This is a genomic window from Ensifer sp. LBL (genome assembly GCF_050435225.1).
Classification (GTDB): Bacteria; Pseudomonadota; Alphaproteobacteria; order Rhizobiales; family Rhizobiaceae; genus Ensifer.
In genome coordinates this window covers 452,997-912,864 of the sequence record NZ_JBNDJY010000002.1, presented here as the reverse complement: position 1 = coordinate 912,864, position 459,868 = coordinate 452,997, and the positions used below count along the sequence as shown (strand labels likewise).

404 protein-coding genes and 1 tRNA gene (2 of these 405 only partly in view) are annotated in these 459,868 nt (G+C 63.8%); 192 read left to right on the top strand and 213 right to left on the bottom strand.

Going from position 1 to position 459,868, the window contains the following annotated elements:
• From OKW20_RS11355 to OKW20_RS11335, 5 genes are all read left to right on the top strand, one after another.
• On the top strand, nt 1–1,487 hold the 3' portion of the coding sequence (locus OKW20_RS11355) for an ABC transporter substrate-binding protein (RefSeq protein ID WP_429172233.1). It extends 163 nt beyond the left edge of the window; the window shows 1,487 of its 1,650 coding nt (coding positions 164–1,650); its start codon lies beyond the left edge, outside the window; the stop codon is at nt 1,485–1,487.
• Nucleotides 1,488–1,680: 193 nt separating this feature from the next.
• Nucleotides 1,681–2,658, top strand: a complete 978-nt coding sequence (locus OKW20_RS11350) for an ABC transporter permease (RefSeq protein ID WP_060529168.1) — start codon at nt 1,681–1,683, stop codon at nt 2,656–2,658.
• A 1-nt stretch (nt 2,659) separates the two neighbouring features.
• Nucleotides 2,660–3,550 (top strand): ABC transporter permease, encoded by an 891-nt coding sequence (locus OKW20_RS11345; protein WP_429172231.1) that lies wholly within the window; start codon nt 2,660–2,662, stop codon nt 3,548–3,550.
• Entirely contained in the window at nt 3,547–4,350 is an 804-nt protein-coding gene (locus tag OKW20_RS11340; protein ID WP_429172229.1) for an ABC transporter ATP-binding protein, read from the top strand. Before OKW20_RS11345 ends, OKW20_RS11340 begins: the two co-directional genes overlap by 4 nt.
• Complete coding sequence (locus OKW20_RS11335) at nt 4,347–5,255, top strand: ABC transporter ATP-binding protein (protein ID WP_043622903.1); 909 nt, start codon at nt 4,347–4,349, stop codon at nt 5,253–5,255. The genes OKW20_RS11340 and OKW20_RS11335 overlap by 4 nt, the downstream gene beginning before the upstream one ends.
• 122 nt (nt 5,256–5,377) lie before the next feature.
• Here OKW20_RS11335 and OKW20_RS11330 read toward each other — a convergent pair whose 3' ends face one another.
• Genes OKW20_RS11330 through OKW20_RS11320 form a run of 3 tightly spaced genes read right to left on the bottom strand, consistent with a single transcriptional unit; the run spans nt 5,378 to nt 8,172 of the window.
• Nucleotides 5,378–6,418 carry a glutamine synthetase beta-grasp domain-containing protein gene (locus OKW20_RS11330; protein WP_043622900.1) on the bottom strand — a complete coding sequence of 347 codons (1,041 nt, stop codon included), beginning with the start codon at nt 6,416–6,418 and terminating at the stop codon, nt 5,378–5,380.
• Nucleotides 6,419–6,427: 9 nt separating this feature from the next.
• Nucleotides 6,428–6,775, bottom strand: coding sequence for a hypothetical protein (locus tag OKW20_RS11325; protein ID WP_429172227.1), 348 nt, complete (start codon nt 6,773–6,775; stop codon nt 6,428–6,430).
• Nucleotides 6,751–8,172, bottom strand: a complete 1,422-nt coding sequence (locus tag OKW20_RS11320; protein ID WP_429172225.1) for a PLP-dependent aminotransferase family protein — start codon at nt 8,170–8,172, stop codon at nt 6,751–6,753. The genes OKW20_RS11325 and OKW20_RS11320 overlap by 25 nt, the downstream gene beginning before the upstream one ends.
• A 101-nt stretch (nt 8,173–8,273) precedes the next feature.
• On the opposite strand from OKW20_RS11320, the gene OKW20_RS11315 reads away from it, so the two are divergent.
• On the top strand, nt 8,274–9,137 hold the full coding sequence (locus OKW20_RS11315) for a DMT family transporter (RefSeq protein WP_402321515.1): 864 nt from the start codon (nt 8,274–8,276) through the stop codon (nt 9,135–9,137).
• Nucleotides 9,138–9,184: 47 nt separating this feature from the next.
• On the opposite strand, the gene OKW20_RS11310 is transcribed toward OKW20_RS11315, so the two are convergent.
• Nucleotides 9,185–10,078, bottom strand: coding sequence for a LysR family transcriptional regulator (locus OKW20_RS11310; protein ID WP_429118204.1), 894 nt, complete (start codon nt 10,076–10,078; stop codon nt 9,185–9,187).
• 114 nt (nt 10,079–10,192) lie between these two features.
• On the opposite strand from OKW20_RS11310, the gene OKW20_RS11305 reads away from it, so the two are divergent.
• The 3 genes from OKW20_RS11305 (at nt 10,193) to OKW20_RS11295 (ending at nt 12,169) form a co-directional block, all read left to right on the top strand.
• Nucleotides 10,193–11,062 carry an NmrA family NAD(P)-binding protein gene (locus tag OKW20_RS11305; protein WP_429172223.1) on the top strand — a complete coding sequence of 290 codons (870 nt, stop codon included), beginning with the start codon at nt 10,193–10,195 and terminating at the stop codon, nt 11,060–11,062.
• 44 nt (nt 11,063–11,106) lie between these two features.
• Entirely contained in the window at nt 11,107–11,352 is a 246-nt protein-coding gene (locus OKW20_RS11300; RefSeq protein WP_043622886.1) for a DUF2798 domain-containing protein, read from the top strand.
• Nucleotides 11,353–11,479: 127 nt separating this feature from the next.
• Nucleotides 11,480–12,169, top strand: a complete 690-nt coding sequence (locus OKW20_RS11295; RefSeq protein WP_210335958.1) for a helix-turn-helix domain-containing protein — start codon at nt 11,480–11,482, stop codon at nt 12,167–12,169.
• Between the two features lie 53 nt (nt 12,170–12,222).
• Here the strand turns inward: OKW20_RS11295 and OKW20_RS11290 are convergent, their stop codons facing one another.
• Nucleotides 12,223–13,194 carry a quinone oxidoreductase family protein gene (locus tag OKW20_RS11290; RefSeq protein ID WP_429172222.1) on the bottom strand — a complete coding sequence of 324 codons (972 nt, stop codon included), beginning with the start codon at nt 13,192–13,194 and terminating at the stop codon, nt 12,223–12,225.
• 165 nt (nt 13,195–13,359) lie between these two features.
• On the opposite strand from OKW20_RS11290, the gene OKW20_RS11285 reads away from it, so the two are divergent.
• Nucleotides 13,360–14,229: a LysR substrate-binding domain-containing protein gene (locus OKW20_RS11285; RefSeq protein WP_402321502.1), complete on the top strand. Its 870-nt coding sequence runs from the start codon at nt 13,360–13,362 to the stop codon at nt 14,227–14,229.
• Nucleotides 14,230–14,253: 24 nt separating this feature from the next.
• Here OKW20_RS11285 and OKW20_RS11280 read toward each other — a convergent pair whose 3' ends face one another.
• Nucleotides 14,254–15,294: a dipeptidase gene (locus OKW20_RS11280; protein WP_192449483.1), complete on the bottom strand. Its 1,041-nt coding sequence runs from the start codon at nt 15,292–15,294 to the stop codon at nt 14,254–14,256.
• A gap of 244 nt (nt 15,295–15,538) precedes the next feature.
• On the opposite strand from OKW20_RS11280, the gene OKW20_RS11275 reads away from it, so the two are divergent.
• The gene (locus OKW20_RS11275) at nt 15,539–17,059 is read left to right on the top strand and encodes a serine hydrolase domain-containing protein (protein ID WP_429172219.1); all 1,521 of its coding nucleotides are present in this window, start codon (nt 15,539–15,541) and stop codon (nt 17,057–17,059) included.
• Between the two features lie 84 nt (nt 17,060–17,143).
• Nucleotides 17,144–18,043 carry a LysR family transcriptional regulator gene (locus OKW20_RS11270; RefSeq protein WP_429172217.1) on the top strand — a complete coding sequence of 300 codons (900 nt, stop codon included), beginning with the start codon at nt 17,144–17,146 and terminating at the stop codon, nt 18,041–18,043.
• A gap of 26 nt (nt 18,044–18,069) precedes the next feature.
• Here the strand turns inward: OKW20_RS11270 and OKW20_RS11265 are convergent, their stop codons facing one another.
• Together OKW20_RS11265 and OKW20_RS11260 are read right to left on the bottom strand one after the other, a co-directional pair.
• Entirely contained in the window at nt 18,070–18,930 is an 861-nt protein-coding gene (locus OKW20_RS11265) for a D-amino-acid transaminase (RefSeq protein ID WP_043622873.1), read from the bottom strand.
• A 72-nt stretch (nt 18,931–19,002) separates the two neighbouring features.
• On the bottom strand, nt 19,003–20,061 hold the full coding sequence (locus OKW20_RS11260; protein WP_429172215.1) for a P1 family peptidase: 1,059 nt from the start codon (nt 20,059–20,061) through the stop codon (nt 19,003–19,005).
• A gap of 292 nt (nt 20,062–20,353) precedes the next feature.
• Here OKW20_RS11260 and OKW20_RS11255 point away from each other — a divergent pair, with 292 nt between their 5' ends.
• From OKW20_RS11255 to OKW20_RS11240, 4 genes are all read left to right on the top strand, one after another.
• A complete protein-coding gene (locus OKW20_RS11255) occupies nt 20,354–21,739 on the top strand; it encodes an amino acid permease (RefSeq protein ID WP_429172213.1) in 1,386 nt (461 codons plus the stop codon).
• Between the two features lie 54 nt (nt 21,740–21,793).
• Nucleotides 21,794–24,094, top strand: coding sequence for an Orn/Lys/Arg decarboxylase N-terminal domain-containing protein (locus tag OKW20_RS11250; RefSeq protein WP_429172212.1), 2,301 nt, complete (start codon nt 21,794–21,796; stop codon nt 24,092–24,094).
• Between the two features lie 22 nt (nt 24,095–24,116).
• Nucleotides 24,117–25,682: an arginine/agmatine antiporter gene (gene adiC / locus OKW20_RS11245; RefSeq protein WP_429172210.1), complete on the top strand. Its 1,566-nt coding sequence runs from the start codon at nt 24,117–24,119 to the stop codon at nt 25,680–25,682.
• Nucleotides 25,683–26,032: 350 nt separating this feature from the next.
• Nucleotides 26,033–28,831, top strand: coding sequence for an autotransporter domain-containing protein (locus OKW20_RS11240; protein WP_429172208.1), 2,799 nt, complete (start codon nt 26,033–26,035; stop codon nt 28,829–28,831).
• A gap of 19 nt (nt 28,832–28,850) precedes the next feature.
• On the opposite strand, the gene OKW20_RS11235 is transcribed toward OKW20_RS11240, so the two are convergent.
• Nucleotides 28,851–29,789: an AraC family transcriptional regulator gene (locus OKW20_RS11235; protein WP_429172206.1), complete on the bottom strand. Its 939-nt coding sequence runs from the start codon at nt 29,787–29,789 to the stop codon at nt 28,851–28,853.
• 107 nt (nt 29,790–29,896) lie between these two features.
• Between OKW20_RS11235 and OKW20_RS11230 the strand changes: the two genes are divergently transcribed.
• Entirely contained in the window at nt 29,897–31,099 is a 1,203-nt protein-coding gene (locus OKW20_RS11230; protein WP_429172204.1) for an MFS transporter, read from the top strand.
• Nucleotides 31,100–31,284: 185 nt separating this feature from the next.
• Here OKW20_RS11230 and OKW20_RS11225 read toward each other — a convergent pair whose 3' ends face one another.
• Nucleotides 31,285–32,397 (bottom strand): DUF930 domain-containing protein, encoded by a 1,113-nt coding sequence (locus OKW20_RS11225; RefSeq protein ID WP_429172342.1) that lies wholly within the window; start codon nt 32,395–32,397, stop codon nt 31,285–31,287.
• 341 nt (nt 32,398–32,738) lie between these two features.
• On the opposite strand from OKW20_RS11225, the gene OKW20_RS11220 reads away from it, so the two are divergent.
• The 4 genes from OKW20_RS11220 (at nt 32,739) to OKW20_RS11205 (ending at nt 37,358) form a co-directional block, all read left to right on the top strand.
• Nucleotides 32,739–33,782, top strand: coding sequence for an amino acid ABC transporter substrate-binding protein (locus OKW20_RS11220; RefSeq protein ID WP_192449472.1), 1,044 nt, complete (start codon nt 32,739–32,741; stop codon nt 33,780–33,782).
• 98 nt (nt 33,783–33,880) lie between these two features.
• On the top strand, nt 33,881–34,993 hold the full coding sequence (locus tag OKW20_RS11215) for an amino acid ABC transporter permease (protein WP_429172202.1): 1,113 nt from the start codon (nt 33,881–33,883) through the stop codon (nt 34,991–34,993).
• Nucleotides 34,990–36,063 (top strand): amino acid ABC transporter permease, encoded by a 1,074-nt coding sequence (locus OKW20_RS11210; protein WP_429172200.1) that lies wholly within the window; start codon nt 34,990–34,992, stop codon nt 36,061–36,063. Before OKW20_RS11215 ends, OKW20_RS11210 begins: the two co-directional genes overlap by 4 nt.
• A gap of 80 nt (nt 36,064–36,143) precedes the next feature.
• Nucleotides 36,144–37,358, top strand: coding sequence for a TIGR03862 family flavoprotein (locus OKW20_RS11205; protein ID WP_429172198.1), 1,215 nt, complete (start codon nt 36,144–36,146; stop codon nt 37,356–37,358).
• Nucleotides 37,359–37,412: 54 nt separating this feature from the next.
• Here the strand turns inward: OKW20_RS11205 and OKW20_RS11200 are convergent, their stop codons facing one another.
• A complete protein-coding gene (locus OKW20_RS11200) occupies nt 37,413–39,227 on the bottom strand; it encodes an ABC transporter ATP-binding protein (protein ID WP_429172196.1) in 1,815 nt (604 codons plus the stop codon).
• Between the two features lie 512 nt (nt 39,228–39,739).
• On the opposite strand from OKW20_RS11200, the gene OKW20_RS11195 reads away from it, so the two are divergent.
• From OKW20_RS11195 to OKW20_RS11165, 7 genes are all read left to right on the top strand, one after another.
• Nucleotides 39,740–41,095, top strand: coding sequence for an ABC transporter substrate-binding protein (locus OKW20_RS11195; RefSeq protein ID WP_429172195.1), 1,356 nt, complete (start codon nt 39,740–39,742; stop codon nt 41,093–41,095).
• Nucleotides 41,096–41,097: 2 nt separating this feature from the next.
• Entirely contained in the window at nt 41,098–42,999 is a 1,902-nt protein-coding gene (locus tag OKW20_RS11190; RefSeq protein ID WP_429172193.1) for an ATP-binding protein, read from the top strand.
• Nucleotides 42,996–44,336, top strand: coding sequence for a sigma-54-dependent transcriptional regulator (locus OKW20_RS11185; RefSeq protein ID WP_429172191.1), 1,341 nt, complete (start codon nt 42,996–42,998; stop codon nt 44,334–44,336). The genes OKW20_RS11190 and OKW20_RS11185 overlap by 4 nt, the downstream gene beginning before the upstream one ends.
• Before the next feature lie 158 nt (nt 44,337–44,494).
• Nucleotides 44,495–45,814, top strand: a complete 1,320-nt coding sequence (locus OKW20_RS11180) for an ABC transporter substrate-binding protein (protein WP_429118146.1) — start codon at nt 44,495–44,497, stop codon at nt 45,812–45,814.
• Nucleotides 45,815–45,936: 122 nt separating this feature from the next.
• Complete coding sequence (locus tag OKW20_RS11175) at nt 45,937–47,646, top strand: ABC transporter permease (protein WP_429172189.1); 1,710 nt, start codon at nt 45,937–45,939, stop codon at nt 47,644–47,646.
• 16 nt (nt 47,647–47,662) lie between these two features.
• Entirely contained in the window at nt 47,663–48,763 is a 1,101-nt protein-coding gene (locus tag OKW20_RS11170) for an ABC transporter ATP-binding protein (RefSeq protein ID WP_429172187.1), read from the top strand.
• 87 nt (nt 48,764–48,850) lie between these two features.
• A complete protein-coding gene (locus OKW20_RS11165; protein ID WP_429118137.1) occupies nt 48,851–49,513 on the top strand; it encodes a histidine phosphatase family protein in 663 nt (220 codons plus the stop codon).
• 89 nt (nt 49,514–49,602) lie between these two features.
• On the opposite strand, the gene OKW20_RS11160 is transcribed toward OKW20_RS11165, so the two are convergent.
• Nucleotides 49,603–52,902, bottom strand: coding sequence for an autotransporter domain-containing protein (locus OKW20_RS11160; RefSeq protein ID WP_429172185.1), 3,300 nt, complete (start codon nt 52,900–52,902; stop codon nt 49,603–49,605).
• Between the two features lie 239 nt (nt 52,903–53,141).
• Here OKW20_RS11160 and OKW20_RS11155 point away from each other — a divergent pair, with 239 nt between their 5' ends.
• Nucleotides 53,142–53,933: a DeoR/GlpR family DNA-binding transcription regulator gene (locus tag OKW20_RS11155; protein WP_429172183.1), complete on the top strand. Its 792-nt coding sequence runs from the start codon at nt 53,142–53,144 to the stop codon at nt 53,931–53,933.
• A 255-nt stretch (nt 53,934–54,188) separates the two neighbouring features.
• Here OKW20_RS11155 and OKW20_RS11150 read toward each other — a convergent pair whose 3' ends face one another.
• Both OKW20_RS11150 and OKW20_RS11145 read right to left on the bottom strand, forming a co-directional pair.
• Nucleotides 54,189–54,827 (bottom strand): NrsF family protein, encoded by a 639-nt coding sequence (locus OKW20_RS11150; RefSeq protein WP_429172181.1) that lies wholly within the window; start codon nt 54,825–54,827, stop codon nt 54,189–54,191.
• A 1-nt stretch (nt 54,828) separates the two neighbouring features.
• Nucleotides 54,829–55,365, bottom strand: coding sequence for a sigma-70 family RNA polymerase sigma factor (locus OKW20_RS11145; protein ID WP_429172179.1), 537 nt, complete (start codon nt 55,363–55,365; stop codon nt 54,829–54,831).
• Nucleotides 55,366–55,573: 208 nt separating this feature from the next.
• Between OKW20_RS11145 and OKW20_RS11140 the strand changes: the two genes are divergently transcribed.
• From OKW20_RS11140 to OKW20_RS11125, 4 genes are all read left to right on the top strand, one after another.
• Nucleotides 55,574–55,897 (top strand): BufA1 family periplasmic bufferin-type metallophore, encoded by a 324-nt coding sequence (locus tag OKW20_RS11140; RefSeq protein ID WP_043624401.1) that lies wholly within the window; start codon nt 55,574–55,576, stop codon nt 55,895–55,897.
• 128 nt (nt 55,898–56,025) lie between these two features.
• Nucleotides 56,026–56,952 carry an MNIO family bufferin maturase gene (bufB, locus tag OKW20_RS11135; protein WP_429172177.1) on the top strand — a complete coding sequence of 309 codons (927 nt, stop codon included), beginning with the start codon at nt 56,026–56,028 and terminating at the stop codon, nt 56,950–56,952.
• A gap of 4 nt (nt 56,953–56,956) precedes the next feature.
• Complete coding sequence (locus OKW20_RS11130) at nt 56,957–57,742, top strand: HvfC/BufC family peptide modification chaperone (RefSeq protein ID WP_429172340.1); 786 nt, start codon at nt 56,957–56,959, stop codon at nt 57,740–57,742.
• Nucleotides 57,743–57,746: 4 nt separating this feature from the next.
• Entirely contained in the window at nt 57,747–58,256 is a 510-nt protein-coding gene (locus OKW20_RS11125; RefSeq protein ID WP_429172176.1) for a DoxX family protein, read from the top strand.
• 45 nt (nt 58,257–58,301) lie between these two features.
• On the opposite strand, the gene OKW20_RS11120 is transcribed toward OKW20_RS11125, so the two are convergent.
• The 3 genes from OKW20_RS11120 to OKW20_RS11110 are packed head-to-tail and all read right to left on the bottom strand — an operon-like array spanning nt 58,302 to nt 61,451.
• On the bottom strand, nt 58,302–59,408 hold the full coding sequence (locus OKW20_RS11120) for an ABC transporter substrate-binding protein (protein ID WP_429118116.1): 1,107 nt from the start codon (nt 59,406–59,408) through the stop codon (nt 58,302–58,304).
• Entirely contained in the window at nt 59,405–60,790 is a 1,386-nt protein-coding gene (locus OKW20_RS11115) for a sensor histidine kinase N-terminal domain-containing protein (protein WP_429172174.1), read from the bottom strand. Before OKW20_RS11115 ends, OKW20_RS11120 begins: the two co-directional genes overlap by 4 nt.
• Nucleotides 60,777–61,451 carry a response regulator transcription factor gene (locus OKW20_RS11110; RefSeq protein WP_043624419.1) on the bottom strand — a complete coding sequence of 225 codons (675 nt, stop codon included), beginning with the start codon at nt 61,449–61,451 and terminating at the stop codon, nt 60,777–60,779. The genes OKW20_RS11115 and OKW20_RS11110 overlap by 14 nt, the downstream gene beginning before the upstream one ends.
• Nucleotides 61,452–61,731: 280 nt before the next feature.
• Between OKW20_RS11110 and OKW20_RS11105 the strand changes: the two genes are divergently transcribed.
• The 6 genes from OKW20_RS11105 to OKW20_RS11080 all read left to right on the top strand — a co-directional run bounded on the left by OKW20_RS11105 (nt 61,732) and on the right by OKW20_RS11080 (nt 67,527).
• The gene (locus OKW20_RS11105) at nt 61,732–62,703 is read left to right on the top strand and encodes a Bug family tripartite tricarboxylate transporter substrate binding protein (RefSeq protein ID WP_429172172.1); all 972 of its coding nucleotides are present in this window, start codon (nt 61,732–61,734) and stop codon (nt 62,701–62,703) included.
• Nucleotides 62,704–62,835: 132 nt separating this feature from the next.
• Nucleotides 62,836–63,294: a tripartite tricarboxylate transporter TctB family protein gene (locus OKW20_RS11100; RefSeq protein ID WP_429172170.1), complete on the top strand. Its 459-nt coding sequence runs from the start codon at nt 62,836–62,838 to the stop codon at nt 63,292–63,294.
• A gap of 24 nt (nt 63,295–63,318) precedes the next feature.
• A complete protein-coding gene (locus tag OKW20_RS11095) occupies nt 63,319–64,824 on the top strand; it encodes a tripartite tricarboxylate transporter permease (protein WP_429172169.1) in 1,506 nt (501 codons plus the stop codon).
• 158 nt (nt 64,825–64,982) lie between these two features.
• Nucleotides 64,983–65,594: a helix-turn-helix transcriptional regulator gene (locus OKW20_RS11090; RefSeq protein WP_429172167.1), complete on the top strand. Its 612-nt coding sequence runs from the start codon at nt 64,983–64,985 to the stop codon at nt 65,592–65,594.
• Nucleotides 65,591–66,568, top strand: a complete 978-nt coding sequence (locus OKW20_RS11085; protein ID WP_429172165.1) for an ornithine cyclodeaminase family protein — start codon at nt 65,591–65,593, stop codon at nt 66,566–66,568. Before OKW20_RS11090 ends, OKW20_RS11085 begins: the two co-directional genes overlap by 4 nt.
• On the top strand, nt 66,565–67,527 hold the full coding sequence (locus OKW20_RS11080) for a pyridoxal-phosphate dependent enzyme (RefSeq protein WP_429172163.1): 963 nt from the start codon (nt 66,565–66,567) through the stop codon (nt 67,525–67,527). Before OKW20_RS11085 ends, OKW20_RS11080 begins: the two co-directional genes overlap by 4 nt.
• 29 nt (nt 67,528–67,556) lie before the next feature.
• On the opposite strand, the gene OKW20_RS11075 is transcribed toward OKW20_RS11080, so the two are convergent.
• Nucleotides 67,557–68,498, bottom strand: a complete 942-nt coding sequence (locus OKW20_RS11075) for a LysR family transcriptional regulator (RefSeq protein WP_043624434.1) — start codon at nt 68,496–68,498, stop codon at nt 67,557–67,559.
• Between the two features lie 111 nt (nt 68,499–68,609).
• On the opposite strand from OKW20_RS11075, the gene OKW20_RS11070 reads away from it, so the two are divergent.
• The 11 genes from OKW20_RS11070 to OKW20_RS11020 all read left to right on the top strand — a co-directional run bounded on the left by OKW20_RS11070 (nt 68,610) and on the right by OKW20_RS11020 (nt 83,298).
• Entirely contained in the window at nt 68,610–70,409 is a 1,800-nt protein-coding gene (locus OKW20_RS11070; RefSeq protein WP_429172161.1) for an adenine deaminase, read from the top strand.
• Nucleotides 70,410–70,469: 60 nt separating this feature from the next.
• Nucleotides 70,470–71,870 carry an NCS2 family permease gene (locus OKW20_RS11065; protein WP_429172159.1) on the top strand — a complete coding sequence of 467 codons (1,401 nt, stop codon included), beginning with the start codon at nt 70,470–70,472 and terminating at the stop codon, nt 71,868–71,870.
• A gap of 66 nt (nt 71,871–71,936) precedes the next feature.
• The gene (ade, locus tag OKW20_RS11060; RefSeq protein ID WP_429172157.1) at nt 71,937–73,733 is read left to right on the top strand and encodes an adenine deaminase; all 1,797 of its coding nucleotides are present in this window, start codon (nt 71,937–71,939) and stop codon (nt 73,731–73,733) included.
• A gap of 530 nt (nt 73,734–74,263) precedes the next feature.
• Nucleotides 74,264–75,940: a putative bifunctional diguanylate cyclase/phosphodiesterase gene (locus OKW20_RS11055; protein ID WP_429172155.1), complete on the top strand. Its 1,677-nt coding sequence runs from the start codon at nt 74,264–74,266 to the stop codon at nt 75,938–75,940.
• 148 nt (nt 75,941–76,088) lie between these two features.
• Complete coding sequence (locus OKW20_RS11050; protein WP_034790260.1) at nt 76,089–76,607, top strand: hypothetical protein; 519 nt, start codon at nt 76,089–76,091, stop codon at nt 76,605–76,607.
• Nucleotides 76,604–77,779 (top strand): methyltransferase domain-containing protein, encoded by a 1,176-nt coding sequence (locus OKW20_RS11045; RefSeq protein ID WP_429172154.1) that lies wholly within the window; start codon nt 76,604–76,606, stop codon nt 77,777–77,779. Before OKW20_RS11050 ends, OKW20_RS11045 begins: the two co-directional genes overlap by 4 nt.
• Nucleotides 77,776–80,136, top strand: coding sequence for a SpoIIE family protein phosphatase (locus tag OKW20_RS11040; protein WP_043624450.1), 2,361 nt, complete (start codon nt 77,776–77,778; stop codon nt 80,134–80,136). Before OKW20_RS11045 ends, OKW20_RS11040 begins: the two co-directional genes overlap by 4 nt.
• A 4-nt stretch (nt 80,137–80,140) precedes the next feature.
• Nucleotides 80,141–80,701 (top strand): slr1658 superfamily regulator, encoded by a 561-nt coding sequence (locus OKW20_RS11035; RefSeq protein ID WP_043624452.1) that lies wholly within the window; start codon nt 80,141–80,143, stop codon nt 80,699–80,701.
• A 13-nt stretch (nt 80,702–80,714) separates the two neighbouring features.
• Nucleotides 80,715–81,056 carry a slr1659 superfamily regulator gene (locus tag OKW20_RS11030; RefSeq protein WP_043624455.1) on the top strand — a complete coding sequence of 114 codons (342 nt, stop codon included), beginning with the start codon at nt 80,715–80,717 and terminating at the stop codon, nt 81,054–81,056.
• 263 nt (nt 81,057–81,319) lie between these two features.
• Nucleotides 81,320–81,997: a FadR/GntR family transcriptional regulator gene (locus OKW20_RS11025; RefSeq protein ID WP_429172152.1), complete on the top strand. Its 678-nt coding sequence runs from the start codon at nt 81,320–81,322 to the stop codon at nt 81,995–81,997.
• Complete coding sequence (locus OKW20_RS11020; protein WP_052202069.1) at nt 81,994–83,298, top strand: CynX/NimT family MFS transporter; 1,305 nt, start codon at nt 81,994–81,996, stop codon at nt 83,296–83,298. The genes OKW20_RS11025 and OKW20_RS11020 overlap by 4 nt, the downstream gene beginning before the upstream one ends.
• Nucleotides 83,299–83,378: 80 nt before the next feature.
• Here the strand turns inward: OKW20_RS11020 and OKW20_RS11015 are convergent, their stop codons facing one another.
• Nucleotides 83,379–84,593 carry an MFS transporter gene (locus tag OKW20_RS11015; RefSeq protein WP_429172149.1) on the bottom strand — a complete coding sequence of 405 codons (1,215 nt, stop codon included), beginning with the start codon at nt 84,591–84,593 and terminating at the stop codon, nt 83,379–83,381.
• A 355-nt stretch (nt 84,594–84,948) separates the two neighbouring features.
• On the opposite strand from OKW20_RS11015, the gene OKW20_RS11010 reads away from it, so the two are divergent.
• Complete coding sequence (locus OKW20_RS11010; RefSeq protein WP_429172147.1) at nt 84,949–86,169, top strand: helix-turn-helix domain-containing protein; 1,221 nt, start codon at nt 84,949–84,951, stop codon at nt 86,167–86,169.
• Between the two features lie 10 nt (nt 86,170–86,179).
• Nucleotides 86,180–86,821, top strand: coding sequence for a DUF5074 domain-containing protein (locus tag OKW20_RS11005; protein WP_429172145.1), 642 nt, complete (start codon nt 86,180–86,182; stop codon nt 86,819–86,821).
• A gap of 223 nt (nt 86,822–87,044) precedes the next feature.
• Here the strand turns inward: OKW20_RS11005 and OKW20_RS11000 are convergent, their stop codons facing one another.
• The 11 genes from OKW20_RS11000 to OKW20_RS10950 form a co-directional block, all read right to left on the bottom strand.
• Complete coding sequence (locus OKW20_RS11000) at nt 87,045–87,875, bottom strand: alpha/beta fold hydrolase (protein WP_429172144.1); 831 nt, start codon at nt 87,873–87,875, stop codon at nt 87,045–87,047.
• An 86-nt stretch (nt 87,876–87,961) separates the two neighbouring features.
• Nucleotides 87,962–89,563 (bottom strand): MFS transporter, encoded by a 1,602-nt coding sequence (locus OKW20_RS10995; protein WP_090299078.1) that lies wholly within the window; start codon nt 89,561–89,563, stop codon nt 87,962–87,964.
• Entirely contained in the window at nt 89,560–89,946 is a 387-nt protein-coding gene (locus tag OKW20_RS10990) for a DoxX family protein (RefSeq protein ID WP_429172338.1), read from the bottom strand. The genes OKW20_RS10995 and OKW20_RS10990 overlap by 4 nt, the downstream gene beginning before the upstream one ends.
• Nucleotides 89,947–90,069: 123 nt before the next feature.
• Nucleotides 90,070–90,285, bottom strand: a complete 216-nt coding sequence (locus tag OKW20_RS10985) for a hypothetical protein (RefSeq protein WP_060520016.1) — start codon at nt 90,283–90,285, stop codon at nt 90,070–90,072.
• Nucleotides 90,286–90,307: 22 nt separating this feature from the next.
• Complete coding sequence (locus OKW20_RS10980; RefSeq protein WP_429172141.1) at nt 90,308–92,290, bottom strand: amidohydrolase; 1,983 nt, start codon at nt 92,288–92,290, stop codon at nt 90,308–90,310.
• A gap of 2 nt (nt 92,291–92,292) precedes the next feature.
• Entirely contained in the window at nt 92,293–92,580 is a 288-nt protein-coding gene (locus OKW20_RS10975) for a XapX domain-containing protein (protein ID WP_429118066.1), read from the bottom strand.
• 86 nt (nt 92,581–92,666) lie between these two features.
• Nucleotides 92,667–93,317 (bottom strand): hydrolase, encoded by a 651-nt coding sequence (locus OKW20_RS10970; RefSeq protein WP_043623178.1) that lies wholly within the window; start codon nt 93,315–93,317, stop codon nt 92,667–92,669.
• 146 nt (nt 93,318–93,463) lie between these two features.
• Nucleotides 93,464–94,372 (bottom strand): helix-turn-helix domain-containing protein, encoded by a 909-nt coding sequence (locus OKW20_RS10965; RefSeq protein WP_429172139.1) that lies wholly within the window; start codon nt 94,370–94,372, stop codon nt 93,464–93,466.
• A 227-nt stretch (nt 94,373–94,599) separates the two neighbouring features.
• On the bottom strand, nt 94,600–95,508 hold the full coding sequence (locus OKW20_RS10960) for a helix-turn-helix domain-containing protein (RefSeq protein WP_429172137.1): 909 nt from the start codon (nt 95,506–95,508) through the stop codon (nt 94,600–94,602).
• Between the two features lie 133 nt (nt 95,509–95,641).
• Nucleotides 95,642–96,532 (bottom strand): helix-turn-helix transcriptional regulator, encoded by an 891-nt coding sequence (locus OKW20_RS10955; protein ID WP_429172135.1) that lies wholly within the window; start codon nt 96,530–96,532, stop codon nt 95,642–95,644.
• A gap of 212 nt (nt 96,533–96,744) precedes the next feature.
• Nucleotides 96,745–97,644 (bottom strand): LysR family transcriptional regulator, encoded by a 900-nt coding sequence (locus OKW20_RS10950; RefSeq protein ID WP_429172133.1) that lies wholly within the window; start codon nt 97,642–97,644, stop codon nt 96,745–96,747.
• 93 nt (nt 97,645–97,737) lie between these two features.
• Here OKW20_RS10950 and OKW20_RS10945 point away from each other — a divergent pair, with 93 nt between their 5' ends.
• Nucleotides 97,738–98,424: an alpha/beta hydrolase gene (locus tag OKW20_RS10945; protein ID WP_429172132.1), complete on the top strand. Its 687-nt coding sequence runs from the start codon at nt 97,738–97,740 to the stop codon at nt 98,422–98,424.
• 44 nt (nt 98,425–98,468) lie between these two features.
• Here the strand turns inward: OKW20_RS10945 and OKW20_RS10940 are convergent, their stop codons facing one another.
• Nucleotides 98,469–100,757 carry a hypothetical protein gene (locus tag OKW20_RS10940; RefSeq protein ID WP_429172130.1) on the bottom strand — a complete coding sequence of 763 codons (2,289 nt, stop codon included), beginning with the start codon at nt 100,755–100,757 and terminating at the stop codon, nt 98,469–98,471.
• Between the two features lie 437 nt (nt 100,758–101,194).
• On the opposite strand from OKW20_RS10940, the gene katG reads away from it, so the two are divergent.
• The 3 genes from katG (at nt 101,195) to OKW20_RS10925 (ending at nt 108,113) form a co-directional block, all read left to right on the top strand.
• Nucleotides 101,195–103,402 carry a catalase/peroxidase HPI gene (katG, locus tag OKW20_RS10935; RefSeq protein WP_429172128.1) on the top strand — a complete coding sequence of 736 codons (2,208 nt, stop codon included), beginning with the start codon at nt 101,195–101,197 and terminating at the stop codon, nt 103,400–103,402.
• Nucleotides 103,403–103,808: 406 nt separating this feature from the next.
• Nucleotides 103,809–104,921: an efflux RND transporter periplasmic adaptor subunit gene (locus OKW20_RS10930; RefSeq protein ID WP_429172126.1), complete on the top strand. Its 1,113-nt coding sequence runs from the start codon at nt 103,809–103,811 to the stop codon at nt 104,919–104,921.
• Between the two features lie 3 nt (nt 104,922–104,924).
• On the top strand, nt 104,925–108,113 hold the full coding sequence (locus OKW20_RS10925; protein ID WP_043610987.1) for an efflux RND transporter permease subunit: 3,189 nt from the start codon (nt 104,925–104,927) through the stop codon (nt 108,111–108,113).
• Between the two features lie 93 nt (nt 108,114–108,206).
• On the opposite strand, the gene OKW20_RS10920 is transcribed toward OKW20_RS10925, so the two are convergent.
• The 7 genes from OKW20_RS10920 to OKW20_RS10890 all read right to left on the bottom strand — a co-directional run bounded on the left by OKW20_RS10920 (nt 108,207) and on the right by OKW20_RS10890 (nt 116,324).
• Nucleotides 108,207–109,733, bottom strand: a complete 1,527-nt coding sequence (locus tag OKW20_RS10920) for an FAD-dependent monooxygenase (RefSeq protein WP_429172124.1) — start codon at nt 109,731–109,733, stop codon at nt 108,207–108,209.
• Nucleotides 109,734–109,884: 151 nt separating this feature from the next.
• Complete coding sequence (locus OKW20_RS10915) at nt 109,885–110,613, bottom strand: FadR/GntR family transcriptional regulator (RefSeq protein WP_429172122.1); 729 nt, start codon at nt 110,611–110,613, stop codon at nt 109,885–109,887.
• A gap of 11 nt (nt 110,614–110,624) precedes the next feature.
• On the bottom strand, nt 110,625–111,593 hold the full coding sequence (yjfF, locus tag OKW20_RS10910; protein ID WP_429172120.1) for a galactofuranose ABC transporter, permease protein YjfF: 969 nt from the start codon (nt 111,591–111,593) through the stop codon (nt 110,625–110,627).
• Nucleotides 111,590–112,615 (bottom strand): ABC transporter permease, encoded by a 1,026-nt coding sequence (locus OKW20_RS10905; RefSeq protein ID WP_429172118.1) that lies wholly within the window; start codon nt 112,613–112,615, stop codon nt 111,590–111,592. Before OKW20_RS10905 ends, yjfF begins: the two co-directional genes overlap by 4 nt.
• Nucleotides 112,612–114,126 (bottom strand): galactofuranose ABC transporter, ATP-binding protein YtfR, encoded by a 1,515-nt coding sequence (gene ytfR / locus OKW20_RS10900; RefSeq protein ID WP_429172116.1) that lies wholly within the window; start codon nt 114,124–114,126, stop codon nt 112,612–112,614. The genes OKW20_RS10905 and ytfR overlap by 4 nt, the downstream gene beginning before the upstream one ends.
• 133 nt (nt 114,127–114,259) lie before the next feature.
• Nucleotides 114,260–115,222, bottom strand: coding sequence for a galactofuranose ABC transporter, galactofuranose-binding protein YtfQ (gene ytfQ, locus OKW20_RS10895; protein ID WP_043610998.1), 963 nt, complete (start codon nt 115,220–115,222; stop codon nt 114,260–114,262).
• Between the two features lie 199 nt (nt 115,223–115,421).
• Nucleotides 115,422–116,324, bottom strand: coding sequence for an EamA family transporter (locus OKW20_RS10890; protein WP_429172115.1), 903 nt, complete (start codon nt 116,322–116,324; stop codon nt 115,422–115,424).
• A gap of 91 nt (nt 116,325–116,415) precedes the next feature.
• Here OKW20_RS10890 and OKW20_RS10885 point away from each other — a divergent pair, with 91 nt between their 5' ends.
• From OKW20_RS10885 to OKW20_RS10855, 7 genes are all read left to right on the top strand, one after another.
• Nucleotides 116,416–117,303, top strand: a complete 888-nt coding sequence (locus OKW20_RS10885) for a LysR family transcriptional regulator (RefSeq protein ID WP_429172113.1) — start codon at nt 116,416–116,418, stop codon at nt 117,301–117,303.
• 134 nt (nt 117,304–117,437) lie between these two features.
• Complete coding sequence (locus OKW20_RS10880; protein ID WP_429172111.1) at nt 117,438–118,454, top strand: LacI family DNA-binding transcriptional regulator; 1,017 nt, start codon at nt 117,438–117,440, stop codon at nt 118,452–118,454.
• Between the two features lie 126 nt (nt 118,455–118,580).
• Nucleotides 118,581–119,849, top strand: a complete 1,269-nt coding sequence (locus tag OKW20_RS10875) for an ABC transporter substrate-binding protein (RefSeq protein WP_043611004.1) — start codon at nt 118,581–118,583, stop codon at nt 119,847–119,849.
• 75 nt (nt 119,850–119,924) lie between these two features.
• The gene (locus OKW20_RS10870) at nt 119,925–120,824 is read left to right on the top strand and encodes a carbohydrate ABC transporter permease (protein ID WP_429172109.1); all 900 of its coding nucleotides are present in this window, start codon (nt 119,925–119,927) and stop codon (nt 120,822–120,824) included.
• Entirely contained in the window at nt 120,821–121,642 is an 822-nt protein-coding gene (locus OKW20_RS10865; RefSeq protein ID WP_043611007.1) for a carbohydrate ABC transporter permease, read from the top strand. Before OKW20_RS10870 ends, OKW20_RS10865 begins: the two co-directional genes overlap by 4 nt.
• A gap of 8 nt (nt 121,643–121,650) precedes the next feature.
• Nucleotides 121,651–123,915 (top strand): glycoside hydrolase family 2 protein, encoded by a 2,265-nt coding sequence (locus OKW20_RS10860; RefSeq protein ID WP_429172107.1) that lies wholly within the window; start codon nt 121,651–121,653, stop codon nt 123,913–123,915.
• A complete protein-coding gene (locus OKW20_RS10855) occupies nt 123,912–124,988 on the top strand; it encodes an ABC transporter ATP-binding protein (RefSeq protein WP_043611009.1) in 1,077 nt (358 codons plus the stop codon). The genes OKW20_RS10860 and OKW20_RS10855 overlap by 4 nt, the downstream gene beginning before the upstream one ends.
• 57 nt (nt 124,989–125,045) lie before the next feature.
• On the opposite strand, the gene OKW20_RS10850 is transcribed toward OKW20_RS10855, so the two are convergent.
• From OKW20_RS10850 to OKW20_RS10740, 23 genes are all read right to left on the bottom strand, one after another.
• Nucleotides 125,046–125,909 carry an alpha/beta fold hydrolase gene (locus OKW20_RS10850; protein ID WP_429172105.1) on the bottom strand — a complete coding sequence of 288 codons (864 nt, stop codon included), beginning with the start codon at nt 125,907–125,909 and terminating at the stop codon, nt 125,046–125,048.
• Between the two features lie 182 nt (nt 125,910–126,091).
• The gene (locus OKW20_RS10845) at nt 126,092–126,442 is read right to left on the bottom strand and encodes a DUF488 domain-containing protein (protein WP_429172103.1); all 351 of its coding nucleotides are present in this window, start codon (nt 126,440–126,442) and stop codon (nt 126,092–126,094) included.
• A gap of 88 nt (nt 126,443–126,530) precedes the next feature.
• Nucleotides 126,531–127,268 carry a 7-carboxy-7-deazaguanine synthase QueE gene (gene queE / locus OKW20_RS10840; protein WP_429172101.1) on the bottom strand — a complete coding sequence of 246 codons (738 nt, stop codon included), beginning with the start codon at nt 127,266–127,268 and terminating at the stop codon, nt 126,531–126,533.
• Nucleotides 127,265–127,621, bottom strand: coding sequence for a 6-carboxytetrahydropterin synthase QueD (queD, locus tag OKW20_RS10835; RefSeq protein WP_034789625.1), 357 nt, complete (start codon nt 127,619–127,621; stop codon nt 127,265–127,267). Before queD ends, queE begins: the two co-directional genes overlap by 4 nt.
• Nucleotides 127,621–128,331 carry a 7-cyano-7-deazaguanine synthase QueC gene (queC, locus tag OKW20_RS10830; RefSeq protein WP_429172099.1) on the bottom strand — a complete coding sequence of 237 codons (711 nt, stop codon included), beginning with the start codon at nt 128,329–128,331 and terminating at the stop codon, nt 127,621–127,623. The genes queD and queC overlap by 1 nt, the downstream gene beginning before the upstream one ends.
• Before the next feature lie 232 nt (nt 128,332–128,563).
• Nucleotides 128,564–129,697 (bottom strand): ElyC/SanA/YdcF family protein, encoded by a 1,134-nt coding sequence (locus OKW20_RS10825; protein ID WP_429172097.1) that lies wholly within the window; start codon nt 129,695–129,697, stop codon nt 128,564–128,566.
• A 601-nt stretch (nt 129,698–130,298) separates the two neighbouring features.
• Nucleotides 130,299–130,655 (bottom strand): SPW repeat protein, encoded by a 357-nt coding sequence (locus OKW20_RS10820; protein WP_043611028.1) that lies wholly within the window; start codon nt 130,653–130,655, stop codon nt 130,299–130,301.
• A gap of 208 nt (nt 130,656–130,863) precedes the next feature.
• The gene (ggt, locus tag OKW20_RS10815; protein WP_429172095.1) at nt 130,864–132,603 is read right to left on the bottom strand and encodes a gamma-glutamyltransferase; all 1,740 of its coding nucleotides are present in this window, start codon (nt 132,601–132,603) and stop codon (nt 130,864–130,866) included.
• 252 nt (nt 132,604–132,855) lie between these two features.
• Complete coding sequence (locus OKW20_RS10810; protein ID WP_429172093.1) at nt 132,856–134,475, bottom strand: GMC family oxidoreductase; 1,620 nt, start codon at nt 134,473–134,475, stop codon at nt 132,856–132,858.
• A gap of 15 nt (nt 134,476–134,490) precedes the next feature.
• Complete coding sequence (locus OKW20_RS10805; RefSeq protein WP_429172091.1) at nt 134,491–135,708, bottom strand: mandelate racemase/muconate lactonizing enzyme family protein; 1,218 nt, start codon at nt 135,706–135,708, stop codon at nt 134,491–134,493.
• A gap of 5 nt (nt 135,709–135,713) precedes the next feature.
• Nucleotides 135,714–136,991, bottom strand: a complete 1,278-nt coding sequence (locus OKW20_RS10800; protein WP_429172089.1) for an MFS transporter — start codon at nt 136,989–136,991, stop codon at nt 135,714–135,716.
• Nucleotides 136,992–137,098: 107 nt separating this feature from the next.
• Entirely contained in the window at nt 137,099–138,523 is a 1,425-nt protein-coding gene (gene aldA / locus OKW20_RS10795; protein ID WP_429172087.1) for an aldehyde dehydrogenase, read from the bottom strand.
• A 195-nt stretch (nt 138,524–138,718) separates the two neighbouring features.
• Nucleotides 138,719–139,597 (bottom strand): LysR substrate-binding domain-containing protein, encoded by an 879-nt coding sequence (locus tag OKW20_RS10790; RefSeq protein WP_429172085.1) that lies wholly within the window; start codon nt 139,595–139,597, stop codon nt 138,719–138,721.
• Nucleotides 139,598–139,853: 256 nt separating this feature from the next.
• Nucleotides 139,854–141,878 (bottom strand): beta-N-acetylhexosaminidase, encoded by a 2,025-nt coding sequence (locus OKW20_RS10785; RefSeq protein ID WP_429172083.1) that lies wholly within the window; start codon nt 141,876–141,878, stop codon nt 139,854–139,856.
• A 78-nt stretch (nt 141,879–141,956) separates the two neighbouring features.
• Nucleotides 141,957–142,907: an ABC transporter ATP-binding protein gene (locus OKW20_RS10780; RefSeq protein WP_429172082.1), complete on the bottom strand. Its 951-nt coding sequence runs from the start codon at nt 142,905–142,907 to the stop codon at nt 141,957–141,959.
• Nucleotides 142,904–143,719, bottom strand: a complete 816-nt coding sequence (locus OKW20_RS10775; protein WP_429172080.1) for an ABC transporter ATP-binding protein — start codon at nt 143,717–143,719, stop codon at nt 142,904–142,906. The genes OKW20_RS10780 and OKW20_RS10775 overlap by 4 nt, the downstream gene beginning before the upstream one ends.
• Nucleotides 143,716–144,618: an ABC transporter permease gene (locus OKW20_RS10770; protein WP_429172078.1), complete on the bottom strand. Its 903-nt coding sequence runs from the start codon at nt 144,616–144,618 to the stop codon at nt 143,716–143,718. Before OKW20_RS10770 ends, OKW20_RS10775 begins: the two co-directional genes overlap by 4 nt.
• Nucleotides 144,615–145,598 (bottom strand): ABC transporter permease, encoded by a 984-nt coding sequence (locus tag OKW20_RS10765; protein ID WP_429172076.1) that lies wholly within the window; start codon nt 145,596–145,598, stop codon nt 144,615–144,617. The genes OKW20_RS10770 and OKW20_RS10765 overlap by 4 nt, the downstream gene beginning before the upstream one ends.
• Nucleotides 145,599–145,617: 19 nt before the next feature.
• Nucleotides 145,618–147,231 (bottom strand): ABC transporter substrate-binding protein, encoded by a 1,614-nt coding sequence (locus OKW20_RS10760; RefSeq protein WP_429172336.1) that lies wholly within the window; start codon nt 147,229–147,231, stop codon nt 145,618–145,620.
• Between the two features lie 405 nt (nt 147,232–147,636).
• Nucleotides 147,637–149,634: a glycosyltransferase gene (locus OKW20_RS10755; protein ID WP_429172074.1), complete on the bottom strand. Its 1,998-nt coding sequence runs from the start codon at nt 149,632–149,634 to the stop codon at nt 147,637–147,639.
• Nucleotides 149,616–150,848 (bottom strand): HlyD family secretion protein, encoded by a 1,233-nt coding sequence (locus OKW20_RS10750; protein ID WP_429172072.1) that lies wholly within the window; start codon nt 150,846–150,848, stop codon nt 149,616–149,618. Before OKW20_RS10750 ends, OKW20_RS10755 begins: the two co-directional genes overlap by 19 nt.
• Before the next feature lie 249 nt (nt 150,849–151,097).
• On the bottom strand, nt 151,098–151,991 hold the full coding sequence (locus tag OKW20_RS10745) for a DMT family transporter (protein WP_429172070.1): 894 nt from the start codon (nt 151,989–151,991) through the stop codon (nt 151,098–151,100).
• A gap of 102 nt (nt 151,992–152,093) precedes the next feature.
• Nucleotides 152,094–153,023, bottom strand: a complete 930-nt coding sequence (locus tag OKW20_RS10740) for a sugar ABC transporter substrate-binding protein (protein WP_402321225.1) — start codon at nt 153,021–153,023, stop codon at nt 152,094–152,096.
• A 339-nt stretch (nt 153,024–153,362) separates the two neighbouring features.
• On the opposite strand from OKW20_RS10740, the gene OKW20_RS10735 reads away from it, so the two are divergent.
• Nucleotides 153,363–154,160: a C1 family peptidase gene (locus OKW20_RS10735; protein ID WP_429172068.1), complete on the top strand. Its 798-nt coding sequence runs from the start codon at nt 153,363–153,365 to the stop codon at nt 154,158–154,160.
• A gap of 54 nt (nt 154,161–154,214) precedes the next feature.
• Here the strand turns inward: OKW20_RS10735 and OKW20_RS10730 are convergent, their stop codons facing one another.
• Genes OKW20_RS10730 through OKW20_RS10720 form a run of 3 tightly spaced genes read right to left on the bottom strand, consistent with a single transcriptional unit; the run spans nt 154,215 to nt 159,207 of the window.
• Nucleotides 154,215–157,370, bottom strand: a complete 3,156-nt coding sequence (locus OKW20_RS10730) for an efflux RND transporter permease subunit (RefSeq protein WP_429172066.1) — start codon at nt 157,368–157,370, stop codon at nt 154,215–154,217.
• A gap of 26 nt (nt 157,371–157,396) precedes the next feature.
• A complete protein-coding gene (locus tag OKW20_RS10725; protein WP_043611061.1) occupies nt 157,397–158,548 on the bottom strand; it encodes an efflux RND transporter periplasmic adaptor subunit in 1,152 nt (383 codons plus the stop codon).
• A gap of 56 nt (nt 158,549–158,604) precedes the next feature.
• Nucleotides 158,605–159,207: a TetR family transcriptional regulator gene (locus OKW20_RS10720; RefSeq protein WP_043611063.1), complete on the bottom strand. Its 603-nt coding sequence runs from the start codon at nt 159,205–159,207 to the stop codon at nt 158,605–158,607.
• Nucleotides 159,208–159,471: 264 nt separating this feature from the next.
• On the opposite strand from OKW20_RS10720, the gene OKW20_RS10715 reads away from it, so the two are divergent.
• The 6 genes from OKW20_RS10715 (at nt 159,472) to OKW20_RS10690 (ending at nt 164,272) form a co-directional block, all read left to right on the top strand.
• Nucleotides 159,472–160,449: a DUF808 domain-containing protein gene (locus OKW20_RS10715; RefSeq protein WP_043611065.1), complete on the top strand. Its 978-nt coding sequence runs from the start codon at nt 159,472–159,474 to the stop codon at nt 160,447–160,449.
• A gap of 45 nt (nt 160,450–160,494) precedes the next feature.
• Nucleotides 160,495–160,890, top strand: coding sequence for an adenosylmethionine decarboxylase (speD, locus tag OKW20_RS10710; protein ID WP_429172064.1), 396 nt, complete (start codon nt 160,495–160,497; stop codon nt 160,888–160,890).
• A 66-nt stretch (nt 160,891–160,956) separates the two neighbouring features.
• Entirely contained in the window at nt 160,957–161,808 is an 852-nt protein-coding gene (locus tag OKW20_RS10705; protein WP_429117941.1) for a DUF350 domain-containing protein, read from the top strand.
• Nucleotides 161,809–161,820: 12 nt separating this feature from the next.
• Nucleotides 161,821–162,483 carry a hypothetical protein gene (locus OKW20_RS10700; RefSeq protein WP_429172062.1) on the top strand — a complete coding sequence of 221 codons (663 nt, stop codon included), beginning with the start codon at nt 161,821–161,823 and terminating at the stop codon, nt 162,481–162,483.
• Nucleotides 162,480–162,716: a hypothetical protein gene (locus tag OKW20_RS10695; RefSeq protein WP_192449377.1), complete on the top strand. Its 237-nt coding sequence runs from the start codon at nt 162,480–162,482 to the stop codon at nt 162,714–162,716. The genes OKW20_RS10700 and OKW20_RS10695 overlap by 4 nt, the downstream gene beginning before the upstream one ends.
• On the top strand, nt 162,713–164,272 hold the full coding sequence (locus OKW20_RS10690) for a polyamine aminopropyltransferase (protein ID WP_429172060.1): 1,560 nt from the start codon (nt 162,713–162,715) through the stop codon (nt 164,270–164,272). Before OKW20_RS10695 ends, OKW20_RS10690 begins: the two co-directional genes overlap by 4 nt.
• Nucleotides 164,273–164,310: 38 nt before the next feature.
• On the opposite strand, the gene speB is transcribed toward OKW20_RS10690, so the two are convergent.
• Nucleotides 164,311–165,264 carry an agmatinase gene (gene speB, locus OKW20_RS10685; RefSeq protein WP_429172058.1) on the bottom strand — a complete coding sequence of 318 codons (954 nt, stop codon included), beginning with the start codon at nt 165,262–165,264 and terminating at the stop codon, nt 164,311–164,313.
• A 239-nt stretch (nt 165,265–165,503) separates the two neighbouring features.
• On the opposite strand from speB, the gene OKW20_RS10680 reads away from it, so the two are divergent.
• Genes OKW20_RS10680 through OKW20_RS10665 form a run of 4 tightly spaced genes read left to right on the top strand, consistent with a single transcriptional unit; the run spans nt 165,504 to nt 169,427 of the window.
• Entirely contained in the window at nt 165,504–166,610 is a 1,107-nt protein-coding gene (locus tag OKW20_RS10680; protein WP_429172056.1) for an extracellular solute-binding protein, read from the top strand.
• 29 nt (nt 166,611–166,639) lie between these two features.
• Nucleotides 166,640–167,707 (top strand): ABC transporter ATP-binding protein, encoded by a 1,068-nt coding sequence (locus OKW20_RS10675; protein WP_429172054.1) that lies wholly within the window; start codon nt 166,640–166,642, stop codon nt 167,705–167,707.
• Between the two features lie 9 nt (nt 167,708–167,716).
• Nucleotides 167,717–168,619, top strand: a complete 903-nt coding sequence (locus tag OKW20_RS10670; RefSeq protein ID WP_052201523.1) for an ABC transporter permease subunit — start codon at nt 167,717–167,719, stop codon at nt 168,617–168,619.
• Between the two features lie 10 nt (nt 168,620–168,629).
• Entirely contained in the window at nt 168,630–169,427 is a 798-nt protein-coding gene (locus OKW20_RS10665) for an ABC transporter permease (RefSeq protein WP_043611081.1), read from the top strand.
• A 52-nt stretch (nt 169,428–169,479) separates the two neighbouring features.
• Here OKW20_RS10665 and OKW20_RS10660 read toward each other — a convergent pair whose 3' ends face one another.
• Nucleotides 169,480–170,364 (bottom strand): helix-turn-helix transcriptional regulator, encoded by an 885-nt coding sequence (locus OKW20_RS10660; RefSeq protein ID WP_052201524.1) that lies wholly within the window; start codon nt 170,362–170,364, stop codon nt 169,480–169,482.
• Between the two features lie 385 nt (nt 170,365–170,749).
• Here OKW20_RS10660 and OKW20_RS10655 point away from each other — a divergent pair, with 385 nt between their 5' ends.
• The 3 genes from OKW20_RS10655 to OKW20_RS10645 all read left to right on the top strand — a co-directional run bounded on the left by OKW20_RS10655 (nt 170,750) and on the right by OKW20_RS10645 (nt 175,707).
• Nucleotides 170,750–171,127, top strand: coding sequence for a cupin domain-containing protein (locus OKW20_RS10655; protein ID WP_052201525.1), 378 nt, complete (start codon nt 170,750–170,752; stop codon nt 171,125–171,127).
• Nucleotides 171,128–171,141: 14 nt separating this feature from the next.
• Nucleotides 171,142–172,536, top strand: a complete 1,395-nt coding sequence (locus tag OKW20_RS10650; RefSeq protein WP_429172050.1) for an NAD(P)/FAD-dependent oxidoreductase — start codon at nt 171,142–171,144, stop codon at nt 172,534–172,536.
• Between the two features lie 186 nt (nt 172,537–172,722).
• Nucleotides 172,723–175,707 carry an autotransporter outer membrane beta-barrel domain-containing protein gene (locus OKW20_RS10645; protein WP_429172048.1) on the top strand — a complete coding sequence of 995 codons (2,985 nt, stop codon included), beginning with the start codon at nt 172,723–172,725 and terminating at the stop codon, nt 175,705–175,707.
• Between the two features lie 43 nt (nt 175,708–175,750).
• Here the strand turns inward: OKW20_RS10645 and OKW20_RS10640 are convergent, their stop codons facing one another.
• From OKW20_RS10640 to OKW20_RS10620, 5 genes are all read right to left on the bottom strand, one after another.
• Complete coding sequence (locus OKW20_RS10640; RefSeq protein WP_429172046.1) at nt 175,751–176,833, bottom strand: SGNH/GDSL hydrolase family protein; 1,083 nt, start codon at nt 176,831–176,833, stop codon at nt 175,751–175,753.
• Nucleotides 176,834–176,858: 25 nt separating this feature from the next.
• Nucleotides 176,859–178,106, bottom strand: a complete 1,248-nt coding sequence (locus OKW20_RS10635) for a hypothetical protein (RefSeq protein WP_429172044.1) — start codon at nt 178,104–178,106, stop codon at nt 176,859–176,861.
• A 66-nt stretch (nt 178,107–178,172) separates the two neighbouring features.
• Entirely contained in the window at nt 178,173–178,586 is a 414-nt protein-coding gene (locus OKW20_RS10630; protein WP_052201526.1) for a hypothetical protein, read from the bottom strand.
• Nucleotides 178,587–178,971: 385 nt separating this feature from the next.
• The gene (locus tag OKW20_RS10625; protein WP_043611089.1) at nt 178,972–179,655 is read right to left on the bottom strand and encodes a response regulator; all 684 of its coding nucleotides are present in this window, start codon (nt 179,653–179,655) and stop codon (nt 178,972–178,974) included.
• A complete protein-coding gene (locus OKW20_RS10620; protein ID WP_429172042.1) occupies nt 179,616–181,421 on the bottom strand; it encodes a sensor histidine kinase in 1,806 nt (601 codons plus the stop codon). The genes OKW20_RS10625 and OKW20_RS10620 overlap by 40 nt, the downstream gene beginning before the upstream one ends.
• Nucleotides 181,422–181,902: 481 nt before the next feature.
• Between OKW20_RS10620 and OKW20_RS10615 the strand changes: the two genes are divergently transcribed.
• Genes OKW20_RS10615 through OKW20_RS10605 form a run of 3 tightly spaced genes read left to right on the top strand, consistent with a single transcriptional unit; the run spans nt 181,903 to nt 184,375 of the window.
• The gene (locus tag OKW20_RS10615) at nt 181,903–182,334 is read left to right on the top strand and encodes an SxtJ family membrane protein (protein WP_043611091.1); all 432 of its coding nucleotides are present in this window, start codon (nt 181,903–181,905) and stop codon (nt 182,332–182,334) included.
• 46 nt (nt 182,335–182,380) lie between these two features.
• Nucleotides 182,381–182,530, top strand: coding sequence for a DUF5989 family protein (locus tag OKW20_RS10610; protein ID WP_089043047.1), 150 nt, complete (start codon nt 182,381–182,383; stop codon nt 182,528–182,530).
• A 12-nt stretch (nt 182,531–182,542) separates the two neighbouring features.
• Nucleotides 182,543–184,375 (top strand): carbamoyltransferase family protein, encoded by a 1,833-nt coding sequence (locus tag OKW20_RS10605; RefSeq protein ID WP_192449363.1) that lies wholly within the window; start codon nt 182,543–182,545, stop codon nt 184,373–184,375.
• Nucleotides 184,376–184,431: 56 nt separating this feature from the next.
• On the opposite strand, the gene OKW20_RS10600 is transcribed toward OKW20_RS10605, so the two are convergent.
• The 3 genes from OKW20_RS10600 to OKW20_RS10590 all read right to left on the bottom strand — a co-directional run bounded on the left by OKW20_RS10600 (nt 184,432) and on the right by OKW20_RS10590 (nt 188,022).
• On the bottom strand, nt 184,432–185,370 hold the full coding sequence (locus OKW20_RS10600; protein ID WP_205236895.1) for a LysR family transcriptional regulator: 939 nt from the start codon (nt 185,368–185,370) through the stop codon (nt 184,432–184,434).
• Nucleotides 185,371–185,587: 217 nt separating this feature from the next.
• Complete coding sequence (locus OKW20_RS10595) at nt 185,588–187,291, bottom strand: amidohydrolase (protein ID WP_043611163.1); 1,704 nt, start codon at nt 187,289–187,291, stop codon at nt 185,588–185,590.
• 320 nt (nt 187,292–187,611) lie between these two features.
• Nucleotides 187,612–188,022 (bottom strand): hypothetical protein, encoded by a 411-nt coding sequence (locus tag OKW20_RS10590; RefSeq protein WP_043611094.1) that lies wholly within the window; start codon nt 188,020–188,022, stop codon nt 187,612–187,614.
• A 308-nt stretch (nt 188,023–188,330) separates the two neighbouring features.
• On the opposite strand from OKW20_RS10590, the gene OKW20_RS10585 reads away from it, so the two are divergent.
• From OKW20_RS10585 to OKW20_RS10570, 4 genes are all read left to right on the top strand, one after another.
• On the top strand, nt 188,331–189,029 hold the full coding sequence (locus tag OKW20_RS10585; RefSeq protein WP_429172040.1) for an RNA polymerase sigma factor: 699 nt from the start codon (nt 188,331–188,333) through the stop codon (nt 189,027–189,029).
• Between the two features lie 88 nt (nt 189,030–189,117).
• Complete coding sequence (locus tag OKW20_RS10580; protein ID WP_429172038.1) at nt 189,118–189,639, top strand: DUF4142 domain-containing protein; 522 nt, start codon at nt 189,118–189,120, stop codon at nt 189,637–189,639.
• A gap of 8 nt (nt 189,640–189,647) precedes the next feature.
• Nucleotides 189,648–189,962 carry a cupredoxin domain-containing protein gene (locus tag OKW20_RS10575; protein ID WP_429172036.1) on the top strand — a complete coding sequence of 105 codons (315 nt, stop codon included), beginning with the start codon at nt 189,648–189,650 and terminating at the stop codon, nt 189,960–189,962.
• 133 nt (nt 189,963–190,095) lie between these two features.
• Nucleotides 190,096–191,118 (top strand): LLM class flavin-dependent oxidoreductase, encoded by a 1,023-nt coding sequence (locus OKW20_RS10570; protein WP_429172034.1) that lies wholly within the window; start codon nt 190,096–190,098, stop codon nt 191,116–191,118.
• A 119-nt stretch (nt 191,119–191,237) separates the two neighbouring features.
• Here OKW20_RS10570 and OKW20_RS10565 read toward each other — a convergent pair whose 3' ends face one another.
• The 5 genes from OKW20_RS10565 to OKW20_RS10545 all read right to left on the bottom strand — a co-directional run bounded on the left by OKW20_RS10565 (nt 191,238) and on the right by OKW20_RS10545 (nt 195,781).
• Nucleotides 191,238–191,624, bottom strand: a complete 387-nt coding sequence (locus OKW20_RS10565) for a hypothetical protein (protein ID WP_429172032.1) — start codon at nt 191,622–191,624, stop codon at nt 191,238–191,240.
• 113 nt (nt 191,625–191,737) lie between these two features.
• Nucleotides 191,738–192,508: an ABC transporter ATP-binding protein gene (locus tag OKW20_RS10560; protein ID WP_043611103.1), complete on the bottom strand. Its 771-nt coding sequence runs from the start codon at nt 192,506–192,508 to the stop codon at nt 191,738–191,740.
• A 9-nt stretch (nt 192,509–192,517) separates the two neighbouring features.
• Entirely contained in the window at nt 192,518–193,501 is a 984-nt protein-coding gene (locus OKW20_RS10555) for an ABC transporter substrate-binding protein (RefSeq protein ID WP_043611105.1), read from the bottom strand.
• A 36-nt stretch (nt 193,502–193,537) separates the two neighbouring features.
• A complete protein-coding gene (locus OKW20_RS10550) occupies nt 193,538–194,419 on the bottom strand; it encodes an ABC transporter permease (protein ID WP_429172030.1) in 882 nt (293 codons plus the stop codon).
• Nucleotides 194,420–194,428: 9 nt separating this feature from the next.
• Entirely contained in the window at nt 194,429–195,781 is a 1,353-nt protein-coding gene (locus OKW20_RS10545) for an LLM class flavin-dependent oxidoreductase (protein WP_429172028.1), read from the bottom strand.
• A 398-nt stretch (nt 195,782–196,179) separates the two neighbouring features.
• On the opposite strand from OKW20_RS10545, the gene OKW20_RS10540 reads away from it, so the two are divergent.
• Nucleotides 196,180–197,541 (top strand): dicarboxylate/amino acid:cation symporter, encoded by a 1,362-nt coding sequence (locus OKW20_RS10540; RefSeq protein ID WP_402321134.1) that lies wholly within the window; start codon nt 196,180–196,182, stop codon nt 197,539–197,541.
• An 81-nt stretch (nt 197,542–197,622) separates the two neighbouring features.
• Nucleotides 197,623–198,081 carry an SRPBCC family protein gene (locus tag OKW20_RS10535; protein WP_429172026.1) on the top strand — a complete coding sequence of 153 codons (459 nt, stop codon included), beginning with the start codon at nt 197,623–197,625 and terminating at the stop codon, nt 198,079–198,081.
• A gap of 42 nt (nt 198,082–198,123) precedes the next feature.
• Here the strand turns inward: OKW20_RS10535 and OKW20_RS10530 are convergent, their stop codons facing one another.
• Nucleotides 198,124–199,017 (bottom strand): LysR family transcriptional regulator, encoded by an 894-nt coding sequence (locus OKW20_RS10530; RefSeq protein ID WP_429117877.1) that lies wholly within the window; start codon nt 199,015–199,017, stop codon nt 198,124–198,126.
• 100 nt (nt 199,018–199,117) lie between these two features.
• On the opposite strand from OKW20_RS10530, the gene OKW20_RS10525 reads away from it, so the two are divergent.
• The 4 genes from OKW20_RS10525 (at nt 199,118) to OKW20_RS10510 (ending at nt 202,757) form a co-directional block, all read left to right on the top strand.
• Entirely contained in the window at nt 199,118–199,753 is a 636-nt protein-coding gene (locus tag OKW20_RS10525) for an NAD(P)H-dependent oxidoreductase (RefSeq protein WP_429172024.1), read from the top strand.
• Between the two features lie 132 nt (nt 199,754–199,885).
• Entirely contained in the window at nt 199,886–200,884 is a 999-nt protein-coding gene (locus OKW20_RS10520; protein WP_429172022.1) for an NADP-dependent oxidoreductase, read from the top strand.
• 226 nt (nt 200,885–201,110) lie between these two features.
• Nucleotides 201,111–201,386: a metal-sensing transcriptional repressor gene (locus OKW20_RS10515; RefSeq protein ID WP_429172021.1), complete on the top strand. Its 276-nt coding sequence runs from the start codon at nt 201,111–201,113 to the stop codon at nt 201,384–201,386.
• A 48-nt stretch (nt 201,387–201,434) separates the two neighbouring features.
• The gene (locus OKW20_RS10510) at nt 201,435–202,757 is read left to right on the top strand and encodes an MFS transporter (protein ID WP_429172019.1); all 1,323 of its coding nucleotides are present in this window, start codon (nt 201,435–201,437) and stop codon (nt 202,755–202,757) included.
• Nucleotides 202,758–202,767: 10 nt separating this feature from the next.
• Here the strand turns inward: OKW20_RS10510 and OKW20_RS10505 are convergent, their stop codons facing one another.
• Complete coding sequence (locus OKW20_RS10505) at nt 202,768–203,370, bottom strand: TetR/AcrR family transcriptional regulator (RefSeq protein WP_043611120.1); 603 nt, start codon at nt 203,368–203,370, stop codon at nt 202,768–202,770.
• A gap of 459 nt (nt 203,371–203,829) precedes the next feature.
• Between OKW20_RS10505 and OKW20_RS10500 the strand changes: the two genes are divergently transcribed.
• On the top strand, nt 203,830–206,973 hold the full coding sequence (locus OKW20_RS10500) for an efflux RND transporter permease subunit (RefSeq protein ID WP_043611165.1): 3,144 nt from the start codon (nt 203,830–203,832) through the stop codon (nt 206,971–206,973).
• A 15-nt stretch (nt 206,974–206,988) separates the two neighbouring features.
• Nucleotides 206,989–208,140 carry an efflux RND transporter periplasmic adaptor subunit gene (locus tag OKW20_RS10495; RefSeq protein ID WP_429172016.1) on the top strand — a complete coding sequence of 384 codons (1,152 nt, stop codon included), beginning with the start codon at nt 206,989–206,991 and terminating at the stop codon, nt 208,138–208,140.
• A gap of 18 nt (nt 208,141–208,158) precedes the next feature.
• Here OKW20_RS10495 and OKW20_RS10490 read toward each other — a convergent pair whose 3' ends face one another.
• Nucleotides 208,159–209,046 (bottom strand): DMT family transporter, encoded by an 888-nt coding sequence (locus OKW20_RS10490; protein WP_429172334.1) that lies wholly within the window; start codon nt 209,044–209,046, stop codon nt 208,159–208,161.
• 152 nt (nt 209,047–209,198) lie between these two features.
• Between OKW20_RS10490 and OKW20_RS10485 the strand changes: the two genes are divergently transcribed.
• The gene (locus OKW20_RS10485; protein ID WP_052201531.1) at nt 209,199–209,660 is read left to right on the top strand and encodes an Lrp/AsnC family transcriptional regulator; all 462 of its coding nucleotides are present in this window, start codon (nt 209,199–209,201) and stop codon (nt 209,658–209,660) included.
• 49 nt (nt 209,661–209,709) lie between these two features.
• On the opposite strand, the gene OKW20_RS10480 is transcribed toward OKW20_RS10485, so the two are convergent.
• Nucleotides 209,710–210,159 (bottom strand): Rrf2 family transcriptional regulator, encoded by a 450-nt coding sequence (locus OKW20_RS10480; RefSeq protein ID WP_052201528.1) that lies wholly within the window; start codon nt 210,157–210,159, stop codon nt 209,710–209,712.
• A 316-nt stretch (nt 210,160–210,475) separates the two neighbouring features.
• On the opposite strand from OKW20_RS10480, the gene hmpA reads away from it, so the two are divergent.
• The 9 genes from hmpA (at nt 210,476) to OKW20_RS10435 (ending at nt 222,517) form a co-directional block, all read left to right on the top strand.
• Nucleotides 210,476–211,690, top strand: a complete 1,215-nt coding sequence (hmpA, locus tag OKW20_RS10475) for an NO-inducible flavohemoprotein (protein ID WP_043611125.1) — start codon at nt 210,476–210,478, stop codon at nt 211,688–211,690.
• Nucleotides 211,691–211,901: 211 nt separating this feature from the next.
• The gene (locus tag OKW20_RS10470; RefSeq protein WP_429117850.1) at nt 211,902–212,504 is read left to right on the top strand and encodes an ANTAR domain-containing response regulator; all 603 of its coding nucleotides are present in this window, start codon (nt 211,902–211,904) and stop codon (nt 212,502–212,504) included.
• The gene (locus OKW20_RS10465) at nt 212,501–213,715 is read left to right on the top strand and encodes a CmpA/NrtA family ABC transporter substrate-binding protein (protein WP_429172013.1); all 1,215 of its coding nucleotides are present in this window, start codon (nt 212,501–212,503) and stop codon (nt 213,713–213,715) included. The genes OKW20_RS10470 and OKW20_RS10465 overlap by 4 nt, the downstream gene beginning before the upstream one ends.
• A 325-nt stretch (nt 213,716–214,040) precedes the next feature.
• The gene (locus OKW20_RS10460; RefSeq protein ID WP_429172011.1) at nt 214,041–215,297 is read left to right on the top strand and encodes an MFS transporter; all 1,257 of its coding nucleotides are present in this window, start codon (nt 214,041–214,043) and stop codon (nt 215,295–215,297) included.
• Nucleotides 215,298–215,314: 17 nt separating this feature from the next.
• Nucleotides 215,315–217,765, top strand: coding sequence for a nitrite reductase large subunit NirB (gene nirB, locus OKW20_RS10455; RefSeq protein WP_429172009.1), 2,451 nt, complete (start codon nt 215,315–215,317; stop codon nt 217,763–217,765).
• A 4-nt stretch (nt 217,766–217,769) separates the two neighbouring features.
• The gene (nirD, locus tag OKW20_RS10450) at nt 217,770–218,105 is read left to right on the top strand and encodes a nitrite reductase small subunit NirD (protein WP_402321087.1); all 336 of its coding nucleotides are present in this window, start codon (nt 217,770–217,772) and stop codon (nt 218,103–218,105) included.
• 2 nt (nt 218,106–218,107) lie between these two features.
• Nucleotides 218,108–220,765, top strand: a complete 2,658-nt coding sequence (locus OKW20_RS10445) for a molybdopterin-dependent oxidoreductase (protein ID WP_429172008.1) — start codon at nt 218,108–218,110, stop codon at nt 220,763–220,765.
• Nucleotides 220,737–222,209, top strand: a complete 1,473-nt coding sequence (cysG, locus tag OKW20_RS10440; protein ID WP_429172006.1) for a siroheme synthase CysG — start codon at nt 220,737–220,739, stop codon at nt 222,207–222,209. The genes OKW20_RS10445 and cysG overlap by 29 nt, the downstream gene beginning before the upstream one ends.
• A complete protein-coding gene (locus OKW20_RS10435; RefSeq protein WP_429172004.1) occupies nt 222,209–222,517 on the top strand; it encodes a hypothetical protein in 309 nt (102 codons plus the stop codon). The genes cysG and OKW20_RS10435 overlap by 1 nt, the downstream gene beginning before the upstream one ends.
• A 188-nt stretch (nt 222,518–222,705) precedes the next feature.
• Here the strand turns inward: OKW20_RS10435 and OKW20_RS10430 are convergent, their stop codons facing one another.
• Complete coding sequence (locus OKW20_RS10430) at nt 222,706–222,885, bottom strand: hypothetical protein (RefSeq protein WP_429172002.1); 180 nt, start codon at nt 222,883–222,885, stop codon at nt 222,706–222,708.
• A 342-nt stretch (nt 222,886–223,227) separates the two neighbouring features.
• Here OKW20_RS10430 and OKW20_RS10425 point away from each other — a divergent pair, with 342 nt between their 5' ends.
• Nucleotides 223,228–225,297: an ATP-dependent helicase gene (locus tag OKW20_RS10425; protein ID WP_429172332.1), complete on the top strand. Its 2,070-nt coding sequence runs from the start codon at nt 223,228–223,230 to the stop codon at nt 225,295–225,297.
• Between the two features lie 59 nt (nt 225,298–225,356).
• Here the strand turns inward: OKW20_RS10425 and OKW20_RS10420 are convergent, their stop codons facing one another.
• Nucleotides 225,357–225,524 (bottom strand): hypothetical protein, encoded by a 168-nt coding sequence (locus OKW20_RS10420; RefSeq protein WP_197067085.1) that lies wholly within the window; start codon nt 225,522–225,524, stop codon nt 225,357–225,359.
• A gap of 200 nt (nt 225,525–225,724) precedes the next feature.
• Entirely contained in the window at nt 225,725–226,180 is a 456-nt protein-coding gene (locus tag OKW20_RS10415; RefSeq protein ID WP_043611143.1) for an SRPBCC family protein, read from the bottom strand.
• Between the two features lie 168 nt (nt 226,181–226,348).
• On the opposite strand from OKW20_RS10415, the gene OKW20_RS10410 reads away from it, so the two are divergent.
• Nucleotides 226,349–227,407 carry an adenylate/guanylate cyclase domain-containing protein gene (locus tag OKW20_RS10410; RefSeq protein ID WP_429117833.1) on the top strand — a complete coding sequence of 353 codons (1,059 nt, stop codon included), beginning with the start codon at nt 226,349–226,351 and terminating at the stop codon, nt 227,405–227,407.
• A gap of 15 nt (nt 227,408–227,422) precedes the next feature.
• Here the strand turns inward: OKW20_RS10410 and OKW20_RS10405 are convergent, their stop codons facing one another.
• From OKW20_RS10405 to OKW20_RS10350, 12 genes are all read right to left on the bottom strand, one after another.
• On the bottom strand, nt 227,423–228,475 hold the full coding sequence (locus OKW20_RS10405) for an alpha/beta hydrolase family protein (RefSeq protein WP_429172000.1): 1,053 nt from the start codon (nt 228,473–228,475) through the stop codon (nt 227,423–227,425).
• On the bottom strand, nt 228,462–229,070 hold the full coding sequence (locus OKW20_RS10400) for a gamma carbonic anhydrase family protein (protein WP_429171998.1): 609 nt from the start codon (nt 229,068–229,070) through the stop codon (nt 228,462–228,464). The genes OKW20_RS10405 and OKW20_RS10400 overlap by 14 nt, the downstream gene beginning before the upstream one ends.
• A gap of 24 nt (nt 229,071–229,094) precedes the next feature.
• Nucleotides 229,095–229,427, bottom strand: a complete 333-nt coding sequence (locus tag OKW20_RS10395; protein ID WP_043611321.1) for a cupin domain-containing protein — start codon at nt 229,425–229,427, stop codon at nt 229,095–229,097.
• A 13-nt stretch (nt 229,428–229,440) separates the two neighbouring features.
• A complete protein-coding gene (locus tag OKW20_RS10390; protein WP_429171996.1) occupies nt 229,441–230,445 on the bottom strand; it encodes a quinone oxidoreductase family protein in 1,005 nt (334 codons plus the stop codon).
• A 27-nt stretch (nt 230,446–230,472) separates the two neighbouring features.
• Nucleotides 230,473–231,351, bottom strand: a complete 879-nt coding sequence (locus tag OKW20_RS10385; protein WP_429171994.1) for a 3-keto-5-aminohexanoate cleavage protein — start codon at nt 231,349–231,351, stop codon at nt 230,473–230,475.
• A 39-nt stretch (nt 231,352–231,390) separates the two neighbouring features.
• On the bottom strand, nt 231,391–232,332 hold the full coding sequence (locus tag OKW20_RS10380) for a dioxygenase (protein ID WP_429171992.1): 942 nt from the start codon (nt 232,330–232,332) through the stop codon (nt 231,391–231,393).
• 19 nt (nt 232,333–232,351) lie between these two features.
• Complete coding sequence (locus tag OKW20_RS10375; protein ID WP_429171990.1) at nt 232,352–233,137, bottom strand: glutathione S-transferase family protein; 786 nt, start codon at nt 233,135–233,137, stop codon at nt 232,352–232,354.
• A 10-nt stretch (nt 233,138–233,147) separates the two neighbouring features.
• Nucleotides 233,148–234,191 carry a branched-chain amino acid ABC transporter permease gene (locus OKW20_RS10370; RefSeq protein WP_429117819.1) on the bottom strand — a complete coding sequence of 348 codons (1,044 nt, stop codon included), beginning with the start codon at nt 234,189–234,191 and terminating at the stop codon, nt 233,148–233,150.
• Complete coding sequence (locus OKW20_RS10365; RefSeq protein WP_043611327.1) at nt 234,191–235,069, bottom strand: branched-chain amino acid ABC transporter permease; 879 nt, start codon at nt 235,067–235,069, stop codon at nt 234,191–234,193. The genes OKW20_RS10370 and OKW20_RS10365 overlap by 1 nt, the downstream gene beginning before the upstream one ends.
• Nucleotides 235,070–235,080: 11 nt before the next feature.
• Nucleotides 235,081–235,809, bottom strand: coding sequence for an ABC transporter ATP-binding protein (locus tag OKW20_RS10360; RefSeq protein ID WP_043611329.1), 729 nt, complete (start codon nt 235,807–235,809; stop codon nt 235,081–235,083).
• Entirely contained in the window at nt 235,809–236,555 is a 747-nt protein-coding gene (locus tag OKW20_RS10355) for an ABC transporter ATP-binding protein (protein ID WP_043611331.1), read from the bottom strand. Before OKW20_RS10355 ends, OKW20_RS10360 begins: the two co-directional genes overlap by 1 nt.
• 96 nt (nt 236,556–236,651) lie before the next feature.
• Nucleotides 236,652–237,935 (bottom strand): amino acid ABC transporter substrate-binding protein, encoded by a 1,284-nt coding sequence (locus tag OKW20_RS10350; protein WP_429117813.1) that lies wholly within the window; start codon nt 237,933–237,935, stop codon nt 236,652–236,654.
• Between the two features lie 251 nt (nt 237,936–238,186).
• Between OKW20_RS10350 and OKW20_RS10345 the strand changes: the two genes are divergently transcribed.
• From OKW20_RS10345 to OKW20_RS10335, 3 genes are all read left to right on the top strand, one after another.
• Entirely contained in the window at nt 238,187–239,227 is a 1,041-nt protein-coding gene (locus OKW20_RS10345; protein ID WP_429171988.1) for a LacI family DNA-binding transcriptional regulator, read from the top strand.
• Between the two features lie 225 nt (nt 239,228–239,452).
• Complete coding sequence (locus OKW20_RS10340) at nt 239,453–240,217, top strand: SDR family NAD(P)-dependent oxidoreductase (protein WP_429171987.1); 765 nt, start codon at nt 239,453–239,455, stop codon at nt 240,215–240,217.
• A 115-nt stretch (nt 240,218–240,332) separates the two neighbouring features.
• Nucleotides 240,333–240,611, top strand: a complete 279-nt coding sequence (locus OKW20_RS10335) for a GNAT family N-acetyltransferase (RefSeq protein ID WP_429171985.1) — start codon at nt 240,333–240,335, stop codon at nt 240,609–240,611.
• 66 nt (nt 240,612–240,677) lie between these two features.
• Here OKW20_RS10335 and OKW20_RS10330 read toward each other — a convergent pair whose 3' ends face one another.
• The 7 genes from OKW20_RS10330 to OKW20_RS10300 form a co-directional block, all read right to left on the bottom strand.
• Nucleotides 240,678–242,489 (bottom strand): phosphoenolpyruvate carboxykinase (GTP), encoded by a 1,812-nt coding sequence (locus OKW20_RS10330; protein ID WP_429171983.1) that lies wholly within the window; start codon nt 242,487–242,489, stop codon nt 240,678–240,680.
• 45 nt (nt 242,490–242,534) lie between these two features.
• A complete protein-coding gene (locus tag OKW20_RS10325; protein WP_429171982.1) occupies nt 242,535–244,187 on the bottom strand; it encodes an electron transfer flavoprotein-ubiquinone oxidoreductase in 1,653 nt (550 codons plus the stop codon).
• A gap of 159 nt (nt 244,188–244,346) precedes the next feature.
• A complete protein-coding gene (locus OKW20_RS10320) occupies nt 244,347–245,849 on the bottom strand; it encodes an aldehyde dehydrogenase family protein (protein ID WP_429171980.1) in 1,503 nt (500 codons plus the stop codon).
• Between the two features lie 110 nt (nt 245,850–245,959).
• On the bottom strand, nt 245,960–246,976 hold the full coding sequence (locus OKW20_RS10315) for an AraC family transcriptional regulator (RefSeq protein ID WP_429171978.1): 1,017 nt from the start codon (nt 246,974–246,976) through the stop codon (nt 245,960–245,962).
• Between the two features lie 40 nt (nt 246,977–247,016).
• Nucleotides 247,017–247,952, bottom strand: a complete 936-nt coding sequence (locus OKW20_RS10310; RefSeq protein WP_429171976.1) for an electron transfer flavoprotein subunit alpha/FixB family protein — start codon at nt 247,950–247,952, stop codon at nt 247,017–247,019.
• On the bottom strand, nt 247,949–248,701 hold the full coding sequence (locus OKW20_RS10305) for an electron transfer flavoprotein subunit beta/FixA family protein (protein ID WP_429171974.1): 753 nt from the start codon (nt 248,699–248,701) through the stop codon (nt 247,949–247,951). The genes OKW20_RS10310 and OKW20_RS10305 overlap by 4 nt, the downstream gene beginning before the upstream one ends.
• Before the next feature lie 38 nt (nt 248,702–248,739).
• Nucleotides 248,740–249,984, bottom strand: a complete 1,245-nt coding sequence (locus OKW20_RS10300) for an acyl-CoA dehydrogenase family protein (RefSeq protein ID WP_429171972.1) — start codon at nt 249,982–249,984, stop codon at nt 248,740–248,742.
• 417 nt (nt 249,985–250,401) lie between these two features.
• Between OKW20_RS10300 and OKW20_RS10295 the strand changes: the two genes are divergently transcribed.
• Nucleotides 250,402–252,096 (top strand): amidohydrolase, encoded by a 1,695-nt coding sequence (locus OKW20_RS10295; protein WP_429171970.1) that lies wholly within the window; start codon nt 250,402–250,404, stop codon nt 252,094–252,096.
• Nucleotides 252,097–252,260: 164 nt separating this feature from the next.
• Here the strand turns inward: OKW20_RS10295 and selD are convergent, their stop codons facing one another.
• Nucleotides 252,261–253,304 (bottom strand): selenide, water dikinase SelD, encoded by a 1,044-nt coding sequence (gene selD, locus OKW20_RS10290; protein WP_429172330.1) that lies wholly within the window; start codon nt 253,302–253,304, stop codon nt 252,261–252,263.
• 195 nt (nt 253,305–253,499) lie between these two features.
• On the opposite strand from selD, the gene fdnG reads away from it, so the two are divergent.
• The 7 genes from fdnG (at nt 253,500) to OKW20_RS10255 (ending at nt 265,495) form a co-directional block, all read left to right on the top strand.
• Nucleotides 253,500–256,586 carry a formate dehydrogenase-N subunit alpha gene (fdnG, locus tag OKW20_RS10285; protein WP_429171968.1) on the top strand — a complete coding sequence of 1,029 codons (3,087 nt, stop codon included), beginning with the start codon at nt 253,500–253,502 and terminating at the stop codon, nt 256,584–256,586.
• Nucleotides 256,583–257,569 (top strand): formate dehydrogenase subunit beta, encoded by a 987-nt coding sequence (gene fdxH / locus OKW20_RS10280; protein ID WP_429171966.1) that lies wholly within the window; start codon nt 256,583–256,585, stop codon nt 257,567–257,569. The genes fdnG and fdxH overlap by 4 nt, the downstream gene beginning before the upstream one ends.
• Nucleotides 257,569–258,258, top strand: a complete 690-nt coding sequence (locus OKW20_RS10275; RefSeq protein WP_043623496.1) for a formate dehydrogenase subunit gamma — start codon at nt 257,569–257,571, stop codon at nt 258,256–258,258. Before fdxH ends, OKW20_RS10275 begins: the two co-directional genes overlap by 1 nt.
• 102 nt (nt 258,259–258,360) lie before the next feature.
• Nucleotides 258,361–259,272, top strand: a complete 912-nt coding sequence (fdhE, locus tag OKW20_RS10270; protein ID WP_429171964.1) for a formate dehydrogenase accessory protein FdhE — start codon at nt 258,361–258,363, stop codon at nt 259,270–259,272.
• Entirely contained in the window at nt 259,272–260,648 is a 1,377-nt protein-coding gene (gene selA, locus OKW20_RS10265; protein ID WP_429171962.1) for an L-seryl-tRNA(Sec) selenium transferase, read from the top strand. The genes fdhE and selA overlap by 1 nt, the downstream gene beginning before the upstream one ends.
• A complete protein-coding gene (gene selB, locus OKW20_RS10260; RefSeq protein WP_429171960.1) occupies nt 260,645–262,549 on the top strand; it encodes a selenocysteine-specific translation elongation factor in 1,905 nt (634 codons plus the stop codon). Before selA ends, selB begins: the two co-directional genes overlap by 4 nt.
• Before the next feature lie 1,008 nt (nt 262,550–263,557).
• Nucleotides 263,558–265,495: a M10 family metallopeptidase gene (locus OKW20_RS10255; protein ID WP_082006165.1), complete on the top strand. Its 1,938-nt coding sequence runs from the start codon at nt 263,558–263,560 to the stop codon at nt 265,493–265,495.
• Here the strand turns inward: OKW20_RS10255 and OKW20_RS10250 are convergent.
• Nucleotides 265,473–265,760, bottom strand: coding sequence for a hypothetical protein (locus OKW20_RS10250; protein WP_156134244.1), 288 nt, complete (start codon nt 265,758–265,760; stop codon nt 265,473–265,475). The two genes, OKW20_RS10255 and OKW20_RS10250, sit on opposite strands and share 23 nt — an antisense overlap.
• A 1,593-nt stretch (nt 265,761–267,353) precedes the next feature.
• Here OKW20_RS10250 and OKW20_RS10245 point away from each other — a divergent pair.
• Nucleotides 267,354–267,449: transfer RNA gene (locus tag OKW20_RS10245), tRNA-Sec, on the top strand.
• Between the two features lie 180 nt (nt 267,450–267,629).
• Here OKW20_RS10245 and OKW20_RS10240 read toward each other — a convergent pair.
• Both OKW20_RS10240 and OKW20_RS10235 read right to left on the bottom strand, forming a co-directional pair.
• Entirely contained in the window at nt 267,630–268,139 is a 510-nt protein-coding gene (locus OKW20_RS10240) for a gluconokinase (RefSeq protein WP_429118987.1), read from the bottom strand.
• Nucleotides 268,136–269,512 (bottom strand): GntP family permease, encoded by a 1,377-nt coding sequence (locus OKW20_RS10235; RefSeq protein WP_043623481.1) that lies wholly within the window; start codon nt 269,510–269,512, stop codon nt 268,136–268,138. Before OKW20_RS10235 ends, OKW20_RS10240 begins: the two co-directional genes overlap by 4 nt.
• A gap of 282 nt (nt 269,513–269,794) precedes the next feature.
• On the opposite strand from OKW20_RS10235, the gene OKW20_RS10230 reads away from it, so the two are divergent.
• Nucleotides 269,795–269,932, top strand: a complete 138-nt coding sequence (locus OKW20_RS10230) for a hypothetical protein (RefSeq protein ID WP_402320994.1) — start codon at nt 269,795–269,797, stop codon at nt 269,930–269,932.
• Between the two features lie 195 nt (nt 269,933–270,127).
• Here the strand turns inward: OKW20_RS10230 and OKW20_RS10225 are convergent, their stop codons facing one another.
• Complete coding sequence (locus tag OKW20_RS10225) at nt 270,128–271,471, bottom strand: PLP-dependent aminotransferase family protein (RefSeq protein ID WP_429171958.1); 1,344 nt, start codon at nt 271,469–271,471, stop codon at nt 270,128–270,130.
• A gap of 127 nt (nt 271,472–271,598) precedes the next feature.
• Here OKW20_RS10225 and OKW20_RS10220 point away from each other — a divergent pair, with 127 nt between their 5' ends.
• Nucleotides 271,599–272,357: a sulfite exporter TauE/SafE family protein gene (locus tag OKW20_RS10220; protein ID WP_429171956.1), complete on the top strand. Its 759-nt coding sequence runs from the start codon at nt 271,599–271,601 to the stop codon at nt 272,355–272,357.
• A 32-nt stretch (nt 272,358–272,389) separates the two neighbouring features.
• Here OKW20_RS10220 and OKW20_RS10215 read toward each other — a convergent pair whose 3' ends face one another.
• On the bottom strand, nt 272,390–272,872 hold the full coding sequence (locus OKW20_RS10215) for a methyltransferase family protein (protein WP_429171954.1): 483 nt from the start codon (nt 272,870–272,872) through the stop codon (nt 272,390–272,392).
• Between the two features lie 173 nt (nt 272,873–273,045).
• Between OKW20_RS10215 and OKW20_RS10210 the strand changes: the two genes are divergently transcribed.
• A complete protein-coding gene (locus OKW20_RS10210) occupies nt 273,046–273,471 on the top strand; it encodes an OsmC family protein (RefSeq protein ID WP_034787506.1) in 426 nt (141 codons plus the stop codon).
• 45 nt (nt 273,472–273,516) lie between these two features.
• Here OKW20_RS10210 and OKW20_RS10205 read toward each other — a convergent pair whose 3' ends face one another.
• From OKW20_RS10205 to OKW20_RS10175, 7 genes are all read right to left on the bottom strand, one after another.
• A complete protein-coding gene (locus OKW20_RS10205; protein ID WP_429171952.1) occupies nt 273,517–273,897 on the bottom strand; it encodes a VOC family protein in 381 nt (126 codons plus the stop codon).
• A 94-nt stretch (nt 273,898–273,991) separates the two neighbouring features.
• Complete coding sequence (locus tag OKW20_RS10200) at nt 273,992–274,963, bottom strand: aldo/keto reductase (protein ID WP_429171950.1); 972 nt, start codon at nt 274,961–274,963, stop codon at nt 273,992–273,994.
• Nucleotides 274,964–275,069: 106 nt separating this feature from the next.
• Nucleotides 275,070–275,480, bottom strand: coding sequence for a hypothetical protein (locus OKW20_RS10195; protein WP_429171948.1), 411 nt, complete (start codon nt 275,478–275,480; stop codon nt 275,070–275,072).
• A gap of 519 nt (nt 275,481–275,999) precedes the next feature.
• Nucleotides 276,000–277,340: an HlyD family type I secretion periplasmic adaptor subunit gene (locus OKW20_RS10190; RefSeq protein WP_192451246.1), complete on the bottom strand. Its 1,341-nt coding sequence runs from the start codon at nt 277,338–277,340 to the stop codon at nt 276,000–276,002.
• A gap of 6 nt (nt 277,341–277,346) precedes the next feature.
• Nucleotides 277,347–279,815, bottom strand: a complete 2,469-nt coding sequence (locus tag OKW20_RS10185) for a type I secretion system permease/ATPase (RefSeq protein WP_429171944.1) — start codon at nt 279,813–279,815, stop codon at nt 277,347–277,349.
• A gap of 21 nt (nt 279,816–279,836) precedes the next feature.
• Complete coding sequence (locus tag OKW20_RS10180) at nt 279,837–281,873, bottom strand: type I secretion protein (protein WP_429171942.1); 2,037 nt, start codon at nt 281,871–281,873, stop codon at nt 279,837–279,839.
• 132 nt (nt 281,874–282,005) lie between these two features.
• Nucleotides 282,006–283,748 (bottom strand): hypothetical protein, encoded by a 1,743-nt coding sequence (locus tag OKW20_RS10175; protein WP_429171940.1) that lies wholly within the window; start codon nt 283,746–283,748, stop codon nt 282,006–282,008.
• Nucleotides 283,749–284,279: 531 nt separating this feature from the next.
• Between OKW20_RS10175 and OKW20_RS10170 the strand changes: the two genes are divergently transcribed.
• The 4 genes from OKW20_RS10170 to OKW20_RS10155 all read left to right on the top strand — a co-directional run bounded on the left by OKW20_RS10170 (nt 284,280) and on the right by OKW20_RS10155 (nt 290,408).
• A complete protein-coding gene (locus OKW20_RS10170; RefSeq protein ID WP_052202028.1) occupies nt 284,280–284,762 on the top strand; it encodes a hypothetical protein in 483 nt (160 codons plus the stop codon).
• 159 nt (nt 284,763–284,921) lie between these two features.
• Complete coding sequence (locus OKW20_RS10165; protein WP_429171938.1) at nt 284,922–285,866, top strand: DUF817 domain-containing protein; 945 nt, start codon at nt 284,922–284,924, stop codon at nt 285,864–285,866.
• Nucleotides 285,867–285,963: 97 nt separating this feature from the next.
• A complete protein-coding gene (locus tag OKW20_RS10160) occupies nt 285,964–289,020 on the top strand; it encodes an AsmA family protein (RefSeq protein WP_429171936.1) in 3,057 nt (1,018 codons plus the stop codon).
• A 122-nt stretch (nt 289,021–289,142) separates the two neighbouring features.
• Nucleotides 289,143–290,408 carry an alkyl sulfatase dimerization domain-containing protein gene (locus OKW20_RS10155; protein ID WP_429171934.1) on the top strand — a complete coding sequence of 422 codons (1,266 nt, stop codon included), beginning with the start codon at nt 289,143–289,145 and terminating at the stop codon, nt 290,406–290,408.
• 99 nt (nt 290,409–290,507) lie between these two features.
• On the opposite strand, the gene OKW20_RS10150 is transcribed toward OKW20_RS10155, so the two are convergent.
• Complete coding sequence (locus OKW20_RS10150; protein ID WP_429171932.1) at nt 290,508–291,077, bottom strand: methylated-DNA--[protein]-cysteine S-methyltransferase; 570 nt, start codon at nt 291,075–291,077, stop codon at nt 290,508–290,510.
• Nucleotides 291,078–291,266: 189 nt separating this feature from the next.
• Here OKW20_RS10150 and OKW20_RS10145 point away from each other — a divergent pair, with 189 nt between their 5' ends.
• A complete protein-coding gene (locus tag OKW20_RS10145) occupies nt 291,267–292,541 on the top strand; it encodes a GGDEF domain-containing protein (protein WP_429171930.1) in 1,275 nt (424 codons plus the stop codon).
• Between the two features lie 59 nt (nt 292,542–292,600).
• On the opposite strand, the gene OKW20_RS10140 is transcribed toward OKW20_RS10145, so the two are convergent.
• On the bottom strand, nt 292,601–293,245 hold the full coding sequence (locus tag OKW20_RS10140; RefSeq protein ID WP_429171928.1) for a LysE family translocator: 645 nt from the start codon (nt 293,243–293,245) through the stop codon (nt 292,601–292,603).
• 86 nt (nt 293,246–293,331) lie between these two features.
• The gene (locus OKW20_RS10135) at nt 293,332–294,234 is read right to left on the bottom strand and encodes a M23 family metallopeptidase (RefSeq protein ID WP_429171926.1); all 903 of its coding nucleotides are present in this window, start codon (nt 294,232–294,234) and stop codon (nt 293,332–293,334) included.
• 114 nt (nt 294,235–294,348) lie between these two features.
• Here OKW20_RS10135 and OKW20_RS10130 point away from each other — a divergent pair, with 114 nt between their 5' ends.
• A complete protein-coding gene (locus OKW20_RS10130) occupies nt 294,349–294,837 on the top strand; it encodes an RrF2 family transcriptional regulator (protein ID WP_043623437.1) in 489 nt (162 codons plus the stop codon).
• On the opposite strand, the gene OKW20_RS10125 is transcribed toward OKW20_RS10130, so the two are convergent.
• The 4 genes from OKW20_RS10125 to OKW20_RS10110 form a co-directional block, all read right to left on the bottom strand.
• Nucleotides 294,820–295,824 (bottom strand): mechanosensitive ion channel family protein, encoded by a 1,005-nt coding sequence (locus OKW20_RS10125; RefSeq protein WP_429171924.1) that lies wholly within the window; start codon nt 295,822–295,824, stop codon nt 294,820–294,822. The genes OKW20_RS10130 and OKW20_RS10125 overlap by 18 nt on opposite strands.
• 69 nt (nt 295,825–295,893) lie before the next feature.
• Nucleotides 295,894–296,301, bottom strand: coding sequence for a cupin domain-containing protein (locus OKW20_RS10120; RefSeq protein ID WP_429118959.1), 408 nt, complete (start codon nt 296,299–296,301; stop codon nt 295,894–295,896).
• Between the two features lie 52 nt (nt 296,302–296,353).
• Nucleotides 296,354–297,106 carry an SDR family oxidoreductase gene (locus OKW20_RS10115; protein ID WP_429171922.1) on the bottom strand — a complete coding sequence of 251 codons (753 nt, stop codon included), beginning with the start codon at nt 297,104–297,106 and terminating at the stop codon, nt 296,354–296,356.
• Nucleotides 297,107–297,165: 59 nt separating this feature from the next.
• Nucleotides 297,166–297,645, bottom strand: coding sequence for a carboxymuconolactone decarboxylase family protein (locus OKW20_RS10110; protein ID WP_043623425.1), 480 nt, complete (start codon nt 297,643–297,645; stop codon nt 297,166–297,168).
• Between the two features lie 130 nt (nt 297,646–297,775).
• Here OKW20_RS10110 and OKW20_RS10105 point away from each other — a divergent pair, with 130 nt between their 5' ends.
• Entirely contained in the window at nt 297,776–298,681 is a 906-nt protein-coding gene (locus OKW20_RS10105) for a LysR family transcriptional regulator (RefSeq protein ID WP_429171920.1), read from the top strand.
• Nucleotides 298,682–298,693: 12 nt separating this feature from the next.
• Here the strand turns inward: OKW20_RS10105 and OKW20_RS10100 are convergent, their stop codons facing one another.
• Nucleotides 298,694–299,179 (bottom strand): Lrp/AsnC family transcriptional regulator, encoded by a 486-nt coding sequence (locus OKW20_RS10100; RefSeq protein ID WP_429171918.1) that lies wholly within the window; start codon nt 299,177–299,179, stop codon nt 298,694–298,696.
• 142 nt (nt 299,180–299,321) lie between these two features.
• Between OKW20_RS10100 and OKW20_RS10095 the strand changes: the two genes are divergently transcribed.
• On the top strand, nt 299,322–299,738 hold the full coding sequence (locus tag OKW20_RS10095; protein ID WP_429171916.1) for a DUF2000 domain-containing protein: 417 nt from the start codon (nt 299,322–299,324) through the stop codon (nt 299,736–299,738).
• 309 nt (nt 299,739–300,047) lie between these two features.
• A complete protein-coding gene (locus OKW20_RS10090) occupies nt 300,048–301,226 on the top strand; it encodes an MFS transporter (RefSeq protein WP_429171915.1) in 1,179 nt (392 codons plus the stop codon).
• Nucleotides 301,227–301,304: 78 nt separating this feature from the next.
• Here the strand turns inward: OKW20_RS10090 and ycaC are convergent, their stop codons facing one another.
• Nucleotides 301,305–301,931, bottom strand: a complete 627-nt coding sequence (ycaC, locus tag OKW20_RS10085) for an isochorismate family cysteine hydrolase YcaC (protein WP_429171912.1) — start codon at nt 301,929–301,931, stop codon at nt 301,305–301,307.
• 144 nt (nt 301,932–302,075) lie between these two features.
• Here ycaC and OKW20_RS10080 point away from each other — a divergent pair, with 144 nt between their 5' ends.
• Nucleotides 302,076–303,023, top strand: coding sequence for a LysR substrate-binding domain-containing protein (locus OKW20_RS10080; RefSeq protein WP_429171910.1), 948 nt, complete (start codon nt 302,076–302,078; stop codon nt 303,021–303,023).
• Between the two features lie 233 nt (nt 303,024–303,256).
• Complete coding sequence (locus OKW20_RS10075) at nt 303,257–303,550, top strand: hypothetical protein (protein WP_034787562.1); 294 nt, start codon at nt 303,257–303,259, stop codon at nt 303,548–303,550.
• A 36-nt stretch (nt 303,551–303,586) separates the two neighbouring features.
• Here the strand turns inward: OKW20_RS10075 and OKW20_RS10070 are convergent, their stop codons facing one another.
• Nucleotides 303,587–304,285 (bottom strand): aspartate/glutamate racemase family protein, encoded by a 699-nt coding sequence (locus tag OKW20_RS10070; RefSeq protein WP_043615363.1) that lies wholly within the window; start codon nt 304,283–304,285, stop codon nt 303,587–303,589.
• A gap of 220 nt (nt 304,286–304,505) precedes the next feature.
• Between OKW20_RS10070 and OKW20_RS10065 the strand changes: the two genes are divergently transcribed.
• The 5 genes from OKW20_RS10065 (at nt 304,506) to OKW20_RS10045 (ending at nt 309,719) form a co-directional block, all read left to right on the top strand.
• Nucleotides 304,506–306,035, top strand: a complete 1,530-nt coding sequence (locus tag OKW20_RS10065) for an ABC transporter substrate-binding protein (RefSeq protein WP_429171908.1) — start codon at nt 304,506–304,508, stop codon at nt 306,033–306,035.
• Between the two features lie 120 nt (nt 306,036–306,155).
• Complete coding sequence (locus tag OKW20_RS10060; protein ID WP_043615358.1) at nt 306,156–307,097, top strand: ABC transporter permease; 942 nt, start codon at nt 306,156–306,158, stop codon at nt 307,095–307,097.
• Complete coding sequence (locus tag OKW20_RS10055; RefSeq protein WP_429171906.1) at nt 307,097–307,966, top strand: ABC transporter permease; 870 nt, start codon at nt 307,097–307,099, stop codon at nt 307,964–307,966. The genes OKW20_RS10060 and OKW20_RS10055 overlap by 1 nt, the downstream gene beginning before the upstream one ends.
• Nucleotides 307,967–307,969: 3 nt before the next feature.
• Nucleotides 307,970–309,181: an amidohydrolase/deacetylase family metallohydrolase gene (locus OKW20_RS10050; RefSeq protein WP_429171904.1), complete on the top strand. Its 1,212-nt coding sequence runs from the start codon at nt 307,970–307,972 to the stop codon at nt 309,179–309,181.
• Nucleotides 309,182–309,203: 22 nt separating this feature from the next.
• Nucleotides 309,204–309,719 carry a RidA family protein gene (locus OKW20_RS10045; RefSeq protein WP_429171902.1) on the top strand — a complete coding sequence of 172 codons (516 nt, stop codon included), beginning with the start codon at nt 309,204–309,206 and terminating at the stop codon, nt 309,717–309,719.
• A gap of 15 nt (nt 309,720–309,734) precedes the next feature.
• On the opposite strand, the gene OKW20_RS10040 is transcribed toward OKW20_RS10045, so the two are convergent.
• A complete protein-coding gene (locus OKW20_RS10040) occupies nt 309,735–310,541 on the bottom strand; it encodes an IclR family transcriptional regulator (RefSeq protein WP_429172329.1) in 807 nt (268 codons plus the stop codon).
• A gap of 217 nt (nt 310,542–310,758) precedes the next feature.
• On the opposite strand from OKW20_RS10040, the gene OKW20_RS10035 reads away from it, so the two are divergent.
• The 6 genes from OKW20_RS10035 (at nt 310,759) to OKW20_RS10010 (ending at nt 319,974) form a co-directional block, all read left to right on the top strand.
• Entirely contained in the window at nt 310,759–311,958 is a 1,200-nt protein-coding gene (locus tag OKW20_RS10035; protein WP_192451222.1) for an aminotransferase class V-fold PLP-dependent enzyme, read from the top strand.
• Nucleotides 311,959–312,003: 45 nt separating this feature from the next.
• Nucleotides 312,004–313,839, top strand: coding sequence for an ABC transporter ATP-binding protein (locus OKW20_RS10030; RefSeq protein WP_429171900.1), 1,836 nt, complete (start codon nt 312,004–312,006; stop codon nt 313,837–313,839).
• A gap of 346 nt (nt 313,840–314,185) precedes the next feature.
• On the top strand, nt 314,186–315,895 hold the full coding sequence (locus OKW20_RS10025; RefSeq protein ID WP_429171899.1) for an ABC transporter ATP-binding protein: 1,710 nt from the start codon (nt 314,186–314,188) through the stop codon (nt 315,893–315,895).
• 143 nt (nt 315,896–316,038) lie between these two features.
• Nucleotides 316,039–316,734 (top strand): hypothetical protein, encoded by a 696-nt coding sequence (locus OKW20_RS10020; protein ID WP_429171897.1) that lies wholly within the window; start codon nt 316,039–316,041, stop codon nt 316,732–316,734.
• A gap of 117 nt (nt 316,735–316,851) precedes the next feature.
• The gene (locus OKW20_RS10015; RefSeq protein ID WP_429171895.1) at nt 316,852–318,036 is read left to right on the top strand and encodes a glycoside hydrolase family 5 protein; all 1,185 of its coding nucleotides are present in this window, start codon (nt 316,852–316,854) and stop codon (nt 318,034–318,036) included.
• A gap of 117 nt (nt 318,037–318,153) precedes the next feature.
• Nucleotides 318,154–319,974 (top strand): adenylate/guanylate cyclase domain-containing protein, encoded by a 1,821-nt coding sequence (locus tag OKW20_RS10010; protein WP_429171893.1) that lies wholly within the window; start codon nt 318,154–318,156, stop codon nt 319,972–319,974.
• Nucleotides 319,975–320,019: 45 nt separating this feature from the next.
• Here the strand turns inward: OKW20_RS10010 and OKW20_RS10005 are convergent, their stop codons facing one another.
• From OKW20_RS10005 to OKW20_RS09960, 10 genes are all read right to left on the bottom strand, one after another.
• Nucleotides 320,020–320,865: a sugar phosphate isomerase/epimerase family protein gene (locus OKW20_RS10005; protein ID WP_043615336.1), complete on the bottom strand. Its 846-nt coding sequence runs from the start codon at nt 320,863–320,865 to the stop codon at nt 320,020–320,022.
• Nucleotides 320,862–322,175 (bottom strand): DUF6005 family protein, encoded by a 1,314-nt coding sequence (locus OKW20_RS10000; RefSeq protein ID WP_429171891.1) that lies wholly within the window; start codon nt 322,173–322,175, stop codon nt 320,862–320,864. Before OKW20_RS10000 ends, OKW20_RS10005 begins: the two co-directional genes overlap by 4 nt.
• Complete coding sequence (locus OKW20_RS09995; RefSeq protein WP_429171889.1) at nt 322,172–323,452, bottom strand: AMP-binding protein; 1,281 nt, start codon at nt 323,450–323,452, stop codon at nt 322,172–322,174. Before OKW20_RS09995 ends, OKW20_RS10000 begins: the two co-directional genes overlap by 4 nt.
• Nucleotides 323,449–325,185 carry an IucA/IucC family protein gene (locus tag OKW20_RS09990; RefSeq protein ID WP_429171887.1) on the bottom strand — a complete coding sequence of 579 codons (1,737 nt, stop codon included), beginning with the start codon at nt 325,183–325,185 and terminating at the stop codon, nt 323,449–323,451. Before OKW20_RS09990 ends, OKW20_RS09995 begins: the two co-directional genes overlap by 4 nt.
• Nucleotides 325,169–326,953 (bottom strand): IucA/IucC family protein, encoded by a 1,785-nt coding sequence (locus OKW20_RS09985; RefSeq protein ID WP_429171885.1) that lies wholly within the window; start codon nt 326,951–326,953, stop codon nt 325,169–325,171. The genes OKW20_RS09990 and OKW20_RS09985 overlap by 17 nt, the downstream gene beginning before the upstream one ends.
• A 100-nt stretch (nt 326,954–327,053) precedes the next feature.
• Nucleotides 327,054–327,344, bottom strand: a complete 291-nt coding sequence (locus OKW20_RS09980) for a DUF2218 domain-containing protein (protein WP_043615319.1) — start codon at nt 327,342–327,344, stop codon at nt 327,054–327,056.
• A gap of 113 nt (nt 327,345–327,457) precedes the next feature.
• Nucleotides 327,458–329,767, bottom strand: coding sequence for a TonB-dependent receptor domain-containing protein (locus OKW20_RS09975; RefSeq protein ID WP_429171883.1), 2,310 nt, complete (start codon nt 329,765–329,767; stop codon nt 327,458–327,460).
• A 117-nt stretch (nt 329,768–329,884) separates the two neighbouring features.
• Complete coding sequence (locus tag OKW20_RS09970) at nt 329,885–330,883, bottom strand: FecR family protein (RefSeq protein WP_429171881.1); 999 nt, start codon at nt 330,881–330,883, stop codon at nt 329,885–329,887.
• 165 nt (nt 330,884–331,048) lie between these two features.
• Nucleotides 331,049–331,573: an RNA polymerase sigma factor gene (locus OKW20_RS09965; protein WP_205235950.1), complete on the bottom strand. Its 525-nt coding sequence runs from the start codon at nt 331,571–331,573 to the stop codon at nt 331,049–331,051.
• A gap of 142 nt (nt 331,574–331,715) precedes the next feature.
• Nucleotides 331,716–332,660, bottom strand: coding sequence for a LysR family transcriptional regulator (locus tag OKW20_RS09960; protein ID WP_429171879.1), 945 nt, complete (start codon nt 332,658–332,660; stop codon nt 331,716–331,718).
• Nucleotides 332,661–332,756: 96 nt separating this feature from the next.
• On the opposite strand from OKW20_RS09960, the gene OKW20_RS09955 reads away from it, so the two are divergent.
• Complete coding sequence (locus OKW20_RS09955) at nt 332,757–334,172, top strand: aldehyde dehydrogenase family protein (RefSeq protein ID WP_429171877.1); 1,416 nt, start codon at nt 332,757–332,759, stop codon at nt 334,170–334,172.
• A gap of 134 nt (nt 334,173–334,306) precedes the next feature.
• On the opposite strand, the gene OKW20_RS09950 is transcribed toward OKW20_RS09955, so the two are convergent.
• A complete protein-coding gene (locus OKW20_RS09950) occupies nt 334,307–335,275 on the bottom strand; it encodes a TerC family protein (RefSeq protein WP_429171875.1) in 969 nt (322 codons plus the stop codon).
• Nucleotides 335,276–335,528: 253 nt separating this feature from the next.
• On the opposite strand from OKW20_RS09950, the gene OKW20_RS09945 reads away from it, so the two are divergent.
• The 3 genes from OKW20_RS09945 (at nt 335,529) to OKW20_RS09935 (ending at nt 337,379) form a co-directional block, all read left to right on the top strand.
• Complete coding sequence (locus tag OKW20_RS09945; RefSeq protein ID WP_429171873.1) at nt 335,529–335,948, top strand: GNAT family N-acetyltransferase; 420 nt, start codon at nt 335,529–335,531, stop codon at nt 335,946–335,948.
• A gap of 128 nt (nt 335,949–336,076) precedes the next feature.
• A complete protein-coding gene (gene yghU / locus OKW20_RS09940; protein WP_429171872.1) occupies nt 336,077–336,991 on the top strand; it encodes a glutathione-dependent disulfide-bond oxidoreductase in 915 nt (304 codons plus the stop codon).
• A 10-nt stretch (nt 336,992–337,001) separates the two neighbouring features.
• Nucleotides 337,002–337,379, top strand: a complete 378-nt coding sequence (locus tag OKW20_RS09935; protein WP_402320855.1) for a hypothetical protein — start codon at nt 337,002–337,004, stop codon at nt 337,377–337,379.
• Between the two features lie 75 nt (nt 337,380–337,454).
• Here OKW20_RS09935 and OKW20_RS09930 read toward each other — a convergent pair whose 3' ends face one another.
• Together OKW20_RS09930 and OKW20_RS09925 are read right to left on the bottom strand one after the other, a co-directional pair.
• Nucleotides 337,455–338,192, bottom strand: coding sequence for a glutathione S-transferase family protein (locus OKW20_RS09930; RefSeq protein ID WP_429171870.1), 738 nt, complete (start codon nt 338,190–338,192; stop codon nt 337,455–337,457).
• A gap of 192 nt (nt 338,193–338,384) precedes the next feature.
• Nucleotides 338,385–339,149, bottom strand: coding sequence for an SDR family oxidoreductase (locus tag OKW20_RS09925; RefSeq protein WP_429171868.1), 765 nt, complete (start codon nt 339,147–339,149; stop codon nt 338,385–338,387).
• A 253-nt stretch (nt 339,150–339,402) separates the two neighbouring features.
• Between OKW20_RS09925 and OKW20_RS09920 the strand changes: the two genes are divergently transcribed.
• Nucleotides 339,403–339,876: a VOC family protein gene (locus OKW20_RS09920; protein ID WP_060517743.1), complete on the top strand. Its 474-nt coding sequence runs from the start codon at nt 339,403–339,405 to the stop codon at nt 339,874–339,876.
• Between the two features lie 242 nt (nt 339,877–340,118).
• Here the strand turns inward: OKW20_RS09920 and OKW20_RS09915 are convergent, their stop codons facing one another.
• Nucleotides 340,119–340,814, bottom strand: a complete 696-nt coding sequence (locus OKW20_RS09915) for a type 1 glutamine amidotransferase domain-containing protein (protein ID WP_429171866.1) — start codon at nt 340,812–340,814, stop codon at nt 340,119–340,121.
• Nucleotides 340,815–340,936: 122 nt separating this feature from the next.
• Between OKW20_RS09915 and OKW20_RS09910 the strand changes: the two genes are divergently transcribed.
• Nucleotides 340,937–341,824: a LysR substrate-binding domain-containing protein gene (locus tag OKW20_RS09910; protein ID WP_429171864.1), complete on the top strand. Its 888-nt coding sequence runs from the start codon at nt 340,937–340,939 to the stop codon at nt 341,822–341,824.
• Nucleotides 341,825–341,919: 95 nt separating this feature from the next.
• Here the strand turns inward: OKW20_RS09910 and OKW20_RS09905 are convergent, their stop codons facing one another.
• Complete coding sequence (locus OKW20_RS09905; protein WP_429118887.1) at nt 341,920–342,561, bottom strand: HD domain-containing protein; 642 nt, start codon at nt 342,559–342,561, stop codon at nt 341,920–341,922.
• A gap of 106 nt (nt 342,562–342,667) precedes the next feature.
• Between OKW20_RS09905 and OKW20_RS09900 the strand changes: the two genes are divergently transcribed.
• Nucleotides 342,668–343,654 (top strand): GlxA family transcriptional regulator, encoded by a 987-nt coding sequence (locus tag OKW20_RS09900; RefSeq protein WP_429171862.1) that lies wholly within the window; start codon nt 342,668–342,670, stop codon nt 343,652–343,654.
• A gap of 19 nt (nt 343,655–343,673) precedes the next feature.
• On the opposite strand, the gene OKW20_RS09895 is transcribed toward OKW20_RS09900, so the two are convergent.
• The 3 genes from OKW20_RS09895 to OKW20_RS09885 are packed head-to-tail and all read right to left on the bottom strand — an operon-like array spanning nt 343,674 to nt 344,659.
• Complete coding sequence (locus OKW20_RS09895; protein ID WP_429118882.1) at nt 343,674–343,889, bottom strand: hypothetical protein; 216 nt, start codon at nt 343,887–343,889, stop codon at nt 343,674–343,676.
• A gap of 39 nt (nt 343,890–343,928) precedes the next feature.
• The gene (locus OKW20_RS09890) at nt 343,929–344,339 is read right to left on the bottom strand and encodes an SRPBCC family protein (RefSeq protein ID WP_429171860.1); all 411 of its coding nucleotides are present in this window, start codon (nt 344,337–344,339) and stop codon (nt 343,929–343,931) included.
• Nucleotides 344,336–344,659 carry an ArsR/SmtB family transcription factor gene (locus OKW20_RS09885; RefSeq protein ID WP_429171858.1) on the bottom strand — a complete coding sequence of 108 codons (324 nt, stop codon included), beginning with the start codon at nt 344,657–344,659 and terminating at the stop codon, nt 344,336–344,338. The genes OKW20_RS09890 and OKW20_RS09885 overlap by 4 nt, the downstream gene beginning before the upstream one ends.
• 219 nt (nt 344,660–344,878) lie before the next feature.
• On the opposite strand from OKW20_RS09885, the gene OKW20_RS09880 reads away from it, so the two are divergent.
• Nucleotides 344,879–345,457 (top strand): flavin reductase family protein, encoded by a 579-nt coding sequence (locus tag OKW20_RS09880; protein WP_429171856.1) that lies wholly within the window; start codon nt 344,879–344,881, stop codon nt 345,455–345,457.
• Nucleotides 345,458–345,626: 169 nt separating this feature from the next.
• Here OKW20_RS09880 and OKW20_RS09875 read toward each other — a convergent pair whose 3' ends face one another.
• On the bottom strand, nt 345,627–346,163 hold the full coding sequence (locus OKW20_RS09875; protein WP_043615252.1) for an invasion associated locus B family protein: 537 nt from the start codon (nt 346,161–346,163) through the stop codon (nt 345,627–345,629).
• A complete protein-coding gene (locus tag OKW20_RS09870) occupies nt 346,163–349,198 on the bottom strand; it encodes an autotransporter domain-containing protein (protein WP_429118875.1) in 3,036 nt (1,011 codons plus the stop codon). The genes OKW20_RS09875 and OKW20_RS09870 overlap by 1 nt, the downstream gene beginning before the upstream one ends.
• 272 nt (nt 349,199–349,470) lie before the next feature.
• Between OKW20_RS09870 and OKW20_RS09865 the strand changes: the two genes are divergently transcribed.
• The 3 genes from OKW20_RS09865 (at nt 349,471) to OKW20_RS09855 (ending at nt 352,576) form a co-directional block, all read left to right on the top strand.
• Entirely contained in the window at nt 349,471–350,565 is a 1,095-nt protein-coding gene (locus OKW20_RS09865; protein WP_429171854.1) for a sensor histidine kinase, read from the top strand.
• 122 nt (nt 350,566–350,687) lie between these two features.
• Complete coding sequence (locus OKW20_RS09860) at nt 350,688–351,776, top strand: sensor histidine kinase (protein WP_429171852.1); 1,089 nt, start codon at nt 350,688–350,690, stop codon at nt 351,774–351,776.
• The gene (locus tag OKW20_RS09855; RefSeq protein ID WP_429171850.1) at nt 351,773–352,576 is read left to right on the top strand and encodes a LytR/AlgR family response regulator transcription factor; all 804 of its coding nucleotides are present in this window, start codon (nt 351,773–351,775) and stop codon (nt 352,574–352,576) included. The genes OKW20_RS09860 and OKW20_RS09855 overlap by 4 nt, the downstream gene beginning before the upstream one ends.
• A 12-nt stretch (nt 352,577–352,588) precedes the next feature.
• Here the strand turns inward: OKW20_RS09855 and OKW20_RS09850 are convergent, their stop codons facing one another.
• A complete protein-coding gene (locus OKW20_RS09850; protein ID WP_429171848.1) occupies nt 352,589–353,482 on the bottom strand; it encodes a LysR family transcriptional regulator in 894 nt (297 codons plus the stop codon).
• Between the two features lie 148 nt (nt 353,483–353,630).
• Between OKW20_RS09850 and OKW20_RS09845 the strand changes: the two genes are divergently transcribed.
• From OKW20_RS09845 to OKW20_RS09835, 3 genes are all read left to right on the top strand, one after another.
• The gene (locus tag OKW20_RS09845) at nt 353,631–354,242 is read left to right on the top strand and encodes a glutathione S-transferase family protein (protein WP_429171846.1); all 612 of its coding nucleotides are present in this window, start codon (nt 353,631–353,633) and stop codon (nt 354,240–354,242) included.
• A 58-nt stretch (nt 354,243–354,300) separates the two neighbouring features.
• Nucleotides 354,301–356,367, top strand: a complete 2,067-nt coding sequence (locus OKW20_RS09840; protein ID WP_429171844.1) for a pyridoxamine 5'-phosphate oxidase family protein — start codon at nt 354,301–354,303, stop codon at nt 356,365–356,367.
• A 68-nt stretch (nt 356,368–356,435) separates the two neighbouring features.
• On the top strand, nt 356,436–357,656 hold the full coding sequence (locus OKW20_RS09835; RefSeq protein WP_429171842.1) for an adenylate/guanylate cyclase domain-containing protein: 1,221 nt from the start codon (nt 356,436–356,438) through the stop codon (nt 357,654–357,656).
• Between the two features lie 10 nt (nt 357,657–357,666).
• Here OKW20_RS09835 and OKW20_RS09830 read toward each other — a convergent pair whose 3' ends face one another.
• On the bottom strand, nt 357,667–357,960 hold the full coding sequence (locus OKW20_RS09830; RefSeq protein ID WP_429171840.1) for a DUF6074 family protein: 294 nt from the start codon (nt 357,958–357,960) through the stop codon (nt 357,667–357,669).
• Nucleotides 357,961–358,297: 337 nt separating this feature from the next.
• On the opposite strand from OKW20_RS09830, the gene OKW20_RS09825 reads away from it, so the two are divergent.
• From OKW20_RS09825 to OKW20_RS09785, 9 genes are all read left to right on the top strand, one after another.
• On the top strand, nt 358,298–360,016 hold the full coding sequence (locus OKW20_RS09825; RefSeq protein WP_429171838.1) for an ABC transporter ATP-binding protein: 1,719 nt from the start codon (nt 358,298–358,300) through the stop codon (nt 360,014–360,016).
• A 97-nt stretch (nt 360,017–360,113) separates the two neighbouring features.
• The gene (locus OKW20_RS09820) at nt 360,114–361,676 is read left to right on the top strand and encodes a D-aminopeptidase (RefSeq protein ID WP_429171836.1); all 1,563 of its coding nucleotides are present in this window, start codon (nt 360,114–360,116) and stop codon (nt 361,674–361,676) included.
• 73 nt (nt 361,677–361,749) lie between these two features.
• Entirely contained in the window at nt 361,750–362,535 is a 786-nt protein-coding gene (locus tag OKW20_RS09815; protein ID WP_429171835.1) for a pseudouridine synthase, read from the top strand.
• A 229-nt stretch (nt 362,536–362,764) separates the two neighbouring features.
• A complete protein-coding gene (locus tag OKW20_RS09810; RefSeq protein WP_034787709.1) occupies nt 362,765–363,742 on the top strand; it encodes a tripartite tricarboxylate transporter substrate-binding protein in 978 nt (325 codons plus the stop codon).
• A 204-nt stretch (nt 363,743–363,946) separates the two neighbouring features.
• A complete protein-coding gene (locus OKW20_RS09805; protein ID WP_043615217.1) occupies nt 363,947–364,408 on the top strand; it encodes a tripartite tricarboxylate transporter TctB family protein in 462 nt (153 codons plus the stop codon).
• Nucleotides 364,409–364,418: 10 nt separating this feature from the next.
• Nucleotides 364,419–365,924 (top strand): tripartite tricarboxylate transporter permease, encoded by a 1,506-nt coding sequence (locus tag OKW20_RS09800; RefSeq protein ID WP_429171833.1) that lies wholly within the window; start codon nt 364,419–364,421, stop codon nt 365,922–365,924.
• Nucleotides 365,925–366,104: 180 nt separating this feature from the next.
• Nucleotides 366,105–366,500: a hypothetical protein gene (locus tag OKW20_RS09795; protein ID WP_429171831.1), complete on the top strand. Its 396-nt coding sequence runs from the start codon at nt 366,105–366,107 to the stop codon at nt 366,498–366,500.
• An 89-nt stretch (nt 366,501–366,589) separates the two neighbouring features.
• Nucleotides 366,590–367,288, top strand: coding sequence for a helix-turn-helix domain-containing protein (locus OKW20_RS09790; protein ID WP_429118842.1), 699 nt, complete (start codon nt 366,590–366,592; stop codon nt 367,286–367,288).
• A gap of 55 nt (nt 367,289–367,343) precedes the next feature.
• Nucleotides 367,344–367,559: a hypothetical protein gene (locus OKW20_RS09785; RefSeq protein WP_043615210.1), complete on the top strand. Its 216-nt coding sequence runs from the start codon at nt 367,344–367,346 to the stop codon at nt 367,557–367,559.
• A gap of 42 nt (nt 367,560–367,601) precedes the next feature.
• Here OKW20_RS09785 and OKW20_RS09780 read toward each other — a convergent pair whose 3' ends face one another.
• From OKW20_RS09780 to repA, 4 genes are all read right to left on the bottom strand, one after another.
• Nucleotides 367,602–368,765: an RHE_PE00001 family protein gene (locus OKW20_RS09780; protein ID WP_429118839.1), complete on the bottom strand. Its 1,164-nt coding sequence runs from the start codon at nt 368,763–368,765 to the stop codon at nt 367,602–367,604.
• A gap of 708 nt (nt 368,766–369,473) precedes the next feature.
• Nucleotides 369,474–370,742: a plasmid replication protein RepC gene (repC, locus tag OKW20_RS09775; protein WP_429171829.1), complete on the bottom strand. Its 1,269-nt coding sequence runs from the start codon at nt 370,740–370,742 to the stop codon at nt 369,474–369,476.
• A 155-nt stretch (nt 370,743–370,897) separates the two neighbouring features.
• A complete protein-coding gene (gene repB / locus OKW20_RS09770; RefSeq protein WP_429171827.1) occupies nt 370,898–371,899 on the bottom strand; it encodes a plasmid partitioning protein RepB in 1,002 nt (333 codons plus the stop codon).
• A 3-nt stretch (nt 371,900–371,902) separates the two neighbouring features.
• Nucleotides 371,903–373,099: a plasmid partitioning protein RepA gene (repA, locus tag OKW20_RS09765; protein ID WP_429172327.1), complete on the bottom strand. Its 1,197-nt coding sequence runs from the start codon at nt 373,097–373,099 to the stop codon at nt 371,903–371,905.
• A 287-nt stretch (nt 373,100–373,386) separates the two neighbouring features.
• On the opposite strand from repA, the gene OKW20_RS09760 reads away from it, so the two are divergent.
• Together OKW20_RS09760 and hutC are read left to right on the top strand one after the other, a co-directional pair.
• On the top strand, nt 373,387–373,578 hold the full coding sequence (locus OKW20_RS09760; RefSeq protein WP_429171825.1) for a hypothetical protein: 192 nt from the start codon (nt 373,387–373,389) through the stop codon (nt 373,576–373,578).
• A 142-nt stretch (nt 373,579–373,720) separates the two neighbouring features.
• Nucleotides 373,721–374,500, top strand: a complete 780-nt coding sequence (gene hutC / locus OKW20_RS09755; RefSeq protein WP_429172325.1) for a histidine utilization repressor — start codon at nt 373,721–373,723, stop codon at nt 374,498–374,500.
• Nucleotides 374,501–374,557: 57 nt separating this feature from the next.
• Here the strand turns inward: hutC and OKW20_RS09750 are convergent, their stop codons facing one another.
• The 7 genes from OKW20_RS09750 to OKW20_RS09720 all read right to left on the bottom strand — a co-directional run bounded on the left by OKW20_RS09750 (nt 374,558) and on the right by OKW20_RS09720 (nt 381,115).
• Nucleotides 374,558–375,811 (bottom strand): adenylate/guanylate cyclase domain-containing protein, encoded by a 1,254-nt coding sequence (locus tag OKW20_RS09750; protein WP_429171823.1) that lies wholly within the window; start codon nt 375,809–375,811, stop codon nt 374,558–374,560.
• A gap of 144 nt (nt 375,812–375,955) precedes the next feature.
• The gene (locus OKW20_RS09745) at nt 375,956–377,425 is read right to left on the bottom strand and encodes a sensor histidine kinase (protein ID WP_429171821.1); all 1,470 of its coding nucleotides are present in this window, start codon (nt 377,423–377,425) and stop codon (nt 375,956–375,958) included.
• Nucleotides 377,422–378,096 carry a response regulator transcription factor gene (locus tag OKW20_RS09740; protein ID WP_034787757.1) on the bottom strand — a complete coding sequence of 225 codons (675 nt, stop codon included), beginning with the start codon at nt 378,094–378,096 and terminating at the stop codon, nt 377,422–377,424. Before OKW20_RS09740 ends, OKW20_RS09745 begins: the two co-directional genes overlap by 4 nt.
• A gap of 66 nt (nt 378,097–378,162) precedes the next feature.
• Complete coding sequence (locus tag OKW20_RS09735) at nt 378,163–378,540, bottom strand: hypothetical protein (protein ID WP_429171819.1); 378 nt, start codon at nt 378,538–378,540, stop codon at nt 378,163–378,165.
• 243 nt (nt 378,541–378,783) lie between these two features.
• Nucleotides 378,784–379,026, bottom strand: a complete 243-nt coding sequence (locus tag OKW20_RS09730; RefSeq protein WP_429171817.1) for a hypothetical protein — start codon at nt 379,024–379,026, stop codon at nt 378,784–378,786.
• A gap of 413 nt (nt 379,027–379,439) precedes the next feature.
• Nucleotides 379,440–380,207: an EAL domain-containing protein gene (locus OKW20_RS09725; RefSeq protein ID WP_429171815.1), complete on the bottom strand. Its 768-nt coding sequence runs from the start codon at nt 380,205–380,207 to the stop codon at nt 379,440–379,442.
• A 77-nt stretch (nt 380,208–380,284) separates the two neighbouring features.
• Complete coding sequence (locus OKW20_RS09720; RefSeq protein ID WP_429171814.1) at nt 380,285–381,115, bottom strand: hypothetical protein; 831 nt, start codon at nt 381,113–381,115, stop codon at nt 380,285–380,287.
• Nucleotides 381,116–381,384: 269 nt separating this feature from the next.
• Here OKW20_RS09720 and OKW20_RS09715 point away from each other — a divergent pair, with 269 nt between their 5' ends.
• The gene (locus tag OKW20_RS09715; protein ID WP_429171812.1) at nt 381,385–382,680 is read left to right on the top strand and encodes a sensor histidine kinase; all 1,296 of its coding nucleotides are present in this window, start codon (nt 381,385–381,387) and stop codon (nt 382,678–382,680) included.
• A 5-nt stretch (nt 382,681–382,685) separates the two neighbouring features.
• Nucleotides 382,686–383,327: a response regulator gene (locus OKW20_RS09710; protein WP_429171810.1), complete on the top strand. Its 642-nt coding sequence runs from the start codon at nt 382,686–382,688 to the stop codon at nt 383,325–383,327.
• 51 nt (nt 383,328–383,378) lie between these two features.
• Here OKW20_RS09710 and OKW20_RS09705 read toward each other — a convergent pair whose 3' ends face one another.
• Nucleotides 383,379–383,840 (bottom strand): hypothetical protein, encoded by a 462-nt coding sequence (locus OKW20_RS09705; protein WP_429172323.1) that lies wholly within the window; start codon nt 383,838–383,840, stop codon nt 383,379–383,381.
• A 442-nt stretch (nt 383,841–384,282) separates the two neighbouring features.
• Here OKW20_RS09705 and OKW20_RS09700 point away from each other — a divergent pair, with 442 nt between their 5' ends.
• The gene (locus tag OKW20_RS09700; protein ID WP_429171808.1) at nt 384,283–385,431 is read left to right on the top strand and encodes a hypothetical protein; all 1,149 of its coding nucleotides are present in this window, start codon (nt 384,283–384,285) and stop codon (nt 385,429–385,431) included.
• Nucleotides 385,432–385,471: 40 nt separating this feature from the next.
• Here the strand turns inward: OKW20_RS09700 and OKW20_RS09695 are convergent, their stop codons facing one another.
• The 16 genes from OKW20_RS09695 to OKW20_RS09620 all read right to left on the bottom strand — a co-directional run bounded on the left by OKW20_RS09695 (nt 385,472) and on the right by OKW20_RS09620 (nt 400,855).
• Nucleotides 385,472–386,554 carry an ABC transporter ATP-binding protein gene (locus OKW20_RS09695; RefSeq protein WP_429171807.1) on the bottom strand — a complete coding sequence of 361 codons (1,083 nt, stop codon included), beginning with the start codon at nt 386,552–386,554 and terminating at the stop codon, nt 385,472–385,474.
• A 3-nt stretch (nt 386,555–386,557) separates the two neighbouring features.
• The gene (locus tag OKW20_RS09690) at nt 386,558–387,604 is read right to left on the bottom strand and encodes an NAD(P)-dependent alcohol dehydrogenase (protein ID WP_429171805.1); all 1,047 of its coding nucleotides are present in this window, start codon (nt 387,602–387,604) and stop codon (nt 386,558–386,560) included.
• Nucleotides 387,605–387,636: 32 nt separating this feature from the next.
• On the bottom strand, nt 387,637–388,458 hold the full coding sequence (locus OKW20_RS09685) for a carbohydrate ABC transporter permease (protein ID WP_043612250.1): 822 nt from the start codon (nt 388,456–388,458) through the stop codon (nt 387,637–387,639).
• The gene (locus tag OKW20_RS09680; RefSeq protein ID WP_043612248.1) at nt 388,458–389,318 is read right to left on the bottom strand and encodes a carbohydrate ABC transporter permease; all 861 of its coding nucleotides are present in this window, start codon (nt 389,316–389,318) and stop codon (nt 388,458–388,460) included. The genes OKW20_RS09685 and OKW20_RS09680 overlap by 1 nt, the downstream gene beginning before the upstream one ends.
• Nucleotides 389,319–389,414: 96 nt before the next feature.
• The gene (locus OKW20_RS09675; RefSeq protein WP_429171803.1) at nt 389,415–390,692 is read right to left on the bottom strand and encodes an ABC transporter substrate-binding protein; all 1,278 of its coding nucleotides are present in this window, start codon (nt 390,690–390,692) and stop codon (nt 389,415–389,417) included.
• Nucleotides 390,693–390,920: 228 nt separating this feature from the next.
• The gene (locus OKW20_RS09670; protein ID WP_429171801.1) at nt 390,921–391,853 is read right to left on the bottom strand and encodes an AraC family transcriptional regulator; all 933 of its coding nucleotides are present in this window, start codon (nt 391,851–391,853) and stop codon (nt 390,921–390,923) included.
• A gap of 97 nt (nt 391,854–391,950) precedes the next feature.
• Nucleotides 391,951–393,183 (bottom strand): peptidase T, encoded by a 1,233-nt coding sequence (gene pepT, locus OKW20_RS09665; RefSeq protein WP_429171800.1) that lies wholly within the window; start codon nt 393,181–393,183, stop codon nt 391,951–391,953.
• A 101-nt stretch (nt 393,184–393,284) separates the two neighbouring features.
• Nucleotides 393,285–393,560: a type II toxin-antitoxin system RelE/ParE family toxin gene (locus tag OKW20_RS09660; protein WP_429172321.1), complete on the bottom strand. Its 276-nt coding sequence runs from the start codon at nt 393,558–393,560 to the stop codon at nt 393,285–393,287.
• Nucleotides 393,560–393,820 (bottom strand): CopG family ribbon-helix-helix protein, encoded by a 261-nt coding sequence (locus OKW20_RS09655; protein ID WP_429171799.1) that lies wholly within the window; start codon nt 393,818–393,820, stop codon nt 393,560–393,562. The genes OKW20_RS09660 and OKW20_RS09655 overlap by 1 nt, the downstream gene beginning before the upstream one ends.
• 68 nt (nt 393,821–393,888) lie before the next feature.
• Nucleotides 393,889–394,698 (bottom strand): 4-hydroxy-2-oxoheptanedioate aldolase, encoded by an 810-nt coding sequence (gene hpaI, locus OKW20_RS09650; protein WP_429171798.1) that lies wholly within the window; start codon nt 394,696–394,698, stop codon nt 393,889–393,891.
• 8 nt (nt 394,699–394,706) lie between these two features.
• Nucleotides 394,707–395,510, bottom strand: coding sequence for a 2-oxo-hept-4-ene-1,7-dioate hydratase (gene hpaH / locus OKW20_RS09645; protein ID WP_429171796.1), 804 nt, complete (start codon nt 395,508–395,510; stop codon nt 394,707–394,709).
• Nucleotides 395,511–395,513: 3 nt separating this feature from the next.
• Nucleotides 395,514–396,383 carry a fumarylacetoacetate hydrolase family protein gene (locus OKW20_RS09640; protein ID WP_429171794.1) on the bottom strand — a complete coding sequence of 290 codons (870 nt, stop codon included), beginning with the start codon at nt 396,381–396,383 and terminating at the stop codon, nt 395,514–395,516.
• Complete coding sequence (locus OKW20_RS09635) at nt 396,380–397,816, bottom strand: pyridoxal phosphate-dependent decarboxylase family protein (protein WP_429171792.1); 1,437 nt, start codon at nt 397,814–397,816, stop codon at nt 396,380–396,382. The genes OKW20_RS09640 and OKW20_RS09635 overlap by 4 nt, the downstream gene beginning before the upstream one ends.
• A 46-nt stretch (nt 397,817–397,862) precedes the next feature.
• On the bottom strand, nt 397,863–398,843 hold the full coding sequence (gene hpaD, locus OKW20_RS09630) for a 3,4-dihydroxyphenylacetate 2,3-dioxygenase (RefSeq protein WP_429171790.1): 981 nt from the start codon (nt 398,841–398,843) through the stop codon (nt 397,863–397,865).
• 34 nt (nt 398,844–398,877) lie between these two features.
• Nucleotides 398,878–400,395, bottom strand: coding sequence for a 5-carboxymethyl-2-hydroxymuconate semialdehyde dehydrogenase (hpaE, locus tag OKW20_RS09625; RefSeq protein ID WP_429171788.1), 1,518 nt, complete (start codon nt 400,393–400,395; stop codon nt 398,878–398,880).
• Nucleotides 400,396–400,462: 67 nt separating this feature from the next.
• On the bottom strand, nt 400,463–400,855 hold the full coding sequence (locus tag OKW20_RS09620) for a 5-carboxymethyl-2-hydroxymuconate Delta-isomerase (protein WP_429171786.1): 393 nt from the start codon (nt 400,853–400,855) through the stop codon (nt 400,463–400,465).
• Between the two features lie 108 nt (nt 400,856–400,963).
• Between OKW20_RS09620 and hpaR the strand changes: the two genes are divergently transcribed.
• Nucleotides 400,964–401,452 (top strand): homoprotocatechuate degradation operon regulator HpaR, encoded by a 489-nt coding sequence (hpaR, locus tag OKW20_RS09615; protein ID WP_429171784.1) that lies wholly within the window; start codon nt 400,964–400,966, stop codon nt 401,450–401,452.
• Nucleotides 401,453–401,472: 20 nt separating this feature from the next.
• Here the strand turns inward: hpaR and OKW20_RS09610 are convergent, their stop codons facing one another.
• From OKW20_RS09610 to OKW20_RS09585, 6 genes are read right to left on the bottom strand one after another with little or no spacing between them, the layout of a single operon-like run.
• Complete coding sequence (locus OKW20_RS09610; protein ID WP_429171782.1) at nt 401,473–402,483, bottom strand: phosphotransferase; 1,011 nt, start codon at nt 402,481–402,483, stop codon at nt 401,473–401,475.
• A gap of 7 nt (nt 402,484–402,490) precedes the next feature.
• Nucleotides 402,491–403,774 carry an aspartate aminotransferase family protein gene (locus OKW20_RS09605; protein ID WP_429171780.1) on the bottom strand — a complete coding sequence of 428 codons (1,284 nt, stop codon included), beginning with the start codon at nt 403,772–403,774 and terminating at the stop codon, nt 402,491–402,493.
• Between the two features lie 3 nt (nt 403,775–403,777).
• A complete protein-coding gene (locus OKW20_RS09600) occupies nt 403,778–405,133 on the bottom strand; it encodes an aspartate aminotransferase family protein (RefSeq protein WP_429171778.1) in 1,356 nt (451 codons plus the stop codon).
• A gap of 2 nt (nt 405,134–405,135) precedes the next feature.
• Complete coding sequence (locus tag OKW20_RS09595) at nt 405,136–405,807, bottom strand: HAD family hydrolase (protein WP_429172319.1); 672 nt, start codon at nt 405,805–405,807, stop codon at nt 405,136–405,138.
• Complete coding sequence (locus tag OKW20_RS09590) at nt 405,807–407,060, bottom strand: Tm-1-like ATP-binding domain-containing protein (protein WP_429171776.1); 1,254 nt, start codon at nt 407,058–407,060, stop codon at nt 405,807–405,809. The genes OKW20_RS09595 and OKW20_RS09590 overlap by 1 nt, the downstream gene beginning before the upstream one ends.
• Entirely contained in the window at nt 407,060–407,842 is a 783-nt protein-coding gene (locus OKW20_RS09585) for an IclR family transcriptional regulator (protein WP_429171774.1), read from the bottom strand. The genes OKW20_RS09590 and OKW20_RS09585 overlap by 1 nt, the downstream gene beginning before the upstream one ends.
• Nucleotides 407,843–408,139: 297 nt before the next feature.
• Here OKW20_RS09585 and OKW20_RS09580 point away from each other — a divergent pair, with 297 nt between their 5' ends.
• Together OKW20_RS09580 and OKW20_RS09575 are read left to right on the top strand one after the other, a co-directional pair.
• A complete protein-coding gene (locus tag OKW20_RS09580; RefSeq protein WP_429171772.1) occupies nt 408,140–409,591 on the top strand; it encodes an APC family permease in 1,452 nt (483 codons plus the stop codon).
• Nucleotides 409,592–409,660: 69 nt separating this feature from the next.
• Nucleotides 409,661–411,139 carry an aldehyde dehydrogenase gene (locus OKW20_RS09575; RefSeq protein ID WP_429171770.1) on the top strand — a complete coding sequence of 493 codons (1,479 nt, stop codon included), beginning with the start codon at nt 409,661–409,663 and terminating at the stop codon, nt 411,137–411,139.
• 42 nt (nt 411,140–411,181) lie between these two features.
• Here the strand turns inward: OKW20_RS09575 and OKW20_RS09570 are convergent, their stop codons facing one another.
• Nucleotides 411,182–412,084: a LysR family transcriptional regulator gene (locus OKW20_RS09570; protein WP_429171769.1), complete on the bottom strand. Its 903-nt coding sequence runs from the start codon at nt 412,082–412,084 to the stop codon at nt 411,182–411,184.
• 175 nt (nt 412,085–412,259) lie between these two features.
• Between OKW20_RS09570 and OKW20_RS09565 the strand changes: the two genes are divergently transcribed.
• Both OKW20_RS09565 and OKW20_RS09560 read left to right on the top strand, forming a co-directional pair.
• Nucleotides 412,260–413,987 (top strand): amidohydrolase family protein, encoded by a 1,728-nt coding sequence (locus OKW20_RS09565; RefSeq protein ID WP_429171767.1) that lies wholly within the window; start codon nt 412,260–412,262, stop codon nt 413,985–413,987.
• 160 nt (nt 413,988–414,147) lie between these two features.
• The gene (locus OKW20_RS09560; protein ID WP_043614046.1) at nt 414,148–414,855 is read left to right on the top strand and encodes a YczE/YyaS/YitT family protein; all 708 of its coding nucleotides are present in this window, start codon (nt 414,148–414,150) and stop codon (nt 414,853–414,855) included.
• Between the two features lie 80 nt (nt 414,856–414,935).
• On the opposite strand, the gene OKW20_RS09555 is transcribed toward OKW20_RS09560, so the two are convergent.
• The 3 genes from OKW20_RS09555 to OKW20_RS09545 all read right to left on the bottom strand — a co-directional run bounded on the left by OKW20_RS09555 (nt 414,936) and on the right by OKW20_RS09545 (nt 418,421).
• Complete coding sequence (locus OKW20_RS09555) at nt 414,936–416,189, bottom strand: diguanylate cyclase (RefSeq protein ID WP_429171765.1); 1,254 nt, start codon at nt 416,187–416,189, stop codon at nt 414,936–414,938.
• A 148-nt stretch (nt 416,190–416,337) separates the two neighbouring features.
• Nucleotides 416,338–416,850: a flavin reductase gene (locus tag OKW20_RS09550; protein WP_429171762.1), complete on the bottom strand. Its 513-nt coding sequence runs from the start codon at nt 416,848–416,850 to the stop codon at nt 416,338–416,340.
• Between the two features lie 8 nt (nt 416,851–416,858).
• Complete coding sequence (locus OKW20_RS09545; RefSeq protein ID WP_429171760.1) at nt 416,859–418,421, bottom strand: 4-hydroxyphenylacetate 3-hydroxylase N-terminal domain-containing protein; 1,563 nt, start codon at nt 418,419–418,421, stop codon at nt 416,859–416,861.
• Nucleotides 418,422–418,516: 95 nt separating this feature from the next.
• Here OKW20_RS09545 and OKW20_RS09540 point away from each other — a divergent pair, with 95 nt between their 5' ends.
• A complete protein-coding gene (locus OKW20_RS09540) occupies nt 418,517–419,395 on the top strand; it encodes a helix-turn-helix domain-containing protein (protein ID WP_429171758.1) in 879 nt (292 codons plus the stop codon).
• A 34-nt stretch (nt 419,396–419,429) separates the two neighbouring features.
• Here OKW20_RS09540 and OKW20_RS09535 read toward each other — a convergent pair whose 3' ends face one another.
• Genes OKW20_RS09535 through OKW20_RS09520 form a run of 4 tightly spaced genes read right to left on the bottom strand, consistent with a single transcriptional unit; the run spans nt 419,430 to nt 423,393 of the window.
• Nucleotides 419,430–420,554 carry a P1 family peptidase gene (locus OKW20_RS09535; RefSeq protein WP_429171757.1) on the bottom strand — a complete coding sequence of 375 codons (1,125 nt, stop codon included), beginning with the start codon at nt 420,552–420,554 and terminating at the stop codon, nt 419,430–419,432.
• Nucleotides 420,555–420,556: 2 nt separating this feature from the next.
• A complete protein-coding gene (locus OKW20_RS09530; RefSeq protein WP_429118745.1) occupies nt 420,557–421,387 on the bottom strand; it encodes an ABC transporter permease in 831 nt (276 codons plus the stop codon).
• A gap of 7 nt (nt 421,388–421,394) precedes the next feature.
• Nucleotides 421,395–422,297, bottom strand: coding sequence for an ABC transporter permease (locus OKW20_RS09525; RefSeq protein ID WP_429171755.1), 903 nt, complete (start codon nt 422,295–422,297; stop codon nt 421,395–421,397).
• 1 nt (nt 422,298) lies between these two features.
• Nucleotides 422,299–423,393, bottom strand: coding sequence for an ABC transporter ATP-binding protein (locus OKW20_RS09520; RefSeq protein WP_429171753.1), 1,095 nt, complete (start codon nt 423,391–423,393; stop codon nt 422,299–422,301).
• 207 nt (nt 423,394–423,600) lie between these two features.
• Here OKW20_RS09520 and OKW20_RS09515 point away from each other — a divergent pair, with 207 nt between their 5' ends.
• Nucleotides 423,601–424,635 (top strand): polyamine ABC transporter substrate-binding protein, encoded by a 1,035-nt coding sequence (locus OKW20_RS09515; RefSeq protein WP_429171752.1) that lies wholly within the window; start codon nt 423,601–423,603, stop codon nt 424,633–424,635.
• A gap of 76 nt (nt 424,636–424,711) precedes the next feature.
• Complete coding sequence (locus OKW20_RS09510; protein WP_429171750.1) at nt 424,712–425,569, top strand: MurR/RpiR family transcriptional regulator; 858 nt, start codon at nt 424,712–424,714, stop codon at nt 425,567–425,569.
• A gap of 15 nt (nt 425,570–425,584) precedes the next feature.
• Here OKW20_RS09510 and OKW20_RS09505 read toward each other — a convergent pair whose 3' ends face one another.
• The 4 genes from OKW20_RS09505 to OKW20_RS09490 all read right to left on the bottom strand — a co-directional run bounded on the left by OKW20_RS09505 (nt 425,585) and on the right by OKW20_RS09490 (nt 430,191).
• On the bottom strand, nt 425,585–426,883 hold the full coding sequence (locus OKW20_RS09505; protein ID WP_429171748.1) for an amidohydrolase family protein: 1,299 nt from the start codon (nt 426,881–426,883) through the stop codon (nt 425,585–425,587).
• A gap of 153 nt (nt 426,884–427,036) precedes the next feature.
• Entirely contained in the window at nt 427,037–427,798 is a 762-nt protein-coding gene (locus tag OKW20_RS09500; RefSeq protein WP_429172317.1) for a sulfite exporter TauE/SafE family protein, read from the bottom strand.
• A gap of 28 nt (nt 427,799–427,826) precedes the next feature.
• Entirely contained in the window at nt 427,827–428,702 is an 876-nt protein-coding gene (locus OKW20_RS09495; protein ID WP_429171746.1) for an MBL fold metallo-hydrolase, read from the bottom strand.
• A complete protein-coding gene (locus tag OKW20_RS09490; RefSeq protein ID WP_429171744.1) occupies nt 428,695–430,191 on the bottom strand; it encodes an aminotransferase class V-fold PLP-dependent enzyme in 1,497 nt (498 codons plus the stop codon). Before OKW20_RS09490 ends, OKW20_RS09495 begins: the two co-directional genes overlap by 8 nt.
• Before the next feature lie 100 nt (nt 430,192–430,291).
• On the opposite strand from OKW20_RS09490, the gene OKW20_RS09485 reads away from it, so the two are divergent.
• On the top strand, nt 430,292–430,774 hold the full coding sequence (locus OKW20_RS09485) for an Lrp/AsnC family transcriptional regulator (RefSeq protein WP_043614014.1): 483 nt from the start codon (nt 430,292–430,294) through the stop codon (nt 430,772–430,774).
• 30 nt (nt 430,775–430,804) lie between these two features.
• On the opposite strand, the gene OKW20_RS09480 is transcribed toward OKW20_RS09485, so the two are convergent.
• Nucleotides 430,805–431,497 (bottom strand): RraA family protein, encoded by a 693-nt coding sequence (locus OKW20_RS09480; RefSeq protein WP_043614012.1) that lies wholly within the window; start codon nt 431,495–431,497, stop codon nt 430,805–430,807.
• A gap of 8 nt (nt 431,498–431,505) precedes the next feature.
• Nucleotides 431,506–432,696 (bottom strand): mannonate dehydratase, encoded by a 1,191-nt coding sequence (uxuA, locus tag OKW20_RS09475; RefSeq protein ID WP_429172315.1) that lies wholly within the window; start codon nt 432,694–432,696, stop codon nt 431,506–431,508.
• A 201-nt stretch (nt 432,697–432,897) separates the two neighbouring features.
• Here uxuA and OKW20_RS09470 point away from each other — a divergent pair, with 201 nt between their 5' ends.
• The 10 genes from OKW20_RS09470 (at nt 432,898) to OKW20_RS09425 (ending at nt 442,935) form a co-directional block, all read left to right on the top strand.
• Nucleotides 432,898–433,641, top strand: a complete 744-nt coding sequence (locus OKW20_RS09470; RefSeq protein WP_429171742.1) for a FadR/GntR family transcriptional regulator — start codon at nt 432,898–432,900, stop codon at nt 433,639–433,641.
• A gap of 121 nt (nt 433,642–433,762) precedes the next feature.
• On the top strand, nt 433,763–434,722 hold the full coding sequence (locus OKW20_RS09465; RefSeq protein ID WP_052201675.1) for a substrate-binding domain-containing protein: 960 nt from the start codon (nt 433,763–433,765) through the stop codon (nt 434,720–434,722).
• A gap of 74 nt (nt 434,723–434,796) precedes the next feature.
• The gene (locus tag OKW20_RS09460; protein ID WP_082005945.1) at nt 434,797–436,341 is read left to right on the top strand and encodes a sugar ABC transporter ATP-binding protein; all 1,545 of its coding nucleotides are present in this window, start codon (nt 434,797–434,799) and stop codon (nt 436,339–436,341) included.
• Nucleotides 436,338–437,330: an ABC transporter permease gene (locus OKW20_RS09455; RefSeq protein WP_052201674.1), complete on the top strand. Its 993-nt coding sequence runs from the start codon at nt 436,338–436,340 to the stop codon at nt 437,328–437,330. Before OKW20_RS09460 ends, OKW20_RS09455 begins: the two co-directional genes overlap by 4 nt.
• 108 nt (nt 437,331–437,438) lie before the next feature.
• Complete coding sequence (locus tag OKW20_RS09450) at nt 437,439–438,224, top strand: SDR family NAD(P)-dependent oxidoreductase (protein WP_043614006.1); 786 nt, start codon at nt 437,439–437,441, stop codon at nt 438,222–438,224.
• Between the two features lie 19 nt (nt 438,225–438,243).
• Entirely contained in the window at nt 438,244–439,356 is a 1,113-nt protein-coding gene (locus OKW20_RS09445; protein ID WP_429171739.1) for a mannonate dehydratase, read from the top strand.
• 9 nt (nt 439,357–439,365) lie between these two features.
• Nucleotides 439,366–440,259: an SMP-30/gluconolactonase/LRE family protein gene (locus tag OKW20_RS09440; protein ID WP_429171737.1), complete on the top strand. Its 894-nt coding sequence runs from the start codon at nt 439,366–439,368 to the stop codon at nt 440,257–440,259.
• Nucleotides 440,256–441,278: a hypothetical protein gene (locus OKW20_RS09435; protein ID WP_429171735.1), complete on the top strand. Its 1,023-nt coding sequence runs from the start codon at nt 440,256–440,258 to the stop codon at nt 441,276–441,278. The genes OKW20_RS09440 and OKW20_RS09435 overlap by 4 nt, the downstream gene beginning before the upstream one ends.
• Nucleotides 441,279–441,320: 42 nt before the next feature.
• The gene (locus tag OKW20_RS09430) at nt 441,321–442,163 is read left to right on the top strand and encodes a fumarylacetoacetate hydrolase family protein (protein WP_429171733.1); all 843 of its coding nucleotides are present in this window, start codon (nt 441,321–441,323) and stop codon (nt 442,161–442,163) included.
• A gap of 22 nt (nt 442,164–442,185) precedes the next feature.
• Complete coding sequence (locus OKW20_RS09425) at nt 442,186–442,935, top strand: SDR family oxidoreductase (RefSeq protein WP_429171731.1); 750 nt, start codon at nt 442,186–442,188, stop codon at nt 442,933–442,935.
• A gap of 309 nt (nt 442,936–443,244) precedes the next feature.
• Here OKW20_RS09425 and leuB read toward each other — a convergent pair whose 3' ends face one another.
• The 11 genes from leuB to OKW20_RS09370 all read right to left on the bottom strand — a co-directional run bounded on the left by leuB (nt 443,245) and on the right by OKW20_RS09370 (nt 454,475).
• Nucleotides 443,245–444,354 carry a 3-isopropylmalate dehydrogenase gene (gene leuB, locus OKW20_RS09420; protein ID WP_429171729.1) on the bottom strand — a complete coding sequence of 370 codons (1,110 nt, stop codon included), beginning with the start codon at nt 444,352–444,354 and terminating at the stop codon, nt 443,245–443,247.
• 75 nt (nt 444,355–444,429) lie between these two features.
• Complete coding sequence (locus OKW20_RS09415; RefSeq protein ID WP_429171727.1) at nt 444,430–444,672, bottom strand: hypothetical protein; 243 nt, start codon at nt 444,670–444,672, stop codon at nt 444,430–444,432.
• Nucleotides 444,654–446,042 (bottom strand): amidase, encoded by a 1,389-nt coding sequence (locus OKW20_RS09410; RefSeq protein ID WP_429171726.1) that lies wholly within the window; start codon nt 446,040–446,042, stop codon nt 444,654–444,656. Before OKW20_RS09410 ends, OKW20_RS09415 begins: the two co-directional genes overlap by 19 nt.
• Nucleotides 446,043–446,052: 10 nt before the next feature.
• Nucleotides 446,053–447,027, bottom strand: coding sequence for an ABC transporter ATP-binding protein (locus tag OKW20_RS09405; RefSeq protein ID WP_429115487.1), 975 nt, complete (start codon nt 447,025–447,027; stop codon nt 446,053–446,055).
• Complete coding sequence (locus OKW20_RS09400; protein WP_429171724.1) at nt 447,024–448,040, bottom strand: ABC transporter ATP-binding protein; 1,017 nt, start codon at nt 448,038–448,040, stop codon at nt 447,024–447,026. Before OKW20_RS09400 ends, OKW20_RS09405 begins: the two co-directional genes overlap by 4 nt.
• Nucleotides 448,037–448,897, bottom strand: a complete 861-nt coding sequence (locus OKW20_RS09395; RefSeq protein WP_291161257.1) for an ABC transporter permease — start codon at nt 448,895–448,897, stop codon at nt 448,037–448,039. The genes OKW20_RS09400 and OKW20_RS09395 overlap by 4 nt, the downstream gene beginning before the upstream one ends.
• Nucleotides 448,897–449,847, bottom strand: a complete 951-nt coding sequence (locus tag OKW20_RS09390; protein WP_113540775.1) for an ABC transporter permease — start codon at nt 449,845–449,847, stop codon at nt 448,897–448,899. Before OKW20_RS09390 ends, OKW20_RS09395 begins: the two co-directional genes overlap by 1 nt.
• A gap of 141 nt (nt 449,848–449,988) precedes the next feature.
• Nucleotides 449,989–451,464, bottom strand: coding sequence for an ABC transporter substrate-binding protein (locus OKW20_RS09385; RefSeq protein ID WP_429171721.1), 1,476 nt, complete (start codon nt 451,462–451,464; stop codon nt 449,989–449,991).
• Nucleotides 451,465–451,520: 56 nt separating this feature from the next.
• On the bottom strand, nt 451,521–452,267 hold the full coding sequence (locus tag OKW20_RS09380; RefSeq protein WP_429171720.1) for a glucose 1-dehydrogenase: 747 nt from the start codon (nt 452,265–452,267) through the stop codon (nt 451,521–451,523).
• Nucleotides 452,268–452,349: 82 nt separating this feature from the next.
• Nucleotides 452,350–453,795, bottom strand: a complete 1,446-nt coding sequence (locus tag OKW20_RS09375) for an aldehyde dehydrogenase family protein (RefSeq protein WP_429171718.1) — start codon at nt 453,793–453,795, stop codon at nt 452,350–452,352.
• On the bottom strand, nt 453,792–454,475 hold the full coding sequence (locus OKW20_RS09370; protein WP_429171716.1) for a GntR family transcriptional regulator: 684 nt from the start codon (nt 454,473–454,475) through the stop codon (nt 453,792–453,794). Before OKW20_RS09370 ends, OKW20_RS09375 begins: the two co-directional genes overlap by 4 nt.
• 200 nt (nt 454,476–454,675) lie before the next feature.
• Here OKW20_RS09370 and OKW20_RS09365 point away from each other — a divergent pair, with 200 nt between their 5' ends.
• Nucleotides 454,676–455,428, top strand: coding sequence for a DUF599 domain-containing protein (locus OKW20_RS09365; protein WP_429172313.1), 753 nt, complete (start codon nt 454,676–454,678; stop codon nt 455,426–455,428).
• Between the two features lie 78 nt (nt 455,429–455,506).
• Nucleotides 455,507–455,887, top strand: a complete 381-nt coding sequence (locus tag OKW20_RS09360; protein WP_429171714.1) for a DUF427 domain-containing protein — start codon at nt 455,507–455,509, stop codon at nt 455,885–455,887.
• A 58-nt stretch (nt 455,888–455,945) separates the two neighbouring features.
• On the opposite strand, the gene OKW20_RS09355 is transcribed toward OKW20_RS09360, so the two are convergent.
• Complete coding sequence (locus tag OKW20_RS09355) at nt 455,946–456,857, bottom strand: LysR family transcriptional regulator (RefSeq protein ID WP_429171712.1); 912 nt, start codon at nt 456,855–456,857, stop codon at nt 455,946–455,948.
• A 91-nt stretch (nt 456,858–456,948) separates the two neighbouring features.
• Between OKW20_RS09355 and OKW20_RS09350 the strand changes: the two genes are divergently transcribed.
• Nucleotides 456,949–457,908 (top strand): MBL fold metallo-hydrolase, encoded by a 960-nt coding sequence (locus OKW20_RS09350; protein ID WP_429171710.1) that lies wholly within the window; start codon nt 456,949–456,951, stop codon nt 457,906–457,908.
• 22 nt (nt 457,909–457,930) lie between these two features.
• Here OKW20_RS09350 and OKW20_RS09345 read toward each other — a convergent pair whose 3' ends face one another.
• Nucleotides 457,931–458,500: a helix-turn-helix domain-containing protein gene (locus OKW20_RS09345; RefSeq protein ID WP_429171708.1), complete on the bottom strand. Its 570-nt coding sequence runs from the start codon at nt 458,498–458,500 to the stop codon at nt 457,931–457,933.
• 208 nt (nt 458,501–458,708) lie between these two features.
• Here OKW20_RS09345 and OKW20_RS09340 point away from each other — a divergent pair, with 208 nt between their 5' ends.
• On the top strand, nt 458,709–459,842 hold the full coding sequence (locus tag OKW20_RS09340; RefSeq protein WP_429171706.1) for an aminotransferase: 1,134 nt from the start codon (nt 458,709–458,711) through the stop codon (nt 459,840–459,842).
• Nucleotides 459,843–459,861: 19 nt separating this feature from the next.
• Here the strand turns inward: OKW20_RS09340 and OKW20_RS09335 are convergent, their stop codons facing one another.
• Nucleotides 459,862–459,868: the 3' portion of a glutathione S-transferase gene (locus OKW20_RS09335; RefSeq protein ID WP_429171704.1), read on the bottom strand. The gene runs 719 nt beyond the window's last position; 7 of the gene's 726 nt are visible here — the last part of the coding sequence; its start codon lies beyond the right edge, outside the window — the gene reads right to left on this strand; it ends in the stop codon at nt 459,862–459,864.

The following is a 459,868-nucleotide window of genomic DNA, read 5'->3' as shown; positions in this document are numbered from 1 at the left end:
TCTACGAGCCGCTGGTCGTCTTCAACCGCTTCGACGGCAACAAACCGGTCTTTCGCCTTGCCGAAAGCTTCAAGCTCGCCGACGACCTGAAGTCGATCGAGTTCAAGCTTCGTCCGACCCTGAAATGGTCGGACGGCAAGCCGCTGACGGCGACCGACGTCAAGTTCACATACGACTACCTGAAGAAGTTCCCGGCGCTCGACTTCGTCAGCATCTGGACCTTCATCACCGGTGTCGAGGCGGTGGACGCCCAGACCGTGCGCTTCACGCTCGCCAACCCGAGTTCGCTTGCGGCCGAACAGCTGGCGCAGTTGCCGATCGTGCCCGAGCACGTCTGGAAGGACATCGCCGAGCCGGTGACCTTCGCCAACGAAACACCTGTCGGCAGCGGTCCGCTGACCGAAATTCCGCGTTTCACCGGCCAGACCTACGACCAGTGCCGCAACCCGCACTACTGGGATGCAGCGACGCTCAAGGTCGACTGCGTGCGCTTCCCGCAGCTTGCCGACAATAACCAGATCCTGACGGCGACCGCGTCGGGCACGCTCGACTGGGGCGTCTCCTTCATCCCGGATATCGAGAACGTCTATGTCGCCAAGGATCCGGAACACTTCCACTTCTGGTATTCGCCAAGCAGCATGGTCGCCTTCCTGTTCAACCAGGAAACAGCCAATGAAAACAACCGCAAGGCCTTCAATGACGTGAAGTTCCGCCGTGCCGCCTCGATGGCGCTCGACCGCGGCACCATGGTCGACGTCGCCGGCTACGGCTACCCGACGCTGAACGAAGATCCGGCCGGCATGGGCGAGCTCTACAAGAGCTGGGCCGATCCGTCGGTTGCCGCCGATTTCGGCAAGTACGGCAAGTACGATGCGGATGCCGCCAAGGCGCTGCTCGACGAGGCCGGTTATGCCGACAAGGACGGTGACGGCTTCCGCGATAACCCGGATGGCAGCAAGATCTCGTTCTCGATCATCGTTCCAAGCTCCTGGACCGACTGGATCGACACGGTGACGATCGCCGTCGAAGGCCTGCAGGCCGTCGGCCTCGACGCCAAGATCGAGACGCCCGAGGAAGCCGTCTGGACTGGCAACCTGATCAACGGCACCTTCGACGCCGCGATCAACAGCCTGCCGGCATCGGCCTCGCCCTACTATCCCTACAAGCGCGCCTTCAGCGCGTCGGACAAGGGCAAGACCCGCTTCACCTCGCAACGCTGGTTCAATCCGGAAGTCGAGGCTCTGCTGACCGAGTTCACACAGACTGCCGATCCTGCCAAGCAGAAGGAAGCGATGAACAAGGCGCAGCGCATCGTCGCCGAGAACATGCCGATGATACCGGTGTTCAACAACCCGAACTGGTACCAGTACAACACCAAGCGCTTCAAGGGCTGGGCGACGGCGGAAAACCCCTTCGTCAACCCGTCGATCACGCGCAACAACCCGGCGCGTCTTCTGCACCTGCTGGCGCTTGAACCGGTGAAGTGATCCCTGATCGAAGGCGCGGCGCCCTTTCGGACGATGATCCGGGAGGGCGTCGCATCTCGATCGGCAACGGTGGCGGGCGCTTTTCGTCCGCCACGCAATCGTCCTTGGGGTCCGTCTCCACGGGCGGTTCGACAAGAAGACAGCCCTGCCACCTGACGCGCTCTTGCGGCAGCCGCAGTCGATGGAGTTCCCGATGGCCTTTCTGCTTCGCCGCCTCTGCTTCTATCTGGCGGCCTTCGTCGCGGCGGCGACGATCAACTTTTTCCTGCCGCGGCTGATGCCCGGCGATCCGGTGCAGATCATGTTTTCGAGCGCCGGCGCCGAACTGCCGCCCGAAAGCCTGCAGGCCCTGAAACTCACCTTCGGCTTCGTCGACGGCCCGCTTTGGCAGCAGTACCTCACCTATCTCGGCAGCATCTTCAGCGGCGATCTCGGCCGTTCCATCAAGTATTTCCCGCTGCCGGTGACCACCGTGCTCGGCAACGCGCTGGTGTGGACCGTCGGCCTGATGGGAACCGCGACCATCGTCAGCTTCGCGCTCGGCACCTTCCTCGGCATTCTCGCGGCATGGCGGCGCGGCAGCCTGTTCGACGTCATCGTTTCCGTCGGCGCGATTTTCGCGACCTCGGTTCCGGCCGTCGTCACCTCGCTGATCGTCGTCTTCACCTTCGGCTTCACGCTCGGCTGGTTCCCGACCGGCTATGCCGCCGATCCGGCGCTCGATCCCGCCTTCACGTTCGAATATATCGGCAGCATCCTTTACCACGGCATCCTGCCGATGCTGACGCTATGCGCGGTTTTGACCGGCGGCTTCGCCGTGACCATGCGCAACAACATGATCAACCTGCTCGGCGAAGACTACATCGTCATGGCCCGCGCCAAGGGGCTCTCCGACACCCGCGTGATGATCTGGTATGCGGCGCGCAACGCCCTGCTGCCGACCGTCTCGAGCCTTGCGATCGCCATCGGCACGGTGCTCGGCGGCTCGCTGGTGACAGAGGTGGTGTTCAACTATCCGGGCCTCGGCAACATCCTTTACCAGGCGATCCTCGCCCGCGATTACCCCGTCATCCAGGGACAGCTCTTGATCATGACCGCCACCATGCTCATTGCCAACTTCATCGTCGACGTCAGCTACGTGCTGCTCGACCCGCGACTGAAGAGGGCGTGATATGAAGACCTCCTCCTTCCCGCTCATCCACAACCGCAAGGCCATGGTCGGGGCGCTGATCGTCGCCTTCATTCTTCTGGTCGCGATCGCCGCCCCCTTGCTGACCTCCTATGATCCGGGCGCCCGCGTCGGGCGGCCGCATCAGTCTCCGTCGCTCGAACACTGGCTCGGCACCACGCGCATCGGCCAGGACGTCTTCGCACGCCTCGTCTACGGTGCCCGCACGTCGCTGGCCGTCGGCTTCGGCGCCGGGCTTCTGATCACCGTTGTCGGCACGGCGCTCGGCATCATCGCCGGCTATCGCGGCGGCAAGATCGACGAGGTCATCAGCTTCTTCACCAACATGGTGCTCGTCGTACCGAACCTGCCGCTGCTGCTCGTGCTCGCCGCTTTCATCGGCCAGGCAAGCCCGTGGGTCATCGCGCTCATTCTCGGCTGCACCTCCTGGGCCTGGGGCGCCCGCGTCACCCGCGCCGAGACGCTTTCGGTCAAGCAGAAGGATTATGTCAAATCCGCCGAGATGATGGGCGAGCCACGCTGGCGCATCATGACCTTCGAGATCTTCCCCAACCTCATCTCGATCGTCGGCATCAACTTCATCGGTAGCGTGATCTTCGCGATTATCACCCAGGCGACGCTCGAGTTCCTCGGCCTCGGCGATCCCAAGGTTGTTTCCTGGGGCACCATGCTCTATGCGGCGCAGAAAGCCTCGGCACTTTCGGTCGGAGCCTGGTGGGACATCCTGACACCCTGCTTCGCGCTCGCCTTCCTCGGCATCGGCCTGTCGCTGCTCAACTTCGCCGTCGACGAAATCGCCAATCCGCGGCTTCGCACCGGCAACCGGCTCGGCCGCTGGTCCGCGCTCATCCGCTCCGGGGAGGGCCGCCTGTGACCGCACCTTTGCTTTCGGTCAAGAACCTGACCATCGACTACATTGGCGAGACCAACGACTTCCGCGCCGTCGACAATGTCAGCTTCGACGTCGCCCCCGGCGAGGTCTTCGGCCTTGCCGGTGAGAGCGGCTGCGGCAAGAGCACGATCGCCTTTGCCATCAGCAGGCTGCACAAGCCGCCGGCGCTGATCCGCAAGGAAAGCACAATCCTGCTCGACGGCCGCGACGTGCTCGGCCTCGACCAGAAGGATCTCGCCGACTTCCGCTGGCGCGAAGTGGCGATGGTGTTCCAGAGCGCGATGAACTCGCTCAACCCGGTGCTGCGCATCGAGCAGCAGTTCTACGACGTGCTGAGAACACACAAGCGCATCACTCGCGCCCAGGCGCGGGACCGCACCGCCGAGATGCTCAAGCTCGTCGATATCTCGCCGGACCGGATGCGCGACTATCCGCACCAGTTTTCCGGCGGCATGCGCCAGCGCATCGTCATCGCCATCTGCCTGGCGCTCGATCCGCGGCTGATCGTCATGGACGAGCCGACGACGGCGCTCGACGTGGTGGTGCAGCGCGAAATCCTGCAGCGGATCAACGAACTCCGGCGCAAGCTCGGATTTGCCGTGCTCTTCATCACCCACGATCTCGGGCTGATGGTGCAGTTCTGTGACCGCATCGGCATCATGCTCGGCGGCAAGCTGGTCGAACAGGGCACCGCCGACGCCATCTACCGGACACCGGAGCACGACTATACCAAGAAGCTCTGGGCCTCCTTCCCCTCGCTGCACGGAGGCGTTCTTCGATGACCGGCCTATCCGCACCCATCCTGACGCTCGACAAGGTCAGCAAGACCTTCGGAAACGGCCCCGGCGCCGTTCGCGCCGCGCGGGCCATCTCGTTCTCGCTGCATGCCGGTCGGGCGCTTGCCGTCGTCGGAGAATCCGGCAGCGGCAAGACCACCTGCGCCCGCATCGCCATGCGCGAATATGAGCCGAGCGAAGGGCGGCTGCTCTACAAGGGCAAGCCCGTCGACGCGGCGGGAGCCAAGGAAATCGCCGACTATCGCCGCTCGGTGCAGATGATCTTCCAGGATCCTTTCGCCTCGCTCAATCCGGCCCACACCATCGCCTATCACCTGAAGCGGCCGCTGATGCTGCACCGTCCCGACATCCGGGGGGCTGCGGTCGACGAGGAGATCAAGGCCCTGCTTCGCCAGGTGAAGCTCGATCCTGAGATCGTCGCGCCGAAATACCCGCACGAGCTTTCCGGCGGCCAGCGCCAGCGCGTCAACATCGCCCGGGCGCTTGCGGCCAAGCCCGAGGTCATCGTTGCCGACGAGCCGACCTCAATGCTCGACGTTTCCGTGCGGCTCGGCGTGCTCAATCTCTTGAGCGAGATGAAGCGCGACATGAACCTCGGCCTGCTCTACATCACCCACGACATCGCGACCGCCCGCTACGTCGCCGAAGATATCGCGGTGATGTATGCCGGCCAGATTGTCGAATGGGGCAATACCGGCAAAGTCATCGACAACCCGGCCCATCCCTACACGAAGCTGCTGCTGTCTGCAGTGCCGGATCCGGATATCCGCTTCGACGACCCGAACGCGCAGGTCAGTTCCGCTGAAGCAGACGAAACCCGCCGGCGCTCGGCGGCAGATCAGGCGACGATCCGCGAGGTCGAACCGGATCATTTCGTGCGCGCGGCCTGAGCCGCCCGCCGACCGGCAAAAACAAAAACGCCCCGCTTACCGCGGGGCGTTTTTGTTTGGTCGCGAAAAGCGCAACCCCGTCGATTTTGGCCCGGCGCCCTCGTGCGCGCCGGGCCATTGAATCAGGCGGCTTCGCGCTTTTCGACGTCGGTCGGAACGGTGGAGATCGTCTTCAGGATCTGCGAAGCGATCTGGTAGGGGTCGCCCTTGGAGTTCGGGCGGCGATCTTCCAGGTAGCCCTTGTAGTCGTTGTTGACGAAGCTGTGCGGAACGCGGATCGACGCGCCACGGTCAGCAACACCATAGCTGAACTGGTGGATCGAAGCGGTTTCGTGCTTGCCGGTCAGGCGCATGTGGTTGTCCGGGCCATAGACGGCAATGTGGTCGGCACGGGCTTCGGCGAAAGCCGCCATCAGGTCCTCGAAGTATTCCTTGCCGCCGACTTCGCGCATGTAGGCGGTCGAGAAGTTGGCGTGCATGCCAGAGCCGTTCCAGTCGGTGTCGCCGAGCGGCTTGCAGTGGTATTCGACGTCGATGCCGTACTTTTCCGTCAGGCGCTGCAGCAGGTAGCGGGCGAGCCAGATTTCGTCGGCAGCCTTGCGCGAGCCCTTGCCGAACACCTGGAATTCCCACTGGCCCTTGGCGACTTCCGCGTTGATGCCTTCATGGTTGATGCCGGCAGCCAGGCAGATGTCGAGATGCTCTTCGACAATCTTGCGGGCCACGTCGCCGACGTTGCTGAAGCCGACGCCGCAGTAATAGGGCCCCTGCGGCGCAGGGAAGCCGGCGTCCGGGAAGCCGAGCGGGCGACCGCCCTGGTAGAAGAAGTACTCCTGCTCGAAGCCGAACCAGGCGCCGTCGTCTTCGAGGACCGTCGCGCGGGTGTTGGACGGATGCGGCGTCTTGGCATCCGGCATCATGACTTCGCAAAGGACGAGAACGCCGTTCTTGCGCTCCGGATCCGGATAGACTGCGGCCGGCTTCAGCACGCAGTCCGAGCTGCTGCCTTCGGCCTGCATCGTGGAGGAACCGTCGAAGCCCCAGAGGGGGAGCTGCTCAAGCGTCGGGAAAGCGTCGAATTCCTTGATCAGGGTCTTGCCGCGCAGGTTCGGGGTGGGCTTGTAACCGTCGAGCCAGATGTATTCGAGCTTAAACTTTGTCATTTCGTTCTCTCACATGACGCCAGGAATGGCTGGGTTCCGAAGGCGGTTGGGCAATCCAGATTGGCTACCCGACGACCGATGCCAATTAAGAAGCATTAATCGTGCCAACTCGGATTCAGGGCCGAAAGTCGAGATAAAACGATCATTGGCGACAGATGCGGCGCCAGCGGACCGGTGCGGCAGCGCAAGGAAGCAGCGGGCCGCACAAAAAATAGGCAAATCCTGCCTGACTCCGGTGCAAACCAGGTCAACAGCGCGGCGATAGATGATCAAGTGCCGGCAAACGCCGGCGATTGCCTGCAAAACGTGCAGCGGCGCGATAAACAGCTCGCTCAGCCGGCCGGCGGCTTCCCGCATTGGCGCATGATCGTGGGCAGAACCTTGAAAAGCCGCGCGTCACCACATTGGGAAACATTGAAGCGCAGGAAGCCGTTGGCGGTGCCGGCGCGGGAAAAGACGTTGCCGGGCGCCAGAACGATTTCCTGCTGCAGCGCCTTCTGCGCCACCTCGGCCGCATCGATACTCTCGGGCAGGCGGCACCAGAGAAACATGCCCGCCTGCGGCTCGATCCATGGCGTGATGCCGATCTCGGCGAGCCGCGCCGCCGTATCGCTCATTGCCCGCGACAGGCGCTGGCGTAGTGCCTCCATGTGCTTGCGGTAGCTGCCGTCCTTGAGCATCGCAAAAACCAGCTCCGCCGAAAGGCTCGGCCCGCCGAACGTGGTGGCGATCTTCAGGTCGACCAGTCCCTCGATCCACTCCCGCGGCGCGGCGATGAAGCCGCAGCGGATGGAGGCCGAGAGGGTCTTGGAGAAGCTGCCGATCTGCACGACACGCTCGAGCCCGTCGAAGGCGGCAAGCCGCGGCGCCGGCGCATGCTCGAAATCGGCGAAGATATCGTCCTCGACGATTGTCAGCCCGGCCTGTTCGGCCAGCTTCAGCAGCCGATGGGCAACGACCGGAGAAAGCGTGGCGCCCGTCGGATTGTGAAGGGCGGAATTGGTGATGTAGAGCCGCGGCCGGTGGGTCGCGAGAACCTCGGCGAATTTCTCGAGATCGGGCCCCGAAGGCGTATAGGGCACGCTCACCACGTCGGCCCGATGAGCACGCAGCAGGGCATGGAAATTGAAGTAGCAGGGGTCGTCGACCACGACCGTATCGCCTGGCTCGATCAAAAAGCGGCAGAGAATATCGATCGCCTGCGTGCCCGACTCCGTCAGGATGATCTGGTCGGGCGATGCCTCGACGCCGTGTTCGCCGAGGCGTCGGGCGAGAAGTTGGCGCAGGGGCCTATGACCGAGCGGCGTTCCGTAGTCCGTCAGCCCGCTCGCCTCCAGCTTGGTTGCGGATTTGAGCGCACGGCGGATTGCAGTTTCCGGCATCCAGCTCGGCGGCAGCCAGCCGCAGCCGGGTTTCAGCACGTTATCGCCCGTTTCCAGCGCCTGGCGCGACACCCACAGCGGATCGACGGCCCGATCGAGCCGCGGACCGATCTCGGCCAGAGAAAGGGGCGCCAGCGGCGCCGAGACGAAAAAACCGGCGCCGGGTTTTGAGCGAATGACGCCTTCGGCCACCAGCCGCTCATAGGCTTCGACGACGGTGGACTTCGAAACGCGCATGGTGTTGGCGAAGGCACGGATCGACGGAAGCTTCGTCCCCGGCGTCAGGATACGCCCGGCGATCCGCTGCCGGATCGTCGCCATCACGCCTTCGAGCAGCGTTTCGCTGCCGATTTCCAAATCCTGGACCGTCATCCGTACTGCTCATCCATCCAATACAGTTTTGCAAAACTGTACCGCATTGTCTCTGGCCGGGCCAGCCCATTCGCCCGATACAGGCAAAAAAGGAGAATGCTATGGACAAGACGGCAGACGGTTGGGTGAGTGGTTTTCTCGGAGTGCTGATCTTCAGTGGATCATTGCCCGCGACCCGCGTTGCGGTGATGGATTTCGACCCGGTGTTCCTGACGGTGGCGCGCGCGGCGATCGCCGGCCTGCTCGGCCTCGTCCTGCTTCTCATCTTCCGCCAGCCGCGCCCGGCGAAGGCCGACCTCGTCTCGCTGGCGATCGTCGCCTTCGGCGTCGTACTGGGCTTTCCGCTGCTGACCGCGCTGGCCCTGCAGCACGTCACCTCGGCGCATCTGATCGTCTTTGTCGGCCTGCTACCGCTGGCAACCGCGATCTTCGGCGTCATGCGCGCCGGCGAGCGGCCACGCCCGGCCTTCTGGCTCTTCTCCTCGCTCGGCAGCGCTGCTGTCGTCGGCTTTGCGCTGGTGCAGGGCTTTGCCGCCTCGCCGATCGGCGACCTCCTGATGCTCGGCGCCATCATCGTCTGCGGCCTCGGCTATGCCGAAGGCGCCAGCCTGTCGCGCAAGCTCGGCGGCTGGCAGGTGATCTGCTGGGCGTTGGTCCTGTCCTTACCGATCATGCTGGCGCTGACACTGTTCACGCTGCCAGCCTCTTTCGCGACCGTCACGAACGGCGCCTGGGCGGGCCTTGCCTATGTCTCGCTGTTCAGCATGCTCGTCGGTTTCGTCTTCTGGTATCGCGGCCTCGCGCTCGGCGGCGTCGCCGGCGTCGGGCAGTTGCAGCTTCTGCAGCCCTTTTTCGGCCTGGCGCTAGCGGCAACGCTTCTCGGCGAGCCGGTCAGCTGGAGCATGCTGGCCGCAACCGGCGCGATCGTGCTCTGCGTCGCCGGCGCCAAGAAGTTCGCGAAGTAGGCGACTTCACGGATCAGGCGGGTGGAGGCAAGCAGGTCTGCGCCCGCCTAGAGCCGGTCGAGTTTCAACCGTTCTCCGAGCAGATCGAGAAAGCGGCGGATCTTTGCAGATGGGGTCCGCCCCTCCAGCCAGAGCGCATGGATCGGCACCGGAGCAGGCTCGAAGTCTTCCAACACTGTTTCGACCTTGCCCGCATCGATCAGGTCCTTGATCTGCCAGAGCGGCGAAAAACCGAGGCCGAGCCCCTGTTCCACCGCCGCATAGATCGCGTTCATCGAGTTGGTGCGAACCGCGCCACTCACCTTGAACGCCCGAGCCCGCCCGTCGATGGTGAACATCCAGACGCCGGGTCGCTCGTCGCCCGTGCGCGTGACGCAACGATGGGCCGAGAGCTCCTGCGGATGAACCGGCCGGCCGAAGCGCGCAAAATAGGCGGTCGAACCGAAGACGACGCGGCGCAGCGCGCCCAGGCGCTTGCCGGTCAGCCCGGAATCCTGGAGATCGCCGATCCGCACGACCAGATCGAGCCCGCTTGCGGCGAGGTCGACGAAAGCATCGGAGAGGTCGAGATCGACCTCGACCTCAGGATATTTCGCCATGTACTCGGCGATCACAGGCATCAGGAACCGCGGCGCAAACAGACTGGGCGCCCCGAGGCGTAGCACGCCTGACGGCTCGGAGCGACGCTGTGCCACCTCCTCCCGCGCTTCGTGAATCTGCTCCACTGCGGGCTTGACGCGCAGATAGAAGCTCTCACCCGCCTCGCTCGGCATCGAGCGGCGGGTCGTTCGATGCACCAGCTCGACCCCGACATCGGCTTCGAGCATGGCGAGCGACCGGCTGACGGTCTGCAGAGGCCGCTCCAGGCGTTTCGCCGCGGCCGTCAGGCTCCCCTGCTCGACGATGGCCAGAAAGGCTTCCAGGTCTTCGATGCGGCTCATGCGATAATCCCGTTTTGCTGGAGAATAAATCACATTCTGCGCTGATTGTCCGCATTGTTGCGCGCCACTAGCTTGAGATCGTCACATCACGACGGCTCGAAAGGCAGCCCCCCCATGAACCAGCGCTCCAACACGATCCTTGTCGTCGGCGCCACCGGCCGCTTTGCCGGCCTCGTCGTTCCGGAACTGGCGCGGCGCGGCGCCAGAGTCCGTGCCCTGATCCGCGACGAAGCGCAGGGCGCGCTTGCGAAATCGCTCGGCGCAGCGGAAATCGCGATCGGCGATCTGCGCGAGCGTGCAAGCCTCGAGCAGGCGCTTGAGGGTGCTGCCGGCGTCTTCCATATCGGCCCGGCCTTCGCACCCGATGAGGCGGCGATGGGCGTATCGATGGTCGAAGCGGCCGTGCGCGCCGGCGTCAGGAAGTTCGTTTTCTCTTCGGTCATCCAGCCGACCCATGTGCGGCTGAAGAACCACGCGGCAAAGATCCCGGTGGAGGATGCGCTCTATTCCTCACCGCTCGAATACACCATCCTGCATCCGGCAAACTTCATGCAGAACCTGCGGTCCGCCTGGGCAAGTGTGCTTGCTACCGGCAGCTTCGCAGAGCCGTTTCCGACGACCACGCGCGTCGCCCGCGTCGACTACCGTGATGTCGCCGACGTCGCGGCGATCGCGCTCACGGAAGACCGCCTCGCCTATGCGACGCTGGAACTTAGCGCCGAGGGCCGGCACAACCGCGAGGAAATTGCCGAAATGATGAGCGCCGCGCTCAGTCGGCCGATCGTTGCGGCAACCATCGGCTTTCACGAATGGGCAAAGCCAATCGCCGCAAAATACACCGACCACCAGCTGGAACTGCTGTCCAAGGTCCACGCCCACTATGCCGAAGTCGGCCTCGGTGGAAACAGCCTGACGCTCCGCGCCGCACTTCAGCGCGAACCGCGCAATCTCGAAAGTTTCATTCACGAACTGGCGCAGGCCTAAAGGCTGGCGACCCTATCCCTTCCAATTCCCCCGGAGTTCACCTCATGCCAAAGAAGCTTCCGCACCGATACCAGACCATCGTCATGCCGCTCGTTCTCTCCGTCCTGATGTCCGGCATCGTTTCCTTCGTCTCGACGGCGATCGGCAACGGCATCCACCCCGATATTCTCGCACTGTGGATCAAGGCCTGGGCCTTTTCCTGGCTGGTCGCCTTCCCGAGCCTGTTGGTGGTCCTTCCGTTCGTGCGCCGCATCGTGGCGGCCACCGTCGAACAGCCGCGCAGCAACTGACCGATCTCGCGCTATTCACCCCGAACCGGCGTTTCGGGCGCACTCGAAATTTTTAGGATATCTAAAAACGATTGACAGGAAATCGGGCTGCACCCTAGCTTGAGGAGAGACGAGAAGGGGACAGACAGTGACGACGGCGGACCATGCCAGCGGCGCATCGACCGGCGCGGCAGAAACGCCGTCGCTTGGCGATCGCCTGCGTCAGCGGCGAAAGAGCTTGAAGATGACGCTTCAGGAGGTCGCCGACGAGGCCGGTTTTTCCGTCGGCTTCATCTCGCAGATCGAGCGCGGCATCACCGTTCCCTCGCTGACCTCGCTGATCGCCGTCTGCCGGACCTTGAAGGTCGAGGCCGGCAGCTTTCTCAACCCGCCGAAGGTGGCAACGCCGTTCACCCGACGCGAACACCGGCCGGTCTATGGGCTCGGCGGAGAAAGCGGCAAGGCCGTCTCCTACGAGCGGCTCTCCGCGTCCTTTCCCGGCAACGTGCTCAGAAGCACCATCATCCACGAGCCGCCCGGCCATCGCAGCGAACCGATGTCGCATGAGGGTGAGGAAATCTTCTTCATTCTGAAGGGAGCACTGACGCTGGAAGTGGACGGCGAGGCTATGGTTCTGGAGCCTGGCGATTCCGCCCATTTCCCGTCGCTGCGCACCCATACGATGTGGAACCACACCAGCGAGCCGACCACGATCCTGCACACCTGTACCATGGACGTCTTCGGCGACGGCGCCCCCTCCGGAAGCCCTGCCGACAGCCTTGCCGTGACCCGGGCCGAAAACCGGCTCGACGCCAGCGGGATCGCCGAGGACAAGTGACAGGCGCCGCAACCGGCGCCGTCACGCGTTTGTCGAGTGGCTCGCCCCGCGCTCTATGGCAGAAGCACCATGGCACCCGTCGTCTGACGTCCTTCGAGCCGGCGATGCGCCTCGGCTGCCTCGGAAAGCGGCAGGCGCGCATGCACGGGGATTGTGACCGCGCCGCTTGCTACGACGGCGAAGAGATCCTTGCTCATCGCCAGCACGTCGTCGCGCCGGACCAGATGCGCGGGCAATAGCGGCCAGGTGGCGTAAAGCGACCCCTTCTGCGCCAGCGTCGTGATGTCGAAGGGCGGGATCGGGCCGGAAGCGGCACCGAAACTGACGAAGTGACCGAACGGCCGAAGGCTGTCGAGCGAACCTTCGAACGTCGCCTTGCCGATGCTGTCATAGACGACATCGACCCCCTCGCCTTTGGTGATTTCGCGCACGCGGGCGGCGAAATTCTCCTTGCCGTAGTCGATCACGTGGTCAGCACCGTTGGCCAGTGCCAGTTCGGCCTTCTCCGGCGAACCGACGGTGCCAATGATCTTTGCGCCAAGATGTTTTGCCCATTGCGTCAGGATAACGCCGACACCGCCGGCGGCCGCATGGACGAGGATGGTATGACCGGCCTCGACCCGGAAGGTGCGACGCAACAGATATTGCGCCGTCAGGCCCTTCAGCATCATCGCCGCACCCGTCTCGAAATCGATGCCGTCAGGCAGATGCACGAGGACACGGGCAGGCACATTGTGCTCCTCCGTATAGGCACCAAGCGCTTCGGCGTAGGCGACGCGGTCCCCCGGCTTGAAGCCCTCGACGCCAGGCCCGACCGAGACCACCTCGCCCGCTCCCTCTTTGCCTGGGATGAAAGGAAGCTGCGGCGGCGGATAGGCGCCGCTGCGCAGATAGATATCGACGAAGTTGACGCCGATCGCCCGGTTACGCACCCGCACTTCGCCGGGGCCGGGTTCGCCGCGTTCGACGTTTTCATAGGCGAGCACATCAGGCCCGCCGTGCTGATACACGCGGATAGCTTTCATGGATCTGGTCCTCTGGTTGGTCGGCTGGCCGTGGCAGCCTCCAAGCGACGGTCGATGCCAATCTGCTTGGTGCTGCTCCGCCTTCCTCGCTGATCACATCTGACAGATAGCCATGCGTGAGTCCCTCGTGTAGACTGATATCAATGACAACAGAATTCAAAGATCGTGATATCTGATCAGATCAGCATCGACCTCCTGCGCAGCTTCGTCGCGGTCTGCCGACAGGGCAGCCTGAACCGCGTCGCCACCCAGACCGGCCGCACGCAATCGGCGCTCAGCATGCAGATGCGCCGGCTCGAAGATCTTCTCGGCCGGCAACTTTTCACCCGCACCGGTCGTGGCGTCGTGCCGACACCCGAAGGCGAATTGTTCCTCGGATACGCCACGCGCATGCTGGCGCTCGGCGACGAAGCGGCGGCGCGGCTGCGACAGGCGGACCTCAGCGGCGGCGTGCGGGTCGGGCTTGCCGAGGAAGTGGCAACGACGGCGCTGCCCGAAGCGCTCGGGCGATTGCGGCGCGGCTACCAGGAGATCCGGCTCGATGTTGTCGTCGAGCAATGCGTGGCGCTTGGAAAGACCTGGCCTGAAGGCGATCTCGATATCATGGTCGTGCCGACCTCCGTGGTCACCGCCGACGCCCTCACCACCTGGAATGTCGAGCTGCAATGGGTCTGCGCGACGGACTACGCTTTCGACGAGACCCGACCGATCGACCTTGTTGCCTTCGCCGCACCCTGCCTCTGGCGCCGACGCATGATCGAGACGCTGGCCGACCAGGGCCGGGAACACCGGATCACTTTTACCAGCCAGAGCATCACAGCGCTGCAGGCCGCGATCGAGAACGGCCTCGGCATTGGTTTGCTTCCGCCGGAAGCGATCCGCGCGGGCACGATGCGGGCGCTACCCGCTTCGTCTGCCGTACCGAAGCCGTTTGCCGTGCAATACGGGCTTTTCGCCCGGGATCGACGCACGGCCGCTGTCGATTGCGCGATCAGCGTGCTGCTCGAAGCCCTGCCGATCGCTTCCAGGACCTAGCGCCTGCGTGGCTCCGGCCGGCGCTCACGCGCCCCAGGTCGTCTCCAGCACGCGGATCCAATTGCCGTGGCAGATCTTGGCGAGCGCCGCGTCGTCATAGCCGCGGGTGCGCAGCAGGTCGACGAGCAGCGGCAGATCGGCCGCGCTGCGCATGGCCGCCGGGATGGCCGTACCGTCGAAGTCAGAGCCGAGCGCCACATGCTCGATACCGATACGCTCGACGATGTAGTCGATGTGGTCGACAAGGAGTGAGAGCGGCGTATCCGTGTTCCTGGTCCCGTCCGCGCGCAGGAAAAGGACGCCGAAGTTGATGCCGGCCAAACCGCCGCTGTCCCTGATCGCGTCGAGCTGACGGTCCGTCAGGTTGCGGCTGTGCGGGCAGAGCGCGTGCACGTTGGAATGGGAGGCGACGAGCGGCGCCTGCGACAGCGCGGCGATGTCCCAGAAGCCCTGCTCGTTCATATGCGAGAGGTCGAGCATGATCTTCAGCTCGTTGCAGGCGCGCACCAGATCCTTGCCGGCCTCGCTGAGGCCTGGACCGATATCGGGCGAGGAGGGAAAGCGGAAGGGAACGCCATAGGCAAAAATGTTCGGCCGGCTCCAGACGGGGCCGAGCGTGCGCAGACCCGCGGCGTGAAGCACATAGAGCGCATCGAGGTCAGCGCCAACGGCTTCGATGCCCTCGATGTGCAGCACCGAGGCAAAGGCCCCAGTGTCCATTGCGGCGCGGATATCGGCAGCACTGCGGCAGATCTTCAGACGGCCCTTTGACTGGCGCTCGATCCGCATCAGCAGGCTCGCCATGCCGAGCGTGGCTTCGAGCGCGCTTTGTTGATCGGGCGTTGCAAACTCGCCGCTGCCATCCTTGGCAAGGCCGGGCGAGGCGACGTAGACGGCGCAGAGGCCGCCGGCAAGGCCACCCGCCGCCGCCTTGTCGAGATCGATATGCCCGGTATCGACGCCATCGAGGAAGCGGCGCTCCGCAGCGCCGCCCGGCGAACGCCAGAGCCGCGACAGCACGTCGTTATGTCCGTCAAAGACCGGGATTTTCGCTTGCGTCGCCAATTCTGGATCGCCTTCTCAACCTGTTGTCTCAAGCGCGACTCATGGATAGTCGCCGACGGACCATAGACATTGGGTGCGGGAACCGCACCCTTTTTCCCCGCTGCCCTAACCCGATGCAGGCAGACCGGGCAAATGCAAACCGTGCATAGCCCCTGCCGGAATCGGAATTGGCAGCACAAGGTACTGTCGTGCTTAGTCGGGAATACGCGCGGGAAACCGCCGCGGTCAGGATTGGAGAATGGACATGACGAACCGGGCAACGCTCGATTGGCAGGCCGCCGAAGCGGCGGCGGGACGCCTGACCGCACAATGGGCGGCGGACGAGCCGGGCGGCGCGGTCATCGGCTTCGACGCATCCGGCATCTGCTTTTCGCATACGGCTGGCGTCGAGAGCCTTGCGACATCCGCACCCTTCACGGTCGACAGCGTCGTGCGCTATGCGTCGCTCACCAAGCACGTGTTCTCAGCGATGGTGCTGGCGCATGCCGATCTCATCGGCCTCGACGATCCGCTCGGCCAACACCTTCCGGAACTGCGCTCGCCGCTCGCGGACGTAACGGTCGGGCAGGCGCTCGACATGACGGGCGGCCTGCCGGATACCCGCGAATGCCTGTCGCTGCTCGGCCTCTCGGTCTACACGGAGACGACGGCCGGCCCACTCCTCGAATACCTCTCACGCCTGGAGCGGCTGAACTTTGATGCCGGCACCGAGGTTTCCTACTCCAACACAGGCTATCGCCTTATCGAAGCGGCTTTGGAGCGGCGGGGTTTCCGCTTCGACGCTTTCATCCAACGGGAAATCGCGGGCCCGCTTGGCATCGCGCTGAAGGCGCCGGATGTCTGGAACGACCCGGTGAAAGGCCTCGTTCCCGGCTACTGGCATTCGGGCGAAAGCTGGCAGCTTTCGGCCGCCGGCCTGCACATTTCCGCCTCGGGCAGCCTGACCGGCAGCGCCCGGTCGCTTGCCACCTGGCTGCAGGCCCTGCTCGATCATGAAGGTCGCTTCGCCGGTCTTTTGCAAAAATTGCAGGCACCCCGATACCTCGCCGACGGACGCTCGACGGGCTATGGTCTCGGCCTGCGCAATTCGTCGCTCGGCGGCCGCGACTTCGTCGGCCATGGCGGCTCGCATCCCGGCTACAAGACCTATTTCCTGCTCGATCCCGAAACACGCGCCGGCTTCGTCGTCGTCTCCAACCGTGAGGACACCAACGGCTACAAGATCGCGCTCGAAAGCATGGCGGCGCTCACCAGGCTCGCACTGCCGGATCCCTCGGCTGACCTCGGCGACGGTTTCTATGTAACGGAAACCGGCCCCTGGTGGATCGAGGTCAAGGGCAGCACCTGCACCTATCTCGATGCGGACGAGACGCTCTATGACGACGGCGACGGCTGGGTCTCGTCGCGCTCCGCCTCATCGCCCCTGCGACTGCGCCGCGACGGCGCCGCCCTTGTCGGAGAGGTCGGGCATGCCGCGCGACGCTTCCTTCCGGCCGCAACGGCCGAGCCGCTGCCGGCATCGCTTTCCGGGATCTGGTGCTCGGACGAAGGCGCGGAGTTCACGATCGAGAACGGTGCGGTATTGATGGGCGTCGGTCCCGTCCGTCGGACCATGAAGCTCACTCCGCTCGGCAACGGTCGCTTCCTGTTCACCTTGAGCGATGGGCCCTGGGTCAAGCGCATCTGCCTGCATCTCCTTGGACCCGATCACCTCGAACTGGTGACGAGCCGTGCGCGGATGATCGAATATCGCCGCCGCGCCTGATTTTTCTTGATGGCGCGCGGGCGCTGCCTCAAAAGAAGGCCGGTCGCCGGCGAATGACGGGCCGGACTTCAGGAGCGCATGCCCGTGGAAATCAAATGGCTTGAGGACTTTCTGGCGCTCGCCAGCACGCTGAACTTCTCAAAGGCGGCGGACGAGCGCCATGTCACCCAATCCGCCTTCAGCCGGCGCATCCGACAGTTGGAGGCCTGGCTCGGCACGACGCTCGTCGACCGCGCGACCTATCCTTCGCGCCTGACCGAGGCGGGATCGAAATTCGTGCCGGTGGCGCAGGAGACTCTGAAACAGCTCTACCAGGCACGGCGCAATCTGCAGCAGGAGGAAGGCTCCGACGCCCGCACCATCAAGCTGACGGCGCTGCACACGCTCTCCTTCACCTTCTTTCCCGCGTGGATGACACGGGTCAACGCCCGGAGCGGGCCGCTCTTCTCCCGACTTCGCCCCGATTCCGGCAGCATGGAGGAAAACCTCAATTCGCTCGTCGACGGCGAATGCGACTTCCTGCTCACCTACGCCCATACCCAGGTACCGCACCTGCTCGACCCGCAGGCCTTCGAACATCGTGTGCTCGGGCACGAACGCATCATCCCCGTTTCGGCAGCGAATGAAGCGGGTGCGCCGCTACACCGGCTGGAAGGCGGCACGAAACCTTTCCCGCATCTGCGCTACGAAAAGTCGTCCTTCTTCGGTCAGCTTCTCGACGACCTGATCGGCCCCACACTGCCGCCGGCGCAAAGGGTGCACGAAGGCAGCATGTCGGTAGGCTTGAAGGCCATGGCGGAAGCTGGCTGGGGCATCGCCTGGGTGCCCGAGAGCCTGATGACGGACGAACTGGCGACCGGCGCGCTGGTCAGGGCCGCCGACCCGCGCTGGGAGGTGAGCGTCGAGATCCGGCTCTACCGCGCCAAGGAGAACCGCCGCCCAGTGGTCGGTCGCGTCTGGCAGAACCTGGAGGCTGTCGCCTAAGCGACAGCCTGGCCCGCACGGTCGAGCTAGATCGCCGTTCGCCGCGCGTGCTCGAGATAGAGTTCGCGCAGGCGCTTGACCACCGGGCCTGGCTCACCGCTGCCGACAGGCTTGCCGTCGATCCGGGTGATCGGCGCAACGAAATTCGAGGCGCTGGTGAGACACGCTTCGCGGGCGTTGAGCGCCTCTTCGAGCGTGAAGGGGCGTTCTTCCAACGTCATTCCCTGTTCGGCGGCGAGCGCCAGAGCGGCGAGCCTGGTGCAGCCGGGCAGCGTCTTTTGACTGTTGCCGCGCGTGACGATGCGGTTGTCCGCAGTCACGATGTAGGCAGTCGACGATGCGCCTTCGGTCACGAACCCGTCCTCGATCATCCACGCCTCGTCGCAGCCTTCGGCCTTGGCGATCCGCTTGGCGATCACCTGCGGCAGCAGGCACACGCTCTTGATGTCGCGGCGCGCCCAGCGCTGGTCGGGCACGGTCTTGACCGACAGCCCCTTGGTGGTGGCAGTCACCAGCGTCTTTGCCTGGGTGAAGAGCACCAGCGTCGGCTTGATATCCTCGGAGAACAGAAAGTTCCGGTCCTCGGCGCCCCGGGTGAGTTGCAGATAGACCATGCCTTCGACAAGGCCGTTCTCTTCAATCAGCCGCTTCTCGATCGCGACGATCTCGTCGGTCGATACCGGCAACGGCACATCGATTTCACGCGCGCAGCGCTCCAGGCGCGCCATATGCGAGGCGCTGTCGATCAGCTTGCCTTCGAGCACGGCGGTAACCTCGTAGATTCCATCGCCGAAGAGGAAACCGCGGTCGAAGATCGAGAGGCGCGCTTCGTTCTCCGGCAAAAACTCGCCGTTGAGATAGACGGTGCGGATGGACGGCTGGGACATGGGGGCTCCGTGGGAATTGGTTTGGCAGAAGCGCATGGACCGCAATACCGGACGCGATCCAGAGGCGCAAAATCAGTGTTCGTCGAGCGCGCGAAGCCGTTCGAGCGAGATCGCCTCGACCGTGCTCGGCTTGCCGTACGCGGCGTTGAAGCCGTACGTCGTGCACGCCATCGTCAGAGAATTGAGGATCGCCTCCTCGGTCGTCTCGATCGCGGCTTCAAAGAGCGGCGACATCAGGTCGTTCGGAAGGTCGGGATAGTCGGCGATCGCGGCTCGCCGCGCCTTGGTGCGGCGCACTCTAGCCGCAGTCGAGAAGGCAAGCGCATAGTCGCCGGAACCGTTGCTGAGTGCCGCCCCGGTGCGGGCAAGACCGCCAAAGGCGCGTTCGGCCAGGCGCTTGAGATTGCGGGCAGAAAGCGGCGCATCGGTTGCAACCACGATGACGATCGAGCCGTCCCGGTCGTGTGCCGCCGACGCCTCGTAGGCACGGCCGCAGACGGTGAGCCGGCCGCCATAATTGGATTGGACGAGCACGCCGAGCGTAAAGACCGAGCCGGCCGCCTTCACAAGGCGCGAACTCGTGCCGATGCCACCCTTCATCCCGAAGGCCACCGTGCCGGTTCCGGCGCCGACAGCCCCCTCTTCGACGGAACCGGTCTTCGCAGCGGCCAGGGCAGCGCCGATCTCGTCGACCGTCGGACGGCCGGCGCGGATGTCGTTGAGGCGGGAATCGTTTGTCTCACCGACGACCGCGTTCAGCGACACCACCTTCTCGTTGCCCGGCTGCGCCAGCGTCCAGCGTATGACCGCCTCGATAGCGCGTCCTGTCGCCAGCGTGTTGGTGAGAACGACGGGCGTTTCCAGCTCGCCAAGCTCGTCGATCTGGGTGGAACCCGCAAACTTGCCGAAGCCGTTGAGCACGGCGAAGCCGGCCGGCACCTTGTCCTGAAAGAGGTTGCCTTCATGCGGCAGGATGGCGGTCGCCCCGGTGCGGATGCGGTCCGCATCGACAACGGTGGCATGGCCGACGGCAACGCCCGGGACATCGGTGATCGCGTTGAGCGGACCCGGCTCGTAGACACCTGGTCGGAAGCCAAGATCCCGAAGGCGCAAGCGCTTGATATTTGTCATTTTTTCGTCGTTTTCCCGTCCATCGGCCCGTTCGCGAAGCAGGCATTTCGTCGCAGGGCAACCTACATCCCCCGGCGGCGAAACGGCATCGCAAAAATGGAATAGTTTCATGAGAAGCCTGCAACGCCGGCGATCGTGGAGGCTCGTCACGAGCGGCGGTCAAAACCGATCTTGCAGAAGCACCGCGTCGGCGCATGCGGCGACTGATAGTGGAGTGAAATAAAGCAGTTGCAACCATAAGAAACAGTTCATAAGTTCGCCTCGTCCTTGGCATTTGGAACGACGGCACTCGATGATGAAGCCGCTTGATGCAACCGCCGGCAATTCTCCGCAAATGACGTCCGCAGGGACGGACGTTCGCCCGAGCCTCGGCATCTGGGCCTGCTCGGCGCTCGTCGTCGGCAACATCATCGGCTCCGGTTTCTACCTGTCGCCTGCAGCGCTCGCCCCCTATGGTGCCGCAGCGCTCGTGGGCTGGGTCGGCATGGCCATTGCCGCCATGTGCCTCGGACTGGTCTTTGCCCGGCTTGCCAGCGTCAGGCCCGCGACCGGCGGCCCCTACGCCTACAGCCGCATGGCTTTCGGGCCGTTTGCCGGCTTCCTCGTCGCCTGGGCCTACTGGATATCGATCTGGGCGTCGCTGCCGGCGATCGCCATGGCCTTCGCAGGTTATCTCGCCGTCTTCTTCCCGAACCTTCAGCATGTGCCAGGCGGGTTCACCGCGGTTTCGCTTGCCGCCATGTGGCTGGTCGCCGCCATCAACATGTTCGGCGTCAAGAGCGCCGGCCGCTTCCAGATCGTCACCGTCGGGCTGAAGCTCGTTCCCTTCATCGCCATCGCCCTTATCGGCCTCTTCTGGATCGAGCCGCAGAATCTCACACCCGTCAACCCGAGCGGGCTTTCCGTCCTGGGGCTGATCTCGGCGACCGCCCCGCTGACGATGTTCGCCTTTCTCGGCATCGAGTCTGCCACCGTCCCGGCCGGCGATGTCGACGATCCGAAGCGCACGATCCCGCGGGCGACGGTGCTCGGCACGCTCTGCTGCGGCCTGGTTTTCATCCTCGGCACGCTCGTGGTGATGGGCACGGTTCCGCGCGAGGCCCTTGCCCGTTCTGCCGCCCCCTTTTCCGATGCGGCCTTCATGATGTGGGGCTGGTGGGGAAGCACGCTCGTGGCTGCCGCGGTCGTGCTTTCGTCGATCGGCGCGCTCAACGGCTGGACGCTGCTGATGGCGCAGGTGCCAATGGCGGCGGCGCGCGACGGCCTGTTCCCGCCGGTTTTCGGCCGCCTGTCGAGCCGCGGCGTCCCTCAGTGGGGCATCGTCGTGTCGATGCTGCTCGCCTCGGCACTGCTGGTGCTGCAGACCTCGGGTGTCTCCGGGCTGATGGCTGTTTATCGCTTCGCCGTCGATCTTTCGACCACGGCGGCCATGGTGCCCTACGTCTTCTGCAGTCTCGTCGAGGGCGCGCTTTTCCTGGCGCTCGCGCGTCCGCGCGACGCGGAGTGGGCCGGCATCCGCATCGGCCCTTACAAGCCCTATGCGCTGGTCGCTTTCGTCTTTTCCCTTTGGACGGTGTACGGCAGTGGACCTCAGGCGGGCCTCTGGTGCCTGCTGCTGCTGCTCGTGGCACTGCCGGTTTACCTGTCAGTCGAGAGGAAGGAGCCGTCCACCAGCTGACACTTCGAAATACCCCCACCCGCACCTAGCACCAAACTATGGAGAGGATTGGATATGAGCACGTCAAACAGGGGTCACCGCCGCCTCGGCATGAAAGCACTCGTTCTTGACGACGAGATCAGCGAGGAAAGTGCTGCCGGCCGCGCCGTTCGCTCGCTGATCGCGGAACTCGAGCGCCGCCAGATCGAGGTGGTGACCGCCGAAAGCGCCGACGACGGTATCGCCGTGATCAGGTCCGATCCCGCTCTCCAATGCGTGCTGGTCGACTGGGACCTCGGGCCGGACGGTCACGAACAATCGATCGGCGTCGTCGAGGCGTTGCGCAAGCGCAACGGCACCGTTCCACTGCTGCTCCTTGCCGACCGCAGCGTCGCCTCGTCGGTGCCCGCCGACATCATGGCGAAGGTCGACGACTTCGTCTGGATGCTCGAAGACACGATGGACTTCGTCGGCGGGCGCATCCAGGCGGCAATCGAGCGCTATCGTTCCACCGTGCTGCCGCCGATGTTCAAGGCGCTCGCGCAGTTCTCGCAGGTGCATGAATATTCCTGGCACACGCCGGGCCACACCGGTGGTACCGGGTTCCTGAAGTCCCCGCCCGGACGCGCCTTCTTCGAGTTCTTCGGCGAGCCGCTGCTGCGCTCGGACCTGTCGATTTCGGTCGGCGAACTTGGGTCGCTGCTCGACCATTCCGGCCCGATCGGCGCCAGCGAAAAATATGCCGCCCGCGTCTTCGGCTCGCACCGCAGCTACCACGTCACCAACGGCTCCTCGACATCCAACCGCGTCATCCTGATGGCGAGCGTCAGCCGCGACCAGATCGCGCTCTGCGACCGCAATTGCCACAAATCGGCCGAACACGCGATGACCATGTCGGGCGCCGTGCCGACCTATCTGGTGCCGACCCGGAACCACTACGGCATCATCGGGCCGATCCCTCCGGAACGGCTGACGGCGGTCGCGATCCGCAAGGCGATCGACCAGAACCCGCTTGCCGCCGACCTCTCGGACAAGGAGCCGAAGCACGCGATCATCACCAACTCGACCTATGACGGTCTTTGCTACAACGTCACCCGCGTCGAGGAACTGCTCGGTGCCAGCGTCGACCGGCTGCATTTCGACGAAGCCTGGTACGGCTACGCCCGCTTCAACCCGATCTATCGCGACCGCCACGCCATGCACGGCGATCCGAAGGCGCATACGGCCGACAAGCCGACGGTCTTTGCCACCCAGTCGACGCACAAGCTTTTGGCCGCCCTTTCGCAGGCCTCCTTCATCCATGTGCGCGACGGAAGGAAGCCGATCCCGCATGGCATTTTCAACGAAACCTTCATGATGCACGCCTCGACCTCGCCGAACTACGCGATCATCGCCTCGAACGACGTTTCGGCTGCGATGATGGACGGCCCCGGCGGAGCGGCGCTCACCAATGAATCGATCGAAGAAGCGATCTCCTTCCGCCTGATGATGTCGCGGCTTGCCAACGACGCGGCCGAGCGCGGTGACTGGTTCTTCGATTGCTGGCAGCCGGACACGGTGCGCGACCCGAAGACCGGCCGCACCAGCCCTTTCCACGAAGCTTCGCCGGAATCGCTTGCGACCGATCCGTCCTGCTGGGTGCTGAAGCCGGGAGCCGCATGGCACGGATTCGGCGAGATCGAGGACGGCTATTGCATGCTCGACCCGATCAAGGTCTCGATCGTCACGCCGGGTGTTGCACCCGGCGGCGGGCTGATGCCGGTCGGCATTCCCGCAAGCCTCGTCACCGCCTATCTCGATGCCCGCGGCATCGTCGTCGAGAAGACGACCGACTTCACCATCCTGTTCCTCTTCTCGCTCGGCATCACCAAGGGCAAATGGGGCTCGCTCGTCAGCGCGCTTTGCGACTTCAAGCGCGACTACGACGCCAACCTCACCCTCGAAGTGGCGATCCCGTCGCTGATCGAGGACCACCCGGAGCGCTACGCCGGCATGGGCCTCAAGGATCTTGCCGACACGATGTTCTCGGCGATGGACCAGTTGAAGACCACGGCCTCCATGGCTGCCGGTTTCTCCGTGCTGCCGCATCCGGACCTGAGCCCGGTGCGCGCCTATGAGCGGCTGGTGCGCGGCGAGGTGGAACAGGTGACGCTCGACCATCTGGCCGGCCGCACGGTCGCAACAGGCGTTGTGCCCTATCCGCCGGGCATTCCGCTGCTGATGCCGGGCGAAAACGCTGGGCCGGCCGATGGTCCGGTCCTCGGTTATCTCAAGGCGCTCGAGGCCTATGACCTCCGGTTCCCCGGTTTCACCCATGACACGCACGGGGTGGAGGTCGAGGACGGCCTTTACCGCGTCTATGTCTTGACCCGTTGAACCGGCTTCAGGAGCGACGAACATGGCTGCTGTCGATAGTGCTTCCAAACCCACATCCGCGGGCGTCGCGGAATCCGCCAAGATCGGCCTCGTGCCCGCGACCTTGATGGTCGCGGGCAACATGATGGGCTCCGGCGTCTTCATGCTGCCGGCGAACCTTGCCGCGGTCGGATCCATCGCCGTCTTCGGATGGCTGATCACCATTGCCGGCGCCATCGCGCTGGCGCTGACCTTCGCCAAGCTGGCCGCGATCGACCCCGCCGCCGGCGGGCCCTACGCCTATACGCGCAAGGCCTTCGGCGACTACATGGGTTACCAGACCAACCTCATCTACTGGCTCGCCAACGTCGTCGGCAATGTCGGCCTGGCGGTCGCCGGTCTCGGTTACCTCACCGCCTTCTTTCCGATGCTGCGCGACCCTCTCGTGTCGGCGCTGGCGCAGGTGGCGCTGATCTGGTTCTTCACCTATGCCAACATCCTCGGGCCGAACGTCGTCGGCAGGCTGCAGTCCTTCACCACCTCCTTCGCGCTAGTGCCGATCCTCGGCATGGCGATCTTCGGCTGGTTCTGGTTCTCGCCGGCGACCTTCTCCGAAGGGTGGAACGTGTCGGGCAAGGACAGCTGGGCAGCGATCATGGCAACGCTCAACTTCACCCTCTGGGCCTTCATCGGGGTCGAAAGCGCCTCGGTCTCGGCGGGCGTCGTGCGTGACCCGCAGCGCAACGTGCCGATCGCCACCGTTGGCGGCGTCATTCTCGCCGCCGTCGCCTATATCCTGTCGTCGACCGTCATCATGGGCATGATCCCGAACAAGGAGCTGATCGCTTCCTCGGCGCCCTTTGCCGATGCCGCGCGCCTGGCGCTCGGCGATACGGCCGGTGCCGTCGTTGCGATCTGCGCAGCCCTCGGCTGCCTAGGCTCGCTTGCCGGCTGGACGCTGCTCGTCGGCCAGACCGCCAAGGCTGCGGCCGATGACGGGCTCTTCGGCTCGATCTTCGCCAAGGTCAACTCCAAGGGCGTTCCCTCGGCCGGCCTTGCGATCGTCGCGGTGATCATGACGGTTCAGGTCTTTGCGACGATGTCGCCGACGGCAAGCGAACAGTTCGGCAAGATCGCCTCGATCGCGGTGATCATGACGCTTCTGCCCTATATCTACTCGGCAATCTCCATCAAGGTGCTCGGCTACAAGAAGATGCCGGCAAGCACCTACAACTGGTACGTCATCATTGGCTTGGCGGCGGCGATCTACAGCCTGGTGGCCCTCATCGGGTCGGACGGCGAACAGACGCGCTGGTCGCTGATCTTCGTGATCTCGACGATCGTCTTCTACTCGGCCGCGATCACCCGCAAGCGCGAGATCGACGAGAAGCACATCGACCCCGGCGGCCATGCCCCGACCTGGATCCGCTACGTCACCGTCACCGTGACGGTCGCAGCCCTCGTCGCGCTGTTCTGGGTCTCGGTCGGCCGCCATCGCGCCGAAACGCTGCGCACGCGCTCGCCGGTCCCGCCGGCCGAAAGCACCGTGCAGCCCGCCGCCGGCTCACCGGCGGCCGTGTTGCCGGCAGAGAGCCAGCCGGCGCAATAGCCAAGAAAAAGGGGCGGTGGAGCAGATCCACCGCCCTTTCTGACCTTCGACCAATCTCGCGGAGTCGCTGGGCGTAGTGACGCGCAAAGGCTTGTTGACGGCATCCATCACGGGCGCAACGGACCGCGCGTCACGACACCGGACGATCCCGACACCGCGTGCCGTCACGATCAACAAGCTCGACAGACCATTCCCTGCCATGTGATCAACAGTTCGACACGAAATACGGCAACTGCCGTATTTCGCCTGCCGGTTGCAAAGGATAGTTTTGCGCGGCCCGCGTCGTGAATTCCATGTCCTTTCAACGTCTTGCGCCCCCGCGCCACGTCGCCGGCCCACGGGGACCTGCCTTGAAGAAGAACTGCCGTACCGCCATCCACCTCGCCACGCTCCTGCTGTCGTCCGCAATGTCGCAATTTGCGCTCGCACAGGATGTCGGCGACCCCAGCGATCCGGATACCTGGCGCACGCCCGAATTCAAGGCGCAGTGGGGGCTTGCGGCAATACACGCCGAATATGCCTACATGCTTGGCCTCGACGGCAGCGGCATCAAGGTCGGCGTGGTCGACAGCGGCCTCGACATCACGCATCCGGAATTTGCCGGGCGTTATGCGGAAGGCATTACCTTCAACCCGGACAAGCCGTGGAATTCGGTCGCCGAGGGTCACGGCACCATGGTTTCGTCTGTCATTGCCGCCAATCGCGACGGGGTCGGCATGCATGGTATCGCCCCTGGCGCAACCATCGTCGCCGTGGGGGCGTCGGACAGGCCGGGCTATGTCGATTTCGATGCGACCAATTACGGCATCCGGGCGCTGGTAGATCAGGGCGTACGGATCATCAACAACAGCTATGGCGGTGGGTTCGCAGGCGAATTGTCTGCCGAACAGTTTGAAGCAGAAATGCCGGGCAATCTCTCCGCCTATCGCTACGCGGTATCTGAGGGGGCGCTGCTGATCTTTGCAAGCGGTAATGCTGGCGGAACAGAGTCTTCGTTGTTGGCGGGCGCGCCATACCTGTTTCCAGATCTGGAGTCAGGGTTTCTCGCCGTCGTTGCGACCAGCCCCTCGCGCATAGCCAATTGGTCAAACCGATGCGGTGTCAGCATGAATTGGTGCCTCGCGGCACCTGGGGGCGACGATGTCGATCGATGGGATGAAGAGAAAGGCGAATGGGTATGGGCCAACCCGGAAAACAACATCATGGTTGCAACGCCCGGCGGCGGCTACTCAAGAGAAACCGGCACGTCGCTTGCGGCCCCTTTTGTCGCGGGCACGGCAGCCTTGGTTGCACAGGCTTTCCCTTACATGACGATGCACCAGGTGCGGCAGGTCTTGTTGGGGACGGCGACCGACTTCGGTGATCCGGGCGTTGATGCAATCTTCGGCTATGGCCTCGTCAGCGCCGGCAGAGCGGTGCGTGGCCCGGGCAAGTTCGACTGGGGCGATTTTCACGCGGACGTCCCCGACGGGCAGAGCAGTTGGTCGAACGACATCACGGGACAAGGTGGCCTGATCAAATCAGGCGATGGCGTGCTGATGCTGCACGGGAACAGCACATATGGCGGCGGCACGCGCATCGATGGCGGCATTCTGGCACTTTCCGGCAGTATCGCCTCCAACACCGTTATCGATAAAAACGGCACGCTTTCGGGCGACGGCATCATCCGCGGCAACATCGACAATGGTGGTGCGATCTATCCGGGCTGGGGCGGACAAGGCGGCGCTCTGACCGTGGACGGCAACTTTCGCCAGTCAAGCGACGCCTGGTTCCTCGTCAATCTCGATGCACCCGACGGCACCAGTCGGCTCGACGTCGCCGGCACTGCGGACATTGCCGGCATGGTCGATGTCAGCGTCAGGCCCGAAAACTACCGGGGTGATGGCCGCCATACCATCCTTTCCGCAGCGGGCGGCGTCACCGGGCGTTTCGAGGATGATTGTGGCTGCTACGCGTTCCTCGATCTCTCACTGGCCTACGATCCGACCACCGTCTATCTCGATGTCGCCCGCAACGACGTGACCTTTGCCGATATGGCGGCAACTCCAAACGGGGCAGCCGCGGCTCGGGCGATCGAGCGCCTCGGCCTCGGCCGATCCCTGCATGATCTCGCGGTGACCCTTGACGCCGGCACCGCCTCCGATCTTTTCGGCCAGCTGCCCGGCGAAGTCTACGGCTCGACCGTGACAGGCCTGATCGAAAACAGCCAGGTCATCGGCAACCGGATGAACGACCGGCTGCGCTCGGCCTTCGAGACCGTCGGCGCGAAGGCGCTGCCGATCGTGGCAGCGGACGATCTCACCACCGGGTCTATCGCGGCAGCGGAACGTTACGGCGCCTGGGGTTCCGCCTTCGGCGCCTGGGGCCATACGGATGGTGACGGCAACGCCGCCGCGCTATCGCGTTCCACCGGCGGCTTCGTCGCCGGTCTCGACGGGCTCGTCAACGATGACTGGAGGCTAGGCTTCCTCGCCGGCTACAGTTCGTCGAGCTTCAAGGTGGACGACCGCCGTTCGTCGACTTCCAGCGACAACTATCATCTCGGCATCTATGGCGGCACGCAGTGGGGCGCCCTGTCGTTCCGCTCGGGCCTTGCCTATACGTGGAGCAATATCGACAGCAGCCGCAATGTGATCTCGCCGGTGCTGGTCGACAGCCTGACCGCCGACTACCGTGCCGGCACCACCCAGGCGTTCGGCGAACTCGGCTATGGCATGCAGGCGGGCAGTCTTTCCTTCGAGCCCTTTGCCAATCTCGCCTATGTCAACGTGCAGACCGACAGCTTCACGGAGAAGGGCGGCGCAGCGGCCCTATCCATACGCGGCGGCTCGGACGACATGACCTTCACCACGCTCGGCCTGCGGTTGGCGACCGATTTCGACCTTGGAACGGCAAAGGCTACCGCCCGGGGCGTCATTGGTTGGCGACACGCGTATGGCGACGTCACGCCGGCGGTTTCCCAGGCGTTTTCCGGCAGCGACGCCTTTTCGGTCGCCGGCGCACCGATCGCGCGCGACAGCGCCCTCATAGAGGCCGGTTTCGACTTTTCCGTCTCACCGACGGCAACGCTTGGCATCTCCTATCAGGGGCAGATCGCTTCGGCCGCTCACGATCACGGGGTGCGGGCCGATCTCGCCATCAAGTTCTAGCAGCCGCTGGCCACGCAGGTCACGAAGCGATCTGCTCAGGCGCCGGTATCAGGTTTCGCGAATGGCTTGGCGGTGCGCCCATGATCTTGCGGAAGGCGCGGCTGAAGGACGCCTCGGAATCATAGCCGAGACGGTTGGCGACATGGGCGACGCGCTTTCCTTCGCGCAGCCACTGATGCGCCTGGTGCATGCGCATCCGTGCCACGTAGCGCGCCGGCGTCTCGCCGACGGTATCGGCGAAGCGCTGGGCGAAACCGGAGCGCGACGCGCCCATGAGCTTTGCCAGTTCCGGCACCGTCCAGTCCTTCGTCGGGTCGAGATGGATGGCGGCGAGCACCCGGCCGACCTCCGGATGGCGCACGGCGGCAAGCCAACCGGTCGCCGTGCCGCAGCCGTGCTCGACCCAGGCACGGATGATCGTGGCCGTCAGCACGTCGGCAAGCCGCGCCAGGATGCCGCCGGAGCCGACGCGCTGCATCGCCGCCTCGCGCGTCATGGTATCGAGCAGCGAAGGGATCGATGGCTCGCTTGAGGCGAGGTCGCTGGTGCGCATCACCGAAGGCATGAGCTGCAAGAGCGGGTGCAGCCGGTCGACATTGAACTGCATCACCGCGAAGAACAGCAGGTTCTGGGTATCGGAATTGGGGCATTGCACGTCGACGATGCCGTCGCAAAGCTGCCGTTTCGGCAGGTCGTGGATCGAGATCGTCGGCAGGCCGGGCTTGCTGGCAAGCACATGCGCGTCGCCACGCGGCAAGAGCACGGCATCGCCCGGCGTCAGCTCCACCCAGGCGCCATCGGGGCTCTGGAGATGGGCCGAACCGGACGCTAGAAAGTGAAAACGCGCGGGTTCCTGCGCCGGATAGGCGGTTGCCCATGGCGCACAGGGCTGACAACGCCCATATTCCACTCCGTCTAACCTCAGGCCGCGCAGGATGTCGGTCAGCGCATCGGTCATGGGTCACTCCAGATTTGGACAAACGGCACAGTGTTTTGGATTTTCTAGCATAGAAACTCCAGTGAGCCATGCATATTTTCATCTCACCTACAATGGAGATCGAAATTATGGATGGCATCGTCGCAAGGCCTTCGGGCGAGGCGGATGAACAAGAAAAGCCGCTATGGGCGGCGGTCGTATCGCTGTCGCTCGGCGTTTTCGGCCTGGTCACGGCGGAATTTCTGCCGGCAAGCCTGCTGACGCCGATGTCGGCCGATCTCGGCGTTACCGTCGGCGCGGCCGGACAATCGGTGACGACCACGGCCGTCGTCGCTGCCATCGCCGGGCCGGCGATCGTCGTCTACACCGGTCGCTTCGACCGCCGCAACGTGCTGCTCACATTGACGGCGCTTCTCATCATTTCCAGCCTGATCGCCGGCTTCGCATCCAGCCTTCCGATGCTGCTTGTCGCGCGCTTCCTGCTCGGCATCGGCCTTGGCGGCTTCTGGGCCCTGTCGCTGGCGCTTGCCATGCGGCTCGTTCCCGGCCGGCTGATGCCGCGCGCCATGGCGATCGTGATGTCCGGCGTTTCGATCGCGACCGTCTGCGCGGCCCCGGTTGGCGCCTGGATCGGTGCGACACTCGGCTGGCGCTACGCCTTCCTGCTTGCCGCCGCCGTCGGCATCGTCACCTTCATCGTCCAGGCGCTGACCGTGCCGCGCCTGCCGCCGAAGGGAACGACCGGGCTCAACACCATTCTCAACGTCTTGAGGCGGCCGGCGATCCGACTTGGCCTCGCAACCATCCTGCTCGTCGTCACGGGTCACTTTGCCGGCTTCACCTATGTCCGCCCGTTCCTTGAACAGGTGCCGCAGTTCGGCGTCGAGGCTATCACCGCGATCCTGCTCGCCTTCGGCGTCGGCGGTTTCTTCGGCAACATTGCCGGCGGTTTCCTCGCCGAGCGCAGCACGCGACTGTCGATGATGTCAGCCGCCGCCGGCGTCGCCGCCACGACGCTGGTCCTGGCCCTGGCGGGCGCGCTGCCGGCCGTCGCGATTGTTGCCACCGCCGCCTGGGGCTTCGCGTTCGGTGCCCTGCCGGTCAGCGTCCAGTCGTTCCTCAGCCGCGCGGCCGGCGACGAGGCCGAAGGTGCGGGGGCCGCAACGCTCACCACCTTCCAGATCGCCATTTCCACCGGCGCAATCCTCGGCGGCCTGCTCGTCGAACTGCAGGGCCCGGCCGGCGTCTTCCTCTTTGCGGCCGTGGCCGCGATGCTCGGCACCTCGCTGGTGTCTGTCTATCGCGAGCGGGTTCTTCAACCGGCGGAGTAACAACAACCGCATCAGCTTGGTGCGGGAGTGGCAACTCGCACCTGCGCCTGCCGGGCTCATTGGGTCCGGCAGGCAAAGCGATTCTCAGCGCAGCGCGTCGACCGGGGGTTACGGCGGGCGCTGCACACAGCGAGCGTAGTGGGCTTGGTCGGAGACCACACACCCCTCCACCCACGTCGCAAGGATCAATTCCCCGGAAGCCGACGCTCCTTCCAGGCTGCTTTCGGCACTTCGCCACCGATCGCTATGCTGAAGGAGGTCACTTCGGTCGCATCTTCATTGACGACGCAATTGAAGTCGACGTCATACCAATTCGATTTGTTCTGGTAGGCCCCACCGCTGGCGTCCATACGGTTTTTGGCGATGAAGCCGCCCCTCGGCCCGAACGGCACCAATCCTTCGGGCGGGGTATCCGGCCGTTGGCTGCGGATCTGCTCCAGCGCCTCGAGATTGCACAGTTGCAGGATCCGCCTCTTGACCGGCAGGTTGATCAGGGCCTGCTTCACCCGCGGATCGGCAATCGACTTTGCAGAATAAAGTTCCTTTGCTTCGGTCAACTTGCTCGGAACGGGCTTGAGTTCGATCTTTGCCGCAGCATCGGCCGGCTTGGTTTTTGTGGTCCCTTCCGATTTGGCCGTCTGCGGCTTGGCGTCAGGCGTCTCTTTTGGTTCAGGCTTGGCTTCGGCCACCGTCGCCGCAGGCTTTTCATCCGCCGTCTGCGTGGCGCTGTTAGTGGATCTCGCAGGCACGGCAAGCGTTGACGGGGGCTTCGGCTCCTTGACCGGCTCTTTTTTCTCGGTCGAAGGCGCCGTTGCCGGCTTATCCGCCGGCTTTGCCTTGTCGTCCACGGCCTTTGCCGGCTCGGAAGCCTCGGTCTTTTTCTCCGTCTCGCGCGCAGCCGGCGGAAGCTCTGCCTCCTTGTTGTCCTGCTTGGTCTTGGCCATCGCCGAGGCGAAGGATTGCGGCAGCTGTTGCGCCGGCTTGGGTTGCGGCTTCGGGTCTGCCTTCGGCTGGGGCTTAGGCTTGGGTTGCGGTTTCGGCTGTTCAGCCTTCTTCTCTTCGCCCTTTTTCGGCGCCGCCTTCTTCTGCTCTGCCTGCTTCTGTTCGGCCTGCTTTGGTTCTTTTGCCTCCGCCGGCGGCGGAACAAGCTCGACGTTGACGGTCTGCTCCTTCGGCGGCTTCGGCAGCTCGAACGGCAGGTCGTACAATAGGAAAAGGGCTACGACGAGGTGCAGGGCGACCGACACCGGCGCGCCCCATCCCATTCGTTCCCGCCAATTTCCCGCAAAAAGCTGCATCGCCAAGGAGATAAACCAATCGACGGGCGGAACCTAGGAGCTTCCGCCGATCTCAACAAGAGGCATAGGCCTGCATATGCAGCCGGAGTTTTGCGCTGCAGCGTGCCGGTCATCGGTCGAGGGCGAATGCAATCCCCGCCTTCTGGGGTCATCGCCATCAACCGATGAGCTCTTGTCAAAAACGTTCCCGGCAAAAACGAGGCGGCGAAATCTGTTTCGGGTCCCGCGCTTATTTCGCACAATCATACCTATTATATAATTTCTATAGATTTAATTTTTAAGCACGCCTCGAGCGGCTCTGGCCGGTGGCGAAATGACATTCTTTGGCTTTGGGGACCTTTATGCAGCGAACTTCCACTCACCGAAAACTTTTCACGAAAGCCTTTGCCGCGACGGCAGCGCTGGCGGCCGGCCTGATCGCCACTTCGGCGCTTGCCGGCGAAACGCTCGACAAGATCAAGGCGCGCGGCGTCATCAAGGTCGGCGTCGGCACCACGCCGGGCTTCTTCTCGCCCGACAGCAACGGCCGCTGGCAGGGCTTCTTCGTCGATTTCGGCCGCGCCATCGCCATCACCGTCTTCAACGATGCCGAGAAAGTCGAGTTCACCAATTCATCGCCGCAGCAGCGCCTGCCGGCGCTGCAATCGGGCGAATTCGACATTCTGCTTTCGGGCGTCACCCAGACAGTGAGCCGCGCCTTCAAGCTTGGCTTCCACTTCGGCCCCGTCGTCTTCTACGACGGCCAGGGCCTGCTGGTGCGCAAGGACCTCGGCGTATCCAAGGGCGAAGAACTCGACGGCGCGACGATCGGCGTCCAGAGCGGCACCACCGGCGAACTCAACATCGCCGACTTCTTCCGCAAGACCGGCAAGGCCTTCACGCCGGTCACGATCGAGGAAACCGGCGAGTTCCTGAAGGCGCTCGACAGTGGCCGCGTCGACGCACTCACTCAGGATGCGACCGACCTTGCCGCCAAGCGCACCCAGCTCTCCAAGCCCGACGACTACGTGCTTCTGCCGGAGCGCCTGTCAAAGGAGCCCTTGGCGCCGGCAATTCGCGCCGGTGACGACCAGTGGCTCGAAATCGTCAACTGGACCGTCTACGCAACGATCCAGGCGGAAGAGTTCGGCATCACCAAGGACAATGTCGATACCTTCCTCAAGAGCGAAGACCCGGCGATCAAGCGCTTCCTCGGCGTCGACCCGTCGCTCGGCGAAGCCATCGGTCTCGATCCGAAATTCGCCTACAACATCGTCAAGACCGTCGGCAATTACGGCGAGATCTTCGAGCGCAACGTCGGCAAGGGTACGCCGCTCAATTTCGAGCGCGGCTACAACCAGCCCTGGACGGCTGGCGGCCTGCTCTATTCGCCGCCGTTCCGTTGAGCCGGTTCATGGCATTTCCCATGATACGCCACATCCAACCGGGCCCTTCGGGGCCCGGACCTGTCTCGCGCCTCCTTTCGTGGATCGGACCGCTGCCGTTGCAGCAAGGCCTGCTCTTTGTCGGCGTGCTGCTGCTTTTTGGCTTTCTCGGCCAGAACACCGCCGAGAGCATGCACCGCATGGGCCTGACGCCGGGCTTTGCCTTCCTCTCCCATCAGGCCAATTTCGAGATTGGCGAAAGCGTCCTTCCTTACGCAGCCGGCGACAGCTACGCCCGGGCGCTGGCCGCCGGCATCGCCAACACCGTCAAGGTCGCACTCGTCGGCTGCCTGCTTGCAACCGTGCTCGGTGTCGCGCTCGGCATTATCAGGCTCTCGGGCAATCTGCTGCTCGCGACCTTCGTGCATGGCTATGTCGAGCTTCTGCGCAACACCCCATTGTTGCTGCAACTGTTCCTCTGGAGCGCGATCATCCGCGCGCTGCCTCCACCGCGCGGCGCCTATACGTTCCTCGGCGGCGTCTATCTCAGCAATCGCGGCGTCTTCCTGCCCTCGCTTTCGGTCGACGGCCTGCCGGCCGCAGTGTGGCTGCCCGCGGTGCTCCTGACCGTCTTCGCCGCACTCGTCATTTCCAGGCGCCTGCTCGCGGGCGCAACGTTCTATCTGCCGAAAACCGCCGGAACAGTGCTCGGCGCGCTGGCAATCTTCTATTTCGCTCTCGTATCCTTCGGCTTCAGCGCCTCGATCGACGTGCCCGCTAAGGGCGGCTTCAACATTCGCGGCGGCCTGTCGCTGACGCCGGAATTCGCCGCCCTGCTGATCGGCCTCGTCGTCAATGCCTCCGCCTCAATTTCCGAGATCGTGCGCAGCGGCATCCAGTCGGTGGCGTCGGGTCAATGGGAAGCCGCCCGCGCACTCGGGCTGAAACCGTCGCAGATCATGCGGCTCGTCGTGCTGCCGCAGGCGCTTCGCGTGATCACACCGCTAATGATCTCGAGCTTTCTCGATCTGACGAAGAACTCGAGCCTCGCGGTCGCGATCGGCTATCCGGATCTCGTCAGCGTCGCCAACACCACGGCCAACACCACCGGTCAGGCGCTCGAAGCGATCATCCTCATCGGCGCCGTCTACCTGACCATCAGCCTTTCGGTTTCGGCCCTCATGAACCTCTACAACCGGCGCGTGGTCCTGCGCGGAGAAGGAAAACAATGAGCCAGATCGAACTTGCGCCGCCGGTTGCACCCGACTGGCACCGCTGGCGCGAAGGCCTCTTCAGCGGCTGGGCCAATGGCCTCGTCACGCTGGCAACGCTCGCCGCGCTCCTCTGGCTTGCTCTTCCCTTTGTCCGTTGGGCCGTCATCGACGCCGTCTGGACCGGCACGGCGGCCGATTGCGCCGCGGAAGGCACTGGCGCCTGCTGGGCCTTTGTCGGCGCCAAGTTTCGGTTCATGCTGTTTGCCTTCTTCCCGCCGCCGCTACAATGGCGCCCCGTGCTGGTGATCGCCCTGATCGCTGCGCTGCTGACGGTCTCCGCCCTTCCCCGCTTCTGGAGCTTACGCCTGGTGCCGATCTGGCTATTGGCGCTTCTCGGCATCTGGCTGCTGATGGCGGGCGCGGCCGGACTGGAGCCGGTCTCCACCAATCATTGGGGCGGACTGCCGATCACCCTCACCGTCTCGATCGCCGGCCTTGCCTTCGCCTTCCCGATCGCGCTGCTGCTGGCCCTTGCCCGCCAGTCGGACATGGGCATCGTTCGGTCCCTGGCCATCGCCTTCATCGAATTGCTGCGCGGCGTGCCGATGATCGCCGTTCTCTACGTGGCGATGCTGATCGTGCCGATGGCGCTGCCGAGCGGCGCGGCCATCGACAAGCTGCTGCGTGCACAGATCGGCGTCACGCTGTTCTTCTCCGCCTATCTCGCCGAGATCATCCGCGCCGGCCTCCAGGTGATCCCGGCGGGTCAGAAGGAGGCGGCCCTGTCGCTTGGCCTCGGCCGGATCCAGATGCTCCGGCTGGTGGTCCTGCCGCAGGCGCTGCGCGCCGTGATACCGGCCATCGTCAACCTGTCTATCGGCATCGTGCTCAACACCTCGCTGCTGGCGGTCATCGGCATCTACGATCTGCTGAATGCCGCCAAGACCTCGGCCACCGACCCCGCCTGGCTCGGCTTTTACAGCGAGGCCTATATCTTCGCGGCACTCGTCTATTTCGCCATCTGCTTTTCCGGTTCGCGCTACAGCCTCTGGCTGGAGAGGAAGCTCAACAGTGGCCATCGCCGATAGCCGCATCCGACGGGGGTTGCGTGCCACGCGCCGCCGGGCCAAGAGTGCGCCGAAGCGAAATCTGTGACCGGGCAAAGCGCATGGGACAAAAAAACATCGCCGTCATTGGCGGCGGACCGAGCGGCTTGATGGCCGCCGAGGTGCTGTCCGAGCGCGGCCACGCGGTCACCGTCTATGACAGCATGCCGACGGTGGCGCGCAAATTTCTGCTGGCCGGCAAGTCGGGTCTGAACATCACCCATTCGGAGCCCTATACGGCCTTTACGGAGCGCTTCGGTAATGCCTCGCCGCGATTGCGTGCGGCGCTGGACGCCTTCACGCCCGATGACATCAGGCAATGGGCGGCAGACCTCGGAACCAGGACCTTCGTCGGCTCCTCGGGCCGTGTCTTCCCGGAGGTAATGAAGGCGTCGCCGCTGCTGCGCGCCTGGCTCAAGTCGCTGGAAGGTCGGGGCGTTCGCATCCTGACGCGGCACCGCTGGACAGGTTTTGAGGGCAACGCGCTTGCGTTCGATACTCCCGACGGCAAGGCGCTTGTCAGCGCCGATGCGACCCTGCTTGCGCTCGGTGGCGCCAGCTATCCGCGCCTCGGATCCGATGCCGCCTGGACGCCATGGCTAGAACAGAGAGACGTGTCTGTCGCCAAGTTCCAGCCCGCCAATTGCGGCTTCGATGTCGACTGGAGCGAGACCTTCCGCGATCGCTTCGCCGGCGCGGCGCTGAAGGGCGTCACCGCGACCTCGGAAGCGGGCACCGTCCCGGGCGAATTCGTCGTCAGCGAGACCGGTATCGAAGGTAGTCTCGTCTATGCACACACGAGCGCACTTCGGGACCGACTGTTTCGCGGCAAACCGGCCGACCTGGTGGTCGACCTGACCCCGGGACGCACCGTCGGGAAATTGGCAAAAGACCTTGGTCGCTTCGACAGCAAGACCAGCTTCTCCAATCGCCTGCGCAAGGGGGCTGGCCTCGAAGGGGTGAAAGCGGCGCTGCTGCGTGAGGTTTCACCTGATGCCGCGCGCTTGCCGCCGCCGGAACTTGCGGCCTTGATCAAGGCGCTGCCGATCCCGCTCGTCCGCCCGCGCCCGATCGCCGAAGCCATCTCGTCCGCCGGCGGCATCGCCTGGTCCGCGATCGATGACGAATACATGCTGAAGGCGCTGCCCGGCATCTTCGTCGCCGGTGAGATGATCGACTGGGAAGCACCGACCGGGGGCTATCTGCTGACCGCCTGCTTTGCCACAGGCCGTGCGGCGGCGCGCGGTATCGATCGCTGGCTTGGCCGAGCGGCATAAAAAATCGCCGCGCCCTTGCCAGGCCCGGCGATCGTTTCAAGTGGCGTCAAAGCCTTACTGGTCGTTCAGCACCAGCCCCTTGGTCAGTTCCAGCGCCTGGCGCTCGAAGAGACCACGGTAGATGCCCCCGTCGAGGCGGATCAGCGCGTCGTGCGTGCCCTCCTCGGCGATCCGGCCGTGGTCGAAGACCAGCAACCGGTCGAGCGCGCGAACAGTCGACAGCCGGTGCGCGATGACCAGCGTCGTGCGCCCGAGCATCAGCCGCTCCATCGCCTGCTGGATCAGCACCTCCGATTCCGAATCGAGGCTCGATGTCGCCTCGTCGAGGATCAGGATCGGCGCATCCGCAAGGAACGCGCGGGCAATGGCGATGCGCTGGCGCTCGCCGCCCGAGAGCTTGACGCCGCGTTCGCCCACCAGCGTGCCGTAGCCTTTCGGCAGCGCCGTGATGAAGTCGTGGGCGCTTGCAAGCTTCGCCGCCTTCTCGATCTCGCTCTGCGTGGCGTTCGGCCGCGCATAGGCGATGTTCTCCGACAGAGAGCGATGGAACAGGATCGGCTCCTGCTGGACGATCGCGATCTGCTGGCGCAGCGACGTCTGCGTCACCGACGCGATGTCCTGACCATCGATCCGGATCTCGCCGGCTTTCAGGTCGTGCAGGCGCTGGATCAGCTTGACAAAGGTCGTCTTGCCCGAGCCGGAATGCCCGACGAGGCCGACACGCTCGCCCTCCCGGATCGTCACCGAGAACCGGTCGTAGAGCGGCTTGCGGTGCGCACCGTAGTGGAACGTCACATCCTTGAACTCAATGCGGCCGTCGGTGATCCGGATCGGCTTGGCATCCGCCTTGTCGTCGATGCCGAGCGACTGGCCGTGGATGTCGACAAGCTCCTCCATGTCGTTGATCGAGCGCTGCAGGTTGCGGATGTGCTGCCCGACTTCACGCAGGTAACCCTGCAGGATGAAGAACGAGGTAAGCACGAAGGTGATGTCGCCGGCCGTCGCCTGGCCCTTCGACCAGAGGAACAACGCAAAGCCGATCACCGCCGCGCGCAGGATAAGCAGCATGGCGCCCTGCGACGTGCCGTTGGTCGTGCCGCGGATCCAGGTGCGACGCGTGCGGTCACGCCATTTGGCGAGCACCTTGGCTAGGCGCGCGTCCTCGCGGCTTTCGCCACCAAAACCCTTCACGACGATGTTGCAGCTCACGGCATCGGCGAGCGCCCCGCCGAGCTTGGTGTCCCACCGGTTAGCAAGGCTTGCCATCGGCGCCACATAACCGAGCGACAGCACGATCGTCATCAGGATGAAGACGATCGACCCGATACCGATGATGACGCCCATCATCGGCCAGTAGAACGACATCAGGATTGTCGATCCGACCAACATCACGACGGACGGAAACAGGGCCACGAGCAAGGTGTCGTTCAAGAGATCGAGCGCCCACATGCCGCGCGTCACCTTGCGCACCGTCGATCCGGCAAAGCTGTTGGCATGCCAGTCGGTCGAGAAGCGCTGGATGCGATAAAACGCAGCCGATGCGATGTCGGTCATCATCTTGAGCGTCAGATCGGTGACCCCCAGGAAGGTGAGGTGCCTGAGAATGATCGCGCCAAGCGACAGCGCCATCAGCATCCAGAAGGCGGCAAGCGCCGCATCCCAGGCAAGCTGATCGGTCGCCACGCCGGAAACGACGGCGTCGACGAGCCGGCCCGAATAGAGCGGTGTCAGGACGTCGGCGAGCGTCGACAGGAGAACCATGCCGAGAATGACGCTGATGCGCAGCGGCTGCGCTTTCCAGTGCGACCAGGTGAATCCAAGAACGCTGCGGAACGCACCGCCGCGCAGGTCAATACGAGTAAAAGCCATAACAATCGCCCGATGCGCGACGCATCGGCCTCAAACAAGATCAGAATGGAATATGCCGTTAAAAGGAACCCAGCTTCCGATGCGGCATCATTGGAGTGACCGTATCCTCAAGAGAGGAAGGGCCAAGGTCAGCGAAACGAAATCCGACCTGGAAAAGACGGAAAGGCGAAAATGCCCTTCCCGGCCCAGTTCAAGACTGCACGCCGCCCCGTAGGGAGAAAGAAAAAGCTGGCATCTTTTGAAACCTCCCTGATTGGTTGCCGGAAGACGAGCTATAGGCGAATCGCGCGCAACCGCCAAGTGCAGAAATCTTGCCATGGCGCCAATCGTCGCGGCTGCGACCTGTTTGCAACAGTCTCCGACATGCCTGCGGGGTTTACGGCGATGTGCTGTTCGTAGCAGAGTACGCCGCGATCGCCGACCGTGCGTGGCACGAAACGGCGGCATCTTGGGGAGGGTCCGCGACAACCGGCACCGGCAATGACCGGACGGCGATGCGCGGTGGGAGTGAATTGACAAGGTTCCGGTTCTATATCATTGCGGCCCTGCTGCCGCTGATCACCCTTGGCTTCATGGCGTTTGCGGGCCCTGCACGTGCTGTCGAGAAGCAGGAACTCGTGGTGGTCACCTCCTATCCGCCGTCCTTCTTCGAGCCCTTCCGCGCTGCGTTCGAACGCGCCAATGCCGACATGCGAGTGACGATCGTGCAGCGCAACACCGCGAGCGCCAGCCGCTTCGTCATCGAGAAGGCGGATGTGCCGGCCGACATCTTCTGGGCCTCGGCGGCCGATGCCTTCGAGCTCCTGAAGCGCAACGGGAGCCTGCGTCCGATCGCGCCGCGCAACACCGGCGCACCGGATCATGTCTTCGGCTACCCGGTGAACGACCCCCAAGGCTATTACCTCGGCTTCGCGCTGTCGGGCTACGGCTTCGTCTACAATCCCGCCCATCTCGCGCGCAGCAAACTGCCCGTGCCGGCGAACTGGCAGGATCTGCTGAACCCCGTCTATTCCGGCCAGATCGGCATCACCACGCCGTCCCGCTCAGGCACGACGCACCTGATTGTCGAAGCCTTGCTGCAAACCTACGGCTGGGAGAAAGGCTGGGCGATGCTGTCGCAGCTCGGCGGCAATCTCTCGACGGTAACCGCCCGCAGCTTCGGGGTGGCCTCCGGCGTGGCGCAGCGGCGCTTCAGCATCGGCATCACCATCGACTTCCTCGCCACCTCGCCGGATTTCGCCAGCGCCGGCAATGTCTTCGTCCTGCCGCCCGACACCGTGTTCGTGCCGGCAAGCATCGGCATCCTCACCCGGGCGCGCAACGTGCCGGGAGCCGAACGCTTCGTCGATTTCGTGCTTTCTGAGGCTGGCCAGGAACTCCTGCTGTCGCCGGCAATTGCGCGCATCCCGGTCAATCCCGCCCTCAACAGCAACCTGCTGCCACAGGAAGACGGCGAGCGCCTGCTGAAATCCGGTGGCTTCGACGCGGCGCTGTCGGCGCGCAGATACGGGCTCGTCAATCTGATTTTCGACGACTATATCGTGCGCCGCCGGGCAACCCTTGCCCGACTGTGGAAGAGGGCCGCGGATCTGGAGGCGATGAATATCGAAGACGCGCAACGGCTGAGCATGCTGGCCCGGGCGCGACAGCTGTTGGGCCAGCCCCCGCTTTCGGCAAGCGAAGTCGCCAATGTGGCGGGGGCCCTGCAAGGCGAATGGCCGCGTGGCGTTGCCCGCTCCCCTGCCCATGTGGAACTCGCCAGCCGCCTGCGCGCGCGGATCGAGCAGAACCTCAGCGAGGCGGAGCAGTTGCTGTCCTTGGCCGCGCGATCCGGCGGATCCGTCAATCTCCATCCGTGGCGGCAGTGACGATGGCGGTGCTCGAAACGACCGCCCGGCAGCCGCGCTGGCGCTTCGGTATCGGCGCCCGCCTCGTGCTTGCCTTCGTCGCGATCGTCGGGCTTGCCGTCGGCGCCTGCGTGGTTGGCTGGCTTTCCTATGAGCGGCTGTCGGGCGAACTGTCGCGCATGGCCGACGAGCAGATGCCGCAGCTCGCCTTCGCGTCACGCCTCTCCAAGGCCGGGGCCGACATCGGCTCCGTAACGTCGGTGCTTGCCGGCGCCGAAAACCGTACCGAATACAACGAGATCCGCGCCGTCTACGCGACGCGCCTCCAGACCCTTCGAGCCCTGCTGGAAGAAAACACGGCGCAATCGAGCACGGCGGCGCTGCTGCCGCTCGCCGAGGCCATCGGCGCCAATCTGAAAAAGATCGACCTTGCGGCCGGCAAACGCTTCACGCTGCGCGAGGCGATGCGCTCGGACATCGACGAGCTTCGCTGGGTCCAGGCGGATCTTCTGGAAGAAGCCGACCCGTTGGTCGACGACATCCGCTTCAACATCGAGGCGGAAACCCGCAAGGGCCAGGGTGCGGCCGCGCTCGCCGAACAGCAGAAGAGCGAAGCGCTGTTGACCGTCGTCTCCCAGGCAAACCTTGCGACCGGGCTCATCGGGCGGCTCGTCAACGCCACGACCGAAGAGGAAATGCAGGAGACCAACGCCTTCCTCGGCGACAGCGCCGACGAACTGGCAAGCCGCATCCGCTCGCTCGACAGCTGGCCCGACAGCATCACCGTGCGGCAGCTTGCCGGGCGCATTCTCGACCAGTCCAACGCCTCGACGGGCATCCCCAATCGCAAGCGCTCGGAAATGCTGCAGGCCGGCACACTTGCCGAACTTGCCAGCGAAAACGGCCGGCTGGTCGAGGAGCTTGGTCGCAAGATCGAGACGGAGGTGGTGGCGATCGAGGCAAGCGCCGGGGACGCCGCGCGACGCGCGGCCGCCGCAATCGAAACCGGGCGTAGCCTGCTGCTCGCGATCGCCATCCTCTCGGTGCTGGTGGCAAGCGCCATCGGCTACTTCTACGTCCACCGCAACCTCATCGCCCGTATCCGCCTGCTGGCGACGGCCGCCGGCGCGATCAGCGCGGGCCGGCATTCCACGGCGATCCCGCCGCCCGAAGCCGACGAGCTGGGCGACCTCTCGCGTGCGCTGACCCTCTTTCGCCAGACCCGCGACGAGCTGATCCAGTCGGCAAAGCTCGCGGCCCTCGGCCAGATGGCGGCCGGCATCGGCCACGAACTCAACCAGCCGCTGGCCGCCCTTCGCGCACACATCCACAACGCCGCCACGCTGATCGGCCGCGGCAAGGGCGAACAGGCGGTCAACAACCTCGACAAGATGAAGGGGCTGACGGGACGCATGGCCGACCAGATCAGCCATATCCGCCGCTTTGCCCGACGGCCGGACGCGCAGCTGCGGCCGGTCGATCTGACCGCAGCAGTGTGGGACGCGCTCAGCCTGCTCGAACATCGTTTCGAGGAGGAGAGCGTGATGCTCGAGCTTTCGTTGCCGGAAGGCCTCCCGGCAATGGTCATGGCCGAACCGGTCCGGCTCGAGCAGGTTGCCGTCAATCTCGTCGGCAACGCGCTCGACGCCGTCGCCGACCAACCACTTCGGCGCATCAGCGTCCGCGTTGAAGTCACCAGCGGCGCCGCGCGTCTGATCGTCGGCGATACCGGGCACGGCATCGCCGCGGATAACCTGCCGGCCGTGTTCGATCCGTTCTTTACCACCAAGCCGGTAGGCTCGGGGCTCGGCCTCGGCCTGTCGATCTCCTACAACATCGTCAAGGATTTCGGCGGCGACATCGCCATCCTCGAGACCGGCCCGGCCGGCACCCGATTCCTCGTATCCCTGAAAGGCCCGGAATGAGACCGGAAGCGGACATCATCCTGATCGACGACGACGCCAGCGTGCTTGAGGCCTGCTGCCAGGTGCTGGAACTGGAGGACTTCACCGTCGCCCCGCACGGTTCCGTCATCTCGGCGCTCGCCGGCCTGCGCGCCGACAGCGACACCGTGATCGTCTCGGATGTGCGCATGCCCGATCATGACGGCTTCGACCTGGTCGCCGCCGTGCGCAAGATCGACCCTGATATCCCGATCATCCTCATGTCCGGGCATGGCGACATCCCGATGGCGCTGAGGGCGATGCGCGAGGGCGCCTGGGATTTTCTCGAAAAGCCGGCCGACCCGGTGCACCTGATCGAGACCGTGCGCCGCGCCCGCGATCACCGTCGCCTGCTGCTCGAAAACCGGCGGCTGCGGCTCTCTGTCGACAAGGACGGCTGGGAAACGCGGCTGATCGGGCATTCGGCGCCGATGGTGGCGCTGCGCGAAAAACTGCAGCGCATCGCAGCGGCCAGTGCCGATGTGCTGATCATCGGCGATACCGGCACCGGCAAGGAAGTGACGGCGCGCGCCCTGCACGATTTCAGTGGTCGCAAGGGCCGGTTCGTCGCCGTCAACTGCGGCGCCATCCCCGAGACCATGCTCGAATCCGAGCTTTTCGGGCACGAGGCCGGCGCCTTCACCGGCGCTCGGGAAAAACGCATCGGCAAGATCGAATATGCCGATGGCGGCACGCTGTTTCTCGACGAGATCGAGTCGATGCCGCTCGCAGCCCAGGTGCGGCTGCTGCGGGTGCTGCAGGAGCGCGTGATCGAGCGCCTCGGCTCGAACGTCGAACTGCCGGTCAATATCTGCGTGGTGGCGGCGACCAAGGCCGACCTGCACGATGCCGCGCGGCGGGGAGAATTCCGAGAAGACCTTGCCTATCGCCTCGACATCGCCCGGGTCGAACTGCCGCCGCTCGCGCGCCGCAAGGGCGACGTCGGCCTCCTGTTCCATCACTTCCTCGGCCTTGCCGCGAAGCGTCAGGGACGCACCCCACCGCCGGTGGGCGCGGATCTTCTGGCCGATCTCAACGCTCGCCCCTGGCCCGGCAACGTGCGCGAATTGCGCAATGTCGCTGAGCGCTTCGTGCTCGGGCTCGAAGAGCGCCCGGACACCGAAGCCGCGACGGCAGGCGGCGAGACGCTGGAAGCACAGATGGATCGGCTGGAGCGAACCATCCTCATCAACGGTCTCGCCAGGCATGAAGGCCGCGTGGGTGCGACCGCCGATGCGCTCGGGATCTCCCGCAAGACGCTCTATCTGAAGATGCGCAAGTTCGACATCGATGCCCGGGCCGATGGTGACGAGGGGTGATGTTACCCTTTTGACCCCGCCTCACCGGCCCCGATGTTACCTTTCTTACCCATTTCGATCTGAAACTGGCTGGTTTTCCGGGATTTTCAATCTGGCACGGGCCTTGCTCTCAAGAGGACAGCCGCCAAGCATTGGCGGTCTATTGGGAGGAGATACCTATGTTGAAAACCATCGCAGCAGCGATGCTGATGTCGGCTGCCTTCATCGTGACGGCCCACGCGCAAGACGGCGGCAAGGTGACGATCGTCACCTCGTTCTCCAAGGACGTGACCGACCCGTTCAAGGCCGGCTTCGAGGCCGCCAACCCCGGCTTCACCCTCGACGTCCAGAACAAGAGCACCAGCTCGGGCGTCAAGTACATCGACGAGACCAAGGTCAACAATCAGGTCGACCTGTTCTGGGCATCGGCCCCTGACGCCTTCGACAGCCTGAAGAGCAGGCAACTGCTCGCCAAGTTCACCCCGTCGGTGACGGGCCTGCCGGAAAAGGTCGGCTCCTATCCGGTCAACGATCCTGATGGTTTCTATTTCGGCTTTGCCGCATCGGGCTATGGCATCATGTCGAACGACCGTTACCTGGAAGCCAACAATCTGCCGAAGCCGGCCGAGTGGGGCGATCTCGCCAAGCCGGAATATTTCGACCACGTCGCCATCGCCGCGCCCTCGCGCTCCGGCACCACCCACCTGACGATCGAGACGATCCTGCAGGGCGAAGGCTGGGACAAGGGCTGGAGTACGCTGAAGGGCATCGGCGGCAACCTGCAGCAGGTGACCGAACGCTCCTTCGGCGTTCCGGATGCCGTCAACTCCGGCCAGACCGGCATCGGCATCGTCATCGACTTCTTCGCCTTCTCGGCCCAGGCAAGCGGCTTCCCGGTCAGCTTCGCCTATCCGTCGGTCACGACGGTCGTTCCGGCCAACATCGGCATCGTCGCCAATGCGCCGAACCAAGCGGGCGCCGAGGCCTTCGTCAACTACATCCTGTCGGAAAAGGGCCAGGAAGTCCTGCTCGAGCCGGCGATCCGTCGCCTGCCGATCAACCCGGCGCTCTACGCCAAGGCGCCAGAAGGCTTCCCGAACCCCTTCAAGGATCCGCGCTTCCAGTCGATGATCACCTTTGACAGCGACGTTTCGAAGAAGCGCACCGATGTCGTCGACACGCTGTTCGACCAGCTGATCTCCTTCCAGCTCGAAAACCTCAAGGGCGCCACCCAGGCGATCCATGCGGCCGAAAAGGCGCTTGCCGCCAACGAACAGCCGGCTGCCCGCGCGCTTCTCGACGAAGCCAAGGCCCTGGTTGCCGCCATGCCGATCACGGCGGACGAGGCGGCGAGCAAGGAGACCCGCGACGCCTTCACCGGCGGCGAGGACAAGACCGCTCGTCAGGCGGAACTGGAACAGAAGTGGGCCGCCTTCGCGACGGAGAAGTATGCCGCCGCCAAGGCCAAGGCTGACGAAGCCCTGAACCTCGTCGACTAAGCGACGACAGCGACCGCCTGCCCATCCCGGCGGGCGGTCAAGCTCCCGCAAACATTCAAGCTTCGCCGACCCTGGCGCGCCTTTCGCGCCGGGCTGGCCGAACTCACTCCGGAGTCTGCCCCATGGCGCTCGTCGCTTCCGTTCCCATCCGGCCCGCCGCGGCCAAACCTGGCCAGATCCTGGCTGTCTCGGTGATCGCCCTGTTTCTGGCGATCTTCCTGGTCATCCCCGCCGGCACGGTCATCTACACCGCCTTCACCGAGAAGGGCACCGGTGCACTCACCATCGTCAACTTCATCGACTTCTTCAAAACAGACCTCTTCCGCCGGTCCTTCTTCAACTCCGTCTATGTGTCCGGGATGTCGGTCGTCTGGGCGAGCGCCATTGCGCTTCCGCTCGCGGTGCTGACGACCCGCTTCGACTTCCGCGGTTCGCTCATCATCCAGACGCTGGGCTTCGTGCCTCTGATCATGCCGCCCTTCGTCGGCGCGGTGGCGATGCAGCTTCTCTTCGGCCGCAACGGCACGGTGAACCTGCTTCTGAACGACTGGTTCGGCATCCGCATCCCGTTCATGGAGGGGCTGAACGGCGTCATCTTCGTGCAGTCGCTGCACTACTTCCCCTTCATCCTGATCAACCTTTCGACCAGCCTGCGCAACATCGACCGGTCGATGGAAGAGGCCGCCCAGAACCTCGGCTCCTCCGGCTTCCGGCTCTTCCGCCGCATCGTCTTTCCGCTTGCCATGCCCGGCTATCTCGCCGGCGCGTCGCTGGTCTTCGTCAAGGTCTTCGACGACCTGGCGACGCCGCTGCTCCTCAACGTCAAGGACATGCTGGCGCCGCAGGCCTATCTGCGCGTGACCTCGGTCGGTCTCACCGACCCGATGGGTTACGTGATCTCGGTTATCCTGATTGCCGTCTCGATCTTCGCCATGTGGCTTTCGGCGGTCGCCATGCGCGGCAAGGATTATTCGACCGTCCAGCGCGGCGGCGGCGGTCTTTCCCGGCGCAAGCTCAGCCGCGGCGAGAGCGTAATCGCCTATGGCGTCGTCGCGCTGATCCTGCTCTTGGTGCTGTCACCACATATCGGCCTGCTGCTGCTTTCTTTCGCAACCGTCTGGTCGTTCAGCCCGATGCCAGACGCCTATACCGTCGCCCACTACGGCCGCGTCTTCGGCGAGAGCTCGCTCTACATCAAGAACACGCTGATCTATGCCAGCCTCGCCGGCCTGATCGACGTGGTCATCGGCGGCGCCATCGCCTATCTGGTGCTGCGCACCAAGGTCATCGGCCGCCGTTGGCTCGACTGGGCAGCCACCGCGGCACTCGCCATCCCCGGTGTCGTGCTCGGCATCGGCTATCTCAGAACCTTCTACGGCATCACGCTGCCCGATGGCACGCCGCTGGCCACACTCTGGGTCATGGTGGTTCTGGCGCTTGCCATCCGCCGCCTGCCCTATGCGCTTCGTGCCTGCTACGCTGCCCTGCAGCAGGTGTCGGAATCGCTCGAAGAGGCCGCCGAAAACCTCGGCGCGACCAAGCAGCGGACCATCCGCCGCATCGTCCTGCCGCTGATGACCGGCGGACTGCTCGCTGGTTTCGTCACCAGCTTCTCGACGGCCGCCGTCGAACTCTCGGCGACGCTGATGCTGATCCAGAGCAATTCGGACGCGCCGATCGCCTACGGGCTCTACGTCTTCATGCAATCGCCGGCCGGTCGCGGTCCGGGTGCAGCCCTCGGCGTCATCGCCGTGATCATGGTCGCGCTCTGCACGCTTCTGTCCCACTACGTCATCGAGCGCCGCCAGAAGGCGCTGGGTACGGCCAAGTAATTCGGGAGGAAAAACAATGACAGTGAACATCAACAGCGCTGCACTCGCCGCCGGCCCCGCCAAGGCGATCAGCATCAGCGACGTCAATCTCTACTACGGCGCGCTGCACGTGCTGAAGGACATCAACCTTGAAATCCGGCCGGGCGAGTTCTTCGCCTTCCTCGGCCCGTCCGGCTGCGGCAAGACCACGTTGCTCAGGCTGATCGCTGGCTTCAACAATGCCCGCCAGGGCAAGGTCGTGATCGGCGGACAGGACGTGCTCGACATGCCCGCATGGAAGCGCGACATCGGCATGGTCTTCCAGTCCTATGCACTCTGGCCGCACATGACGGTCGCCGCCAACGTCGCCTTCGGCCTCGAAGAGCGTCGGCTTCCGCGCCCGGAGATCGAAAGTCGTGTCCAGAAGGCGCTGGACCTCGTCGGCCTCAAGCATCTCGCCGACCGCCGGCCGTCGCAGCTTTCCGGCGGCCAGCAGCAGCGCGTGGCGCTCGCCCGCACTATTGCGATCGAGCCGAAGGTGCTGTTGCTCGACGAGCCGCTCTCCAACCTCGACGCCAAGATGCGCGTCGAAGTCCGGCGCGAACTGCGTGAATTGCAGCAGCGGCTGCAACTGACGACGATCTTCGTCACCCACGACCAGGAGGAGGCCAACACCGTCTGTGACCGCATCGCCGTCTTCAACGAGGGCAGCATCCAGCAGGTCGGAACGCCGATGGGGCTTTATGAAAAGCCAGCCAATCTGTTCGTCGCCAACTTCCTCGGCACAGCCAACATCCTCGACGGCAAGGTGGCCGGGTCAGGCGCTGCCAGAAGCTTCGAGGTCGTAGGCGGCGGCTCCATCCCGATCCCGGCAGGGACCGAAGTGCCCGCAGGCGCCAAGCTCGTCTTCCGGCCGCAATATGCGACGATCGGCAGCCTCGAGCCCGGCGCCGTCGCGCTCGAAGGCATCATCGCGCATCGCGAATTCCTGGGCGCGACGGTGCGTTATGGCGTCAGGATCGGGGCTGCGACCGTGCTGATCGACGCGCCGTTCCATTCCGGCGACGCGCTTCTCGAACCCGGTGCGGCAACGACGCTCGGCCTCAAGCCGTCGTCGGCGCAATGGCTCGCCCACTAGAGCATACGACGCGCGTCCGCCGGTCTCGCCGGCGGGCGCCAGGTCCCCATTTCAAGCAGCGCCATACCGCTGACATCCGAGTTCCGCATGAAAAAAGATCTTCCAAGCCTCATCCTCATCCGCCACGGCGAAACCCAATGGAACGTCGCCGGCCGACTGCAGGGCCGCAAGGACACACCGTTGACGGCCAATGGCGTGCGCCAGGCGCTCGCCGTCGGCCTGCGCCTTGCCGAACGGATCGCCGAGGAGGACAAGAACCTGACCTTCTGGGTGAGCCCGCTCGGCCGCGCCCGCCAGACCGCATCGATCCTCGCCGATACCTGGTCGATCCCCTTCGATCGTTTTGCCGAGGCGGCTGCCCTCGCCGAACGCTCCTATGGCGCCTGGGAGGGCCTCGCCCATGACGAGATCGAGCGCGATCTTGTGGACCAGTACGAGGCGCACAGCGCCGACCCGTTCGACTATTCGATGCCGGGCGGTGAAAGCCGGACGGCGCTTGCAGCGCGCCTCGAAGCCTGGCTCGACACGCTCGAGCGCGGCCGGCGCCATGTCGTGGTTACCCATAGCGGCTGCCTCAGGGCGCTGCGCGGCATCTACACCGCCGCCTCGCGCGACGAGATTCTTGCCTATCGCGAACCGCAGACGGCCTCGTTCCTACTGACCGCAGGCCGCGAGACCATGCTCGACGTGCCCCTCAACATCCTGCGCGCCCTTGGCTGCGATGGCGCCGGAAGAACCGTCTGGATCTGATCGACCAGGCTGCCGCAACCAGCCACAAGAAACGCCGCGCATGGAGGCCATGCGCGGCGTTCGATATTCAAAGCGATATATTACGCCCCTTAGAAGCTCACCTTCAGCTTGGCGTTGACGCCGTGGTCGGAAACGCCGGAGGCGATCTGGCCGGTGTAGTTGACGCCAAAGGTCGCGGTCGGAGCGATCTTGAAGTCGATACCGGCTTCGACGAGTGCGGCATCCCGGGCGATCGGCGCGCCGCCGACCGTGAAACCCCGGCCGCTGGCAAAGGCAAGCGCAGAGGTCGGCACGATATCGCCGAAGGCATGGCGCCAGCCGACCGTGCCGCTGAGAACCGCCGCCGTTTCGCCGAAGGACACGTCGGTCGAGGTGCGCACGCCGATCGTCGTGAAGGTCGTGTCGGTGTTCTCCGAGCGGCCCGAGAGCGCCGCCGCTCCGCCCTTTTCACGGAAACCGTCCGTATCGAGGTTGAGATAGGCGAGATTGGCGAAGCCCTCGAAATCGAAGCGACCGGCACTTGCCGCATAGCTCGCCTCGCCGAAGATCTGGGCGGTGCGGGCATCATAGGCTGCCGACAGGCTGTCGTCGAATCCGCCGAAGGCTACGCTGCGGGTCGTTTCGATGCGGTGCCAGCTATAGGTCGCACCCGACGTCAGCGACAGCGCGCCAAGCACGGTCCCGGCATAGGCGCCGATATGGTAGTTGTCGCTGTCTCCCGAGGAACGACGATCGACCACGTCGAAGGTCGAGCGGCTGTAGCCGCCAAAGAGGCCGGCGCGCCAGTTGTCACCAACGAGGCCGTCGGCGCCCACGAGGAAACCACCGACATTGCGCTGGAAGCCGGCCGCATTGCCGTTACCGTCCGTGTCGCCCCAGGTGCCGAAGGCCTGGCTCCAGAAGGCGAAGCGCTCGGTGTCTGCCGCAACACTTTCGATGCCGCCCTCGCCATAGGCTAGCACCGGCACCGCCTTGGTGCTGGCATCGCCGAAGGCCGCACGGATGCGGCTGGTGGCTGCCGCGTTTAGAAGCAGACCGTCCTGCAGCAGCATGCCCTTGGTCGAGGCATGGATCTCGCCCGAGAGCTGGTCGAAGGCAAAACGCGCCTGTGCGCGGTCGAGGTTGGTGAGCGCCGAATAGGCGGCATTGGTGAAGCCGAGGCTTTCGGCGGCGATCGCCGTTGCCCGCTGGTTGGCGGTCTCCGTGACGTCCGCGAAGCGGATGTCGTTGCGGCTGAGCGTCAGCGTCACGCTGTTGGCGTCATAGCCGAGCGTCGGGTCGAGGAAGACGAGGCTCGATGCGACGTCGGCAAAGGTACCGGTCACGCCGCCGGCCGCCGTCAGGATCGTGTAGCTGGTCTGCGGCGCATAGCTGCCATTGGCCGCAAGTGCCAGGACCGAGCCGCCGTTGAGCGTCGCCTTGCCTGACGCGACGATCTTGTCGCTCTCACCCTTGTCGTTGGCCTCGACCTGATAGGTGGAGCCGGCCGCGAAATTGATATCGCCGGCAACGTTGAGCGTACCGATCGAATTGCCGGGCGCGATCACGCCGCCGTCGGCAATGGTGATGCTGCCGAACGTTCCGATGCCGCCGATGGCGCCGTCCTTTTCGATGGTGAGCCCCGAAGACGAGGCGATCGACCCTTGCACCGAGAGCAGGCCGGACTTGACCACGGTCGCGCCGGTATAGGTGTTCTGGCCGTTAAGCACGAGCGCGCCGGCGCCGAGTTTGGTGAGACCGCCGCTGCCGCTGATCGCCTTGTTGACGGCAACGACGTTGGCAGCGTCCGCCACGTCGAGCGAACCGCCGCCCGCTTCCAGCACGATATCGCGGTTGATCTGGTGCATGTCGCGGCCGGCGATCCGGAGCGCACCGCCGTCGAGCCGGAGCTTCGCCGCAGCGCTGCCGAGGGCTGCATCCTCTTCGATCACAACGGTACCGCCGTCGGTCACCAGCGTTTCGCCGATGAACGAATGATCGTCGATGCAATAGTCGCGGATCGCCTGCTGGAAGCGCGCATCCGTGCTCTTGCAGTCGAGCAGCGTCTTCTTCTCCTGGTCGGTCAGGCCGGCAAGGATCGGCAGGCCGTTCTCGTCGGCGATCTGGCCGAGATAGACGTCGTTGCGCATGTTGTTGCGGCTGAGGTTGAACACCCCGCCCTTTTCAGTGAAGGTCGAGGCTTCGTCGCCCCAAACAATGCGGGTCTTGGCCGTCGCTGTCGCCGGATCCGTGTAGTTCTGCAGCACCGGGCCAACCCAGCGCACGGTATGCGCAACCGGCTCGTGGTCCGAAAGCGGCGTCTTCGAGCCATCCGGATTGGTCACGTAACTCACATCGGTGATGACGCCGGAATAGGGATCCTTCGGATCGTCGGCGAGCGTCCACCACTTGCCGAACGGGCGCGACGCCAGGAAGTGGTCGATCTTCACCCGGTGCCAACTCGCCCAGGTGTTGGTGGCGTCCTCGCCGTGCGACGGCCAGGTGACGCTGCCGTCGTTCAGAGCATGCGGCGAGAACTGTTCGCGCTCGTTCGGAAGCTGCAGGATCTGGAACTGTTTCTTCAGGATGTTCATCGTCTGCGGCAGGTTGCCGGCAACGGGATACATTTCATCGGCAAACAGGCCTGACGGCACAGTCGAGGCGTTGATCGCCGAGGCGCTCTTGCCTTTCCACTCGGCGATATAGGCGTCGAGCTTCTGCTGGTCCTTGGCATAGTCGCGCAGGAGGCTCAGATAGAAGCTGTTGCTTGGGCTTTTGACGTAGGTCTTCAGCAGCAATTCCTGCTGGCTGATCGAATGCAGGCCGCGTTCCGAGACATCGCCGGCATTGAAGTCGCCGGTGAGGATGATCGGCCGCGTCTCCCCCTTGGCCCACTGGTTGATACCCTTGGCCTCGCTGATGCGCGTCGTCGCCGGGTCGTAATAGTTGAGGTGCGTGGTGCCGACGACCACCTGCGGCTTGCTGACGGTCGGATCGACCACCGTATAGGTCACTATGTCGCCAAGCGTGCTGGCGCCGAAGGTACCGGGCAGGCGCGAGAACACGCCGGTATCGCTGTCCTGTCGTGTCGCGTAGGTTCCAAGGCCGGCATTCTTCAGGATGCCCGGGATGTCACGCGCGTAGGTGCTGTTGGCGCGGAACTCCTGGAAGGTCAGGATGTCGTAGTTCCCCTTGATGAAGAAGTCCGACATGACGCTCGGGTTTGCCTTGAAGCGGTCCAGCCAGGTGTTCAGCGTCAGGATCTTCATGCTGTCGTCAGCAGCCCGCGCCTCGGCCGCCGAAAGCGTCAGGCTCGTGCCGCAGAGAAGGATCGCCGTCGCCAGGCGCAACGGTTGCGTAAGGCGCGCAAAAGCCCGCACCCCGCGGAGGTCGTGTCCACGTTGTCTCATTATCTGCTCCAATGTCGCGATGCGAACACGCTCCGTCACAAGACCTTCATGGCGATGGTGTTGATGAGCGGAAGAGTTCACTAAAATGTACGATTACGGACATTAGGCGAGTCAAATGTCAGTTTTACAACATTTCATAGGACGCCATAAAATTTCGCGCGGCCCACAGGTGCTGCGCCGATTTCCTTGGAGATCGGAGTTGGCCCTATGGTAGCAAAACGTGCTGACGGGCAATGAGGATGAGGGTGATGGACGATCGGGATGTTGTGGGTGGGGACAAGAAGGCGCGCAGGCAAGCGCAGCTTCTAAGCCATCTCCAAACGAACCACTATATTTCGATCGAGGAGATTACCGGCCTGTTCGGCGTCACCACTCAGACGGCACGGCGCGATATCATGGCGCTCGAACAGGAGGGCAAGGTGCGGCGCCTGCACGGCGGCGCGACCATTGCGACCCCGGTTGATCCCAAAATCTACCGCCAGCGACGCATCGACAACGCGGAGCTGAAGGAACGCATCGGGCAACTGACCGCGGAGCTTGTTGCCGACGGCGCTGCCGTCTTCCTCGACACCGGAACGACGTGCGAGGCGGTGGCGCGGGGCCTTCTCAAGCGCCGCGACCTGCGCGTCGTCACCTATAGCCTGCGCGTCGCGACCACGCTCAGCGAAAGCAGCAGCTTTGCCGTCGCCGTGCCCGGCGGCTTCGTGCGCCAGGTAGATGCCGGCGTGTTCCGCGAGGAGACCGCCGACTACATCCGCAAGTTCAAGTTCGACGTCGCCATCATCTCCGTCAGCGGCATCGACCAGGACGGCGATATCGGTGACGACGACCATGCCGAAGTCGCCGCTGTCTCGGCCGCCATGCGCCAGGCCGAGCGCGTCATTCTCGCCGTCGACAGCAGCAAGTTCGGACGGCGCGCGCTGGTACGGCTGGCATCGCTTGCCGATATCGATGCGCTGGTCACCGACCGGCTGCCCGACGAACAGATCGTCGCCCTGCTGCGCGAGCACGGCGTCAGCATTCATTGCTAGCGTCGGGGGGAGCCAGTACCGAGGGATGCCGGCAGCGATTTTTGCCGGGGGCTTGAAACCCTTCACCCGACACCACACATAGGCATCAACGAATTGCCCGTGGAGCGCGACGGATATGATCGACCGAAGGCTCCGGGCGTAGTTCGCGCGCAAACGCTGACCACGGATGTACTGGCAGTGTGACGCAGCGAACGGGAAAAGGTCGGCATTGCCGGCCTTTTTTGTTTTCAGCGCCGGCAAGCGCCCGTCTAGCCGCTACCAGCGAACGGCCCAGCGACCGCCCAACGCCCCAAGCACCGTCAATATCAGGACCGCGATCGTGTACCAGGTCGCGACGAAGAGCGGCGAGTCGTCCGGGCAATGGGCGGCGTAGAAGGTCGCGGCAATGCCGCCGGCTGCAAGCCCTGCCAGGGCGCCAGCAAAGCCGGGGCGCGACGGCGCGCCATGGCGCAACGCGACAAGGAACAATCCAAGGGGTGCAAGGCCGATGAGCGGAATGAAGGTCATGCACACCAGATAATTGGTTCCGACGAGTTTCGCCGCCCAGGCGTCGGATGGCACGGCAAGAAGCTCGAACAGTACGCCACCGGCAACGAGCAGGGGCGCGATGCCAAGAAAAGGCACCAGCCGGCGCGGGTCCGCATCGGGCCAGGCAGCGACGCGCATGGCCGCAAAGGCGGCCGCGGCGAGCGCGATCGTCACCACGAACTTGAACAGGAACCGAACCGTCTCGCCAGCAGCGGCGATATCCGGCCGCGGGCCGAGCAGGATCGAAAACGCGACACCGGCGAGGACGAGCGCGCCGATCGCCACAGCGGGCCATACGGTGTTCATCGGCAGACCGGGGCGCCGATTGTCCGCTGCGAGAGCCTTGATGAGGTCGTTCGTATCCATCTCAGTTTCGTCCAAATCGGCGGGCGATTGCAGCAAGGCCGCGGTGCAGCGCCACCCGAACCGCCGTTTCGTTCATGTCCAGCTTCTGCGCCGTCTCGGCCACGGTGAACCCCTCGACCGAGATCGCACTGACCACCGAACGCTGGCCCGGAGCGAGCCCCTCCAGCGCCCGGCCGATCTCCCAATCCCTGGCCGTCTCGGTTTCGACGCTCGGCAGCGTCTCTTCGAGCCCTTCGATGCCCACCGTCGGGCGGCGGGCTCGTCGGCGCACGGCATCCACGTATTTGTGCCGGGCGACGGCATGCAGCCACGGGATGACGGGCGCGTCCTCCCGCCAGGTGTGGCGCTTGACGTGCACCGCCAGCAGCGCCTCCTGCACGACGTCCTCCGCATCGACGCCACCGCCGATGGTCCAGCGCCGGGCCCAGCGACGAATCACCTGCGCCGCGTCCCGCAGGAAGTCGGCATAGGCCTTTTCGTCGCCGGCCACGGCCGCGCGAAGGAGCCCTGCGAGATGTTCGTCGTCCGCGCCGCTCACCCGGGCCCTTCCTCCCATTCGCCGATTCCCGGCATTTGTTACACGGCTATCGCAAATTCACGGCTGCTGTCTGCTCGGACCGGCCTCGCGAACCCATCACGAAAGCGTGTTGCCAACGTTATGTAACGCCCGACACCTGCGTGGCGAAAGACCCGATGTGCGCCTCAGTCACGAGCGCACTCGATCAATTCAACACGGAGACACATTCATGTCCACGAAGTCCACGATCAGCACCGCAATGTTGGCCGGTGCTGTGGCCGCGGCCCTGTCGTCGCTTGCGACCGCCGCACCGCTCACCGAAGCACAGGTCAAGTCCGCCATGGATGCGGGCAAGGAAAAATGCTTCGGCGTCGCGCTCAAGGGCCAGAACGATTGCGCGGCCGGCCCCGGCACCACCTGCCAGGCAACCTCGACGGTCGACTACCAGGGCAACGCCTGGAAATTCGTCGATGGCGGCACCTGCACGACGATGGAACTGCCTGACGGCCGCAAGGGATCGCCCGAACCGCTCTCCCGCGACATGGCGTCCTGATCCACGACAAGACGGAAACGGGAGGCGGGGCAATCGCCTCCCGTTGCACTTCGGTTTTCAAGGGGATGGCCGGTCGAGCAACGCTCCCGCCCGCCATCAAAGCTCACAGGATTGGAACGGGATTGGCAATGCGCATTTCAACCAATGACGGCAGCGGACTTGCCCCGGTGAGCCCTCGCCTGCCGAACCATCAAATTGCCGGGCTGGCCGGAACGAGCTTCAAGCACCAGCACCTTCAGGCGATCCTCGCCGACGAAGCCCCGGGCGGTTTTTTCGAAATTCATGCGGAAAACTACATGGGCGCCGGGGGCCCACCGCACGCGGCGCTGAGCCGCATCCGCGAACAGTTTCCGGTCTCTCTCCATGGCGTCTGCATGTCGATCGGCGGCCCGCAGCCGCTCGACAAGGCGCACCTCGCCCGGTTCAAGGCGCTGCTCGACCGTTATGAGCCGGCGCTCGTCTCCGAGCATCTCGCCTGGTCGACCCACGAAACCACCTTCTACAACGACCTTTTGCCGCTGCCCTATACCGAAGCGACCGTTGCGCGCGTTGCCGCGCATATCGACGAGGTCCAGGAAACGATCGGACGCCGGCTGCTGCTCGAAAACCCCTCGACCTATGTGACGTTCCCGGAATCGACGATGAGCGAAACGGCCTTCATCCGCGAACTGGTGAAACGCACCGGCTGCGGGCTGCTGCTCGACATCAACAACGTCTTCGTCTCGGCCACCAACCAGGGCTATTCGGCGCGCGACTACCTCGGCGACTTTCCGCTGGAGCATGTCGGCGAGATCCACCTTGCCGGGCATGCGGAGCAGGAAGACGACGAAGGCGAGCTTATGCTGATCGACAGCCATGACGGCCCGGTCGCAGACGCCGTCTGGAAACTCTACGAAATCGTCATCGCCAGGAGCGGCGCCATCCCGACACTGATCGAATGGGACAGCGCCGTTCCCGACTGGCCGGTGCTGAAGCGCGAGGCCATGGCGGCGCAAGCGATCCTCGATGCCCACGGGCAGCGGCTGTCGCAGGAGAAGATCCGTGTCCGCGCCTGACGCAATGCTCCCCATCCCGATCGGCCGAGCCGGCAGCTATGCCGCCGGTTTCGTGCCGCCGTTGCTTGCACCCGACCGGCCGACACCGGCCGTTGTCGCCGGTCCGAACGGCAAGGCGGCGGTGAAGCGCTTCAATGTCTATCGCAACAACGTCACGGTCAGCCTGATCGAGGCGCTGGCGGCGACCTTTCCGGCAACCGAGCGCATCACCGGCGAGGCCTTCTTCCGCGCCATGGCGCGCTTTCACGTGCGGGAGACGCCGCCGAACTCGCCGCTGCTTTTCGAATACGGCCACGACTTTCCCAATTTCATCGCGCGCTACGAATACGCGAAGGGAATGCCCTGGCTTGCCGACGTTGCCAGGATCGAGCGCGCCTGGCTCGACGCCTATCATGCCGCCGATGCGCCGGCGCTTGCGCCGGCAGCGCTTTCCCTGGTTCCGCCCGAGCGGCTTGGCGACGTCGTTTTCGAACCGCATCCGGCAAGCAGGATCGTGCGTTTCGATTATCCGGCCGTCACGATCTTTGCCGTCAACCGCGGGCGCGGACCGGTCGGGCGCATCGAAACGGCTGATCCGGAGAGCGCGCTGATCACCCGGCCCGGCCTCGACGTCATCGTTCGAAACCTCGCGCCCGGCGCCGATCTCCTGCTTTCACGCCTGCTGGCAGGCGTTCCCCTCGCCGCGGCCGCCGCGGAAGCTTCAACCCGATCTCCCACGCTCGATCTTACAGCCGCAATCGCCACCGCGCTCGAAGCCGGCGCTTTTGCGGCCATCCATCACGGAGGATGAAACCATGATGTCCGCATCCAGATTTTCGCAGAACGGCAGTCCTGCCGACCTGTCGCAATGGGCCCGTCGAGCGAACCGCGCCGTCGGCGTGCTTGCGCCGCTCTGGCTCTCCCAGCTTGTGCTGCGCTTTGGCCTTGCCGTCCCCTTCTTCCGATCCGGCATGAGCAAGTGGGACGGCTTCCTGCAGTTGAACGACGTGGCGGTGCTGCTTTTCAGCTCCGAGTTCCAGCTGCATCTGCCGGGCGGACCCTATCCCTACCCCGCTCCCGCCGTAACGGCCTTTGCGGCCGGCTCGGCGGAAATCGTTCTGCCAATTCTGCTCGTTTTCGGCCTGGCGACCCGCTTTGCCGCCCTCGGCCTGCTGGTGATGACGATCGTCGTGCAGTTGACTGTGCCGGACGGCTGGCCGATCCACATTACCTGGGCCGCCATGGCGCTCGCGCTGATGGCCTCCGGTCCCGGGAGGCTGTCGCTCGACCACGCATTGTGCGCCTGGCGCAAGGGCGAGCGATAGGCCGCGCGCGATCCCGGCGCCTGCATCTGCCGCAGGCGCCGTCCTTCAATTCGGGCGCAGCCGGACCGGGGTATCGACGATCAGCTTGGTCCAGTCGTCGATGAAGCGGGACCGCTGCAGCCGGTCCTGGGCGGCAAGCAAAGCCGGGCCGATGCGGATCGGCCGGCCGATACCCGACTCCACAAGTTTTGCCGGGCCGTCGACCTCGGCCGGCAGTGCGCCGTTCCACGAAAAGAAGAACGCTTTCTCCCGCGCCACCTCCTGTCCTCGCTCGGACAGCAGATAGTCGAGAAAACGACCGGCAAGATCGCGGCGTTTCGCCCCCACCGGGACCAGCGCGCCGCGGCTGAGGATCAGTGTATAGTCGCGCGGGAGCACGATCCTGAGCTTGGCGTTCCGGCGCGAGGCGGCATAGGCGTAGGAGCCGAGGATGTTGTAGCCGATATAGACGTTGCCACTGTCGAGTTCCGACAGAACCGCGTTGTTGCAGCAGCGCAGCACCGCCTGGGCGCGGCTCAAGCTTTCGAGCAGGCGGCCGTAGGTGGTCGAGGCCTGTTGGGCATCGAGGAAGGCGAGCAGATAGCCGATGCCGGACTGCCGCAGATCATAGGTGCCGATGCGGCCGCGATAATAATCCGGCTTGAAGCGCAGCAGATCGGTCAGCTCGCCATGGGTGTGCGGCACGTCCTCCGGCGGCACGAAGTCCTTGTGATAGACCATGACCGAGGGCTCGAAGGTGAAGCCGAAGACCTCGTCGCGCCAGTTCGCCCAAGCCGGCACGCTGCCAGTCTCCGGCGAGACATGCGACAGAGCACAGCCGTCGTTTGCAAGCTTCACCAACTGGTCGACGGAGGACGACAGCAGGAGGTCACCGAAGGGCTGCTGCAATCGGCAGGCGATGTCGGCATCGTGATAAAGCTCGTTGGTCACGTAGTCGGTATAGTCGATGGCGACATCCCGCGCCGTCAGCTGAAAATCGCGGATCAGCGGCTCCATCGCCTCGATGTCGGTCGCGCCGTTGATGACGAGCCGGCCGCGCTCGGCGTCGAGCGCCGGAAAGAACGCACGCGTCCCCTCGACCGCGCCGGCCGGGCCGGCAAGGCCAAGGACCGCGAGAAGTGCGATCGAAGGAAGCTGTCGCCACATCCTCATGGTCCCTCCCGATAAAGGGGAACATCGAGAATGACGGTGAAGTCGTGCGCGCCTTTCTCCAGAAACCGGACCGTGCCGCGATGGGCAAGCGCTACCTCCGCCGCGATTGCAAAGCCGAGCCCCATGCTTCCCTCTCCCGTCTTCGAACTGACGAACCGCGTGGTCACCGCCGCCCATTCGCCCGGCGGAATGCCGGGACCGTCGTCGGCGACCTCCACCAGGGCACGATCGTCGTCGCGCCGCACGCGTACGGCCAGCCGTTGCGCGACACCGTGCTGCAGCGCGTTGTCGATGATGTTGGCGATCGCCTCGCGCAGGCTCACCGCATCGCCGAGCACGAAAACCGGCTCGCTGCAGTCTTCGAAGGAGACGACGACATCCGGGTCGACGGTAATCGGTACCGTCGAGCGAAACGCTTTGCGGGCGATATCGCCAAGATCGACCGGCTTGAAACGCACGGAATCGGATCGGTGGATGACCATGGCATGGCTGAGCAGCTGGTTGGTGAGCCGCGCCAGCTGGCTGACGCGATCGCGCACCCGCCCCAGATGCCGTCTGCGGTTGACGTCGAGGTCGTCGTCGTCGAGCATGTCGACCTGCGCCGAAAGGGCCGTCAGCGGCGTGCGGATCTGGTGGGCCGCATCGGCGATGAAGCGCTGAAGCAGGGTGACGCGTTCGTCGAGGCGGCCCATGAAGTGATTGATCGACCCGACGAAGGGCTTGAGCTCCCTCGGCATGTCGGCCTCGACGGGGGTCAGGTCCTGCGGATCGCGGGCACGCAGCGTCGCGGCAAGGGCATCGACGGGCAGCAGCGAATAGCGGATGGCAAGCACGGTGCCGGCAAGCGCAAGCAGGCTCATGGTGCCGACGAGGATCATCGCGCGCGTCGTCAGTTCGCCGGCAAGCCCACGCCGCGCTTCGGTCGTCTGCGCCATCACCACATAGGCCCAGCCGGAAAAGGACGGGTCCGACAACGCCCGCGAGACCACGGCCACGCGCACCGGCACCTTGCGATATTCCGTCGTCAGGAACACTGGGCCGGCCCGCGCCGCTGTCACGTCGACGCCGGTATCGAGATCGTCGTAGCCGGTCAGGGTTCGGCCATCCGGGCCAACCACGCGATAAAAAATGCGGTCGCGCTCGGCAAGGCCAAGCAGTTCGAACGCCGACGACGGCAGCGAAACGCCCAGATTGCCGGCGTCAACGGTCATGTTCGCGGTGATCTGGATCGCCGCACCGAGCAGCAGCCGGTCGTAGGCATCGTCGGCAGCCGCGCGGGCATAGTACCAGGCAGCCGCCGAGAGCAGCGCCGCCCCAGCGCAAAGCACCAGCGCCACGCGCAGCACCAGCCGCCAGAAGAGAGAGGTTTCACGCTGCTTCATCAGCCACCAGTTGATAGCCGAGACCACGGATGGTGACGATGCGCACCGACGAGCCCTCGATCTTCTTACGCAGCCTTCCGACATAGAGTTCGACGGCGTTGGGGTTGACGTTTTCGTCGAAGCCGAACAGCCGGTCGAGCAGCTCGTCCTTGCTGAAAACCCGCCCCGGCCGGGCGGCGAGCACCTCCAGAAGCGTGATCTCGCGGCGCTTGAGCTGGACCTCGCGGTTGCCGACGCGCACGGAGCGGCTGTTGCGGTCGAGCACCAGATCGCCGCACTCGATAAGGTTGGTCGGATCGCCCTGGCGGCGGCGCAGGAGCACACGCGTACGCGCTTCGAGCTCGCGGAAATCGAACGGTTTCACGAGGTAGTCGTCGGCGCCAAGGTCGAGCGCGCCGACCCGGTCCTCGATTTCGGAACGCGCCGTCAGCACCAGCACCGGTGTCGTCTTTCGCCGGGCGCGCAGATGGCGCAGGATCTCGAACCCGTCGAGCCCCGGCAACATGACGTCGAGGATCACGAGATCATAATCGGTAAATTCGAGTATGTCGGCGGCGGCTTGACCGTCCGTCTGCCAATCGACGGTGTGCCCGACCTTTTCCAGTCGACGGCTGATTGCCTCCCCGACATCCCTCGTGTCCTCCACCAGAAAGATGCGCATGAGCAAGCAGTGACACGGAAGATTCCGCCGATCAACCCGGCGGATATGACCGCTTTCGTGACAGCGTGGTGACAGGTTCGGGGAGGAAAGAGGGTTGCCTGACCGCGACAACGGGAGATGCGGCCAGGGTCTGGAGGACAATCATCGCCGGGGCATTTTCGGGCGGCCGCATACGCGGTCCGTCGATGCTGGTCGATGCCCGTCCGGGCCTTGGATGTCACGGTGGGGCAGGTGTGCGACAGCGCCCTCGAAAGAAAAACTCATGGATGGGAGAGAGACCATGACCCGAACCTTCGTAAAGACCCTTCTGGCGGCCGGACTGTTTGCCGCCGTTCAATCGCCGGCCGGCGCCGAGCCCACCAAGCCTGAGTGCCTGGCCGGCGCCAAGCCGGGCGGCGGCTTCGACCTCACCTGCCGGCTCGCCGCCAATGCGCTGCTCGAAGCCAAGATCATCGGCAAGCCGATGGCCGTCACCTACATGGAAGGCGGGGTCGGTGCGGTTGCCTACAACCACGTCATCGGCAAGCGCGGCACCGACGGCAACCTGATCACCGCGGCCTCGTCCGGCTCGGCGCTTCTGATCGCCCAGGGCAAGTTCGGCCAATATGACGAAACGGCCGTGCGCTGGCTCGGCGCGCTCGGCGCCGACTACGGCGTGCTCGTCGTTGCCGCCGATTCCCCCTACAAGACGCTTGGCGAACTGATCGCCGCCTACAAGGCAAGCCCGACCGACTTCTCGGTCGCCGGCGGCGGCGCCGTCGGCTCGCAGGACTGGATGAAGGGTTCGCTCTTGGCAAAGGCTGCCGGCCAGGAGCCGAAGCAGATGCGCTATGTGGCGCTCGAAGGCGGCGGCGCGGTGCTGACGGCGCTCGAAGGTGGCCACGTCAAGGTCGGCGCCGGCGATGCGGCGGAAATGTCCAAGCACCATGCCGCCGGCAAGGTCCGCGTGCTCGCCGTCATGGCGCCTGAGCGCCTTCCGGGCGAACTCGCCGAAGTGCCGACGGCCAAGGAACAGGGCGTCGACATCGAATGGCCGGTCTGGCGCGGCTACTATGTCGGCAAGGACGTCTCCGACGCGGACTACAAATGGTGGGCCGACGCCTTCACCAAGCTCGTCGCAACGCCGGAATTCGTGAAGGAGCGCGAGGCGCGTGGCCTCTACGAATACAACCAGGTCGGCGATGCCTTCGACCGGCAGGTCAAGGCGGACGTGGCACGCTTCAAGATCATCGCCAAGGAAGCCGGCATGTAATGCCGAGTATCGGAGCGGGACGACCTCCCGCTCCGATCGCCACCATCCTGCGGGCACACGGGCACGGGCGAACCGCCTGGCCGTGAAGGAATGCCCGTTTTCCGTGACGACGTGATCATCGGGAAACCCAACATGTCAGACACTCCATCCTCATCCTCCCTCATCGGCAGGATCGGCGGCCTTGCCATGCTTGCGCTGGCGATTGCCTACGGCATCGGCGGCAGCCAGATCGAATATGCCTTCGCCTCCGATCCGCTCGGTCCACGCGTCGTGCCGGTGCTGCTTGCCATCATCCTTGCCGTCCTGTGCCTCTTCTATCTGAAAAGCCCCGGAACGGCCGAAGCCTTCCCGCGGGGACCGCTTCTCGTGAAGATCGTTGCGGTACCGTTCCTGCTTCTCGCGTCGGCGCTGCTTCTGGAACCGGCCGGCTTCGCCGCCTCGATCTTCCTTTTGACATTCGGCGTCGGCTGGATCTTTGGCGCACCGCTGCGTCTCGCGTTGATTGGCGGCGTCGGACAGGCGGTCCTCTGGTGGTTCGTCTTTTCCTACCTGCTCGACGTCTATCTGCCCGCCGGCCGGCTGTTCGGCTGATCCGCCGGTCAAGGAGTTACACCCATGAATCTCGAATATCTCTGGAACGGTTTTACCGTCGCCCTGACGATGCAGAACCTGCTCATCGGTCTTGCAGGCTGCTTCATCGGCACTCTGGTCGGCGCCCTGCCGGCGATTGGACCGATCAACGGCATCGCGCTTCTGATCCCGATCGCCTATACGATGGGCCTGCCGGCTGAAAGCACGATGATCCTGCTCGCCGCCGTCTATTGCGGCGCCGAGTATGGCGGCCGGATCTCCTCGATCCTTCTGAACGTGCCGGGCGATGCCGGCGCAGTGATGACCGCACTCGACGGCAACCCGATGGCCCGCCAGGGCCGCGCCGGCGAGGCGCTGATGCTCTCCGGCCTCTCCTCCTTCGTCGGCGGGGTCTTCGGCGCCGTCGGGCTTGCGCTGTTTGCGCCGCTGCTTGCGGGCCTCGCGATCGGCTTCGGCCCGGCCGAGTACTTCGTGCTGATGGTCTTTGCCTTCGCCACGCTCGGCTCCATGGTCGGCAGCCAGCCGGTAAAGACGCTGATCGGCTGCACGCTCGGCCTGATGCTCGCAACGGTCGGACTTGACGCCACCTCCGGCGCCTACCGCTTCACCTTCAACGAGCCGGAACTCGGCGACGGCATCGAATTCGTCGTGCTGGTCATCGGCCTGTTCTCGGTGTCCGAGGCGCTGCTGATCCTCGAACACCAGGCAAGCGGCGTCACGGTCATCCGCGAGCTCGGCCGCATGACCGCCCGCCTCGACGACATCCGCAAGTCCGTCGGTGCGACGTTGCGCGGCTCGGTCATCGGCTTCATCGTCGGCGTGCTGCCCGGCACCGGCGCGTCGGTTTCGAGCGCGGTTTCCTACACCACGGAAAAGCGCATCTCCGACACCGAGGGCACCTTCGGCAAGGGCGACGTGCGCGGCCTGACGGCACCGGAGGCGGCCAACAACGCCACCGCCTGTGGTGCCTTCGTGCCGATGCTGACGCTCGGCGTGCCCGGCTCCGGCACGACCGCCGTCATGCTCGGCGCGCTGATGCTCTACAACATCCAGCCGGGCCCGATGCTGATCACCGAACGACCTGAAGTGGTCGGCGGCCTCGTCGCGTCGCTGTTTATCGGCAACGTGCTGCTGCTCCTCCTCAACCTGCCGCTCGTCAACATCTTCGCCCGCGTACTGACGGTGCCGAACTGGCTGCTGGTTCCGGGCATCCTGGTCCTGTCGGTTGTCGGCGTCTATTCCACCCACGCGTCGGTGTTCTCGATCCTCCTGATGCTCGGCATCGGCGTCATCGGCTGGCTGCTTCGAAAGGCCGGCTTCGACATGGCGCCGATCATCCTCGGCTTCGTGCTCGGGCATGTGATGGAGGTGAACCTGCGCAATGCACTGGCGATCAGCGGCGGCGACATCTCGATCCTGTTCCAGAGCAAGATCTCGATCATCCTCTGGATCCTGGCGGGCGCCATGGCCGTGCTGCCGCTTCTTGTCGGCTGGAGGAAGGCGAAGCGCATGAAGACCGCGACGAGCTAGCTGATCCCCTCCCTGTCGGCTGCTTGAACAGCGGCGCGCGAACTCATCGCGCGCCGCTGTTGTCGTTTTTGGGCGGCACCAACTAAAGACTATAAATCCAATATAGACAATTTCGTCTATGCATGCTTTAAGGGGCGCCATCGAGGAAGAGGAACGCCGTGACCCCAGAACTCCGCCCCTATAGCCTGGTCTGCGACGCGGTCGCCTTGCTGTTTCAGCCCTATGCCGAAGTCGTGCTGCATGACCTCGCAAGCGAAACCGTCGTCCATATCGCCGGCAACTTCTCCAAGCGCGAGATCGGCGAACCCTCGCTGCTGAGCGAAATCGGCTTCAGGGAAGGCGATGCGATCATCGGCCCCTACGAAAAGGTCAACTGGGACGGGCGCTCTATCAAGGCGATCAGCGCGGTCTTGCGCGATGCGGCCGGCAAGGCGATCGGCGTCCTTTGCATCAATGCCGATGTCTCGGACTTCCATGCAGCACTCCGCACGCTCAACGCACTCGTGCGCGTCCCGGTCAATGCAGACAGGCCGGAGAGCCTGTTCAAGGAGGACTGGCACGAACGCGTCAACGAATATGTCCAGCAGTGGACGGCGGCGCGGGGGCTGACGATCTCAACATTGAGCCGGACCGACAAGCAGGCGTTGGTCGTTGCGCTTTCTTCAGACGGCGCCTTCGGCGGCAAGAATGCTGCGTCCTACATCTCGCGCATCCTCGGCATGGGCCGCGCGACCGTCTACAAATATCTGAGCCAGGGGAGCGCGCCATGATCGTCGTCGGCCGCGAGAAACTCGCATCCCTGCCGCTGCTGACGCTCGCCGCACCGGCCATCCGCGACGCCTACATCGCCGTCACGGATGGCCGCGCCAACCTGCCGCCGGTTGGCTACCTGCCGCTTTCCGATCGCAATGCGGATTGCCACATCAAATACGGCTACATCGAAGGCGATCCGATCTTCGTCGTGAAGATCGCCTCCGGTTTCTACGACAATCCGGCCAAGGGACTGCCGTCGAGCAACGGCATGATGGTCGCCGTATCCTCGCAGACCGGCGACGTGATGGCCGTGCTCGACGACAAGGGGCTGCTCACCGATCTGCGCACCGGCATCGGCGGCGCGCTCGCGACCATGGCGCTCTGGCGCAAGGACGCGCGGAGGATCGGGATCGTCGGCACCGGGACGCAGGCGCGCATCCAGATCCGGGCGCTTGCCGCACTCTCGGATCGACCACTGCGGTTCACGGTCTGGGGGCGATCCATGGAACGGGCGAACGCCGTGCTTGCCGACCTTGAGGACCTCGACCTTTCCATCGCTGCAACGACCGATCTCGAAACCCTCTGTCGCCAGTCCGATGCGATCGTCACCACGACGCCATCGAAGGAACCGCTGATCCGATCGGACTGGATTGCGCCCGGCGCCCATATCACCGCCATGGGCGCGGACGCACCCGGCAAGCAGGAACTCGACATTGCCCTCGTCGCGCGCGCCGACCGGCTGGTCGCCGATCTCGCCGAACAATGCCTTGACCATGGCGAACTCTCCGCGGCGGCGCGCGCCGGGCTGATCGGCGTGGACCGCTGTGTCGCGCTCGGCGCGATCCTTTCCGGTGCTGACGAAGGCCGGCGCTCGGACCGCGACATCACCATCGCCGACCTCACAGGGATCGCGACGCAGGACATCGCCATCGCCCGCACCGTGCTCGATGAACTCGGCCTGCTCGGCCGCCCGCAAGGAACAACCGCATGACCAAAGACGTCCTCGAAACGGCGGCGCGCTCTGTCCGTGCGCGCCAGCGCATCCGCCCCTTCATCTATGAGACGCCGCTGATCCCCTCGCGCGCGATCGGACGGCAGACATCCTCGACGGTGCTGTTCAAGGCGGAAAACCTGCAGCTGACCGGCTCCTTCAAGATCCGCGGTGCGGCGAGCAAGATGACCTCGCTGCCACGGGACCAGCAGGTGATCACCGCCTCCTCCGGCAACCACGGCATCGGTGCGGCCCATGCGGCAAGCGCGATCGGGCAAAAGCTGACTGTCGTGCTGCCGGAGATCGTCAAGCCGGCGAAGCTGGAACGCATCCGCGCCTACGGCGTCGACGTCGTCCTCCACGGTTCCGAAACCGGGCTTGCCGAACAGCATGCGCAGCAACTGGCCGCGACCGAAAAGCTCGGCTACGTCTCGCCCTACAACGACCCGGAAATCATCGCCGGCCAGGGCACAATCGCGCTTGAACTGCTGGAGCAGGCCGAGCGCATCGACAATGTTTTCATCGCCATGGGCGGTGGCGGACTGATCAGCGGCATAGGCTCGGTGCTGAAGAGCTTCAGCCCGTTGACCCGCGTCATCGGCGTCTCCGCGGCAAATTCGGCGGCGCTCGCGGCTTCTATAAAGGCTGGCCGAGTGGTCGAAACAGAACACCTCGACACGCTCGCCGATGCCGTCGCCGGCGGTCTTGACGAAGACAGCATGACACTCGGGCTTGCGATGGCCGTCGTCGATGAGGTCGTCACCTGCTCCGAAGCCGAGATTGCCGCGGCGATGCGGGACGTGCTTCTCGATGAGCATATGCTGGTCGAAGGAGCGGCAGCTCTCGCACTTGCCGGCTTCCGGCAGATCGCAGGAAGATGCGCCGGCCAGACCAATGTCGTCCTGCTCTGCGGCGGCAATATCGACGGCGCCAGCGTGCTGCCTTCATTGCTGGGCTAGAGACGCCGCTGCATGGCCCTGCCCCGCCTCTAGAGGCTGACGCGCTCCACGTAGTAGCGCGGGATCTTCACCCGGTCCCGGTCGCGATAGAAGTCGATGCAGAAATCGACGAAGGCCTTGAACCGCTTCGAGACGTGCCGGCGGCGCGAATAGATGAGGTTGATCGCCGTCTGCGGCGAGCGCCAGTCCGATAGCACCGGCTCGAGCAGCCCCGCCTGCCGCTCGGTCTCGACGAAGAAGTCGGGCAGATAGGCAATGCCCTCGCCGGCGACGGCGAAATACTTGATCGTCCAATAGTCGTTGGTGGTGCAGGTGGCGGTCGGAAGCAGGTCCACCTCGTCCTCGCCGGGCTGCGTCAGATACCAGGACTGCAACCGCGTCGGCTGGCGGAAGACGAGGCCGCGATGGCCGGCGAGCGCATCCGGATCATCCGGCTGGCCATGGCGGGCGATGTATTGCGGGCTCGCGAAGAGGCCGTAGGAGGAGACCGAAAGCCGCCGGCTGATGTAGTCCACATCGGACGGCTCGCCCCAGTGGAAAATGCCGTCGAGCGCCTGTTCGGTGACATCGGAAAAGGGCTGGCGTGAGGACAGGAACACGACGTCGAGATTGACTTGCGGATATTGCTGGCGAAAGGCGTAGAGCAGTTCCGAGGTGATGGTCGTGCCGAATTCGCCGGTCGAGCCCACGCGCAGCGTGCCCGCCACCTCCTGGCGCATCTCCGCCATCGCCGTTGCCGCATCGTCGCAATTCGACTGGATCAGGCGCGCGTAGCGCAGGAACTCGGCGCCGGCATCGGTCACATGCAACTGATGGCCCTCGCGCACGAAGAGTTCGATGCCGAACTCGTCCTCCAATTGTCGGATCTTATGGCTGAGCGTCGATTTCGGCAGGCGATGGCGACGCGAAGCCGCTGAAATCGAACGGGAATCCGCAACTTTCACAAAGCAGTCGATGAGCGAGAGATCCATATTTCGTCCAAAATCTTGTACGATATGTCCATAGATTAGCCTATTTCGGCCCATTGTGTAAACGACTGGGAATTGGGAATATTCACTGGAGCTAAGGGAGAAGAGGTTCCAGTGAGCGATATCAGAGAATTCATTCGCGCCGCATCCGGCACCGGCGGCAAGGCAACGCTGGCGATCCGCGGCGGTCGCCTGGTCAACGTCGTTTCGGAAGAGATCTATCAGGCCGACGTCGCCATCTATGGCGAACGCATCATCGCGGTCGGCGACATCACCGACTATATCGGGCCTGAGACGAAGATCGTCGACGCCACCGGCAAGTACCTGGCACCGGGCATGATCGACGGACATCTGCATGTCGAATGCTCGAAGATGTCGCTGACGAGCTTTGCCAAGGCTGTCGTGCCGCTCGGCACCACCTCGATCGTCACCGGTCTCGACCAGATCATCGTCGTCGGCGGCCCCGCCGCTGCGCGCGAGTTCCTCGATGAAGCCAAGCAAACGCCGCTCAAGGTCTTCTGGGGCGCGCCGTGCAAGACGCCCTACACCATGCCGCGTTCGACCGTCGGCCACTATTTCAGCCCGGCCGATCACCAGGCGACGCACCACTGGCCGGAATGCGTCGGCATCTGGGAGACCGTGCGCGAATTCATCCAGGAAGAGGACGCCGACGTCCTGGCGGCGCTCGAACTTGCGGAAAAGAGCCGGCTTCCGGTGCTCGGCTGCTGCCCGATGACCCGCGGCGCGCGGCTCAACGGCTACCAGCAGTCCGGCGTGCGCGCCGATCATGAAAGCTACACACCCGAGGAAATGCTCGAAAAGCTGCGCGCCGGCATGCATGTGGTCGTGCGCGAATCCTCGATTTCGCATTTCCTTTCCGACAACCTGCGCATCGTCACCGAAATGGGCGTCAAGGCGCTGCGCCGCATCAGCTTCTGCACCGACGACGTGGTAGCGAGCGACATCCTGAAGCGCGGCCATCTCGACAACATGGTGCGCATGGCGATCGCCATGGGCATTTCGCCGATGGCAGCGATCCAGATGGCAACCATCAACGGCGCCGATGCGCTCAGGATCGACGACAAGGTCGGCTCGATCTCGCCCGGCCGCGCCGCCGACATCCTGCTCGTCGACGACCTGCGCAACTTCAGCATCGAAACCGTCGTCGCCAAGGGCGAAGTGGTCGCCCGCAACGGCAAGATGGCGATCGAGCTGACGCCGCCTGAGCGCAGCGTCGCCCTGCTCAACTCGGTCAAGGTAAAACCGCTGCAGCCCGGCGATCTCAAGGTTGCCTATCACGGCGCCGGCGAGACGGCGGACGCGATGGCGATCGCCGTCACCCCGGAAAAGATCTTCGTGCGCACTCGCCGCGACGTGACGCTTAAGGTCAAGGATGGCGAGGTTCTCGCCGATCCCGCTGCGGACGTCCAATATGTCACCGTGGTCGAGCGTTACGGCAAGACGAACAACCGCCCGGTCGCCTTCACCTCCGGCTTCGGCCTGAAGGAAGGCGCGATCGCCAGTTCCACGGCTCCCGACGACAACAACATCATCTGCATCGGCGCCGATCTCGAGGACATGCGCACCGCCATCAATCACCTGATCGCCAACAATGGCGGCCAGGTGGTGGTCCGGAACGGCAAGGTCGAGGCCTTCCTGCACCTGCCGATCGGCGGCATCGTCTCCGACATCGAGCCGGCCGAGATGGCGGCGCTGGAAGACCAGCTCGACGATGCGGCCCGCGCGCTCGGCTGCCCGCTGCCCTGGCCCTTCATGTACATGTTCGTGTTGCAGATCACCGCGATCCCGGAATATGCGATCACCGATCTCGGTGTCGTCGACTGCGTCGGGCTGAAGGTGATCTCGCCGTTTTCGCCCGCCGGCGGCGACGAGCGCGCAGTCGCTGCGGAATAATGCCTTGGAAGGGGGCCGGTCACGCCGGCCCCCTTCTTCGTTCAAAAAAAGGGGAACAAGATGAACTATCAGAACAAGTCCGTGGAGGCGGCACCGAGCCCGGAGACATCCTGGCTCGCAGCGCTGCTCGACCGCTACTTCCAGATTTCGCGGCTCGGCTCGACCGTCCGCACCGAGATCCTCGCAGGCCTCACCACCTTTCTCGCCGCCTCCTACGTCATCGTCGTCAATCCCTCGATCCTCGCGCATGCGGGCATCCCGTTTTCGGCGGGCGTGACGGCGACGGTGCTCGTCAGCTTCATCGGCAGCTGCGCCATGGGGCTTTATGCGCGCAGCCCCATTCTGGTGGCGCCCGGCATGGGCATCAACGCGCTCTTTGCCTACACCATGGTTGTCGGCGCCAAGGTGCCGCTCGAGGTCGCGCTCGGCTGCGTATTCTGGGCCGGCGTGCTCTTCACCGTCATGGCGTTCTTCAATTTGCGCCAGACGATCATCGAGGCGATCCCGGTCGATCTGCGCTATGGCATCGCCTGCGGCATTGGCCTGTTCATCGCACTGATCGGCCTGGAAAACGCCAAGTTCATCGTCGCCAAACCCGATACGATCGTCGGTCTCACGCAGTTCAATCCGGTGACGCTGACCTTCATCGCCGGCTTCGTGCTGACGGTGGCACTGGTGGTCCGGCGGGTGCCCGGTGCAATGATGGCCGGCATGATCCTCACCACCATCCTGTCGATCCCGATCGGCCGTTGGTGGGGCGACGGAGCTGCGTTCTGGCCGGAGACGCCCGATGTACACACGCTCGTCAACTGGAGCGGCTTTTCCGCTGCGCCGGATTTCAGCTTCGTCGGCCAGATCGATCTCCTGGGCGCGCTGAACCTGATTTACCTGCCCTTCATCTTCGTCTTCCTGTTCACCAACTTCATCGAGGCGCTTTCGACCTTCCTCGGTCTCGCGGAAGCGGCCGACCTCAAGGATGAAAACGGCATGCCGCGCAACATTCGGGAATCGATGCATGTCGACGCCATCGCGGCGCTGATTTCAGCACCGCTCGGCACCAGCCCGGCGACCGTCTATCTCGAATCCGGCGCCGGCATCCAGCAGGGCGGACGCACTGGTCTCGTCGCGCTGGTCGCGGGTCTTCTCTTCGTGCCTTTCCTGTTCCTGTCGCCGCTGCTTTCCCTGGTGCCGGCGGTCGCGACCGCACCGGTGCTGATCCTCACCGGTCTGTTCATGTCCGAGCCGATCAGCAACATCCGTTGGAGCGCGCTCGACGAGGCGATCCCTGCCTTCCTTGCGATCGTCTTGATCCCGCTCACGTTCTCGATCACGCTCGGCCTGTCACTTGCGATCATCGCCTATGTGCTGATCAAGCTGGTCTGCGGCCGGGCCGGCGATGTAAGACCGGTGATGTGGTTCGTGGCCCTGCTTGCCGCGGCTCTCGTCGCCCAGACCCAGTAACCGCCAGAAATCCTTCGGCGCCCTCGATGGTGGGGCGCCGACATCGCCCATCCGAAGGAAACTGTCATGCTTCAATCCTGGTCGAAGACCGCACCCGAACTGGTCGACGTCGCCATGGGCCGCAAGCCCGCCGATCTCGTGATCCGCAACGGCAAATGGGTCAACGTCTACTCCGGCGAAATCATCCCCGGCACCGACATCGCCGTCATAGCCGGCCGCTTCGCCTATGTCGGCCCGGACGCCAGCCACACGATCGGCGAAGGCACCAAGGTCGTCGACGCCGCCGGCCGCTATCTCGTTCCCGGCCTCTGCGACGCGCACATGCATGTGGAAAGCGGCCTCGTCACCGTCACCGAATTTGCCCGCGCGGTCATTCCGCACGGCACCACCACCATGTTCATCGACCCGCACGAAATCGCCAACGTGCTCGGCCTCGACGGCGTCCGGCTGATGAACGAGGAAGCCCAGAGCCTGCCGATCAACGTGCTCGTCCAGGTGCCGAGCTGCGTGCCGAGTGCGCCGGGTCTCGAGACCGCCGGCGCCGAGCTTTCGGCCGAGGATGTTGCCGAGGCGCTTGCCTGGCCGAACGTCATCGGCCTTGGCGAAATGATGAATTTTCCCGGCGTCGCCGGAAACGACCCGAAGATGATGGCCGAGATCGCCGCCACCCAGGATGCGCGGCTGACGGTCGGCGGGCACTATGCCTCGCCGCATCTCGGCCGCGAGTTCCACGCCTATGCCGCCGGCGGCCCGGCCGACGACCATGAAGGCACGACCGTCGACGACGCGATCGCTCGTGTTCGCCAGGGCATGCGCGCCATGCTGCGCCTCGGCTCGGCCTGGTACGATGTGGCGGCACAGATCAAGGCCGTCACCGAATCCGGCCTCGACCCGCGCAATTTCCTGCTCTGCACCGACGACAGCCATTCCGGCACGCTGGTTCACAACGGCCACATGAACCGCGTGGTGCGCCATGCCATTGCCCAGGGCCTGAAGCCCGTCACCGCGATCCAGATGGCGACGCTGAACACCGCCCAGCATTTCGGCCTCGAGCGCGAAATCGGCTCGATCGCACCGGGTCGTCGGGCAGACCTGATCGTCACCTCGGATCTCGCCGCGCTGCCGATCGAAATGGTCTTTGCCCGCGGCGAGCTGATGGCCGAAAGCGGTGCGCTGGCACGCGATATCCCGGCCTATGTCTACCCGGAAAGCGCCCGCAACACCGTCCACCTCGGCCGGTTGCTGGCGGCTGCGGATTTCGACATCCCATCCAACGCACGGGCGACACGCGCGCGGGTCAACGTGATCGGCGTCGTCGAGAACCAGGCGCCGACGCGGGCGCTTCAGGCCGAGGTCGCGATCGAAAACGGCCTCGTGCAGATGGACCGGGCCAACGACGTCTGCCAGATCGCGCTCGTCGAGCGCCACCGCGGCACCGGCGACGTGGTCAACGCCTTCGTCTCCGGCTTCGGCTATGACAGCGATTGCGCCATGGCGAGCACCGTCGCGCATGACAGCCACCACATGATCGTCGTCGGCACGAACAAGGCGGACATGGCTATGGCCGCCAACCGCCTGCACGAGGTCGGCGGCGGCATCGTCGTCATCAAGGAAGGCCGCGAACTGGCCCTGGTCGAGTTGCCCGTCGCCGGGCTGATGTCGGACCAGCGGGCAGAGATCGTCGCCGAAAGGGCCGCCGCCATCGTCGAGGCCATGCGCGCCTGCGGCTGCCGGCTCAACAACGCCTATATGCAGCACTCGCTGCTGGCGCTGGTCGTCATCCCGGAACTCAGGATTTCCGACAAGGGCCTGATCGACGTCCGAACCTTCCAGAAGACCGACGTGATTCTGAGCACGCACTGAGCATGACAGCGGTTGGCCACCGGCAACCCGGTGGCCAACGGGCCTGTGGTTCTTAATTCCGGGTGATCGCGGGATGGGTGAAGCCACATAATCCCCTGAAAACTTCCTTTATGGTTAACCGATACTTAAACGGAGCCCACTAGGTCCGTTGCCCAGGCGTATGTGCCGTTTGCTTGGCCGCGACCGGCCGCAATAGACACCTGAAACCCCTGTTGATACGGCGTCCCACAATGGGACATGCGCGCAGGCGGGGCCGAAACGCCCACAGCCGTTCCGCCCCAAATTGCATGCAATGATGGCAAATGATACAAGAGGAAGCTTATATACAACCGTGTGGGGCAAAGGATATCGAGCAGCGCTCGCCATGCTCCGAAGCGAGGTTTCCACAGGTAAGATCGCAGGCAGCCTATTGGCATTGACCCGGGCGGGCGACGCGATAGCTTTGCAGAAGGACGAGCCGAACCGGAGCGCCGTTGGAGCGGGCTTTCACATTCTTCGGGCGCGTTCGAAACAGAGAGGGAAAGGCAAGCATGCCGGACACTGATGCAACCTTGTCTGCTTCAGCTTCAGTGCAAGATCCCGTTGCGGCTCATACGGACGAAGTTCTCTCGTTCTATGACGAGGCCTTTCATCTGACCAGCGCCTCGCCGGCGCTGCAGGAAACCTACGAAGTCGGCACGCTGGTCGATGCCACCCTGTGGCACCTCTATCCCGAATTGCTTGCGCCCGTTTCCAAGGCGGCGGTCGAATCCGTCATCGCCTATGGCGTGCCGCGCAGCGTCGAAGTGGTCGACGCCGTTACCAAGTCGCGACGCACGCTGCTCGTGTTTCGCGCGATGCGCGGCATCGGCGTGCTCGAAACGAGCGGCCGCGCGACCCGCCGCGAGGTCGGCAGCCATGGCGAAAGCGAGCGCGCGCTGCTGCTGCACCAGGCGACCCACGATGTGCTGACGGGCCTGCCCAACCGGCGGCAGTTCAGCGACGACCTGCAAAGCATCCTGCCGACACCCGGCGAGAAGCTGGCGCTGATGCAGATCGACCTCGACGATTTCAAGCCGGTCAACGACACGCTGGGTCACGGCGCCGGCGACGCCGTCCTCAAGATGGCGGCCGAGCGCATTCGCGGCGCCCTTCGCGACCGCGAAGTCGCCTATCGTCTGGCCGGCGACGAATTCGCCGTCATCCAGCGGCAAAGCGACCAGCCGGCGGACGCCGAATATCTCGCAGAAGCCCTGATCGAGGCATTCAGCGAACCTTTCACCATCGACGGCATCTCGGTCTTCGTTGGCGCCAGCATCGGCATTGCCATTGCGCCGAATGACGGAAACGACATCGAGCAACTGATGAAGGCGGCGGACATTGCGCTCTATGCCGCCAAGAAGGACGGACGGGGCCGGGCAAAGACCTTCAGCCGCTCCATGCTGATCGTGCTGGAACAGCGCGAGATGCTGCGCCGCAGTCTGCGCACCGCGCTGCAGGACAGGCAGTTTTCGATCGAGTACCAGCCGCTCGTCGAACCACCGTTCTCGATCGTCGGCTTCGAGGCATTGGTGCGCTGGCACCATCCGCTGGTCGGCACGATCCCGCCCAACGTCTTCATCCCGATGGCGGAAGCCGACGGCCTGATGAACGAGATCGGCCAATGGGTGTTGGAGGAGGCCTGCCGGCAGGCCGCCACCTGGCCGTCGCACTTCACCGTCGCCGTCAACCTGTCGCCGGCAGAGTTCCTGCGCGAGGGCCTGACGGACCGGATCGCGCAGGCGATCGACATGGCGGGCCTGAGGGCCGACCGGCTGGAACTGGAAGTCACCGAATCGGTGCTGCTTGAACGCACGACCAACAATCTCGACACGCTGAACACGCTCAACGTGCTCGGTATCCAGATCTCGCTCGACGATTTCGGTACCTTCTATTCGTCGCTCAGCTACCTCAAGAATTTCCCCTTCGATACGATCAAGATCGACCGCTACTTCATCAAGGATCTGGAAAGCGACGAAAAGAGCCAGACGATCGTCCGGTCGATCATCGGCCTTGCCCACGGTCTCGGCATGCGCGTGACCGCCGAGGGCGTCGAGACGATCGGGCAGGCCGTCTGGCTTCGAAAAGAGGGTTGCGACCGTCTGCAGGGTTATTTCCTGGGCATGCCCATGCCTGCAGACGCGATCGGCGCCTATCTTCGCCGCTCATCGGCAATGGCGACGCTGTAGCCCCCCGCATCCGTGCGTTGCGCCCGATGCGGCGCGAGGCAAAACCCGGGTTGTCTTCATGCGAGATCCCGGGGTTGCGTGGTTAGAAATCATTATAGAAAGTCGCGTATGGCCGTGGCAGAGTTCGGGGTGCGGAGGGCATTGCTGCATGGGTGCTAGTGTCAACAAGACCACGGAAACGGCTTTCGAGCCGTTGCTTCAGTTCGACATGGAGATGGAAGATTTCCTCTCGGACTGGCACCATTGCGATCATGTCTCGAGCTACCTCGCCCGGATGATCAGCCACAACAGGACCGACCCGGTACGGCATTCGAACTTCTTTTCCTCCGCCCTCAACGAGCTTCTGGAAGTTTCGTTTCGCGGCGGCACCACCGACGGAAAGATCGGCCTGTCGATCTATCGCCAGGGCGCCACGGAGCGGGTTCAGCTGAGCTTCCCATGCCCGCCTGGTCAGGCGCGCTTCTATCGCGAGGCGGTCTCGAAAACCCGTGAGAGCGATGCCCAGGCCCGCTATCTCGACGCCATCTCCAACGACCTTGCCCCCAGCCGGGAATCGGTGCTTCTGGACCTCGCGGTCAATTATGACGCCCGCCTCCGGCTTGACGAGGATGCCGCTCCAGCCATCACCCTGATCGTGGATCTTCCTCTTGAAGGAATGGTGAGTTGATCGCGGCGAGCCTTCCTCAGCGTTTCAAGGTCGATTTCGATCCGAACAGCCAGATCTTCTCGCTTGCCGGAACGATCCGTCCGCGTTCGATCGATGAGATCGCCGAGAGTATCCATGCGCTGAGGGAAGCGATCGATACGGTGCGCGGCGTTCTCTATATCGATGTGAAGCGCCTCATCCAGATGAACAACACGGCCTTCCAGGCCTTCATCCGGGTGGCCCTCGACGCCTGCCGGGAGCGGTCGGACCTGCGCCTGATCGTCGTCACCTCAAGCGTCGTCAGCTGGACGACGCGCATGTTCCGGCACCTGAGCACGATCGAGCCGCAGATCTCCGTCGAGGTCTACGATTCGATGTTCTATCCCGGCCAGGACTATTTCGAGGATACGAGCTTCATTCCAATCCTGCGCGCGCAGACGAAATTGACCTGGCGTCACGAGCGCACCATCCTGCCGCGCCACGGCATGCGGCCCGGCATCGCCGTGGCCGACATCTGCTGCGGCATCGGCGATTTCGCCGTGCTCGCGCAGAAGGAGTTCCAGCCGTCGCGGATCGTCGCCCTCGACCACTCGAAGCCGAGCCTCGCCTATGCCCGCAAGGTGGCCGCCGAGTTCGGCGTGACGGATATCGAATACACCTACGGCGACGCCTCGGAGATGCTGCTCGAGGACAATCAGTTCGACTTCGTGAGCTGCCGCCACTCGCTGCAGGTCTTCAATCAGCCGGAGCTTCTTCTCAAGGAACTCTATCGGATCGTGAAGCCGGGCGGCCGCGTCTACATCACCAACGAGAAGAACTCGCACTGCCTCGGCGAGCCGCGGGCGCAAAGCATCCAATGGACCTACAATGAGCTCGCGCGGCTTTTGACCAATTTCGAGATCGATGTGGAGTTCGGGCCGAAGAGCCGGCGTTATCTTGCCGACACGGGCTTCGACGACATCCTGGTCGAATCCTTCATGGTCACCAATCTGGACGGTGATCCACAGGATTTCGCCGATATCATCGCCGGCTGGGAGAAGATGTTTACGGACATGGCGGTGAGGCACGGCGAAACACCCGAATTCATTGAGCGGTTCCGTCAGGGCTTCCGGGATCACGTCTTCGCTGCCCTGCATCCGAAGGGTTATGCGGGCTGGCCGATCTGGGCAGCGTCCGGGCGCAAACCACTATGAACGCGAGCAATATCCAACGTCCCCGGTTCGGTTTGAGATCCTTTCGCGCCAAGTTCGTGCTGGTGGTCGGCAGCGCCGTGCTCTTCGACCTCCTGCTGACAGGCGGCCTGGCGCTCTGGAACGTTCAAAGGCTGTCGCGCGACGCGACGGCGGAGGTCGGACAGGGCCTGCAAAACGCCAACGAAGATTACATGCTCACCTATGCGGAATCGACGGCCGCGCGGGTTAATCTTCTGCTCGGCCAGGTTCACGCCGACGTCGCCACGCTCGCAGGCGTAATCCAGGCGCAGATCGACCGCCCCGTGCGCCGCTCCGACGTCGGTGAAGCGCTTGCGCGGCATGCACCGGAATCCGTTACCGTCACCTACGATGCCAAAGGTGGATGGGCGCAGAACCTTCCGGGGCAGCTCTCAAGCGTAAGCGTGTGGAGCTATCTGCTCGGCCCCGACCACCGACCCCTGCCCGAGGTGCAGGCCGATATCGAGAACAGTGCCGTTCTCGATCTGGTTGCGCCTGCCTTGCTTGCGCACGGCCGCTCCAAACTGCAGATGTACTACGTCGGGCCAAAGGAACGGCCGATCTTGCGGATGGCGCCCTATGCGGACCAGGCGCAGACGTTCGACCGTCTCTACCCCGGCCATAACGAAGCCAACTTCTGGAACTTCTTCTTCCCCGGTCTCTACGACTCCTGGGAAGAATGGGCGAAGAACCCGAGCCTCAGGCCCGTTGCAGCCGATACCACGCAGACGGCGCCCTACACCGATGCGGCCTCGGGCAAGCTGATCGTGAGTTTCTTCCAGCCGCTCTGGACACCGGACCGCAAGGGTGTCGCCGGAGCGACCGGAACCGATATCACGCTCGACCAGCTGGCCGAGGTCGTCGAGAGCGTCAAGGTCGGCGACAGCGGCTTCGGATTTCTTGTCATGTCCGACGGCAACGTGCTTGCCATCAATCCGGTCGGCGAAAAGGTGATCGGCCTGCGGCGGTCCAGCGACACGGGTGGACAAGGCGTCACCGGACTGGAGCGCTCGCTGCGCCGCAGCGCGCAGCCCGCAATCGCAGAGCTGCCGCTCGGCACCGATGGCGCCATTCAGCGGGTGCTGCTCGACGAAGCCGGTGAGAAGGTCCCCTATCTCATACTCCTGAAGCAGCTCGAGCCGGAGAACCTCTGGGTATCCGGCCCGGTGCGCCGCGAGACCATGTCGATCGGCATCGTCGTGCCGGAGCGGGAGATCTACGCCTCGCTGTTTGCGGCACAGGCGAGTATCTCCGAAGCGACGAACCGCATCCTCATCTACCAGATCCTGGCCCTGCTCGCTTCGCTGCTGTTCGTCACGCTCGCCGTGTTCGGCATCTCCAAGCGGGTGACCCGCGGCATCAGCGCGCTCGCCGGAGCGGCAACCAGCATCGAAGCGAAGGACTATTCCGTCCGTGTGCCCATCACCACGCGCGACGAAGTCGGTGAAGCCGCTATCGCCTTCAACAGAATGGCTGAGGAGATCAGCTACCACACCGAGAACCTCGAAAACCTGGTGACCGAACGCACCAAGCAGCTCGAGGACGCCAACCATCAGATTTCGACGCTGAACACACAGTTGCGCAGCGAGAACCTGCGCCTCGGCGCCGAGCTTGCCGTTGCCAAGCAGATCCAGATGATGGTGCTGCCGAAGGCAGGCGAGCTCGCGGAAATCGCCGATCTCGAAATCGCCGCCTATATGCGCCCGGCCGACGAGGTGGGCGGCGACTACTACGACGTGCTGCGCGACGGCGAGCGGTTGAAGATCGGCATCGGCGACGTGACCGGTCATGGCCTTGAAAGCGGCGTATTGATGCTGATGGTGCAGTCGGTCGCTAGAGCCCTGCAGGAAGCCGGCGACATGGACCCGGAGCAGTTCCTCAACCGCCTCAACCGCGCCATCTACAAGAACATCGTGCGCACCAACACCGACAAGCATCTGTCGCTCGCCTTCCTCGACTACGACGCCGGCCGCCTAACGCTGTCGGGGCAGCACGAGGAACTGATCGTCGTGCGCAAGGGGGCTGAAATCGAGCGGATCGACACGCTCGACCTCGGCCTGCCGATCGGCCTGGAATCGGACATTTCGCGCTTTGTTGCCACCCGCGAGATCTCCTTCGGCCGCGGCGACATGATCGTGCTGCACACGGACGGCGTGACCGAGGCGGCGAACGCCAAGGGCGAACTGTTTGGCATCGAGCGACTGTGCGAGAGTGCCGGAAAGTTTTACGGACAGAGCGCCGAGGACGTCAAATCGGGTATCATCGAGGACCTGATGGCGCATATCGGCAAGCAGAAGATCTACGACGACATCACACTCGTCGTCATGAGACACAGGTGATCAGATGACCACGCTCTACGGACTGGCGGACCTGACGATCGGCGCCCACCAGAAGATGACCCGGCTGCGTCTTTACGACGGGCCGCTGGATCTCAGCTGGAAGCATTGCGCCATGGCTTCGGATTTCGTCGCGGAACTGGCGGCGCTGCGCTACCGCGCGTCGCGCAACACCTATCGGGAAGTGCGCCACAACATCGGCTACCTGACCAACGAACTGGTCGAGAATGCCGTGAAGTTCCGCGCTTCCGGGTCCGTAGTCGTCGAGGCCGCCCTCGAGGCGCAAAGCTTCCGCACGAAAGTGTCGAACGTGATCGACAACGAAGCGGCTGCGCGCTTCCAGGATCTTTTGTCCGAGATCGCCGACGGCGACCCGGGCGACTTGCTCATCGAGCGCATCGAAGCCAACGCAACCGGGCTCGGCAAGAGCGGCTCGGGGCTTGGTCTTTTGACGCTGATGAGCGATTATGGCGTTCGTTTCGCTTGGGTTTTTGGCGCCCAGGGTGACGACGGCGAAACCTCATTGGAGACTTATGCCTCCATTGCGGTCCCAGACCTCTCGAACTGATGAGCCGGTGAACATGGAAAACAAGGACGAAGAAGAGTATCGCGTTTGGTCCGAAGGCAACGATATTCATTTTGAAGGCACGATGCGGCTGCCGGGAACGGAAGCCTATGCGCCGATCTTCTCGACGGTGATGGGCGTGCTGGAGACCGAGCCCGAGCACGTCACGATCGACCTCACCGAACTGCAGTTCCTGAACTCGTCCGGGATCAACCTGCTCGCCAAGCTGACGATCGAGGCACGCAACCGCCCGAACGTGCAATTGACGGTGCGCGGAACCTCGGAGATCCCGTGGCAGTCGAAATCGCTGCCGAACCTCAAGAAGCTGCACCCCGGTCTCGATCTCAGGCTCAACTGAGATCTCACCGTGCCGGGAACCCGTTCCCGGAGTTAAAGCCTGAGCATCGCGCGCCCCACCGGCGCGCGACTGCCGTTCTGCGAAGCTAAGGCTCACGCACCAGCCGCCGACAAATCCGGTCGCCGAAACCAGTCGTGCGCCCGCTACACCTCTCTCTCTCTCTCTCTCTCTCTCTCTCTCTCTCTCTCTCTCTCTGTCACGCTTGACTCTCCGAACGCCTCGCCCTATCGGTCAAATCATCTGATGACTTGATGAGCAGACGGATGCAACCGATCAATCGTACGAGCCTTGCCGAGAGCGCTGCCGAAAGCCTGCGGGCGGAAATCCTCAGTGGTCGCTGGGCCATTGGCGAGCGCATACCCAACGAAACGGCGCTGACGGAACTCCTGGCGGTGAGCCGTGGGACCGTGCGCGAGGCCGTTCGCGTCCTGATCTCGAAAGGGCTGCTCGACGCCCGCCAGGGCTCCGGCACCTATGTCCGCTCGACGGTCGACAGTTCGGGCGCGCTTGACCGCGTCAAGCGGGCGAGCCTGCGCGACCAATGGGAGGCGCGCGCGGCCCTCGACGTGGAAGCCGCCCGCCTGGCGGCGCTCCGGCATACGCCCAAGGACCTGGAACAGATGAAGCGCCTTCTTCTCGCCCGCGGCACGGTTGCCGATGGCGGGCGTGAAAACTTCGGCCGACGCGACATCGCTTTCCACCGGTCGATCGTCGAAGCCTCCGGCAACAGGGCGATCGTCGAGCTCTATGACTTTTTCACCTCGGCCATTCTCGAAACCATCCACTCGACGCTGTCGGGCGACCTGCCGGAGCCGGACGACCGGGCGCATGCGGCTATCGTCGAGGCCATAGCGACCAGTGACCCGGACAAGGCCGCGGCCGCCGTTCGGGCGTTCATGGCCCCCGTCCTCGCTGAACTTGATCGGCTACTTTCCCAATGAACCAGACTTTTCGCGACCCCCACAAGGCCGAAGCCGCCGAACCGCTGGACATCGAAGACCAGTTGATCGATGCCGAGGCCGACAGCCTGCCAGCCCCGCAGCCACCGGTGCTGAGCCGCAACGCCCGCATCCTTTTGGGCGCCAGCCTCGTGCTCATCGCCTTCAACCTCCGGCCGCTGTTTTCGAGCCTCTCGGTGCTGCTGCCCGAAGTGATGCAGGCGACCGGCCTTTCCACCGCCAGCGCCAGCGTACTCACCACGCTCCCGGTGCTCTGCCTTGGCCTCTTCGCGCCGCTTGCGCCGAAGCTCGCGCAGCGCTTCGGTGCCGAACGCACGCTTCTCGGGGTGCTCGTTCTGCTCACGCTCGGTACGGGTCTGCGTGGCGTCCAGTCCGTGCCGCTGCTTTTCCTTTCGACATTTGCCGCGGGTGCGGCGATCGCGATCGGCAACGTGCTGCTTCCCGGCCTCGTCAAGCGTGACTTTCCCGACCGCGCCGCGATGATGACGGGGCTCTACACCATGGCGCTCTGCGCCGGTGCTGCCAGCGCCGCCGGCCTGACGCTGACGATCGAACACCATGTGGTCGGCTCCTGGTCCGGCGCGCTCGCGGCCTGGGCGGTACCCGCCCTCATCGTGCTGATGATCTGGGCACCGCAGGCGCTGCGCGGCAAGGCGCAAGCCCGCCACAGCGGCTTCCGCGTCGTCGGCCTCTGGCGCGATCGGCTCGCCTGGCAGGTGACGCTGTTCATGGGTCTGCAATCCGCGCTCGCCTATTGCGTCTTCGGCTGGATGGCCCCGATCCTGCGTGAGCGTGGCCTCGATGCCGCAACCGCCGGCGCGGTCGTCTCCGCCTCGATCATGATGCAGGTCGTCACATGCCTGCTCGTGCCGTCCTTCGCCGTCCGTCGCCGCGACCAGCGCGCCGTCTGCGTGGCGCTTGTCGCCGCTGCCGTCATCGCGCTGATCGGCATCCTTTTCGCGCCGCTCTCGACGGTGCTCGTCTGGGCCGTTCTGCAAGGGATCGGCCAAGGTGGCCTCATTGCCGCGGCGATGACACTCATCGTGTTGCGCTCACCGGATTCCCACGTGGCGGCGCATCTCTCCGGCATGGCCCAGGGCGTCGGCTACGTGCTTGCCGCCATTGGCCCGCTGCTTGTCGGCTTCATCCGCAGTTGGACCGGCAGCTTCGCCGCCAGCGCCGTTCTCTTCATCGCGCTCGGTATCGGTGTCGCGATCATGGGAATGGGCGCGGGACGGGCGCTGCATGTCGGTGCGCGAACCGTCCGGATAGATGAGCGCTAAGACAGACGGATTGGAGTTAGAACAATCCAAAGGGCTCCCCCTTCCCAGGCGGAGCCCTTTTCTCGTTGTCAGCGCTCGGATCAGGCCGCGGCCGCCACCGACTGGTAGCGCGGCGCCGGTCGGAAGGTGAGCGCGATCAGGAACGCGCCGAGGCCGATGCCCCAGGAACCGATGTAGAGCCAGGTGTAGCTTGCCAGCGCATCATAGATCAGGCCACCGGCAATCGGTCCCGTCGCCATGCCGAGGCTGCCGGCCATGGCCGTTCCGCCGATCACCGTCCCCATCATCCGCAGCGGGAAATTCTCGCGGGCAAGCACCGCATAAAGCGGCATGACTCCCGCATAGATGAAGCCGAACAGGGCCGCGACCGCGTAGAACGAGCCGAGCCCGGCGGCAAAGACATAGGCAAGCGCCCCGAAGGCCTGGGCGAGCAATCCGAGAACCAGCACGCGCTTGGCCCCGAAGCGGTCTCCGAGCAGGCCGAAGACGACGCGGCCGCCCATCCCGGCGAGCCCTTCGACGCTGTAGATCGACACGGCCGCCATGACCGGAATACCGCAGGTGATCGCGTAGCTCACCGTGTGGAAGATCGGGCCGGAATGGGTGGCGCAGCAGAAGAAGTTGGTCAGAAGCAGGATGATGAAGAGCGGCGATTTCAGCACCTGGCTGGTCGTCATCGACGACTGCGGCTCTTCCTCGGGCGAGGCCGCGGCAGCGCCGCCGGCAAGGGCCGGTGCCTGGCGAACGAGGAAAGAGACCGGGATCATGATGACGGCGACGACGAGCGCGATGATCTGGAGAGCCGTCCTCCAGTCGTAGGCGGAAACCAGCCAGGCGGCGAAGGGCGACATCGTCAACGGCGCCATGCCCATGCCGGCAGACACGAGCGAGACCGCGAGGCTCCGATGCGTGTCGAACCAGCCGGTGACGCAGGCCATCATCGGCGCGAAGATCGCCGCCGTCGCCGTGCCGACGACGACACCGAAAAGGATCTGGAAGGCGATCAGCGAGGGCGCCCAGCTTGCCGCCATCAGGCTGACAGCCAGGAGCACCGAGCCAATGAGCACGATCGGGCGTGCGCCCCACCGGTCGGAAAGGCTGCCCCAAGCGATGCTGGCAAAGGCCATGGCCAGGAAGCCGATGGTCATGGCGCTCGAAACGCCGGTCACCGACCAGCCGGTGTCACGCGAAATCGGCAGCAGGAACACTGGAAGCGAAAACATGGCGCCGATCGCCAGGCAGCCGAGCAGCCCGCCCGCCGCCACGATGACCCAACGGTAATGCGAATTGGTCATTGCAATCTCCTTCAAGCCGCCCGGCCGAACGTCCGGCCACGCCGACAAATTGTGCAATCTGATCGCGCGGCGGACCGTACCTGGGACATCCCCCGCATCCGCCCCATTGAAAGACGCTCGCGCCGACACCGAGCCGACAGGAGTTCCGAAAGAATTTCATAATAGTTGCAGATTCACCTTCGATGCAGCCTTGAAGGCACGCGCCGACTGTTTCTGCTTGCCTGGGTGTTTCTGCTTGCCCGACTGTTTCCGCTTGATTGTGCGGCCAAGCTTCTTTCTGTTGTCGGTTGCCACCGGAGAGATAGATAAAGGCTGGGACACGGCTTGCGGGAGTGACAAGTGTGACGGGATTTCGATGGATTCGCTGATCACGGCCGCAGCGCGCGCTCTGGCGTCGGGCGATCCGCTCGGCGCGCTGAAGCGGGTGGCGCTGCGCGACGATCCGCCGGCTCTGGCGCTACGCGGCATCGCCATGGCCCAGCTTGGCGACTTCACCCGCGCAAAGGTCCTGTTGAAAAACGCCGCGCGCGCCTTCGGCCCCAAGGAAGCGGTGGCGCGAGCGCGGTGCATCGTCGCCGAGGCCGAGATCGCCATCGTCTCCCGCGATCTCTCCTGGCCGATGCGCGCGCTCGACGCCGCCCGCTCGACGCTCGAAGCCCATGGCGACCACCTCAACGCCGCCCACGCCCGCAATCTCGGCGCGCGGCGGCTGCTCTTGATCGGCCGGTTGGACGAGGCCGAGGGCCTTCTTGCCGGCATCGATACGACACGGCTGACACCGCTGTCGAAAGCCGCCCACGAACTGGCGCTCGCCGGCATCGCGGTGCGCCGGTTGCGGACCGAGGCCGCCACCGCCGCCTTCGGGCGCGCGGACGCGGCGGCACGGGCGACTGGCATTCCCGCCCTGATCCTCGAAGTCGAAAACGCGGCCGCCGTGCTCAAAGCTCCGGCTGCCCGCCTGATGGCGGACGGAGAAGAGCGTTCGCTGCAGCTAGGCGAGGTCGAAGAGCTGCTTGCTTCCGGCGCCCTTGTCGTCGATGCCTGCCGGAACCTCGTCAGAAGACAAGCGACCCTGTGCACGCTTGCCACCCGGCCGGTGCTCTTTGCGCTGGCGCGCACGCTTGGTGAAGCCTGGCCGGAAGATGTCTCGCGGCGCACCTTGCTTGCCCGCGCCTTCGGCGCACGGCATGTCGACGAATCCCACCGGGCAAGGCTGCGCGTCGAAATCGGCCGGCTGCGCGAGGAACTGCGCCCGCTTGCAGATATCAAGGCGACAAGCGACGGCTTTCGGCTGGTGCCGCACGGCAAGCACAAGGTTGTCGTCCTCGCGCCGCCCGTCGACGAGCGGCATGCGACCATGCAGGCGCTGCTCGCGGATGGCGAGGCGTGGTCGAGTTCGGCGCTCGCGATCGCGCTCGACGCCAGCGCGCGAACCGTGCAGCGGGCCCTCGAAGAGCTCGCCTCGCAAGGCAAGGTCATACCGATCGGGCGCGGGCGGGCACGGCGCTGGGTCGTGACGCCCATTGCCGCATTCCCGACAGTCTTGTTACTCCCCGGCCCTTTGCCAAACGAATAGGATCAGACACATGAAAAGATCCGAAGCCGAAATCATCCAGATCTATGGCCCGTTCCCCGGGGCAGACCAGGTCCACGGCGTCACCTTCGACGGCCGCAACGTGTGGTTTGCCGCCGGTGACACGATCAACGCCTTCGACCCGGAAAACGGTGCGCCTGTCCGTTCGATCGACGTCGCCGCCCATGCCGGCACCGCGTTTGACGGCAAGCACCTCTTCCAGATTGCCGAAGATCGCATCCAGAAGATCGATCCGGAAACCGGGAAAATTCTCGCAACGATCCCGGCACCGGGCGGCGGCGGCGATTCCGGCCTCGCCTGGGCCGAGGGCACGCTTTGGGTCGGGCAGCATCGGGGCCGCAAAATTCATCAGATCGATCCCGAGAACGGCGCAATCCTGCGCACGATCGAATCCAAACGCGTGGTGACTGGGGTGACCTGGGTCGACGGCGAACTTTGGCACGGCACCTGGGAAGGCGACGAAAGCGATCTCAGGCGCATCGATCCGCACACGGGAGCAGTGCTTGAAACGGTCGCCATGCCGTCCGGAATGGGCGTCTCGGGCCTGGAATCCGATGGCGGCGAACGTTTCTTTTGCGGCGGCGGCCCGAGCGGCGTCGTCCGGGCGGTTCGCCGACCGAAGCGGGCGCGCTGAAACCACTGACGATGATTTGCTGGCGACAGCTACGGCTGCGCGCCGCTGTCGATGCGGCGCCGGCACTACAGCGCCGCGCGCCTTTGAGGCGCATAGAGGGCGCTGTAGCGCTTCGAAGCGCTGCATGTTCCGTCCGCAAAACCGGCGATGAATAGGGAACCATGCAGTAGCGTTGTCCCGGCACGGTCCGCAATACCCGGACACCGCGGACCGTGCCCGAGCTTTAGGCCTTAATGAAGGCGAGCAGGTCGGGATTGATGACATCGGCATGGGTTGTCAACATGCCATGTGGATAACCCTCGTAGACCTTGAGCGTGCCGTTCTTCAGCAGCTTCACCGCCAGTCGCGCGCTGTCGTCGATCGGCACGATCTGGTCGTCGTCACCGTGCATCACGAGCGTCGGCACGTCGATCGCTTTCAGATCTTCGGTGAAGTCGGTTTCCGAGAAGGCCTTGATGCCTTCGTAGTGCGCCTTGGCGCTGCCCATCATGCCCTGGCGCCACCAGTTGCTGATGACGCCCTGCGACGCTTCGGCACCCGGCCGGTTGTAGCCGTAGAACGGACCGCTCGGAACGTCGAGGAAGAATTGCGCCCGGTTGGCAGCAAGCGCCGCCCGGAAACCGTCGAACACTTCGATCGGCAGGCCACCCGGATTGTTCGCCGTCTTGACCATGATCGGCGGCACGGCGCCGACGATGATCAGCTTGGAAACCCGGCCGCCGCCATGACGCGCCACATACGCCACCGCTTCGCCGCCGCCGGTGGAGTGGCCGATGTGGATGGCATCGCTGAGGCCGAGCTTGGTGGTCACCGCCGCAACGTCCTTCGCATAATGGGCGATGTCGTGGCCCTCGCTCACCTGCGTCGAACGGCCATGACCACGGCGGTCGTGGGCGATGACGCGAAAGCCCTTGTTGACGAAATAGAGCATCTGCGCGTCCCAGTCGTCCGCCGACAGTGGCCAGCCGTGGTGAAAGACGATGGGCTGGCCCGAGCCCCAATCCTTGTAGAAGATATCGACGCCGTCTTCAGTCCTGACGAAGTTCTCGGTCATGGGAACGGTTCCTTTGTTTGGGTTGGGTACATGTCTTCGAGATCTGGCCCCCGGCGCGTGATCCGCGCCGGGACGTGCGGTCCGCGTCAACCGAGATGGGGATGGTTGATCGCGAGAAAGTGGTTGACGACCGGCGCGGCCGGCCCCTTGTGGTAGCGGCGGACGTCGTCCTGAATGTCGGCATCGGCCTTCGACACGCGCTTGTGCTGACGCAGGTGCTCGGCCCAGGATTCGACCATGAACCATTCAACGAGGCGCCCGGGATCGGCCGCGTCCTCGGTCACGCCCCAGCCATAAGCGCCGTCGCGCCGCCGCTCGTGCGACAGGCGGGCGAGCGCCTTCAGAAACTCGGACCGATCCGCCTTGTCGATCGTGTATTCGATCAGGACGAGAACCGGTCCGCGGTCGTGTTCGACCGGCTCGCTGGTCAGCGGCTCCGGCCAATGGTTGGAAGGAATGAGATCCGCCTCGCCTTTCGGCAGCTTCATGGCGTGGAAGGCGAAGCCGACGCAGAGAAGGCCGATGGCCGCAACGGCCAGCGTGAAAGGTACCCCGATCGCGGAGGCCGTCGCGCCCCAGGCAAGGCTGCCGCCGGTCATCGCGCCATTGAAGACGGTCAGGTAGACGGCGAGCGTGCGGCCGCGCACCCAGTTGGGCAGGATCGCTTGCGCGGTGCTGTTCAGCGTCGTCAATGCCGTGATCCAGGCCGCACCACAGACGAGCAGCGCCGCCACCGCCACCCATTGCGCCGGTGCGAAGGAAAGCACGCCCATGACGGCGGCGGTCAGAACCGCGGACAAAAGCAGCAACCCGTCGGCATCCATTCGCGCGCGCAGCCGCGGCATCACCAGCGCGCCGCCGATCGCACCGGCGCCGACGGCGCCGAGCAGGATGCCGTAGAAGCTGGCGCCTCCGCCGAGAAGCTGGCGGGCGACCAGCGGCAGCAGCGCCCAGATCGCACTTGAAAAGGCGAAGAACACGGCTGCACGCAAAAGCACCACATGCAGCTCGCGGCTGGCGCGCGCATAGCGCAGCCCGGCGCGGAAGGCGCCGAGAAAACGCTCGGCGAGCGCGTCGTCCTCCGGCACCTGCCGCCGCCACCAGACCAAGGCGGCAATGACGAAGACATAGCTGATGACGTCGACGCCGTAGGTGACGGCCGCGCCGAACCAGGCGAGCAGCAGACCACCAAGCGCCGGGCCGATCGCGCGGGAGATGTTGATGCCGAGGGAGTTCAGCGCGACCGCGCCCTTGACGTCCGGCCGCGACACGAGCTCCGGCACGATCGCCTGCCAGGTGGGGGCAACGAGCGCTGCGCCGATGCCGCCGACGAAGGTCAGCGCAATCAGCGAGGTCACCGACTGCAGTCCGCTTGCGGAGAGGAACAACAGGCAAAGGCTCGCGGAGGCGAGCAGGAACTGTACGACGATCAGGAATTTGCGGCGGTCGAGAATATCGGAGAGAACGCCGGCGGGAATGGCGAGCAGGAAGATCGGCAGCGTCGCGGCCGCCTGGATCATCGAGACGGCAGCGGGGGTTGCCGACAGGTCGGTGACGAGCCAGGAGCTCGCGACATCGCGGATGAAGCTGCCGGTATTGCCGATGATCGTCGCCACCCAGAGGACGGCGAAGACCTTCTGGCGCAAGGGCGCGAAGGTGCCGGCATTGTTGGTCGCTGCCTGCGTCATTGGCCGCCCCTCCCCGTGAATGCACGTTCGCGCAGATCATAGAGTGCAACGAGCACGAAGGCGCCGGCAAGGCCGATATGCTCGAAGAAGCCGTTTGTCGCCATCGCACGCTCCATGCCGGGCGGCAGTTCCCAGAAGCGGAAGGCAAGCAAGGTGGCGGCGAGCGTGAAGGCCGCAAGCGCGCCTGCCGCCACCCAGCGATAAATGCCCGAGAGGATCAGCGCCGACATCATAAGCTCAAAAACGATGACGCCGACCGCAAAGAGCGGCGCCGGATGGAGGCCGAAATGCTCCATCTCGGCAAGCGCGCCCGGGAAGTCGAAGATTTTCGTCAAGGGTCCCTGGATGTAGGCCGAGCAAAGCGCCAGCAATCCGACGAACATGACGGGGTTGCCGGAACGGCCCGGTCGAAGGCGAGCAGCGAGATGGTTTTCGAGGGAAGAGAGGCTCAAATCTTTCGTTTCCTTGTCAGGCGGTCTTCGGCTTGATGGGCGGCAAAGCCGCCCTCATCGATTTTTCGGCCATTTCAAAGCGGTGATCGCGCTCTGGGATATGCCTTGGTAGTAGGCTCCATGCTTCGCCGGCGGATGGTTCACCACGACTTTCGCCGAGAGGTGCCGGACGCCCTCAGTCGGCGAGGCCGAGGCCTGCTCCGGTCCGAGCGATGCGTTGAGCAAGATTGAGACCGCGGCCATCGCGACGGCGCCGGCTTTCGTGCGCATTCTGCGTCTCCCTTCCCTATCGTCACACCGCCCAGCAGGAGCATCCAAGCGCGCCGAAGAAACCCTTAAGGTCGCCGATCGGCAGTTTCGACGTCCAGGCGCCGGCATGATCATGGCCATGGACGCCGCAATCGCTGGCGCAACCGCACGACGTGATCGCGGTGCGCCGGAGCGAGCGCTTCCCGGCGCCCTCGGGCTCACCCCAGGCGGCATAACCGCCGAAGGTGCGGACCGGCGACCAGTCGGGCATTGCCGGCGGCACCTTGTTCTCGTCGTGAGAGGCAAATTCGCCGGCCGCATAGACGATCTTGCCGCCGACCATCGTGAGCTCTGACGTGAGGAAGGAAATCTCGTCCTCGGCGCAGTTGAAAAAATCCTTGTTCGGCACGATGAGGTCGGCGAACTGCCCTTTCTCAATCCGGCCTTTCTTGCCTTCCTCGTTTGAAAACCACTGCACCTTCTCGGTCCACATCCGAAGCGCCGTCTCGCGGTCGAGGCAGTTGGCGCGCGGGTAGAGCTGCAGGCCGCCGACAGTCTTGCCGGTCACCATCCACGACAGCGAAACCCAGGGGTTGTAGGATGCGACGCGGGTCGCATCGGTGCCGGCGGAGACGTTGACGCCCTTTGCCAGCATCTTGGCCACCGGCGGCGTCGCTTCAGCGACACCATGGCCGTAACGCTCGACGAAGTACTCGCCCTGATAGGCCATGCGGTGCTGCACGGCGATGCCGCCGCCAAGGGCGGCGATCCGGTCGATCGAGCGGTCGGAGATCGTCTCGGCATGGTCGAAGAACCAGTTGATGCCCTCAAGCGGGATATCCCGGTTGACCTTCTCGAAGACGTCGAGCGCACGGGTGATCGTCTCGTCATAGGTGGCGTGCAGTCGCCAGGGCCAGCGGTTCTCGGCAAGGATGCGCACGACTTCTTCGAGTTCGCCCTCCATCTCCGGCGGCATGTCCGGGCGCGGCTCGCGGAAGTCCTCGAAGTCGGCGGCGGAAAACACCAGCATCTCGCCGGCACCGTTGTGGCGGAAATAGTCGTTGCCCTGCTTGTATTTGACCGACGACGTCCATTTCAGGAAGTCGTCCTTCTCCTGCTTCGGCTTCTGGGTGAAGAGGTTGTAGGCAAGCCGCACCGTCATCTGGCCCTCGTCCGAGAGCTTCTGGATGACGGCATAGTCGTCCGGGTAGTTCTGGAAGCCGCCGCCGGCGTCGATGACGCTGGTGACGCCGAGCCGGTTGAGCTCGCGCATGAAATGACGGGTCGAGTTGACCTGATAGTCGAAGGGCAGCTTCGGCCCCTTGGCGAGCGTCGAATAGAGGATGCCGGCATTGGGCTTGGCCAAGAGCAGCCCCGTCGGGTTGCCGCTGGCGTCGCGAGTGATCTCGCCGCCCGGCGGGTTCGGCGTGTCCCTGGTGTAGCCGACGGCGCGTAGCGCCGCGGCGTTGAGCAGCGCCCGGTCATAGAGATGCAGCAGGAACACCGGCGTATCGGGCGCGACCGCGTTGATCTCGTCGATCGTCGGCAACCGCTTTTCGGCGAACTGGTGCTCGGTGAAGCCGCCGACGACGCGCACCCATTGCGGCGCCGGCGTGATCGCCACCTGCCGCTTCAGCATGTCCATCGCATCGGCGAGCGAGCGCACGCCGTCCCAGCGCAGCTCCATGTTGAAGTTGAGGCCGCCGCGCACGACGTGGGTATGGTTGTCGTTCAAGCCCGGCAGGACGCGCTTGCCTTTGAGGTCGATCGTCTTTGTGCCTGAGCCCGCCAGCGCCATGATCGTCCTGTCGTCACCGACAGCGAGGATCAGGCCGTCCTTAACGGCAACGGCGGTGGCCGTCGGGTTGGCGCGGTCGAGCGTCGTCACTTGGCCGTTGTGAAGGATCAGGTCGGGCGTCATCGAGGTATCTCCGGTCTGTTGGGCGCCGGCGGTGCGAGCCGACGGGAAGAGAGCGGGCAGCGCCAGCGACGAGGCTGCACCGAGGAACGAGCGTCTTGTCGGCATCGTCAGGCCCTCTCGTCGTTGCCGGTTGCATCTTTCACCACGCCAGCCGCGGCCTGCCCGCCGGGCAGATGGCCGAACACATGCGGCATGCACTGCCGATTGAACCAGGAGAGGTTGACCGGCTCGCCCGACAGGGCGCGCTTGACCAGGGGCACGGACTGCTCCCCGATGAGAATGCCGAGCAGACCGATCAGCGCGATGACCGGCGGCGCCGGCGAGCGGACATTGAGCAGCGCATAGATGACGCCGACGAGCAGCCCGGCTCCGAGCGAGAGAAGGTACATCTTCATCGCCACAACTCCTTCACGGGAAAAAGGTGCCGCTCCGGCCGCAGCGCGGCGGCCAGAGCGTTAATCTAGAGCGCGGAGGCGTTCTGTCAGTGGCCTTCGGACGCGCCGAACATCGACTTGGCGTAGATGATGCCGAGGCCATACGAACCGCCGAACTTCTTGGCGATACCGGTGGTCATGTCGTAGGTCTCGGTGCGCGCCCAGTCACGCTGCAGCTCGAGCATGTATTGCAGCGAGGTCATCGGTCGGACGCCGGCCTGCACCATGCGGTCCATCGCCCGCTCGTGCGCCTCGTCCGAAACGTCGCCGCAGGCATCCGCGATGACATAGACCTCGAAGCCCTGGTCGAGCGCCGAAAGTGTCGGGCCGACGATGCAGACCGAGGTCCACAGCCCGCACATGACGAGGCGCTTCTTGCCGATGCGGTTGACCTCTTCGATCACGGCCGCGTCTTCCCAGGTGTTCATCGAGGTGCGGTCCAGCAGTTTCTGGCCCGGGAAGGCATCGGTGATCTCGGAGAACATCGGGCCGGAGAAGGTCTTTTCGGCAACCGTCGTGAGGATGGTCGAAACGCCGAAACCCGCCGCCGCATTGGCGACGAGTGCTGCGTTGTTGCGTAGGAGCACGGCGTCGATCGACTTGGTCGCAAAAGACATCTGCGACTGGAAGTCGATCATGATCAGGGTGTGGTCCTTGGGCGAGACGAGGAGTTTGCCGGGGGTCGCTGTCGCAGACATGGTCGTGACCTCTTACTGTTGAAACTGAACTCCGATTGGAGAGGCCCAACTATGCCGCCGACCGGCGACCCGTTCTTGTCGCCAAAGGTGGATTTTTGAAAATTTCGCTCGCCTTCAGCCAGCAGGGCGCGTGTAGTTTCAGAGGGTTACGACTGCCGGCTGCGCCGCCACTGGCGCGGCGTGGCACCCGCGGCCTGCGCAAAGGCCCGGGTAAAGTGGCTCTGGTCCGAAAAGCCGCAGACGACCGCAATTTCACTTAAGGATGTGGGCGAGAACTGCAGCAGATCCTTGGCCCTTTCGATCCTTTGCTGCAGCAGCCAACGATAGGGCGTGCTGCCCATGGTCTCGCGAAAGGCACGCAGAAAAGCCGCCTGCGACAGGTTGCAGGTCGCAGCCAATTCCTCGACGGTCAGCTCGCCATCCAGACGGGATTGCACCAGATCGCGGATCTTTGCCTGGCAGCGCTGCGAAAGCCTGCGTCCACCGGCCAGGCTCTCGCCACGGCCAGTGCCGTACTGCCGGACCATATGCACGCCGATTGCCACCGAGAGCTGGTCGACAAACAGCGCGCTTCTATCCGTATAGCCGTCCACCGACGCAAACAAAGCGCCGAGCATGCCGCCGAGAACAGGATCGGGCGAGCCAGAAACGGACCGAAGCTCGTTGACGCCGGAGGCATTTGCCGCATCTGCGATGCGCTCGAGCGCCCCGTGGCCGATTTCGAGCAAGGTGAAATCGAACGATCCTTTGAGATCGGCTTTATAATCGTCGGCAAAATTCCTGACGTAGACCGAGTTTTGGCTGAACTCCTGGATCGCTGCGTGGTGCGCTCCGAAAACCCGGCGACTATGACCGCCGACAAGCGACAGGCCGATCAGATAACCCCGCCCGTTGCCAGGTGTCCTGACCTGGCCCGGCGGTCCCGCTGTCGACCGCTTGCGGTGGAAGACCATGTCGCGGCCTTCGATCGTCCTGTCGTCATCAAGCTGATCGAGCGAGCATCCGAGACTGTCGCGCGGTCGCGTTCCGGCCGAGGCAGCGGAAACATTCGTCATCGTCTTCGCTCCTATGTGTCGAGACTGCCCGCCAAACCCTCCTGCCGAGACGACGAAAACGAAAGACGTAAGTCGCCGCGCGCAGGATAAACGTGCACGGGATTCACTCTCGGGTTCACCAAATCATCTGCAGGAGCGGCCCTATGATTGCCCCGGTCGCCGCGTCATTCTTGCACGTTTTTCATCTCTTTTGAAAATTTTGCATGAGGGCGCGCCCTCTTTCCACGTTATTGCGGAGGTCGGTCCACAGCGACGACGACTGACCGGTTCTTTTTCCGGAAGCGCGCCGGCGTTTCCCCCGCCTGGCTGGTGAAAACCCGGGTCATGTGGCTCTGGTCGGCAAAGCCGCAATGGATTGCGATTTCAGCAAGGGGTGTGTCCTGAAGCAGACACTCCTTGACCCGAGCGATCCGATATTCGGACAGCCACCTGGACGGTGTGCGCCCGAAGCTCTCCTTGAAGGCCTTGTTGAAATAGCTGCGCGATAGCGCGCACTGGGCAGCGAGATCGCCGATCGAGAACGGCCTGTTGAAATGGGCGACCAGAAACTCCGTCGCCAGCCTCTCCTGCCATGGCGCCAGCGTCCCCTTCTTGTCGACGGGGAAGTGCAGGCCGCCATAGGCCTGGCTGAGATGGGCCAATGCAGCAAGATTGATCTGTTCGACGAACAGCAGATTGGCCCGGTCCGGCTCGTCGAGCGAAGGCAGCAGCGCCTGGGCAAGGCCGAACATGACAGGATCCACAAGCCCCTGTACGGGAGAAAGCGACACATATTCGCCGCGCCCGGCCCTTTCGGTGAAGCTGCGCATCGAGGCAAAGGGGATGTGGAAGCGGACATTGTCGAAGGGCGACAGATGATGGCACTGCCATTGGTCGCGTAGGTCGGTGATCGCAAGCGAGGCCTTCGGGTGCCCACCCTCGTAAACGAGTTCGCCGCGCCGCCACAGGCGGTGCGCCTCGAAGTCACGCATCTGGACAATGACGTTGAAGGCATCGGCGACCGGGATCAGCGGCCCGACCTCCAAATCGAAGCGATCCGAGAAGGTTCTCGTGACGGTAATGTCGCCGGCGCTGATCCGCTTGACGATAGGACGCGGTGTGCGTTCGTCTGCGCTCATTCCCTCTTGCAAGGCCATCGGTCAGGGTCTCCCGATTTCCAGCTCAGCCGCCCGCTTCAGCGGCCGGGCGGATGCTACAACGGTTGACTGTCGCAATGAAGAGGCGAATCCAGCGATGCATCGCCGAGCGTCAAAGGTCAGCATCATACCCTCACTGCAGCCAGCGCGCGCGCCAGACGGCGGGCGTCACGCCCGTCACCTCGCGAAAGGCTTCGATGAACCGGGCCTCGTCGGCATAGCCGCAACTGGTCGCGGTTTTGCCCAGCGACCATCCCTCTTCGATGAGATAGCGCTTGGCGCGACCGATCCGGTAGCGCATCAACCACTCTTGCGGCGTCTGGCCGGTCACGGATGCAAAAGCCGCGGCAAAATCCTCCTCCGAAAGGTTCGCAGACGCCGCTGCTGACGCAAACGAAAAGTCCTTGGCCCAATGGTCGATCATGAAGTCCTTGGCCGCCTTCTCCTGCCATACGGAGAGACCGGAGTCGCCGGGTGCGGTGGCGCGATCCGGGTAGGAATGCAGAAGATGCGCGCAGATGGCAACGGCGATGTGCTGCAACACCGCACCCGGTTGCCCCTCGCCCTCGGCAAGAAGCGGCAACAGCGCCAAGGCGAGATTGTGCATGACGTCGTCGACCTCGCCGCGACGGCACCTGAGGCTGGTGGCGGCCGGAGCATGCGAAAACTCGCAGACTTCACGAAACAAGGCGCGCGGCAGATGGAAGGCGAGGGAATCGAGATCGCTGACAAGCCGGATACTGGCGCCCTCAGCGAGATCGACGAGACAGATCGACCCCTGCCGGTAGTGGCGAATGTCGCCTTCGCTTTCGCCCGGCACCAGGTCGCAGTGCATGACATCCTTGAAGTAGAACATCAGGAAGTAGGCATCGTCGGCCGGCAGGGATACGATGCGGCTCAGTTCTCCGTTCAGCCGGCACTGCAGACGCGTCACCGAAAACCGGGCGTCCCGCACCGGCCGCACCATGAGAAACGGCGCCTTCGGCTCGCCGAAATACGCTCCAATGCCACTTGGCTCTGTCATCTTTCGTCCACCCCCGCCTTCTGGCGATGGAATTCACTGCACGCGTGCAATCCGCTTCGATATGCGAAAGACCCGACGCAAGGGGGCATCTCGCCATTACCGCTCATATCCGAGAAAACATGGGGTGTGCTGCCGGTAATTTCTTGTATCCTTTGCTCACATTTGGCCGCAAACGGCGCTGTTTTGAGGTCCTGCCGCATGATCCCAACGCTTCAAAGCGGCCGCGTCTCGGTGACGTAGCTCTCGAAGAAATCTGAGAACTTGGCAACCCTGAGCGGCAGCCGTTCATAGGGCGGATAATACAGGGTCAGCCACAGCTGCGGCGCCTCCCACCCGTGGAGGATCTGAACCAGTGCGCCACGCGCCAGCGCGTCCTCGACGATGAAGAGCGGCAGAAGCGCGATGCCCTCGCCGTTCTCAGCAAGCCTGGCAACGAATTCGCCGTTGTTGGCGGCGAGCGAATGGCCCGCCCTCACCTTTCGCGTCCGGCCTTCGGACGAGAGTTCCCAGGTCTCCGCGACCGCCTCTCCATCATAGGCAAGGCAACCGTGGCGATCGAGATCATCCGGCGTCTGCGGGGTTCCGAACCTCGCGAGGTAGCCGGGCGAGGCAACGAGCACGCGCCGCACGGGACAGATCCGGCGCCAGATCGTGGATTTGTCGCGTGGCGGCTCCGACACCCGCACCGCAAGGTCGAAATCCTCAGTCACGATATCGATCAGCCGGTCGGTCAGGGACAGCGAAATCCGCGTGCCCGGATGCTCGGCGCGAAAGCCGGTGACAATGTCCGGCAGGATATGCTGGCCGAGCGACAGTGGCGCATTGAGGCGGATCAGCCCGGCGACATCGCCATGCTGCTCACGCAGGTCCTCGCGCGCCTCGTCGAACTGATGGATCAAGGGCTCGATGCGCGCCGCATAGACCGCACCGGCAGAGGTCAATGAGACCTGGCGTGTGGTACGCAGCAGCAACTGAACGCCGAGATCCGCTTCCAAGGCACTGACGGCGCGCGTGACGCTCGGCGCCGTCATCGAAAGCTGACGCGCCGCGGCGGTAAAGCTCCGCTGCTTCGCCACCGCCAGGAAAACCCGGATATCGCTTAAATCGCCCATGCGCTATAATTTCTGAAAATGAAATAATATTGTCAATATTATTGCTATTCATTTTGGTTATGAATGCGCCGATCCTTTCATCGGGAGAAGCACATGGGTGCTGGCGGAGATCAGGCAGGCGTGAATGCTTGCCACCTCGGCCCTTCGGTCTCCCAGAAGGGAGCGGCAAACATGACAATCTCATCGTCCAGCGAACAGAGAGAACCGTTCAGCCCCGACGCCCCGGTCGTTTTCGCGTTCTGCGACCACGCTCCGAACGATGCGGTCGCCCAGCTGATCGCCCATACGCTGCCGGGTTCCCAATTGGTCTTCGTCAACCAAGGCGCAGGCGAAAGCGACGAGGCGCGCTCATCTGCGATCGGCGACGGCTTGTGCAATATGCGGGCACTCGCAGCCTCCGTGGAAGACCTGGCGCACGCGATCGGCAACAGGCGGCGCCTGTATCCGCGCCAAGCCGTCTATGGCATCGGCTACGCCACCGGCGCGACCCAACTCGCCGCACTCCTGGTCAAATATCCTGATCTGTTCGAGCGAACCGCGCTGTTGCATCCCCTCGTATCGTGGGTGCCGCCCGGCAACGCCGAACTTCAGGGCAAACGGATCCTCGTCACCGGCGGCCAGGACGATCCGGCCCGCCCATTGGCACTCACCGAGCAACTGGTCGACTATCTTGCGGGGCAGAAAGCGGATGTCCGGGCCCTCTACATCAGGGGCGCACACGAGATCGGGCAGGAAGAATTGATGGCGCTTCGGGATTTCCTTCAGGCGCCCATAGACTGAAGCAAGGCGGGCCGCATCTGACGACGCGGCCCGCGGTCGATTTTTTACTGTGCCTTCGCTTCGATATCGACTTGCTCAAGCAGAAGCGCCGGGTTTTCAGCAGCGCCCATCAGTTCGAGCGCGCCGACGCCGGCTTCATCCTTGGCCTTGACCTTCAGCGTGAAGGTGCCGGGCTTGCTGATGAACTGGGTGAACGCCGTTGCGGCGTCCTGCAGCTTCGGCTGCGTGGCGGCAAAATGCTGCACGCCGGCGCTGGTCATCAACACGAGCAGGCCGCGAACACTGTCCTCGGTCATGTGGTTATCTTCGGCATAGAGCTTGATGCCCTTGGCCATGATGCCCTTGTCCTCGAGCTTGAGCGTGACTTCGCGGGCGGTAAGACCGAACATCGCGATCTGCGCCGCATTCAGGTCGCCGGAGAAGAAGTCCTCCGAAGCGCCGCCCATGACGCCGGAGAAGGAGAGGCTGCCCATGTCCTTGCCATCAAGCGAAATCTGCTTGATGACGAAGTTCTCGTTGGGCTCGTCCCACGACAGTTCGACGTTGGACGAGAAGACCAACTTGTCGAGGCCGATCTTGCGCAGCATCTTGAAGCCCTCTTCCTGCGTGTCCGCAGGGATCGGAACGCTGAGATCGCGGTAGCTGACGCGGACATCCGTCGGAATGCCGTTGCGCGGCTTCGTCAGCGCGACTTCATAGGTGTCGAGCGTGAAACGAACGCGTTCCGGAACGGACGGCACTGCCGACTGCTCTACCGGCGCCTCGGCCATCGGGTCTTCCGCCACTTCACCGGCGATCTCCGCGTCGCTCGCGGCTTCGCCATCGGTGGCTTCATCCGCCGACTGCTCTGCAGGCGCTTCGGACGTCGAGGCTTCTGCCGCATCGCCGGGGACCGCCGCGTCGCTGGCGGCTTCGCCGTCCGTCGCTTGGTCCGGCACCTGCTCGGCTTCCGGCGCCTGTTCGGCGTTGGCCGACGGATCGACTTCGGTTTCGGTCGCGCTCTCGTCCTCGACGGTTTCGCTGTCCGTCACGGCTGCCGGGTCGCTGCCGGGCATGTCCACGTCGAGCCCGGCGATCTTGATCGTGCCGAACTCGGGCATCAGCGTGGTGTAGGGGAAGGTCTCGAACTCCTCCTCCTTCAGGCCTGCAAGCTTCGTCAGCGCCTCCATGGTCGGAGCCCAGGAGAAACCCTTGATGCTGGCTTCGGCAAACTTGAAGTAGTCGGTACCCTCGCCCGCGGTGACACCGTTCATCGTGCCATCAAAACTGCGGCCGTTGAGCTGGAACGTCATCTTGTCGACGGCGAGCTTCACGAGCTTGCCTTCGGTGCTTTCCTGCTCCGGCACTTCCATCTTCAGGCCGAGCAGTTCCATGTCGCCCTTTGCCAGCATGTCGACCAGCGAAAGGATGCGCTTGAAGAATGCCTGGCGTTCCGCCGGCGGCAGGGCTTCCGGGTCGCTGACCGCCTGGAGCTTCTCGAGCGTTTCGAGAAGCGGCTCGGTCGGCATGCGGACACTGAGGCCGCTGCTTCGCACTTCGTCATAGCCGAAACGCGACTTGCTGTCGGCAAAGGCAAGGTTCTTTACCGAGATCGGGCCGTAGAGCAGCTTCGGCTCCTTGTCCTCGGGACCGGCTTTCTGCGTATAGATGCGGGCCATGTAGGCCACATCGAAGCTCTCACCGGTGACGGCGCCCATGGTGCCGTCCATTTTCTCCCGCTTCGTTGCCCCTTCACCGTCAGGAAGATCCATGGAAAAGGCGAACGTGGCGCCGCTCGCCGAATAGCGCGCAACGCGGCCGCTGGCGATATCCTCGAGCCGAACATCCTTGTAGACCGTCTTCTGCTCGGCGCCTGCAACGTTCTGAACGACGGCGACTTCCGGCGCAGAGACCTGTTTTGCCGCGAAACGCTCGATACGCCTCAGCAGATCAGCCTTTTCCCCGCTTGCCGTCAGGCCGGCGGCGAAAAAGTCGGGATCTTCAAGCGTTGCCGCCGGCACGGAAAGCTTTGCGGCCTTGAGGTCGAGCTCCAGGCCCTTCACGTCGAGCTTGCCGCTCAGAGAGAAGATCTTCGGGCGGCCGTCGATTGCCGCGATGCGCGCGCTGACGCCATCGGCGAAAGGAAGCGTGACGTCGCGCAGATGGATGCGGCCGAAGAAATCCGCCTCAACCGAGCCGGCCTTCCCGCCGCGCTCGGCGATGAACGTCCCGACCGCCTTTTCAAGCATGAACTTGCCGCCGGCTACGCCGGCAGCCGCGATCGCGATCACCGCGACTGCAGCCCAGAGCGCCTTGCGGCGGCCACTGCCGGTCTTCGTATCTGTCTCAGCCACGATGTCTGTCCTTTCACCACGCGAAAAATAGAAAGCTCTTGAGTCGTTGCGGTGTGACTAACCATTGGCGCTTTCTTCCGCAAGTTTGGCGGGAGTGCAGTGCAACAATTTTCTTGTATCGGCTGCAATCGGCAAACGGTCGCACGTCATCAAAAATGCATGGAGGGCTGCAAGCATGCACCTGCGGAGCCGCGTCCATTAGCCATAGGATTGCCTTATCGTCACAATCAGGAAATCCAACTTAAATTAATGGAACCACTTTGATAGAGTCCGCGGCACATGAGGGAGACGCAGCCAGTGGCGACACCGCTTCGCGGAACGACAACCACCGACGGCACAAGAGATGCCGGGCCTCGCGCTCGGCTGGCTGCCGGCGCGCGCCTGGCGCTTTTCCTCTGACCCATCCAAAAATCACGTCATCTTGAAGGGAGACAAAAATGGACGCGAAAGCCGAAAAGACGGGCAAATGTCCCGTCATGCACGGAGCCCAGACGAGCGCTCAATCGCCCGGCACCTCGAACCGCGACTGGTGGCCGAACCAGCTCAACCTGAAGATCCTGCACCAGAACTCCTCGCTGTCCGATCCGATGGGCGAAGCCTTTGACTACACCGAGGCGTTCAATAAGCTCGACCTTACGGCGCTGAAGAGCGACCTCACTGCGCTGATGACCGATTCGCAGGATTGGTGGCCGGCCGACTTCGGCCATTACGGCCCGCTCTTCATCCGCATGGCCTGGCACAGCGCCGGGACCTACCGCACCGGCGACGGCCGCGGCGGTGCCGGCGCCGGACAGCAGCGCTTTGCGCCGCTCAACAGCTGGCCGGACAATGTCAATCTCGACAAGGCGCGCCGGCTTCTCTGGCCGATCAAGCAGAAATACGGCAACAGCATTTCCTGGGCCGACCTGATGATCCTCACCGGTAACGTCGCGCTCGAATCGATGGGCTTCAAGACCTTCGGCTTTGCCGGTGGCCGCCCCGACGTGTGGGAGCCGGAAGAAGACATATACTGGGGCACGGAAAAGACCTGGCTCGACGATAAGCGCTACTCGGGCGACCGGGATCTCGAAAACCCGCTCGCCGCCGTGCAGATGGGCCTGATCTACGTCAACCCGGAAGGCCCGAACGGCACGCCGGATCCGCTGGCGGCTGCGCGTGACATCCGCGAGACCTTCGCGCGCATGGCGATGAACGACGAGGAAACCGTGGCGCTGATCGCCGGCGGTCACACCTTCGGCAAGACCCACGGCGCCGGCGATGCCGCCAATGTCGGCCGCGAGCCGGAAGCGGCCGGCATCGAGGAACAGGGTCTTGGCTGGGCGAGCACCTACGGCAGCGGCCGTGGCGGCGACACCATCAGCAGCGGCCTCGAAGTCACCTGGACGACGACGCCTACCAAGTGGAGCAACAACTTCTTCTGGAACCTCTTCGGCTACGAATGGGAACTGACGAAGAGCCCGGCGGGTGCACACCAGTGGACCCCGAAGCATGGCATGGGTGCGGGCACCGTGCCTGATGCCCATGACAAGTCCAAGCGCCACGCGCCGTCCATGCTGACGACCGACCTCGCGCTGCGCGTCGATCCGGCCTACGAGAAGATCGCACGGCACTTCTACGAGAACCCGGATGCATTCGCCGACGCGTTTGCCCGCGCCTGGTACAAGCTGACCCACCGCGACATGGGTCCGCGCGCCCGCTACCTCGGCCCGGAAGTCCCCTCCGAAGAGCTGATCTGGCAGGATCCGGTTCCGGCCGTCGACCATCCGCTCGTCGACGCCAGGGATGTCGCCGACCTCAAGGCGAAGATCCTTGCCTCGGGCCTTTCCGTCTCGCAGCTCATCTCCACCGCCTGGGCATCCGCGTCCACCTTCCGCGGCTCGGACAAGCGCGGCGGCGCCAACGGCGCACGCATCCGCCTTGCCCCTCAGAAGGATTGGGATGTCAACCAGCCGGCGGAACTCGGCAAGGTCCTGGAAACGCTCGAAGGCATCCAGCAGGCCTTCAACGGCACCCAATCCGGCGGCAAGAAGGTATCGCTTGCCGATCTGATCGTGCTCGGCGGCGCCGCTGCCGTCGAAAAGGCCGCCAAGGCGGCGGGCCACGAGATCGAAGTTCCGTTCGCTCCCGGGCGTACGGACGCCATGCAAGAACAGACGGATGTCGAGGCCTTTGCGGTTCTCGAGCCGATCGCCGACGGCTTCCGCAATTACCAGCGGACGCAGTACGCGGTATCGCCGGAAGAGCTGCTGATCGACCGGGCGCAGCTCCTGACGCTGACCGCGCCGGAGATGACCGTGCTCGTCGGGGGCTTGCGCGTTCTCGGCGCAAACCACGGCCAGACCGCCCACGGCGTCTTCACCGATCGTCCGGAAACGCTCACCAACGACTTCTTCGTCAACCTGCTCGACATGGGCACGGCCTGGACGGCGACATCGGATGCCAAGGACGTCTTCGAGGGCCGCGACCGCAAAACCGGCGACGTCAAGCGGACGGCGACCCGCATCGACCTCGTCTTCGGTTCGAACTCGCAACTGCGGGCCATTGCCGAAGTCTACGGACAAGCGGATGCCAAGGCAAAGTTCGTACGCGACTTCGTCGCCGCCTGGAACAAGGTGATGAACGCCGACCGTTTCGACCTCGTCTGACGGCTCGATCCGGCAACAGTACAAGCTCGGGCCCCGGCATCGCGCCGGGGCTCGTCTTCCCGACGGCTCGGCGAAATCACCGGAGGTTGCAGAACCGACGCGGCAATTGTGACGATGCGGGCACACGTAAAACGTTCGCGTTCACGCAACGCCCTCAACCGAACCCCGACAGAATCGGGCCGTCGCCCTTCCCTCGCCTTGCACCGGAGTGGGCCCAGCAAATCATTGCTTTTGTGACAAGTTCTCTCTGATCCCGCCTCTCGCGGGTATTTGCGTTATCTTTGCAAGCCCTCGCTTAAATCAACCAATGGTTGCGTGACTTGGGGCGGATAACATGTTCTGATTTCAATGCACTGCCCAGGCGACTGAAGTCATCGCCAGCTGTTTCGTTCAGGGGAAACGTTGCATGCGTCGTTCGAGAATTCTTGCGCTTTCACTTTCAACAGCAATGCTTGTCGCCGTCGGGTTATCCGCGCAAACGGCGTTCGCGCAACAGGCGCCGGCCGTGGTCGTGGCGCCGGCCACCATCATGGACCTGCGCGAAAGCGTGGATCTGACCGGTAAGGTGACCGCGATCCAGAAGGTCGATATCCGGGCTCGCGTCTCGGGGTTCCTCGAAGCGGTCAACTTCACCGAAGGGCAGAAAGTCACGGCCGGGACGGAACTCTACCAGGTCGAAGACGGCGCCTACCGCGCCGCCGTGCAGGAAATCCAGGGGCAGATCGAAGCAGCCGAAGCCGCCAAGCAACTCGCGGTCCTCGAGCGCGATCGCGCCGATCAGCTCTTGACCACCAAGACCATCTCCCAGGCCAAGGTCGACCAGGCCAACGCCGAGGTCCAGAAGGCCGATGGCGACCTCACGCGCCTCAAGGGCAGCAAGGACAGCGCCGACCTCAACCTCTCCTATACCAAGATCGTGGCACCCTTCGACGGCATCGTCGGCCTGACGGCCGCCGACGTCGGCGCCCTTGTCGGCCCCGACAGCGGCCCGCTGGTGACCCTCACCCGGCTCGACCCGATCTACGTGCAGTTTCCGGTTGCCACCGCGCTCTACCTCACCTACCGCGAGCGGGTGCTGAAGGGCGAGATCAGCGGCGGCGCCAATGTCGGGCTCAGCCTGCCGAATGGAACGGAATACAAGCAGAAGGGCACGATCAACTTCATCGCCAGCAACGTCCAGCAAGGCACCGACACGGTGATCGTGCGCGCCGAATTCCCCAACCCGGACAGCATCCTGCTCGACGGCGCGCTGGTGCGCGTCATCCTCGAACAGTCTGACAAGCAGGACGTTCTGGCCGTGCCGCAGCAGGCGATCCAGCGCGACCAGCAGGGCGCCTTCGTTCTCGTGGTCGACGCCAGCTCCAAGGTCGAGCTTCGCCGTGTCGACGTGGCACGCAACACCCGCGGTCAGGCGGTGATCAGCAAGGGCCTCAAGGAAGGCGAGAACGTGATTACCGAAGGCGCCGGCAAGGTGCGGCCCGGCATCACCGTCGATGCTGCAACGGCTGCGGGTGGCTGACCGATGATTTCAGAGATCTTCATCGATCGCCCGCGCTTCGCCACGGTCATCTCCATCGTGCTGACGCTGGCAGGTTTGCTTGCGCTCACCCGCCTGCCGGTCGCCCAGTTTCCCGACATCGTGCCGCCGCAGGTCAGCGTCACGGCAAGTTATCCCGGCGCCGGCGCCGACGTGGTCGAGACCACCGTCGCCCAGCCGATCGAGAGCAAAGTCGTCGGCGTCGATGACATGCTCTACATGAAGTCGACCAGCGGCGCTGACGGCTCCTACACGCTGACCGTCACCTTCGCTGTCGGCACCGATCCCGATATCGCCACCGTCAACGTGCAGAACCGCGTATCGCTTGCCGAAGCCGGATTGCCGTCCGAGGTCAAGCAGAGCGGCGTCAGCGTGCGCAAGAAGTCGTCTGCGCTGATGCAGGTGATCACCATCTATGGTGCTGACGAGAAACAGAATTTCGACAACCTGTTTCTGTCGAACTACGCGACCATCAACGTGCTCGACACGGTCAAGCGCGTGCCCGGCGTCGGCGACGCCCAGCTTTTCGGCGCCCAGGACTATGCGATGCGCGTCGTGCTCGACATCGACCGGATGACGAGCCTCGACCTGACGCCGACCGACGTGATCAACGCGCTGAAGGCCCAGAACGTCCAGGCCGCCATCGGCCGCATCGGCGCCCAGCCGATGACCGACGACCCGCTGTTCCAGCTGAACCTGCAGACGCAGGGCCGTCTTACCGATCCCAAGCAGTTCGAGGATGTGGTGCTGCGCGCAAGGCCGGACGGCTCCTATGTGCGCATCCGCGACGTCGCGCGGGTCGACCTCGGCGCATCCAGCTCGGACTCCAGCGCCCGCTTCAACGGCAAGCCGGTCGCCATGATCGGCACCTACCAGGCGCCGGGCGCCAATGCGCTGGCCGCCGCCGAAGGCGTGCAACAGGCGATGGAGAGGCTGTCGAAATCCTTCCCGCCGGGGGTCACCTACGCGATCTCCTACGACACCTCGCAATTCGTCGAGGCCAGCGTCGACAACGTCGAGGAAACGTTGCTGGAGGCCTTCGTCCTCGTCATTCTCGTCGTCTTCCTGTTCCTCGGAAACTGGCGGGCGACGCTGATCCCGCTCGTTGCCGTTCCGGTCGCGCTCATTGGCACCTTTGCCGTCCTGCTTGCCATGGGCTTCTCGCTCAATACCGTGTCGCTGCTCGCCATGGTGCTGGCGATCGGCATCGTCGTCGACGATGCGATCGTGGTCGTCGAGAACGTCGAGCGGGTGATGGAGGAGAATCCGGGCCTGTCGGCGGCGGAAGCCGCCCGGCGCGCCATGGGCGAAATCACCGGCGCCATCGTCGCCATTACGCTGGTGCTGCTTTCGGTCTTCGTACCGGTCGCCTTCATCCCGGGCCTGAGCGGCCAGCTCTTCCAGCAGTTCGCCGTCGCCGTCTCGGTGTCGATGGTGATCTCGGCAATCAACGCGCTGACGCTGAGCCCCGCACTCTGCGGCGTGCTTCTGAAGCCGCATCACGGGCCCAAGCGCGGCATCCTCGGCTATATCTCGCGCACGATCGACAAGGGGCGCGACGGATATGCTTTCGTCGCCGGCCACATCGCTCGACGCGCGATCATCGGCCTTGTTCTCCTCGCCGCCGCCTTCGTCGCCACCGGCCTGCTCTTCAAGGTCGTTCCGACCGGATTCCTGCCGGCGGAAGACCAGGGTGCGTTCTTCACCGAAATCCGCCTGCCGGAAGGTGCGTCCTACAACCGGACCGATGAGGTGGTGAAACAGGTCGAGACGATGCTTGGCGGCATCGAAGGCGTTGCCAACGTCATCACCGTCACCGGCTATTCCTTCCTTGACGGCCTTTCCAAGTCGAACTCGGCCTTCGCGATCGTCACGATGAAGCCTTTCGCAGAACGTCTGAGCCCGTCTGCAGGCGTCGAAGCGGCGATCCGCACGACCATGGGCAAGGCCCAGGCGATCCGCGGCGCGCAGATCTTCGCCTTCAACCTGCCGCCGATCATGGGTCTCGGTACAGGCTCGGGCTTCGAGTACCAGTTGCTCGACCTGCAGGGCCGCTCGGTCGCAGACCTTGCAGCCACGGCTGGCGGACTGATCATCGCCGCCAACCAGAACCCGGCGCTGGGGCCGACCTTCACCACCTACTCGGCAAGCTCGCCGCAACTCTACCTCGACATCGATCGCGACCGGCTGCAGTCGCTCGGCGTCTCGGTGAGCGACCTCTTCACCACGCTGCAGGGCACGCTCGGTAGTTACTACGTCAACGACTTCAACCTGTTCGGCCGCACCTGGAAGGTGACGCTGCAGGCGGCACAGGCCGACCGCGACGCGGTGGACGACATCCAGCGCCTGCACGTACGCAACGTCAACGGCGACATGGTGCCGGTCGCCTCGGTCGCCAAGGTCGACTACATCGTCGGCCCGCAGTCGATCGTGCGCTACAACAACTATCGCTCGATCACGCTGAACGGCCAACCTTCTGCCGGGCATTCGTCCGGCGAGGCGCTCGCGGCGATGGAGGCACTGTCGGCCTCGACGCTCCCGCCCGGCTACAGCTACGAATGGACCGGAACGGCATTGCAGGAACTTGAGGCCGCCGGCAAGACGACGGCGATCCTGGCGATGGCCGTGCTCTTTGCCTATCTCTTCCTGGTGGCACTCTATGAAAGCTGGACGATCCCTGTACCGGTGCTCTTGTCGGTCGCCTTCGGCGTCTCGGGCGCACTGCTGTCGGTGCTCGTCGCCGGCCTCTCCTTCGACATCTACGCCCAGATCGGCCTCGTCGTGCTGATCGCGCTTGCCTCCAAGAACGCGATCCTGATCGTCGAGTTCGCCAAGGCACACCGGGAGGCCGGGGCCAGCATCATCGACGCGGCAATCGAAGGTGCTCGCGCCCGTTTCCGCGCCGTCATGATGACGAGCTTCGCCTTCATCCTCGGCCTGGTTCCGCTGGTGATTGCCAAGGGCGCAGGAGAACTCAGCCGGCGTGCGGTCGGCACCGGCGTCGCCGGCGGCATGCTCGCCGCCGCGGTCGTCGGCATCTTCGTCATCCCGGCGCTCTACGTCGCCTTCCAGTGGCTGCGCGAGCGCGGCCACAAGCTCGTGGGCATTTCCAGGCATCCGGCGGTCGAAGGTGAAGCGGCGGAAGGCAAGGCCGAGACGCCGGCCGGTCACTAAGGCCGGCCTGGCCCAAAGGCTGGGGGACGGGCCTCGCCGGTCCCGCGAGCTTCATCGAGACAGTGCCGGACGGCGACGCCTTTTCGGGAGGCGTTAAACAGAGGTTGCCGACAGGCGGATGCCTTGCTCGGCGAAGTAGGCTTCGAGGGCTTCCGGCCGTGCTCCCTCCGTCACCAGCGCCACGTAGGTGTCCGGGCGCACCAGATAGGCTGCATCCCGCGCCAAGCCCGCGCCCGCCTGTTGCGGCCCCCAAGGGAAGACGTGAAGCGGCACGTGCTTTGCCGCACACCATGTCCGGATGTCGCCGCCTGCTTCGCCGTAGACATGCACCTGCCACGCGATGGCTGCCAACGAAGCATAGTTGTCGAGGCCATTGACGCGTACCCAGGGCAACCGATCACCGCCTTGCACCCGACCGTGCGCGGTGCGGCTTAAGGGGCTGCCGCGATAGTTGAGCTGCGTCTGCGACAGGATGCGGAACAGGAACTCCCTGACACCGCCGACGCGGTAAGCGATGCCCGCCAAAGCGGGGGCGACCTGAACGCGCAGGAAATCCGCAACGCTGCCGTCCGCCGTCACGAAGGTGAAGAGCCGGTCGGTGGTTTCGACGAGCTGCCGGGCAAACTTGATCCGCTCGGCGTCAAAACTGTCGAGCAGGCTGTCGGGCGCATGCCCTTTCAGCACCGCTGCAAGCTTCCAGGCCAGATTGACCGCATCGCCGATGCCGGTGTTCATGCCCTGGCCACCGACCGGACTGTGCACATGCGCCGCATCCCCCAGCAGGAACACACGCCCGCGTCTGAAGCGATCGGCGACGCGGTGGTGCACGCGGTAGGTGGAGAACCAGTTGACCTTGTCGACGGTGAGGCGAAGGCTCTCGATGGCGCGATGGCTCACATCGGCGAAGGTGAGTTCGTCTCCATCTTCCCGCGTCTCCCGCACGAGACCGATGAGGCGGCCCCGCCCCTCGGCATAGGCGAGCAAGGCGACGAAATCGCCGGTCTCGAGCGAAATATGGGCTTCACCATTCGCCGTCGCGCCGCTGACGTCAACGTCGGCGACGTAAAATGTCTGGTCGTAGGTGCCGCCTGCAAAATCGACCTCCAGCCTGTGCCGGACCGGCGAGCGCGCGCCGTCGCAACCGGCCAGATACTGCGCCGTGCAGACTTCCGAGCCGCCATCGGGCAAGCGCAGCCGCGCGCTCACCCCGGCGGCATCATGCTCGAAGTCGACAAGCTCGGTCTGTCGCTCGACTTTCACGCCCAAGGCCTCCAGCCGGGCCTCGAGCAGCCGCTCGTGATGGTCCTGCGGATAGACAAGAACGAAGGGATAGGGGGTCAAATTCCCGCCCGTCGGGCTGAAGGATATCCGCGCCTTGATCCTGCCCTTCGCCCAGAGGTTGACCGAGGGGTTGCGGTGTCCCGCTTCGACCACGGTATCGGCCAGATCGAGTTGCCGATAAAGCTCGATCGTTCGCGCATGCACCACCATCGCCCGCGACGTCGGGCCGGGACCAACGTTCTTGTCGATGATGCGGACCTTCACGCCCTGGGCGGTCAGCCAGAGAGCCAGCACCAGGCCGGTCGGTCCTGCGCCGACGATTAGCACATCCTGTTTCACCCTCTCCTCCCCGCTCGCACTGCCGGCGGCCCGGTCGCATCGGGAACTGGGTTTCTCCGCCAGTAACAGCAGCCTACGCGCAGGTGACGGCAGATGCCAAGCAGTGCCGAGGGACCCGCCTGGAGCCTTGCCCGACGGACGCAGCCTTGGATCAGCTGCGCGCCCTCAAATTGGCGATCAACTGCTGCTGGCCGACACGGATCACCTGCTCCATCGCAAGGCGCGCACCTTCCTCGTTGCGCAGGCGGATCTGCTCGACGATGCGGATATGCACGACGGCGACGCGGTCGATCTCGGCGCCGTCGGCGGCCGCGTTGCTCAGCTGAAAGACGCCCATCAGCGCCGCCTCGATCAGGCTGCCGACCGTCTGCATGAACGGATTGAGCGAGGCGTCGAGCAGGCGGAGATGGAATTCGAGATCTGCGCGCGCCAGCGTCTGCGCGCTATGGCCGGCATCGCCCATGGCGACGGCCAAGCGCATCATCTGGGAAATGTCGGCATCCGTGGCGCGGCGTGCCGCCAGTGCGGCTGCGTAGGGTTCGAGCGCCAGGCGGACTTCACTCACATGGCGAAGAAACGCCTCGTCGACGCCCGCCCGAAAATGCCAGGAGAGCACGTCGCCATCAAACAGGTTCCAGTTTGCCTGCGGCATGACGCGCGTGCCGATGCGGGCCCGGGCGACGATCAGCCCCTTGGCGGCGAGCGTCTTCATCGCCTCGCGCAGGACCGTGCGCGAAACGTTGAAACGCGCCGCCAGCTCGACATCGCCCGGCAGGATGTCTCCGACTGCGAATTCTCCTGCGACCACCGCCTGGCCGAGCTCCTCGACCACGAGCCGGTGGCTCGTGCGCTTGCGCGGCTGATGGAAGGACGGCCACATCGCCCTCTGCCTCACGCCCGCTGCTGGCGCTGGCGCGAAACGAAGATGATGCCCTTCTGAAGCAGGATGAAAGCAAAGAGCAGAAGCCCGATCAGGATCTTCGTCCACCAGCTCGACAGCGACCCGTCGAAGGTGATGTAGGTCTGGATCAGCCCTTGAATGAGGATGCCCACCAGCGTGCCGGCAACGAAGCCTGAGCCTCCGGTCAGAAGGGTGCCGCCGATAACGACGGCGGTGATGGCGTCCAGCTCGACGCCGACGGCGGCAAGGGAATAGCCGGCCGAGGTGTAGAGCGAAAAGACGATGCCGGACAATCCCGCCAGCAGGCCCGAAAGGGCATAGATGCGGATTGTCGTCGCTGCGACCGGCACGCCCATCAGCCGCGCCGTCGCTGTGCCGCCGCCGAGCGCATAGACATTGGTGCCGAAGCGTGTGCGGTGTGCGATCAGAATACCGATCGCAAAGACGAGCAGCATCAGCCCGCCGATCAGCGTGATACGGCCGCCACCCGGCAGCTTGAAATAGAGCCCCTTCAAGGTCGCGTAGAAAGGATGCTTGATCGGAATGCTATCGATCGACAGCACGAAGGCCATGCCGCGCGCGAGAAACATGCCGGCAAGCGTGACGATGAAGGGCGGCATCTCCAGATAGTGGATGATCGCCCCCATCGCCGCGCCAAAGAGCGTCGCGATCGCCAGGACCATTGCGAAGGCCAAGAGCGGGTGGATACTCGTGTGTTCCAGCACCACGGCGAGAAACACGCCGGTAAAGGCGATGACCGAGCCGATCGAAAGATCGATGCCGCCGGAGATGATGACGAAGGTCATGCCGACGGCGGCGATGCCGAGAAAGGCATTGTCGGTCAAAAGGTTGCCGATGACACGCGTCGACAGGATGTTCGGATACTGCGCCACGCAGAGCGCGTAGCCGAGCAAGAAGATCACAAGCGTCGCGGTGAGCGGAAGATATTTCGGCTTCATTTTGCGGCTCGCTCGCTCGGGTTTCTCGCACCGCGCGCCGGCACGAGGAAGGCAAAGGCGGTGCGAAACCGCGGCGACTGAAGCACCAGGATGAAGACGATGATCGCAGCCTTGATGATCAGGTTGAACTCCGGCGGGAAGCCGGAGAGAAGAATGCCGGTGTTGATCGCCTGGATGATAATGGCGCCGAGCACAGATGCGGCGATGCTGAAGCGGCCGCCAAGCAGCGACGTGCCGCCGACCACGACCGCGAGAATGGCGTCGAGCTCCAGCCACAGGCCGGCATTGTTGGCATCCGCACCGCGGATATCCGCGGCGGCGATGATGCCGGCGATGGCGGCGCAGAGCCCGGAAAGGACATAGGCGGCGATCAGGAGCACCGGCGTCAGCACGCCGGACAGGGTGCTCGCCTGACGATTGACGCCGATCGCCTCGATCAGCATGCCGAGTGCGGTGCGCCGGACGAGCACCGCGATCAATATTCCGAAAACCAGCCAGATCACCACCGGCATCGGCAGGCCGGCAAAGGAACCGCTGCCGATGAAGATCAGGCCAGGATCGTTGAAGGTTAGGATCGCACCCTCGGTGATGAGCTGGGCGATGCCGCGTCCGGCAACCATCAGGACCAGCGTCGCGATGATCGGCTGGATGTCGAGTACCGCCACCAGCACCCCGTTCCAGAGACCGCAGAGAATGCCGACCGCCAGCGTGATCAATAGCGTTGCGGGAAGCGAATGCCCCGAGGTGATCGCCGCGGCCGCGGTTGCCCCACAGATCGCCATGACAGCGCCGACGGAGAGATCGATGCCCTTGGTGGCGATGACGACGGTCATGCCGATCGCCAGGAGCACCACGGGCGCGCCGCGGTTGAGGATATCGATGAGGCTGCCATAGAGACGGCCGTTCTGGATCTGCAGGTTGAGGAAGCCGGGAAACACCAGCGATACTGCCACGACGATAACGGCAAGCGCGATCAGTTGCGGCAGCAACCGGTTGAAATAGAGCCTGAGGAACGACGTCACGACGTCCTCCTTTCATTGGTTGCGGCGATCGCCTCGACGATCTCATCGGCAGTGATGCGGCTGCCGTCGAGTTCGGCGACATGGGCGCGATCCCGAAGCACGATGACCCTCGTGCTGTAGGCGACCAATTCCTCGATCTCCGAGGAGACGACGATCAAGGACAAGCCCTTTTCGCGCAGCGCCTCGATCAGCTTGACGATTTCCGCATGGGCGCCGACATCGATGCCGCGCGTCGGCTCATCGAGGATCAGGAATTCCGGTTCGGTCGCGAGCCAGCGCGCGAGGATCGCCTTCTGCTGGTTGCCGCCGGATAAGAGCTTGATCGGCTTCTCCCGATCGGCCGTGCGGATATCGAGCGCGCGAATATAGTGATCCGCCAGACGGTTCTGCTCGGCTCGCGAGATCGGTCGGGTCCAGCCGCGACGGGCCTGCAGGGCGAGCACGATGTTTTCGCGCACCGAGAGATCGCCGATGATGCCTGAAGTCTTGCGATCCTCCGGGCAGAAACCGAAACGGTGGCGGATGGCGGCGCGCGGCGACGAAAGGTCGACCGCACGACCGTCGATTTCGGCCTCGCCGCTATCGGCGCGATAGGCGCCGAAGAGGAGCTCCGCGGTCTCCGTCCGTCCGGAGCCGAGCAGGCCGGCCATGCCGACCACTTCGCCGGCGCGAACGTCGAGATCGAAGGGACGGACACGACCCTTGCAGCCATAGTTGCGAAAGCGATAGCGCAACGGCCCTTGCTGGGCCTCCGCGCGCGGCGCATGGATTTCCGCCGCCAATTCGCGGCCGATCATCATCGCGATCAGTTCGCGGCGATCGAGGCCGGCGGTTTCGCGCGTTCCGACAAGCTGCCCGTTCCGGAGCACGGTGATCCGGTCGGAAATCTCATAGACCTGTTCGAGAAAATGGGTGACGAAGACGATGCCGAGGCCGCGCGCCTTGAGGCGCCTGACAATGCGAAACAGCATCGCCACCTCATGCGCATCGAGGCTCGCCGTCGGCTCATCGAGGATCAGCACCTTGCCGGAGAGATCGACGGCCCGGGCAATCGCGACGACCTGCTGGATGGCGACCGAATAGCTGGCGAGATCGCGAGTAACGTCGATGTCGAGTTCGTAATCGGCAAGCAGATCTCGCGCGCGCCGGTTCATGGCACGGGTGTCGACCATGCCGAAACGGCGGGGCTGGCGCCCGAGGAAGAGGTTCTCCGCAACCGTCAGGTTCGGCAGCAGGTTGACCTCCTGATAAACCGTGCCGATGCCGAGTGCCTGGGCCTCGAAGGTGTCGCGCGGATCGACCTCGGTATCATCGAGCAGAATGGCGCCGCCGTCGCGTCGGTAGGCGCCGGTCAGGCATTTGATCAGGGTGGACTTGCCGGCACCGTTTTCGCCAAGCAGCGCATGAACCTCACCGCGCCTGAGGTAAAAATCGACCTTGTCGAGAGCTCTGGTCCCCGGAAAGGTCTTTTCGATCCGGATCGCCTGGAGAATGTGGTCACTGGTCTGCATCGATACCGTCTCCGCGATGCTGGTATCTGCCGGCGAAGAGCGCAGCGCCTGGCTGCGGCAAGCTGCGCTCTTCGGCCGGAAATTCGGACAAGAGCGTGGCCCGCGCGAGAAGCAGCGCGGGCCACGGCCGACGTCAGTAGCCGAGGCCCTTCTTTTCCTCGTAGACCTTCAGCGGCTCGTCGGCTTGCGTGTAGAGCTTCGATTCCGTCTGGATCCATTTCGGCGGCGCCGTGCCATCCTTCTGGAAGGCGGCAAGCGCGTCGAAGGCGGGACCGGCCATGTTCGGCGTCAGCTCGACCGTGGCATTGGCTTCGCCGGCGGCCATCGCCTGGAAGATATCCGGAACGGCATCGATCGACACGACAAGGATATCCTTGCCAGGCTTCAGGCCGGCTTCCTTGATCGCCTGGATGGCACCGACGGCCATGTCGTCGTTGTGGGCGTAGAGCGCGCAGATGTTCTTGCCGCCGTCCTCGGCCTTGAGGAAGCTCTCCATGACTTCCTTGCCCTTGGTGCGGGTGAAGTCGCCTGTCTGGCTGCGGACGATCTTCAGGTTGTCGTGGCCGGAAAGCGCTTGTTCGAAGCCCTTCTTGCGGTCGATCGCCGGCGACGAACCGGTCGTACCCTGAAGCTCGACGACGTTGCAGGGCTTGCCCGCGGTCGCATCGACCAGCCACTTGCCGGCCACATTGCCCTCATGCACGAGGTCGGACGTGACCGCCGTCAGGTAGAGATCCTTCGACGAATCGACCGTGCGATCGAGCAGGATGACCGGGATTTCCGCGTCCTTGGCTTCCTGCAGCACTTCGTCCCAACCGGTGGCGACGACCGGGGCGACGAGGATGGCGTTCACCCCTTGCGCGATGAAGGAGCGGATCGCCTTGATCTGGTTTTCCTGCTTCTGCTGTGCGTCAGCAAATTTGAGATCGATGCCGCGCTGCTCGGCCTGCTGCTTGGTCAGCGTCGTCTCGGCGGCGCGCCAGCCGGACTCCGAGCCGATCTGCGAAAAGCCGACAACGAGGTCCGCGGCCGAAGCGCTGCCGAACGTGCAGGCAGCAAGGATCGTTGCACTCGCAAGTGCCTTGGCGATTTTCATGATTTCCTCCCAAAGAAAGCTGCCTCCACGCAGCCTATGAGAAAAAATCATATAATATTACTTTTGTAAACGGGCACATTTCGCCTGTGGCACGCCACCCGGTCGAATTTTTACGAGAGGTCAGCGTGAAGGGGCGCGGGGCCTGCTGAGGCGCCGGCACCCAGCCGGGATTTTCAGAAGGCCGACTGGCTGCTGCGCGCTAGGCTTTCGCAGCCAGCAAGGTCCCGGTGGCGCTCGCGAGCATGACGAGGACCACGCCGAAGATTTGGTTGAGGGAGAGCGCCTGCCCGAGCACGAGGAAGCCGGCACCGGCACCGATCGCCGGCTCGAGGCTCATCAGGATACCGAAGGCCGACGGCTGCATGCGCCGCAGCGCCATGAATTCGAGCGCGTAGGGCAGCAGCGGCACCAGGATGGCAAGCCCGGCCGTCATCAAAAGCATGTCGAAGGAGAAGCCGGCTTGTACCTGAGACAGGCCGAACGGCGTCGCAAACAACGCGGCAAAGAGCAGCGAAACGGCAAGCCCCTCCAATCCCTTGAAGCGTTGGCCGGCCTGCTTCATCAGGATGATATAGCCGCCCCAGCCGATAGCCGCACCGAAGGCGAACAGAAGCCCGCGCGTATCCGCAACCCAGGAGGAACCGTCCCAGGAGAGGCAGAGCACGCCGGCGGCAGCGATTAGTGGGCAGAGCAGGCGCCAGCCACGACCGCCGAAAACGGCCGCAACGGTCAGGGGACCGAGAAACTCGATCGCCACCGCAAGGCCGAGCGGGATGCGCGCGATCGCCGCGAAGAAACAGAGCGTCATCACCGCCATCGTCGCGCCGAGCGAAAGCCCGGAAATCCACTGCGCTCGGGTGTAGCGGAAAAAAGGCGGGCGGACGAGAACAAGCAGGAAGGCGGCCGCCCAGGAGAGCCGCAGCCAGGTCGCGCCGAAGGCGCCGACGCTTTCCATGGCCGGTTTGGAGAGTGCGGCGCCAAACTGCACGCTCGACATCGAGAGCAGACAAAAGACGATGGCGATCGTGACGCGCCCGTTGGCGTCAGCCGCCGCACCCGGTTCGCTCCACGCGCTATCCGCTGTCGTCTCCGTTTCCGCCATGTCCGTTCTCCTCTTGGGCTTGAACAGACATAGCAATCCCGGCACAATAAGGAACGCTAATAATTGTGATGCCTTCATAAGGGATCGTTATATGCATGATCTGGATATCGCCCTGTTGCGCGCCTTCGTCGTGACGGCCGAATGCGGCAGCGTCAGCGGTGCGGCGCAGCGGCTGGCAAGAACGCAAGCGGCCGTCAGTATGCAGTTGCGCAGACTGGAGGACGATCTCGGCGCCAAGCTCCTGAACCGCAATGCAAGGGGCATGGACCTGACCGAAGCCGGACATGTGCTGCTGCCCTATGCGCAGAAGATGCTGGGCCTGAGCGCCGGCGCCCGGCGCGCGCTTGCCGGACAGGCGCTCCAGGGACCCATCCGCTTCGGCATGATCGAGGACATTGCGGTGGGCTCACTGCCGAGGGCGCTGCAGCGCTTCGCCGAATGCCATCCGAACGTGGCGCTCGAACTGACGGTGACCGAAAGCACCGTGTTGTCGGAAAAGCTGTCGCAGGGCGAGCTCGATGTCGCGATCGGCGACCCCGCGCTGATCCGCGGAGAGCCGATCCTTACCTGGCGACTGCCACTCCGGTGGGTTGCCGCACGCGGTTTCGAGGTGCCGCCGGAAGGGCCGCTGCCGCTCATCACCTTCGACGGGGTCTGCACTTGGCGGCAGAAGATGATCGAAGCGCTGAAAGGCGGGGATCGTCCCTGGCGCACGGTGCTGACAAGCGCCAGTCTGTCCTCCATCCAATCGATGATCGAGGCGGGGCTTGGCATCGCCGTTCTCCTGGATCTCAACATCCGCCCCAACACGATGCGGGTTCTCGGCGCCGAAGAGGGCCTGCCGCCCGCCCCGGTGATCGAGCTTGGGCTTTTCGCCGCCGACGATCAGGGCCTGGCGTCCCGCCCGGTCGCGGCACTTTGGGCGTTTCTTTCCGACGAACTGCAGGCGCAGGCCCTGGCAACCGGCCGCGCCGCGTGACCGCGCGCGGCCGCGCCCCTTTCCATGAACGAAATAAGACGCCCAGAGATTGAAAAAGCCGAGGCAAAATTTTACTAAATAAAAATTGCGCCGCGCCCGAAAGGAAGGCCGCGGCGGCGGGCAGGACATTGGATATGGTCACAATCAAGGAAATCGCTTCGGCTGTCGGGGTCTCCTCGGCGACGGTCTCTCGGGTGCTGAACTACGATCCGACCCTTTCGATCTCGACCAAGAAGCGACAGGCGATCATCGAAACGGCCGAGGCGCTGAACTATGCGACACCGCGCAACCGCGGCCGCGGTGCCGGGCCGATGCAGGGCCTGAAATTCGCGCTGGTGCATTTCCTTCAGCCCGCCCAGGAACTGATCGATCCCTATTATGTCGGCGTCCGGCTCGGCATCGAGAACCGCTGTCAGGCGCTGAAGATCGAGGTGGTCAAGGTCTTCCACAACGGCAACCTGCCGGAGGCGGCGATCCTGCAGGGGGCGAACGGCGTCGTCGCCGTCGGCCACCACTACGGCGAAGAGGTGCATTGGCTGCGGCGGCATAGCCGCCATCTGGTCTTTGCGGATTTCGCCCCCGACGATGATGTCGACGACAGTGTGATGAGCGACGTCTCGATCGCGATGAACCGCCTGCTCGACGGCGTTTACGGCATGGGATACCGCCGCATCGGCTTTCTCGGCTGGATCGACGCTTTCAGAGACAAGGACGACATCCATTCGGAACGCCGCTGCCGTGCCTTCATTCAATGGATGACGAAGGCCGGCCTTTACGACCCCGAACTCTGTATGGTCGAAAAGCTGACGCCCGACAGCGGCTATACTCTCGCCAAGGCGATGCTTTCGAAGCCCAATCCGCCCAAGATCCTTGTCACCTGCAACGACAACATGGCGATCGGCGCCTACCGCGCCATTCACGAGATGGGCCTGCGGATTCCCGACGATGTCGCTGTGGCGAGTTTCAACGACATTCCTGTCGCCCAGTTTCTCGGGCCACCGCTTTCGACGGTGAAGATCCCGGCCGAAGTGATCGGCGAGACGGCCGTCGACCTTCTGGTCGAGCGGCTGACCGGACGCGACGTCGCGAAGAAGGTGATCCTCGGAACCGAGATGGTATGGCGCGGCAGCACGGCTGCCGCCGGCGCGTAAAACGGTCGGTAAAAAACGCGTGGTAAAAATTTACTGAAATATTGCCTTCTCCAGAATTTTGCGAAATACTCCGCGACGAGACCAGGAGGAACGTCTCGGGGAACGAATTTCGAGGGAGGAGAAACTATGGACATGCGTACCTATCTGCCGCGCTTTGCCGCCATCGCGCTTGCAGGCGCCAGCCTCTTGGCCGTCACGGCCGCCGAGGCCAAGGAAATCACCATCTGGTGCTGGGATCCGAACTTCAACGTCGCGATCATGAAGGAGGCCGGCGCGCGCTACACCAAGACGCACCCGGACGTGACCTTCAACATCGTCGATTTCGCCAAGGCCGACGTCGAGCAGAAGCTGCAGACCGGCCTTTCGTCCGGCACTGCGGACGCCCTGCCTGACATCGTTCTGATCGAAGACTACGGCGCGCAGAAATATCTGCAGTCCTTCCCCGGCGCCTTCGCGCCGCTCTCCGGCACCGTCGATTATTCCGGCTTCGCTCCCTACAAGGTCGAGCTGATGACACTGGATGGCCAGGTCTACGGCATGCCGTTCGATTCCGGCGTCACCGGGCTCTACTATCGCAAGGACTATTTGGAACAGGCCGGCTTCAAGCCGGAGGACATGCAAGGCATCACCTGGGATCGCTTCATCGAGATCGGAAAGCAGGTCGAGGCCAAGACCGGCAAGAAGATGATGGGTCTCGACCCGACCGACGCGGGCCTCGTGCGCATCATCATGCAATCGGCCGGGCAATGGTATTTCGACAAGGAAGGCAAGGCCAACATCACCGGCAACGCGGCCCTGAAGGCGTCGCTGGAAACGATCAACAAGATCATGGCCGCCAACATCTACAAGCCGGCCGCCGGCTGGTCCGATTGGGTCGGCACCTTCACCTCGGGCGATGTCGCCACCGTCATCACCGGCGTGTGGATCACCGGCACCGTCAAGGCGCAGCCGGACCAGTCCGGCAAGTGGGGCGTAGCGCCGATCCCGGCGCTTTCGATCGACGGCGCAACGCATGCCTCCAACCTCGGCGGCTCGAGTTGGTACGTGCTTGAAGGCTCGGCCGAAAAGGCCGAAGCGATCGACTTCCTGAACGAGGTCTACGCCAAGGACGTCGATTTCTACCAGACGATCCTGACCGATCGCGGCGCTGTCGGCTCGCTGCTCGCTGCCCGTAGCGGGGCCGCCTATGGCGAGGCCGATGCCTTCTTCGGCGGCGAAAAGGTCTGGCAGAATTTCTCCGACTGGCTCGCGAAAGTGCCCTCGGTCAACTACGGCGTCTTCACGAACGAGGCGGACACCGCCGTCACCGCGCAGCTGCCGGCCCTGAACCAGGGCACGCCGGTTGACGAGGTGCTGAAGGCAATCGACGCCGAAGTCAGCGCCCAGATCCAGTAATCGCTCCCGTGACTGACCGCATCCGGCCGTGGCAAAAGCCACGGCCGACGGCTCCTTTTACCCATGAGGATGATGATGGCTCTCGCACGCCGCGGCGGCATCGGCCGATACTACAACGTCAATGGCTGGCTGTTCGTCGCGCCGGCGCTCGGGCTGATCGCGCTTTTCATGATCTACCCGATCCTCTGGTCGCTCTGGATGTCATTCCAGTCCGGCCGCGGCATGATGCTGAAATTCGCCGGCTTTTCGAACATCGTCCGCCTCTGGAATGATCCGGTCTTCATCAAGGCACTCACCAACACGCTGACCTATTTCGTCGTGCAGGTGCCGATCATGATCCTTCTGGCGCTGATCCTGGCGTCACTGCTCAACAACCCCAAACTCGTTGGCCGCGGCTTCTTCCGCACCGCCATCTTCCTGCCCTGCGTCACCTCGCTCGTTGCCTATTCGGTGCTGTTCAAGGGCATGTTCGCGCTCGACGGCATCGTCAATTCCACGCTCGAGGCGATCGGCCTCATCGCCTCGCCAATCCCGTGGCTGACACATCCCTTCTGGGCCAAAACCCTCGTCATCATCGCGATCACCTGGCGCTGGACCGGCTACAACATGATCTTCTACCTCGCGGCGATGCAGAACATCGACAAGTCGATCTATGAGGTCGCCCGGATCGATGGCGTGCCCGCCTGGGCACGCTTCACCCACATCACCATCCCGCTGTTGAAACCCGTCATCCTGTTCACGACGATCATTTCGACGATCGGCACGATCCAGCTCTTCGACGAGGTCTATAACCTGACCGAAGGCAAGGGTGGCCCGTCGAACGCGACGCTGACGCTCTCGCTCTACATCTACAACCTGACCTTCCGCTTCATGCCGAATTTCGGCTACGCGGCGACGGTCTCCTATGTGATCGTCGTGCTCGTCGCCCTGCTCGCCTGCCTCCAGTTCTTCGCGGCACGGGAGCGCGACCGATGAGCAACGGAACCACACGTATCGCCGGCACCATCGTCACCTACGGCTTCGTCGGGCTGATGGCCTTTCTCTCGATCTTTCCCTTCGTCTGGATGCTTCTCGGCGCAACCAATTCGTCGATCGACATCATCAAGGGCAGGATGATGCCGGGCAGCGCGCTTGCCACCAACATCGCGACCTTCTTCACCCAGGTGAACGCTCCGCTGGTCTTCTGGAATTCGGCCAAGATCGCCATTCTGGCGACGGTGCTGACGCTCGCCGTCTCGTCGCTTGCCGGCTACGGCTTCGAGATGTTCCGCTCGCGCCACCGCGATCGGATCTACAGCGCCATGCTGATCACGATGATGATCCCGTTTGCCGCGCTGATGATCCCGCTCTTCATCATGATGGGCAAGGCGGGGCTGATCAACACCCACCTTGCCGTCGTTCTGCCGACGATCGGCTCGGCCTTCATCGTCTTCTATTTCCGCCAGACCACCAAGGCCTTCCCGTCCGAACTGCGCGACGCGGCCAAGGTCGACGGCCTCAAGGAATGGCAGATCTTCCTGTTCATCTACGTGCCGGTGATGCGCTCGACCTATGCGGCCGCCTTCATCATCGTCTTCATGACGGCGTGGAACAACTATCTCTGGCCGCTGATCGTGCTGCAGTCGAACGAGCAGAAGACGATCACGCTGGTCATCTCCTCCCTCGCGTCTGCCTACTACCCCGACTACGGCGTCGTCATGGTCGGCACCATTCTCGCGACGCTTCCCACCCTCGCGGTCTTCTTCTTCATGCAACGCCAATTCGTCCAGGGAATGCTGGGCTCAGTCAAATAGGAATGATCATGCGTTCTGTTACCTCTTTCAACGACACCTGGATTTTCTCCGAAGGCTTCGATGCGGCAAGCGCCGGGCGCCTGCAGGTGGGCAAGCCGGTCAGCCTGCCGCACAATGCGGTGGAATTGCCGTTCAACTATTTCGACGAGACCTCCTATCACCGCGCCTTCACCTACCAGAAGGTGCTCGCCTGGCGTCGGGAGTTTCACGGCCGCGAAGTCTCGCTCGTCTTCGACGCCGCCATGGCCGACGCCGCCCTCTACCTCAACGGCGAAGAGATCATCGCCCACAAGGACGGTTACACGCCATTCGAAGCGCGCCTGACGGACAAGCTGCGGGAGGGCGACAACCTGATCACCGTCAAGATCGACGGCAGTGAGAATCCTGAGATCCCACCCTTCGGCGGTCGCATCGATTACCTCACCTATGCCGGCATCTATCGCGACGTCTGGCTGAAGGTCACCGATACCGTTTCGATCGCCAATCTCAAGATCGAGACCCGCGATGCGCTGAGCGAAACCAAGTCCGTCTCGATCCGTTGCGACCTCGCCAATCCGCAAGGACTCGCTTTCACGGGCACAATTACCGCGCTGCTCAAGGACGCGAACGGCAAAGTGCTGGCGGAGGTTGCCGGCGAAAGCCGCGGCGAGAGCGTCACGCTTGAGCTCAAGGGGCTGAAGGGGCTTTCGCTCTGGGAGATCGACAGCCCCGTTCTCTATGAAGTCGAGGCGCAACTGCGAAGCGACCGTGGCAGCGACCGGCTGTCGTCGCGCTTCGGCTTCCGCACGGCCGAATTCACCACCGAGGGGTTCAAGCTCAACGGCCGACCACTCAAGATCCGCGGCCTCAACCGCCACCAGGCCTTCCCCTATGTCGGCTACGCCATGGGCCGCACGGCACAAGAACGCGACGCGGAACTCCTGAAGAACACGCTGCATTGCAATCTCGTTCGCACCTCGCACTATCCGCAGTCAAAATGGTTCCTCGACCATTGCGACCGCATCGGCCTGCTGGTGTTCGAGGAAATCCCCGGCTGGCAGCACATCGGCGGCGAGGCGTGGAAGCAGGAAGCGATCGAGAATGTCCGCCGCATGATCGAGCGCGACTGGAACCATCCGTCGATCATCATTTGGGGCGTGCGCATCAACGAATCCCAGGACTCGCATGATTTCTACGCCGAGACCAACCGGCTGGCGCGCGAACTCGACCCGACGCGGCAGACCGGCGGCGTGCGCTACATTACCGACAGCGAGTACCTCGAAGACGTCTACACCATGAACGACTTCATCCTCGGCAACGAGGAGCTGCCGGGCGCGAACCGCCCACGCACGGCGCTGCGGCCGCAGCAGGAATGCACCGGCCTCACCCGCAAGGTCCCCTATATGATCACCGAATTCGGCGGTCACATGTTTCCGACGAAGATCTACGACCAGGAGCAGCGCCAAGCCGAGCATGTGCGCCGGCATCTGGAAGTGCTGAACGCGGCCTATGGCGACCCGAGCATTTCCGGCGCCGTCGGCTGGTGCATGTTCGACTACAACACCCACAAGGACTTCGGCTCCGGCGACCGGATCTGCTATCACGGTGTCATGGACATGTTCCGCCAGCCGAAATTCGCGGCCTATGTCTATGCCAGCCAAAGCGAACCGTCGGAGGGCGTGGTGATGAAGCCGGTCACCTTCTGGGCACGCGGCGAGCGCAACATCGGTGGCGTTCTGCCGCTGATCGTGCTCACCAATTGCGACGAAGTCGAGCTGAAATACGGCTCGCTCGTCAAGCGCGTCGGCCCGGATCGCGAAAACTTCCCGCATCTGCCCCATCCGCCCGTCGTCATCGACCATCGCCACTTCACCAAGGACGAACTCGGCGTCTGGGGCATGAAGTGGGAAGACGCCGCCTTCACCGGTTTCATCGACGGCGAGCCTGTCGCCAACCTGCGCATGGTCGCCGATCCGGTGCCGACGACGCTCGAGGTGGTCGCCGACAGCACGACCCTCCGGGCCGAAGGGCGCGACAGCGTGCGGGTGATCGTGCGCGCGCTCGATCAGGCTGGCAACGTGCTGCCGTTCCTCAACGATGCGGTCGATGTCACAGTCACCGGCCCTGCCCGCCTAGTCGGGCCTGAGCGCCTGGTTTTCCAGGGCGGTTCGACCGGCTTCTGGCTGGAAACGACGGGGGCTGCCGGCGGCATCGCAGTCGTGGTGACTTCGACACGGCTCGGCACCGTGAGACTGGAGCTTTCGGCAGTGTCGGACGAGGCGGCGGCTGCATGAGCGAACTCCAACTTAAAGACGTCAGAAAGTCCTATGGCACCTTCGAGGTCATCAAGGGCGTCGACCTCGACATCAAGACCGGTGAGTTCGTCGTCTTCGTCGGGCCATCCGGCTGCGGCAAGTCGACCCTGCTTAGAATGATTGCCGGGCTCGAGGAGATCACGTCGGGCGATCTCACGATCGACGGCGAACGCATGAACGATGTCGATCCGTCGAAACGCGGCATCGCCATGGTGTTCCAGTCCTATGCGCTCTATCCGCATATGACGGTCCGGGAGAACATGGGCTTCGCGCTGCGTTTTGCCGGCGTGCCGAAGGCCGAGATCGCGCAGCGCGTCGGCGAAGCCGCGAACATCCTGGAACTCGGGCCGCTGCTCGACCGCAAGCCGAAACAGCTTTCGGGCGGCCAGCGCCAGCGCGTGGCGATCGGCCGGGCGATCGTGCGGCACCCGAAGATCTTCCTCTTCGACGAGCCGTTGTCGAACCTCGATGCGGAACTGCGGGTGCACATGCGCATCGAAATCGCCAGGCTGCACAAGAAGCTTCAGACCACGATCGTCTACGTCACCCACGATCAGGTCGAGGCGATGACGCTTGCCGACAAGATCGTCGTCATGCGCGGCGGCGTGGTCGAGCAGGTCGGCTCGCCGCTCGACCTCTACGACGACCCCGCCAATCTCTTCGTCGCCGGCTTCATCGGTTCGCCGAAGATGAATTTTTTGAAGGGGATCGTCGAAACGGGCGCCGGCGGGGAAAAGCATGTCCGCCTGCCGGATTTCGGCAATGCGACGCTGCCAATTGCGGTCAAGGACGCGACGCCCGGCAGCACCGTCACCATCGGCATTCGCCCGGAGCATTTCGGCGACAGTGGCTCGGCGAGCCTCGATCTGACGATCGACATGTTGGAGCATCTGGGCGGCGAGACCTTTGCCTATGCCCGGCACGGCGACGGCGAACTGATCATCATCGAAACGAAAAACGGCCGCGGCCTGAAGTCCGGCGACAGCATCGCCGCCCGCTTCGAACCCACGGCCGCTCTGGTGTTCGACGCAGACGGCAGGCGCCTGCGCTAGAAAATATCCACCATGGCAGAACGGCGCCACCTAGGAAGGTGGCGCCGTTCGTTGTTGTTACGGGAACATGCCCTTCGGCGTCTCACCCTTCAGGAAGGGCTCGATGAAGGCGTAGAGCAGGTCCGTCTGATTGATGACCGCCGTGTGCGACGTTGCCGGCAGGATGGCGAGACGCGAAGCCGAAAGCGGCTTGCCCATGTCGCCCATCGCGCCGCCACCGAGCAGGCGGAACATCGCAACGTTGTGATCGAGCGTCGCCACATCGGCGTCGCCGGCAATGATCAGAACCGGTGCCTTCAGCGCCTTGACGTCCGCCTCCCAGGCCATGGGCTCCTTTTCGAGCTGGATGAGCTTGCGGGCCAGTTCCGGGAAACCGTCCGGATTGGCTGCGAGCTTGCGATAATCCTCGGCAAAGGGCAGGCCGACGATCATCTCCACGGTCATCTGCGGGATCACGGCCTTGAATTCCGGCTGCCAGCCCTCAGCATCATAGGCGACGGATGCGGCCGCAAGCTTGTTCACCTTTTCCGGGTGGCGGATCGCCAGCTGGAGGGCGGCGGCCGCACCCATCGAGTAGCCGAAGACATCCGCCTTTTCGAGCTTCACCGCATCCATGAAGGCGGCGACGTCGTCGGCGAGGTTCGGATAGGTGATCGGCCGGTCGATATCGGTGGTGCGGCCATGACCCTGCAACTCGACCGCATAGACCTTGTGGGTCTCGGCCAGCTTCGGGATGATCGCCCCCATCGACGGAATGTTCATATAGGCGCCGTGCAGAACGACGAGCGGCTCGCCCTCGCCCGAGACCTCGTAGTACATCTTCATGCCGTTGACATCGACGCGATTGCCCACCGGCTCGGCCACGGCAAATGCAGTGCCGGAGAGCAGCAGGACGCCTGCAATCAAAGCGGTGCGAAACATTCTCAATCTCCTTGTTGTGTGGCCGGCCCAACACCGGCGTCGAGATTAAGACGCACGGCGGATGCACTTCCCGACACCGCGGATCGAGAAACTCGCGCTTTCGTTGTTTTCCTATCCGCCGCGATGCCCGCCGGCGTTGCGCGATGCACTAAATTAGCCGTCTATCGCCGCCTGGCGGGCAGCTATCGACGGTGCAGCACATAGGCCTTGAGAAGCTCCGCGTGGTTGTGGATCTCGTCCTTCACGCTGTAGAGCAAGGTCACGGGACCGGCGGTGATCCGCTGGCGCAACTGGTCGACGGCCGCCTGGTTGCCCTCCAGTTCGGCCAAATAGCGCTCGCTGAAATCGGCCCAGTTCCCCTGGTCGCCATGAAACCAGCGGCGCAGCTCGGTCGACGGGGCGATTTCCTTCAGCCACAGGTCAACGGCCGCTTCCGCCTTGGTCATTCCGCGTGGCCAGAGGCGATCGACGAGAATGCGCGTGCCGTCGCTATCGGCCTTCGGTTCGTAAACCCGTTTCGTATGAACCTGCATGATCGCCCTCGATGCGCGTTACCCCGCCTTTTGGACCATAGCGGAGAACCGTTGTCCAATCGCGCAAAGGGGCAACGGCGCCTGCCGCCTACACGCCGCGCCGGTTACCCCAGAGCAGGACATGCAGTTGCGGCAGCACGCGCGCTTCGAACCAACGGTCCTCCGTGACCTTGCCGACGAGCCACAGCATGCGATCGATGATACCGTCGATGTCCACCTGCGCGTCGTCGTCATCAGGCGGTGGCGGGGTATGGTTGCCGGGTTGCAGATAGAGCGGCAGATGCGGGTAGCGCGCCGCCGCGTCCCGGGCATAGGCATAGTCGCGTTCGTCGAAGACGACGATCTTCAACGCCACCTGCGGCCCATCCGCTGCCATGCGAAGACAGTCGTCGAACGCATGCCAATCCGTCTCCATGCCGCTCGACGGCGGCTTCGGACTCAAGACCAGTACGTCGAGATCGGCAAACCAGTCCTTGGCGAGGCTGCCCTGCGTCTCCAGCGCGAAGCGGTACCCCTCCTCGCGTCCACGTGCGATCAGGGGCGCCAGCGGCTGGATCGCCGGGTTTCCGCCGGAAAGCGAGACCGTCAGCGGCTTGCCGCCGGAAAGCTTGACGACCTCCTGCCAGATCTGCTCGACACCCATCGGCAGCCATTGCTCACGGTATTCGCTATCGACCGCGTGCAGCGTGTCGCACCAGCTGCAGCGATAATCGCAGCCGCCGGTGCGCACGAACACGGTCGGCAGCCCGATCAGGATGCCCTCGCCCTGGATCGTCGGCCCGAAGATTTCGCTGACACGAATGCGCGCTTCTGCCGGCCCGCTCATGGCCGGTATTCCGCCCAGGTCTTCGGCGTCTCGCTGACACGCACGGCCGACGTTTCCGGCAGCCTTGCCTTGCACCAGTCGTAGAAATGCTTCGCCAGGCATTCGGCCGTCACCCGGTCGTGGCCGAGAACGTCGTTCAGATGGCGATGGTCGAAGCTCTCGTCGATGTAGCGCTTCAGCGGCGAAAGCTCGTGATAGTCGCGCACGAAGCCGTGTTCGTTGAGCTCGGCGCCGGCAAGTTCGACTTCGACGACGTAGTTGTGACCGTGCAGCCGCGCACATTGATGGTCAGCCGGCAGGCTCTTCAGTTGGTGCGAGGCGGAGAAATGGAATTCCTTGGTGATCCGGAACATCACTTCACCTCCTCGGCCGCGAAGGCCGACGTCGCCGCCACCCAGAAATCCGGATCCTCGTAGTCGGTCGGGTCGGCGACCCCCGCCAGATCGAAGGCCTCGCGCCGCTCGACGCAGGTGCCGCAGCGGCCGCAATGGCGCAAGCCGCCCTTGTAACAGGACCAGGTCTCGGCAAAGGGCGTTCCGTGGCTCGCACCGTCGGTGACGATGTCCGCCTTGGAGATCGTCACATAGGGCGCGTAGAGCCTGACCTCGGCGTAGCCGTCGAGTGCGTGGTTCTGCATCGCCTGAAACGCGTCGATGAAGCCGGGGCGGCAGTCGGGATAGATGAAATGGTCGCCGCCATGCACGGCGACCGCCACCGCATCCGCTTTCTGTGCCGCCGCCAGCCCGAAGGCTATGGCGAGCATGATGGCGTTGCGGTTCGGAACCACCGTCGCCTTCATCGTTTCCTCGGCGTAGTGGCCGTCGGGCACGTCGACATCGTCCGTCAATGCCGATCCGGTGAGATGGGCGCCGATCGCGCTGATGTCGATGACCTGATGCGGAACGCCGAGCCGCTTGGCACAGGCGGCGGCAAAGTCCAGCTCCTTGCGGTGTCGCTGGCCGTAATCGAAGGAGAGCAGGCCAATGAGTTCGTGTTCGGCTGCGACCTTGTGGGCAAGCGATACCGAGTCCAATCCGCCGGAGCAGATGACGATTGTCTTCATGATAGGTGTCCTTGTTTTGACCGGGTAGGCTGCGACCGGATTACGGCGCGCCTTCTAGGGCAAAGCAGGACCGATGGGAAGCGTTATGTTGGCCCCCGGAGCAACGCAGCCTCTTCCCGCGCGCCACACGCGCGACCTCCGCATTCTCAAACTGAACCCGAAACGCACGCGTCCCACCCTTAAATGCAAGGGTGGGACACGCAAGCATCAGGTTTGGGGGATCTTTCGATGGCTACTGCTGCAAACCCGGATAGGCCCATACGCCCGAAACCCGCATCAGATCGCGGTAAATGACCAACCGCTCGTCAGCCCCGACCTTTGCGGCTTCATCCTGGGTTGGCGCGTCCAGTGCATTAAGCGGCACCACCGCCGTCGGAAGATCGCGCTGCATCAAGGCATCCTCCATGACAGTACGCGCACGGCGCATGTGGCTCGAACTGGTCACCAGGATTACCGTGTCGGCCTGATGCCGCACCAGAAGATTGGCGGCATTGATCACGTTGCCGATCGTATCTTTCGACTTGTCCTCAATCATGATGCGATCGCGGCTGATCCCCTTGTCGACCAGCCACTTGGACATGACGTCACCTTCCGTAACGCCATTTTTCGGCACGCCGCCACTCACCATGACGAGCGCTGTCGGATTGGCCTCGGCGGCCTTCAACGTCACCTCGAGACGGTCGAGCAGGGTTTGCTGCGCCTTGCCGTCATCGGCAAGCGCATAACCCAGTGCGACGATCACGACTTTGCCTGGCACGGTCGGGACGTCGAAGTTCGGCTTTTCAGCCATGATCTGTTCTGCCCGAACGAACCGCTTGCGGTACTCTTCCGCCCGTTCGCGATCGAGACCGGCCAGGGCCTGGTGGGCAAGCGCCGCGCTGGTCTCATCGCCACGAATACGGGCAATGGCCTCCAGCCAGCTTTGCGCATCGAAAGCGGTCGGGTCCTTGCCAAGGATGCCCTGGAAGGTCGCCTGGGCGTCGTCGAGCTTCTTCTGGATGATCTGGGTCGCCGCAACGGCATACTGGAAGTCCAACCGTTCAGGCGCGAGCGTCGCCGCTTCCTTGAAGGCTTCCTCCACGACATCATATTTGCCATGGAGCGTAATGCCCTTGAAGACCTCGGCTTCCGCTTTTTTGACGTCGCCGCCCGACCAGTAATACTGCATGCCGGTGTCGACCAGCTGTTTGATACGGGCAGCGTTGGCCTGGTCGAAGGCGCCGGCCGGAAAGGCTGAAATGAGACACGCAGTCGCTGTCAACAGTCCGAGGAGGCGACGCCTTGCGCTGCGCGCCTTTACCGAACGCGGGGTGCCCGATGCAGTCACGGTCGACCCCGAGGGGGCAAAAATGGAACTCGGCTTCATTTAAATCTCCCAGTTTTCCGGTTGCCCGCCGGCTTTCTCGCCCTCGGGCCGATAGCGTTTCCGTATTCACTTGCGATTTGGCCATCTCCTTGCGGCCAATATTAGAAATACCAAAACATGACCACCTGTCCAGCTCGCGGCAGCGCAACCAGCCGGAATGGCGCGCAAAGCCGCAACAATTCGTGTTACATTTCTTACAGATAGCGAATACAAGTTGCGCGCGCGTTCCGAAACAGTCGCTGATTGGCGTTATATTGGTATTATCCAATTGCGCAGCAGGCGCGCACAGCGAGCGGGCGCAATCGCTGAATGACCAAGGTGTCATGGCGGGCCGGTAGTAAGTGCAAAGCCTGCTTCAACGACCTCGCTGCTGACGGGCAGTCGAGAACCTACCCCGCCGCTCGGAAAGTCTCAGCGCACTCTTTGCGCGCCGCTGTCGAAGGCACCATAGCGGGGGGCCGATGCGCCGACCCGTTTGACGGTTCGAAGAGATCTGACGTTTGAAGTCACGCAAATCCGAAGAGGATGGCTCCTCGCGGTTTTCAGATTTGCTCGCGGCCCGACGCTGCGGCGCCGGGCCGCGAGCCTTCTCTGCTCATCGTCATGCATGCGCATGCGGATGCTGACGTTCGTCCCAGACGGCCCAGATCGCGAGCACGGTCACCAGCGCCCCGAGGACGACATGCGTCCACATGGGGTTGGGACTGGTCGAGAAACCGAGCAGCCAGGGTGAAGCGATCAGCCAGAGCCCGACGATGAGGCTTGCCCATTCTTCCCATTCCGCAAACATGGCAAGCGTCGCGATCGCCAAAACGCCGAGCACGACGCCGGCGCCCCAGGCGTTCCAGGCCGGAACGCTCTCGACAACGAAACCCATGATCCAGGGGGAGACGAACAGGCAGATTGCAAGAACCAGATTGATCCAGTCCTGTGCTTTCTTTCCTTCCATCAGTGCCATGACAACCTCCACGAATGAAGCTTGGCCAAAGCGTACGATCGCGTGCGGTCGCACGCTCTGAAAACATAATAAATTCAACCGGAACCGCTTTCAAATCTTTTTCGCGTGAGCACATGGTGGTGGCATGCCCAAAATCGAGCGGCGAACCGGCGATCCGCCGCCCTTAGTCGGTGCCTAGGCACGGTTTGTGCGCCGTTTCGCGCGGGCTCTAGTAGCCGCGCGCAGCGCCCGCGCCGATGCGGCTGTCGACCGCGCCATTGTAGCGGGCGCCACCTCCAGCCTTGATGTCAGAGAGGCTTTCGCCGCCAACGAGAATGCCGGTCGCCTGCCCCCAGATCGTCCAGCTTTCGTCGATCTGAACGTTATGCCCCATGGCTGACAGCAGCTTGCGGGTATCGGGCGAGAGCGCATAGGGCTCCATGAACACCTTGTCCGGCAGCCACTGGTGGTGAATGCGCGGTGCGTCGACCGCCTCCTGGATGTTCATGCCGTGGTCGATGACGTTGAGGATCGCTTCGAGCGTGATGGTGATGATGCGCGCGCCGCCGGGGCTGCCGATCACCATGAACGGTTTGCCGTCCTTGGAAATGATCGTCGGGCTCATCGACGACAGCGGCGTCTTGCCGGGCGCGATCGCGTTCGCCTCGCCCTGCACCAGCCCGTAGAGATTGGGCACACCGGGTTTGGCGGTGAAGTCATCCATCTCGTTGTTGAGCAGAATGCCGGTTCCGGGCGCCACCACGCCGGTCCCGAAGGAGCCGTTCAGCGTGTAGGTGACGGCGACGGCATTGCCCTCGTCGTCGATGATCGAATAGTGCGTCGTCTCCTTGCTTTCGCCGAAGCCCTTGGGGATCAGCGTCGCCGAAACGCCGGCGCGAAACGGGTCGATCTTGCCGCGGATTTCCTCGGCGTAGGCCTTGTCGGTGAGCTTGCTGACGGGGTTCTCGACGAAGTCCGGATCGCCGAGCGCCGTGTTGCGGTCGACATAGGCGTGGCGCATGGCCTCGATCATCACATGCACGGTCTCGGCGGCGCCATAGCCCATGTAGGAAATCGGATAACCTTCGAGCACGTTGAGGATTTCGCAGATGATCACGCCGCCTGAGGACGGAGGTGGCGAGGAGACGATGTCATAGCCGCGATAGTTGCACTTGACCGGCTCCAGTTCGCGCACGGCGTAACGCTCGAAATCCGCTTTCGCAAGAATGCCGCCCTTCTCCGCGCTCGCCTTGACGATCTGGTCGGCAATCGCACCCTTGTAGAAGGCGTCGGTGCCCTTCTCGGCAATGCTCGAAAGCGAAGCGGCAAGGTCGGCCTGGATCAGCTTCTCGCCGGCGACGAACGGCTTTCCGTCCTTGAGGAAGATGGCGGCGGCAGCCGGATCCTTGGCAAGCCTGTCCGTCTCGCCCTCGAAGGAATCGATATCGCCCTGCTCCAGCACGAAGCCGTCCTTGGCAAGCGCGATCGCCGGTGCGATCAATTCGGAAAGCGGTTTGGTGCCATAGCGACTGCGCGCCGTTTCGAAGCCCATGACCGGCCCCGGCACGCCGACGGCGAGATAGCCCTCGGTGCTCAGCCCATCGACGACGTCGCCCTTGGCGTCGAGATACATGGTCTTGGTCGCAGCTTGCGGCGCGCGTTCGCGGAAGTCGAGGAACGTCGTCTTGCCGTCCTTGAAGCGGATCGTCATGAAACCGCCGCCACCGATATTGCCGGCGGTCGGATAGGTGACGGCAAGCGCATAGCCGACAGCAACGGCCGCATCCACGGCATTGCCGCCGCTTTTCAGCACGGCAACACCGACATCGGACGCCAGGTGCTGGGCGGAGACCACCATGCCGTGCTCCGCCTTCACGGGCTCGGGTGAGGCCGCCTGCACCGCCCAGGGCGTCAGGCTCGATGCAATGAGCAACGTAATCGACAGGGTCTTCAAGCGGGAACTCGGCATGCGTCTCTCCCTCGCAGGCTCGCGGCGCATTGCCAAAATTCAATGACCGTGGCCTCGCCGCGTCGAGCGCGGTGGCAACGATCGTTCGGGTAGGGGCAAGCACCTGATGTGGGCGGCTATGAAGTGCGGGAAGTATAGTCACGCTCAATCGACGATGGCAAATCACAGGTGACCGCGGCCGGCGCCCGAGCGCCGCCCGTCGGTCCGCGTCCGCTTCCCCCGCCTTCGAGACGGGGAAGCGTCGCGCAAGCGTCAGGCTGCATCCGCAAGGATCAGATCGGCGCCCTTTTCCGCGACCATCATCGTCGGCGCGTTGATGTTGCCGGCGGTGATGTTGGGGAAAATCGAGGCATCGACGACGCGCAGGCCGGGCACGCCGTGGACCTTCAGGCGGCTGTCGACGACCGAACTCGCCTGGTCCGGCCCCATCGCGCAGGTGCCGCAGAGGTGGTAGATCGAGCCCGAGTTTTCACGGAAATAGTCCATCAGCGCTTCGTCGCTTTCGACGCGCGGCGTCGGCGAAATTTCTTCCGCGGTCAGCGAGGAGAGCGCCGAGGCAGATGCGATGCGCCGGACGAGCCGGCTGCCCTGCAGCACCTCGTCGATGTCGCGATCGGTCGTCAGATAGTTCGGTCGGATCAACGGTTTCGCCGAGGGGTCGCCGGACGCAATCGAGATGCTGCCGCGGCTGGTCGGCCGGCAGGAGTTGAAGCAGATCAGGTAGCCGGGATAGGGCTCCGGCTTCAGCCCGGCCTTCGGGTCCTTCGGGATCCGGTAGGAGAGCGGGTTGAAGTAGAGCTGGATGTTCGGCCGCTCTTCGTCGGGCCGGCCGCGGAAGAAGCCGCCCGCCTGGTTGACGCTCATCGAGAAAGGCCCCTTGCCGGTCAAGAGATATTGCAGGCCGAGACGCATCTGGCCGAACAGACTGCCGAACTCGTCGTTGAGCGTCGGGATCGTTGCGCGATAATAGAAGCTGGCGCAGAGGTGATCCTGCAGGTTCTGGCCGACCGCCGGCAAATGCCGCCGCGTTTCCACGCCCGCTGACGACAGCGCCTTGCCGTCACCGATGCCTGAGACTTGCAGCAGTTGCGGGCTACCGACCGCGCCGGCGGCCAGAATGACCTCGCGCCCCGCCGTGAAGCGCCGGCGCGTCCCATTCTGGATGATATCGACGCCGGTCACGCGTCCATCTTCACCGAAGACCAACCGCTCGGCCTGCGCGTAGCGTTCGATCGTCAGATTAGGACGCTTGAGGGCGGGCCTAAGATATTCGGCGCTCGAATGCGAGCGGCGGCCGTTGTTGGTGTTGACGTCGTAGACGCCGGCGCCCTCGATCGAGGCACCGTTGAAATCCTCGTTCAAGGGCAGTTGCAGCGAACCGCAGCTTTCGAGAAAGGCATCGGTGATCGGATGCGTCATGCCGCGCATCGGCGTGATGTGGATCGGGCCTTCGCCGCCGTGCCACTCGGACGATCCGCGCGCATGGGTTTCGAGCTTGCGAAAATAGGGAAGCACGTCGTCGTAGCCCCAGCCCGTGTTGCCGGCGCTCTTCCAGTCGTCGAAGTCGTCGCGCGCACCGCGCACATAGATCATCGCGTTGATCGATCCGGAGCCGCCCTGGACCTTGCCGCGCGGCACATAGATGCTGCGGTCCTGAAGCGCGGCCTCGGGCTCGCTCGAATACATCCAATTGACCGCGGGATTGTAGTAGCTGCGGGCATAGCCGACCGGGATCTTGAACCAGAAGGAATTGTCGTTGCCGCCGGCCTCGATCAAAAGCACCCTGTGGCGACCGTTTTCGCTGAGCCGGCTCGCAAGAATGCAGCCGGCCGACCCGGCGCCGACGATGATGTAGTCGTAGATCATCTGCATGTCCTATCGTCGGAGTTATCCGCGTGCCGGCGCGAAGGCCTTCACGTCCGCCGGCCGGCTGTCCATCTGCAGGTGCAGGCGCTCGCCGGTGTACGGCGTGTGCTTTTCGACGACGTCCATGTTGAGCTCGATGCCAAGGCCAGGCTCGCGCGACGGGATGATGTAGCCATCCTCGACGGCGAGCTTGGTCTTGAGCACATCCGCATGAAATCCGCTGAAATCGAGGATCGCCTCATGGATGAGGAAGTTCGGCGTCGCGGCGGAAAGCTGGATACTGGCCGCAGCCCCGACCGGGCCGTTATAGAGATGCGGGGCGATCTGGGCGTAATAGGCTTCTGCCATGCCAGCGATCTTCTTGGCCTCGAGAAGCCCGCCGACGCGCGCCACGTTCATCTGCAGGATCGAGGCAGCCTTCAGTTCGAGCACGCGCTGGAATTCGTATTTGGTCGTCAGGCGCTCGCCGGTCGAAATCGGGATCGAGGTCGCGCGCGCCACCTCTGCCATCGCCGCTTCCTGTCCGGGAGGAACCGGTTCTTCGAACCAGAGCGGGTCGTATTTTTCGAGACGCCGCGCCAGCCGAATGGCCGAAGACGGCACCATCTGACCGTGCGTGCCGAAGAGCAGGTCGGCGCTGCTTCCGACCGCATCACGGATCTTGCGGCAGAATTCCTCCGAGCGGTCCATCACGCCGAGCGAAAGCTGGTGGCCCGAATAGTTGGTGTAGGGACCGGCCGGGTCGAACTTGACGGCGGTAAAGCCCATCTCGACCATTTCGACGGCACATTCGGCGGCGAGATCCGGATCGTTGAAGTCGAACTCTCCGGCCGCGTTCTTCGGGTAGAGATAGGTATAGGCGCGGAGCTTCTCGTGCACCGTGCCGCCCAAGAGGTCTGCGACCGGCCGGCCGGCGGCCTTGCCGATGATATCCCAGCACGCAATCTCAAGGCCCGAGACGATGCCCATCATCGTCGGGTCCGGGCGCTGGGTGAAACCGCTCGAATAGGCCGAACGCCAGAAGCGCTCGATCTGGTGGGGATCATGACCGAGCAGATGCCGCTCGAAGACGTCTTCGATCAGCGGCGTCAGCGCCTTCGGATGGAACGAGGTCGCATAGATCTCGCCGATGCCCTCGATGCCGCAGGCGGTCGTGAGACGCACGAAGATCCAGTACATTCCGCCCACATGCGGCGGCGGGACGGCGACGGCATAGGTCTTGAGAGACGCGATCTTCATGGGGGTCATCCCTTTTTCTTGAGGCGGGCCATCAGCGCCAGGGTGGCGATAGCGCCGAGGACGCAGATGGCGGCGATGTAGCCGAAATAGAACTGGTAGCCGGCGATGCCCGGATAGCGGTCCGACAGATATCCGTTGACCAGCGGCAGGTAGGTGTCGGGCGCGTAGCCGACGAGCGAGATGATGCCGATCGCAAGGCCGGTGATGTTTGTCGGCACCTGGCAATCGTCGAGGATCGCCCAATAGAGGCCGCGGATCGTGTAGGTGATGAGGCCGACGAGCAGCACCAGCCCGACGAAGAGGGCCGTGGAGCCGACGCCCGGCAGGGCGATCATCGCCACGAGGCTGGCGGCTGCGACGATGAAGCTCAGGAGCAGGATGCCGGTCTTTCCGAAGCGGTCACCGAGCAAGCCGCCGCCGATACCGCCGACCGGGCGCAGCCACAGCTTGATCGTGACGATCAGGCCGGCCATGGCGGCTGAAATGCCGAAGCCGCCTTCCTGCAGATAGGCCGAGAAGCTGTAGGTCGCGAGGAACACGTGATAGCCGCAGAAGATGATGGCGGCGACGAGCCAGACCTCGGGGATGCGGAGCAGCGTCTTGATGTCGGCGAGCAGGTTGCCCTCGCGCTTGCGCGGGCTCTTGTCGACAGCGACGGGCTGCGACACGGCGAAATAGGCGATGCCGACGACGATGCAGAAGACGGCATAGAGCAGCACGACATCACGGAAACCCATCGCAAGCCCGGCACCGCGCGTTTCCGTCGTGAAGACGAAGAGCGCGATGGCGACGCTCGCCAGCAGCGCCTCGACCAGGCCACGGCCGCCGTCGAGAATGCCGAAGAAGCGTCCCTGCTCATTGGCGCCGGCGATCAGGTTCACCTGCTTCAGCGTCGCCGCCCAGAACGTCAGGCCCGTCGTGACGCCGAAACCGCAATAGATGACGAGCAGCGATGAGTAGCCGGGCAGCGTCGCGTACCAGAGGCCGAGCAGACCGGTGCCGACCATGGAGATGAGAATGAGGATGCGCGGCTGGACGCGGTCGGCGAGCCAACCGCTCGGCAGGTAGCCGACGAGGAAGCTGGTGCCGAGGATGGAATAGAGGACGCCAAGCTCGGTGTTCGAGAGCTTCAGCACCTCCAGCATCGTCGTCTGGTAGGATTGGCGCAGATAGAGGATCGGATAGATCGCACCGGCGGCGATCACGATCAGCGCCAGTTGCAGGTAACGGCTGCGGGCCGACACGGACGGCGCAGCGATTTCTGTTTCGGAAATTGTGCTCAAGGGTCGTCTCCTCCCCGACCGATGGCGGGAGCGTGCCATCGGCCCGGTCTTGATGTTGATGTCCGAACAATTCCGGTTCCCGTCCGGAATCGTGTTATTTCAAATGTTCAGTGTTTCAGGACGACGAGGCGCGTCTGGGTGAATTCCAGCATGCCGTGCTTGCCGTCGTCGCCGCCGAGGCCCGAGCGTTTCCAGCCGGCGTGGAAGCCTTGATAGGGATCCGCCGGGAAGCGGTTGACGTAGAGCTCGCCCGCCTCGATCGCGTCGCTGGCCCGCATGACGGTGCGATAGTTCTCGGTGAAGAGCACCGAGCTCAGGCCGAACTGATGATCGTTCGCCAGCGCCAGCGCTTCCTCGAAGGTGGAATAGCGGATCACCGCAAGCACCGGACCGAAGACTTCCTCGCGCACGATCTCCATTTCCTGGCGGCAGCCGGAAATCAGCGTCGGCGGATAGAAGTAGCCTGGTCCGTCCGGCAGATAGCCACCGGTCTCGATCGTTCCACCTTCCGCCTTCGCCTGTTCGACCATTTCATGCACGCGCTTTTGCGCGGCGGCATTGGCGAGCGGCCCCATGCGGGTCGCATCCTCGGCGCGGTCGCCGAAGGCGCGGGCGGCAAACCCTTCGCGCAGCTTGGCGAGCAGCATGTCATGCACGCTTTCGTGGACATAGAGCCGCTCGGCGCTGGTGCAGACCTGGCCGCAATGGGCGGTCTTGGCGGCGACGATCGCCTGCGCCACAGCATCGAGATCCGCATCCGGCTCGACGATGACAGGCGTCTTGCCGCCGAGTTCGAGCGAGGGCTTGGCGATGTTTTCCTTGCAATAATCGAGCACGATGCGGCCGGCCGAAACGCTGCCGGTCAGCGTGATCATGCCGACGCCGGGATGGCTGCAGAGCGTTTTCGCAACGTCATGCGACATGGTGAGGATATTGACGAGACCCTCCGGCAGGCCGGCCTCCACGATCGCTTCGGCAAAGGCGAAGGCGGACGTCGGCGTGTTGTTGCTCGGGCGCACGACGACGGCGTTTCCCGCGATCAGCGCCGGGGCGATTTTGCGCACAAGCGTGTAGATCGGATAGTTGAACGGGATCAGACCGGCAACGACACCGATCGGAACACGCTTCAAGAGCAGCGTTTCGCCGGGATTGTCGCTCTCGATCACTTCGCCCTCGATGCGGCGTGCCCATTCGGCGTGGTATCGCATCAGTTCCGCGCCGTAGATGACCTCGGCGGTCGCGTCGGCGAGGCTCTTGCCCGACTCCTTTGCCAAGGCCGCCCCAATGTTTTCGGCTCGGTTCTCCAATACGGTCGCCAGGCGACGAAGCGCGTCGCCGCGCTGGATAGCCGGCAGAGCCGCCCAGGCGCGCTGCGCCTTCACGGCTGCCTCGACCGCCGTTGTTGCCTCCTCATCCGTGGCTGCCGGCACCGACGTGAAGACCTGGCCGGTTGCCGGATTGCGGACGTCGATAGTCATCGCAGACGTGCTTTCGATGAAACGACCGCCGGAAAAGTTGCGATAGGGGCTCATGGCATCTCGGATGTGTTGGCCGCGGCTCCGGGCGCCAAAAGCGCGCGGGACAAGCGGACTGCGCGGGAGAGAGCACAACGAGCGACGGCCCGTCTCTCTCCCCGACCGAGACCGTCACGAAACTGTTGCGACGATAGGGCCGGAGGCACAAGCGAGTAATTTTCGGTGAGAGCATTCCAAAATGGAATGCTCGGCTCAGGCCGCGCGGTCGGCCGAAACTTCCGTAAGCAGCCAGGCACGGAAAGCATCGACCTTGCCGTCATTTCCGGCCCGGGGCCGCGTCACGAACCAGTAGGACTCATGCCCCTCGACTTCGACATCGAAGAGTTGCACGAGCTGCCCAGTTTCCAACTGAACCCGCACCATCGAACGATCGGCAACGGTGACGCCCAGGCCCGCGCAGGCCGCCTCGATCGCAAGGTCGAGCAGGTCGAACTCCAGCCCGCCGCGCGTATCGACATCCTGGAACCCGGCCGCATCCAGCCAATGGCGCCAGGTCAGATAACGCCGGTCGGGCGAGGCCAATACATGCAGGAAGGTAAAGCGCTGAAGATCCGCCGGACCCTCGACTTTCACGCCTTCGAGCAGCGATGGCGCACAGACGACGACATGCCGCTCGGTCATCAGGATGCTGGCATCCAGCATCGGCCACTCGCCGTCGCCGAAGCGGATCGCGCAATCGAGAAGGCCGCGCTCGGCAAGCGTGTCCGTGGCCTCCGTGCTGAGGCTGATATCGACGTCGGGCAAAGCTGCGCGCAGCCGGGCAAGACGCGGCAACAGCCAGCGCTTGGCAAACGTCGGCGGAACGTTGATCCGCAAGCGGTTCTGGTTGCTCTTCTCGGTAATGCTGCGCAGCGACACCTCGATGCTGTGAAACGCCTCCTGGATCGTCGCCAGCAGTTCGGCACCAGCCGGCGTCAGTTCGAGATGGTGGTGGCGGCGGATCAGCAGGTCCTCGCCGAGCTCGTCCTCGAGGTTGCGAACCTGGCGGCTGACCGCGCTTTGCGTCAGGTTCAGCCGCTCGGCCGCCCGCGTGAAGCTGCGGGTCTGCCCGACCACTTCGAAGACCTTCATCGCCGACAATCCAGGAAGTCTTCGCATCGATAACGTGGCCTCGGGAAACTACTATATCTCCGCGGATTGCCGCGGATCGATGCTTACTCTTGCGTGCCGTGCTCTAGCGCACAAGCACGAAAATCCAAACCGCACCTACTGACCACAGGCATGCGTCCGGTTGCCTCGCAACGACAAACGGCGGCTCTCGCCGCCGTTTACCTATCCAATCCATCGTCTGGCCAAGCCCAGACGAAAACTGGAAACTCAATCGCGCCTACTCCGCGGCATAAAAGCCGTAGAGTACCGGCATCAGCCCGACCAGGGCCTCGAAACGCTTGAACGACTTGCGCTCCGGCTTGGTCCAGCCGGTTTCGGCGAGCGCCGAAAGCCGGGGGAAGACGAGCCGATCGAAGACGGCGCGGTCGGTCATCGGTTCGGACCAGATGCAGCACTGCACGCCGAGCAGGTGTTTCTTCTGCGCATCCGTCCAGCCCTCCACGGGGTCGAAGGTGTAGAGCTTTTCCGGATCCGACCAGCCGGCCCAGCTACCGCCCGGTTCCGACCAGGCCGGGCTGTTGGCCATGTCGAGATAGTAGACCTGGCCGGGGCAGACGACGATGTCATAGCCTTCCTCGGCGAGTGCTGCCGATGCCTCGACCGTGCGCCAGCCGAAGAGCAGCGATTTCGCCTTGTCGATGACATTGCCGTGGGCCGCCTCCTGCCACCCACCGGTGACGCATTCGCGGCTTGCCAGGAATTTCTGGACGCGGGCCAGGAACTCGCCCTGCAGCACCGCCGCACCCGAGCCGTCGATCTCGTCAGCGCCGTGGGTGTTGGTGACGACGTTCAGCCGCTTGGCATGGGTTTCAGCGACCTCGTCGCCGGCGAGCGCGCGCAGCCGTGCCAGTGCTTCCGGCGAACCGGACCAGGCGCCGAGCGGCACCTCGTCGGCACCGACATGGATGGCGCGCATCGGGAAGAGTTCGATCAACTCGTCGAAGATGATCTCCAGCACGCGATAGGTCTCTTCACGTGCCGGGTTGAGGCAATTGTCCGGGAAGCCCTGGACCGAATGATAGCTGCCCTTCTCCTCGGGGTCGCGCAGCTCCGGGATCGCCTGCAGCATGGCATAGGAATGTCCGGGAATGTCGATTTCCGGCATCACCTCGATGCCGAGGCTTGCAGCCAGCGCCACGATCTGGCGGACCGCCGCCTTGGTGTAATAGCCGCCGGTCGGTTCAGGACCGGAGCCGAGCAGCGGCGGGATCTTGCGGCCGTGGCCACGCCAGGCGCCGATTTCGGTCAGCGCCGGATAGGCATCGATCTCGATGCGCCAGGCCTCGTCGTCGGTCAGGTGCCAGTGGAAACGATTGAGCTTGTTCCAGGCCATCAGCCGCAGGAAGCGCTCGACTTCCGCTGTGCTGTAGAACTGCCGGGCGACGTCGAGATGGGTGCCGCGCCAGGCGAGCGCCGGCTCATCCTTGATCTCGCCGCCCGTCGGAAACACGAAGGTGCCGGGATGCGACCGCGCCCCGCGCAGGACCTGACCGAGCGTGATCAGTCCGTAGAGGATGCCCGTCTCGCTACCACCCGAAACGGCAACGCCGGCGGGCGAGAAGCGGATCTTGTAGGCCTCCGGACCAAGGTCTGCTGCCTTGGACAATTCGACCGGGAAACCGCCCTCCGCCACCGGCCGGACAATACCCTCGACCGGAAACAGGCTGGCCGTGAGATCGGCAAAGGCCTTGGCCGCGGCTGACGCTTCACTGCCTTCGGCCTTCAGGTCAAGGCCCGGAGGCGCCAGCAACTGACCGGAGACCACAACAGCCTGCGGCCAGGGCACGATCGAGACCGGCACCGGCGCCACCTTCGGCACCGGATAGACGGCGGCGCCACGTTTCAGCTCGGCATTATCGCCATGCGCCCGCGAGGCAAGCACCGCAACCGGCGCATTCGTGCCGTCGGACAGAACCAGGAAGGCGGCGTTGGCGCCATCGGTCCAGTGGCGGGGCTCGAAGCTCATGCCGTGGGCCTTGAGGGTCCAGGTCGCGCCGGGCTTCAGCTCAAACCCTTCGGGTGGCGCGAATTCGGCATAGTTGGAGAGCCGGACGAGAAGCTGCCCGCCCTCGACCTCGGCGGCAGGATCGATGCGCGCGGGGCCGGAGACGCCGAGTCGAAAACCCTTGATCGTCCGGTCCGAATTGTTGGTGAGCGTCAGCGCATAGACCGACCTGTCGGCAGTGCCGACCGGCACCCAGAGCGTTTCCAGAAGATAGTCAGATTTGGCGGCAAACGTCATCAAATGGCTCCATGAATGATTGGTCTCTGCGTTCGGCCGGAAGGCCAGCGCGTTTCTTGGCGAAGGCGTGTCCTCGGTTCACATAGCTCCCGTCGGCGTTTGGCCAAGGGCACGGACGAAGTGATTCACGGTAACTTCTTCCACGTCGTCGGAGGCCGGACGGCTCTTTCGCCGCACCTCTTCGGCATGGGCGAGGAAGCGGGCGCTTTGCCCCGGCACGAACGGGCGATCGGGATCTGGAACCGCGGACAGAAGCAGTTGCGTATAGGGATGGCGGGGATTGCCGATGACGGCACTGGTCTCGCCCCACTCGACCATTTGGCCTGCAAACATCACGACGACTTCCTCGGCAATGTGCGCGGCCGTGGCGATATCGTGGGTGATGTAAAGCATGGCGAGGTTGCGCTCGCGCTTGATGCGCGCAAGCAGTTCCAGGATGTCGAGCCGGATCGAAACGTCGAGCATCGACGTCGGTTCATCGGCGACGAGCACGTCCGGCCCGACGGCAAGCGCGCGGGCAATGTTGACGCGTTGGCGCTGGCCACCGGACAGTTCGTGCGGAAATTTTCGCGCGGTCACATCGGGATCAAGGCCGACATCGGAGAGCAGGCGCGCGACCGCCGCCCGTGCTTCGGCCCCGGTCTTCGCATGACCGTGCAGCAGGAGCGGCCGCGCAAGATGGTGGTAGATGGAGAACACCGGATTGAGTGAGGCGAACGGATCCTGAAACACCATCTGGATCGCCCGGCGACGCAACTTCTCCTCGGCACGGTCGCCGGCCTCGGTGACGTCGGCGCCGCGAAACGCCATCCCCCCCGATGTCGGCGCATCGAGCCGCGCGACGATGCGGGCACAGGTGGTCTTGCCGCAACCGGATTCGCCGACCAGCGCCAGCGCCCGGCCGGGTTTCAAGGCGAGCGAAATCCCCCGCAATGCCTCGACGGTGCCAAAGCTGCGCCTGATATCCTTGAGGCGTACGATCGCGTCGTCTTCACCGGCCATGGTCGTCGCTAGCGGCATCACGTTCATTCGACGACCCCCAGGCTGCGGACGGATGACGGCAGTTGCGGGATCGCGCCCCAGAGTTTCCGCGTGTAGTCGTGCTCCGGCGTCCGGCTGATCTGCTGCGTGTCGCCGACCTCGACAAGTTGCCCTTTCAGCATAACACCGATGCGGTGGCAGAGCTGCGCCATCAGGTGCAGGTCATGGGTGATGAACAGCACCGAGAAGCCGAGGCTGCGCTGCAGGTCGACGATCTGCTCCAGGATCTCTCGCTGCACCACCACGTCGAGCGCCGTCGTCGGCTCGTCCATGATGATCAGCTCCGGCTTCAGCGCCAGGCAGATGGCGATGACGATGCGCTGGCGCATGCCGCCGCTGAACTGGTGCGGATAGTCGTCGAGGCGACCCACCGGAATGCCGACGAGGCGAAACATCTCCTCTGCCCTGGCGCGTGCCTGAAGCCGCGTCGCGCCGGTGTGCCGGCGCAGCACGTCGAAGAACTGCGCCTCAACCCGCATCAGCGGATTGAGCGAGTTCATGGCGCTCTGGAACACCATGCCGATCCGCCGCCAGCGCACATTTTGAAGGGCAGCTTCCGGCATCTTCAAAAGGTCCTGCCCGTCGAGCAGGATTTCGCCGCCGGCGACCCAGGCCGGCGGTTTGGACAGCCGGGTGATCGCATAGGCAATGGTGCTCTTGCCGCAGCCGGATTCGCCGGCAAGGCCGAAGAGTTCGCCGCGGCGGACCTCGAAGGAGACGTCGTTGACGGCACGGAACGCGCCGTCGTCGAGCAGATAATCGACGTTTAGGTTGCGGATTTCCAGAAGTGCATCGCTCATCGGGCCGCCTCCAGCTCGCGACGGCGCAGTCGCGTCAGCCGCAGCCAGCGGCTGAGCGCCGGCCCGGAGCGAAGCTGCGGGTTGGCGATCTCGTCGAAGGTGAAGTTGATGAGTGCAAGACCAAGGCCGACGAGCGCGATCCCGGCGGCCGGGACGGCAATGTCCCACCAGGCGCCGACGATGATCGCCGAGGAGTTCTGGGCGTTGTAGAGCATGGTGCCCCATGTGACGCGCAGCGGATCGCCGAAGCCGAGATATTCGAGCGTCGTCTGGGCGACGATTGCATAGATGATGCTGCCGACGACGTTGATGCCGATCAGCGGCACCAGATTGGGCAGGATCTCGACGAAGATGACCCGCCAGTGCGGCTCGCCGACCATGCGTGCCGCCACCACAAATTCACGCTGCCGGAGCGCCATGGTCTGCGACCGGGTCATGCGCGCACCCCAGGGCCAGGAGGTGAGCGCGATGATCGCCATGATCGCCATCGGCCCGACCGTGCCCGCAAAGGATGCGAGCAGGATCAACAGCGGAATATTCGGGATGACAAGGACCGCATTGGTTGCAAGGTCCAGCGTCGCATCGGTGCGGCCGCCGAAGTAACCGGCGACGAGGCCGACGATGGTGCCGAGCGCGGTGATCGCAAGTCCGGTGGCGAAACCGACGGCAAGCGACGGCCTGGCGCCCCAGACAAATTGCGAGAAGACGTCACGGCCCATCTTCGTCGTGCCGAAGACATGCTCGGCGGTTGGCGGCTGATGCGAACGGCCGACGCGTTCGCTCGGATCACCCGGTGCCAGAACCGGCGCAAACAGCGCCATCAGGCAGAGCGTGAGAATGATGACAAGGCCGGCGACGGCTTTCTTCTGCCGCCAGAACAAGGAGACGCCCGCATTCATGCCCTGCCCTCCCTGATGCGCGGATCGACCACGCCGTAGATGATATCGACGAGGAGATTGGCGCCGAGTGTGGCGATCGTCATCAAGAGAAGCTGCCCCTGGATCACAGGATAATCGCGGGCGACGCTCGCGGTATAGAGCGTCAGGCCGAGGCCCGGATAGTTGAAGACGATTTCGGTGACGATCGAGCCGCCGAAGACGGCGCCCAGCATTAGCGCCAGATTGGTCAGCACCGGCAGCATGGCGTTGCGCGCCGCATAGCCGAACATCACGGCCGCTTCCGACAATCCCTTGGCCCGGCCCATGGTGACATAGTCCTCGCCGAGCACCGAGATCATGCTGGAACGCATGGTCGTCTGGAACTCGCCGATCAGATAGGGCGAGAGCGTCAGCACCGGCATGATCGCATGCAGGAAGACGCTGCCGAAAAAGGTGAAGTTCAGCCCCGGATCAAGGTTCGGATCATAGGCGTAGCCAACCGGCAGCAGCCGGAGCGTCACGCCGAAGGTGAAGAGAGTCGCGAGCGCGATGATGACAGGCGGAACGGCGATCATCACCACCGAGAAGGGCGAGACGAAACTGTCGAAACGCCCGCCGCGACGCCAGGCGGCAATCGCGCCGAGCAGCACGCCGACGCAAAGCGAGAAGACGATGGCGGTCACCACAAGGAATGCCGTCCACCCAGCCGAACGGCCGAGCACTTCGAGCACGGTTTGCGGATAATATTTGACCGAGACGCCGAGATCGAAATGGGCGAGCCCGACGACATAGTCGACGAACTGCTGCCAGATCGGTTGCTCGATCGCACCGAAGCGCGCCTTGATCGCCTCGACGGCCGCGGGCGTTGCCCGCGGTCCGAGTTGGGCGATCATGCTGTCGACGGGGGACCCCGGCATCAGCCGGGGAACCGCGAAATTCATGACGATCGCGAAGAGGAACGCCACGCAGTAGACGGTAAGCCGTCGACGGGAAAGTCGCATCGCTGAAACCCGCTTTCACTTATTGTACGGGCTTCAGGCGAAGCAGATGCACCAGCCGCATCCGGTTGTTGTCGTGATCCTCGGGGTTCATGACCGGCTCGTCCTTCGTCACCCAGCCGGTGAAGCGCTTGGTCGAAAACTGGTACCAGGTCGGACCGTTGAAGACGGGGACGACGGGCAGATTGTCGGCGACGATCACCTGCACCTGGTCGAACAGCTTCTTGCGCTCCTCATCCGTTGCGGCGCGGCGGTAATCATCGAAAACCTTGTCGAGGTCCGGGTTGGAATAGCGCGAGGGCGCGCTGGTGATACGCCCGCCGAAGCCGGTCGACAGCGACTGGAAGTAGCCGCGGAAAGGCGTCGGCCCGTCGGCGCGCGAATTCATCACCGCCTCGAAACTGCCGTCGAGGATCTGTTTCTGCCACTGCTCGTATTCGGGCGTGGCAACGGAAGCGTTGACGCCGATCTTGCGCAGACCTTCCGCCGCGATCTGCACCGCGTCGATCCAATCGGTCCAGCCGTTCGGCACGATGATCGGGAAGGCGATGGGCTTGCCGCTCGGCGTGGTGCGGAAGCCTTCGCCGTCCTTCTTGTAGCCGGCATCGTCGAGCAGCTTGTTGGCCTTGTCGATGTCATAGGCGAGCCACTCGTCCTGCGCGCCCTCGGCGGCCTTGTTGCGCCAGCTGTCGAAGCGCGGCGGCAGGCCGCTCGCATGGGTGTTGACGACCGGGTAGCCGAACCCGGCGATATCGACCATCGCGGTGCGGTCCATGGCAAGGCTGAAGGCGCGACGGAAGGTCATGTCGTTGAAGGCCTCGGCATTGCCGGGGTTCGACGACTTGAAGTTCATCTGGAAGGCAACTGTTTCGGCCGGCGGCTGCCAGTAGCCGTTATGCTCGGCATCGAGGCCGACATAGGTCTTGTCGATCTGCGGCAGGAACGAACCGAACCAGTCGATCGCGCCTTCCGGCAGGAGCGCCAGCATCTGGTCGTTGCCGGAGATCTGCGGCAGCTTCAGGCAATCGACCTTCAGCGTCGCGGCGTCCCAGTAGTTGGGGTTGCGGCACTGCTCGTAGACCTGCGGCGTGAAGCGGCGGATCTCGGTCATCGGGCCGGAGCCGACGGGCGTCTCGTTCTTGAAGGCCAGCGGATCCTTCACGTCCTTCCAGATGTGCTCGGGCACAACCGGGAAATCGGCAAGCGACTCCGGAAAATGCGTGTCCACGTCCTTGAGATTGATCTTCACCTCGGTCGGCGACGGCGCCTCTACGGAAGCGACGGTCTCACCGACGCCGACGGTATCGACGGCCGGGTTCTTGAGCATCATCTCGAGCGTGAATTTCATGTCGGCCGAGGTCAGCGGCTTGCCGTCCGACCACTTCACGCCGTCGCGCAGCGTGTAGGTGATCGACTTCAGGTCGTCGGCAAACTTGTAGGCCGTCGCCAACCGAAAGACCGGCTTGCCGCCGTCGTAATCGTTGAAGATCACCAGCGGCTCGTAGACGAAATCCATGGTGCTCTGGCGGCGCCCGCCGAGGTCGAACGGGTTGAAATTCTGCACCCAGCTCGTCTGCTCTTCGATGTGCATGGTGAGCACGGATTCAGCGCGCGCCTCTGCGGCGCCGATCATCATCAGCACGGTCGCGAGCGTCCCAAAACGCCATGCCGTACCGCTCCTCCCGACCCCCGACGCATTGCGCAAAGGCCGCATTTCCTCGACTGCCGTCATGACGAATTCCCCCTCAGGCTTCGTTGATCGAACTATTAAGTCAAGTAATTTGACTTAACGATAAGTCCGCCAAAGTCGCGCTGTCAATCGGGGTATTTTCGCCGAGACTAAAGTTATGGTGCGAACCGCCAAGTGGTATTTCGAACGAGAATACCAATTCCGAAAAAGCGGCGTTTAGCGGTTTGTTCAGGCCGCTAATTTGGTCGCAGACGCATCCAGACCGGGATCACGAAAAGCGAGAATCACTGCGCGGACCGACGAAGTTTGGTGGCTGCCGGAGCCGCCATGCCGGGCTCGCAGCGGCCGGCGCTAGGAGACAGTGCGCGTGCGACCGAAGGCACGCAGCAAGAGGTTCACGGAAACCGCGACCTTGTCGATATCAGGAATGTCCTGCGAGTAGCGCCCCGTATAGAGCTTGACGATCATCCGGTCGCGTTCCTTGCCGTCGAGGTCGTAGTAAAGGTGAAGATAGAAGCGCCGCTTGTCGCCGATACGCGATATGTCGCCGCGCCGCTGCGTCACTTGCCTCAGATCAGCCTGCAGCGGCTCGAAACCGTCGAGCCTGAGGGTCACCTGCGCAGACTCGAAGCGCACCTCCGGCGGAACCGCGACCACCGCCTTGTCGAGCGAGAGGCTGACCACGCGCCCCGGCGTCCCGTCGACATTGGCGGGCTCGTCGAGCTTGAAAGCCTGGAAAAGTCGACGCGGCTTTTCGAAACAGATCAGCGACGCGATGACGAGGACGACGATGTTGATCCCCGACCAGACGGCTCCGATCGCCGAGAACGCCCCTTGGACCTGCGCCGTTTCCGGCACAAGGTTGATCAGAAGTCCGAGCGCCGTGACGGCGATGAAAGCGGCAATCCAGGTAAACGTGTAGGCGTCGAAGCTGTTCGCCTCGTTGCCGGTGCCTTTCGGGGTTACCTTGAACGGCTTGCCGAAGGGCCGCACGAGGCTGGAGAGAACCGTCGGCAGCATGCGGAACGTCGCGAAGGTCCCGACCGCGCTGGAGACGACGGGCAGATAACGTGTCGGCGTGATCCAGAGCATCAGGAGGAAATAGGCCGCGAGCACCGGAAGCTGATTTGAGACATAGTCGGCAACGCCCGTGAAGCGCAGCGGCAAGGCGCCGAACCAGAGATAGGCGATCGGCACGAGCAGGACGATCAGGCGCACCACGTATTGCACCAGCCAGGACATGGGGAGAAACATGATCCGCTGGAACAACGACAGGCCCGGTCCACGCAAGGGACCGTTGTGGAGGTAAAGCGTCTGGATGCCACCCTGGCACCAGCGTTCCCGCTGGACGAAATAGCCCGTCAGGTTCTCGGCCGCCAATCCCATTGACAGCCGTTCGTTGAGGTAGCGGGTCTTGTAGCCCTTGTTGAGCATCGACAGCGTCGTCAACAGGTCTTCCGTGATCGACTCCGTCGGGAAGCCTCCGATCGCATCGACAGCCTTGCGGCGGGCGATCGAGCACGAACCGCAGCAGAAGCTGACATCCCAGACGTCACGGCTGGGCGCGATCTCGTCGAAGAACAGGCGCTGTTCGTCCGGCCAGATGTTCTCCAGGCCCAGGTTGGATTGGACCGGATCGACGTTGAAGAAGTGCTGCGGGGTCTGGACGATCCCGATCCCCTCGTCCGAAAAGAACGGCAAGGTGCGCTTGAGAAAATGGCGATAGGGGACAAAGTCAGCGTCGAAGATGGCGATGAAATCGCCCGCACTCGCGCGCAGCCCATTGTTCATGTTCCCGGCTTTCGCGTGCGCATTGTCCGTCCGTGTCAGGTGGACCGCGCCCCGCTCCGCGCAGAAGGTCTTCAGCCAATCACGCCGGCCGTCGTCGAGGACATAGACCTTGAACTTGTCCTTGGGATAGTCGAGCGCCAAAGCCCCGACAATCGTGCGCTCCAGGACATCGAGCGGCTCGTTGTAGGTCGGAATGAATACATCGACCGTCGGCAGATCCTGCGCCTCGCGCGCGAAGAACGTCTTTCCCAAACGGTCCGCCTCGAGACTGCGATCGACGTATCGGCTCATCAGAATGAGGAAGAGAACGACCTCCGTGAAGGCAAGGAGCTCGATGATGAAGACGATCCAAACCCACCAGACGTTGGCGCCATCGGCGGGATAGGGAAGGACAGTTTCGAAGAGGCGCCAGACCATGTAGCGCAAAGCGACCGCCCCGACGACCGCGCAGGTGATGGTGCGCGCCCAGCTTTGGTGCCGAGACCAGTTCGATGGCCCAAGCAGGAAGAAGGCGATCACCAGTAATGTGGGCGCGAGCGCTAGAAGAGGTTGAACCACAGCCCTTTGATCCACTGTGTCAGTTGCAGATTGTGCCGGGAGATGCGGACCTGGGCGGACCGCCCCACCTGGCAAAAATTGCCGAAATCGGTATTGAGAGCAGAGGGGAGGAGTTGAACGCGGATTCTCGCATCGCGCTCCTCGGCCTCCGGCTCCTTGGCGGCGAGATTGTCTTTCTCAACGACGGCGGAAGAGCCTTTGACGGCCTGCACCTTTCCCTTGAAGACTTCGCTCCGGCCGAGAAGCCGGACTTCCGCTTCGCGGCCCGGATAGATCTCGTCGTAATCGACTTCGGGAACGAGAATATCGACGAACAGTTCGCGGCAGTCGAGGATACGCAGCAGTTCGTTGTTCAGGATGACATTGGAGCCGTTGACGACGTTGCGGGTCCACACCACGCCGCTGAACGGCGACGCGATTTCTGCCAGTTCGAGACTGCGAACGCGCTTCTCCTCTTCCTCCAGTTGTCGTTCGGTCTGGTCGGCGCGCGTGCGGTTTTCGACGATGCGGGTGTTGATGTCGTTTATGCGAACGATCACCTCGTCCTGACGCTGACGTGAATAGGGCACGTCGTTTTGACCATCGCCAACGATGAATATCCCCTCCCGCAGGGCCATCAGGCGTTGTTCGAGAAGATCGAGCGACAAATTGCTGATCTCGACCTCGCCGCCCGTGGCCGCGCCGGCGGCGGTTGCCGCCTCGACCATCTTGCGGGTGAAGATCCCCTTGGATTCCAGCTCCTGCCGTCTGTCGAGGTCTACCCGTGCAACGACGTCCTGGGCACGCGACACCTCCACCCGCTTCTGCAGGATGCGAAGTTCTCGTTCCAGACTGGCAATGGTGGCGCTCTTGAATTTCTCGAGCCGATGGGCAAGCTGGTTGCGCAAGGCGACGAGTTCGTCCCGTTCACGCTCCAGCGCCGAGACGCGATCGGCAGCCGTCTTTCCTTCCGCCTGCAGGGAAGCAAGGATCGCCCGATTGACGCGTTCGTTGCGTATGGTCAGAAGCGTCTCGTCTTCGGCAACCGGCGTGCCGATGCGTGGCGGCGCCTGTCCTATTTCGCCATCGATCGGCGCATTGATGACCGCAAAGCGTGCATTTACAGTGCCGTCGAGGCTGGTAAAGCCCGTGAGGCCAGGCAGGAGCACGGCGATTGCAAGCGTGAGCAGCAGGACGCCGACGGTTATGCGTGTGATGCGATGGTTCAGGAGCATGCCTGCTGTTCCCACTCTCGAAATGCCAGGGCGGCAGACATCGGCGCGTCAATCCCGCGCGCAACTGCGGCTCCGGTCGCGTAAGCAAGATTGTGCGCAAAGGCGCGGAGGACAACCCTTAGAAATTGGTGCTTTTGGCATTCGGTTAACCAGTTGAGAACGATCAGCGCCCCCTGACACAACAGGGCGACTTCTCGATCCGGAACGATCATGCCGCGCAAATGCTTCGGGTTAATGTGAGAGTGGTCTTCAGGCGGCCGATCTGGACGGCAAAGCAACCTGACAGATCATGGCGAGGAAGATGACCAAGCAGCCCAGGATCTGGGAAAGGCCTAAGGGCGTCCCGAGAAACGCCAGCGCGAAGACGAGAACCCATACCGGCTCGCAGCACATGATCACCGATGCCCGCGCCGCCGAGATCAGCTGCTGGCCGCGAAACTGCAGGACGAAACGCAGGCAGGTCGAGACCAGGATGCTTGCCAGGAACCAGCCCCAGGTCTCGATCGAAGGGACTGCCCCGGGCATCTCTTCGACGAGCAGCGAAACGGCGAGGATGAGCACCCCTGCGACCACCAGCTGGATCGCGGCTACGGCCACCGCGCCGACCTCGGCGGAATTGCGTTTGACCAGCGCGATGCTCGCCGCCCAAAGCAGGGCCGAGACGACAAAATAGAGGTGAGCCGCCTCGACGCGGGCGCCGGGGCCAAGAAACAGCAGGCCCATCCCGGCAAGCGCGACGGCGATCGAGATCCAGAGCGCTCGACCGACCGGCCAGCCGAAGAACAGCGAGCCGAAAACCGGTACCAGCAGGTTGCCGGTCGAGGAGATGAAGGCGGCAACGCCGGGGTTCGTCGTCTGTTTCAGGCCGAAGATCCAGGCCATCATGGCGACGGCAAAGGCGAGCGCGCCGGGAAGCAGCAGGCGCACCGCCCTGCCGAGTTCGGCAACGGTCGCGAACCGCGCCAGGAGACCGATCAGCAGGCCGGCGATGACGAAGCGGCTGCCGAGGAAGAGCAGCGGCGGCAGCTCGGCTAGCGTATGGATCGAAAACAGCCATCCGGCCCCCGCCACGAAGGCCGCGATTGCGATCTGCAGGTCGGCAATCGGCTGGGAAGGGTGCTGGGCGGAACGATCAGAAGACATTTGGACACGAGAAAAGCTGGCAGGCCCGTAACGAGCGGCCTGCCGGCTTCTCTATCGCTTAAAACCGGGATCTACCAGTGATTGTTTGAGGCGAAAGGCCGTCTATTGGTTCGCCTTGGCGTAGTCCTTCATGTTCCCGGGCGTCACCAGTTCGAACGGAACCCAGATCTGCCGTTCCGTCTTTTCCTCCCGCGCCAGGGCCACGGCGGCATCCATCGCGGTTGCGCCCTGCGCGATTGCGTTCTGGAAGACGGTAACGTCGAGATCGCCGGCAGCCATCGCGGCAAGCCCGTCCGGCGTCGCATCGATGCCGCCGACCACCACCTTCGACATATCGGTGCCTGCCGCCTTCATCGCCTGGATCGCGCCGATCGCCATCTCGTCATTGTTGGCGATGACGGCATCGAATTCCCGTCCGGTCGAGAGCCAGTTGGTCATGATGTTGCTGGCCTCGAGGCGATCCCAGTTGGCGCTCTGCTCCTCGATCACGCTCATGCCCTTGCAGCCGTCGGTGGCTATGACGTCGTGGATATCCTTCGTGCGGGTCAGCGACGAATGGTTGTTGAGCGGGCCCATCAGCACGTAGACGGCACCCTTGCCGCCAAGCAGCCGGCACACTTCCTTCGTTTCCAGCGTGCCGGAGTCCACCTCGTTCGATCCGACAAAAGCCGCCGTTTCGGGAAGCGCATCGACATCGGCCGGCGGATGGTTGGCATAGACGATCGGAATGCCGGCAGCACTCGCCATCTTTGTCAGCGCCGGCGTGCCGTCACCATCGACGGCGACCACGACGATCGCATCAACGCCGGAGGAAATGAAATTCTGCACCTGGTCCAGCTGCTTGCTCGGATCGTTCTGGGCGTCCTCGACCTGGACCGACACGCCATCGAGCTTGGCTGCCCGGTCTTCCATGCCCTGACGCAGGATGGTCAGGAACGCGCTGTCGGAACGGGCAATGGTGATGCCGATGTTCTCGGCGTGGGCGGTGCCAGCCAGCAGAACCGACATGGCGGCAAACAGCAACTTCCTCATTCGAAACCTCCCAGGGGACCAGACGACTTATGAACGCTAAACGGAATGCATGATCCATTAAATGTCAATAATGAAACACACATTTCATTATGCGCAACGATGGAATGATCGAAACCCCTGCGAAACCCGGGATTTTCAGCGTGCGTAATCCTGATAAAATAAACCTATACGTGCACCGTCTTGGCACACGCACCGCGGTCGCCGGGGAGATTTCGACTGCGCCCTCGGGAAACGAGGGAGCCGCTTTCGGCTGTCGTCTCACCGGACATATCGGCGGCGCGCGGCGCATGCATCCGTGACTTTCACCCACCCAACCCAAGCTGTCGGCAGGAGATCCCGATGACCGTACAGGAAGCAATTCTCAACTTCGGCTATGATCCCACGATCAAGGAAGACGGCCCGCTGCTCCGGCCGCCGATACCGGCATCGCTGCCGAGCGCGGCAACCGTCAACGCGCTTTATCTGCCGCCGCCCAAGGCGCAGGGCACACCGAGCCATGTCGGCAGTCCCGGCAGTTGCGCCGCCTGGGCCACGACCTACGGACTTGCCAGCTATTGGGCGGCCGTCTCGACCGGCGAGGCGCCGTTGCAACCCGTGCGGCAGGCAAGCCCCGCCCATATCTACATCGAGGTGATGAAGAGCTACGGGAAGACGGGCTGCGCGGGATCACAGCTGGCCTCCTATCTCAACCTGCTCAAAGGGGGCGGCACCCCGAACTGGAAAACGGCTCCCTATTTTCCGAATTGTCCCGAGCTCTGGTCGCGCTACGATCCCGGCGCCCTTGCCGACGCCAGCTTCCAGATACCCGGCTGGGCGACGGTCGAGACCAGCGATCTCGACGCGATCAAGGCCGTCATCGTCGCGGGCGGCGCGCTTTGCTACGGCACGTCCCTGAACAAGGGCTTCATGCAATATGAAGGGCCAGGTGCGTTGAGAGGCCCGCTCGAAAAGTTGCCGAACACCGGCCATTGCATGTTGATCATCGGCTATGACGACGAGCAGCAGGCCATTCTCATCCAGAACAGCTTCGGAGAGAAATGGGGCTGCGAATGGAACGGACGTCACGGCTATATCTGGATGGGTTACGAGCTGTTCCAATACCTCGCCCAGGGCCAGGCGATGTACATCACCGCCTGACGTCGGACGGCTTGCCCGCCGCCCGATCTGCCATCTTCGAAAGGTGCCGTGGCGCTACTCTGCCGCCACGGCGGCGGGATAGGCTACGGTCTTTGCGTCCTCGGCCTCGAGGCTTTCCGCCGTCTCAGGCTCGGCGGAACCCTTCTTCGGTTCGCGACCGAAGAAGAGGGCATAGCCGGCCGGAAGAACCAGGATCGTCAGCACGGTCGCAACCAGAATGCCGCCCATCATGGCGTAGGCGAGCGGTCCCCAGAAGACACCGCGCGAGATCGGGATCAGCGCCAGCACCGCCGTCAAGGCCGTGAGCGTGATCGGCCGGAAGCGCCGCACGGCCGACCCGACGATCGCCTCGGCACGGTCCATGCCCGCCGCGATATCCTGGTCGATCTGGTCGACGAGGATGATCGAGTTGCGCATGATGATGCCGAGCAGCGCGATGACCCCGAGGATCGCGACGAAGCCGAAGGGCGCGCCGCTGATCAGAAGGGCGGCCGCCGCACCGATGATGCCGAGCGGACCGGTCGCGAGAACCAGCATCGCCTTGCCGAAATGCTGCAGCTGGATCATCAACAGGATGACGATGACGCCGAGCATGATCGGCGCCTTGGCGGCGATCGAGGCCTGGCTTTCGGCCGAATCCTCGGCGCCGCCCTGGATTGCGATCGAGTAGCCGGCAGGCAGGCTGTCGCGCAGCGGCTGCATCTCGCCGAACATCTTCATCGCCACGTCGTTCGGCTGCACGCCATCCGGCAGCGTGCCGCGCACCGAGATCGTCGGCAGCCGGTCGCGCCGCCATTCGATGCCCTGTTCGAGTACCGGCACGACCTTGGCCACCTGCGAGAGCGGTACGAAGCCACCGAAGTCGGTCGGGATGTAGATGGAGTCGACCGAGCTCAACAGCTTGCGGCTGTCCGCCGGCTCGCGGGCGACGATCGCCACTGTCTCCTCGCCGTCGCGGAAGTTGTCGAGCGGCGCACCGGTGACGCTCGCCTGCAGCATCTGGCGGATGCGCTGCGAGGTCACACCAAGCGCGCGGGCGCGGTCCTGGTCGATCACCAGTTTCATGCCCGGCACCGGCTCCAGCCAGTCGTCATGCACGGCGCCAAGCTGCGGGTTCTCGTGGAACTTCGCCTTGACGCGGTCGGCGATACGCCTCACCTCTTCTCGGTCCGGTCCCATGATGCGCATCTGCACCGGCCAGCCGGTCGGGGGGCCCAGGAACAGGCGATCGACCTTGGCGCGGATCGACGGGAAATCGGCGGCTAGAATTCCGCGCATCTTGGCGATCAGCCGTTCGCGCGCCGGCTCGTCCTTGGCCATCACGAGAAGCTGGGCGAAGTTCGGGTTGCGCAGCTGCTGGTCGAGCGGCAGGAAGAAGCGCGGCGCACCCTCGCCGATATAGGTGGCGATGAAGCGCTTGTCCTCGTCGTCCATCATACGGGCTTCGAGTGCCTTGGCCTGTTTCTCGACTTCCTTGATGCTGGTGCCTTCGGGCAGCCAGAGGTCGACGAGGATTTCCGGCCGCGACGACTGCGGGAAGAAGTTCTTCGGAATGAACTGGAATGCCCAGAGGCTGACGAAGAAGATGACGAGCGTCGTCGACAGCACGATGATGCGATGGCGCACGGCCCACGTCACCGTCGTGCGAAGATGGCGATAGAAGCGCGTGTCGAAGACGTCGTGATGGTTGCCCGCGTGGCTGCGCTGCTTCAGGAGCATGTTGCCGAGCCAGGGCGTGAAATAGACGGCGACGAACCAGGAAACGACGAGCGCGATGCCGACCACGTAGAACAGCGAGCGCACATATTCCCCGGCGGTCGAGGCGGCAAAACCAACGGGAATGAAGCCGGCCGTGGTGATCAGCGTGCCCGTCAGCATCGGGAAGGCGGTGGAGGTATAGGCGAAGCTCGCCGCTTCGACCTTCACCAAGCCCTCTTCCAGTTTTCGCTCCATCATCTCGACCACAATCATGGCGTCGTCGACCAGGAGCCCGAGCGCAATGATCAGGGCGCCGAGCGAGATGCGCTGCAGGTCGATGCCGAGCTCGTACATGATGGCGAAGGTCGCGGCCAGAACCAGCGGGATGGTGATCGCGATCACCAGGCCCGAACGCCAGCCGATCGACAGGAACGACACGACCAGCACGATCGCCAGCGCCTCGCCGAGCGCCTTCATGAATTCGCCGACCGCTTCTTTCACCACTTCGGGCTGGTTGGAGACCTGGTCGACCTTGACGCCATAGGGCAGCGACGCCTCGAAGCGCTCATAGGTCGCCTCCACCGCGTTGCCGACATCGGTCACCTTGAAGCCCTTGGCCATGACGACGCCGATCTGCACGCTGTCTTGGCCATTGAAGCGGAACTTGCGCGAATAGGGATCCTCGAGACCGGAGCTGACCGTGGCGATGTCACCAAGCCGGGTGATCTGGCCGCCGGCGCGAAGCCTCAGGTTCTTCAGGTCCTCCACCTTGTCGAGACTGCCTTCGACCGAGATGCGCACCGAGCGCGTGCCGGTATCGACCGCACCCGCCGGATCGATGTTGTTCTGACCGGCAATCGTGCTGCGCAGATCGTTGAGCGTCAGCCCGCGCTCGGCCAGCGCATTGGACGAGACGTCGATATAGATCTTCTCCGGCTGGTCGCCGATGATGACGGCCTTCTCGACGCCGGGCGTCGTCAAAAGCATGTCGCGCGCCTGGATGGCGAATTTCTTCAGCTCCGGATAGCTGTAGCCTTCGCCGCTCAGCGAATGCAGCGTGATGAAGGTGTCGCCGAATTCGTCGTTGAAATAGGGACCGAGCAAGCCTTCGGGCAGCTCGTTGGAGATGTCGCCGACCTTCTTGCGGACCTGATAGAAGGCGTCCGCCACCTGCTGCGCGTTGGTGTCGCCTTCGACCTGCAACGTGATGATCGCGCTGCCGGCACGCGTATAGGAGCGCACGAAATCGAGATGCGGCGTTTCCTGCAGCTTGCGCTCGATCTTGTTGACGACCTGGTCCTGCATCTCCTCGATCGAGGCGCCCGGCCAGAAGGCCTGCACGACCATGACGCGGAAGGTGAAGTCCGGGTCTTCCTTCTGCCCCATGCGCATCAGGCCGAAGACGCCGGCAAGGATGATGAGGCCGAACAGGAAACGCGCCATGCTTGGATGCGCGATCGCCCAGCGGGAAAGGTTGAAGGGCCGCTTTTCGTCGGAAGAGGAGGTGGTCATCGGCTCGGTTCCGCGGTTTTCGGGTGTCAGCGCAGGAGTGGGACTTCGGCCTGGGCCGAAGCGGAGTGCTGCATTGTCGCGTTCGAGATCGTCACCTTGAGATCGTCGGCCATGAACTGCGTCCCGGCGGCAACGACAAGGTCGCCGACCGCAAGGCCGTCGGTGACGCGCACGCCGTCGGTGGTGAAGTCGGAAAGCGTGACGGGGCGGCTACGGACGGTTTCCGTACCGCGATCGACAACCCAGACGATGGTGTAGCCGTCCTTCTGGGCAAGCGCGCTCAAGGGAACCGAGACATAAGGCTTGCCGCTGCCGGCCGAAGCCTCGACGGTGGCGGTCATGCCGAGCAGCACCCGCGGATCGTTCGGCAGGCTCACCCGCACGGAAAAGGTCCGCGACTGCTGGTCGGCGCTACCCGCCACCTCGCGCACCGTGCCATCCAGCGACAGGTCGGTGTCGGACCAGAGCCCGACCTTCACCGGAAGACCGGTCTTGAAGTTGGCGATCTCCGTCTCGGGCACGGCGACCTGCACTTCCTTTTCGCCCTCGACGGCGACGGTGGCGACAGGCGTGCCCGAGCCGACGACCTGGCCGACATCGGCATTGATCGTGGTGACGATGCCCGGCCGGTCGGAGACAAGGTTCGTATAGGTCACCTGGTTTTCCGCCTGCGACAGCGCCGACTTCGCGGCGTCGCGCGTCGCCACGGCCTGGTTGTAGCTCAGCACCGACTGATCGAACTGGGCCTGCGAGGCAAACTTCCGGGCGAGCAGCTGCTCGGCGCGGTCGCGCACCAGCTTGACCGTCTCGACCTGGCGCTCGGCCGCTTCCAGATTGGCCGAGGCACTGCGCACGGCGAGCTCGTAGTCGGTAGCGTCGATACGGGCGAGCAGATCGCCGACCTTGACCCGGTCGCCGACATTGACGACCCGCTCGACGATCTTGCCGCTGACGCGGAAGCCGAGGTTCATTTCGGTCCGCGCCCGCACGGAGCCGGAATAGCTGAGCTGGCGGGCCGTGTCGGCCTCGGCGATCTCGACGACCTTGACCGGGCGCACGACCGCAGTGGCTTCGGTCTTTTCCTGCGAGCAGCCGGCAAGGGTCGCCGTGAGCGTCGTAAGGAGTGCAGCAGTGGCAAAGAATGAAATACGGCGGCGAAATTCTAAGGGCTTAAACATGTTCGCACTCCCAAAACAGGCTGGCGCAGGCAGAAGCCGCGCCGTAAATATTTCTGCTAAACTTTCAATGCGTTAATCGCGAACTCGACCAGCTCTTCGGGGCTTGCACGGTTCGATTTGCTCAGACACTGGGCGACCATTTGCGGGTGACAGAGCGTGACAGTCGCAGCCCCGAAACAGCGGGACGCGGCATCGGCGTCCTGGTCGCGGAACTCGCCCGCGGCAATCCCTTCGCGGATGACGTCGGCGAGCAGCGCGTCGATCCGGTCGATATGCTTGTCGATGACGTGCCATTCACGCTCGATGGCAACGATCACCATCTCGTGCACCTTGGTATCGTCGAGCATGAGTTCCACCGTCATGCGGTGCTGGGCATGGACGTAGCGGCGCAGGCGCTCGCTGGCGGTGAGCGGCAATTGGCAGATTTCCTGCGCCTGCTGGTAGCTGGCGGCGAGCATCCGCGCGCAAAGCGCCTGGTGGATCTCGGCCTTCGACGCAAAGAAGCGGTAGATGTTTGCCGGCGACATGCCGAGCTCGCGGGCGATGTCGGCCACGTTGGTCTTGCTGTAGCCGAAATGCCGGAACAGGCCCTCCGCCGCATCGAGGATGCGCGTGATGTTGTCCTGCCGTGTCTGGTCGACGACGATATCGTTGCTCACCGGATCGCTGGCCTTTCGATTTACGACTGACGAATTTTGTATTTCGTCAGTCGTAAATCGAAACGAGGTGTGCGTCAATGGCACAGGCCGGGCAACGCGATCACGTTTGAAGACCAGAATGGCGGCCGCCGGACCGCCGGAAGCCTCCGCGATGCGAGACCGCGATTGATGCAACCCCGGCTGCCGTTGACTCGACACGCTATGGTGGTTACTGGCGACTTAACCGCCGCTTTTTCGGATTTCTCTCAAAGGGTTCAGCCATCAATGGCCACAGGTCTCATCGCCCTCCTCGACGATATCACCGCGATCGCCAAGATGGCTGCCGCCTCGCTCGACGACGTCGCCGCCCAGACGGTGAAGGCCAGCACCAAGGCCGCGGGCGTGGTGATCGACGATGCGGCGGTGACGCCACGCTATGTCGTCGGCCTGACACCGGAGCGGGAGCTGCCGATCATCGCGCGGATCGCCTACGGCTCGCTCAAGAACAAGCTGCTCTTCCTTCTGCCCGGTGCCCTTCTGCTCGGCTACTTCGCCCCCTGGGCGATCACGCCGCTGCTCATGGTCGGTGGCATCTATCTCTGCTACGAGGGCGCCGAGAAGCTTTATGGCGCGCTCTTCCCCCATGCCGCCCATGCGCATGAGGAAACCGTGCTCGGCGCAACCAGCGATCCGGCAGCACTTGAAAACGAGAAGGTTGCCGGCGCCATCCGCACCGACTTCATTCTCTCCGCCGAGATCATGGCGCTGACGCTCTCGACCGTTGCCGACGCCAGCATCTACATGCAGGGCGCGGTTCTGGCCGGCGTCGGCATCCTCATCACGCTTGCCGTCTACGGAGCGGTCGCCCTGATCGTGAAGGCCGACGACGCCGGCGTCGCGCTTGCCAAGAACCCCGTCTCGCTCCTGCGTCCGCTCGGCCGCGGGCTCGTGCTCGGCATGCCGGTCTTCCTCAAGCTGCTCGCCGCCATCGGCACGGCCGCCATGCTCTGGGTCGGCGGCAGCATCCTCGTGCACGGAATGGCGCAGATGGGCCAGGCCGGTCCGGAACATTTGATCCACGACATCTCCGAGCACGTCGCCCTGGCGCTTCAGGTCGCTCCCGGCCTCGTCGGCTGGCTCGCAACCTCGGCGCAGCAGGCCCTGCTCGCCATCGTCGTCGGCGCCGCGACCATCGTCGTCATGGGCAACGTCGTCGCGCCGATCTGGAGCCGGCTGCGACCAGTGCGGGATCAACGCGGCTGAAATCATCGGCTTGATAGCGCTCTCCCCGCCTGAAGGGCCCAACGCATGGCTAAAGACAACAGCGGCTACCGCCCCGCAGGAACGCACCTGCTGCTCGATTTCTGGGGGGCGACCGGGCTCGCTGACGCCATCGGCATCGACCAGGCCCTGCGGGAGGCTGCCGATGCCTGCGGCGCGACCCTGCTCGACGTGCGCTTGCACGAGTTCGGCGGCGAGGGCGGCGTGACGGGCGTCGCCTTGCTCGCGGAATCGCATATCAGCATCCACACCTGGCCGGAGACCGGATACGCCGCACTCGACGTTTTCGTGTGCGGCGGCTGCGATCCAAGGGAAGCCATCGCGCCGCTCAAGCGACGTTTCAACCCGACGGATATCAAGATCACCGCGGTCGCCAGAGGTTCCGAGCCACTTCTTTCAGCCGAGAGTTGCATCGCATCTTGAACGACGACGCGAAGCCGCATAAGCCTCTCCCGGCATTTTCACAGCCTACGATCTAACGGGCCTTCCATGGACTTCAGGAACTTCGTTTTCGACGATGTCGCGCGGGCGCCGGCATTCGTCCTTCTCTATCTCGTTCTGTTCCTGCTTTCGAAATGGCTGAAGGGCATGCTCCGGCCCTATGACATCGATCACGAGCTGGCTTCGAAGGACAACCAGGCGATCGCGATCGCGACCAGCGGCTACTATCTCGCGACAGCCGTCATCTATTGCGCTGCACTCGTCGGCCCCTCAAACGGTTTGACGCAGGACCTGCTTTCCGTCGGCGGCTATGCATTGCTCGGCCTTGTCATGCTGAACCTCAGCGGCTGGATCGTCGATGCAGCGATCCTGCGAAGGTTCAGCGACACCGAACAGCTCGTCCACGAGAAGAACACGGGCGTCGGAGCGGTCCATTTCGGCGTCTACTTTGCCACCGGCCTGATTGCGGCGGGCGCGATATCGGGCGAAGGCGGTGGCGTTGTATCCGCCGTCGTCTTCTTCGTGCTCGGGCAGGTTTCCCTGTTCGTCTTCGCCTTTGTCTACGAGAAGCTTTCGCCCTACGACATCCACGACGAACTGCTGCGCAAGAATTCCGCAGCAGGCATCGCCTTTTGCGGCCACGTGATCGCACTCGCGATCATCGTGATGAACGCTTCGGCCGGCAACTTCAGCGACTGGAAGAGCGACCTGCTGCAATTCGCGACCGCGAACCTGATCGCCTTCATCTTCCTGCCGGTCATCCGCGTGGCGATCGACCGGTCGATCATCCCTGGCCAGTCGCTGGCGCGGGAAATCCGCGACGATGGCAATATCGGCGCCGGGATCCTCGAGGCGTCCAGCGCCATCGCGTTCGCCACCGTTCTCGCATTTCTGTTGTAGGCGGGCGCAAGCGTGGCAGATGCGTATCGCAAGCAAACCACCGGCAGCGGGCCGACCATCGCGGCCGGGCTCGATTACGGCCGGATCGCATCGGTTTACATATGCTTCGGCCTATTGAGCCTGTTCACCGCCTGGGTCTTCAGCTGGGAATCGCAGAAGATCTTCACCGGCCCGGCAAGGATGGCGGCGAGCTCGCCGGCGGCGGTCGAAGCGGACGAGGCAGGCGAACGCGTGCCGACGCAGAATTATGAGCTGATCGGCCCCTTCATGGTCACGCGCGCCAACCAGGTCTTCCGGGTTCAAGTGACGGCCGACGTCCAGGTGAACAGGTGGTCTTTCGTCGAAGTGGAACTGCTCGATGCCGAAAAGGACTACATGCTGTCCTTCGGCCAGGAGCTTTGGCACGAAATCGGAGCCGACAGCGATGGCCCTTGGGAAGAGGCCAACGAAATCTATGAAATGAAGCTCACGATTCCGCAGCCGGGCGCATACTACCTGAACGTCAAGGCACAGGGCCCCGTGCGCGCGAACGTCATCAGGGTGGCTATCAGCCGAAGCTATGGCAGCAGCATCCCACACCTGATCTTCGGCGTCCTCACGCTCACGATCGGTCTCCTGGTCAACGAAATCGTCAACCGGACGATTATTCGGCTGGCAACGAGGTTCCGCTCATGACGAACGAGACCAGACGCGTGGTATATGTCACGGCGACGATCCTGGGCGCGATCTACATCGCCCTCTTCTATTTCGCGCTCGACGGCTATGGCTATTCCGGCCACGGCGGTTCTAGTTCCGGCTCATCGCGCTGGTACTGGGGCGGCCCTGAAACCTACCACGAGCCAAGCAATCGCGCCGGCAGCCTCGACGGAACCAACCGGCTGGGCGGCGGTCCGGAAAGCGGCAAGTGACCGAGATCCCGGAAAATGCGCCCGATGAACGATCGACAGGCAGCTCCAGGCGCTCGCTGACGCTCGTCTTCTGCGCTTTCGTCTCCGGGCTGTGCTCGATCATCTACGAATTGTTGATCGCCACCACGGCCTCCTATTTCCTCGGCGACAGCGTGAAGTTCTTCTCGCTGACCATCGGCATCTACATGGCTTCGATGGGGGTCGGGACCTATCTGTCGAAGTATATCGAGCGGGATCTGCTGGTCCGCTTCGTCCAGATCGAACTGGCACTCGCCTTCCTTGGCGGCGTGAGCATTCCGGTTCTCTATTTCGCCTATGCCTGGACGAGCTTCTTCATCCATTTCTACCTGATCTTCACCGTCACCATCGGCGTGCTGATCGGTCTGGAGATCCCGTTCCTCACCCGGCTGATGGAGCGCTACAACCAGCTCAAGGTGAACATCGCCAACATCCTCTCGTTCGATTATTTCGGCGCGCTGATCGCCACCATCTCCTTCCCCTTCTTCCTGCTGCCGTTCTTCGGGGTCTACCAATCGTCGCTGCTCTTCGGCTTCGCCAACATGTCCATCGGCTTTGCGGTGCTCCGGGTCTTTGGTGACGAGATCGGCGAAAGGTCGCGGCCGCTCATGCGGCTGACGCTTGTCCTGACGGTGCTGCTCGCCGCACTGATCGCACTCTCGCACTACTTCCTCGAACGCTGGGACCAGAGCCTCTACGAAGATCGCATCGTCCATAGCGACCAATCGCGCTACCAGCGCATCGTCCTGACCAAGGATCGGGACGATGTGCGGCTCTATCTCGACGGCAATCTTCAGTTTTCATCGATCGACGAATATCGCTACCACGAGGCGCTCGTTCACATTCCGCTCTCGCTGGCGACGCGGCCGGCCGGCCGCGTGCTTCTGCTCGGCGCCGGCGACGGCCTCGCCGCGAGAGAGCTGTTGAAATATCCCTATGTCCGCGAAGTCGTGCTGGTCGATCTCGACCCGGAGATGATCGACCTCGCCCGGAGCAACCCGCATATTCTGGCGCTCAACGGCGACGCGCTCGCATCAGACAAGGTCAGGGTCGTTCTCGCCGACGCCTTCGGCTTCCTGCAGGAAAATCGCGCGCCCTTCGATTTCATCATCGCCGACCTGCCGGACCCCAACAACAGCGGGCTCGCCAGGCTCTACAGCAAACAATTCTACCGATTGGTGCGCAACAATCTCGTCCCCGGTGGGCTGCTCGTGACCCAGGCGACGAGCCCCTATTTCGCGCCAAGGGCCTTTGCGAGCATTGCCAAAACTGTGGAGGCTGCAGGCTTCGCCAATCTCTACCCCTACCACGCCAACGTTCCCTCGTTCGGCGATTGGGGGTTCGTGCTGGCGAGTGACACCGCTCTCGATCCAGCGCGACCGGCGCTCAAGGTGGCAACGCGCTATCTCGACGAAGCAAACTTCGCCAAACACTTCCTGTTCGAGAAGGACGTGATCGCAGACGGGGTCGAGGTCAACACGCTCGATCGCCCCGCCTTGCTCGATTATTACCTCGCCGGCTGGCGGAACTATCGATAGCGCTGCGGAAAGCAGCGCTATCGCCACAACGACGGGCGCTAGCGCTTGTACTTCACGCCCGGCAGAACGCAGAGCATTTCATAAAGCAGGTTCGCCGCGGTGATCGCGGTCGTGCCCGTCGTATCGAAGGGCGGGCTAACCTCAACGAGATCGGCGCCGACGAGGTTGAGGCCGCGGCAACCGCGGATGATCTCGATCGCCTGGATAATCGTCAGGCCGCCGATCTCCGGCGTGCCGGTGCCCGGCGCATAGGCCGGATCAAGGCTGTCGATGTCGAAGGTCAGGTAGGTCTTGTGGTTGCCTATCTTCGCGCGGATACCTTCGATCAGCGGCACCAGCGACTTGTGCCAGCATTCCTCGGCCGGGACGACCGTGAAGCCCTTGTCGCGCGACCAGTCGAAATCATCCGACGCATAGCCGGTGCCGCGCAGGCCGATCTGGAAGACGAGATTGGGATTGAGGCAGCCGTCCTCATAGGCACGACGGAACGGCGTTCCATGCGCGATCTTTTCGCCGAACATCGTGTCGTTGATATCCGCATGCGCGTCGACGTGGATGAGGGCGACCGGCCCATGCTTTTCCGCGATCGCCTTCAGGATCGGGTAGCTGATCGTGTGATCGCCGCCGAGCGTCAGCGGAATGCAATCGTGCTTCAGGATCTCGCCGATGCCGCGGGTGATGATCTCCATGTTGGCCGGCAGGTTGAAGGTGTTGATGGCGATGTCACCGATATCGGCAACCTGCAGGCTCTCGAAGGGTGCTGCACCCGTCGCCATATTGTAGGGGCGGATCATCACGGATTCCGCGCGGATCTGGCGCGGACCGTAGCGGGTGCCGGAGCGGTTGGACGCGCCGATATCCATGGGGATGCCGACGAAGCAGGCATCGAGGCCTTCCGCCGACGTCGCCGTCGGGAGGCGCATCATCGTGCCGGGGCCACCGAACCGGGGCATGTCGTTGCCGCCGAGCGGCTGGTTGAATTTTTCGTCCATGGAAGTTCTCCCTTTCTGTCGCCGGAACCCTAGCAGCCATTGGCACCGGAGAAATGCCCTTCGATCGAACGTTACTTCGATCGCGGTCAAACAAACATGCCCGATGCAGCGAAGGCAGGCGTCGATTGCCGTTTACGCCGCCGCCACGTCTCCCGCACCTAGCCAAAGGGAGTGTTGCCCTCCAAGGACCCGCCAATCACTTTGGCGAAAACAAAAATACCGTGTCCTTGGGAGGAACCATGCAAAACTTAACCCGCACCGCCCTGCGCTCCATGTTTGCGGCGTCGCTCGTCGCCCTTGCGGCCTCAACGGCGGCCCACGCGCAGGACAAGCTGTTCATCTACAATTTCTCCGACTACTTCGCCGAAGACACCGTTTCGAACTTCCAGGCGAAGACCGGCGTCGAAACGCGGGTCGACTTTTACGATTCCCTCGAAGTGCTCGAGACCCGGATGCTTGCTGGCGGCAGCGGCTTCGATGTCGCCTTCCCGAGTGCCACGGTCGGCGAGCGTCTCATCCAGTCCGGCGCGCTGAAGCCGATCGATCCTGCAAGCCTGAAGAATTACGGCAATCTCGACAAGGACCTCCTCAAGCTTGTCGCCGAGCACGACCCCGAGAACAAATACCTCGTGCCCTATATGTGGCTGACGACGGGGGTCGCCTATAACGCCAAGCTCGTCGCCGAGCGCCTGCCCGATGCGCCCACCAACAGCCTCGACATATTCTTCAAGCCCGAGGTCGCGGCAAAATTCCAGGACTGCGGCATCGGCATCGTCGACGCGCCGAACGAGGTGATCCCGATCGCGCTCAACTATCTCGGCCTTGATCCCTATTCGACCAAGCCGGATGACCTCGACAAGGCGAAGGAGCTCTTGCTCAAGCTTCGTCCCTACATCCGCCATATGCAGAGCGGCCAGCTCGTCGCCGATATGGCATCGGGCCAACTGTGCCTGGCGCTGATGTGGAGTGGCGACGCCGGCATTGCCGCTGCCCGCGCCGAAGAGGCGGAGACCGGCGTTGCGGTCGACTATTCGATCCCGAAGGAAGGCACGATCATCTCCTTCGACACGATGGCGATCCCGGCCGACGCGCCGGATCCTCAACAGGCGCTCGCCTTCATCGACTATATTCTTGAGCCGAAGACGGTCGCCGCGATCAGCAACCATGTCTTCTACGCCAACGCCAATGCGGCGGCGACGGCAGAGGTCGACGCCGGCATCCGCGACAACCCGAACATCTATCCGCCTGCCGAAGTCCGCTCCAAGCTCTTCGTCGACAAGTCGCTGCCACCGCGCCAGACGCGCGAGCGCACCCGCGTCTGGTCCGCATTCCGGGCCGGCCAATAGGCGAACCGTCAACAGCAGGACCAGATCCCGTGCCATCCTATATTTCGATCGAGAACCTGGCGAAGTCCTATGGCGTCGTCACGGCCGTCAACAACATCAACTTGGGCATCGAGAAGGGCGAGTTCTTCTCGCTTCTCGGGCCCTCGGGCTGCGGAAAATCGACGCTGCTCAGGATGATCGCCGGCTTCGAGACGCCGACCTCGGGCGCGATCAGGCTGGAAGGGGCCGATGTCACCGACGTGCCGGCGCACAAGCGCCCGACCAACATGATGTTCCAGTCCTATGCGCTGTTTCCGCATCTGACCGTTGGCAAGAACATCGCATTCGGATTGCAACAGGACGGGCTCGACAAGAGCGAAATCCGGAAGCGGATCGACGAGGTGGCTGAAAAGCTGCAACTGACGGCACTTCTCGATCGCAAGCCGGTGCAGCTTTCCGGCGGCCAGCGCCAGCGCGTGGCGCTTGCCCGCGCGCTGGTCAAGCGGCCAAAGGTGCTGCTGCTCGACGAACCCTTGGGCGCGCTCGACAAGAACCTGCGCACGGAAACCCAGCTCGAACTCGTGCGCCTGCAGCGCGAGCTCGGTCTCACCTTCATCATCGTCACCCACGACCAGCACGAGGCGATGACCGTCTCCACCCGCATCGCCATCATGAAGCAGGGACAGGTGCTACAGGTCGGCTCACCTTCCGAAGTCTATGAGGCGCCGCGGTCGCGCTACGTCGCGAAGTTCCTTGGCGAAACCAATGTCTTTGCCGGTGGACGCACGGAGCGGAGCGGCGATGAATTGCGGATCGACAGCGATGAGGCCGGCGGCGGCGTCCGCGCCGCCTTCACCGACCGGGTGGCGCTCGACCGGCCGTTCTGGGTTTCGGTCCGACCCGAACGGGTGGAACTTGCGACTTCGGGCAGCGGCCTTGAAGGCACCGTGGAGCAGCTCACCTACACGGGCGTCGAGCGGCACTATCGCCTGCGGCTGAAGTCAGGCGCGACACTCGACGCGCGTCGGGTCAACCTTGGCACTGAGAGCGATCTCGCGGTCGGCGATCAGGTGTTTGCAAGCTGGCCGCCGCAGGCAAGCCGGCTGCTGGCCGAATAGGAGAGCACCATGACTTCCGTTTCGGCATCGCCCGCAAAGGCGAACTGGGGCAAGCGCCTGCTGATCGCCATTCCCTATGCCTGGCTTCTCGTGTTGTTCCTGGCACCCTTCGCACTGGTCGCCGGCATCAGCCTCTCGACCGTGCGGCTCGGCATGCCGCCCTTCGAGCCGCTGACCGCCTGGGACGGATCGATCCTCAATCTCAGGCTCAACTTCGAGAACTTCCTCTACGTTCTCACCGACGACACCTATCTGCTCGCCTATCTAACGAGCCTGAAGATCGCGGCGATTTCGACGGCCGCCATGCTGTTCATCGCTTATCCGCTCGCCTATGGCATCGCCTCCTGCTCGCCCTCCTCCAGATCGCTGCTGGTTTTCCTGGTAATCGTGCCGTTCTGGAGCTCGATGCTGATCCGCGTCTATTCCTGGATGAGCATCCTCAGGAACGACGGCCTGTTGAACATGCTGTTGTTGAAGATCGGCCTCATCAGCGAGCCGCTGCGCATCCTCAACACCGAGACGGCGATCTATATCGGCATCGTCTACACCTACCTGCCCTTTATGGTGCTGCCGATCTATTCGACCTTGAGCAGCGCCGACCGCACCCTGATCGAGGCGGCGCGCGATCTCGGCTGCTCACGCATTTCCGCCTTCTGGCGGGTCACCTTCCCCTTGAGCCTGCCCGGCGTGCTCGCCGGCTGCGCGCTGGTCTTCATCCCCGTCGTCGGCGAATTCGTGATCCCGGATTTGCTCGGCGGTGCCGACACGCAGATGATCGGCCGCGCCATCTGGCTGGAATTCTTCAACAACCGCGACTGGCCGATGGCGGCTGCCGTGACGATCGTGCTGCTCGCCCTGCTGGTCGTGCCGATCGTCTATTTCCAATCGCGCCAATCGCGCGAACAAGGCTGAGGAGCAAGCGATGACCAAACCAAGCTGGTTCAATCGGCTGTCGATCCTGTTCGGCCTCGCCTTCCTGTATCTGCCGATCGTCGTTCTTGTCGTCTACAGCTTCAACGGTTCGAAGCTCGTAACGGTCTGGGGCGGTTTCTCCACCCAATGGTATGCGACCGTTCTCAACAATCCCTCGATCATCGAGGGCGCAAAGGTCAGCTTCCTGGTCGCCGCGATCTCTGCCACCGCCGCCACCCTTCTCGGCACGCTTGCCGCCGTCGTCATGGTGCGGCTGCGTCGCTTCCGTGGGCGGGCACTCCTCAACGGCATGCTGCTTGCGCCGATGGTGATGCCCGAGGTGGTGATGGCCGTCTCGATGCTTCTGATGTTCGTGACGCTCGGGATCGACCGCGGGCCGCTGACGATCACGCTGGCGCATACGACCTTCACGCTCTGCTTTGCGACCGTCGTCTTGCAATCGCGGCTGGTCGAACTCGACCCGTCGCTCGAAGAGGCCGCCCGTGACCTCGGTTGCCCACCGGCGAAAGCCTTCGTCAGCGTCGCCTTACCGAACATGATCCCGGCGCTCGTCTCCGCCTGGCTTTTGTCCTTCACCTTGTCGCTGGACGACCTGGTGATATCGAGCTTCACCACCGGGCCGGGCGCCTCGACCCTGCCGATGAAGATCTATTCGCAGATCAAGTTCGGCGTGACGCCGGAGATCAACGCGATCTCGACGATCATCCTCGGCATAGTCGTGCTGGGATTGGTGGCAGCCCAACTCGTCTCGCGGCGCTCCGAACAACGGGTAAGCGCCGCTACTTGAGGTATCTCCGGGGAAGAGGGTCTTCTCCGGAATTGCCGACGCAATGCGAGGGTCAGTGCGGCCTCAGCGCGACACCCGGCGAAAGATAGGTGGCCAGCGGATCCTCAAACGCGTTGCTCGCCGAAGACACGGCGTCGATGAACAGCGAGAACAGCGCCGTCTGCGACGTGATGTCGAGCTTGGCGTAGAGGTTGCGGCGATGCAGCTTGACGGTTGCCGGCGAGATGCCGAGCTTTTCGGCGGCCCCCTTGACCGAGTAGCCGCGAAGGATCATCTGCGCCACCTGGCACTCGCGGTCGGTCAGCAGGCTGCGACCAAAGTTCCTGACCGCCTGCGCCAGCGCGCTTTGCAGCGGCGAGCCGTCGTCGCCCAGACTTTCGGGCCTCAGATCGCGATAGTGCCGAAGCACGGCCATGCTGATGAGCGGGGCGGCACTCTGCAGGAAATCCTGGTCTTCGCCACTGAAAGCCGCATGCGCATGGCGCCGCGCCAGAGAGATTGCGATCTTCGTGTCGGCATCGATACCGATGAAGACGTTGAATTCGTCGTGCAGGCCCGAATGCCGGTAGTAGTCGCGATAATACTGCGACCGGTCGAAGGACGGATCGATCTGCCGCAGGCGGTAAAGCCCGTCATCGCCGTTGTCGAGCGCCAGCCGGTAGAACGGGTCCATCCGGTACGGCCCCTGCAGATAGGCACGGATATCCGACAGCCCCCTGTCCGTGCGCCAGTCGTTGTAAAGGATCTTCGGGGCGGCGTCGCGTCGATAGAGGAGCATCAGGCCGGCATCGATCGCGATGTGCCGCTTGAGCGAATGTGTCAGCCGGTCCTGGAAATCCGAGCGGCCCACCCCCTCCATCAGCGACAGCGCCAGATCGCCCACGCCAGACACCCGCTGCGTCGGCGCGCAGACTTTGATGATCGTATTATCGTTCATGTTGTTCTCCTCCAAGCACAGACTAGGTGAAGGTTCGGTCGGTCGCAAGTAACGGATTTTCACTACGGGATTTCCAAAACTATCTTTTAGCGAACCAAAACAACGTCCTAAGTGGCGGACACCCGGCGGTGCGGGGCCTTGCGGCGCGGGACAGACAGCGTGCCGAGGCCCGAACCTAGCCCTTTGGCGTATTCCGAGCTGCGATCCCGGCGCCTAGAAAAATGATGCAAGCCGCACAGTAGATCCGCGGCCAGCAAGGCGGCACGGGACTGCCGAGACGGCATATTGCTCTCGGCCATCTGGTCGTTCCGCAGAAGAATGAAGCAACGAAACCCTGGCGCGTGGCCGATCGACTTGGCGCTCGTCTTTCTGAACTGGAGTGAACATGTCGAAGGTCATCAAACTCGGGCGCGATGGTGTCGGCCTCAACGCGCTCGAAAAATGCAGCGTCGTGCCGCCGGAGGCGATCCTCTCGGGCTTTGCGGACGAACTCGGCGACGTGCATTTCGAAAGCCCCGACAAGGCCGTCGTCATCGGCACATGGCAGTCGACGCCCTACGCAGAAATGCTCTCCTATCCCGATGGCAACGAATACAGCGTCATCCTCTCGGGCAAGGTTGCGATCACCAACCCGGACGGATCGGTCGAGACCTTTTCAGCCGGCGAAAGCTACATCCTGCCGGCCGGTGTCGAGGTTCGTTTCGAGGTGATCGAAACGATGCGCAAGGTCTACGTCCTCTACACCGCCCCTGCAGCGAAGTGATGTGAGGCGTCCCCATGACCAAGGTGAGAAGCAAAGCTCTTGCAGATGTGACGATGACGCCCTTCTGGCTCGACCGGCCAGATGCGCCTGAGCCGCGAGAGCGCCTGTCGCGACATCTGAAAGCCGACCTGCTCGTCGTCGGCGGCGGTTTTACCGGATTGTGGGGCGCCATCCAGGCAAAGCAGCGCCAGCCCGAGATCGAGGTTGTGCTGATCGAGAAAGGCTCGGTCGCCAACGGCGCTTCGGGCCGGCCGGGCGGCGTGGTTTCTACCTCCGTCATGCACGGGCTTTCGAACGCCGTGCGCATTTTCCCGAAGGACATCGCGGCGCTCGAGAAGCTCGGCCAGGAGAACATGCACGGCTTCCTTGCGACGCTTGAGGAGCATGCGATCGACTGTCATGCCGAGTGGGGCGGGGAGTTGACCGTCGCGGTCGACGATGCTCATATCGAGGCGCTGCACGAGGAGCACGAACTTCACCTCAAATACGGTCATCAGGCAGCCTTCCTCGATCAGAGCGCCGTCCGCGCCGAAATCAATTCACCGCGCTACAAGGCCGGCGTCTGGTCGAAGCATATCTGCGGCACGGTCCACCCTGCCCTGCTCGCCTTCGGGCTGAAGCGGGTCGCGCTCACGCTCGGTGTCCGGATGTTCGAAAACACCGAACTGACCGGTCTCGAAGACCTCGGGGACCGGATGAAGGCGCACACGCCTTCGGGCAGCGTAACCGCGCCGAAAGTGCTGCTCGCCACCAATGCCTTTGCCTCGGGCCACAGGAAGATCAAAAACAGGGTCGTCGCCGTGCGCGACCGGGTGCTTGCGACGGATCCCCTGTCGGCAGACCAGATGGCATCCATCGGCTGGAGCCATCGCCAGGGCGTCTACGACACGCGCACCCAGATGAACTACATGCGGCTCACCAAAGACAACCGCATCATCTTCGGCGGGCGCCTCGCCTATGCCTTTGCCGGCGATCCGTTTCCATCGGTCGACCGGGAGCTCGATACCTATGAGCCGCTCGCCGCCGCCTTCTTCGATACCTTCCCGCAGCTCGAAGGCCTGCGCTTCACCCATGCCTGGAGCGGTCCGATCGATCTCAGCACCCGCATGGCCGTGCACTTCCAGCGCTACCATGACGAGAAGGTCGTCTACGCCGGCGGCTATTCCGGCTTCGGCGTTTCGGCCTCGCGTTTCGGCGCACGCATCGCGCTCGACATTCTCGACGGCTCGAAGACCCCGGAGAGCCGGCTGGATTTCGCCACCAGCCTTCCGAACACGATCCCGCCCGAGCCGTTCCGCTGGCTCGGCGCACAGATCACCATGTATGCGCTCGACACCGCCGACAAGTCCGGCGGCTGGCGCAGGCCGTGGCTGAAGATGGTCTCGGCCATGGGCTTCCCGCTCAGTTGAGCATGTGTTTTCCGGCGCTTTCGACGGGCAAGCGGAGCCGAAACCTTCGGCTCCGTCACCGGCCGATGGCGGCGTCGCATCCGGCCCGGGCGCAGCGGTGGTAGTAAATCGTTAACCATGATTAGATAGCCAAAGCTACCCATTCCGCTGGCTGATTCGCGAGCGTTCGTAGCACCGGCGGCACCCATGCGACAAACACCGCTCGCGGTTCTTTCCAAACGCCTCGGCCTTTTCACGGCACTAGCTTCCCTTGCCTTCTCGACGCCGGCACTTGCCCAGTCCGTTTGGACCGGGGGAGCCGACAATGAATTCGGCAACGGCGCGAACTGGGCGCCGGCCCTGCCCGGTGCTAACGACGCAGCGGAGGTCAACGCCGGTTCTCCGCAGGTCAACGACAGCCGCACGATCCGCCAGCTCGGCGTCGACGGCGGCAATGTCACCATCTCCAACACCGGCGCGCTGACCGTCACCAACGGCAGCACGATCAATTCGGGAAGCGTCAGCATCAATGCAGGCGGCGCGCTCACCTCCGATGTCGAACTGAACGGCGGCAGCCTGTCGATCGACGGGGTCCTCAACGGACGGCTGACGCTGAACAACGGCAACGTGTCGGTGAACGGAACCCTGGACAGCGCCAGCGTCGGCAGCGCCACGTCGCTCTCCAACAACGGCCAGGTCGGTGACGTCAACGTCTCGGCCGGGGGTACTTTCGTGAACAACACCGGCGCCGTCGCCGGCGCGACGGTGAATGCCGGTACCGCCTCCAACGCCGGAACCATGGGCTCGCTCACCAACACCCAAGGGAATTTCACCAACAACACCGGCGGCACCATCACCGGGAAAACGACGGTGTCGGGCGGAACCGTCACCAACAACTTCGTCGTCACCGATGCGGATGTCGCGGCCGCCGCAGCCTTCGTCAACAACAATGGCGCAACGGCGGGCGCGATTACCAACGCCGGCACGGTCTCGAACGCCGGCACCATCGCGTCGGTGCGCAACGACGCCGGAAGCTTCACCAACAATTTCGGCGGCAAAGTAACCGGCGAGACGACGGTCTCTGGCGGCGCCGTTACCAACAATGCGACACTCGGTACGGTGACCGTCGGTACGAACGGCACCTTCACAAACACCTCGGGGGCGAACGCCGGAGCCGTCACCAACAGCGGGTCCGCATCGAATGCCGGCACGATCGCCGGACTGACCAACACGGCCGGAAACTTCGCCAACAATGCCGGCGGCACCATCACCGGGAAGACGACGGTTGCAGGCGGCACCGTGACGAACAACTTCGTCGTCACCGACGCCGACGTCGCGGCCGCCGCCGCCTTCGTCAACAATAGCGGCGCCGTCGCCGGCAACGTCGCCAACGCCGGCACCCTGTCGAATGCCGGCACCATCGCGTCCGTGCGCAACGATGGCGGATCCTTCATCAACAACGGCAACGGCACGGTGACCGGAAAGACAACCGTTGCCGGCGGCAGCGTTGTCAACAATGCAGCGCTCGCAGACGTCGAGATCGGCGCCAACGGCACGTTCACCAACAACAGCGGCGCGACAGCCGGGGCCGTCTCCAACGCCGGCACCGGGTCGAACGACGGAACCATCGCCTCGCTCGCAAACAGCGGCGGCCTGTTCCAAAACACCGGCACGGTCAGCGGCGCGGCAAGCATCACCGGCGGCACGCTCGTCAATCAGGGCACGATCGCCGGGACGGTCCAAATCTTCGACGGCGGTCTCTTGTCCGGCAGCGGCATCGTCGGCGGCCTGACGGTCAATGCCGGCGGCGTGGTCTCGCCAGGCCCGGGCATCGCGGTTGCCACCGTCACCGGCGACCTGACGTTCCGTTCGGGCTCGATCTATCAGGTGGATGTGGATGCGGCGGGGCAATCCGACCGCCTGGCCGTTTCAGGCGCGCTTTCGCTTGAGGGCGGCAGGCTCGCGGTCCTCGCAGGCATCGGCGTCTATGACCCGTCGACGAGTTACACCATCGTTTCCGCCGGCACGGTCAGCGGCCGATTCGACGCGGTGACCAGTAATCTTGCCTTCCTGTCGCCGACGCTGACCTATGGCGCCACCGGCATCGATCTGACGCTCGACCGCAACGACGTTGCCTTCGCCGACCTTGCAGAAACCGCCAACGGGCGCGCAACGGCAAGCGCCGTCGAAGCGTTGGGCGTCACGAACCCGCTCACGCTGGCCGTGCTCTCGCTGGACGATGCAACGGCCGCAAGCGCCTTTTCCCAGCTGAGCGGAGAGGTCCACGCCTCGGTCAAGAGCGCGCTGATGTGGGACAGCCGCTTTCCGCGGGACGCCATTCTGGAGCGCGCGAGCTCCGCCGTCTCGACCCTTCAGGAAACCGAGGACGCCATCTTCTGGACGTCGGGTTTTGCAGGCACGGGCCATTTGTCCGGTGACGGCAACGCCGCCGCTATCGATAGCCGTACGGCAGGTGTTCTCGTCGGCGCCGATATGGCGGTTTCCGACGATTGGCGCCTCGGCGGGATCCTCGGCTATAGCCATCTCACCGTTCAACCACAGGCGCGCGTCGACGCCTACCATGCCGGCCTCTACGGATATGGGAACATCGGGGCGCTGAACCTTGCAGGCGGCGCGATCTATAGCCACAACGAAGTCTCGTCGGAGCGCGACCTCGCCTTCGGCTCGTTCGCCGATCACCTGACCGCCGATTACGACAGCACCGTTGCACAGGTTTTCGCCGACCTTTCCTTCACGCTCAGTGCAGACGACATCAGGCTACAGCCGTTCGCAAACCTGGCCTATGTCTATCTCGATACGGATGCGTTCCAGGAAAACGGTGGTTCGGCAGCGCTATCGGCAGAGGGCGCCACGGACGACGCCATGCTCACGACCATCGGCCTGCGCTGGTGGGCGGATCTGCCGGTAGACCAGATGCCGGTTTCCGCCTCCGGCATGCTCGGATGGCGCCATGCGGAAGGCGACCTTTCACCGTCCGCACGCCTTGCCTTTGCCGGTGGCAGCCCGTTTACCATCGCGGGCGTTCCCATCGCGCGCGATGCGCTGGTGGTGGAAGCGGGCATTTCCGCCCGGCTCTCCAAATCAGCCCGGTTGGCAATCACCTATCTCGGCGAATTCGGCGACGGCGCGCGGTCGAGCGCCGGCCGCGCAAACCTGATCGTCGATTTCTAAATCGCATGTCTACCAAGGCCGGCAACGACCGATCTCGGCCGCTTCACGGCTGGACCTTGGCCACCGACCCGGCTCCGGCAAAGAGGTCCGGGTAGGAGCGTTCCAGCGTTCCGGCGATCGCAGCGGCGAAGCGTTCGTTGGCGATCCGGTTCGGGTGTGCATCCGACGGCGACACCCACAGCGTTTCGGGAACGAGATCCTCGACCGACGGGCGAAGATCGAGGAAGGGAACGCCCTCGCTTTCGGCGATCTTTTCGACCGCGCCGGTGACTTCCGGGAACGGATACTGCTTGACTTCGTGCAATTCGGGATAGTTGACGATCACGAGCTTGATGCCGCGCTCGCGGCAGAAGCTGATCAGCCGCCGCATCGCATCCTGCCCTTCCGTCCAGCCGGGCTGATCGGCTTCATAGAGGCCCCGGTAATAGGCCTTCCAGTCCGCCCGCCCGAGGAAGATGCGCGAGATCTTGTCGACCGCCGAGGCGAGCACGACATAGGCCTGCGAATATTCGCCCCAGCCGACCTGGTGACGACGCGGCGTCGGCTCGGCATCGTTGATGAAATAGTTGAGCACGACCACATCCGGCTTGAGCTCGATACCCTTGGTCATGAAGTAGGCAACTTCCATCTGGGTGTTGTAGTTGCCGACACCGGTGTTGATCACCTCGTATTTCGGCGCCCCCTGGCTGCCGCCGTTGAGGACCGCTTCCAGCAACCTGGACGGCGTGTCTTCCTCTTTGACGCCCCAGCCGAAGGTCAGCGAATCCCCGAGCATCATCACGCGTGTCGTCCCGGCGGTCACCGGGCCGATTTCGCGGTTGCGCAGACCGACGGAGTTGATGCTGACCGGCACACCCATGAACACGCCGCTCGAATTGGGAATGTGCTCGTGGCCGATCGCCGGCTCGGCGCTGACCCGTTTCAGGTCGCGGGCGTATTTCCACATCTCGAGGTCGAAATCCATGCCGTTGTCAAAGACGGTGCGCGCCATGCCTTCGATCATGAGACCGCAGAGCGCCAGGCTGAAAGCGGTCGCGAGAACAGCAAGCAGGGCACGTTTGAGAATGGAGGACTTCCGGACGCTGTTTTGTTCCATTTGAACGACACGTGTTGCATTGGAATTCATCGGATCTTCCTTTCAGGTCCGCCGATTACTGTCCGACCTGAGAAAACTTCAGGCAATCAGGCTCCACCGGAGCGGTTTTTACGAAGGGGTGCTCGCCGACCGTCAGCCCCTTGCCGCCGCTCCAATCATTGACCAGCCACTGGTCGATCGCTTCCGCGACAAGGAAATGTCCGAGCGGAGAAAGGTGCTTGTCGCCGATGCCGTAGGTTTTCATCGGATCGTTGGCAGAGAGCTTTTCGGTCGGATCGACCACGTACACGCCGGGCGTCGCAGCGGCGAACGCCTTGATCATTTCACGTTGTTTTTCCGGCTGCAGGCCGTCGTCGCGGCCAGCCAGTTCCGCCCAACCCGGCAGGATGACGACGAGCAGCTCGGCGCCGTTGGCGCGGGCGTCGTCGGCAAGCCGGACGAACAGGCGCCGCGTCAGCTCGATCGCTTGGCCGATGTCGCGGCGCGACGCCCGGTCGCCGACATAGGGTCTGAGCAGCGTCGAATAGAACCAGTTGTAGAGCTTGCTGTTCTGCCACAGGTACAGATGCGCCTGCAAAGCGAGGCTGGGCTTCTTCGTTCCGCTGCCGGCCGGCTCGACGGTGATGTCGACGGACGACGGCGTCAGCACCGCGCGCTCGGCATTGTCCTCGAGGTCGGTGCTGAGCGAGAGGCCGACGACGACGAGTTTATGAGGGATGCTGTGGCCCTTGTCCTCGTAGACCCGGATCTCGTTCGGCTGGCCGTAGCCGCCGGTGCCGTAGTTCTTGAGAAGCAGCTGCGGGTGCCATGCGTTCAGCAGCGAGCTGAAGGTTTCGCTTTCCTTGACGAGCGAGCCGCGCACCATGGAATCCCCAAGCACGAACACCGGAGACCCCGTTCCCGTCGCATTGTCGCGGAAACCGTCGCTGTTGATCTGGACGCGGTTCCAGGGGTCGAGCGGGCTGAAGCGCTCGAAATAGCTGTTGCCCGGTATTTCGGTATAGCCATAGAGCGCATGCGACTGATGCCGCGCCCGTGGCACGCCGCAATAGACATATTCGCCCTCGCCGACCGGAAGCTGCAGGCTCGGCACCATACGCAGCAGCATCTCGCAAAGCAGAATGGCGACGAGGCCCGAAACGAGAATGATCAGCCCATCCATGATGCCGCCGAAATTGCGCGAACGGCGCATACGCTTCAGGGTGCCGCTCGACGAGGGCTTGTTCTGATCGATGAAATCCGCAGGCGTCGCCGTCGGATTGTTGTTGTTGAGCGCATCCTGACGTTCGGCTTTTCGGGACATGTCAGCTGACACCTTGATTGTGCGATCTGTGTTGAAACATTTCGGATGGTTGCCGCATCGCCCGCTTCAGGCGCTTCCGGCCTCGCGCCAATAGGACCGTGCCAGGCTGGCGAGATAGGTGGTCGTACGCCTCGCCGTCTTTGCGACCGAGGGACGCTTCGGTTCGCCGGAGCTTGCATGTTCGCCCGATTTTGCGAGCCGGATGCGCTTGGATGCATCCGGCCGCAGGAGCTCGATCGGTCGAAGCAATCCGGGCAAAGTCCCGTACCCCGTCAACTGGTCGCGAAACAGGCTGGTCGCGGCATAGACGACATCCGCCGTCTCGACCGCTTCCCGCACGCGAACATCATCCGAAATCTTGACGTAAAGCACGCCGGGAATGAAAAGAGGCAACGTCGGTACCACGGGATCCAGGATCCGGTTGACCGCGGCCGGCGTCACCTCGTTTAAAACGAAGACGGTAAGCCGCTTCTGGCTCAAACGATAACCCTTTATGATTATCTCGACCGGAAGCCGACCGTCTGTTTCAGCTATTTCAATAACACTTTGAACATGCATAGTGGCTCTCCGGAACAGAGAAGAACACCGTCAATATTTTCAGAATACGAGAACATGAATCTATTCGTTATATAGCGACATTAGCTTCGGAGGTTTCACTTCGCTGCCGGAGACGCCTTACAATTCCGAACTCTATCTCAGGATTTTCGTTCTGAATATATCCAGATGGATATACTCCGGCCCTGTTTCTTACAGTTCGCTTGCGGCAAAAAACGCCGATCGCGACGTGTCGTCGCCGTGGTTCGATCGATTTTGAAGGAGGAGGGTCAGCGCAAAGGCAGGCGGCACGCAAGCGCGGCCGGCGCCGTCACGAAGGGCTTTTCGGGAGCCGGTTCGCCAGATTGGCCAGCTCGACGCGCGTCGAGATGCCCAGCTTGCTGTAGATGCTGTGGAGATGCAGCTTGACCGTGCCCGGCGATATGCCGAGCCGGGCGCCGATCTCCTTGCTTCGGATCCCCGAGGCCGCCAGCCGCGAGACCTCGATCTCGCGCTGCGTCAACAGGTCGACGCCCCTGGTCTCAACGGCTTCCTGCGCGCGTATCCGCTCGATCGCGGACTTCAGCGCCTGGTCCTGGAAATAGGTCTTGCCGCTGGCCACGACATTCATGCAGTCGATCAGGGTGTCCGGAGCCTGTTCCTTGAGGACGATGCCGTTCACCCCGAGCCGGATCGCTTCGGCAACCTGGTCGTCGCCGATATCAGCCGTCAGGATGACGATCGCGATCTGCTGTCCGTGAGTGCTGCGCACCTGGCGTATGAACTCGAGTCCGTCCATATGCGGCATGCGAAGGTCGGCGACGACGATATCGGCGCCCCGCTCGGACAGGACCTGCAGCGCATCGGTTGCACGCTCGCAGGTCGCCACCACCTCCCAGCCGGGCACGGTTTCGATCAGCCGGCGCAGCCCGTCGAGCACGATCAGATGATCGTCGACGACGACCGCGCGCAACGCTATTGCGGCATTGGCAGCATGACGACCACTCGAGTCCATTCCGCTATCCTTTCGATCGCAAGCTTTCCGCCACGCGCTGCCGCCCGTTCGCGCAGGCTCCGCGGTCCAATTTTTTCCCGTTCCAGCTCGGCATGGTCGAGGCGCTCACCATAACCAAAGCCGACCCCGTCGTCGTCGATCGTCAGCACGATCGATCCGTTGTCGATCCTGACCATGATCCTGACCTTCTGCGCGCCGCCGTGCCTGACCGCGTTGGCGGTCGCCTCGGAGGTCATGCGCGCCAGCTCGTAGGTCAGCGCCAGCGGCAGGTCGATGCCGGAGGGCGGGTCGAAGGCGATCGAGACGTCGATCTGCCATTGCTGTCGCAGCCGCGCGGCAACCGCTTCCAGTTGTCGCTCGAGCTGCATTTCGCCGGTAGCCTGGAGATTGCCGCCCGGCTCGAGCGCGCGAATGAAACCGCGAAGCTCCCGCTGTTCTTCCAGCAGCATCGCCTGGATGGCCTCGAGGCGTTCGGCAATCACCTCCGGCCCCGCATCCTTGAGCTTGCGCAGCGACTGAAGCTGCAGTGCCGTGCCCGCAAGTGCCTGAAGCACGCCGTCGTGCAGGTCGCGGCCGATGCGGATGCGCTCGTCGACGGCCGCCTCGTCGCTCAGGCGCCTGACCAGGATCGCCTGTTCGAACAGCGCCTTGATCCTGTCGGCGATGATTTCGGCGATCGCCACGTCATCGAGCGTGAGCGCCGGCGGCTCCAGAACGAAGAGACGCGCCTGCAGGTCGTCGACCTGAAAGTAGGTCGAGACCGCAGCGTTGATGTTGAAAGCCTCCACAAGCGCCGGCGAGATCGGCGGGTCTGGATCGGACCATTGATGAAACCGCCCCTCGCCCACATGCACGAGAAGCCGGCCACGGGCGGCCTCGGTGATCAGCAGGCTGCTTTGCAGCAATTTTTCATCCGTCCAGGTGCCGAAGGCATCGGGCGGCATCTGCATGACCTCAAGCTCGCCTTCGTTCCACAGGGCGGCATAGGTCCAGGGCTCCTCCGCATCCGTCCACAACAGGAGAGCCCGCGGCACCAGCATGACATGGGCGGCATAATCGAGCGCCGCGCGCGCCGGCCACTCGCGGCCACGCGGCTGGCTCGGTGTTCGCTGCACCAGCCGAAGCAGCTCGGCCCGGACCGCCTCCTGGTGGGCGCCGAGCCAGACGAGCAGCGTGGCCGCAACGAAGATGAAGAGAATGCGCGAGGCGTTCGTCGTCGTATCGGCATCCGGATCGAGCATATCGCCGGCATCGAAGTAGCCGAGATAGAGCAACGCCGCGAGGCAGACGAGACCGGTGTAGAGCGCCCCGCGCCAACGCCAGTGCAGCGTCGCGGACAGCAATGTGAACGGCATCAGCATGAAGAACGGGCTCGCCGGACCGTCGGTCATCGACATGAAGATCGCAAAGGCGGCGACATCGATGATGTGACGCACCAGCGTGCCGCGCACCCGCGAAATCTCCGTGCGCCAGACGAGGAAGGCGGCGGCGACCGCATAAAAGAGATAGCCGATCAGCAGGAAGTAGATGGGCTCTGGCGGCAGCGGCACGTGGACGGAATCGAGCCATGCGATCCAGACGCTGCCGAGCGCCAGCAGGATGCGCCCGACGGCGATCACCTTGTCGGAGCGGGCCCGGAAAGTGTTCGTCCAGACCTTGCGGCCGGAGGCTTGGTCCAGATCCATCGGCGCGCCGGTATGCGGCGGCGCGGCCGTCGCCGGGCTCACGCGGCGGGCGCTGAAACGGTTTGACGGCTCTAGCCTCATGCCAAGTCTCCGCTCTGCGCCGCCCCTTGGAAAACAACCCTGCGCGTGACGAGCGAGAATAAATCAAATCGCGGCCACCGACCCACACCGTCCGCATCTTCGACGACAAGGACGGCACGGCCCTGGAAGCCGCTGCAATCTGCATATTCAAGTGTCGCCAGCATACGCTCGTCTCTTCCAGCGCTCAAATGCATTTGCCACCAGTATAGCCAAGGTTACGCACGCGCGCCCGGACCACACGAACCTTGCACTGCTGCTGGCATACCCTGGAACAGGGCCGACCAGCGGGCATCAACCCGAGTATCGGAAGATCGCACCAAGAATCGAAAGCCCGATATGAGCCTCTATATCCATTGGCATATTGACCTACCCCAGTATTTGCCGCTCATATTCTCCCAATATAAATGACTAAAAAGTTTTTCATTCGTCGGCACAATGAAAATTGTGCGTTTTTTAGCTAACCGCTTTGAGGTGGATAGCAATGAGCATTTCTCACGGACCACTGCACGAGAGGCCCCCGGAAGGACCGTCGAACAGAAGTTTCGGCTATACCGTCGGTGGCATCCTTACCCTGATTGCGCTCGTAAAATGGTGGCGGGCTTCCGAGATTACGACCGTAACGGCTGTGCTCGCCCTGATCGGCGTGGTTCTGGTCGTCCTGGCCCTGATCGCGCCCTCCACCCTGACACGCGCCAACCATCTCTGGATGCGGCTCGGCCTTGTACTGTTCAAGATCGTCAATCCGGTCGTGATGTTCCTGATTTACGTCACGACCTTCGTGCCGATCGGCTTTTATCTCAGGCTGCGCGGCAATGACGCGCTGACCGAACAGTTCGACAAGAACGCCAAGACCTACTGGATCGACAAGCCGCAGGCCGAAGCAGCCCAGGCAACGATGAAGAACCAGTTCTGAATTTTGAAGAACCTATCCCTTATTGTATCGGACAGAGGACACGAAAATGGACCTTGCTAGGGAACTCCTGTCTTACATGGGCAACCGGAAGAAGTACTGGTTGCTGCCGATCCTGGTCATGACGACCATCTTCGGAACCCTGGTGGTACTGACGCAGGGAACGGCCGTTGCCCCCTTCATCTATACGCTGTTCTAGGGCGGCACCATCGTGCGTATCCTCGGTATCTCGGCCTTTTACCACGATAGCGCGGCCGCGCTCGTCGAAGACGGGCGCATCGTAGCCGCGGCACAGGAAGAACGCTTCACGCGCCGGAAACACGACCCCGACTTTCCGGCGCGGGCAATAGAGTACTGCTTGTCGGAAGCAGGCTGCACCATGAACGACATCGACCATGTCGTCTTCTACGAGAAGCCGTTCCTGAAGTTCGAGCGGCTTGTCGAGACCTATCTTGCGACAGTGCCGCACGGCTTCAGTTCGTTTCGCGTGGCGATGCCGGTCTGGATCAAGGAAAAGCTCTTCCAGAAGAAGATGCTGCGCAAGGATCTCGGCAAGCTTGTCGGCAAGAAGGAATGGGAAGGCTCGCTGCTTTTCACCGAGCACCACCAGTCCCATGCGGCGAGCGCTTTCTTTCCTTCGCCCTTCGCCTCCGCTGCGGTCCTCACCATGGACGGCGTCGGCGAGTGGTGCACCACGTCGCTTGCCCATGGCCATGACAATCGCCTCGACTTCCTGAAGGAGCTGCATTTCCCGCACTCCCTCGGCCTGCTCTATTCGGCCTTCACCTATTATACGGGTTTCAAGGTCAATTCGGGCGAGTACAAGGTGATGGGGCTTGCGCCCTACGGGCGTCCGCGTTTCGCGCAGACGATCCTCGACAACCTGATCGATCTCAAGGACGACGGTTCCTTCCGTCTGGATCAGCACTATTTCGGCTATTGCACGGGCCTGAGGATGACCTCACCGGCCTTTAACGACCTCTTCGGAGGCGAACCCCGCAAGCCGGAATCGCCGCTGACCCAGCGTGAGATGGACCTGGCGGCTTCCGTTCAGGTCGTGACCGAAGAGGCGGTCATGCGGCTCGCCCGCTATGCCCGGCGCCAGACAGGCGAAAAGAACCTCTGCCTTGCCGGCGGCGTCGCGCTCAACTGCGTGGCGAACGGCAAGTTGCTGAAGGCCGGGATCTTCGACGACATCTGGATCCAGCCTGCCGCCGGCGATGCGGGCGGCGCGCTGGGGGCGGCTCTCTCCGTCTGGCACGAATATCTCGGAAGCACGCGCGTCGTGAAGGACGGCGATGCCATGTCGGGCGGCTATCTCGGGCCAGCCTTCGCGCAAGGCGAAGTCGAGCAGCGGCTTGCCAATGCCGGGGCGAACTTCGAGGTCCTTTCGGACGAGGAGATCACCTCCTCCACCGTCTCGGCACTGACCGAGGAAAAGGCGGTCGGCTGGATGCAGGGGCGGATGGAATTCGGCCCGCGCGCACTCGGCGGTCGGTCGATCCTCGGCGACGCCCGTTCGCCGACGATGCAGAAGATGCTCAATCTCAAGGTCAAGTACCGCGAGAGCTTCCGCCCCTTCGCTCCGTCGATCCGGCGCGAGGATGTGTCGGACTGGTTCGACATCGACACGGACAGCCCTTACATGCTGCTTGTCGGCGACGTCTTGGAAAGCCGCCGCCTGCACGCCAATCATCCGCAGGAGAACCTGTTCGGCATCGATCTGCTCAACGTGCCGCGCTCGGAAATACCGGCGGTGACCCATGTCGATTACTCCGCCCGTATCCAGACGGTGCACCGCGAGACCAACCCCCGTTACTGGGAGCTGTTGACCCGCTTCAAGGCGCGCACCGGCTGCCCGGTGCTCGTCAACACCAGCTTCAACGTGCGTGGCGAGCCGATCGTCTGCAATCCGGAAGACGCCTATCGCTGCTTCATGGGAACGGAGATCGAGCGCCTCGTCGTCGGCAATTGCATGCTGAAGAAGGAGGACCAGCCGGCGCACCTGAAGCAGGACTACAAAGAGAACTTCGAGCTCGACTAGAACGGCCGCGCAACGTGTTCCTTCAGCGCGCCGGGCCGCAGCAGCGACCCGGCGTTCTAGCGTCCTGCACGCAGGCGCGAGGCGCTCCGGCCGGAGGGCGCGACGCCGAACTCGCTCGTCAGCAGCTTGACGAAAAACGGCACCAGCCCCGACTTCGCGCGCGCCTTGTCGAAGGCCGCCTGGAACGGCGCCCTGTAGCTGAAGAGATCCGGACGGATCGGCCGCAGCAGCCCTTCGCTGACATAGCGGTTGGCAAAGTGATCGGGCAGATAGCCGAGATAGCGCCCGGAAAGGATCAGCCGCGCTTCCGCCTCCATGTCGCTGACCGTCGCGCGCGGGTTGGCGATCGAGAAGATCTTGAGGTCGCGGGCATTCCAATAGGAGCGGCCGATCAGATTGTGGGACCGGATGTCGTCGATTTCGATCGTGCTGTCGTCGCGGGAAAACAGCGGATGTTCGGCCCCGCAGTAGAAGCGCTGCGTCTCCTCGTAGAGATCGACATATTCGAGCCCCAGCGTCGTGCGCGGGAAGCTGGCGATCGCGATGTGAAGCTCGCCCGTTATCACGTCGCGCAGCAACTCATGCGGCGGCCGGGTGACGATCGAAAGCGCCACCTCCGGCGCCTCGTCCGTCATCCGGGCAAAGACGCGGGTCAGGCGGGAGGCCGGGTCCGACAGGGTGTTGTCGATGAGGCCGACGGAAAGCGTGCCGTTCAGCCGGTGCTGCAGGCCCTTCATGCGGGTATCGAACTGGTCGATCGTGCCGAACAGGCGCTTGGCCTCCTCGTAGACGGCACGCCCTTCCTCGGTAAGGCGGAAGCCAGACCGGCCACGCTGGCAGAGGATCAGGCCGAGGCGGCTTTCCAGCGCCGAGATATGATTTGAGATCGTCGAGAGCGACAGGTTGAGCTCTCCCTGGGCGGCGGCAAAACCACCCGCCTCCACGATCGTCACGAAGATCCGCAGCAGCCGCACATCCAACGAGTCCAATGCCATTCGATCGCGCCCTTAGCTTGCGAAACTCCAAAGTGAAGCGCAATTATTATGAATTTTCAGGCACTAAGCTAGTGCATCATGGACCCAGCAAAAAATCGGCCGGCGCAGGGAGCGCCGGCCGTGCGTGATCTGGATCGATGGGACGTCGCCACAAAAGGCTGCCGATCGACGTGTCCTCGCACGGCGACCGGTAGGCGACCGACGCTTTCGCTCCCGATCAGGGCCGGCGATAGACCTCGTTTCCGGCGAGATAGGTCGCCTCCACCTTGCGTTCGCGGATGGAGCGGTCGAGCGGATCTGCGAGGGTGCCGTCGATCACGACGAAATCCGCCCACTTGCCGACGCTGATCGAGCCGATCTGAGCCCCCCAGGGCGTCATGTCGGCACCGGCCTGGGTGAGACCGTGCAGGGCCTGGTCGAAGGTGACGGCCTGCTCGGGATGCCAGGGACCGTCACCCAAGCCAAATGGGCTTTCGCGGAAGACGGCGTCGTTGATCTGGGTGAGCGGGCTCAGCGGCGATGTCGGCCAATCCGAACCGAACACCAGCGGCACGCCGGCATCGAGCATCGAATGCCAGACATAGGCCCGCGGCTCGCGATCGGTACCGATGCGTTCGGTGATGTACTTGCCGATCGTGCCGGTCGCATGGTTCGGCTGCATCGAGGCGACGACGCCGAGATCCTTGAAGCGCTGGATGTCCTTGGTCTCGACCACCTCGATATGCTCGATGCGGTTCGGCTGCGGCCGCGGCACCGAGGCTTCGGCAAAGGCGTCGAGAACGAGGCTGACGCCGCCGTCGCCGATCGCGTGCACCGCGGTCGGGAAGCCGTTTTCGTTCGAGGCCTTGATTGCCGCCGCCAGCTGCTCCTTGGTCTCGAAAGGCTTGCCCTTCCAGCCGTGCTGGTCGGAATAGTCCTCGTGCATGTAAGCGGTGCGGGTCGAGAGCACCCCGTCGATCACCGACTTGGTGTAGCCGAGCTTCAGCATCGGCCCCTTCACCTCCTGCTCGCCGGAATCGGCGGCTACCTTGTCGACCTCGTCGCGGTCCTTGACCGCTGCGGCAATCTTCTTCGGATCACCCTCGAAGAAGCCGTACCAGACGCGAAGCGGCATCTTCTTTTCAGAGAGGATCGCGGCATAGTCGTGCACGGCGGCGAGATCCGACATGTCGTTGACGCCGGTGATCCCGAGGCTGTTGGCAAACTTCATCGTCTCAAGCAGCGCTGCGCGCCGTTCCGTGTCGGTCGCCACCGGACGATGCTTCTCGACGAGATCGCCGGCCTTTTCGAGCAGGATGCCACTCGGCTCGCCCTTGTCGTTCAAGAGCACCTGCCCGCCCTCTTCGACTTCCGACTTCGCGGTAACGCCGCCCACTTCCAGCGCCTTGGAATTGACCCAGACGGAATGGAAATCGATATCGCGCAGGACCACCACCCGGTCCGGCACCACGGCGTCGAGGTCTTCCTTCGTCGGCAGCTTGCCCTCGCCGAGCGTGTAGTCCCAGCCGCCGCCCATCAGCCAGACGCCCTTCGGCAAGCGCTGATCGGCTTCCTTGATCTTTTCGAGCCAGGTCTTCTTGTCCGGGATGTAGGAGAGGTCGACGCCGGTCACCATGTCCATGCCGGACGTGAGATGGGTATGGCCGTCGATGAAGCCCGGGGTCACGGTCTTGCCGCCGGCGTCGATCATCTTGGTCTTAGCGTCGGCCAGCGCCTTGATCTCGTCGTTGCTGCCGATTGCGGTGAACTTGCCGTTCTCGATCGCGAAGGCCTGTGCCTTCGGCTTGCCCTGGTCGACCGTGCGCACGTCGCCGTTGAGCACGATCAGATCGGGTGCGGCCCAAACCGGCTGCGCCGTGCCGACCAGGATCGCCAGAGCGGACGTTGCACCCAAGGCGCGGGTTACTGCTGCCAATGTCATGAAATCCTCCTCCCGCGGCTGCATCCCTCCACCCCCGGCGAGCCGCGCGGCGCCGGCGTTGAAGGGATGATGCTGCAAGTGGGGAGGATAACGATATACTCCCTCGGGCTAGGTTCGAGCGATGCCGCGCTACAACGGCGCGGGTCTGAGGTGAAAACGCGCGCCGATACAGCCAGGCGGACAACGTTCACGATCCGGCAGCGCACAGTACCATTTCCCGGCGCGAAGGCGAGGCCCGCGCCGCTCATAAAAAACAAGAGGTTAGGGAAGCTTCCGGCTGGCGCCCTGGCTTCCCCGGAGGCTGGCCGATCGGCGCAGCCTCAGCTGAAGAGCGCCTTCAGGCGCGGCCAAAGACCAATGGCCGCGCGAACCCGCCGGGCGGCATAGGCGGCCCGAACGGAGCTGCCGAAATTGCAGTCGCAGACGATGTCGTGCAGTTGGTGGTCCGATATTTCGAAGAAGCGTTTTGCTTCACCGTAGCTGTCGTCTGCGAGCCCCGCGAGGCGCAGTTGCGTATCCTCGAAGGCGACGGTCATAGGCGAACCGTTGACCTGCATGGCCTGGCGCGCGGCAGCGGTCGCGCGTTCAGTACCGGAAAGCGTGCCCAGCCGGCGATCGGGATTGCTTTCCAAGAGTTCGGCCCAACGCTGAAGCCGTTCCGTTCTCGTCATCGCGGGATCGGAACGAATTTCGGCGAGCGCTTGCAACTGTTCGATGGTTTGATGCTTCATCGTCGTCTCTCCTAGTGCGAAGATGCGACCGCGATACGCGCCCCTCCATACCGGGGTCGCCGTTCCTCAAACTCGCCGGAGGGAACCCCGGTTCCCTGTCGTGAGAAAAAAAGAGGACCTGCGATTACCGCCGCGCGAACGGCGCCAGGAGACCCAACTTCCGCTGGCGGAAATGCGCAAAATACCGCCTCGAACAGCTGCCTTCATCGCTCCAGTCACACCCTATTTCGGTTGCCGCTCACGCGGCGTATGCTTTCTCGGGAACGTTGTTGCCCGATCCGCATCAAACGGTGGTTTGGAGGTGGATGATGAACGATGCCCTGCTGACAAGACGCACCACGGTGGAAGCGGACCATTTGACAGATGAAGCTCTCGTCGAGCGTGCGCTTGCGAGGGACCCGGAAGCCTTCCGGATCATCATGACGAGGCACAACCAGCGGCTTTTTCGCATCGCCCGCGCCGTCGTGCGCAACGACAGCATCGCCGAGGATGTGGTGCAGGAAGCCTATCTGCGCGCCTTCGAACACCTCGAGACGTTTCGCGGCGACGCCAGCCTCGCCACCTGGCTGCATCGCGTCGTGCTGAACGAGGCGCTCGGGCGCCTGCGCCGGTCGGCGACGCGACGGGAGGTTCCGCTCGCGACGGACATTGCAGGCGCCGAGATCGTACCCTTTCCCAATGCTGCGAACGCCGACGATCCGGAACGCAGCCTTGCGCAGCGGCAGATCCTGCGGCTGGTGGAAGAGGCCGCCGACGCGCTGCCGGAACCCTTCCGCCTGGTGTTTACCGCCCGGGTGATCGAGGCGATGAGCGTCGAAGAGACCGCAGCCCTGCTCGGCATCAACCCGAAGACGGTCAGGAGCCGCCTGCACCGGGCCCGCCAGCTTCTGCGCCAGCAGATCCATCGCCAGGTCGGCCCCGTGCTTTTGAATGCCTTCCCCTTTGCCGGACGCCGCTGCGCCCGGTTGACGGAGGCGGTCATGAACCGGCTCGGACTTTCAGGCTGACATTTCCGGGAACCTTTGAAGGCGGCGCGCATCCAATGGGCGTGATCCATCAAGACCGGCGGCGATCGCCGCCGGAGAGGAGTTCCCGATGTATGCCCGCCTCACCTCAGCCCTCGCCGTCGCCTGCCTCATCAGTGGCGCGACCCTTGCAGCCGGGACGAAGGTCACCGACCCCCAGATCGCCCATATCGCCTATACCGCAGGCGTCATCGATATCGAGGCCGCCAAGCAGGCCCTGAAAATCTCCAAGGACAAGGAAGTCATCAGCTTCGCCAACGACATGCTGCGCGACCATGAGGCCGTCAACAAGCAGGCCCTCGATCTCGTCAAGAAACTCAAGGTGACGCCCGAGGACAACGATACCAGCCGCGCGCTGACGAAAGCGGCGACGCAAGAGCGCGAAAAGCTGGCGAAGCTCAGCGGCGCCGACTTCGACAAGGCCTATGTCACCAACGAGGTAGCCTACCACAAGCAGGTCAATGGCGCCCTTGAAACCCTGCTCATTCCCTCCGCGAAGAATGCCGAGCTCAAGGACCTGCTGGAAACCGGCCTCAAGCTGTTCCAGGGTCATCAGCAACATGCCGAGCATGTCGCCGAGTTGATGAAGTAGGCAGCGCCATGATCCGAAAGCGAAGCCTTGGCGCGCTGTGCGGCCTGACCCTCATGCTGACTGCGCCATCGGCGTGGGCGGAGACCATCCGGGTGACCATCGAAAAGCTTGTCTTTTCACCCGCCGAAATCAGCGCCGCCGTCGGCGACGTGATCGAGTGGGACAACAGGGACGTTATGGCGCACACGGCAACGGCCAAGGGTGATTTCGACATCGTGATACCACCGAAAAAGACCGCGACGCTCACCGTCACCAAGGCCGGAACCTTCGATTACATCTGCCGCTTTCACCCGAACATGAAAGCACGACTCAAGGTGCAATGAACGACTTGAGGACGGCAGCGCGTGGCCATCCTCCCGCGCTGCCGTTCACGGCGAAGTCACCGGACGCCGTCTGTATCCGGAACCCGAATTGTGCCATGGAAGCGGCTGGTTCCATCGAGGAGGCGGCACGGCCATGAAGAAGATCGGTTTTCTTTCCTTCGGACACTGGACGCCCTCGCCCCAGTCGCAGACGCGATCGGCCGGCGACGCCCTGCTGCAGTCGATCGATCTCGCCGTTGCGGCCGAAGAACTCGGCGCAGACGGCGCCTATTTCCGCGTCCATCACTTCGCCCGCCAGCTCGCCTCGCCGTTCCCGCTTCTGGCGGCGGTCGGCGCAAAGACCAACCGGATCGAGATCGGCACGGCCGTCATCGACATGCGCTACGAGAACCCGCTCTACATGGCCGAGGATGCGGGTGCGGCCGATCTTATCGCCGGTGGACGGCTGCAGCTCGGCATCAGCCGCGGCTCGCCGGAGCAAGTGATCGATGGTTGGCGCCACTTTGGCTACCAGCCGGGCGAAAGCGAAACTGAGAGCGACATGGCAAGACGGCACGCGGAAGTGCTGCTCGACGTCCTGCGCGGAGAAGGTTTCGCCGAACCCAATCCGCGACCGATGTTTCCCAACCCTCCCGGCCTGCTGCGCCTCGAGCCGCATTCGGATGGCTTGAGAGAGCGCATCTGGTGGGGCGCAAGCTCCAACGCCACGGCCGTCTGGGCCGCAAAGCTCGGCATGAACCTGCAAAGCTCGACGCTGAAGGACGACGAAACAGGCCTGCCATTCCACGTCCAGCAGGCCGACCAGATCCGCGCCTACCGGGAAGCCTGGAAGGCGGCGGGCCACACGCGCGCGCCGCGCGTCTCGGTCAGCCGCAGCATCTTTGCGTTGGTGGACGATCGCGACCGGATGTACTTCGGCGGCGGAAACAAGCAGGAAGACCAGATCGGCTTCATCGACGACAAGACGCGAGCGATCTTCGGGCGCAGCTACGCTGCAGCACCCGACGTTCTGGTCGAGCAATTGGCGAAGGACGAGGCGATTGCCGAGGCCGACACGCTGCTGCTTACGGTCCCGAACCAGCTTGGCGTCGAATACAACGCCCATGTGATCGAGGCGATCCTCAAGCATGTCGCGCCGGCGCTTGGTTGGCGCTAACGCCAGCCGACGCGTCTCAAACGCCGGGCATCTGAAATCGGGCAGCCGGCCGGAGGGGGCAGCCGGCCGGAGGTAGGTAGCGCGGCTCTAGAGCCGCGCCCCTTCGCTCAGTCGCCGGTTCAGGGAACTTGCGGCGGATGCGCGACGCCGAGGTAATAGTCGCCCTGTCCGCCGCTCTGATACTCGCCCGTGTAGCGCTGGCGGGCATCACCTAATGTACGGGCCGGCGGGCGATAGACATAACCCGGCGCCGGGTCGACATACGGATCGACATAAATGCTGCCGGTCGGCATCGGATCGACATAGACCTGCGGCTGTACAGGCTCGACATAGACCGGGCCGGGCGCGGGCTCGACATAGTAGGGTTGCCCGTAGAGCACCCGGTTCTGGGTGCCCGGCGGATTGTGCGGATCGATGCCGGTGTAGAAGCCGTTGGCGAGCGCCGGTGCTGCCGCGCCAAGGGCGAAGACGATTGCGGCGAATGACATTCCCTTCGAAAGCTTCATGGCGTTGCTCCTGTCTCGGCTTGGCATCCGGCATTCACCGGGCAGCGTCGCCCCCGGTGAATGCCGCTTCCCCAAGATAACGCCCAGCCGCTGCAACCGTTCCGCAAGCAACCTCAATGCAGTCCGAAGATGCCGAGCAGTTCCTCGCGCTGGCGCACGAAGGCGCTGGCGCTGCGGTCGCGCGGCCGCGGCAGGTCGATCTCGATCAGCCGCGGTTCGCCGCCCTTTTCGCGTGGCAGGATGAGGATGCGGTCGGCGAGGTAGATCGCCTCCTCGAGATCGTGCGTGACGAGCACGGTCGTCACGTCCTCGTCGCGCCAGATCCGCGCCAGCTCCTGCTGCATGCTGATCTTGGTCATGGCGTCGAGCGCGCCCAGCGGCTCGTCGAGCAGCAGGATTTCCGGCTGGACGGCGAGCGCCCGGGCAATGCCGACGCGCTGCGCCATGCCGCCCGACAATTGCCGCGGAAAGGCGCCTTCGAACTGTTGCAGGCCGACCAGCTGGACGTAGCGCCGCGCCCGCTCCCGCGCCTGTCCCCGGGAAAGCCCACGCGTCTCCAACCCGAAGCCGACATTGTCGAGCACGGTCAGCCAGGGCAAAAGCCGCGGCTCCTGGAAGATCACCGCACGGTCGGTGCCCACGCCTCTGGTCAGCTTGCCGTCGATCAGCACCTCGCCGGCATCCGGATCCTCGAGACCCGCCAGCACCCGAAGCAGGGTCGTCTTGCCCGAGCCGCTGGCGCCGACGATGGCAAGCGTCTCGCCGGAGCGGATATGGAGGTTGATATCCCGAAGCACGGGCAATGGCGCGCCGTTCAGGCGGTAGGACTTGGAGAGGTGACGGATCGTCACCTCTCCGCGGCGAAGGTTCTGGGCAACACTCATGGAACGTCCTCAGTTGCTGGCCGTGGCGCCGTCGACGGCAAAGAGCACGTCCTTTGGCGCCAGCTGGCCCTGCTTGAGTTTGCCTTCGCGCACCAGCACGTCGATCCAGAATTGCAGGTCACGCTCGACCGGCAGGCCACCGGCCCGCACCCCATAGCCGCGGAAGTACTGGGCGATCTCAGGATTTTCGCCGCGAGCTTTCAGGGCCTTCGCCAGGATCTCCTTCGTTTCCTGCGGATGTTCGCGGGCATAGTCGAGCGCGCGGGCCGACTGCAGCACGAAGGTCTTTGCCGCCTCCGGATGCTCCTTCACGAAGTCGCGTCGCAGCACGACGAAGCCGCCGGCGATCTCGCCGAGCACGTCGGTGTCGTCGAAGATGGCGCGCAGGCCGCCGTTCTTGCGGGCTGCACCCTCGAAGGTCGTCTGCCAATAGCCGAAGGCGGAGATATCCACCTGGCCGGAGCGCAGGACCTGCTCCAGCTGCGGGCCGGGAACGACGACCTGGTTGGCGGCATCTGTCGGCAGGCCGACGGAATGCAGCGCCTCGCGGATCGTATAGTCGAGGTGAGCACCGAGCGTGTTCACCGCAATGCTCTTGCCGGCGATGTCCTTGATGCTTTTGATCGGGCTGTCTTCCAGCACGTAGAAGATCGACTGTACCTCGTCATTGATGCCGTTGGAGGGATAGGCGGCAACGAAGTCGTTGCCGCTGATGATCGAGTTCAGCACGGCCGAGGTCGCTGCGCTGCCGATCTCGACATCGCCGGATGCCAGTGCGATCAGCGATGCCGGACCGCCGGTAGCGTAGCCGACACTCTCGACCGTGATGCCGGTGCCGTCGAAATAGCCGAGTTCCTGCGCGAGTTCATGGGCCGACAGGCCGCCCTGACTGGCGAGATAACGCAGCGTGACGGCGTCGGCGGCGGCTGCCGGCGCCGCAAGGCCAAGCGTGACGGCTGCCGAGAGAAGGAGATTGCGGGGATGGAAGGTCATCTTGATATCCTTTCGAAGGAGAACTGGTAGAGGCGGTCAGACGCTCGGCGCAGACCAGCGGCAGAGATTGCGCTGGATGAGAACAAGCAGCGCGTTGGCGGCGAGACCGAGCAGGGCAAGCAGCAGGATCGACGCAAACATCAGCGGGATCTGGAAGTTGTACTGCGCGTTCATCACCTGGAAGCCGATGCCCTTGTTCGCTCCGATCATTTCGGCAGCGATCAGAAGCAGCAGCGCGGTGGTCGCCGAGAGCCTGAGGCCGACGAAGATCGCAGGCACCGAGGCCGGCAGAACCACGCGACGGAAGACCGCGAGCGAGCCGGCGCCGTAGGTGCGGGCCATCTCGATCAGCTTCCTGTCGACCTCCTTGACCCCGCCGATCGTCGACAACAGGATCGGAAACAGCGTCGCCCAGAAGATCACGAAGACCTTCGACGTTTCGCCGAGACCGAGCAGCAGGATGAAGACCGGGTAGAGCGCCAGGGCCGAGGTCTGGCGGAAAAGCTGCAGGACGGGGTCAAGCGCCTGCTCGACGAGCCGGACCTGGCCCATGAACAGCCCGAGCGGAATACCGACGGCGACGGCAGCGGCAAAGGCAATGCCCGACCGCTGCAGGCTGATGGCGATATCGTCGAGCAGCGCGCCGCCGGCGATGCCGTCCCAAAGAGCAGCCAGGATCACGTCGAGCGGAGGAAACACCGCCGCGTTGACCCAGCCGACGGTGCTTGCAACCTGCCAGAAGGCCAGAAACGCAAGCACGAGACCGTAGCGGGCAACGATCGCGCCGAGCAGGCGGCGCCAGCGCGGCACGCTGTTCGGCCGGGACTGCACGGGCGGCGTGGAACTCTTGGTAGCGGCCTCACGACGCGCCGTTGCAAAGCCTGCTGCAAGCGAGGGGTTGATGGTTTCATAGGACATGGCAACACCTCACTCCGCTGCCTGAACGGCCGACCGGGCGGCAGTCCAGCGGTTGACGGGTACGGGCAGGCCGAGGTTTTCGCGCAGCGTCTTGCCCTCGTAGGCGGTGCGAAACAGGCCGCGACGCTGCAGTTCCGGGATCACCAGCTCGACGAAGTCGTCGAGCGCCGTCGGGAACCATGGCGGCAGGATGTTGAAGCCGTCGGCGGCTTCGTTCTCGAACCATTCCTGCAGGGTATCGGCGATCTGCCCGGCCGTTCCGACGATCGTGTAGTGGCCGCGCGCCGACGCGATCCATTGGTAGAGCTGGCGAATGGTGAAGTTGTTTTCGTCGGCGATCTGGCGGATCAGCGCCTGGCGACTCTTCATGCCCTCGGTCGGCGGCGCCGGCGGCAGCGGCCCGTCGAGGTCGTATCCGCGCAGATCGAGCGTCCCGCCGGTCAGGCCGTTGAGCAGGCCAATGCCGTCCTCCTCGACGATAAGCGAGGTCAGCCGTTCGTATTTCTCCCGCGCCTCGGCTTCAGTCCGGCCGACGAAGGGCGAGACACCGGGCATGACCAGGATGTGGTCCGGGTTGCGGCCGAGGCCGCGGGCGCGGGCCTTGATATCGCGATAGAATTCCTGCGCCGTTTTAATGTGCTGGTGCGCCGTGAAGATCACCTCCGCGGTGGCGGCGGCAAGGCCGCGGCCATCCTCGGACTGGCCGGCCTGCACGATGACGGGATGTCCCTGCGGCGAGCGCGAGATGTTGAGCGGGCCGCGGACCTTGAAATGCTCGCCGCGGTGATCCGTGTCGTGCAGCTTCGCCGGATCGAAGAAGACGCCCGTTTGCTTGTCGCGGATGAAGGTATCGTCCTCGAAACTGTCCCAGAGCTTCCTGACGACATCGACATGCTCGGCCGCGCGCCGGTAGCGCTCGGCATGCGGAAGCTGGGTGTCGCGGTTGAAATTCTGCGCCGTCGGATCGCCCGTCGTCGTCACCACGTTCCAGCCGGCACGCCCGCCGGAGATCAGGTCGAGCGAGGCGAACTTGCGCGCTGTGGTATAGGGCTCCTCATAGGTCGTCGACGACGTCGCGATGAAGCCGAGATGGGTGGTGAGCGGCGCCAGCGCTGAAAACAGGGTCACGGGCTCGAAACCGGCAACACGGGCGTTGCCGCCCTCTCGTGCGCCACCGAAGCCGATCGCCAGACCGTCGGCAAGAAAGTAGGCGTCGAACAGACCGCGTTCGGCGGTCAGCGCCAGCTGCTTGTGAAACTCGAAACTGGTCGCCCCGTCGGCGGGCTGATCGGGGTGGCGCCAGGCCGCGATATGCTGCCCGCCGCCGGGAAGAAAGGCTCCAAGCCGGATCTTGCGTGTCATCTCAATCCTCTCCTGTTCTCGCTTTAAACTCGAGGAGATCGCCCTGCCGAGGGCGAAGCGCACAAGGCGCTCCGCGACACGCGGCGAACTCCGGCCACGACAGACAGGCTACATTATACACTATTTTTATAGAGAAAGGAGATTTCAACGAGACGCGGCGGGATTGAAATGTTTTTCGTCAGTTCGCCCGGTTTGGAGATCGATGACCGCTTCGCCGTCCCTGGAGGCAAACCGGCCGGAGCGAGCGTGCGCGGTTGATCGGGGAAAATATTCCACTTGGAATAGTTTTCGAGCCAAAGGGTTTCTTATCTCGACCAGAATACTCGACTATTTTTCGGGCACTTGCGGCGGCCATTGCCTAAAAATGTGGCCGCCGCCATACAATGAGAGTGAAAGACGTGTCCCAAGCAACCACCCAATCCTCACCAAAGCCGATCTATGCCTCCTTCGGCTTCCAGGTCCTGGCGGCCATGGTCATCGGCCTGCTGCTCGGCCTCATCGCCCGCAACATGGGCGTCGATGCCAGCGGCAATGCCAACTGGCTGACGGTCACCCTGCAGACGATCGGCTCGATCTTCGTCCAGCTTCTGCGCGCGCTCGTGCCGCCGCTCGTCTTCACCGCCATCGTCGCGTCGATCGCCAATCTGGCGACGCTGCAGAATGCCGCCAAGCTCGTATGGCAGACGCTACTCTGGTTCGCGATCACTTCGCTCATCGCCGTGGTCATCGCGATTGCTCTCGGCCTGATCATTCAGCCGGGCGTGGGTTCAGCCGTTTCGCAGGAAGCTGCCAAGGCGCCCTCCTATTCCGGCTCGTGGCTCGATTTCCTCAAGGGCCTCGTGCCCGCCAACATGCTCGGGCTTGAAGCCAGCACCAAGGTCACTGACACGGGTGCCACCACCTCGCTCAATTTCAACGTGCTGCAGATCCTCGTCGTTTCGATCGCCGTCGGCGCCGCTGCACTGAAGGTGGGCGACGCCGCCAAGCCGTTCCTAGCCTTCAACCAGTCGCTGCTTGCGATCGTGCGCAAGGTCCTCTGGTGGGTCATCCGGCTTACGCCGATCGGCACGATCGGCCTGCTCGGCCGCGCCGTCGCCCAATACGGCTGGGAAACGCTGGCGCAGCTCGGCTGGTACACCGCTGCCGTCTATATCGGCCTTGCGATCGTGCTCTTCGTCGTCTACCCGGCGCTGCTCGTCGGTCACGGCCTGAAGCCCTCGCGCTTCTTTGCCGGCGCCTGGCCGGCGATCCAGCTCGCCTTCGTTTCGCGCTCCTCGGTCGGCACTCTGCCCGTCACGGAAACGGTGACCGAAAAGAGCCTCGGCGTGCCGCGCGAATATGCCGCCTTCGCCGTGCCGCTCGGCGCCACCACCAAGATGGACGGCTGCGCCGCGATCTATCCGGCAATCTCGGCGATCTTCATCGCGCAGTTCTTCGGCCTGCCGCTCGGCATCCAGGAATATGTGCTGATCGTCTTCGTCTCGGTGCTTGGCTCCGCCGCCACCGCCGGCCTCACCGGCGCGACCGTCATGCTGACGCTGACGCTTTCGACGCTCGGCCTGCCGCTCGAAGGCGTCGGCCTGCTGCTTGCCATCGACCCGATCCTCGACATGGGCCGCACGGCGGTCAACGTCGCCGGCCAGGCGCTGGTGCCGACGATCGTCGCCAAGCGCGAAGGCATTCTCGACGAGACCGTCTACAACGGCGACAAGGTGCTCGACGACCTGGAACCGCTTGGCGTCGCTGCGCGCGCGGCCTGACGGCATGAAACGACGCATGCGGGCCGCAAGGCCCGCATGCCGTGTTATACTTCAGCCATTCCGCCTGTTGAGGGATCGGCGATGTCGTCGACCAATTTTCATCTCGTCACCGAATGGACGATCGCCTTCCCGCTCGAAGACGTGTGGCGTGAACTGAGCACGCCGGAGCGCTGGCCCGATTGGTGGCCGTCGGTGAAACAGGTGACGTTGCTGCAACCGGGTGACGAGCGCGGTGTCGGCGCCGTCAGGCGCATGCGCTGGTCGACGGCGCTGCCCTACGAACTGGTCTTCGACATGGAAACCACCAAGGTCGAACCGCCCCTCTTGATCGAAGGCCGGGCCTTGGGCGAACTCGACGGCATCGGCCGCTGGACGCTAGAAGTCGAAGGCGGCGCTTGCCGAGTTCGCTATGACTGGATCGTGGCGGTCACGAAGCCGTGGATGGTTCGGCTTTCCTTCATCCTCAGGCCCGTCTTCCGCTGGAACCACGGGGTGGTGATGGAGCGTGGACGCCGAGGTCTCTTAGACCGGCTGGCCTAAAGCAACGGCGGGCACATTCCGGAAAGGCGCGGAGGCAGACGGCTATTGCCCCAAGGCGCGCGCCTCTTGCCTGATGATTTCGCCCAGGCGCTTGGCGCCCGGTCCCGCCGCATCCGGATCCGGGTAGACCAGATACAAGGCGCCCCAGCGCTCCGAGCCATCCTTCAGCGGCAGCGGCTTCAACTGGCCGGCAGCAAGCTCTTCGCGGATCCAGTCTTCCGGATACCACGCAAAACCCATGCCCATGCAGGCGGCGCGAATGGAGGTTGCCTTGTGGCTGACGGTCAGCCGCCTTTCGGTCACGTTCCAGACGCTCGGGCGCTGCCGCTGCAGCCCGCTGTCGCGGATCACCAGATGGCGATGGCCCTTCAAATCCTCGACGCCGATTTCCCGGCCCAGTTGATGCAGCGGGTGGAAGGGGGCGGCGGCGGCAATCGCCCGGTAGCGCAGGAGCACTTCGCCCGTATGGCCTGCCGGCAGGTTGTCGGCGCAGATCGCCAGGTCGACGGCACCCGACAGCAGCAGCTCGTCCGTTCCGCCCATGACGCTTTCATGCAGTTCGATGCGGGTTTCCGGCGCCTCCTCACCGAAGCGTTCGATGCAGCTCAGCAGCAGCCAGGTCGGAAACAGCCCCTCCACCGCCAAGCTCAGCATCTGCTCCTGACCCTTGGCAAGGTTTTCAGCCGCCCGCTCCAGCCGCGTCGCTTCGTCGACCAGTGACCTGCCGCGCCGGTAGAGAATGCGCCCCTCCGTGGTCAGCAGCGCCTTGCGGCCCTCGATCTCGAAGACGGCGACGCCGAGCCTCTCTTCGATCTGGCGCACCGCGTAGCTGACGGTCGATTGCGACTTGTTCAGCGCCTGTGCCGCCTGGGCGAAGCCGCCGGCGTCGACCACCGCGATGAAGGTCCGCCACTGATCCAGGGATATGCGTAGCATTGATCGAATCACTAGATAGATAGGCGCCAATATTCGAACTTTTTTATCGTCCTGACAGATGTTTGTATAGGTCCAACGAACACAGACAAACGAGGCCGACATGAACATTCTTCTCGTCACAGCCAATCCCGAAGGCCCGTCCTTCGCCAAGTCCCTGGCCGACGGCTATGTCGCCGGCATCCGCGAAACGAAGGCCGCAACCATCGAACTGGCCGATCTTGCCGCCGAAGGTTTCGACCCGCGCATGACCCGCAAGGACCTGGCTTTTTATCGCGAACGCGGACCGCTGCCGGAGGACGTCAGGCGCGAACAGCAACGCATCGAACGCGCCGACCTCCTGCTCTTGGCCTTTCCGATCTATTGGTGGTCGCTGCCGGCCGTAACGAAAGGCTGGATCGATCGCGTCTTCACCAAAGGCTGGGCCTTCGGCAGCGACGATCGTTTCGCCGGTCCGCTTTCGGCAAAGCACGTTCGCCTGATCGCCACCGGCGCCGGCAGCCACCGGCTTTACCAGAAGCACGGCTATGAAAGTGCGATGGCCGCCCAGATCGCCCATGGCATCTTCAACTTCAGCGGCGTCGCCAATGTCGAGACGCACCTGTTCCTGGACGCGGAGAGCAACGAGCGCGCCGCGCGCCTGCGCAATCTTTCGACGGCCCACGATCTCGGCCGCGCCTATGCCGAAGGCCAGCGGCAGCCCTCACCTCAACTGCACCTGATGCCGGCGACGGCCTGAAGCCGACGGGTCGGCAACCCCCAAGATCTCATCTTCGATCAATCACCACCGAACCGAACGCCGCCACCGGCGGCGCGCGAACGAACCCACGCGTCCCTCTCAACCGAACGCAACACGACAAAGGAAAAAGCCATGTCTACCGTCACGCGCGAAATCCACCTGAAGACCCGCCCGACCGGACTTCCGGGCCCAGAAAATTTCGAGATCGCCAGCCGGCGCCTCGACGAGCCGAAGCCGGACCAACTGCTGGTCCGCAACACCTGGATATCAGTCGATCCCTATATGCGGGGCCGCATGGACGAGCGGAAAAGCTATATTCCGCCTTTCCAGCTTGACGCGGCCATGGATGGCGCAGCCGTCGGCGTGGTCGAACACTCCACCGACCCGGCCTTCTCCGTCGGCGACGCCGTCGTGCATTTCGCCGGCTGGAGGGACTACGCGGTCATCGACGCGGCGACGGCCCGCAAGCTCGATCCGGATCTTCCGGCCCAGGCCTATCTCGGCGCGCTCGGCTTTCCCGGCCTCACCGCCTATGTGGGGCTGGCACGGATCGCCAATGCCAGGCCAGGCGAGACCATCTTCGTTTCGGCCGCCAGCGGCGCCGTCGGCAGCATCGTCGCCCAGATCGCCAAGCTCAGCGGCCTGCGGGTGATCGCCTCGGTCGGCTCGTCGGATAAGGCCGATTGGCTCAGAAACGAGATCGGCGTCGATGCGGTCATCAACTATCGCGAAACATCCGATCTGACCGAAGCGCTCGCGACCGCCGCACCCGGCGGCATCGACATCTACTTCGACAATGTCGGCGGAGACCATCTCGAAGCGGCGCTCGCACTTGCCAACGATCACGCCCGCTTCGTGCTTTGCGGCATGATCACCGGCTACAACGCCGGCGGCGCGGCCGGTCCGCGCAACATCTTCCAGGCAATCGAGAAACGCATCCGCCTTCAAGGGCTGATCGTTTCCGATCATGTCGATCTCATCCCGGAGTTCGATCGCAAGATGAGCGCCTGGATCAAGGAACGGAGGATCCAGCTGCGCGAGACCATCGTCGACGGCCTGGAAAATGCGCCTGACGCCTTCATCGGCCTCTTCAAGGGCGCCAACACCGGCAAGATGCTCGTGCGCCTCTAGCTGAAAACGGGCGCATCGGCGAACCGGATCACGCCGCCCCAGACCAAACCTATGCCCCGCCCTGTCGCGCGGCATAGGTGCGTCACATGAGGGAACGCGGCGACGCGCGTCTCAGATGTGCTGGACATGAAGATGAGAGACGAAAGCACCGCCCGCCGTCGGACATTGCAGAACCATCGAAAATCGTGCCCTTGATATATCCTATCCAGGGGGATAGGATATTAACATGACCGAGCACAGACACGACACCCATCCTGATATCGTCAAGCGGCTGAAACGCGCCGAGGGACACCTGAAGAGCGTCATCGCCATGATCGAAGGCGGCCGCTCCTGCCTCGACATCGCCCAGCAGCTCCACGCGGTCGAAAAGGCGATCAGCCAGGCGAAGCGAACCCTGATCCAGGACCATCTGGACCATTGCCTCGAAGACACGATCGGGGCGCTCCCACGCGAGCAGCGCCACTCCATCGACGAGTTCAAGGCGATCACGAAATACCTCTGAGCAGCAAACCCGCTGCCGCAACCCGCCACCAAGCGAGGCCCCATCGTCATGCTGCAGATCCTCGCAAACCGCACCTATCGCCATCTGTTCCTGGCGCAGGTGATCGCGCTGATCGGAACCGGCCTCGCAACCGTCGCGCTCGGGCTTCTCGCCTATGATCTGGCCGGGGCCGAAGCGGGCGCGGTGCTCGGGACGGCGCTTGCGATCAAGATGATCGCCTATGTCGGCGTGGCGCCGATCGCCGCCGCCTTCGCCGAACGGCTTCCACGCCGTGCCATGCTCGTAAGCCTCGACCTGATACGCGCCGCCGTGGCGCTGTTCCTGCCGTTCGTGACCGAGATCTGGCAGGTCTATGTGCTGATCTTCGTGCTGCAGTCGGCCTCGGCCGCCTTTACCCCCACCTTCCAGGCGACCATTCCGGACGTGCTGCCGGATGAAAAGGAATACACCCGCGCCCTGTCGCTCTCGCGGCTTGCCTATGATCTCGAAAGCGTCGCAAGCCCGATGCTCGCTGCGGCACTTCTTACCGTCGTCAGTTTCCACGACCTGTTCGCCGGCACGGTATTCGGCTTCCTCGCCTCGGCCGCCTTCGTGGTGTCGGTCGCGCTGCCAAGCCCGAAGGCGGCGGAACGGCGCGGCATCTACGACCGCACCACGCGGGGCCTGCGCATTTATCTCGCCACACCGCGGCTCAGGGGCCTGCTCGCGCTCAACCTCGCAGTCTCGGCGGCCGGGTCGATGGTCATCGTCAACACGGTGGTGCTGGTCCAGGCCGGCTTTGGTCTCACCCAGACCGACACGGCGATCGCGCTTGCCGCCTTTGGCTGCGGCTCGATGATTGCCGCGCTGATGCTGCCACGCCTGCTCGACCGGACACCCGACCGCTTCGCGATGTTTTCCGGGGCGACGATCCTCGTCGCCGGCCTGTTCATCGGTCCGCTCGTTCCAAGTTTCGCTGCGCTGCTGCCGCTTTGGCTCGCCATCGGTCTCGGTTACTCGCTGACCCAGACGCCGTCCGGCCGGCTGCTCCGCCGCTCCGCCCAGCCCGAAGACCGGCCGGCGCTCTTTGCCGCCCAGTTCGCCCTTTCACATGCCTGCTGGCTGATCACCTATCCGCTGGCCGGTTGGCTCGGCGCTACCGCCGGTCTCGAAGTGACCTTCGTCGCGCTTGGCCTCATCGCCATCGGCGCCATCACTGCGGCCGCCCGGCTCTGGCCGGCGCCCGACCCGGACGAAATCGAGCACGTGCATCACGCGATGGCGGACGATCATCCCCATCTCGCCGGCGCGACGCGCGTCGGCAGCGGCCACCGCCACACCCATGTCTTCGTGATCGACAGCCATCACCCCGGCTGGCCGGCCCAGCAGTAGGCAACGGCGGCTACCTGGAAGCGGTGCTATTCCCGGCAAAAGTCAGGATCGCCGCATCGGCGATCTCGGCGAAACGGGCGCTCGGCCCTTCGGCGCCGCTGCTCTGCTGCGCGGCGCGCGCGCCATCGATCAGCAGCAGCAATGTGTCGCCGAGCAGTTCCGCATTGGCGATGCCGGCGCGGCGGCAGAGTTCGACGACGCGGTCGCGCTGCGCATCCTTGAAGAGCCGGATCACCTCGCGTCCGGGGTGGCCCTCATCGGTCAGCTGCACGGCGGCACTCATCATTTCACATTGGCACTTGTCCTCGCCGAGATGTTCGGCGATCCGCCGGACCCAGGCCCTGAGCTGACCGAGACCGTCACCTGGGTGCTGGTCTTCCAGTTCGCGCCAGAAGCCATCCATCTCCATGCCCGCATGGCGCAGGCATTCGACGATCAGATCGTCCTTCGAACTGAAGTGGCGGTAGAGCGTCATCTTGTTGCTGTCGGCAGCGTCGGCGATCGCATCGACGCCGGTGCCGCGAATGCCGCGGCGGCGGAAGAGATCGCGCGCAGCCTCGACGATGCGATCGCGCGGCGAACGACGGGATGGTTTGCACAAATCCGTTGTCATCGCAGTGGCCCGGCGTGAACGGCGCGGAAAATCTTGCCCCTTGACGCCCTGTCATTGGTCGATAACATGCGACGATGTTACCGACCAGTAACATTTTCGCCAGCGTGGCATATCGTGGCTCAGCCACTTGCCGCGAAAAGCTCTTCCGGAAACGGCGGCGGTAACTAGCAGAAAAATTTTTACGCGCAGTGTCGGTGGGCGCGGTCGTCAGGCGTCTTTTAGCCAGAGCGCACACCGCAGAGACTTTTAAAATTCGATAACGCTCGTGATTTGGTCGTCGTGATTAGGGCCGGACCGGCCCATCATGATCTCGTGCTGGAGCCTTACGATGCGCATGCTGGATGGGCTGAAGGCTGGGGAGACCGTCGCTGACCGCAAGGTCAGCGCGGCGCGCACATGCATGCCGAGTTTCTGCCCCGCTGCCTGCCGCGATGGTGGCGCTCCCAAAGGATCGGCCCCATGATCGACTTCTTCATCCACCGGCCGATCTTCGCGTCGGCGATCGCCATCATCATGACGCTGGCCGGCGGCATCTGCTATTTCCTGCTGCCGATCTCGCAGTTTCCCGACGTCACGCCACCGCAGATCGTCGTTGCCGCAAACTATCCGGGCGCCAGCGCCCAGGTGGTCGCCGACACCGTGACGACGCCGCTCGAACAGCAGATCAACGGCGTGCCCGGCATGCTCTACATGACCTCGACCAGCTCGAACGACGGCTCGTCGCGCATCATCATTTCCTTCGAGGTCGGCTATCCGATCGACGTCGCCGCGCTCGACGTGCAGAACCGCGTCTCGCAGGCTGCCTCCTCGCTTCCGGCCCTCGTCAACCAGACGGGCGTGACCATCGCCAAGCAGATCCCGAACTTCACCGTGCTTGTCAGCCTGGATTCGCCTGACAATTCGGTCGATTTCGCCGCGGTCAGCAACTACGCCTATCTGCAGATCCTCGATCCACTCAAACGCCTGCCGGGCGTTGGCGACGTCCAGCTGTTCGGCGAGCGCCGCTATTCGATGCGCGTGTGGCTCGATCCCGACCGCATGGCCAATCTCGGCATTACCGCCGTCGACGTCCAGAACGTCATTGCCGAGCAAAACATCCAGGTCGCCGGGGGCAAGATCGGGCAATCGCCGGCGCCGGCCGGCACGCCCTTCGAGATGCAGATCAACGCGCTTGGACGCTTGAGCGACCCGTCGCAGTTCGGCGACATCGTGCTGCGCGCCGACCAGACGACCGGGGCGACGACGCGGCTGCGCGACGTAGCGCGCATCGAACTCGGCGCGCTGCTCTATTCCTCGTCGGTCACTTTCAATGGCAAGGAAAGCGTCGTGCTTGCCGTCTTCCAGGCGCCGGGCTCCAACGCGCTCGACCTGCAAGCGCGCGTGCAGGCGAAGATGGACGAGCTGTCGCAGCGCTTCCCCGCGGGCATCGCCTACCACATGTTCTACGACACCACGCGCTTCGTCTCGGCAGCGATGAAGGATGTGGTGTTCACGCTGCTCGAGGCGCTCGCACTCGTCGTCTTCGTCGTCTTCATCTTCCTGCAAAATCTGCGCACGACGATCATCCCGACGATCGCCATACCGGTTTCGCTGATCGCGACCCTGGTCGTGATGTATCTCTTCGGCTTCTCGCTCAACATGCTGAGCCTGCTCGGCATGGTGCTCGCCATCGGGCTTGTGGTCGACGATGCAATCGTCGTCGTCGAGAATGTCGAACGCCAATTGGAGGCCGGGCTGCCGCCTCTCGAGGCCACCAAAAAGGCGATGCAGGAGGTGACGGGCCCGATCATCGCGACGACCGCGGTGCTGCTTGCCGTCTTCATCCCTGTCGCCTTCATCCCTGGCGTCGCGGGCAGCCTCTACAACCAGTTCGCGCTGACGGTCGCGATCTCCGTCGCCTTCTCCGCCTTCAATTCTCTGACCCTCAGTCCGGCGCTGAGCGCCGCGTTCCTGCGCTATCGCGGCGAACCGCGTTTTGCGGTCTTCCGCTGGTTCAACAGCGGCTTTCATGCGCTGTCGCACGGTTATGCGCGCAGCGTCGCCGGGCTCGTGCGCTGGCGCTGGGCGCTGTTTGCCGTGTTCCTCGCTGCGATCGCCTCGACCTACGCGTTATGGCAGCGCATCCCTTCGACCTTCCTGCCGGTCGAGGACCAGGGCTATTTCTTCGTCGTCATCCAGCTGCCCGACGGCGCCTCGCTCGAACGCACAGAGGCCGTCGCGCGGCGTTCGGAAGAGATCCTGCGCGGCACCGCCGGCGTCGATTTCGTCGGCTCTGTCGTCGGCTTCAACTTCCTGTCCTTTGCCGCCCAGTCGAACTCGGCCGTGCAGTTCGCCGTGCTGAAGCCATGGGACGAGCGGCCGCCCGAACAGGGCGCCTCGGCGCTGCGCGAAGCGGTCATGCCACAACTTCTGCAGATTCCGGATGCGCTGGTGCTCGCCTTCGACCCGCCATCGATCCAGGGGCTGGGCGCCACCGGTGGCTTCGAGTTCCAGGTGGAGGACCTTGCAGGCCGCAGCGCCGAGGCGCTGAACGAAGCGACGCAGGCGCTGATCGCAGAGGCGCGCAAGCAGCCGGAAATCAATCCTTACCAGCTGTTCACCACCTTCAGCACCTCGAGCCCGCAATTCGACTATGACCTCGACCGCGACAAGGCAAAGCTGCTGGGCCTGAGCCTGCCGGATATCTTCAGCACGCTGCAGATCTATTTCGGCTCGCTCTATGTCAACGACTTCAACATCTTCGGCCGCACCTTCCGCGTGACGCTGCAGGCAGACCAGGGTGCGCGGGCCTCGGCGACGGACCTGTCGCGCCTGTATGTCCGCAACACGGAAGGCGAAATGGTGCCGCTCAACACGCTCGGAACGTTCAAGCCGACGGTCGGCCCGGAGACCATCACCCACTACAACAACTACCCCTCGGCGCTGATCAACGGCGCAGCAGCGCCCGGCTTCAGCTCGAGCCAGGCTGTGGCGGCGATGGAGCGGGTGGCAAAAACGACGCTGCCCAGGGACTACACATTCGAATGGACCGGCATTACCTATCAGGAGATCCGGGCAGGCTCGATCGCCGCGCTCGTCTTTGCGCTCGCCCTCGTCTTCTGCTTCCTGATCCTGGCCGCCCAGTATGAAAGCTGGTCGATGCCTTTCATGGTGCTGCTTTCGGTGCCGCTCGCGCTTCTGGGCGCGCTCTCGGCGCTGTGGCTGCGCGGTATGCAGATCGACGTCTATTCGCAGATCGGTTTCGTGATGCTGGTCGGACTTGCCGCCAAGAACGCCATCCTGATCGTCGAGTTCGCTAGACGGCGGCGCGAGGAAGGGCTCGACGTGGTCGCGGCCGCTGCGGAAGCGGCGCGGCTGCGACTGCGGCCGATCCTGATGACGGCCTTTGCCTTCATCCTCGGCGTGCTGCCGCTGATGTATGCCAGAGGCGCTGGCGCTGCCAGCCGCCAGTCGATCGGCACCACCGTCTTCGGCGGCATGCTGGCGGCAACGATCCTCACACTCATTTTCGTCCCGGTCTTCTACGCGGTCATCGAAAAATGGCGCGAGGGCACGTCCTCGCAACCGATAGGCCAGCGCCAAGAGCCGGAGGCGGCGGAATAGGTATTGGAGCCTGACATGCGTGGTTCGAGACTGGTCCTTGCCGCAGTGGTCGTGGTCGCTGCCCTTGCTGCGGCCTATCACTACAAGAACGGCGGCTTCGAGCTGAAGGGCGGCGACGCCGGCGCGGCGGTGGGGCCGCCGCAGCAGGCCATGCCCGTTCCCGTCGCCTCGGTCGTCAAGAAAACCATTCCCATCTATCTCGATTATTCGGCGCGCACCGAAGCGATCCGCAACGTGACGCTGCGCGCCAAGATCACGGGCTATATCGAAGCGCAAGCTGCACCCGACGGCTCGGACGTGAAGGAAGGCGACCTGCTCTACCGGATCGACGCGCGCGACTATGGCGCAGCGCTCGATCAGGCGAAGGCCCAGGTCGAGCGGGACGAGGCGTCTCTCGCCTATTTGCGCTCCAACCTCAACCGCGGCAACGAACTGGCCACGACGGGTTACCTCGACAAGGACAGCTTCGATCAGCGCCAGAGTGCTGTGCACCAGGCCGAAGCGGCACTGGAGATGTCGCGGGCGGCGGTGCGCACCGCCGAGATCAATTTCGACTACACCGAAATCCGCGCGCCTTTTGCTGGCCGTCTCGGCCGCGACCAGGCGCCGGAGGGAACGCTCGTCAGCAACACCGCGGGAACGCCCCTCAACAACCTCGTGCAGCTTTCGCCGATCTACGTCTCCTTCAACCCGAGCGAAACGGAGCTCGCCGACATCCAGAAGGCACGGGCAAAGGGCAAGGTGGAGGCGGAAGTGCTTCTGCCCGACGACAAGGAACCGCGCTATCGCGGCGAGCTCAGCTTCATCAACAACACCGTCGAGGGCAACACCGGAACGGTGGTGGCGCGTGTGACCATCGACAACACGGATCTCTCCTTGCTGCCCGGCCAATATGTTCGCGTCCGGCTGAAGATCCGCGACGAAACGAACGTGCTGATGGTGCCGGAAACGGCGCTCGGCTCGAGCCAGCTCGGCAAGTACATCTATGTCGTCGGCAAGGGGGAAACCGTCGAGCAGCGGCTCGTCACTCTCGGGCCGACGAGCGGCGATCTCATCGGCCTGACGTCAGGGGTTTCGGAGGGCGACCAGGTGATCGCCGGAAACCTGCAGAAGATTTTCCCGGGCGCACCGGTCAAACCGATGCCGGCCGAACAGGCGCAGAAGTAGGCCAAGTACCGGCCCGGGCTATGTCTTTTTCAGGATCGGGAAGACCATTCCGAACGTGATGACAGCGATGGCGAGGACCTGAAGCAGCGTCGGGACTTCACCGAGAACGACGACCCCCGCCGCGGTCGTCGTCACCGGGACGCACGGCATGAACAGCGACGCAGGCTGCGGGCCCAATTGACGAATGACATAGGTGTAGAGAACGCTCGCGAGCGCGCCGGCGAGGAAGCCCTGGATCACAAACTGCGTGGCAATCTCGGCGAACGGGGCGGTGGCAAATCCGCTCGGCGCCAGGATGTGCAACAAGGGCAATGGCAGGCAGGAGAAGAAGACGACAGCGATCGTCGCCGTGACGGCATCGACCGACCATAGCCGCACCAGCACCGCATAGGCCGCGAACATGACCCCTGATACGGCAAACAAAAGATCGCCGCGCAGCGTTTCCCCATCCCCAACGCCCGACTGGACGACGAACACCAGAAGGCCGGCAATGACCGTGGCGATACCGGCAAGGCGCACGCCGGAGACCTTGTCCTTGAAGACGACGCGCGAGAACAGGACCGAGAAGAAGACGATTACGGCTGGAGAGAGCGCGGCCGCATGGGCCGCCGGTGCCAGTGCCAGCCCCTGATTGATGATCAGCGGGTAAGGCAGCCCCGTCAACAGCGCCAACACAGCGGCCTTCCGCCAGCCGAGTTGGCTCAGCCTCGGTATGCCGATCCCCAGGAGCACCGGCAGGAACGCAAGGGCAGCGCCCGAGAACCGCAGGCTGACGATGTCGGCTGGCGTCAGATGCGCGCGCAGACTGAATCTTGCGGCGACAAACTGAACGGTGGTGATGGCGACGACCGCCAATCCTGCGAGGATAGCGAGCCGCCGGCGACTGGCACTGTCATCGAACGTCATATCATCAGCGCTTGCAGCCATGGCGATTACCCCTCATTCTCCGCCTGCGATATGCGCATGCTATCGCCGCATTCAGTGCGTCTGAATATGCTGATTGCAGATACTTTGCGTGATATTCACTCTACTGAGGATCGTTCAGCGTGAAGAATGAAATTCCGGGTCTCGACACCATCGACCGAACCCTGCTGAGGTTGCTTCAGGAAGACGGCCGGCGCACCACGCTAGAGCTCGCAGGCCGGGTGGGCCTGTCGCCGACCGGCGCCAGCCAGCGCGTCAAGCGCCTCTTCCGCGAGGGTTATGTGAAGGCCGTGCGCGCGATCCTCGATCCGAAGAAGATCGGCCGGGGCACCGTCGTCTTCATCCAGGTGCGCCTTGACCATACCGCCCCCCATATCTTCGAGCGCTTCTCCGAGGCGGTTGCAAAGGCGCCGGAAGTTCTGGAATGCCACATGGTGATCGGCGGCTTCGATTATCTGGTGAAGGCGCGCATTGCCGACATGTCGCTGTTCCAGGATTTTCTCGAACGGGTCATCCTGCCCCTCCCCGGCGTCCGGGAGACGCACACCTACGCCTCGGTCGGCGACGTCAAGCCGGACGCGCTGCTGCCGATCTGACGCCTTGAGCGACTAGCGAGCTAGCGCGCGCAAGCCGCAAACCCCTTCGTCACAGGGTGCAGTCTTCGCCCGGCACGGCCGCCCTAAAACCCAGGAGCGCGCCGAGCGTCGAGCGTTTTTCGACGAGATCCGCAAGCGTGTACTTGTCGAAGACCGCGACGAAGGCGGCCGTGGCTTCCGAAAGGACGGACGGCAGGCTGCAGGCGGGTGCGATGCGGCAGCCCCGGCAGTCGATCAGATCCGCCAGTTCCTCCGTGTGGCGGAGGAGAGCGCCGAGATTGATTTCGTTTGCAGCCCTTGCAAGCCTGATACCGCCGTTGCGGCCGCGCACGGCCTCCAGAAACCCCGCATTCGCGAGGTCTTGAACCACTTTCATCATATGGTTCTGCGAGACCGAGAAGGTATCGGATATCCCCCGGATGGAGCTGAGCCCCGCCGGCTGTGAGCCCAGATAGATCATCAGGCGCATCGCATAGTCGGTGTATTTCGTGAGCCTCATTGCGGGTCTGCGTCAAAAAGTCCGTTCAAAAAACATGCATTTGATTAGCATCTTTGATCGCGAGCGAATAGATGCATTTCAGATACATCTTTAAGGGTCATTTGCGATGACCGCGCGAACGGCAGTCGGAACTGAGATCAGAATGATCGTCGAAGACTTCTACGGCGAAGCCCGCATCGACAGGATTTCGAGCGCGGGATGCGTTGCCGCGAGGGACTGGGACACAGCCCCCGATCACCGGCCCATCGAAATGCCGGATGCATTTCCAGGATCACCAACCTGCCCTCACTGATACGTCCCACCGAAAGGAAAGATCATGCCGAAACCACTCTCCCCCGAGACTGTCCAGATCGTGAAGGCCAGCGCTCCGGCGCTCGCGGCCCATGGAGCGGACATCACGAAAAGCATGTATGCCCGCCTCTTCCAAGACGATCACATCCGCGCGCTGTTCAACCACGCCAATCAGGGCGAAGGCGGTTCACAGGTGAACGCGCTTGCGGCCGCCATTCTCGCCTACGCGCAGAATATCGATAATCTCGGCGTGCTCGGCCCGGTCGTCGAACGGATCGCCCAAAAGCATATCGGCTACCACATCCTCCCCGAGCACTATCCCTTTGTTGCCACGGCTCTTCTCGCCGCCGTCGAGGATGTGCTCGGAACTGCGGCGACCCCTGAGCTCCTGAACGCATGGGGCGAGGCCTATTGGTTCCTCGCCGACATTCTCAAGGAGCGCGAAGCCACCATCCGCGACGAGCTGATGGCGCGCTCGGGCGGATGGAACGGCTGGAGAGATTTCGTCATCGCCTCAAAAATTCGCGAAAGCGACGTCGTCACCTCGTTTATCCTGAAACCCAAGGACGGCGGTCGCGTTGTGCGCCACAGACCCGGGCAATACCTGACGTTTCGCTTCCAACTGGACAATGGCCTGGAGATCAAGCGCAACTACTCGATCTCCAGCGGCCCAAACGACAGCTTCTACCGCATCTCCGTGAAGCGCGAAGCACAGGGACAAGGCGGATCGCGATATCTCCACGATCAGGCAACCGTCGGCACCGTCTTGAGCGCGACCCCGCCGGCTGGCGACTTTTTCCTCCCCGAAGCGCCGGCGGCACCGGTCGTGTTGCTGTCGGGTGGCGTTGGCCTGACGCCCATGGTCAGCATTCTCGAGACGATCGCCGAGGAACATCCAAACCTCGAGGCGCACTTCGTCCACGGCGCGCTGAACAGCGGCACGCATGCCATGGATCGGCATGTTCGCGAACTCGCCGATGCCCATGGCAAGATCACGATCAGTAGCTTTTACAGCGCGCCTGCGAACGGGGATGCTGTCGGGCTGTCGCACGACTTCGACGGCTTCATCACGGCGGAATGGCTTCGCAACCACACGCCCATCGCCAATGCCGAATTCTATCTCTGTGGCCCCAAACCGTTCCTTCGGGCGCTTGTCCCGGCTCTTGCCCGGGAAGGCGTTTCCAGCGAGCGGGTTCACTACGAATTCTTCGGCCCAGCCGACGAACTCATTGCAGCCTAAGGCACCCTCGGTCGCTTTTCACGGGCTTAATGCCCCCAATGCCGTGGCGCGACCTTCGCGCCGCGGCAAAGCCGATCTTCGCCGAGGATCTGGCAGTCCCGGCTGTGCGTGAGCGCCATCCGAAAGATCGTCCTTGCTTTCGGACCGGCCATGCTGCATTGCAAAAAGAGCCGACACGGCAGGTCAAGCTTGGTCAGAATGCGGTCGTGGCATGCAGCACAGCAGACTAAACGTCCTGGTTATTGACGAGAACCGCATCCGCGCCGCCATCATCGAGGACGGGCTGCGCGACGCGGGCTATGACCAGGTCACCGTCATCGACAACATGCATAGTCTTGCGCGACGCATCGCCGATCTCAATCCCGACGTCATCGTCATCGATCTCGAAAACCCGAACCGCGACATGCTGGAGAGCATGTTCCAGCTTTCGCGCGCGGTCAGGCGCCCTATCGCCATGTTCGTCGACAAGTCCGACGAGGCCTCCATCGAGGCGGCGGTCGAAGCCGGGGTCTCTGCCTACATCGTCGACGGCCTGAAGCAGGAACGGGTGCGCCCCATCCTGAAGATGGCGATCAGCCGCTTCAACGCCTTCTCCCGCCTCAACCGCGAACTCGAGGAGACACGCGGCGAACTGGAAAACCGCAAGGTGATCGATCGCGCCAAGGGGCTGCTGATGCGCTCGCGCGGGCTTTCCGAAGAAGAGGCCTATGCACTGCTGCGGCGGACGGCGATGAACCAGAACCGCAAGATCGTCGAGATCGCCCAAAGCCTCGTCACGGCGGCGAGCCTGCTCGATCCGGGAGGAAAGGAATGACGACGCGCCACGCCATCACCGCCGGTTTCGTGCCGCTGCTCGACAGTGCGCTGCTCGTCGTCGCCCGCGAGATGGGCTTTGCCGAGGAACAGGGGATCGACCTGACCCTTTTGCGCGAACGTTCCTGGGCAAGCATCCGCGACCGGCTTGCGGTTCGCCATGTCGATGTCGCGCATATTCTCGGGCCGATGCCGATCGCCGGCAATCTCGGTCTCAATGTGCCGGCGCCTGAAATGATCGTGCCGATGGCGCTGGGTCTCGGCGGCAATGCGGTGACTGTGTCTCCGGCGCTCTGGCAAAGGATGGCGGAAAACGGCGCGACCACGGATCTCGATGCGCGCGCGAACGGTGCAGCCCTGCGCAAGACGATCGATGCGCAGATGGGCGCGCCGTTGCGCTTTGCAGTCGTGCACCCCTATTCCGGGCACAATTACGAACTGCGCTACTGGCTGGCGGCGAGCGGCATCGATCCGGACCGTGATATCGAGATCGTCGTGCTGCCGCCGCCCGATATGGGCGATGCGCTCGCCGAAGGCGTGATCGACGGCTATTGCGCCGGCGAGCCCTGGAACACCTTCGGCGTGCTTCGCCGCGGCGCGCATCTCGCCACCGTCAAGGCAGCGATCTGGCGGTCCAGCCCGGAAAAGGTCCTTGGCGTCAACGCCCGGTGGGGGCAAGCCAATCCGGAGGCCATGGCCGCCTTGCTCGTGGCGCTTCATCTGGCCTCGCTCTGGTGCGCCCGCCCGGAAAACCACGAGACGCTCGCGACCCTTCTGGCAAGGCCCGCTTATGTGGAGCGCGACGCCGAACTGCTTCTTCCCGCCCTCAAGGGCACCCTGCCGGTCGGCGGTGGCGAGGTCCGGGCCGTCAGCGACTTCTTCGTTCCGAACGCCAAGGCAGCGACCTTCCCCTGGAAGAGCCATGCCCTCTGGTTCTACACCCAGATGGTGCGCTGGCGGCAGATCGAGCATACGGCCGAGCGCCAGCGCATCGCCGCGGAAACCTATCGCCCGGACATCTACCGCGCCGCCCTGAAGCACCTTGGCATCGCCATGCCGTCGGCAAGCGCCAAGGTGGAAGGCGCCTTGACCGTGGAAACCCCGGTTGGCTCGTCGGGCGCCCTGACGCTTGGGCCCGATGGTTTCTTCGACGGCGGACGCTTCGATCCCGACGACCTCGATGCCTATATCGCGGCCCAGTCTGCGGGCTGAATGCGCGACGCCTAATTTATGCGCATTGCACAAAAAATGGCTTCGCACTGCACCAAGGAATGTCACCAACCGGGATGACGTCAGGCCGCCAATTCCACTTTTTCTTTTAGATCAATAGCTTGCCAAAACTGGCACGCTGATTGCTTTTCTTATTGCAGGCCCTCAGGCCAAGAGATCGGCGTCCAACGACGGGCGCCCCACCAGCAAAGCCGCTGATCAGGACTGCGCACACGGGGCAAACCGTGTCGGGCATACCTGGCCAGCGGCTTTTTGTTTTTCACCCCCAAGATGGAGCGGCACGACCTCGTCGGGCCTCGGAGAAGCCATGTCTGAGAACAAGCAGCCATTATCCGCCAGCGAACCCGCCACGGCTTTGTGGATGTCCACTTTTGCCTTCACCATCTGTTTCGCCGTCTGGACGATCTTCGCCATCATCGGCATCCGCATCAAGCAGGACCTCGCGCTGACCGAAGCGCAGTTCGGCCTCTTGGTCGGCACACCCATCCTCACCGGCTCGCTGGTGCGCATCCTGCTCGGCGTCTGGACGGGGCGCTATGGCGGGCGCCTCGTCTACACGCTCACTATGCTGGCCGCAGCCCTTGCGACCTTTCTGCTCACCTACGCCACAACCTATCCGCAGATGCTGCTCGCCGGCCTCGGCATCGGTCTTGCCGGCGGCTCGTTCGCGGTCGGCGTCGCCTATGTCTCGCCCTTCTTCCCGCCGGAAAAGCAGGGTACGGCGCTTGGCATCTTCGGCGCCGGCAATGTCGGCGCGGCGGTGACGAAATTCCTGGCGCCCTTCGTCCTCATCGCCTGGGGCTGGCAGACGGTTGCCGAGATCTGGGCGGCCGCACTCGTCGTCACGGCGCTCGTCTTCTGGTTCACGACCAGCGACGATCCGGCCTTCCGCAGCCGCCGCGAGCGCCAGGCGCCGAAGCGCAGCCTGCTCCAGGAATTCGCCCCGCTGAAGAACGCGCAGGTCTGGCGTTTCTCGCTCTACTATTTCTTCGCCTTCGGCGGTTTCGTCGCCCTCTCGCTCTGGCTGCCGCGTTATCTCGTCGGCGTCTACGGTTTCGATATCGCCGTGGCCGGCATGGTCGCAGCCGCCTACTCCATCCCCGGCAGCGTCTTCCGCGCCTTCGGCGGCATGCTTTCCGACCGCAAGGGCGCGCGCAGCGTCATGTACTGGATGCTCGGCATCTCGGCGGTGGCAACGCTGATCCTGTCGCTGCCCGCCGCCGGCGAAGGCCACAGCTTCGGCATCACGCCTGCCGTCTTCATCGTCACGGTCTTCGTGCTCGGCTTCGTCATGAGCCTCGGCAAGGCCGCCGTCTACAAGCACATCCCGGCCTATTACCCGGACAATGTCGGCGCGGTCGGCGGCATCGTCGGCATGGTCGGCGGGCTCGGCGGCTTCGTGCTGCCGATCGCCTTCGGCCTGCTCAAGGATGCGACCGGCCTTTGGTCGAGCTGCTTCCTGCTTCTCTTCGCCGTCGTCGTCGCATCGCTCCTGTGGATGCATCTCTCGATCCGTCAGATGGAACGCCGTGCGCCCACCCTGCCGACGGCTGCAGCCGCGTAAACAGACAAGGACAGACCATGACAGAGAAACTCGTCATCATCGGCAATGGCATGGCGCCGGGGCGCATGCTGGAGCACCTGCTGGACAAGGCGCCTGACCGCTACGCGGTCACCATTTTCAACGCCGAACCGCGCGTCAACTACGACCGCATCATGCTTTCGCCGGTGCTGTCGGGCGAAAAGGAATACGAAGAGATCATCATCCACGGCGACGGCTGGTACATCAAACACGGCATCACGCTCTACAAGGGCCATCGCATCGTCGCGATCGACCGCGATGCCCGAACCGTGACCTCCGACCATGGCGTGACCGAAAGCTACGACAGGCTGGTGATCGCCACCGGGTCGGTGCCCTTCATCCTGCCGGTGCCCGGCAGGGACTTGCCCGGTGTCATCACCTATCGCGACCTGGATGATGTGCAGGCCACGCTGCTCGCCGCCCAGTCCCGTGAAAAAGCCGTCGTCATCGGCGGCGGCCTGCTCGGCCTTGAGGCGGCCGCCGGTCTTGCCGGTCGCGGCATGGATGTCACCGTTCTTCACGTGATGCCAACGCTGATGGACCGTCAGCTCGATCCGGCCGCCGGCTACCTCCTTGAGAAGGAGCTGGAAGGCCGCGGCATCAAGATCATCTGCAAGGCCAACACCAAGGCGATCGTCGGCAACGGCAGGGTCGAGGGCATCGAACTCGACGACGGCCGCATCATTCCGGCAACGCTCGTCGTCATGGCCGTCGGCATCCGGCCGAGCGTCGGCCTTGCGAAGGAGGCCGGCCTTGCGATCAACCGCGGCATCGTCGTCGACCAGGGCATGCAGACGTCCGATGGCCGCATCTGGGCGCTTGGCGAATGTGCGGAAGTGGGCGGCATGGTCTATGGCCTCGTCGCGCCGCTTTACGAGATGGCCCGTGTCGCGGCCTCCCATCTGGCCGGCGACCGCTCCGCTGCCTTTGTCCATTCAGATACACCGACCAAGCTCAAGGTCACCGGCATCGAACTTTTCTCGCTCGGCGACTTTGCCGATGGCGACGACCGCGAGGAGATCGTGCTGCGCGACGCCACGGCCGGCGTCTACAAGCGGCTGGTGCTGAAGGGAAACCGCATCATCGGCACGGTGCTCTATGGCGAAACCTCCGACGGTGCCTGGTTCAACGACTTGAAGAAGAAGGAGACCGATGTCTCCGAGATGCGCCAGACCCTGATCTTTGGCCAGGCCTACCAGGGGGGCGCTCCGCTGGACCCTATGGCGGCCGTTGCAGCCTTGCCGGATGATGCGGAAATCTGCGGCTGCAACGGCGTGTGCAAGGGCAAGATCGTTTCCACGATTGCCGACAAGGGCCTGACGTCGCTCGACGAGGTGCGCGCCCATACCAAGGCATCGGCCTCCTGCGGCTCCTGTACCGGCCTTGTCGAACAGCTGATGACGCTGACGCTCGGCGAGAGCTACAGTCCGGCCGCCGTCCAGCCGATGTGCGGCTGCACCGATCTCGGACATGACGACGTGCGCCGGCTGATCAAGGCCAAGGGCCTGAAGACCATTCCCGCGGTGATGCAGGAGCTGGAATGGAAAACCTCCTGCGGCTGCGCCAAGTGCCGCCCGGCGCTGAACTACTATCTCGTCTGCGATTTCCCGGATGAATATGCCGACGACTACCAGTCGCGCTTCATCAACGAGCGCGTTCACGCCAACATCCAGAAAGACGGCACCTACTCCGTCGTGCCGCGCATGTGGGGCGGGGTCACCAATTCCGGCGAGCTGCGGGCGATTGCCGACGTGGTCGACAAGTTCGAAATTCCGCTGGTGAAGGTGACCGGCGGCCAGCGCATCGACCTGCTTGGCATCGAAAAGGAAGACCTGCCTGCCGTCTGGGCCGATCTCGGCAAGGCCGGTTTCATCTCGGGCCAGGCCTATGCCAAGGGTCTGCGCACGGTGAAGACTTGCGTCGGCTCGGACTGGTGCCGCTTCGGCACGCAGGATTCCACCGGTCTCGGCATCCGCATCGAAAAGTTCATGTGGGGTTCCTGGACGCCCGCCAAGCTGAAGATGGCGGTCTCCGGCTGTCCGCGCAACTGCGCGGAAGCCACCTGCAAGGACATCGGCGTCATCTGCGTCGATAGCGGTTTCGAGATTCACTTCGCCGGGGCCGCCGGGCTCGACATCAAGGGCACCGAGGTGCTCGGCCTGGTGAAGACCGAGGACGAGGCGCTGGAGCACATCGTAGCGCTGACGCAGATGTACCGCGAGCAGGCCCGCTATCTCGAGCGCATCTACAAATGGGCGAAACGCGTCGGCGTCGGCGAGATCCGTCGCCAGATCATGGACGACACGGACAGGCGCAAGGCCTATTTCGACCGCTTCGTCTTCAGCCAGAAATTTGCCCAGGTCGACCCCTGGTCGGAGCGCGTCTCCGGCAAGGACAAACACGAGTTCCGACCGATGGCGACGGTCGGCTTCCCTCAAGCTGCGGAGTGAGATGATGGACATGACCTGGCACCCAATCGGCGACATCTCGGACATTCCGCTGAGGGGCGCGCGCTGCGTGAAGACGCCTCAGGGCAAGATCGCCGTCTTCCGCACAGCCGAAAACGAGGTCTTCGCCATCGAGGACCATTGCCCGCACAAGGGCGGGCCGCTGTCGCAGGGCATCGTCCACGCGAAGGCGGTGACCTGCCCCTTGCACAATTGGGCGATCTCGCTCGAAACCGGCAAGGCGCTCGGGGCCGACGAAGGCGCGGTGCGCACCATACCGGTGCGCATGGACGGCGGCGCGTTGTTCATCGCGCTCAAGAGCCTGCTGATTGCGGCGGAATGACCATGGAAAAGGAGGTCAAGACCACCTGTCCCTATTGCGGCGTCGGCTGTGGGGTCATCGCGACGGTCGATGACAACGGCGCCGTCGCCGTGCGCGGCGATGCCGACCATCCCGCCAATTTCGGCAGGCTGTGCTCCAAGGGGTCCGCGCTCGCCGAGACCCTCGACCTCGATGGTCGGCTGTTGCATCCGGAGATCGGCGGACGCCGGGCCGGCTGGGACGAAGCCCTCGACCTTGTCGCTACGCGCTTTGCGGAAACGATTGCCGAGCACGGCCCAGATTCGGTCGCCTTCTACGTCTCCGGCCAGTTGCTCACCGAAGACTACTACGTCGCCAACAAGCTGATGAAGGGTTTTGTCGGCTCGGCCAACATCGATACCAATTCGCGCCTTTGCATGTCCTCCTCGGTTGCCGGCCATCGCCGTGCCTTCGGCTCGGATACGGTGCCGGGAACCTATGAGGATCTGGAGCTGGCCGATCTGGTCGTGCTGACCGGATCGAACCTCGCCTGGTGCCATCCCGTCCTTTACCAGCGCCTTGCCGCCGCCAGGGCGAAACGGCCGGGCCTCAAAATCGTTCTCATCGATCCGCGCCGCACCATGACAGCCGATATCGCAGACCTGCATCTCGCGATCCGGCCCGACGCCGATGTGGCGCTCTTCGTCGGGCTGTTCTCGCATCTGGTTTCCAGCAATGCCGTCGACCAGAACTATGTCGCTGCGCATACGGCCGGTTTCGCGGAAACCGTGCTCGCAGCCGGCGGTGTTTCGTTCGACGACGTACTCGAACGGACCGGCCTTCCGGCCATGCAGTTGCGCGAGTTCTACCGGCTGTTTGCGACAACCGAAAAGGTCGTGACCTGCTACAGCCAGGGCGTCAATCAGTCGTCCTCGGGCACCGACAAGGTCAACGCGATCCTCAACTGTCATCTCGCGACCGGCCGCATCGGCCGGCCGGGCATGGGGCCGTTCTCGCTGACGGGGCAGCCGAATGCTATGGGCGGCCGCGAGGTCGGCGGGCTTGCGAACATGCTCGCCGCACACATGGCGATCGAAGATGCCGGTGATCGCGATCGCGTCCAGCGCTTCTGGCATTCGCCGAAGATTGCCGAAAAGCCGGGGCTGAAAGCCGTCGATCTCTTCAAGGCGATGGCAGACGGTCGCATCAAGGCGCTCTGGATCATGGCCACGAACCCTGTCGTCTCGATGCCGGATGCCGATGCCGTCGAGGCGGCGATCCGCGCCTGTCCCTTCGTCGTGGTCTCCGACATCTTGAAAGAGACCGATACTGCCCGCCACGCGCATGTGCTGCTGCCGTCGCTCGGCTGGGGGGAAAAGAGCGGAACGGTCACAAATTCCGAGCGTCGTATCTCCCGCCAGCGGGCGTTCCTCGCCGCACCGGGAGAAGCCCGGGCAGACTGGTGGCAACTGGCCGAAGTCGGCGGCCGCATGGGCCATGCCGCTGCCTTCGCCTACGAAGTGCCCGCCGCGATCTTCCGCGAACATGCCGCGCTCTCCGCCTTCGAAAACGCCGGCAGCCGCGATTTCGACATTGGCGCCTATGCCGATCTTGCGCTCGAAGACTACGACGGCCTGACGCCCTTCCAGTGGCCCCAACCAGAGGGGCAGAAGCGCGCTGAAAGCCGTTTCTTCGCGGCAGGCGAGTTCTATCACGCCGACGGCAGGGGCCGGTTCGTGGCGGTTCGACCGGCAGAGACCGACCGCACCAATGCCGATTACCCATTCACGCTCAACACCGGGCGCATCCGCGACCAGTGGCACACGATGACCCGCACAGGCAAAAGCGCGCGCCTCTCGGCCCATATCGCCGAACCGTTTGCGGAACTGCACCCGCGTGATGCGATGGAGATCGGCGTCGGCAATGCCGGCCTCGTCGAGATCGAAAGCCCGCGGGGCAAAGTGGTCGTGCGTGCGCTCATCACCGAGCGCCAGGCGCGCGGCAGCATCTTTGCACCGATGCACTGGAACGACCAGTTTGCGGCCAAGGCACGCATCGATGTCCTCGTGCCGCCGATCACCGATCGTCTTTCCGGCCAGCCGGCATCGAAGAACGTTGCGGTCGTCGCGCGAAAGTTCAAGGCGACGCACTACGCCTTCGCCGTCTCGCTGGCAAAGCCGGTCGATCCGGATGCCGCCTATTGGGCGCTGGCGAAGGCGGCTGGCGGGTGGCGGTTGGAGCTGGCTTTTACAGAGCCGGTGGACGACTGGGCCTCTTGGTGCCGCCGCGTTCTTGTCATCCCGCAAGGGATGGAGCCGCTCGGCTATGCGGATGCACAGACCGGTGACATCAGGCTCGCCTTCTTCGATGGTCCTCGGCTTCTTGCGGCCTTCTTCCTGGCGCGCGAACCGGTCGCCGTCGCCCGCAACTGGGCAATTGCGCAAATCGGCACTGACCACGCCAATTTGCGCAAGCGCTTCGCGCTCGCCGCCGGCCGTCCAGGGGCGGACAAGCCGGATCCTGGCGCCACCGTCTGCTCCTGCTTCGGTGTTGGCGTCAACCAGATCGTCGCCGCCGTACGCGGCGGTTGCCACAGCGTCGAGGCCGTTGGCGTCACGCTCAATGCCGGAACCAATTGCGGCTCCTGCCGCGCCGAAATCAGGGGGATCATCGATGGATGTCTTGCAGCAGCCGCAGAGTGACGGACCTGCCCGGATGGAAGCGCTCGCCAAGCTGCCCGTCTTCTGGGCGCTGGAGGGCCGGCGTGTCGTGGTGGCCGGTGCAACGGACGGAGCGCTGTGGAAGGCCGAACTGCTGGTCGCCTGCGGCGCGCATGTCGACCTTTACGCTGAAGGGAACGACGAGGCGCTCGCGGCATTTGCCGGCCGTACCCCGCAACACCCCACCGCCAGCGTCACGCTAAACCGCCGGCACTGGGCGCCCGCCGATCTTGACGGTGCCGCGCTCGCCGTCGGCGATTGCGAGGACCAGGCGGAGGCGCAGGCATTCTTCGCCGCCGCCCGCGCGGCGGGCGTTCCGGTCAACGTCATCGACAAGCCGGACTTCTGCGAGTTCCAGTTCGGCTCGATCGTCAACCGCTCACCCGTCATCGTTGCGATCTCGACCGATGGCGCCGCGCCGATCTTGGCCCAGACGATCCGCCGCAAGATCGAGACGCTGCTGCCGAAAAGCCTGAGGGCCTGGGCTCAGCTGGCACAGGCCCTTCGCGGAGCGGTGAACCGCCGGATCCAACCCGGTCCGCAGCGTCGCGCTTTCTGGGAGCGTTTTGCCGACCGGGTGTTTTCGACCATGGATACGCCGGAGGAGGGCGTAGGCGGGGTGCTTCTTGCTGATGCCGAAAGGCTCGCGGGAGCCCCCGCCATCGGTCGCGTGACCTTGGTCGGCGCGGGGCCTGGAGATGCTGAGCTGCTAACGCTGAAGGCCGTGCGTGCACTGCAGGCGGCCGATGTCATCCTCTTCGACGACCTCGTTTCTGCAGATGTGCTCGAACTCGCACGGCGGGAGGCAAAGCGCATGCTCGTCGGAAAGCGCGGCGGCCGCGAAAGCTGCCGGCAGGAAGACATCAACGCCATGATGGTCAAGCTCGCCAAGGCTGGGAAGCGCGTCGTGCGGCTGAAATCCGGCGACCCCATGGTCTTCGGCCGGGCCGGCGAGGAAATCGCCCATCTCGACCGCGAGAACATCCCCGTCGACGTTATCCCCGGCATCACTGCCGCAAGCGCCATGGCCTCCCGTCTCGGTCTGTCGCTGACCCATCGCGACTATGCCCAGTCGCTTCGGCTGGTGACCGGTCATTCCCGCCATGGCGGCCTGCCCGACGATGTCGACTGGGCGGGCATCGCCGATGCGCGCAGCACGACGGTGTTTTACATGGGGGGCCGCACGGCATGTCTGATTGCTGAAAAGCTCATCGGCGAAGGCCGCCCGCCTGAAACACCGGCCGTGATCATGAGCGATGTCAGCCGAGCGACAGAGCGCAGCTGGCGCGGCACGCTCGCGACAATCCCGGAGGGCATCGCGGCGATCGGCTACGACAACCCTGTCCTCATCGCCGCCGGCGACGTGTTTTCAGCCCGGGACAAGCAGGCCCGATCGATCAAGCACACTCTCGCCGGAGCATGCTGATGGCCATCTCCCTGGTATTCCTCGTTCTTGCCATTGGCCTCAGTTGGCCGCGTTTCAGGCTCATCTTCGTGGCTCAATCGAGCGCCGCGCTGGCCGTAGCGCCCCTCACCATGGTTGCGAGTGCCGTGAACCTCTGCTCCATTGGCCTCGCCGTTGCGGAACACGGTCTGCTTCTCGGCGGATTGCTCATCGCCGGCGGCATCTTCCTGGCGAAAATAATGCAAGCCGTGCCATCGACGCCGGGCATCTTGGCCTCGGCCCTATGCCTTGCCGGCTACATCGAAATGACGATTACGGTCGTGGCGTGACAGACTCAATGCTGCCCGCACGAGCAATCACCGGCGTCCGCTGTCGCACCAAGGGATATTCGAAGGCGTCGCCTCGTATCGACGTCCCGAATATCCCAAGGTCGCCACCGTCGGCTGGTTCTAAGCGCGCAGGCAGGTCACGGCCATACCCCAATTGAGGAATGACCGTCCGACGTCGGCCACCGAGGTCAGTGGACGGCCGTTTCCGATCTATCGCCGCTTTCGTCGAATACGACCGTCTCGCCGAGCGGGGTCGCTGCAATTGACCTGATCTCTTGGGCGAGCGACGCCAGCTTGCGGGCAATCTCCTGCAGTTCGGCGGTCGAGCCGGTGGCCTCGCAGGTCTCTTCAACGCTCCGTTCGTCCATGTGCTCTTCCTCTTTCGAGTGGACGCAGGAGCAAAGCATATTTCTAATTCACCATATAAGGCCACAAGCCGTCGCGCGTTCTTCATGGCGGCGCACAGCCATAGGTATAGGCCGGCCGATAAGGCCCATTACACCTACTGTCGCAAACAACCCCATCGGCGGTCTCACAGGTCATCAAAACCTTGGAAGAGTGGCATTCCGACGCTGCAAGAAGGCAAACTCGGCAACGTCAGGGTTTTCATCTGGATGCTAAATTGCTAGTTCTTTCTTTGTTCCTGCCTGTCTCTTGGATGAAAATCGATGCGGGCTGTGACGGAGTGCGACGAAAACGAACGGGAACGCATGAGCGCCGCCTATCTCGAAAAACTCAATGACCGCCAGCGTGAGGCGGTCGAGCACGGTATCGGCTTGCCGGAAGGACAGGTCGGCGGCCCGCTTCTCATCATCGCCGGTGCCGGCTCCGGCAAGACGAATACGCTCGCCCACCGGGTCGCGCATCTCATCGTCAACGGGGCTGATCCGCGTCGCATTCTCTTGATGACCTTTTCTCGACGCGCAGCAGCCGAGATGACCCGCCGGGTCGCGCGCATCTGCCGCCAGGTTCTCGGCGACAACGCTGCTGTCATGACGGACGCGCTCTCCTGGGCCGGCACCTTCCATGGCATCGGCGCCCGGATCCTGCGCATCTATGCCGAACAAATCGGTCTCGGCCCGGATTTTACGATCCACGACCGGGAAGACAGCGCCGATCTGATGAACCTCGTGCGCCACGAGCTCGGCTTCTCGAAGACGGAAAGCCGGTTTCCAACGAAAGGAACGTGCCTTTCGATCTATTCGCGCGTCGTGAACTCCGAAAGCTCGATTGGCGACGTGCTGAAGACGGCCTATCCCTGGGTCACCGGCTGGGACGAACAGCTCAAGGCGTTGTTTGCGGCCTATGTCGATGCCAAACAGGCGCAGAACGTGCTCGATTACGACGATCTCCTGCTCTACTGGGCGCAGATGGTTTCCGATCCGGAGCTTGCCGACGATGTCGGCGGACGCTTCGATCATGTTCTTGTCGACGAGTATCAGGACACCAACAGGCTGCAGGCCTCGATCCTGATGGCGCTCAGACCCGGCGGCCACGGGTTGACGGTCGTTGGCGACGACGCCCAGTCGATCTATTCCTTCAGGGCTGCGACGGTTCGCAACATTCTCGATTTCCCGAACGCCTTTTCGCCCGAGCCCGCCGACGTCATCACCCTCGACCGGAATTACCGCTCGACGCAGCCGATCCTCGCTGCCGCAAACGGCGTGATCGGCCTGGCGCGAGAGCGGTTTACCAAGAACCTCTGGACGGACAGGCAATCGGAGCAGCGCCCGCTGCTCGTCGCCGTCAAGGACGAAGCGGATCAGGCGGCCTATATCGTGGAGCAGGTTCTCGCTGGCCGTGAGATCGGCATCGCCTTGAAGCAGCAGGCGGTTCTATTCCGCTCGTCCAACCACAGTGGAACGCTCGAAGTCGAACTCACCCGGCGCAACATTCCGTTCGTGAAGTTCGGTGGCCTGAAGTTTCTCGACAGCGCCCATGTGAAGGACCTGCTCGCGGTGCTGCGCTTTGCGCAGAACCCGCGTGACCGCGTCGCCGGTTTCCGGTTGCTGCAGATGCTACCCGGTATTGGCCCGCAGACCGCCGGAAAGATCCTCGATGCGATCGCCGCCGATCCGGAACCGCTCGCGGCCCTTGCGGAGATCCCACCTCCCGCCAAGACCGGCGAGAACTGGACCGGCTTCGTCGACCTGGTGTCCGGCCTGCGACGGGCCGAGCCTGGATGGCCGCAGGAGATCGGCGCTGCGCGCGCCTGGTATGAGCCCCATCTCGACCGGATCCATGAAGACGCCGATACCCGCAAGGCCGACCTGCTGCAGCTCGAGCAGATTGCCGGCGGCTACCAGAACCGCGAACGTTTCCTGACCGAGCTGACCCTGGACCCGCCCGATGCCACCAGCGACCAGGCGGGCGTGCCGCTGCTCGACGAGGACTATCTGATCCTGTCGACCATCCATTCGGCGAAGGGTCAGGAATGGCGCTCGGTCTTCATGCTCAACGTCGTCGACGGCTGCATTCCGTCCGATCTCGGGGTGGGCACGACCGCCGAACTCGAAGAGGAACGGCGGCTGCTCTATGTCGGCATGACACGGGCACGCGATCGTCTGTCCCTGGTGACGCCGCAGCGCTTCTTCACCCACGGTCAGAACGCCCAGGGCGACCGACATGTCTACGCCTCGCGAACCCGCTTCATTCCGGCGACATTGCTGCAATTCTTCGAGACGACCAGCTGGCCGAAGATTTCGGCAAGCGCCAGCGAGCGAAGCGCCAAGCAGATCCGCATCGACGTCGGCGCCCGCATGCGCTCCATGTGGAAGTGAGCGAAGGCCGTCGTGGACCGCACGTTCGTGCGATCACCCGCAGACGGCCCGAAGATTGGTTAGCCCGGCATGCTCGGCGGCGCGATAAACTGATAGTACGACCACACCGCAACCAGGACCGCGATCACTGCCAGCCAAATCAACGCCTTCCGCGGCACAGGCCTGGCCGGCTTCGCCTCCTTTTTCGGCTTTGGTCGTTCAAACTTGATGATGTTGTTGTCGTCCATCCGCTCCCACCCGGGTAAATTCATACATGTTGCGGCGCGTTCAGCCGGCGCACCACTCGTGACGCGCCCCGCCTAACGTCCTGATTCGGCATCAACAAGATGTAAAAGCAGGTTCGCGCCAATCCCGTTGAATCAACATGGTATTCCAACGCCGTCGTCAAGCCTTCAGGGCCAGTGGTTTCAATCAAGGGACGTCCGTATCAAGCCGCGCCGTCGCGGCCGAGCCAGGGATCGGGGCCTGGATCGCGTCCCGAGGCCACCTGGCCCAAGCGCTCCAGATAATGCGCCCAGCCTTCCGCATGGCCGGCACATTGTTCGGCGCTGGGCAGGCCCGTTTGCGTGAGGCGCAGCAATGTTCCGGGCGGCTGCTCGATCAGGTCGATCTCGATCAGGCTCGAGCCGGGCGGCACGATGTCGCTGCCTTCCCAGCCGAAGCTGTAGGCAAGCCGATGCACCGGCACGACCTCGCGGAAAGCCCCGCGGGCAAAACGCGCGCCGGTCACGTTCACGAGGTAGAGGCCACCGGGCTCCGCCTTGGTGTCGGCCTCCGTTCCCATCCAGCGCAGGATTTTTTCCGGGTCGGTCAAGAGAGCGAACACTGCGGCGGGGGGCGCCGGGATCTGTGTTTCGCGGCGGACGACGAGGGCTTCTGGCATCGGTCTTCCCTTTGCTGATTGGCCTGCCCGCGGATTGCTAGCCTTCTGCGGGCTGCCGCAATCATAGGCCACCATTGCGGATGGCGCCACCGCTCGCCCCTGTTTTGCGCTCAGCGCGGCGGCGGCACGGGGCTTGTCGGCAAGGGCGGCGGCCCTATCCTCTTCGACATGGATTTGTCCGTCCCCCTTGCCTGGCTCGTGGACGAGGCGAGCGCCTCGCCGGAGCCGGACCGCTTCCTGTCCGACCTCGGCCGCCGGCTCGTCGCCGACGGTTTGCCGCTCGCGGCCGGCGCGCTTACGCTCGCGGTGCCACACCCGATCATCGCCCGCCGCACCTGGCTGTGGCGGGCCGAGAGCGGCGTGGTGATCGAGAGCCTGGGCTTTGCCGGCGCCGTCTCCGACCGGGCGGGTGAAGAGTGGCTGGCCGGGTTCGGACCAATGCTGCGACCATCGACCAAACTGGGAACGGAACACGCGCCCCTCAGTTGGGCCGGGACCCGCCCGTTCGACCGGGAAGAGACGGCGCGGCTTCATGAGGTCGAACGCTTTGCCGTCGCCCCCCTGGCGGTTCTTGCCGAGCGGGCAGCGCTGACCGCCCTGCTCGACGCCTATCTCGGCCGCCGCAGTGCCGCCCGCGTCCGCGCCGGGGCGCTCACCCGCGGCACCGGCGAAACCATTCGGGCGGCCCTGCTCTATGCCGATCTGCGCAACTTCACGGCGCTGTCCGAGACATCGGAACCGGCCGTGGTGATCGCTGCCCTCGACGCCTGGTTCGATCGCCTCGCCGGCGCGATCCATGCCTTTGGTGGCGAGGTGCTGAAATTCATTGGCGACGGCATCCTGGCGATCTTTCCGGTGAGCGGTTCGCCAGGCGAAGCCTGCGATGCGGCGCTGCGCGCGGTCACCGCCGCACGCGCCGGCATGGCGCATCTCGACGAGACACGGCAGGCGGAGGGGCTGCCGCCGCTCTCCTTCGGGGTGGCCCTGCACCTCGGCGACATTCTCTGGGGCAATATCGGCGCCGCCGACAGGCTCGACTTCACCGCGATCGGCCCGGCGGTCAATCTCGTCAGCCGGCTGGAGGGCCTGTGCCGGCCGCTCGGCCGCTCCGTGCTGATTTCGGGTGCCGTCGCTGAAACCACGTCGATGCCGCTGCTGCCGCTCGGCGAGCATTCCTTGCGCGGCATCGCAGCGCCGTGCGCCGTCTTCACCTTGCCGGACGCGTAACGCCGCCCTTGGCGGTCACGCGCCCAGTCGCTCCGCCACCCAGTCGGCGACAAGCGGACGATAGAGCCAGGGGATGTTGTTGCAGACGTGGTTGCCATCCTCGAAGACGTGCAGTTCGGCGCCGCGCGCGCAGATATCCGCGCATTTTACCGCCTCGGAGGGTGGAAAGATCTTGTCGCGTCCGCCGTGAAGGATGAGGGCCGGCATGGTCGGCGGCGGGCAGCGCACCAAGGTGAAGCGGTCGGCCCGTTCGCGAACGTCCGCGCCCCCGAGCGAGAAGCGCATGTTGTCGCGATAGACCTGCGGCAGCGCATCCCAGAACCCGCCGAGATCGAAGAAGCCGTTGATGGAGACGACACCGGCAAGCTTCTGCACGGACGCGGCGGCGCGTAGCGCGAGAAAGCCGCCGAAGGCCATGCCGACGAGCGCGACCTTGCCCGACAGGCGCGGATGCGCCGCCACCAATCGGAGGGCCGCCTCGACGGCCGGGCCGATATCTGGACGCAGGGCGCCCATCGAACGGCCCTCGCCCTGGCCGGGGCCGTCGAGCGACAGGGTCGCAACGCCGCGGGCATGAAAATGCCGCTCGAGGGCCGGAAATTCCTCCTTGGTCGAATCCGAGCCAGGGATGATCAGCGCCAGCGGGTGTGTGCCGTCTCCGGTCGGCACGCGAAGAACGGCCCGAAGTTCGCCGTCCTCAAAGGGCACAGCGACCATCTCGCCGGGCGGATCGAGCAAGGGTGTTGCGAGACGGTAGAGTTCCACCTTTCGCGCGGCCGCCCTCGCCTTTGCCTCAAGGTCCTCGAAAGCCATGAACTGTCCGAAATGATAGAAGAGGCTGGCGCGGGCATAGGCCTCGCCGGCGGTCACGTTGCGGCCGGCAGCAAGAGCCGCAGCGCCGAGTTCCGCGTGACGCTCGCCTTCCTCGCTCCAGGTGGCAAGCCAGTTCTGCCAGACGCCGGCGCGCTCGATGACGGCGCGTGCCGTTGCCGACGGGATCCCGGCCACCTCCATGCGCGGGAGCCAGTGTTCGACGACACTGACCAGTCGGTTCTCATTCTGCGTCATGCATATCCTCCCGCATGATGTCATTGCCTTCGTCTGCGTCAGGCGTTGCTTGCCCGACGGATACCGGTTGAAGGTCCCCAGAGTAGCTCTGCGCCTTCGCGCGATATCGCTGCGCCCCGGTCGACAAGCCCTCGGCCACTTTCGCGTCGAGCGTGCGGACGATCTGGGCGGGCACCCCGAGGACCAGCGAGCCATCCGGGACGACCATGTTCTCCCGCACCAAGGCGCCGGCGCCGATCAGGCATCTCTCTCCGATCTGCGCGCCATTTAGGATCGTTGCCCCCATGCCGACGAGACTGCCCTTGCCGATCCGGCATCCGTGGATGGTGGCGTTGTGCCCGACGGTGACATCCTCGCCGATTTCCACGGGGTAACCCGGATCGGTATGAACGACGCATCCGTCCTGCACGTTACAGCCGCGCCGAAGAATGATCGGCTCGTTGTCGCCGCGCAAGACGGCGTTGAACCAGATGCTGACATCCTCGTCGAGCCGCACGTCGCCGATCACCACGGCACCGGGCGCGACGTAAAATCGTCCGCTGGCGGGAACGCGTGGCGCACGCGCGCCCAGCCGGTAAAGACCCGTTGAAACCATCCAAGATTCTCCGTTCTGCGGCGCTCAGGTCGGCATGGCGAGCAGGATGGACGCCGGCGCATTGGTGCGGTTGACCAGCGCGCGCGCCTCGCCGGGCGCCAGCCGGCAACTGTCGAGAAAGCCAAGCGTGACGCTCTCGCTGCCAGTTTCGACCGTCACTTCGCCGGCAACGACGATGTAGATCTTCTCGACCGCGGCGTCCTTCAGCGACGTATGACCGCCGGGCAGGAGGTGCGACAGGCCGATCCAGATCGTATCGGTAACCGTCGCCTCCTTTCCCTGCAACCGCAGGCAATGCATGCCGTAGTGCTCCGGCGCCTCGTAGGATCTGGCCTCGCCGTAGCGCGTCACCTGCATCGTCGCCTCCTCCTCAGGGCACCAGCAGCACGCGCTCGGGGGTGCCGCGCAGCACCGAGGCATAGGCCTTGGCGGCGTCGGCAAAGCCATAGACGGTCGCCGGATTGATCGGGAACGGCTTCAGCTTGCCCTCTTCGAACTTCGGCTTCAGCTTGTCGAAGATGCGCGCGCCCTCGACCGAGGACAGCGCCAGCGTGTCGATGCCGATATATTTGTGGCGGCCGCGGAAGAAGTTGAAGATATCGAAGGGAACTGCGCGGTCGAAGGTGGAAATGAACACCTGGCGCGCCTGCTTCGCCATCGCGTTGTTGGCGATCTCGAAATAGGGACTGCCGACCGTATTGAAGACGATGTCGGCCCCATGGCCGCCGGTCTTTTCGCGCACGATCGCGGCAACGTCATCCTTGGCGCTGTTCAGCATCTCGACCGGCGCGTTGGTGTGCGCCAGCAGCGGCTGCTCGTTGTATTCGACCGCAAAGACCTTGGCCCCCGCCATGGTCGCAAGCTGGATCACCGCCTGCCCGACCTTGCCGTTGCCGCCGCAGACGAGCACGACATCCGTCGGCTGCACGCCGCCGGCCTCGCGCAGGCCCTCAAAGGCGGTGATGAACGGCACGCCGATCGAGCCCGCTTCCTGCATGGTGAAATTCGCGGGCTTGGCCCGCACCGCCTTCTGGTCGAGCACCATCCACTTGGCGTGGCTGCCGTCCTGGGTGATGCCGAGCTCGCCGCCGCCGCCCCAGATCTCCATGCCGACCATCGACGACGGCCCTTCGCGCACGATGCCGCCGAAATCGCGACCCGGCGTGCGCGGCCAGACGGCGTGCGGCATATGCCCGAGAGACGCCTTCACGTCGCTGGGATTGACCCCTGCCGCGACGATCTCCACCAGCACCTGCCCGGGACCCGGCCGCGGCACCGCGACATCGGCCACGTCGATCTTGAGATTGTCGAGATCGGGGGATTTTTCCGTCACCCTCAGCGCCCGGGCGATCTTGGCGTCCACCTGAATGTTCATTCTATGCCTCCTTGCAGATATCGATGCTTATGCACGCAGTCCGAGGATTTCACGGGCCTGGGAGGGCTCGGCGATCCTTCCGCCGAGCTTCTCGATCAGGTCTCTTGCCCGTTCGACCAGTTCGCCATTGCCTTTGGCGAGCACGCCCTTGGCGATGTAGGAATTGTCCTCCAGCCCCACCCGGACGTGACCGCCGAGCAGATAGGCCTGAACCGCCATCGGGAACGACATTCGACCGACGCCGAAGCCGGTCCAGACGGCGTCACCGGGCAACATGCGGGCAGCGGTCGCCATCACGTCGGTGGTCGAGGGAAAGCCGTACTTGACGCCGGTGACAATCGTGAACATCGCCGGCGACTTCAGCACGCCGGCTTTCAAGAGGTCCTGCGCCAGCTGGATGTGCCCGGTGTCGAAGACCTCGAGCTCCGGCTTGGAACCCGCCTCGTTGATGATGTCGGCCATGATCCTGACGTTGGCCGGCGTGTTGATCACGACCTCCGAGCCGAAGGTCATGGTGTTGAGATCGAGCGTGGCGATATCGGGCTTCAGCGCGACGATGTGCTCGACCCGCTTTTCCGGCCGCATGAGCGTGGTCCGCGGCCCGGCGACCGCCGGGTTTTCGTCGCTCGGGTGGTAGCGGCCGCCCGGACCCGTCGTCACGTTGAGGATCAAGGCCGTGTTCTTCGCCCGAATACGCTCGACGACCTCGCGGTAATATTTGAGCTCCATCGAGGGCTTTGCCGTGACCGGATCACGCACATGGATATGAGCGATCGCCGCACCGGCATCGGCCGCTTCCAGGCAGGAATTGGCGATTTCCTCCGGCGTGACGGGGAGGCCGGGGTGGTTCTCCCGCGTCGTGAGGTTGCCGGTGACGGCGCAGGTGATGATGACGTTCTGCTGCATCACATGCCTCCCACGCCAGGGCGCGACCTGTTCGATCTCTCAGCCATGATGCGCCACCTTCTTGCCGGAGATGGGCGGCAGCGGCAGGACCGATTGGCCCTCCACCAGCTTGAAATGGTAGTTGCAGCTGTAGAAGGGCGCCTCGGCGCCCGGAAATTCCGGGTCCGGGCTGTCGTGGCGGAAGAACTTGCCGACGATCTGCTGCTTCGCGCCGAAGACCACGTCGTTGACCAGGGCTTCGTGACTGTCGGAGAAAATCTGGGTGACGAGCGTCTTGTAGCCCGGCGCCGAAACGATGAAGTGGATGTGGGCCGGTCGCATCGGCGTCCGCTTCTGCGCCCGCAGCAGGTCGCCGACCGGTCCGTCGGTCGGAACCGGGTAGCCTGCCGGCTTTACCGACACGAAGTGAAAGTTGCCGTCGCCATCCGTGGTGAACCGGCCGCGCAGGTTGAAGTCGTCCTGTGTTTCGTCCTGGTTCTCATAGAGCCCGACCGGGGACGCCTGCCAGACGTCGAGCGTCGCCCCTTCGACGGGCCGGCCCGCGGGATCGGTCACCCGCCCCGTGAAGTAGAGCTGCGATCCGGGCGTGTCCGAACGGGCGATGCAGTCGCCGTTCAAGCATTTCGGCGCGCCGCCGCGATAAAACGGCCCCAGAAGTGCCGACAGCGTCTCGCCCTGCATGCCGTCATTGTTGATCAGGTCGATCAGTGTCGAGGCGCCGAGCACGTCGGCGGCAAGCACGGTTTCGTTGTGCGCTTCGTTGGTCGCTTGGCCGACGGCCGTGATCCAGCGCAAGGCGTATTCGAATTCCGCCTCGGTCGGGCGTGCTTCCATCAGGAAGGCATGCAAGTGCCTGACCATGGCGTCCATGATCTGCTTGAGCCGCGGGTCGTCGCCGCGCGACATGGCGGCAAGCACCGTCGGCGTGACGTCGGCTTCCTTGGAAATCAGTTTGGCCTCGGGGCTGATATGGCTGTTCATCCCAGTTCTCCTTTCCGCGTCACAGGCCTGAGCCAGCGACCCGAAGCTCCGGCTTGGCCGTCTTCAGGTGCGGATATTTTTCGGTCAGCAAGGACCCGTAATAGTAAGTTTCAGTGAAGGCGCCGGTTGCGCGGATGGCATCGAGCCAGCCCTGGATCGCGGGCGTCTCCGTCCACATCGAGGACAGCCCGATATCGTCCATCCGCACGATCACCGGCATGATCGCGATGTCCGCCAGCGTCATCTGCTCGCCCATGAGCCAGGGCCCGCCATTGTCGGAAAGCCACGTCGCCATGCGCTGAACGCCGCGCTCAAGGCGGCCAAGCGCCTCGTTCATCTCCTGCTCGGGAAAGCCGGAGCGCCCCATCTTCATCAGGAACTCGCGGCGAAGCGGTTTTGCATCGCAGACCGCGTGGAACTCCTCGGCCGTCATCGCCTGATAGTGCGGCAGGAAGGCGAGGTTATAGGAAGGCACCCGGATCGCCGGTGTCGGCACTTCGTCGATGAAGCGCATCATCGCCCGCATCTTCGCCGTGCCGAAGGCGTCCTCAGGCCGAAGCGCACCTGGAAGAATGTCCTCCAGATACTCCATGATGACGGCGGAATCGGTCACCGCGCGGCCACGGTGCACGAGCGAGGGCACGACGCCGTTCGGGTTGATCGCCAGATACTCCGGCTTGAGCTGGTCGCCGGTGAAGAGATCGAGCTTGTGCTCCTCAAAGGCGAGGCCCTTGGCGTGCAGAACATACCGCACCCTTTGGCTGCACGTCGATTGAGGGGCGTTGTAGAGGATGAAGTCCAGCATCGTCTCCCCCTCAATCCCAGTTGAGGACGCGGGGCAGCTTGCCCTTGCGGGCGAGCGTTCCGATCACGCCGTTCGGGAAGAACATCAGCCCGAGAACCATGACGAAACCGGTCGCCAGGATATTGATCTCGGATGCGCCGAGGGTCGCGACGAAGATCTCGTTGAAGGCGACGATCAGGATTGCGCCGACGACCGGCCCGGCAATCGTGCCCTTGCCGCCGAGAATGCACATCAGCACCAGGTTTGCCGAAACGAGGATGATCAGGAAGATGTTCGGCCGGAGATAGGTGAGATACTCGCCCCAGACCGCACCGGCCATGCCGACGAAGAAGGCGGACAATGCGAAGGCGAGCACCTTGTAGAAGCGGGTGTTGATCCCTGCACTTTCCGCCTTGACCTCGTCCTTGGAGAGCGCGCGCAGACCAAGCCCGAACTTGGAATGCTTGATGCGGTAGGTGGCCCATACGGTGAAGGCAGCCATCAGCACGAAGGCGTAATAATAGGGCAGCTTGGCGGTCTCGACCGGTAGGTCGGTGACCGGCAACGACATGCCGTTGGCGCCGCCGATGAACTCCCAGTGGTCGAACAGGATGCGGGCGATCATCAGGAGCGCGATCGACGAGATGATGAAGCTCGGGCCACGAACCTTCAGCGTGATCAGGCCGACGAGATAGCCGCAGATGGCGGCCGCCAACCCGGCGAGCGGCGCCGTCAAGAGCGTCGAGATGCCGTATCGCGCCAGGAGCACGCCGGAGAAGTAACCGCCGATCGCGAAGAAGACCGCGTGGCCGAGCGAGATGTAGCCGGCGAAGCCGCCGATGATGTTCCAGCCGCTCGCCATGACCGCATAGGAGGCGGTGAACAGCACGAGGTGCAGCAGGTAATTGTAGTTGCCGGTCAGTTGCAGCAGCGGCAGGGCGAGCAGGACACCGAGAACGGCCAGCGGAAACCACGTGGCACGGGTCTGGTCATGCTGGCGCGCGAGCTTCTGGTTGTGAATGCGACGGGCCTCTAGCACCGATCCCGCGTCGGCTTGTTGTAGGTTTACGGCCATTATACCAGCTCCGGTTTTTCGCCGAACAGGCCCTGGGGACGGATCAGCAGGATGACGAAGAGTGCGAGAAAGAAGGTCATGGTCGACCAGGTCGCACCCACCCAGGTGCCGACGAAGGCGGCGATGACCGACAGCAGAAGCGCGGCGACGACGGTGCCGAGCACGCTGCCCATGCCGCCGAGCACGACGACCGACATCAGCATTGCGATCCATTCCCACTGCTTTGCGGGGAAGAAGCTGAAGACGAAGCTCACCAGCGAACCGGCGGCACCCGCAAGGCCGATGCCGATCGCAAAGGCGATCATGCTGATGAGGTTGACGTTGACGCCGAGCAGTTCGGCGGCCTCGCGGTTCTGCGTGGTGGCGCGGATGGCGTAGCCGAGCCGCGAGTAGTTGAGGAACAGCGTCAGCGCGCCGATGATCGCCAGCGAGACGCAGCCGGCATAGAGCTGGCCTTTGGGAATGAACAGGCTGCCGATGAAGAAGGCATCCGTCGCATAATCCGGCGAGGTCACGCGCTGGGTGTTGGTGAAGGCGGCACCGAGGAAGCCCTCGACGATCATCGCCAGCGCGAAGGTCAAAAGCACCGTCATTTCCGAGTAGCGCGCGCTTTTGGCCTGGCTTTCGAACATCAGGCGATAGAGCAGCACGCCGATCGCCGCCATGATCAGCGCTGCGATCGGCAGCGTGGCGATCGGGTCGAGGCCCCAGAGCTTGAAGGCCCAGTAGCTGACATAGGCGCCGCAGATGATCAGCGACGGATGCGCCAGGTTGACGATGCGCATGACGCCGAAGACCAGCGAAAGTCCGGAGCCCATCAGCGCGATTACGCCGCCGAGCGCGAGGCCGAGTATCAGTATCTGAAGAATGTCTGTCATTGTGTCCTCCGCTACGCGACCTTGCGGCCGCCGAGGTAAAGTTCCTGGATGCGCGGGTCCGCCAGAACCGCCTCGGCCGGCCCCTCGAAGAGGGTGCGGCCGAGGTCGAGCACAACGCCCCAGTCGGAATTCTTGAGGCCCATCATGGCGTTCTGCTCGACGAGCAGCACGGTGACGCCCTCCTGAGACATCATCTTCATGATGTCGAACATCTCCTGGACGATCTTCGGCGCGAGCCCGAGAGAGGGCTCGTCGAGCATGACGATGTCGGGCTTGACGATCAGCGTGCGCGCCATCGCTAGCGTCTGCTGCTGGCCACCCGACATGGTGCCGGCGTGCTGGTCGGCGCGCTCGCGCAGCACCGGAAAGCGCTCGAGGATTTCCTCGATGCGACGGTCGCGAAGCTTCGCATCGTCGAGCACGTATCCGCCCATGCGCAGGTTTTCGCGCACCGTCATCTTCGGAAACAGCGCCCGTTCCTGCGGTACGAAACAGATGCCCTTGCGCAGGATCTGGTCGGGGCGCAGGCCGTTCAGCCGCTCGCCCTTGAAGATGACGTCGCCCTTGCGGATCGTCAGCATGCCGCAGATCGCCTTCAGCAGCGTCGATTTGCCGGCGCCGTTCGGGCCGATGATGCAGTGAACCTTGCCGGGCTCGACCGTCAGCCGCGCGCCGTCGAGAATGGCCGGGCCGTCGCCGTAGCCGGCGGTGATATTGGTGACTTGCAGGAGATCGCTCATCAGGCCGCTTCCTCTTCCAGTACGCCGCCCAGATAGGCTTCGAGCACATGCGGATCGCGACGCACCACATCGGGCGTGCCGTCGCAGATCACCCGCCCGTGCGCCATGACGACGACGCGGTGCGAAAGCCGCATGATCAGGTCCATGTTGTGTTCGACAATCAGCACCGTCAGCCCCTTGGCGTTGAGCGCCCGGATGTGGCCGACGATCTCTTCGAGCAGCGTCGGGTTGACGCCGCCGGCCGGCTCGTCGAGCAGGATGATCTTCGGATCGGCCATCAGCAGCGCGGCCAGATCCATGAGCTTCTTCTGGCCGTAGGACAGGTTGTGCCCATCCTCGTAGGCGATGCGGGTGATCCCGAGAAAATCGAGGATCGACATCGCCTTGTCCCGCTCTTCCGCTGTGACCGCCGGCCGGAACAGGTCGGCAAAGCCGTGGCAACGCGCCTGCACGATTACGTTTTCCAGCACCGTCATGTCGCCGAGGTTGCGCGAGATCTGGAAGGTCCGGCTGAGGCCCTTGGCCGTGATCTTGTGCGGGCGCAGATTGTCGATCCGCTCCCCGTCCAGCCAGACTTCGCCCGAGGTCGGGACGACGGTGCGGCTGATGCAATTGAAGGCCGTGGTCTTGCCGGCGCCGTTCGGGCCGATGAGTGCGGTGATCGAGCCTTTCTCGACCTTGAAGCTTGCGCCGTCCACGGCGCGAATTCCGCCGTAGTGCTTGCACAGGTTCTTAACCTCGAGCATCCGCGCGATCTCCTTGTACTAGAAATTGGGTAGTCGATGCCTGTGGATCGGGAGGGCGCCTCGCGGACGAAACACCCTCCCCTGCCTTGCAAAGGGTCAGAAACCAGACTTGGGATAGCGGAAGGGCACGATGCCCTCGAACTGGCCGGTCGGGTAGACGAAGGTCAGCTTGCCGTCCTGCCACTGGGTCATGATGTGCGACTTGTCGACGGGCAGGCCGAGATCGTCCCAGCTGAAATCGCCGAGCACGGTCTGGACAGGCTGTTCCTTGGTGCGGGCGTGCAGCCACTCGCCCATCTTGGCATTGTCCGTGCTGCCGGCGCCGACCATCGCCTGCTCGATGCCCTGGCAGACGGCGAAGGGGATGGCGCTGTCCTCATCCGGCTCGACGCCATATTCGGCTTCGAACGCCTTGACGAAATCGGCGTTGTCGAAGGGCTTTCCGGCAAGCGTGCTCTTGAACGGAACATCCTTGTGCCAGGTGGTGTGGATGACGACGCCATCGGCCGCGTCGTTGCCGACACCCTCGATGAACTCCGTCTGCGCGCCCTGGCTGAGATAGACGAGCTTTGCCGATGCGCCGACGGTCTTGAGTGCGCGCATAAGCTGGACCGCCTCTTCGGCCGAGGCCGTCAGGCCGACGATCATTTCAGCGCCGGAGCGCTTGATCGAATTGGCAAGGTTCAGCCAGTCGTTGAAGCCTTCTTCGGGCCACTTCTCCTCCATCACCACCTCGATGCCGGCTTCCTTGAAGTAACCGGGCGCGAGGTCGGCGATTTCCTTGTCGTTCGCCGGATCGATCACCTTCTGGCCGAGAAGGCCCGTGGCAATCGCATTGGCGAAGAAGTCGTCGGCATGGACGACGGCGACGGTCTTCGGCGCATCCGCCGGATCCTTGATCTCCTTCAGGAGACCGATCACGTCCTTGCCGGTGTACTCGGCGGCGTTGACCTGGAAATAGAAGAGGTTCTTGTAGCCCTGGGCATAGATCCGCAGCGCCCCGCCCGAGGGAACCGGGTGAACCATGTTGTACTTGGACAGAACGTTGCCGACCGGAAAGGTCAGGCGGCTCGAGAAGGTGCCGTAGACGGCATCGACCTTGTCGACATTGATGAAGCGTTCGTACTGGTTGATCGCCGTCGCGGGATCGGAGCGATTGTCACTGACGATCAGCTCCACCTGCTTGCCGAGAATACCGCCCGCTTCATTGATGAGCTTGTTGCAGAGCTCGTAGCCCCGCTTATGTTTCTCGCCGCTGACCGAAAGGCCACCGGTGATCGGCAGCGATGCGCCGATCCTTATTGTTTCCGCAGCGCTCGCAACGGTGCTTGCCGAAAGCACACTGATGGTTGCTGCCGCGATCAGCCGATTGATTCCCATTTTGTCTCCTCCCAGACATTTGCGCGCAATCGTTTGCATTAAAGCGAAAAACAAATCGCCCGGCCACACCGGACGTCACTTGCGCACTGTTCGATCGACAGCAGGCCAGCTCCTCAACTGCCCTGCCGCAAACTGAATATGCAAACGATTGCACATCGGCGATTATGCGCAGCGTTTGCGCTTTGTCAAGCATCTATGCGAACGATTGCAAAACCTCTTGCAAGATTTTAAATGGAGGCGAGAGGTGACACATGCAGAAGAAACGAACCACGCTGAAGGACATTGCGCGCGCGACCGGCGTCCATGTGTCGACCGTATCGCGCGCCCTTGACCCGACCGAGCGGAAGAGCATCACGCCAGAGGTCGTGGCGAAGATCCAGGCGGCAGCCGAACGCCTGGACTATCGTCCCAACCGCATCGCCTTCGGGCTTCGCACCAACCGCACGATGACGGTCGGCGTCGTCATTCCGGATATCACCAATCCGATTTTCCCGCCGATCCTCCGAGGGATCGAAAGCGTTCTCGAACCGCTCGGCTATGCGTCGATCATCGTCAATACCGACAGCGAGCGCGAGCGCGAGGTTCGCCTTCTCGAAGTGTTGCGCGACCGGGGTGTCGACGGTCTCATCCATGCGGCGGTGCTCAGAAGCGACCCCTCGATCGCCAAGGCCGCCCAGGACGGCCTGTCGGTGGTAACGCTGAACCGGCGCGTCGAGAATTCCAACATCCCCTATGTCATCAATGACGAGGACATGGGCATCTGCGAAATGCTGCGTCACTTGACCAAGCTCGGCCATCGGCAGATCGCGCATCTCGCCGGGCCGCAGGATCTGTCGACCGGGCAATTGCGCCTGGCCGCCTTTCGCAATGCCGCCGAGAGAATGTCGATCGACATAGACCCGCAGCTCATCGTCACCGCCATGCGCTTTGACGAGGACGAAGGCGCCCGCTGCACGCGCGAGCTGCTGGCATCCGGACACAATTTCACCGCCGTGCTCTGCGCAAACGACCGCCTTGCGCTTGGCTGCATCGACGTCTTGCGGGAAAACGGCCTCGACTGTCCGTCGGACATTTCCGTCAGCGGCTTCAACGACATGCCGTTCCTGCAACTGGCGCGCCCAAGGCTCACGACCGTCCGCATTCAGCAATATGATGCGGGCATCACCGCTGCGTCGATCCTGCTGCGGCTGATGCACGCCGGCGCGGACGACGACATCCCGCTCGAAACCGTGCTGCCGGTGGAACTGCTGGAGCGCGAAAGCACCGGCCCGGTGGCAGCGCAGAAGCGCTGACAGTCCCCTAGCCGAAAATTCATCAGGGTTCGGCGGCTTCGGCCGCCTCTCGGATCGCTTTCCCCTGCGAACCTGCCTGTGCGGGCGTTCGTCAGTCGCATTCATGCAATCGTTTGCCTATTGTTTCATGCAATCGATTGCCTTAAAGTCGCATCGATCAATCGTCAAATTGCCGGACGGACGCTTCCGCCGGTCGAAAGACATCACGTCAAGAGGGAGGAACTTATGGCGTATCCGCGGTCCTTGGTTGGAAAGACAGTTCTCGTCATCGGCGGAAACGGCGCGATCGGCGCGGCGACAGGGCGGCTGTTTGCAGACGCCGGAGCGACCGTGCTCGTCACGCACATGCCGGGCGAACAGGGGGCCACAAGCGCGGACGCGGTAATTTCTTCGCTTGCGAACGCAGAACGTCATGCCCGATATGCCGTCGACATCACGAATTCCAACGCCCTTGGCGACCTTGCCCGCACCATCGAACAGAAATTCGGCAAGCTCGATGTGCTGGTCAATGCCGCAGGCTTCACCAAGCCCATCGCCCACCGGGATCTCGACGCGCTGACGGACGAGCTGATCGACGATATCTTCAAGGTGAACTGGCGTAGCCAGTTCGCAGCGATCCGCGCCTTCGCGCCGCTTCTGAAGAAGTCCGGCGACGGGCTCGTCGTCTCCATCTCGTCGATCGCCGCCTTCACCGGCGTCGGGTCTAACATCGCCTATTGCGCCGCCAAGGCCGGCATCGACGTGATGACCAAGGCGCTCGCCCGCGTTCTCGCACCGGAGATCCGGGTGCTTGCGATTTCTCCTGGTGTCGTCGACACGCAATTCGTTCCCGGGCGCGGCTCGGACTTCAACGAGAAGGTCGCGGCCTCGACCCCGCTCGGCCGCATCGGCGAAGTCGACGACATCGCCGCCGCCATCCTAGCGAGCGCAACGCTGCTCGGTTTCTCAACCGGCCACATCATCCAGGTAGATGGCGGCCGGGCGCTCTGAGACCGTAGAACTGCGCATTCGCGCGACAGAGTGGTCGCGCGGATGGATCGTTCCTCCTATAGTCCAGGGCACAGCCACGACATCAGATAACGGTTGCGGGAAGGTAAGCATCGAAATGGTCGAACAGGTCATCGACAACAGGCAGGATTCCCGATTTGAACTGCCGATCGGCGACGAGATAGCCGTCGCCTACTATCGACTGGAGGACGGCCGTGTCGTCCTCACGCACACGGAAGTACCGCAGGCCCTGTCGGGACAAGGGATCGGCACGCGGCTTGCTACTGGTGTCTTCGACATCCTGCGCGCGCAAAACGCGCGCGTCATCGCCAAGTGTCCCTTCATGGCCGCCTTTGCCGCCAAACACCCCGAATACGTGGCCCTGCTCGACGGCTGAGCACGGCACAGCCGCCACAGCGGTGGCCGTGGGCGCCTAACTGACTAACGGGCAGAGCCAGGGCACTCAGCTTTGAGGCGCCGCCCCACCCAATCCATCGAGCAAGGCGCGACGGGTGGCGGAAAGCTCTGGCGGCAATCGTTGGCCGAAGGACTGCAGCAAGGCGTCGTGGCTCTGCAGCTCCTTGGCGACTTCGACGGGATCGATCTTCATCAGCGCGTCGAAGGTTTCGCGGTCGCAGTCGAGGCCATCCCAGTCGAGGTCTTCGTAACCCGGCACAAGGCCGATCGACGCGGCGTCTCCGCCGCCGGTGTTCTCCGTCCTCTCAACGATCCATTTGAGCACGCGCATGTTTTGCCGGAAGCCCGGCCAGAGAAATGTGCCGTCCGCGTCTCGCCGGAACCAGTTGACGCGGAAGATCGCCGGTGCGTTCACAAGCCGGTCGCCGAGAGACAGCCAGTGCGCAAAGTAATCGGCCATGTTGTAGCCGCAGAAGGGCAGCATCGCGAAGGGATCGCGCCGGGTGGCGGCCTGGTTTTCGGCCGCCGCTGTCGCTTCAGACCCGAGCGTTGCCGCCCAGTAGACGCCCTCGCGCCAGTTCCTTGCCTCAAAGACGAGCGGAAAGGTGTGGGAGAGCCGCCCGCCAAAGATGAAGGCCGAGATCGGCACCCCGGCGGGGTCCGCGGCCGATGGATCCATGCTCGGGCAGCGGTCGCGCGAAACGGTGAAGCGGGCGTTCGGATGCGCGGCCGGGCGACCGGCCTCAGGCGTCCAGTCGAGCCCGCGCCAATCCACCAGCGCCGGCGGCGCCTCCTCCGTCAACCCCTCCCACCAGACGTCGCCATCGGGCGTGAGCGCGCAATTGGTGAAGATGGTATCGCGCGCGATCGCCGCCATCATGTTGGGATTGGTCTTCTCGTTGGTGCCCGGAGCAACCCCGAAAAAGCCGGCCTCCGGGTTGATGGCCCGCAGCCTGCCGTCCCCATCCGGCCGGATCCAGGCGATGTCGTCGCCGACGGTCTTGACCTTCCAGTCCGCAAAGGCCTCGGGCGGCAGAAGCATGGCGAAATTGGTCTTACCGCAGGCGGACGGAAAGGCGGCGGCGACGTAGGTGCTTCTGCCGGCGGGATCCTCCACGTCCATAATCAGCATGTGCTCGGCAAGCCACCCCTCCTGTCGGCCCTTCAGCGAGGCGGTCCGCAACGCCAGGCACTTCTTGCCAAGAAGCGCATTGCCGCCATAGCCGGAACCGAAGGATGCGATCGAGCCGTCGTCCTGGAAACTCACGATGTATTTGTGTTCCGCGTTGCAGGGCCACGGCACATCGCGATCAGCGGGCGCAAGCGGCGCCCCGACCGAGTGCAGGCAGCGCACGAATTCGCCCGCGCCAAGCGCGCGAAGGACAGGCAGACCGATATGCGCCATCAGCTTCATGCTGACCGCCACATAGGCGGAATCGGTGATCTGGACCCCGATCATCGAGAGGTCGGAGCCGGGTTTTCCCATGGCGAACGGGATCACATACATGGTGCGCCCGCGCATCGATCCTTTGAACAGCCGCGAAAGATCGGCGCGCATGCTGGCCGGATCGGCCCAATTGTTGGTCGGGCCTGCGTCGTCCCGGTCGGCCGTGCACACGAAAGTGCGTTGTTCGAGCCGGGCGACATCGCCAGGATCGGAGCGGCAGAGGAACGAGTTCGGGCGCTTCGTTTCGTTCAACGGGATAAAGGTGCCGGCGGCGACAAGGGTCTTGCAGAGACGTCGATACTCCGCATCGCTGCCGTCGCAGACATGGACCTGATCCGGTTCGCACAGGGTTCGGACATCGTCGATCCACTGGTTGAGTGCGGGGTTGGTTACGGCATTCGGCTCTTGCATGGATACGTCTCTCACTTGGCACCAATGAAGAGGGCGGAAGCGCCCTTACATGTTCGGATAGACCGGGCCTTCGCCGCCTTGGGGCGGCACCCAGTTGATGTTCTGGTTCGGGTCCTTGATGTCGCAGGTCTTGCAGTGCACGCAGTTCTGCGCGTTGATGACGAAGACGTCTTTTCCGTCCTTCTCCACCCACTCGTAGACCCCGGCCGGACAGTAGCGCGTCGACGGGCCGGCATAGACGTCATGCTCGGAGCGCTTCTGCAGATCCATGTCCTTCACCTGGAGATGGACCGGCTGATCCTCCTCGTGGTTGGTGTTCGACAGGAACACCGAGGACAGCCGATCGAAGGTTAAGACACCGTCCGGCTTCGGATAGTCGATCTTCTGGTGCTGGGCGGCCGGCTCGAGTGACTGCGCATCGGTCTTGCCATGCTTCAGCGTGCCGAAGAAGGAGAAGCCGAACAGCTGGTTGGTCCACATGTCGAGACCACCGAGCCCAACGCCGATCGCCGTGCCGAACTTCGACCACAGCGGCTTGACGTTCCTCACCCGCTTCAGATCCTGGCCGATGGCGCTGTCGCGCCAGCCGCGCTCGATCTCGATCGGCTCGTCATTGGCCCGACCCGCTTCGATCGCCGCCGCCAGTTTTTCCGCGGCAAGAATGCCCGAAAGCACCGCGTTGTGGCTGCCCTTGATGCGCGGCACGTTGACGAGGCCGGCCGAACAGCCGATCAGCGCGCCGCCGGGGAAGGAGAGCTTCGGCACCGACTGGTAGCCGCCCTCGGTGATCGCACGCGCGCCATAGGACAGCCGCTTGCCGCCCTCAAACGTGCCGCGGATCGCCGGATGCGTCTTGAAGCGCTGGAACTCCTCGAACGGGAAGAGATAGGGGTTCTTGTAATTGAGGTGCACGACGAAGCCGACGGCGACCATGTTGTCTTCGAGGTGATAGAGGAACGAGCCGCCACCGGTCTTCATGCCGAGCGGCCAGCCGAAGGAGTGCTGCACCAGGCCCGGACGATGGTTTTCCGGCTTCACCTGCCAGAGTTCCTTGAGGCCAATGCCGAACTTCTGGACATCGCTATCCCTGGAGAGATCGAACTTGGCGATCAGCTGCTTGGCGAGCGAGCCGCGCACGCCCTCGCCGATCAGCGTGTATTTGCCCAAGAGCGCCATGCCGCGGGCGAAGTTCGGTCCCGGCTCGCCGTTCCTCTCGATGCCCATGTCGCCAGTGGCCACACCAATGACGGCACCCTCGTCGTTGTAAAGCACTTCGGTTGCGGCAAAGCCCGGATAGATCTCGACGCCGAGTTCTTCCGCCTTTGTCGCCAGCCAGCGACAGACGTTGCCAAGCGAGACGATGTAGTTGCCATGATTGTTCATCAACGGCGGCATCAAAAAGTTCGGCAGGCGGATCGAGCCGGCGGGTCCTAAGAACAGGAAGTGGTCATCCTTCACTTCGGTCTTGAACGGATGGTCGGCGTCCTTACGCCAGTCGGGCAGCAGCCTATCGATGCCGATCGGATCGACGACGGCACCCGACAGAATATGCGCGCCGACCTCGGCGCCCTTTTCGAGCACGACCACCGAAAGCTCCGGATTGACCTGCTTCAGCCGGATCGCCGCCGCAAGACCCGCCGGTCCCGCACCCACGATCACAACGTCGAACTCCATGCTCTCGCGTTCAACCACCTGCATGCAACCCGCCTATCAATTGCCGGCGCGACAGAGAGCGTGCGCCGCGCGGAACGCGACGACCGCCCCTCGCCGGAGACCGTTGGTTCGCACGGCGACGAGCAATAAACGCTGCGTCGTCACCGTGCTGGATGTCTGGTTCAATACCGGCTCAGGGCGAACTCAGTCCTTCGGTGGCCAGGTCGGGATGGTGCCACGGCCCGACGGAAACCGGACGTTCTTCGAGCGCGTGAATTCGCGCAGCGTTTCCGCCGCATTTTCCCGGCCGAAGCCGCTTCCCTTCTGACCGCCGAAGGGCGAGCCGAGGAATGCGCGGCGCATGTAGTTGTTGATGAAGATCATGCCCGCTTCGAGCTTGGCTGCGATCTTACCGGCATGCGCCTCGTCGGTCGTGCAGATCGCCGCCGTCAGGCCGTATTCGCTGTCATTGGCGATGCGGATCGCTTCTTCCTCGGTCGAGAACCGCATGATGCTGGCGATCGGGCCGAACATCTCCTCGCGCGCCGGGGTCATGTCGGGCGTGACGTCGGCCAGAACCGTCGGCGCGACCCAGTAGCCGTCCTTCAAGCGCTGGTCGGTCGGCAGCTTGCCCTGGGTTACCAGGCGGGCTCCCTCCTTCATCGCGATATCGAGGTAGCCGAGAACCTTGTCGCGGTGTTTCGCATCGACCATGGCGCCGATATCGGTCGCCGGATCAAGCCCGTCGCCGACGACCAGCTTCTCGGTCGCCCGTGCGAACCGCTCCAGGAACTCGTCATGGATTCTATCGTGCACCAGGATGCGCGACGTCGATGTGCAGGCTTCGCCCTGATTGTAGAACATGCCTTCGAGCGCGACGCTGATCGCGACGTCGAGATCGGCATCGGGCAGCACGATCAGCGCGTTCTTTCCACCCAGTTCCATCGTGGCATAGGTGAGGTTCTGCGCGGCCGACTGCAGCACGCGCCGGCCTGTCATCGTCGACCCGGTGAAGGTGATGCGCTCGACCAGCGGATGGGAGGCAAGTGCCGGGCCGGAGGCCATGCCGGCGACCGCGTTGAGAACGCCCGGCGGCAGGATCTCGTTGGCGAGTTCGACGAGGCGCAGCACGGTCAAGGGCGCCTGTTCCCCCGGCTTGATGACGACGGTGTTGCCGGCAGCGAGTGCCGGCGCGCACTTCTTGGAAAAGTGGATCGGCGGCCAGTTGAAAGGCAGGATCGCGGCCACCACGCCGTAGGGCTCGTAGTTGATGCGCGCCTCGATCGGTCCCTGATCGAGGATCTCTCCGTGGATCGTATCGGCGAGACCGCCGAAATAGTCGAAGCAGGCATGGCAGAACGACACGTCGAAGCGGAGCGCATCGCGACGGGGCTTGCCCACTTCGCGCGCCTCGATCTCGGCCAGTTCGTCCACGTGCTTGCGGATATGTGCGGCGACCTCCCGCAGGATCTGGCCGCGCTCGCGCGGGGAGCGGTCGCGCCAGGCCTGGAAGGCGCCGCGCGCACTTCTGACGGCCTGGTCGACGTCGGCCTCCGATGCATTGGTCACATGCGCGATCGTCGCGCCGGTCGCCGGCTCCTCGACGCTGAACGTGGTGGCGCTGCCGTCGTCCAGAAATTCACCACCCACGAACAGGCCGGACATCCGCAGTGGCGCCCGCGCCTGATCCTCGACATTCTTAAGCATTGCTACTCCTCCCATGTTGCAATCAACCGCATATGCCGGACCGCATCCCGGTCGGACTTTCCTCTGTCCGTCGGACAATCCCGTTGTCCGACTGGGTTCGTGTGATCCGCCTAGCTCCTGCTCCTTGGCATCAGGCCCGGAGCCTGTGCGCCGAGGCCGCGCCGCGTCGTCGCGGGTACGGCGAGGTCGCTCAGCCGTTTCGCCCGATAGGCCGTCGGCGTCATTCCCACCGACTTTCGAAACGCCCGCAGGAAATACTTCTCGTCGTTGTAGCCGACGGCATAGGCGATCTGGCCGATCGGCTCGTCGGTCAGCACCAGGCGTTCGCGCGCGTCATCGATGCGCATCTCACGGATAAGCGCGTTGAAGCTGGTGCCCGTGTGCTGCCGCAACAGCGCGCAGAGGCGGCTGCGGGAAAGCCTGGCATACGCGGCCGCCTGATCGAGCGTCGGCGAGCGCAGGTAGTTCTCGGCGATGAAATCGGAGATCCGGCGCATGTGTCCGCTGTCCCGGCCGATCGCCGGCAGCACCGGCGACAGTTCGTCGAAACGATCCTCATAGGCCCGGCAAATCCTGCCGAGCATCAGCGTCAGTTCGGCGCGAATGATCTCCCCGGTGCAGATCCGGTCCTCGGCATGTTCCAGGATCATCTCCCGGCAAGCCTCCTCGACGCGTGCCGCCTCGGCTTCGTCGAGGTTGAAGTCGATATGCCCCTGCCAGGCAAACGGCGTGAGTTCAGGCGCGATGCGCACCAGTTCCTGTATCGGATAGGAGCGCGTGATGCCCGGCCGCAGGAAGTCGAGATCGAAGTAGATGACGACGGACCGCGACGCGCTGCTGAACCGCATCTGATGCGGCGTCATCGGTGCGATGAAATAGACCGAGCCCGGCTGCGGCTTGTAGGATTTGAGACCGACCCGCGCCGTCGGCCCCTCGCTCATGAAATAGACGATCTGGAAATAGTCGTGCTTATGGGCTGGATAGAGCCTCTGGGTCTTTTCGACGAGGCGAATGTGGAAACGGGGCGCGTCGGCCCGTTCGAGCGCGTAGGAACGAAAGGGCGCCGACAGGGTGTCGTCACCATCGTGATCCGGATCATCGCCCGGCTGCCCGTCTATCCTTGCCATCCCGTCCTCCCCGTTTGCCTCAGTGCCGACGCCGCTTGCTTCAAGTCGCGAGCGTACCCTTCAATTCGGGAACGGCCTCGAAGAGATCGGCGACGAGACCGTAGTCGGCCACCTGGAAGATCGGCGCTTCCGCGTCCTTGTTGATCGCGACGATCACCTTCGAATCCTTCATCCCCGCCAGATGCTGGATCGCGCCGGAAATGCCGCAAGCGATGTAGAGGTCGGGCGCGACGATCTTGCCGGTCTGGCCGACCTGAAGGTCGTTCGACACATAGCCGGCGTCAACGGCCGCGCGGCTTGCGCCCAGTGCCGCCCCCAGCGTGTCGGCGAGCGGCGCAAGCACCGTCTCGAAATTGTCGGCCGAGCCCATGCCGCGCCCGCCGGACACGACGATACGCGCCGAGGTCAGCTCCGGCCGCTCCGAAACTGCGACAGCATTGGCGACAAACGTCGACCGGGAGGCGCCTGGGGTAACGTCAACGGTCTCGATCGGCCTCGCCTCTCCCTGACCCACGGCTCGGAATGCCGACGCCCGGATCGTGAGGACGCGTTTCGGGTCTTTCGAGCGCACGGTCTGCACGATGTTGCCGGCATAGATCGGACGGCGAAACAGGTCGGGGCCGTCGATCGCGATCACGTCCGAGATCTGCATGACGTCGAGCAGCGCCGCGACGCGCGGCATCACGTTCTTGCCGGTCGAGGTGGATGCCGCGACGATGGCATCGTAGTTTCCAGACAGGGCGACAATCAGCTCGGCAAGCGGCTCGGCAAGCTGGTTGGCAAGGCTTCCCCCCTCCGCGACCAGCACCCTGGAGATGCCTTCGAGACAGGCGGCAGCCGGCCCCACGTCGTGACACCCTTTTCCCGCGACAAGCACATGGATGTCGTTGCCGAGGCAAAGGGCGGCGCTGACCGCCCTTGCCGTTGCCTCGTCCAGTTGCGCATTGCCGTGTTCGGCCAAGACAAGCACGCTCATGCCAGCACTCCCGCTTCCGTTTTCAGTCGTTCGACAAGCTCCGCCACCGATTTCACCTTCATGCCGGCGGCCCGTGTCGGCGGCTCTTCGAGGCGAACGACCTCCAGGCGCTCCTCGATGACCAGTCCGTAGTCCGAGGGCTGCTTTTCTTCCAAAGGCTTCTTCTTGGCCTTCATGATGTTCGGTAGCGACGCGTAGCGTGGTTCGTTGAGGCGCAAATCCGCCGTGACGATCGCCGGTAGCGCAAGCGCAATCGTCTGCGATCCGCCATCGATCTCGCGAATGATGGTGGCGCGGTCGCCGTCGACGGTGAGCTGCGAGGCAAAGGTCGCCTGCGGCCAACCGAGTTTGGCCGCCAGCATCTGTCCGGTCTGGTTGCAATCGTCGTCGACGGCCTGTTTGCCAAGAAGGATCAGGGCCGGCTGTTCTTCACCGGCGACGGCGCTGAGCACCTTGGCAACCGCCAGCGGCTCGGTCGTCGCCTCCGTCCTGACGAGGAGGCCGCGATCGGCCCCCATCGCCAGTGCGGTGCGCAATGTCTCCGTCGCCTTTTCGGGGCCGACAGAAACGACGACCACCTCGGAGGCGATGCCCGCCTCCTTGAGGCGGACCGCCTCTTCGACCGCGATCTCGTCGAACGGGTTCATCGTCATCTTGACCGCGGCGAGGTCGAGACCGCTGCCATCGGACCGTAGCCTCACCTTCACGTTCGGATCGGCAACGCGCTTTATCGCGACCAGTATCTTCATCTTCGTCCTCCCGAGCCCGCCATTCCCTCCGGCAGGCCCTAGTTCTCAGGGCCCGCGTATTTGCCGGCGGTCGCCGGGAACATGGTCTTGATAATCTTCATCCGGCTGACATCGACGGTCGCGTCCATGTGCAGGAAGATCGCCGCGTCGCGGAACAGCTTCTCGATGCCGAACTCCAGCATCGCGCCGTTGCCGCCATGCAGTTCCAGCGCGTGGGTCGCGACCTTCATGATCTCTTCCGAGGCGTAGACCTTGGCCATGTTGCAGAGAACATCCATGTCCGGATGGCCCTCGTCGACGGCCCTCGACGCCCGCTCGATCAGGGCGCGCACCGCCTCGATCCGCGTCGCCATGTCGGCAAGCCGCAGGGCCACGGCCTGGTGCTTGATGAGAATACGCCCACCCTGCACGTAGTTCTGGACATAGTCGGCCGTGCGCTCGAAGCAGGCGACGCCGACGCCGAGGTTCTTGGCCGCCTGGATAATCTTGCCGGCCCGGAAATACTGCCCGGCGCTGCCAAGGGCGGTGTTCTGGACGAGAAGGTGATCGGCCGGCACCTGGCAGTCCTCGAACACCAGTTCGCCGTTGTTCATGAAACGGCAGCCCATGGTCTCGTTGCACTTCGTCACCGTCAGGCCGGGCGTGTCGCGGGGCACGAGGAAACTCGAAGTTCCCTGCAGCATGCCAACGGAGGAGTCCGTATTGGCATAGACGACATAGAGGCTCGCATCGAAGCCGTTCGAGATGAACTGCTTGCGGCCGTTGATCACCCAGTGCCCGTCCTTGAGCACGGCCTTCGTGTGCATCGCCGCCTCGGGCACATTGTAGGGCAGCCAGCGATCGGAAGCGCCGCGCGGCTCGGTCAGGCAATGGGCCAGCAGGAACTGCGGGTCCGCCAGAAGACGCGGGAACCACTTGTCCTGCAGGTGCTTCGGCGCGAATTCGCGCAGGAGGATCGAGACCTTCCAGTTCTGCACCAGCTTGTCGGCAAGGCCGGAGTCGCCGCGAGCGATTTCTTCGGAGATCAGCGCGAAGGTCCTGACCTCCGTCTCGCGCTCCAGGTCGACGCCGCCATAGGCTTCCGGCACGCCGAGCGTGCGGACGCCGATCGTTTCGGCACCCTCCAGGATCGAGCGCGGCAGCCGCTCGCCCGGGCTCATGTCCCATTCGCGCTGCCAGTTCGATCGAATGAAAGGCGTCACCGCGTCGTCGACGAAGGCGCGGCAGCTGTCGCGCATCATTCGCTGTTCCTGGGACAGTGAGCCGTCATCGGCGTGGATCATTTCTCGCTCCCTTGGTTCTGATCTGGCGGGTTCCTCATCCTGCCGACAGATTGGTAGCTTGCCGTTCCCGTGGAGATGAGGTTCGAGTGTGCTCTTTTGGTGGACTATCGTCCAATTCGACGTGGACTTTCTGCGCGCCTGGGAAGCAATTGAGCGTCGGCCTTTGCCTCAACGGCTCCCCATCCCATCGCAGTCTCAATCGGCACGTGCCAAACTCCTTGTCCTATTTTTAAGACACTATGGCTCGAATTCGGTGCCTACCGCCGGTTTGTAGCGTCCGTATCTCTTTTCAGCCCGCTATCTCAGGCGTGGCGATGACGGCTCGGCCACATCCGACGCCGCAGCTGCCGGAGAAAGCAACGCGAACACCCGCGACCTCCGCCAGTTTGTTTCACCGATCCTGTTGAGGAGAGTGCCTTGATCCGCCGGTTTTCGACCTTCTGCCTCGCCGCGGCGCAGCTTGCCGTTTTCACGCAACCGTCCCTGGCAAACGATCGCCCCGACCTCGTGCTCAGAAACGGCACGATCGTCACCATGGACGAGGCCTGGCCGGCGGCGGAAGCGCTTGCCATTGCCAATGGCCGCATCGTGGCGGTCGGCAGCGACGAAGACATCGCAAAGCTGGTGCAGCCTGACACCGAGGTGCTCGACCTTGGCGGCCGCACGGTCATTCCCGGTCTCGTCGACACGCATATCCACGCGATCCGCGGCGGCCAGACCTATCCTTTCGAGACCTACTGGCATGACGAAACGAGCCTTGCGAGTGCGCTCGAAGCCTTGAAGACTGCGGCGCGCGATCGCGCCAGGGACCAGTGGGTCGCGGTCGTCGGCTCCTGGCATCCGGACCAGTTCGCCGAGCGCCGTCCGCCCGAGCTTGCCGACCTCGACAAGGCTCTGCCGGATACCCCGGCCTATGTGCAATATCTCTATGACTACGCGCTCGTGAACACCAAGGGGATCGAGCTGCTCGCGCTCGACAGCGCCGAACCGAAACTGCCGCCCGGCGTCAGGATCGAGCGCAACGGTGAGAGCCGTGCGACGGGCAAGCTCTTCGGCAACATCGGCTCGTTCAACGTGCTCTTCGGACAACTCAGCGCGATTGGGGAGGAAGAGCGCAAGGCGAACCTCAAGGTGTTCTTCTCGCATCTCAATGCGGTCGGGGTTACCGGCTTCATCGACCCCTCCGCAGGGCCGGCGGCCGGCTACGAACCGTTCTTTGCGCTTCGCGACGAAGGCGGTCTGACTCTGAGGGCCGGCTACCGCATTCCGGCGGCCCACCCCGGCAAGGAAGCCGAATGGTTCCGCGAGATCATGTCGTTCCGTCCCGCCGTCCACGACGACGGCACGCTGAGCTTCCTCGGGCTTGGCGAATCCCTGGTTTTTGCGATGAACGACGGCGTGCAGATGGGGCCGGGCTTTGCGCCGCCCAAGGAAGCCCGCGACGAACTCCTGAAAGTCGCACAGTTTGCTGCGGAACGGCGCATCCCCGTCGAGATCCACGCCTATACCGATGATGCCGCGAGCGCGATCCTCGACGTTTTCGAGGAGGTGCACAAGACACATCCGCTCAACGACCTCCGGTGGTCGATCGCGCACCTCAACACCGGATCGGAGCGGACCCTCGACCGGATGCGGAAGATGGGCCTCGCCTACACCGTCCAGATGGGTCCCTATTTCGAGGGAGCGGCGATCGCCGACGCCAACGGCGCCGATATCGCGGCCCTTTCGCCGCCGACACGCCTTGCCATCGACAAGGGGCTGCTGGTGGCAGGCGGCACCGACTCCACGCGCATCGGCGTCGCCGGCGTCTGGCAGGCGATAGAATACCACCTGACGGGGCGTTCGCTGGGAGGCACTGTGCAGAAGGCGAGCGACCAGTTGCTGACGCGCGAAGAGGCGCTCAGGCTTTACACCCGCAATGCCGCATGGATCGGCTTTGCCGAAAAGGATCGCGGCACGCTTTCCGAAGGCAAGCTCGCCGATCTCGCCGTGCTCGACAAGCCTTACATGACGATGCCGGTCGACGAGATCGATACCATCCGATCGGTGTTGACCCTGCTCGGCGGCAAGGTCGTATACGATGCCGGCACCCTCCGGTCCGCCGGGCAATAGCGGGGGACAGAGGGGCAGCCGTCACGGCCTGTTGTCAAGGCAACCCGGCCGCAACATAGCGATCATCGCCGGGAGTAACGCGTCCCGGCGAAAGGCGTTGCAGCCACCGTGTTCGACGCGAGGTATTGGGCCAGACTCGACAGTCGCCGGGTGAGACCAAGAGCCTAAGCGACCACCAGTCCCGCCGGGCCGGCCACCGTTTCCCCGATCACCGCTGCGCCAAAGCCGTGCTTGCCGAAGAGGCCGAGCACCGCCTGCGCGGACGACCGGTCACAGGCGACGAGCAAGCCGCCGCTCGTCTGCGGATCGCAAAGCAGCGCCTTGTCGATCGCGCCCATCTCGCGCACAAAGGTCACGTCCTGCCCGTAGCTTGCCCAGTTCCGCCCGGAGGCGCCGGTGGCGAAACCGGCGGCAGCGAGATCGAAAGCACCCTCCAGAAGGGGAACGGCGGACCAGTCGATCCGGACCTGGCAGTTCGATCCACGCGCCATTTCGAGCGCGTGGCCGGCAAGGCCAAAGCCCGTCACGTCGGTCATGGCATGGACGCCGGGAAGCCGCGCGAGATCGGGCCCGGCCGCGTTGAGGCGGGTGGTGCTATCAAGCATGCGGGCATAGCCGGCTTCATCGAGCGCGCCCTTTTTCAACGCCGCGGAAAAGATGCCGACGCCGAGCGGCTTGCCGAGGATCAGCACGTCACCCGGCTCGGCTCCGCTGTTGCGCTTGAGATGGGCCGGATCGACGAGCCCGATCGCGACGAGACCGTAGATCGGCTCGACGGAATCGATCGTGTGGCCGCCGGCGATCGGAATGCCGGCCGCCCGACAGGCCACCGCCCCGCCGTCGAGGATGGCGCCAATGGTCTCCGTCGACAGCACGTTGACCGGCATGCCGACCAGCGCCAGCGCAAAGATCGGCGTGCCGCCCATGGCATAGATGTCGCTGATGGCATTGGTCGCGGCGATCCGGCCGAAATCGTGGGGATCGTCAACGATGGGCATGAAGAAGTCCGTGGTGGCGACCACCGCCTGACGGTCGTTGAGGCGATAGACCGCCGCATCGTCAGAGGTTTCGATGCCGACCAGCAGCTCCGGCGGCACCGGCAGCTGGACGCGCCCCCGCAAGATTTCCTGCAGCACGCCCGGCGCGATCTTGCAGCCGCAGCCGCCGCCATGGGCAAGCGAGGTCAGGCGAGGCTCGGAGGCGGGCAGGCTGCTCACGATCAGAACTCCCTCGATGCAATGGTATCGATGGCGGCCTTGCCGACCACGGACGCGATCATGACCGATCATTTCCGGCAAGGCCATGACTTTTCGTGACAAAAGCCGATCAAATCGGCCTTGACACGCCGGCTCTGAGGCTCGACCATTCGTTTCAAGACCGATACGCATGGAAGAGGACCTCCAATGAACATCGATCTTTCCCGCCGCAGTTTCCTGAAACTCGCCGGCGCAGGTGCGGCAGCCACCACGATCGGGGCCATGGGCTTTGGTGCGGCCGAGGCGGCAACTGCCGCCCATGTGCGCGCCTTCAAGCTCGCAAGCACCACCGAAACCCGCAACGTCTGCACCTACTGTTCGGTCGCCTGCGGCATCCTGATGTATTCGAAGGGTGACCTTTCCGCCGGCGAGAAGGCGGAACTCATCCATATCGAGGGGGATGCCGATCATCCGACCAACCGCGGAACGCTCTGTCCCAAGGGCGCGGCGCTCAAGGACTTCGTGAAGTCCGAGACCCGCGCCACGAAGCCGCGTCACCGCGCTCCTGGTGCCGACACCTGGCAGGACATCTCCTGGGAAGATGCCTTCGACAAGATCGCCCGCGCGATCAAGGACGACCGCGACAAGAACTTCATCGAGAAGAATGCGGCCGGCGTCACCGTCAACCGCTGGACGACGATGGGCTTCCTGGCGGCCTCGGGCGGCACCAACGAGACGGGATGGCTGACCTACAAGACCGTCCGGTCCATGGGCGTCGTCGGCTTCGACAACCAGGCACGCGTCTGACACGGCCCCACGGTAGCCAGTTTGGCTCCAACATTTGGCCGCGGCGCAATGACGAACGCCTGGACCGACATCAAGAACACCGACCTCGTCATCGTCATGGGTGGCAACGCGGCGGAAGCCCATCCCTGCGGCTTCAAATGGGTGACGGAAGCCAAGCACTATCGCGGCGCCCGGCTGATCGTCGTCGATCCGCGCTTCAACCGCACGGCATCGGTTGCCGACGTCTATGCCCCGATCCGACCCGGCTCCGACATCGCCTTCCTGATGGGCGCGATCCGCTACTGCATCGAAAACGACAAGGTGCAGTGGGACTATGTAAAGAACTACACCAACGCCACCTACCTGGTGAATGAAGGCTTCGGCTGGGTCGATGGCCTCTTCAACGGCTACGACGAGGAGAAACGCGACTACGACCGCACCGCTTGGGACTACCAGCTGAACGAGGACGGCACGGTGAAAACCGATCCGACCCTGTCAGACCCGCGCTGCGTCTGGAACCTCCTGAAGCAGCATGTCGCAGCCTACACGCCGGAGTTTGTCGAAAACATCTGCGGCACGCCCAAGGATCGCTACCTGAAGATCCTGGAGATGATCGGCGCGACCTCCGCCCGCGACAAGGTGATGACCTCGCTCTACGCGCTCGGCTGGACGCAGCATTCGAAAGGCGCCCAGAACATCCGCGGCATGGCGATGCTGCAGCTGATCCTGGGCAATGTCGGCTTGCCGGGCGGCGGGGTAAACGCGCTTCGCGGCCACTCCAATATCCAGGGCCTGACCGACATAGGCCTGCTGTCCAACTCCCTGCCGGGCTACATGAACCTCGCGACCGAGAAGGAGACGGACTACACGACCTACATGTCGACGCGCGGCAACAAGCCGCTCGTTCCCGGCCAGACGAGCTACTGGCAGAACACGCCCAAATTCATGGTCAGCTTCCTGAAGGCCATGTGGGGCAGCGCTGCGACCAAGGAAAACGACTGGGGCTTCGACTGGCTGCCGAAGCTCGATGTGCCCTACTACGACATCCTCCGGATGTTCGACATGATGAGCCGCGGCGAAGTGAACCTCTACTTCTGCCAGGGCTTCAACCCGCTGCTGTCCTTCCCCAACAGGGCAAAGCTGACCGAGGGTCTGTCGAAGCTGAAGCTGCTCGTCACCATCGACCCGCTGCAGACCGAGACGGCGCATTTCTGGGAAAACCACGGCATCTACAACGACGTCGATCCTTCAAAGATCATGACGGAGGTGCTGCAACTCCCCGCGACCTGCTTTGCCGAGGACGAGGGCGCCACCGTCAATTCGGGCCGGTGGCTGCAATGGCATTGGCCGGGTGCGACGCCGCCGGGCGATGCCAAGCACGACACCTGGATCCTTGCAAACATCTTCCTGCGGGTGCGCGACCTCTACCTGAAGGAAGGCGGGGTCTGTCCCGAGCCGATCCTGAACCTCGCCTGGGACTACAAGGACCCGTACGAGCCGGAACCGGCCGAACTTGCCCAGGAGATGAACGGACGGGCGCTGCAAACGCTCTACGATCCGACCGATCCGACGAAGGTGTTGGTCGAGGCCGGCAAGCTTTTGCCCAACTTCGGCGTGATGCGTGACGACGGCTCCACCATGTCGGGCTGCTGGATCTATACCGGCTCCTGGACGGAGGAAGGCAACATGATGGCCCGGCGCGACAACAGCGATCCGGGCGATGTCGGCACCTTCCTCAAATGGACCTTCGCCTGGCCGGCCAATCGACGCATCCTCTACAATCGTGCCTCCTGCGACCTAGAGGGCAAGCCCTGGGATCCGGCGCGCAAACTGATCGAATGGAACGGCGAGCGTTGGGCCGGCTTCGACGTGCCCGACATCGCAGTGACGGCAAAGCCGGAGACCGTGATGCCGTTCATCATGACGGCCGAGGGAACCGCCCGTCTCTTTGCCCGCAAACTGATGCGGGACGGCCCCTTCCCCACGCATATGGAGCCGTTCGAAAGCCCGGTCGAAAATCCGTTCAACGCCAAGCTTCGCGGCAATCCCGTCGCGCGCATCTTCCCAGGCGACCTGCAACAGCTGGGCACGAGCACCGACTTCCCCTTCGTTGCCACGTCCTACCGCCTCACCGAGCACTTCCACTTCTGGACCAAGCACAGCCGCGTCAACGCCGTGCTGCAGCCGGAGTTCTTCGTGGAAATCAGCGAGGAGCTGGCGGCTGAACGCGGCATCACCAAGGGCGGGCGGGTGCGCGTGTGGAGCGCGCGCGGCGAGGTCTGGGCGAAGGCGGTGGTAACGAAGCGTATTCGCCCGCTGATCTGTAACGGCAAGCCGGTCCATGTGGTCGGCATTCCCTTGCACTGGGGCTTCATGGGTGCGGCCCGCAAGGGCTTCGGCCCGAACAGCCTCACGCCCTTCGTCGGCGACGCCAATATCGACACGCCGGAGTTCAAGGCCTTCCTGGTCAATATCGAACCGGCGGCGGAAGAAGGAGCTTCGGCATGAGCGAACGCGCACCGGAACCGGTAACGGCCGCCGCCAACCCGCCGCTGCAGCCGTTGGCGTCGAACCTGTTGCCGAGCGATGTCATCAAGGCGTCGGCAACCAGCGACGTGCCGGCACCCGAACGACAGCTGACCCCCGTCGCCAAGCTGATCGACGTGTCGAAATGCATCGGCTGCAAGGCCTGCCAGTCCGCCTGCATCGAATGGAACGACACGCATCCGGACCTGGAGGAAAATGTCGGCGTCTACGAGAACCCGCACGACCTGACGGCGGATATGTTCACGCTGATGCGGTTCACCGAATACGAGAACCCCGTTACCAACGAGTTCGAATGGCTGATCCGCAAGGACGGCTGCATGCACTGTGCCGATCCGGGCTGCCTCAAGGCCTGCCCGGCGCCGGGCGCCATCGTGCAATATTCCAACGGCATCGTCGATTTCATCTCCGACAACTGCATCGGCTGCGGCTATTGCATCGCCGGCTGTCCCTTCAACATTCCGCGCATCTCCAAAACCGCGCATGTATCGAAGAAATGCACCCTCTGCTCCGACCGTGTCGCTGTCGGCCAGGGACCGGCCTGCGCCAAGGCCTGCCCGACCAAGGCGATCACCTTCGGCACGAAGGAAGACATGGTCGAACTCGCCAACGAACGCGTCGAGGACCTGAAGTCACGCGGCTACGACCATGCCGGCCTCTACGACCCGCAAGGCGTCGGCGGCACGCATGTGATGTATGTGCTGCACCATGCCGATCAGCCGTCGCTCTATTCCGGGCTGCCGGAAGATCCGCAGATTTCGCCGGTGGTGCGCGGCTGGAAGGGTCCGGCGAAGACCGTCGGCCTCGCCGTTGCCGGGCTTGCAGCCGCCGGTGCCGTGCTGCACGGCATCTTCGCCCGGCCGAACGAGGTGACCGCCCATGAGGAAGGGGAGGCTGAGGAACTCGTCGAGGATCGCAACCGCCCGCAAGGCGGCAGGGAGGCGTGATGGCTGACAAACGCATCTATTCGGCCCCCGGCGACAGGATCGAGACGAAGCACCCGGTCACCGTCAATCGATATCGCGGCTATACCCGTCTCAACCATTGGGTCACCGCCGCCTGCATGATCGTGCTTCTGATCTCCGGCCTTTCCTTCTTTCATCCGTCGCTGTTTTTCCTGACCGGCCTTTTCGGCGGCGGGCAGACGACGCGGTGGCTGCATCCGATCGTCGGACTTGTCCTCGTCGCAAGCTTCCTCCTTCTGTTTGCGCAGATGTGGAAGCTCAATCTGCCGCGGCGCGAGGATGTGGAATGGAGCCGCAAGTTCGGCGACCTTCTCCAGGGCAACGAAGAAAGCCTGCCTGAACTCGGCAAGTACAACGCCGGCCAGAAGATGGTTTTCTGGGGCATGTCCGGCCTGATCGTCGTGCTTGTGACGACCGGGATCATGATCTGGGAGCAGTACTTTCCCGATCTCGTTTCCATTCCCGTTCGCCGCATCGCCGTCGCGGTGCATGCGCTGGCGGCGCTTTTCACGATCCTGATCTTCATCGTCCATGTCTATGCCGCGATCTGGACGCGCGGCACGATCCGGGCGATGACCCGCGGCACCGTCACCGGAGGCTGGGCCTTTCGCCATCATCGCAAATGGCTGCGCGAACTGGCTGGACGTCAGGGCTCCGACCCGTCAAAGTGAACATCTCCTACAGCGCCGCGCGTCCTGTCGGGCGCGCAACGGTCGCTGTAGCACCGTGAATGCTGCATGATCCGGCGTCTCCGTCGGATCACCGGAGATGCGATGGCTGAAGACATACAACCCGATCCCTCCCTCATCGGCGGCGTGCCGACACCGCCGCTGGCCTTCCTGCCCGAGCCGGTCAAACTGTTCCAGACGCGAGCACGCCGCTTCGCGTTTCTCGCCGAAAGCAACGCGCTTGCGCCCTACCTCACCTTTCTTGCGGCGCTCTCCAAACTCCAGGCTCGCTTGGCAGTAACCCTTCCGCCCGTAACCGCGCCGACATCGGCGCGCGTCGCCGAGGCTGCGCGCACTGAAATGCCGCCGATCGACCGACTGGCGCTTATCGATGACCCCGACCTTTCGGCGACGCTCGATGCGCTTCTCGACGGTGCTGTCGAGATTTCCATGCCCGACCCCGCGCGCCTGGCGCTCGATGCGGTGCGCGCTGCCGAGGACAGTGACCGGCGCTGGTTGCTTACCAACATCCTGTCGGATCAGGTTCCGGACGACAGTGCCGCTCCCCACCTCTTCGTCGCAACCGCGGTACAGGTGCACATGGCGCGGCTCGCCGCTACGCTCGATCCGGAAGCGCTCGTCCCTGTCGGCCTCGGCGTCTGTCCCGCCTGCGGCGGCCGGCCGGCAACGTCGTCGGTCGTGGGCACGCAGGGCGTCGAGAACGTGCGTTATGCCGCCTGCGCCTGCTGCGCCACGCAATGGAATGAGGTGCGGGTGAAGTGCCTCTGTTGCGGCTCGACCAAGGGCATCAGCTATCGTTCGGTTGAGACCTCGGAGGCGACGGTGAAGGCCGAGACCTGCCGGGAATGCCATTCCTGGGTGAAGATCTTCTACCAGGTGAAAAACCCAAGCCTGGAGCCGATCGCCGACGATGTCGGCAGCCTCGGTCTCGACATCCTGATGAAGGAGACCGCCTTTCGCCGCCGCGGCTTCAACCCCTATCTCGCAGGGTATTGATGCCGGATTTTCGCGTGCTTCCCTCGGTCGACCAGATGCTGACCTCGCCAGAGGGACTGGCGCTGGCGGAAGAACATGGCCGCCTTGCCGTCGTCACCGCCGTCCGCGCCCGGCTCGAGATCGCGCGGGAGAAAATCCGTGCGGGCGAGGATGGGGCAGCGCTTGCGGCCGACCTGCCGCGCCGCGTCGCCGAGGAGTTGGCGATCGCCGCCCGCTCCGCCCTTCGCCCGCTCATCAACCTCACGGGCACGGTGCTGCACACCAATCTCGGCCGCGCCATCCTGGCCGAAGAAGCCGTGCGCGCTGCGAGCGCCGCGATGGCCAACCCGCTGGCGCTGGAGTTCGACCTTGACGGCGGCGGGCGCGGCCAGCGCGACGACCATCTGCGCGGCCTGCTCTGCGAACTCACCGGCGCCGAAGACGCCACCATCGTCAACAACAATGCCGCAGCCGTGCTGATCGCGCTCAATACGCTGGCCGACGGCCGCGAGGCGATCGTCTCGCGCGGCGAACTGATCGAAATCGGCGGCGCCTTCCGCATGCCCGACATCATGGCCCGCGCCGGCGCGAAACTGGTGGAGGTCGGCACCACCAACCGCACCCATCCACGCGACTATGAGGGGGCTATCCGCCCCGAGACCGGCGTCATCCTCAAGGTCCACACGTCCAACTACCGGATCGAGGGTTTTACCGCCGAGGTGCCGGCGCCAAGACTGGCCGAGATTGCCCGCAAGGCTGGTGTGCCGCTCTTGAACGACCTCGGCTCGGGCTCGCTCGTCGATCTCTCCACCTTCGGCCTCCGACGCGAGCCGACGGTGGCGGAAGCGGTCGCCGAGGGCGCGGATCTCGTCACGTTTTCGGGCGACAAGCTGCTCGGCGGGCCGCAGGCGGGCCTCATTGTCGGCCGGCGCGATCTGATTGCCGCGATCAATCGCAATCCGCTGAAACGCGCTGTTCGTCTCGACAAGATCCGCATCGCCGCGCTGGAAGCGACGTTGAAGCTCTATCGCGATCCCGACCGGCTGAAGGCGCGGCTGCCGACGCTGCGCTTCCTCTCCCGGCCGGAAACCGACATCGCCGCACAGGCGGCCCGTCTTGCTCCGGCAATCGATGCGCTGCTCAAGCCGCACGGCTATTCGGCAGCAACCTGCGCCTGCCAGAGCCAGGTCGGCTCCGGCGCGCTGCCAGTCGATACGATCCCGAGCGCCGGACTGCGGCTGACAGGCAGCGGCGGCGACGCGCCGGAACGGCTATCCGCACGACTACGCGCACTCCCCCTGCCCGTAATCGGCCATATCCGCGACGGCGCGCTGATCCTCGACCTGCGCTGCCTCGAGGTGGATGCGGCGCTCATCGAGGCCCTGGCGGCGCTATGATCGTCGGAACGGCAGGGCATATCGACCACGGCAAGACGGCGCTGGTGAAGGCTCTGACCGGCACGGACGCCGACCGCCTTGCCGAGGAGAAAGCCCGCGGCATCACCATAGATCTTGGCTTTGCCTATGCCGACCTCGGCAGCGGCACGGTTACCGGCTTCGTCGATGTTCCCGGTCACGAGCGGCTGATCCACACCATGCTTGCCGGCGCCGGCGGCATCGACTTCGCGCTGCTGGTGGTCGCAGCCGACGACGGCGTCATGCCGCAGACCCGTGAACATCTCGCCATCCTCGACCTGCTCGGTATCACCAGAGGCATCGTCGCGCTCACCAAGGCCGATCTCGCCGGGCCGGAGCGGCGCGCGGAAGTGACCGCGGAGATCCAGGCAACGCTCGCCGGCACCGGTCTCGCGAAGGCGCCGATCCTTGCCGTCTCCGCGCTCACCGGCGAAGGTATCGAAACCCTGCGCGCAGGGCTCGCCGCCGCCGAAGCGGAGACCGCCGCGCGGAGCGATGCCGGCCTGCTGCGCTTTGCCGTCGACCGCAGTTTCACGCTCTCAGGCGCCGGTACCGTGGTGACCGGCATGGTGCTCGGCGGGCGTGCAACGCTCGACGATACGGTCATCGTCAGCCCATCCGGCCTGACGGCCCGCATCCGCGGCATCCATGCGCAGAACCGGAAAGCATCGGAGGGGCTCGCCGGCCAACGCTGTGCGCTGAACCTTGCCGGCGAACGGGTGACGAAGGACGCGATCCGGCGTGGCGACGTCATCCTCGCTCCGGCGCTGCACGCCCCGACGGACCGGATCGACGCGGAGGTCCGCGTGCTTGCCTCGGAGGCCAAGCCGATCGGCACCTGGTTTCCCGTACGCCTGCACAGCCACGCGACGGAAGTCGGCGCGCGGATCGTGCCGCTTGCCGATCCTCTCGATCCCGGGATGGAGGGCCTGGTGCAACTGGTCCTCGACCGTCCGATCGCCGCGACCATCGGCGACCGCTTCATCCTGCGCGACACCTCGGCCAGCCGGACGATCGGCGGCGGCCGCTTTCTCGACCTGCGCCCGCCGGCGCGAAAGCGCGGCACGCCGGAGCGCCAGGCCCTCCTTGCCGCCTCCGGCAACGCGGACCCGGCGGCGGCTCTTTCGGCCCTGTCCGATCTCGCACCGATCGCGCTTGCGGCCTTCCTACGCGACCGTGGCCTGGGCGACGACGCGCTTCCCAGGCTTCTGCTTGCCGCCGGAGCAAAAACCATCGGCGACCATGCGCTATCGTCCGCAGCGATTGACGGCCTGCGGGCGAGCCTGACCGACACACTCGCAGCCTTCCACGCTGAAAACCCCGAGCTTGCCGGCATCGGCCGCGAGCGGCTGCGGCTCCTGCTCAAACCACGCCTGCCGACGGCAAGCTTCCTCGCGTTCCTCAAAGACGAAGCGGCTGCCGGTCGCATCGTGCTCGACGGCGCCTTCCTGCGGCTGCCAAGCCACGCGGTCCGGCTGTCGCCGGCGGACGAAGACCTGTGGCAGCGGATCCATCCGCATCTCGTCGACGACAACCGCTTCCGGCCGCCGCGCGTTCGCGACTTCACAGCCCTTCTCAGTGCGGATGAGCGCGACATAAGGCGCGTACTGAAACTCGCCCAAAGGCTCGGGCAGACCCACGAGATCGCGCATGACCATTTCTTCGCCCGCGCCGTCGTGGAGGAGATGGCAGCCATCGTACTCGAGGTGGCGGCGCAGGCGGACGACGGCTGGTTCACCGCCCCCGCCTTCCGCGACCGGGTGCACAACGGCCGCAAGGTCGCCATCGAGATCCTCGATTTCTACGACCGGCTGGGCCTGACCTTGCGCAGGGGAGACTTGCGTCGCATAAATCCCCATCGCCGCGACCTGTTTGCGCACTGAGGAAGGGAATCGTCTCCGGTGGGACGGCCGGACTTCAAATTCTGTAGACAGTCGCCCCATCGTCTTGCGTTATCTTCAAGGTGAATGTGGTGCGTTTCCGTCGACTGAATATTAGGTTGTAATGCCTCATTTTGTGCGGCACTACCGAAGTGGGCAACAAAGTGGTAGCAGAGTTGTTCGTGTCATGCACAGAGCGAGCCCCTCCGATTCCGTCGGACGGGCGAAGGGGTGGAGGCCATTTATCTGTCCATCTTTGCTCCTGTAGCTTTCCGCTGACGGATAGTTGGAGTTTTATCCTAAGTGGAGCAGCGGAAACGCATTATCACTCGCGAAGAACTGCACGAGCTTGTTTGGTCCGCGCCAATGCAAAAGCTGACGGGCGACATGGCCTCTCGGACCACGGACTGGCGAGCACCTGCGAACAGCACCTTCCCATGCGTGAATATTGAGCGAAGCGTGAAGCCGGCCATCTCAATCGATCTGCGCGGAGCAAGGCGGGACGAAGAAGTCGGCCGCCGGCCCCTTGGTTCATGTGCGGACCGTGAGGGGCAATCTGGCAATGCTTAAAACGTGGCAAGGCGTTTCGGGAAGCCGCAATCATGGCGCCGGCGCTGCGGATACGTTGCAGAAAATGCGGCAGCATGAGCGGTAACGTAATCAAGATCGGAAAGCTGAGGCGGTGAGGCAGAGAAAGTGGATTGCGACGATTGTCCGGTGGGATGCAGTGTTTTGCCGACCCCGGATGAGAGTCCAATTGTCGGGCGCCCTGAGATTCAGGACGATGACTGAACTACATATCGATGTGGACGGGAAGGAGCCGCGGCGCTCGACCGTCTCCTTGCGGCCTCACATCCTACTCGTTGCGAGTTTGTTGAGCGGATAGGTGGATAGAAATATCGAAGCGGTAGTGCTTGACGCAAAATTCACTTGCAAATGCGAGGTTGTGCGTGTCCATAGGCACACGCAAATCCAAATCTGCTCTTTTGAGCCAGCACCGACGAGAAAACCATGCCAGCAGTGATCCCAAATGCCTTCTCCTTCGACCCGTATGTGGGCGGTATTACGGGTGATTGGAAATGGGCGATCCAGAATTTCACGTTCAGCTTTCCGACAAGCGCTGCGTTTTATGGGTTGAATTATGGAAGTGGCGAGCCGGTGAATGGTTTCGCCACCCTTAATTGGTGGCAACAAAGCGCGGCGCGCGCTGCTTTCGAGCAAATATCAGCGATTGCAAACCTAACGTTCACCGAGATTACTGAGAGCGCAACCCAAACCGCCGATCTTCGGCTTGCACAATCCAGCCTTCCCGACACGGCTTGGGCATATTATCCAAACGCCCTGCCCGAAGGCGGCGATGCGTGGTTCGGCACCTGGTCCGGCGACTACACATTTCCCAAAAAGGGCAATTATGCGTACGTGACATTCCTGCACGAGATTGGCCATTCCCTCGGCCTTGATCACGCGCACGAGGGCGCGGTTATGCCGATAGACCGCGCTTCCATGGAATACACGGTGATGAGCTACAGTTCGTATTCTGGCGCGTCGCCAATTGATGGATACACAAACGAGGACGCTGGGTATGCCCAGTCTTTGATGATGTACGACATCGCTGCGCTGCAGCGGATGTATGGTGCGAACTACGGCACGCAGAGCGGCAACACGGTCTATTCCTGGAGCCCGACAACCGGCGAGATGTTCATCAACGGTGTTGGCCAAGGCACTCCCGAGGCCAACCGCATTTTTCTGACCATTTGGGATGGCGGCGGTACCGATACCTATGACTTCTCGAATTACACCAATGGGGTGAAAGTCGATTTGCGACCTGGCGAGTGGAACAAGACATCCGAATCGCAACTGGCAAAGCTTCATTTTGACGGGTTGAAAACAGCGGTCGGCAACATTGCGAATGCCCTGCTCTTCGAAGGCGATACTCGGTCGCTCATCGAAAACGCTGTCGGCGGATCCGGCAACGACTACATTTTCGGCAACGTCAAGGACAACGTTCTTGTTGGCGGGTTCGGCGATGACTTTCTGGCCGGAGAAGACGGTTCGGACACATTGAATGGCCAGGCAGGATGGGACACGGCCTATTTCAACTTCAGTTTCACGGGGGTGAGAGTCGGTTATCACGATGGCGCCATGGTGATTGAACATGGCGGTTCATCGGACCGCCTGATCTCAATCGAGCAAATACAGTTCTGGGGTCGACCGATCGCCCAGTCCGACGACAATATGCTCGTCGACGACGTATTCTACTTCGCTGAAAACAACGATGTCTACTACGCGGGGATGGAGGCCGAGCAACATTTCGCCATGTACGGGTGGAAGGAAGGCCGCGATCCCAACGGCTTCTTCGACACGTCGGCCTACCTAGATACATACAGGGACGTTGCCGCGGCCGGCATGAATCCGCTCGAGCACTATGCACTGTATGGCTGGAAGGAAGGGCGAGACCCGTCGAGCCTCTTCGACACCACGGACTACCTGCGGTTCAACCCGGACGTTGCGGCTGCCGGGGTGAACCCGCTCGCGCACTATCTCACGTATGGGGTTTACGAAAGTCGGAAGATTGATGCCGGTACTGCGCTCGTCGATGACATGTTCTATTTCAAGAACTACAAGGATGTAGCAAACAGCAACTACGATCCAGAGGATCATTTCGCGCAGTTCGGATGGCGTGAGGGACGTGATCCAAATGCCTTCTTTGATACGTCAGACTACCTGGCGACCTATCGCGATGTTGCTGCAGCTGGCATGAACCCTCTCGAACACTATAAGAACTACGGCTGGCATGAAGGGCGTGATCCGTCGAAGATTTTCGACACCACTGGATATCTCGAACTTAACCCAGACGTAGCTGCCGCCGGCGTGAACCCCCTCGAACATTTCTTGAACTATGGTATCCACGAGGGGCGCAGCTATCTCAACGACGGAGTGTTTGGGTAACCCCCAAGGTCACCCGCTCTTCCCAATAGTCACCAACACAATCGGCCTGATGCCTTCGACGAAACTCACGTCGTACGTCATCAGCGCCGTGGGGCACGACAAACATGTGATCGGCGGCAATGACGAGCAGGATGCAGCGATTGAGGATCTTGGGCGGATCGAGAAAAGTGCGATAATCGAGATCCTCTGAAGCCGCAGATCTCCGGTCGATCGGCTGATTGCGAAACTGCCCGCCCTCGACCCGCTGAAGGATCTTCTTGACCACCGTCAGATCCCCGTGACGCCTCCGATGCGCATGCCGAACAGGGTCACGAGAAGATCGCACGATTTGAACAGCCGTGGCGCTAGCCGCCATGCTCGCCTCCGTCGCAGCCGAAGTGGTCATGCGAAGCATCTAAAAGGGAGAAATCAAATGGATGCCTTGGGTGTTGTCGTGCTGATTGCAGGGCTATTCTGTCTAACTGACTGAGGACTTCCTGCACAAACTTGATCAGAAGCGTGAACTTCCTGCCGAGCAAAGCTCCCGTTGGCAGAATCCTTGAATGGCTCGCAGCGCAGCCGGCTTGGCCCATAGCAGCGCTGACGGTCATCGGCGGCTTTGTGACTTGAATATGCCCTCGTTCACTTTGCACTTCGAGGCATCGCGAACCTGCTGAGCGGTGATCGCGCTCGGCGATTTCAAAGGCAGACCAATCTGCTCGATTCGACACGGGCGCTCAATTTCGCACATACATTTCCTAAAGCCTTAGGTAGAAACTGACTGCCAGGGATGCCTGGCCGTTATCGTGCGCACTGCCCCCCGGTAGTAACCGCCGTTACAGCGTGCGTATGGATGCCATCCGGCTTGGTCGGAATCTGATTGGCCGGCTCGGCCCGCCCGTCGCTATACTCGGCAGAAAGCGATGACCCGGAAGGCAGCTCCGAAGAATCGCGTCGTCACGACCTGAGATTGATCCGATAATCCGCACCCGAGCGCTCAACCTCGCTGGGTGGGAATGACGTCAAGGTTCAGGACAGATTGAGCGTATGGAACTGTTCTACAAATCCCAATTCGCGAGGACTTTTTTATCGGCGGCTTCACATCGGCGATGGCCTACCTGGCCGGTTTTTGGTTCGCTGTCAGTTGGGCAGCCCAGACACGCCGCCTGATTGCCGCTATCGCCGTTGGAGTAGGTTTCATCTTTGCTCATCAGCAGCTGTGCGTGCGAGTACCGGCGCGAGACCGCCAGGCCCGACCAGGCCTACCCGATCCGAGGCCACCGACGTATTTCGGTCTCGGCATCTGCGCGGCAGCCTGAAGTGCGACGAGGAAACATCTCCCGCCCGGAGCTGCTGGCTAAGTCAGAAGATTTGCCACCTCGCGCCATGCCGCATCCTCTCTCGCGAACTAGTCAGCCTTGGTCGTGCCCGATAGGGAATGGAGGAACGACTGCATCGCCTCAATCGGCTTCCCGAACCATTGGGGACCGCTTCATCCTGCGCGACACCTCGGCCAGCCGGACCATCGGCGGCGGCTTTCTTGAACCACCCGTCTAATATCTCGGTGCGCTCGGACTTGAGCCGGTTGTTCACCATCTCAGTGCAGCGGCGCGAGCATCGGCGAACCCAAGGCTTGCTGGGGCGGAAGATCGTGCCGCAGCAATCGCACTCCCTTTCCGGGTACGCCTCGCGGTATTTCCTGACGCGGTAGGCGACCGCGCACTCGTTCGAGAATGCAGGCAAATGCCGCCGCGCAGATTGACGAGCTGATCCGCCGAGCGGTAGATGATACTAGCGAAAGCGAAGGGTAGCAATTCGGTAGAAAACCTCTGATCCGAACATTGTCACTTCTTCAGAAATGATAATGAAATCAATGCCTGGAAGGGAATCGTCTCCGGTGGGACGGCCGGACTTCAAATCCGGTTGGGGCAGCGAGCCTGTCCCGGGTGGGTTCGACCCCCACTCCCCTCCGCCAGCACGCGCGGGTTCGAGCTTAGGCTCCCGGATGCGCGGACGTTCAGGGATCGCTTCGGCTTCGATACGCGATTGCGCGGCTCGTTCCGGCCGCGCAGCTGCAAAAGCCGCTCGCCGATGCCGGCTACGCAACCGCGCGCAACGACCGCCTACCGACGCGAAAAGCGCAAGCGGGGCTGGGCTAGTTGCCCAACCCCTGCATGGCGAGATCGACCTGCTCAGCTGTTGGGAGCGCCACGTCGACGACGACGCCATCCTCGTCCGCACCGAGCAGCTCGAGGGTTGCTAGCTGGGTGTCAAGCAGGGAAGCCGGGAAGAAATGTCCCGCCCGATGGGAGAGCCGATCGGCCAGCACGGCGCGGTCGCCGTGCACATGCACGAAGCGGACGCGCGGTGCGCCCGTGCGCAGGATGTCGCGATAGGACCGCTTCAGCGCCGAGCACCCGACCACCGAGGGGCGGCCGGCCGCCTCATCCTTGGCGATCTCTGCCGCCAGCGCCCGCAGCCAGGGTTCGCGATCATTGTCATCAAGCGGAATGCCCGCGGACATCTTGGCAACGTTCTCCGGCGGATGAAAGCTGTCGCCCTCGACGAAGCGCCAGCCGAGCCTTGCGGCCAGAGCCTCGCCGACAGTGGTCTTGCCGCTGCCGGACACGCCCATCACCACGATATGCTGCAGATCTTCGCTCATAGCAGCCACCATCCCACAAGCGCGAAGCCGAAGCCGATCACCCCGAGCAGGGTTTCCATCACCGTCCAGGTCTTGAGCGTCGTCCGTTCATCCATCTGCAGGAAGCGGCCGACGAGCCAGAAGCCGGAATCGTTCACGTGGCTCAGCACCGTCGCGCCGCAGGCAATGGCGATCACGAGGAAGCACAGGTCGAAGGGGCTGAGCCCCGTCGTCGCGGCGACCGTCGGGGCGAGCAGGCCGGCCGTCGTCGTCAATGCCACGGTCGCCGAACCCTGCGCCACGCGCAGGGCCGTGGAGATGAGGAACGCGGCGACGATCAAGGGCATGCCGATCGCCTCGAGGCTGCCGGCAAGCGCCTGACCGATGCCGCTTGCGCGCAGCACGCCGCCGAACATGCCGCCGGCTCCGGTGACGAGAATGATGCCGCAGATCGGGCCCAGCGCCCCGTCCATCAGCTTTTCCATGTCCTTGAGCGTGCGCTCGCCGCTGAGGACCCACATGCCGACAAGCACCGTGATCAGCAGGGCGACGGGCGTCTGCCCGGCCATGCGCAGGATGCTGACCCACAATGCGCCACCGTCGATCATCTTCGCGGCGGCCAGTGTCGAAAGGCCGGTATTGAGGAAGATCAGCACGAGCGGCAGCAGCAGCACCAGCATGACGGTGCCGAAAGACGGGGGTACCTTGTCGCGCGCCGCCTCGCTCGGCGATCCGAGAAGGGTTGGTACCGGCAGTTCGAAGCGCTTGCCCGCCCAGAGGCCGAAGAGGTAGCTGCCGAGATACCACGTGGGCAATGCGACGACGAGACCGACGATCACCAGCAGGCCGATATCCGCCCCCAGCAATTCGCTGGCGGCGACCGGGCCCGGATGGGGCGGGAGAAATGCGTGCATCACCGCGAAAGCGCCCGCCGACGGCAGCGCATAGAGCAGCACCGAACCGCCGAAGCGGCTCGCGACGCTGAAAATGATCGGCAGCATGACCACGAGGCCGGCGTCGAAGAAGATCGGAAAGCCGAAGAGCAGCGAGGCGATGCCGAGCGCCAAAGGCGCGCGCTCAGGCCCGAACTGGCCGATCAGCCGGTCCGCGAGCACCTGTGCGCCACCGGAAACCTCCAGCATCCGCCCGATCATCGCGCCGAAACCGACGAGAAGCGCCACCGAGGCGAGCGTCGAGCCGAACCCCTGCAACAGCGTCGGAACCACGTCCTTGAACGAAATGCCGGTCACCAGCGCGGTCAACAGGCTGACCAAAACCAGGGCGACGAAGGCGTGCAGACGCAACCGGAGGATAAGAAAAAGAAGCAGGCCGACGGCTGCCGCCGCAATCAGCAGCAGCGTCGCGGTTCCATAGACGGGTTCGATCGAAGTCATGTGTCCTCCTTGTTCCGGAAGTGAGGTCAAGGGCCATATAGTCTATGGCCCTTCTCAGCAACCTACCTGAAAGAGGTGGGCACAGGAGATACGACCGCATCAATAAGGGCCCGTAGCCGGGCGGTCGCGATCGCCTTCGACAGGCGATCGCGACACGTTTGAGGCGCGTCGCATTGCCATAGGCACCGTTCGCCACACGCACTCGATCAGACCCCATAGGGCGTGTTAGGTATGCCAACATGGCAGACCTGTCGTGATCAGTTCAACTGAAAGGTAGAATAAATGCGCGCAACAATCCTGTTGGCAATGGTTCTAGCCCTCGCCGGATGCTCCCAGACCGGCGGTGGCGGTGGCGGCTACACCGCTGACTATGAGGCTGGCGACGGCGACTATTATCACGGGATCGTCGCGCCGAGATAAGGCCCGACCTTCCCACACGAAAGGTCAGCTTTCGTGTTCCAGCGGGATGGACGCTCGCTCAAGTCCATCCCGGCAACGCCTCCCAAGCAGAGCGGCAGCTGCCATGGCCACGATCAATCGTTGGTCTGCCAGCTCATCCACCCGAAATCGCAAGTGCCGCGACCATTCCGAACCGGTTTCATCGCCGCGGACCACTCATTCCGTGGAATAGAGATCCTCCTCCCGCGCATTCAGCATTCCCGCGAGCGTGCGCAAGCCGCTGTCGAGCTGGTCCATCGTCGGGGTCGCCAGCGCCAGTCTGACCGCATTGGGCGCATGGCCGGGCATCACCGCGAAGGTGGTGGAGGGCGTCAAGGCGATATCGCGCCTGGCCGCGGCAACGACGAAACTCTGCGAGCGCCAGTGGGGTGGCAGCGTCAGCCAGAGATGGAAGCCGTTCTCGTTCGACTGGATATCGAAGCCGGATAGACGGTCGGCCGCAAGCCTCTGCCGGGCGCGCGCGTCGATGCGCTTCCGCCTGACCAGTTCGGCAACGGTGCCATCCGCCATGATCCGCTGGGCCGCGGCAAAGGTAAGACCGGAGGCCGACCAGCCGCCGGAACGCACCGACGCCATCATGCTTTCCCGCAAGCGCAGGGGCGGGACGATAAAACCGAGCGACAGGCCCGGCGCGACCCGCTTGGACAGGCTGTCGATGACGATGCAGGTTTCGGGCGCGAGTGTCGCAAGCGGCAGGTCGTCCTCGAGAAAGCTGTAGACGCGATCCTCGATGACCGGGAGGTCGAGCGCCTCGACGACCCGGATCAGATCGCTCCGCCGCGCCGCAGACATCGTCGTGCCAAGCGGGTTCTGGACCGCCGGCTGAATGTAGATCGCCGACAGCCGGGCCTCCTGATGCGCCCTTAGCACCGCATCCGGCCGCACGCCGTCGCCGTCCATCGCAAGCGGCACCAGCGTGATGCCCAACCGGACGGCGATGCCCTTGATGAAGGGATAGGTCAGCGCCTCGACGCCGCATCGGCCGCCGGTCGGAACGAGCGCGGCAAGTGCCGCGCCGATCGCCTGTCGACCGTTGCCGGTAAAGACGAGCTGCTCGGGCGTTGCGCACCATCCGTCCCGCGACAGAAAGTCAGCGGCCACACTGCGGGCAACGGCCGTTCCGGTGCTGGTGACCTGCCTCAAGGCGACATCCAGAGCGGCGGGCCTTTCGAGGCCCGCGAGGCTCCTGGCGATCAACGCGGTCTGTTCGGGCAGGATCGGATAGTTGAATTCCAGATCGGTCCGGATGCCACGCGGTTCGCCAAGCGCTTCCGCGCCACGCTTGGTCTCGCCCGAAACGAAGGTGCCGCGACCGACTTCGCCAACGACAAGTCCACGCCGCAGCAGTTCCGAAAAGACACGGCTCGCCGTCGAGGCGGCAATCTTGTGCTCATGGGCAAACCGGCGCTGTGGCGGCAGGCGGTCGCCGGGCTTCAGCGTACCGTTTGCGATCTCAGCAGCGATCGCGTCGGCCAGCCTGATATATTCGGAGTTAGACATTTATTGCTCCGAGTACAATGTTTAGATTGCACCGAGCAGTATCTGCGATCATTCTCCTTTCATCAACCCACTTTCATTGAGAACGCAGGCGCTTCGGCGTCGCGGCGCGTCAACGCGGAGCCACGCCATGGAACTGACCCCTGCGACCGTCCTCGTCGCTTTTGCCGGTGTGTTTCTGATCAGCTTCATGCGTGGCGCATTCGGCGGCGGCTTCGCCATCATCGGCATTCCGCTGCTGTCGACCGTGATGGATCCGGTTACGGCCGGCGGTCTGCTTGCACCGCTGTTCATCGCGATGGACCTCTATGCGCTGCGCTACTGGAAGCCTTCGACCTGGTCGAAGCCGGACCTCGTGCTGCTTGTGCCCGGGCTGGTGATCGGGATCGGCATTGGTTACTTCGTGTTCCGTGCGCTCGACCATCGGGCCATCGCAATTCTGATGGCGGGCATCACGCTCGCCTTTGTCGGGCTCTGGTTCATCCGGGGCGCCGAGGTGACCCCGCATCCGCGTTCGAGACCAAAGGCCGTTGCCGCCGGCTTCACCTCGGGCATCACCACCATGGTTGCCCATTCGGGCGGCCCGCCGCTCGCGATGTACCTGCTGCCGCTCGGTCTCAGCAAGGAAATCTATGCGGGAACCACGAGCCTGTTCTTCACCGTCGGCAACGCCACCAAGCTTGTGCCCTGGCTGCTGCTGTCGCAGCCTTCGGGCGGAACCTGGACCCTGATGGCGCTTTGCCTTCTCACCATTCCGGTCGGCGTGTGGTCGGGCTGGCGGCTCCATGGGGTGTTGGACCAACGCCAGGTCTATCGCGCCTGCTACGGGCTGCTGGTGGTAACCGCGTTGAAACTGCTGTGGGATGGTGTTTCCGGCTACATCGCATGATCGTCGTTACGGGCGTGCGCCGACTGGGGCAATTAGAGCCAGCGCCTGACACGCGCCTTGTAGGCCCGATAGACGTCGCCGAACTTGCGCTCGAGATAGGCCTCCTCGGGCGCCACGACGCCATAGCGGATGACGAGGTAAAAGGGGACCAGCAGGATCAGCAGCCACAGACTGTCGAAGAGAATGGAAAAGCCGATCAGGCCGAGGAACATGCCGGTATAGATCGGGTTGCGGGTGAAGCGGTAGGGACCGGCTTCGACGATCGTCGATGTCGGGCGATGGATCTGGATTTCGGTTCCCGCGCGCCTGAAACTCACCGCCGCCCAGATCAAAAGCGCAAGACCGGCGAGAAAAATGATGCCGCCGGCGAGGGCGTCCGGCACGATCGCGGGCACGAACGGCAACGGGTGGAGCCGGTCGAGCACCAGGCCACCGCCCACCGACATCACCCAGGCGATCGGCGGATGGATCACCGCGCCGGAACGGTCAGGCGCATTTCCCGTCGTCTCGTTCATCAAAACACCTGTTGCCTGGTTTGCGCGTGGTCCGCTCCCGCACCAATGGCGCGGGTTGCCATTTTAGCGGACGCGGGCCATTTGCGAAAACCCTCCAAGACGCTATGTGAACGGAGGATCATCGGCTCTGTTTGGGACCATGATCACGCCATGGCTACAACAGGACGAGACACATGAAAGCACGCGTCAAATGGGTGGAAGACCGGACCTTCGTCGGAGAGTCTGGTAGCGGCCACAAAGTCGTTTTGGGAACCGCCTTCGGAGAGGAAGGTCGCACCCCGGGACCGAGCCCGATGGAATTGGTGCTGATCGGCACCGGCGGCTGCTCGGCCTATGACGTGGTGCACATCCTGGAGAAGGGCCGCGAGCCGGTCGAAGACTGCGTCGTCGAACTCGACGCCGACCGCGCCGATACGGAGCCGCGCGTCTTTACCCGCATCCACATGCACTTCATCGTCAAGGGCCGCGGGCTCGCAGTCAACAAGGTCGAGCGCGCCGTTTCGCTGTCGATCGAGAAATACTGCTCGGCTTCGGCCATGCTCGCCAAGACCGCGACGATCACCCACGATTTCGAAGTGGTCGACACCAGCGCCGGCTGAGCTCCCACCCGGAGCTCGCATCAACGACCAGCGGGCGCGCGGTCGCTATCGTCGCGCCGGCTGAAACAGTTCGACGACATTTCCGGAGGGGTCGATCAAAAGGATCTGCGCTCCTCCGGGACCGGTGACGATGTCGTTGCGGAACATGACGCCGGCGCGGCGCAGCCGCTCGACTTCGGCGTCGAGGTTATCGACGAGGAGTTGGATGCGGTTCCAGCCGCCCGGCCCCGGCTCCTCGCCGTCCGGCATCGGCCTGCCGGCCGAACTCGTCGGCCCGCTCAGCAGCAGCCGCAGCGCGCCGCGCTGTACATCCGCGAAAGCCGGTGCATAGCTCGACAGAAGCGAAAAGCCGAGGTGGGTCGTGTACCAGGCGATCGCCGCCTCGACGTCGTTGACCATGTAGCGGACGTTGACCGTTTCAGACATCTGCCTTTCCTCCGAAGCGAACGTCTGCCGGTAAACAGAAGCCGGCGCCCGCGCCTGGGCAACGCCCCGTCTTCAAAAGAGTGGTCGCCGATCTTCAATCCCGATAGAAGTTGCGCCGCCAGCGGTGGGCGGTCAGTTTTGCCCGCTGCGTATCCAGCAGGCCGGCACCGTCGCCGATGGCGCAGTTGCGCTCGACGTTGCGCACCGAGCGCATGCCGGGAATGACCGTCGATACCGCCGGGTGGCTGAGAACGAAGCGCAGCGCCGTCTCGGCCAGCGCGTCGGGCTTGATTTCCAGGTCTTCGACGATCTTCTGCGTCCGCTCCTCGACCTCGCGCTTGCGCTCGCCGCGAAAGTAGGTCTCGCGGAAGTCGCCCTCGGGAAAGACGGTATCGGCGCGGATCTGGCCGGTGAGACCGCCTTCGTCCAGCGCCACGCGGACGATGACGCCGACATTGTGCTTCAGGCACGCCGGCAGCAGCTTCTCCTCGGGCGCCTGCTCGAAGATGTTGTAGATCACCTGCACGCTGTCGACGACGCCGGTCTCGATCAGCCGGAGCGCATTGTCCGGCTCGTAGTCGTTGATCGAAACGCCGAAGAAGCGGATCTTGCCGTCGCGCTTCAGCCGCTCGACCGCCTCCAGCCAGTCGCCGCGGCCGACCCACTCGTCCGACCAGACATGAAACTGCTGCACGTCGATCGTCTCGACGCCGAGATTGCGCAGGCTCGTCTCGGTGCAGGCGATCACGTGATCGGCCGGGAAAGTCTGCTCGGCAGGCGTGCCGGCATGCGCTGGCCATTGCATGTTCTTCGGCGGGATCTTGGTGGCGACGTGGATCGTCTCCGACCGCTCGCGCAGCAAGGCGCCGATCAGCTTCTCGCTGTGACCCTGACCGTAGCCGAGTGCGGTGTCGATGAAGTTGAGGCCGAGGTCGACCGCGCGGTTGAGGGCGCGCGCGGACTCGTCATCGCTTGCGCCCTGCCACTGGCTCTTGCCGATGCCCCAGGCACCGTAACCGATTTCGGAAATGCGCAGGCCCGTGCGGCCGAGGGTTCTGTAGTGCATGGTGCTCTCGCTGGCATTGGAGGGAGGACGGGACGTCGCCGGTTATCTAGGCCTCGGCGATCGACGGTCAACCTGGAAAATGCCCGGGCCAGCTGCCCTATGCCTTCTAGGCAAGGAACCAGAAGAAGACAGCCGACAGGAAGATGAAGGCGAGCACGAGCCCGATGAACTGCTGCATGCCCTCGCTCGTATTGTCGCCGAGCAAGGCGGCCCAGATCGGCCCGCCGCTGCAGTCTTCGTCGCGCAGGTCGCGAATGGAGGCCAGCGCCTCTCGACCCACCGTCCGGCGGCTATAGTCGTGCGTCGGCGGCTGCCGGTTGCGATGAGAGGCAGGCGATCCCGAAAGATCCGGCGCGACGAGGCCACCATCGCCGGCATCGACCACCGGGGCCGGCCGGCCCTCCGTCGTGGGCTGGTTGCGGGTCGCGTCTCCTACCCGCACGCGCCCCGCGCCATGGTGAAACGCCCAGCGCTGCGGTTTCGACTGCAGATCGGATTTCACGTACCGGATGGACATCACGCACCTCCACAGGCGTAACCGCTAACCGGGCGCTTTGGTTCCGTGGGCGGGCAGGCATTGTTGATCATGGGGGGCGGAGCGTCGCCGATACGTCGCTTGAGGGACGCAATTGCCGGCAGCGTCAGCCGAAAAATAAAAGAGCCCGCCGCGGGAGGAGCGGCAGGCTCTCAAAAATCGATCAGCAGCCTGGGAGGAGGAGTGGCGCTGATCTCGTGAACGATCCATGGGAGGAGGAGATCGTTCACCCGTCGAAGCTCTGCGGGAGGAGATGCATTGCTTCGATGAGGTGAATATACAGGGTTTCTGCCCAAATCGTAGGCGGATTTTGTGCAGGCCAGCTATGCGCTATGCGCGCAGCGCAACACCGGCACATCGGTCCAGGGCCATAGAAAATGCGATCGAACGGCCGGCGGCGTAGATCATACGCGAGCACGTCAGGCGACGCGCAGGCGGGCGGAAACGGGTTTCACGCCGCCCCCACTGCGACACCGCAGGTGCTGCCGCCGGTCGAAACGATCAGTTTTCCATGAAGGCGCGTGCCATGCTGTCGCGGATCGGCTTGGTGAGATAATCGAAGAAGGTCCGCTCCGCCGTCTGGATCAGGATTTCCGCCGGCATGCCGGGGGTCACGACGAAATTGTGAACCCTCGCAAGCTCGCTTGCCGGCAGGTTGACGCGCGCCAGATAGACCTCGCGCGTGCCTTCCTGCGTCTGTACCGGCAATGCGTCCGCCGAGACGTAGAAGACCTGCCCGTTGAGAACCGGCGTCGTGCGCTGGTTGAGCGCGGTCAGCCGCACCGTCGCCTTTTCGCCCACCCGGATATTGTCGACGTCGGTGCGCAGCACCTGTGCCTCGATGATGAGTGGCACGTCGGCCGGCAGGATTTCCATGATCGGCTTGCCGCTCTCGATGACGCCGCCGGAGGTATGGAAATGCATCCGGATGACCGTGCCGGTCACCGGCGCATTGATCGTCGCGCGGCGCAGAACATTGGTGGCACCACGCAGTTGCTCGCGCACCGTGTCCAACTCAGCTTCGGCCTTCTGCAACTCGTCGAGTGCTGCCTCGCGGTAGCTCTCCTCGGTCTGGTTGACCTGCTGCTGCTGTTTCAGGATCTGAGCACCGGTCTCGGAGACTTCGGACATCAGCCGGCCGATCTGCCCCTCGGCATCGGCGATCGCCCGCTGGATGCTCTTGATTTCCGTCTTGCGGATCAGGTCCTTGGCGAGCAGCGTCTTCTTGCCGATATATTCCTCCTCGAGCAATGTCCGTTGCTCACGGACAGACTTCAGTTGTTCCTCGAAACCTTCGGACCGGAACTCGAGGCTCTCGATGTTTCGCTTCAAAAGACCGATGTCGCTGTCGAGCTTGCTTCTCCAGGTTTTAAAGTTGAGCTGCTGGCTCTGGACGATCGGCACGATCTCCGGATCGTCCTTCAGGTTCTCGGTGAGGACCGTCGGCAGCGCCACTTCCTTTAGGCCGTTGGCCTGCGCATTGAGCCGGGCGACGATTGCCTCGAGCCTTGCCCGTCTCAAAAAGAACTGCCGTTCGTTGGCAAGCGCCGCCGTCTCGTCCAGCCGGATCAACGGCTGGTCGGCGGTGACATGGTCGCCCTCGTTGACCAGGATTTCCTTGATGATCCCGCCCTCGAAATGCTGGATCACCTTGTTCTGTCCGGTCGCAACGAAGCTTCCCTGGGCGATGACGGCCGCCGCCAGCGGCGCGGTGAAGGCCCACAGCCCGAAACCGCCGAAGGTGACGACGATCAGCACCATGCCGATCATCGTATGCCGCCAGATCGAACGCGGAACCTCCGCGTACCAGGTCAGATCCTGTACTTTGGCCATATCGCTCATGATCGCCTACGGAAGCTGGTTTTGTTCGAGCGGATTGCCTTCGGTATTCACGCCTCGCGACGCAAGTGCCTTGAGCACGTCCTGGCGCATGCCGAAGAGCGCCACGGTGCCGTTGACGAGCAACAGGACCTTGTCGACGCTGTTGAGCAGTGCGGGCCGCTGGGTGATGGTGACGACGGTGATCTTCTCGCGCTTGGCATGGCTCAGCGCCCGCGTCAGCGCCGCCTCGCCGGCAGTGTCGAGATTGGAATTGGGCTCGTCGAGCACGACCATGCGCGGATTGCCGAAGAAGGCGCGGGCGAGCGCCACGCGCTGCTTCTGGCCGCCCGAAAGCGGCGAGCCGTCGGCCGCCACCACGGTCTCATACCCGTGCGGCAACGTGGCGATCATGTCGTGCACGTCGGCAAGCTTGGCGGCGGCGTAAATGTCGGCGTCCGTGGCATCCTCGCGCATGCGGGCGATGTTGGCCTTGATCGTGCCGGGGAACAGCTGCACGTCCTGCGGCAGGTAGCCGATGCTTTCGCCGAACTGCCGCTGGTCCCAGTTTCTGAGATCCATGAGATCGAGCCGCACGTTGCCCGACGTCGGCAGGATGGAGCCGACGAGCATCTTGCCGAGCGTCGTCTTGCCGGCGCCGGAACTGCCGATGACCGCGAGCGAGTCGCCCGGCTCCAGCGCAAAGGTGATGCCGTTGAGCACCACGCGCTTTGTGCCCTGCGGGACGAAAAGCAGGCGCTCGACATCGAGGCGTCCTTCGGGTCGCGGCAGCTTCAGCCGCTCGAAGTTCAGCGGCGATGTCTGCAACAGCGAGGTGATGCGCCCATAGGCGGCGCGCGCCTGGATCACCTGGTGCCAGCCTTCGATCGCCGCCTCGATCGGGCCGAGCGCACGGCCGGCGATGATCGATGCCGAAATCACCATGCCGCCCGTCAGGTGGCCGTGAAGCGCAAGATTGGCGCCCCAGCCAAGCATCGTTACCTGCGTCAGCAACCGCACCGCCTTGGAAAGAGAGGCAAAGGCGATATTGCGATCCTGCGCCAGAACCTGGGCCTTGAGCGAGCCGGCCATGTCCTTGCCCCAGATGTGCACGGCCTCAGGGATCATCGCCAGCGCATTGATGATCTGCGAATTGCGCGACATGGAATCGAGATGCAGGTTTGCCTTGGTCTGGTAGTTGGTGGCCTCGCCGAAGCCGGCGGCCGTCGCGCGCTGGTTGAGCAGCGTAACGATCAAAAGCAGGACGGCCGAGGTGACGACGATGGCGCCAAGATGCGGATGGATGAGGAAGACCGCCACCAGGAAGAACGGCGCGATCGGTGCATCGAGGAAGGAAAGCAAGGTTCCCGACACCAGGAACGAGCGCAATTGCTGCAGATCGCCGAGCGTCTGGTATTCGCGCCCGTTGCTGTGGAGTGCGGCTCTTGCCGCCGCACTCAGGATCGGCGCACCGAGCTGGGCGGCGACCTCTACCGCCGTTCGCATGAGGATCATGCGGCGAATGCCGTCGAAGACCGTCTGCAGCACCACGGCGCCGACGATCAGCGCCGTCAGCATCATCAAGGTGTCGATCGAGCGGCTGGTCAGCACCCGGTCGGATATCTGGAACAGATAGACCGGTATCGCAAGCACGAGCACGTTTGTGGCGATCGTGAACACCATGACGATCATCAGGTTCTGCCGGATGGCCTTGATGCCGGCCCTGAGGCTGGCGGAGAAATCGACCGGTCCGAGGCGTTTGTGAAAGGCGCCCCCTCCGCCGCCACCGCCGCCGCCCTTGCCGTCGGACGATCCGCCACCCTTGTCGGGCGAACGGGCCTCGACCTTGATCGGTCCGCGATCGGCTTCGATCACCACCATGCCCGACGGCGAATATCTCTCCTTCATCTCCGCCGTCGGCCAGACGACCGGTTTCTCCGCCGGCTTTTCGATGCGCGGTTCCGGCCTCCGTTCCTCCTGCATCGGTCGGCGCTCGCCCGGCCCTTCGTCGCGCGGAGCGGGCTGGATCTCGACGCGCGCCACCGGCTCGGTCTTCGGCGGCCAGGGCCGCTGCATGACGTTGCCTGTCTCCGCGGCGCCTGCCGGTGGCGTTACCGTCTGGGGCGCCTGCGGCGTCACCGCCTCGGCGATCCCCATCGGCGCGGCCGCTGCAGCACGCACCGGCGCGACGCCGGGTACGGTGGTCGCCGCCTGTATCGGCCTTGCAGCGACACCCGAGCCCGCGGGTGAAATGCTCCAATTGCCGTTGTCGCCGGCGTCGGTTGCCGCCACTCTTCTTATCTGGTCCGCCACTCCGTCGATCTCCCTAACGGCACGATTGAGAACGTGTTCTTGATGATTGAGCTTGCGAAGAAACTGCCGCCGCGCGGCATCGGCGCGGGACGTTTCCGACCGTGTTTCCTTTTCCTCCACGCGCGAAGCGGCATCGCCGCCGGTTTCGGCGGGCGCCGGCCGAGACGGATTGGTGCGGTCGGTCATGATTATCCTCCCGCACTCCCATCAGGCGACCATGCTGTGCATGGGGTCTGCGCTGGCCGTGTCGATGCTGTGCTGGTTCGGCGAGATCTGGTCCTGCGGCTGGTGGCCGGAATCCGGCGTGAGCATGTCGTCGCCGAGAAAGATGACCGCCTCGCTGACGAGCGCATCCGGGTTCTGGCTTCCGAGATAGGGATCGTTCCTGACCAGCTCCGCCTGGATGAGCACCTCGTCCGAATAGGCGCCGCCGCCGGCATAGATGGTCTTGCCGGTATCGACATCGACGATCCCGGCATAGTTCAACAGGGCGTTCGAGCCGGTGGAAATGGTCCAGTCCGCATCCGGGCGCGCTTCGAGCGCGTTCATCGCCAGGGTCACCTGATCGCTGTCACCGAGGATGTTGGTCTGCTGGATATAGTTGAGGCTAATGAGATCGCCGGAAATGTAGAGCACCCGCAGGCCATGGAGCCCGGCAAAGGCGGGATCGTGCAGAAAATCGTCGCCCGACGGCTTCTTGCCTTCCGACAGGTCCTGCAGCGCCGACAGGTAACCGTCCGACATCGGATTGACCGGGCCTGCACGACCGGCCTCGACGATGCCGGCATAGTTCCAAAGCAGGTTTCCGCCAGTCGAGACCGACCCGGCCCCGCTGGTGTGGAATCCGCCGACGGCACCAATCAGATCATTGTCGAGCAGAATGTTCGTCTGCTGGATGATGTTGGCGTCGAAGACGCTTCCGCCGACAAAGATCAGGTCGAAGCGGTATCCCAGTTCAAGCAGCGACACCTCGTTGGCGGCGGTGTTGTCGCCGGCGACGATCGAGAGCTTTGAGCCCGAAGCCGAAAGGATCGCCGTGTCCTGGTCCGACATGAAGGTAAACTGCTGCAACCAGTTCACCATCATCAGGTCGCCCTTGACCTCGGTGATGGCCCAGGCCTTGGGGAAGTCCCCGGTTTCCGCATGGGCTGGTTCCTGCGCCGGCTCGACATGCTTGAACATCGCGATGTTGAACGCCTGGGTGGCGGCCTGCTCGGGACTGCCGCCGCTGAGCGCCGAACTGACGAGGTCGCTGTCGTAATAGGCGTTGACCTGCACGATCGCGTTGAGCGCGACATGGTCGCCGGCCACAGCCAGCACGTCCGCCTGAAGCCAGTTGCTGGTGATCACGACGGAGTTGACCAGCGTGTTGCTGCCGGTCTCCAGTTCGACCGAACTGTTGATCGAAACGGTGCCTTCCCCGTACGCGACGCCGCCGCTGACCTCGACCGGCCCGTTGGTAAGTGCAGGCTCGTCCGGTGTCTCGGTGGCCTCGTCCGCGCCCGGCAGATGATCCTTGAGAACCGGCGCTTCCTCGACGATCACGCCATTCACATAGATGCCTTCGAGCGCGCTTGCCTTGGCGACGAAATGGCTGACGGTCATCCCCTCGGCCTCTGCCTCGCCGCTGGCCGCATAGGCATCGAGCCTTTCAGCCGCGTTCGTTACCAAGCTGGCGATCGCATCGCTGGAGCCAGCGACATCGGTGTCGCCGAACAGCGAAATCTGCTGGGCCGCATCGATGAGTTCGGCCATCGTTGCGCTGTTGTCGATCTGCAGGCTGGACGTCAATCCATGCCCGCCGACGCTGACGAAGTCGTTGTCCGAGAGTTCGGCGATCTGGTTGCTGTAGACCACGACCGAACCCGGCGGATTGATGTGCGGCTCGACCACCTGCGCCGCCGATCTCGGCGATCCGCCCTGCAGGAAGGCTTCCGTGCTGGCGCGGCCAAAGGAACCGCCAAAAATAGGATATTCCGGCAAAGACACTCCGGCATAGCCGTCCGGTATCGGCATGAAGATGTCCGGTCCGACCGGTTTGTACGGGACGTCGGGGTTGAAATCGTCGAGATCGTAGGGTGCGTGCACCTTGACCGGCGCGGACGAGAGTTCCTTCGGGTCCTTGTGGACCTCGCGATCCGGATCGAATTTCTCGTGGATTTCACGCAGACGGGCCTCTTCGGCCGAGAGCTCGAAAAGACCGATGAAATGGGCAATGGCCTCGGTGATCTTTGCGGAATACAAGGTCAGGGCCTCCTTCTTGTAACCGGCAGTCCCCTCTGGCATGGCGGGTCATGCCGGACTGCGCGAGAGGCTCCCCGCGCAGTCCAATTCAATGCCGATGTCCGCGGCATGCGGTTCGGCATCACCTCGTGATCAGGTGTTGTCGTCGTCGCCGACCGCAGTGGTCGTGAAGTCCCCACCAACAACCGTCATGTCGATCGTGTTGCCCTGCAGGTTCGCACCAAGCACGATCTGTTGGTTGAAGGCGTTCGTGTCGATGACGGCATCGGCCGACGCCGAGGAGAGCCCTTCGACGAAGCTGTCGTCACCATTGTACGAGCCCCACATGCCGGCGCTGCCACCAGCACCGCCATCGCCGTTCGTTGCGAAGCCGCCAGCACCGCCGTCGCCCGCGGCACCACCGAATGAATGGCCACCATAGGCATCGCCACCGTCGCCGCCGCCTGCCCACGAACCCGTGAGAGCAAGGCCGCCAAGGCCCGCACCACCGGTTGCAGCACCGCCGGTGCCGTCGCCACCATAGCCGTCACCGCTGGCCCCACCGCCGGCATAGGCATCGCCACCGCCGCCGCCGGCGCCACCGACGCCCGCACCGGCGCCGAAGCCGGCACCTGCACCAAGACCGGCACCAAAGCCGTCGCCACCATCACCGGCGTCACCGGCATCGCCGCCATTGGCACCGCTGGTATCGCCAACCGCCACGCTGTTGCCGCCGAGGCTGTCGCCACCGTCGCCACCAAGGTTCAGGATCGGCAGGACGAAGCCACCGGCGTCACCGCCGTCACCGCCGTCCGAGGCGCCTGCCGGGCCGCTCGTGACCGCGCCCGTTTCACCGCCATTGCCGGCACCGTTGCTGCCGCCGTCGCCACCGACACCCGCGCCGACACCAAGGCCGACACCGAGGCCGAGGCCAACACCGAGCCCGGCACCGCCGGCACCGCCGGCACCTGCCGTGGCCGAACCGCCATTTGCGTCACCGCTGCTGCCGTCGGCACCGACGCCAACGCTGGCAGCAATACCGCCAAGCCCGGCACCGCCGGTCGCATCGGCATTGTTGGTGGAATCGCCGCCGTCACCGTCGCCAGCACCCGCGAAGCCGCCGATCGAGTGGCCGCCATCGCCGCCGTCACCGCCGTTGGCATAGGCCTTGCTGCCGCCCTCGCCGCCATCGGCGCCGGCCTTGATGCCATCGCCCGAGCGGGCGTCGCCGGCATTGGCGTTGCCGTTCTGGTTGAGCGTACCGCTGTTGTTGATGTCCGAGGCGCTGTCGTCATCCGACATGATGGCGTTCTGGCTGAACACGTTGGCAACGTTGCTGTTGCCGTTCATCGAGCCGTTCAGGATGTCCTTGAAGCTCGTGTTCGCCATGCCGTGGATCGAGGAGTTGTCGATATCGGCGAAGTCGTCGTCCGACGGCTTGTAGCCGCTCAAGTCAAGATCGACGTCCACATCGACCGTCGTCTTGCTGTCGACGTCGACATGGGTGCTGTTTTCGTTGAGGTTGGCATTGAGATTGGCGTTGCCGTTACCGTTGAGGTTGGCGTTGCCGTTGCCGTTCAGGTTGGCATTGCCGTTACCGTTCAGGTTGCCGTTACCGTTGGCATTGGCGTTGCCGTTGCCATTCAGGTTTCCGTTGCCGTTCAGGTTGCCATTGTAGGACTCGCTGTATTGCGATTGTCCCTGGTCCTGGCCCTGCCCTTGATCCTGGCCCTGTCCCTGGTCTTGCCCCTGGCCCTGGCCTTGTCCCTGTCCCTGAAGCTGGCCCTGCAGCTCCGCCTGCAATTGTCCTTGACCCTGGCCTTGCCCTTGATCCTGGTCTTGATCTTGAGACTGGCTGTCATCCCATGGCCACAGGATATTTTTGTCCTTGCTCATAACGATCACCTCAAGTTGAGGCCGCGACAGCCGAGCCGCATTCTTCTCATACGCGGATTTGGGCCATGCGCGGGCTACATGTTGAACTTAATGAAAATGGTTCCTCCTGGACGCCGCAGCGCCCACATGCCGATATTTCGATTGCTTTCTTCTGGCTGCCTCTCCCCTATTGGGTCGAGAGGACCGGATCAGGTTCCCTAAAGGGCATTTTGCCATTCGATGCAGTGCTAGCCCCATAAGGCCCGATGCGTCCTGCTCGCCGGTTGCGCTGGAGAGTCTGTCGAAAACCGATACACATTGTAAGTTGTCAGTTCGGGCTAACCACCGCGGGCTAGCGGCGACGGCGAAATGTCTTCACCCGTGGGTTAGGTAAAATGTGGCCCTCAACCGTCCGCCGGCGGCAAGCCGACGACAGGGCTGGGCGTTGCGTTTCAGGGTCTGCAGGACGCCTGCCGGAACAAATTTACTCGCCGCCAGAATGGGATATTCTAGCGTTCGTCCATTGACGGACAAAAGCGCTGGCAGGGGCCCATGGCAAGATTTCATGAGATCCTACTTCTGATCGGACAACTCAACTATACGTGGACCAATACGGAGAGTTTGCTCATCTACCTCATCGCCGGCCTCGCCCGGGTCGACAAGGAAACCGCGATCGTCATCTTCCTGACGCTGAACACGACGCGGGCCCGTATCGAACTCGTCGAGCGGCTGACCAAGATGGGAAAGACGCCTGCCGCCCAGCGGCAGGAAATTCTGGCGATTACCCAACAGCTTGGCCGGCAGGCGAAGCTCCGCAACAAGTACAGCCACTGCATCTATTCCTTCGACGAAACCGGCGATCAGGCAAGCACGCAGCTGATGGCGATCTTCGACAGCAAGGACACGATCAAGTACGGCAAGATCGAGCAGATCAACGAGGCAGAGATCGCGCGGATCAACGAGGTGATCGAGCAGCTGCAGGAGGTCAACCGGGAAATCTGGGCGATCGTCGACCGCTACGCCTTCCCGCGCTGATCGACCGCCACGAGCACTGATTGCGGGCCCGTCGCCATCCTGCCGGCTGCAGGCGGTGACGGACGCGCGGCCGCTCCCACACGGCCCGGTTTCCACCCATCCACAATTCAACCGCATTGTCAGGCCATCGCACGAGCGACGGCAACGGGAGCTATGCGGATGGTTGGAAAGCCCGAGGAGAGGCGGTTTACGAGCCTTGAGGCGCGCATCGACGCTGCGGCCCATGGCGTGCTCGACCGGCTTCCGGCAAGCGGCCTCCTTGGCGGCCTGACCGAATTTCTGGTGTTCGGCATCAAGCAGGCCTTCGCCTGCCTTTTCGGCGGCGCCATGCTGGCCCTGATGCTGGCAACGAAATTCTACTGGCCCGAAGGCAGTGGTCTCGCCCGCTACGACTTCCTGTTCCTGAGCGCCATCGCCATCCAGGTCTCGCTGCTCGTCTTCAAGCTCGAGACGATGGCCGAGGCCAAGGTCATTCTGATCTTCCACATCGTCGGCACGCTGATGGAAATCTTCAAGACCTCCGTCGGCTCCTGGATCTATCCGGAACCGAGCTTCTTTCGCATCGGCGGCGTGCCTTTGTTTTCGGGCTTCATGTATGCCGCGGTCGGCTCCTACCTGGCGCGCGTGACCCGTATTCTCGACATGCGCTACAGCAACTACCCGCCGCTCCTTGCCACCCTGCTCTTGGCTTTTGCCATCTACGTCAACTTCTTCAGCCACCACTACATCATCGACCTGCGCTACGCGCTCTTCGGGTTGACCGCGATCCTCTTCCTTCGCACCACGGTGCACTATCGCGTCTTTCGCTTTCGCCACCGCATGCCGCTGCTTCTCGGCTTCCTGCTGGTCGCCCTCTTCATCTGGTTCGCCGAAAACATCGGCACATGGTCGCGGGCCTGGATCTATCCCTCGCAGCATGCCGGCTGGACGCTGGTCTCCGTGCAAAAGCTCGGCGCCTGGTATCTGCTGATGATCCTGTCCTTCGTGCTCGTCACGCTCGTGCACCGTCCGCGTGCGGTTGTCGCTTCGGCCGCCGTGGCCGAGAGGAAGGCCTCCGAGATGAGCGGTTCACCCGCCGCCGAAAAGGGTGTCGTCGCGCGATAGCGCAACCCTAGAGAGAGGCCGGATCGCCCCGGGAGTTGCAAAACGGCGCGCGCTGGAAAACGATACCGAATCAATCGCTTTCGCAACGAGGGGAAACATGCGGCGTTTCTTTCTTTGCCTGCTGGCGTTCGGCGTCCTCGCTGTCGTTTCAGTCATGATCCTGCCCAGCTTCGTTTCGAGCGACTGGATGCGCGCCGAACTGGGGCGGCAACTCTCGAACGCGACCGGCAGCGCGATCGCGCTCAACGGCCCGGTCAGGCTTTCCGTCGTCCCTCACCTGGCGGTGGTGGCCGAAAACGTCTCGCTCGATGCGGACGGCCTGACCGCAGAGATTGGCGAAGTCGCGGGCTCGGTGACGCTTTCCTCGCTCTGGTCCGAGCGCCTGCACGTTAGGGAAGTAAGGCTCGTGCGCCCTGTCGTCGCGCTGCGGCCGAAGGCCGAGGCCGCAGCGGCCACCCAAGACGGGGGGGCCGAGGCGGGACAGGCGAGCACGGGCGAAACACGCGATCCGCTCGCCGCTCTCGTGGCGTTCCTCGAAAAAAGCGCCATCGACAAGATCTCGATCAGCGAGGGAACGCTGCGGCAGGAGGACGCCGCCGGTTCGGTCGAAGTCGTCAAGGATCTCGACCTTACGCTCGCCGTTCCGGATATCGATGGCGAATTGTCGCTCTCGGCCGGCGCCGGCGTCGAGGGCCGGCGCTACGAGGTGACGCTTGCCGTATCGCCATTGCGTCCGTTGCTCGAGCACAAGCCCGCCGAACTCAGCCTCTCTCTGCAGGCCGAGCCTCAGCTCGCGGCCGGGCTCACCGAACTGACCGCCAGCGGCCAGGTGGCGCTGAATGCCAATGGCGGTTACCAGATCCGCGGCGGCAAGCTTACGATCGGCGACGAAGCGCTCGGACTCGACGCGCTGTTCGTGCCGGGCAGCCGCCCGCGGTTCCTCGCCGACCTCAATGCCGAACGGCTGGACCTGAGCGCGTTCCTCGAGGGCGGCGAGACCGCCGCATCCTCCTCGCAGCCCGAGGAACCGGCAGGCCGGACGGACGAGGCCAAGGCGGCAGCGGGCCTGCAGGCGCTGGCCGGCTTTGACGCCGATATCAGCGTCAATGTCGGCGCCCTTGCCGTCGGCGACATTTCCGCATCCGACGTCACGCTGACGGCGACGCTCAAGGACGGACAATTGACCGGGCGGCTCGAGCATCTCGGCATCGACGCCGGTAGCGTTGCCGCCGATCTTGCCGCCGACGTCAGCGCCGCCGAGCCGATTTTCCAGGGCCGCGTCGTCAGCAACGGGCTCGACGTTTCCAAACTCGCGGCTCTGGCCGGCCAAGCGGTGCCGCTGACGGGGACCGTGACGATGGACACGGCCTTCGCGTTCCGCGGACTGAGCGCAAGCTCCGTGCGCAAGACGATCAACGTGACCGGCGGCGCGAGCCTGCGCGACGCGACCATCGTCATTCCCGGCATCGCCGATCCGGCCATGGCCGAGGTGAAGGCAAAGAAGCTCGCCCTCAAGATCGAGGGCCTGGCCAAGCCGATGCGCCTTGCGGGCAGCCTCGTCTGGCGCGGCAAACCGGCCGAGATCGACCTCACGCTGCCGGTCCGCGACCTGCTGATGGATGCCAACGCCCGCGCGGGTGACATCCCGCTGAAGCTCGATGTGCGCACGAAGGAGGCGACGCTTGCGCTGGACGGCAAGGCGGCGCTTGCAGGCAACTACGCCGGCAAGGTGAACTTCGCGGCCGCAGACCTGCAAGCACTTCTTGCCTGGATCGGCCAGGCCGACGCGGGCGGCATTAGGCAATTCGCCTTCAACGGCGACGTGCAGGCAAGCGCTGCCGGCGTCGCGTTCCAGAAGGCCACGCTCTCGGTCAACGGGGTCGAGGGAAGCGGCAACGGCGCGGTCGAACTTGGTACCCCGCTCAAAATTTCAAGCGCGCTCCATTTCAAGGAACTGGATCTCGCGCGGCTCGCCGGCGCACCGTCGGCAGCGCCGCAGGCAAAGGCCAAGGGCAAAGCGGGCGGAGGCCCTGCCCCGGATGCGCCGCTGGACCTGTCCGCACTTCGCACGATCGATGCCTCCATCAAGGTCGATGCCGAGAAGCTCGGCTACGGCCGCGTCGTCGCCGGGCCGGTCGCAACCTCCCTGAGGATCTCCGAGGGCATTGCAAACCTCGACATTCCCGAAAGCCCCTTCTATGGCGGCCAGGTGGCCGCAAGCCTCACCGCCGACGGCTCCGGCATGGAGCCGTCGATCGCGGTCAAGGCCTCGATTTCCGGCGCTTCGGCCGCACCGCTGCTGACCGACCTTGCGAACTTCAAGCACCTTGAAGGCGCGCTGCAGACGACGTTCGACATTGCAGGCGCCGGCGGCACGACGGGCGCGCTCAAGCGAGCGCTCAAGGGCACGGCGCAGGTGCGCTTCTCCGACGGCGCCATTCGCGGGATCGACGTCGCCGACGTCTACAACAATCTCGTCGGCCTGATGTCGTCCGGCTTCAAGCAGAACGACAACAAGGCGACCGGCTTTACCGAACTCGGGGCGTCCTTCGCGATCGAGAACGGCGTTGCCCGCACCGACGACATCAAGCTCGTCGGCCCGCTCGTGCGGATGAGCGGCAAGGGCGAGGCAAACCTGCCGGAGGACCAGTTGAACTTCCGGCTCGATCCACGCGTGGTCGCATCCTTGCAGGGCCAGGGCGCCGATATCGCGACGGAAGGCATCGGCGTGCCCGTCATCATCGAAGGCTCGTTTGCCGCTCCGCGTATCTATCCCGACCTATCGGGCCTTCTGAAAAACCCCGATGCCGCGCTTTCGACCTTGAAGAAGCTCGGATTGCCGACCGGCAAGCTGGGGCTCGACGAACTCCTGTCCGGGGAAGGCAAGGGAGGAAAGCTTCGCGATATCCTCGGTGGCGCGATCGGCAAACAGCCGAAGGATGAAGGCCGAGAACTCTCCATCGAGCAGATCATCGGCGGTGGCAGCGCCGAGCCCGAGGCGGCACCGCCTGTCGAAGGGCAAAATCCGCCCGACACGGCTGCGGAACAGCCATCGCCGGAAACGCCGCAGCCTGAGCAGCAACCCGCCGCAGAAGCCGAGCAACCGGCACAGGACAAGAGCACCTTGGGAAAGCTGTTCAAGCTCCTTCAGTGAGCGGGCGCCTCCGGTGATGGAGCCCGAAGCCTGAAACATGCCCACAAGACCGCACGTGCCGGCTTCCAACTACGGCCGGCGGTGCTAAAGCTGTCTGCGATTGCTGCAAGGACAGAAAGATCATGAGACACGACCCGTTGTTCGAGCGTCTTTGGGACGGCACGGCTCCGATGGAAGAATGGACCGCCGCGGTCTCGCATGGCGCCATCACGCACGTCGCCGACGATATCATCACCGTCCATACGACCTATTTCTGCGGCAGCGTGACGGCCATCCGCACGCGCGAAGGCCTGGTCCTGATCGATACCGCGAAGCCGGAAACGGCAAAGCAGACCCTCGACGTCATACGCTCGTGGGACGACAGCCCCATACACACCGTCATATTCACCCATGGCCATATCGACCATACCAGCGGGATCACGGATATCGACCGGGAAGCGGATGCCCGCGGGCTGGCGCGGCCGCGGATCGTCGCCCACCGCAACGTGAAGCGGCGGATGGAGCGCTACGAAGCCTCGCATGGCTACAACAGCATCGCGCAGAGCCAGCAGTTCAACAATCCGGGCTACGTCTATCCGATCGGCCAGCGGCGACCGGACGTGGTCTTTGACGACACCCTGCCGCTCTCCGTAGGCGGCGAGCGGATCGAACTCTTTCACGGCAGGGGCGAGACGGACGACGCAACATTCGTCTGGCTGCCGGAACGGCGCGTCCTTGCGAGCGGCGATTTCGTCATCTGGGTGTTTCCGAACGCCGGCAATCCGCGCAAGGTGCAGCGTTATGCTGCCGATTGGGCGACGGCACTCCGGCGGATGGAGGCGCTCGCCCCGGCGGTCCTCATTCCCGGTCACGGTCCGGTCGTCTTTGGCGAAGAGCGCGCGGCCGAGATGCTGCGCGACGGGGCAGAGGCGCTCGAGCATCTCGTGCGCGAAACGCTCGCGCTCCTCAACAGGGGCGCGACGCTCGACGAAGTCCTGCATGCGGTAAAGGTGCCGGATGCATATCTGGCCAAGCCCTATCTGGCAGCCAAATACGACGACCCGGAATTCCTCGTCCGCGGCATTTATCACTTCTATGCCGGCTGGTTCGATGGCGACGCGGCCCACCTCAAGCCGCCGCGGACCGCCGATCTCGCATCGGAACTGGCCGCTCTTGCCGGCGGCGTCGAAAAGCTTGCAGAACGGGCCGCGCGCCTATCGGAGGAAGGGCGTTTCCGCCTCGCGGTGCAGCTCATAGAATTCGCCAGTGCAGCCGCACCCGACGACCGGGCCATTCAGGCAACCCGCGCGGCGGTCCTGCGACAGAGCATCGAGAACGAGAAGTCACTGATGGGCAAGGCCTTCCTCGCGGTCTACGAACGCGAGGCCGCGCAGCGCTCCAAAGACTAACGCATGCCGCGCAACGATTTGCGACAACGCCATAAAAGCGAGAGCTTAAAACCTGTCGCGTGAAGCCTCTTTACGCGGCACCCGCTTGAAAGAGTTTACCTAGAAGCCAAAGGACTGCTGTGCGGGTTTTGGCTGTTGCTCTTCGAGGTGGACGCCTTCCAGTTCGAGCATGCGCGTCTTGGTGGTCGACCCGCCGGGCGCCGAAAACCCGCCGATCTTGCCGCCAGCGGCCAGCACCCGGTGGCAGGGGATGATCAACGATACCGGGTTCTTGGCCATGGCCTGGCCGACATCGCGCGCCGCTTCCGGCCCGACGCCCAATTCTTTGGCGAGGGCGCCATAGGTGGTGGTCTGGCCCCAGCGCAGCGCCCGCGCGGCCGCGTAGATACGCAGGAAGAACTCGTCCTGACCTTGCAGGTCCACCGCAAAGCCGGAGAAATCGACCTCCCTGCCTTCGAAGTAACGCTGCACGGCTTCCACCGCCGCCTCTATTTCAGGCGTCGGCTCCGATGCCTCGCCGGAAGGCAGCCGCCGTAGCAACAGCCGTTCGGTCGCATCTCGCGTGCTGGTCGGCAATTGAAAGCGCGTGATGCCGACATCGTTCCAGGCGATGCCGCAGAACCCGGCTGCGGTCTCAAAGATGAAATAACGATGCATCGCCTGGCCCATCGGCCTTGCCTCCACTTGTACGCCTCTCCCTAGAAATCGTGCAGGACGCCGCCGAATTCAACCCGTTTCCTGCCTATGCGACCGCCGTTTTGGCACAGATTGCCCGAAGCCGCGGCACGTCGCCCCGCGCCGTCATTTGCGAAAGCTTTACGCTTGTCGGGCATGGTTTCGCGCGAACATCAGGAGACGATGGTGGACATCCTGCATACCCCGACGATCATGCTCAGTTCGTTCGCGACACTGGTGATCTTCGCCGCTTTCTTCGGACTTGCCTGGCGACAGGAGCGCAAAAGCCTCGAACTGCTTCTGTGGTCCTCTGCCTTCGCCATCGGCGCGCTCGGCTTCGTCCTGTTGACGCTGCGCGGCGACGGCTACAACTTCATCACCATCTCGCTCGGCAATGCGCTCGCGGTGCTAGGGCTGGCGATGATCTGGCTTGGCCTGCGCGCCTTTGACAATCAGCCGCTCAAGATCGCCTCCGCGCTCATCGGACCGATCCTGTGGATCGTCGTCACCTACTCTTCAGACTATGTTCGCGAGAGCGTCACCAGCAGGATCGTGCTCTATTCCATGCTGATCTTCGCCTATTCGGCACTGATCGCGCACGAGATCTTCCGGTCGGAAAATTTCCGCAAGCTCCCCAGCTCCTACATCGTCGCCTTCGTCTTCGCCACCCACGGCCTGCTCTACCTTTCCCGCATTCCGCTGATCCTGATCTGGCCGCTCGCCGGCAACACGGCGGCGGGAACGGCGCAGCCGCTCTGGTACCAGTTGCTGACCTTCGAACTGTTTCTTCACAGCCTCGCCGGAGGCTTTGCGTTCTTCGCGCTGGTCAAGGAACGAACGCAGCAACGCTACAAGCTCGCCTCCGAAACAGACGCACTGACGGGCGTGCCGAACCGCCGCTCGTTCCTTGCGCAGCTGGAGAGCCATCTCGCCACGCAACCGGCCAGGGGAGCGCTGCTCTATCTTGACATCGATCACTTCAAGGCGATCAACGATCGCTTCGGCCATACGGTGGGCGACCAGGTGCTCGTGGAATTTGCCGGGATCCTGTCGAAGGCCGTGCCGCGCAGCGCCGTAATCGCGCGCATCGGCGGGGAAGAATTCGCTGCCTGTCTGCCGCAGGCGGATCGCGCCGACGCGATCGCCATTGCCGACAGCATTCGCACCTCGCTCGAGGCACGCCGGATGAGTACGGCCAAGGGCGTGCTGTCGGCAACGGTCAGCATCGGCATTGCCTTTGCCGATCGGCACGAGGATGTGCACGCGATCATTTCCGCCGCCGACGCCGCGCTTTATGCCGCCAAGGCCGCCGGCAGAAACAGCGTCTGGTCGGAAGATTCGTCAGGCATGCCGCAGTTTGCTGCGGGCTCGATTGCGCCCACGGAAACGGCGGCGACGCTTCTATCGCTAAGCCCATCCAGAAACAGTGCGGCGACGCGCCGGCCCACCGGCTCCTGATATTTCCGCGTCAGTGAAGCGAACCATCGGCCGGTCGCGCCGGTATCGCGCCCCACCGCCTATCCGTTGACGCGCTTTACCAGCGCAAGCGAGGCGGCTGAGACGAGCAAGGCGCCGCCACAGCCTCTTTCCATCCAGCGCCGCATCGACGAGGCGGCAAACTGCGTCGTCTTGAAGCCGACAAGGGCGTAGCCGAACATGACGGCAAACTCGACGACCGTGAACACGGCTGTAAGCGCCAGGAACTGCGGCAATTGCGGCGCGGCCGGGTTGATGAACTGAGGCAGCAGCGCGGAAAAGAACAGGTAGGCCTTCGGGTTGGTGATGGCCACGATCATGCTGTGGCGGCAGATCGCAAGCGCGGATTCCGAACGAACGAGATCGGCGCTTTCCGCGCGCTGTCCTTCGGCTTTTTCGGTTCTGCCGGGCCGAAGCATCTTGTAGCCGAGCCAGGCGAGATAGCCGGCGCCCACATATTTGACGACCGAGAACCAGAACTCCGAGGCGGCAAGGATGGCGCCGAGGCCGGCTGCAACGGCGGCGATCAGGAAGAAGTCGGAAAGGAGCACGCCGACCATGCCGGCAACCGCCTTTTTCATGCCGAAGCGAGACCCGTTGGCCATCGCCAGGATCACATCCGGACCGGGTGTCACGACGGCGATGAAGGTGACGGCCGCAAAGGCAGCCATGGTGTTGATGTCCATGAACGAGCTCCTCCTCTGAGCGGCCTATCTTTGGCCATTCAGATCGAGCGTGTAAAGCACAGCCCCGTTCAACCGCGTATCGGTTTTCACCTGGAAAATTGCGCGTTGCGTGAAGGAACACGCCCGTCGAAGGACAGCTGAACCGCCTTTCCGGATCCTGCGTCGACGGCATGAATGTGCAGATGCGGCTCCGTGCTGTTGCCGGAGTTGCCGACGGCGCCGATGGGATCGCCGGCGAGAACCCGCGCCCCGACCGTGGCGGTGACGCTCCCTTCGCGCAGATGCGCCAGTTCCACCCGCATGCCGTCGCAGGCGACGATCACGTGGTTTCCGGCCGGGTTGTCCCGGTCCGCCTCGGGCGGCGGCAGGTCGGGAAGACCGTCGACGGCCGCAACGACCTCCCCCTCGCAGGGGCTGACGACGGTCTTGCCGAAGATGGCGTAGTCGGCGGGATCCCTGGGCAGCAATCCGAACGCCCGGAAGCCGGCGTCGCCGATCGCCGTGATGTCGAGGGCGTGGCGTTGCGCCGGGTGATCGCTGTGATGATTGAGCACGCCGATGCCGCCGCCCTGCGCGACGACGAAACGGCCGCCGGTCAGCGGAAAGGTCAGCGCGCGCGGATCGTGCCGTGCGCCGATGCCCCAGGAGACATAGGCGAGTGCTGCACCGAAGACGACGAGAGAGGTTACGGTCGGCACCAGGCTGCGCGCCAAGGCGCCACGATCCGGCGACAGCCAGGGCCGGCGCCAATGCCGGGGCAACGAGACCAGAGCCGCCGCGACCGCCAGCGCGGCAAGCGCCGCCCGGGTCCAGAAGCCGGCGATATCCCAGCGGTTGAGAACCCCGATCAAGGCGAGCAGGACGACGGTTTCTGCAAACGCCAGCAACCAGCCAAGCCGCGTCGGCTCATTCAGCCACCACAGTCGCCAGATGAAGGCAAGGGGCAACAGGATGCTGAGAACAAGCAGAAAACCGACGACAACGACCATGACCCCTCCTGTTGCACACGACGACGCTGTTTACACAGGGAAAAAATAGGGATATTTTTTGTCCTTAATAGATGCGGACGGCATCTGCCGGACGAAAAATGATCGTTAGAGCGTATGATCCTTAAGAGCCAAGTCGAATGGGCGTTGCACTGTTGCGCCATTCTCGCCGGCCTGCCCGAGGGCCGCTACCTATCGACCAAGGCGCTGGCCGAATTCCACGGACTTCCGAAGGAGTATCTGTCGAAGGCGCTGCAAAGCCTGTCACAGGCAGGCCTCGTCCACACGACCCTCGGCCCTTCTGGAGGCTACCGGCTGGCAAAAGCGCCAGCGGAACTGACCTTCCTCGAAATCGTCGAGGCGGTCGAAGGCAGGACGCGCACCTTTGTCTGCACCAACATCCGGGCCAACAATCCCTGCCGGGCGCCTGGTTACTGCGAAGAGACGCCCTGCGCTGTGGCGCGCATCATGTGGGAAGCGGATGAAGCCTGGCGCGACAAGCTGCGAAGCGTGCGCCTGTCCGATCTGATCGAGACGCTTTCGAAGGAACTCCCCGCCGATCTCTGGAAGCGAAGCTTCGCCTGGGTGCTAGAGCGCGCCGGATGAGCGGCGCCCTGCCGTGGTTTCAGCCGGCGAGACGTAGAGATACGCCGGCAGCGCGAGCGACAGGCCATCTTGCCGGCATTGCTCATGGACGCGTGCGATTACCTCGTTTCGCGCGGGCGTCCTTTCCGCCGGGCTTCTGACGCGAAACTGCAGTTCGATCTCGATCGCCACGGCGTCGATTGCCTTGAGGGCCACGGCCGGCGGCGGATCGTGCACGATCCGGGTGCATGCCTGCAAGGCGGTCCGCAGAACCTCTTCGGCCCGGCCGGGCGGGCGATCCGCCGCAATGCGGATCGGCAACGAGATCTGATGGGTTTCGTCAGGGCGGCTGAAGTTGGTGAGCCCGACCTTGGCGAGCGCGCTGTTCGGCAGGACGACGACATTGTGGGCGCTGGTGAGCAGGAAGGTGGAGCGCCAGTTGTTTTCGATGACCCGCCCCTCGGTTCCGTCACCGAGCGCCACCCAATCGCCGATGGCGAACGGCCGCCCCAGGGTCAGGGCAATCCCGGAAAAGACGTCGCCGAGCGTGTTCTGAAGCGCAAGCCCGACGATGATGGCGACGACGCCTGACGTGGCGACGAGCGTGCCGATCGGCGCTTTGAAAACGAACCCCAGGATCGACAGCGCCACGCCGAGATAAACGGCAGCGACGATGAGATCCTGTAGAAGGCGGGCTTCCTGTGGCCGCCGGTCAAGAACGATGTAGAGGCGAACGAAGCCGACGAGGGACCAGGCGAGGTGTGTCCACCAAAGCACGCGCGCCGAGGTCGCGAGGAACGCCGCTGCGCCTTGCAGATTCTGGTCGTCGCCGCGATGCGGCATGATCCCGGCAAGTAGGAGAACCGCGGTCATGATGGAGAAGAACAGGATCTGAACGATCAGCCGCGCCATCGGACGGCGGCGACCCTGCAGAAGCCAAACGACGATGCCGGCGGCCCCGAGAAGGTTGATCAGGATCAGTGGCAAGGGCAGGTGCTCGGCGAACATGGCAGGCTCCAGCAATTGGGCCGAAAGAAGGACCGGGCGCACGCTTGGCACCCGGCCCTTGGCATCACGCTATTTCGTCACCGGAAAGGTCAGTTCCTTTTCGGCGGTGTCGACGACGAAGACGGCCAGCAGCTTGGCCGGCGCGGTCTTGCTGCCGTTGGCGCTGACGCCGTGACGGTCACCCGGCATTTCGGAGAAGCTCTCACCGGCCTTGTATTCCTTCACCGGGCCGTCATTGACCTGGCTGAGGATCGAGCCTTCGAGCACGGTCGCATAGATGAACGCCGTGCTCGCATGGGTATGCGCCTCGGACGAGCCGCCAGGCCCGTATTCCACCAGGACACCCTTGATGCTCTTGCCCGGAACGTTCGGCAATTCATGCTCATAGACAAGCGTCACCTTGGCAGCATCACCGGCGACAGCGGTGCCGAACAGGGTTGCGGTAACGGCAAGAGCGGCGAGGAGAGACTTGATCATGTCGAAAATCCTTTCAGATGAGGGAGACGCACGACGCGCACCTCCGGTTCGGTTACTTGCGGGGCGCCGTTGCGAACCACTCTTCGAAGGTGATGCGGCCGAGGCGGGGATGGTTGTCGGAAACAAGCGAGCCGTCCTCGAGTAGAGCGCCGAAATAACGCGCCTCCCGGTCGGGCTCGACCTTGCGATTGTCGCCCGTCGCCTTGAGGTAGCGGGCGACGAGATCGCTGAGGCGCGAGCGTTCGGGACCGGCAATCTCGATCGTGCCGTTGACGGGAGCGGCGAGCGCCACGTCGGTCATGGCATCGGCGACGTCGTTAGACGCGATCGGCTGCACATAGGCCGGCGACAGGCGCACGACGTCGCCGACTGTTCCCGATTGCGCGATCCCGCTCAGGAACTCCATGAACTGGGTCGAGTGCACGATCGTAAAGGGCACGCCACCGGCCTTGATCAGCTTTTCCTGGGCAAGCTTGCCGCGGAAGTAGCCGCTCTCCTGCAGCCGCTCGGTACCGACCACGGAAAGCGCGATATGGTGTTTGACACCGGCAGCCTTTTCGGCGGCAAGTAGGTTGCGGCCGGACGTCTCGAAGAATTCGAGCACCGCCCTGTCCTCGAACGAAGGGGAGTTGGCGAGGTCGACGACGACATCGCAGCCGCTGAGCGCTTCGGCGAGCCCCTCGCCCGTGATCGTATTGACGCCGGTGTTCGGCGAGGCGGCGATCACCTCGTGTCCACGCTTGCGCAGGCGCTCGACCGTCTTTGAACCGATGAGGCCGGTTCCGCCGATGATGACGATTTTCATGGGATCCTCCATCGGCGGCGCCCATCGCGCCGCCTTGCATGACGGTTGCTGAGGCGCGCTCAGTTGAGCCCGGCTTTGTCGAGCCCATAGAGCTTGTCGGCCGAGCCGGGCACGGACTTGAAGGCGACGCTGACGCGGTTCCAGGCGTTGATGGCCATGATGGAGAAGGTCAGATCGGAGATTTCCTTCTCCGAGAGCTGGCCGCGCACGCGCTCGTAGAGTTCGTCCGGTACGCCGCCCTCGGGCAATTTCGTCAGCGCCTCGGTCCAGGCGAGTGCCGCGCGCTCGCGCGGCGCAAACAGGTTCGATTCCCGCCAGATCGCCACGTGGTAGAGGCGCAATTCGCTCTCGCCGTGGATCTTCGCCTCTTTCACATGCATGTCGACGCAGAACGCGCAGCCGTTGATCTGCGAAGCGCGCAGATTGACGAGATCGCGGATGGCCTGCTCGATGACGCTGTCCTTCAGGCTGAGGCTGAAGTCGGAGATTTTCTTGAAAAACTCGGGTGACTGCTGGGCGTAGTTGAGGCGCTGGGTCATGGATTTGCTCCTAATTAAGGACATTTATTATCCTTATGGATACAAGATATCCTTAATTGATGGACAGTAAAGCGTGTCCGGCGTAAACTCGGCGCATAAGGCTTATGTCGAAACGTTTGGGGGAAGCCGGATGGACATCGTTTCTGCGCTCAGAGCCTTCCTGCGGGTGGCAGAGACCGGCTCGTTCTCCGCCGCCGCCAACGACCTCGGCCTGACCCAGCCGGCCGTGTCACGCCAGGTCTCGGCGCTCGAGGAGCATCTGCGCACGCGGCTTCTGCACCGGACGACGAATGCGCTGGCGCTGACCGCCGAGGGCGAGCACATGATCCCGATGGCGCTCAAAGTGGTCGAGGCGGTCGATGCTCTCACCGAAGCCTCCTGCGGCGAGACCGGCCTCGTGGCGGGCCGCGTGCGGCTAACCGTGCCCGCGCCGCTCGGCCTCTATCTGAGCGATCGTCTGGCCACCCTCCTCGCCCGCCATCCGGGCCTGTCGGTCGAGCTGCTGTTTCGCGAGGAGCCCTCGGACCTGGTCGGAGAGGGCATCGATCTGGAAGTGCGCTTGGGCCCGGTGTCGGAGAGCGGCCTGATCTGCCGGCGGATCGGCTGGACCACCGCGTTTCTGGTGGCGGCACCCGACTACCTGGACCGGCGCCCCGCGCCCAAGATGCCCGACGACGTCGGGACGCATGAATGCATCTGCTACAGCCGCGCCGGCGACGGCCGCCAGTGGACGTTTTCCGACGGCTCCGACGACGTTTTCGTGCGCATCGCGCCCCGGCTCGTCGCCAACAGTGCGGTGGCCGTGCATCGCGCGGTGCTCGCCGGCAACGGCCTTGCGATCCTCTCCCATATCCTGGCCCGCCCGGACATCGACGCCGGCCGCCTGGTCAACGTCATGCCGGCTTTCCCGCCGGCGCGCCTGCCGATCAGCGTCGTCTACCCTTCGCGCAGAAACGTGCCGCTGCGCGTGCGCACCGTTCTCGATTTCCTGGTGGAGGTGGTCCGGGAAGACCCGTTGATGGCGTCCGCCTCCTGACCGCGGCTTGGGTCAGCGTTGGCCGGCCGAGGCACGAAGGGGCAGCCCGCCATAGGCCTTGATCTCCTTCAGCACGAAGGTCGTCTGCATCTCCTTGATGCACGGCAGGCGCCGCACGACCTTCATGGCAAAATCCGAATAGGAATCGAGGTCGGCAGAGACGACCTGGAGCAGAAAGTCCGCATCGCCGGCGATGCTGTAGCAGGCAACGACGCTGTCGAGCTTCATCACCTCCTCGGCGAAGGCGTCCGCTTCCGCCTCCGTATGGCTGTCGATCTTCACGCGGATGAAGGCAAGCACCCCAAGGCCGATTGCCCGCCGATTGAGAACGGCCATGTAACCCTGGATGACGCCGTCGTCCTCCAGTTGCCGCACGCGCCGCCAGCAGGGCGAGGTCGACATGCCCACCTCCTCCGAAAGCGCCTGGTTGCTCAGGCGCCCGTCACTTTGCAGTGCGTTCAGAATCTTTACATCGGCGGGCGTCAGGGTCGCGGGCATTTTCCATCTCAGTTCGAGGTGTACTCGGTAGAATCTACCTCATATTTTCTATTTTTCGCAACATCCGAAAGAAACTACCTCGCCACACGGTCTATTCTCCCGTCCGGCAGCCGCCTTGAGATAGAGAGAGGAAACAGACCACGTGCTTCAGGACACCCGCCTCGCCATCATCGTCAATCCCGAACTGGCACCTGGCCATCTCGCCAACACGATCGCGGCGATCTCCATCGGCATCGGCTCGGCGATGCCCGGTCTCGGTAACCAGAAGCTGACGGACAGCAGGCAGAATACCATCGATATCAGCTCCAACCGGCCGGTGCCGATCCTCCAGGCGGATGGCGCGACGATCCGCGCGCTGCTCCTGAAGGCGCTGCCGAAAGACGACGACCGTGTCGTCGTGCCGTTTCCCGCCTTCGCGCGCTCGCTGCACAGCTACGCGGACTACGAGGCGCAATTTCCGGAACGCGACCTTTCGCAGGAGACGATCGACGGCATCGGCCTTGCCGGCGACGGCAAGTGGGTCAAATCGCTGACGGGATCGCTGAAATTGCTGCGATAGGGCAAAGGCCTCGCAACGGCGCGGCGGGTCGGGTCCCGCCCCTGCCCGGCATGTACATTTTTTTCACCTGAACCATACCAATGCGCGGATTGGTGGCGACACATTCGCAACACCGATAGCCATTCGCTCGGAAAGGCAGCGCTTTCCGACTTGCCGGCCTCTTCCCGCCTTGACGGGGCCCGGTCTGCGCGACAAGCTCTGAAAACAATTTTCAGAATATCAGAAATCCTTCACATACCGCATCGGCTCGACGGCTCCCGCCCTTGCCGAGGGTGCATCGCGCGACACGCTATCCGGGGAACAAAACGCATGACCAATCAACGGCTCATCATGCTGATCTTCTTCCTGCAACCGATCGCCTTCGGCGCCTGGCTGCCGCGCATTCCCGACGTGCAGCAAAGGCTCGGCCTCGGCCCGGCGGAACTGGCGATCGCGCTGCTCGGCATGCCCGTCGGCATTCTGCTGACGCTGCCCTTTGCCGGTCGTTTCGTCGCCTGGATCGGCGGCCGTGCAACCATCCTCTACGGCTTCGTCGTCTTTCTGGCGCTCGTCTGGCTGCCGACATGGGCTCCGAACATCGAGGTGCTCTTCGTGGCGCTCGCCATCGTCGGCGCGGCGCTGACGACGCTTGAACTCGGCCTCAACGTCGAGGCCGACGCGATCGAAAAGCACTCCGGGAAGCTGATCATGAGCACCTGCCACGGCTTCTGGAGCCTCGGCATCATGACCGGCAGCCTGGTCGGCGTCGGCTTCGCGGCGCTGCATGTGGCGCCGGAATGGGCGGTGCCGCTGACGGCTGCCGGCATGCTGCCGATCAGCGTCTACTTCGCCCGGAAGCTGCCGCTCCTGAAGACCGGCGAGGCCGCGGCTGCCGAGGCGGCACCATCCAGGCGCAAGCTGCCGGGCTGGGCATTGCTCGGGGTCTGCTTCTTCGTCTTCGGCATCACCATGACCGAGGGCGCCGTCGCCGACTGGTCGGCGGTCTTCCTGCGCGACATCTTCGGCCTTTCCAGCGCCAGCGCCGGTTTCGGCTACTCGATCTTCGCCTTCATGGTGGCGGCCGGGCGCTTTGCCGGCGACCGGCTGAAGGCGAGCTACGGCCCGGTTGCGGTGGCGCGCGCCTGCGGCATCGCCAGCATTACCGGGCTCATTCTTGTGGTGGTGAGCCCCGCTGCCTGGGCAGCGCTTCTCGGCTTTGCCGCCATGGGCTTTGGCGTATCGGTCGGCTTTCCCTTCGCCGTCACCGCCGCCGCCGACCAGAAGGACCGGCCGGCGGCCGCAAGCGTCGCCATTCTGTCCTTCATCGCACTGCTCGGCTTCCTGCTCGGGCCGCCCCTGATCGGCCTGATCGCCGAATACAGCGACATGCGTTTCGGGCTTGGCGTGCTCGTGCCATTCCTCGCCGTCAGCCTGCTTCTGACCGGCCGGCTCAAGCCCGCCGCCCGCATAGACGTGCAAGACGCCCAGCAAGCCGCCAGCCGCGCGTAACGGCTACGGCAAGACGAGAACGCAAAAAGCCCCGGCCATGCCAGGCCGGGGCTTTCGTCATTCTTCGTCTGGCGTGTCTTACTTGCGTGCCGCCATGGTGTTGTAGCTGGTGATGAGGTTGCGGTAGTCCGGGATGTGGTTCGAAAACAGCGTGCCGAGGCCTTCGATGTCGTTGCGCCAGTCGCGGTGCAGTTCACAGGCAACGCCAAACCAGGTCATCAGCTGAACGCCGGCGGCGGTCATGCGCGACCAGGCGGAATCGCGGGTCACCTCGTTGAAGGTGCCGGACGAATCCGTGACCACGAAGACCTCGAAGCCTTCCTCGATCGCCGAAAGCGCCGGGAACGCCACGCAGACCTCGGTCACCACGCCGGCGATCAGCAACTGCTTCTTGCCGGTGGCCTTTACGGCCTTGACGAAGTCCTCGTTGTCCCAGGCGTTGATCTGGCCCGGGCGGGGAATGAAGGGCGCGTCGGGAAACTGTTCCTTCAATTCCGGCACCAGCGGGCCGTTCGGGCCGTCCTCGAAGCTGGTGGTCAGAACCGTCGGCAGCTTGAAGTACTTGGCGAGATCACCAAGCGCCAGCACGTTGTTCTTGAACTTGTCCGGATCGAAGTCGCGCACCAGCGACAACAGGCCGGTCTGATGGTCGACGAGCAGGACGGCAACATCATCCTTGTTGAGGCGTACGTAGGGCTTGGTCATCGGAAGTCCTTTCCTTCGTTTGGTTTTCATCACCGCCAGCGACCGTCGTTGCCGCTTGATCCGCTGTGATTGAACGTAAGCTACTGCAGGACCCTCACCGCAAAAAGATTGTGAATTTCGACGCAGCGTCCTATCAATAGAACGATGCAAGACCTGAACGACCTCTATTATTTTGTCCAAGTCGTGGAGCACGGCGGCTTTGCGGCGGCGGCGCGGGCGACCGGTACGCAGAAATCGCGGCTGAGCCGGCGCATTGCTGTCCTGGAAGACCGGATCGGCGTCCGGCTGATCCAGCGTTCGCCGCGCCGGTTCTTCGTTACCGATGTCGGCCGCGAATATTACCAGCGCTGCGTTGCGGTGTTAATCGAGGCGGAAGCGGCCGATGCCTTTATCGCGCAGCATCAGGGAGAGCCGCAGGGCATCATCCGGGTGAGCTGCCCGACCGCGTTGATCTCGTTCCAGTTCGGCCGGCTCTTTGCCCGGTTCATGACCGCTCATCCCCGGATCGGCCTGCATCTGGAAAGCACCAACCGGCGCGTGGACGTGATCGCCGAAGGCTTCGACGTTTCGATCCGTGTCCGGTTCCCGCCGCTGGAAAAGAGCGAGCTGGTGATGCGCAAGCTTGACGACAGTTCGCAATATCTCGTCGCCAGACCCGGATTTCCGAAGGCGCCGATTGGCGAGCCCGCGCAGCTGACGGGATTGCCGAGCCTTGCCTGGACTTCGGCAACGCACACCTATGAATGGCGGCTGGAAAGCGCCGACGGAGAGCGCGCCGTCGTCCGCCACGAGCCGCGCTTCCTGACAGACGACATGGCGGCGCTACGCGAAGCGGCACTCGACGGCGCGGGCATCGTGCAACTGCCGACGATGATGATCTGGAAGGACCTGGTGGCCGGCACACTGGTGCCGGTTCTGCCGCAGTGGCGCCCCGCGTCCGGCGTCGTGCACGCCGTCTTTCCATCGCGGCGCGGGCTGCTGCCCTCCGTCCGCGCCTTCATCGACTTTCTTGCCCAGGAATGCGCCGCCGATCGCCTGACGATCGACGAGAGCCTGGCATGGCCGGCAACGCCACCCCATATCACCGCCTAGCGCATCCGGCGGTCAAGCGGGCTCACGTCAAAGTGCCGTCCTGGGCGCGCCTTCCACGGACCCATGCGCCGGCCGCATGGGTGCCATTCCTTGCATATCCGGCCGCAACGCACGATCTTAATGGAGAAGCCGCGTTCGACGCCGGCTCCCCTCCTGGACCCACCCAGTCGTAGACTTTTCCCCCGGCTTCGGCCGGCGCGGCCATTTCGGCTTGAACAATAGGGAAGGTAATCATGCAGACAACTGCCAAGACTCCCGACGCCAAGACACTGGATGCCATGACGCTGGATGAACGCTCGAACATGATGGCGCTGGTAGCGGAAGCGCTCGAGGCAACGGCCGAGAAGGCCTACGAGATCGGCGACGACCGGTTCGCGGAAAACTCGATCAGCCTCGCCAACATCATCATCGGTTGTGCGGACGACCTGGTCGTCGGCGACTTGCCAGCCGCCGAACTGCTCTTGCAACAGGGCATCGCACTTCTCAGCCTGTTTCCGGGCGAGCCCCGGGAATTTACCCTGCACTAGCCCGTGCGATCACGGCCGACGGCCAGTCGGCCGTGGTCAGGCGTCCCCGAGCGCGAGATCGACCGCGGCAAGCGCGTGGATCTCGGTCGTGTCGAACACCGGGACCGGGCTATCGGCCTGCGAAATCAACAGCATGATCTCGGTGCAGCCCATGATGATCGCTTCGGCGCCGGCATCCACCAGCCGTGCGATGATGGCGCGGTAAGCGTCACGTGAGCTGTCCTTGACGATACCGGCCACGAGTTCGCGGTAGATGATCTCGTGCACCTTCGCCCGGTCTTCCGCCTCCGGCACCAGCACATCGAGACCGAATTTTTCCGCCAGGCGACCCTTGTAGAAGTCCTGCTCCATGGTGAAGGCCGTTCCGAGCAGGCCGACTTTGCGAAGGCCTGCCGCCTTGATCTTCTCTGCCGTCGGGTCGGCGATATGCAAGAGCGGAATGGAGACGGCGGCCGAAACGTCCGCTGCCATCTTGTGCATGGTGTTGGTGCAGATCATCAGGAAATCGGCTCCGCCGGCCTCAAGACGCCGCGCCGCGGCGATCATCTCTCCCGTCAAAGCCGGCCAGTCGCCGTGATGCTGCAGGCGCTCGATCTCGCCGAAGTCCATCGACCACATCAGCGATTTCGCCGAGTGCACGCCACCGAGGCGCTCGCGAACCGTCTCGTTGATGATCCGGTAGTACTCCGCCGAACTTTCCCAGCTCATGCCGCCGATCAGGCCGATGACCTTCATTTTCCTCTCCCTTTTCAATCCGGTCTCCGGGCTAACAAATCCCGCGCCTTCGCGATAGCTCCCGCCCGTTATGCACCTCCAGGACAAGGGTTGCCGCTTGCCGCTGCCGAAGGTTGTGACACGCCGACGACAGCTGGTTGACATTTGCAGCTTTGTGCCGTTTTATATTCCAAAATAAAGAACGACATAGCATAACTATGGAATATGAGGAGGAGCAAATATGAAATCGACTAAACTCGCATTGCTTATTGGAACCGCATTGGTGGCATCGGCAACCCTCGCCTTTGCACAGGAAAAGGGCGGCGTGATCACCGTCGCAACCGTCGGCGAACCGCCGACCCTTGACCCGATGGCATCGACGGCCGACCTCGTCGGCATCGTCTCGCAACACATTTTCGAAACGCTCTACACCTTCGACAAGGACTGGAAGCCGACGCCGCTGCTCGCCGCCAGCCTGCCGGAGATCAGCGCCGACGGCAAAACCTACACGATCAAGCTGCGTTCGGGCGTCAAGTTCCACGACGGCACCGATCTCGACTCGAAGGACGTCGTCGCCTCGCTCGAGCGCTGGACCAAGGTCGCCTCGCGCGGCAAGCAGACGGCAACGACGATTTCCGGCATCGAAGCGATCGACCCGCTGACGGTAAAGATCTCGCTCGCCACCCCTTACGCACCGCTCGTCTCGCTGCTCGCCTTCAACAACTCCGCGGCAATCGTGCTTCCATCCGAAAAGCAGGCCGAGCCGATGACCGATTTCGTCGGCACCGGCCCGTACCAGCTGAAGGAGCGCAAGGCGGACCAGTACATCCAGCTGACCCGCTACGACGCTTACAAAACGCCGGAAGGCGAGGCCAACGGCTATGGCGGCGCCCGCCACCAATATGCCGACGAAATCCGCTTCGTGCCGGTTCCGGATCCGAACACCCGCGTCGAGGCCGCCGTTTCCGGCCAGTACGACTATGTCGATAGTCTGCCGGTCGAATCCTTCGAACGCGTCAAGGGTTCGAGCGCTTCCGAACCCGTCATGCTCCAGCCCTTCGGCTGGCCGGTCTTTGTCTTGAACTCCGGCAACGGCATGACCAAGAACCTCGACCTGCGCAAGGCGATCCGCGCTTCGCTCAGCATGGAAGACATGATGGCCGCCGCCTTCGGCACCACCGACTTCTATGCGCTCGACGCTGCTCTCTACCCGTCCCAGTTCACCTGGCGGACCGATGCCGGCACCGAAGGCGCCTACAACATCGCCGATGCGGAAAAGGCCGGCGAACTCCTGAAGGCCGCCGGCTACAAGGGCGAGCCGCTGCGCATCCTGACCAGCCGCCAGTACGAGTTCCATTACAAGATGGCGCAGGTCGCCGCCGAGTATCTGAAGCTCGCCGGCTTTACCGTCGATCTGCAGGTGGTCGACTGGGCAACGCTCACCCAGCGCCGCGCCGACCCGACGCTCTGGGACATCTACATCACCCACAGCCCCTTCCTGCCAGAACCGGCCCTCATCGGCATGATGTCGACGAAGGCGCCCGGCAACTGGGATACGCCGGCGCGCGCCAAGGCGGTCGATGCCTTCAACGCCGAATCCGACCCGGCCAAGCGCGTGGCGCTGTGGGCCGACGTGCAGAAGGTGATCTTCGAGGAAGTGCCGTTCATCAAGATCGGCGACTTCAACGCACTCTCGGCCAAGGCAAAGACGCTTGAGGGCGTCTCGCCGGCCCCGTGGCCGTACTTCTGGAACGCTTCGATCAAGAAGTAAGCTCCCCCCTCCCAAGGGACTTCGGCGGATGTTCGGGCAAAAGCCCGGCGTCCGCCTGAAGGGGCGCGTCGCTCCGCCTCCACCTTTCGGCGGGGCGCACAGGAAAGGTTCGAGGCCACCATGTTACGCTACATCTTCCAACGGCTGATGGGCATGATCGTCGTCATGGCGATCGTCGTCACGATCGTCTTCGTCATCGTCCGCGTGACGCCCGGGGACCCGGCCGCCGTCATGCTCGGTCCGGAAGCGACCCAGGAGGACATTTCGGCGCTGCGCACCCGGCTTGGCCTCGACCAGTCGCTCGGCCTGCAATATGTCTACTACATCGGACAGCTGCTGCAGGGCGATCTCGGCCAGTCGATCTTCCTCAACCAGCCGGTCACGTCGGCCTTGGCAGAGCGTGCCGAACCGACCTTCTTCCTCACCTTGTTCTCTATCCTGATCGCATGCGCCATCGCGCTGCCGATCGGCATCTACGCCGCCTACCGGCGCGGTTCCTTCGTCGACCAGGCGGCAACGACGCTCGCCATGTTGGCGGCGAGCATACCGAGCTTCTGGCTCGGCCTGATCCTGATCCAGGTGCTGGCGGTGCGCTTCGGCTGGTTCCCCGTCTCCGGCTATGGCGGCCCCGGTTCCTCCTTCGCGGACCGCATGTACCACCTGGCGCTGCCGGCGATCGCGCTCGGCGTAGTCTCCTCGGCACTGATCCTGCGCTTCACCCGCGCCTCGATGCTCGACGTGCTGGGCGACGATTTCATCCGTACCGCCCGGGCCAAGGGCCTCGGCGAACGCAAGGTGGTGATGAAACACGCGCTGAAAAACGCGCTAATCCCGATCCTGACGATCATCGGCCTCACCGCCGCCGTGCTGATCTCCGGCGCGGTCGTCACCGAAACCGTGTTCGGCCTGCCAGGCGTCGGCAATCTCGTCGTCTCCGCCGTGCTTCGCCGCGACTATCCGGTCATCCAGGGCGCGCTGCTCGTGATTGCAGCCCTTTACGTGCTGATCAATTTCGCGATCGACATGCTCTATCTCCTCGTTGATCCAAGGGTGCGCTACTGATGGCTATCACCGTATCCGCCCCCTCCGAGAGCGAGGGCCGCAAGTTCATCCGCCGGCTGCTAAAGCGCAAGACCGTTGCCTTCGGCCTGATCGTTCTCACCGTCTTCGTGCTGCTCGCCGCCTTCGCGCCGCTGATTGCGCCTTACGCGCCCGGCAAGCTGTCGATCGTCAACCGCCTGCAACCGCCAAGCCTGCAATGGTTCTTCGGCACGGACGAGTTCGGTCGCGACGTCTTTTCCCGCACCATCTATGCGGGACGCCTGTCGCTGTTTGTCGGTGCCGCCGTCGTCACGCTCGCAACCGCGATCGGCGTGGTGCTCGGCCTTCTTGCCGGCTTCTTCCAGAAGCTCGACACGCCGATCGCCCGCGTCATCGACGCGATGATGGCTTTTCCGGACATCCTGCTGGCAATCGCGCTGGTCGCCGCCCTCGGCCCGTCGCTGACGACCGTCATCATCGCGCTTAGCATCGTCTATGCGCCGCGGCTTGCCCGCGTCGTGCGCGCCTCGACGCTGGTCATCCGCGAGCTTCCCTATGTCGAGGCCGCCCGTGCGCTCGGCATCTCGACGCCGCACATCATGACCCGGCACGTGCTGCGCAATCTTCTGTCACCGGTTCTGGTCCAAGGCACCTTCCTATTCGCCCATGCGATGCTCGCCGAAGCCGGGCTCTCCTTCCTCGGCGTCGGTGTCAGCCCGGAAATCCCGACCTGGGGCACGATGATCGCCTCGGGCCGGCAATATATCGGCCAGGCCGATTGGGTGACGCTCTTTCCCGGCATCGCCATCGTGCTTTCGGTGCTGTCGCTCCAGATGGTCGGGGACGGCCTGCGCGACATGCTCGACCCCCGCCTCAGAAAGGACCTGTAAGTCATGGCTAACGAAACCAGCAGCAAGGGCCCGGTCCTGCTCCGGCAGGTGAAGCCCGTCGCCTTCGGCATGGCCGCACCGGCAGAGACCATCGACATCCTCGTCGACGGCGAAGGTCGCATCGCCGCACTCGGCCAGAACCTTCAGGCCCCGGACGGCGCACGCCGCGTCGACGGAAATGGCGCCTGGATCTCGCCCGGCTGGATCGACCTGCACGCCCATGTCTGGCATGGCGGCACCGACATCTCCGTTCGCCCACAGCTTTGCGGCATGGAGCGCGGCGTCACCACGATCGTCGATGCGGGCTCGGCGGGTGAAGCCAATTTCCACGGTTTCCGCGAATACATCATCGAGCCGTCGCGCGAACGCATCAAGGCGTTCCTCAATCTCGGCTCGATCGGCCTTGTCGCCTGCAACCGCGTCAGCGAGCTCTCCGACATCCGCTCGATCGACATCGACCGCATCATCGCCTGCTACCAGGAAAACCGTGAACACATCGTCGGCCTGAAGGTGCGCGCCAGCCATGTGATCACCGGTTCCTGGGGCGTCACGCCGGTGAAGCTCGGCAAGAAGATCGCCAAGATCCTGAAGATCCCGATGATGGTGCATGTCGGCGAACCGCCGGCGCTTTACGACGAAGTACTCGAAATCCTCGGCCCCGGCGACATCGTCACCCATTGCTTCAACGGCAAGGCCGGTTCCAGCATCATCGAGGACGAGGACCTGTTCGAGCTTGCCGAACGCTGCGCCGGCGAAGGCATCCGCCTCGACATCGGCCATGGCGGCGCCTCGTTCTCCTTCCGCGTCGCTGAAGTGGCGATCGCCCGCGGTCTGCTGCCCTTCTCGATCTCGACCGACGTGCATCTGCGCAGCATGAACCAGTCGGTCTGGGACCTCGGCACCACCATGTCGAAGCTGCTCAGCGTCGGCATGCCCTTCGAAAAGGTGGTCGAGGCCGTGACCCAAGCGCCGGCTTCGGTCATCCGGCTGCCGATGGACAATCTGCTTACCGTCGGCGCCCGCGCCGAATTCACCCTCTTCGACCTCGTCGATAGCGAGCTACGGGTCTTCGATTCCCTCGGCACCGAAGCCCATCTCAACCGCCTCTTCGAGCCCCGTTACGCGGTGATGGGCACCGAGGTGGTTGCCGCCAACCGTTACCAACCGCAGCATGTCGAATGCCCCGACCACAGCCACGGCTTCAGCTACCGCTGAGGCAAGGCAACAGAATTCAGAAATGACAGGATATCGCGTGAACAGTCTGGATCAGAAGAAGACCACCTCTGCTGCCGTCTCACCCTATGAGCGGCTGCAAGCCCTCGGCATCGATCTGCCACCCTCGCCACCGCCGATCGCCAACTTCGTCACCCATGTGCAGGAAGGCAATATTCTCTACCTCTCCGGCCAGGGCCCGCGCGAAGTCGACGGCCACCTGCATGCCGGTAAGGTCGGCGCCGAGGTTGACGTCGACAGCGCCTACCAGCACGCGCGACTGACGGGCATAAACCTGCTTGCCGTCATGCATGACGCGCTCGGTGATCTCGGGCGGGTCAAGCGGATCGTCAAGCTGCTCGGCATGGTCAACGCCGTGCCCGATTTCGAAGAGCACCCGCGCGTCATCAACGGCTGCTCGGATCTGCTGATGGATGTTTTTGGAGAGGCCGGCAGCCATGCCCGCTCGGCGGTGGGTTTCGGGTCGCTACCCGGAAACATCACCGTCGAGATCGAGGCGATCGTCGCTCTGCACGACTAACGACAGGAGTTTGGATCAGTGGCTGCGCCAGCCCATCATCTTTTCGATCCGCTCGGCGGAAACCCTGACGTGATCGGCGTAGAACGCCCGGTCGTCGAGGATTTTCTGCTCGGGCAGCACGATCGAGATCGTGGCAGCGCAATTGCCCTTGTCGTCGAGGATCGGGGCGGCGACGCAGGCGACCGCATAGTCGGATTCACCCGCCTGGATCGACAGCCGTGCCGCAAGCGCGCTCCCGGCCTGGTCGGAAAGGGCGGCCGGATCGATGTCGGCGCGGCCGGTCGGCGACGTGCGGGCGCAGCGGCGGAACAACTCCAGCCGTTCATCGGCCGGAAGATGACCGACGAGCAGGCGGCCGGACGCCGTCCAGTTGAGCGGCACGCGGGTGCCGACGCGCGAGGTCACCTGGAAATGGCCGGGACCGTCGGCCATGGCGAGCACCTGCATGTAGTCGCCGTCGCGACCGCAAAGCTGGATCGTCTCGGCGACTTCGCGGCCGAGGTCGTGCATTTCGCGGGTGGCAACGCCGAGGAAATCGAGCGAGCGGGCATAGGCAAGGCCATAGTGATAGAGCCGGTCGCCGAGCCAGACGAGCCCGTCGGCGTCACGGCTGAGCAGATTCTTCTCGACCATGTCGTCGACGATGACGTAAGCGGTCGACAGCGGCGCGCCGACGGCCTTGGCAATGGCGTAGACGCCGCTCGGGGAACCCGTCTCATAAAGGAAATCGAGTACCTGCAAGGCGCGATCCATGCCGCTCACGCGCGAACGGCGCGGCTTGCCGGTCGTTTCGATATCGTCGGTCGGCTCGACGCCGGTCATCGTCTTGTCCACTGCTTCACTCCTGCACCGCTCGAAAGGCGTGCTGCCGGTAAAATCTCGGCTTCCGCTGCCGCGCCGCCGCCGATGGCGGCCGCGTCAGATGGCGGAAAGCCTCACTCATACTTCATTACTATGGTAGATATTCCGCGAAAACGGAATAGTCTACCCGTTTCGACCGCCAGAAAATCGCCTGCCAGAAAAACATATGGAGACCACTATGCCTGACCGTGACATTCGCGAAGCTCTCGGACTTCGCCCCGTTATCAACGTCTCCGGCACGATGACGGGCCTCGGCGCATCGATCGTGGTCCCGGAAGCGATCGCGGCCATGACAGGCATACTGCCGCAGTTCGTCGAGATCAACGACCTGCAGCGCAAGGTGAGCCCGGTAATTTCGCGGCTGACGGGTGCTGAGGCCGGCTTCATCACGGCGTCGTGCTCCGCTGGCATCAGCCTCGCCGTTGCCGGCACCATGACCGGAAGCGATCTTGCCGCCATCGAGCGCCTGCCCGACACGACCGGCCTCAAGAACGAAGTCATCCTGCAGATGGGCCATGTGGTCAGCTACGGCGCGCCCGTCGACCAGGCGATCCGGCTCGCCGGCGCCAAGCCGGTGATCGTCGGCCAGGCCACGTCCGCCTATCGCTACCATATCGAAGGCGCCATCAACGAACGCACCGCCTGCGCCGTCTATGTCGTCTCGCACCACGTCGTGCAGTACGGCCTCGTCGGTCTCAGGGAATTTGCCGAGGTCTGCCATTCCAAGGGCGTGCCGGTCATCGTCGACGCCGCCTCGGAATACGACCTGCGCATCTTCCTCGACGAGGGCGCCGACATCGTGCTCTATTCCGGCCACAAGTTCCTGGGCGGCCCGACCTCGGGCATCGTCGCCGGCAAAAAGGAAATGGTGCGCAACACCTTCCTGCAGAACCTCGGCATCGGCCGCGGCATGAAGGTCGGCAAGGAAAGCATGCTCGGCGTGATGGCGGCGCTTCAGGCCTGGGAAACACGCGACCATGCCGGCATTCGCGAGCGCGAAACCGGTTACCTGAACCTCTGGCGCGAGACGCTCGACGGCCGTCCCGGCATCAAGCCGGTGATCGAGGCCGACCCGACCAACAACCCGCTCGACCGGCTGCGCGTCAACATCGACCCGCAGGAAGCGCATATCACCGCCTGGGATCTCGCCGATGCGCTGGCGCGCGGCGCGCCGCCGATCATCGTGCGCGACCACGAGGCAGAGCACAACTACTTCTACCTCGACCCCTGCAACCTGCATCCGGGCCAGGAGAAGATCGTCGCCAGCCGGCTTGCCGAGGAACTCGACAAGGCGAGAGCCTCGAACGAGATCATCGCCACGTCGCTTGCCGAACGCAACGCACGCCGCTTCGCCGGCCTGCTGCGCTGGCCCGACTGACCCGACGACCAACGACGATACGCAGCATCTGACGGAGGAAACGAGATGACCGAGACCAAAGCCCAGCCGGACCGTTCGACGGCACCCGTTCTCTCCGTCGAAAACCTGACGACATCCTTCCTGGTCGATGGCGCCTGGAAGCCTGTCGTCCGGGATATCTCGTTTTCCGTTGCGCCGGGCGAAACCGTCGCGATCGTCGGCGAGTCCGGCTCAGGCAAGAGCGTCACGTCGCTCTCGATCATGCGGCTCCTGCAGAAGGAGACGAGCCGCGTCGAAGGACGGGTGATGATGGGCGGACGCAACATCCTCGACCTGCCGGAATCTGAGATGCGCCGCGTGCGCGGCAACGACGTCGCGATGATCTTCCAGGAGCCGATGACCAGCCTCAATCCGCTGTTCACCATCGGCGACCAGATCTCCGAGGCCCTTCTCTGCCACAGCCCGATGTCGAAGGCAGAGGCGAAAGCCGAAACCATCCGGCTGCTCGAAAAGGTCCGCATTCCCTCGGCGGCCTCGCGCTTCGACGAATACCCGCACCGCTTCTCCGGCGGCATGCGCCAGCGCGTGATGATCGCGATGGCGCTCGCGAGCCGTCCGAAGCTGCTCATCGCCGACGAGCCGACGACGGCGCTCGACGTCACCATCCAGGGCCAGATCCTCGACCTGATCAAGGTGCTGCAGGAAGAGGAAGGTACCTCGGTGCTCTTCATCACCCACGACATGGGCGTGGTCGCCGAGATCGCCGACCGCACGGTCGTGATGTTCCGCGGCGATGCCGTCGAGACCGGCAACACCGAGGACATCTTCCTTCGGGCGAAACATCCCTATACCCGCGCGTTGCTTTCGGCCGTGCCAATGCTCGGCTCGATGAAGGGCGAAAACCAGCCAATGCGTTTTCCGGTGATCGACGCCGCGACCGGGCTGCCTTCGGCAACGGCGGAAGCCACCGATACGGTGCAGTCCGGTCGCAAGCCGATCCTCGAGGTCAAGAACCTCGTCAAGCGCTTCGACATCCACGCCGGCCTGCTTGGCAAGCTCAAGGGCCGGGTGCATGCGATCGAAAACGTCTCCTTCAGCCTGCAGCCGGGCGAGACGCTGTCGCTCGTCGGCGAATCCGGCTGCGGCAAGTCGACGACCGGCCGCGCCATCATGCGGCTGATCGAGCCGGAAAGCGGCGCGGTGACGCTCGACGGCCAGGACGTGCTCAAGATGGATCGCAAGCAGTTGCGCGAAATGCGCCGCACCATGCAGATGATCTTCCAGGATCCCTTCGCCAGCCTCAATCCGCGCATGACGGTAGGGGCGGCGATTGCCGAACCCTATATCGAGCACAAGCTCGGCACCGCACGACAGGCCCGCGAGAAGGTCGCCGACCTCCTGGAACGCGTCGGCCTGCAGGCCGACATGGCGGCGCGCTATCCGCACGAGTTCTCCGGCGGCCAGCGCCAGCGCGTCTGCATCGCTCGTGCGCTTGCGCTCGACCCGAAGGTGATCGTCGCCGACGAATCCGTCTCCGCGCTCGACGTGTCGATCAAGGCACAGGTCATCAACCTCTTGCTCGACCTGCAGGCAAGCCTCGGCCTTGCCTATCTGTTCATCTCGCACGACATGGCCGTCGTCGAGCGCGTCAGCCACCGCGTCGCCGTCATGCATCTCGGCGAGATCGTCGAGATCGGCTCACGCGCGCAGGTCTTTGAGAACCCGCAGCATCCCTATACGAAGAAACTGATGGCGGCCGTGCCGATCGCCGACCCGACCCGTCGCCATACGCGCCGCAATGTCGCGAGCGACGAGCTGAAGAGCCCCTTGCGCGCGCCCGACTATGTGCCGGCCGAACGGCGCTACCAGCAGGTCGCCGACGATCACTTCGTCCAGGTCTGACGGCGCGCCATACCGACCGAACAGCCGTGGCATCAACCGCGGGCCGACGCGCGTCCCATATCGTGGGCGCGCGATCGCCGTTGCTGTCGGCGCTTCGAGATTGATGCACATCGACGGAAGCGGCCAACTTCCGCGCGCCAGGGCCGTGGCTTGCCAAGCCGTAAACATCTCCGCTCGACGAAGTTTTAGGAAACAGTCACCCACGCGATGTGGCCCGGGCCGAGTTCGACATTCGGTCAAGCCATAGGTCGAATACAGACAGTATCTTCATCCTATAGTTGCGATCCCGTTGCAAAAGACCTATAGCGGCAGCGGGCGGGTTTCAGACTGAGTCGAGGATGAAACAATGTTTCGAGACACCAAGCCCGATCTCCTGCGGCCGATTTCCGAAGTGCTGCGCGCCTATTGGCGCGCCGATCGCTGGATGCTTCTGGCCGTGGCGACGATCGTGCTCGTTTCGAGCGTCTGCAGCGTTGCCGCTCCCTATGTCTTTTCCAGGCTGATCGACACGCTGTCGCAGCAAACCCTCGTTCCCGGTCTACTATGGGGCTTCGTGATCTATGCGACGCTTCTCGGCCTGTCGGCGGCCCTTCAGCACATGGTGCAGTATCTGTCGTTCATGACCGCGGAGAACCTCGGCTTCATCGCCAGCACCCGCTTCTTCGAACGCATCCTCAAGAAGACGACCGCCTTCTTCGTCGAGCACAATCCGGCGCAGATCCAGAACGCCAATGCGCGCGGGCGCAGCGCGCTGATCACACTGGTCGAGCTGGGGCTCGTCGCCTTCATTCCCGGCGCCGTCCAGATCCTGCTGACGCTTGCAACCCTCGGCGCCCTCATCAACGCCGAAGTGGTCGCGATCACGGTGATCTATGGCACGGCAGCGATAACGGTCACGCTGCTTTCCGCCCGCCGCGCCCGCGTCTATCTCGATCGGGCCGTGGAGGCCGGGCAGGAAAACGCCCGCTTCGTCGGCAACGCCATGAATGCCATGGAAACGTTGCGCCATTTCGGCAGCCACGCCTGGATGAGCCACCGCTTCTCGGCCAAGGCGCGCGAGGTGCGTGACAATTGGCGCGCCTACGTGCTGCAGCGCATCGGTTCGATCGCCCTCATCGGTCTTGGGCTGGCGATCCAGTTTGCGGTGACGTTCTGGCTGCTATTACCGCGCTACGAGGCCGGCGCTCTGTCGATCGGCCAGATCGTGTTGTTCAACACGCTGCTCCTCCAGCTCAACATGCCGTTCGAAATGATCGCCCACGCCATCGACGACGTCGCGCGCTCGCGCGCCGACCTGGGGCCGATGGCGAGAATGTGGAGCGCGCCGGAGGAGCGGCAGGTGTCGCACGCATCGGCCTTCACGCCACGCGAAGGGCACGTCGTTTTCGACGATGTCGGCTACGCCTATGACAATGGCCGCGGGCTGAGCGCGGTCAGCTTTGCCGCCAGCCGCGGCGGCATCACCTTTCTCACCGGCGAGACCGGCTCCGGCAAGTCGACGATCTTCAAGCTGGCGCTGAAATCGATGGAGCCGGACAGCGGACGCATCCTTGTCGATGGCATCGATCTTGCGACCATCGACCGGGCCGACTGGTACGGCGCGATTGCCGTCGTGCCGCAGGACGTCGTGCTGCTGAATGAAAGCCTGGAAGACAATATCCTGCTCGGTCGCCCGCGCGACGAGGCCAGATTGCGCGAGGCCGCCGAGAAGGCGGCGATCCTCGCCTTCATCGCGGCGCTGCCCGCCGGCTTCGACACCACCGTCGGCGAACGGGGTCTGAAGCTTTCCGGCGGCGAACGCCAAAGGATCGCCATCGCCCGTGCGCTCTACGGCAGCCCCGCCATCCTGTTTCTCGACGAAGCGAGTTCGGCGCTCGACGAGGCGACCGAGCGCGACATCATGGAACATATCCGGCTGCTTGCCCGCGATGTGACGGTGCTGGCGATCACGCACAGGCGATCGGTGATCACTGAGGCCGACACGGTAATCGCACTCGGCGACACCAAGACCGCCCCGAAAGAAGCCCTCGCACCGTCCGCTGAGCGCGCGTTCTGACCGGCAGGTCAACACCAACTGGTTGCAAGGCGGAGCGATATTCGCCTTTCATTAACGAACACCCTCTAACGTTGCTCATAATTAACCACACAACCTTAAGGTCGCCCGATGTTCGGGGCGGTGGAGGTTTAGAGGAACAGCCGATGATGTCCATCTCCTCCACGAGTTCCGCCGCACTCATCGTCTTGCAGCAGGTGCAGGCGCCTGTGGATCGGGGCAACGACACCAAGCCGAATGCGGTCGACAAGATCGCCGCCATCGTCAACGGCGGTACGGGCGGCGACAGCCCGGAGAGGACCAGAGCGGCGGCCCGGATCAACAGCGGACTGCTGGACGCCCAGCAAGCCAAGGGCGATGCCTCTGCCGCGTTGACCTATCTGGAATCCGGAAAGTTCAAATCGAGCGATCCCAGCGTCAAGCAGACGCTCAAGATGTTGATAAGCGAAGACAGCGAGCGCTTCGCCGCATTGGTCGAGGAAGAAAAGGCAACAAAACCCGGCATCACGAACGACAACGCGATCGCCAATGCGATCTACAGCCTCATCGAGAGCAATCGCGAACAATTCCCGGCCGGCGAATTTGTCATTGGCTTCCGCTTCGCAAACGGCGGATCGAACATCATCAACATGCCGGATGCTAACGGCAACAGCACCCGCGGAGCCCTGTCTGCCCGCCACTCCGCCAACATAGCTGCGCTGATCACCGCGAGCGAGACGGGCACCCCCGAAGGATCCGCCTCCGACGACGGCAAGATGCAGGATGCCGTCCGGTCGCTGCAGGCCAGCATGTCCGATCAAGCCGCGTGGACCAAACGTTGGCGGGACGCATTCGGTTTCTGACGCCGACCCTTCGCTTTTTCGAACCGGGATCAGCGCGGCCGTGTTCCCCAGGGAACATCGCTGAAACGATCCGCCGGTAGGTTGCAGCGCCAACCCGAAACCTGCAGGATCGAACACATGCGCGTCGTAGCCTCCGCCCTTCTTGCCCTGAGCCTCGCATCACCAGCCGGCGCCGCTGACCTCATCGGCTTCTGGGACAAGCCCCAGCATGGCGGCAACAGCTTCAATCGGCTGCCGCCGGACGACGCCTATTTCAAGGCCCTAGCGGGCTACGGCGCCACCTGGGTGCGTCTCTCCTATGACAAATGGAAACCGGCCAAGCGCGACTATCTGATCGGCGATGCCGACAAGTACGCGGGCATTCCGGCCGCCGACCTCAAGACGCTCAAGGAGACGCTCGATCGTGCCGACAAGGCGGGCCTCAAGGTCGTCATCGCGCCGCTGTCGCTGCCTGGCATGCGCTGGGCGCAGAACAACGGCAACCGGTTCGACGGCCGCCTCTGGCAGGACAAAGTCTGGTGGGACCAGGCAGCAGCCTTCTGGCGGGATCTGGCCCGCGAACTGAAGGACCATCCGGCCGTCGCCGCCTACAACATCGTCAACGAGCCGGCGCCCGAAAAGAAGAACGGCCTCGCGGAACATGCCGACAAAAAGTCAATGCAGACATGGTACGGCGACAAGGCGGGCAGCGCCTCGGACCTCAAGGCCTTCTACGAGACGGTGATCGCCGCCATCCGGACGGTCGATCCCGCAACGCCCGTCATGGCGGATGCCGGCTGGTATGCGGCCGCCGACGCCTTTTCCTATTGGCCAACCGCACTCACCGACCAGAAGGTGCTCTACAGCTTCCACATGTACGAGCCCTATGCGGCGACGAGCGCACCGAACATGAAGCGCGACAAGCCCTATGCCTATCCCGGCAAGGTGCCCTTCGGCGATGGTGAAGAGGCGTGGGACAAGGCGCGGGTGGAGGCCTATCTGGCAGAGCCGGTGCGGTGGGCAAAAGACAAGGGCGTGCCGCTCAATCGTCTTGTCGCGGGCGAGTTCGGCTGCATGCGCCTCTGGTCCGGTTGCAAGGCGTATCTTGAGGATGTGCTGACAGCTTTCGACAAGGAGGATCTGCATTGGGCCTTCTACAGCTTCCGCGAGGATGCCTGGGACGGCATGGATTACGAACTGGGATCGAAGAAGGTCGGATGGAAATACTGGCAGCAGATGGAAGCCAACGAGCGCGACACGACGCCACGCAAGGCGACGCCCGAGTTCGCGCCGATCAGCAAACGGCTGCAAAGGGCAGATTGACGCAGGACCGGAAAGGTCGGCACGCGCTTGGAAAAAAGCCCAAAACAGCTAGAAGACGGTGCACTCCCTGCAGAGCGACGCGAATTGCGAGCCCCTGCTGCAACATGAGGCATGCGCGTGCAGATCACCAAGCCGGCTGACGCCGAAAAACGGACCCGAACCATTCGCCTGTCGCGCACGCTGGCGATCGTGATGGCAGCACTGGTCGCCTTGACCGCGGCCGTCATCCTGTCGGTCGTGTGGTTCATGTCGGCCGGAACGACGCGCGATCTGCTGGTGCAGTCAGCGCATCTCGGCCTTGAGGCGGTTCAGATACAGATCGGCAGCCGCTTTTCGCCGGTGGAGGATCAGCTCGCGTTTCTGGCGCGGGAGGTCGGCGCAGGTCGTCTCGATCCAGCGAATAGGCTCGAACTCGAACGCGTCATGACCGGGGCGCTCGCCGGGACCCCACAGGTTCGCGTGCTTTCGTTCGTGCGCCCGAACGGCGAGATCCTCGGCGTGACGCAGGGCCCGAAGGGCGTCTTTTCCTTCGAAGACAAGGTCATGAGCGCCAACGAACGCGCGGAGATCGAGCAAGCGCGGCAGAGCGGCACCGCCCATTGGGGCCCCGTCTACTTCGTGCCCGATCCGGCGATCCGCACGTCGGTTGCCAACCTGCAGCAGCCGGCAAACCAAGGGGGCGAATTTGCCGGCATGTTCCGAGCGACCATCACGGTCGATGCCATGTCCGATTTTCTGCGCCAGATAGCGCTCTCGAACCCCGGGACGACGCCCTTCGTGCTTTATGGCCGCGACCAGGTGCTTGCCCATCCGCTGATGGCCTCTGGCCATCCGCTCTTGTCGGCGGAACACCGGCTGCCGAAGCTCGACGAGCTGGGCGATCCCTTTCTCGCGGCCATGTGGAAGGGGCCGCCGGAGACCTTCGACGACAGCGACATGGAGGTGCGCGCAGTCAAACTTGGAGACGAGGGACGCGTCATCCTGACGCGCGAAATCCACGGCTACGCTCCGGCCTCGCTTATCATCGGCGTCGAGGTTCCGATCGAGTCGGTGGAAAAACCGATCTGGGATCTGCTGAAGGCCGGCATCGCCGGTCTCGCCGTGCTGTTCGTCGCGATCATCATCGCGTGGATTGTCGGGCGGCTGATCGTTCGTCCCGTTACCAGCATGGCACGTGAGGTCCGGGCGGTAGGCATGCTCGATTTCGCCGCACTCCGTCCGCTTCCCGGCAGCCTGTTTACCGAACTCAACGAACAGGCCAAGGCTTACAACACGATGCTGACGGGCCTGCGCTGGCTGGAAACCTACGTGCCGAAGAAACTCGTTCGCCACCTCATCGGCAACGAGGACCTCGCCTCGACCCAACGTGTCGTCACCATCATGTTCACCGACGTGGTCGACTTCACCGGCTCGGCCGAAAAGACCAGTGCCGGCGACGTCGCCGCGCTTCTCAACGCCCATTTCGACCTGCTCGGCAACTGCATCGAAGCCGAGGGCGGCACGATCGACAAATTCATCGGCGACTGCGTGATGGCTTTCTGGGGCGCGCCCGATATCCAGAAAGATCACGCCGACCGCGCCATCCGCGCCGCGCGCGCCATCGCCCTTGCCATCGCCGAGGATAACGCCGCCCGGCAGCGCCGCGGCCTGCCGCCGCTCAGGTTGCGCATCGGCATACACTCCGGACCGGTCGTTGCCGGCAATATCGGAATGACCGGGCGGTCGGCCTACACGATCGTCGGCGACACCGTGAATGCCTGTAACCGGCTGGAGCAACTGGGCAAGGCGATCGCGCCCGGCGAAGAGCTGGTGATGCTGCTGAGTGGAGAGACCTTCGACCTGGTGGCCGAGGATCGCTCCGATCTCATCCCGCTCGGCAAGCATTGCCTTGCCGGGCGGACGGAGCATACGGAAATCTACAGACTTCCTACGGTGTAGCGGCCGGCCAAGGGCCAGGCCGCCGGGCCGATGCCGATTACTGCGTCAGACGCCTGCCGTTCTGCGGGCAGGCGTGCGCGCTTCAACCATGTGGTTGATCTGCTGGCGGTCGCCACGCAGGGTCTCGAAGCAATCGTTCCCGAACCATTCCAACGACGCATCGGCCTGCGGATCGCCTGCGATTTCTGAGAGGAAGCGGTCGTAGTCGACGGCGCCCTCAAACAGCGGCGTCATGCCCCGCCGGCTGCCGGCGGCGGCATAGACATTGGCGGGCTCGAACACGGTCAGGTCGGCGCGGTCGACAATGTTCTTCAGGTGATAGTGCCGGATATGCGGCTTCATCGCCCGGTGCACCGCGACCGGATCGTCGCCACCCTCCCACACATGCAGCGTATCGAAGTTGATCGCAAAGGCGGGGTGGTCGACCTCCTCGATCAGCCGCACGGTCGACGCCGCCGTGTCGGCCAGCGTTTTCGGATGGGTCTCGGCAAGCAGCTGGATGCCATAGCCCGCGGTGATCGCGCAAATGTCCTTCAACCGCGAAACGATCCGCTGCCGCTCGTTGGCGCTGACCTCGGCGCTGCCGCGGTTGCCGGCAAAGGTCCGGATCTTGCGGGTCCGCCACCGGCGCGCCAGCCGGCAAAGCTCGACCGTCTTGGTGCGCAGCGTTTCGGCGTCGCCGTCGAGCGGCAGGTAGTCGCTGATCATCGGCACCGAGAGGCCATAACCATCCAGCCATTCCGCATTGCGGTCCGGGCGCGACGCGAGATTGCGCGCATGTGCGCCCCAGAGCTCGATGCCCTGGAAATCATTGGCTTCAGCCCAGGCGGCGATCTCGTCCAGCGATATCAGGTGATGCCGGAAGGTGATGGTGCAAAGCGAAACTCTCATCGCGCAACTCTCTTCAAGGGGGTGTGGCTTTCTGCGGGGATGGCAAGGTCGCACCAGAGTTCGAAGACCTCGGCGAGCTTGGTTTTCAGTCTCGTTTCGAGCCGGTCCACCTCGTCGAGGCGCTCGAAGACCGGCGCGGCCAGGGCGCGGTCGCCGGTCTGGGCGAGCTTCATGCAGGCGTAGTGCAGGGTCTTCAGCGCCTGAACCAGCGCCTCGATTTCCTCGCACCACCCTTCGAACTCGCCCGACGGCAGCTTCAGCGCCCGCCAGTAGAAGGCGAAGCCGTGCTCATAGGCATATTTCCGGATGGTGATCACCGGCAGCTCGCGCACCGCCGCGCCGAGATCTGCAAGCATGACCCCGTTCTTGCCATCGAGATGCGCGGCAACGATCGCTCTGACGGCATCGACGAGCGGATTGCGGTCCCGGACGAAGCAGGCCTCGAAATAGGCCTTCAGATCTTCGGCGAACGGCGCGCGCGCCTCGGCATTGTCGAAGACGTAACCGCCACCGACGGTCGGCTGCATGATGGCGTGAATGATTTTCTCGCGGGCGATCTCGCCCTCCCAGCGATAGTCGGGATCATGCACGAACCATGTGTCGGGATTAGTCGTCTCCTGCAGCATCAGATAGTGCGGGAAGGGGTTCTGGTTGAACTTGTTCTCGCGTTCCGGCAGGTGGAACATGTCGAGCATGACCATGACCGAACCGGTTTCGCCGCGCTGCTTCAACAGCCCGAGGAGCACCGCGAGGTTGTCGAGCTTGGTGCGCTGCGGATCGTACCACTCGACGACGGAGACGCCGTAAAGTCGCTCGAACCAGCCGCGGAAGAATTCCTGGGTGATATCGGGCGCGTGATAGAGAAGCTCGAAACGCTCGCTGACCGCGAACTTAGCGTCCCAGACGCCGAAATAGAACGGCCGCTGGTCCAGCCCGTTTCGCTTCAGGCCATCCGAAACGCAGCTGACGAAGCAATGGACCTTGATGTCGTAATAGGCCTCGCCGTGCACGCCTTCGTCGGTCGTCCCTCCGGTGAGCGGAAAGGCCGGCACGATGGTCGCGGTGAGCTTGGGCACATAGAGCGCGACGAGATCGGCGACCGTTTCGATCTCCTGTTTCGCGATCGCCTCTTCCGGCACCGACAACCCGTATTCGAGCTCGAGATTGAGGAAGATTTCGAGAATCAGGACGGAGTCGAGATAGAGATCTTCGTTGAGGCGGGCATCGAGGCCGAAGCCATCCATATGTCCATGCGCCATCTTGTCGGTCAGGACGGCCTCGACCGCCGCCAGAACTTCGCTTTCGGTCATGATGCGGCTCCCGCAATCGGTTTGTTGAATTCGCCTGCCAGATGACGCGCCGCGACGTCGCGGCGGCTGATCTTGCCGTTCGCCTGGCGCGGAACCGTGTCGATCTGCAGGATTTCCATCGGCAACTGGTGAGACGCGAGGTGGCGGCTGCACCATTCGCGCACGGCCTGCGGCGCCACCGGCGCCTCGGCGCTGAAGAGCAGCGCGACACGCTCGCCGGCAAAACGGTCGGACTTGCGGAAGGCCACCGCATCGGTAACCGCCGGCATCGCCATGACCGCATCCTCCACGTCCTTCGGATAGACGTTGAGGCCGGAGACGTTGATCATGTCGTCCAGGCGGGAAACGAAGACCAGCATGCCGTCGGCGCGCCGGTAACCGAGGTCACGCGTGTGGATCGGCGCGCCGTCGCCGTTTTTGACGATGATCTCGCCCGTATCCTCAGAACTGTTGCCGGTGGCGGCGATCAGATGTGGCAGGACGAAGCCCATGTCGCCGGCAGACGTCACATCCGGATTGATGGCGATGCAGCCGGATTCCGAGCAGCCATATTGCTGGAACATGAAACGGCTCTTGGCGCGGATATCGGCAAACCACGGATCGGGAAGCAGCGTACCCGAGGTCATCGTCGCGTGGATCTGCTCGCCCGCGGGTATCAGCCGCGCCAGCGTGTGCAGGATCGCCGGCGAGGAATAGAGCAGCGGCCGTTCGGTCTCGCGCAGCACCTTCAGGAGATACTTCGGGTTCGCGGTGTTGACGATGACGGGTGTCTGCCCACGCTTCAGCGCCACCAGGATACCGCAGATCAGCCCGTAGGAATGGGTGGTCGGGCAGGCGATGACCGGCGTCATGTCCTCCGGTTCGCGGAAGGTGCCAACATAGCTTTCGATCTCGGCATCGATTTCAGCCCAGCTGCGCGCCACGCATTTCGGCGCGCCGGTCGTGCCGGAGCTCATCTGCAACAGCGTGCCCTCAGGCGAAAGCTGGCCGGATGGTTCGAGAACTTCGGCCGTCAGGCTGTTGTAGAACAGCCGGTCGCAGCCAGCACCGATCGCGAGCTTGCGCGCGGCCGGATAGGGTGTGCCCGGATGGATCGGCAGCACGCTCGCGCCTGCCTTGCGGATGGCAAAGAACAGCGCCAGCCAGTCGACCGTTTCCGAGAAGCAGACGGCGTAACGGCCGGTGTCTTGCGCACTCAGGCCGATCTCGGCTGCGAGTTCTGCCGATCTGGTGCTGAAATAGGCCTCGTCATAGAGCCTGTCGTCGATACGGATCATGGCTTTCTCCTTCGTTGGAGCGTTCTTGCGGCCAAGGCGTTCGCCACCTCGTGGTGGTATTCCGGCTTGAGCGCGAGCAGCTTCCTCGTCATCAGGGATTCGGTCAGGATGCGGGGGCGGTCGCAGGCAAGCTGCGCCAGCCGCTCCGTCGCGGCGTGCTCGGCCTCGTAGGCGGCAAGCACGGTCTGGACGCGCTGCCAGAAGAGCGTTTCCGGCAGATCGTAGCAGTGGTCGAGAAGGTGGGAGATCTCACTCAGATTGTAGACGAACAGCGTGTCCATCACCAATTCGCGCAGCGAATCCAGATTGTCCGTCCAATAGAACTGGTCGGGCTCGGCCTCCCGGTAAGCTGAATGGAGCGACAGGAAATCCGGCGCTTTTTCCGGCGCGCGCAGGAAGCGCGGCGAAAACTCGATGCTCTCGTGAAAATCTCGAAGGATCAGCCGGACCGGCCAGCCGTCGCGATGGACCAGCAGCATGTTCTGCCCATGCGCTTCGACCGCCAGCCCATGGTGCACCAGGAGGTGCCAGACGGGCAGGACGGCGACTTCGATCAGGCGGTTGATCCAGGGCATCAGACCGAAGCGCTGGATCCAGTCGTCGGAAAAGGCGCGCCCGTCCGCTTCGACCATCATCAGCGCGTTGAAGGGAATGACGGCCTCGCCGGAGCCAAGCGTCGCTTCCGCACTCTCGCGCCAGATGGCCGCAACCTGTCCAGCCAAAGGGCCCACGCTGTCGGCGATGATGCCGGCATATTCCTGCAGGATGGTGAGCGGATAGCGGTCGCGAAAGGCCGGGTCGCCGGCGACCATCCCGGCGATCCAGCGCGAGATCACCGGCGCCGTGCACACCGAATGTGCCTCAAGGATGCGGCGCGATGAGGTGTTGACCATGTTGAGCGGCAGCTTGATGCTCGCGGCCAGCGGCCGGTCCTGGTTCAACAGGGAACGAACCGACTGCGTCGCCGTGTATAGGTCCCCCGCCGGACCAAGGCAAAAGGCTTCACCCGCGGCGATCCAGCCGGCAAGCTCAGTCTCGCGGAGTTCGCGCCATTGCCAGGGATGCAGCGGCAGAAGGCCGAACAGCTCAGGCGAAGCACCGCATTCCTGCCGCTTCGCCCGGAGTTCGGACCAGGTTTCCTCGCCCAGTTCCGTTTCCCAGAAGGCATCCTCATCACCAGGGATCGCGCAGCGAAGATGCTTGCGCGCCACCAGCAACCAGACGAGCTGGAACGCGCGCCCCATTTCGGGTCCATAGGCTGCATGGTCGGCGACCGAAAAGCCGGTGCGTGCCTTGTAGCAGGGATGGTAGGGATGGCCCTCGTCCAGCGCTCCCTCCAACTCGGCAAATGACAAGGCGCGCCGCAGCCGCGCCGGTACCTGACGCTCGTTCCAGGCGCTGAAGGCAATCGTCTGCGTCAGTTCGTTGAGCAGCTTTCCGCGTGTCGGTCCGCTGCCCGGCAGGACGGATACCAACTGCGCCAGCGGCGGCACGACCCAGCCGTCGGCGTCAACGCGCATCTCCACCGATCCGGCAGCCAGCCGTAGCCGGCCAAAGGGACCGATGGCGCCGCGGGAGCGGAACTGCCGGCCGCCGAGCGACCAGTGGAAGATGGTGATATCCCCATCCGTGTGCTCGCTGGCCTCAACGATGCCTTCGAACAGCAGCGCGGCAACGAGCTGGCGGAGCACCCGCTCGTCCGGGCGACCCTTGAGATCAAGAGGCAATGGCATGGTCGGTCCTCGGCGCAGTCAGGACGGCCGGCGCCCGGAGCGGGTTCGGCACGGGGCGATAAAGGGACGTCGCGTTGCTGGATTGCAGTTCGTCGACGTCGTAGAGACGCGTCGTCAGGTTGGCCTTGGAGACGATCGTGGGCAGGTCGAGCACGTGACGGGCGAAGTCGCGCCCGGCGCCACTCATTCGGGTGGCATAGCGCTCGATATGCGCCCGCAGTTCGCGCAGGAGCAGGCCCTCGTCGCAGAGCCCGTCATGGCTCATGCGGCTGATCACCGAGAAGACCTGATTGACGATCAGGTAATAGGCGAAGCGATCGCGGATTTCGCTCTCGGCAAAATAGAGGGACGCGATCCGTTCAGTCTCCGGCACATGCCCGGCAATCAGGCTGCGATACCGCTCCGAGAGATAGAAGCCTTGATTGTCGCGGTAGTAGCTGACGGACGGATAACCGGAGCCGACGTCGAGCAGGCTGTTTTGCTGGTGGGCTTCCAGCGCTATACCGTAATCGTCATAGAGGCGAACCAGCGGTTCGACGGCGCAGTCGAGATAGCGGCGAAACCAGGCAAGAGCCGCGTCCGCCAGGTTTTCGCCGGCGCGCAGAGCAGCCGTCTCAACCAGCCTTGCGAGCCGGGATGGCGCACCGGGCAGCGGATCGGCGGTCAGGGCCGCGACGGTGACGACGCCCCGCCCGCCGCTGCCGGCAAACGGGTTCTCCCGCAGGATGACTTCAAAGCCGCTCTCGCTGCGTCCTGGCAGGTCGAGCGTTATGTAAGCGGGGTCCTGGATGATGCGGAAGTTTCGCGAGCGTTCGGCAAAACCGATCCGGTCGATCAGTTTTGCCATTGCGACGCCCGCTTCGAGCTCCTGGCGACGGTTCAGCCGCACGGAGTTGGTGATGCGCACGGGCAGGGAGAACTTGAGCATCCAGTCCGCATCGGCGCCGTAGACCGTGCGCACCGACGAGGTCGCGGTGAAGGCCGGACCGGCGGGACCGAGATGCCGCAGCCGCCCCTCCCCCAACAGGCCGCTGATATCGCGATCAAGCAGCAGCGCTTCGGCCTGGAGCGGATGCATCGGCAGCAGATACTCGTCGTCGCCGAGCGCGAAGCCGTCGGTATCTGGCCCGACCAGCGACCGCACGATCTCGGGCGCTGCAACCGCGCGTGCGCAATCGTGCCTGATATCGCCGCGTTTTGCCGCGAAATAGTGCAGCTTGAACTGGCCGCGCAGTTCCGGCGCGTAGCTTTCTTGCTGCCAATAGGTCATGCCCTGGCGGCTCTTCGGCGTCGGGTGCTGCCAATGGCCAAAGACGAGCGACTGCTCCGCTTCGATGAAGTGGCCGCCGTCCGCCGGTTCCGGCGCGGCCCTGTCGATATAGAGTGCCGTCTGCTGGTAGCTTTCGAGCACGCGCATCAGCAGTTCGAGTTCGAAGCCGCGCAGGGCGTCGGCCTGGGCCTCGTCGACCTGGCGGTAGCACTCGTGCACCAGGATATGGAGCGCCGAAATCAGTTCGATCTGGCGCCAGGTGGCGTCGGACACGCCTCTGCCCCATACCCGGCCGAAATGGTGGGGGCCGCAGAGCGACGGCGATGTCACCTCGGCGCGCAGGATCATCTGCTGCCTGGGAAGCGACCATTCCACGCAATCGACGGCGCCGCCTGCGGCGCGATGCATGGCCCGGATGCCGGGATTGACTTCGCGCAGGTAGCAGTTTGCGAAGCTTTGAAAGGTGGCGATTTCTGCGATTTGCCTAGACGATTGCATCCTGATCCTCGGCACGCGACACGCATAGCCGCGCAATTGCGTTGGGCGCTTTCGACCAACACATTGAATTTTCTGATCCGAACTGTTTTGAAGCGGCCGCTTAGCCGCCGGCTTGCCAGGCAAGCGGACCGGGCTCTTCCCGGAACGCAAAGCGCAGAAGATGGCTTTCGATCACCGATTTCGTGTCGGCGAGTTCGGCATCGTCGGGCGAGCGGGCGCGAATGCTCAGGCCATCGGCGGTCGCCTGGAGATAGCCGGTGCCGCAGGAGAACCGGAGCTCGGCGCGATCGCCCGCCTGTTCGACATCGATCTTGTGGGCGAAATGCTTGCAGAGTTGCGTCAGGTACTTCTGGCCGTCTTCCGTCGCAAAATGGGTGGTCGCTTCTTGCATCTGGAACTTCCTGTCTTTCGGCTTTCGCTGCTCTGGCGGCCGGGACTGACCGCCTGAGCGTCTTGGGCGGCTGCCGCCGGGAGGATCCGGCAGCCGCAGTCGGGACCGCCGACCTAGAAGGTCGCTCTGGCGGTCAGGATGAAGGAACGTCCGGGCTCGTAGAGCGGCGTGACTTGGCCGAATTCCTGACCGTAGGTCGCCCGGTCCGAATAGGTTTCATCGAAAATGTTCTTGAGCTCGGCGCGCAGCGTCAGGTTTGGCCGTTGCGGCGGCACATATTCGACGAAAGCGTTGAAGACCTCGTATCCTTCAAGGGGCTTGGAGCCCGCCGCCACGTCGTCGTAGTCGAGCGCGATTTCGGCATCGGCGCCAAAGGTGACGCCCCAATCCGTCAATGTGTGCACCGCCTGCAGGTTGATGATCTGCCCGGCGGGGGTGGCAAGATAGGTGCCGAGGTCGGAATCGGCCGGCTTGCCATCGATCTCGACGTCGATATTGGCGTATTTCACCTTGAAGTAGCCATCGCCCCAGTTGTAGCCGCCGCCGATTTCGAAACCGCGCGAGCGGACGTCATGGGCCTCGATCCCGCGCGCAACGGCAAACCGTGGCGTACGAGCGTCATCGAGATCCGTCTGGAAAACGCTGCCTTCGACGGTGAAGCCGTTGTAGTTTGCCTCCAGCCCGAGGATGTAGTTGTCCGCCGTCACCGGCTTCGGACCGTTGCCATAATCCCAGTTGGGATTGATGATGAAATTCTCGGCGAGCGGAATTCCCGCCCACACATGCGAATAACCGGCCTTGGCCGTCAACAGGTCCTCGACGAGGTCGTATTCGCCCGAGACGTTTCCGCTGAAACCGGAGTTGTTCCACGTCTGGCCGGTCGTGCCGGTAAAGCGCTGATTGTCGCCGCGCGCACCGAAGGAGAGGCGCGTGCGCTCGAAGGGCTCCAGCCGCGCCTGGGCATAGAGACCGACATTGCGTGCCTTCTCCGAGCCCGGATCGAAGAGATCCCTGAGCTTTGCCTCGTCGTCGTAGAAATCGATGCCGGCGATGATGTTGCCGATATCGAAGGAGAACTTGTTCTCGAACTTGCCGTTGAAGCTGTCCGACGCGCCGACACCCTGGTAGCTCACGGGAATGCCCGGCGCCGGCTTCGGATAAACGGGCACCTCGACTTCGGTCTTGCTGTAGGCGAGCAGCAATGTCGGATCCCACCAGCCCTCGGGCGTGCTGTCGGTATAGGTGAAGACCGTGTTGCCCCGCTCAAGGGTGTAGTCGCGGATACGTGGCTCCCACGGTTTGCTGCCCGTCGTGGACCCCATATTGGCGCGGAACGGTCGCGGTGCATCGTCGCGGATGCTGTCGTGGCTGATCTCGAAGCGATCGCCGCTGTCGAACTCGTAGGCGAGTTTTCCAAGCCCGCTCAAGAGGTCGGTGGAGGTTCCCTGCACTTCCTGGCCGTTGCCGGCGGTGAAATCGTTGCCGGTTCCGAAGTTGAAGTAACCCAGGAACTCCAGTCCGTCTCGCATGCCATAAGCCGAAAGCCCGGTCGTCACCGTGTTGCTGTTGAAATTGTAGCTGGACGTGACGAAGCCGCCAAAGCCGTCGCCGTCCAGCAGATCGCGTGCATCGATCGTTTCATAGGAAATCGCACCGGCGAGCGCCCCCGGACCGGCATCGGCCGGCGCGACGCCGGCATCGACGTTGACGGCCCTGAGCAGGCCCGGATCGATGAGGTTCGTGCCGTTGTGATGGAAGACCTTGTTGTTCTGCCGGCCGCCGTCCATCGTCACCGCGAGGCTTGTTTCCTCGATGCCGTGGACATAGACCTTCTGCGACATCGGCAGCGAGCTGCCGACCGAAATGCCGGGCTCGCCGGAAAACACGTCGGCAATGTTGGCGGGGTTCTTGCGCTTCAGGTCTTCCGACGAGATGACGATCTCGCCGGCGCCGAGCGGCCCGGCGCCGAAGGCCGAAATCGGATCGAGCACCGTTGCGCCGTCCGCATCGGCCGCGCCGCCGCCACCCGCCGAAACGGCCGAACCGACCAGCGCGGTCCCGCCTGATATCCTGTAGGAAATGCCGGTGCCGGACAAAAGCCGGGCAAGCGCCTGTTCCGCCGTCATCGTTCCGCTGACCTTGGCCGAGCGAAGCCCCTGCGATGTTGAAGCCGCCAGGGTCACCTGCAGACCGGACTGTCGCCCGAAGGCGTTGAGCGCGGTCGAAAGCGGCTGCGACGGGATGTCGAAGCTGCGGGCATTGCCAACGCGCGACGTGGTCTCTTGGGCGGAGACCGTGGAAACGGGCATCAGCGCGAAGGACGAAAGCGCGGCGATTGCCGTCGTCGCCAGCAGGCGCCGTCTTTCACGGCGACGTCCCGTATCGAATTTCAGATGTCCCTTGCGGCATTTCGGCGAACGCATCTTACCCCCGTCTCGGCATTCCGCGCGACCTCGCGGGCGCACGTTTCCAACCAAAGACGACCGGCCCCGGATTTTTTTTCACCGGTGCGCGATTTTTTCCTGATTTTTTGACTCCAATTAAAACCGGGTCAGGATGCGGCCATAGGAGGTCACCTCGCGCACCTTGCCGCCGAAGGGCTGCACCAGCGCCTGGAGCGCACGATCCGGATCCTTCAGGTCGTAGACGCCGGTCACCCGCCGTGCCGCCAGATCGGGCTGCGGAATGGAGATCCAGGCGGAATGGTAGCGCTGCAGCCGCTCGGCGGCCGCGGCGACCGTGACATCATTGACGAATATCCTGCCGCTTCGCCAGGCGCCGATCTCATCCGCCGCGATCGCGCTTCGCAAGACTGCCCCGGTCGCATGGCTCACCGTCGCCATTTCTCCAGGCGCCAGTTCGAAATTCTGCTTTTGGGCGTCAGCGCTATAGGAGACGGCGACCGTGCCGTGCGCCAGCTCGACTGTTGTCTCCGTGCTCGCCAGCTGCACATCGAACGCGGTCCCGAGCACGGACACCTCGACGCCCCCCGCCTCGACGACGAAAGGACGCGAGGGATCGCGGGCAACGTTGAAATAGGCTTCGCCCTTCAGCAGCCTGACACGCCGGGTGCCGGCGCTGATGTCGGTGGCGATGGCGCTGCCGCCGCCCATTTCGATGATCGTCCCGTCGCCAAGCGTAATCGTCCTGTTTTGCGCCGTCTCGGTCACATGATCGGCCTGCCACCACACGAGAAGCGACGGCAGGGAGACGAAAAGCACGAGGCAGGCAGCTAGCGCCAGCACCACGCCGGCGGCCAAGCCGCCCGTCCCCAGCCGGCGGCGTTGGCGGATCGGTGTTCCGACGGCAACGGACGGTCTTGCCCCGCGCCAAAGATGCTCGTGCACCGGCGGCACCTCGCCGAGCAGCTGCCAGGTCCGCAACGCCGTCTCCCAGGCCTGGGCATGCAGATCCGACTGGCCCAGCCACGCACGGAACCCGGCCTCCGTCTCGCGACAGTTCGGGCGCGCCTTCAACTTGAGGAACCAGTCCATGGCCTCCTCGAGCAGAGCCTCCGATATGTGGTTGTCCTTGGTCAAAGCCTTGCCTGCCGCTTGGATGATCGACGCCCTAGCACCTTGTTTCTGTAGCCCCCTACCCCGTCAAGCGACGTCACCGGGAAGCGGGACGCTTCCGTGGTTCCTTCGCTCTGTCTTAAAGACGATCAGCACCGGAATTTTTTTCACACGGGGACCCCTGAAATTCTAGGAGGCGCCGCCGGCAAGCGTTGTCGCAACCCGCATCATGGCGGAGCGCACGTGGCGGTGTGCCGTCGCGACGGAGATGTCGAGGTGGGCTGCGATCTCTTCCAGGGTATAGCCGCCGAAACGGTGCATCTCGAGTGCAACCCGCACGTCCTCGGGCAGGTCTTCGAGAATACCGGAGATGCGTCTGATTTCATCGCTGACGAGGATGATGTCTTCGGGCGTCGGCACCTCGATCGGCATCGACCAGAACGGCGGTTCGCTCTGCTCCTCCCGCGCTTCGATCTTGCGTCGTTTCAGGAGGTCGAGGGACAGGTTGCGGACGATCTTGTAGAGATACGCGAGCGACAGGCCGGACGGCCCCGCCGAGGGCGGACTGCCGGTATTTGCCGGCGCGAATCGGATGAACGCCTCCTGCACGATATCTTCGGCCGTTTCCCGCGATCCGACGATCCGCGTGGCATAGGCGACCAGGGCAGTGCGGTTGGCGAAATAGACCTGATGGCGCGTATCCGTGTCGACCACTGTGTCTGATCCGATCAAATAATTTCGATTCGGCGCGCCCTGCGCGCACCTGCCGAGTTACGATCGATGGCCAGGGGACCGATCGAACGCCGGTCTCTTAGCACGCAGAAATAAACTTGTCTGTAATACTCATGTTAAAATTTCAAGACCCGGACGAATGCGGCGAGAGAGCCTGCACCGCGGGGGCACGGGCGCTTCCGGAACGCAGTTCGCGAACCAGATCGATCAGGGCACGCAATTTCGCCGGCACGTGCCGGCGGCCGGGAAAATAGAGACATAGCCCATCGTAGGACGGCGTCCACTCCTCCAGCACCGGAACCAGACGCCCGGCCTCGACGTCGCCGTGGACGTGATGATCGGAGAGATAGGCCAGTCCCACCCCGCCGAGAGCCGCCTGAAGCATGAGTTCGCTGTCGTCGAGGATGAGCGGTCCCGGCACGTCGATTTCGACGCTTTCGCCGCGCCGGGAAAACTCCCAGTGATAGATCCTGCCGCTCGCCATGCGCGCCCGGATGCAGGCATGCTGCATCAGATCGCCCGGCCGCAGCGGCACCGCTCTCTCGCGAAAATAGTCCGACGAACCCACGACGATCATGCGCGACTGAGACACGACCGGAACGGCGACCATATCCGGCGGAACCGCCTCGGCCAGGCGAAACCCGGCGTCGAAACCGAGCGCTACGATATCCACCAGCGCATTGTCGGTCGCAACCTCCAGCGCCATGTCGGGATAGCGCCGCAGATACTCGATCAGCAGCGGCCGCAGAACCATCTTCGCCGCTCCCGGCGAGGTGTTGAGCCGCAGCATGCCGCTCGGACGTGCCTGCGACTCCGTCGCCCGCTCGACGGCGCCGTCGATGGCGGCAAGAGCCGGCAGGATCTCGGCGACGAAAGCCTCGCCAGCCGTCGTCAACGCCACCGACCGCGTCGTGCGGTTGAACAGACGCACGTTGAGGCGCGCCTCCAGCGCCAGGACCGCATGGCTCAACGACGAGGACGAAACCCCAAGTTCCCGGGCAGCGGCCCGAAAGCCCCCGAGCCGCGCGATCGCCGCCACCGCCTCCAGTTCGGACAGGCTCGCCTTCATTGCGCTATTTTCCTCATCAGAGTGTGCGTGATTGATGATCTTATCCTGACGATCGTTCCGATGCATATCCCTTTCACCGCAACAGGAAATCGGACGATGAAGATCATTGAGCAGATATATCTCGATGGCGCTTTCGTTGCGCCTCACGGCGACGAGCGCTTCGCGCTTTTCAATCCCGCCACGGAGGAAAAAATCGGCGAGGTCCGGCTGGGCGACGCTCGGGATGCGCGCGCGGCCATTGCTGCCGCGAAACGGGCCTTCCCGGCCATGCGGCAAACGACACCGGCCGAGCGCATCGCCATGCTGCAAACGCTGGCAAAGGCCGTCGCCGCCAACGCCGATGCGCTTCGCGCGGCCATGGCCACCGAGTATGGCGCGCCGCAGTCGTTCCTCGCATTCTCCGTACCGCACGCCGCGAACGTGTTCGACGTCGCGGCAAGGACCGTGGCCGACTACGCCTTCACCCGCCGTATCGGCAACGCGGAGGTGGTGATGGAACCCGTAGGCGTGGCCGCGGCAATCACACCCTGGAACAGCAACATCGGCTTCATCTGTACCAAGCTTGCGACCGCGATTGCGGCCGGCACGACCATCGTGATCAAGCCGTCGGAAATGAGCGCCATCCAGACCCAGGTGCTGCTCGAAGTCTTACACGAAGCACGACTGCCCGATGGCGTCCTCAATGTCGTCAACGGCTACGGCCACGTGGTCGGAGCGGAACTCAGCCGGCATCCCGACATCGCCAAGATCACCTTCACCGGCTCCACCATGACCGGTCGGGAGATCCTGCGCAATGCAGCGGAAAGCTTCAAGCGCGTGACGCTCGAACTGGGCGGAAAGGGTCCCCAGATCCTGCTCGATGACGCGGACCTCGATCGCGCGATCCCGCATGTTCTGGCATCGGCCTTCCGCAACAGCGGGCAGGCCTGTATCGCCGGAACCCGGCTTCTGGTCCCCAAGCGAAGACATGCGGAGGTGATATCGCGCCTCGCGCAAGCCGTTTCCGCGCTGCGGCCCGGACCTTCGAGCGATCCGGCCTCCGACATCGGCCCGATGGTGAGTGCCCGCCAGTGGGAGCGTGTCCAGGCCTATATCCGCCTGGGACAGGAAGAAGGCGCGACGCTTCTTGTCGGCGGCGAAGGCCGGCCGGAAGGGCTGCAACGGGGATGGTTCGTCCGCCCGACCGTGTTTTCCGGTGTTACCAACGACATGCGGATTGCGCGCGAGGAAGTCTTCGGCCCCGTGCTCAGCGTTCTTTCCTACGAAACGGAAGTGGAGGCGATCGCGATTGCCAACGACACGGAATACGGTTTGCAGTCCTACGTTCTTGGCACCGACGTCGAACATATGCGCAGCATCGCCCGACAATTGGAGGCGGGGCGCGTGGTGATCAACGAAACCCCGGCCGACGCTCAAGCGCCCTTCGGCGGGTTCAAACAATCCGGCATCGGCCGCGAGTTCGGTCCCTTTGGCCTCGACGCCTTCCTCGAACCGAAGGCGATCATCGGGTGATGCTTCGCCCGGACGGCTCGACCCGCCGGTCGTCCGGGCGAGGGTCAACCCCACGCTCGGCAAGGCCAAAAAGATCGCGGCGGCCCCCTTTCGAAGGCCGCCGCGTTTCTCGTCACGGTCGATGAGCCCGGGCGTTATGCGGGCTGCTGCTCTTCCTTGGTCTTGATCAGGCTCCAGACAACACCCGAAGCGATGATTGCGAAGGTGACACCGAGCGACAGAGCCGCCGGGAACTTCTCTAGCCCCAGGAGATCGGCGACGAAGATCTTCGAGCCGATGAAGATCAGGACGACGGCCAGCGCCGGCTTCAGGTAGCGGAAGCGATGGATCATGGCAGCGAGCGCGAAATAGAGGGCGCGCAGGCCGAGGATAGCAAAGATGTTCGAGGTGTAGACGATGAACGGGTCCGTGGTGATCGCGAAGATCGCGGGCACCGAGTCGACGGCGAAGATCACGTCGGCCACCTCGACCATGACGAGCGCCATGAAGAGGGGCGTGATGAACCAGGTCATCTTGCCGGTCTTCGGGTTGACGAGTTTCACGAAGAAGCGCTCGCCGTGATGCTCCTCGGTGACGTTGAAGCGGCTGCGCATGAAGCGCACCAGCGCGTTATCCGAAACGTTGGGCTCAGCCTCCTTCATCACCAGCATCTTGATGCCGGTAAAGACGAGGAAGGCAGCGAAGATATAGAGAACCCAGGAGAATTCGGCGACGAGCGTCGCGCCGACGCCGATCATGATCGCGCGCAGCACGATGACGCCGAGGATACCCCAGAAGAGCACGCGGTGCTGGTAGATGCGCGGGACGGCGAAGAAGGAGAAGATGAGGGCGATGACGAAGACGTTGTCGAGCGCCAGGGTCTTTTCGACGACGAAGCCGGTCATATAGGCAAGGCCGGACTCGGCACCGAGATACCACCAGACGAAGCCGCCGAAGCTCAGGCCGAGGGCGATATAGAAGGCGGAAAGCTTGACGCTTTCGGCAACGTTGATCTCCTTGTTCTCCTTATGAAGAATACCAAGGTCGAACGACAGGATAGCGATCACGAGGGCGAAAAAGCTCGCCCACAGCCACAGTGGCGTTCCCAGCCACACTACAGACATGAAGGAAAAGTCCACAGACGGGTCCCCAATCGGCACATGTTGTCGGAATAAGGTCCGACATCGCAAGAGTGCCGAAGCTCTCGCCAGAGGGGCCCGGACCAGCGGGTTAGGCGGCAGATAAGCGTTCGGCTTTCCGGGATCAAGAGAGGCTCGCGATTTTTTTTGTGAGGACTCGGCCGCGCTTGCTGGCGTCCGGACCGTTGTGGTCAAAAGGACCGACGAGATCGTTTCCTGCAGCGTGTGAGGTTGGACCGTGACGGCAGAAAACCGGACTGAAGCACCCGCGTTCGCCTGGCGCGGGCCGTTCGAAAACACCGAAGTGAATACCCTGCACGCCGAATGCTTCGATCACGCCGTGACCAAAGACGACTGGTGGGACCAAGTCACCCGCTTCAGCCTCGGTTGGGTCACCATGCGGATTTCAGGCGCGCTCGCCGGCTTCGTCAATGTCGCCTGGGACGGTGGCGTGCACGCGTTCCTGCTCGATACGATGGTGACGTCATCGCTGCGGCGCAAGGGTTACGCCACGCTGCTCGTCGAAGAGGCCGTAACGCACGCCAAGACCTCGGGCTGCGAATGGCTGCACGTCGACTTCGATCCTGAGCTTCGCGATTTTTACCTCGATCGGTGCGGCTTCACGCCGACGGAAGCAGGTCTCATCCAGCTTCGATAAAAAAATTCTCCGGCAGCCGGCCTTTGAGCATGGTCATCCTCGCCGCCACGTCGATGTGGTGGCTTGATGAACTTCCTATATAAGCCAATAGGACGTTCGACGTTTCCGCCAAGACAAGGACAGATTTGATGACCGAAAAATCCCCCGCTGACAATTTCCCTGCCGGCTACGACGTTCCCAAGGTCTGGACCTGGGACAAGGGCAATGGCGGCGCGTTTGCCAGCATCAACCGCCCGACCGCCGGAGCGACGAGCGACAAGAACCTGCCGGTCGGGAAGCATCCGCTGCAGCTTTACTCGCTGGCGACGCCGAACGGCGTCAAGGTCACGATCATGCTCGAAGAGCTGCTGGCGGCCGGCCATAAGGACGCCGAATACGACGCCTGGCCGATCCGCATCGGAGAGGGCGACCAGTTCGGTTCCGGCTTCGTCGACGTCAACCCGAACTCCAAGATCCCGGCGCTGATGGACCATGCGCCCAAGGGCGGCGGCGCGCCGGTGCGCGTGTTCGAATCGGCCTCGATCCTCACCTATCTCGCCGAGAAATTCGGCGCCTTCCTGCCGAGCGAGCTTCGCGCCCGCACCGAGACCTTGAACTGGCTGTTCTGGCAGATGGGTTCGGCACCGTTTCTGGGCGGCGGCTTCGGCCATTTCTATGCCTATGCGCCGATGAAGATCAAATACGCCATCGACCGCTACGCCATGGAGGTGAAGCGCCAGCTCGACGTGCTCGATCGCCATCTCGCCGAAAACCGGTTCCTCGCCGGCAACGAATACACCATCGCCGACATGGCCACCTGGCCCTGGTATGGCAATCTGGCGCTCGGGCAGGTATATGGCGATGCGGGTACCTTCCTCGAGGTCCAGAGCTACGAGCACGTCCAGCGCTGGACGGCAGAGATCGCCGCCCGTCCGGCGGTCAAGCGCGGCCGCATGGTCAACCGCTTGAGCGGCAACCCGTCCGAACAATTGCATGAGCGCCACGACGCCTCCGACTTCGATACGAAGACTGAGGACAAGATTGGCGAGAAGCAGACCGCCTAAGGAGAATAGAATGGCCAAGCTGGCTGATATGACGAAACACCGGGGTTTTCCCTACGCCATGCCGGGCACGGGCATCCAGTTCGTCATCCGTCGGGCCAACCCCAAGGGAGCAACGCCGATCAAGGCGCTGCCCCGCCATGCCCGGCCGGGCTCCGGAGCGCACCGCATCGATGCGGCCTTCCTCCACGCCCTCTGGCATCATTTCGGCACGGAACCATTCGAGCGTGGCAATCTCGATGCCGCTCGGCTGAACCTCCTGTTCGGACGCGAGGTGCTGCCGGTCGACAAGGATTTCGATCCGGTGTCCTACGAAGCTTTGCTCGTCATCAACGAAAAGGTTGCCCGGCAAAGCTTCCCGGAATCGTTCGTCGACGTATTCGAGGTGTGAGGTCGGCGGCGGACTGGCCGCTGCAAATACCTGAGGTGGCGCACCGCCTGCCGGTGCGCCACCTCACCTTTTAGATTACGCTTGGAGTGCGCCGGTCATCCGCAACACATCTTCGAGCGGGACGAGGCCCTTCATCGCACCGCTGCCGGTGGCAGGTTCGCCATCCTCGATCGCCACGGCGAAACGGAAGGCGGGGTCGGCCTCTATGCGCTGGCGCAGCGCGTGGATGCGCGGGTAGTTGCGCGCATAATCCTTCGGATCGATCGCCTCGTGGAAATCGACCCAGCGGGCCACACCGGCAAAGACCGCATCGGCAAGCGTCGGCCGGTCGCCGAGCAGGTAATTGCTGTCGCCCATCATCGCTTCCAGCTGCTTGTGACGCTTGGCGACGAATTCGCGGCCGAAGGCGCGCAGGGTTTCGCGGTACTCCTCCGTTGCGTCTTCGGTTTCCAGCGCCACCCACATCGGGAAGAAGGCGCCGGTGAAGCCGGTGTTGAGGAAGGCGATGAACTGGTGCATGCGGGCCGCCTCGAAAGTGCCTGGGGCGAACGAGATGCGACGCTCGTGATCGCGCGCCTCCAGCCACAGTGCGATCGCCATGGTCTCGGTCAGCACATCGCCCTTTTCGGTCACCAGCGCGGGCGTTTCGACCCGGCCGTTGAAGCGCTCATAGGCGTCGGTGCGCATTTCCCCGAGCATGTCGACACGGGTGAGGCGATAGGGTTGGCCGAGCCATTCGAAGGCGGTGACCAGGCCGGCGGAGCTGCCGAGCGGAAAGCCTGCGGTGAAGATTGGTTCAGAGACAGAAGGCATGGTGTCGTTTCTCCATTGTTGATGTCATGGATATATCGACGTGGACGGCGGCTCTGTAGTCGGCCAAATTTGGACTTATCGTCTGCGAATGTAGACGATGAGAGGGGCTGCGCGAACGGGACCTGTTTTTCGCCGAACGCCCTCGCGGGCGTTCGGCGATGTGCGGGATCGGCCGCTGATTTGGCCCCGCCGCTAGGAGGAGCGAAGCGGAGACGGATAGAGGCCGCCTTCGTCGGCATCGACGGTAATCGACAAGGTCACGTGCCGCGGCCGCGTCAAGGCGAACAGCACCGCTTCGGCGATGTCCCGGTTGGTTGCCGCCTCGCCCTTCTTGCGACTGCCGGCCGCCTCCCATTCGCCATCAAGCGGAGAGACATCCTCGAGGTAAGGCGGATGGACGACGATCGAACGGGTGGGCGTACCGGCAAGCTTCTGGCGCAGACCATCGGCCAGGGCGGCCTGCGCCCGCTTGGCGGCATAGAAGGGCACGGACACGGTCTGGAGCGCGGCGTTGGGCAGGCCGCTGATCGAGCCGATCGTGACGATATCCGGCCGGGCCGAGTGAGCGAGCAAAGGCAGCAGCCCCTGGGTAAACAGGAAGGTTCCGGTAACGGCCGCGTTGATGACGCCGATGACCGCGTCATCGGGATGATCCTCGTCACTGTCCTCGAGCCACATGGCGCCGTTGTTCACGAGGATATCGATATGTCCATTCTCGGCCTTGATGCCCTCGACTGCCGCAGCGACGCTTTTCGCATCGGCAAGATCGAGCGCGACGGTTTGTACCCGTCGCCCGAGATTGCGGGCAATCGGTTCGGCCACGTCCTTGAGGGCGCTCTGGCTGCGCCCGCACAAAACGAGATCGCACCCCGCTTCAGCCAGGGCGTAGGCCAGTGCTGCTCCGAGACCGCGACCAGCGCCGGTAACCACTGCAACAGTTCCATTCAGTTGTATCATCCACATCCCCTAAGGCGCGCGAGGAGAAGCCCCATGCGCGTATCGAAGCCGTACAATTAGGTATCAGCGGTTGAATTTCCAACGGGAAACCGGCGGATGCGACGACCCGGCGCATGTGGATCGGACCGACATTGCGCGCGGCAAACGCCTCCGCCCGGGAATATCAGGGTGGAGAAACGGGGCCACCGACCTATCTCGCAAGGCAGGTGGCGAAGGAAACGGCCCATCCGGCTTCAAAACGAAAGGACGCGTCATGGCCAAGAACACGATCTGCCTCTGGTACGACAAGGAGGCCGAAACGGCCGCTCGCTTCTACGCCGAGATCTTTCCCGATAGCCGGGTCAGCGCCGTGCACCGCGCGCCCGGCGACTTTCCGTCCGGCAAGGCGGGAGACGTGCTGACGGTGGAATTCACCGTCGCCGGCATTCCCTGCCTCGGTCTCAACGGCGGCCCGATGTTCAAGCACAACGAGGCCTTCTCGTTCCAGATCGCCACCGACGACCAGGAAGAGACCGACCGCTACTGGAACGCCATTGTCGGCAATGGCGGCCAGGAGAGCGCCTGCGGCTGGTGCAAGGACAAATGGGGGATTTCCTGGCAGATCACGCCACGGGTCCTGACCGATGCGCTGGCGGCCGGCGGCGCCGAGGCAAAGCGCGCCTTCGAGGCGATGATGACCATGGGCAAGATCGACGTCGCCGCGATCGAGGCGGCACGGCGCGGCTGACGCCGCCTCACTGAGGGAACTTTCCGGCCCGCGACGGCTTACCCAAGGGTGTGCGGGCCGTGTCAACCGGACGCGACAGGGATGGCGAACATGGCGGTTTTTCCGGTTTCCCGCCATGGCCAACGCAAGGGCAGTCGAGCGCCCCACCTGTCCGGCGCGCCTCACGCTGTCGGCGACGCATCGCCGGCAGCACGATCGGAAGAGACTTAGCCGGACTTTCCAAATGCCCGGCTACGCCGGGATCAGGCGCTCAGGAGATCGCGAAGCGCCTCGCCGACCCCGGTCGCCGACTGCGGGTTCTGGCCGGTGATCAACCGGCCATCGACAACCACCTTCGATGTCCAGTCCGCGGCCGGATGGTGGGTCGCACCGCGCTCGACAAGCGTGCTTGCGAGCAGGAACGGCACCGTCCTGTCGAGGCCGACGGCGCGTTCTTCGGAATCGGTAAAGGCGCTGACATTGCGGCCGGCGACGAGGTAGCGGCCGTCGGAAAGCCTGACATTCACAAGGGCTGCCGGACCGTGGCAGACCGCCGCGACGGCACCGCCGGCCTCGAACACCGAACGCGTCACCCGGTCGACGGCGCTGCTTTGCGGCAGGTCCCACATCGCACCGTGACCGCCGGCGAAGAAAATGGCGGCGCTGCGCGCGGGATCGACATCGTCGAGCCTGGCCGTCGTGCGGATCGCGGCGCGAAACGTCTCGTTGTTCCAGTAACGTCGATTGGTATCATCCTCCAGGTCGAGGCCGTCGATCGGCGGCTCGCCACCCTTGATCGACGCGAATTCGACCGCGATGCCGGCGGCTTCGAGCACGGAAAGCGGATGGGTGACTTCGCCGAGATAGAAACCGGTCGGCTGCCCGCTATCCCCCTTGGTACCATGGCTGGTGAGGACAAAGAGTACGGGCTTCTTCGGATTTGCGCTGGGGTTCGGCATCATCTTTTCCTGTTTGGAGCGGGTCTGAGCTTGCGACCGTTGACTGATGCTGCTTATTTATTACTTCGATTTGCGGCGATAAATGCGCCGATACGGAAATGATTTGGTCTTGAGAGGCAAGAATGCGGCGCTTCGATCATCTCGCCGACGTCGAGGCCTTTATCACCGTCATGGACAAGGGATCGCTGACCGCCGGGGCAGTGGCGCTCGCCACCACGCCCTCCGTGCTCAGCCGTGCGATCACCCGCCTCGAAACCAAGCTCGGCACGCAGCTGGTGCGGCGCACCACGCGGCGGATCAGCCTCACGGAAGCGGGCCGCGCCTATCTGGATCAGGTCCGCGTGGCCTTTGACGCGATCGACCAGGCGGAGCGGGCCATCCAGGGCGAGGGCGCGCTTGCCGGCCGGGTCCGTCTCAGCGCCTCCACGACCTTCGGGCATTTCCAGCTACCGGAGAAACTGGCGCGTTTTGCGCTGCGCCATCCAGGCGTTACGGTCGAGCTGTCGATCGCCAACCGCAATGTCGATCTCGTCGCCGAGGGCTACGACCTCGCGATCCGCCTCGGCCAGCTTCCAGACAGCGGCCTGGTCGGACGCAAGCTCGGAGACGCTCCGTTGAGGCTTGTGGCCTCTCCCGGCTACATCGCCCGGTGCGGCGCGCCGCAATCGGTCGAAGATCTCGCGGCCCACACCTGCCTGCCCTTCGTCATGCCGAGCACCGGCCGCCCGGCTCCCTGGCTGTTGCGGGTCGATGGTTCGGATGTCGACTGGGTGCCCCATGGTCCCGTGCAAGTCGAGGACGATGTACTGGGCACGGTGTCGCTGGCGGAGGCGGGTCTCGGCATATGCCAGACCTATGACTTCGTCGTGCGCGATCGGCTCTTGCGCGGCAGTCTGGTCGAGCTTCTGCCGGAATTCGGTGGCCGATCGCGTCCCTTCTCCCTCATTTATCCGCCGCACCGAAACCTTGCGGCTGCGACCCGAGCATTGATCGACTGCCTCATGGAGTAAGCCTGAAGGATGAGCCTGTTGGCTCAGCCACGGAAATCGACATCTGACGTGCAAAGCCGGTCGCCCGGGCCAAGGCCCGAGCGACCGGCCTCGTGCTAACCGTGCCAGTGCGAGCAGCGGATCACGCTGCAGAAGTTGCCGCGATGGAAGTGCGGTTCCTTGTCGGCGATGACGTCGGCCTTGACGTTGCCGAAGGTGGTGTCCGGCTTATGCCTGATGCCGTCGTAGAAGGCCTGGATGATGTCCTCCTTGAAGGTCGGCGTGCGCGGGAAGGCACTGACCACCGCCTCGCGCTCGGCGTCGGAATATTGCTTGTAGGTCAGCCCGAGCACGTCCATCTCGACGCCGGCCGTCACCAGCGCCACGACGGGATGCATGTGTTCGGGCACGCCCGGCGTGGTATGGAGCGCGATCGCCGTCCAGACCGTGTAGGCATCCGCCTCCGAAATGCCGTGGCTGCGCAGGAAATCGCGGGCGGCATGGGCGCCATCGACTTCGAAGCGCTCGGTCTTGCTGGTATGGCTCGGCATCAGGCCGATGTCGTGAAACATCGCGCCAGCATAAAGCAGTTCGCGGTCGAACGTCAGGCCGCGATGAACGCCCGCAAGCGCGCCGAAATGGTAGACGCGGCTCGAATGGTTGAAAAGCAGCTCCGTTTCCGTATCGCGGATGTATTCGGTAATCGCCCTGGCAAGCTTGCTGTCGGGAACGGTCGCATCTTCGGCAATGAACGGCATTGTCTTCTCCTGAGTTTCTAAGCACCCAAAGGATAGAACCGCCTGGATTGTCCGCAATCGACGTGATACGTCAAATAAGGACAAATCCGGTTTGGAGCGGCCGCGGATGCAGGAGAAGACCAGAACCGTCGTGATGGTGGCGCTGCCCGGCGTGCAGCTCCTCGACGTCTCGGGCCCGCTCGACGTCTTTGCCGAAGCCAACGCGCAGGTTCGCTGGGAGGCTTACAGCCTTCTCGTCGCGGCGGCCGGGCCGGAGCCGCTGCGCAGCTCATCCGGCGTGCGGCTGATGGCCGACCGGGTGATCGGCCGCGACTTCGACGATCCGATCGATACCCTGCTCATCGCCGGCCGCCCCAATGCCACGGACGTGCCCGCCGACGGCATCGTCCTTGATTGGCTGCGGCAACGTGCACCGACGGTCCGTCGCTACGGTTCCGTCTGCAGCGGCGCCTTTTTCCTGGCGGCCGCCGGCCTGCTTGACGGGCGGCGGGTGACGACGCACTGGGCCGTCGCCGCGCGGCTGGCGCAGCGTTATCCCGAGGTCACGGTGGACGAGGATGCCATCCACGTCAGCGACGGCCCGGTGCGCACGGCCGCCGGCGTGACGGCAGGTCTCGATCTGGCGCTTGCTCTGGTGGAGGAGGATCTCGGGCACGAGATCGCCATGCGGGTGGCAAGCCAGCTGGTGATGTTCTTCAAGCGGCCGGGCGGGCAGATGCAGTTCAGCCGCAAGGGCGAGGCCATGCCGGCCGGCCGCTCGGCGCTCCAGGAGCTGCAGCGCTGGGTCGTCGCCAATCCGGGACAGGATCACAGCGTCGCGACGCTTGCAAAACGCATGGATCTCAGCCCGCGCCATTTTTCCCGGCTTTTCCGCAGCGAGGTCGGCATCACGCCGGCGAGCTGGGTGGAGGAAGCCCGTGTCGCGGCGGCCCGGCGCCTGCTCGAGCAGGGGCAGGACGCCCCCAAGCAGGTCGCCGCCCGCTGCGGTTTTGCCGATGCCGACACGCTCCGGCGCGCCTTCATGCGGCATGTCGGCGTCACGCCGGCCGAATATCGCAAGCGCTTCGCCAGCCCGGCTCTTTCCGCGGAATGAGCCGGGCTGGCGCTATTTCCTACTCGGCCGCCTGCATCCTGCTCTGCGGCTTGCCCAGATAGGGCAGCACGAAAAGGTAAATGCCGGTCGGCAGCAGCACCGCCAGCGGCGGCAGGGGCAGGTAGTAGACCCATTCGGGCAGCGTCATCACTGGCATGCCGGCAAAGATGGCGGCAACGGCCAGCGAGAAGAGCAGCGACGTCCAGCGATGGATTTTCCGGATCAGGGCGGTCATTCTGGCACCTTGGCTTTGAGCAACGGGAGGCGGCGGCGATCAGTCGAGTTTTGCGACGACCTCTTCCAGCTGGGTGAAGAAGCGCTGCCAGCCGACGGTTGCGCCCTGGAAATAGGACTTCTGGTCCGCCCTGAAGCCACGCTGTTCCATGCGCAGGCTCGTGCCGCCATTGGCGGGAGCGAGCGTCCAGGTGACGACACTGCTGAGGTCCTTGGTATCCCAGCGATAGGCGAGCGAGCGGTTCGCTTCGATCGTCTCGACCTTGCAGTCGACCTGGCCCCAGTCGGCCGAAAGCGTAAAACGGCGGCCGACTTCGGGCACGAAATCGTTGCGCATCAGCCATTCGGCGATCAGGTGCGGCTGCGTCAGCGCGCGCCAGATCTTCTCCGGCGGATGGGAAAAATTGCGTTCGACGACGACGGAGCGGGTGGTTTCGGTTGTTTCGGTCATTGGTCCATTCTCTTCAGGAGGTCATCGAGATCGTCGAAGCGGTCCTGCCAGAAGCCGGCCATCTCCGTCGTCCAGTCAACCAGCGTCGTGAGCGCTTCGCGCCGGGCGCTGTAATAGGTGTAGCGACCCTCGTGCCGGTCGTGCACGAGCCCCGCAGCCTTCAGGATCTTGAGATGCTTGGACACGACCGGCTGCGAAACCCCAGCATCGGCCAACAATCCGACGACCGTGGTGTCCCCCTGCCGGCAAAGGTGTTCGAAGAGCCCACGGCGTGTAGGATCGGCGAGCGCCCGAAAAACCGCGTCCTGTAACTCAGTCATATCTCATACCCGATTGGCTATGTAATGACGTATAGCCAATCGGGTATGTGTTTGTCAAACGCTTATGTTGCGCCCGCCGGGATCCTTTTCAGCGCCTTGCGCCCATGGCCGTGCCGCCCCCCCGGCACCGCGAAAGCTTGTGCTTGTTGGCGAAATGCAGCGCCCCTATAGAAGACGCATGATCGGTCAATGTCCGCCAACGGCGGCTGAGGTAGTCAGATGGTTTCGCATATTCGTGCCGTTCCTCTCGAAAAGGCGTACCGGCTGCTGAACCATGGGCCGACCGTCCTGGTTTCCGCCCGCCATGGCGGCATCGAAGATGTGATGGCCGCAGCCTGGGCCTGCGCGCTCGACTATGATCCGCCCAAGCTGACGGTGGTGCTCGACAGCGCTACCCGTACCCGCAGCCTTGCAGAGGAAGCGGGCGTGTTCGTCATCCAGGTGCCGACCGCCACCCAGGCGGTTCTGACCCATGCGGTGGGCACCACGAGCCTTCACGACGATCCCGACAAGCTGCGCAATGCCGGCGTCGAACTGTTCCAGATGCCTGACCATGACCTTCCGCTCGTCGCCGGCTGCTCCGCCTGGCTTGCCTGCCGGCTGATCAGCGAGCCGTCGATCGAGAGCCGCTACGACCTGTTCATCGGCGAAGTCTTCGCGGCCTGGGCCGACGATCGGGTGTTTCGCGACGGGCATTGGATGTTCGAAACGGCCGATCCTGCCTTGCGCAGCCTGCACTATGTCGCGGGCGGGCATTTCTACGCCATCGGCGAGGCGATCGACGTAACCTCCCGATAGGCCGAACGCGCCCGCCAACGGTGGCGCGCCGGGATGGTTATGCTCGGCTCTACACATGGAGAAGACCCGGCCGCGCCCTTTCGCACGACCGGGCCCGCCCCGGGAGGCTGCGCACCTCTTAATAAGCCCGCCAGATGTCCGGCGGCGAAGCGAAGGCCGTGACGTTGCCTCAGCTCTTTCCGGACAAGGCAATCACGCGGTCGAGCGCTGCGGCAAAGCCCTTGAGCGAGACAGCGAACGCCACGTCCTTTTCGCTGTCGCTCGCAAACGCGCCGATCTTCAACGCCGTTCCGCTGCGCAGCAACGCAACCGTCGATTCGGTGAATGTCAAAGGCACGATGCAGCCGAGCGGCAGGCAGGTGCGGAAGCCGGTCGGCTTGCCGCCCGTCGCCTCGTCGACACCGAGCGTCACGCCCTTATCCAGGTAGAGACCGAAGGGGAGCGCGAGGCTCCCCTCAAGCCCGGCGTCCGCCGCCGTGCGGAGCTCGATCGTCAGCACATGCTGACCGCCCTTGTGGAACTGGCGCTGCGAGAGGAGGCAATGCTTCTTCCCCTCGATCTCGGCGCAGGCGACGCTCCAGTCCTCGTAGGTCTCCGAAAGCTGGGAGGGCGCTGCCGGCTTTCCGGCAGCGTCTTGCCCATAAAGCGGTGTGATGGCGACGAAGGTCGCCATCAGCATTGTCGAGAGCCAGACGAGCCTGCCCATCAGAAGCGCACGTCGAGCTTGGCGTCGACGGCATTCTGCGTCGTGCCGGAGCCGAACTGGCCGGTATAGGTGATGCCAAGGCTTGCATTGCCGGTCAGCGCGAAGTCGATGCCGGCCTCGATGATCGCCGCATCCTCGGCGATCGGCGTACCGGCGACCGAGAAGGCGCTGCCCGTGCCGAACGCCATCGACGAGAACGGTGTCGTATCGCCGAAGGCATGCTGCCAGCCGAGCATGCCGCGCAGCTTTGCTTCGGTCGTGCCGAGGCTGAGCGGCGCCGAAGCGCGAAGACCGAGCGTCGTGAACGTCGTGTCGGTCGTGTTGCTCCTGCTCGACAGCGCCGCTGCGGCACCGCGCTCGGTGAAGCCATCGGTGTGCAGGCTGACATAGGCGAGGTTGGCGAAGGGCTCGAGCGCGACGCTCGGCAGATCGATGCGGTAGCCGACTTCACCGAAGGCCTGGAAGGTGCCGGCGTCATAATCGGCCTTCAACTGATCGCTGAAGCCCGGGAAGGCGACATTGCGCGACGTGTTGATCGAGTGCCATGTGTAGGCGAGGCCCGAGCGCAATGCGACGTCGCCCCAACGGCTGCCGCTATAGACGCCGAGGTGGTAGTTGTCGCTGTTGCCGCTCGCCGAGCGGCTGTCCACGTCGAAGCTGGTGCGGCTGTAACCGGCCATGATGCCGACGATCGCATTGTCCGCGATTGCCGCATCGAAACCGGTGACGAAGCCGCCGGTCGACTGATCGAGCGCACCGGCGTTACCGTTGCCGTCGGTGTTGGTCCAGGAGCCGAATACCTGGCCCCAACCGACCATGGCCGGCGGCGCCACCGGGACGGAGTTGACCGCCGCGACTGCGCCTGTCGTGATCTTGTCCTCCGGACCGTAGGCCAGAACCGGGACGTTTGCAGCGCCGACGTCGCCGAAAGCATCGCGGATGCGGTCGTTCGCCGCGTTGCGCAACAGGCTGCTGTCGTTGATCAACGCGGTCTGGGCCGACGCATGGACTTCGCCGGAGAGCTGATCGAAGGCACGGCGTGCCCCGGCGCCGTCGAGCAGTGTCAATGCATTGTAGAGGCCGACCGACGGGCCGCTCTGGGCAAGCGTGTTCAGCGCCAGTGCCGTCTGCCGTTGGTTGCCGGTGGCAGCCTCGCCTTCGAAGACACCAGGCTTGGGCTCTCCGCCCGGCTCGCCCGGTTTCGGCTCTCCACCAGGTTCGCCCGGCTTACCCGGCTCTTCGCCGCCCGGCTTGCCGCCGTTCTTGACCTTGATCGTCAGATCGACCTGCTTTTCCTTCTGGTCGAGCGAGATTTCGAGGAACGCCGATTTCGAAATCGCCTCGGCGAACTTGCCTTCGATTGCCCGATCGGCGGTCAGGATCGTGTAGGTCTGACCGGTCTTGTAGCTGGTGTTGGCGTCAAGTGCCGTCACCTGGACATTGGTACCGGTTCCGATCTTGGCGATACCGGTGTTGTCGTTGGTGCCTATGCTCTTGACAACGATCCGGTCGGAGCGGCCGTCGCCGGCGATATCGGCCTCATAGATCGAGCCAGAGGCCATATCCAGCCGGCCCATGATCGTCAGCGTTCCGGTCGAATTGTTGCCCGGCGAAATGATCGCATTCTTATCGATAAACGTGTCGCCGACCGTGCCGGAGCCGCCGAGCCTGCCGAAAGCGGTCGAGTTCGGATTGCGAATGCGGTTCAACTCACCGAGCACATTCACTTCATTGGTATAGAAACGATCACCCTCTACCCGCCCCGTTTCGCCATCGACGATCAGGGTGCCGCCGGACACTTCGAACCGGGTCTCGCTGAAGTCCACGGGACCGTTGTCCGGGTCGTTGTCGATCGTGTCGATATTGCCCTTCAGGACCAGCTTGCCGCCGGAGACATTCACCTTGCCGTAGAACTTCGACAGGTCGCCGCCAACGATGGTCTCGCCGGAGAAGTTGGTGATCGTGCCCTTGCCGACCATCGTGTTGGCGAACTCGTAGCCCGTGTTCGTATGGTTGAAGTTGACGTAGCCCTTGCGCGGTCCGAAATCGATCTTCGCCGAGGAATTGACCGTGCCTGCCGCCTGCGCCTGTTCGGCGATCGGTTCAGCGATGTTGTTGAGATTGACCTTGCCGCCAATCGTCAGGTTGCCCATGCCCTCATTGTTGATGCCGCCGACGGCGGAGAGCACGATGTCCCCGCCAACCGAGAGCTTTCCGCCGTTGGCGATCGAAAGGTTCGCCCGACCAGCCTCGCCGATCAGCAACCTGTCGGCGACCTTGAGCTCACTGCCGGCGCCGTCGATGGCAGCCTGGATGGTGTCGGTGCTTTCGTCCTCGCGCAGGATCGCGGTGTTAGTCGAGACGACAGCGCCTTTTTCGACGGTAAAGCTGTCGCCGATCGTGAATTCACCGGTGTTGACCCAGCGCGTATTGTCGCCGGTGACGAGAACCGTGCCGTTTTCGAAGTAGGTCTTGTTGGTGTTGACGAGGGCGCCGTCCTCGATCCGAACCGTAGCGGTGTTGAGCGTCAGTGCGCCGTAGGCTACGCCCAGGAACTCGGTGTTTAGCATGGAACCCGCGCCGCGCACCACGAGCGTTCCGTCGCCCTCCTGCAGGGCGCCGACATAGGTCTCCTTGGCCGAAACCTTGCCGCCGTTCTCGACGATCAGCGTGCCCTTGCCACCATAGATACCGCCTTCGAAGCCGCCGACAAAGAGCATGCGGTCGCCGTTGGGGTTGGCATCGACAATGTCCCAGGTCGAGCCCGGCCCGGAGACGACGACCGTCCCGACGCTGCCGCGGCTGTCTGCGATGTAGCCATCGGTACTTTCAACCTTGGCGCCACTGTTGATCGTCAGCGTCGCGCCGCCCGGCCCGCCACGGATCACGAGATTGCCGTTGATCGTATGGTCGCTGGACCACGTCGTGTCGTTTGGAACCAGCAATCCGGCCGCCTTTGCCGGCGACGCTGCGAACGGCGCCGCCGCCAGCAGCATCGAGACAAGGCCGGCCCGGCCGAGCGCGGTCGAGCTCAAAAGGTTGATCCTCAAAACGTCCGCCTTCGCACAGGTATTCAATGTCTGCCCCTTTTCCTTTGCATTCGTGGGCGCACAATTCCCAGGCGATCGGAATCGCCGGGAAAGCACGGGTCATGGGGGCGGCTATAGCAAGCCCGCAAAAAGCGAGAATTCGGCTTTCTGCAAACGGCAGATTGTGGCGTTGAAGGGCTGTGGCTTTCTGCAAACGGCTTGTTTTCGGCGACGAACGGCAATCGACAACCGTATGGACTTGAAGGATAAAACCTCGCATGGCGCGAGGACATGAGACGGTTTTGCCTGACGAGGCTGGATATGCCGCAAGCGTTCGGAGAACGACGCTCGTCCTCGGGCTCCTCTACCAGTTCATGCAGTTTGTCATCAGCACGACGCTCTGGGCCTTCCTCGGATATGACCCGATCGCGATCGCGCCAATCACCTTGATCCTGATGCTGAACGGGACACTCATGTCCTATGCGATGGCAGCGGCGCTCTTTCGCTTCCGAGGCCGGTCCATCCTCTTCAAGCTTCTGCTCGGCTCTGCCCTCGCGCTCGTCGCCGCGGCGATCAATGCCAGCATCGATTTCCTCAGTCACGGCCTGATCGAGCATGGCGATCCGGGCCCAATCAACTGGACCAATGTCGGCTACACGCTCATCTATTGCATGGCACTGTTTCACGGATGGACGTTTCTCTACATCGCCCTTCTTGCCAACTACGAACTGCGCGAGCGGGAACGCCGGCTTGCCGTGACACGGGAGGAAGCGCTGACGGCGCAGATGCGGGCGCTGCGCTACCAGGTCAATCCGCACTTCCTGTTCAACACCTTGAACTCGATTGCCGGGCTGATCGAAGAAGGCGCGTCGACCACCGCCCGCCGCATGGTGCTTTCGCTCTCTTCCTTCCTGCGCATGACACTCGAGCTCGATCCGATGCAGGACGTCTGCCTTGCCGACGAGTTGGCCTTGCAGCTCGGCTATCTCACCATCGAGGGCGAGCGCTTCTCTGACCGCATGCGGGTCAAGCTCGACATTGCACCGGGCCTGGAGCAGGCGCTGGTGCCAAGCCTGATCCTTCAGCCGCTGATCGAAAATGCGATAAAGCACGGCGTCGGCGGTTCGATCGGCGTCGTCGAGATCGTGATTCGGGCGGCAAGGCAGGGCGAGACGCTGGAGCTTTCCGTCGAAAACGACCTGACGAACGAGCCGCCGCACCCGGCGATAAAACCTGCCGGAACCGGCACTGGGCTGAGGAATGTCGCCGACCGCATCAAGGCCCGGTTTCCCGAGGTCGGCGCCTTCATATCCGGCCTCGTCGCACCCCACCGCTTTCGGGCAGCGATCACCATGCCGCTGCGGCTGGCCTGATCGCCGCTCTCCGGCCAACGACGGCCGGCAATGGTCGAAAGTCCGGGCCTTTCTGCCAACGGCTCGATTTGACCGACGAACGGCAATCGACATCGGCGGCCGGTTGAACGATAAAAATGCCCATGAACCTTGAGGATGACGCAAGATCGGTGGACGAGAGCGCCTATATCGCCAGCCTGCGGCGCGCGACGCTCTGGCTCGGTTTTCTCTACTGGTTCGTAGAATTCCTGGTCAGCAGCATTCTGTGGGCGATCCTCGGGATCGATCCGATCATGTCGGCCCCGGGCAAGCTGCTGCTGATGTCCTGCGGCATGGCCTTCTCCTATGGCATCGCGGCTTCGATGTTCGGCGTCCGCCACCAGCACATCGCGCTGAAGATCGTCGTCGGCTTCGCGACCGCTCTGATGGCCGCCGTCGCCAATACCGGCGTCGACTTTCTTCTCTATCTTTTCATCGTCCGTCCCGACCCGATCGCCCCGGACTGGACCAGCATCGGCTACACGCTCGTCTACAGCATGGCGACCTTCGTCGGCTGGTCCTTCTTCTTCGTCGCCTTGCTCTACAGCTTCGAACTGCGCGAGCGCGAGCGGCGCCTGGCCATCTCGCGCGAGGAAGCCCTGGCCGCGCAGATGCGGGCGCTGCGCTACCAGGTCAATCCGCATTTCCTGTTCAACACGCTCAACTCCATCACCGGCCTGATCGAGGAGGGGCAGCCCCTTGCCGCCACGCGCATGGTGATGTCGCTGTCCAACTTTCTGCGCACGACGCTGGAGCTCGATCCGCTGCACGACGTGCGGCTCGCCGACGAACTCGCACTCCAGGCCGGTTACCTGCACATCGAGGGCGAGCGCTATTGCGACCGCATGCGGCTCCGGATGGACATCGCCAACGGCCTTGAGGAGGCACTGGTGCCAAGCCTCATCCTGCAGCCGCTGATCGAGAATGCCGTCAAGCACGGCGTCAGCCGTTCGCCGGATCAGGTGGAAATCGTCATCAGCGCCGCCAAGGTGGGCCAGGCGCTGGAAATCGCCGTCGAAAACGACATCGCAGCGGCGCCGGATACCGCCCGGTGGCCGGGCACGGGGATCGGCCTCAAGAATGTTGCCGAGCGCGTCCAGGCCCGTTTTCCGGGTGTCGGCGCCTGCGTTTCGGGCCTCGTGACCCCCCGTCGTTTCAGAGCTGCAATCACAATGCCCCTGAGGCTTGCATGAATGAAATCCAGACTGTTCCGCTTTCAATCCTCGTCATCGACGACGAGCCCCTGGCGCGACGGCGCCTCCTTCGCCTGCTCGGGGCAATTCCAGCAGTCGAGGTGGTCGGAACGGCCGGCAACGTGCAGCAGGCCTGCTCGATGGTGGCCGAACTTTCGCCGGACGCTATCCTGCTCGATATCCAGATGCCCGGCGGCACCGGCTTCGACATCCTCGAGCAGCTGGGCGACAACGCGCCCGCGGTCGTTTTCGTTACCGCCTTCGACCACTATGCGCTCCGCGCCTTCGAAGCGGCTGCGGTCGACTATGTCACCAAACCGATCGAATCCAGCCGCCTGCGCACGGCGGTCGAGCGGGCCCGTGTTGCGATCGCCGCACGCACGAGCGCCGAGCGGGTACTCGAACTCAACGAGACGGTGACGGCGCTACGCCAGGCTCTACGCAAGCACGACACCCAGACCAGCGATCTCTGGATCAAGGCCCGGGGAGAATTCGTGCGGATCGCGCTCGACCGGGTGGTGCGCTTTCAGGCGGAACGCGACTATGTTCGCATACACGTCGATGGCCGGTCCTATCTGCACCACGAAAGTCTTGCCTCGCTCGAGCGTCGCCTCGATCCCGCGGAATTCCTGAGGCTGCACCGCAGCTCGATCGTGCGCCGGGACTGTATCGTGGGGCTGAAGCAAGCCCCCTTCGCCGCGCTCATCGCCCTTCTCTCCGACGGCAGCGAGATCCGCGTCGGCCGAACCTACGCCCGCCACATCCGGCCGATGACCGGCGACCGCAACCAGACGGACTAGGAAGCCTTCCCGCTATCGCAGGACCGCGCGCAGCCGCGGGGCTGCGAAATCGACGAAGGCCCTCAGCTTCATCGGCACCAGCCCCTGCGGAAGATAAACGAGCTGGACCGGCAGCGCCGGGTGCTCGAAGTCTTCCAGCAGCGGCACGAGCAGGCCGTCCGCCACCTGGCGCGCCACCTGATAGGAGAGCACCCGCGTCAAGCCGAGACCGGATATCGCCGCGTCGACGGCGGATTCCGCCGTATTGACGATCAGCCGCGACCGGATCGGCGCAGCCAGCTCGCGCCCCTCGTCAAGAAAACGCCAGACATGGGCGGCCGTGACGTTTTCGAAGGTGATGCAATCATGGTCGGCAAGTTCGCTCGGATGCCGGAGCACGCCGTGCCGCGCGACATAATCGGGGCTCGCATAGACCACCCGACGCACCGTGCCGATCTTCGTCGCCACGAGATTGCTGTCGGGCAGGTTGCCGATCCTCAGCGCTACGTCGATGTGATCGTCGACGAGATTGGCGAACCGGTCGCCCAAGGCGAGCCGCATATCGACCTCGGGATGGGCCTTGAGGAAATCGACCAGGACGGGAAGCACGTGCAGGCGCCCGAAGACGATGGGTGCGGAAACCGTCAGGTCACCCTTGATCGTTCTGTATTCGCCAGCCGCCACCCGTTCCGCCTCTTCGACCCGCCCAAGAATTTCCTTGGCAGCCTCGACGTAGGCGCGGCCGGCCTCGGTCAGCTGGATCCGGCGGTTGGTCCTGGTGACGAGCTGCGCGCCCAGATGCGCTTCAAGCTCGGAAAGCTTCCGGCTGATCGTGGCGAGCGGCACCTTGAGGTGTCGGGAGGCGGCCGACAGGCTGCCGTGTTCGACGACGGCGAGCAGAACGCCCATGGCATCGAGGCGATCCATTTTCATCCTTCCGATATTTGGAAATCAGACTATCGAAATCGCATTCTACTGCCGAAATTTGGAAAGTCATAGATTGATCCTCGAAGGCGGTTCATTCCGGGCCGCCGGAGAGCCGTGACGGTTCTCAAGCTCTTCGAGGACATTTTCCATGAAACTCTATCGCCACCCGCTCTCCGGCCACTCGCACCGGGCGCAGCTTTTCCTGTCGCTGCTCGGCGTGCCGCACGAGCTGATCGACGTCGATCTTAAGGCGCGGGCACACAAGGCGCCGGATTTCCTGGCGCTCAATCCCTTCGGCCAGGTGCCGGTGCTGGACGACGAGGGCACAGTCATCGCCGACTCAAACGCCATCCTCGTCTACCTCGCCAAGAAGCTCGGCCGCATCGACTGGCTGCCGGAAGATCCGGCCGCAGCGGCGAAGGTGCAGAAATGGCTCTCGGTTGCCGCCGGCGACATCGCCTTCGGTCCGGCAGCCGCGCGTCTCGTCACGGTCTTCGGCGCCAATCTGGATGCAGAAGGGGCAATCTCCAGGGCCCACCGGGTGCTTGCACAGATCGATGCCGAGCTTGCCGGCCACGACTTCCTCGTGGGTGCAAGGCCGACGATCGCCGACGTCGCCCTCTACAGCTACGTATCCGCTGCTCCAGAAGGCAACGTCGATCTTACCGACTATGCCCATGTCCGCGCCTGGCTTTCGCGTATCGAGCGCCTGCCCGGTTTCGTCAGCTTCCAGAAGACCGCGGTCGGCCTCGCGGCCTGATCCAACCTCCCGGGGCGGCAGCGCTGCCCCGGTCCCCTTGCAACCGGGACACCCCACCATGCCGGACAACGCACAGCAGAAAAAACCGGATTCGCCCTGGCACGAAGGCGAACTCGCCATCCAGCGCAGCCTCGGTGTCGCCGAGCGCATGGATGCGACCGGGCGCAATTTCGTGCGCAGTTTCATGCCGGAGCAGCACCAGCAATTTTTCCCGATGCTGCCCTTCGCCATGTTCGGGGCCGTCGGTGCGAGCGGCGATGTCTGGGCGACGATGCGCGCGGCAGCCCCCGGCTTCATGCAGGCACCGGACGCCTTAAACCTCGATATACGGTTGCCGCGCGACCCGGACGATCCGGCCGATGCCGGCATGGAGGACGCGCACTCCATCGGCATGCTCGGCATCCAGCTCGAGACCCGGCGCCGGAACCGGCTGAACGGCGCGATCCAACGCGATGGCGGCGACGGCTTCACGCTCCGCGTCCGGCAGAGCTTCGGCAACTGCCCGCAATATATCCAGCTTCGCCAGTTCACTTTCGTTCGCGACCCGCGCCAGCCAGCCTCGGTGCGCCCGGTACATGGTGACGCGCTCAACGCGCGCGCTCGTGCGATCATCGCCAAGGCCGACACCTTTTTTGTCGCCTCCTATGTCGATCGCGACAGTGGCGAGCGCCAGGTCGACGTTTCGCATCGCGGTGGCAAGGCGGGTTTCGTACAAATCGGCGAGGATGGCGTGCTGACGATCCCGGACTTCTCCGGAAACCTGTTCTTCAACACGCTCGGCAACTTCATGCTCAATCCGCGCGCCGGCCTGCTGTTCGTCGATTTTGCGACCGGCGACATGCTGCAGATGACCGGCAGCGCCGAAGTCATCTTGTCTTCTCCAGAGGTCGCGGCATTCCAAGGAGCTGAGCGGCTCTGGCGCTTCCGGCCGGAGAAGGTCATCTACCGCGAGGACGGCCTGCCGCTTCGCTGGGCCTTCGAGGAGGGCGGCTGGTCTCCCAGCCTCACGTCCACCGGCGACTGGGACCAGGCGAAGGTCCGGCTAGAGGCCGCGGCCCTTGCCGATGCGTGGCGGCCGTTCCGGATTGCCCGTATCGAGGACGAGAGCACGACGATCCGCTCGCTCTACCTCGAACCGGATGACGGCGTCGGGCTGATGGCCCACCAGGCCGGCCAGCACCTGCCGATCCGCGTCAAGGTCGAAGACGGCGAAAGACCGCTCGTCAGAAGCTATACGCTGTCCTCGGCACCGACGGATGGTCTCTACCGCATCAGCGTCAAGAAGGAGGGCGTGGCTTCCCGGCACCTGCACGGGCTGAAGCCGGGAGACCGGATCGAGGCGCGGGCGCCTGCCGGTGCCTTCACCATCGACGGAACCGAGCGGCGTCCGGCCGTGCTGATCGGCGCCGGCGTCGGCATCACGCCGATCCTTGCCATGCTGAAGCACGTTGTCGCTGAAAGCCGCCGAAAGCGGCGCACGCGCCCGACCTGGGTCTTCCAGGCGGCCCGCTCGCCGGAAGAGCGCGCCTTCGATCGGGAGATCGCCGAACTCGTCGCGGAAGGCGAGGGCAATATTCGTCTGGTGCGGGCGCTGAGCCAGCCGGCAACGGCCACCGAAGGCCAGGACTATGACATCGCCGGTCGCATCGACCTCACCCATCTCAAGGCCACCCTGCCCTTCGACGACTACGATTTCTATCTCTGCGGTCCGGCCGCCTTCACTCAGTCGCTCTACGACGGTCTGCGAGCGCTCAACATCGCCGATGCCCGCATCCACGCCGAGGCCTTCGGGCTGTCGTCGCTAACCCGGCGCCCGGACGGCGGTTCTGCCCCGGTGATGGAACCGGCGGCGAGCGCCCCCGTTCACGTCGTCTTTGCGAAGTCGAGCAAGGAGGCGCGCTGGCAGCCGGGCGAAGGCACGCTGCTCGATCTCGCGGAGACGCGCGGTCTCAACCCGGACTACGGCTGCCGCAACGGCAGTTGCGGCACCTGCCGGACGCCGGTGCTGGAGGGCAGGGTAACCTATCCCTCGCAGCCCTCCTTCCCGGTCGCCGAAGGCGAAGCGCTCATCTGTTGCGCGGTTCCGGCGGAAAGCGAGGCGGGCAAACTGCATCTTTCGCTCTGAGCCCTGGTTCGGCTATGGATGGTGCACCACATCATCAAGCAGTCGACCTCGGCCGAGCGGGATGCGCCATGAACGACCAACAGCTACGCGATATCGTGCTCTGGCTTTCAGAACAGGGCCTGAAGGGGCTGGACGAGCCGGAGCTGTTTGCCGGCTTCTGCGAGCAATGTCGCGCAGCTGGTCTCGACCTTGCCCGCGCGCTCGGGCTGATCGACACGCTGCACCCCGAATTCGAGGGGCGTGCCTTCCAGTGGAACGATGAAAGCGACATCACGCCGGAAGTCATCCAGTACGGCTCGACGACCACGGGTGAGGCGCTGCTGAACTGGCAGAACTCGATCTTCTACCACATGCTGCGCGACCGGACCGCCGAGCGCCGCATCCGGCTTTCAGCCGACGAAGGCACCACCTACAACATACTGGACAAGCTGAAGGGTGAGGGCCACACCGACTGCGTCAGCATGATCCACCACTTCACCGACCAGGGCCGTGTCGGCGAGATGGACTGTTTCTATTCCTACTGGACGACGCGGAGCGACGGCGGCTTCAGCGAGGATGACATCGCAGCGCTTAGGATCCTGTTGCCGACGCTTGCGCTGGCGGTGAAGGCCGGCTCCTGCGTTCGCATCATCAGCACGCTTGCCGACGTCTACCTCGGCGCCGATGCCGGCCAGCGCGTCGTCAAGGGCAGCATTGCCCGCGGTTCGGCCGAACGCATCGAAACGGTCATGTGGTTTTCCGACCTGCGCGGCTATACGCGCATCTCCGACACCGCCGCACCCGACGAGATCATTCCGCTTCTCAACGATTATTCGGGGACCGTGATCACCGCCATTCACGACCATGGCGGCAGCGTTCTGAAGCTGATCGGCGACGGTGTTCTGGCGATCTTCAATGCCGACGATCCGGGGACCGCCTGCGCCAACGCAATCGCCGCCGAGCGGCAGCTGCGCCGCATGCTCGCCGAACTCGACGTGCGCCGACAGGCCGAGGGCAAGCCGACCACAGAGGTCTATCTAGGGCTCCATATCGGCGAAGTCTTCTACGGCAATATCGGCAGCCAGACCCGCCTCGATTTCACCGTGGTCGGCCCGGCGGTCAATGAGGTGAGCCGCATTGCCTCGATGTGCCGTTCGGTCGAGCGGCACATGATCATGTCGTCTGATTTCGTCGAAGCCTGCCCGCCGGATGAACGGGTCCACGCGGTCTCGCTCGGCCGCTTTGCACTGCGCGGCATTGCGAGGGCCAAGGAGCTGTTTACCTGGGATCCGGAATTGCCGGTCGTCTGAGCCGCGGCGGCTACTGGCTCATTGCGCCTGCGGAAAGGCGCGAGAGGTGGCGATGCTGCAGCTCGACCTGGACCTCGTCCTGGAAGTCCATCACCTGACGGCGGACTTCGTCTTCCGAGCAGCCGCAGGCAAAAAGCTCGTCCGCTAGAGCGCGGCAGCGGCGGCGCCAGAATTGCAGCGCCTCGGCACCGTGCAGATCTTCAAGCTCGGCGGCAGCACTGCGAATGGCATGCAATCTCCTGACCACGGGAAACGGAACAATGGTGTTGGTTTCCGTGGCTTCCACTGATTGATTGCCTGCCATCGTCTCGTTTGCCCCCTGGACTTCGTGCGCTCACTCGAACGCACAAAGACGCCCTACGCGTTTCGGTATCGAACAATCGCTCCGCCTCCGGTGTCCCCAATCGAAGGCGAATTGTTCTGCTGATTCCATTTCTACGAAGCCTATGGTTAACGTTTCCTTCCCACCGGTGCCGAAGTGAACCGATTGCGTCTCGCAGGTGCAAGAGACATCTGTCGCGTCACGTGCCCGACACGCTTTCGCGCTTTTCTGGGTTGGTTTCGATCCAAAAACATGACATTGACAATCATCTTTCTATCAGCGCCCCACGGCGCCCCCCGCCCCCAGTGAGTGCACGTGCATGCTGAAGCGTTTCTTCGCGTTCTACCGCCCCTATCGCGGCCTGTTCATCCTCGACTTCTCCTGCGCCGTGCTCTCGGGCCTGCTCGAACTCGGCTTCCCGATTGCGGTGAAGCTGTTCGTCGACCAGCTGTTGCCGAGCCAGGAATGGACGCTGATCCTGCTGTCCTCCGTGGGGCTGCTGATCGTCTACCTGCTCAACACCGGCCTGATGGCGACCGTCACCTATTGGGGCCATATGCTCGGCATCAATATCGAGACGGACATGCGGCGCATGGCCTTCGACCATCTGCAAAAACTGTCCTTCTCGTTCTTCGACAACCAGAAGACCGGCCATCTCGTCGGAAGGCTGACCAAGGATCTGGAAGAAATCGGCGAGGTCGCGCATCACGGGCCGGAAGACCTGTTCATTGCCGTCATGACCTTCATTGGCGCGCTGATCTTGATGCTGATGGTGCATTGGCAGCTGGCGCTGATCACCGCCGCCGTCGTGCCGCTGACGGCCTGGGTGACCAGCCGCTACGGCGGGCGCATGACCCGGAATTTCCGCAATCTCTATGGCCGGATCGGCGACTTCAACGCCCGCATCGAGGAAAATGTCGGCGGCATGCGCGTGGTTCAGGCCTTTGCCAACGAGGAGCACGAGCGCAGCCTGTTCGAGACCGACAACCAGAACTATCGCCGCACCAAGCTTGAAGCCTACCGCATCATGGCGGCGAGCACGTCGCTCAGCTACATGAGCATGCGGCTGACGCAGCTGATCGTGATGATCACCGGATGCTACTTCGTGCTGACGGGCGAGCTGACCAATGGCGGCTTCGTCAGCTTCCTGCTTCTCGTTGGCGTCTTCTTCCGCCCGGTCGAGAAGATCAACTCGGTCATCGAAACCTATCCGAAGGGCATCGCCGGCTTCAAGCGCTTCCTCGAACTGATGGAAACCGAGCCTGATATCGAGGATCGCCCCGGAGCGACCGACGTCGCTGATCTCAAGGGCGACATCACCTACAGCAATGTCTCGTTCGGCTACAGCGCCGAAAAGCCGATCATCCAGAACATCGACCTGACGATCCATGCCGGCGAGACGATCGCTTTCGTCGGCCCCTCGGGCGCCGGCAAGACGACGATCTGCTCGCTGCTGCCGCGCTTCTATGAGGTCAGCGACGGCTCGATCATCGTCGACGGGACCGATATCCGCGACATTACCCTGTCGTCGCTGCGCGGCCAGATCGGCATCGTTCAGCAGGATGTCTTCCTCTTTGCCGGCACTATCCGCGACAACATCGCCTATGGGCGGCTCGGCGCGAGCGAAGCCGACATCCAGGACGCAGCGCGGCGCGCCCGGCTCGACGGCATGATTGCCGCCCTGCCCGAGGGTATGGACACGGTGATCGGCGAGCGCGGCGTCAAGCTTTCCGGCGGGCAGAAGCAGCGGCTGGCGATCGCCCGCATGTTCCTGAAAAACCCGGCGATCCTCATTCTCGACGAGGCCACCTCGGCGCTCGACACGGAAACCGAGAGAGCCATCCAGCAGTCTCTCGCCGAGCTTTCCAAGGGGCGTACGACGCTGATCATCGCGCATCGGCTGGCGACGATCCGCGATGCCGACCGCATTGTCGTCGTCGACGGCAGCGGCATTCGCGAGCAGGGGCCGCATGCGACGCTGCTGGCTGCCAAGGGCGCCTATAGCCGGCTCTATCACGCCCAGGCCAGCGCCGGCTGAGGAGAGCTGTCGGCGCGGCATTGCAAGTGCCGGGAGGGGGCGGTACGAACGAAGGCAGACACCACCCTGCCCTTCGTCGGACCGATCCTTCAGCGCCATGACCACTTTTGAACTCTCCGCTCTCGAACGCGCCTTAAAGGCCCTGCCCCAGCACTATCCGGGTCCCGGAGGCGTCGCCGGCGTGGTCCGGGATGGCCAGGTGATCCTCAGCCACAGCTGGGGCTATGCGGACCTTACCGCCCGCAGGCCGATGACGGCGACGACCCGCGTACCGATCTGCTCGATCACCAAGCAGATGACCTGCGCTGTGCTTCTGGACGCCGTCGGCGAACCGGCGACGCTCGACCGCGCGCTCGACGCCTATCTGCCCCTGCTTGAAGGCAGGCGCCCGACGGTCGCCCATCTCTGCCACAACCAGTCGGGGCTGCGCGACTACTGGGCGCTAACCGTGCTGCAGGGCGCCAGGCACGACGGCGTCTTCCGCCGCGAGGACGCACGGCCCCTGCTCTCCTCCGCGCGCTCGACCCATTTCGAGCCGGGCACGCGCTACTCCTATTCGAACGGCAATTTCCGCATTCTCGCCGACCTCATCGAAGAGCATACCGGGCGCTCGATGGCCGAACTCTATCAGCACTCCGTCTTCGGCCCAGCCGACATGCGGACCGCCGCCCTCACCGCCGATACGAGCCTGCCCCCCGACGGCATCGTCGGCTACGAGGGCAACGAGACGGCCGGTTATTTCGACGCGGTCAACAATATCTACTGGGCCGGCGATGCCGGTGTTTCCGCTTCGCTCGACGATATGCTCGCCTGGGAATGCTTCATCGACCGGACACGGAATGACGCGAACGGCCTCTATCGCCGCCTGTCCGCACCGCAGACCTATGCCGATGCCCGCCCGGCCGATTATGGGTTCGGCCTTGCGCATGAGAAGATCGGCGACATCGCCATGACCGGCCACGGCGGCGCGCTGCGCGGTTTCCGCAGCCGCCGGCTCTACGCGCCCACCGAGCGCCTTTCCGTCGTGGTGATGTTCAATCACGAGGCCGACGCCCATGCTGCCGCGACAGCACTGATGAAGGTCGCCCTTGGCCACAGCGATGCCGAGCCCGCGACCGGCACCTGGGACGCCGACGGCACCGGCAGCTATCTCGACCCGGAAACGGGCCTTGCACTCGTTACCAGGCCGACCGGCAAATCCCGCGTCGCGCTGAGCTTCGCCACGGGCGCCGAGACGCTTGCCGTCGGTCCGGATGGCCGCGCACAGTCAGCGGCCGTTACGCTTCGCGTGGAAGGCGCCTCGCTTCACATGGAGCGCCTGCGGGAGAACCTGACGGTTCACGCTGCGCGCATCTCCGGCACCGCCAAGCCCGATATCGCCGGCCGCTACCATGCAGCAGAACTCGACGCCCATCTCGACATCGTCTCCACCAACGGCGTCTTCTATGGCGGTTTCGACGGTTCGCTTGGCTCTGGCGCCATGCACGCCATGCGGCCGCTCGCCGAAGATGTCTGGCAGCTGCGCTGCAAACGCTCGATGGACGCGCCGGCACCGGGAGACTGGACCGTACTCGTTTCGCGTGACGCAGACGGCAAGGTAACGGGATTGACGATCGGCTGCTGGCTCGCCCGGCGGATCGACTATAGCAAGATCGGCTGACGCTCGCGCCGCCGGCTATGCTCGGCAGCGTAGCGATGCACCGCGAGACGACTGAGAACCGGAAGACCAGAACGTGAAACAGAAGCGACCGACAGCAGCCCGCGATACCGGCCGCCGCCATGCGGCCGATATGGGCAAACGCGTGACGGTCGCCCGTGCCCTTTCCAAGCTGGGGTACTGCTCGCGCACGCAGGCCGAGAAGCTCGTGCTTGAGGGCCGCGTCAGCATCAACGGGCGCAAGGCCCCCGGTCTTTCTGCATGGGTCGATGTCGACAAGGACCGTCTCGCCGTCGACGGTAAGGCCGTGCTTGCCGAAGACAAGGTCTATCTGATGCTGAACAAGCCGCGGGGGCTGGTTACGACCAGGCATGACCCGGAAGGCCGGCCGACGGTCTTCGATTGCCTGAAGGACGTGGATTCCACCCATCTGTCGCCAGTCGGCCGCCTCGACAAGGCGAGCGAGGGCCTCCTGTTGTTCACCAACGACACGGTGCTTGCCCAGCGACTGCTCGACCCGGAAACCCATGTCGGCAAGGTCTACCACGTACAACTGACAGGCCAGATCGACGACGTGCATCTCGCGCGAATGGTTGCCGGTATCGACGAGGGCGGCGAGACGTTGCGGGCGGCCCGGGCCGAACGCTTGCGGGCGGGCGACCGCAACATGTGGATCGAAGTGGAGCTCGAGGAGGGTCGAAACCGCCAGATCCGCCGCATGCTCGATGCGCTCGGCTTCGAAGTGTTGCGGCTGCTGCGGGTCTCGATCGGGGCGATCGCTCTCGGTGATTTGCCGAAGGGTGGGCTACGAGCGCTGAGCGCCGACGAAATCGCCGATCTGAGGCGGCGCACCGGCCTCTAGGAAATCATGGCCGTGGCTTTCCGAAACGCGCGATGGGTGGATTTCCACCCACGCCAGCGACGCCATGTTTCCGAATCCACCCAAAGTCCCTGCCGCCTCCCGACAAATGCGACTGATCGCCTGGACAGGCCGTTGTCTGCATCCGGATTGCGTCTGCAAATGGGGGCACCCAGTACCGGCGTGGGAGGAAACCTTGCCGGCTGGCCATATTTCATCCGGGAGGAAGAAGATGAAAACCCTCAATGCATTGCTCGGCGCCGTCGCCGCCCTTTCTATTTTTGCCGTTTCCGCCAACGCACAGACCTATCCCGAGCGTTCGATCACCATGGTCGTGCCCTTCTCCGCCGGTGGCCCGACGGATACGGTTGCGCGTCTGGTTGCCGAATCCATGTCGAAGGATCTCGGCCAGCAGATCATCGTCGAGAACGTTGGCGGCGCCGGCGGCACGCTTGGCGCAGGTCGCGTCGCCCAGGCCGATCCGGACGGCTACACCGTTCTGCTCCACCACATCGGCATGGCGACCAGCGCAACGCTCTACCGCAAGCTCGCCTATGACACGCTGAACGCCTTCGAATATGTCGGCCTCGTCACCGAGGTGCCGATGACGATCGTTGCCCGCAAGGATCTCGAGCCGACCGACCTCAAGGGTCTCGTCGAATATGTGAAGGCGAACAAGGACACGGTTACCGTCGCCAACGCCGGCATCGGCGCCGCCTCGCACCTTTGCGGCATGATGTTCATGAGCGCCATCGAAACGCCGCTGACCACCGTTCCCTACAAGGGCACCGGCCCGGCGATGACCGACCTTCTCGGCGGCCAGGTCGATATCATGTGCGACCAGACGACCAACACCACCAAGCAGATCCAGGGCGGCACGATCAAGGCTTACGCCGTCACCTCGCCGGAACGCCTCAAGGTCTTCCCGGACCTGCCGACCACCACCGAAGGTGGCCTGCCGAACCTGCAGGTCGGCATCTGGCACGGCGTCTACGCGCCGAAGGGTACGCCGGCTGAAGTGACCGAGCGCCTGTCGAAGTCGCTGCAGGTCGCGCTCAAGGATCCGAACGTGGTTGCCCGCTTCGGCGAACTCGGCACCGAGCCGTCTTCGGACGCCGACGCCACGCCGGCCGCACTGAAGACCAAGCTCGAAGGCGAAATCGCCCGCTGGAAGCCGGTCATCGAAGCTGCCGGCCAGTACGCCGACTAATCCATCGCTCATCGCGCCGCGCTCTCGATCCATCTCGGGGCGCGGCGGTTCTGACATGGGCATCCGGCGGTGTCCGTCAACACTGGTTGACAGCTGTCAACACAGCATTGCCCAATGTGCGAACCCGGCGCGAGCCGGCAATGCCAATGCGGGAGGCCGTCGACGCCTCGGCCCGGCTACCCCGCGAAAACAAATGGGGACACGATGAAATCACTCTCCTTCGATAGCACCAATGCGCTCTGCGGCGGGATCCTGACCGCGGTCGGCCTGTTCTTCGCCTGGCAGGCCTTCAACCTCGAGCTCGGCACGGCCTTCCGCATGGGGCCCGGCTATTTCCCGCTCGTGCTCGCGATCATCCTGACGCTGCTTGGCATCGTGATCCTCGTACAGTCCACCCGCGTCCAGGGGGAACCGATCGGCGCGATCGCGCTGCGTGGCATGCTCTTCATCTTGCCGGCACCGGTCTTCTTCGGCCTCACGGTCCGCGGCCTCGGCTTCGTGCCGTCGCTGTTCTTCACGGCACTCATTGCCTGCTTTGCCTCTGGCCGCATGACCCCGCTCATGGCTTTGGCGCTCTCCGCAGTGCTCACGGCCTTCTCCGTCGCCGTGTTCAGCTATGGTCTCGGCCTGCCCTTCCAGCGCTTCGGCCCCTGGGTCCAGTTCTAGGAGACGCGCAATGGAACTTTTCAACAATCTCGCGCTCGGCTTTGTGACCGCCGGTTCGCCCGCCAACCTGCTCTTCTGCCTGATCGGCGTGCTTCTCGGCACCCTGATCGGCGTGCTTCCCGGCATCGGCGCCACCGCAACCATCGCCATGCTCCTGCCGATCACCTTCCAGCTCGAGCCGGTTTCCTCGCTGATCATGCTCGCCGGTATCTACTACGGCGCGCAATATGGCGGTTCGACCACGGCAATCCTGATCAACATGCCGGGCGAATCCTCGTCGGCCGTCACTGCGATCGACGGCTACCAGATGGCCCGCAAAGGGCGAGCGGGCGCGGCCCTTGCGATCGCAGCCCTTGGCTCATTCTTCGCCGGCACCGTCTCCACGTTCCTGGTCGCGGTCTTCGCACCACCACTGACGGAAATCGCGCTGCAGTTCGGCGCCGCCGAGTACTTTTCGCTGATGATCGTCGGTCTCGTCTCGTCGATCGCGCTCGCGCACGGGTCGATCGTCAAGGCGCTGGCCATGGTCGCCCTCGGCCTTTTGCTTGGGCTTGTCGGCACGGATATCTACTCCGGCACGCCGCGCTTTACCCTCGGCATCCGGGAATATGCCGACGGACTGAACTTCGTGGCCCTCGCCGTCGGCGTCTTCGGGATCGCCGAGATCCTGCGCAACCTTGAAAACGAAAGCACCCGCGAGGTGCTGATGGCCAAGGTCACGGACCTGGTGCCGACCAAGGACGATTTCAAGCGCATGTTCGCGCCCGTCGTGCGCGGTACCATCATCGGCTCGGCGCTCGGCATCCTGCCCGGCGGCGGCGCGATCCTCGCCGCCTTTGCGTCCTACACCGTGGAGAAACGCGTCTCGGACCATCCCGAGGAGTTCGGCCACGGCGCCATCGCCGGCGTTGCCGGTCCGGAAAGCGCCAACAACGCCGGCGCGCAGACGTCGTTCATTCCGCTCCTGACCCTCGGCATCCCCGCCAACCCGGTCATGGCGCTGATGATCGGTGCGATGATCATCCAGGGCATCGTGCCCGGACCGAACGTTGCCACCGAGCAGCCGGCCCTCTTCTGGGGTATCATCGCCTCGATGTGGATCGGCAACCTGATGCTGGTGGTTCTGAACCTTCCGTTGATCGGGCTTTGGGTGAAGCTGCTCAAGATCCCCTACTACGTCTTGTTCCCGATCATCATGGCCTTCTGCTCGATCGGGGTCTACAGCGTCAACTCCAACGTCTACGACCTCTATGCTGTCGCCTTCTTCGGCCTGGTCGGCTACCTGCTGCTGAAGCTGCGCTGCGAACCGGCGCCGCTGCTGCTCGGCTTCGTGCTCGGCCCACTGCTCGAAGAAAACCTTCGTCGGGCCATGATCCTGTCGCGCGGCGACCCGACGACCTTCGTCACCCGGCCGATCAGCGCCATCCTGCTTCTGATTGCGGCTCTGGTGCTCGTCGTCGTGTTCCTGCCCAGCGTGAAGGCCAAGCGCCAGGAGGTCTTTGTCGAGGAGGATTGATCCTGCCCGCCAATTTTGCGACAATAGTTATATAATTCAATACTTTAATCGCCGCGCCTCCAATCGGATGCGCGGCGTTTTGCTGCCTGCGGCATTCTGCCCCTGCGCGGTTTGCCACATTGAGCTTTATCAAGCCGGTCGCCTATCTCTGCCCCATAGAAACAGGAACGAGCCGGGGCGATGACACGTCGCGAGAAAGCCAGATGGAACAATGCCGTGCGCATGCTTTGCGCCGCGGCTCTGTTCCTGCTTGGTTTTGCCCATCTCGGCCCTGCGCTCGCCGCGCGCCTCCCGGCGGCGGAACTGGCGCTTTATGCCCTGCCCGACGGATCCTTGCCCGACTTTTGCCAGACCGGTTTGGGTGATGACGGCAAGGAGCAGCCCGGTCATAAACATGTCTGCAGCGCCTGTCGGTTCTTCTGGGCGCTGCTGGCGCCGCAGGACGGTTCTCTCAGCGAACGTCTGGAGGGAAGCCGCACGCCTGCAATCCGGGTGTCGGCAGTTCAACCGACGCCGCAAGTTCACGCTCCCAATGCCCGTCCACGAGGCCCACCGCAGGTCGTCATCCGGCTTTGACCTCCGTTGACAGCTGTCAACATCCTCCTTCGACGCCGGTCGGCATCGGGGCGTCACGCCCCCTTGCCTCGGTTATGCGGACGTTTTTCATGCCAGAAACCCTGATCACCACTGCCGCGCCAGCGGCTCCTCCCCGCGCGTCCTCGATAAGGCCGCCTCGCCCGGCATCGCGCAGCCGTGTCGTCGGCGAAAACCTGACCCTGCTCTATGAGGGCGGGCGCAACCGCGCGCTCTACCGTGTCGTTGACGGCTGCGTCGTGCTTTCGCAACTCCTCGACGATGGTCGCCGACAGATCACCGACGTGCTCGGACCGGGCCGGCTCTTCGGCTTCACCATCGACGGCCGCAACATCGCCACCGCCGAAACGCTGAGCATCGCCCGTATCGAACCCTTGGGTGATGCGGATCTCAACGCAACCAATCCGGCCGTTGCGAGCGAGCTGAAGACGACGCTTCATCGGATGCAGATTCATGCCACGCTGCTTGGCCGCAAGACCGCCAGCGAGAAAGTCGCCAGTGCATTGGTGGAACTGTCGCGCCTGTTCAACCGGACCGGCCGCAACGGCGCCCCTGCCCGGTTGAGCTTCCACCTGCACCTGACCCGCGCCGACCTTGCGGACTGGCTCGGTCTTACCGTCGAAACGGTGAGCCGCTGTCTCAATCGCTTCAAGCGCGAAGGCCTGATCGACTTCAGCCACCCGAAGACAATGCGCGTCCTTGATCCCGAACGCCTCGAAGCGACCGCTGGTTTCACCCGCCAACGGACCGGCGACACGACACGCCCCTGAATAAAACCCGCGCCGCCTGTCCCCCCAATGCGGCCACCTACGCAAAGGAAAAACCATGATTGCGAGACTTGTCTACCACGTGCCGGTGTTCGGCTGGATGCTGAAGGAAGCCGTGCAAGGTTCACAGACCGCCAAGGTGCTGTTTCTCGTCAACTGTGCGCTGCTCTGGCTGCTCGCCATCCTCACCTTCGGATACCCGGCAATCATCATTCCGGCCCTGACACTGGTGCCGGTAATCTTCGTTCTGCTGATCCTGATCACGATGGGCTGACGCCACCCATCCCGGCATCAAGCTTTCAGGCCTGACGCCGGCTCAAAGCACGCCCCAGCCGCGGTAGCGCCCGCGGCCGGTCATCTCGCGGATGCCAAGCTCGCGAACAAGGTTCAGCGCGCCACGCGGTGTTACGCCGACATGCTTGGCGACCAGAGCCGCCGAAACGATCGGCCGCGACAGAACCAGGTCGATCAAGGCGGGCAGGCTGCTGTTGGAACGACGATCGCGGATGCGCATGTCCATCTGGGTCTTCGCGAGCGACAGCCGGTCGAGTTCCTTGAGACCGAGATCCGCCGCCACCGTCATCGCCTCCAGGAACGCGCTCCAACGGGTCACGCCATCCTGGGACCTCCGTCGCTCATAGCGGATGGTCTTAAGCCCTGTGTTGAACGATAGCAGGTGGGAGGTGACCTTGCCTCTGGAGCGCAGGTAAGCGCCGACCAACAGTGCCCCCAGCCAATGCTGACGACGCAGGGGTTCCTTCCGGTCCCAGGCATCGAAAAGCAAGGCGGCGCCAAGACAGGGTGGCAACTGATCAGCCGCAGCTATCATCTGACGCCATTCGTCGAGACGTGCATCCTCGTCCCAATCCTCGTCGAAGAGCAGGCCGAGCTGTCCCACCGGCTCGCGCGCTGTGGCAAGCGTCGTCCGTTCGGCGACGTCCAAAGCATCCTGGTCATGGGCGTCGAGCAGGCGTTGCGAGCGAGCGATAGCCGCATCGATCGCTGCGAACTCGGCTGCCATCGGATTGCTGTCGCCTTCGTCCTCAACCTCGCGCGCCGGTTCACGGTCGACACCTGCTGCCTGACGCGTTTCGCCGCGGCCAAGCGCGAGAGCATCAAGCTCCGATGACGCGCTCTGTTCGCCCCTGAGCGTTGCAAGCCCCGGGGCGGAAAGGGCCCAACCAGGCTCGCCGAGCCAAATGCGTCGGCGGGTTCTCAGGACCGAGTGGGCGATGGTCAATTCGTGGGTCGGCGTACGGACGTCCATGTGGGCATCGTGCAGCACAAGATCCTCGACGTGAACGAGTTCGCCCGCCACCCACAGCGCTGCCGTCGCATCGAAGAAATGGCCGCGTTCGCGGTATCCGTCCTCGACGACATGACGGTTGGTGCGCTCATCCAGGCGCGCCAAGGCATCTTCGGCCGAAATCATCAGCGGGATGAGGGTTGAATGGTAGGGATCGGGAGACTGGTATCGCATTTTGAATGTAAACGGTTGCTGCGGATGTGGACCGTAACACGAGAATGGTTTCCCCCAACAGGCAGGAGACGCTTTCTCCACCGCTTGAAGACGGCAAGCTGCGCCAACTGATTGCGGTAGCTCGACGGCGGGAGCATCGGTATTCGGATGGGAATTGGCTTGTCGTGGTGCATTGCGTTGACAGCTGTCAACAGCGTTGGTCTCCTCGTTCTTCGCGTACCATACTCGCTGTCTCCTCCGGTCATGCTCGTGTTTCGCAATCACGCGGCAACGGGATCCGCCTGTCTGAAGCTTGTACGCCGTACGTTGCCTTTCGCGGCTCAGCGTTTTGAGGGGAGGGGGCGCAGCTCCAAACCGTCAACCTGTTGACAGCTGGCAACAGCCCGCTCATTTGCCACCTAAACAGTTTGGATTCTGCCGCTAGATCTGGCTGTAGTAAGGATCGCCGAAGAGGTTCAATCCTTCGCCTCGAGATCAAGAAAACTCAACCCTTGGACGGCATATCCGCGCAACGGAACAAAACGCCCTCTTCCTTTCCAAAAGAAAGAGAAACAGCAATGTTTTCTGAGGAATGGCGAGAGGCTGAAAACGATCTCAGAGGTAAGAATAACCGAGAGATGTCAACGAATCCCTGCAGCTCCAGTGTCCCGCATTTCACCGTCACAGACAAGCCACACCGTTGCTGAACGGCCCATGCCGCTTTGCTGTTCATCCGCTCATGGCAACCACTCCAGCCTGGGCTCGCAAGCGGGCCGATAGCATCGCCGAGACGGTGAATGTCTGGCTTCTCGCGCGACGCGTCAGGTCACGGAGGTAGCCTCCGGCCGAATGAATGTGCTCGGACCGTTCGAGAAGGCAGGCGAGTACCGTTGCCGTCGTTTCGGGACCAAGCACCGCGCATGCCTCATCGTAGGCCTCCGGGCTGACCCCGAGCATCGTCCTGACGACGGTTGCCGCTACGAACATGTCCCGCCAGCTGCCAATTTGCCCCGTCGGGCCATAGTCGCGGATCTGTGGGCATGCCTTCAGCACCACCGGCAGCGTGCCGACGTGATCGTGAAGGCGGGAAGGAGCGGACGACCTTGTACGGCCTGCAACAATGTCGGCATCGGCGGTGCCTGACGTCTTGGTGTCAGCCAGATCCGAAAATGCCGCTTCAGCCCTTTCACAAGCGATTTCAGATTCAGAATGATAATCGGATTCTGAATTCTGTATGTGCCGCTCATCCTGGCGTTCATTGGCAGCCGTATTCTGCGTTTTCAGCAGGTTTTCCAGATAATTAGTCAGATTGTCGCGGAGTGCCGACAAAACGGCAAGCGCGCGCTCCACTTCGGTGATGAGCGGCTTGCGCGACAGTGCCGTGTAGATGGCCTGGCACCGGGTTTCGGCTTCTTCCGCTTGGGGAACATCGGACTGGCGCAGGAGCTCGACAAGCTTGACGACGTCGCGCCGGCAAAGGCTGAGACGTTCGCGCATTACCTGCAGGTATCGACGGTCCGCTTCCAGCCGGGCGGCCTCTGCCGTGAACTCAGACGCGCGTGCGAGCATCGGTGCGAGATCGAAGCCAAAGGCCTGGCCGATCGCGCCCTTGCGGTCACGGCGTGCATAACGCTTGCCGTTTGGGCTGTCGCGCCTGAGGATAAGGCCAGCCTCGACAAGAGCCGTCAGATGCCGCCTCAGCGTCGTTTCGGCCATGCCGTGCGTGCGGAGCGAAAGCTGCGCATTCGACGGAAACACGACGAGGCCGGCAGCCGGGTCGAGTTCGGTCTTCGGATAAAACGACAGCAGTGCATTCAGCACCGCGAGCGAACGGTCGGAAACCCCAAGACTTGTCTTGGCGGCACATATCGTTCGAAACAATTTCCACTTGTCGACGCTCCCGTCGTCGACGGCCGAGGCGCTGGAAAGTTGATGTGCCAACATCCCAAGCGTCATCGACCGCCGCCCGAAGGGCGTCGTGACAATCCCACGATCCATTTTTCTTCACCTTTTCCAAGGCAAAAGAAATCCGTTCGCCGAAACGACGTTGAAAACTCTTGACACCGATTCGCGGAAATGGGATTCTCTAGTTGCTACACGAGAGAAGGGTTTCCGCAGCGCTAGTCGTTCGGAAGCCTTTTTCTTTTGCTCAGTTAGTCTCCTGTTTCCTCTTGATATTCGAGGTACAGAGATTTGAGCCTCTGCCTCACGAAATCTGCAAAGCCCGGTGCCGTCTTGCTGTTGAAGGCAAGCGTTGTCTCGCTGTCCGTTTCACGGATCCGCACCGGGGTTGTGTTATTTGGCGCTAGCCATGGGATCGGCCGGGCACGCGCCCTGGAGGCGCTTAAGAAAGTACACAAGGCGTCGAAGCGCTGATCGCTGCCAGCCTTCTGGAATTCTCGGCTTTGCATGAAGTCGTCTGCGGCCCTCTGCTTGCCGTCTTGCGCGACGAGGTCAGCGAGTTCGAACCAACGGCGCCGTCCAATCGATGGCGCGGGCCCGATGGCCTCGATCAGCGCAATCGGTAGCCGGCGAACAACCGAAATCATCTTCGACAGGGCGGCTTTGTCGACACCCAGCGCCGACATGATGATCTCGCGCGAAAACCCGCGATCTTCAAGGCGACTGCCAAAGAGCGACCGCTCGATGAAGGAGAGGTCGGAACGGGTGTTGTTTTCCTGTCCCTGGGAGACGACCAGTTGCTCGTCATTGAGATTGCGAACGACCGCGCGAACACTGCTGCCGATGTCGCGGGCAGCAGCCAGACGGCGATGGCCATAGGCGACCTGGTAGCGCCCCTCGGCGGTCGGGTGCGGCCGAACCAGGATCGGCACCTGTTGTCCGTGCTCGCGCATCTGTTCAGCGAGGCTCAATTGGGCTTCGGCGGCGATCCCGAGGCGATCGACGATGAAGGATGCATCGATGAGCGACGGATCGAGTTCGACGACCGCTTGCCCTTCGGCGAGCTGCCGCTCGAGCTCCTGGGCACGCTCGACTTTCTGGGTGATGTTCGACAGGGACCGGGTGATGCCTCCGACCGCGGTCGGGGGGCGGGCTCCGGCCATCAGCCCGGCGATCGGTCGGTCATTGCCCGGTGCTCCGTTGGCATCGTCGATGCGCTCGTCCGATATTCCGATCAGGTTCTTGCGGGCCATGGATTACTTCCTCCCCCAGACCTTGCGGACCAGGTCCTCAATCTCGCCGTTGACGAGGTTGAGAGAGTCCATGGCGCGGTCGTAGGTGCCGCGGACAAACTGCGCGCGCTCGACTTCGTAGAGCGTTTGCTTCGTCACGCCGGCGTCGGAGATGGCTGTCGACTTCACCATGGCGTTCTGCAGCATGCGATTGCCGAAAATGGCGCGCATGAAACCGGTCATCTGGCTTTGCGGGCCGTCGTTGGGCTCGAACCGTGTTCCGAGATAGCGCATCCAGTCATAGCTGGTGCGGCCACCGGCCTTTTCGACGACGCTCATCAGCTCGCTCGTCATCGACAGGAACTGCGACATCGACATGACGTCGAGCATCTGCGGATGCACGGTGATCAGCACGGAGGTCGCAGCACAGAGGGCCGACATGGTGAGGAAGCCGAGCTGCGGCGGGCAGTCGATGACGACGATGTCGTAGAAGCTCTCGATATCGGCGAGCACGTCGCCGATACGGGCAAAGAAAAGGGTTTCGGCAGCCCCGCCCGTCATCATCGCCTTCGGCGTCTCGTGCTCGAATTCCATGAGTTCGAGATTGCCGGGAATGAGATGCAGATTGGCTGTGTAGGTCGACCGCACGATATCGGCGATCGGCCGCGGGGCGTCATAGCGGATTGCGCCATAGAGCGTCTCGCCTTCGCCGACATCCAGCTCCGGCTGGTGGCCGAAGAGGGCGGATAGCGAGGCCTGCGGATCGAGGTCGATCGCGAGTGTTCTATAGCCGCGAAGCGCCAGATATTGGGCGAGGTGGGCGGAGGTCGTCGTCTTTGCCGACCCGCCCTTGAAATTCATCACAGACAGGACCTGCAGCTTTTCATCGCCGCGCCGGTGCGGGACATATTTGCCCGACTTGCCGCCGTCGTCGAGAACGCGGCGAATGCGTTCGATGTCGGAAACGGCATACATGCGCCGACCGTTTGACAAGGGCGCTGGGCCGTGGCCCTCTGAGGCCACCTGCCGCAGATAGCCTTCGCCGATTCCGATGAAGGCTGCGGCTTCGGCAGGGCTAAAGAGACGCATCCGCTTTTGTGCCTGCGGGGGGAAGATTTTCTTTTGGTGCTGCTGCAGCTGATGGGCAAGCTCCAAAGCGTCGGCAGCCAGAAGCGTCGGCAGATGCTCCTGTGCGTCCTGGCTTTGAATTTTTTGCTGCAACATTGATATCCCCGAAAACTGCGCAAAAATCGTCATATCCGGACAATATGCGCAGATGCACTATGCTCCGATTCGGCGCGGTTTTACAAATGCATAGCGTTTTGGCGGATGTCCGGCCCTGGTGGCGGGAAGGGGGCCCACGGCGCAGTCCGGTTGTCCGCGGACAACTCCTGTTCGGGGATGCGGGTGTATCTTCAATTAGAGCATAGATTTAATAGACTATTGACAGCCGATCTGATTGTGTCAGGATTGTGTTCAGTTGGCGATTGGATGCACGGAGCTTCCTGATGTTCTATCTCGGCGGAATGACCCTTGGCTATCTCGAGCCGCCCCCGCCTTTGCCGAAGGCGATGAAGGCAAAGCGACAGCCGGAAGTGGATGTCGCTTCCACGACGCTCGACACGGCGGCGTGCGAAGAGTCCGATCGTAATCAGGAATGGGCGCGTGCTTTCTTGACGCCCTGGCACCTCCTTTACTGAGGAGCATCGGCGTGGCGCCAGACTGCGCCGGTCAAGCCGTTGACAGCTGTCAACGGGCAAGCCGATTTCCGCGGTCGTGGAAAAGCGCAAATCGGAGAGAGAAGGGCTGTTTCGTGGCTGCGAATTGATTAAGTTCGCTGTCATGGACACCAAGCAAGATCGATCCGTTTCAAGTGCTCCGCCTGGCGATACGGCCGACAATCAGGGGCAGGTGCTGTCGCTGCATCAGCGCATACTCGGTGACGTCGAAGGGCGCATCCTTTCCGGGGAGTGGCCGCCCGGACACCGCATCCCGTTCGAGCACGAACTGACCGAGCAATACGACTGCTCGCGCATGACGGTGAACAAGGCCCTGACGGAACTCGTCAAGCGCGGGCTGATTGAGCGGCGGCGCAAGTCGGGAAGCTACGTTACATTCCCGCAGGTCCAGTCCGCCGTCATGGAGATCCACGACGTCAAACTCGAAGTCCAGTCGCTGGGGCTCGATTACAGCTTCCGCGTCGATGAGCGAAAAGTGCGCAAGGTCGAGGGCCGGGATCGGGAACGCCTGGATCTCCCGAGTTCGGGCAAGCTGCTGGACGTAACGTGCCGGCATTTTGCCGGCTCACGTCCCTTTTGCTTCGAGGAGCGGTTGATCAGCCTTTCTGCGGTTCCGGAGGCGGAAGAGGAAACGTTCGAGACTGCAGCGCCCGGTTCGTGGCTGCTCGGCAAGGTGCCGTGGAGCACGGCCGAACACCGTATTCGCGCCGTGGCGGCCAGTAAATCGGCAGCGCAGGCGCTCGACATCACCACCGGCACCGCCTGCCTCGTCATCGAGCGGCGCACCTGGAGCGGACGGGCGCCGGTCACGCATGTAAGGCTCACCTATCCCGGCGACCGCCACGAACTCGTTGCTCAATTCGCGCCGAGCCCGATCGGCTAACCGGCCTCACCGGTTGTCCGCGGACAACTCGTGAGGCCGGGGTAGCAATAGCGCCAGCTATCCCGCGGCGACGCGCAGCCTCGGCGATGGTCCGTTGCCGGAAAAAGCGAAGACCTCGATCGGTTCGCCGATCCCCCTGACGGGATAGGCGCCGAGATGCTCCATGCTCGAGGCGCACCCGGCGAGTTCGACGAAGGCGCGCGACAGCAGCACCGGGCGCTTTGTTTCCTTGGTCAGGCTCTCAAGCCTCGACGCGATGTTGACGGCGGGTCCGATGACCGTGAAGTCGAGCCGGCGGCGCGAGCCGATGTTACCGTACATCACGTCGCCGACATGCACGCCGATCCCGTAGCCGAACGGCTCGCGACCCTTCGCGAGGTTGTCCTGGTTGAGGACGACAATGGCTGCTTCCGCCTCCCGGATCGCCTGGAGCAGGTTCTCGGCGGCGTCAGGGTTGCTTAACGGAAAGATCGCCAGCAGCCCGTCGCCCATGAATTTGAGGATCTCACCGCCGTGGCGCTCGATCGGTTCCGACATGGCGTCGAAATAGGCGTTGAGAAGTTCGATCACGTCGTCGCGTGGCCAGAGATCGGAAAGCTTGGTGAAATTACGCAGGTCGCAGATGAGGATGGCGGCGCCGACGGTGACCCCGCTGCCCCGTGTCGTGGCCCCGGCAAGGATCTGTTCGCTGGCGTGCGGGCCGACATAGGTTTCGAGCAGCGTTCGGACGAAGCGGTTCTTCAGCCGGATTTCACTGACCAGCGCCAGCGCCGGCACCATTTTCGCGAGGAAGGCCAGATGCTCGTCTTCGAAGCCGCCCTTCCGGTCGGTGGCAAAGGTGACGATGTGGCGTTTGCCGAGCGTGTGCTCGAGTGGCCAGGCGATGTATTCGGTCAGGCCTTCCGCTCTGAGGTCCACATAAAGCGAGCTCTGCTCCTGCTCTTCCGTCAGGTCCTCAAGGTTGGTCCGAACCTCGGTGCCCCCGTTGTTGATCACGTAGAGCGGGCTGTTGAGGTAGAGAGCGGTGTTCTGGGTGCCATAATCGTAGAGATCGATTTCGCCCTCGGCCAGTCCCTTGCGCCAGAGAATGCGGGCGCCCAGCCATTGCGGATGGTTGATGCGGAAGTGCAAGGTGGCGCGCGCGACGGGAACACCGGCTGCCTGCAGCCGTTCGCCCAACTCGACGAGGATGTTGTCGATGAAGCGCTCGTTGCGCGTTTCGATGATCAGCCAGTCGAGCACGCTTTGGCGTCGAGCCGGCCAGCTGCCATCCTCGGGTGAAGGCGAGGGGGCCTCAGATGGGGTCTGCATTGCTGTTCTCCATGACGCTCAAACGGGTGAAGCCGCGTAAGCCGAACGATGTATCGCAGCAAATGTGGAGCATCGGCAGCGCCTTGATAAGGGGCAACCTGAAAAGCTTTTGAGAAATCTGGGGCGACATGCCGCCCGCTTCCGTCAGACGATTGGACGTGCCGGCGCGGCCGCAGACCGATTTCCGTCCATCAGCGGCAATTGCAGGCGCACCCGCGCGCCGCGCCATGGACCGGAGAGAATGTCGATACGGCCGCCGTGGAGCCGAGCGATCTCCCGCGCGAGATTGAGCCCGAGGCCGGCGCCGGTGGAGCGCGGGCGCAAGCGATAGAAAGGTTCGAAGACGCGCTCGCGTTCCTCCACCGGAATGCCGGCACCTTCGTCATGGATTTCGAGCCCGCCGGCGGCATCGACCAGCACGGTGATCGTGCCGGCACCGCCGCCATGTTCGATGGCGTTGCGCAGGAGGTTGGCCACGGCCTGCTCGATCTGCCGCGGGCGGGCGCGGACCAGGGCGACCGGCGCTTCGCCTTCGAATGCCAGCTCGTAGCCGGCTTCGAACGCAAGCGGCGCGAAGTCGGCAGCCATGACCCTCCCGAGAGCGACGAGGTCGACCGCTTCGAGCGGGCCGCCGGCATGTTCGAGGACCTGCCGGTCGAGAAGTTGCTGCGCGAGATGTGACAGGCGTTCGATGTCGAGCCTGAGGCGCGTCGTTTCGGGGTCTTCCTGCAGAAGCTCGGCGCGGGTTCGCAGGATCGCGATCGGGGTGCGCAACTCGTGGGCCGCGTCGGTCAGGAAACGGTTGCGCTGGTCGTATCCTTCTCCAAGCCGCGCCAGGGCCCGGTTGAAGGCCCGCACCAGAGGGGCGATTTCGGTCGGCACTTCCTCGGTTTCGAGCTGCACAGCGCGGTTGTCGATGTCGATGCGCCCCGCCTGGTCGGCGGTCGAAACGAGGCTTGCGAGCGAGCGGCGCACGACGGCCGGCGTCGTCAGCAGGGTGGAGACACCCATGACCAGGATGATCGGCAAAAGGAAGCAAAGGACGACGAGGACAAGTGTCGGCATGACCGCCATCCAGGCCGTCTTACCGTCGAGGTCGCGCGCCATGTCGACATTGATGCTGATCTGCACGTCCAACGGTTCGTTGTCGCGGCGGGAAGAAACGGTTGCGGTGAGGATCTGGGCCCGGCCGGCTTCTGTCTCGACATTGTGGAGGACCGCGTCCGGCAGCGTGCCGCCCTCTTCGAAAAGCAGTTTCGCTCCCTCCACACGTTGCAGCAGGTCGTCACCGGCTCCCTCATAGGGGGCAGGGACGTTTCCGTAGCGCACGACCTGGCCGGCGGCGTCGCGGACGATGTACCAGAGATTGGGATAGGACTGGCGAAGCTCCCGCAGGTCCTCCGTCTCGTGCACGGTCAGCAGGCCGTTCGCGTCGCGCCCGACGGCGCGGTCGAGCACATCCACAGCGGCTTCGTTGTCGACGAGGAGGCGTGGCTGGGCGATGAACACGCCCAGGAAGAGGAGCCCGATGAAGACGACCAACGTGGCCGCCTGCAGGAGGATAAGCCGACGGACGAGGACCCATTGCAGCGAGCGCGGACGAACCTTGATCATGTCGTCGCGCGCAGGAGATAGCCGAGGTTGCGGATCGCCCGGATTTCGACGCCGGCGCCGACATCGTCGAGCTTGCGGCGCAGGCGCGAAAGATGGGAGTCGAGCGCGTTGGATTCGATCTCGTCTTCCATGGCGTAGACCGATTCCTCAAGCGTCGCCCTGAGCACGGTTCGGCCGGGCCGACGCATCAGCGCTTCGAGCGCAAGCCGTTCCCGGCGCAGGAGGTCGAGCGGCTTGTCGTCCACGGCAGCCTCCCGGTGGCGGAAGTCGTAGATGAGCCGCCCGACTTTCGTTTGCTCCGATTTGAGCGTGACCGGCCGGCGGGCAAGCGCGCGCAGCCGCGCCATCAGTTCCTCGACGGCAAAGGGCTTGGAAAGGTAATCGTCGGCGCCGGCATCGAGACCGCTGACCCGGTCGTTGATCGATCCGAGCGCGGTCAGCATCAGGATCGGCGCCTCGACGCCGAGGCTTCTGAGCTTCGGAATGAGATCCAGCCCCTCGCCATCGGGCACCCGGCGGTCAAGCACGACCACGTCATAGGGCCAGAGCTCGGCAACGGCCTCGGCGTCGGCGAGCGTCGAGACATGATCGACGATCACCTGGCGCCGCGCCAGGGCAGCCTTGAGGGCCGAGGCCATCTCCGGCTCGTCTTCCAGCAGCAAGATGCGCATGCGAGTTTCCCCCCTGTGCCCGCACCTATGCGGGGCGCCGATCCGTCACGTCACTTGCCCGCGGCGTCATTCGCATTCCAGCTTCGGCTGGCGGAAGTTGGTGATGTACCAGCGGCCCTGCTGCATCCGGGCGTAGAAGCTATAGAAGCACTCCTGCTCCTCGACATAACCCGGTGTCGAATATTCCTCGTAGCGCATTCCGCGGCGGGTGTCCCTGATTTCGCCGCTCGACGAGCCGGAGACGACATTTGTCGAGATCTTGCGCCATTGATAGGCGCGCTCGTTCCAGCCAAGATCGAGAATGTTGGTGGGTGGGCCATAGTCGATGATGACGGATTCGACCGGTTGGCCGATATAGGTCTTCATCGTATCGGATGCACAGCCGGCCAACAGAGCGGCGGCGGCGAAGCAGGCGAGGGTGCGAAACCCCTTTGTGGAGAGCATGGCGGATCCCGGTTTTCCTGCAGCGCCGCTCGTCCACGGGACGCGCGAAGCCAGCAGTTGTCGTTGACGTGCCGCCTGTCCGGACCGACTGCGGTCCGGATCGATGCGACGACTGACCGGGAGCTAAAGCGCCAAGATTACAGGGGCATTGCAGGGCCGCGGCGAAGCTCGCGAAAGCCGCCCCGACGAAGCTGGCGACCGCGCAACGGATATCGCTTCGACCGATAAAGCGCTGCTTGCTTCCTAGGCAGCGCGGTCTGCGTCACGGGCTTGCGTGGCCTTGGGATCCGCTGCGTAAACCAGGCCCGGCTTGACGATCCATTCGCCCGTGCGAAGTGCCAGAACGTCAAAGCCGCCGCCCGCCAGGCGCGGTGCGACGCCAACGAAGCGGTAGAGCAGGCCATCTCCGTCGCGCACGGCCTCCTGTATCGGGCAACCGCCCAGAGACCCGATGACGGCGCCTTCGAACGCGACACCCGCCAGCATGAAATATTCCGTTGGCAGGCGTCGGCTGGCTCTGCGGGAGAGTTTGAACCCGTTTGTGAATTTCATAATCTTGCTCGTCTGAGACGCTTTCGGATCCGGCAAAGCCGGTGCCGGCAAGCGTCTGCGTTGTTCTGCTCGCGTCCGGAGCCGGGCGGCATGCCGCCAACGGAAAATCCGGCCGATCGCAGGAAAGGTGAATGCAGCGGCACCGGGTTGCGGCGCGGCACGTCTCAAGCCATTCAAAAGCGGCACCAGCATGGCAGCTAACCTGGGGCAAAACGACTTGTCGGCTCATTGCCTTCAACTGCTTCTATCGCGCGGATCGGCATAGGATTTCGCTTGGGAAGGCGGGACGGAAAGATCAGGAAAGCATAAAGGGAGGTGGGTTGTGCGCTGCTTGACTTGGCGGGACGCTAGCAAAGCAGCGCGCTATGCGCTGGGTGTATCTCACCGCCAAACAACGGGCTAAGCGTCGGCTCGGAGAGCAGGAACCCTTGCACATGCGTTGCGCCGGCGCCTTGCGCGGCCTCGAATTGCGCATAGGTTTCAACGCCTTCGACCACGACGACGGGGGCGACGCAGGAAGCCAGGCCTACCATGTGCAGGAGGAACCGCTCCGCGTCGGGGCGTCCAAGCCGCAGGAAGAAACCGTCGATCTTCACGATATCGACCGGCAGGGACAAAAGTGCTTCCGGTGTCGAAAAACCCGTTCCGAAGTCATCGACGGCGATCCGATAGCCAAGGTCACGCACGCTCCGCACGAAGCGTGCGGCCGTCGGAAGCGCCGAGATCGGTAGGCTTTCGGCGAGTTCGAGTACGATGCGCGATGCCAGCCGCCGATGGGTCGACAGCAGATCGAGAAGGAGCGTCCGGTTGCGCTCGTCACAGATGCTCTCGACTGAGATGTTGCAGCCGAGGTCACCAGAGGGATGATGCGCCAACCAGTCGAAGGCAAGCGTGAGCATGTGCCTGTCCAGCGCCGCGATGCGCCCGGCCGCCTCCAGATAGCGTACGAACTCGCTGGCGGTCATGACCTCTCCGTCCGGCCGGATGATCCTTCCCAGACACTCCGAATAGAGTACGGTGCCGACATCGGCTACGGCATTGACGTGTTGAAGTGAAAACCCGACGCGCCCTTTTTTTGCTGCGTGGTCGAAAATTTCCACAACACGATCAAGCATTTAAACTCCATTGGCTTGGACGCGGCTCCGGCTGCAACCGCCGGCTCACCAGGGATGGGCCGGCGGCTCACTCCTGGCTATTGGGCTATTTCCGGCTCGGGCTCGACGACAACCACCGTTGGCGGCGGCAGCGTTTCGCGGATTTCGTCGATCTTGCCGTTGGCCGGGCCGACGCCGAGAATCCCCTTGGCTTCGTTGACCATATCGTCGCTTACCACGCCGTCTCGGGTGAAGCTGGCCAAAGCCTCGCGCAATGCCTCGTCACTCAGTGCTGGATCCGCGGGGATGGCGTCGACGCCGTTTTCGGCCTCGAAATGTGCATAGGCGACCGCATAGGCGGAAATGGCGGCCATCTTCGGGTCATTCGAATTGAGATAGGCGTGGTAGTTGCGATTGAGCGAACGGAAGCCGGGCGTCGCTCCCGGCGTCACCGGTTCGACCACCGGGTCCGATACGATTGCGACCGACTTGGCGGCTTTTTCAACCCTTACCGATTTGGCCGCTTTGGATTTGCTGCCGGAGCTCTCGGATTTGTGGTGCGACTTTTCAATCGAGCGCTCGCTTTTCGTTCCCTTGCTTGCGCGGGAATCGTCGGATTTGCCGTGACTGGAACCGCTACCGTGACTGCTGCTGCTACCACTGCTACCGCCGCCACCACCATTGCCGCCACCGTTACCTCCACCGCCGCCGCCGCCATTGCCGCCTTTGGCGTAGGCTGAATCGATCAGGCCCAGGGGAGCGGCAGCCATCGGGGCGACGGCCAGCGTCAGTGCCACGATGCTGCGGGCGATCAGTTTCGCAGGCATGATAATCTCCATGTTTCCAATCCGTTGTTCTCCGTTCCTTTTCGGACTCAGCGAACACCCTTGCTGCAAGTGACGATATCCGCGCCCCGGAGAAGCTGCCATCGGCCCCAGACCATTGCCTCCGTGCCTAGGACTTAGGTCCTATTCCGCGGCATCAAAGGTCCGAAGGCGGTGAGGGGAGCCGGCGTTGTCATTGACCCTGCCGCGAGAGTGGTTAGGTTGGCGCGGCCTTGCTACAATCGGCGCGCCGCGCGAGCCGGCGGCCCGATCCGAGAGACCTGGTGCACGTCCAACACCTTATCACCCGCTGGAATTCTCAATCTCTAGCCACGCAGTTTCTGCTGATCGGAGGCGCGGTCGCCGCTTGCGCGATGGTTCTGGTCGGCGCCTTCGTTTCGAACAGGATTGAAGACGCTGTCACCCGGAATTCCGCTGCAACGACGGCGCTCTACGTCGACAGCGTGATCGCGCCGTTGCTGCCCGACATGCAGACGAACGAGGTGCTCGACGAAACGGTCGCCCGTGCGCTGGACGAGACGCTTGGCCAGGGGGCGCTCGGTGAACGCCTCCTCTCGTTCCGCCTGTGGCGTGCGGATGGCACGCTTCTCTATTCGAGCGACCAGGCGGGCGTCGGCACCAAGGTGGAGCCGAGCGAGGAACTTCAGACGGCATTTTCGGGAAAGATGGTCGCCCGCTTTGACCAGGCAGGGGATGGAACGACGGACGAGACGGCGGCGGTGCCGGCGCTGGCCATCTACAATCCCGTGCTGCAGCCCTGGTCCGGCCAGGTGGTCGCCGTCTCGGAATTTCACGAAGTCGCCAATGATTTCGAGCAAAGCCTCAATCAGGCCCGCGCTCACACATGGTTGGCGGTCGCAGCCTTCACCCTTGCCTTCTTCGTCGTACTGTCGGCGATCGTGCTTCGCGGCAGCAAGACGATCGAAAGCCAGCGGCATGCGCTCGCCCAGCGCGTTGACGAGCTTTCGGCATCGCTGGCGCAGAACGAAACGTTGCGCGGCCGGCTGCAGCGCGCGTCGCAGCGCGCCACCGCCTTGAACGAAAGCTACCTGAGGCGCATCGGCGCGGATCTGCATGATGGCCCCGCCCAGCTCGTCGCCTATGCTTCGCTGAGGCTGGGCAGCGAGACCTTGAAGCGCGACGCGACGCCGGCGGCTACCCGTGCGCGCGAAATCGGCGCGATCAAGGCGAGCCTCGACGAGGCGATGCAGGAAATCCGCACGATCTGCGGCGGCCTGGTTCTGCCGCAGATCGAGACGGCCGGGCTGGCAGAGATCCTGCAGCGATGCGTGAAGGCTCATCAGCAACGCACCGGGTCGGCGGTCGAACTCATCCTTGCCGATCCGCCGGACCGTCTGTCGCAGGCGGCAAAGATCTGCATCTACCGCTTCGTGCAGGAAGCCCTCAACAACGGCTATCGGCACGCCGGCGGCGTGAGGCAGCAGGTGTCGCAGCGGACGGTCGGCGACCGTGTCACCATTGAGGTCGCCGATGGCGGGCCGGGATTTGACCCCGACAAAGTTCCGCCCACAAGTCTTGGTCTTGCCGGTCTGCGCGAGCGGATCGAAAGTCTCGGCGGAACGTTCGAGCTCATCGTCGAGCCGACTGGCACAACCGTTCGCATGACGACCAGCGTCAAGGAGATCTGACAATCATGACGTCAAGGATACGCGTTGCCGTGGTCGACGACCACCCTCTGTTTCGAGAAGGCGTGACCCGGAGCCTGTCGGAGATCGAGGGGTTTGAGATCGTCGCCGAGGGCAGCTCGAAGGACGACGCGACCGAGATCGCGCGAAGCTTTGGACCGGACGTGATGCTCATGGATATCTCGATGCCCGGCGGCGGGCTGGACGCCATACCGGCGATCCTGGAGGTCGCTCCGGCGCAGAAGATCATCATGCTCACGGTATCCGAGGACGGAGACGACGTGACCACGGCGCTCGATCGCGGTGCGACCGGCTATGTGCTGAAGGGCGTCGGCGCATCGGCACTCGCCGAGGTCATTCGCACTGTCGCTTCGGGCGAGCGCTACGTGGCGCCGACCCTGTCGGCCAAGCTTTTGTCGACGAAAGCGCCGACTCAGCCTGGAAAATCCAGCCTGGTTGCAGGCCTGACGCCGCGCGAAAAAGAGGTCCTGCAACTGGTGGCGGCCGGCATGAGCAACAAGCACGTCGCCATCGAGCTGGACCTGCAGGAAAAGACCGTGAAGCATCACATGACGCAGATCATGACGAAGCTGGGGGTCGCCAACCGCACCGAAGCGGCGATGGTTCTGCGCGACGCGCGCGAGCTTTAGCTGCCGGGACCGACGGAAACCGCGGCCGCACCGGCGCGGATCATCGGCGTGCTAGTGCGCGAATGTCTGCATGCGCTGCTTGTCGGCTGATGTCGCGCGCCGGTTGATGATCGTCCGTCCGCGGGCATCCTTCATGATGTAGCGCCCCTTTCTGACCTGCTCGGTTATGCCGCCCTTGTGGCGGATACCGGCTTCGCCGTCGCCCTCGTCGTCTTCACTGGCACGGGAGGCCTTGGAGTTCCCGCCGGAACGGTTTTCGTTGGAATTCCCGTTTCCATTGCCGTTGCCACCGCCATTGCCATTGCCGTTATTGCCGCCGCCGCCGCCGTTTCCACCGCCATTGCCGCCACCGTTGCCACCATTCCCGCCACCATTGTTGCCGTTTTTGGCAAGGGCGGCCGTCTCGGTGATCGAGAGCCCCGCGCGGGTCAGATCGAGCTTGTAGGGAAGGGTCGTCACCAACAGGACCGCGGGCCAGAAGAATGCAGCAAGAAAAATCCGGCAACTGGGCATTTCAGTCCTCTGGCACTGGGCAAGACGCATAGTTGGGTACATTCCGGCGGATACCGGCATTCTCGACTTTGCTCATGGCCGGCATGGCCAGTCAACGCGCGTCCGCGCCGTTTACGCTTTCCCAGACCTTTCCCCGGCGACGGCCGGACAATCGTCGGATTTCCTTAAGACCAAAGTCGGGCTCCTTGCGGCGTCGCTTGGCGGTCGCGGCCGAACGTTTCCTACCGAGCGGCGGTCTGGGGCGTGAGCCAGGTCGTCAGGCGGGGCCTGCGATCGAAATTGTCATGCACACCGTTGCATCGTTTCATTTGCCATATTCTCGACACCGAGATCGTTGACGTCTCCGGCAGGCTGGGACCACCCGGCGCTCATCGAGCGCCCGCTCCTGCGCCTCTTCGGAGGCTCGGGGGCGGGCGTTTTGCGCCTATTGAAAGATCAACACTTGTCACACGACAAATCGACCGGGCACGTCAAGAAACGCATCGTGCTGCATTTTCCCGGCTTCGAGCCGCTGGATGCCGGCAAACATCAGGCGCGCTACAGGCGATCGGCGGTCAAGACCGCGAAACTCCAGGATTTTGATGTGCAGGTCGGGCAGGTGCAAAGCGAGGGACCTGGCCGCTATTTCGACGTGGACAGCCAGGGTGCGGACTGGCAGACGGCCAGCCGCGTCTACATCTTCGATCACGATGAAATCGTCAGACGCCTGAACGGCCGGGGCACGCTGCATAGAATGGTCGCGGGCTACCTGAGCGCCCTGCGCGTCGTCTGGGAAGGCGGTGCGTTCGGCTACTTCCGGCATGCCTGGCGGTTCGGCCTGTTCTTTCTCTTTCCGTTCCTGCTGGTAGCAATCGGCGTGGCGGGGAGCGTGTTGATCGGCACCGCGCCCTATTGGCTTGCGCTTGAATCGTCACTTCTCGTCCTAAGCGTGATCGTCGCCTATCTCGCCTTTTTCAAGCTGTTTCTCCCCTGGTCGGAGCGGTGGCATACTCTGCATCTCTTTTCCGACTGGGAGCTGGCGGTTGCCGTCGCACGTCTGGAAAAACCCTATTTCAAGCAATGGGTTGAGGACAATCTGGCATCCGTCAGAACAGCGCTCAGCGAGCCGGCCGACGAATATGTCATCAGCTCCCACAGCATGGGCTCCAGCATCGCCACCCAGGTGATCGGCACGCTGGTGGAGCGGGAGCCGGACCTCTTTGCGGGAAAACGTGTCGTCTTCGTCACGCTCGGCGGCGCGATCCTGCAATGCGCTTTGCTGCGCTCGGCAGAAGTGCTGCGCGCGCGTGTCGGTGCCATCGCCCGGGTGAAGGATATCTTCTGGTTCGACGTGCAGTGCCTGACGGATGCGATCAATTTCTACAGGTGCAAGGTGGTGGCGCTTGCCGGACACGACGATGCTCCGCAGCCGCCCATCGTCTTCATCCGGCTGAAGCACATGCTGTCGCCGGAGCGCTATGGCCGGATCAAGCGCGACTTCCTGCGTGTGCATCGCCAATACGTGCTCGATGCCGACGTCCGCGCGCCCTTCGATTTTACGATGATGACCGCCGGGCCGCTCCCGGCTGCCTCTTTCACCAACGCGGCCTGAAGGCAAACAGTCCTGTCGGGGCAGGGCTGTTGCTTGCCGCTCACATATTCAGCACCGAGAGACCGCTCTCCCGGTCGAACAGGTGCAAGCCGTTTGGCTCGATTGTGAAGGATACGGCTTCCCCCGGTCTGGGGCAGCCGCTGGCCTTGACCAGTGCGCCGATTTCCTTGCCGGCAAACAGGAAGGTCACGAGCGCGTCGTTGCCATGAAACTCGACCAGGTCGGCGATGCCCTCGACACGATTGAGCCCGCTCTGCGCCGGCACCAGGTCGGCGGGACGTATGCCCAGCACCAGCGTCTGGCCATGGCGAAGCGCGAACCTGTCGTCCGAGATCGCGAAGCTGCCGCCCGCACTGCGCAATAGCCAGCCGCCTTCTGTCTTTTCGGCCGTCACGTCGATGAAATTCATGTTGGGTGTGCCGATAAAGCCGGCGACGAAGAGCGTGCGCGGGCGTTCGTATATCTCGGCGGGCGTTCCGACCTGCTCGATCGCGCCACCCTTCATCAGGACGATCCGGTCGGCAAGTGTCATCGCCTCCAACTGGTCGTGGGTCACATAGATCGTCGTGGTCTTCAGCTTCTGGTGCAGCCGGGCGATCTCGACCCGCATGTGATTGCGCAGCTTCGCGTCGAGATTGGAGAGCGGCTCGTCGAACAGGAAGACGCGCGGCGTCTTGATCATGGCGCGGGCGATGGCCACACGCTGCTGCTGTCCACCCGAAAGTTCGGTCGGCTTGCGGGAGAGATAGGGCACCAGCCCAAGCGTTGCCGATACAGCGCGAATGCGCGTATCGATCTCCGCCTTCGGTACCTTCATGCGCTTCAGCCCGAAAGCGATATTGTCGTAGATCGTCATGTGTGGGTAGAGCGCATAGTTCTGGAAGACCATGGCGACGCCGCGGTCGCGAGGCGGCAGGTCGTTGACCGCCCGCCCGCCGATCGAGACAATGCCGCCGGAGATATCCTCAAGGCCGGCAATCATGCGTAGCAGCGTGGACTTGCCGCAGCCGGATGGACCGAGAAACACGATGAATTCATGATCGGCGACATCGAGGTTGAAATCCTTGATGACGTTGACGGCGCCATATTGCTTGTCGACGCTGGAGCAGACGATGTTTGCCATGGCTCAATCCTTCCCACTGTCCATGCGGATCTGCAGCTTGATATCCGTCGGCCGGGCAGAAGCAGCGCGCTCGAACGCGTTGATGCTGTCTTCGAAACGAAAGGTTTCGGTGATCAGCGGCTTCAGGTCGACCTTGCCGGACGCGATCAATTGCAGGGCTCGGTCGAAAATGTTGGCGTAGCGAAACACGGTCTCGATGCGGACCTCCTTGGAGATCGCGCCCGGTACGTCGAACTGGACGGCTTCGACCGGCAGCCCCACCAGCACCACGGCACCGCCGGGGCGCACCAGATCGAAAATCCTCGAAAAGGCCTTGGCGCTGCCGCTTGCTTCGAAGACGACATCGGCGCCCCAGCCACCGGTCTCGGCAGCGACCACGTCGGCAAAGGCTTGTTCGGCGATGTTGACCGGGGTGATGCCCGGATATTGTGCTGCGATGGCCAGTTTCTCGGCGCTGAAATCCGAGATGAAGACGCGGCTGCAGCCGCCGGCAAGGGCCGCAAGCGCCACCATGATGCCGATCGGCCCGCAGCCGATGACCGCGGCGACATCTCCGGGTGCGATCCGGGCGCGGGCGGCCGCCTGCATGCCGATCGCGAAGGGTTCGACCATGGCACCCTCGGCAAAGGAGACATTATCAGGGAGCTTGTAGGTGAAGGCGGCCGGGTGGATGACGAAGGGCGCCAGCACCCCATGCACCGGCGGCGTCGCCCAGAAGCGCACCTTGGGGTCGACATTGTAGATGCCGAGCTTGGAAGCGCGGGAGGTCAGTTCCGGGACACCCGGCTCCATGCAGACGCGGTCGCCGACGTCGAGCGTTTCGACATTGCTGCCGACCGCAACGACGGTGCCGGCCGCCTCATGCCCGAGCACCATCGGTTCACGCACCACATAGGGGCCGATGGCGCCGTGGGTGTAGTAGTGCACGTCGCTGCCGCAGACGCCGACCGTGTGGATGGCGATCTTGACATCATCGGGACCAAGTTCCAGCGGGAGATCGATCTCCCGGATTGCGAGCTTGCCTTTTTGCTCGAGGACCAACGCTTGCATGAAGGATTTCCTTGTTTTTTCAGTCTTGGGATTCATTGGGTCTTGCGCTTGAAGGCGCTGTTGAGCATGCCGCTTAGAACCCCGATGAAGAGCAGCGGCGGGATGGAGAGCAGCACGACGGATGCGTTGAGGATGCCCCAGGGCACGTCGCGACCGAGCTGCGTCAGCTCCGAGGCGACGATCGGCAACGTCTTGGCGTCGGACGTCGTCAGCATCAGCGCGATCAGGAATTCGTTCCAGACGAGCACGAAGGCAAAGGCGACAGCGCCGATCAGCGATCGAAGGGCAATCGGCAGGGCGATCAGGAAGAAGATCGCATAGGGGCCGTAGCCATCGACGCGGGCCGCCTCCTCGACTTCCTTCGGCACGCGGGCAAAGGCCGGGACGCTCAGCCAGATGATGGTCGCGAGCGTCAGCAGCGAATAGGTGACGATCATCGACAGGCGCGTGTCGTAAAACCCGAAATCGAGCCAGATCACCATCAGTGGAATGGCGATCGCCACCGGCGGCAGGAAGCGCAGCGACAGAACGAAGAACTGGATGTCACGGGACCACCGGTTGGGGTAGCGCGCGATTGCATAGGCGGCCGGCAGGCCGAGGACGGCACCGATCAGCACCGCGGCGGCCGATATCAGCAGCGAATTGACGAGGCCGGCAAAGACGCTTTCGCGACTGAGCACATAGGCGAAGTTGTCGAGCGTTGGCTCGAAGATGAAGAGCGGTGTCGGGGTGACGATATCGACGCGGTTCTTGAAGGCGTTGAGTGTCGTCCAGACCATCGGGAAGACGGCGGAGAAGGCGGCGAGGCCAAGGATCAGCCGGCCGATGAGACGGCCAATGGTGTGAGCGGTCATCACTGAACCCTCTTCCAGATGAAGGTGAAGGCGATCGAGGTGGCGATCATCATCAGAACCGCCATGCTGGAGGCATAGGAGATGCGGCCGGACTCGATGAAGCCTTGCGAGAAGGCGTACATGTCGAGCGTTTCGGTTGAGATGCCGGGGCCGCCGCGGGTCATGACGTAGATCAGGTCGAAGGCGCGCAGCGACTCGATCATCTTGACGAAGGCAAGCGAGATCAGCGGCGCCTTCAGCATCGGCAGCGCGATGAAGGCATAGATCTCCCAGGTCCGAGCATGGTCGAGTTTTGCGGCCTCGAACGGCTGCGGTGGCAAAGTCTCTAGCAGTTTCAGAACGATGACAGCGAAGAACAGGCCCCATTGCCAAACGTCGACCAGCGCGACGGTCGCAAGTGCAGTCGCCGGATTGGAGAGCAGGTCGAGCGGCTGGCCAGTAATCGCCTTGTAGGGGTAGGTGGCGATGCCATAGAGCGGATGGAAGGCGAACTTCCAGACGAAGGCGGCCGATACCCGCGGCAGGATGACCGGCACCAGAAACAGAAGCGCCAGCAGATTGCGCGTGCGCGGCGAGACGCATTCGAACAGCAGGATGCCAAGGCCGACGGCGATCAGGAGCGTCATGCCGACGGTCACCGCTTCCCAGGTAAGAGAGACGCCGATGGCGTTGATGAAGCGCCGATCCGAGAACAGGTCGATGTAGTTGGCAAAGCCGATAAGATTGCCGTCGGGACGACTGAGCTCCCGGTTCTGGAAGGAAATGTAGATCGCATAGGCCGTCGGCACGAGCGCGAGAACGGCGAGGATCCCCATGGCCGGGGTGAGGAACACCGCCGGCAGGTTGTTTTTTTGGCTCATGTCATGACGTCCTGCGGCTGAACGCGAAACGCGCCACCGATGGTGCGGTGGGCCACCGACCGGCTTTCCGCCTGCCGATGGCCCTGGGAGGAACGGTTATTGGCTGCGGGCAACCAAGTCCTTGGCAAAGCCGTCGAGCTCGTCGAGGCCTTCCTTGATGTCGGTGCGCGTTCCGGTGATCAACTCCTCGAGGATGATGCCCCAGCGGTCGCCAAGATCAGGCCATTGCGGGTTCTGCCAGAAGTTGACGGCGGTGACCTTGCCGGTATCGGCGAGCGCCTGGCCGAGATCGGGCCCGTAGAGTTCGGCGAATTTCGGGCTGGTCATGATGCTGGTGCGATTGAGTTCGCTAAACTGTCCAGCTTCGAGCCGCCGGGCCTCGTTTTCCTTCGATGTCGCCCAGGCGACGAACAGACCGGCGCAGGCCTTGGAGGCCTCGTCCTTGTTGGCCTTCATGCCGATCGCGAGACCATGGCCGTAGCCGCCGCCCGTCAGCGGTGCCGGAGGCGGCAGGTAGCCGACCTTGCCGGCGACCTTGGAGGATTTCGGATCGATCGCCATACCGACCAGCGGCGTGGATTCGATCAGCATCGCCACCTGGCCGGAGGTGAAGGCGCCGACCGCCTCGTCCCAGCCGCCGGTCTGGCTGCCCGGTGCCGAGTACTTGAAGAGTTCGAGATAGGTCTCAGTCGCCTTGACCGCCTCAGCGCCGTCGAAGACCGGCGTCTTGCCGTCGAACCAGTTGCCGCCAAAGCCCTTGAAGAATGGCATCCAGCGCCAGACATTGGCGCCCGAGCCGCGTTGGCCGCGAAGAGCTGTGCCGTAGATGCCCTGGTCGGGCTGATTGAGCTTCTTCACTGCGGCAACATATTCGTCGAGCGTCTTCGGCGGGGTAATGCCAGCGACCTCGAGCAGGTCCTTGCGATAGACCATCAGGTCGCCGCCGCCGGTGACCGGCGCAAACCAGACCTTGCCGTCATAGGTGGCAACCTTCTGCCGGCCCGGATCGAAATCGGCGTAGTCGTATTCCGCCGGATAATAATCCGTCAGCGGCGCGACCCAGCCGGCCGACGCAAACAGCGCCACATTGGCTTCGTCGATGTAGTAGACGTTGTATTTGCCGATGGTCGAGGCGTCGGCCTTGGTCTTGGCGCGCCGATCGTTTTCGTTGAGATAGTCGATCTCGAAGGATGCGCCGCCGGATAGCTTCTCGAATTCGGACTTGTAGGCCTCAAGAAGCGTCAGCCCGTCGCGGGGCTGGGCCAGCACCTTGATCGTGCCGGAGCATTCGGCCGCGACCGCAAGAGTCGTCAGGCCGGTGGAAAAAAGGCATGCAAAGGCGATGCTCGAAACGAGCGTTTTGGCTTTAGTCATTGTGAAAAGACCTCCCCAGGTCTGCGATGCGCGCCGGATACTCCTCAGGTCCGGTGCGTCTCCTCATAGCGAACCGTTTCGCTGATCCTGATGATAGACCTTACACTCCGCCGAACTAGCGTGCCCGTTGCGGCGATTCTATACTTTCATGCGCCGTTCCGCCCGCAAAGGACTATTTGCAGTGCAGCAAAATGCAAGGATTCATCGTTGGCGTCCGAACGTGGCGCCCTAAGAGCGGGACGTACGACGCTGGCCTGTCAGCCGCCGGTAGGCCGACGGCGTCATCTTGTGTTGGCGCAGGAAGGTGCGGTTGAAGTTGGAGATGTTGAGGTAACCGACTTCGAAGCAGATGTCGGTGATCGGCATCTCGGTTTCGGCAAGCAGCTTGCAGGCCTGCCAGATGCGCAGCTTGTTGACGTGGTCGGTGAAGGTGTTGCCAGTGTTCTTCTTGAAGAAGCGCGAAAACGCGGTCTCGCTCATGCCGGCCTCCCTGGCGAGGTCGGCCAGATGGATGTCGGTCGCGATGTTCTCGTAGATGAAGGCAAGCGACTGGCGCAGCACGTCGAGCGATTGCTGGTCGAGCTCCGGCGCGAATTCCGGTGAGGAGAGCAGCTCGTATTCCTTGGTGTTGACGAGCAGGTCGAGCAGCTGGATGAACAATGAGAGGCGCGAGAGACCTGTCAATGTGCCCATTCGCTCGATGAGCTCGGCTCCCTGCGTCCGGGTCTTTCCATGAAACACCAGGCCGCGCTCGGCGCGGGCGAAGAAGGCTTCGAGTTCTGCAAATTCCGGCAGTGTGTCGGTGATCTCGCGCATGCGGTCCGGATGAAACTGAATGACGATGTCGCGCCCCTCGATCACTTCGCCGGGCTCGGTGACCGTCACCCAGTCATGCGGCAGGTTGCTGCCGATGACAGTGAGATAACCCGGACCGAACTGGCCGATATGATCACCGACGAAGGCAAGGCCCGAGGCCTTGCGGATGAGATGGATTTCGATCTCCGGATGGAAGTTCCAGACGTTGCGTTCCCACGGATAATCGTCCAGACGCCAAAGGAAGGTCTCGTTGACGCCGGTAACGATGTGCTCGAAGGTCGGCGGGTTGGTTGCGAGCGAAGCGGGCTTTGCCGGCGCGCGTTTTGAGCCCCGCGCCGTACTCATTGCCTGACCCTCCTTCGCGCCGTGTCTATCGGTCGTCTCCTTTGGAGAAGGAGCGGCCACCTATTGCACCCAAGCCGCCCCGTTTTCCGAAACTATGTCAGGCGCGCTCGGCCCAGATCTTCGCGAGTTCCACCAGCGTCTTGACGCTACGATCCATGTCCTGGCGGCTGACCCACTCGAGCGGCGAGTGGAAGGCGTGGCCGCCGGCAAAGAGGTTGGCAGACGGCAGGCCCATGAAGGAGAGCCGCGAACCGTCGGTGCCGCCGCGGATGCTGCCGCGCACCGGCTGCATGCCGGCCCGGCGGATCGCCTCGATGGCGTTCTCGACGATCTCCGGATGACGGTCGAGGATGGCCTTCATGTTGCGGTACTGCTGTTTGATCTCGAAGCTGTAGGTCGAACCCGGATAGGCCTTCATCACGTCCTTGACGATGCCTTCGAGCATGGCTTCCTTCGTGGCAAGGCCCGCCTCGTCGAAGTCGCGCACGATGAGGCCGAGCTGCGCCTTGTCCATCGAGCCGGTCACTCCGGTCGGGTGCACGAAGCCGTCGCGCCCTTCTGTGCCCTCGGGAGACACGTCGCGCGGTAGCCGGCTAATGATGTCGCCGGCAATTTTGATCGCGTTCTCCATCTTGTCCTTGGCAAAGCCCGGATGGATGGCGACGCCATGAATGACGATCTCTACGCCATCGGCGGAGAAGGTTTCGTCCTCGATATGACCGGCGGTTTCGCCATCGACCGTATAGCAGAACTCGGCGCCGAGTTTCTTCAAGTCGACTTTGTCGACACCGCGGCCGATCTCCTCGTCGGTGGTGAAGAGCAGCTTGATCGTGCCGTGCTTGATTTCGGGATTGTCGACGAGAACTTGAGCGGCCGTGACGATCTCGGCAAGCCCTGCCTTGTCGTCGGCGCCGAGCAGCGTCGTGCCGTCGGTGGTGACGATGTCATTGCCGATCTGGTCGTTGAGAACCGGGTGGTCGGCGACGCGGATCACCTGCTGCGGATCGCCCTTAAGCCTGATATCGCCGCCCTGATAGTTGCTGACGATCTGCGGCTTGACGTTCGTGCCGGTGAAATCGGGTGCCGTGTCCATGTGCGAGCACCAGCAGATTACCGGCACCGGCTTGTCCACGTTCGAAGGAATGGTGGCATAGACATAGCCGTTTTCATCGAGATGGGAGTCGGCAAGGCCGATCGCAAGCAGTTCCTCGACGAGTACCCGCCCGAGGTTCTTCTGCTTTTCCGTCGAAGGCTGCGTCTTCGACCTGGCGTCGGATTGGGTGTCGATGACGACATAACGGAGGAAACGGTCGAGAACGGTATCGGTCATGGCGGGAATCCAATGCTGGTGGGCGTAAGACCGCTATACTCCCGCGTCACGATTCCTCAAACCGGATTCGGTCGTGGCGTATCGAGCGGGAACATCTTGGCTCAGCGGTCTTCGCGCGTATGCCAGATGCGCAGGATAAAGATCGTTGACTGCTTGATCTCATAGCGTACTTCATAGTGTCCAACGAGCAAGCGACGAACTTCTCTTGGCGCGAACTCGTCAAGGCGTTCCCCAAGACGGGGCTGCTCGATCAGATGGGACGGCGCGGAGAGTAAGGACTGCACCGTCCGTGCGGCCGCTCTCCTGTTGACGGGCGCCAGAAACTCGAAAAGGCGCCCCAAATCGGACGAGGCCTTTGGCGTCCACTTCAGTTCCATCATTGCGGAACGGGGAGCGGAGTATCGCTGTCGAGGCTGTCGGCCCAGGCCTGCATGGCCTGATGATCAATGACGTTTCCGGCATCGACATCGGCAAGCGCCTCAAGCGTCAAACGGCGTCGTTCTTCTTCCTGGTCGACCCAGGCAGCAAGCGCCTGCTTGATGATCCAGCCGCGCGGTCGCTCCAGACGGGCCGCGAGCTGATCCACCTTTTCTGCAAGCGGCAACGGAATGTGCGCAGTCAGCACTTTCGTTTCCATGTGTATCTCCCTTAATCAGCATTAATCATAGTGATTAATGCTGATTAAGTCGATGGGACGAGCGCGCTTCAGTAAGACCCGCCAGATCGCCCCGTTCCGGGACCGCGTTCAACACCCTTGAACTCCGCGGCCAGTTTGGACGTTGCGCCGACCAGCAGGCCGGCATCGTTGCCGACGGCGACGAAGGTGGCGCCGAGGTCGAGGTAGCGACGGGCGAGTGCCTGGTCCGAGGTGAGAATGCCGGCGGCTTTTCCATGCGACTGGATGGCGAGCAGCGCCGCTTCGACCGCCTCTTGCACTTCGGGCGCGCCGGGTCTGCCGAGATAGCCCATGTCTGCTGCAAGGTCGGCAGGGCCGATGAACACGCCGTCGACGCCTTCGGTGGTCGTGATCTCGTCGAGCGCGGCAAGGCCGGCCCGGCTTTCGATCTGCACCAGCAGGCAGACCTCGTCGTTGGCGGTCTGCAGATAGTCCGGAATGCGATTGAAGGCCGATGCCCGCGCAAGGGCGGCGCCGACGCCGCGCACGCCATGGGGCGGGTAGCGCACGGCGCGCACCAGGGCGCGGGCCTGTTCGGCGCTTTCAACCATCGGCACCAGCAGCGTCTGCGCGCCGATATCGAGGATCTGCTTGATCATCCAGGTTTCGCCGATCGGCGGGCGGACGATGGCATGGCTTGGCGACGCGGCCAGCGCCTGGAGTTGCGCCGCCAGTAGCGGAACGTCGTTCGGCGCATGCTCGGCGTCGATCAGCAGCCAGTCGAAACCGGCGCCGCCGCAGACCTCGGCGGTGTATGGATTGGCGAGCGCCAGCCAGAGCCCGATCTGCGGACGCTTCTCGGCCAGGGCCTGTTTGAACGGGTTGCGCGGAGCGGGCATGGTCGGTCCTATTCGAAGAAGCAACTGACGGTCCCGGAAGGTCCGAAGTCGGCGACGATGGTGTCGCCGTGGCGGGCCTCGACCGGGCGGATGAAAGAACCGGCAAGCACGATCTGGCCGGCGTCGATGCGATCGCCGTAAAGCGCCAGCCGATTGGCGAGCCAGGCGATGCCGCGGGCCGGGTGGTTGAGCACGCCGGCGCCGAGCCCGGTCTCTTCGACCTCGGCATTGCGCGAGACGATCGCGCCCATCCAGCGCATGTCGATCGCATCCGGCCGCATCTGCCGCCCACCGAGAACGATGCCGGCATTGGCGGCATTGTCCGAAATGGTATCGACGATGGTACGGGCCTTCTTCGTTTCGGGATCGACGCGCAGGATGCGTGTGTCGAGGATTTCGAGTGCCGGCGTCACATAGTCGGTGGCGTTCAAGACGTCGAAGACGGTGACGTTGGGGCCGGCAAGCGGCGCCTTCATCACGAAGGCGATCTCGGCCTCGATGCGTGGCTGGATGAAGCGGCTGCCCGGGATACGCGCGCCATCCTCAAACAGCATGTCGTCGAAGAGCACGCCGGAATCCGGGATGTCGATGTTGAGGGCATATTGCATCGCCTTGGAGGTCAGGCCGATCTTCCAGCCGATCACCCGGCGCCCCCCGGCGATCTTCTGCTTCACCCAGGCGGCCTGCACCGCATAGGCGTCGTCCATGGTCATTTCGGGGTGCTTGAGCGACAGCAGACCGGTCTGGACACGCTCGCGTTCGGCGGTGTCGAGGGCGCTAGCTGCGGCCTCGATCTGGGATTTGTCGAGCATCGATCAGGCCTCGTCGGCAATGGGGTTGATGAGCGTGCCGATGCCCTCGGCCTCGACCTCGACGATGTCGCCGGGCTTCAGCCAGATCGGCGGATCGAAACGGGCACCGGCACCGGTCGGTGTGCCGGTGACGATAACGTCGCCGGGAACCAGCGTCGTGAAGGTCGAGACGTAGTTGATGATCTTGCGGAAGGAGAAGATCATCCGGCTGGTGCGATCCTGTTGGCGCACCTCGCCGTTCACCCGCGTTTCGAGCTTGATATCCGCAAGCTGTGCCTCATTGGTGAAAGGCACCAGCCAGGGGCCGATCGATCCCGTGCGGTCGAAATTCTTGCCCTGGGTGACATTGAACTTGGCGTGGCGCACCCAGTCGCGGATCGTGCCTTCGTTGCAAAGCGACAGTGCCGCGATATGGTCGAGCGCGCTCGCCTCGGGGATGCGGCGGCCGCCCTTGCCGATGACGATGACGATCTCGCCCTCATAGTCGAGCTGAGGGCTTTCAGGCGGGCGGATCAGCGGCTGACGGTGGCCGGTAAACGACCGCGGAAAGCGGATGAACAGCGACGGGTTGGCGGGTGCCGCCTGGCCATCCTTGTATTCCTCGTTACGGTCGGGGAAGTTGACGCCGACGCAGATGATCTTTTCCGGTGCCGGCACCGGGATCTCGTACCGGATCTCGTCGAGCGAGAGGTCGGGTGTAAGGCCCGCCGCCTCGTCCGTAAGCCGGGCAAGGGCGCCGGCTTCGATGACTTCGCACAAGGTCGGAAAGGTCGATCCGTGCCTTTCCGACAGGTCGATGATGCCATTGCCGGAAACGACACCGTAGCCGGCTTTTCCGCCGGCCGAAAAGCTTACGAAACGGGGATGGTTCATAGCGCGGCTTCCGTATTCTGCTGGTGTTTGTTGAGCGCGGCCGCGACTTCGGTGATCACCTCGAAGGCGGTGGTGGCATCTTCCTCCGTCATGTCGAACTGGCCGGCCTGGAAGCGGATTGCGACGTGGCCGTCGACGCGGGTCTGGGTCAGGTAGATACGGCCGTCGTCGTTGATCGCGTTGACCAGCGCGATGTTATGGGCGTCTGCATCGCCCTGGCTGCGATGACGGAACGAAAACAGCGACAGCATCGGCGGCGTGACGATCTCGAAATCCTTGTGGCTGCCCAGCCGCTCCGCCAATTGTTCCGACCAGCGCACATGGTTGCGGATCATCGTCTGCAGCCCGTCGAGTCCGTGGAAGCGCAGCAGGAACCAGAGTTTCAGCGCGCGGAAGCGCCGGCCGAGCGGGATTGTCCATTCGGAATAGTTGATGATGCCGTCGCGGCCGTGGGTCTTCAGATATTCCGGCTGGATTGCGAGTGTTTTCACCAGATCGCCGGGACTGCGGATGAAATGCGCCGAGCAATCGAATTGCGCGCCGAGCCACTTGTGCGGGTTGAAGACGACGGAATCCGCCTGCTCGACGCCGGTCCAGAGGGTCCGGAATTCCTCGCAGATCATCGCGGCACCGGCCCAGGCGGCGTCCACATGGACATAGAGGCCGTGGGCATGCGCAACCCGCACCACCTCGGCGATGTCGTCGCAGGCGCCAGTGCTCGTGCCGCCGGTGCAGGCAATTACGCCCGCCGGCACGAGGCCCGCCGCCTTGTCGCGAAGGATTGCAGCTTCGAGCGCCTGGCAGTCCATCGCCCGGTGCGGACCCTTTGCCGGGATACGCACGAGGTTTTCCTCGCCGATGCCCGAAACCCAGATCGCCCGGTCGATCGAGGTATGAACCTGATCGGAGGAATAGATGCGCAGCTGCGGCTGGCTGGCGAGACCCTTCCTGTTGCCCTGCCACCCAAGCGCCTTTTCGCGCATGACCAGCACGGCAGAGAGCGTCGCCGAGGAGGCGGAATCCTGGATCACGCCGGAAAAGCCTTCGGGCAGCCCGATCGCCTGGCGCAGCCAGTCGAGCACCTTGGTCTCAAGCTCGGTCGCTGCCGGCGAGGTCTGCCAGAGCATGCATTGCGCCGCCATGGCGGTGACCAGATATTCCGCGACGACAGAGACTGGCGCGGCATTCGCCGGGAAGTAGGCGAAGAAGCGCGGATGCTGCCAATGGGTCATGCCGGGCAGGATGATCTTTTCGAAATCCTCGAAGATCGCCTGCATGTCCTCGCCTGTCTTCGGCGGCTGCGACGGGATCTGGGCGGCGATCGCGCCCGGTGCCGTCTGTGCCCGCACCGGCCGATCGCGCAACGACGCGCGGTAGTCGGCACCCCATTGCGCTGCCTTCAGCGACCATTCTCCGAAACTTTTCTGATCCACCCTGTTCCTCCGTCAACTCTTGTGGTGCGCGTCTGCTGGCAAAACGTCAGGGCGCGACGATCGGTTGCGCCTTGAGGATCGAGTCCCTGGCTTCGGCGCCCGAGAAAGAACTGCCTTCCTCGAACCACGATTTTGGCGCCGGTGCGCCCCAGAGCGTCTGGCGCTGAGGGTCCTTCAGATCCCACTTGATCGGCTCGAGATCGGGATCGACGGTCTGGTAGTCGGAGCAATAGATCTCGATGCGGTGACCGTCCGGATCGCGCACATAGAGGAAGAAGGCGTTGGAGATGCCGTGCCGGCCGGGGCCGCGCTCGATGTTGGCCAGCCAGCCAGAGGTCGACATCAGGTCGAGCAGGTCGATGATGTTGAGCGGCGTCGGCACCCAGAAGGCGGTGTGGTGAAGGCGCGGACCGCGGCCGTTGGTAAAGGCGATGTCGTGCACGCCGCCCTTGCGATGGGTCCAGGCAGCCCAGAGACGCCCCGTCTCCTCGTCGGCGGTGTATTCCGTTACCCGGAAACCGATCTCGTTGTAGAAGGCGACGGCTTCGTCGACATCGGGCGAGAAGCAGTTGAAGTGGTCGATGCGCAGCGGCTTCACGCCGCGGTAAAGGGCGTATTTCTGGTGGATCGGCGGCAGCCGGTCCATCTTCGAGTAGAACTCGAGCGGGATGCCCTGGGGATCACGGGTGCGAAAGGTGCGCGACTGGTAGGGACGCTCGATCCACTCGACGGGCAATTCTTTCGCCTTGAAGAAATGCGCCGCCTTTTCGAGATCCTCGTCGCCATAGACCTTGAAGCCGAGATCGCGGGCTTCCGCGCTCGACGCCTTCTTCAGGATGATGCAGTGGTGGCCCCGTTCCTCCATGGCCCGCAGATAAACCGTGTCCGCCGTCTCGTCGGTGACCTGCAGGCCGAGTACGTCGACATAGAAGGCCCGCGATTTGGCGAGATCGGTGACGGCGAGCTCCACATGGCTCAGCCGCACGATGTTGAAGGGCGGGTGAAGGTTCGGTTTCGGCAAGGGCATTGATGTCTCCTCCAGATGTGTAGCCAGCGCGCGCTCAGCCGCCGAGCTTGGCGATCGCATGCGCCGAGCTGGCAAAGGCGATGTTCTTGGTTTCCATGTAAAAGTCGAACGACCAGTCTCCGCCGTCGCGACCAATACCCGAACTCTTGACGCCGCCGAAGGGTGTCGGCAGGTGGCGCACATTCTCCGAGTTCACCCAGATCATCCCGGCTTCGAGGTGATCGGTGAAGCGAAAGGCACGGGTGACGTCCGAGGTCCAGAGATAGCCGGTGAGGCCGTATTGTGTGTCGTTGGCGAGCGAAAGCGCTTCCGCCTCGTCCTTGAACGGAATGGCGGTCAGCACCGGCCCGAATATTTCCTCCTGGGCGATGCGCATGCCGTTGTCGGCGCCCGTGAAAAGCGTCGGGGTCACGTAGCAGCCGCCACCGGGGCCAGCGAACTTCTCGCCACCGGCAGCAACGGTCGCACCTTCCTCGCGGCCGATGCGGATATAGTCGAGCACCTTCTTCTCATGCACAGGGTGAATGAGCGGACCGACGACGGTTTCCGGGTCGAGCGGGTGGCCGACCTTGATGCGCTTGGCCTTTTCGGCGACGAGCGTCGTGAAGCGATCATAGATGCTGTCCTCGACGAGCAGGCGCGAGGACGAGGTGCAGCGTTCGCCGTTCAGCGAGTAGATCATGAAGACCGCGGCGTCGGCGGCGCGCTCAAGATCGGCATCGGCAAAGACGATGACCGGGTTCTTGCCGCCAAGTTCGAAATGCACGCGCTTCAAGGTCTCAGCACCCTGCTTCATGATCATCGAGCCGGTGCGGCTTTCGCCGACGAAGCCGATCGCCTTGATATCCGGATGTTCGGTGAGCGCCCGGCCGGCATCCTCGCCGAAACCGTTGACGAGGTTCCAGACACCCTTGGGCAGGCCCGCTTCCTCGGCGATCTCGACCAGCAGCCGCGCCGTCAGCGGCGAGAATTCCGCCGGCTTGTGCACGACCGTGCAGCCGGCGGCGAGCGCCGGGGCGATCTTCCAGGTCGACAGCATGAAGGGCGTGTTCCACGGGGTGATGATGCCGACCGGGCCGATCGGCACGCGCGTCGTCATGTTGATCTGGTTTCCGCCGCGCAGCACCTTGCCGTCGCGTGCCTCCGGCGCCCGGTCGGCGAAGAAGCGGAAGTTTTCCGCACCGCGCAGCGCCGCCTTGGCCATGAACTTCAGCGACTGTCCGGTATCCATGCACTCGACGAAAGCGATCTCCTCGGCGCGGGCGACGATCGCGTCGGCGATTTTGTGCAGGAGTTTCTTGCGTGTCTCGCCCGGCATCGCGGCCCATTCGGCGAAGGCCGCTTTCGCGGCCCTGGCGGCGCGGTCGATATCGGCTGCCTTGCCACGCGCGATCTTTGCCAGCGGCTTCAAATCGACAGGCGAAATGGTCTCGAAGGTCTCGCCATCGAGCGAAGGGACTGCCTCGCCGTTGATGTGGTTGAGCACGCCTTCGCTTTTGAAGCGGGCAAGGTAGCGTTCCGCCTTGGCGAGGTTTTCGTCGAGCTTGGACATGGTGTTCTCCGATGCTGGCGCAGACTTTCGCCGCGCACTGCTGTCTTTTTGAGGGAAACGGTCGCGCTCAGCCTTTGGAGGCGCGCAGCCTGGGGTGAATGGCGTTCTTCTTCCAGCTCAGATCCGGGTCGATCTCACGGATTTCGAGGCTGAGCGCGAAATGCGGCGTGGCGAAAAGCGCGGAAAGTTCGTCGCTCACGGCCTTGAAGATCGCTTCTCCGGTCGCCTTCTTCTCAGCCTCCGTGCGCCCGCGGCCGATGCGGAAGGACATGTCGATGAAGCCGTTCTCGGGCAGGAGGTCGGCGATCGCGTAGTCGAGGCTCCGGATCGTGCGCACCCTGACGGCGCCGAGCTCGAAAAGGCCGGTGCCGAGGATCGTCCTGTGAACGGTCCGGCAAAGCCGGGCAAAGTCGACCTTGGTGTCGAGATTGCCGGAATATTCGATTGTCAGGTGCGGCATCTTTCCTCCCGATGCGCCATGATTTAATTAACACGTTAATGAAATTGGCGACCGTGTCAAGTAACTCTCTTTCAGCACTTGTGGCTGACAATTGCGGAACGACCGAAAATGTCCGATAGAGCGCTTATGAGCCGTGAGAAAACCAAGACCGATCTCGGTCCCGACGCCCTTCTGCCGCACAATACGCGCCGATCGCTGCCGATCGCGCTGCTGCGAGCGCGCGAAGCGGTCATGGCGCATTTCCGCCCCATGCTCGCCCGTCACGATATCACCGAGCAGCAGTGGCGGGTGATCCGCATCCTCGCCGAGGCCGGCCGGGTCGATGCCTCCGAAATGGCCGACAAGGCTTTCATCCTGGCGCCCAGCCTGACGCGCATCATCCGCTCGCTTGAGGAGCGCGGCCTGATCACCAAGCACAAGGACGCCGAGGACGGACGCCGCGTGCTTCTCGAGATCGCGCCGGAGGGCATGCGGGTGATCGCCGATGTCAGCCCGGAAAGCCGCGCGATCTACGAGCAGCTCGAAGCTCGCTATGGCCACGAACGTGTCGAAGTTCTGCTCGACATGCTCGACGAGCTTGCCACCCTCAACGACTGAGGGCTGCGACAGCGCCCGGATCACCGGAAAGCCAGTTCTTCGGCAAGCGCCAGCGTCTCGTCGGCGTAGCGCCGGACGCGCTCGCGGGCGCCCGGCAATTCCGGTCGTGCGGCAAACCAGCCGATATAGGTGAGGCTGCGAAGCACGAGAAAAAGCGGCAGGTGGGAGAGCGCTTCGTCCGGCAGGGCACGCCGGCTGCGATAGCCTGAGATCAGCGCGGATTGGATCGCCTCGTATGCCGGCTCGCGGCGGTTCTTCAACAGAGCGGTGGCGATGTCGAACAGGCGAAAGCCACGGCCGGCATCATCGAAATCGATGAAGGTCACGGCGTTCTCGGCGACCAGAACGTTTTCCCGAACAAGATCCGCATGGATCAATCCAAAATCCTGAGCCGGAGTTGGCAGCGTTGCCAAGTGCCGCCGGAGATCATGGCGCAATGCCGAAAGCGCTGAGGCCTGCGCCGAAGACAGGCCGTCGCAGTCCCAGAACCTTCCCCAAAGCGGTCGCTCGCCAAGCAGGCCGTCCGCATCCCAGACTGGACGCCAGAACTCCGCAGGGGGCGCCCAGCGGTCGGCAATGTCGTGCATTCGGGCCATCGATGCGCCGAGTGCGGCAAAGATCGTGCCGAGCCTTTCCGGCGGAAGGGCCAGCGCTTTGCCGCTTTCGCCCAATGGTTCGCCGTCCATCCAGCCGATGACATCGGCGTGCTGCGCGGCAAACGCTCCATCTTCCGGTAGAGCGACAAGCAACCGCCCGTCCACTGCCGCGATCGGCTGCGGCACAGCAAGACCGCCATCGCCGAGTGCTGACATCAATTGCAGTTCCGAGCGGAGCGCATCCTCGCCGTGATAGCCGGCACGGTGCAGCCGCAGTGCCGCCAGGCGGCCATCCGCGAGGCGGACGCGAAACACCGCGTTTTCGCGGTATTTCAGAAGTTCCGGCCGTTGGTCGGCGACACCCCAGTGCGTAAGCGCCTGGCACGCGCGCCTGTCGAGCGCGGCGCGAAAGTACGGAGGCAGGTCGGCGGCCATCGTCGGCTCACAGACCCGAAACCACGTCGTCGAGCGTCGACAGCATGAAGTCGGCGTTGTCGCGCGTGAAGGGCATCGGTGGCCGGATCTTCGTCGTGCATTGATGGATGCCGAGCTTGCCCATCAGGATGCCGCGGTCGCGCATGCCGTTGATTACTCGGGTCGCGAGATCGCTGGCCGGCGTTTTGGCTCCGCGGTCGGTGACGAGTTCTGCGCCGAAAAACAGGCCGCTGCCCCTGATGTCGCCGATCACCCCGTGTTTGTCCGCAAGTCGCGTTAGGCCCGCCTTGGCGTAAGCACCGACGTCTGCGGCATTGTCGATCAGCTTTTCGTCTTCGATCACGTCCAGCACCGCCATGGCCGCGGCACAGGATACCGGGTTGCCGCCGAAGGTGTTGAAGTAGCGAAACGCTTTGCGGAAGGCGTTGAGCGTCTGTGCGCCCGCAACCACGCCGCCGATCGGGTGGCCATTGCCCATCGGTTTTCCAAGCGTGACGATGTCCGGCACGAATCCTGCTTTCTGGTGCCCCCACATATGCCCGCCGGTGCGGCCGAAGCCCGGCTGAACCTCGTCGGCAATCACAAGACCGCCGGCCTTTCTGACGGCGGCAACCGCGCCTTCGAGAAATCCCGATGGCAACCCCGGAAAGCCCTCATTGGCGAAGAAGGGATCGATGATCAGCGCCGAGAAGCCGAAAGGGCTTTCCTGCAGCGAGGCGATCGCCTCCTCCACCTTGGCGGTAAACGCCGCGGCAAAGGCCGCGCCCGGCTCGCCACCGAGCGGCCGGTAGCTGTCGGGTGCCGGCACGTGGCGGACATGGCCGCCGAAACCGCCGACCGGCGGCATGCGGGTCGAAAGCTGCGACACGGCCGAGGTGTTGCCATGATAGGTATGGTCGGTGGCGATGACCCCGGTCTTGCCGGTCACGGCTTGAGCCATGCGCAGCGCCACGTCGTTCGCCTCGCTACCGGTACAGGTGAGGATCGCCGTGTCGAGGCTTCTATCGAAGGTGGCGGTCAGCCGTTCGACATAGTCGAGGATGCCTTCATGCAGATAGCGGGTGTGGGTGTTGAGGATCGACGCCTGCCTTGCGATCGCCTCGGTGACCCGCGGATGGCAATGACCGACATGCGGCACGTTGTTGTAGCAGTCGAGGTAACGGCGGCCGTCGGCGTCATAGAGCCAGACACCTTCGCCACGCACCAGATGCACCGGCTCCTCGTAGAACAGCGACATGTTGCGCCCGAGCAGCCGCTCGCGGCGCGCGATCAGGTCCCGATTGTCGGTCATGTCCTATCCTCTCGCGGCGGTGAGGCCGGCATCGAGAGCCGTCAGAATGCGGGCAACGTCGTTCGCGGTGATAATCAGCGGCGGCGAGAGGATGACGTTGGCGCCCGAGGTCCGCACCATCACGCCGGCGTCATAGGTCACGTCCTGCACCTTCTGCACGACGTCCTTGGCGGCACCGGTCTTCCTGTCGCGATCGGAAACCAGTTCGAGCGCACACATCAGTCCCCTGCCGCGCACATCGCCAACCAGTTCGTGCCGATCCTTGAGTGCTTGAAGACCGGCCATTAGCTCCTCGCCGCGCGCGCCGGCATTCGCGGCCACGTTCTGCTTGCGTGTCTCCTTCAGCGTTGCGAGCGCTGCCGCGGCGCCGACCGGATGGCCGGAGTAGGTATAGCCGTGGCCGATCGATCCGGCGGCTGTCTTGTTGCTTTCGAACACTTGCGCGACCTTGTCGGCGATCATGACTGCGCCGAACGGATAGTAGCCGTTGGTGATCGCCTTGGCGGTCGACATGAAGTCCGGCTTCACGCCCCAAAGACGCGAGCCTGTCCAGGCGCCGGTGCGGCCGAAGGCAGTGATCACTTCGTCGGCAATCAGCAGGATACCGTGCCGGTCGCAGATCTCGCGCATCAGCGGCATGAAGGTCTCGTGCGGAACGATCACACCGCCAGCGCCGAGCACCGGTTCCATGATCAGTGCCGCGATCGTGTCGGCTCCCTGGAAGGCGATCTCGTCTTCGAAGAGCCGGGCAATGGACTTGGCGATGACCGCACCGTCGGTCGTGTCGAACGGGTTGCGGTAGGTGTAGGGCGCCGGCAGATGGAAAACGCCCGGAAGCAGCGGCTCGTAGTTGCGACGGAAATTGGCATTGCCATTGACCGAGGCGCCGCCGAAATGGGTGCCGTGATAGCCCTTCTTCAGCGCCACGAACTTGGTGCGCTCCGGCTGGCCGTTGAGCTTGTGGTACTGGCGGGCGAGACGCAGGCAGGTCTCGACCGAGTCCGAACCGCCCGAGGTGAAGAAGGACCGGGTGAGGCCATCCTCGCGGAACCATTCGGCGAGCTCGTAGGAAAGCTCGATCAGCGGCGAATTGGTGGTGCCGCGGAAGGTCGAATAGTAGGGCAGGTCGTCGAGCTGGCGGCGGATCGCTTCCTTCACCGGTTCGCAGGAATAGCCGAGATTGACGTTCCAGAGGCCGCCGACGGCATCGAGCACCTTCTTGCCGTGGATGTCGATGATCTCGACGCCTTCGCCGGCATTGATGATGCGCGGCGGTGTTGCCTGCATCTCGGCCGGATGCGCCATAGGATGCCAGAGGTGGCGGGCGTTGTTCTCGATGAGGAAGTTGGTTTCGCGCATGGTCATGCTCCTGTCAGTTCAAGGCCAAGCATCCGAAGTGCTTTGGCATAGCTTTCCGCGGGCCGGGTGACATCGAAATGGACGTGAGGCAGGCCGACGGCCTGCGCACCCTCGATGTTCTTCGACTGGTCATCCACGAAGACACAGGCCTCGCGCGGCAAATTGAGCTGGCTCAGCACCAGCTCGTAGGCGCGCGGGTCGGGTTTCAGGATGTTGGTGTAGGTGGCGTCGACGATCGTCTCGAAGAGCTCGATCAGGGGAAAGCGCTCTCGGAAGGCGACGCCATAGAAAAGGTCGAGCTCGTTGGAGAGGATGGCGAGCCGGATGCCGGCCCCATGGGCGGCGAGGATCGCGTCGCGTGCCTCCGGTCGGAGCACGAGTTCCGGCTCCGCCCCGCGCGCACGCTGCACGAAAGTCTTCATGTCGCTCCAGTCTTCACCGAGCAGTTGTCCGACCTCGCGGGTGCGTGTCGTCCAGTAGTCCCGTTCTGTTATCTCGCGCCGCTGCATGGCGGCCCAGAGCGGATCGGTCGCGGGGTCGAACGGCCCGCGCCAGGTGAGCGTGCCCGGCGCAAGGCCGAGTGTGCGTTCGGTGACGTCGTGTGTTTCGAACAGCGTACGGGTGACGACGCCGCCAAAGTCGAGGATCAATGCCTTTTCGGCCATGCTCTCCATCATGGACGGCCCTCGGGCACGATGCCGCGCGCCACCCAGTCGTCGAAGATCGCCAGTGCTGCCTTCGAAAATTCCGGCGCGTTGATGTGGCTGTCGACCTCGTGCAGTGCGACACTTGGTGGAATGGACCGGCGCATTTCGTCGATGAAGGCGTCGAGCGCTTCCGGCTCATGCAGCGGCTCGTCCGGCTGGTCCCATTCCTGGATGCCCTTCAGCGGCAGGATGAAGGCGACTTCGGCACCGGTGCCGGCAAGTTTGCCGCCGATGACGCGGGCGATCTCGCGCCGCCCTTCGGCTGAGGTCGTCACCGAGCCGAGCAGCCGGTTATGGGCATGATAGGGACGGTCGGCGAAAGCTTCGGGAACGGGTTGCCAGGCCGGCAGGTCAACCATGTCGACGGCGCCGGGTGCGATGATCTGCGGTATGCCGGCGCGCCCGGCATTCTCCAGCCGGTCCGGGCCGGAGGTGACAACCGTGCCGTGGTGATGGTTGCTGACCTCCTGGATGCAGAAGTCGAAGACGACCGTGAAGCCCTTCTCGGCGGCAATGGCCTCGAAGGCGCGCCCGCCCATGCCGGTCGAATGGAAGACCGCGACGTCATAGCCGCGACGTTCGAGCTCGGGCTTCAGGTATTTCATGTATTTGAGGCAGCTCGACCCGAGCGAGGTCATGCCGATCAGCGGCCGCGATCCGTCCGGCTTTGTACCGAAACGGGCCGCACCGACGACCGCGCCGCAGGCCTGCGAAAGAACGGAACGGCAGATGCCGTTGAGACCGTAGAGACCGCCGGCCCAGAGGATCATCATCAGGTCGGGGGCGATGCGCTCCGGCGGAAGCAAGTGCGAATAGGCAATCGTCGAGACGATGAATTTCGGCACGCCGAGCGGCAGGGCAGCGGCAACATCGAGCGCGAGATCGGTGCCCATGGAGCCGCCGAGGATGATGACACCATCGGCCTGGCCAGCCTGATAGAGCGAGCGGGTGAGGGCGGAAGCACCTTCCGCCATCAGCGCCATGGCGCTGTGTTCGTCGCCGCTGGATGCGATCGCGGCGATCGTGACACCGGCCGCTTCGGCGATGTCGTGGCGCGAGTATTCCGGCTGGTATGGCGGGTCGCCGAGAATGCTGACATCCATCATCACAGGCAATCCGCCGGCTTCGCGGATGACGGACGCCATGAACTGGAGTTCGTCGCATTTGGTGTCTCCCGTACCCACGACCAGGATATTGGGGAGACGGTTCATTGCATTCATCAGCCGGCCCTCCTTGCCAGCGGATCGGCAGCAACCTGCTCCAACCCGAAAAGTCTTTCGGAAATGCGTCTGGCCGTTGCCATCGCGGCACGGCCCATCTGTTCCACCGTCTCCTTGTCGGCCCGTGTCGCGGGAGCGGCGATCGCGATCGCGCCAACCGGCGTGCTGCCGGGCGCACGGATCGGGGCGGCGACGCTGACGACGCCGGTTTCGAGCCCGTGATGGCAGATCGAGTAGCCGCGCCGGAGCGTCTCGCCGAGTGTCTGGCGCAGCGCCGCCGGGTCGGTCAGCGTGTGGTCGGTAAAGGCTTGAAGCGGCGCCGAAAGCGCCGCGTCGATGTCCTTCTGCGGGCAGAAAGCGAGAAAGCCGAGACCGGATGCGGTCGCGTGGAAGGGCAGGATGCTGCCGACATCGACGATAACGCGATGGGCGCGTTGCGAGTCTTCCACATGGATGGTTGAGAGGCGGCCGGCTGCGTATTCGGAGAGGTGAACGGTCTCGCCCGCAAGGCCTGCGAGTTCCCGCGCAAAAGGCGTCGCGACGCTCAGATAAGGAAAACGCGCCTCGCGGATGCGAGCAAGCCGCACCGGCGCGCCGCCGAGGCGATAGCGCCGCGTTTCCATGTCCTGCTCGACGAAGCCGTGCTTTTCCAGTTCGACAAGGAAGCGCCTGGCCGTCGCCTTGTCGAGCCCGCAGTGGCGGGCGATGTCGCTCAAGCCCGCCTCCTTCTCCAGGCGCGAGATCGCGTCGAGCAAAGTCAGGGCCTTACCGATGGTGCTCATCCATTCCTCCGTTGTCGAGCGCCCCGTCAGTCCTCTCGCCTGTTCCCTCCTAAGGAGCGGTAGACCCGCTCTCCCGGTCGTTTTGGGTCGAGATACTTAACATGCGAAATAACTTGACAGGGCCAGATGCAATTTGCAAGTCTATATTTGAAGCTGAGGTTCAAATAATGAACCGAAAGACTTGCGCGGCAAAGACAAAAAGCAAGCCCCGCGCCTCAAGTCCGCTTCAGGGAGCAGCCGCCGGAGAGAAGGACCGGAGGCGAAAAGGCGTTCGCGCCAGCAAGGGGAGCCAAGACCATGACCAATTCACCCACGCCCGTGACCGGGGCGAACCAATTGCGCAAGAACGCCCTTGGCGTCGGCGCCGTCACCTTTCTCGTCGTTTCCGCCGCCGCACCGCTGACCGCGGTTGCCGGCGGCGTTCCATTGTCGATGATGCTTGGAAACGGCGCCGGCATTCCCGGCACCTTCCTGATCGTCACACTGATCCTGCTTCTGTTCTCGGTCGGCTATGTCGCGATGGCGCGGCACATCCGCAACGCCGGTGCCTTTTACGCCTATACGGCCCAAGGCCTCGGCGGGCTGATGGGCGGTGCCGCCGCGATGATCGCGATCCTCGCCTATAACGCCATGCAGATCGGGGTCTTCGGCCTCTTCGGCGCGGCGACGGCGGGGCTCTTCGCCGGCCTGGGGATCGATTTCCCCTGGTGGGTCTGGACCTTCGTCGGCATCGCAGCTGTCGGCATTCTCGGCTATCGCCGCGTCGACCTTTCGGCCAAGGTGCTGACCGTCCTCGTCATCCTCGAATATCTCGTCGTGCTCGTCATCGATGTCGCGATCCTCGCCAAGGGTGGTGACGGCGGCTTGGGCACGGTCTCGTTCACCCCCTCGGCCATCCTCTCCGGCTCGCCTTCGATCGGCATTCTCTTCTGCTTCGCCGCCTTCATCGGCTTCGAGGCGACGACGATCTATAGCGAAGAGGCCCGCGATCCGGAAAAGACCGTACCGCGCGCGACCTATATCTCCGTGCTGATCATTGGCATTTTCTACATGTTCACATCCTGGCTGATGGTGAACGCCGCCGGCGCGGACAAGCTGGTGCCCGAACTGCAGGGCCTTGCCGATCCGACCACCTTCCTCTTCGGCCTCGCCGAACGTTATGCCGGTGGCTGGCTGCCGCCGTTGATGAACGTGCTCTTCGTCACCAGCCTCTTTGCCGGCGTGCTGGCGTTCCACAACGGTGTCGCCCGCTACCTCTACGTCGCCGGCCGCGAACGCCTGCTGCCTGCCTCGATCGGCGTCACGCATCCGGTCTACCACAGCCCGCATGTCGGCTCGCTGATCCAGACCGTCATTGCCGTCCTCGTCGTCGCGCTCTTTGCAGCGACGGGACAGGACCCGGTGCTGGCGCTCTTCTCGTGGCTCACCAATGTCGGCACGCTCGCCGTCATGACGCTGATGGCCTTCACCGCCTTTGCCATCGTCGCCTTCTTTGGCCGCAATCCCGGGCTTGAAACGAACCCGCTGGTCACCAAGGTCATTCCTGTTATCACCGGCTTGATCCTCGTTGCCGTCATCATCGCGATCGCGGCCAATTTCGGCGATCTCGCCGGCGCCACCGGCATGCTCGCCGTCTTCCTGCCGGGGCTCGTCGTGATCTTCGGGGTCATCGGGCTCTTCCTGGCGGCATCGCTGAAATCGGGCAACCCGATCGAGTTCGCCCGCCTGGGCGCCGGCCAGGAGATCTGATCTCTCGGGAGCATCGCTTTTGGGCATGGCGGCTCGCCGCCATGCCTGCAACAAACGGGACAGGACACCATGCAGGACAAGATCGATCAATTGCGCAACCTGCCCGTCGCGGCTCAAAAATTGTTCATCGGCGGCCGTTGGCAGGAGAGCCTCTTGGGCGAGACGCTCGAGGTCGTCTCGCCGATCGACGGTCGGCATCTGACGACGATTGCCGATGCGGCAGCCGGTGATGTCGATGCGGCGGTTCGCGCGGCGCGCGCCGCTTTCGAGAAGGGAAGCTGGTCGAAGGCTGCCCCGGCGCAACGCAAAAAGGTTCTGACACGCATTGCCGAGATCATCGAGGCGCACGCGCTGGAACTGGCCGTTCTCGGCGTGCGCGACAACGGCACCGAAATCTCGATGGCGCTGAAGGCGGAGTCCGGCAGTGCTGCCGGCACATTCCGCTACTATGCCGAGGCGCTCGACAAGGTCTATGGCGAGATCGCGCCGACGGCCGACAACATCCTCGGCCTCATTCATCGCGAGCCGGTCGGTGTCGTCGCCGCGATCGTTCCCTGGAATTTCCCGCTGATGATCGGCGCCTGGAAGATCGCGCCGGCGCTCGCCGCCGGCAATTCCGTCGTGCTGAAGCCTGCCGAGGGCGCATCGCTCAGCCTGCTGAGGCTCGCTGAGATCTGCGCCGAGGCCGGTTTGCCCGAAGGCGTGTTGAATGTCGTCACCGGCCGCGGCGCGACGACGGGCGAAGCGATCGGGCTGCATGGCGATATCGATGTTCTCGCATTCACCGGTTCTGGCGGCGTCGGCCGCCGGCTGCTCGAATACTCCGCGCGCTCGAACCTGAAGCGTGTCTACCTCGAACTCGGCGGCAAGTCGCCGAACGTCGTCTTTGCCGACGCGCCGGACCTCGATCAGGCCGCGCGCATCTCTGCCTATGGCATCTTCCGCAATTCCGGCCAGGTCTGTGTGGCAGGCTCCAGGCTGCTGGTCGAGCGCTCCATCCACGAAGCCTTCTCGGCAAAGGTGGCGGCGATCGCGGCAGGCCTGAAGGTCGGCGACCCGCTGCTTCTGTCGACCGAGGCCGGCGCCATCTCCAGCGAGGCGCAGCTTCAGAAGAACCTCGAATTCGTCCGCGAGGCCGAAGGGGAAGGCGCGCGCCTGCGCACTGGCGGCAAGCGCATCCTTGAGGAGACCGGCGGCTGTTATATGCAGCCGACCGTCTTCGACGTCGGGCCCGAAATGAAGTTGGCGAAGGAAGAGGTCTTCGGCCCCGTGCTCGCGGTAATTCCATTCGACGACGAGACGGACGCGCTCCGGATCGCGAACGCGACCGACTATGGCCTCGCCTCCGCTGTCTGGACGGCAAACCTGTCGCGCGCGCACCGCATGGTGCGCGGCATCCGTGCCGGTGTGGTGCACGTCAACACCTATGGCGGTGCCGACAATACGGTGCCGCTCGGCGGTGTCAGACAGTCCGGCAACGGTCACGACAAGTCGCTGCACGCGCTCGACAAATACACCGATCTGAAAACGGCCTGGATTCAACTCTGACCCGGGACGAGAAACCGCGTCGGCGTTGGGCTGGGTAGCCGGCTATTCCACCGTCGCCCGCAAAGCTCGGATGATTTCCTCGGCAAACATCGCGGCGGCGAGGCCGTGGCCGCGCCTTTCCCGCTGCACCAGCGAAAGCACGTTCTTTGCAAAAGTCCGGTCGCGGATCTGCAGGTAGGTCAGCACGCCGTTTCGCTGTTCCTCGGTAATGTCGAACTTGCTGAGGAAGGCGATGCTGTCGCCGGCCGCGGCGAGAAACTTCATGGCCTCGATGGAATTGGTGAGATAGCTTGGCTCGACCGTCAGACCGGCCTCAGCAAAAGCGTCGGCGACGATGCCGTGGATCTGCATCGACTTGTCGGCAAAGATCAGCGGGTAGGGCTGGCAGTAGGCCAGCGGCAATGATTCCATGCCGGCGAGCGGGTGTTCCGGAGCAACGACCGCGCCGAGGCGGGTGTCCATCTTCCAGAGTGTCTCGACCTGCGGCGTCAGCGGGAGACTGAAGGCAAAGCCGAGATCGGCCTCGCCATCGGCCACCGCCTGAACGATCTCGCGGGCAAACATCACCCGGATCGTGATTTTGAGGCGTGGATGGCGTGCGCCGAAGTTTGCCGCCACCTTCGGCACGATGCCGCCCGCAAGGCCGTTCATCGTGGCGATGATCACCTCGCCGCTCTGCAGCGCCTTGATATCGCGGATCTCGGCCTCGACCTGGCTGTATTCCTTCATCGTCCGGCGCACATGCGCAACAAGGATTTCGCCGGCGGGCGTCAGCCGCAGGCCCCGCGGCAGCCGCTCGAACAGCGGTTCGCCGATGTCCTCCTCAAGCTGCAGCACGTGCTTGTTGATGGCCGAGGCAGCGACGTTCAGCCGCTCGCTCGCCCCGCGGATCGAGCCTGAGCGCGCCACCTCGTCGATGTAGCGCAGTACGCGTGAATGCAGCATGGCCTTCCCTCACAAGCGTTCTCGAAAAGCGAACGGTATGAGCAGAAAATACTGCTTTTCGGAAGCGGTGCAATGACTTCTTATGGTTGGCGAGGGGCGCGCTGCCGGCACCGCACCCGCTGAGAATAGCGGGTTATCGGCAGGCGCCGACGACTATGAAAGTGGAGGATTATTCGTGAACCAGACTGAAGCCGCGCATTACGAAAAGGTGCGCGCCATCTTCGATATCCTGAACGGCGAGAGGGAAGCGGATCTTCTCCTGAAGAACCTGAACATTCTCGATGTCCATGGCGAGACCGTCTACCAGGGATCCATTCTCGTCTATGACAAGCGCATCGTTGCGCTCAATCCGGACGAGACCGTCTTGAAGGTTAAGGCGGTTTTCGACGGCAAGGGTCTTTACGCGATCCCCGGCCTGATCGACGCGCATATCCATTTCGAATCCCAGCTCGCGCATCCGACAGCACTCGCCGAGGCGATGGTGCCCTGCGGCACGACGACGATCTATGCCGAATGCCTGGATCTCTTGAGCGCTGCCGGCAAGGAAGGCATCGAAGCCGCCGAGAAACTCTTCAAGGACTACGATCAACTGCCCTACCGGCTCTATGCTTTCGCGCCGGGCAAAAAGACGGCAGCATCCGTGACGGAAGCGGTGCTCAAGATGGAGCCGGTGATCGGCCTCGGGGAATTCGAGCATTTCACCTACAGTTCCGGCAACGACGACGATTTCCGCAAGGCGGCCTGGGTTCGCGCCAAGGGCGGCTTCATGAACGGCCACTGGGGTGTCACCGCGCTCTCCGACATGGTCCTCAACTACCTGCCGGCGATCGGCGTTTCCAACAATCACGACGTCTGGAACGAGAAGGACATCGAAAAGAGCATCCGCTACGGTTTTCCGACGCATATCAAGTTCGGGGTCGGCAGCAGCGAGGTGATCAAGGTGCTCTTGCGCGCCATCGTCGACCGCAAATGGCCGACCGACAACTTCATGCTCTGCACCGACAACATCTCGATCGAGCGACTGCTGACGATGGGCCACATGGATTGGATCATCTCGCTTTGTGCAGAGATGGGCATCAACCCGATCCACGCGATCAAGATGGCAACCTACAACACCGCCCGCTCGTTCCACATGGAAGACAGGATCGGTTCGCTGACGCCCGGCCGCTTCGCCGACATCGTCCTGACGGACAGCCTGTCGAAGATCAACCCGCTCTACGTCTTCAAGGATGGCGAACTGGTCGCAAAGGACCGCAAGCTGCTGAAGAATGCCGAGATCGACTATTCCGGCATGTGCAAGGACGGCGTTAAGGGCCTTGCCGATCTGACGCCGGAACAGCTCGACATCGTGCCGCTCGAGGTGTCGGAAGACGGGACGCGTGCGAAGGTCTATCTCTTCGACGTCTACGGTCGCGGCCACGCGAAGTTCTACCAGGAGATCTGGGTGCCGCTGAAGGACGGCAAGGTCGTCGCCGAACATGACGGTGTGAAGCTGAGCCGGCTGTCGGTCGTCCAGCGTTATGCCGATGGCAAGCGTCACGTCGTCAACGGCCTGTTCAAGGGCGTCTCTCTCGAGCGCGGCGCGGTCGCCACCTTCTGGCCGGCGCCGAAGCCCTATTTTGTCGTCGTCGGTCAGGACAGCGCTGAAATGTGCCATTGCCTCAAGCGGGTCGATACCCATGCCGGCGCCTGCATCGTCACCGAGGAGAAGGTGGAGAAGGCCGTCATGCCGCTCGAGATCTATGGCGTCATGGCAAACATGAGCGTCGAGGAACTGACGGCCAGCGCCGCGGCGATCGACGCAGCGCTCGAAGCTCTCGGCAACCGCAACGAAGGCGAACCGGTGGTCAACAAGCTGCTCAGCCTGTTCATCTCGTTGCACCGCTTCCGCTTCATGGCATAGGAGCCAATTCAGAAGAACCGATGGGTGCTTCGGCACCCGCCGGTCATGAAAGTGGTCTGGCCCCCGCGACGAGTGGGGAGGCCAGACGTTCAAAAGCTCATCTCTGAGGGGGGATGGGCAGCGGGCAAAAAAAGCCCAGAATATTCCGAGGGAGGAAACAATGGCACACAATGCGGCGGAAGCCGAAATCGTCGATACCGGCAGTCTGACCCGGCGCTGGATCATGTATGTCGTCGGCATCTATGTGCTGACCTTCGGCGTCAGCCTGGCGATCAGGGCCGGCATCGGCATTTCACCCCAGAGCAGCCTGACCAGAACCATGACGCTGGTCTACCCGCCCTTCAGCCAGGGCACCTACAACTTCATGCTCGAACTGATCATGTTGTTCCTGACCTATCTGGTCCTGCCCAAGGACTTCAAGCTCAAGAACTTCGCGTCGCTGATCCCGGCTTTCGTGCTGGCGGTCTTCCTGGATTTCAACCTGGGCATCACCGAGTTCATCAAGCTCGAAGCCTATCCAGTCCGGGTGGCTTTGCTGGTCTTCGCCGATGCGGCGCTCGCCTTCGGCCTGTTCCTGATGATCCGCGCCAATCTGGTGCTGATGCCGATCGACATGTTCGTCAACACGATCTTCAAGCGCACCGGCTGGAAGTGGGGCAACATCAAGACCGGCTTCGACTGCACGCTGCTGGTGCTCTCCGCCTGTATCGGCCTGCTCTTCCTCGCCGAGGTCAAGTTCATCCGCGAAGGTACGATCCTGAACGCCATTCTCGTCGGTCAGTACATCAAGCTCTACTTCTTCCTGTTCAAGAAGTTCCAGGGCAAGCCTGCGCCGTCGCCAAAGGGCCTGGAGGCTGCCGCGGAATAGCATCCCGCAATAACGCGAGAAGGGGCGCCCAACCGGCGCCCCTTCGTCATGTCGCGATCTATGCGCACAGGCGGACAGGCCTATCCGAAAGCGAGTTCGAGGTTCTGCCGGTCCCGCGCCACCACCTGGCACTTGGTTTCGAAACCATCACCGGCAACGACCAGGACGAGTTCGGGCGGTATGCCGGCGGAGTTCGAAACCGTAACTGCGGCGCCATCGGCGCCCAGCGACCGGATGGTGCAGTCGATCCGCGAATGCCTGTCATCGAAGAGGATGGTGCCGGCCTTCAGTACGCGCTGGCGCGGGCCGAGCGGATAGCCGGCTTCGAGACTGCTCCATTCGACGCAGCGGTTTCGTCCTCCGGCCTTGGCCAGATACATCGCCGCATCCGCCTGGGCGAGCAGCGTGGCGCCATCCCTGCTCTTGGTCGAAAGGGCGGCGGTGCCGAAGCTCGCGGTTACCGCCAGTTGGCCGAAGTCGCCGTGGATCGTCTGGGCGGCGATCGCTGCCCGCAGCTTTTCCGCCGCGGCCAGTGCGCCAGTCGCGTCGACATGCGGCAGCATGATCGCGAATTCCTCGCCGCCGAGCCGCCCAAAGAGGTCGCTTGCCCGCAGATTGGACTGGCAGATGGAGGCGACGGCCTTCAGGACCTCGTCTCCGGCCGCATGCCCGTGGGTGTCGTTCACCCGCTTGAAGTGGTCGACATCGAGGACGATGCAGGACAGATCATGCTGGTGCCGCACGGCAAGCGAGATCAGCTTGTCCGCTTCCTCGCGGAAGGCGCGCCGCGTCAGCGTCCCGGTCAACCCGTCGGTCGCGGCCGAGCGGAGCAGATCGATCCGGTCCATCGCCACGCCCGCAAGCTCGGTCAGGATCGCAAGATCCGTCTCAGTAAACAGTCGCGGCGTGCGGTCGATCGCACACACAGTCCCGATCGTATGCCCGCCCCGCGTCTTCAGCGGGACGCCTGCATAGAACCGGATATGTTCGGGGCCGGCCACGGCCGGGTGCTGCGAAAAGCGCGCGTCCTTGGTGGCGTCGTGCACGACGAGAGGCTCTTCTGAGGCCACGACATATCGGCAGAAGGTGTCTTCACGCGGAACTTCGTCGGCCGAAAGCCCGGAGCAGGCCTTGTACCATTGGCGATGCGCATCGACCAAGGAGACGATGCCGATATCGATGTCGAAGACCTGTTTGATCAGCCGTACGACGCGTTCAAGGCCTTCATCCCTGGGCGTGTCGAGGATATCGAGATGTCCAAGGGCGGCCAAGCGATCGAATTCCCTGCCTTTCGCGTCCATCGTCGGACGTCCGGCTGGCCCAGCAATCACCATTCCGTTTTCCTTTCTCATTCCGCGCCTGGCAATAGACGCGTTTCAGGGAAAAAACAAAAGGCGCTGAAGAGCAACTGGATGTGGATTGCGTCGGCTCTATGGCGAAAGATGCCGTGTTGGCACCCGAACCGCGGTGTCGCGTCGGTGCCTAGCCGCCGAAACTTCCGAGCTGCGTCGGCACGTGCACGTAGTTGCGGTCGAAATAGAGCAGCGCATTGCCATCGCTGCGCGAGCGGATGCCGATGACCCGGCCGATCAGGATATGGTGGGTTCCCAGGAGCCGCGCCTCCGCCAGTTCGCAGTCGAGCGAGACGATCGCGTCCTTGACCGCAAGACTTCCGGAGTGCATCTCCACCCAGTCGGCCGCCGCATAGCGGGCGGCCATATCCTGCGTCGCGCCGGCGAAGTGGCCGGCGAGGTCCCGGTGATCGTGGCTCAGCACATTGACGCAGAAGCGGCGGTTGTCGATGAACAAGCCGCACTGCGTGGAGTTGCGGTTCATGCAGACGAGCAGCGTCGGCGGCTCGTCGGTCACCGAGCACATGGCGGTGGCGGTGAACCCGCCGCGTCCGGCGGGTCCGTTTGTGGTGATGACGTTGACCGGCGCGCAGACCCGCGCCATGGCGTTGCGAAACTCGGTCTTCGAGACGAACGGTTCCATGGCCGGCCTCACTCGGCTGCGCTGCGAAGGGTGGCGTTGTCGTCGAGCGGCGGCAGCCAGGTGTTGCCGGTCCAGCCGTTCTCGTCATAGTCGGCCATGCACTGGTCGACGAGGGCTTCCATTTCCTTCAGCCGCCCGCCGCGCTCGGCGCCTTTCAGCACCTGCAGCCGCACCTCTTCGGGAGCGCCGGCGTAGTTGAGCTCGTAGAGCGCGTGGCGCCCGCCGAATTCGGTGCCGGTCGCATCCCAGAGCAGCTTCATGATCTTGATGCGTTCGATATGGCCCATGTCGTTGGAGCCGCGCACATATTGCGCCAGGTAACGATCGATCTCGGGATTGCCGAAATCACGCGCCGAAGACGGCAGGTAGATCAGGCCAGACGCGATCACCCTACGGATCGTCTCGACGACGCGCGGATAGGCCTCCGACATGAAGGTGCGATAGGAAAGGGCGGCCTCCAGATTGGGAAGCACGGCGCCGTCGGCCCAGGGGATGGGATTGTGCGCCATCGCGTTAGAGAAGCTCCAGAACATGTGACGGAGCGCGATGACCTCGCCAAGTGCCGCCTGGTTGCCACGGAACGCATCGCCGCCGGTCGCCCTCAAAGCCTTGGCGAGCAGGCCGGCGAGGAAATCGAGCTTCACCGCAAAGCGGGTGCAGCCCTGGAAGCAGTAGCCATGCATGAAGCCGGAGGCCGGGTGGAAGGAGAGGATCTTGGCAGCATCGCGCAGGACCAGCACGTCCTCCCAGGGCACGAAGACGTTGTCGAGCACCAGGATCGCGTCATTCTCGTCGAAGCGCGACGACAGCGGGTAGTCGAAGGGATGGCCGACCGTGTTGGCCGTCTGCTCGTAGGAGACGCGGCAGAACATCTTGATGCCCGGCGCATTCATCGGGACGATGAACATCACCGAGAGCGAGGGATCCTCCGTCACTGTCGCCGAGCTTTGCGCCAGGAAATTATAGTGCGTCAACGCCGAGGACGTCGCTACCACCTTGGCGCCGGAGACGTAGATGCCTGCATCCGTTTCCTTGGTGATGTGGACGAACACGTCCTTGACCGCATCCGCCGGTTTGTGGCGGTCGATCGGCGGATTGACGATCGCGTGGTTCATGAACAGTGCGGCTTCCTGGGCGCGTTTATGCCAGGCAAGTGCATTGTCCTTGAAGGGGCCGTACCAGTTGGCATTGGCGCCGAGCGTGTTCATCAGCGCCGCCTTGTAATCGGCGGTGCGGCCCATCCAGCCATAGGACATGCGCGCCCATTCGGCGATCGCGCCCTGCTGTGCCGAAAGGTCGGTGGAGGAGCGGGCGACGCGGAAATATTTGTGGGTGTAGCCACCGGAACCGGTGTCGGTCGGTGACGTCAGAATGTCTTTCTTCGCCGGATCGTGCAGCGCGTCGTAGAGCCGTGCCAGCGACCGGGCGGAATTGCGCATGGCAGGATGACTGGTGACGTCGTGCACGCGCTCGCCGTTGATATAGACCTCGCGGCCGTCGCGCAGGCTCTCCAGATATTCGGCGCCGGTGAAGGGCCGCGTCCGGTCGGCGCGGAAATCCTCTGCTCTCATGTTCTCCTCCCTTGAGTTTCGTCAAGGCTAGGCGTTGAAATCGTCAGCCGCCATGGACAGAATGGCAAAATGACTTGGACTTTTTCGGGTGGAGCATGAGCCGCAGCATTCCAAGTTTCTTCGTCTACGGCGAACCGGAGCAACAGCTCGAGCCCGGGTTCTTCCACGTCGAGACGGTGATGGCACGGCAGAACCTGCATCAGGGCCAGGTGAAGGCGCACAAACACGACCAGATGGGGCAGATCACCTACTGGCTGAGCGGCGGGGGAACCTACTTCATCGACGACAAGCCATTGGACTTTTTGGCACCCGCGGTCAGCTTCGTGCCGAGCGGGATCGTGCACGGGTTTTCGGTCGACCCGGAGACCAGCGATGCGGTCGTCGTTTCGGTCGCCGACGGCGCGCTGCTCTCGATCCGCGAGAACACGACGCTGGCGCTCGATAGGCCGACGATGATCCGCGGCGACGGTGAAGATCGGCATTGGCGCCGCCTAGCCGAACTGCTCGATATCGTCGCCGACGAATATGCCGGTGGTGCTCCCGGCACCCAGCGGATGCTGGCGTCTCTGGTTACTGCGGTGCTGACCCAGATCGCCCGGCTGGCGGCGGCCACGCCGGACACCGCCCAGCCGACGCAGGCGATGTTGGCAACGGAATTGCGCCGGCTCATCGACGTGCGGTTCCGTGAGAACTGGAGCGTCGGGCATTACACCGATGCGCTCGCCACCACCCCGCACCTGCTTGCCAAGGCGAGCAGGGACGCCTTCGGCATGCAGGTCAAGGAGTTGATCAACGAGCGTCGATTGCTCGAAGCCAAGCGCCTGCTGCTCTTCACCGTGCGGCCGCTCGAAGACATTGCCTACGAGATCGGGTTTGCCGATGCTGCCTACTTCTCGCGCTTCTTCCGCCTGCGGGTCGGCGAGGCGCCGCGCGACTGGCGCCGGGCGCGCGTGGGCTCAACAGGAGCCGGCTAAGTCCGGCTCCAGCAGTCGCGTCTCGGGCTGCCGGTTATCGGCCATAAGCCCGCATCAGCTCCATCAGCGGTTCGTGCCGGATCGCCTGGATCTTGAAGCGATCATGGGCGGTTCCGCCGGAATCTTCGGCCGCGATCATCGCGTTCACCACCGCCTCCTCGACGCTGTCCACGGTCGCGAGGTAGACAGGATCGAGCAATTCGTCGTTGACGATTTCGAGCGACAGGCGCGGCGGCGCCTTGTGCGCCATCGGCTGGGTGTTGGCGGTCGAGAAAGCGAGGAAGATGTCGCCGGAATTGTTGCCGCCGGGCGTGCCGTTGCGGCCGATGCCGATCGCCGCGCGGCGCGCCAGACGCTTCAACTGATGCGGCGCCATCGGCAGGTCGGTCGCGATCACCACGATGATCGAGCCGCGCTCCTGCATCTGGCTTTGCGGCGTGCCGTCGCGCATGTGCTCGCCGACCGGGACGCCGCGGATCGTCAGCCAGTCGCGCTGGCCGTGATTGGCCTGCACCAGCGTGCCGATCGTGTAGTCGCGGCCGCCGAACTCGACAACGCGGGAAGCCGTACCCGTGCCGCCCTTGAAGCCATAGGCGATCATGCCGGTGCCGCCGCCGCAATTGCCCTCCTGGACGGGCCCGGACGTGGCGGCGTCGAGTGCGGCGTGTACATCGGCCTCGGTGATAGGCTGGCCGTTGATGTCGTTCAAAACGCCGTCATAGGTCTCGGCGACGACAGGCATCAGCCAGAGGAAATCATCGGTGTCGTAGGTCGTGCGGTAGCGTTCCAGCATCCACTTTATGGTGGCGTGATGCGTCATGCCGACCGCGTGGGTATTGGTGATCATCACGGGGCCGAGGAAGAAACCGCCGTCCTCGATCCAGTGCGTTCCGGTCATCTCGCCATTGCCGTTGAAGCGGTGCACGCCGGCATAAACCGGGACCGGCGTTTCCGATCCGGCATGCGGCAGGATGGCGGTGACGCCGGTGCGCACCGGACGCTTTCGGCCCGGCCGCGGCGTCTGTTCCTCGATGGTGCGGAAGCCGACGGCGATGCCTTCGACATCGGTGATGGCATTGAAGCGGCCGGTGCGGCCGGAAAAGGGCAGGCCGATATCGCGAGCGCGGGCGCTGGGGGGCGTAGAGGTTTTGTGGTTCATGATCATTTCTGCCGGGAGCGAAGGTAAAGGCCGAGCGAGGCGACGACGAAGGAGAAGGTCAGCATCATCACCGCGATGGCGTTGATCTCCGGTTTGATGCCGCGCCGAAGCATGGAGAAGATGAACATCGGCAGCGTGGTGACGTCGACGCCGGCGATGAAGTAGGTGATGACGAGATCGTCCATCGAGATGATGAAGGCGAGCAGCGCTCCGCCGACGATCGCCGGAAAGAGCTGTGGCAGCACCACCCGGCGAAAGGTCATCCATTCGTTGGCTCCGAGATCGGCGGACGCGTGTTCCAGCGTCCGGTCCATGCCGGCAAGGCGGGCCGAAACGACGATGAAGACGTAGGAGATCAGGAACGTGCACTGGCCGATGATGATCGTCGTCAGGCCGAGCTTGATGCCGGAATTGACGAAGAAGATCAGCAGCGCGATGCCGAGCACGATATCCGGCATCAGCATCGGCATGAACATCACCACCCGATAGAAGCGCTGGCCGACGAATTCGAAGCGATAGAGGGCAATCGCGATCGCCGTGCCGAAGACGGTCGCAATCGCGGTGGTCGAGGCGGCGATGACGAGGCTGTTCCACACCGCCTGAAGCAACTGCCCGGTTGATTCGATGTAGAGCGCGCTTTCGGAGACCTTGGTCTTGAAGCCGAGAACCTGAGCGTACCATTCGGTGGTGAAGCCGGTCCAGGTCATCATGTTCACCGGATTGGCATTGAACGAATAGACGGCGATGACCACGAGCGGGATATAGATGAAGGCGAAGAACAAGCCGGTGTAGGCAAGCAGGCCGCCGGCAAAAAGGGATCGAGCGATCTTCATGTGCGCCTCACCGTGCCAGTGCCGCGGCGGCAGCATTGCGCCGACCGGAGATGACCACGTGGGCGATCATCATGATCAGCATTACGCTCATCACCATCATCGCCAGCGCCGCACCGAAGGGCCAGTTGCGGGCGGCGAGAAACTGCTGCTCGATGAGGTTGCCGAACATCATCACCTTAGCGCCGCCAAGCACCGCCGGCACGACGAAGTTACCGAGCGCCGGGATGAAGACGATGACGGCGCCGCCGGCGATGCCGGGTGCGGTCAGGGGCAGGATGACGCGCCAGAAGGTGCGCACGGGGCCGGCACCGAGATCGAGCGAGGCGCGCACCAGCGTCCAGTCGAGCTTTTCGACGCTCGCATAGACGGGCATGAACATGAAGGGAATGAACACATAGGTCATGCCGAGGATGATCGCGCCCTGGGTGTAGATCAGGTCGAGCGGCCGTTCGATCACGCCCGTGGATAGAAGCACCTCGTTGACGAGACCGGTCTGGCGCAGGATCAGCACCCAGACGAAGAGCCGCACGATCAGGCTGGTGAAGAAGGGCAGCGTGATCAGGAACAGGCAGAAATTCTTCCAGCGCTCGGAGAGCCGGGCGATGCAGAAGGCGGCGGGGTAGCAGACGAGGAGCGTTGCGAGCACCGTGAGGGCGGCGATCTCGATCGAGCGTAGGAAGATCGCGATGTAGATCGGATCGAACTCCTCGAACATCGGATCGGCAAAGCCGAGAATGCGGCCGAAATTATGCGGGTAGAAGGTCCACTCCACCCCGCCATAAAGGCCGGGCGCGAGGAAACTGGTCACGATCATGATCGCAAGCGGCCCGAGGAAGAAAACGGCGAGAAAGGCCGAGACCGGCCCGAGCAGGAGTGCAAGCTGGAAGCGGCGGCGACTGGCGATCGTCATCTTACGCAGCCCCCGTGTTTGCGCCGATCAGGTGCACGGCCGCCGGGTCGTAGGCAAGCCGCGCCTTGCGGGTCTGCTCGACCGTGCCGACGAGATTGCGGCGGTTGGCCGGGATCTCGGCAACGACCTTGCGGCCCTCGGCGGTGCGGCCGAACAGCTCGAAGGTGGAGCCGACGAAGACGATCTGGTCGAGATCGACGTCGATCGTCGGGAAGGGGGCGTTGTCCTCGGCAAGGAAGAACTGTTCCGGCCGGATCAGCGCCGTCGCCTCTGTCGAGATTTTCCGCTCGCAGGGCCGGTGGCGGATCGCCATGCCGTCAGCCGTCATCAGCCGGTCGCCGTCGAGCCTGCCTTCGAAGAGATTGCTGGCACCGATGAAGGTGGCGACGAAGGTGTTGACCGGATGGTCGTAGATGGCGCGCGGCGTATCGAGCTGCTGGATGCGCCCGCCTGAAAGCACCGCGACGCGATCCGACATCGTCAACGCTTCCTGCTGATCGTGGGTGACGAAGATGAAGGAGATGCCGAGCTCGTTCTGCAACGTCTTGAGCTCGATCTGCATGGCCTGGCGCAGGTTCTTGTCGAGCGCCGACAGCGGTTCGTCGAGCAGAAGCAGCTTTGGCCGGGCGATGATCGCGCGGGCGAGCGCCACGCGCTGCTGCTGGCCGCCGGAGAGCTGGCGCGGCTTGCGTGCTTCCATGCCTTCGAGCCCGACCATCTTCAGGGCGGAGGCGACCTTCTCCCGACGCTGCGGTTTGGCAACGCCTGCAACCTCCAGCGAATAGGCGACGTTTTCGCCGACCGTCATATGCGGAAACAGCGCGTAGTTCTGGAAGACGGTGTTGACCGGGCGACGGTAGGGCGGCCGCTCAGTCATGTCTTCGCCGTCGATCAGGATCGAGCCGCCGTCGAGTTCGACGAAGCCGCTGATCGCCTGCAGTAGCGTGGTCTTGCCGCAACCGGATGGGCCGAGCAAGGTCAGGAACTCATTGCGGCGGACATCGAGATCTATACGGTCGAGAGCGGTCACGGTGCCGCCTTCCGGAGTGGTAAAGGCCTTGCTCGCCTCCACCAGCCGGACGATGGAATTCTGCATACTTCTGTTCCCCAAAATGTTATGCAAATAACGCTTGTGCGTTTTCGATATATGGATACCATTTGCCTATCGGAGTCAACGGCCACGAGAAGCCGCGATCCGGAAGCGGCCGCCAAAGGCCGTGCCAGGCCGTCCGGCCAGAACCATCAGAGGAGAATATCGATGACGATGACAAACGGGACGACCCGCGGAGGCAGGAGAGCTTTCGTGACCCGTGCACGCACAGTGGCACTTTCCCTGGCGACGCTGACGGCCCTTTTCGGCACGGCGCAAGCGGCCGAGCTCAACATCTACAACTGGGGCGAATACATCAATCCGGCCGTGCTGAAGAAGTTCGAGGAGGAGACGAAGATCAAGGTCAACCTCTCGACCTATTCCTCCAACGAGGAAATGCTGGCGAAGATCCAGGGCGGCGCCACGGGCTATGATATCGTCTTCCCGTCGGTGCACATGCAGGACATCATGGCCAAGCTCGACCTGCTGGAAAAGACCGACATCAACACTTACGAGGGCTTCAAGAACATCGACCCGACGTTCCTTCGCGCCAAGAGCGACCCGAAGGGCGAATATTGCCTGCCCTATGCCTTCGGCACGGTCGGCATCCTCTATAACCGCACGCTGCTCGGCAAGGACGTAACCGGCTGGCGCGACCTGATCGAGACGGTGAAGGCCAAGGGCCTGAAGTTCACGCTGCTCGACGACATGCGCGAGGTGCTGTCGGTCGGCCTCATCCTCAACGGCCACAAGGTCAACTCCACCGATCCGGCGGAACTGCAGCAGGCAGCCGATACGATCATCGCCATGAAGCCCGAAGTCGCCGCCTTCACCTACGACACTCGTCCGATGGTGGCGGCCGGTGATGTGGCGGCCGGCCACTTCTTCGTCGGCTCGATGGTCGACGTCTTCGGCAATCCGAAGGATCTCGGCTACGTGATCCCGGAGGAAGGCGCGACGATGTACCAGGAGGATATCTGCGTCCTGAAGACCGCGCCGAACAAGGAGAACGCCGTCAAGTTCATGCAGTTCTACACGCGCCCCGAAGTGGCTGCACTCAACATCGAGCAGCAGACGAACGGCACGGCCAACGTGCCTGCGCGGCAATTGACCCCCGAGCAGATCAAGAATAGCAAGGGAATCAATCCGCCGCCGGAGACCATGCAGAAGTTGCAGATCTTCGAAGATCTCGGCCCCGGCGTGCGCCAGCTCGATCGGGTCTGGACCAAGGTGAAGACGGCGCAATAAACAGGCGATGCGACGGAGCGGGGTGCGCGGCGAAGCCTTGCCGGCATCCCGCTTTGATCATGCAAGGGGAGGGGACGTGGCACAGCGAATCCTGAAGCTGGTGCGCAGCGACGAGCTCAGACGCTCGAAATCGGACAAGCTCATCGCCAATTACATCGAGCGAAATCTCGCCGACATTCCCTTCGAGACGGCGCGCTCGATCGCGACCCGTCTTGAGGTTTCGCCGATGACGGTCGGGCGCTACCTCCGGCGCATGGGCTTCGACGGTCTCGACGAGTTGAAGCTGGAGCTCAGGCGCGACGGCTCCAACAATCCGGCCTGGCAGGTGAAGGGATCAGTCGGCCGGCTGCGCGACGACAATCGCGAGGGCAAGCTGCTTGCCGGTCTGATCCAGCAGCAGATCGACAATCTCGGCATGATCTACGAGCTGACGACCGCGCCGGAATGGCAGCAGGCGATCGATGCGTTGATCGCTGCCAGCGAGGTCTATGTCGCCGCCTATCAGAACGTGCGCGGCATCGCGCAGTATTTCGCCAGCCAGCTTTCCTATACCCGGCCGCGGGTCCAGTTCGTCGACGGGCTCAATGGCACCTATGCCGAGCTGCTCGACGGTTCCGTCGAAGGTCGGGTGCTGTTCCTTCACGACGTGCGCCGCTTCGCCGCCAAGGCACGGCCCTTGGCCGGGGAAGCCCGGCGCGCCGGCGTCAAGGTCATCCTCTTCACCGACGAGTTCTGCCCCTGGGCGCCGGAGGTTTCCGACATCTGTCTCGTGGTGCCCGGTTCGCACGGCCCGCTCTGGGATGGGGCGGCAACGACGGTTGCAGTCATGGACCTGCTCTTGAGCAACATCATCGTCGTCCTCGGCGACGAGGTCGGCGAGCGCGTCGCCCAGCTGACCCGGCTACAGAACGTCTTCGGCGACTTCGAGGATTGACGCTGCAGCCGCTGCTCAGGACGCTGGCGTCTGCGGAATGTAATCGAGCCCGATATCGATCGAGGCCGGCCGACCGTCGAGGAAGAGTTCGCCGATGCGCGGCGCCGTTCTGGCGATGACCTTGCCGGCCTTGATGACGCAGAGCCGGTTCGGCTTCAGCCGTAGGGCCTCGCTAACATCGGCCGCCTGCAACAGGACGAGGTCGGCCTTGCGGCCGATGTCGAGCCCATAGCCTTCAAGGCCCATGGTCTTCGCCGCATTCACGGTGATCGCATCGAAGATCTTCCGCTTGTCCTCAATGCCGCCCATCTGCGTGACGTGGATCGCCATATGGGCGACTTCCAGCATGTCGCCCGACCCCATCGAGTACCAGGGATCCATGACGCAATCGTGCCCGAAGGAGACGTTGAGGCCGGCCGCCATCAACTCGCGAACCCGCGTCATGCCGCGGCGCTTCGGATAGGTGTCGTGGCGCCCCTGCAGCATGATGTTGATCAGCGGATTGGGGATCACGCTGATCTTGGCCTCCGCCATCAGCGGGATGAGCTTGGAAACGTAGTAGTTGTCCATGGAGTGCATCGAGGTCAGATGCGAGCCGGCGACGCGGCCCTGAAGCCCAAAGCGGATCGTCTCGGCCGCCAGCGTCTCGATGTGGCGGGACATCGGATCGTCGGTCTCGTCGCAATGCATGTCGACCGGCAGGCCGCGGTCCGCGGCGATGCGGCAAAGCGCCTCCACCGAGCGGGCGCCGTCTTCCATCGTGCGCTCGAAATGCGGGATGCCGCCGACGATGCCGACACCCATGTCGAGCGCGCGGTTCAGAGACGCCACTCCTTCAGGCGCGCGAAAATAGCCGTCCTGCGGGAAGGCGACGAGCTGCAGGTCGATATAGGGCGCGACCTTCTCCTTCACCTCCAGCAGCGCCTCGGCCGTCACCAGCCGCGGGTCGGACGTGTCGACGTGGCTGCGGATGGCAAGCAGGCCCTGGCTGACGGCGAGGTCGCAGTAGCGCAACGCCCGCTCGACCAGCGCTTGCCTGGTCAACATCGGGCGCAGTTCGCCCCAGAGCGCGATGCCCTCCAGTAGCGTGCCGGAGACGTTCATGCGCGGCAGGCCAAGAGACAGCGTCGCGTCCATGTGGAAATGCGGGTCGCAGAAGGGCGGGCTGAGAAGGCGGCCGGTGGCGTCGATCTCTTCGCCTGCTGTTGCGGCAAGGGCCTTTTCGATCGCGACGATCTTGCCGCCCTTGAGGCCGACATCGAAACCTTGCCGTCCGTCCGGAAGGTTGGCGTTGCGGATAATCAGATCGAACATGGACGGCCCCTCGCTGCTTGCCCGTTGGATCGCAGCGGCGTCCTGGCCGAAGTGAGGGGCAGAACGCGCAGCACCGATCCCGGCGATGTTCAGTGATAGCATCGGAACCGGCTTTGCGGTCAAGCGCCGCCGGCTAAGGGACGGTGGCGGAGGTCACACTGCGCCGTAGCTGCGCCAAAGGACATAGAGGCTGACGGAAAAGATGATCGCGCGGAAAATCTTGGTCAGCGTGTCGCGCTGGGTCGCAAGCCGGGTGGAAACGATGGTGCCAATCACGCCGCCAAGAATGCCGCCGGCAATGAAGTAGCCGGCGATGCGCCAGTCCACGAGCCCGGACACGGCATAGTTGATCGCGGTCGTCAGGCCGAAGGTGCCGACGGCGAGCAGCGAGGTGCCGACCGCGTTGATCAGCGGCATGCCGGTTGCAAGCAGCAGCCCGGGAACGATGAGGAAGCCGCCGCCGATGCCGAAAAAGCCGGAACAGGTTCCGGTCAGAAGTGCGGTCAGGCCGGTCTTGCCGTGCGTCCCGAGCGAAAGCGACTGCGGTGTTGCCGCCGTGTCGCATTTGACTTTCCGCATGGCGAAGCTGACGACCATCATCACCAGACCGAAGAGGAACAGCAATCGCTGGCCGTCGATCAGCTTGCCGAGGCTGGAGCCGAAAAACGCCCCGAGCGAACCGGCGACCGTGAAGATCAGGGCACAGCGCCACCAGAGATGACCGCGAAGCGCATGGCTGATGAGGTTGAGATAGGCATTGGCGGATACCGCAAGCGCGCCGGTTCCGAGCGCCGTATGCACGTCGCGGATGCCGACGACATAGATCAGGAGCGGTGTCGCCAGGATCGAGCCGCCGCCGCCGATCAGGCCGAGCGTGAAACCGGTGAGAGAACCGGAGCCGATCGCAAGCAACATCTGTTGGAGGGGATCCACCACGATGCCGCTACCCCCAGACCGAGCCGGGGAGCGCGTCGAGCGGGATCTTCAGATAGCGCCGGCCGTTGTCTTCCGGCGCCGGCAGCTCGCCGCCGCGCACGTTCACCTGCAGCGCGTGCAGGATGAGCTTCGGCATCGGCAGAGTGCGGTCGCGTGCCTCGCGCAGGCCGACGAAATCGGCCTCGGTCCTGCCGGCCACATGCGGGTTCGTGGATTTCTGCTCGGCGACCGTGCTTTCCCAGCGCGCCTCACGGCCGCCGGGGCAATAGTCGTGACCGGTGAAGAGCCGGGTTTCATCGGGCAGCGCCAGAATGGCCTGGATCGAGCGCCAGAGATCGGCAGCGCTTCCGCCCGGAAAATCGGCGCGGGCCGAGCCGCTGTCGGGCATGAACAGCGTGTCATGGATGAAGGCGGCATCGCCGATCACGTAGGAGATCGAGGCGAGCGTATGTCCCGGCGAATGCATCACGCGGGCCTTGAGTTCGCCGATCTGGAGCGTGTCGCCGTCGGCAAACAGCCGGTCCCATTGCGAGCCGTCGCAGGCGAAGTCCGGCCAGTTGTAGATCGCCTTCCAGATCCGCTGCACGCCCTTCACATGTTCGCCGATACCAGTCGGCGCGCCGGTCTTCGTCTTGAGGTAGCGCGCCGCCGAGAAATGGTCGGCGTGCGGGTGGGTGTCGAGGATCCATTCGACGGAGAGGTTCTTGGCGGCGATATGGTCGAGGATCGCGTCGGCGTTGCGCGTGGCGGTCGAGCCGGATTTCTCATCGAAGTCCAGCACCGGATCGATGATCGCGCATTTGCCCGTTGCCGGGTCGGCGACGACATATTGGATGCTGCCGGTGCGGGGATCGTAAAAGCCGGTCACATCGGGCTTATGCATAGGCGAGGGCCTCTTCAGCCGCGGCGCAGGGGAAGAAGATCGCGCGGGCGGGGTCAAAATCGTAATCGGCTTCGAAGCTCGGCGCGTCGGCGGCCAGCTGCATGACGCAATCGAGAATGTATTTCACCTTGTCTTCCGAAAGCAGCACGCTGAAGTTCAGCCGGGTGAAGCCCGGCTTTTCGATTTCCTCGCCGGCAAGGATCGCCTGGCGGATCTGTTCGGAGTGCTCGGCATCAATCGACAGCAGCCGGTGCACGTAAGGTCCGGCGCAGGCACAGCCGCCGCGCGCCTGGATGCCGAAGCGGTCGCTCAGCATGCGGGTGACGAGCTGCTGGTGGACGTAGCCGCCCCTGCCGTTCTTGATGCGGAACGAAAAGATCGGCAGACGGTCCGGTTCCTGCAGGCCGAGCAGCTCCAGTTGCGGAATGGCCTTCCAGGCGGCAAACGCCTGCTCCGCCAGTTCGCGGTTGCGCCGCTCCATGTTCTCAAGGCCGATGGCGTGTTTGACGATGAAGGCGAGCGCCGCCCGGACGTCGCCGACGACGTTCGGCGTTCCGGCCTCTTCGCGGGCTTCGATGTTGGCGCTGTAGTCGTGCGTATCCGGCGAAACGAACTTCACCGTGCCGCCGCCCGGCCAGGTCGGCTTGTTGGTGGTGACGCTGTCGCGGCGAACGATGAGGATGCCGGAAGCGCCCGGCCCGCCGATGAACTTGTGCGGCGAGACGACGATGGCATCGATTTCGGCACCGGACGCAGGGGACATGGCAATCGGAACATAGGGGCCGGCGCCGGCATAGTCCCAGATCATCTTGGCGCCCGCCGCCTTGACCATGCGGGTGATCGCGGCGACGTCGCTGGTGATGCCGGTGATGTTTGAGCCGGCCGAAAGCGTACAGACCGTCACGTCGGGCGAACCGGCATTCAGCGCTTCGCGAAGTTCCGTGAGGTCCGGTCCACCCGCCGGGCACTCGGCGATTTCGACGATCTCAGCGCCGCTTTCGCGCCAGGGCAGGATGTTGGAGTGGTGCTCGTAGGGGCCGATGATGACGCGGACGGTTTTGCCGGCAGCAACCGCGTCGGTAACGCCGACGAGCTTGACCAGACGGTTGATGCCGGAGGTCGCACCGGAGCCGGTGAAGATCACGGCATGGTCGGCCGTGGCGCCACAGAACTCACCGATCAGCGCCCGCGCTTCCCGGCGCATCCGGGTCATGAAGCCCCCGCAATAGGAGGCTTCCGTGTGGCTGTTGGCGTAGTAGGGCAGGACCTCCTCGAGCACGAAATCCTCGATCACCCGCAACGCGCGCCCGGAGGCGACATAGTCGGCATAAACGAGCGCCTTCGTGCCATAGGGGCCGGCGATCCGGGCCTTCGCTCCGACCAGATCGTCGCGAAGATCGGCGATAAGACCCGGCCGGTTGAGGGATTGGCGGAACCGGGCGAGTGGCGAGAGCGCCTCGCAGGGCTGGTGGACGGCGGGCACGATCATCGCGCTTACTCCTCGGAGCGGACATTGACAGCAATTGTAATCCCGTCCAGGGTCGAAAACTTCACCTATCTTCTGCGGTTTCGTCTAGGAATTGTGTCAAATGATCGAATCTTCGTTCAAAATCGATGCGTTCGATCTGAACATTCTTACCGCATTGCAAAAAGATTCGTCGCTGTCGCAGCGGGATCTGGCCGAAAAGGTCGGCCTGTCGCAAAACGCCTGCTGGCGCCGCCTGCAGCGCCTGCAGGCGATCGGCGTGATCCGGGGCTCGCACGCGGACATCGATCTTGACGTTTTGGGGCTGGATCTGACCGTGTTCGTGATGATCCGCACGCGCCATCATTCCAAGGAATGGAGCGACGGTTTCCGCCAGCATGTCGAGCGACTGCCGGAGGTGATCGATTTCTATCGCATCGGCGGGGATTGGGATTATCTGATCAAGGTGGTGACCCGCGGCATGCGCGGTTATGACGGCTTCTACCAGAAGCTCATCACCAATTTCGACCTCGCCACGGTCACCGGCTTTTTCTCGATGGAGGCGATCATCAACAGTCGCCCCGTGGATTTGAGCCGGTTGAAGTGAGGCGCCGGGTTCCGGCGCCTCATCCTGTCCTTACATCACACCGAAGCGCTCGAACGCCTCGACGGTGCTCATGCCGGCCTCGATGGCGAGCCGTACCTTGTTTTCGGTCTCGGCCTTTTCCAGCGCCAAGGCGATCGCCTCGCGTTCCGCCTCTTTCGGGATGACGAGCACGCCGTCGCGGTCGCCGAAAAGGATGTCGCCCGGCCGAATGCGGATGCCGCCGATCTCGATCGGGATATGGTAGTCGACGACCTTGCCGCGCGGCCCCTGGTCCTGAGCATAGGAGCCGTAGCAGAAGGTGGGGAAATCGAGCGCGAGAATGCCGGCGCTGTCGCGGCAATAGCCGTCGCAGATTGCGCCGGCCGCTTTCAGTTTCATGGCCCGCGTCGACATCAGTTCGCCCCAGACGGCGTATCGCGGCGACGAGCCGGAGCAGACATAGATCTCGTTTTCCTTCAGGCTGTCGAGCGCATGGAACATCAGGCCAAAGGGCTTGGCGCTGAATTCCGAATGACCGCCGGCCTCCGCCGTCGCGAAGAAATCCGCTTCAAGCACCGGCATCGCGCGGCCGACAGCAACCATGTCGTCGCGTAGCGCCTTGATCTGTGGCGGCAGGAACTGGTGCTGCAAGCCCATCGTGTCGAGAATGTCGCCGACCACGGCCGTGAACAGCCGGCTGCGCATGGCGGCAAAGAGTTGGGTATCGTCTTCAAAATGTTTCATGTCTTCCCTCACGCCTTATGCGCCATGGCGGTCGCGATGCCCTGCATGACGCCTCTGATTTCTGCGAGACCCTTCAAGCGCCCGATCAGCGAATAGCCGGGGTTGATGCGCTCCTTGCCGATGTCGTCGGCGAGCAGATGCCCGTGGTCGGGCCGGAGCGGGATCTGCCAGTCGGTGCGCCCCTCGCGGACGCGGCGCTCCTGCTCCTCCATCAGCGCGAGGATCACGGCGGGCATGTCGCTCGATCCGCCAAGATGGTCGGCCTCGTAGAACGAGCCGTCCTCTTCGCGCTGGACGTTGCGCAGATGGGCGAAATGGATGCGCGGACCGAATTCGCGCACCATGGCCGGCAGGTCGTTATCGGCGCGCGTGCCGTAGGAGCCGGTGCAGAAGGTGATGCCGTTGGCCGGACTGTCGACGGCTGAGAGAATGCGCCTGACGTCGGCCGGCGTGGAGACGATGCGCGGTAGACCGTAGAGGGAAAAGGCGGGATCGTCGGGATGAATGCAGAGCCGGATACCGACTTCTTCGGCGACCGGCACGATCTCCTTGAGGAAGCGCGCCAGGTTGTCATGCAACACGTCGGCGGTGACGCCGTCATATTCCGCAAGGGCTGCGAGGAAGCTTGCCCGGTTGAACTGGCGCTCGGTTGCCGGAAGGCCGGCGATCAGATTGCGTTCGATCCGGTCGATCCTCGCCTGGTCCATCTGATCGAAGCGCTGGCGGGCGACGAAGATCTGCCGCTCGGAATAGCTGTTCTCGACGCGCGGACGCTTCAGAACGAAGAGATCGTAGGCGGCAAAATCGACGGCGTCGAAGCGCAGTGCGTAGCCGCCGCTCGGCAAGGGCTGCACCAGCTCCGTGCGCGTCCAGTCGACCACCGGCATTAAATTGTAGCAGACGATGTCGATGCCCGCCCGCGCCAGGGCGCGAAGCGTGTCCTTGTACCAGCCGATGTAGCGGGCACTGTCCGATGTCGCGAGCTTGATCGAGTTGTGCACCGGAATGCTCTCGACGACGCTCCAGCGCATGCCGGCCGCTTCGATCAGCGCCTTCTGCTTCAGGATCGCCTCATCGGACCAGGGCGAGCCGTCGTAGATATGGTGCAGCGCCGAGACGATCCCCGTGGCGCCCGCCTGCCGGATGTGGCTGAGCGGCACCGGATCGTTTGGCCCATACCAGCGAAAGCACTCTTCCATCATTCTCATGCAGAACTCCTACCCGCTTCCGTGGCTATTGTTGGACCACGTTCGGTAATAATGTCCCATTGGTCCAACAATTCAAGCCTGGAATCGGTGAATTTGCGCGAAAATCGTTGATTCAGATGAGGCTGTCAAATTTTCTCTTGACGGAAACTGCGATCTGGACCAACAAATAAAGCATCGCAGGGAGGAGAGCCGGTGAGCAGTTCGGTACGGGAAGATGCACTGTCGGGCGTGGAGGCCGTCGAGCCGGGGAAGACCTCGGCCGTCGATCGCCTTGTCGAGCAGATCCGCGACATGATCTCCGAGCGTGGTCTTGGTGTCGGCGACGCGTTGCCGACCGAGCGTGATCTCGGCGAGCAGTTCCAGGCGGGCCGCAACACCGTGCGCGAGGCGCTGCAGGTTCTGCGCGCCTATGGCATGGTGGAGACGCGGCCGAAGGTGGGCGCCGTCATCAGCGGCGGCCATGGCGAGGCGATCCGCCGGCTCTTTGCCTTCCATAACGGTATCTCGCCGGACTCGTTTCATGATCTGCAGGGCTTTCGACGCATCATCGAAACCGGTGTCGGCGAACACATCATCCTGACGGCCAGCGACGCTGATTTCGACCGGCTGGATGCGATCAATGCCCGCATTCTGGAGGCCGAGAGCGTCGAAGCGGCGGCACAGTGCGATTATGAGTTCCACTCGGCGATCGTCGAACTCTCGGGCAACCGCACGACGCTCGCCGCCTACCACATGCTGCGTTCGGTGATCGAGGAAGTCATGCGTCTCGGCAAGGCCGAGCGCCCGGTGCATGCGGCGACCTTCGAGGCGCATGCCGAGATCATACGGGCGCTGCGGGCGCGCGACCGCATCGCCTACGTCTACCTGATGAGCCGTCACCTTGAGTTCGGCATCCGCTTCGTCGATGCCGCACCCGGCGGCCAGCCGATGCGATGAACACATAGAAGATTTGGCCTGGACTGCCTCCGATCAGGGAGGCGGTGCGGGCACCCGTTTGCCGGATCCTCTCGCCCGTCGATCCGGCGGCACTGACAGGGCACTTGGGAGGAGAACCAATATGAGCAATATGAAACGTCTGGCGCTTGCCGCACTGCTTGCAACCGTCAGCTTTGCACCGGGAGCGGCGTTCGCGGGCGGCAAGGCGATCGCCGGCATCGTCTTTCAGCAGGACCAGTATTTCCGCGGCATCCAGATCGGCATGGAAAAGGCGGCGGAAGCCGCCGGCGACGAGCTGCTGGCCGGCAACAGCGACAGCAAGCTGGAGAAGGAAGCCCAGCTGATCGACACCTACATCGCCCGCGGCGTCAATTCGATCGTCGTCGCGCCGCTCTCGGCCGACGCCTCGGTGCCGGCCCTGAAGAAGGCGCGTGACGCCGGCATCACGGTCGTCACCTACGGCACGTCTGCCAATGGCGATGTCGCCCAGGCGACGGTGACGAGCTCGGACCGCGATATCGGCATCGGCACCGGCAAGGCCGCGACCGACTTCCTGAAGACGCTCGGCAATGGCGGCAAGGTCAAGATCGGCACGCTCGCCTTCAAGGCGCTACTGCCGGAACAATCGAACGCCCGCGTCGATGGCTTCCTGAGTGTCGTCAACGATCAGGTCGACATCGTCGCCCAGCAGGATGCCTGGCTTGCCGAGAAGGCGCTGGCCGTCGCCAGCGACATGCTGACGGCCAATCCCGATATCCAGGTGATCTATGCGGCCAACGAAGGCGGCACGATCGGTGCAGTCCAGGCGGTGAAGAAGGCCGGTCTTGAAGGCAAGGTCTTCGTTTTCGGCACCGACGGTTCCGAGCAGCTCGCCAACATGCTGCTCAATTCCGACAACGTGCTGCAGGCAACGACGGCGCAGCAGCCGCTCGAGGTCGGCAAGCAGGCGATCGAAGCGGCGCAGAACCTGCTCGACGGCAAGAAGATCGAGACCAAGGTCAACGTGCCGGTGCTGCCTCTGACCCGCGCCGACACGCAAGCCGTCGCCGCCTACAAGGAAGGCCTCAAGGCCCTGAAGTGATTGGGTTCTGACGTGAGCCGAGTGGCGGGTCATCGCGCCCGCCACTCCCTCGTCTTGCACAGCAGGAAATCCGCATGAGCTATCCGCAACCGAGTTCAGCCGCGTTGCAAGGGGTGCAGGGACGGCTGGACTTTCGGGCCGTGACCAAGCGTTACGGCCCGACTGTCGCCCTCTCTGAATTCACCCACAGCTTCGCTCCCGGCCAGGTTCATGCCCTGATGGGCAAGAACGGCTCGGGCAAGTCGACGCTCGTCAAGCTGCTCGCCGGCGTCACCGAGCCGACATCGGGCACGATCAGCGTCAATGGCGAGGATCGCCATTTCACCTCGCCGCACGACGCCTTTGCCGCCGGCATCGTCACCGTGCACCAGGAGCTTTCGCTGGTGCCGGAGCTTTCTGTCGGCGAAAACATCTTTCTTGGCCGGCTGCCGCATCGGCGTCGGGCCGGCTTCAGCGTCGTCGACTGGGCGGGCCTGCACAAACGCGCCGGCGAATTGCTTGCCGACATGGGGCTCGCAATCGATTCCCGCCAGCCTGTTTCGGCGCTGAGCGTCGGCCAGCAGCAGGTGGTGGAGATCGTCAAGGCGATGTCCTTCAACCCGTCGATCCTGCTGCTCGACGAGCCGACCTCGGCGCTGGCGTCGCGCGAGGTCAAGCAGCTCTTCGCGTTGATCGAGCGGCTGCGCGCCCGCGGCGTGACGATGATCTACATTACCCACCGCATGAGCGAGCTTTTCGAGATTGCCGACACCTGTACGGTGATCCGCGACGGCCACTACATCGGCGCGGTCGAGATGAAGGCGACGACGCCGTCGGCGATCGTCGGCATGATGTTCGGCGATGCCGCCCGTGCGACGCGTCCGCCACGGCGCACACTCGATCGCACCAGGCCGGTGCTCGAAGTGCGCGACCTCAGCCGCTCCGGACATTTTCAGAATGTCTCCTTCGATCTCTATCCCGGTGAGATTCTCGGCATTGCCGGTCTGCTCGGCGCCGGGCGCACGGAACTGATGCGGGCGATCTTCGGCGCCGATCGGATCGATGGCGGTAGGGTCACATTCGACGGTCGCGACATGACCGGCGCGAGCCCCCGCGACATGCGCAAGGCGGGGCTCGGCTACACGCCGGAAAACCGCAAGGAGGTCGGGCTGGTGCAGTCGCTTTCGACCGCCGACAATCTCTGCATGGCGAGCCTCGGCCCGATCTCCAACAAGGGCTTCATCTCGCGCCGCCGCGAACAGCCGCATGTGCGCCGCCAGATCGCCGATCTGCACATCAAGTGCGGCGATCCGGAGCTGCCGGTGTCGTCGCTATCGGGCGGCAACCAGCAGAAGGTGGTGATCGGCAAGTGGCTGAACCGGCAGCCGTCGGTGATGTTCTTCGACGAGCCGAGCCGCGGCGTCGACGTCCAGGCCAAGCGCCAGATCTTCGACATCATCTGGCAAAAGGCCGCCGACGGCCTCGCCAGCATCTTCGTTTCGACGGAGCTTGAGGAGGTGCTTGAGGTCGCCGACCGCATCCTCGTCATGCATCACGGCGCCGTCGTCGCCGAGGTGGATCCGACGAAAACCGACCTGACCGAACTTTACGGCCTGTGCATGGAAGGGGCCAAGCAATGACACTCGTGAGCCAGACCACCGAAGGCGGCGGACAGAACACGCCGCTCAAGTTCCTGAAAACATACCCGATGGAGATCATCCTCGCCGCGTTGGTGATTTTCCTGATCTTCGTCGCACCGGGCTTTGCCTCCACCAGCAACGTCTTGAACGTGCTGCGCACGGTCTCGATGCTCGGCATCATCGCCTTCGGCATGACGGCCGTCATCATCAGCGGCGAGATCGATCTCTCGGTCGGTGCGGGTGCTGCCCTTGCCGGCTGCATCGTCGCCTGGTTTGCCGATCGCTTCACCGATGTCTTCGGCGACTGGGGCGCGGTCACGGTGGGGTTTGCCGCCGCGTTGCTGCTCGGCTTCTCGCTCGGCTATCTCACCGGCCGTTTCCGTCAATGGTTCAACGTGCCGACCTTCATCACCACGCTGGCGCTTTTTGCAGCACTTCGCGGGGTCGCCAATCTCATCACCGGCGGCTTCCCGATGTCGTCCTTCCCGCTCGGCTTCGATTTCCTCGGCGGTGGTTACCTCTTCGGCATCCCGTTCCCGGTCTATATCTTCGCGCTGACCTTTGCGGCCATGCACTTCCTGATGAAGTACACGAGCTTCGGCCGCGAGGTTTACGCGGTCGGCGGCAACATGGAGGCGGCACGCCTTTCCGGCATCGACATCTGGAAGGTGAAGGCGCTGACGCTGGGCCTGACGGGGGCGCTCACCGCCGTCTCCGGCACGCTGATCGCCTCGCAGATCGGGGCCGGCACCGGGACGACGGCGACCGGCATGGAACTCGACGTGATTGCGGCCGTGATCATCGGCGGTACCTCGCTCTTCGGTGGCAAGGGCCGCATCTGGGGCACGCTGATCGGGGTGTTGTTCCTCGGCTGCATCTCCAACGGCATGACGCTGATGAATGTCAGCGAATATTGGCAATACGTCGTGCGCGGCGGGATCATCCTCGGCGCCGTGCTCCTGAACCAGGTTCTGGAACGGGTGCGCTGAGACCGGTGCGGGGTGTCCGCATCCCGCTCCCCCTTATGAGTAACGATCACGCTTATGATCTCGGGTCGACGCCGGCCCGGATCATCGCGATCCATCGCGGAGACAATCATGACTGAATTCAAGGGAAAAGTGGCACTGGTCACCGGCACGTCCGGCATCGGGCTTGCCTCGGCAATCCGGCTCGCCTCGTCAGGCGCGACTGTGCTTGCCTGCGGCAACGATGTCGCCACCAACGAGATCTTCGATCGCATCGCCAGAGAGCGCGACCTGCCGATGTCGACGCGGCTGACGGATGTCTCCGTGGAGACGGAAGTGGAAGCGGCCGTGCGCGAGGCGGTGCTGCGCCACGGCGGCCTCGACATCATCGTCAACGCTGCTGCCGTGCATCCCTATGGCACCGTTCTCGATACCAGCGCCGAGACCTTTGCCCGCTGCCTCGCGGTCAACGTCGGCTCGATCTACCTCACCGGACGCTTCGGCATTCCGGAGATGATGAAGCGCGGCGGCGGCGCGATCGTCAACATCTCCTCGGTGCAGGGCCATGCCTGCCAGCAGAACGTCGCGGCCTATGTCGCCTCCAAGGGCGCGATCCATGCGCTGACCCGCGCCATGGCGCTCGACCATGCGGCCGCAAGGGTGCGCGTCAACTCGGTCAGCCCCGGCTCGGTGCGCACGCCGCTGCTTGCGCTCGCGGCCCGCACCTATGGCGGCGAGGGCGTCAGCGAGGCGGAAGCTTTCGCCCGCTTCGGTGCCGCGCACCCGATCGGCCGCATTGGCGAGCCGGAGGAGGTGGCCGAACTGGTCGCTTATCTCGCCTCGGATCGCGCCGCCTTCGTCACCGGCTCGGACTTCCGCATCGACGGCGGCCTCACCGCCGGCATCGGCGTCAAATAATCGGATAGGAAAAGACAAGATGAAAATCGGCCTTGGGCTCTACCGGGAGCAACTCACCCCGGATAACTTTCAGTTTGCCGTGCAGGCGGGCGCCACCCATGTCGTCGCGCATCTGACCAACTATTTCGCCGGCAAGGACCCGAAGATCGACAGTGGCGATCAGGGCGGCTGGGGTGATTGCTCCGGTGATCGGCTCTGGACTTATGAAGAGCTGTCGGCGCTGGTGAAGGATATCAGGGCCGGCGGCCTTGAGATTGCGGCGATCGAGAATTTCTCGCCGCGTTTCTGGCATGACGTGCTGCTCGACGGGCCTGAGCGGGCTCAGCAGATCGAGGGGCTGAAGCAGCTCATTCGCGACGCCGGCCGGGCGGGGATCCCTTGCATCGGCTACAATTTCTCGCTCGCCGGCGTCTATGGCTGGACCCGCGGACCCTATGCCCGCGGCGGTGCGGAATCTGTCGGCTTCGGCGTCGAAAACAGCATTGCGCCCAGTCCGGACGCACCGATCCCCGACGGCATGATCTGGAACATGCGCTATCGCCGCGGCGTCGCCGGCGCCGCTTCCGTTTCCGTCAGTTCGGCCGAACTCTGGGAGCGCCTCGGCCACTTCCTGAAGGAGGTCGTGCCGGTCGCCGAAGAGGCGGGTGTCGTGCTCGGCGCCCATCCTGATGACCCGCCGGCCGAGGAACTGCGCGGCACGGCGCGCCTCGTCAACCGCCCGGAGAAATACGATCGGCTGATGTCGATCGTCGATTCACCGTCGAACGGGCTCGAACTCTGCCTTGGCTCGCTCCAGGAGATGCCGGGCGGCGACATCTACGAGCATGTCCGCCGCTTCGCCCGCTCCGGCCGCATCGGCTACATCCACTTCCGCAACGTGCGCGGAAAGATGCCGCGTTATGTCGAGACCTTCGTCGACGAGGGCGATATCGACATGGCCGAGATCATCCGCATCCTGCGCGACGAGAACTACCAGGGCGTGATGATCCCCGACCATACGCCGGCCATGACCTGCGGTGCCTCCTGGCATGCGGGCAAGGCCTTCGCGCTCGGCTACATGAAGGCGCTGGTGCAGAATGCCGAGGCGCTCGGGCCCTCCCGGTCGATCCCGACAAGCATCGCAGCGGAATAGGAGGCGGAGATGGCCCGTGAGCTTATCTGCGTCGCGCCTGTCGGCGACCGCTGCGGAGAGGGTGCCGTCTGGTCGGCGGACGAGGCGGCGCTCTACTGGACCGACATCAACCGGTTTCTGATCCATCGCTATGACGAGGCAACGCGAGCGGTCCGGACGTGGCTGTTCGACGAGCCAGTGGTGGCGATCTCGCTGACCCGTGAAGACGGACGGCTACTCGTCGCGCTTGGATCGAAGCTCATCTGGTGGTGGCCCGAAACCGATCGGCGGCAGGATCACGGCTTTGTCCTGCCCGGTTCGCCGCGGGTTAGGCTGAATGACGGCCGCGCCGACCCGGTCGGAAATTTCTGGGTCGGCTCGATGAAGAACAACGTCCTTCCGGACGGCCAGCTTGGCGACGTTGCCCCGGGCGAGGGCATCCTCTACCGGATCGCAGCCGACGGGTCCGTCACCGAATGGCGGCACGGGCTCGGCATTTCCAACACGCTCTGCTGGAGCCCGGACCGGCGCACCTTCTATTTCGGCGATACGCTGGCAAACGAAGTCTATGCCTTCGATTATCATGCTGCGGATGGCTCGATATCCGGCGAACGACCCTTCTTCACCGGTTTCGACCGCGGCGCGCCTGACGGTTCGGCGATCGACAGCGAAGGGTTCCTCTGGAACTGCCGCTATGGCGGTAGCTGTATCGCCTGCATTGCACCGGACGGCAGTCTTGCCGAGGCGATCGAGATGCCGGTCACCAATATCACCACCTGCACCTTCGGCGGCGCAGACTTGAAGACGCTCTACATCACCACGGCCGGGGGAGGGCCAGCCGAGCGCCTTGCCGGCAGCCTCTTTGCCACGCGCGTCGAAGTACCCGGCATGCCGGAAAATCGGTTCGGGGTGGCCACAAGGTGAGCGCGCAGACGACTCGACGGGCGCTCGCATGGGCGCACGGCAGCCTCGCGGTGCAGTCGCTCGGCGGCATGCTCGGCCCGGTGCTGTTCGTGCTGCCGGACGGGCGACAGGTCAGCCCCTTGCATATCGCGCCTTGGGGTAACGACCCCGAACGCGAGACCCTGCCGGACATCCTGCAGGAATTGCGCGGCGAATGGCCGTGTGTGCCTTTCGGCAGCGACGCTGATCGCGCGCTGCCTGCGGGCTGGTCGGCAATCGGCGAGAGTTTCGACGGCGCCGCCGTGCCGCATGGTCACGGTTCCAACGTCCATTGGACCTGGGGCGACTGCGACGAGCGTCGGATCACCCTGGAATGCCACTATCCGGACGACCATCCGATCCGGTTGTTGCGGCGGCGGATCGTTCCCGATCCGGGCGCGGCCGCCATCGACATCGCGCTCGACATCGAGGCGCGGCGGCCGTGCCGCCTGCCGATCGGCCTGCATCCGACCTTTCGACTGTCGCCGCGGCCGGGCTCCGTCGTCATCGAGCCGGGCAGCTACCATCGGGTGTGGAGTTTCCCCGGCGATGTTGAGCCCGGCGCAGAGCTGTTTGTGCCGAACCGGGAGTGGCCGTCGCTCGGGGAGGTCGGAACCCGCGGTGGCGCGACGGTCGATGCAGCGCAAGTGCCGTTCGCCGTGGACACTGAGGATCTCCTGCAGCTCTCCGGCATCGATGGCAGCGTCGCGCTGCACTACCGTGATGAGGGCTTTCGCGCGCGGCTTTCCTGGCAGAAGGAGCATTTCCCGAGCGTGCTGCTCTGGTACAGCAACCGCGGCCGAAAGGCGTATCCGTGGAACGGACGGCATGTGGCACTCGGCGTCGAGCCGATCGCCTCGGCCTTCGATCTCGGGCCGGCCATTTCCGCTGGCGTCAACCCGCTGTCGGCATCGGGCGTCGCAACGACGATCGCCTTCGAGCCCGGACAAACCTTCACCACACGCTATCGGCTTTCCGCCGAAGCCGCGCCAGCGGGCTGAGCCGAGCGCTCGCCCCGTTCCTTCCAAACGAAAGGCCACCCGATGAAATTGTTGCGTTTGACCGTAAACGGCTCCGCCGTGCCCTGCATTCTGGATGGCGAGGGTCGAGCACGCGATGTGTCCTCGCTCGTTCAGGACTTTACGGCGGAGACCTTGCCCGGCGTCTCGGCTGCCTTGTCCGGGGTCAATCTGTCAGCTTTGCCCCTGGTGCCCGTTATCGATGCGGATATCCTGCCGCCGGTCGCAAGGCCGGGCACGATCTGGTGCATCGGGCTCAACTATTCGGATCACGCCGAAGAGGCGGGCCTTCCGGTGCCGTCAGATCCGATCCTGTTCAACAAGGCGTCCGGCACGTATTGCGGGCCGAACGCCCCTCTTCTTTACTCCGAAAAAATGTCGAAGCTCGACTGGGAGGTCGAACTCGGCATCGTCATCGGCAAGCGTGCCCTGAATGTGTCGCGCACTGACGCGATGGCGCATGTCTTCGGCTACACCGTCGTCAACGATGTCTCCGAGCGGGCCTGGCAGATCGAACGCGGCGGGCAGTGGGTGAAGGGCAAGAGCTTTCCGAACTTCTGCCCGACGGGGCCATGGCTTGTGACCAAGGACGAGGTGCCGGATCCGCAGGCACTGCCGATGTGGCTCGACGTCAACGGCGAGCGCATGCAGGCGGGCACGACCGCGCGCATGATCTTCGATGTCGCGACCATCGTCTCCTACATGAGCGAATTCTGTGTGCTGGAGCCGGGCGATCTCATCTGCACGGGCACGCCTCCTGGCGTCGGGATGGGCAAGAAGCCGCCGCGCTACCTGAAGCCCGGCGACGTGGTGGAACTCGGTATCGACGGCCTTGGCCACCAGCGACAGGCCGTTGAGGCCATCTGATGCGCGCGAAGGGAAACGGATGATGAGTGAAAAGACGGGACGATTGGCCGGACGCGTGGCGGTGGTCACCGCCGCCGGCCAGGGCATCGGCCGCGCGGTGGCCGAACGGCTGATGGCAGAGGGTGCCGAAGTTCATGCGAGCGACATCAACGATGGCCTGCTCGCCACACTCGACGGTGCCGCGACGACGCGGCTGGACGCGACAGACCACGCGGCTGTAGCCGGCTACTTTGCGGCCTTCCAGCGTATCGACATCCTCGTGCATGCGGTCGGCTACGTGCACCAGGGCACGATCGAGGAATGTGCGCCCGAGGACTGGCGCCGCTCGGTGAACATCACGCTCGACAGCGCCTATAACGTGATTGCCGGCGCAATCCCTAAGATGAAAGCGGCTGGCGGTAGCATCATCACCATCGGCTCGGTCGCCTCCTCGATCAAGGGCTTTCCGCGCCGCGCGGCCTACGGTGCCGCCAAGGGCGGTATCATCGGTCTCACCAAGGCGGTCGCGGCGGACTACGTCTCGCGGGGCATCCGCTGCAATTCGGTCTGCCCGGGAACGGTGGCCTCGCCCTCACTGGAAGAGCGTATCGGCGAACTCGGCCAAAAACTCGGAAGCCGGGATGAGGCCTACCGGTCCTTCATCAGCCGCCAGCCGGCCGGCCGCTTCGGCACGGTGGAGGAAGTCGCCGCCATCTGCGCCTTCCTTGCTTCCGACGAGGCAGCCTTCATCACCGGCCAGGCCATCAACATCGACGGCGGGATTACGATCTGAGGGCATGGCCGCCGTCGACGTGGACGCTACGAGTGCCCGCTGCGCGGTGCTCCACACTCCGTCTTCCTCGCCCTTGTGGCGGGGATCCAACGACCCGACGTCATCAGGGTAAAAATGACTTTTCAGCCCAAAGACTTGGGCTGGTCCCGCAGTTCCAGGGAGGTTTGGTTGCCTCCTCTTCCTTTCTGCGGCGTCGCGGTAGCAACGCGCAATCTTGTTTGTGCACGCCACCAAACGCAAAACACCTCCGGATTGGCTCCGGAGGTGTTTTTGTCGCAGAGGCTTGAGGCCGCGCGGGTATCGTTCGTCTTACGCCGACAGCGCCTTGAACTCGGCAAGGATGGCGTCGCCCATCTCCGTGGTACCGACCTTCTTCGCCCCTTCGGCCATGATGTCGCCGGTGCGGATGCCCTGATCGAGCACGTTGGCGATCGCCTTCTCCAGATTGTCGGCTTCCTTCACGAGGTTGAAGGAGTAGCGCAGGCACATGGCGAACGACGCGATCATCGCGATCGGGTTGGCAATGCCCTTACCGGCAATGTCCGGCGCCGAGCCATGCACCGGCTCGTAGAGCGCTTTGCGCTTGCCGCTGACACCATCCGGTGCACCGAGCGAGGCCGACGGCAGCATGCCGAGCGAACCGGTGAGCATGGCGGCCACATCCGACAGCATGTCGCCGAACAGGTTGTCGGTGACGATGACGTCGAACTGCTTGGGCTGGCGCACCAGCTGCATGCCGCCGGCGTCGGCCAGCATGTGCTCGAGCTGGACGTCGGAATATTTCGCCTTGTGCGTCTCGGTCACCACCTGGTTCCACAAGACGCCCGACTTCATGACGTTGCGCTTTTCCATCGAGCAGACGCGGTTTTGCCGCGTGCGGGCCAGCTCGAAGGCAACGCCTGAGATGCGCTCGATCTCGTAGGTGTCGTAGACCTGGGTGTCGATGCCGCGCTTCTGGCCGTTGCCGAGATCGATGATCTCCTTCGGTTCGCCGAAATAGACGCCGCCGGTGAGCTCGCGCACGATCAGGATGTCGAGGCCTTCGACCAGCTCGGGCTTCAGCGACGAGGCAGCGGCCAGCGCCGGGTAGCAGATCGCCGGACGCAGGTTGGCAAACAGCTGCAGGTCCTTGCGCAGGCGCAACAGACCGGCTTCCGGGCGGACTTCATAGGGCACCGCATCCCACTTCGGACCGCCGACGGCGCCAAACAGAACCGCGTCGGCGGCGAGCGCCTTTGCCATATCCTCTTCCGAGATCGCCTGGCCGTGGGCGTCATAGGCCGAACCGCCGACCAGGCCCTCGTCGGTCACGAAGCCGGCAGCAAGCTCGGCGTTCATGTAGGCGATGATTTTGCGGACTTCCGCCATGGCTTCCGGGCCGATGCCGTCGCCGGGAAGGATGAAAAGTTTGCGGGCCATTGTCGGCACTCCTGTGGTTTTCAGTCTGTGTAAAGCGGCACGGCCGCGTCGATGATGGTGGTGGGCGAGATCCGGCTACGCTGCCTTCGCGCCTTCGATCTGCCCGATGCGCTCACGCAGCGTATTGGCGACAGCCTGCGAGGCCGAAGTCACGGCGATTTCGAGGCTGGCCTTGCCGCCGTCCACCTCGATCGCGAGTTTCGAAACGCTGACGCCAAGTCGGCGAACGATGTCGAGCAGGCGGGAGACGATGTTCTCGAGATCGCCGCTCTCGATGGTGTAGCGCATCGTGTCGCTCATCATGCGACCTTCGGCCATGGGCGCTGCTCCGGACGCATGGTCTCGAAGGCGCGCGCGAGGCGAAGCACGCCGATATCGTCGAACTGCTGGCCGATGATCTGCAGGCCGATCGGCAGGCCGCCTGCGGTATAGCCGCAGTTGAGCGAGATTGCCGGCTGGCCGCCCATGTTGACGGCGACGGTGAAGGCGATGTGCTCGAACGGCTTCTGCGGGTCGTTGACCGGCGAGGCCCATTCGGCCGGGTAAGATGCGGTCGGCGCGGTCGGTGAGAGGATGAAGTCATAGCCGGAAAGTGCTGCATGCAGCGTGTTGCGCATCGCCTCGATCTGGGCGAAGCCGGTATAGACCTCACGGCCGTTAAAGTCCTCAGCGGTTTTGATCCAGTCGAAGATGTAGGGCAGGATCTGCGCCTGCTTTTCCGGCGAAAGGCGCGAAACGTCTTCCCAGCCGCGTGCCCGCCAGAAGCGGTCGAGACCGTCGATCATCTCGCGTGTCAGGAACGGGCCGATCGGTTCGATGGTCGCGCCGGCGTCGGCAAAGAGCTCGGCCGCCTTCTTGACTGCCTGCTCCGTTTCCGCCGTGACCGACTGGCCAAAGCCGGCGTCGAGCCAGAGGCCGATCTTCAGGCCCTTCAGGTCACGGTCGAGATCGAGCCAGGGAATATCGGCATAGGGCAGGGACATCGTGTCCCGGGCGTCCGGCTGCGACAGTACCGACATGTAAAGCGCCGTATCGGCGACCGTCCGGGTCATCGGGCCGGCGACGCGGCCGATGAAGGGCGGGTTGATCGGCACGCGGCCGGCCGAAGGCTTCAGCCCAACGATGCCGCACCAGCCGGCGGGCAGGCGGACCGAGCCGCCGATATCCGTGCCGATGTGCAAAGGCCCATAACCGGCCGCGGCGGCCGCACCCGCGCCGGCGCTCGACCCGCCCGGATTGGCCGAGAGGTCCCACGGGTTGCGGGCAAGCTTGTGGAAGCTGGAAAGGCCGGAGGAGAGCATGCCGTAGTCCGGCATGGTGGTCTTGGCGAGCAGAATGCCCCCCGCCTCGCGGGTGCGGGCCGCCGGCGGCGCGTCGGCCGTGGCCGGCGTCAGCGACACGGCGGCGCAGCCGAGCGGAACGGCTGTGCCCTTGGTTGCGATGTTTTCCTTGATCGTCACCGGCACGCCGTCGATCGCACCCAGAGGCTCGCCCTTTGCCCAGCGTTCCTCCGAAGCCTTGGCGGCCTTGCGCGCCTCGGCCGGGTCATAGGCCCAGAGCGCATTCAGCTTCGGCTCGGAAGCGTCGATGCGGGCAATGACGGCTTCCGTGACCTCGACGGGGGAAAGCTTCTTCGAGCGGTAGGCGTCGACAAGATCGACGGCGGAGAGATCGGCGAGTTCGGACATGGGGCACTTCCTAGGCAAAATGGCAGCGGGCGGACCAGGCCGGCGTTACCGGCTTGGCCTCAGGCGTTCGGCTCAGACAGATCTCCTGTCTCGCGGGACAGACGGCGGCATAGGCGCAGCCGGCTGCGGTCGTTGCGGTATGGACGGGCGTTTGCGGTGGCCCATCGGAGCGCACGCGCTTGCGGCGCCCGGAAAACGGCTTGGGCACGGCGGCGACCAGCGCTTGGGTGTAAGGATGGCGGGGGTTGTCGAACACCTCTGATGTCGGCCCTTCCTCGACGATGCGGCCGAGATGCATGACCGCCACCCGGTCGGTGATGGCGCGCACCACACCAAGATCGTGGCTGATGAAGAGGTAGGAAAGGCCAAGCTTTTCCTGCAGGTCCATCATCAGGTTCAAAACCTGCGCCTGGATCGAGACGTCCAGTGCGGAGACCGGTTCGTCGGCGACGATCAGCGCCGGCCGGGTGATCAGCGCACGGGCGATGGCGATGCGCTGGCGCTGACCGCCGGAGAATTCGTGCGGATACTTGTCGGCCGACGCCAGCGGCAGGCCGACCGCCTCCAGCACCTCGGCGATGCGGCGGTTGCGCTCTGTGGTGCCGGTCCCGCGCTCCAGCGAAACGATCGGCTCGGAGATGATTGTCCTCACCGTATGGCGCGGATCGAGTGAGCCGTAGGGATCCTGGAAGATCGCCTGAAAGCCCTTGCGCGCCTCGCGCAGTCCAGCGCGATCGAGCGCATAGATATCCTTACCGGCAATCGAGACCTGGCCGGACTGAGGCCGTTCCAGCCCCATCACGGCGCGGGCCAGCGTCGATTTGCCGGAGCCGCTTTCGCCGACGATGCCGAGGCTCTGGCCAGCGGCCAGTTCGACGCTCACCCCGTGCAGCACGCGCAGGCGGCTCTGCTTCGAGAAGATCGACGGGCGCGGCAGGTCGTATTCGCGCACCAGATCGGTGGTCTTGAGGATCACCTCGCTCACGATGCCACCATCCTTTCGCGCGGATGAAAGCAGGCGGCGCGATGCTCGACATTTTCATCGGTGTTGATCAGGTCCAGCGCCGGGATCGCCTGACGACAGTCCGGTTGGGCATAGGAACAGCGGTCGGCAAAGGAGCAATGCGGCGGCCGGCCGAACGGGTCAGGTACGATGCCGGGAATGGCGTTCAGCCTCGGCCGCCCTTCACTTGGATGTCGCGGGGCGAGTGCTGCGCCATGCGGTGAGGCGGCGAAAAGGCCACGGGCATAGGGATGCGCCATGCGGGCAAACACATCCTCGGTGCGCCCGGTTTCGATGATGCGGCCGGCATACATGACGGCGATGCGGTCGGTCATCTCCGAGACGACGCCGAGATCGTGGGTGATCAGCATCAGCGCCGTGCCGGTGTCTTCAATCAGCTCGTCGAGCAGATCGAGGATCTGCGCCTGCACCGTAACGTCGAGCGCCGTCGTCGGCTCGTCGGCGATCAGCAGATCCGGTTCACAGGCGATCGCCATGGCGATCATCACGCGCTGGCGTTGACCGCCGGAGAGCTGGTGTGGGTAGAGGTCCAGATCGAAGCGCGGCGCCGGTAGGCCGACCCGGTCGAGCAGCGCGCGCGCCTTCTTCTCGGCATCGGCTTTCGTTTCGCCGAGGTGCAGCCGCCGACCCTCGGCGATCTGCGCGCCGATCGACTTGACCGGATTGAGCGCCGTCATCGGCTCCTGGAAGATCATCGCCATGCGCCGGCCGCGATAGCCGCAATAGTCGGCTTCGCCCAAGCCCGCGAGATTGCGGCCGTCGAAGGAAAGTTCGCCGCGCACCCGCATGCGCTGCGGCAGCAGCCCCATGACGGCAAGGGCGGTCATCGACTTGCCGCTGCCGGATTCGCCGACGATGCCAAGCCGTTCGCCGCGATTGAGCTCGAGGTCGATGTCGCAGACGATATCGACGATGCTCTTGCCGGCTGCGAGTTCGACCGACATGCCGGCCATCTGAAGCAAGGGTTTCGTCATCGTTGCCGCCTCACGCGCGGGTCGAGAATGTCGCGCAGGCCGTCGCCGAGCAGGTTGAGGCCGAGCACGGCGAAGGTGATCGCCAGTCCCGGGAAGATCGCGAGCCAGGGCGCCTGATAGATGAAGGTCTGGGCGTCGTTCAGCATCTTGCCCCAGCTCGGCATCGGCGGCTGTGTGCCGAGGCCGACGTAGGAGAGACCGGCTTCGGCGACGATCGCGAGGGCAAACTGGATCGTCACCTGGACGAGCAGCACGTGGTTGATGTTGGGCAGGATGTGCAGAAACGTGATCGCGACGTCGCCACGACCGGCGCATCGCGCGGCCTGCACATATTCGCGTTTCCAGAGACCCATCGAGGCGCCGCGGGTGACGCGGGCAAAGACCGGGATGTTGAAGATGCCGATTGCGATCATCGCGTTGGTGGCGCCGGGGCCGAAGATCGCGGTGATGATGACGGCGGTCAGAAGCGCCGGGAAGGCGAAGGCAAGGTCGCTCATGCGCATGACGAGACCATCAACCCACCCGCCGCGGGCGGCCGCCCAGGCGCCGAGCGGCACGCCGATGCCGGCGCCGACCAGCACCGCGACGATCGAGACGCTGATCGAGTTGCGGGCGCCGACCATGATCATCGACAGGATGTCGCGGCCGAAATTGTCGGTGCCGAACCAATGGGCAAGGCTCGGCCCCTGCAGCTTGTCGCGGAAGTTCATCGCCGTCGGCGAATAGGGTGTCCAGACATAGGAGACGAGCGCCATCGCCACGAGGATGACGGTGACGGTGGCGCCGATCGTCAGGTTTCGGCTGCCGATGAGCTTGGAGAAGAGGCTGGGTTGCGCGGCGGCTGCGGGAGTGGACATTAGTGGCCTCCCCTCGACAGGCGCGGATCCAGATAGCCGTAGACCAGATCGACGAGGAAATTGATGGTGATGACGGAGGCGGCAAGCAGTGTCACCAGCGTCTGTACCGTCACGAGATCGCGCTGCGCGATCGCCTGGAAGACGAGGCGGCCGATGCCCGGCAGGTTGAAGACGTTCTCGATGATGATCGTACCGGCAAGCAGAAAGGAGAACTGCAGGCCGATGATGGTCACCACAGGGATCAGTGCGTTGGGCACCGCGTGTTTCCAGAGTGCCCCGGAGCGGCTGAGCCCCTTGGCGCGGGCGGTGCGAATGAAATCCTCGCCGAGCGTTTCGATGACGGCCGAGCGCGTGACGCGGCCGAGAATGGCTGCAAGCGGCAGGCCGAGCGCGAGCGCTGGCAGTATGAGCGAATGCAGGCCGTTCCAGATGCCGCCTTCCCAGCCGGCAAAACCGGAGGCCGGGAACCAGGCGAGCTTCAGCGCGAAGAGCAGGATGAAGAGAAGCGCCAGCCAGAAGTTGGGGATGGCGACGCCGACCTGGGCGATGCCCATGACGACGGTGTCGCCGGCCTTGCCGCGGTTGGCGGCGGCATAGACGCCGATGGCGATGGCGACGACGACGGAGATCGCCATCGAGAGCAGTGCCAGCGGCAGCGTCACCAGGATGCGGGGCCCGAGCAGTTCGCGGATCGGCACCGAATAGGTGAGGCTCATGCCGAAATCGCCGACGACGAAGCCGCCGATCCAGTGGAGGTAGCGGATCCAGATCGGCTGGTCGAGGCCGAGCTGCCGGTGCAGCGCCGCGATCGCATCTGCGTCGGCATTCATGCCGAGCATCAGCACGGCCGGGTCGCCGGGCAGCACCTGCATCAGCAGAAAGACGATGACTGAGGCAACCAGTGTCGTCAGCAAGAGCGACACGAGGCGACCGCCAATGAAGGAAATCACATCAACCTCCCGGAATGAGCAAGCGTTGATCGGTGCCGGGTGCGGCGATCAACGGCAGATCTGCGTCCACTCCCTCAGCGAAGGAGCGGATGCCAGAGCGGGGTGCGGTTTTCCGGCCGCATCCCGCTCAATGAAAGTCGATCAGTTTTCCCAATAGGTCTGGGTCTGGTCGTCGGCCGGTACCGGCATGTTCTTCCAAAGGCCCTTCACCTTCTTGTTCCAGACGCCGATCTTCGGCAGCGCGTAGAGGAAGACGTTCGGTTCGTCGGCTGCCAGCTTGCGCTGGAGCTGGCCGATCAGGTCCATCTGCTCGGCCTCGGTCGAGGCCAGCGTGTAGGACTTGTAGAGCGCCTTGTATTCCGGGTTCTGGTAGTTGAAGTAGTACTTGTCGCGGGCATAGATATCGAGATCGCGAGCTTCCGCATGGGCGATGATCGTCGCGTCGAAGTTGGAGTTCTTGAACACCTGGTCCAGCCATTGTGCGAACTCGATCGGCACGAGGTTCACCTTGATGCCAACTTCGCTGAGCATGGCCGCGATGATCTCGCCGCCACGGCGGGCATAGGCCGGCGGCGGCAGCATGATGGTGATTTCGAGGTTCTGAACGCCTGCTTCCTGCAGCAGTTGCTGCGCCTTGCCCGGGTCATAGGGGTAGGTCTCGTTCAGATCGACATAACCGGGCTCGACCGGCGAATAATGCGAGCCGATGGTCGTGCCGAAGCCCGAATAGGTGCCTTCGACCAGCGCCTTGCGGTCGATCGCATGGGCGAGCGCCTGGCGGACGCGCACGTCGTCGAAGGGCTTCTTCGCATTGTTGAGCGCGAGCACCACCTTGCCCGAGGTGCTGCCGACCTCGACCTGCAGGTTCGGGTCGCTCTGGAACTGGCTGACCAGTTCTGCGGCCTGGAACATCGGGAAGGCATCGACATTGCCGGCGAGAACGGCGGCGGCTGCAGCCGACGGATCGCTGATGAACTTGAAGGTCACTTCGCTGAGCTTGGCCGCTTCGCCCCAATAGTCGGCGTTCTTTTCAAGCACGACCTTGTCGCCCTTCGCCCACTCCTTGAACTTGAACGGGCCGGTGCCGACAGGCTTGGTCTTGTTGTCTGCGGCCGACGACGGCGCGATCATCACCGCATCGCCCCAGGCCATGTTGAACAGGAAGTTGGAGGCCGGGCGCTTCAGCGTCACGACCGCGGTTGCCGGATCCGGGCATTCGGTCTTTTCGATCGGCTCGAACAGGCCCTTCTGGGCGTTGGTGGAATCGGCCGAGACGGCACGCTCATAGGAGAATTTCACGACCGAGCAGTCGAAAGCGGTGCCGTCATGAAACTTGACGCCCTGGCGGAGCTTGAAGCTGTAGGTCTTCTGGTCGTCGGAGATCGTCCAGCTCTCGGCGAGCAGCGGCTTCACCGTGCCGTCTTCGACCACGCGGACGAGACCTTCAAAGAGGTTGCCGTAGGTGATGTATCGGATCGGGGCTGCGGCGCCGGCGGTCGGGTCGAGGCCTGGCGGCTCGAGCACCTGGCCGACGGTGATCGTATCCTTGGCCATCGCCGGCGTCAGCGACGCGGCGATGAAGCACGAGGCAAGCGCCAGTTTCGTCAAGTTCATCATGGTTCCCCCGCTTTGCGGTTTCGTTGTTTATGGTCCCAGAAATCGGATCGAAATAATCAGATCGAGCGTCCGCCGTCGACGTCGAGCGCCACGCCGGTGATCATCGACGCCTGCGGCGAGGCGACGAAGAAGGCGGCCTCCGCAAGGTCTTCCGGCTTCAGCAGGCGTCCGAGCGGAATGGAGTCGCGGAATTTCTTGCGGATTTCCTCGCTATCCTCGCCCATGAACGTGGTCAGCAGCGGCGTTTCGCCGGCAACCGGATTGAGCGCGACGACGCGGATGTTGAACGGCGCGAGTTCGATCGCCAGCGCCTTGGTGGCGGAAACGACCCAGCCCTTGGTGGCGTTGTACCAGGCAAGGTTCGGCCGCGGCCGGTTGGCGCCGGTCGAAGCGATGTTGACGATGACGCCGGACTTGTTGTCCTTCATGTGTGGCAGCAGCGCCCGCGTCATCAGGTAGACGCCGCGCACATTGACGCCGAGGATGCGGTCGAACTCGTCGGGCTCGACCAGTTCGGCGTTTTGCGGCTTGTGGCCAATGCCGGCATTGTTGATCAGGATATCGACACGGCCGAACTGTTTGAGGCCTGCGGCAACGGCAGCCGCGACATCCGTCTCCTTGGCGATATCGGCAACCACGGGAAACGCGTTCTTGCCGAGTTCCTTGGCGACGCGCTCGGCGCCTGACGCATCGCGGTCGACGACGATGACCTTCGCGCCGCCTTCGATGAACCGCTTCGCAATGCCCTCGCCGAAGCCGGAGCCTGCGCCGGTGATGAGAGCGACCTTACCTTCTAGTGACACTTTAGTTCCTCCGAGGAGACTTGGATCATGGGTTAGTGCGGGATGCGGGCGGAAAACCGCACACACTTTTCCTCATCCCGCTCTAGCCGTGGTAGACAGAGATGGTTTTCATGCTGGCAAAGCCGTAGAGGGCCTCGAAACCCTTCTCGCGGCCATGGCCGGATTTCTTGACGCCGCCGAAGGGCAGCTCGACGCCGCCGCCGGCGCCGTAATTGTTGATGAACACCTGGCCGGCGTGGACGGCGCGCGCCATGCGCAACTGCCGGCCGCCGTCATTGGTCCAGACGCCGCAGACGAGGCCATAGTCGGTGCCGTTGGCAAGCCGGACGGCCTCCTCTTCGCCGTCGAACGGCATGATCACCTGCACCGGGCCGAAGATTTCTTCCTGCACCGTGCGGTGTTCATGCGGCACATCGCGCAGAAGGGTGGGGGCGACGTAGGCGCCCTCGGTGGGCGCGTCGGCGACGATCTCGCCCTGCGCCGCAACTTTCAGGCCATCCTTGGCGGCGTCGAGAAGGAAGCCCTCGACGATTGCCTTCTGCCGCTGCGAGACGACCGGGCCGACGGAGAGATCGCTACCGGCCGGACCGACCTTCAGCGCGCGGTATCGCTCGCTCATGCGCGCCACCACCTCTTCGTAGACGGCGCGCTCGACCAGGATGCGCGACGAGGCCGAGCAGGTCTGGCCGGCATTCTGAATGCCGGCATTGACGAGGAACGGAACCGCGCGGTCGAGATCCGCATCGGCAAAGACGATCTGGGCTGACTTGCCGCCGAGCTCCAGGGTCACCGGCACGGCATTCTTTGCCGCTGCCGCCTGTACCATTTCGCCTGTGCGCACCGACCCGGTGAACGAGATGTGGTTGACGTCGGGATGTTCGGAAAGGGCCGCCCCTGCCTCCGAGCCGAAGCCGGTGACGATGTTGAATGCGCCTGAAGGCAGGCCCTCTTCCTCGGCGATGCGGGCAAATTCCAGGATTGTCAGGCAGGCTTCTTCCGCCGGCTTGACCACGGCGGCATTGCCCATCGCAAGGGCGGCACCCAGGCTGCGGCCGAGGATCTGCATCGGGTAGTTCCACGGGATGATATGGCCCGTGACGCCATGCGGCTCATAGACGGTCAGCACGGTGAAGCCGTTCTGATAGGGGATGGTGTCGCCATGCACCTTGTCGGCGGCGCCGCCGTAGAATTCGAGGTAGCGGGCAAGTGCCACGACGTCGGCGCGGGCCTGGGTCAGCGGCTTGCCGACATCGCGCGCCTCAAGCTCCGTCAGTAGGTCGATGTTGCGCAGCACGCCCGCCGAAATCCGGGTCAGGACTCGGCCGCGCTCGGTGGGCGTCAAACGCCCCCAGTCACCGGAGAGCGCTGCGCGTGCCGAACGCACGGCGAGGTCGATATCATCCCGGGTGCCCCGGGCGATGCGTGCGAATTCCTGGCCATTGGATGGGTCGCGCACCGCAATGAACTCGCCGTTCGTTGCGTCCTGCCACTTGTTCGCGATAAAATTGCCGTAGCTCTTCACAGTCATGCCTCTTTGTCAGTCCCGCGCTCTTCAAGCAGCGCCTTCAGTCTCATGGCCGTCGCGTTGATGTGGGCGCGGGCCAGCTTCTCGGATTCATCAAGGTTGCGTGCGGCGATCGCCTCGACGATCAGCCCGTGTTCGGCGACGGCCGTGCTCGCCCGTTCGCTCGACAGCGAAAACGCCGGCGCAAAGACCTGCGAGGTCATGCGCAGCAGCGGCCCGAGCGGCGCCAGCGACGCATTGCGCGAGGCGGCAACGATCGCCTCGTGAAAGACGACGTTGGACTGGGTGTAGGCGCCGGGATCCCAGTGCTCGACGATCTTGCGCTGGCGTTCGACCTGCTTGGCCAGGTCCTTGATCTCGGCAGTGGTTGCCCGCTCGGCGGCGTTGCGGGCAGCCACCCCATCCATCGCCTCGCGCACCGCATAGGCGTCCAGCAGCTTCGGCAGGTCGGCGGTCGCGACCCGCACGCCGCTGCCCGGCTTGTTGACCACCAGCCCGTCGCGCTCGAGTACCCGCAGCGCTTCGCGCAGCGGCGTGCGGCTGATGCCGAACTCGGCGGCGATCTTCTCCTGCCGGAGCGTCGCGCCGGGGGCGTAGACGCCGGCATAGATGCGTTCGCGAAGGGCCTGCGCCACTTCGTCGAGCAGCCGTGACTGGCTTCGCCATTCAAAGGATTGGTTCATCGATCCCTCCCAAGATCGAGGCAAATTGTATCCAGGATACAGACCGTGTCAATCCGGTGATGGCATCTAAGTCTCAGGGATTGTCAGCAAGCGCTAGCGACGCCGCCGGCTTCGGCAATCCCGGCTTGCGCCACCGCGTTGACGCGCCGCTCGCCGCGGCTTCTATTAGAAACAGCTATGGTGGGAGGCCGGCCGTGCAGATGCTTGATTGGATTGCGATTATCCTGTTCCTCGTGACCTGGGTGGGGCTGGAGCCGATGATGGCGCTTGGCTGGCCGCGCCGGACCGACAGCCTGATGCTGGACATGGTGCGCGTCCGGCAGGCCTGGATGCGCGAGGTGCTGACGCGGGACAGCAACTTCATCGGTGACGCCGCCATCCTCGGTCACACGATCAACTCGGCATCGTTCTTCGGTTCGGCCAATCTCATCGTCATCGTCGCCATGAGCAGCGCGCTCTTCATCCAGCCGACGGTCGGTCTTCAATCGGGCATCATCGCGATGTTCGCGCCGATCGAACCGCTGTGGCTGTTTCAATGCAAGGTGCTGCTCGTCATGGCGACCTTGCTGCGCGGGCTTTCCGAATTCATCTGGGCGGTCCGGCAGATCAACTATTGCCTCGCGGCGATCGGCGCGAGTCCGTCGCGCGAAGAGGCCCGCGACATTGCCGCATGGGCCCACGCCCTGTCGCTGATGATCAATCCGGCCCTTCGCTCCTTCAGCCAGGGTGTCCGCTCCTACTATTTCACCGTGGCGGCGGCGCTCTGGTTCCTGGGGCCGATCGCCTTTGTTATCGCCATCGTCGGCTCGGTCGCGCTTCTCGTCTGGAGACACAGTTGGTCGGATACGGCCAAGGGCGTGATGGAAGTGCGCAGGCTGCTCGACGAGAGCCATCCGGTGGCCGCAGCGGCAGAACCCTCAACAGCCGTCCATTCTTCGGCGGCAAACAGCTGAGGGTTTTTGGCGTGACCAGTTGGAATCGGCCGGCGAGGGTACCACCTAGTATCTGTAACGCTCTGGAGGCGGTCGCCCATGTCAGACAAACCGATCAAGATCCCGGGTCCCGATCATCCGATCACCACCGAAAGAAACCCGGCCCGCGTCGTCGTCACACTCGGCGGGCGCGTCATCGCCGACACCCGCAATGCGCTGACCCTGCGCGAGGCATCCTATCCCGCGGTGCAGTACATTCCGCGAGAGGATGTCGACATGTCCTTGCTTGAGCGCACCGATCATTCGTCCCATTGTCCCTATAAGGGTGACGCCTCCTATTTCAGCATCCCCATGGGCGGCGAGCGGTCGCGCAACGCCGTCTGGACCTATGAAAACCCGCACGCGGCAGTGGCCGCCATCAAGGGCCGGCTGGCGTTCTACCCGGACCGGGTGGATACGATCGAAGAGGTCCAGCCCTAGCATCCGCTCGCAAGCGAGGGCTGCTGCGCGCGTTCGAACGCACGGCGCCCTGGCAAGGTCACGCGTCGCGAATGCGAAACGTCTCGCGCACGGCCTTCAAGAATTCCGCCACTTTCGGCAGATCGCCGAGTTGCTGGTGGAAGAGATAGTAAAGATGGGTGGACGGCCCGGTCCACGCGGGAAGAACCGCAACGAGCCGTCCGGCGGAGACGCCATCGGCGGCGAGCGCATCGCTGAGCATGCCGATGCCCAGGCCCTCGGCGATCAGCCGTTCGCTGATCGCCGGATCGTCGACGACGATCGACGGCGGGCGCTCGAGCGTAAACTGCCTGGTGCCGTCGGAGAGCACCCAATGGGCAAGGTCCCGCCGCATGCGCGTCCGGTACGCGATCAGCGCGACATGCATCAGGTCTTCCGGAGACGAGAGCGTCAATCCGGCACAATAGGCAGGAGCGGCATAGAGGCGCGGCGCGATCGTTCCGATCTTTCGGTAGATCATCTCGCTGTCGACTGGCTGCCCCATCCTTAAGGCCACGTCGACGCCTTCGCCGATCAGATCGACATTTTGGTGGGTGGTCTGCACGTCGACCCGGACTTCTGGGCAGAGCTCCGCATAGCGCTTCAGGATCGGTGGCAGGAAGGTGCGGGCAAAGGCAACTGACGTCGCGACTCGCAGGCGCCCGCGCGCCGTCCCGTCGGCCGGTTGGAAGCCGGCGATGCCGCGGTCGATGAGTTCGACGGCGCCCCCGACCGATTCCAGCAGGTGCTTTCCGGCCTCGGTCAAGGAGACCCGGCGGGTGGAGCGCAGCAATAGTGCGACGCCAAGCGCTGCCTCAAGCTCGCCCAGGCGTCGGCTGACCGTGCTCGGTGGCAGGCGCAGGCGAAGCGCGGCCGAGGAAAAGCTCTCGGAGCGGGCGACCTCGAGGAAAATCCTGAGGCTGTTGAGATCGGCGGATTGGGGGGATTTCATGCGTTTCCGGAACAATCACTTCCACGATCGCAGGATAATCGACCGACGGTTGAATTGATAGCGTCTCGGCATCCAATCGAAGGAGCCGATCATGACCACCCGCAGACAAGCTTTGGGCCTTCTTGCCGCCACGGCGCTGTTGCCGCTCGCGCCGCGTTTCGCCTTTTCCGCCGCGCCATTCTCGACCGTCGCCAATGCCGGTTACTATCGCTTCCGCTTCGGAAAGTTCGAAGTCACCGCCCTGTCGGACGGCACCCTGGCGCTGCCGATGACGAAGATCTATCAGAACGCGCCGGAAGGCGAACTGCAGCGCAGACTGGACGCGAACTTCCTCGGCAAGGAGCCGCATTTGTCTATCAACGCCTATCTCGTCAACGACGGCGAGCGACTGGTGCTGATCGATGCCGGGTCGGGAACCCTGCTGGGTGCTGCCGCCGGCAAGCTCGTGAGGCATCTCACGGCCTCCGGCTATCGCGCCGACCAGGTAGACGCGGTGATCCTGACCCATGTGCACGCCGACCACTCCGGCGGTCTCACCACCGACGGCAAGCCGCAGTTTCCGAATGCCGAGATCCATCTCGCCGAGCGCGAATACCGCTACTGGATCGAGCGGGAGGACGTTAAGGCGCTGACCGATGCGCAGAAGACCGACTTTCAGCGGGCGCACGATGCCCTTGCTCCCTATATCGACGCTGGCAAGGTGAAGCGTTTCGCCGACGACGCGGACGTCTTGCCGAACCTCGGATCGACCTTGCGCGCCGGGCACACGCCCGGGCATTCCGCGATCGTGCTGAAAGCGGATGACGGCCAGCAGCTCGTCTTCTGGGGCGACGTCATTCACGGGGATTACATCCAGTTCGATGCGCCCGACGTCTTCGTCAGCTTCGACGTCGACGGCACCGCGGCGGCAGAGACGCGTGCCGTGGCACTGGCGGATGCGGCCGATGGGCGATACCTCGTCGCCGGTGCGCATCTGCCGTTCCCCGGCGTTGGCCATGTGGTGCGCAACGAGACGCTCTATCGCTTCGTCCCCTGGAACTACGTCGAGTAGTGGGTGGAAGCTTAGGCCTTGTCTACGAGATGACGTTGCGGACGAAGGTCACGACGTCGTCGCCGTCATTGATATAGGCATAGGTCTGCGCCGAACTGTAGACGGTAAAGGCGCCGCTTGCGTAGCGCTTGCGTTCGCCAGAGAGCTCGAGCGTCAGGGCGCCTGCCGTCACGAACAGCATCTCATGCCAGCCCTGCGGATCGGGCTCGGCGTCGTAGCGTTCGCCGGGCGCCAGCGACCAGAGCCACATCTGCGCCTCGCTCGCAGCCGGGGTGGAGGCAAGCAGCCGCGCTTCGCTTTCCTTTTGCCGACCGCGCCAGGTCACCGCGTCGATGCTGCCGCCGGATTGTCGTTGCGGATCCCGAACGAGATCGATGAAGCCGACCTTCATGGCGGCTGCCAGTTTGTCGAGGCTGGAGAGGCTGATGTTGGCGTCCCCACCTTCGACGGCCACGATCATCCGCCGGCTGATGCCGGACGCCTCGGCCAATGCCGACTGGCTGAGGCCAGCTGCCTGGCGGATCCGTTTCAGGTTTTCGGCGACGTGAGACAAAACGTCGGATCGATCTTGACTGTGCAATATATTGCTCATAACGTCTTTCTATACGGATCGACCACCAAATGCCAAAGCCTTTTCCGAGGGCCTCCGCCAAAAGCGGAGGGGCTCTGCGGAGCTGTGCCGGCATCACCGGTTTCATCTCACAAGCGGCGGCAATTCTCAAACGAGAGCGCCGTGGCCGTCTCGACCGTCGCACCGGCATGGTCGGGGCCATGCTTTCAACATTCGAAAGGAACTCCGCATGAAAATCCGCGACTTCGGCGTCGAGATCTGGATGAACCGCTACGAGAACCATTGCGAATGGAACCTCGCCGAGACCTGCGTCGAGTCGCTGACCGTCGCAGAGCTGCTGGAGATGGCCGGCAAGACGGATATGATCCTTGCCGAACTGCTGCCGCTGAAACTGACCTATGGCGCGATCGAGGGATCCGAGCGGCTGCGCGGCCTGATCGCGAGCCTCTATGCGAAACAGGCGATCGAAAACGTCGTCACCACTCATGGCGCGATCGGCGCAAATGCGCTGGTGCACGAAACACTGGTCGAGCCGGGGGACCGGGTGATTTCGGTGCTGCCGACCTATCAGCAGCACTATTCGATCCCCGAGAGCTACGGTGCCGATACGCAGATCCTGCGCCTGACGGAAGCGACCGGTTTCCTGCCCGACCTCGAGGAACTGCAGCGGCTGGCGATCCCCGGGACCAAGCTGATCGCCATCAACAATCCCAACAACCCGACCGGGGCGCTGATGGACCGCGCCTATCTCGAAAAGATCGTCGAGATCGCGCGCGCTTGCGGCGCCTGGATCCTCTGCGACGAGGTCTATCGCGGCACTGATCAACAGGGCGATGGCATGACGGCGTCGATCGCCGACCTCTATGAAAAGGGCATCAGCACCGGCAGCATGTCGAAGACCTTTTCGCTCGCCGGACTCAGGCTCGGCTGGATCGTCGCGCCGCCCGAACTGATCCGGGCCGTCTCTGTCCATCGCGACTACAACACCATCAGCGTCGGCATGCTCGATGACCATTTCGCGGCCATCGCCCTTGAAAACAAGGACAAGATCCTCGCGCGCAGCCAGAAGATCACCCGCACCAACCTCGCCATTCTCTCGGACTGGGTTGATGCTGAGCCGCTGATCTCCTGGATCAAGCCGCAGTCTGGCACGACCGCGCTTCTGAAATACGACCTGCCGATGACATCAGAGGCGCTCTGCCTGCAACTGCTTCAGCGAACCGGCGTGATGTTCACGCCGGGCAGCGCCATGGATATGGAGGGCTACCTCAGGATAGGCTACGCCAACAACGAAGGCATCCTGCGCGAAGGCTTGCGGCGCGTATCGGCGTTCCTGCGGGAGCAAAGGGTCGCCGCCGCGTGAATGTCGGCGGCGCATTTCTTCATGGA

Excerpts from the sequence above, each read along its gene's own strand:
- OKW20_RS10635 (WP_429172044.1), bottom strand. The coding sequence starts at position 178,106 with ATGTCCCGAAAAGCCGAACGTCAGGATGCGCTCAACAACAACAATCCG.
- OKW20_RS11105 (WP_429172172.1), top strand. The coding sequence starts at position 61,732 with ATGACCCGAACCTTCGTAAAGACCCTTCTGGCGGCCGGACTGTTTGCC.
- OKW20_RS09675 (WP_429171803.1), bottom strand. The coding sequence starts at position 390,692 with ATGACTAAAGCCAAAACGCTCGTTTCGAGCATCGCCTTTGCATGCCTT.
- OKW20_RS10555 (WP_043611105.1), bottom strand. The coding sequence starts at position 193,501 with ATGACCTTCCATCCCCGCAATCTCCTTCTCTCGGCAGCCGTCACGCTT.
- OKW20_RS10855 (WP_043611009.1), top strand. The coding sequence starts at position 123,912 with ATGAGCGAACTCCAACTTAAAGACGTCAGAAAGTCCTATGGCACCTTC.
- OKW20_RS10565 (WP_429172032.1), bottom strand. The coding sequence starts at position 191,624 with ATGAAGCTTTCGAAGGGAATGTCATTCGCCGCAATCGTCTTCGCCCTT.
- OKW20_RS10135 (WP_429171926.1), bottom strand. The coding sequence starts at position 294,234 with ATGGTCGTTGTCGTCGGTTTTCTGCTTGTTCTCAGCATCCTGTTGCCC.
- OKW20_RS10525 (WP_429172024.1), top strand. The coding sequence starts at position 199,118 with ATGAACATTCTTCTCGTCACAGCCAATCCCGAAGGCCCGTCCTTCGCC.
- OKW20_RS10870 (WP_429172109.1), top strand. The coding sequence starts at position 119,925 with ATGGCTCTCGCACGCCGCGGCGGCATCGGCCGATACTACAACGTCAAT.
- OKW20_RS11155 (WP_429172183.1), top strand. The coding sequence starts at position 53,142 with ATGAGGGTGATGGACGATCGGGATGTTGTGGGTGGGGACAAGAAGGCG.
- OKW20_RS09840 (WP_429171844.1), top strand. The coding sequence starts at position 354,301 with ATGCCGGACAACGCACAGCAGAAAAAACCGGATTCGCCCTGGCACGAA.
- OKW20_RS10090 (WP_429171915.1), top strand. The coding sequence starts at position 300,048 with ATGACCAATCAACGGCTCATCATGCTGATCTTCTTCCTGCAACCGATC.
- OKW20_RS10570 (WP_429172034.1), top strand. The coding sequence starts at position 190,096 with ATGAAGAAGATCGGTTTTCTTTCCTTCGGACACTGGACGCCCTCGCCC.
- OKW20_RS11075 (WP_043624434.1), bottom strand. The coding sequence starts at position 68,498 with ATGGATCTCTCGCTCATCGACTGCTTTGTGAAAGTTGCGGATTCCCGT.
- OKW20_RS11330 (WP_043622900.1), bottom strand. The coding sequence starts at position 6,418 with ATGACAAAGTTTAAGCTCGAATACATCTGGCTCGACGGTTACAAGCCC.
- OKW20_RS11100 (WP_429172170.1), top strand. The coding sequence starts at position 62,836 with ATGTCAGACACTCCATCCTCATCCTCCCTCATCGGCAGGATCGGCGGC.
- OKW20_RS10790 (WP_429172085.1), bottom strand. The coding sequence starts at position 139,597 with ATGAAGGTCTTCGAAGTGGTCGGGCAGACCCGCAGCTTCACGCGGGCG.
- OKW20_RS11250 (WP_429172212.1), top strand. The coding sequence starts at position 21,794 with ATGAGCACGTCAAACAGGGGTCACCGCCGCCTCGGCATGAAAGCACTC.
- OKW20_RS11010 (WP_429172147.1), top strand. The coding sequence starts at position 84,949 with ATGGATTCGCTGATCACGGCCGCAGCGCGCGCTCTGGCGTCGGGCGAT.
- OKW20_RS10410 (WP_429117833.1), top strand. The coding sequence starts at position 226,349 with ATGGATTTGTCCGTCCCCCTTGCCTGGCTCGTGGACGAGGCGAGCGCC.
- OKW20_RS11120 (WP_429118116.1), bottom strand. The coding sequence starts at position 59,408 with ATGAGGATGTGGCGACAGCTTCCTTCGATCGCACTTCTCGCGGTCCTT.
- OKW20_RS09360 (WP_429171714.1), top strand. The coding sequence starts at position 455,507 with ATGTCAGACAAACCGATCAAGATCCCGGGTCCCGATCATCCGATCACC.
- OKW20_RS11275 (WP_429172219.1), top strand. The coding sequence starts at position 15,539 with ATGACGAACCGGGCAACGCTCGATTGGCAGGCCGCCGAAGCGGCGGCG.
- OKW20_RS10550 (WP_429172030.1), bottom strand. The coding sequence starts at position 194,419 with ATGTCCTATGAAACCATCAACCCCTCGCTTGCAGCAGGCTTTGCAACG.
- OKW20_RS09605 (WP_429171780.1), bottom strand. The coding sequence starts at position 403,774 with ATGACCGACAATCGGGACCTGATCGCGCGCCGCGAGCGGCTGCTCGGG.
- OKW20_RS09355 (WP_429171712.1), bottom strand. The coding sequence starts at position 456,857 with ATGAAATCCCCCCAATCCGCCGATCTCAACAGCCTCAGGATTTTCCTC.
- OKW20_RS09695 (WP_429171807.1), bottom strand. The coding sequence starts at position 386,554 with ATGGCAAACATCGTCTGCTCCAGCGTCGACAAGCAATATGGCGCCGTC.
- OKW20_RS10255 (WP_082006165.1), top strand. The coding sequence starts at position 263,558 with ATGCCAGCAGTGATCCCAAATGCCTTCTCCTTCGACCCGTATGTGGGC.
- OKW20_RS09785 (WP_043615210.1), top strand. The coding sequence starts at position 367,344 with ATGATTGCGAGACTTGTCTACCACGTGCCGGTGTTCGGCTGGATGCTG.
- OKW20_RS10210 (WP_034787506.1), top strand. The coding sequence starts at position 273,046 with ATGAAAGCACGCGTCAAATGGGTGGAAGACCGGACCTTCGTCGGAGAG.
- OKW20_RS10495 (WP_429172016.1), top strand. The coding sequence starts at position 206,989 with ATGCGTGGTTCGAGACTGGTCCTTGCCGCAGTGGTCGTGGTCGCTGCC.
- OKW20_RS10925 (WP_043610987.1), top strand. The coding sequence starts at position 104,925 with ATGATTTCAGAGATCTTCATCGATCGCCCGCGCTTCGCCACGGTCATC.
- OKW20_RS09345 (WP_429171708.1), bottom strand. The coding sequence starts at position 458,500 with ATGAGCAATATATTGCACAGTCAAGATCGATCCGACGTTTTGTCTCAC.
- OKW20_RS09955 (WP_429171877.1), top strand. The coding sequence starts at position 332,757 with ATGAAGATCATTGAGCAGATATATCTCGATGGCGCTTTCGTTGCGCCT.
- OKW20_RS09640 (WP_429171794.1), bottom strand. The coding sequence starts at position 396,383 with ATGAACCATCCCCGTTTCGTAAGCTTTTCGGCCGGCGGAAAAGCCGGC.
- OKW20_RS09850 (WP_429171848.1), bottom strand. The coding sequence starts at position 353,482 with ATGGATCGCCTCGATGCCATGGGCGTTCTGCTCGCCGTCGTCGAACAC.
- OKW20_RS11115 (WP_429172174.1), bottom strand. The coding sequence starts at position 60,790 with ATGAAGCAGCGTGAAACCTCTCTCTTCTGGCGGCTGGTGCTGCGCGTG.
- OKW20_RS10530 (WP_429117877.1), bottom strand. The coding sequence starts at position 199,017 with ATGCTACGCATATCCCTGGATCAGTGGCGGACCTTCATCGCGGTGGTC.
- OKW20_RS09910 (WP_429171864.1), top strand. The coding sequence starts at position 340,937 with ATGCGGCGCTTCGATCATCTCGCCGACGTCGAGGCCTTTATCACCGTC.
- OKW20_RS10970 (WP_043623178.1), bottom strand. The coding sequence starts at position 93,317 with ATGTCTGCGACAGCGACCCCCGGCAAACTCCTCGTCTCGCCCAAGGAC.
- pepT (WP_429171800.1), bottom strand. The coding sequence starts at position 393,183 with ATGACCGATACCGTTCTCGACCGTTTCCTCCGTTATGTCGTCATCGAC.
- OKW20_RS09890 (WP_429171860.1), bottom strand. The coding sequence starts at position 344,339 with ATGACCGAAACAACCGAAACCACCCGCTCCGTCGTCGTCGAACGCAAT.
- OKW20_RS10105 (WP_429171920.1), top strand. The coding sequence starts at position 297,776 with ATGGACATCGTTTCTGCGCTCAGAGCCTTCCTGCGGGTGGCAGAGACC.
- OKW20_RS10075 (WP_034787562.1), top strand. The coding sequence starts at position 303,257 with ATGCAGACAACTGCCAAGACTCCCGACGCCAAGACACTGGATGCCATG.
- OKW20_RS09740 (WP_034787757.1), bottom strand. The coding sequence starts at position 378,096 with ATGCGCATCTTGCTGCTGGAAGACGAGCCGGAGATGGCCTCGGCCCTC.
- OKW20_RS10660 (WP_052201524.1), bottom strand. The coding sequence starts at position 170,364 with ATGAACGATAATACGATCATCAAAGTCTGCGCGCCGACGCAGCGGGTG.
- OKW20_RS10155 (WP_429171934.1), top strand. The coding sequence starts at position 289,143 with ATGAGACACGACCCGTTGTTCGAGCGTCTTTGGGACGGCACGGCTCCG.
- OKW20_RS10480 (WP_052201528.1), bottom strand. The coding sequence starts at position 210,159 with ATGAGGCTCACGAAATACACCGACTATGCGATGCGCCTGATGATCTAT.
- OKW20_RS10370 (WP_429117819.1), bottom strand. The coding sequence starts at position 234,191 with ATGGCCGTAAACCTACAACAAGCCGACGCGGGATCGGTGCTAGAGGCC.
- OKW20_RS09780 (WP_429118839.1), bottom strand. The coding sequence starts at position 368,765 with ATGCGATACCAGTCTCCCGATCCCTACCATTCAACCCTCATCCCGCTG.
- OKW20_RS10760 (WP_429172336.1), bottom strand. The coding sequence starts at position 147,231 with ATGATGATCGGCGCCGCAGAGGCGCGCGCTGAATCCGTGCTCACCATG.
- OKW20_RS10950 (WP_429172133.1), bottom strand. The coding sequence starts at position 97,644 with ATGGGCGATTTAAGCGATATCCGGGTTTTCCTGGCGGTGGCGAAGCAG.
- repC (WP_429171829.1), bottom strand. The coding sequence starts at position 370,742 with ATGGATCGTGGGATTGTCACGACGCCCTTCGGGCGGCGGTCGATGACG.
- OKW20_RS11190 (WP_429172193.1), top strand. The coding sequence starts at position 41,098 with ATGGCGGTGCTCGAAACGACCGCCCGGCAGCCGCGCTGGCGCTTCGGT.
- OKW20_RS10705 (WP_429117941.1), top strand. The coding sequence starts at position 160,957 with ATGGACTTCAGGAACTTCGTTTTCGACGATGTCGCGCGGGCGCCGGCA.
- OKW20_RS09715 (WP_429171812.1), top strand. The coding sequence starts at position 381,385 with ATGGTTCTGGTCGGCGCCTTCGTTTCGAACAGGATTGAAGACGCTGTC.
- OKW20_RS09340 (WP_429171706.1), top strand. The coding sequence starts at position 458,709 with ATGAAAATCCGCGACTTCGGCGTCGAGATCTGGATGAACCGCTACGAG.
- OKW20_RS10535 (WP_429172026.1), top strand. The coding sequence starts at position 197,623 with ATGTCGTCGACCAATTTTCATCTCGTCACCGAATGGACGATCGCCTTC.
- OKW20_RS10140 (WP_429171928.1), bottom strand. The coding sequence starts at position 293,245 with ATGGACATCAACACCATGGCTGCCTTTGCGGCCGTCACCTTCATCGCC.
- OKW20_RS11055 (WP_429172155.1), top strand. The coding sequence starts at position 74,264 with ATGCCGGACACTGATGCAACCTTGTCTGCTTCAGCTTCAGTGCAAGAT.
- OKW20_RS11210 (WP_429172200.1), top strand. The coding sequence starts at position 34,990 with ATGAGCCAGATCGAACTTGCGCCGCCGGTTGCACCCGACTGGCACCGC.
- OKW20_RS10775 (WP_429172080.1), bottom strand. The coding sequence starts at position 143,719 with ATGAGCGATGCACTTCTGGAAATCCGCAACCTAAACGTCGATTATCTG.
- OKW20_RS10730 (WP_429172066.1), bottom strand. The coding sequence starts at position 157,370 with ATGACCACCTCCTCTTCCGACGAAAAGCGGCCCTTCAACCTTTCCCGC.
- OKW20_RS09550 (WP_429171762.1), bottom strand. The coding sequence starts at position 416,850 with ATGGAACCGTTCGTCTCGAAGACCGAGTTTCGCAACGCCATGGCGCGG.
- OKW20_RS11035 (WP_043624452.1), top strand. The coding sequence starts at position 80,141 with ATGACCACGCTCTACGGACTGGCGGACCTGACGATCGGCGCCCACCAG.
- OKW20_RS10460 (WP_429172011.1), top strand. The coding sequence starts at position 214,041 with ATGTCTGAGAACAAGCAGCCATTATCCGCCAGCGAACCCGCCACGGCT.
- OKW20_RS09365 (WP_429172313.1), top strand. The coding sequence starts at position 454,676 with ATGCTTGATTGGATTGCGATTATCCTGTTCCTCGTGACCTGGGTGGGG.
- OKW20_RS10945 (WP_429172132.1), top strand. The coding sequence starts at position 97,738 with ATGGGTGCTGGCGGAGATCAGGCAGGCGTGAATGCTTGCCACCTCGGC.
- OKW20_RS10600 (WP_205236895.1), bottom strand. The coding sequence starts at position 185,370 with ATGGCATTGGACTCGTTGGATGTGCGGCTGCTGCGGATCTTCGTGACG.
- OKW20_RS10665 (WP_043611081.1), top strand. The coding sequence starts at position 168,630 with ATGACCAAACCAAGCTGGTTCAATCGGCTGTCGATCCTGTTCGGCCTC.
- OKW20_RS09905 (WP_429118887.1), bottom strand. The coding sequence starts at position 342,561 with ATGCCGTTCATTGCCGAAGATGCGACCGTTCCCGACAGCAAGCTTGCC.
- OKW20_RS10170 (WP_052202028.1), top strand. The coding sequence starts at position 284,280 with ATGGCAAGATTTCATGAGATCCTACTTCTGATCGGACAACTCAACTAT.
- OKW20_RS10430 (WP_429172002.1), bottom strand. The coding sequence starts at position 222,885 with ATGGACGAACGGAGCGTTGAAGAGACCTGCGAGGCCACCGGCTCGACC.
- OKW20_RS11095 (WP_429172169.1), top strand. The coding sequence starts at position 63,319 with ATGAATCTCGAATATCTCTGGAACGGTTTTACCGTCGCCCTGACGATG.
- OKW20_RS11230 (WP_429172204.1), top strand. The coding sequence starts at position 29,897 with ATGGATGGCATCGTCGCAAGGCCTTCGGGCGAGGCGGATGAACAAGAA.
- OKW20_RS10715 (WP_043611065.1), top strand. The coding sequence starts at position 159,472 with ATGGCCACAGGTCTCATCGCCCTCCTCGACGATATCACCGCGATCGCC.
- OKW20_RS10035 (WP_192451222.1), top strand. The coding sequence starts at position 310,759 with ATGCCTGACCGTGACATTCGCGAAGCTCTCGGACTTCGCCCCGTTATC.
- OKW20_RS11015 (WP_429172149.1), bottom strand. The coding sequence starts at position 84,593 with ATGACCAATTCGCATTACCGTTGGGTCATCGTGGCGGCGGGCGGGCTG.
- OKW20_RS10850 (WP_429172105.1), bottom strand. The coding sequence starts at position 125,909 with ATGTTTCGCACCGCTTTGATTGCAGGCGTCCTGCTGCTCTCCGGCACT.
- OKW20_RS10190 (WP_192451246.1), bottom strand. The coding sequence starts at position 277,340 with ATGAGCGATATGGCCAAAGTACAGGATCTGACCTGGTACGCGGAGGTT.
- OKW20_RS10640 (WP_429172046.1), bottom strand. The coding sequence starts at position 176,833 with ATGAATTCCAATGCAACACGTGTCGTTCAAATGGAACAAAACAGCGTC.
- ade (WP_429172157.1), top strand. The coding sequence starts at position 71,937 with ATGCTTCAATCCTGGTCGAAGACCGCACCCGAACTGGTCGACGTCGCC.
- OKW20_RS10340 (WP_429171987.1), top strand. The coding sequence starts at position 239,453 with ATGGCGTATCCGCGGTCCTTGGTTGGAAAGACAGTTCTCGTCATCGGC.
- OKW20_RS10230 (WP_402320994.1), top strand. The coding sequence starts at position 269,795 with ATGCGCGCAACAATCCTGTTGGCAATGGTTCTAGCCCTCGCCGGATGC.
- OKW20_RS10595 (WP_043611163.1), bottom strand. The coding sequence starts at position 187,291 with ATGACATTGGCAGCAGTAACCCGCGCCTTGGGTGCAACGTCCGCTCTG.
- OKW20_RS09430 (WP_429171733.1), top strand. The coding sequence starts at position 441,321 with ATGAAATTGTTGCGTTTGACCGTAAACGGCTCCGCCGTGCCCTGCATT.
- OKW20_RS09760 (WP_429171825.1), top strand. The coding sequence starts at position 373,387 with ATGTTCTATCTCGGCGGAATGACCCTTGGCTATCTCGAGCCGCCCCCG.
- ycaC (WP_429171912.1), bottom strand. The coding sequence starts at position 301,931 with ATGACCAAGCCCTACGTACGCCTCAACAAGGATGATGTTGCCGTCCTG.
- OKW20_RS10040 (WP_429172329.1), bottom strand. The coding sequence starts at position 310,541 with ATGACCGGCGTCGAGCCGACCGACGATATCGAAACGACCGGCAAGCCG.
- OKW20_RS10390 (WP_429171996.1), bottom strand. The coding sequence starts at position 230,445 with ATGAACATTCAGGTGGACGCCAAGATCGCCCGGGCGCTGAGGGTGACG.
- OKW20_RS11220 (WP_192449472.1), top strand. The coding sequence starts at position 32,739 with ATGCAGCGAACTTCCACTCACCGAAAACTTTTCACGAAAGCCTTTGCC.
- OKW20_RS10025 (WP_429171899.1), top strand. The coding sequence starts at position 314,186 with ATGTTTCGAGACACCAAGCCCGATCTCCTGCGGCCGATTTCCGAAGTG.
- OKW20_RS10805 (WP_429172091.1), bottom strand. The coding sequence starts at position 135,708 with ATGAAGATCGCGTCTCTCAAGACCTATGCCGTCGCCGTCCCGCCGCCG.
- OKW20_RS10275 (WP_043623496.1), top strand. The coding sequence starts at position 257,569 with ATGGCTGACAAACGCATCTATTCGGCCCCCGGCGACAGGATCGAGACG.
- OKW20_RS10305 (WP_429171974.1), bottom strand. The coding sequence starts at position 248,701 with ATGAAGATACTGGTCGCGATAAAGCGCGTTGCCGATCCGAACGTGAAG.
- speD (WP_429172064.1), top strand. The coding sequence starts at position 160,495 with ATGGCTAAAGACAACAGCGGCTACCGCCCCGCAGGAACGCACCTGCTG.
- OKW20_RS10670 (WP_052201523.1), top strand. The coding sequence starts at position 167,717 with ATGACTTCCGTTTCGGCATCGCCCGCAAAGGCGAACTGGGGCAAGCGC.
- OKW20_RS10645 (WP_429172048.1), top strand. The coding sequence starts at position 172,723 with ATGCGACAAACACCGCTCGCGGTTCTTTCCAAACGCCTCGGCCTTTTC.
- hpaH (WP_429171796.1), bottom strand. The coding sequence starts at position 395,510 with ATGCTCGACAAATCCCAGATCGAGGCCGCAGCTAGCGCCCTCGACACC.
- OKW20_RS10415 (WP_043611143.1), bottom strand. The coding sequence starts at position 226,180 with ATGCCAGAAGCCCTCGTCGTCCGCCGCGAAACACAGATCCCGGCGCCC.
- OKW20_RS11080 (WP_429172163.1), top strand. The coding sequence starts at position 66,565 with ATGACCAAAGACGTCCTCGAAACGGCGGCGCGCTCTGTCCGTGCGCGC.
- queE (WP_429172101.1), bottom strand. The coding sequence starts at position 127,268 with ATGAGCGGGCCGGCAGAAGCGCGCATTCGTGTCAGCGAAATCTTCGGG.
- OKW20_RS09705 (WP_429172323.1), bottom strand. The coding sequence starts at position 383,840 with ATGCCCAGTTGCCGGATTTTTCTTGCTGCATTCTTCTGGCCCGCGGTC.
- OKW20_RS10325 (WP_429171982.1), bottom strand. The coding sequence starts at position 244,187 with ATGCAGGTGGTTGAACGCGAGAGCATGGAGTTCGACGTTGTGATCGTG.
- OKW20_RS11040 (WP_043624450.1), top strand. The coding sequence starts at position 77,776 with ATGAACGCGAGCAATATCCAACGTCCCCGGTTCGGTTTGAGATCCTTT.
- OKW20_RS10650 (WP_429172050.1), top strand. The coding sequence starts at position 171,142 with ATGACCAAGGTGAGAAGCAAAGCTCTTGCAGATGTGACGATGACGCCC.
- OKW20_RS10865 (WP_043611007.1), top strand. The coding sequence starts at position 120,821 with ATGAGCAACGGAACCACACGTATCGCCGGCACCATCGTCACCTACGGC.
- OKW20_RS09595 (WP_429172319.1), bottom strand. The coding sequence starts at position 405,807 with ATGGAGAGCATGGCCGAAAAGGCATTGATCCTCGACTTTGGCGGCGTC.
- OKW20_RS09855 (WP_429171850.1), top strand. The coding sequence starts at position 351,773 with ATGAATGAAATCCAGACTGTTCCGCTTTCAATCCTCGTCATCGACGAC.
- OKW20_RS09485 (WP_043614014.1), top strand. The coding sequence starts at position 430,292 with ATGATCGAATCTTCGTTCAAAATCGATGCGTTCGATCTGAACATTCTT.
- OKW20_RS10490 (WP_429172334.1), bottom strand. The coding sequence starts at position 209,046 with ATGACGTTCGATGACAGTGCCAGTCGCCGGCGGCTCGCTATCCTCGCA.
- OKW20_RS10335 (WP_429171985.1), top strand. The coding sequence starts at position 240,333 with ATGGTCGAACAGGTCATCGACAACAGGCAGGATTCCCGATTTGAACTG.
- OKW20_RS10620 (WP_429172042.1), bottom strand. The coding sequence starts at position 181,421 with ATGAGGCTAGAGCCGTCAAACCGTTTCAGCGCCCGCCGCGTGAGCCCG.
- OKW20_RS11225 (WP_429172342.1), bottom strand. The coding sequence starts at position 32,397 with ATGCAGCTTTTTGCGGGAAATTGGCGGGAACGAATGGGATGGGGCGCG.
- OKW20_RS09960 (WP_429171879.1), bottom strand. The coding sequence starts at position 332,660 with ATGAAGGCGAGCCTGTCCGAACTGGAGGCGGTGGCGGCGATCGCGCGG.
- hpaR (WP_429171784.1), top strand. The coding sequence starts at position 400,964 with ATGTCCGATAGAGCGCTTATGAGCCGTGAGAAAACCAAGACCGATCTC.
- OKW20_RS10100 (WP_429171918.1), bottom strand. The coding sequence starts at position 299,179 with ATGCCCGCGACCCTGACGCCCGCCGATGTAAAGATTCTGAACGCACTG.
- OKW20_RS09580 (WP_429171772.1), top strand. The coding sequence starts at position 408,140 with ATGACCAATTCACCCACGCCCGTGACCGGGGCGAACCAATTGCGCAAG.
- OKW20_RS10065 (WP_429171908.1), top strand. The coding sequence starts at position 304,506 with ATGAAATCGACTAAACTCGCATTGCTTATTGGAACCGCATTGGTGGCA.
- OKW20_RS10435 (WP_429172004.1), top strand. The coding sequence starts at position 222,209 with ATGGCCATCTCCCTGGTATTCCTCGTTCTTGCCATTGGCCTCAGTTGG.
- OKW20_RS10355 (WP_043611331.1), bottom strand. The coding sequence starts at position 236,555 with ATGCTCGAGGTTAAGAACCTGTGCAAGCACTACGGCGGAATTCGCGCC.
- OKW20_RS10575 (WP_429172036.1), top strand. The coding sequence starts at position 189,648 with ATGATCCGAAAGCGAAGCCTTGGCGCGCTGTGCGGCCTGACCCTCATG.
- OKW20_RS10000 (WP_429171891.1), bottom strand. The coding sequence starts at position 322,175 with ATGACCGAAAGCGAAGTTCTGGCGGCGGTCGAGGCCGTCCTGACCGAC.
- OKW20_RS09730 (WP_429171817.1), bottom strand. The coding sequence starts at position 379,026 with ATGCTGGCGGGTGTCGCGTTCGAAGGCGCCGTCATCGGGTCTCTGGGC.
- OKW20_RS10615 (WP_043611091.1), top strand. The coding sequence starts at position 181,903 with ATGAGCATTTCTCACGGACCACTGCACGAGAGGCCCCCGGAAGGACCG.
- OKW20_RS10400 (WP_429171998.1), bottom strand. The coding sequence starts at position 229,070 with ATGGTTTCAACGGGTCTTTACCGGCTGGGCGCGCGTGCGCCACGCGTT.
- OKW20_RS09885 (WP_429171858.1), bottom strand. The coding sequence starts at position 344,659 with ATGACTGAGTTACAGGACGCGGTTTTTCGGGCGCTCGCCGATCCTACA.
- OKW20_RS10320 (WP_429171980.1), bottom strand. The coding sequence starts at position 245,849 with ATGCTTAAGAATGTCGAGGATCAGGCGCGGGCGCCACTGCGGATGTCC.
- OKW20_RS09790 (WP_429118842.1), top strand. The coding sequence starts at position 366,590 with ATGCCAGAAACCCTGATCACCACTGCCGCGCCAGCGGCTCCTCCCCGC.
- OKW20_RS10990 (WP_429172338.1), bottom strand. The coding sequence starts at position 89,946 with ATGTTCGTCGGATTGCTGGCGCTTTGCTCGGCCTACATCCAGGGACCC.
- OKW20_RS10825 (WP_429172097.1), bottom strand. The coding sequence starts at position 129,697 with ATGAAGCCGAGTTCCATTTTTGCCCCCTCGGGGTCGACCGTGACTGCA.
- OKW20_RS11050 (WP_034790260.1), top strand. The coding sequence starts at position 76,089 with ATGGGTGCTAGTGTCAACAAGACCACGGAAACGGCTTTCGAGCCGTTG.
- OKW20_RS09835 (WP_429171842.1), top strand. The coding sequence starts at position 356,436 with ATGAACGACCAACAGCTACGCGATATCGTGCTCTGGCTTTCAGAACAG.
- OKW20_RS09560 (WP_043614046.1), top strand. The coding sequence starts at position 414,148 with ATGGCACACAATGCGGCGGAAGCCGAAATCGTCGATACCGGCAGTCTG.
- OKW20_RS10385 (WP_429171994.1), bottom strand. The coding sequence starts at position 231,351 with ATGCAGCAGAACGTCATCATCACCTGCGCCGTCACCGGCAACCTCACG.
- OKW20_RS10445 (WP_429172008.1), top strand. The coding sequence starts at position 218,108 with ATGGAAAAGGAGGTCAAGACCACCTGTCCCTATTGCGGCGTCGGCTGT.
- OKW20_RS09575 (WP_429171770.1), top strand. The coding sequence starts at position 409,661 with ATGCAGGACAAGATCGATCAATTGCGCAACCTGCCCGTCGCGGCTCAA.
- ytfQ (WP_043610998.1), bottom strand. The coding sequence starts at position 115,222 with ATGAAAATCGCCAAGGCACTTGCGAGTGCAACGATCCTTGCTGCCTGC.
- OKW20_RS09680 (WP_043612248.1), bottom strand. The coding sequence starts at position 389,318 with ATGAGCCAAAAAAACAACCTGCCGGCGGTGTTCCTCACCCCGGCCATG.
- OKW20_RS09865 (WP_429171854.1), top strand. The coding sequence starts at position 349,471 with ATGGCGCGAGGACATGAGACGGTTTTGCCTGACGAGGCTGGATATGCC.
- OKW20_RS09415 (WP_429171727.1), bottom strand. The coding sequence starts at position 444,672 with ATGGCCGAAGGTCGCATGATGAGCGACACGATGCGCTACACCATCGAG.
- OKW20_RS09925 (WP_429171868.1), bottom strand. The coding sequence starts at position 339,149 with ATGATACAACTGAATGGAACTGTTGCAGTGGTTACCGGCGCTGGTCGC.
- OKW20_RS09720 (WP_429171814.1), bottom strand. The coding sequence starts at position 381,115 with ATGGCAGCTTCTCCGGGGCGCGGATATCGTCACTTGCAGCAAGGGTGT.
- OKW20_RS10045 (WP_429171902.1), top strand. The coding sequence starts at position 309,204 with ATGACAGGATATCGCGTGAACAGTCTGGATCAGAAGAAGACCACCTCT.
- nirB (WP_429172009.1), top strand. The coding sequence starts at position 215,315 with ATGACAGAGAAACTCGTCATCATCGGCAATGGCATGGCGCCGGGGCGC.
- OKW20_RS10165 (WP_429171938.1), top strand. The coding sequence starts at position 284,922 with ATGGTTGGAAAGCCCGAGGAGAGGCGGTTTACGAGCCTTGAGGCGCGC.
- OKW20_RS11320 (WP_429172225.1), bottom strand. The coding sequence starts at position 8,172 with ATGACGGTCCAGGATTTGGAAATCGGCAGCGAAACGCTGCTCGAAGGC.
- OKW20_RS09455 (WP_052201674.1), top strand. The coding sequence starts at position 436,338 with ATGACACTCGTGAGCCAGACCACCGAAGGCGGCGGACAGAACACGCCG.
- OKW20_RS09440 (WP_429171737.1), top strand. The coding sequence starts at position 439,366 with ATGGCCCGTGAGCTTATCTGCGTCGCGCCTGTCGGCGACCGCTGCGGA.
- OKW20_RS09900 (WP_429171862.1), top strand. The coding sequence starts at position 342,668 with ATGCAGGAGAAGACCAGAACCGTCGTGATGGTGGCGCTGCCCGGCGTG.
- OKW20_RS10310 (WP_429171976.1), bottom strand. The coding sequence starts at position 247,952 with ATGAGCGTGCTTGTCTTGGCCGAACACGGCAATGCGCAACTGGACGAG.
- OKW20_RS09450 (WP_043614006.1), top strand. The coding sequence starts at position 437,439 with ATGACTGAATTCAAGGGAAAAGTGGCACTGGTCACCGGCACGTCCGGC.
- OKW20_RS11180 (WP_429118146.1), top strand. The coding sequence starts at position 44,495 with ATGTTGAAAACCATCGCAGCAGCGATGCTGATGTCGGCTGCCTTCATC.
- OKW20_RS11305 (WP_429172223.1), top strand. The coding sequence starts at position 10,193 with ATGAACCAGCGCTCCAACACGATCCTTGTCGTCGGCGCCACCGGCCGC.
- OKW20_RS11140 (WP_043624401.1), top strand. The coding sequence starts at position 55,574 with ATGTCCACGAAGTCCACGATCAGCACCGCAATGTTGGCCGGTGCTGTG.
- OKW20_RS09725 (WP_429171815.1), bottom strand. The coding sequence starts at position 380,207 with ATGCTTGATCGTGTTGTGGAAATTTTCGACCACGCAGCAAAAAAAGGG.
- OKW20_RS10350 (WP_429117813.1), bottom strand. The coding sequence starts at position 237,935 with ATGGGAATCAATCGGCTGATCGCGGCAGCAACCATCAGTGTGCTTTCG.
- OKW20_RS10500 (WP_043611165.1), top strand. The coding sequence starts at position 203,830 with ATGATCGACTTCTTCATCCACCGGCCGATCTTCGCGTCGGCGATCGCC.
- selB (WP_429171960.1), top strand. The coding sequence starts at position 260,645 with ATGATCGTCGGAACGGCAGGGCATATCGACCACGGCAAGACGGCGCTG.
- OKW20_RS11085 (WP_429172165.1), top strand. The coding sequence starts at position 65,591 with ATGATCGTCGTCGGCCGCGAGAAACTCGCATCCCTGCCGCTGCTGACG.
- OKW20_RS09845 (WP_429171846.1), top strand. The coding sequence starts at position 353,631 with ATGAAACTCTATCGCCACCCGCTCTCCGGCCACTCGCACCGGGCGCAG.
- OKW20_RS10975 (WP_429118066.1), bottom strand. The coding sequence starts at position 92,580 with ATGAAGATGTACCTTCTCTCGCTCGGAGCCGGGCTGCTCGTCGGCGTC.
- OKW20_RS09590 (WP_429171776.1), bottom strand. The coding sequence starts at position 407,060 with ATGAATGCAATGAACCGTCTCCCCAATATCCTGGTCGTGGGTACGGGA.
- OKW20_RS09685 (WP_043612250.1), bottom strand. The coding sequence starts at position 388,458 with ATGACCGCTCACACCATTGGCCGTCTCATCGGCCGGCTGATCCTTGGC.
- OKW20_RS10765 (WP_429172076.1), bottom strand. The coding sequence starts at position 145,598 with ATGCGACTTTCCCGTCGACGGCTTACCGTCTACTGCGTGGCGTTCCTC.
- OKW20_RS10680 (WP_429172056.1), top strand. The coding sequence starts at position 165,504 with ATGCAAAACTTAACCCGCACCGCCCTGCGCTCCATGTTTGCGGCGTCG.
- OKW20_RS09820 (WP_429171836.1), top strand. The coding sequence starts at position 360,114 with ATGACCACTTTTGAACTCTCCGCTCTCGAACGCGCCTTAAAGGCCCTG.
- OKW20_RS10315 (WP_429171978.1), bottom strand. The coding sequence starts at position 246,976 with ATGGCAAGGATAGACGGGCAGCCGGGCGATGATCCGGATCACGATGGT.
- OKW20_RS11290 (WP_429172222.1), bottom strand. The coding sequence starts at position 13,194 with ATGAAAGCTATCCGCGTGTATCAGCACGGCGGGCCTGATGTGCTCGCC.
- OKW20_RS10470 (WP_429117850.1), top strand. The coding sequence starts at position 211,902 with ATGCAGCACAGCAGACTAAACGTCCTGGTTATTGACGAGAACCGCATC.
- OKW20_RS10055 (WP_429171906.1), top strand. The coding sequence starts at position 307,097 with ATGGCTATCACCGTATCCGCCCCCTCCGAGAGCGAGGGCCGCAAGTTC.
- OKW20_RS10890 (WP_429172115.1), bottom strand. The coding sequence starts at position 116,324 with ATGGCGGAAACGGAGACGACAGCGGATAGCGCGTGGAGCGAACCGGGT.
- OKW20_RS11020 (WP_052202069.1), top strand. The coding sequence starts at position 81,994 with ATGAACCAGACTTTTCGCGACCCCCACAAGGCCGAAGCCGCCGAACCG.
- OKW20_RS09530 (WP_429118745.1), bottom strand. The coding sequence starts at position 421,387 with ATGAAGATCGCTCGATCCCTTTTTGCCGGCGGCCTGCTTGCCTACACC.
- OKW20_RS10205 (WP_429171952.1), bottom strand. The coding sequence starts at position 273,897 with ATGTCTGAAACGGTCAACGTCCGCTACATGGTCAACGACGTCGAGGCG.
- OKW20_RS10220 (WP_429171956.1), top strand. The coding sequence starts at position 271,599 with ATGGAACTGACCCCTGCGACCGTCCTCGTCGCTTTTGCCGGTGTGTTT.
- OKW20_RS09800 (WP_429171833.1), top strand. The coding sequence starts at position 364,419 with ATGGAACTTTTCAACAATCTCGCGCTCGGCTTTGTGACCGCCGGTTCG.
- OKW20_RS11025 (WP_429172152.1), top strand. The coding sequence starts at position 81,320 with ATGCAACCGATCAATCGTACGAGCCTTGCCGAGAGCGCTGCCGAAAGC.
- OKW20_RS10580 (WP_429172038.1), top strand. The coding sequence starts at position 189,118 with ATGTATGCCCGCCTCACCTCAGCCCTCGCCGTCGCCTGCCTCATCAGT.
- OKW20_RS10020 (WP_429171897.1), top strand. The coding sequence starts at position 316,039 with ATGATGTCCATCTCCTCCACGAGTTCCGCCGCACTCATCGTCTTGCAG.
- OKW20_RS11160 (WP_429172185.1), bottom strand. The coding sequence starts at position 52,902 with ATGAGACAACGTGGACACGACCTCCGCGGGGTGCGGGCTTTTGCGCGC.
- OKW20_RS09425 (WP_429171731.1), top strand. The coding sequence starts at position 442,186 with ATGAGTGAAAAGACGGGACGATTGGCCGGACGCGTGGCGGTGGTCACC.
- OKW20_RS10015 (WP_429171895.1), top strand. The coding sequence starts at position 316,852 with ATGCGCGTCGTAGCCTCCGCCCTTCTTGCCCTGAGCCTCGCATCACCA.
- OKW20_RS10985 (WP_060520016.1), bottom strand. The coding sequence starts at position 90,285 with ATGCGCACGAAAGCCGGCGCCGTCGCGATGGCCGCGGTCTCAATCTTG.
- OKW20_RS09690 (WP_429171805.1), bottom strand. The coding sequence starts at position 387,604 with ATGCAAGCGTTGGTCCTCGAGCAAAAAGGCAAGCTCGCAATCCGGGAG.
- katG (WP_429172128.1), top strand. The coding sequence starts at position 101,195 with ATGGACGCGAAAGCCGAAAAGACGGGCAAATGTCCCGTCATGCACGGA.
- OKW20_RS10915 (WP_429172122.1), bottom strand. The coding sequence starts at position 110,613 with ATGTGGCCGTCCTTCCATCAGCCGCGCAAGCGCACGAGCCACCGGCTC.
- OKW20_RS10770 (WP_429172078.1), bottom strand. The coding sequence starts at position 144,618 with ATGAATGCGGGCGTCTCCTTGTTCTGGCGGCAGAAGAAAGCCGTCGCC.
- OKW20_RS11255 (WP_429172213.1), top strand. The coding sequence starts at position 20,354 with ATGATGAAGCCGCTTGATGCAACCGCCGGCAATTCTCCGCAAATGACG.
- OKW20_RS09400 (WP_429171724.1), bottom strand. The coding sequence starts at position 448,040 with ATGACGAAACCCTTGCTTCAGATGGCCGGCATGTCGGTCGAACTCGCA.
- OKW20_RS09525 (WP_429171755.1), bottom strand. The coding sequence starts at position 422,297 with ATGACGATCGCCAGTCGCCGCCGCTTCCAGCTTGCACTCCTGCTCGGG.
- uxuA (WP_429172315.1), bottom strand. The coding sequence starts at position 432,696 with ATGGAAGAGTGCTTTCGCTGGTATGGGCCAAACGATCCGGTGCCGCTC.
- OKW20_RS10590 (WP_043611094.1), bottom strand. The coding sequence starts at position 188,022 with ATGAAGCATCAAACCATCGAACAGTTGCAAGCGCTCGCCGAAATTCGT.
- OKW20_RS10425 (WP_429172332.1), top strand. The coding sequence starts at position 223,228 with ATGAGCGCCGCCTATCTCGAAAAACTCAATGACCGCCAGCGTGAGGCG.
- OKW20_RS10300 (WP_429171972.1), bottom strand. The coding sequence starts at position 249,984 with ATGATCCACGCCGATGACGGCTCACTGTCCCAGGAACAGCGAATGATG.
- OKW20_RS11200 (WP_429172196.1), bottom strand. The coding sequence starts at position 39,227 with ATGGCTTTTACTCGTATTGACCTGCGCGGCGGTGCGTTCCGCAGCGTT.
- OKW20_RS09830 (WP_429171840.1), bottom strand. The coding sequence starts at position 357,960 with ATGGCAGGCAATCAATCAGTGGAAGCCACGGAAACCAACACCATTGTT.
- OKW20_RS10510 (WP_429172019.1), top strand. The coding sequence starts at position 201,435 with ATGCTGCAGATCCTCGCAAACCGCACCTATCGCCATCTGTTCCTGGCG.
- speB (WP_429172058.1), bottom strand. The coding sequence starts at position 165,264 with ATGGACGAAAAATTCAACCAGCCGCTCGGCGGCAACGACATGCCCCGG.
- OKW20_RS10080 (WP_429171910.1), top strand. The coding sequence starts at position 302,076 with ATGCAAGACCTGAACGACCTCTATTATTTTGTCCAAGTCGTGGAGCAC.
- OKW20_RS09935 (WP_402320855.1), top strand. The coding sequence starts at position 337,002 with ATGGCCAAGCTGGCTGATATGACGAAACACCGGGGTTTTCCCTACGCC.
- OKW20_RS10215 (WP_429171954.1), bottom strand. The coding sequence starts at position 272,872 with ATGAACGAGACGACGGGAAATGCGCCTGACCGTTCCGGCGCGGTGATC.
- OKW20_RS10780 (WP_429172082.1), bottom strand. The coding sequence starts at position 142,907 with ATGAACGTGATGCCGCTAGCGACGACCATGGCCGGTGAAGACGACGCG.
- OKW20_RS09990 (WP_429171887.1), bottom strand. The coding sequence starts at position 325,185 with ATGCCATTGCCTCTTGATCTCAAGGGTCGCCCGGACGAGCGGGTGCTC.
- OKW20_RS11165 (WP_429118137.1), top strand. The coding sequence starts at position 48,851 with ATGAAAAAAGATCTTCCAAGCCTCATCCTCATCCGCCACGGCGAAACC.
- OKW20_RS09750 (WP_429171823.1), bottom strand. The coding sequence starts at position 375,811 with ATGCAGACCCCATCTGAGGCCCCCTCGCCTTCACCCGAGGATGGCAGC.
- OKW20_RS10960 (WP_429172137.1), bottom strand. The coding sequence starts at position 95,508 with ATGGCCTTGCAAGAGGGAATGAGCGCAGACGAACGCACACCGCGTCCT.
- OKW20_RS10060 (WP_043615358.1), top strand. The coding sequence starts at position 306,156 with ATGTTACGCTACATCTTCCAACGGCTGATGGGCATGATCGTCGTCATG.
- OKW20_RS10750 (WP_429172072.1), bottom strand. The coding sequence starts at position 150,848 with ATGCTCCTGAACCATCGCATCACACGCATAACCGTCGGCGTCCTGCTG.
- OKW20_RS09995 (WP_429171889.1), bottom strand. The coding sequence starts at position 323,452 with ATGATCCGTATCGACGACAGGCTCTATGACGAGGCCTATTTCAGCACC.
- OKW20_RS10360 (WP_043611329.1), bottom strand. The coding sequence starts at position 235,809 with ATGAGCGATCTCCTGCAAGTCACCAATATCACCGCCGGCTACGGCGAC.
- OKW20_RS09505 (WP_429171748.1), bottom strand. The coding sequence starts at position 426,883 with ATGTTCGATCTGATTATCCGCAACGCCAACCTTCCGGACGGACGGCAA.
- OKW20_RS09655 (WP_429171799.1), bottom strand. The coding sequence starts at position 393,820 with ATGGAAACGAAAGTGCTGACTGCGCACATTCCGTTGCCGCTTGCAGAA.
- OKW20_RS10145 (WP_429171930.1), top strand. The coding sequence starts at position 291,267 with ATGGTGGACATCCTGCATACCCCGACGATCATGCTCAGTTCGTTCGCG.
- OKW20_RS09735 (WP_429171819.1), bottom strand. The coding sequence starts at position 378,540 with ATGCTCTCCACAAAGGGGTTTCGCACCCTCGCCTGCTTCGCCGCCGCC.
- OKW20_RS09895 (WP_429118882.1), bottom strand. The coding sequence starts at position 343,889 with ATGACCGCCCTGATCCGGAAAATCCATCGCTGGACGTCGCTGCTCTTC.
- OKW20_RS11130 (WP_429172340.1), top strand. The coding sequence starts at position 56,957 with ATGCTCCCCATCCCGATCGGCCGAGCCGGCAGCTATGCCGCCGGTTTC.
- OKW20_RS09745 (WP_429171821.1), bottom strand. The coding sequence starts at position 377,425 with ATGATCAAGGTTCGTCCGCGCTCGCTGCAATGGGTCCTCGTCCGTCGG.
- OKW20_RS09350 (WP_429171710.1), top strand. The coding sequence starts at position 456,949 with ATGACCACCCGCAGACAAGCTTTGGGCCTTCTTGCCGCCACGGCGCTG.
- OKW20_RS11150 (WP_429172181.1), bottom strand. The coding sequence starts at position 54,827 with ATGGATACGAACGACCTCATCAAGGCTCTCGCAGCGGACAATCGGCGC.
- OKW20_RS11325 (WP_429172227.1), bottom strand. The coding sequence starts at position 6,775 with ATGCGGGAAGCCGCCGGCCGGCTGAGCGAGCTGTTTATCGCGCCGCTG.
- OKW20_RS10395 (WP_043611321.1), bottom strand. The coding sequence starts at position 229,427 with ATGCAGGTGACGCGCTACGGCGAGGCCAGATCCTACGAGGCGCCGGAG.
- OKW20_RS10380 (WP_429171992.1), bottom strand. The coding sequence starts at position 232,332 with ATGAACAGCCATATCAGCCCCGAGGCCAAACTGATTTCCAAGGAAGCC.
- OKW20_RS10240 (WP_429118987.1), bottom strand. The coding sequence starts at position 268,139 with ATGAGCGAAGATCTGCAGCATATCGTGGTGATGGGCGTGTCCGGCAGC.
- OKW20_RS10520 (WP_429172022.1), top strand. The coding sequence starts at position 199,886 with ATGTCTACCGTCACGCGCGAAATCCACCTGAAGACCCGCCCGACCGGA.
- OKW20_RS11300 (WP_043622886.1), top strand. The coding sequence starts at position 11,107 with ATGCCAAAGAAGCTTCCGCACCGATACCAGACCATCGTCATGCCGCTC.
- OKW20_RS09370 (WP_429171716.1), bottom strand. The coding sequence starts at position 454,475 with ATGAACCAATCCTTTGAATGGCGAAGCCAGTCACGGCTGCTCGACGAA.
- OKW20_RS09795 (WP_429171831.1), top strand. The coding sequence starts at position 366,105 with ATGACACGTCGCGAGAAAGCCAGATGGAACAATGCCGTGCGCATGCTT.
- OKW20_RS09875 (WP_043615252.1), bottom strand. The coding sequence starts at position 346,163 with ATGGGCAGGCTCGTCTGGCTCTCGACAATGCTGATGGCGACCTTCGTC.
- OKW20_RS10420 (WP_197067085.1), bottom strand. The coding sequence starts at position 225,524 with ATGGACGACAACAACATCATCAAGTTTGAACGACCAAAGCCGAAAAAG.
- OKW20_RS09610 (WP_429171782.1), bottom strand. The coding sequence starts at position 402,483 with ATGGCCGCCGACCTGCCTCCGTACTTTCGCGCCGCGCTCGACAGGCGC.
- OKW20_RS10330 (WP_429171983.1), bottom strand. The coding sequence starts at position 242,489 with ATGCAAGAGCCGAATGCCGTAACCAACCCCGCACTCAACCAGTGGATC.
- OKW20_RS11065 (WP_429172159.1), top strand. The coding sequence starts at position 70,470 with ATGAACTATCAGAACAAGTCCGTGGAGGCGGCACCGAGCCCGGAGACA.
- OKW20_RS10545 (WP_429172028.1), bottom strand. The coding sequence starts at position 195,781 with ATGACACGCAAGATCCGGCTTGGAGCCTTTCTTCCCGGCGGCGGGCAG.
- OKW20_RS09545 (WP_429171760.1), bottom strand. The coding sequence starts at position 418,421 with ATGAGAGCAGAGGATTTCCGCGCCGACCGGACGCGGCCCTTCACCGGC.
- OKW20_RS09540 (WP_429171758.1), top strand. The coding sequence starts at position 418,517 with ATGAGCCGCAGCATTCCAAGTTTCTTCGTCTACGGCGAACCGGAGCAA.
- OKW20_RS10120 (WP_429118959.1), bottom strand. The coding sequence starts at position 296,301 with ATGATCAAGTCTCTCCTCGCCGCTCTTGCCGTTACCGCAACCCTGTTC.
- OKW20_RS09460 (WP_082005945.1), top strand. The coding sequence starts at position 434,797 with ATGAGCTATCCGCAACCGAGTTCAGCCGCGTTGCAAGGGGTGCAGGGA.
- hpaE (WP_429171788.1), bottom strand. The coding sequence starts at position 400,395 with ATGTCCAAGCTCGACGAAAACCTCGCCAAGGCGGAACGCTACCTTGCC.
- OKW20_RS11315 (WP_402321515.1), top strand. The coding sequence starts at position 8,274 with ATGGACAAGACGGCAGACGGTTGGGTGAGTGGTTTTCTCGGAGTGCTG.
- OKW20_RS10965 (WP_429172139.1), bottom strand. The coding sequence starts at position 94,372 with ATGACGAATGTTTCCGCTGCCTCGGCCGGAACGCGACCGCGCGACAGT.
- OKW20_RS10160 (WP_429171936.1), top strand. The coding sequence starts at position 285,964 with ATGCGGCGTTTCTTTCTTTGCCTGCTGGCGTTCGGCGTCCTCGCTGTC.
- OKW20_RS09620 (WP_429171786.1), bottom strand. The coding sequence starts at position 400,855 with ATGCCGCACCTGACAATCGAATATTCCGGCAATCTCGACACCAAGGTC.
- OKW20_RS09920 (WP_060517743.1), top strand. The coding sequence starts at position 339,403 with ATGGCCAAGAACACGATCTGCCTCTGGTACGACAAGGAGGCCGAAACG.
- OKW20_RS11235 (WP_429172206.1), bottom strand. The coding sequence starts at position 29,789 with ATGACCGATGCGCTGACCGACATCCTGCGCGGCCTGAGGTTAGACGGA.
- OKW20_RS09385 (WP_429171721.1), bottom strand. The coding sequence starts at position 451,464 with ATGATGAACTTGACGAAACTGGCGCTTGCCTCGTGCTTCATCGCCGCG.
- OKW20_RS09915 (WP_429171866.1), bottom strand. The coding sequence starts at position 340,814 with ATGCCGAACCCCAGCGCAAATCCGAAGAAGCCCGTACTCTTTGTCCTC.
- OKW20_RS11335 (WP_043622903.1), top strand. The coding sequence starts at position 4,347 with ATGACCGGCCTATCCGCACCCATCCTGACGCTCGACAAGGTCAGCAAG.
- OKW20_RS10110 (WP_043623425.1), bottom strand. The coding sequence starts at position 297,645 with ATGACCCAGCGCCTCAACTACGCCCAGCAGTCACCCGAGTTTTTCAAG.
- repB (WP_429171827.1), bottom strand. The coding sequence starts at position 371,899 with ATGGCCCGCAAGAACCTGATCGGAATATCGGACGAGCGCATCGACGAT.
- OKW20_RS10070 (WP_043615363.1), bottom strand. The coding sequence starts at position 304,285 with ATGAAGGTCATCGGCCTGATCGGCGGCATGAGCTGGGAAAGTTCGGCG.
- queC (WP_429172099.1), bottom strand. The coding sequence starts at position 128,331 with ATGAAGACAATCGTCATCTGCTCCGGCGGATTGGACTCGGTATCGCTT.
- OKW20_RS10785 (WP_429172083.1), bottom strand. The coding sequence starts at position 141,878 with ATGACGTTTGCCGCCAAATCTGACTATCTTCTGGAAACGCTCTGGGTG.
- OKW20_RS10885 (WP_429172113.1), top strand. The coding sequence starts at position 116,416 with ATGCATGATCTGGATATCGCCCTGTTGCGCGCCTTCGTCGTGACGGCC.
- OKW20_RS10195 (WP_429171948.1), bottom strand. The coding sequence starts at position 275,480 with ATGTCCATCCGGTACGTGAAATCCGATCTGCAGTCGAAACCGCAGCGC.
- OKW20_RS10610 (WP_089043047.1), top strand. The coding sequence starts at position 182,381 with ATGGACCTTGCTAGGGAACTCCTGTCTTACATGGGCAACCGGAAGAAG.
- OKW20_RS09395 (WP_291161257.1), bottom strand. The coding sequence starts at position 448,897 with ATGTCCACTCCCGCAGCCGCCGCGCAACCCAGCCTCTTCTCCAAGCTC.
- OKW20_RS11185 (WP_429172191.1), top strand. The coding sequence starts at position 42,996 with ATGAGACCGGAAGCGGACATCATCCTGATCGACGACGACGCCAGCGTG.
- hmpA (WP_043611125.1), top strand. The coding sequence starts at position 210,476 with ATGCCGAAACCACTCTCCCCCGAGACTGTCCAGATCGTGAAGGCCAGC.
- OKW20_RS10875 (WP_043611004.1), top strand. The coding sequence starts at position 118,581 with ATGGACATGCGTACCTATCTGCCGCGCTTTGCCGCCATCGCGCTTGCA.
- OKW20_RS09490 (WP_429171744.1), bottom strand. The coding sequence starts at position 430,191 with ATGATCGTGCCCGCCGTCCACCAGCCCTGCGAGGCGCTCTCGCCACTC.
- ytfR (WP_429172116.1), bottom strand. The coding sequence starts at position 114,126 with ATGCAGACCAGTGACCACATTCTCCAGGCGATCCGGATCGAAAAGACC.
- OKW20_RS10030 (WP_429171900.1), top strand. The coding sequence starts at position 312,004 with ATGACCGAGACCAAAGCCCAGCCGGACCGTTCGACGGCACCCGTTCTC.
- yjfF (WP_429172120.1), bottom strand. The coding sequence starts at position 111,593 with ATGAAGCCGAAATATCTTCCGCTCACCGCGACGCTTGTGATCTTCTTG.
- OKW20_RS10505 (WP_043611120.1), bottom strand. The coding sequence starts at position 203,370 with ATGACAACGGATTTGTGCAAACCATCCCGTCGTTCGCCGCGCGATCGC.
- adiC (WP_429172210.1), top strand. The coding sequence starts at position 24,117 with ATGGCTGCTGTCGATAGTGCTTCCAAACCCACATCCGCGGGCGTCGCG.
- hpaD (WP_429171790.1), bottom strand. The coding sequence starts at position 398,843 with ATGCCCTTGCCGAAACCGAACCTTCACCCGCCCTTCAACATCGTGCGG.
- OKW20_RS09570 (WP_429171769.1), bottom strand. The coding sequence starts at position 412,084 with ATGCTGCATTCACGCGTACTGCGCTACATCGACGAGGTGGCGCGCTCA.
- OKW20_RS10725 (WP_043611061.1), bottom strand. The coding sequence starts at position 158,548 with ATGTTTAAGCCCTTAGAATTTCGCCGCCGTATTTCATTCTTTGCCACT.
- OKW20_RS09880 (WP_429171856.1), top strand. The coding sequence starts at position 344,879 with ATGGTTTCGCATATTCGTGCCGTTCCTCTCGAAAAGGCGTACCGGCTG.
- leuB (WP_429171729.1), bottom strand. The coding sequence starts at position 444,354 with ATGGCCCGCAAACTTTTCATCCTTCCCGGCGACGGCATCGGCCCGGAA.
- OKW20_RS10880 (WP_429172111.1), top strand. The coding sequence starts at position 117,438 with ATGGTCACAATCAAGGAAATCGCTTCGGCTGTCGGGGTCTCCTCGGCG.
- fdhE (WP_429171964.1), top strand. The coding sequence starts at position 258,361 with ATGGCTGAAGACATACAACCCGATCCCTCCCTCATCGGCGGCGTGCCG.
- selA (WP_429171962.1), top strand. The coding sequence starts at position 259,272 with ATGCCGGATTTTCGCGTGCTTCCCTCGGTCGACCAGATGCTGACCTCG.
- OKW20_RS09810 (WP_034787709.1), top strand. The coding sequence starts at position 362,765 with ATGAAAACCCTCAATGCATTGCTCGGCGCCGTCGCCGCCCTTTCTATT.
- OKW20_RS09950 (WP_429171875.1), bottom strand. The coding sequence starts at position 335,275 with ATGTCTGTAGTGTGGCTGGGAACGCCACTGTGGCTGTGGGCGAGCTTT.
- OKW20_RS09480 (WP_043614012.1), bottom strand. The coding sequence starts at position 431,497 with ATGAAACATTTTGAAGACGATACCCAACTCTTTGCCGCCATGCGCAGC.
- OKW20_RS10810 (WP_429172093.1), bottom strand. The coding sequence starts at position 134,475 with ATGCAGATGATCTACGACTACATCATCGTCGGCGCCGGGTCGGCCGGC.
- OKW20_RS10200 (WP_429171950.1), bottom strand. The coding sequence starts at position 274,963 with ATGCACTACAGAACCCTCGGCCGCACGGGCCTGCGCATTTCCGAAATC.
- fdxH (WP_429171966.1), top strand. The coding sequence starts at position 256,583 with ATGAGCGAACGCGCACCGGAACCGGTAACGGCCGCCGCCAACCCGCCG.
- aldA (WP_429172087.1), bottom strand. The coding sequence starts at position 138,523 with ATGAGCCCCTATCGCAACTTTTCCGGCGGTCGTTTCATCGAAAGCACG.
- nirD (WP_402321087.1), top strand. The coding sequence starts at position 217,770 with ATGGACATGACCTGGCACCCAATCGGCGACATCTCGGACATTCCGCTG.
- OKW20_RS09585 (WP_429171774.1), bottom strand. The coding sequence starts at position 407,842 with ATGAGCACCATCGGTAAGGCCCTGACTTTGCTCGACGCGATCTCGCGC.
- hpaI (WP_429171798.1), bottom strand. The coding sequence starts at position 394,698 with ATGCCCGCTCCGCGCAACCCGTTCAAACAGGCCCTGGCCGAGAAGCGT.
- OKW20_RS10515 (WP_429172021.1), top strand. The coding sequence starts at position 201,111 with ATGACCGAGCACAGACACGACACCCATCCTGATATCGTCAAGCGGCTG.
- OKW20_RS09710 (WP_429171810.1), top strand. The coding sequence starts at position 382,686 with ATGACGTCAAGGATACGCGTTGCCGTGGTCGACGACCACCCTCTGTTT.
- OKW20_RS10930 (WP_429172126.1), top strand. The coding sequence starts at position 103,809 with ATGCGTCGTTCGAGAATTCTTGCGCTTTCACTTTCAACAGCAATGCTT.
- OKW20_RS10845 (WP_429172103.1), bottom strand. The coding sequence starts at position 126,442 with ATGCAGGTTCATACGAAACGGGTTTACGAACCGAAGGCCGATAGCGAC.
- OKW20_RS11265 (WP_043622873.1), bottom strand. The coding sequence starts at position 18,930 with ATGTCCCAGCCGTCCATCCGCACCGTCTATCTCAACGGCGAGTTTTTG.
- OKW20_RS10740 (WP_402321225.1), bottom strand. The coding sequence starts at position 153,023 with ATGAGGAAGTTGCTGTTTGCCGCCATGTCGGTTCTGCTGGCTGGCACC.
- yghU (WP_429171872.1), top strand. The coding sequence starts at position 336,077 with ATGACCGAAAAATCCCCCGCTGACAATTTCCCTGCCGGCTACGACGTT.
- OKW20_RS11260 (WP_429172215.1), bottom strand. The coding sequence starts at position 20,061 with ATGACAAATATCAAGCGCTTGCGCCTTCGGGATCTTGGCTTCCGACCA.
- OKW20_RS10150 (WP_429171932.1), bottom strand. The coding sequence starts at position 291,077 with ATGGGCCAGGCGATGCATCGTTATTTCATCTTTGAGACCGCAGCCGGG.
- OKW20_RS11000 (WP_429172144.1), bottom strand. The coding sequence starts at position 87,875 with ATGACCGAGAACTTCGTCAGGACTGAAGACGGCGTCGATATCTTCTAC.
- ggt (WP_429172095.1), bottom strand. The coding sequence starts at position 132,603 with ATGCCGAGTTCCCGCTTGAAGACCCTGTCGATTACGTTGCTCATTGCA.
- OKW20_RS10625 (WP_043611089.1), bottom strand. The coding sequence starts at position 179,655 with ATGGACTCGAGTGGTCGTCATGCTGCCAATGCCGCAATAGCGTTGCGC.
- OKW20_RS10175 (WP_429171940.1), bottom strand. The coding sequence starts at position 283,748 with ATGAGCAAGGACAAAAATATCCTGTGGCCATGGGATGACAGCCAGTCT.
- OKW20_RS11030 (WP_043624455.1), top strand. The coding sequence starts at position 80,715 with ATGGAAAACAAGGACGAAGAAGAGTATCGCGTTTGGTCCGAAGGCAAC.
- OKW20_RS11170 (WP_429172187.1), top strand. The coding sequence starts at position 47,663 with ATGACAGTGAACATCAACAGCGCTGCACTCGCCGCCGGCCCCGCCAAG.
- OKW20_RS10115 (WP_429171922.1), bottom strand. The coding sequence starts at position 297,106 with ATGAAAATCGTCATCATCGGCGGAACCGGCCTCATCGGTTCAAAGACG.
- OKW20_RS10365 (WP_043611327.1), bottom strand. The coding sequence starts at position 235,069 with ATGACAGACATTCTTCAGATACTGATACTCGGCCTCGCGCTCGGCGGC.
- OKW20_RS09375 (WP_429171718.1), bottom strand. The coding sequence starts at position 453,795 with ATGACTGTGAAGAGCTACGGCAATTTTATCGCGAACAAGTGGCAGGAC.
- OKW20_RS09980 (WP_043615319.1), bottom strand. The coding sequence starts at position 327,344 with ATGCAAGAAGCGACCACCCATTTTGCGACGGAAGACGGCCAGAAGTAC.
- OKW20_RS10735 (WP_429172068.1), top strand. The coding sequence starts at position 153,363 with ATGACCGTACAGGAAGCAATTCTCAACTTCGGCTATGATCCCACGATC.
- OKW20_RS11110 (WP_043624419.1), bottom strand. The coding sequence starts at position 61,451 with ATGCGCATCTTTCTGGTGGAGGACACGAGGGATGTCGGGGAGGCAATC.
- OKW20_RS11005 (WP_429172145.1), top strand. The coding sequence starts at position 86,180 with ATGAAAAGATCCGAAGCCGAAATCATCCAGATCTATGGCCCGTTCCCC.
- bufB (WP_429172177.1), top strand. The coding sequence starts at position 56,026 with ATGCGCATTTCAACCAATGACGGCAGCGGACTTGCCCCGGTGAGCCCT.
- OKW20_RS09825 (WP_429171838.1), top strand. The coding sequence starts at position 358,298 with ATGCTGAAGCGTTTCTTCGCGTTCTACCGCCCCTATCGCGGCCTGTTC.
- OKW20_RS09410 (WP_429171726.1), bottom strand. The coding sequence starts at position 446,042 with ATGTCCGAACTCGCCGATCTCTCCGCCGTCGATCTTGTCGACGCCTAC.
- OKW20_RS10695 (WP_192449377.1), top strand. The coding sequence starts at position 162,480 with ATGACGAACGAGACCAGACGCGTGGTATATGTCACGGCGACGATCCTG.
- OKW20_RS09500 (WP_429172317.1), bottom strand. The coding sequence starts at position 427,798 with ATGTTGCTTGCGATCGGCTCCGGTTCTCTCACCGGTTTCACGCTCGGC.
- OKW20_RS10235 (WP_043623481.1), bottom strand. The coding sequence starts at position 269,512 with ATGACTTCGATCGAACCCGTCTATGGAACCGCGACGCTGCTGCTGATT.
- OKW20_RS10955 (WP_429172135.1), bottom strand. The coding sequence starts at position 96,532 with ATGACAGAGCCAAGTGGCATTGGAGCGTATTTCGGCGAGCCGAAGGCG.
- OKW20_RS10185 (WP_429171944.1), bottom strand. The coding sequence starts at position 279,815 with ATGACCGACCGCACCAATCCGTCTCGGCCGGCGCCCGCCGAAACCGGC.
- OKW20_RS10125 (WP_429171924.1), bottom strand. The coding sequence starts at position 295,824 with ATGTTCGCCGAGCACCTGCCCTTGCCACTGATCCTGATCAACCTTCTC.
- OKW20_RS09930 (WP_429171870.1), bottom strand. The coding sequence starts at position 338,192 with ATGCCTTCTGTCTCTGAACCAATCTTCACCGCAGGCTTTCCGCTCGGC.
- OKW20_RS10465 (WP_429172013.1), top strand. The coding sequence starts at position 212,501 with ATGACGACGCGCCACGCCATCACCGCCGGTTTCGTGCCGCTGCTCGAC.
- OKW20_RS11310 (WP_429118204.1), bottom strand. The coding sequence starts at position 10,078 with ATGAGCCGCATCGAAGACCTGGAAGCCTTTCTGGCCATCGTCGAGCAG.
- OKW20_RS10560 (WP_043611103.1), bottom strand. The coding sequence starts at position 192,508 with ATGAGTGTTGCCCAGAACCTTCGCCGCGGAGAGGTGACGATCCGTCAC.
- OKW20_RS10585 (WP_429172040.1), top strand. The coding sequence starts at position 188,331 with ATGAACGATGCCCTGCTGACAAGACGCACCACGGTGGAAGCGGACCAT.
- OKW20_RS09600 (WP_429171778.1), bottom strand. The coding sequence starts at position 405,133 with ATGCGCGAAACCAACTTCCTCATCGAGAACAACGCCCGCCACCTCTGG.
- OKW20_RS11175 (WP_429172189.1), top strand. The coding sequence starts at position 45,937 with ATGGCGCTCGTCGCTTCCGTTCCCATCCGGCCCGCCGCGGCCAAACCT.
- OKW20_RS10050 (WP_429171904.1), top strand. The coding sequence starts at position 307,970 with ATGGCTAACGAAACCAGCAGCAAGGGCCCGGTCCTGCTCCGGCAGGTG.
- OKW20_RS09520 (WP_429171753.1), bottom strand. The coding sequence starts at position 423,393 with ATGCAGAATTCCATCGTCCGGCTGGTGGAGGCGAGCAAGGCCTTTACC.
- OKW20_RS11125 (WP_429172176.1), top strand. The coding sequence starts at position 57,747 with ATGATGTCCGCATCCAGATTTTCGCAGAACGGCAGTCCTGCCGACCTG.
- OKW20_RS10130 (WP_043623437.1), top strand. The coding sequence starts at position 294,349 with ATGATCCTTAAGAGCCAAGTCGAATGGGCGTTGCACTGTTGCGCCATT.
- OKW20_RS10225 (WP_429171958.1), bottom strand. The coding sequence starts at position 271,471 with ATGTCTAACTCCGAATATATCAGGCTGGCCGACGCGATCGCTGCTGAG.
- OKW20_RS09975 (WP_429171883.1), bottom strand. The coding sequence starts at position 329,767 with ATGCGTTCGCCGAAATGCCGCAAGGGACATCTGAAATTCGATACGGGA.
- OKW20_RS09445 (WP_429171739.1), top strand. The coding sequence starts at position 438,244 with ATGAAAATCGGCCTTGGGCTCTACCGGGAGCAACTCACCCCGGATAAC.
- OKW20_RS09495 (WP_429171746.1), bottom strand. The coding sequence starts at position 428,702 with ATGCATAAGCCCGATGTGACCGGCTTTTACGATCCCCGCACCGGCAGC.
- OKW20_RS10860 (WP_429172107.1), top strand. The coding sequence starts at position 121,651 with ATGCGTTCTGTTACCTCTTTCAACGACACCTGGATTTTCTCCGAAGGC.
- hutC (WP_429172325.1), top strand. The coding sequence starts at position 373,721 with ATGGACACCAAGCAAGATCGATCCGTTTCAAGTGCTCCGCCTGGCGAT.
- OKW20_RS10375 (WP_429171990.1), bottom strand. The coding sequence starts at position 233,137 with ATGCTGGACTTCATCCTCTACAACGCCCCTCAATCGACGTGCAGCCAA.
- OKW20_RS10655 (WP_052201525.1), top strand. The coding sequence starts at position 170,750 with ATGTCGAAGGTCATCAAACTCGGGCGCGATGGTGTCGGCCTCAACGCG.
- OKW20_RS10745 (WP_429172070.1), bottom strand. The coding sequence starts at position 151,991 with ATGTCTTCTGATCGTTCCGCCCAGCACCCTTCCCAGCCGATTGCCGAC.
- OKW20_RS10005 (WP_043615336.1), bottom strand. The coding sequence starts at position 320,865 with ATGAGAGTTTCGCTTTGCACCATCACCTTCCGGCATCACCTGATATCG.
- OKW20_RS10405 (WP_429172000.1), bottom strand. The coding sequence starts at position 228,475 with ATGACGCAGAATGAGAACCGACTGGTCAGTGTCGTCGAACACTGGCTC.
- queD (WP_034789625.1), bottom strand. The coding sequence starts at position 127,621 with ATGTTCCGGATCACCAAGGAATTCCATTTCTCCGCCTCGCACCAACTG.
- OKW20_RS09860 (WP_429171852.1), top strand. The coding sequence starts at position 350,688 with ATGAACCTTGAGGATGACGCAAGATCGGTGGACGAGAGCGCCTATATC.
- OKW20_RS11350 (WP_060529168.1), top strand. The coding sequence starts at position 1,681 with ATGGCCTTTCTGCTTCGCCGCCTCTGCTTCTATCTGGCGGCCTTCGTC.
- OKW20_RS09465 (WP_052201675.1), top strand. The coding sequence starts at position 433,763 with ATGAGCAATATGAAACGTCTGGCGCTTGCCGCACTGCTTGCAACCGTC.
- OKW20_RS10345 (WP_429171988.1), top strand. The coding sequence starts at position 238,187 with ATGCAGAAGAAACGAACCACGCTGAAGGACATTGCGCGCGCGACCGGC.
- OKW20_RS09670 (WP_429171801.1), bottom strand. The coding sequence starts at position 391,853 with ATGAGTACGGCGCGGGGCTCAAAACGCGCGCCGGCAAAGCCCGCTTCG.
- OKW20_RS10980 (WP_429172141.1), bottom strand. The coding sequence starts at position 92,290 with ATGCCGACAAGACGCTCGTTCCTCGGTGCAGCCTCGTCGCTGGCGCTG.
- cysG (WP_429172006.1), top strand. The coding sequence starts at position 220,737 with ATGGATGTCTTGCAGCAGCCGCAGAGTGACGGACCTGCCCGGATGGAA.
- OKW20_RS09805 (WP_043615217.1), top strand. The coding sequence starts at position 363,947 with ATGAAATCACTCTCCTTCGATAGCACCAATGCGCTCTGCGGCGGGATC.
- OKW20_RS09660 (WP_429172321.1), bottom strand. The coding sequence starts at position 393,560 with ATGGAACTGAAGTGGACGCCAAAGGCCTCGTCCGATTTGGGGCGCCTT.
- OKW20_RS10820 (WP_043611028.1), bottom strand. The coding sequence starts at position 130,655 with ATGGCACTGATGGAAGGAAAGAAAGCACAGGACTGGATCAATCTGGTT.
- OKW20_RS11205 (WP_429172198.1), top strand. The coding sequence starts at position 36,144 with ATGGGACAAAAAAACATCGCCGTCATTGGCGGCGGACCGAGCGGCTTG.
- OKW20_RS09535 (WP_429171757.1), bottom strand. The coding sequence starts at position 420,554 with ATGAACCACAAAACCTCTACGCCCCCCAGCGCCCGCGCTCGCGATATC.
- OKW20_RS10995 (WP_090299078.1), bottom strand. The coding sequence starts at position 89,563 with ATGACGCAGGCAGCGACCAACAATGCCGGCACCTTCGCGCCCTTGCGC.
- OKW20_RS11345 (WP_429172231.1), top strand. The coding sequence starts at position 2,660 with ATGAAGACCTCCTCCTTCCCGCTCATCCACAACCGCAAGGCCATGGTC.
- OKW20_RS09985 (WP_429171885.1), bottom strand. The coding sequence starts at position 326,953 with ATGCAATCGTCTAGGCAAATCGCAGAAATCGCCACCTTTCAAAGCTTC.
- OKW20_RS09555 (WP_429171765.1), bottom strand. The coding sequence starts at position 416,189 with ATGGTGATTGCTGGGCCAGCCGGACGTCCGACGATGGACGCGAAAGGC.